This window comes from Amycolatopsis sp. cmx-4-83 (genome assembly GCF_046548815.1).
GTDB lineage: Bacteria > Actinomycetota > Actinomycetes > Mycobacteriales > Pseudonocardiaceae > Amycolatopsis > Amycolatopsis pretoriensis_A.
In genome coordinates this window covers 497,355-948,177 of the sequence record NZ_JAEBEF010000001.1, presented here as the reverse complement: position 1 = coordinate 948,177, position 450,823 = coordinate 497,355, and the positions used below count along the sequence as shown (strand labels likewise).

The 450,823-nt window shown below is 71.7% G+C and carries 449 protein-coding genes and 1 pseudogene; 197 read left to right on the top strand and 253 right to left on the bottom strand.

The genetic code is table 11. From position 1 onward, the window contains the following. Positions 1-215 precede the first annotated feature (215 nt). A complete protein-coding gene (locus ACLJQM_RS04860; RefSeq protein ID WP_410630261.1) occupies positions 216-362 on the bottom strand; it encodes a hypothetical protein in 147 nt (48 codons plus the stop codon). A gap of 288 nt (positions 363-650) precedes the next feature. Between ACLJQM_RS04860 and ACLJQM_RS04855 the strand changes: the two genes are divergently transcribed. After that, positions 651-1,712 carry a neutral zinc metallopeptidase gene (locus ACLJQM_RS04855; RefSeq protein ID WP_410630260.1) on the top strand — a complete coding sequence of 354 codons (1,062 nt, stop codon included), beginning with the start codon at positions 651-653 and terminating at the stop codon, positions 1,710-1,712. 44 nt (positions 1,713-1,756) lie between these two features. On the opposite strand, the gene ACLJQM_RS04850 is transcribed toward ACLJQM_RS04855, so the two are convergent. Then, entirely contained in the window at positions 1,757-2,674 is a 918-nt protein-coding gene (locus ACLJQM_RS04850; RefSeq protein WP_410630259.1) for an RDD family protein, read from the bottom strand. 33 nt (positions 2,675-2,707) lie between these two features. Here ACLJQM_RS04850 and ACLJQM_RS04845 point away from each other — a divergent pair, with 33 nt between their 5' ends. After that, positions 2,708-3,715: a stage II sporulation protein M gene (locus ACLJQM_RS04845; RefSeq protein ID WP_410630258.1), complete on the top strand. Its 1,008-nt coding sequence runs from the start codon at positions 2,708-2,710 to the stop codon at positions 3,713-3,715. Here the strand turns inward: ACLJQM_RS04845 and ACLJQM_RS04840 are convergent. The 7 genes from ACLJQM_RS04840 to ACLJQM_RS04810 form a co-directional block, all read right to left on the bottom strand. Continuing rightward, entirely contained in the window at positions 3,712-4,662 is a 951-nt protein-coding gene (locus ACLJQM_RS04840; RefSeq protein WP_410630257.1) for a GTP pyrophosphokinase family protein, read from the bottom strand. The two genes, ACLJQM_RS04845 and ACLJQM_RS04840, sit on opposite strands and share 4 nt — an antisense overlap. 33 nt (positions 4,663-4,695) lie before the next feature. Then, on the bottom strand, positions 4,696-5,250 hold the full coding sequence (locus ACLJQM_RS04835) for a hypothetical protein (protein ID WP_410630256.1): 555 nt from the start codon (positions 5,248-5,250) through the stop codon (positions 4,696-4,698). 96 nt (positions 5,251-5,346) lie between these two features. Beyond that, positions 5,347-6,627, bottom strand: a complete 1,281-nt coding sequence (locus tag ACLJQM_RS04830) for a DUF58 domain-containing protein (RefSeq protein ID WP_410630255.1) — start codon at positions 6,625-6,627, stop codon at positions 5,347-5,349. A gap of 1 nt (position 6,628) precedes the next feature. Beyond that, the gene (locus ACLJQM_RS04825; protein ID WP_360772223.1) at positions 6,629-7,594 is read right to left on the bottom strand and encodes an AAA family ATPase; all 966 of its coding nucleotides are present in this window, start codon (positions 7,592-7,594) and stop codon (positions 6,629-6,631) included. Beyond that, positions 7,591-8,733: a DUF4350 domain-containing protein gene (locus ACLJQM_RS04820; protein ID WP_247014470.1), complete on the bottom strand. Its 1,143-nt coding sequence runs from the start codon at positions 8,731-8,733 to the stop codon at positions 7,591-7,593. Before ACLJQM_RS04820 ends, ACLJQM_RS04825 begins: the two co-directional genes overlap by 4 nt. Then, a complete protein-coding gene (locus tag ACLJQM_RS04815; RefSeq protein WP_410630254.1) occupies positions 8,730-9,362 on the bottom strand; it encodes a DUF4129 domain-containing protein in 633 nt (210 codons plus the stop codon). The genes ACLJQM_RS04820 and ACLJQM_RS04815 overlap by 4 nt, the downstream gene beginning before the upstream one ends. Beyond that, positions 9,356-10,516: a hypothetical protein gene (locus ACLJQM_RS04810; protein WP_410630253.1), complete on the bottom strand. Its 1,161-nt coding sequence runs from the start codon at positions 10,514-10,516 to the stop codon at positions 9,356-9,358. Before ACLJQM_RS04810 ends, ACLJQM_RS04815 begins: the two co-directional genes overlap by 7 nt. 250 nt (positions 10,517-10,766) lie before the next feature. Here ACLJQM_RS04810 and ACLJQM_RS04805 point away from each other — a divergent pair, with 250 nt between their 5' ends. Continuing rightward, positions 10,767-11,786 (top strand): neutral zinc metallopeptidase, encoded by a 1,020-nt coding sequence (locus tag ACLJQM_RS04805; protein WP_410630252.1) that lies wholly within the window; start codon positions 10,767-10,769, stop codon positions 11,784-11,786. On the opposite strand, the gene ACLJQM_RS04800 is transcribed toward ACLJQM_RS04805, so the two are convergent. Together ACLJQM_RS04800 and ACLJQM_RS04795 are read right to left on the bottom strand one after the other, a co-directional pair. Continuing rightward, entirely contained in the window at positions 11,779-12,198 is a 420-nt protein-coding gene (locus ACLJQM_RS04800; protein ID WP_360772780.1) for a hypothetical protein, read from the bottom strand. The genes ACLJQM_RS04805 and ACLJQM_RS04800 overlap by 8 nt on opposite strands. Before the next feature lie 78 nt (positions 12,199-12,276). Then, complete coding sequence (locus ACLJQM_RS04795) at positions 12,277-13,359, bottom strand: potassium channel family protein (RefSeq protein WP_247014474.1); 1,083 nt, start codon at positions 13,357-13,359, stop codon at positions 12,277-12,279. A 96-nt stretch (positions 13,360-13,455) separates the two neighbouring features. Here ACLJQM_RS04795 and ACLJQM_RS04790 point away from each other — a divergent pair, with 96 nt between their 5' ends. Then, positions 13,456-13,818 (top strand): hypothetical protein, encoded by a 363-nt coding sequence (locus ACLJQM_RS04790; protein WP_247014475.1) that lies wholly within the window; start codon positions 13,456-13,458, stop codon positions 13,816-13,818. 4 nt (positions 13,819-13,822) lie between these two features. Continuing rightward, positions 13,823-14,197 carry a hypothetical protein gene (locus ACLJQM_RS04785; protein ID WP_410630251.1) on the top strand — a complete coding sequence of 125 codons (375 nt, stop codon included), beginning with the start codon at positions 13,823-13,825 and terminating at the stop codon, positions 14,195-14,197. On the opposite strand, the gene ACLJQM_RS04780 is transcribed toward ACLJQM_RS04785, so the two are convergent. Next, positions 14,198-17,446, bottom strand: a complete 3,249-nt coding sequence (locus tag ACLJQM_RS04780; RefSeq protein WP_410630250.1) for an ATP-dependent helicase — start codon at positions 17,444-17,446, stop codon at positions 14,198-14,200. It abuts the gene before it with no gap. Positions 17,447-17,540: 94 nt separating this feature from the next. Then, complete coding sequence (locus tag ACLJQM_RS04775) at positions 17,541-20,714, bottom strand: ATP-dependent helicase (RefSeq protein ID WP_410630289.1); 3,174 nt, start codon at positions 20,712-20,714, stop codon at positions 17,541-17,543. A 139-nt stretch (positions 20,715-20,853) separates the two neighbouring features. Here ACLJQM_RS04775 and ACLJQM_RS04770 point away from each other — a divergent pair, with 139 nt between their 5' ends. Further along, positions 20,854-21,177 carry an MGMT family protein gene (locus ACLJQM_RS04770; protein WP_247014478.1) on the top strand — a complete coding sequence of 108 codons (324 nt, stop codon included), beginning with the start codon at positions 20,854-20,856 and terminating at the stop codon, positions 21,175-21,177. 28 nt (positions 21,178-21,205) lie between these two features. Beyond that, a complete protein-coding gene (locus tag ACLJQM_RS04765; RefSeq protein ID WP_410630249.1) occupies positions 21,206-22,063 on the top strand; it encodes a siderophore-interacting protein in 858 nt (285 codons plus the stop codon). Positions 22,064-22,173: 110 nt separating this feature from the next. On the opposite strand, the gene ACLJQM_RS04760 is transcribed toward ACLJQM_RS04765, so the two are convergent. Further along, a complete protein-coding gene (locus ACLJQM_RS04760) occupies positions 22,174-22,983 on the bottom strand; it encodes a uroporphyrinogen-III synthase (protein ID WP_410630248.1) in 810 nt (269 codons plus the stop codon). Beyond that, positions 22,976-23,944 carry a helix-turn-helix transcriptional regulator gene (locus ACLJQM_RS04755; RefSeq protein WP_410630247.1) on the bottom strand — a complete coding sequence of 323 codons (969 nt, stop codon included), beginning with the start codon at positions 23,942-23,944 and terminating at the stop codon, positions 22,976-22,978. The genes ACLJQM_RS04760 and ACLJQM_RS04755 overlap by 8 nt, the downstream gene beginning before the upstream one ends. Positions 23,945-24,007: 63 nt before the next feature. On the opposite strand from ACLJQM_RS04755, the gene ACLJQM_RS04750 reads away from it, so the two are divergent. Continuing rightward, a complete protein-coding gene (locus ACLJQM_RS04750) occupies positions 24,008-24,403 on the top strand; it encodes a DUF3224 domain-containing protein (protein WP_410630246.1) in 396 nt (131 codons plus the stop codon). A gap of 9 nt (positions 24,404-24,412) precedes the next feature. Then, the gene (locus ACLJQM_RS04745) at positions 24,413-25,510 is read left to right on the top strand and encodes a DNA glycosylase AlkZ-like family protein (RefSeq protein ID WP_410630245.1); all 1,098 of its coding nucleotides are present in this window, start codon (positions 24,413-24,415) and stop codon (positions 25,508-25,510) included. A 29-nt stretch (positions 25,511-25,539) separates the two neighbouring features. Here the strand turns inward: ACLJQM_RS04745 and ACLJQM_RS04740 are convergent, their stop codons facing one another. The 12 genes from ACLJQM_RS04740 to ACLJQM_RS04685 form a co-directional block, all read right to left on the bottom strand. Next, entirely contained in the window at positions 25,540-26,205 is a 666-nt protein-coding gene (locus ACLJQM_RS04740; protein ID WP_410630244.1) for a DUF4097 family beta strand repeat-containing protein, read from the bottom strand. Between the two features lie 101 nt (positions 26,206-26,306). Beyond that, positions 26,307-27,410, bottom strand: coding sequence for a uroporphyrinogen-III synthase (locus ACLJQM_RS04735; protein WP_247014485.1), 1,104 nt, complete (start codon positions 27,408-27,410; stop codon positions 26,307-26,309). After that, on the bottom strand, positions 27,407-27,751 hold the full coding sequence (gene nirD / locus ACLJQM_RS04730) for a nitrite reductase small subunit NirD (RefSeq protein ID WP_360772265.1): 345 nt from the start codon (positions 27,749-27,751) through the stop codon (positions 27,407-27,409). Before nirD ends, ACLJQM_RS04735 begins: the two co-directional genes overlap by 4 nt. Next, a complete protein-coding gene (gene nirB / locus ACLJQM_RS04725; protein ID WP_360772268.1) occupies positions 27,748-30,255 on the bottom strand; it encodes a nitrite reductase large subunit NirB in 2,508 nt (835 codons plus the stop codon). The genes nirD and nirB overlap by 4 nt, the downstream gene beginning before the upstream one ends. Position 30,256: 1 nt before the next feature. Next, entirely contained in the window at positions 30,257-31,648 is a 1,392-nt protein-coding gene (locus ACLJQM_RS04720; RefSeq protein ID WP_410630243.1) for a nitrate/nitrite transporter, read from the bottom strand. Beyond that, positions 31,645-33,072: an FAD-dependent oxidoreductase gene (locus ACLJQM_RS04715; RefSeq protein ID WP_410630242.1), complete on the bottom strand. Its 1,428-nt coding sequence runs from the start codon at positions 33,070-33,072 to the stop codon at positions 31,645-31,647. Before ACLJQM_RS04715 ends, ACLJQM_RS04720 begins: the two co-directional genes overlap by 4 nt. Further along, positions 33,069-35,117 (bottom strand): molybdopterin oxidoreductase family protein, encoded by a 2,049-nt coding sequence (locus tag ACLJQM_RS04710; RefSeq protein WP_410630241.1) that lies wholly within the window; start codon positions 35,115-35,117, stop codon positions 33,069-33,071. Before ACLJQM_RS04710 ends, ACLJQM_RS04715 begins: the two co-directional genes overlap by 4 nt. Before the next feature lie 193 nt (positions 35,118-35,310). Beyond that, positions 35,311-35,736 carry a hypothetical protein gene (locus ACLJQM_RS04705; protein WP_360772279.1) on the bottom strand — a complete coding sequence of 142 codons (426 nt, stop codon included), beginning with the start codon at positions 35,734-35,736 and terminating at the stop codon, positions 35,311-35,313. A 119-nt stretch (positions 35,737-35,855) separates the two neighbouring features. Further along, positions 35,856-36,653: a TIGR02569 family protein gene (locus tag ACLJQM_RS04700; RefSeq protein WP_360772282.1), complete on the bottom strand. Its 798-nt coding sequence runs from the start codon at positions 36,651-36,653 to the stop codon at positions 35,856-35,858. 133 nt (positions 36,654-36,786) lie between these two features. Beyond that, a complete protein-coding gene (moeZ, locus tag ACLJQM_RS04695; protein ID WP_247014492.1) occupies positions 36,787-37,962 on the bottom strand; it encodes an adenylyltransferase/sulfurtransferase MoeZ in 1,176 nt (391 codons plus the stop codon). 95 nt (positions 37,963-38,057) lie between these two features. Beyond that, positions 38,058-39,209 (bottom strand): DUF3152 domain-containing protein, encoded by a 1,152-nt coding sequence (locus ACLJQM_RS04690; protein ID WP_360772284.1) that lies wholly within the window; start codon positions 39,207-39,209, stop codon positions 38,058-38,060. A gap of 80 nt (positions 39,210-39,289) precedes the next feature. Next, a complete protein-coding gene (locus tag ACLJQM_RS04685; RefSeq protein ID WP_247014494.1) occupies positions 39,290-40,333 on the bottom strand; it encodes an alpha/beta fold hydrolase in 1,044 nt (347 codons plus the stop codon). A 113-nt stretch (positions 40,334-40,446) separates the two neighbouring features. Here ACLJQM_RS04685 and ACLJQM_RS04680 point away from each other — a divergent pair, with 113 nt between their 5' ends. Further along, positions 40,447-41,073, top strand: a complete 627-nt coding sequence (locus ACLJQM_RS04680; RefSeq protein ID WP_086863845.1) for a TetR/AcrR family transcriptional regulator — start codon at positions 40,447-40,449, stop codon at positions 41,071-41,073. Between the two features lie 65 nt (positions 41,074-41,138). On the opposite strand, the gene ACLJQM_RS04675 is transcribed toward ACLJQM_RS04680, so the two are convergent. After that, entirely contained in the window at positions 41,139-42,053 is a 915-nt protein-coding gene (locus ACLJQM_RS04675; RefSeq protein ID WP_410630240.1) for an alpha/beta fold hydrolase, read from the bottom strand. Next, entirely contained in the window at positions 42,050-42,958 is a 909-nt protein-coding gene (locus tag ACLJQM_RS04670) for an AurF N-oxygenase family protein (protein WP_360772291.1), read from the bottom strand. Before ACLJQM_RS04670 ends, ACLJQM_RS04675 begins: the two co-directional genes overlap by 4 nt. 55 nt (positions 42,959-43,013) lie before the next feature. Between ACLJQM_RS04670 and ACLJQM_RS04665 the strand changes: the two genes are divergently transcribed. Beyond that, positions 43,014-43,781: a TetR/AcrR family transcriptional regulator gene (locus ACLJQM_RS04665; RefSeq protein WP_247014498.1), complete on the top strand. Its 768-nt coding sequence runs from the start codon at positions 43,014-43,016 to the stop codon at positions 43,779-43,781. Then, complete coding sequence (locus tag ACLJQM_RS04660) at positions 43,778-44,095, top strand: DUF4873 domain-containing protein (protein WP_247014499.1); 318 nt, start codon at positions 43,778-43,780, stop codon at positions 44,093-44,095. Before ACLJQM_RS04665 ends, ACLJQM_RS04660 begins: the two co-directional genes overlap by 4 nt. A 20-nt stretch (positions 44,096-44,115) precedes the next feature. Here the strand turns inward: ACLJQM_RS04660 and ACLJQM_RS04655 are convergent, their stop codons facing one another. The 3 genes from ACLJQM_RS04655 to ACLJQM_RS04645 all read right to left on the bottom strand — a co-directional run bounded on the left by ACLJQM_RS04655 (position 44,116) and on the right by ACLJQM_RS04645 (position 46,076). Then, positions 44,116-44,565, bottom strand: a complete 450-nt coding sequence (locus ACLJQM_RS04655) for a pyridoxamine 5'-phosphate oxidase family protein (protein WP_360772294.1) — start codon at positions 44,563-44,565, stop codon at positions 44,116-44,118. Between the two features lie 507 nt (positions 44,566-45,072). Beyond that, complete coding sequence (locus ACLJQM_RS04650; RefSeq protein ID WP_125307071.1) at positions 45,073-45,303, bottom strand: DUF3107 domain-containing protein; 231 nt, start codon at positions 45,301-45,303, stop codon at positions 45,073-45,075. A gap of 119 nt (positions 45,304-45,422) precedes the next feature. Next, complete coding sequence (locus ACLJQM_RS04645; RefSeq protein WP_247014501.1) at positions 45,423-46,076, bottom strand: ferritin-like fold-containing protein; 654 nt, start codon at positions 46,074-46,076, stop codon at positions 45,423-45,425. 417 nt (positions 46,077-46,493) lie between these two features. Between ACLJQM_RS04645 and ACLJQM_RS04640 the strand changes: the two genes are divergently transcribed. Further along, entirely contained in the window at positions 46,494-48,098 is a 1,605-nt protein-coding gene (locus ACLJQM_RS04640) for a DEAD/DEAH box helicase (RefSeq protein ID WP_247025333.1), read from the top strand. Between the two features lie 24 nt (positions 48,099-48,122). Beyond that, entirely contained in the window at positions 48,123-49,466 is a 1,344-nt protein-coding gene (locus tag ACLJQM_RS04635) for a hypothetical protein (protein WP_410630239.1), read from the top strand. On the opposite strand, the gene ACLJQM_RS04630 is transcribed toward ACLJQM_RS04635, so the two are convergent. The 7 genes from ACLJQM_RS04630 to ACLJQM_RS04600 all read right to left on the bottom strand — a co-directional run bounded on the left by ACLJQM_RS04630 (position 49,459) and on the right by ACLJQM_RS04600 (position 56,566). Next, positions 49,459-50,667 (bottom strand): hypothetical protein, encoded by a 1,209-nt coding sequence (locus ACLJQM_RS04630; RefSeq protein ID WP_410630238.1) that lies wholly within the window; start codon positions 50,665-50,667, stop codon positions 49,459-49,461. The two genes, ACLJQM_RS04635 and ACLJQM_RS04630, sit on opposite strands and share 8 nt — an antisense overlap. A 12-nt stretch (positions 50,668-50,679) precedes the next feature. After that, positions 50,680-51,531 carry a RecB family exonuclease gene (locus ACLJQM_RS04625; protein WP_360772787.1) on the bottom strand — a complete coding sequence of 284 codons (852 nt, stop codon included), beginning with the start codon at positions 51,529-51,531 and terminating at the stop codon, positions 50,680-50,682. Between the two features lie 146 nt (positions 51,532-51,677). Further along, entirely contained in the window at positions 51,678-54,140 is a 2,463-nt protein-coding gene (locus ACLJQM_RS04620; RefSeq protein WP_410630237.1) for an alpha-L-rhamnosidase C-terminal domain-containing protein, read from the bottom strand. A 136-nt stretch (positions 54,141-54,276) separates the two neighbouring features. Next, positions 54,277-54,906, bottom strand: coding sequence for a MarC family protein (locus tag ACLJQM_RS04615; protein ID WP_360772306.1), 630 nt, complete (start codon positions 54,904-54,906; stop codon positions 54,277-54,279). Position 54,907: 1 nt separating this feature from the next. Further along, positions 54,908-55,771, bottom strand: a complete 864-nt coding sequence (locus ACLJQM_RS04610; protein WP_410630236.1) for a PHP domain-containing protein — start codon at positions 55,769-55,771, stop codon at positions 54,908-54,910. A gap of 49 nt (positions 55,772-55,820) precedes the next feature. After that, positions 55,821-56,381, bottom strand: a complete 561-nt coding sequence (locus ACLJQM_RS04605) for a PH domain-containing protein (RefSeq protein WP_247014507.1) — start codon at positions 56,379-56,381, stop codon at positions 55,821-55,823. Between the two features lie 20 nt (positions 56,382-56,401). Continuing rightward, positions 56,402-56,566 carry a hypothetical protein gene (locus ACLJQM_RS04600; RefSeq protein WP_163046845.1) on the bottom strand — a complete coding sequence of 55 codons (165 nt, stop codon included), beginning with the start codon at positions 56,564-56,566 and terminating at the stop codon, positions 56,402-56,404. 184 nt (positions 56,567-56,750) lie between these two features. Between ACLJQM_RS04600 and ACLJQM_RS04595 the strand changes: the two genes are divergently transcribed. Next, positions 56,751-57,164, top strand: a complete 414-nt coding sequence (locus ACLJQM_RS04595; protein WP_410630235.1) for an NUDIX hydrolase — start codon at positions 56,751-56,753, stop codon at positions 57,162-57,164. 178 nt (positions 57,165-57,342) lie between these two features. Here ACLJQM_RS04595 and ACLJQM_RS04590 read toward each other — a convergent pair whose 3' ends face one another. Both ACLJQM_RS04590 and ACLJQM_RS04585 read right to left on the bottom strand, forming a co-directional pair. Further along, a complete protein-coding gene (locus tag ACLJQM_RS04590; RefSeq protein ID WP_410630234.1) occupies positions 57,343-58,437 on the bottom strand; it encodes a DUF2332 domain-containing protein in 1,095 nt (364 codons plus the stop codon). A 7-nt stretch (positions 58,438-58,444) separates the two neighbouring features. Then, positions 58,445-58,948, bottom strand: coding sequence for a MaoC family dehydratase (locus ACLJQM_RS04585; protein ID WP_247014510.1), 504 nt, complete (start codon positions 58,946-58,948; stop codon positions 58,445-58,447). Positions 58,949-59,260: 312 nt separating this feature from the next. Between ACLJQM_RS04585 and corA the strand changes: the two genes are divergently transcribed. From corA to ACLJQM_RS04570, 3 genes are all read left to right on the top strand, one after another. Beyond that, complete coding sequence (corA, locus tag ACLJQM_RS04580; RefSeq protein ID WP_247014511.1) at positions 59,261-60,343, top strand: magnesium/cobalt transporter CorA; 1,083 nt, start codon at positions 59,261-59,263, stop codon at positions 60,341-60,343. A 183-nt stretch (positions 60,344-60,526) separates the two neighbouring features. Further along, positions 60,527-61,177 carry a metallophosphoesterase family protein gene (locus tag ACLJQM_RS04575; RefSeq protein ID WP_410630233.1) on the top strand — a complete coding sequence of 217 codons (651 nt, stop codon included), beginning with the start codon at positions 60,527-60,529 and terminating at the stop codon, positions 61,175-61,177. Then, a complete protein-coding gene (locus tag ACLJQM_RS04570; RefSeq protein ID WP_410630232.1) occupies positions 61,174-62,013 on the top strand; it encodes a chromosome partitioning protein ParB in 840 nt (279 codons plus the stop codon). Before ACLJQM_RS04575 ends, ACLJQM_RS04570 begins: the two co-directional genes overlap by 4 nt. On the opposite strand, the gene ACLJQM_RS04565 is transcribed toward ACLJQM_RS04570, so the two are convergent. Further along, on the bottom strand, positions 62,010-62,750 hold the full coding sequence (locus ACLJQM_RS04565) for a hypothetical protein (RefSeq protein WP_360772322.1): 741 nt from the start codon (positions 62,748-62,750) through the stop codon (positions 62,010-62,012). The genes ACLJQM_RS04570 and ACLJQM_RS04565 overlap by 4 nt on opposite strands. Then, positions 62,750-63,244 (bottom strand): SigE family RNA polymerase sigma factor, encoded by a 495-nt coding sequence (locus tag ACLJQM_RS04560; RefSeq protein WP_410630231.1) that lies wholly within the window; start codon positions 63,242-63,244, stop codon positions 62,750-62,752. Before ACLJQM_RS04560 ends, ACLJQM_RS04565 begins: the two co-directional genes overlap by 1 nt. 177 nt (positions 63,245-63,421) lie before the next feature. On the opposite strand from ACLJQM_RS04560, the gene ACLJQM_RS04555 reads away from it, so the two are divergent. The 3 genes from ACLJQM_RS04555 to ACLJQM_RS04545 are packed head-to-tail and all read left to right on the top strand — an operon-like array spanning position 63,422 to position 66,041. Beyond that, complete coding sequence (locus ACLJQM_RS04555) at positions 63,422-64,258, top strand: CPBP family intramembrane glutamic endopeptidase (protein WP_410630230.1); 837 nt, start codon at positions 63,422-63,424, stop codon at positions 64,256-64,258. Then, on the top strand, positions 64,255-65,388 hold the full coding sequence (locus tag ACLJQM_RS04550; protein WP_410630229.1) for a sensor histidine kinase: 1,134 nt from the start codon (positions 64,255-64,257) through the stop codon (positions 65,386-65,388). The genes ACLJQM_RS04555 and ACLJQM_RS04550 overlap by 4 nt, the downstream gene beginning before the upstream one ends. Then, positions 65,385-66,041, top strand: a complete 657-nt coding sequence (locus ACLJQM_RS04545; RefSeq protein ID WP_360772334.1) for a response regulator transcription factor — start codon at positions 65,385-65,387, stop codon at positions 66,039-66,041. The genes ACLJQM_RS04550 and ACLJQM_RS04545 overlap by 4 nt, the downstream gene beginning before the upstream one ends. 46 nt (positions 66,042-66,087) lie before the next feature. Here the strand turns inward: ACLJQM_RS04545 and ACLJQM_RS04540 are convergent, their stop codons facing one another. Beyond that, the gene (locus ACLJQM_RS04540; protein WP_247014519.1) at positions 66,088-67,587 is read right to left on the bottom strand and encodes an MFS transporter; all 1,500 of its coding nucleotides are present in this window, start codon (positions 67,585-67,587) and stop codon (positions 66,088-66,090) included. A 125-nt stretch (positions 67,588-67,712) separates the two neighbouring features. Between ACLJQM_RS04540 and ACLJQM_RS04535 the strand changes: the two genes are divergently transcribed. Continuing rightward, the gene (locus tag ACLJQM_RS04535) at positions 67,713-68,378 is read left to right on the top strand and encodes a TetR/AcrR family transcriptional regulator (protein WP_410630228.1); all 666 of its coding nucleotides are present in this window, start codon (positions 67,713-67,715) and stop codon (positions 68,376-68,378) included. A 240-nt stretch (positions 68,379-68,618) separates the two neighbouring features. Here the strand turns inward: ACLJQM_RS04535 and ACLJQM_RS04530 are convergent, their stop codons facing one another. Beyond that, positions 68,619-68,813, bottom strand: coding sequence for a PspC domain-containing protein (locus ACLJQM_RS04530; RefSeq protein ID WP_247014521.1), 195 nt, complete (start codon positions 68,811-68,813; stop codon positions 68,619-68,621). A gap of 253 nt (positions 68,814-69,066) precedes the next feature. On the opposite strand from ACLJQM_RS04530, the gene ACLJQM_RS04525 reads away from it, so the two are divergent. After that, positions 69,067-69,966, top strand: a complete 900-nt coding sequence (locus tag ACLJQM_RS04525) for a hypothetical protein (RefSeq protein ID WP_410630227.1) — start codon at positions 69,067-69,069, stop codon at positions 69,964-69,966. 55 nt (positions 69,967-70,021) lie between these two features. Here ACLJQM_RS04525 and ACLJQM_RS04520 read toward each other — a convergent pair whose 3' ends face one another. The 6 genes from ACLJQM_RS04520 to ACLJQM_RS04495 all read right to left on the bottom strand — a co-directional run bounded on the left by ACLJQM_RS04520 (position 70,022) and on the right by ACLJQM_RS04495 (position 76,479). Further along, a complete protein-coding gene (locus ACLJQM_RS04520) occupies positions 70,022-71,203 on the bottom strand; it encodes an ABC transporter ATP-binding protein (RefSeq protein ID WP_410630226.1) in 1,182 nt (393 codons plus the stop codon). 4 nt (positions 71,204-71,207) lie between these two features. Beyond that, entirely contained in the window at positions 71,208-72,047 is an 840-nt protein-coding gene (locus tag ACLJQM_RS04515; protein WP_155549210.1) for a carbohydrate ABC transporter permease, read from the bottom strand. Then, a complete protein-coding gene (locus ACLJQM_RS04510) occupies positions 72,047-73,009 on the bottom strand; it encodes a carbohydrate ABC transporter permease (protein WP_281506199.1) in 963 nt (320 codons plus the stop codon). The genes ACLJQM_RS04515 and ACLJQM_RS04510 overlap by 1 nt, the downstream gene beginning before the upstream one ends. Then, on the bottom strand, positions 73,006-74,328 hold the full coding sequence (locus ACLJQM_RS04505; protein WP_360772341.1) for an ABC transporter substrate-binding protein: 1,323 nt from the start codon (positions 74,326-74,328) through the stop codon (positions 73,006-73,008). The genes ACLJQM_RS04510 and ACLJQM_RS04505 overlap by 4 nt, the downstream gene beginning before the upstream one ends. 256 nt (positions 74,329-74,584) lie before the next feature. Beyond that, positions 74,585-75,100 carry a general stress protein gene (locus tag ACLJQM_RS04500; RefSeq protein ID WP_360772790.1) on the bottom strand — a complete coding sequence of 172 codons (516 nt, stop codon included), beginning with the start codon at positions 75,098-75,100 and terminating at the stop codon, positions 74,585-74,587. 176 nt (positions 75,101-75,276) lie between these two features. Further along, positions 75,277-76,479 carry an acyl-CoA dehydrogenase family protein gene (locus tag ACLJQM_RS04495; protein WP_410630225.1) on the bottom strand — a complete coding sequence of 401 codons (1,203 nt, stop codon included), beginning with the start codon at positions 76,477-76,479 and terminating at the stop codon, positions 75,277-75,279. 131 nt (positions 76,480-76,610) lie between these two features. Here ACLJQM_RS04495 and ACLJQM_RS04490 point away from each other — a divergent pair, with 131 nt between their 5' ends. Both ACLJQM_RS04490 and ACLJQM_RS04485 read left to right on the top strand, forming a co-directional pair. Beyond that, complete coding sequence (locus ACLJQM_RS04490) at positions 76,611-76,961, top strand: DUF4190 domain-containing protein (protein ID WP_410630224.1); 351 nt, start codon at positions 76,611-76,613, stop codon at positions 76,959-76,961. A gap of 34 nt (positions 76,962-76,995) precedes the next feature. Next, positions 76,996-77,607, top strand: coding sequence for a DUF4190 domain-containing protein (locus ACLJQM_RS04485; RefSeq protein WP_410630223.1), 612 nt, complete (start codon positions 76,996-76,998; stop codon positions 77,605-77,607). On the opposite strand, the gene ACLJQM_RS04480 is transcribed toward ACLJQM_RS04485, so the two are convergent. After that, positions 77,604-78,458 (bottom strand): SPFH domain-containing protein, encoded by an 855-nt coding sequence (locus ACLJQM_RS04480; RefSeq protein ID WP_360772353.1) that lies wholly within the window; start codon positions 78,456-78,458, stop codon positions 77,604-77,606. The genes ACLJQM_RS04485 and ACLJQM_RS04480 overlap by 4 nt on opposite strands. Before the next feature lie 92 nt (positions 78,459-78,550). Here ACLJQM_RS04480 and ACLJQM_RS04475 point away from each other — a divergent pair, with 92 nt between their 5' ends. From ACLJQM_RS04475 to ACLJQM_RS04460, 4 genes are read left to right on the top strand one after another with little or no spacing between them, the layout of a single operon-like run. Further along, positions 78,551-79,462, top strand: coding sequence for an aminoglycoside phosphotransferase family protein (locus tag ACLJQM_RS04475; protein ID WP_410630222.1), 912 nt, complete (start codon positions 78,551-78,553; stop codon positions 79,460-79,462). A gap of 10 nt (positions 79,463-79,472) precedes the next feature. Next, entirely contained in the window at positions 79,473-80,750 is a 1,278-nt protein-coding gene (locus tag ACLJQM_RS04470) for a magnesium transporter MgtE N-terminal domain-containing protein (RefSeq protein ID WP_360772358.1), read from the top strand. Beyond that, positions 80,743-81,252, top strand: a complete 510-nt coding sequence (locus ACLJQM_RS04465) for a DUF1003 domain-containing protein (RefSeq protein ID WP_247014530.1) — start codon at positions 80,743-80,745, stop codon at positions 81,250-81,252. Before ACLJQM_RS04470 ends, ACLJQM_RS04465 begins: the two co-directional genes overlap by 8 nt. Before the next feature lie 10 nt (positions 81,253-81,262). Continuing rightward, positions 81,263-82,408, top strand: coding sequence for an Mrp/NBP35 family ATP-binding protein (locus tag ACLJQM_RS04460; RefSeq protein ID WP_247014531.1), 1,146 nt, complete (start codon positions 81,263-81,265; stop codon positions 82,406-82,408). A 48-nt stretch (positions 82,409-82,456) separates the two neighbouring features. Here ACLJQM_RS04460 and tatB read toward each other — a convergent pair whose 3' ends face one another. From tatB to sigE, 4 genes are all read right to left on the bottom strand, one after another. Continuing rightward, the gene (tatB, locus tag ACLJQM_RS04455; RefSeq protein ID WP_360772363.1) at positions 82,457-82,867 is read right to left on the bottom strand and encodes a Sec-independent protein translocase protein TatB; all 411 of its coding nucleotides are present in this window, start codon (positions 82,865-82,867) and stop codon (positions 82,457-82,459) included. Between the two features lie 78 nt (positions 82,868-82,945). Continuing rightward, positions 82,946-84,463 (bottom strand): S1C family serine protease, encoded by a 1,518-nt coding sequence (locus ACLJQM_RS04450; protein WP_247014533.1) that lies wholly within the window; start codon positions 84,461-84,463, stop codon positions 82,946-82,948. A 527-nt stretch (positions 84,464-84,990) separates the two neighbouring features. Next, positions 84,991-85,641, bottom strand: coding sequence for an anti-sigma factor family protein (locus ACLJQM_RS04445; protein ID WP_410630221.1), 651 nt, complete (start codon positions 85,639-85,641; stop codon positions 84,991-84,993). Then, positions 85,638-86,249, bottom strand: a complete 612-nt coding sequence (gene sigE / locus ACLJQM_RS04440) for an RNA polymerase sigma factor SigE (protein ID WP_247014535.1) — start codon at positions 86,247-86,249, stop codon at positions 85,638-85,640. The genes ACLJQM_RS04445 and sigE overlap by 4 nt, the downstream gene beginning before the upstream one ends. Positions 86,250-86,439: 190 nt before the next feature. Here sigE and ACLJQM_RS04435 point away from each other — a divergent pair, with 190 nt between their 5' ends. Continuing rightward, positions 86,440-87,084: an O-methyltransferase gene (locus ACLJQM_RS04435; RefSeq protein ID WP_086865531.1), complete on the top strand. Its 645-nt coding sequence runs from the start codon at positions 86,440-86,442 to the stop codon at positions 87,082-87,084. Position 87,085: 1 nt separating this feature from the next. On the opposite strand, the gene ACLJQM_RS04430 is transcribed toward ACLJQM_RS04435, so the two are convergent. Then, a complete protein-coding gene (locus tag ACLJQM_RS04430) occupies positions 87,086-88,270 on the bottom strand; it encodes an MFS transporter (RefSeq protein ID WP_410630220.1) in 1,185 nt (394 codons plus the stop codon). 62 nt (positions 88,271-88,332) lie between these two features. Between ACLJQM_RS04430 and ACLJQM_RS04425 the strand changes: the two genes are divergently transcribed. Together ACLJQM_RS04425 and ACLJQM_RS04420 are read left to right on the top strand one after the other, a co-directional pair. Further along, entirely contained in the window at positions 88,333-89,226 is an 894-nt protein-coding gene (locus ACLJQM_RS04425) for a LysR family transcriptional regulator (RefSeq protein WP_360772371.1), read from the top strand. A 374-nt stretch (positions 89,227-89,600) separates the two neighbouring features. Then, positions 89,601-89,729: a hypothetical protein gene (locus ACLJQM_RS04420; protein WP_410630219.1), complete on the top strand. Its 129-nt coding sequence runs from the start codon at positions 89,601-89,603 to the stop codon at positions 89,727-89,729. Positions 89,730-89,949: 220 nt separating this feature from the next. On the opposite strand, the gene ACLJQM_RS04415 is transcribed toward ACLJQM_RS04420, so the two are convergent. After that, on the bottom strand, positions 89,950-91,404 hold the full coding sequence (locus ACLJQM_RS04415) for a leucyl aminopeptidase family protein (protein WP_360772374.1): 1,455 nt from the start codon (positions 91,402-91,404) through the stop codon (positions 89,950-89,952). 90 nt (positions 91,405-91,494) lie between these two features. After that, the gene (locus tag ACLJQM_RS04410) at positions 91,495-91,662 is read right to left on the bottom strand and encodes a DUF3117 domain-containing protein (protein WP_013222969.1); all 168 of its coding nucleotides are present in this window, start codon (positions 91,660-91,662) and stop codon (positions 91,495-91,497) included. 197 nt (positions 91,663-91,859) lie between these two features. Here ACLJQM_RS04410 and ACLJQM_RS04405 point away from each other — a divergent pair, with 197 nt between their 5' ends. Continuing rightward, the gene (locus ACLJQM_RS04405; protein WP_360772377.1) at positions 91,860-92,654 is read left to right on the top strand and encodes an enoyl-CoA hydratase-related protein; all 795 of its coding nucleotides are present in this window, start codon (positions 91,860-91,862) and stop codon (positions 92,652-92,654) included. A gap of 19 nt (positions 92,655-92,673) precedes the next feature. On the opposite strand, the gene ACLJQM_RS04400 is transcribed toward ACLJQM_RS04405, so the two are convergent. Genes ACLJQM_RS04400 through ACLJQM_RS04380 form a run of 5 tightly spaced genes read right to left on the bottom strand, consistent with a single transcriptional unit; the run spans position 92,674 to position 94,987 of the window. Further along, the gene (locus ACLJQM_RS04400; RefSeq protein ID WP_360772380.1) at positions 92,674-93,237 is read right to left on the bottom strand and encodes a DNA-3-methyladenine glycosylase I; all 564 of its coding nucleotides are present in this window, start codon (positions 93,235-93,237) and stop codon (positions 92,674-92,676) included. Beyond that, the gene (locus tag ACLJQM_RS04395; RefSeq protein ID WP_247014541.1) at positions 93,230-93,688 is read right to left on the bottom strand and encodes an SRPBCC family protein; all 459 of its coding nucleotides are present in this window, start codon (positions 93,686-93,688) and stop codon (positions 93,230-93,232) included. The genes ACLJQM_RS04400 and ACLJQM_RS04395 overlap by 8 nt, the downstream gene beginning before the upstream one ends. Beyond that, positions 93,685-94,008 (bottom strand): DivIVA domain-containing protein, encoded by a 324-nt coding sequence (locus ACLJQM_RS04390; protein WP_247014542.1) that lies wholly within the window; start codon positions 94,006-94,008, stop codon positions 93,685-93,687. The genes ACLJQM_RS04395 and ACLJQM_RS04390 overlap by 4 nt, the downstream gene beginning before the upstream one ends. Continuing rightward, positions 94,005-94,673 carry a permease prefix domain 1-containing protein gene (locus ACLJQM_RS04385; RefSeq protein ID WP_247014543.1) on the bottom strand — a complete coding sequence of 223 codons (669 nt, stop codon included), beginning with the start codon at positions 94,671-94,673 and terminating at the stop codon, positions 94,005-94,007. Before ACLJQM_RS04385 ends, ACLJQM_RS04390 begins: the two co-directional genes overlap by 4 nt. After that, positions 94,670-94,987 (bottom strand): helix-turn-helix transcriptional regulator, encoded by a 318-nt coding sequence (locus tag ACLJQM_RS04380; protein ID WP_125307115.1) that lies wholly within the window; start codon positions 94,985-94,987, stop codon positions 94,670-94,672. The genes ACLJQM_RS04385 and ACLJQM_RS04380 overlap by 4 nt, the downstream gene beginning before the upstream one ends. A 140-nt stretch (positions 94,988-95,127) precedes the next feature. Here ACLJQM_RS04380 and ACLJQM_RS04375 point away from each other — a divergent pair, with 140 nt between their 5' ends. From ACLJQM_RS04375 to cydC, 4 genes are read left to right on the top strand one after another with little or no spacing between them, the layout of a single operon-like run. Beyond that, complete coding sequence (locus tag ACLJQM_RS04375) at positions 95,128-96,288, top strand: cytochrome ubiquinol oxidase subunit I (protein ID WP_410630218.1); 1,161 nt, start codon at positions 95,128-95,130, stop codon at positions 96,286-96,288. A gap of 3 nt (positions 96,289-96,291) precedes the next feature. Further along, positions 96,292-97,278 (top strand): cytochrome d ubiquinol oxidase subunit II, encoded by a 987-nt coding sequence (locus tag ACLJQM_RS04370; protein WP_410630217.1) that lies wholly within the window; start codon positions 96,292-96,294, stop codon positions 97,276-97,278. 10 nt (positions 97,279-97,288) lie between these two features. After that, positions 97,289-98,851, top strand: a complete 1,563-nt coding sequence (cydD, locus tag ACLJQM_RS04365; protein WP_410630216.1) for a thiol reductant ABC exporter subunit CydD — start codon at positions 97,289-97,291, stop codon at positions 98,849-98,851. Then, positions 98,848-100,440, top strand: coding sequence for a thiol reductant ABC exporter subunit CydC (gene cydC / locus ACLJQM_RS04360; RefSeq protein ID WP_410630215.1), 1,593 nt, complete (start codon positions 98,848-98,850; stop codon positions 100,438-100,440). Before cydD ends, cydC begins: the two co-directional genes overlap by 4 nt. On the opposite strand, the gene ACLJQM_RS04355 is transcribed toward cydC, so the two are convergent. Continuing rightward, positions 100,376-101,278 carry a glucosyl-3-phosphoglycerate synthase gene (locus ACLJQM_RS04355; protein WP_410630214.1) on the bottom strand — a complete coding sequence of 301 codons (903 nt, stop codon included), beginning with the start codon at positions 101,276-101,278 and terminating at the stop codon, positions 100,376-100,378. The two genes, cydC and ACLJQM_RS04355, sit on opposite strands and share 65 nt — an antisense overlap. 51 nt (positions 101,279-101,329) lie before the next feature. Here ACLJQM_RS04355 and ACLJQM_RS04350 point away from each other — a divergent pair, with 51 nt between their 5' ends. Further along, a complete protein-coding gene (locus ACLJQM_RS04350; RefSeq protein WP_247014549.1) occupies positions 101,330-102,004 on the top strand; it encodes a lysophospholipid acyltransferase family protein in 675 nt (224 codons plus the stop codon). 4 nt (positions 102,005-102,008) lie between these two features. Here the strand turns inward: ACLJQM_RS04350 and ACLJQM_RS04345 are convergent, their stop codons facing one another. Next, positions 102,009-102,725, bottom strand: a complete 717-nt coding sequence (locus ACLJQM_RS04345) for an SDR family oxidoreductase (protein ID WP_410630213.1) — start codon at positions 102,723-102,725, stop codon at positions 102,009-102,011. Positions 102,726-102,795: 70 nt separating this feature from the next. On the opposite strand from ACLJQM_RS04345, the gene ACLJQM_RS04340 reads away from it, so the two are divergent. Further along, positions 102,796-103,641, top strand: coding sequence for a LysR family transcriptional regulator (locus ACLJQM_RS04340; protein ID WP_410630212.1), 846 nt, complete (start codon positions 102,796-102,798; stop codon positions 103,639-103,641). Between the two features lie 26 nt (positions 103,642-103,667). On the opposite strand, the gene ACLJQM_RS04335 is transcribed toward ACLJQM_RS04340, so the two are convergent. Then, positions 103,668-103,958: a hypothetical protein gene (locus ACLJQM_RS04335; protein WP_410630211.1), complete on the bottom strand. Its 291-nt coding sequence runs from the start codon at positions 103,956-103,958 to the stop codon at positions 103,668-103,670. Positions 103,959-104,386: 428 nt separating this feature from the next. Here ACLJQM_RS04335 and ACLJQM_RS04330 point away from each other — a divergent pair, with 428 nt between their 5' ends. After that, a complete protein-coding gene (locus tag ACLJQM_RS04330; protein WP_410630210.1) occupies positions 104,387-104,860 on the top strand; it encodes a hypothetical protein in 474 nt (157 codons plus the stop codon). On the opposite strand, the gene ACLJQM_RS04325 is transcribed toward ACLJQM_RS04330, so the two are convergent. The 3 genes from ACLJQM_RS04325 to ACLJQM_RS04315 are packed head-to-tail and all read right to left on the bottom strand — an operon-like array spanning position 104,809 to position 108,020. After that, positions 104,809-105,393, bottom strand: coding sequence for a TIGR00730 family Rossman fold protein (locus tag ACLJQM_RS04325; RefSeq protein ID WP_360772411.1), 585 nt, complete (start codon positions 105,391-105,393; stop codon positions 104,809-104,811). The two genes, ACLJQM_RS04330 and ACLJQM_RS04325, sit on opposite strands and share 52 nt — an antisense overlap. Continuing rightward, a complete protein-coding gene (locus ACLJQM_RS04320) occupies positions 105,393-106,178 on the bottom strand; it encodes a TIGR00730 family Rossman fold protein (RefSeq protein WP_360772414.1) in 786 nt (261 codons plus the stop codon). The genes ACLJQM_RS04325 and ACLJQM_RS04320 overlap by 1 nt, the downstream gene beginning before the upstream one ends. Positions 106,179-106,187: 9 nt before the next feature. After that, a complete protein-coding gene (locus ACLJQM_RS04315) occupies positions 106,188-108,020 on the bottom strand; it encodes a glycoside hydrolase family 9 protein (RefSeq protein ID WP_410630209.1) in 1,833 nt (610 codons plus the stop codon). Between the two features lie 95 nt (positions 108,021-108,115). On the opposite strand from ACLJQM_RS04315, the gene ACLJQM_RS04310 reads away from it, so the two are divergent. The 6 genes from ACLJQM_RS04310 to ACLJQM_RS04285 all read left to right on the top strand — a co-directional run bounded on the left by ACLJQM_RS04310 (position 108,116) and on the right by ACLJQM_RS04285 (position 118,542). Next, positions 108,116-109,408: a helix-turn-helix domain-containing protein gene (locus ACLJQM_RS04310; RefSeq protein WP_410630208.1), complete on the top strand. Its 1,293-nt coding sequence runs from the start codon at positions 108,116-108,118 to the stop codon at positions 109,406-109,408. Positions 109,409-109,666: 258 nt separating this feature from the next. Next, a complete protein-coding gene (locus ACLJQM_RS04305) occupies positions 109,667-111,697 on the top strand; it encodes a M4 family metallopeptidase (protein ID WP_410630207.1) in 2,031 nt (676 codons plus the stop codon). Between the two features lie 79 nt (positions 111,698-111,776). After that, positions 111,777-113,042 (top strand): helix-turn-helix domain-containing protein, encoded by a 1,266-nt coding sequence (locus tag ACLJQM_RS04300; RefSeq protein WP_410630206.1) that lies wholly within the window; start codon positions 111,777-111,779, stop codon positions 113,040-113,042. A 323-nt stretch (positions 113,043-113,365) separates the two neighbouring features. Next, a complete protein-coding gene (locus ACLJQM_RS04295; RefSeq protein WP_410630205.1) occupies positions 113,366-115,630 on the top strand; it encodes a M4 family metallopeptidase in 2,265 nt (754 codons plus the stop codon). Between the two features lie 85 nt (positions 115,631-115,715). After that, positions 115,716-117,320, top strand: coding sequence for a M28 family metallopeptidase (locus tag ACLJQM_RS04290; RefSeq protein WP_247014556.1), 1,605 nt, complete (start codon positions 115,716-115,718; stop codon positions 117,318-117,320). A gap of 169 nt (positions 117,321-117,489) precedes the next feature. Beyond that, positions 117,490-118,542: a chitinase gene (locus ACLJQM_RS04285; protein ID WP_410630204.1), complete on the top strand. Its 1,053-nt coding sequence runs from the start codon at positions 117,490-117,492 to the stop codon at positions 118,540-118,542. 42 nt (positions 118,543-118,584) lie between these two features. On the opposite strand, the gene ACLJQM_RS04280 is transcribed toward ACLJQM_RS04285, so the two are convergent. Both ACLJQM_RS04280 and dapE read right to left on the bottom strand, forming a co-directional pair. Then, positions 118,585-119,391, bottom strand: a complete 807-nt coding sequence (locus tag ACLJQM_RS04280) for a DUF3152 domain-containing protein (protein ID WP_410630203.1) — start codon at positions 119,389-119,391, stop codon at positions 118,585-118,587. A gap of 226 nt (positions 119,392-119,617) precedes the next feature. Further along, a complete protein-coding gene (gene dapE, locus ACLJQM_RS04275; protein WP_410630202.1) occupies positions 119,618-120,688 on the bottom strand; it encodes a succinyl-diaminopimelate desuccinylase in 1,071 nt (356 codons plus the stop codon). A gap of 23 nt (positions 120,689-120,711) precedes the next feature. On the opposite strand from dapE, the gene ACLJQM_RS04270 reads away from it, so the two are divergent. The 4 genes from ACLJQM_RS04270 to ACLJQM_RS04255 all read left to right on the top strand — a co-directional run bounded on the left by ACLJQM_RS04270 (position 120,712) and on the right by ACLJQM_RS04255 (position 123,947). After that, on the top strand, positions 120,712-121,140 hold the full coding sequence (locus ACLJQM_RS04270; protein ID WP_360772446.1) for a hypothetical protein: 429 nt from the start codon (positions 120,712-120,714) through the stop codon (positions 121,138-121,140). A gap of 28 nt (positions 121,141-121,168) precedes the next feature. Continuing rightward, entirely contained in the window at positions 121,169-122,152 is a 984-nt protein-coding gene (dapD, locus tag ACLJQM_RS04265; protein WP_360772449.1) for a 2,3,4,5-tetrahydropyridine-2,6-dicarboxylate N-succinyltransferase, read from the top strand. Positions 122,153-122,180: 28 nt separating this feature from the next. Then, positions 122,181-123,119: a CHAD domain-containing protein gene (locus ACLJQM_RS04260; protein WP_410630201.1), complete on the top strand. Its 939-nt coding sequence runs from the start codon at positions 122,181-122,183 to the stop codon at positions 123,117-123,119. Positions 123,120-123,770: 651 nt separating this feature from the next. Then, a complete protein-coding gene (locus ACLJQM_RS04255; RefSeq protein WP_247014564.1) occupies positions 123,771-123,947 on the top strand; it encodes a hypothetical protein in 177 nt (58 codons plus the stop codon). Here the strand turns inward: ACLJQM_RS04255 and ACLJQM_RS04250 are convergent, their stop codons facing one another. After that, positions 123,948-125,363: an FAD-dependent monooxygenase gene (locus tag ACLJQM_RS04250; RefSeq protein ID WP_410630200.1), complete on the bottom strand. Its 1,416-nt coding sequence runs from the start codon at positions 125,361-125,363 to the stop codon at positions 123,948-123,950. An 81-nt stretch (positions 125,364-125,444) separates the two neighbouring features. On the opposite strand from ACLJQM_RS04250, the gene ACLJQM_RS04245 reads away from it, so the two are divergent. Further along, positions 125,445-126,062, top strand: a complete 618-nt coding sequence (locus ACLJQM_RS04245) for a TetR/AcrR family transcriptional regulator (protein WP_360772461.1) — start codon at positions 125,445-125,447, stop codon at positions 126,060-126,062. Here ACLJQM_RS04245 and dapC read toward each other — a convergent pair. From dapC to ACLJQM_RS04230, 3 genes are all read right to left on the bottom strand, one after another. Continuing rightward, positions 126,056-127,147, bottom strand: coding sequence for a succinyldiaminopimelate transaminase (dapC, locus tag ACLJQM_RS04240; protein ID WP_410630199.1), 1,092 nt, complete (start codon positions 127,145-127,147; stop codon positions 126,056-126,058). The genes ACLJQM_RS04245 and dapC overlap by 7 nt on opposite strands. Continuing rightward, positions 127,144-127,464 carry a ferredoxin gene (fdxA, locus tag ACLJQM_RS04235; RefSeq protein ID WP_360772467.1) on the bottom strand — a complete coding sequence of 107 codons (321 nt, stop codon included), beginning with the start codon at positions 127,462-127,464 and terminating at the stop codon, positions 127,144-127,146. Before fdxA ends, dapC begins: the two co-directional genes overlap by 4 nt. A gap of 109 nt (positions 127,465-127,573) precedes the next feature. Then, entirely contained in the window at positions 127,574-127,747 is a 174-nt protein-coding gene (locus tag ACLJQM_RS04230) for a hypothetical protein (protein WP_247014568.1), read from the bottom strand. A 59-nt stretch (positions 127,748-127,806) separates the two neighbouring features. On the opposite strand from ACLJQM_RS04230, the gene ACLJQM_RS04225 reads away from it, so the two are divergent. The 7 genes from ACLJQM_RS04225 to ACLJQM_RS04195 are packed head-to-tail and all read left to right on the top strand — an operon-like array spanning position 127,807 to position 132,678. Then, complete coding sequence (locus ACLJQM_RS04225; RefSeq protein WP_410630198.1) at positions 127,807-128,586, top strand: GNAT family N-acetyltransferase; 780 nt, start codon at positions 127,807-127,809, stop codon at positions 128,584-128,586. Continuing rightward, entirely contained in the window at positions 128,583-129,572 is a 990-nt protein-coding gene (cofD, locus tag ACLJQM_RS04220; protein WP_410630197.1) for a 2-phospho-L-lactate transferase, read from the top strand. The genes ACLJQM_RS04225 and cofD overlap by 4 nt, the downstream gene beginning before the upstream one ends. Further along, on the top strand, positions 129,508-130,902 hold the full coding sequence (locus ACLJQM_RS04215; RefSeq protein WP_360772479.1) for a coenzyme F420-0:L-glutamate ligase: 1,395 nt from the start codon (positions 129,508-129,510) through the stop codon (positions 130,900-130,902). The genes cofD and ACLJQM_RS04215 overlap by 65 nt, the downstream gene beginning before the upstream one ends. After that, on the top strand, positions 130,899-131,444 hold the full coding sequence (locus ACLJQM_RS04210) for an NUDIX hydrolase (protein ID WP_410630196.1): 546 nt from the start codon (positions 130,899-130,901) through the stop codon (positions 131,442-131,444). The genes ACLJQM_RS04215 and ACLJQM_RS04210 overlap by 4 nt, the downstream gene beginning before the upstream one ends. Positions 131,445-131,472: 28 nt before the next feature. Further along, positions 131,473-132,033 (top strand): hypothetical protein, encoded by a 561-nt coding sequence (locus tag ACLJQM_RS04205; protein WP_410630195.1) that lies wholly within the window; start codon positions 131,473-131,475, stop codon positions 132,031-132,033. Further along, positions 132,030-132,395 carry a GntR family transcriptional regulator gene (locus ACLJQM_RS04200; RefSeq protein ID WP_410630194.1) on the top strand — a complete coding sequence of 122 codons (366 nt, stop codon included), beginning with the start codon at positions 132,030-132,032 and terminating at the stop codon, positions 132,393-132,395. The genes ACLJQM_RS04205 and ACLJQM_RS04200 overlap by 4 nt, the downstream gene beginning before the upstream one ends. Position 132,396: 1 nt before the next feature. Next, the gene (locus ACLJQM_RS04195) at positions 132,397-132,678 is read left to right on the top strand and encodes a hypothetical protein (RefSeq protein WP_410630193.1); all 282 of its coding nucleotides are present in this window, start codon (positions 132,397-132,399) and stop codon (positions 132,676-132,678) included. A 7-nt stretch (positions 132,679-132,685) separates the two neighbouring features. Here the strand turns inward: ACLJQM_RS04195 and ACLJQM_RS04190 are convergent, their stop codons facing one another. Then, positions 132,686-133,582 carry a DNA-3-methyladenine glycosylase family protein gene (locus tag ACLJQM_RS04190; protein ID WP_247014576.1) on the bottom strand — a complete coding sequence of 299 codons (897 nt, stop codon included), beginning with the start codon at positions 133,580-133,582 and terminating at the stop codon, positions 132,686-132,688. 3 nt (positions 133,583-133,585) lie between these two features. Then, positions 133,586-134,674: a sugar phosphate nucleotidyltransferase gene (locus ACLJQM_RS04185; RefSeq protein WP_410630192.1), complete on the bottom strand. Its 1,089-nt coding sequence runs from the start codon at positions 134,672-134,674 to the stop codon at positions 133,586-133,588. 142 nt (positions 134,675-134,816) lie between these two features. Here ACLJQM_RS04185 and ACLJQM_RS04180 point away from each other — a divergent pair, with 142 nt between their 5' ends. Further along, complete coding sequence (locus tag ACLJQM_RS04180) at positions 134,817-135,269, top strand: hypothetical protein (RefSeq protein ID WP_360772499.1); 453 nt, start codon at positions 134,817-134,819, stop codon at positions 135,267-135,269. Here ACLJQM_RS04180 and ACLJQM_RS04175 read toward each other — a convergent pair. From ACLJQM_RS04175 to ACLJQM_RS04165, 3 genes are all read right to left on the bottom strand, one after another. After that, positions 135,266-136,123: a glycosyltransferase family 2 protein gene (locus ACLJQM_RS04175; RefSeq protein ID WP_247014579.1), complete on the bottom strand. Its 858-nt coding sequence runs from the start codon at positions 136,121-136,123 to the stop codon at positions 135,266-135,268. The two genes, ACLJQM_RS04180 and ACLJQM_RS04175, sit on opposite strands and share 4 nt — an antisense overlap. Positions 136,124-136,190: 67 nt before the next feature. Beyond that, a complete protein-coding gene (locus tag ACLJQM_RS04170) occupies positions 136,191-137,321 on the bottom strand; it encodes a glycosyltransferase family 4 protein (RefSeq protein ID WP_410630288.1) in 1,131 nt (376 codons plus the stop codon). A gap of 72 nt (positions 137,322-137,393) precedes the next feature. After that, positions 137,394-138,470, bottom strand: a complete 1,077-nt coding sequence (locus ACLJQM_RS04165; RefSeq protein WP_410630191.1) for a glycosyltransferase family 4 protein — start codon at positions 138,468-138,470, stop codon at positions 137,394-137,396. A gap of 9 nt (positions 138,471-138,479) precedes the next feature. Between ACLJQM_RS04165 and ACLJQM_RS04160 the strand changes: the two genes are divergently transcribed. From ACLJQM_RS04160 to ACLJQM_RS04150, 3 genes are read left to right on the top strand one after another with little or no spacing between them, the layout of a single operon-like run. Beyond that, entirely contained in the window at positions 138,480-139,415 is a 936-nt protein-coding gene (locus ACLJQM_RS04160; protein WP_410630190.1) for a glycosyltransferase family 2 protein, read from the top strand. Positions 139,416-139,444: 29 nt separating this feature from the next. Further along, complete coding sequence (locus tag ACLJQM_RS04155; protein WP_410630189.1) at positions 139,445-141,946, top strand: glycosyltransferase; 2,502 nt, start codon at positions 139,445-139,447, stop codon at positions 141,944-141,946. Then, on the top strand, positions 141,939-143,024 hold the full coding sequence (locus ACLJQM_RS04150) for a glycosyltransferase family 4 protein (protein WP_360772512.1): 1,086 nt from the start codon (positions 141,939-141,941) through the stop codon (positions 143,022-143,024). Before ACLJQM_RS04155 ends, ACLJQM_RS04150 begins: the two co-directional genes overlap by 8 nt. On the opposite strand, the gene ACLJQM_RS04145 is transcribed toward ACLJQM_RS04150, so the two are convergent. Next, positions 143,018-143,755 (bottom strand): ABC transporter ATP-binding protein, encoded by a 738-nt coding sequence (locus ACLJQM_RS04145; protein ID WP_410630188.1) that lies wholly within the window; start codon positions 143,753-143,755, stop codon positions 143,018-143,020. The two genes, ACLJQM_RS04150 and ACLJQM_RS04145, sit on opposite strands and share 7 nt — an antisense overlap. A gap of 73 nt (positions 143,756-143,828) precedes the next feature. On the opposite strand from ACLJQM_RS04145, the gene ACLJQM_RS04140 reads away from it, so the two are divergent. Further along, positions 143,829-144,404 carry a TetR/AcrR family transcriptional regulator gene (locus ACLJQM_RS04140; protein ID WP_410630187.1) on the top strand — a complete coding sequence of 192 codons (576 nt, stop codon included), beginning with the start codon at positions 143,829-143,831 and terminating at the stop codon, positions 144,402-144,404. Here ACLJQM_RS04140 and rfbD read toward each other — a convergent pair. Both rfbD and rfbB read right to left on the bottom strand, forming a co-directional pair. After that, a complete protein-coding gene (gene rfbD, locus ACLJQM_RS04135; RefSeq protein ID WP_410630186.1) occupies positions 144,383-145,273 on the bottom strand; it encodes a dTDP-4-dehydrorhamnose reductase in 891 nt (296 codons plus the stop codon). The two genes, ACLJQM_RS04140 and rfbD, sit on opposite strands and share 22 nt — an antisense overlap. An 11-nt stretch (positions 145,274-145,284) precedes the next feature. Further along, positions 145,285-146,274 carry a dTDP-glucose 4,6-dehydratase gene (gene rfbB / locus ACLJQM_RS04130; RefSeq protein ID WP_360772522.1) on the bottom strand — a complete coding sequence of 330 codons (990 nt, stop codon included), beginning with the start codon at positions 146,272-146,274 and terminating at the stop codon, positions 145,285-145,287. A gap of 137 nt (positions 146,275-146,411) precedes the next feature. On the opposite strand from rfbB, the gene ACLJQM_RS04125 reads away from it, so the two are divergent. Together ACLJQM_RS04125 and ACLJQM_RS04120 are read left to right on the top strand one after the other, a co-directional pair. After that, positions 146,412-147,938: an LCP family protein gene (locus ACLJQM_RS04125; protein ID WP_410630185.1), complete on the top strand. Its 1,527-nt coding sequence runs from the start codon at positions 146,412-146,414 to the stop codon at positions 147,936-147,938. 37 nt (positions 147,939-147,975) lie between these two features. Then, positions 147,976-149,232, top strand: coding sequence for an LCP family protein (locus ACLJQM_RS04120; RefSeq protein ID WP_410630184.1), 1,257 nt, complete (start codon positions 147,976-147,978; stop codon positions 149,230-149,232). A 146-nt stretch (positions 149,233-149,378) separates the two neighbouring features. Here ACLJQM_RS04120 and ACLJQM_RS04115 read toward each other — a convergent pair whose 3' ends face one another. Then, a complete protein-coding gene (locus tag ACLJQM_RS04115; protein WP_410630183.1) occupies positions 149,379-150,215 on the bottom strand; it encodes an NAD(P)H-binding protein in 837 nt (278 codons plus the stop codon). Positions 150,216-150,323: 108 nt separating this feature from the next. Here ACLJQM_RS04115 and ACLJQM_RS04110 point away from each other — a divergent pair, with 108 nt between their 5' ends. After that, positions 150,324-151,034, top strand: coding sequence for a TIGR03089 family protein (locus tag ACLJQM_RS04110; protein ID WP_410630182.1), 711 nt, complete (start codon positions 150,324-150,326; stop codon positions 151,032-151,034). Here ACLJQM_RS04110 and ACLJQM_RS04105 read toward each other — a convergent pair. After that, positions 151,031-151,468, bottom strand: coding sequence for a DoxX family protein (locus ACLJQM_RS04105; protein WP_247014592.1), 438 nt, complete (start codon positions 151,466-151,468; stop codon positions 151,031-151,033). The genes ACLJQM_RS04110 and ACLJQM_RS04105 overlap by 4 nt on opposite strands. Positions 151,469-151,715: 247 nt before the next feature. Here ACLJQM_RS04105 and ACLJQM_RS04100 point away from each other — a divergent pair, with 247 nt between their 5' ends. Continuing rightward, positions 151,716-153,572, top strand: coding sequence for a GTP-binding protein (locus ACLJQM_RS04100; protein WP_410630181.1), 1,857 nt, complete (start codon positions 151,716-151,718; stop codon positions 153,570-153,572). Here the strand turns inward: ACLJQM_RS04100 and ACLJQM_RS04095 are convergent. Further along, entirely contained in the window at positions 153,569-154,384 is an 816-nt protein-coding gene (locus tag ACLJQM_RS04095) for a DUF1206 domain-containing protein (protein WP_360772539.1), read from the bottom strand. The genes ACLJQM_RS04100 and ACLJQM_RS04095 overlap by 4 nt on opposite strands. 80 nt (positions 154,385-154,464) lie before the next feature. On the opposite strand from ACLJQM_RS04095, the gene ACLJQM_RS04090 reads away from it, so the two are divergent. After that, entirely contained in the window at positions 154,465-154,857 is a 393-nt protein-coding gene (locus ACLJQM_RS04090) for a hypothetical protein (protein ID WP_247014595.1), read from the top strand. Here the strand turns inward: ACLJQM_RS04090 and ACLJQM_RS04085 are convergent. Together ACLJQM_RS04085 and ACLJQM_RS04080 are read right to left on the bottom strand one after the other, a co-directional pair. After that, positions 154,854-155,279, bottom strand: coding sequence for a hypothetical protein (locus tag ACLJQM_RS04085; RefSeq protein ID WP_360772545.1), 426 nt, complete (start codon positions 155,277-155,279; stop codon positions 154,854-154,856). The two genes, ACLJQM_RS04090 and ACLJQM_RS04085, sit on opposite strands and share 4 nt — an antisense overlap. A 68-nt stretch (positions 155,280-155,347) precedes the next feature. Then, positions 155,348-156,277 carry an esterase/lipase family protein gene (locus tag ACLJQM_RS04080; RefSeq protein ID WP_360772548.1) on the bottom strand — a complete coding sequence of 310 codons (930 nt, stop codon included), beginning with the start codon at positions 156,275-156,277 and terminating at the stop codon, positions 155,348-155,350. Positions 156,278-156,476: 199 nt separating this feature from the next. On the opposite strand from ACLJQM_RS04080, the gene ACLJQM_RS04075 reads away from it, so the two are divergent. Then, positions 156,477-157,175: a 5' nucleotidase, NT5C type gene (locus tag ACLJQM_RS04075; protein WP_410630180.1), complete on the top strand. Its 699-nt coding sequence runs from the start codon at positions 156,477-156,479 to the stop codon at positions 157,173-157,175. A 53-nt stretch (positions 157,176-157,228) separates the two neighbouring features. On the opposite strand, the gene ACLJQM_RS04070 is transcribed toward ACLJQM_RS04075, so the two are convergent. Further along, a complete protein-coding gene (locus ACLJQM_RS04070; RefSeq protein WP_247014598.1) occupies positions 157,229-158,386 on the bottom strand; it encodes an acyl-CoA dehydrogenase family protein in 1,158 nt (385 codons plus the stop codon). 114 nt (positions 158,387-158,500) lie between these two features. On the opposite strand from ACLJQM_RS04070, the gene ACLJQM_RS04065 reads away from it, so the two are divergent. Continuing rightward, positions 158,501-160,168, top strand: a complete 1,668-nt coding sequence (locus ACLJQM_RS04065; protein WP_410630179.1) for a class I adenylate-forming enzyme family protein — start codon at positions 158,501-158,503, stop codon at positions 160,166-160,168. 122 nt (positions 160,169-160,290) lie between these two features. After that, the gene (locus tag ACLJQM_RS04060; RefSeq protein WP_410630178.1) at positions 160,291-162,846 is read left to right on the top strand and encodes an NACHT domain-containing protein; all 2,556 of its coding nucleotides are present in this window, start codon (positions 160,291-160,293) and stop codon (positions 162,844-162,846) included. Positions 162,847-162,854: 8 nt separating this feature from the next. On the opposite strand, the gene purE is transcribed toward ACLJQM_RS04060, so the two are convergent. The 5 genes from purE to ACLJQM_RS04035 all read right to left on the bottom strand — a co-directional run bounded on the left by purE (position 162,855) and on the right by ACLJQM_RS04035 (position 168,110). Continuing rightward, the gene (gene purE / locus ACLJQM_RS04055; RefSeq protein ID WP_410630177.1) at positions 162,855-163,352 is read right to left on the bottom strand and encodes a 5-(carboxyamino)imidazole ribonucleotide mutase; all 498 of its coding nucleotides are present in this window, start codon (positions 163,350-163,352) and stop codon (positions 162,855-162,857) included. A gap of 14 nt (positions 163,353-163,366) precedes the next feature. Further along, positions 163,367-164,551, bottom strand: coding sequence for a 5-(carboxyamino)imidazole ribonucleotide synthase (locus ACLJQM_RS04050; RefSeq protein ID WP_360772558.1), 1,185 nt, complete (start codon positions 164,549-164,551; stop codon positions 163,367-163,369). Between the two features lie 112 nt (positions 164,552-164,663). Next, positions 164,664-165,872, bottom strand: coding sequence for a glycosyltransferase 87 family protein (locus tag ACLJQM_RS04045; protein WP_247014603.1), 1,209 nt, complete (start codon positions 165,870-165,872; stop codon positions 164,664-164,666). Continuing rightward, positions 165,847-167,190 carry a glycosyltransferase 87 family protein gene (locus tag ACLJQM_RS04040; protein WP_360772562.1) on the bottom strand — a complete coding sequence of 448 codons (1,344 nt, stop codon included), beginning with the start codon at positions 167,188-167,190 and terminating at the stop codon, positions 165,847-165,849. The genes ACLJQM_RS04045 and ACLJQM_RS04040 overlap by 26 nt, the downstream gene beginning before the upstream one ends. 71 nt (positions 167,191-167,261) lie before the next feature. Beyond that, positions 167,262-168,110, bottom strand: coding sequence for a GGDEF domain-containing protein (locus tag ACLJQM_RS04035; RefSeq protein ID WP_410630176.1), 849 nt, complete (start codon positions 168,108-168,110; stop codon positions 167,262-167,264). A gap of 269 nt (positions 168,111-168,379) precedes the next feature. On the opposite strand from ACLJQM_RS04035, the gene ACLJQM_RS04030 reads away from it, so the two are divergent. From ACLJQM_RS04030 to ACLJQM_RS03995, 8 genes are all read left to right on the top strand, one after another. Beyond that, on the top strand, positions 168,380-170,593 hold the full coding sequence (locus ACLJQM_RS04030) for a sigma-70 family RNA polymerase sigma factor (protein ID WP_410630175.1): 2,214 nt from the start codon (positions 168,380-168,382) through the stop codon (positions 170,591-170,593). Between the two features lie 10 nt (positions 170,594-170,603). Then, entirely contained in the window at positions 170,604-171,101 is a 498-nt protein-coding gene (locus ACLJQM_RS04025) for a GtrA family protein (protein ID WP_360772570.1), read from the top strand. Positions 171,102-171,139: 38 nt separating this feature from the next. Beyond that, entirely contained in the window at positions 171,140-171,667 is a 528-nt protein-coding gene (locus tag ACLJQM_RS04020) for a GtrA family protein (RefSeq protein WP_247014608.1), read from the top strand. A gap of 4 nt (positions 171,668-171,671) precedes the next feature. Then, positions 171,672-172,166, top strand: a complete 495-nt coding sequence (locus tag ACLJQM_RS04015; RefSeq protein WP_360772573.1) for a GNAT family N-acetyltransferase — start codon at positions 171,672-171,674, stop codon at positions 172,164-172,166. A 206-nt stretch (positions 172,167-172,372) separates the two neighbouring features. Continuing rightward, a complete protein-coding gene (locus ACLJQM_RS04010) occupies positions 172,373-173,662 on the top strand; it encodes an MFS transporter (protein WP_410630174.1) in 1,290 nt (429 codons plus the stop codon). 10 nt (positions 173,663-173,672) lie between these two features. Further along, positions 173,673-174,527, top strand: coding sequence for an NAD(P)H-binding protein (locus tag ACLJQM_RS04005; protein WP_410630173.1), 855 nt, complete (start codon positions 173,673-173,675; stop codon positions 174,525-174,527). A gap of 18 nt (positions 174,528-174,545) precedes the next feature. Continuing rightward, positions 174,546-175,190, top strand: a complete 645-nt coding sequence (locus tag ACLJQM_RS04000) for a response regulator (protein WP_247025340.1) — start codon at positions 174,546-174,548, stop codon at positions 175,188-175,190. Between the two features lie 118 nt (positions 175,191-175,308). After that, positions 175,309-175,941, top strand: a complete 633-nt coding sequence (locus ACLJQM_RS03995) for a response regulator transcription factor (RefSeq protein ID WP_247025342.1) — start codon at positions 175,309-175,311, stop codon at positions 175,939-175,941. A gap of 190 nt (positions 175,942-176,131) precedes the next feature. Here the strand turns inward: ACLJQM_RS03995 and ACLJQM_RS03990 are convergent, their stop codons facing one another. Together ACLJQM_RS03990 and ACLJQM_RS03985 are read right to left on the bottom strand one after the other, a co-directional pair. Beyond that, positions 176,132-177,415, bottom strand: a complete 1,284-nt coding sequence (locus ACLJQM_RS03990) for an ATP-binding protein (RefSeq protein ID WP_360772581.1) — start codon at positions 177,413-177,415, stop codon at positions 176,132-176,134. 3 nt (positions 177,416-177,418) lie between these two features. Then, positions 177,419-178,114: a response regulator transcription factor gene (locus ACLJQM_RS03985; protein ID WP_360772797.1), complete on the bottom strand. Its 696-nt coding sequence runs from the start codon at positions 178,112-178,114 to the stop codon at positions 177,419-177,421. 42 nt (positions 178,115-178,156) lie between these two features. Between ACLJQM_RS03985 and hisN the strand changes: the two genes are divergently transcribed. Next, positions 178,157-178,942 carry a histidinol-phosphatase gene (gene hisN, locus ACLJQM_RS03980; RefSeq protein WP_410630172.1) on the top strand — a complete coding sequence of 262 codons (786 nt, stop codon included), beginning with the start codon at positions 178,157-178,159 and terminating at the stop codon, positions 178,940-178,942. Positions 178,943-179,000: 58 nt separating this feature from the next. Here the strand turns inward: hisN and ACLJQM_RS03975 are convergent, their stop codons facing one another. From ACLJQM_RS03975 to ACLJQM_RS03955, 5 genes are all read right to left on the bottom strand, one after another. After that, a complete protein-coding gene (locus ACLJQM_RS03975; protein ID WP_003105220.1) occupies positions 179,001-179,261 on the bottom strand; it encodes a hypothetical protein in 261 nt (86 codons plus the stop codon). After that, positions 179,261-180,196: a TNT domain-containing protein gene (locus ACLJQM_RS03970; RefSeq protein WP_410630171.1), complete on the bottom strand. Its 936-nt coding sequence runs from the start codon at positions 180,194-180,196 to the stop codon at positions 179,261-179,263. The genes ACLJQM_RS03975 and ACLJQM_RS03970 overlap by 1 nt, the downstream gene beginning before the upstream one ends. A gap of 31 nt (positions 180,197-180,227) precedes the next feature. Beyond that, complete coding sequence (locus tag ACLJQM_RS03965) at positions 180,228-181,157, bottom strand: hydroxymethylglutaryl-CoA lyase (RefSeq protein WP_360772587.1); 930 nt, start codon at positions 181,155-181,157, stop codon at positions 180,228-180,230. Next, the gene (locus ACLJQM_RS03960; RefSeq protein WP_360772590.1) at positions 181,157-181,735 is read right to left on the bottom strand and encodes a PH domain-containing protein; all 579 of its coding nucleotides are present in this window, start codon (positions 181,733-181,735) and stop codon (positions 181,157-181,159) included. Before ACLJQM_RS03960 ends, ACLJQM_RS03965 begins: the two co-directional genes overlap by 1 nt. 85 nt (positions 181,736-181,820) lie before the next feature. Beyond that, on the bottom strand, positions 181,821-182,618 hold the full coding sequence (locus tag ACLJQM_RS03955) for a biotin--[acetyl-CoA-carboxylase] ligase (RefSeq protein WP_360772593.1): 798 nt from the start codon (positions 182,616-182,618) through the stop codon (positions 181,821-181,823). Between the two features lie 81 nt (positions 182,619-182,699). On the opposite strand from ACLJQM_RS03955, the gene ACLJQM_RS03950 reads away from it, so the two are divergent. Next, on the top strand, positions 182,700-183,722 hold the full coding sequence (locus ACLJQM_RS03950) for a C40 family peptidase (RefSeq protein WP_410630170.1): 1,023 nt from the start codon (positions 182,700-182,702) through the stop codon (positions 183,720-183,722). On the opposite strand, the gene ACLJQM_RS03945 is transcribed toward ACLJQM_RS03950, so the two are convergent. Both ACLJQM_RS03945 and ACLJQM_RS03940 read right to left on the bottom strand, forming a co-directional pair. Continuing rightward, entirely contained in the window at positions 183,695-184,372 is a 678-nt protein-coding gene (locus ACLJQM_RS03945) for a response regulator (protein WP_410630169.1), read from the bottom strand. The two genes, ACLJQM_RS03950 and ACLJQM_RS03945, sit on opposite strands and share 28 nt — an antisense overlap. Then, positions 184,369-185,478 (bottom strand): sensor histidine kinase, encoded by a 1,110-nt coding sequence (locus ACLJQM_RS03940; protein ID WP_410630168.1) that lies wholly within the window; start codon positions 185,476-185,478, stop codon positions 184,369-184,371. Before ACLJQM_RS03940 ends, ACLJQM_RS03945 begins: the two co-directional genes overlap by 4 nt. Positions 185,479-185,669: 191 nt before the next feature. Here ACLJQM_RS03940 and ACLJQM_RS03935 point away from each other — a divergent pair, with 191 nt between their 5' ends. The 3 genes from ACLJQM_RS03935 to ACLJQM_RS03925 are packed head-to-tail and all read left to right on the top strand — an operon-like array spanning position 185,670 to position 186,766. Further along, positions 185,670-185,957 carry a DUF6223 family protein gene (locus tag ACLJQM_RS03935; RefSeq protein WP_410630287.1) on the top strand — a complete coding sequence of 96 codons (288 nt, stop codon included), beginning with the start codon at positions 185,670-185,672 and terminating at the stop codon, positions 185,955-185,957. A 10-nt stretch (positions 185,958-185,967) separates the two neighbouring features. Then, positions 185,968-186,306: a VOC family protein gene (locus ACLJQM_RS03930; protein WP_410630167.1), complete on the top strand. Its 339-nt coding sequence runs from the start codon at positions 185,968-185,970 to the stop codon at positions 186,304-186,306. 55 nt (positions 186,307-186,361) lie between these two features. Continuing rightward, on the top strand, positions 186,362-186,766 hold the full coding sequence (locus ACLJQM_RS03925; RefSeq protein WP_410630166.1) for a nuclear transport factor 2 family protein: 405 nt from the start codon (positions 186,362-186,364) through the stop codon (positions 186,764-186,766). Here the strand turns inward: ACLJQM_RS03925 and ACLJQM_RS03920 are convergent. Next, positions 186,727-187,770 carry an alkene reductase gene (locus ACLJQM_RS03920; RefSeq protein WP_410630165.1) on the bottom strand — a complete coding sequence of 348 codons (1,044 nt, stop codon included), beginning with the start codon at positions 187,768-187,770 and terminating at the stop codon, positions 186,727-186,729. The genes ACLJQM_RS03925 and ACLJQM_RS03920 overlap by 40 nt on opposite strands. 65 nt (positions 187,771-187,835) lie before the next feature. Here ACLJQM_RS03920 and ACLJQM_RS03915 point away from each other — a divergent pair, with 65 nt between their 5' ends. The 3 genes from ACLJQM_RS03915 (at position 187,836) to ACLJQM_RS03905 (ending at position 190,231) form a co-directional block, all read left to right on the top strand. Then, positions 187,836-188,696, top strand: a complete 861-nt coding sequence (locus ACLJQM_RS03915; protein WP_410630164.1) for a sigma-70 family RNA polymerase sigma factor — start codon at positions 187,836-187,838, stop codon at positions 188,694-188,696. 88 nt (positions 188,697-188,784) lie between these two features. Next, positions 188,785-189,603, top strand: a complete 819-nt coding sequence (locus ACLJQM_RS03910; protein WP_410630163.1) for a class I SAM-dependent methyltransferase — start codon at positions 188,785-188,787, stop codon at positions 189,601-189,603. Between the two features lie 25 nt (positions 189,604-189,628). Further along, the gene (locus tag ACLJQM_RS03905) at positions 189,629-190,231 is read left to right on the top strand and encodes a TetR/AcrR family transcriptional regulator (RefSeq protein WP_247014631.1); all 603 of its coding nucleotides are present in this window, start codon (positions 189,629-189,631) and stop codon (positions 190,229-190,231) included. A gap of 58 nt (positions 190,232-190,289) precedes the next feature. Here ACLJQM_RS03905 and ACLJQM_RS03900 read toward each other — a convergent pair whose 3' ends face one another. Next, positions 190,290-190,673, bottom strand: a complete 384-nt coding sequence (locus tag ACLJQM_RS03900; protein ID WP_410630162.1) for an ester cyclase — start codon at positions 190,671-190,673, stop codon at positions 190,290-190,292. 96 nt (positions 190,674-190,769) lie between these two features. Between ACLJQM_RS03900 and ACLJQM_RS03895 the strand changes: the two genes are divergently transcribed. Next, positions 190,770-191,669: a LysR family transcriptional regulator gene (locus ACLJQM_RS03895; protein WP_410630161.1), complete on the top strand. Its 900-nt coding sequence runs from the start codon at positions 190,770-190,772 to the stop codon at positions 191,667-191,669. Here the strand turns inward: ACLJQM_RS03895 and ACLJQM_RS03890 are convergent. Both ACLJQM_RS03890 and ACLJQM_RS03885 read right to left on the bottom strand, forming a co-directional pair. Continuing rightward, the gene (locus tag ACLJQM_RS03890; RefSeq protein WP_360772625.1) at positions 191,626-192,495 is read right to left on the bottom strand and encodes a transglutaminase-like domain-containing protein; all 870 of its coding nucleotides are present in this window, start codon (positions 192,493-192,495) and stop codon (positions 191,626-191,628) included. The two genes, ACLJQM_RS03895 and ACLJQM_RS03890, sit on opposite strands and share 44 nt — an antisense overlap. A gap of 19 nt (positions 192,496-192,514) precedes the next feature. After that, positions 192,515-193,513, bottom strand: a complete 999-nt coding sequence (locus ACLJQM_RS03885) for a GlxA family transcriptional regulator (protein ID WP_360772628.1) — start codon at positions 193,511-193,513, stop codon at positions 192,515-192,517. A 71-nt stretch (positions 193,514-193,584) separates the two neighbouring features. Here ACLJQM_RS03885 and ACLJQM_RS03880 point away from each other — a divergent pair, with 71 nt between their 5' ends. Further along, on the top strand, positions 193,585-194,361 hold the full coding sequence (locus ACLJQM_RS03880; RefSeq protein ID WP_410630160.1) for an NAD(P)H-dependent oxidoreductase: 777 nt from the start codon (positions 193,585-193,587) through the stop codon (positions 194,359-194,361). On the opposite strand, the gene ACLJQM_RS03875 is transcribed toward ACLJQM_RS03880, so the two are convergent. Both ACLJQM_RS03875 and ACLJQM_RS03870 read right to left on the bottom strand, forming a co-directional pair. Next, positions 194,345-195,094 (bottom strand): SDR family NAD(P)-dependent oxidoreductase, encoded by a 750-nt coding sequence (locus ACLJQM_RS03875; RefSeq protein ID WP_247014643.1) that lies wholly within the window; start codon positions 195,092-195,094, stop codon positions 194,345-194,347. The genes ACLJQM_RS03880 and ACLJQM_RS03875 overlap by 17 nt on opposite strands. Then, positions 195,091-195,948 (bottom strand): NAD(P)-dependent oxidoreductase, encoded by an 858-nt coding sequence (locus ACLJQM_RS03870; protein ID WP_410630159.1) that lies wholly within the window; start codon positions 195,946-195,948, stop codon positions 195,091-195,093. The genes ACLJQM_RS03875 and ACLJQM_RS03870 overlap by 4 nt, the downstream gene beginning before the upstream one ends. 83 nt (positions 195,949-196,031) lie before the next feature. On the opposite strand from ACLJQM_RS03870, the gene ACLJQM_RS03865 reads away from it, so the two are divergent. Then, a complete protein-coding gene (locus tag ACLJQM_RS03865; RefSeq protein ID WP_247014647.1) occupies positions 196,032-196,397 on the top strand; it encodes a winged helix-turn-helix transcriptional regulator in 366 nt (121 codons plus the stop codon). Here ACLJQM_RS03865 and ACLJQM_RS03860 read toward each other — a convergent pair. Together ACLJQM_RS03860 and ACLJQM_RS03855 are read right to left on the bottom strand one after the other, a co-directional pair. Then, a complete protein-coding gene (locus ACLJQM_RS03860) occupies positions 196,363-196,683 on the bottom strand; it encodes a hypothetical protein (protein WP_410630158.1) in 321 nt (106 codons plus the stop codon). The two genes, ACLJQM_RS03865 and ACLJQM_RS03860, sit on opposite strands and share 35 nt — an antisense overlap. Before the next feature lie 110 nt (positions 196,684-196,793). Next, complete coding sequence (locus ACLJQM_RS03855; protein ID WP_410630157.1) at positions 196,794-197,357, bottom strand: flavodoxin family protein; 564 nt, start codon at positions 197,355-197,357, stop codon at positions 196,794-196,796. 79 nt (positions 197,358-197,436) lie between these two features. On the opposite strand from ACLJQM_RS03855, the gene ACLJQM_RS03850 reads away from it, so the two are divergent. Genes ACLJQM_RS03850 through ACLJQM_RS03835 form a run of 4 tightly spaced genes read left to right on the top strand, consistent with a single transcriptional unit; the run spans position 197,437 to position 200,458 of the window. Further along, positions 197,437-197,853, top strand: a complete 417-nt coding sequence (locus ACLJQM_RS03850; protein ID WP_247014653.1) for a MarR family winged helix-turn-helix transcriptional regulator — start codon at positions 197,437-197,439, stop codon at positions 197,851-197,853. Positions 197,854-197,884: 31 nt separating this feature from the next. Beyond that, complete coding sequence (locus ACLJQM_RS03845) at positions 197,885-198,676, top strand: SRPBCC family protein (RefSeq protein ID WP_410630156.1); 792 nt, start codon at positions 197,885-197,887, stop codon at positions 198,674-198,676. A gap of 34 nt (positions 198,677-198,710) precedes the next feature. Further along, positions 198,711-199,814: a sensor histidine kinase gene (locus ACLJQM_RS03840; RefSeq protein WP_360772645.1), complete on the top strand. Its 1,104-nt coding sequence runs from the start codon at positions 198,711-198,713 to the stop codon at positions 199,812-199,814. Beyond that, entirely contained in the window at positions 199,811-200,458 is a 648-nt protein-coding gene (locus ACLJQM_RS03835; protein WP_360772648.1) for a response regulator transcription factor, read from the top strand. Before ACLJQM_RS03840 ends, ACLJQM_RS03835 begins: the two co-directional genes overlap by 4 nt. A gap of 182 nt (positions 200,459-200,640) precedes the next feature. Here the strand turns inward: ACLJQM_RS03835 and ACLJQM_RS03830 are convergent, their stop codons facing one another. Then, on the bottom strand, positions 200,641-201,426 hold the full coding sequence (locus tag ACLJQM_RS03830; RefSeq protein ID WP_410630155.1) for a GNAT family N-acetyltransferase: 786 nt from the start codon (positions 201,424-201,426) through the stop codon (positions 200,641-200,643). Positions 201,427-201,481: 55 nt separating this feature from the next. On the opposite strand from ACLJQM_RS03830, the gene ACLJQM_RS03825 reads away from it, so the two are divergent. After that, positions 201,482-203,119: an acyl-CoA carboxylase subunit beta gene (locus ACLJQM_RS03825; protein WP_410630154.1), complete on the top strand. Its 1,638-nt coding sequence runs from the start codon at positions 201,482-201,484 to the stop codon at positions 203,117-203,119. Next, positions 203,116-203,337, top strand: coding sequence for an acyl-CoA carboxylase subunit epsilon (locus ACLJQM_RS03820; RefSeq protein ID WP_247014667.1), 222 nt, complete (start codon positions 203,116-203,118; stop codon positions 203,335-203,337). Before ACLJQM_RS03825 ends, ACLJQM_RS03820 begins: the two co-directional genes overlap by 4 nt. Here ACLJQM_RS03820 and ACLJQM_RS03815 read toward each other — a convergent pair. Next, on the bottom strand, positions 203,334-203,792 hold the full coding sequence (locus tag ACLJQM_RS03815; RefSeq protein WP_410630153.1) for a MarR family winged helix-turn-helix transcriptional regulator: 459 nt from the start codon (positions 203,790-203,792) through the stop codon (positions 203,334-203,336). The two genes, ACLJQM_RS03820 and ACLJQM_RS03815, sit on opposite strands and share 4 nt — an antisense overlap. 9 nt (positions 203,793-203,801) lie before the next feature. Continuing rightward, on the bottom strand, positions 203,802-204,695 hold the full coding sequence (locus ACLJQM_RS03810; protein ID WP_410630152.1) for an LLM class flavin-dependent oxidoreductase: 894 nt from the start codon (positions 204,693-204,695) through the stop codon (positions 203,802-203,804). Positions 204,696-205,156: 461 nt separating this feature from the next. Here ACLJQM_RS03810 and ACLJQM_RS03805 point away from each other — a divergent pair, with 461 nt between their 5' ends. The 4 genes from ACLJQM_RS03805 to ACLJQM_RS03790 all read left to right on the top strand — a co-directional run bounded on the left by ACLJQM_RS03805 (position 205,157) and on the right by ACLJQM_RS03790 (position 209,746). Beyond that, complete coding sequence (locus ACLJQM_RS03805) at positions 205,157-205,783, top strand: PadR family transcriptional regulator (protein ID WP_247014676.1); 627 nt, start codon at positions 205,157-205,159, stop codon at positions 205,781-205,783. Continuing rightward, a complete protein-coding gene (locus ACLJQM_RS03800; RefSeq protein ID WP_410630151.1) occupies positions 205,764-207,377 on the top strand; it encodes a DHA2 family efflux MFS transporter permease subunit in 1,614 nt (537 codons plus the stop codon). The genes ACLJQM_RS03805 and ACLJQM_RS03800 overlap by 20 nt, the downstream gene beginning before the upstream one ends. A gap of 286 nt (positions 207,378-207,663) precedes the next feature. Beyond that, complete coding sequence (locus tag ACLJQM_RS03795; protein ID WP_410630150.1) at positions 207,664-208,293, top strand: Maf family protein; 630 nt, start codon at positions 207,664-207,666, stop codon at positions 208,291-208,293. Between the two features lie 100 nt (positions 208,294-208,393). Next, positions 208,394-209,746, top strand: coding sequence for a dicarboxylate/amino acid:cation symporter (locus ACLJQM_RS03790; RefSeq protein ID WP_410630149.1), 1,353 nt, complete (start codon positions 208,394-208,396; stop codon positions 209,744-209,746). Positions 209,747-209,827: 81 nt separating this feature from the next. Here the strand turns inward: ACLJQM_RS03790 and ACLJQM_RS03785 are convergent, their stop codons facing one another. Next, a complete protein-coding gene (locus ACLJQM_RS03785) occupies positions 209,828-210,562 on the bottom strand; it encodes a hypothetical protein (RefSeq protein ID WP_247014685.1) in 735 nt (244 codons plus the stop codon). Positions 210,563-210,691: 129 nt separating this feature from the next. Between ACLJQM_RS03785 and ACLJQM_RS03780 the strand changes: the two genes are divergently transcribed. The 7 genes from ACLJQM_RS03780 (at position 210,692) to ACLJQM_RS03750 (ending at position 216,660) form a co-directional block, all read left to right on the top strand. After that, complete coding sequence (locus ACLJQM_RS03780) at positions 210,692-210,967, top strand: SAV_915 family protein (RefSeq protein ID WP_360772682.1); 276 nt, start codon at positions 210,692-210,694, stop codon at positions 210,965-210,967. Between the two features lie 106 nt (positions 210,968-211,073). After that, the gene (locus tag ACLJQM_RS03775; protein ID WP_410630148.1) at positions 211,074-212,867 is read left to right on the top strand and encodes an acetyl/propionyl/methylcrotonyl-CoA carboxylase subunit alpha; all 1,794 of its coding nucleotides are present in this window, start codon (positions 211,074-211,076) and stop codon (positions 212,865-212,867) included. Positions 212,868-212,925: 58 nt separating this feature from the next. Further along, positions 212,926-213,456: a DUF1707 domain-containing protein gene (locus ACLJQM_RS03770; RefSeq protein ID WP_360772686.1), complete on the top strand. Its 531-nt coding sequence runs from the start codon at positions 212,926-212,928 to the stop codon at positions 213,454-213,456. 7 nt (positions 213,457-213,463) lie between these two features. Then, on the top strand, positions 213,464-213,850 hold the full coding sequence (locus ACLJQM_RS03765) for a DUF1707 domain-containing protein (RefSeq protein ID WP_360772688.1): 387 nt from the start codon (positions 213,464-213,466) through the stop codon (positions 213,848-213,850). Positions 213,851-213,924: 74 nt separating this feature from the next. Then, positions 213,925-214,944 carry a hypothetical protein gene (locus ACLJQM_RS03760; RefSeq protein WP_410630147.1) on the top strand — a complete coding sequence of 340 codons (1,020 nt, stop codon included), beginning with the start codon at positions 213,925-213,927 and terminating at the stop codon, positions 214,942-214,944. 112 nt (positions 214,945-215,056) lie between these two features. Next, positions 215,057-216,070: a hypothetical protein gene (locus ACLJQM_RS03755; RefSeq protein ID WP_410630146.1), complete on the top strand. Its 1,014-nt coding sequence runs from the start codon at positions 215,057-215,059 to the stop codon at positions 216,068-216,070. A gap of 59 nt (positions 216,071-216,129) precedes the next feature. Then, positions 216,130-216,660 (top strand): GNAT family N-acetyltransferase, encoded by a 531-nt coding sequence (locus tag ACLJQM_RS03750; protein ID WP_360772696.1) that lies wholly within the window; start codon positions 216,130-216,132, stop codon positions 216,658-216,660. Positions 216,661-216,899: 239 nt separating this feature from the next. Here ACLJQM_RS03750 and ACLJQM_RS03745 read toward each other — a convergent pair whose 3' ends face one another. Beyond that, the gene (locus ACLJQM_RS03745; RefSeq protein ID WP_247014701.1) at positions 216,900-218,633 is read right to left on the bottom strand and encodes a glycerol-3-phosphate dehydrogenase/oxidase; all 1,734 of its coding nucleotides are present in this window, start codon (positions 218,631-218,633) and stop codon (positions 216,900-216,902) included. Between the two features lie 235 nt (positions 218,634-218,868). Between ACLJQM_RS03745 and ACLJQM_RS03740 the strand changes: the two genes are divergently transcribed. Together ACLJQM_RS03740 and glpK are read left to right on the top strand one after the other, a co-directional pair. Beyond that, positions 218,869-219,618, top strand: coding sequence for an MIP/aquaporin family protein (locus tag ACLJQM_RS03740; protein WP_247014703.1), 750 nt, complete (start codon positions 218,869-218,871; stop codon positions 219,616-219,618). A gap of 31 nt (positions 219,619-219,649) precedes the next feature. Next, positions 219,650-221,164, top strand: coding sequence for a glycerol kinase GlpK (glpK, locus tag ACLJQM_RS03735; protein ID WP_247014705.1), 1,515 nt, complete (start codon positions 219,650-219,652; stop codon positions 221,162-221,164). A gap of 335 nt (positions 221,165-221,499) precedes the next feature. On the opposite strand, the gene ACLJQM_RS03730 is transcribed toward glpK, so the two are convergent. From ACLJQM_RS03730 to ACLJQM_RS03710, 5 genes are all read right to left on the bottom strand, one after another. Next, positions 221,500-222,303, bottom strand: coding sequence for a VOC family protein (locus tag ACLJQM_RS03730; protein WP_360772701.1), 804 nt, complete (start codon positions 222,301-222,303; stop codon positions 221,500-221,502). An 86-nt stretch (positions 222,304-222,389) separates the two neighbouring features. Then, on the bottom strand, positions 222,390-223,031 hold the full coding sequence (locus tag ACLJQM_RS03725; RefSeq protein WP_360772704.1) for a class F sortase: 642 nt from the start codon (positions 223,029-223,031) through the stop codon (positions 222,390-222,392). A gap of 81 nt (positions 223,032-223,112) precedes the next feature. Beyond that, on the bottom strand, positions 223,113-223,664 hold the full coding sequence (locus tag ACLJQM_RS03720) for a hypothetical protein (protein WP_360772707.1): 552 nt from the start codon (positions 223,662-223,664) through the stop codon (positions 223,113-223,115). 151 nt (positions 223,665-223,815) lie between these two features. After that, positions 223,816-224,265 carry a hypothetical protein gene (locus tag ACLJQM_RS03715; protein ID WP_410630145.1) on the bottom strand — a complete coding sequence of 150 codons (450 nt, stop codon included), beginning with the start codon at positions 224,263-224,265 and terminating at the stop codon, positions 223,816-223,818. A gap of 73 nt (positions 224,266-224,338) precedes the next feature. Continuing rightward, a complete protein-coding gene (locus ACLJQM_RS03710; protein WP_247014713.1) occupies positions 224,339-225,739 on the bottom strand; it encodes an NAD(P)H-quinone dehydrogenase in 1,401 nt (466 codons plus the stop codon). 128 nt (positions 225,740-225,867) lie between these two features. Between ACLJQM_RS03710 and ACLJQM_RS03705 the strand changes: the two genes are divergently transcribed. Further along, positions 225,868-226,320, top strand: coding sequence for a gamma-glutamylcyclotransferase (locus ACLJQM_RS03705; protein WP_247014715.1), 453 nt, complete (start codon positions 225,868-225,870; stop codon positions 226,318-226,320). 297 nt (positions 226,321-226,617) lie between these two features. Here ACLJQM_RS03705 and ACLJQM_RS03700 read toward each other — a convergent pair whose 3' ends face one another. From ACLJQM_RS03700 to ACLJQM_RS03680, 5 genes are all read right to left on the bottom strand, one after another. Beyond that, positions 226,618-227,919 (bottom strand): amidohydrolase, encoded by a 1,302-nt coding sequence (locus ACLJQM_RS03700; protein WP_360772713.1) that lies wholly within the window; start codon positions 227,917-227,919, stop codon positions 226,618-226,620. Between the two features lie 197 nt (positions 227,920-228,116). Next, entirely contained in the window at positions 228,117-228,425 is a 309-nt protein-coding gene (locus ACLJQM_RS03695) for a hypothetical protein (RefSeq protein WP_247014718.1), read from the bottom strand. A 49-nt stretch (positions 228,426-228,474) separates the two neighbouring features. Continuing rightward, the gene (gene meaB, locus ACLJQM_RS03690; RefSeq protein ID WP_410630144.1) at positions 228,475-229,470 is read right to left on the bottom strand and encodes a methylmalonyl Co-A mutase-associated GTPase MeaB; all 996 of its coding nucleotides are present in this window, start codon (positions 229,468-229,470) and stop codon (positions 228,475-228,477) included. Between the two features lie 3 nt (positions 229,471-229,473). After that, a complete protein-coding gene (gene scpA / locus ACLJQM_RS03685; protein ID WP_410630143.1) occupies positions 229,474-231,642 on the bottom strand; it encodes a methylmalonyl-CoA mutase in 2,169 nt (722 codons plus the stop codon). Next, on the bottom strand, positions 231,639-233,474 hold the full coding sequence (locus ACLJQM_RS03680) for a methylmalonyl-CoA mutase family protein (RefSeq protein WP_410630142.1): 1,836 nt from the start codon (positions 233,472-233,474) through the stop codon (positions 231,639-231,641). The genes scpA and ACLJQM_RS03680 overlap by 4 nt, the downstream gene beginning before the upstream one ends. Before the next feature lie 139 nt (positions 233,475-233,613). Between ACLJQM_RS03680 and ACLJQM_RS03675 the strand changes: the two genes are divergently transcribed. Continuing rightward, positions 233,614-235,350, top strand: a complete 1,737-nt coding sequence (locus ACLJQM_RS03675; RefSeq protein ID WP_410630286.1) for a serine/threonine-protein kinase — start codon at positions 233,614-233,616, stop codon at positions 235,348-235,350. Here the strand turns inward: ACLJQM_RS03675 and ACLJQM_RS03670 are convergent. After that, positions 235,347-235,988: a MerR family transcriptional regulator gene (locus tag ACLJQM_RS03670; RefSeq protein ID WP_247014722.1), complete on the bottom strand. Its 642-nt coding sequence runs from the start codon at positions 235,986-235,988 to the stop codon at positions 235,347-235,349. The genes ACLJQM_RS03675 and ACLJQM_RS03670 overlap by 4 nt on opposite strands. A 108-nt stretch (positions 235,989-236,096) precedes the next feature. Here ACLJQM_RS03670 and ACLJQM_RS03665 point away from each other — a divergent pair, with 108 nt between their 5' ends. The 3 genes from ACLJQM_RS03665 to ACLJQM_RS03655 are packed head-to-tail and all read left to right on the top strand — an operon-like array spanning position 236,097 to position 238,229. Beyond that, the gene (locus ACLJQM_RS03665; protein WP_410630141.1) at positions 236,097-237,038 is read left to right on the top strand and encodes a hypothetical protein; all 942 of its coding nucleotides are present in this window, start codon (positions 236,097-236,099) and stop codon (positions 237,036-237,038) included. Then, positions 237,035-237,457: an ABA4-like family protein gene (locus ACLJQM_RS03660; RefSeq protein WP_410630140.1), complete on the top strand. Its 423-nt coding sequence runs from the start codon at positions 237,035-237,037 to the stop codon at positions 237,455-237,457. The genes ACLJQM_RS03665 and ACLJQM_RS03660 overlap by 4 nt, the downstream gene beginning before the upstream one ends. Further along, the gene (locus ACLJQM_RS03655) at positions 237,450-238,229 is read left to right on the top strand and encodes a purine-nucleoside phosphorylase (RefSeq protein ID WP_247014725.1); all 780 of its coding nucleotides are present in this window, start codon (positions 237,450-237,452) and stop codon (positions 238,227-238,229) included. The genes ACLJQM_RS03660 and ACLJQM_RS03655 overlap by 8 nt, the downstream gene beginning before the upstream one ends. Before the next feature lie 78 nt (positions 238,230-238,307). On the opposite strand, the gene ACLJQM_RS03650 is transcribed toward ACLJQM_RS03655, so the two are convergent. Beyond that, positions 238,308-239,468, bottom strand: a complete 1,161-nt coding sequence (locus ACLJQM_RS03650) for a glycosyltransferase (protein WP_360772734.1) — start codon at positions 239,466-239,468, stop codon at positions 238,308-238,310. 30 nt (positions 239,469-239,498) lie between these two features. Here ACLJQM_RS03650 and ACLJQM_RS03645 point away from each other — a divergent pair, with 30 nt between their 5' ends. From ACLJQM_RS03645 to ACLJQM_RS03605, 9 genes are all read left to right on the top strand, one after another. After that, the gene (locus ACLJQM_RS03645; protein WP_410630139.1) at positions 239,499-241,133 is read left to right on the top strand and encodes a phospho-sugar mutase; all 1,635 of its coding nucleotides are present in this window, start codon (positions 239,499-239,501) and stop codon (positions 241,131-241,133) included. Beyond that, positions 241,133-241,585, top strand: coding sequence for a flavodoxin family protein (locus tag ACLJQM_RS03640; protein WP_410630138.1), 453 nt, complete (start codon positions 241,133-241,135; stop codon positions 241,583-241,585). Before ACLJQM_RS03645 ends, ACLJQM_RS03640 begins: the two co-directional genes overlap by 1 nt. Positions 241,586-241,891: 306 nt before the next feature. Further along, the gene (locus tag ACLJQM_RS03635) at positions 241,892-242,296 is read left to right on the top strand and encodes an XRE family transcriptional regulator (RefSeq protein WP_360772743.1); all 405 of its coding nucleotides are present in this window, start codon (positions 241,892-241,894) and stop codon (positions 242,294-242,296) included. Then, positions 242,293-242,814, top strand: a complete 522-nt coding sequence (locus tag ACLJQM_RS03630) for a hypothetical protein (protein ID WP_247014731.1) — start codon at positions 242,293-242,295, stop codon at positions 242,812-242,814. Before ACLJQM_RS03635 ends, ACLJQM_RS03630 begins: the two co-directional genes overlap by 4 nt. Beyond that, entirely contained in the window at positions 242,811-243,926 is a 1,116-nt protein-coding gene (locus tag ACLJQM_RS03625; RefSeq protein ID WP_360772745.1) for an MAB_1171c family putative transporter, read from the top strand. Before ACLJQM_RS03630 ends, ACLJQM_RS03625 begins: the two co-directional genes overlap by 4 nt. Before the next feature lies 1 nt (position 243,927). Continuing rightward, the gene (locus tag ACLJQM_RS03620; RefSeq protein ID WP_410630137.1) at positions 243,928-245,094 is read left to right on the top strand and encodes an amidohydrolase family protein; all 1,167 of its coding nucleotides are present in this window, start codon (positions 243,928-243,930) and stop codon (positions 245,092-245,094) included. A gap of 351 nt (positions 245,095-245,445) precedes the next feature. Beyond that, on the top strand, positions 245,446-245,835 hold the full coding sequence (locus ACLJQM_RS03615; RefSeq protein ID WP_410630136.1) for a hypothetical protein: 390 nt from the start codon (positions 245,446-245,448) through the stop codon (positions 245,833-245,835). Positions 245,836-245,861: 26 nt separating this feature from the next. Beyond that, complete coding sequence (gene hisS, locus ACLJQM_RS03610) at positions 245,862-247,151, top strand: histidine--tRNA ligase (protein WP_360772754.1); 1,290 nt, start codon at positions 245,862-245,864, stop codon at positions 247,149-247,151. 32 nt (positions 247,152-247,183) lie between these two features. Further along, a complete protein-coding gene (locus tag ACLJQM_RS03605) occupies positions 247,184-248,425 on the top strand; it encodes a HEAT repeat domain-containing protein (RefSeq protein ID WP_410630135.1) in 1,242 nt (413 codons plus the stop codon). Here ACLJQM_RS03605 and ACLJQM_RS03600 read toward each other — a convergent pair. From ACLJQM_RS03600 to ACLJQM_RS03565, 8 genes are all read right to left on the bottom strand, one after another. Next, positions 248,409-249,617 carry a sensor histidine kinase gene (locus ACLJQM_RS03600; RefSeq protein WP_410630134.1) on the bottom strand — a complete coding sequence of 403 codons (1,209 nt, stop codon included), beginning with the start codon at positions 249,615-249,617 and terminating at the stop codon, positions 248,409-248,411. The genes ACLJQM_RS03605 and ACLJQM_RS03600 overlap by 17 nt on opposite strands. Next, entirely contained in the window at positions 249,614-250,261 is a 648-nt protein-coding gene (locus ACLJQM_RS03595) for a response regulator transcription factor (protein WP_247025352.1), read from the bottom strand. Before ACLJQM_RS03595 ends, ACLJQM_RS03600 begins: the two co-directional genes overlap by 4 nt. A gap of 64 nt (positions 250,262-250,325) precedes the next feature. Continuing rightward, the gene (locus ACLJQM_RS03590) at positions 250,326-251,606 is read right to left on the bottom strand and encodes a cation:proton antiporter (RefSeq protein ID WP_360772762.1); all 1,281 of its coding nucleotides are present in this window, start codon (positions 251,604-251,606) and stop codon (positions 250,326-250,328) included. Then, positions 251,603-252,868, bottom strand: coding sequence for a cytochrome P450 (locus ACLJQM_RS03585; protein WP_410630133.1), 1,266 nt, complete (start codon positions 252,866-252,868; stop codon positions 251,603-251,605). The genes ACLJQM_RS03590 and ACLJQM_RS03585 overlap by 4 nt, the downstream gene beginning before the upstream one ends. Then, positions 252,865-253,935, bottom strand: coding sequence for an alpha-hydroxy acid oxidase (locus ACLJQM_RS03580; protein ID WP_410630132.1), 1,071 nt, complete (start codon positions 253,933-253,935; stop codon positions 252,865-252,867). The genes ACLJQM_RS03585 and ACLJQM_RS03580 overlap by 4 nt, the downstream gene beginning before the upstream one ends. Then, the gene (locus ACLJQM_RS03575) at positions 253,935-255,476 is read right to left on the bottom strand and encodes an NAD(P)-binding domain-containing protein (RefSeq protein ID WP_360772771.1); all 1,542 of its coding nucleotides are present in this window, start codon (positions 255,474-255,476) and stop codon (positions 253,935-253,937) included. The genes ACLJQM_RS03580 and ACLJQM_RS03575 overlap by 1 nt, the downstream gene beginning before the upstream one ends. A gap of 137 nt (positions 255,477-255,613) precedes the next feature. Further along, positions 255,614-256,537, bottom strand: coding sequence for an aldo/keto reductase (locus tag ACLJQM_RS03570; protein WP_410630285.1), 924 nt, complete (start codon positions 256,535-256,537; stop codon positions 255,614-255,616). Between the two features lie 50 nt (positions 256,538-256,587). Next, positions 256,588-256,989 carry a MerR family transcriptional regulator gene (locus ACLJQM_RS03565; RefSeq protein ID WP_086673859.1) on the bottom strand — a complete coding sequence of 134 codons (402 nt, stop codon included), beginning with the start codon at positions 256,987-256,989 and terminating at the stop codon, positions 256,588-256,590. 84 nt (positions 256,990-257,073) lie between these two features. Here ACLJQM_RS03565 and ACLJQM_RS03560 point away from each other — a divergent pair, with 84 nt between their 5' ends. After that, positions 257,074-257,691: a TetR/AcrR family transcriptional regulator gene (locus tag ACLJQM_RS03560; RefSeq protein WP_247014753.1), complete on the top strand. Its 618-nt coding sequence runs from the start codon at positions 257,074-257,076 to the stop codon at positions 257,689-257,691. On the opposite strand, the gene ACLJQM_RS03555 is transcribed toward ACLJQM_RS03560, so the two are convergent. The 5 genes from ACLJQM_RS03555 to ACLJQM_RS03535 are packed head-to-tail and all read right to left on the bottom strand — an operon-like array spanning position 257,664 to position 261,511. After that, the gene (locus tag ACLJQM_RS03555; protein WP_410630131.1) at positions 257,664-258,917 is read right to left on the bottom strand and encodes a hypothetical protein; all 1,254 of its coding nucleotides are present in this window, start codon (positions 258,915-258,917) and stop codon (positions 257,664-257,666) included. The two genes, ACLJQM_RS03560 and ACLJQM_RS03555, sit on opposite strands and share 28 nt — an antisense overlap. Continuing rightward, the gene (locus ACLJQM_RS03550; protein ID WP_410630130.1) at positions 258,914-259,483 is read right to left on the bottom strand and encodes an RNA polymerase sigma factor; all 570 of its coding nucleotides are present in this window, start codon (positions 259,481-259,483) and stop codon (positions 258,914-258,916) included. The genes ACLJQM_RS03555 and ACLJQM_RS03550 overlap by 4 nt, the downstream gene beginning before the upstream one ends. Positions 259,484-259,516: 33 nt before the next feature. Beyond that, complete coding sequence (locus ACLJQM_RS03545; RefSeq protein WP_360768586.1) at positions 259,517-260,425, bottom strand: pentapeptide repeat-containing protein; 909 nt, start codon at positions 260,423-260,425, stop codon at positions 259,517-259,519. Positions 260,426-260,459: 34 nt separating this feature from the next. Next, the gene (gene upp / locus ACLJQM_RS03540) at positions 260,460-261,083 is read right to left on the bottom strand and encodes a uracil phosphoribosyltransferase (protein WP_247014761.1); all 624 of its coding nucleotides are present in this window, start codon (positions 261,081-261,083) and stop codon (positions 260,460-260,462) included. 5 nt (positions 261,084-261,088) lie between these two features. Then, complete coding sequence (locus ACLJQM_RS03535) at positions 261,089-261,511, bottom strand: protein-tyrosine phosphatase family protein (protein ID WP_247014763.1); 423 nt, start codon at positions 261,509-261,511, stop codon at positions 261,089-261,091. Between the two features lie 85 nt (positions 261,512-261,596). Between ACLJQM_RS03535 and ACLJQM_RS03530 the strand changes: the two genes are divergently transcribed. The 8 genes from ACLJQM_RS03530 to ACLJQM_RS03495 all read left to right on the top strand — a co-directional run bounded on the left by ACLJQM_RS03530 (position 261,597) and on the right by ACLJQM_RS03495 (position 268,081). Continuing rightward, the gene (locus tag ACLJQM_RS03530) at positions 261,597-262,211 is read left to right on the top strand and encodes a DUF1707 domain-containing protein (RefSeq protein ID WP_410630284.1); all 615 of its coding nucleotides are present in this window, start codon (positions 261,597-261,599) and stop codon (positions 262,209-262,211) included. 84 nt (positions 262,212-262,295) lie between these two features. Then, positions 262,296-263,270 (top strand): deoxyribose-phosphate aldolase, encoded by a 975-nt coding sequence (deoC, locus tag ACLJQM_RS03525; RefSeq protein ID WP_247014765.1) that lies wholly within the window; start codon positions 262,296-262,298, stop codon positions 263,268-263,270. After that, positions 263,270-264,703 (top strand): aldehyde dehydrogenase family protein, encoded by a 1,434-nt coding sequence (locus ACLJQM_RS03520; RefSeq protein WP_410630129.1) that lies wholly within the window; start codon positions 263,270-263,272, stop codon positions 264,701-264,703. The genes deoC and ACLJQM_RS03520 overlap by 1 nt, the downstream gene beginning before the upstream one ends. Next, entirely contained in the window at positions 264,696-265,562 is an 867-nt protein-coding gene (locus ACLJQM_RS03515; protein WP_410630128.1) for an aldehyde dehydrogenase family protein, read from the top strand. Before ACLJQM_RS03520 ends, ACLJQM_RS03515 begins: the two co-directional genes overlap by 8 nt. Positions 265,563-265,697: 135 nt before the next feature. Further along, positions 265,698-266,429, top strand: coding sequence for a hypothetical protein (locus ACLJQM_RS03510; RefSeq protein ID WP_410630127.1), 732 nt, complete (start codon positions 265,698-265,700; stop codon positions 266,427-266,429). Continuing rightward, positions 266,426-266,740: a hypothetical protein gene (locus tag ACLJQM_RS03505; protein WP_410630126.1), complete on the top strand. Its 315-nt coding sequence runs from the start codon at positions 266,426-266,428 to the stop codon at positions 266,738-266,740. Before ACLJQM_RS03510 ends, ACLJQM_RS03505 begins: the two co-directional genes overlap by 4 nt. Before the next feature lie 10 nt (positions 266,741-266,750). Then, positions 266,751-267,506: a hypothetical protein gene (locus ACLJQM_RS03500; protein WP_410630125.1), complete on the top strand. Its 756-nt coding sequence runs from the start codon at positions 266,751-266,753 to the stop codon at positions 267,504-267,506. Between the two features lie 2 nt (positions 267,507-267,508). Then, positions 267,509-268,081 (top strand): hypothetical protein, encoded by a 573-nt coding sequence (locus ACLJQM_RS03495; RefSeq protein WP_410630124.1) that lies wholly within the window; start codon positions 267,509-267,511, stop codon positions 268,079-268,081. Here ACLJQM_RS03495 and ACLJQM_RS03490 read toward each other — a convergent pair. Together ACLJQM_RS03490 and ACLJQM_RS03485 are read right to left on the bottom strand one after the other, a co-directional pair. Beyond that, the gene (locus ACLJQM_RS03490) at positions 268,078-268,944 is read right to left on the bottom strand and encodes a GH12 family glycosyl hydrolase domain-containing protein (RefSeq protein WP_410630123.1); all 867 of its coding nucleotides are present in this window, start codon (positions 268,942-268,944) and stop codon (positions 268,078-268,080) included. The two genes, ACLJQM_RS03495 and ACLJQM_RS03490, sit on opposite strands and share 4 nt — an antisense overlap. A 64-nt stretch (positions 268,945-269,008) precedes the next feature. Then, entirely contained in the window at positions 269,009-269,647 is a 639-nt protein-coding gene (locus ACLJQM_RS03485) for a TetR/AcrR family transcriptional regulator (RefSeq protein ID WP_360768560.1), read from the bottom strand. A 179-nt stretch (positions 269,648-269,826) separates the two neighbouring features. Here ACLJQM_RS03485 and ACLJQM_RS03480 point away from each other — a divergent pair, with 179 nt between their 5' ends. Genes ACLJQM_RS03480 through ACLJQM_RS03470 form a run of 3 tightly spaced genes read left to right on the top strand, consistent with a single transcriptional unit; the run spans position 269,827 to position 272,497 of the window. Continuing rightward, on the top strand, positions 269,827-271,050 hold the full coding sequence (locus tag ACLJQM_RS03480) for a cytochrome P450 (RefSeq protein ID WP_360768557.1): 1,224 nt from the start codon (positions 269,827-269,829) through the stop codon (positions 271,048-271,050). A 7-nt stretch (positions 271,051-271,057) separates the two neighbouring features. Next, positions 271,058-272,263 carry a cytochrome P450 gene (locus ACLJQM_RS03475; RefSeq protein WP_410630122.1) on the top strand — a complete coding sequence of 402 codons (1,206 nt, stop codon included), beginning with the start codon at positions 271,058-271,060 and terminating at the stop codon, positions 272,261-272,263. A gap of 39 nt (positions 272,264-272,302) precedes the next feature. Next, on the top strand, positions 272,303-272,497 hold the full coding sequence (locus ACLJQM_RS03470; RefSeq protein ID WP_086858280.1) for a ferredoxin: 195 nt from the start codon (positions 272,303-272,305) through the stop codon (positions 272,495-272,497). Between the two features lie 275 nt (positions 272,498-272,772). Here ACLJQM_RS03470 and ACLJQM_RS03465 read toward each other — a convergent pair whose 3' ends face one another. Genes ACLJQM_RS03465 through ACLJQM_RS03450 form a run of 4 tightly spaced genes read right to left on the bottom strand, consistent with a single transcriptional unit; the run spans position 272,773 to position 276,860 of the window. Next, positions 272,773-273,600 carry a carbohydrate ABC transporter permease gene (locus ACLJQM_RS03465; protein ID WP_410630121.1) on the bottom strand — a complete coding sequence of 276 codons (828 nt, stop codon included), beginning with the start codon at positions 273,598-273,600 and terminating at the stop codon, positions 272,773-272,775. Next, the gene (locus tag ACLJQM_RS03460) at positions 273,597-274,529 is read right to left on the bottom strand and encodes a carbohydrate ABC transporter permease (protein WP_410630120.1); all 933 of its coding nucleotides are present in this window, start codon (positions 274,527-274,529) and stop codon (positions 273,597-273,599) included. Before ACLJQM_RS03460 ends, ACLJQM_RS03465 begins: the two co-directional genes overlap by 4 nt. Then, on the bottom strand, positions 274,529-275,869 hold the full coding sequence (locus tag ACLJQM_RS03455) for an ABC transporter substrate-binding protein (protein WP_410630119.1): 1,341 nt from the start codon (positions 275,867-275,869) through the stop codon (positions 274,529-274,531). Before ACLJQM_RS03455 ends, ACLJQM_RS03460 begins: the two co-directional genes overlap by 1 nt. Continuing rightward, positions 275,856-276,860: a zinc-dependent alcohol dehydrogenase family protein gene (locus ACLJQM_RS03450; RefSeq protein ID WP_360768540.1), complete on the bottom strand. Its 1,005-nt coding sequence runs from the start codon at positions 276,858-276,860 to the stop codon at positions 275,856-275,858. Before ACLJQM_RS03450 ends, ACLJQM_RS03455 begins: the two co-directional genes overlap by 14 nt. 129 nt (positions 276,861-276,989) lie before the next feature. Here ACLJQM_RS03450 and ACLJQM_RS03445 point away from each other — a divergent pair, with 129 nt between their 5' ends. Then, complete coding sequence (locus ACLJQM_RS03445) at positions 276,990-277,976, top strand: sugar-binding transcriptional regulator (RefSeq protein WP_360768538.1); 987 nt, start codon at positions 276,990-276,992, stop codon at positions 277,974-277,976. Between the two features lie 120 nt (positions 277,977-278,096). Beyond that, a complete protein-coding gene (locus ACLJQM_RS03440; protein WP_410630118.1) occupies positions 278,097-278,747 on the top strand; it encodes a hypothetical protein in 651 nt (216 codons plus the stop codon). On the opposite strand, the gene ACLJQM_RS03435 is transcribed toward ACLJQM_RS03440, so the two are convergent. Beyond that, a complete protein-coding gene (locus tag ACLJQM_RS03435; protein WP_360768533.1) occupies positions 278,638-278,961 on the bottom strand; it encodes a winged helix-turn-helix transcriptional regulator in 324 nt (107 codons plus the stop codon). The two genes, ACLJQM_RS03440 and ACLJQM_RS03435, sit on opposite strands and share 110 nt — an antisense overlap. A 59-nt stretch (positions 278,962-279,020) precedes the next feature. Between ACLJQM_RS03435 and ACLJQM_RS03430 the strand changes: the two are divergent. Then, positions 279,021-279,611, top strand: a pseudogene (locus ACLJQM_RS03430) (NADPH-dependent F420 reductase); the annotation flags it as partial. A gap of 1 nt (position 279,612) precedes the next feature. Here ACLJQM_RS03430 and ACLJQM_RS03425 read toward each other — a convergent pair. Both ACLJQM_RS03425 and ACLJQM_RS03420 read right to left on the bottom strand, forming a co-directional pair. Then, a complete protein-coding gene (locus tag ACLJQM_RS03425; RefSeq protein WP_410630117.1) occupies positions 279,613-280,653 on the bottom strand; it encodes a C45 family autoproteolytic acyltransferase/hydolase in 1,041 nt (346 codons plus the stop codon). 100 nt (positions 280,654-280,753) lie between these two features. Continuing rightward, complete coding sequence (locus ACLJQM_RS03420) at positions 280,754-283,258, bottom strand: DEAD/DEAH box helicase (RefSeq protein ID WP_410630116.1); 2,505 nt, start codon at positions 283,256-283,258, stop codon at positions 280,754-280,756. A gap of 147 nt (positions 283,259-283,405) precedes the next feature. Between ACLJQM_RS03420 and ACLJQM_RS03415 the strand changes: the two genes are divergently transcribed. Continuing rightward, a complete protein-coding gene (locus ACLJQM_RS03415; protein WP_247014805.1) occupies positions 283,406-284,674 on the top strand; it encodes a primosomal protein in 1,269 nt (422 codons plus the stop codon). A 233-nt stretch (positions 284,675-284,907) separates the two neighbouring features. Here the strand turns inward: ACLJQM_RS03415 and ACLJQM_RS03410 are convergent, their stop codons facing one another. After that, entirely contained in the window at positions 284,908-286,116 is a 1,209-nt protein-coding gene (locus ACLJQM_RS03410) for an MFS transporter (protein WP_410630115.1), read from the bottom strand. A 111-nt stretch (positions 286,117-286,227) separates the two neighbouring features. After that, the gene (locus ACLJQM_RS03405; RefSeq protein WP_247014809.1) at positions 286,228-287,322 is read right to left on the bottom strand and encodes an adenosine deaminase; all 1,095 of its coding nucleotides are present in this window, start codon (positions 287,320-287,322) and stop codon (positions 286,228-286,230) included. Between the two features lie 211 nt (positions 287,323-287,533). On the opposite strand from ACLJQM_RS03405, the gene ACLJQM_RS03400 reads away from it, so the two are divergent. Beyond that, a complete protein-coding gene (locus tag ACLJQM_RS03400) occupies positions 287,534-288,661 on the top strand; it encodes a PA containing protein (protein WP_410630114.1) in 1,128 nt (375 codons plus the stop codon). Between the two features lie 212 nt (positions 288,662-288,873). On the opposite strand, the gene ACLJQM_RS03395 is transcribed toward ACLJQM_RS03400, so the two are convergent. From ACLJQM_RS03395 to ACLJQM_RS03370, 6 genes are all read right to left on the bottom strand, one after another. Further along, the gene (locus tag ACLJQM_RS03395; protein ID WP_410630113.1) at positions 288,874-290,157 is read right to left on the bottom strand and encodes a thymidine phosphorylase; all 1,284 of its coding nucleotides are present in this window, start codon (positions 290,155-290,157) and stop codon (positions 288,874-288,876) included. After that, the gene (locus ACLJQM_RS03390; RefSeq protein ID WP_247014815.1) at positions 290,154-290,546 is read right to left on the bottom strand and encodes a cytidine deaminase; all 393 of its coding nucleotides are present in this window, start codon (positions 290,544-290,546) and stop codon (positions 290,154-290,156) included. Before ACLJQM_RS03390 ends, ACLJQM_RS03395 begins: the two co-directional genes overlap by 4 nt. Beyond that, a complete protein-coding gene (locus ACLJQM_RS03385) occupies positions 290,546-291,823 on the bottom strand; it encodes an ABC transporter permease (protein ID WP_247014817.1) in 1,278 nt (425 codons plus the stop codon). Before ACLJQM_RS03385 ends, ACLJQM_RS03390 begins: the two co-directional genes overlap by 1 nt. Further along, positions 291,823-292,914 carry an ABC transporter permease gene (locus ACLJQM_RS03380; protein ID WP_247014819.1) on the bottom strand — a complete coding sequence of 364 codons (1,092 nt, stop codon included), beginning with the start codon at positions 292,912-292,914 and terminating at the stop codon, positions 291,823-291,825. Before ACLJQM_RS03380 ends, ACLJQM_RS03385 begins: the two co-directional genes overlap by 1 nt. Next, positions 292,911-294,482 (bottom strand): ABC transporter ATP-binding protein, encoded by a 1,572-nt coding sequence (locus ACLJQM_RS03375; RefSeq protein ID WP_360768506.1) that lies wholly within the window; start codon positions 294,480-294,482, stop codon positions 292,911-292,913. The genes ACLJQM_RS03380 and ACLJQM_RS03375 overlap by 4 nt, the downstream gene beginning before the upstream one ends. An 80-nt stretch (positions 294,483-294,562) precedes the next feature. Beyond that, positions 294,563-295,705, bottom strand: a complete 1,143-nt coding sequence (locus ACLJQM_RS03370) for a BMP family protein (RefSeq protein WP_247014823.1) — start codon at positions 295,703-295,705, stop codon at positions 294,563-294,565. Between the two features lie 669 nt (positions 295,706-296,374). Here ACLJQM_RS03370 and sdhC point away from each other — a divergent pair. The 5 genes from sdhC (at position 296,375) to ACLJQM_RS03345 (ending at position 300,912) form a co-directional block, all read left to right on the top strand. Further along, positions 296,375-296,818, top strand: a complete 444-nt coding sequence (sdhC, locus tag ACLJQM_RS03365) for a succinate dehydrogenase, cytochrome b556 subunit (RefSeq protein ID WP_247014825.1) — start codon at positions 296,375-296,377, stop codon at positions 296,816-296,818. Position 296,819: 1 nt separating this feature from the next. Continuing rightward, positions 296,820-297,233: a succinate dehydrogenase hydrophobic membrane anchor subunit gene (locus ACLJQM_RS03360; protein WP_247014827.1), complete on the top strand. Its 414-nt coding sequence runs from the start codon at positions 296,820-296,822 to the stop codon at positions 297,231-297,233. A gap of 19 nt (positions 297,234-297,252) precedes the next feature. Continuing rightward, entirely contained in the window at positions 297,253-299,007 is a 1,755-nt protein-coding gene (gene sdhA, locus ACLJQM_RS03355) for a succinate dehydrogenase flavoprotein subunit (RefSeq protein WP_247014829.1), read from the top strand. Then, positions 299,007-299,777 (top strand): succinate dehydrogenase iron-sulfur subunit, encoded by a 771-nt coding sequence (locus tag ACLJQM_RS03350; protein WP_247014831.1) that lies wholly within the window; start codon positions 299,007-299,009, stop codon positions 299,775-299,777. Before sdhA ends, ACLJQM_RS03350 begins: the two co-directional genes overlap by 1 nt. A gap of 166 nt (positions 299,778-299,943) precedes the next feature. Further along, positions 299,944-300,912 (top strand): hypothetical protein, encoded by a 969-nt coding sequence (locus ACLJQM_RS03345; RefSeq protein WP_360768501.1) that lies wholly within the window; start codon positions 299,944-299,946, stop codon positions 300,910-300,912. Positions 300,913-300,977: 65 nt separating this feature from the next. On the opposite strand, the gene ACLJQM_RS03340 is transcribed toward ACLJQM_RS03345, so the two are convergent. Then, positions 300,978-302,375 carry a S8 family peptidase gene (locus tag ACLJQM_RS03340; protein WP_410630112.1) on the bottom strand — a complete coding sequence of 466 codons (1,398 nt, stop codon included), beginning with the start codon at positions 302,373-302,375 and terminating at the stop codon, positions 300,978-300,980. A gap of 63 nt (positions 302,376-302,438) precedes the next feature. After that, positions 302,439-302,672 (bottom strand): SCO4848 family membrane protein, encoded by a 234-nt coding sequence (locus ACLJQM_RS03335; RefSeq protein WP_360768496.1) that lies wholly within the window; start codon positions 302,670-302,672, stop codon positions 302,439-302,441. Between the two features lie 43 nt (positions 302,673-302,715). Here ACLJQM_RS03335 and ACLJQM_RS03330 point away from each other — a divergent pair, with 43 nt between their 5' ends. Then, positions 302,716-303,963, top strand: coding sequence for a D-alanyl-D-alanine carboxypeptidase family protein (locus ACLJQM_RS03330; protein WP_410630111.1), 1,248 nt, complete (start codon positions 302,716-302,718; stop codon positions 303,961-303,963). Here ACLJQM_RS03330 and ACLJQM_RS03325 read toward each other — a convergent pair. From ACLJQM_RS03325 to ACLJQM_RS03300, 6 genes are all read right to left on the bottom strand, one after another. Continuing rightward, complete coding sequence (locus ACLJQM_RS03325; RefSeq protein WP_247014842.1) at positions 303,960-304,397, bottom strand: winged helix-turn-helix transcriptional regulator; 438 nt, start codon at positions 304,395-304,397, stop codon at positions 303,960-303,962. The genes ACLJQM_RS03330 and ACLJQM_RS03325 overlap by 4 nt on opposite strands. After that, positions 304,394-305,500, bottom strand: a complete 1,107-nt coding sequence (locus tag ACLJQM_RS03320) for an acyl-CoA dehydrogenase family protein (RefSeq protein WP_410630110.1) — start codon at positions 305,498-305,500, stop codon at positions 304,394-304,396. Before ACLJQM_RS03320 ends, ACLJQM_RS03325 begins: the two co-directional genes overlap by 4 nt. A 56-nt stretch (positions 305,501-305,556) precedes the next feature. Next, complete coding sequence (yhjD, locus tag ACLJQM_RS03315) at positions 305,557-306,567, bottom strand: inner membrane protein YhjD (protein ID WP_360768487.1); 1,011 nt, start codon at positions 306,565-306,567, stop codon at positions 305,557-305,559. Between the two features lie 340 nt (positions 306,568-306,907). Continuing rightward, positions 306,908-307,099, bottom strand: coding sequence for an AAA family ATPase (locus ACLJQM_RS03310; RefSeq protein ID WP_410630109.1), 192 nt, complete (start codon positions 307,097-307,099; stop codon positions 306,908-306,910). Beyond that, the gene (trpS, locus tag ACLJQM_RS03305) at positions 307,096-308,130 is read right to left on the bottom strand and encodes a tryptophan--tRNA ligase (protein ID WP_410630108.1); all 1,035 of its coding nucleotides are present in this window, start codon (positions 308,128-308,130) and stop codon (positions 307,096-307,098) included. Before trpS ends, ACLJQM_RS03310 begins: the two co-directional genes overlap by 4 nt. A gap of 570 nt (positions 308,131-308,700) precedes the next feature. Then, a complete protein-coding gene (locus ACLJQM_RS03300) occupies positions 308,701-309,054 on the bottom strand; it encodes a hypothetical protein (protein ID WP_247014852.1) in 354 nt (117 codons plus the stop codon). 454 nt (positions 309,055-309,508) lie between these two features. Here ACLJQM_RS03300 and ACLJQM_RS03295 point away from each other — a divergent pair, with 454 nt between their 5' ends. Then, a complete protein-coding gene (locus ACLJQM_RS03295) occupies positions 309,509-310,237 on the top strand; it encodes a chitinase (protein ID WP_247014854.1) in 729 nt (242 codons plus the stop codon). Positions 310,238-310,297: 60 nt separating this feature from the next. Here ACLJQM_RS03295 and ACLJQM_RS03290 read toward each other — a convergent pair whose 3' ends face one another. Then, entirely contained in the window at positions 310,298-311,125 is an 828-nt protein-coding gene (locus ACLJQM_RS03290) for an exodeoxyribonuclease III (protein WP_410630107.1), read from the bottom strand. Positions 311,126-311,216: 91 nt separating this feature from the next. Here ACLJQM_RS03290 and ACLJQM_RS03285 point away from each other — a divergent pair, with 91 nt between their 5' ends. From ACLJQM_RS03285 to ACLJQM_RS03275, 3 genes are all read left to right on the top strand, one after another. Next, a complete protein-coding gene (locus tag ACLJQM_RS03285) occupies positions 311,217-311,954 on the top strand; it encodes an MBL fold metallo-hydrolase (protein ID WP_360768475.1) in 738 nt (245 codons plus the stop codon). A gap of 560 nt (positions 311,955-312,514) precedes the next feature. After that, positions 312,515-313,096, top strand: coding sequence for a TetR/AcrR family transcriptional regulator (locus ACLJQM_RS03280; RefSeq protein WP_410630106.1), 582 nt, complete (start codon positions 312,515-312,517; stop codon positions 313,094-313,096). A 79-nt stretch (positions 313,097-313,175) separates the two neighbouring features. Continuing rightward, positions 313,176-313,787 (top strand): permease, encoded by a 612-nt coding sequence (locus ACLJQM_RS03275; protein ID WP_410630105.1) that lies wholly within the window; start codon positions 313,176-313,178, stop codon positions 313,785-313,787. Positions 313,788-313,820: 33 nt separating this feature from the next. Here ACLJQM_RS03275 and ACLJQM_RS03270 read toward each other — a convergent pair whose 3' ends face one another. Both ACLJQM_RS03270 and ACLJQM_RS03265 read right to left on the bottom strand, forming a co-directional pair. Further along, positions 313,821-314,117 carry a hypothetical protein gene (locus ACLJQM_RS03270; protein ID WP_086858088.1) on the bottom strand — a complete coding sequence of 99 codons (297 nt, stop codon included), beginning with the start codon at positions 314,115-314,117 and terminating at the stop codon, positions 313,821-313,823. 183 nt (positions 314,118-314,300) lie between these two features. Next, a complete protein-coding gene (locus ACLJQM_RS03265) occupies positions 314,301-315,524 on the bottom strand; it encodes an NADP-dependent isocitrate dehydrogenase (RefSeq protein WP_247014864.1) in 1,224 nt (407 codons plus the stop codon). 257 nt (positions 315,525-315,781) lie between these two features. Between ACLJQM_RS03265 and ACLJQM_RS03260 the strand changes: the two genes are divergently transcribed. The 4 genes from ACLJQM_RS03260 to ACLJQM_RS03245 are packed head-to-tail and all read left to right on the top strand — an operon-like array spanning position 315,782 to position 318,007. After that, complete coding sequence (locus ACLJQM_RS03260) at positions 315,782-316,291, top strand: hypothetical protein (RefSeq protein ID WP_360768463.1); 510 nt, start codon at positions 315,782-315,784, stop codon at positions 316,289-316,291. Positions 316,292-316,316: 25 nt separating this feature from the next. Further along, the gene (locus ACLJQM_RS03255; RefSeq protein WP_360768460.1) at positions 316,317-316,697 is read left to right on the top strand and encodes a DUF2203 domain-containing protein; all 381 of its coding nucleotides are present in this window, start codon (positions 316,317-316,319) and stop codon (positions 316,695-316,697) included. Positions 316,698-316,706: 9 nt separating this feature from the next. Continuing rightward, the gene (locus tag ACLJQM_RS03250) at positions 316,707-317,324 is read left to right on the top strand and encodes a class I SAM-dependent methyltransferase (RefSeq protein ID WP_410630104.1); all 618 of its coding nucleotides are present in this window, start codon (positions 316,707-316,709) and stop codon (positions 317,322-317,324) included. Further along, a complete protein-coding gene (locus tag ACLJQM_RS03245) occupies positions 317,321-318,007 on the top strand; it encodes a hypothetical protein (protein ID WP_410630103.1) in 687 nt (228 codons plus the stop codon). Before ACLJQM_RS03250 ends, ACLJQM_RS03245 begins: the two co-directional genes overlap by 4 nt. Here the strand turns inward: ACLJQM_RS03245 and ACLJQM_RS03240 are convergent. Then, positions 317,997-318,485 carry a hypothetical protein gene (locus tag ACLJQM_RS03240; protein WP_247014873.1) on the bottom strand — a complete coding sequence of 163 codons (489 nt, stop codon included), beginning with the start codon at positions 318,483-318,485 and terminating at the stop codon, positions 317,997-317,999. The two genes, ACLJQM_RS03245 and ACLJQM_RS03240, sit on opposite strands and share 11 nt — an antisense overlap. Before the next feature lie 84 nt (positions 318,486-318,569). Further along, positions 318,570-318,983 carry a DUF2000 domain-containing protein gene (locus ACLJQM_RS03235; protein ID WP_360768451.1) on the bottom strand — a complete coding sequence of 138 codons (414 nt, stop codon included), beginning with the start codon at positions 318,981-318,983 and terminating at the stop codon, positions 318,570-318,572. Between the two features lie 49 nt (positions 318,984-319,032). Between ACLJQM_RS03235 and ACLJQM_RS03230 the strand changes: the two genes are divergently transcribed. Both ACLJQM_RS03230 and ACLJQM_RS03225 read left to right on the top strand, forming a co-directional pair. Beyond that, entirely contained in the window at positions 319,033-319,809 is a 777-nt protein-coding gene (locus ACLJQM_RS03230; RefSeq protein ID WP_360768448.1) for a helix-turn-helix domain-containing protein, read from the top strand. A gap of 31 nt (positions 319,810-319,840) precedes the next feature. Beyond that, positions 319,841-320,422 (top strand): HhH-GPD-type base excision DNA repair protein, encoded by a 582-nt coding sequence (locus tag ACLJQM_RS03225; RefSeq protein WP_410630102.1) that lies wholly within the window; start codon positions 319,841-319,843, stop codon positions 320,420-320,422. Here ACLJQM_RS03225 and ACLJQM_RS03220 read toward each other — a convergent pair. Both ACLJQM_RS03220 and ACLJQM_RS03215 read right to left on the bottom strand, forming a co-directional pair. Beyond that, positions 320,419-320,967 (bottom strand): hypothetical protein, encoded by a 549-nt coding sequence (locus ACLJQM_RS03220; RefSeq protein ID WP_360768440.1) that lies wholly within the window; start codon positions 320,965-320,967, stop codon positions 320,419-320,421. The genes ACLJQM_RS03225 and ACLJQM_RS03220 overlap by 4 nt on opposite strands. Positions 320,968-320,977: 10 nt before the next feature. Next, a complete protein-coding gene (locus ACLJQM_RS03215) occupies positions 320,978-321,412 on the bottom strand; it encodes a TrmH family RNA methyltransferase (RefSeq protein ID WP_360768437.1) in 435 nt (144 codons plus the stop codon). Positions 321,413-321,609: 197 nt separating this feature from the next. Here ACLJQM_RS03215 and ACLJQM_RS03210 point away from each other — a divergent pair, with 197 nt between their 5' ends. Further along, positions 321,610-321,798, top strand: a complete 189-nt coding sequence (locus ACLJQM_RS03210) for a DUF1918 domain-containing protein (RefSeq protein WP_410630101.1) — start codon at positions 321,610-321,612, stop codon at positions 321,796-321,798. Here the strand turns inward: ACLJQM_RS03210 and ACLJQM_RS03205 are convergent. Next, a complete protein-coding gene (locus ACLJQM_RS03205) occupies positions 321,795-322,973 on the bottom strand; it encodes an MFS transporter (protein WP_247014885.1) in 1,179 nt (392 codons plus the stop codon). The two genes, ACLJQM_RS03210 and ACLJQM_RS03205, sit on opposite strands and share 4 nt — an antisense overlap. 108 nt (positions 322,974-323,081) lie before the next feature. Here ACLJQM_RS03205 and ACLJQM_RS03200 point away from each other — a divergent pair, with 108 nt between their 5' ends. Both ACLJQM_RS03200 and ACLJQM_RS03195 read left to right on the top strand, forming a co-directional pair. Continuing rightward, on the top strand, positions 323,082-323,405 hold the full coding sequence (locus ACLJQM_RS03200; protein WP_410630100.1) for an ArsR/SmtB family transcription factor: 324 nt from the start codon (positions 323,082-323,084) through the stop codon (positions 323,403-323,405). A 182-nt stretch (positions 323,406-323,587) separates the two neighbouring features. Next, the gene (locus ACLJQM_RS03195; protein ID WP_247014889.1) at positions 323,588-324,769 is read left to right on the top strand and encodes an MFS transporter; all 1,182 of its coding nucleotides are present in this window, start codon (positions 323,588-323,590) and stop codon (positions 324,767-324,769) included. 52 nt (positions 324,770-324,821) lie between these two features. Here the strand turns inward: ACLJQM_RS03195 and ACLJQM_RS03190 are convergent, their stop codons facing one another. Continuing rightward, positions 324,822-325,145: a DUF3017 domain-containing protein gene (locus tag ACLJQM_RS03190; protein ID WP_247014891.1), complete on the bottom strand. Its 324-nt coding sequence runs from the start codon at positions 325,143-325,145 to the stop codon at positions 324,822-324,824. After that, positions 325,142-325,999, bottom strand: coding sequence for a bifunctional methylenetetrahydrofolate dehydrogenase/methenyltetrahydrofolate cyclohydrolase (locus ACLJQM_RS03185; RefSeq protein WP_360768423.1), 858 nt, complete (start codon positions 325,997-325,999; stop codon positions 325,142-325,144). Before ACLJQM_RS03185 ends, ACLJQM_RS03190 begins: the two co-directional genes overlap by 4 nt. A 187-nt stretch (positions 326,000-326,186) precedes the next feature. Here ACLJQM_RS03185 and ACLJQM_RS03180 point away from each other — a divergent pair, with 187 nt between their 5' ends. Beyond that, on the top strand, positions 326,187-329,192 hold the full coding sequence (locus ACLJQM_RS03180) for a glycohydrolase toxin TNT-related protein (protein WP_410630099.1): 3,006 nt from the start codon (positions 326,187-326,189) through the stop codon (positions 329,190-329,192). A 44-nt stretch (positions 329,193-329,236) separates the two neighbouring features. Here ACLJQM_RS03180 and ACLJQM_RS03175 read toward each other — a convergent pair whose 3' ends face one another. Both ACLJQM_RS03175 and ACLJQM_RS03170 read right to left on the bottom strand, forming a co-directional pair. Continuing rightward, positions 329,237-329,824, bottom strand: coding sequence for a pentapeptide repeat-containing protein (locus ACLJQM_RS03175; protein WP_410630098.1), 588 nt, complete (start codon positions 329,822-329,824; stop codon positions 329,237-329,239). A 29-nt stretch (positions 329,825-329,853) separates the two neighbouring features. After that, positions 329,854-330,084 carry a hypothetical protein gene (locus tag ACLJQM_RS03170; RefSeq protein WP_360768418.1) on the bottom strand — a complete coding sequence of 77 codons (231 nt, stop codon included), beginning with the start codon at positions 330,082-330,084 and terminating at the stop codon, positions 329,854-329,856. 10 nt (positions 330,085-330,094) lie between these two features. On the opposite strand from ACLJQM_RS03170, the gene ACLJQM_RS03165 reads away from it, so the two are divergent. Both ACLJQM_RS03165 and ACLJQM_RS03160 read left to right on the top strand, forming a co-directional pair. Beyond that, a complete protein-coding gene (locus ACLJQM_RS03165) occupies positions 330,095-330,925 on the top strand; it encodes a helix-turn-helix domain-containing protein (protein ID WP_410630097.1) in 831 nt (276 codons plus the stop codon). Next, positions 330,894-331,310 carry an acyl-CoA thioesterase gene (locus ACLJQM_RS03160; protein ID WP_410630096.1) on the top strand — a complete coding sequence of 139 codons (417 nt, stop codon included), beginning with the start codon at positions 330,894-330,896 and terminating at the stop codon, positions 331,308-331,310. The genes ACLJQM_RS03165 and ACLJQM_RS03160 overlap by 32 nt, the downstream gene beginning before the upstream one ends. A 210-nt stretch (positions 331,311-331,520) precedes the next feature. Here the strand turns inward: ACLJQM_RS03160 and ACLJQM_RS03155 are convergent, their stop codons facing one another. The 4 genes from ACLJQM_RS03155 to ACLJQM_RS03140 form a co-directional block, all read right to left on the bottom strand. Then, entirely contained in the window at positions 331,521-334,832 is a 3,312-nt protein-coding gene (locus ACLJQM_RS03155; RefSeq protein WP_410630095.1) for an error-prone DNA polymerase, read from the bottom strand. Beyond that, positions 334,833-335,855 (bottom strand): hypothetical protein, encoded by a 1,023-nt coding sequence (locus tag ACLJQM_RS03150; protein ID WP_410630094.1) that lies wholly within the window; start codon positions 335,853-335,855, stop codon positions 334,833-334,835. It abuts the gene before it with no gap. After that, on the bottom strand, positions 335,828-337,390 hold the full coding sequence (locus ACLJQM_RS03145) for a DNA polymerase Y family protein (protein WP_410630283.1): 1,563 nt from the start codon (positions 337,388-337,390) through the stop codon (positions 335,828-335,830). The genes ACLJQM_RS03150 and ACLJQM_RS03145 overlap by 28 nt, the downstream gene beginning before the upstream one ends. Before the next feature lie 631 nt (positions 337,391-338,021). Next, on the bottom strand, positions 338,022-338,711 hold the full coding sequence (locus ACLJQM_RS03140; protein ID WP_410630093.1) for a hypothetical protein: 690 nt from the start codon (positions 338,709-338,711) through the stop codon (positions 338,022-338,024). Between the two features lie 230 nt (positions 338,712-338,941). Here ACLJQM_RS03140 and ACLJQM_RS03135 point away from each other — a divergent pair, with 230 nt between their 5' ends. Both ACLJQM_RS03135 and ACLJQM_RS03130 read left to right on the top strand, forming a co-directional pair. After that, positions 338,942-339,403, top strand: a complete 462-nt coding sequence (locus ACLJQM_RS03135) for a GNAT family N-acetyltransferase (protein ID WP_247014909.1) — start codon at positions 338,942-338,944, stop codon at positions 339,401-339,403. Positions 339,404-339,465: 62 nt separating this feature from the next. Next, the gene (locus ACLJQM_RS03130) at positions 339,466-340,224 is read left to right on the top strand and encodes a hypothetical protein (protein WP_410630092.1); all 759 of its coding nucleotides are present in this window, start codon (positions 339,466-339,468) and stop codon (positions 340,222-340,224) included. Here ACLJQM_RS03130 and ACLJQM_RS03125 read toward each other — a convergent pair. From ACLJQM_RS03125 to ACLJQM_RS03085, 9 genes are all read right to left on the bottom strand, one after another. Further along, positions 340,221-340,985 (bottom strand): hypothetical protein, encoded by a 765-nt coding sequence (locus tag ACLJQM_RS03125; RefSeq protein WP_247014912.1) that lies wholly within the window; start codon positions 340,983-340,985, stop codon positions 340,221-340,223. The two genes, ACLJQM_RS03130 and ACLJQM_RS03125, sit on opposite strands and share 4 nt — an antisense overlap. A 68-nt stretch (positions 340,986-341,053) precedes the next feature. Next, positions 341,054-342,622 carry a bifunctional phosphoribosylaminoimidazolecarboxamide formyltransferase/IMP cyclohydrolase gene (gene purH, locus ACLJQM_RS03120; protein ID WP_410630091.1) on the bottom strand — a complete coding sequence of 523 codons (1,569 nt, stop codon included), beginning with the start codon at positions 342,620-342,622 and terminating at the stop codon, positions 341,054-341,056. Beyond that, positions 342,612-343,229, bottom strand: a complete 618-nt coding sequence (gene purN, locus ACLJQM_RS03115; protein ID WP_410630282.1) for a phosphoribosylglycinamide formyltransferase — start codon at positions 343,227-343,229, stop codon at positions 342,612-342,614. The genes purH and purN overlap by 11 nt, the downstream gene beginning before the upstream one ends. Before the next feature lie 78 nt (positions 343,230-343,307). After that, the gene (locus ACLJQM_RS03110; protein ID WP_360768396.1) at positions 343,308-344,741 is read right to left on the bottom strand and encodes a DUF6350 family protein; all 1,434 of its coding nucleotides are present in this window, start codon (positions 344,739-344,741) and stop codon (positions 343,308-343,310) included. Positions 344,742-344,886: 145 nt separating this feature from the next. Beyond that, positions 344,887-345,678 carry a DUF5336 domain-containing protein gene (locus ACLJQM_RS03105; protein WP_410630090.1) on the bottom strand — a complete coding sequence of 264 codons (792 nt, stop codon included), beginning with the start codon at positions 345,676-345,678 and terminating at the stop codon, positions 344,887-344,889. A gap of 207 nt (positions 345,679-345,885) precedes the next feature. Beyond that, entirely contained in the window at positions 345,886-346,776 is an 891-nt protein-coding gene (sucD, locus tag ACLJQM_RS03100) for a succinate--CoA ligase subunit alpha (RefSeq protein ID WP_360768390.1), read from the bottom strand. Position 346,777: 1 nt separating this feature from the next. After that, positions 346,778-347,947 carry an ADP-forming succinate--CoA ligase subunit beta gene (sucC, locus tag ACLJQM_RS03095; RefSeq protein WP_247014922.1) on the bottom strand — a complete coding sequence of 390 codons (1,170 nt, stop codon included), beginning with the start codon at positions 347,945-347,947 and terminating at the stop codon, positions 346,778-346,780. A gap of 119 nt (positions 347,948-348,066) precedes the next feature. Continuing rightward, a complete protein-coding gene (locus tag ACLJQM_RS03090; protein WP_360768387.1) occupies positions 348,067-348,384 on the bottom strand; it encodes a hypothetical protein in 318 nt (105 codons plus the stop codon). Beyond that, positions 348,374-350,179, bottom strand: coding sequence for a hypothetical protein (locus ACLJQM_RS03085; RefSeq protein ID WP_410630089.1), 1,806 nt, complete (start codon positions 350,177-350,179; stop codon positions 348,374-348,376). Before ACLJQM_RS03085 ends, ACLJQM_RS03090 begins: the two co-directional genes overlap by 11 nt. Before the next feature lie 1,816 nt (positions 350,180-351,995). Here ACLJQM_RS03085 and ACLJQM_RS03080 point away from each other — a divergent pair. Beyond that, positions 351,996-352,676, top strand: coding sequence for a M23 family metallopeptidase (locus ACLJQM_RS03080; RefSeq protein ID WP_247014930.1), 681 nt, complete (start codon positions 351,996-351,998; stop codon positions 352,674-352,676). A gap of 702 nt (positions 352,677-353,378) precedes the next feature. Here ACLJQM_RS03080 and pcrA read toward each other — a convergent pair. After that, positions 353,379-355,793, bottom strand: a complete 2,415-nt coding sequence (pcrA, locus tag ACLJQM_RS03075; protein WP_247014932.1) for a DNA helicase PcrA — start codon at positions 355,791-355,793, stop codon at positions 353,379-353,381. 405 nt (positions 355,794-356,198) lie between these two features. On the opposite strand from pcrA, the gene ACLJQM_RS03070 reads away from it, so the two are divergent. The 7 genes from ACLJQM_RS03070 to ACLJQM_RS03040 all read left to right on the top strand — a co-directional run bounded on the left by ACLJQM_RS03070 (position 356,199) and on the right by ACLJQM_RS03040 (position 363,185). After that, positions 356,199-356,624 (top strand): DUF1707 domain-containing protein, encoded by a 426-nt coding sequence (locus ACLJQM_RS03070; RefSeq protein ID WP_247014934.1) that lies wholly within the window; start codon positions 356,199-356,201, stop codon positions 356,622-356,624. A 162-nt stretch (positions 356,625-356,786) separates the two neighbouring features. Continuing rightward, on the top strand, positions 356,787-357,083 hold the full coding sequence (locus ACLJQM_RS03065) for a chorismate mutase (RefSeq protein WP_247014936.1): 297 nt from the start codon (positions 356,787-356,789) through the stop codon (positions 357,081-357,083). 64 nt (positions 357,084-357,147) lie between these two features. Then, entirely contained in the window at positions 357,148-357,465 is a 318-nt protein-coding gene (locus tag ACLJQM_RS03060; RefSeq protein ID WP_360768379.1) for a hypothetical protein, read from the top strand. Between the two features lie 334 nt (positions 357,466-357,799). Then, entirely contained in the window at positions 357,800-359,113 is a 1,314-nt protein-coding gene (locus ACLJQM_RS03055) for a hypothetical protein (RefSeq protein ID WP_410630088.1), read from the top strand. Between the two features lie 259 nt (positions 359,114-359,372). Then, positions 359,373-360,230 carry a hypothetical protein gene (locus ACLJQM_RS03050; RefSeq protein WP_360768374.1) on the top strand — a complete coding sequence of 286 codons (858 nt, stop codon included), beginning with the start codon at positions 359,373-359,375 and terminating at the stop codon, positions 360,228-360,230. A 215-nt stretch (positions 360,231-360,445) separates the two neighbouring features. Beyond that, complete coding sequence (locus ACLJQM_RS03045; RefSeq protein ID WP_410630087.1) at positions 360,446-362,062, top strand: protein kinase domain-containing protein; 1,617 nt, start codon at positions 360,446-360,448, stop codon at positions 362,060-362,062. Positions 362,063-362,075: 13 nt separating this feature from the next. Next, a complete protein-coding gene (locus tag ACLJQM_RS03040) occupies positions 362,076-363,185 on the top strand; it encodes a serine/threonine-protein kinase (RefSeq protein ID WP_410630086.1) in 1,110 nt (369 codons plus the stop codon). On the opposite strand, the gene ACLJQM_RS03035 is transcribed toward ACLJQM_RS03040, so the two are convergent. Continuing rightward, on the bottom strand, positions 363,182-364,084 hold the full coding sequence (locus ACLJQM_RS03035; RefSeq protein WP_410630085.1) for a LysR family transcriptional regulator: 903 nt from the start codon (positions 364,082-364,084) through the stop codon (positions 363,182-363,184). The two genes, ACLJQM_RS03040 and ACLJQM_RS03035, sit on opposite strands and share 4 nt — an antisense overlap. A 103-nt stretch (positions 364,085-364,187) precedes the next feature. Here ACLJQM_RS03035 and ACLJQM_RS03030 point away from each other — a divergent pair, with 103 nt between their 5' ends. Then, positions 364,188-365,090, top strand: coding sequence for a DMT family transporter (locus tag ACLJQM_RS03030; protein ID WP_247014950.1), 903 nt, complete (start codon positions 364,188-364,190; stop codon positions 365,088-365,090). On the opposite strand, the gene ACLJQM_RS03025 is transcribed toward ACLJQM_RS03030, so the two are convergent. Continuing rightward, positions 365,087-365,767, bottom strand: coding sequence for a response regulator (locus tag ACLJQM_RS03025; RefSeq protein WP_103353375.1), 681 nt, complete (start codon positions 365,765-365,767; stop codon positions 365,087-365,089). The two genes, ACLJQM_RS03030 and ACLJQM_RS03025, sit on opposite strands and share 4 nt — an antisense overlap. Before the next feature lie 7 nt (positions 365,768-365,774). Beyond that, on the bottom strand, positions 365,775-367,067 hold the full coding sequence (locus ACLJQM_RS03020; RefSeq protein WP_410630084.1) for a PspC domain-containing protein: 1,293 nt from the start codon (positions 367,065-367,067) through the stop codon (positions 365,775-365,777). A gap of 303 nt (positions 367,068-367,370) precedes the next feature. On the opposite strand from ACLJQM_RS03020, the gene ACLJQM_RS03015 reads away from it, so the two are divergent. After that, complete coding sequence (locus ACLJQM_RS03015) at positions 367,371-368,651, top strand: PspC domain-containing protein (RefSeq protein WP_360768358.1); 1,281 nt, start codon at positions 367,371-367,373, stop codon at positions 368,649-368,651. Then, positions 368,644-368,886, top strand: a complete 243-nt coding sequence (locus ACLJQM_RS03010; RefSeq protein WP_086856211.1) for a hypothetical protein — start codon at positions 368,644-368,646, stop codon at positions 368,884-368,886. The genes ACLJQM_RS03015 and ACLJQM_RS03010 overlap by 8 nt, the downstream gene beginning before the upstream one ends. Positions 368,887-368,957: 71 nt before the next feature. Here ACLJQM_RS03010 and guaA read toward each other — a convergent pair whose 3' ends face one another. Next, a complete protein-coding gene (guaA, locus tag ACLJQM_RS03005) occupies positions 368,958-370,514 on the bottom strand; it encodes a glutamine-hydrolyzing GMP synthase (protein WP_247014956.1) in 1,557 nt (518 codons plus the stop codon). A gap of 109 nt (positions 370,515-370,623) precedes the next feature. Between guaA and ACLJQM_RS03000 the strand changes: the two genes are divergently transcribed. Both ACLJQM_RS03000 and ACLJQM_RS02995 read left to right on the top strand, forming a co-directional pair. Further along, the gene (locus tag ACLJQM_RS03000) at positions 370,624-371,169 is read left to right on the top strand and encodes a DinB family protein (RefSeq protein WP_410630083.1); all 546 of its coding nucleotides are present in this window, start codon (positions 370,624-370,626) and stop codon (positions 371,167-371,169) included. A gap of 69 nt (positions 371,170-371,238) precedes the next feature. Next, a complete protein-coding gene (locus tag ACLJQM_RS02995) occupies positions 371,239-371,670 on the top strand; it encodes a hypothetical protein (RefSeq protein ID WP_410630082.1) in 432 nt (143 codons plus the stop codon). A 30-nt stretch (positions 371,671-371,700) separates the two neighbouring features. Here the strand turns inward: ACLJQM_RS02995 and ACLJQM_RS02990 are convergent, their stop codons facing one another. Further along, a complete protein-coding gene (locus ACLJQM_RS02990; protein WP_410630081.1) occupies positions 371,701-372,312 on the bottom strand; it encodes a rhomboid family intramembrane serine protease in 612 nt (203 codons plus the stop codon). A 74-nt stretch (positions 372,313-372,386) separates the two neighbouring features. Here ACLJQM_RS02990 and ACLJQM_RS02985 point away from each other — a divergent pair, with 74 nt between their 5' ends. Together ACLJQM_RS02985 and ACLJQM_RS02980 are read left to right on the top strand one after the other, a co-directional pair. After that, positions 372,387-373,421, top strand: coding sequence for a zinc-dependent alcohol dehydrogenase family protein (locus tag ACLJQM_RS02985; protein WP_410630080.1), 1,035 nt, complete (start codon positions 372,387-372,389; stop codon positions 373,419-373,421). A 55-nt stretch (positions 373,422-373,476) separates the two neighbouring features. Continuing rightward, entirely contained in the window at positions 373,477-374,922 is a 1,446-nt protein-coding gene (locus ACLJQM_RS02980; RefSeq protein WP_360768343.1) for an aldehyde dehydrogenase family protein, read from the top strand. Here the strand turns inward: ACLJQM_RS02980 and ACLJQM_RS02975 are convergent. From ACLJQM_RS02975 to ACLJQM_RS02965, 3 genes are all read right to left on the bottom strand, one after another. Beyond that, a complete protein-coding gene (locus ACLJQM_RS02975) occupies positions 374,919-376,445 on the bottom strand; it encodes an FAD-dependent oxidoreductase (RefSeq protein WP_360768340.1) in 1,527 nt (508 codons plus the stop codon). The genes ACLJQM_RS02980 and ACLJQM_RS02975 overlap by 4 nt on opposite strands. An 81-nt stretch (positions 376,446-376,526) precedes the next feature. Continuing rightward, positions 376,527-377,237, bottom strand: a complete 711-nt coding sequence (locus ACLJQM_RS02970; protein WP_410630079.1) for a maleylpyruvate isomerase family mycothiol-dependent enzyme — start codon at positions 377,235-377,237, stop codon at positions 376,527-376,529. A 426-nt stretch (positions 377,238-377,663) separates the two neighbouring features. Continuing rightward, positions 377,664-379,373, bottom strand: coding sequence for a GMC family oxidoreductase (locus ACLJQM_RS02965; RefSeq protein ID WP_360768335.1), 1,710 nt, complete (start codon positions 379,371-379,373; stop codon positions 377,664-377,666). A gap of 166 nt (positions 379,374-379,539) precedes the next feature. On the opposite strand from ACLJQM_RS02965, the gene ACLJQM_RS02960 reads away from it, so the two are divergent. Then, positions 379,540-379,740 (top strand): DUF397 domain-containing protein, encoded by a 201-nt coding sequence (locus tag ACLJQM_RS02960; protein WP_247014975.1) that lies wholly within the window; start codon positions 379,540-379,542, stop codon positions 379,738-379,740. A gap of 90 nt (positions 379,741-379,830) precedes the next feature. On the opposite strand, the gene ACLJQM_RS02955 is transcribed toward ACLJQM_RS02960, so the two are convergent. The 6 genes from ACLJQM_RS02955 to guaB all read right to left on the bottom strand — a co-directional run bounded on the left by ACLJQM_RS02955 (position 379,831) and on the right by guaB (position 384,912). Further along, positions 379,831-380,430, bottom strand: coding sequence for a DUF3558 domain-containing protein (locus ACLJQM_RS02955; RefSeq protein ID WP_410630078.1), 600 nt, complete (start codon positions 380,428-380,430; stop codon positions 379,831-379,833). An 8-nt stretch (positions 380,431-380,438) separates the two neighbouring features. Beyond that, positions 380,439-380,861 (bottom strand): hypothetical protein, encoded by a 423-nt coding sequence (locus ACLJQM_RS02950; RefSeq protein WP_410630077.1) that lies wholly within the window; start codon positions 380,859-380,861, stop codon positions 380,439-380,441. Positions 380,862-380,957: 96 nt separating this feature from the next. After that, the gene (locus tag ACLJQM_RS02945) at positions 380,958-382,091 is read right to left on the bottom strand and encodes a GuaB3 family IMP dehydrogenase-related protein (protein WP_247014977.1); all 1,134 of its coding nucleotides are present in this window, start codon (positions 382,089-382,091) and stop codon (positions 380,958-380,960) included. Positions 382,092-382,172: 81 nt separating this feature from the next. Next, complete coding sequence (locus ACLJQM_RS02940; protein ID WP_247014979.1) at positions 382,173-382,697, bottom strand: hypothetical protein; 525 nt, start codon at positions 382,695-382,697, stop codon at positions 382,173-382,175. Positions 382,698-382,883: 186 nt separating this feature from the next. Continuing rightward, positions 382,884-383,330, bottom strand: a complete 447-nt coding sequence (locus ACLJQM_RS02935; RefSeq protein ID WP_410630076.1) for a DUF3574 domain-containing protein — start codon at positions 383,328-383,330, stop codon at positions 382,884-382,886. 73 nt (positions 383,331-383,403) lie between these two features. Then, positions 383,404-384,912, bottom strand: coding sequence for an IMP dehydrogenase (gene guaB / locus ACLJQM_RS02930; RefSeq protein WP_247014983.1), 1,509 nt, complete (start codon positions 384,910-384,912; stop codon positions 383,404-383,406). A 129-nt stretch (positions 384,913-385,041) separates the two neighbouring features. Here guaB and ACLJQM_RS02925 point away from each other — a divergent pair, with 129 nt between their 5' ends. Beyond that, positions 385,042-385,437, top strand: a complete 396-nt coding sequence (locus ACLJQM_RS02925; RefSeq protein WP_086856224.1) for a DUF5319 domain-containing protein — start codon at positions 385,042-385,044, stop codon at positions 385,435-385,437. Between the two features lie 60 nt (positions 385,438-385,497). On the opposite strand, the gene ACLJQM_RS02920 is transcribed toward ACLJQM_RS02925, so the two are convergent. From ACLJQM_RS02920 to ACLJQM_RS02900, 5 genes are all read right to left on the bottom strand, one after another. After that, entirely contained in the window at positions 385,498-386,433 is a 936-nt protein-coding gene (locus tag ACLJQM_RS02920) for an anti-sigma-D factor RsdA (RefSeq protein WP_410630075.1), read from the bottom strand. Continuing rightward, positions 386,434-387,006: a sigma-70 family RNA polymerase sigma factor gene (locus ACLJQM_RS02915; protein ID WP_026468912.1), complete on the bottom strand. Its 573-nt coding sequence runs from the start codon at positions 387,004-387,006 to the stop codon at positions 386,434-386,436. A gap of 396 nt (positions 387,007-387,402) precedes the next feature. Continuing rightward, complete coding sequence (locus tag ACLJQM_RS02910; protein WP_003073605.1) at positions 387,403-387,999, bottom strand: response regulator transcription factor; 597 nt, start codon at positions 387,997-387,999, stop codon at positions 387,403-387,405. A gap of 131 nt (positions 388,000-388,130) precedes the next feature. Further along, positions 388,131-389,366, bottom strand: coding sequence for a hypothetical protein (locus tag ACLJQM_RS02905; RefSeq protein WP_410630074.1), 1,236 nt, complete (start codon positions 389,364-389,366; stop codon positions 388,131-388,133). 129 nt (positions 389,367-389,495) lie between these two features. Further along, entirely contained in the window at positions 389,496-390,401 is a 906-nt protein-coding gene (locus ACLJQM_RS02900; protein ID WP_410630281.1) for a MerR family transcriptional regulator, read from the bottom strand. 230 nt (positions 390,402-390,631) lie between these two features. Here ACLJQM_RS02900 and ACLJQM_RS02895 point away from each other — a divergent pair, with 230 nt between their 5' ends. Continuing rightward, positions 390,632-390,952, top strand: a complete 321-nt coding sequence (locus ACLJQM_RS02895) for a WhiB family transcriptional regulator (protein ID WP_013222678.1) — start codon at positions 390,632-390,634, stop codon at positions 390,950-390,952. A gap of 288 nt (positions 390,953-391,240) precedes the next feature. On the opposite strand, the gene groL is transcribed toward ACLJQM_RS02895, so the two are convergent. From groL to ACLJQM_RS02880, 3 genes are all read right to left on the bottom strand, one after another. Next, positions 391,241-392,854, bottom strand: coding sequence for a chaperonin GroEL (groL, locus tag ACLJQM_RS02890; protein ID WP_410630073.1), 1,614 nt, complete (start codon positions 392,852-392,854; stop codon positions 391,241-391,243). 98 nt (positions 392,855-392,952) lie between these two features. Beyond that, entirely contained in the window at positions 392,953-393,246 is a 294-nt protein-coding gene (groES, locus tag ACLJQM_RS02885) for a co-chaperone GroES (RefSeq protein WP_004559922.1), read from the bottom strand. A 175-nt stretch (positions 393,247-393,421) separates the two neighbouring features. Next, the gene (locus ACLJQM_RS02880; protein WP_410630072.1) at positions 393,422-393,613 is read right to left on the bottom strand and encodes a hypothetical protein; all 192 of its coding nucleotides are present in this window, start codon (positions 393,611-393,613) and stop codon (positions 393,422-393,424) included. An 81-nt stretch (positions 393,614-393,694) separates the two neighbouring features. Between ACLJQM_RS02880 and ACLJQM_RS02875 the strand changes: the two genes are divergently transcribed. Further along, positions 393,695-395,551, top strand: coding sequence for an N-acetylmuramoyl-L-alanine amidase (locus tag ACLJQM_RS02875; RefSeq protein ID WP_410630071.1), 1,857 nt, complete (start codon positions 393,695-393,697; stop codon positions 395,549-395,551). A gap of 19 nt (positions 395,552-395,570) precedes the next feature. On the opposite strand, the gene ACLJQM_RS02870 is transcribed toward ACLJQM_RS02875, so the two are convergent. Together ACLJQM_RS02870 and xrtP are read right to left on the bottom strand one after the other, a co-directional pair. Then, positions 395,571-396,947 carry a glycosyltransferase family 2 protein gene (locus ACLJQM_RS02870; RefSeq protein ID WP_360768310.1) on the bottom strand — a complete coding sequence of 459 codons (1,377 nt, stop codon included), beginning with the start codon at positions 396,945-396,947 and terminating at the stop codon, positions 395,571-395,573. After that, positions 396,944-397,483: an exosortase P gene (xrtP, locus tag ACLJQM_RS02865; RefSeq protein ID WP_410630070.1), complete on the bottom strand. Its 540-nt coding sequence runs from the start codon at positions 397,481-397,483 to the stop codon at positions 396,944-396,946. The genes ACLJQM_RS02870 and xrtP overlap by 4 nt, the downstream gene beginning before the upstream one ends. Positions 397,484-397,812: 329 nt before the next feature. Between xrtP and ACLJQM_RS02860 the strand changes: the two genes are divergently transcribed. The 3 genes from ACLJQM_RS02860 (at position 397,813) to wecB (ending at position 400,018) form a co-directional block, all read left to right on the top strand. Then, positions 397,813-398,580 (top strand): choice-of-anchor P family protein, encoded by a 768-nt coding sequence (locus tag ACLJQM_RS02860; protein ID WP_360768308.1) that lies wholly within the window; start codon positions 397,813-397,815, stop codon positions 398,578-398,580. 12 nt (positions 398,581-398,592) lie between these two features. Next, entirely contained in the window at positions 398,593-398,772 is a 180-nt protein-coding gene (locus tag ACLJQM_RS02855) for an LPXTG cell wall anchor domain-containing protein (RefSeq protein WP_247015003.1), read from the top strand. Positions 398,773-398,866: 94 nt separating this feature from the next. Further along, a complete protein-coding gene (gene wecB / locus ACLJQM_RS02850; RefSeq protein ID WP_410630280.1) occupies positions 398,867-400,018 on the top strand; it encodes a non-hydrolyzing UDP-N-acetylglucosamine 2-epimerase in 1,152 nt (383 codons plus the stop codon). A 49-nt stretch (positions 400,019-400,067) separates the two neighbouring features. On the opposite strand, the gene tsaD is transcribed toward wecB, so the two are convergent. Genes tsaD through tsaB form a run of 3 tightly spaced genes read right to left on the bottom strand, consistent with a single transcriptional unit; the run spans position 400,068 to position 402,255 of the window. Beyond that, positions 400,068-401,117 carry a tRNA (adenosine(37)-N6)-threonylcarbamoyltransferase complex transferase subunit TsaD gene (gene tsaD / locus ACLJQM_RS02845; protein WP_247015004.1) on the bottom strand — a complete coding sequence of 350 codons (1,050 nt, stop codon included), beginning with the start codon at positions 401,115-401,117 and terminating at the stop codon, positions 400,068-400,070. Continuing rightward, positions 401,117-401,596, bottom strand: coding sequence for a ribosomal protein S18-alanine N-acetyltransferase (gene rimI / locus ACLJQM_RS02840; protein ID WP_410630069.1), 480 nt, complete (start codon positions 401,594-401,596; stop codon positions 401,117-401,119). Before rimI ends, tsaD begins: the two co-directional genes overlap by 1 nt. Next, positions 401,593-402,255 (bottom strand): tRNA (adenosine(37)-N6)-threonylcarbamoyltransferase complex dimerization subunit type 1 TsaB, encoded by a 663-nt coding sequence (tsaB, locus tag ACLJQM_RS02835; protein WP_410630067.1) that lies wholly within the window; start codon positions 402,253-402,255, stop codon positions 401,593-401,595. Before tsaB ends, rimI begins: the two co-directional genes overlap by 4 nt. A 198-nt stretch (positions 402,256-402,453) precedes the next feature. Here tsaB and ACLJQM_RS02830 point away from each other — a divergent pair, with 198 nt between their 5' ends. Beyond that, a complete protein-coding gene (locus tag ACLJQM_RS02830; RefSeq protein WP_360768295.1) occupies positions 402,454-403,878 on the top strand; it encodes an acyl-CoA synthetase in 1,425 nt (474 codons plus the stop codon). Continuing rightward, the gene (locus ACLJQM_RS02825; RefSeq protein ID WP_360768294.1) at positions 403,871-405,199 is read left to right on the top strand and encodes a carboxyl transferase domain-containing protein; all 1,329 of its coding nucleotides are present in this window, start codon (positions 403,871-403,873) and stop codon (positions 405,197-405,199) included. The genes ACLJQM_RS02830 and ACLJQM_RS02825 overlap by 8 nt, the downstream gene beginning before the upstream one ends. Here the strand turns inward: ACLJQM_RS02825 and ACLJQM_RS02820 are convergent. The 9 genes from ACLJQM_RS02820 to glmS form a co-directional block, all read right to left on the bottom strand. Beyond that, a complete protein-coding gene (locus tag ACLJQM_RS02820) occupies positions 405,196-406,962 on the bottom strand; it encodes a P-loop NTPase fold protein (protein WP_410630063.1) in 1,767 nt (588 codons plus the stop codon). The two genes, ACLJQM_RS02825 and ACLJQM_RS02820, sit on opposite strands and share 4 nt — an antisense overlap. An 8-nt stretch (positions 406,963-406,970) precedes the next feature. After that, on the bottom strand, positions 406,971-407,426 hold the full coding sequence (gene tsaE / locus ACLJQM_RS02815; protein WP_360768635.1) for a tRNA (adenosine(37)-N6)-threonylcarbamoyltransferase complex ATPase subunit type 1 TsaE: 456 nt from the start codon (positions 407,424-407,426) through the stop codon (positions 406,971-406,973). A 14-nt stretch (positions 407,427-407,440) separates the two neighbouring features. Next, positions 407,441-408,541, bottom strand: a complete 1,101-nt coding sequence (locus ACLJQM_RS02810) for an alpha/beta fold hydrolase (protein ID WP_410630061.1) — start codon at positions 408,539-408,541, stop codon at positions 407,441-407,443. Next, positions 408,538-409,653 (bottom strand): alanine racemase, encoded by a 1,116-nt coding sequence (gene alr / locus ACLJQM_RS02805; RefSeq protein WP_410630059.1) that lies wholly within the window; start codon positions 409,651-409,653, stop codon positions 408,538-408,540. Before alr ends, ACLJQM_RS02810 begins: the two co-directional genes overlap by 4 nt. Positions 409,654-409,681: 28 nt before the next feature. After that, on the bottom strand, positions 409,682-410,773 hold the full coding sequence (locus ACLJQM_RS02800) for an ABC transporter ATP-binding protein (protein WP_247015018.1): 1,092 nt from the start codon (positions 410,771-410,773) through the stop codon (positions 409,682-409,684). Positions 410,774-410,776: 3 nt separating this feature from the next. Continuing rightward, on the bottom strand, positions 410,777-412,207 hold the full coding sequence (gene xylB, locus ACLJQM_RS02795; RefSeq protein WP_410630057.1) for a xylulokinase: 1,431 nt from the start codon (positions 412,205-412,207) through the stop codon (positions 410,777-410,779). Beyond that, positions 412,197-413,030 carry a DeoR/GlpR family DNA-binding transcription regulator gene (locus tag ACLJQM_RS02790; protein WP_247015022.1) on the bottom strand — a complete coding sequence of 278 codons (834 nt, stop codon included), beginning with the start codon at positions 413,028-413,030 and terminating at the stop codon, positions 412,197-412,199. Before ACLJQM_RS02790 ends, xylB begins: the two co-directional genes overlap by 11 nt. A 137-nt stretch (positions 413,031-413,167) precedes the next feature. Beyond that, on the bottom strand, positions 413,168-414,607 hold the full coding sequence (locus ACLJQM_RS02785; RefSeq protein ID WP_410630055.1) for an NAD(P)H-hydrate dehydratase: 1,440 nt from the start codon (positions 414,605-414,607) through the stop codon (positions 413,168-413,170). Positions 414,608-414,622: 15 nt separating this feature from the next. Further along, the gene (gene glmS / locus ACLJQM_RS02780; RefSeq protein WP_410630053.1) at positions 414,623-416,485 is read right to left on the bottom strand and encodes a glutamine--fructose-6-phosphate transaminase (isomerizing); all 1,863 of its coding nucleotides are present in this window, start codon (positions 416,483-416,485) and stop codon (positions 414,623-414,625) included. A 243-nt stretch (positions 416,486-416,728) separates the two neighbouring features. Here glmS and ACLJQM_RS02775 point away from each other — a divergent pair, with 243 nt between their 5' ends. After that, entirely contained in the window at positions 416,729-417,553 is an 825-nt protein-coding gene (locus tag ACLJQM_RS02775; RefSeq protein WP_360768273.1) for a chlorophyllase/cutinase-like alpha/beta fold protein, read from the top strand. Between the two features lie 34 nt (positions 417,554-417,587). Here ACLJQM_RS02775 and ACLJQM_RS02770 read toward each other — a convergent pair whose 3' ends face one another. The 5 genes from ACLJQM_RS02770 to ACLJQM_RS02750 form a co-directional block, all read right to left on the bottom strand. After that, positions 417,588-418,070 carry a hypothetical protein gene (locus ACLJQM_RS02770; RefSeq protein WP_360768270.1) on the bottom strand — a complete coding sequence of 161 codons (483 nt, stop codon included), beginning with the start codon at positions 418,068-418,070 and terminating at the stop codon, positions 417,588-417,590. 19 nt (positions 418,071-418,089) lie between these two features. Further along, positions 418,090-420,621 carry a hypothetical protein gene (locus ACLJQM_RS02765; RefSeq protein ID WP_410630050.1) on the bottom strand — a complete coding sequence of 844 codons (2,532 nt, stop codon included), beginning with the start codon at positions 420,619-420,621 and terminating at the stop codon, positions 418,090-418,092. Continuing rightward, positions 420,621-420,902 (bottom strand): hypothetical protein, encoded by a 282-nt coding sequence (locus ACLJQM_RS02760; RefSeq protein WP_247015034.1) that lies wholly within the window; start codon positions 420,900-420,902, stop codon positions 420,621-420,623. Before ACLJQM_RS02760 ends, ACLJQM_RS02765 begins: the two co-directional genes overlap by 1 nt. Before the next feature lie 177 nt (positions 420,903-421,079). Then, the gene (locus tag ACLJQM_RS02755; RefSeq protein WP_247015036.1) at positions 421,080-421,340 is read right to left on the bottom strand and encodes an acyl carrier protein; all 261 of its coding nucleotides are present in this window, start codon (positions 421,338-421,340) and stop codon (positions 421,080-421,082) included. After that, a complete protein-coding gene (locus ACLJQM_RS02750; RefSeq protein WP_410630047.1) occupies positions 421,333-422,922 on the bottom strand; it encodes a fatty acyl-AMP ligase in 1,590 nt (529 codons plus the stop codon). Before ACLJQM_RS02750 ends, ACLJQM_RS02755 begins: the two co-directional genes overlap by 8 nt. A 30-nt stretch (positions 422,923-422,952) precedes the next feature. On the opposite strand from ACLJQM_RS02750, the gene ACLJQM_RS02745 reads away from it, so the two are divergent. Both ACLJQM_RS02745 and ACLJQM_RS02740 read left to right on the top strand, forming a co-directional pair. After that, entirely contained in the window at positions 422,953-423,828 is an 876-nt protein-coding gene (locus ACLJQM_RS02745) for a cytochrome P450 (protein WP_410630046.1), read from the top strand. A gap of 61 nt (positions 423,829-423,889) precedes the next feature. Continuing rightward, positions 423,890-425,077, top strand: a complete 1,188-nt coding sequence (locus ACLJQM_RS02740) for an IS30 family transposase (RefSeq protein WP_410630044.1) — start codon at positions 423,890-423,892, stop codon at positions 425,075-425,077. Between the two features lie 30 nt (positions 425,078-425,107). Here the strand turns inward: ACLJQM_RS02740 and glmM are convergent, their stop codons facing one another. The 3 genes from glmM to rplM all read right to left on the bottom strand — a co-directional run bounded on the left by glmM (position 425,108) and on the right by rplM (position 427,653). Then, complete coding sequence (glmM, locus tag ACLJQM_RS02735) at positions 425,108-426,442, bottom strand: phosphoglucosamine mutase (protein ID WP_410630042.1); 1,335 nt, start codon at positions 426,440-426,442, stop codon at positions 425,108-425,110. A gap of 159 nt (positions 426,443-426,601) precedes the next feature. Beyond that, entirely contained in the window at positions 426,602-427,186 is a 585-nt protein-coding gene (rpsI, locus tag ACLJQM_RS02730) for a 30S ribosomal protein S9 (protein WP_360768252.1), read from the bottom strand. 14 nt (positions 427,187-427,200) lie between these two features. After that, the gene (gene rplM / locus ACLJQM_RS02725; protein ID WP_086857631.1) at positions 427,201-427,653 is read right to left on the bottom strand and encodes a 50S ribosomal protein L13; all 453 of its coding nucleotides are present in this window, start codon (positions 427,651-427,653) and stop codon (positions 427,201-427,203) included. Positions 427,654-427,913: 260 nt separating this feature from the next. Between rplM and ACLJQM_RS02720 the strand changes: the two genes are divergently transcribed. Then, positions 427,914-428,807 (top strand): hypothetical protein, encoded by an 894-nt coding sequence (locus ACLJQM_RS02720; RefSeq protein ID WP_247015046.1) that lies wholly within the window; start codon positions 427,914-427,916, stop codon positions 428,805-428,807. A 29-nt stretch (positions 428,808-428,836) separates the two neighbouring features. Further along, positions 428,837-429,553, top strand: coding sequence for a DUF4333 domain-containing protein (locus tag ACLJQM_RS02715; RefSeq protein ID WP_410630039.1), 717 nt, complete (start codon positions 428,837-428,839; stop codon positions 429,551-429,553). A gap of 142 nt (positions 429,554-429,695) precedes the next feature. Here the strand turns inward: ACLJQM_RS02715 and ACLJQM_RS02710 are convergent, their stop codons facing one another. From ACLJQM_RS02710 to eccCa, 5 genes are all read right to left on the bottom strand, one after another. Beyond that, a complete protein-coding gene (locus ACLJQM_RS02710) occupies positions 429,696-429,989 on the bottom strand; it encodes a WXG100 family type VII secretion target (protein WP_410630037.1) in 294 nt (97 codons plus the stop codon). Positions 429,990-430,046: 57 nt separating this feature from the next. Beyond that, complete coding sequence (locus ACLJQM_RS02705) at positions 430,047-430,367, bottom strand: WXG100 family type VII secretion target (protein ID WP_410630035.1); 321 nt, start codon at positions 430,365-430,367, stop codon at positions 430,047-430,049. A gap of 255 nt (positions 430,368-430,622) precedes the next feature. Further along, entirely contained in the window at positions 430,623-430,970 is a 348-nt protein-coding gene (locus tag ACLJQM_RS02700; RefSeq protein WP_247015054.1) for a hypothetical protein, read from the bottom strand. A gap of 12 nt (positions 430,971-430,982) precedes the next feature. Then, positions 430,983-432,974, bottom strand: coding sequence for a type VII secretion-associated protein (locus tag ACLJQM_RS02695; RefSeq protein WP_410630033.1), 1,992 nt, complete (start codon positions 432,972-432,974; stop codon positions 430,983-430,985). 106 nt (positions 432,975-433,080) lie between these two features. Beyond that, complete coding sequence (eccCa, locus tag ACLJQM_RS02690) at positions 433,081-437,094, bottom strand: type VII secretion protein EccCa (RefSeq protein ID WP_247015059.1); 4,014 nt, start codon at positions 437,092-437,094, stop codon at positions 433,081-433,083. A 368-nt stretch (positions 437,095-437,462) separates the two neighbouring features. On the opposite strand from eccCa, the gene eccD reads away from it, so the two are divergent. Next, the gene (gene eccD, locus ACLJQM_RS02685) at positions 437,463-438,827 is read left to right on the top strand and encodes a type VII secretion integral membrane protein EccD (RefSeq protein ID WP_247015061.1); all 1,365 of its coding nucleotides are present in this window, start codon (positions 437,463-437,465) and stop codon (positions 438,825-438,827) included. Between the two features lie 20 nt (positions 438,828-438,847). Further along, positions 438,848-440,455: a S8 family serine peptidase gene (locus tag ACLJQM_RS02680; protein ID WP_360768233.1), complete on the top strand. Its 1,608-nt coding sequence runs from the start codon at positions 438,848-438,850 to the stop codon at positions 440,453-440,455. Positions 440,456-440,500: 45 nt separating this feature from the next. Here the strand turns inward: ACLJQM_RS02680 and ACLJQM_RS02675 are convergent, their stop codons facing one another. From ACLJQM_RS02675 to eccB, 3 genes are all read right to left on the bottom strand, one after another. After that, positions 440,501-441,586: a WXG100 family type VII secretion target gene (locus ACLJQM_RS02675; RefSeq protein ID WP_410630030.1), complete on the bottom strand. Its 1,086-nt coding sequence runs from the start codon at positions 441,584-441,586 to the stop codon at positions 440,501-440,503. After that, positions 441,583-441,903: a hypothetical protein gene (locus ACLJQM_RS02670; protein WP_247015068.1), complete on the bottom strand. Its 321-nt coding sequence runs from the start codon at positions 441,901-441,903 to the stop codon at positions 441,583-441,585. Before ACLJQM_RS02670 ends, ACLJQM_RS02675 begins: the two co-directional genes overlap by 4 nt. A 64-nt stretch (positions 441,904-441,967) precedes the next feature. Beyond that, positions 441,968-443,605, bottom strand: a complete 1,638-nt coding sequence (gene eccB / locus ACLJQM_RS02665) for a type VII secretion protein EccB (RefSeq protein WP_410630028.1) — start codon at positions 443,603-443,605, stop codon at positions 441,968-441,970. A gap of 621 nt (positions 443,606-444,226) precedes the next feature. Here eccB and eccE point away from each other — a divergent pair. Then, on the top strand, positions 444,227-445,462 hold the full coding sequence (eccE, locus tag ACLJQM_RS02660) for a type VII secretion protein EccE (protein WP_247025368.1): 1,236 nt from the start codon (positions 444,227-444,229) through the stop codon (positions 445,460-445,462). Then, positions 445,459-446,178: a hypothetical protein gene (locus tag ACLJQM_RS02655; RefSeq protein WP_086862313.1), complete on the top strand. Its 720-nt coding sequence runs from the start codon at positions 445,459-445,461 to the stop codon at positions 446,176-446,178. The genes eccE and ACLJQM_RS02655 overlap by 4 nt, the downstream gene beginning before the upstream one ends. Before the next feature lie 67 nt (positions 446,179-446,245). Here the strand turns inward: ACLJQM_RS02655 and ACLJQM_RS02650 are convergent, their stop codons facing one another. The 8 genes from ACLJQM_RS02650 to rpsM all read right to left on the bottom strand — a co-directional run bounded on the left by ACLJQM_RS02650 (position 446,246) and on the right by rpsM (position 450,812). After that, positions 446,246-446,434 (bottom strand): hypothetical protein, encoded by a 189-nt coding sequence (locus ACLJQM_RS02650; RefSeq protein WP_360768224.1) that lies wholly within the window; start codon positions 446,432-446,434, stop codon positions 446,246-446,248. A gap of 90 nt (positions 446,435-446,524) precedes the next feature. After that, the gene (gene truA, locus ACLJQM_RS02645; protein ID WP_410630279.1) at positions 446,525-447,355 is read right to left on the bottom strand and encodes a tRNA pseudouridine(38-40) synthase TruA; all 831 of its coding nucleotides are present in this window, start codon (positions 447,353-447,355) and stop codon (positions 446,525-446,527) included. 73 nt (positions 447,356-447,428) lie between these two features. Continuing rightward, complete coding sequence (rplQ, locus tag ACLJQM_RS02640) at positions 447,429-447,977, bottom strand: 50S ribosomal protein L17 (RefSeq protein ID WP_247015072.1); 549 nt, start codon at positions 447,975-447,977, stop codon at positions 447,429-447,431. A gap of 41 nt (positions 447,978-448,018) precedes the next feature. Beyond that, complete coding sequence (locus ACLJQM_RS02635; protein ID WP_004558887.1) at positions 448,019-449,089, bottom strand: DNA-directed RNA polymerase subunit alpha; 1,071 nt, start codon at positions 449,087-449,089, stop codon at positions 448,019-448,021. A gap of 105 nt (positions 449,090-449,194) precedes the next feature. Next, entirely contained in the window at positions 449,195-449,800 is a 606-nt protein-coding gene (gene rpsD, locus ACLJQM_RS02630) for a 30S ribosomal protein S4 (protein ID WP_247015074.1), read from the bottom strand. A gap of 23 nt (positions 449,801-449,823) precedes the next feature. Then, entirely contained in the window at positions 449,824-450,231 is a 408-nt protein-coding gene (rpsK, locus tag ACLJQM_RS02625) for a 30S ribosomal protein S11 (RefSeq protein ID WP_004558885.1), read from the bottom strand. 18 nt (positions 450,232-450,249) lie between these two features. Further along, on the bottom strand, positions 450,250-450,435 hold the full coding sequence (locus tag ACLJQM_RS02620) for a hypothetical protein (protein WP_247015076.1): 186 nt from the start codon (positions 450,433-450,435) through the stop codon (positions 450,250-450,252). Then, positions 450,432-450,812, bottom strand: a complete 381-nt coding sequence (gene rpsM, locus ACLJQM_RS02615) for a 30S ribosomal protein S13 (protein ID WP_004558883.1) — start codon at positions 450,810-450,812, stop codon at positions 450,432-450,434. Before rpsM ends, ACLJQM_RS02620 begins: the two co-directional genes overlap by 4 nt. Positions 450,813-450,823: the final 11 nt, after the last annotated feature.

Below are 450,823 nucleotides of genomic sequence, written 5' to 3'. Positions count from 1 at the left end.
CTGGTGGCGCGCCTGGGTCTGGTGGCGCGCCTGGGCAGCCGCCGCACCCCGGCAACCACCCCGGCGCACGTGGGCAGGGCCCCGGCGGACCTGGGCACCCGCCACAGCATCCCGGCAACCACCCCGGCGCGCCCGGGCAGCGCCCCGGCTCAGCCGGACCCGAGCACCCGCCACAGCATCCCGGCAACTCCGGCGCACCTGGGCAGGGCCCCGGCTCAGCCGGACAGGGCCCGCAGAACCCCGGCTCGGCTGGGCAGGACCCGCAGGGCCCCGGCTCGGCTGGGCAGGGCCCGCAGGATCCCGGCTCGGCTGGGCAGGGCCCCGGCGTACCCGGGCAGCAAACAGCCGACGCGCCAGGTCATCCGCAGCATCCCGGCAACAACCCTGGCGCACCTGGGCAAGGCCCCCAGGGCCCCGGCGCGCCCGGGCAGCGGCCCGCCGGCGCACCAGGCCACCCGCAGCAAGGCCCAGCCGGCACGCCCGGTCAACCGCCGCGCTATCCCCCGCCGCCGCAAGGGCCTGGGCGTCCGCAAAGCACCGCGCCCTACGGGCCGCCGACCGGGCCGAGTCCCGTTCCTCCCTTCGGGTACCCCGCACCGCCGCCCGCGCGGAGTCCGCTTCCGCCGCCCGCCGCCGCTCCGGCCGCCTTCGTGCCCGGGTACTCCGCGCCGCCGCCCTACGCTCACTACGGCACTCGCTTCGCGCCCTACCCCGCCAAGAAATCCAACACCGGGGTCATCGTCGCCGTCGCGATCTTCGCCATCGTCGCCGTTGCCGGGGGGCTGGTCGCCGCCGTCGCGCTGATCGGGGGCGGGCACACGCGGCACGTCGCCGACGCCGGGTACTCCAGCACCTACCCGACCAGCACCGAAGAAACCACCGAGACGACCGAGACGACCACGTCGTCGTCCTCGACCACCGAGGCAACAACCCGGACCTCGGCGCGCGAGACGCCGACGTCGCAACCGCCGGCCGGCCCCCGTTCGGTGGTCGCCACCGGGAACAACCCGCTGTTCGGCAGCGCGAACTACGGGCTGCAGAACGTCTCGTGCTCGCTGAGCCGCTGGGCGACCGACCAGAACAGCGCCACGAAGTTCTTCCAGTCGGCCATCACCTGCCTCGACGCGATGTGGTCGCGCATGCTCGGCGGCGTCGACCTGCCGTTCGAATCGCCGAACCTGGCCGTGCCGCGCTCACTTTCCGAGTCCTCGACGCCGTGCGGCAGCGGGGGCACGACCACCGGAGTCACGCCGTTCTACTGCCCGAGCAACAACACCATCTACATGCCGATGGACCGGATCGAGATCGACGTCTGGGGCAACCACCCGGGCCCGTACCTCTCGATCCTGGCCCACGAATACGGCCACCACGTGCAGAACATGGCCGGCATCTCGGAGGCGTACGGCAACCAGCGCTACGACGCCGGCGCCGACTCGGCGGCGGGCCTGGAGCTGTCGCGGCGGATGGAACTCGAGGCGCAGTGCTTCTCGGGCATGTTCCTCGGCTCGGCGTCGGTCTCCGGCGGCTCGGTCGACAAGAAGATCTACAACGAGGCCTGGAACGCCCAGGACCGCGGCGACGACTACGCCCGCAACGGCAAGCGCGACCACGGCAGCGCCAAGCACAACATCTCCTGGTGGCAGCACGGCGCGACGACCAACCGCAACCAGCAGTGCAACACGTGGCTCGCGTCCTCGGGAGACGTTTCCTGAGCCGGTGACCGGTTTCCGCGCGGTGTTCGAACGAGCTTGAACCCTCAGCTCGGCGGCGTGAACGGGTTGGCGGGCAGCCCGGACGGCGGTGTGTCCGCATCAGCCGAGGACGCGGGCGCCGGCGCGAACCCCGGCCCCGTCGCGGCGGACGGCGTCCCGTACCCCTGGCCCCGCGCCGCCTGCACGCGGGCCGTGTACGCCTGGACCGCGCGGGCGTGGTCGCGGTTGCGCCGCTCCGCCAGCACCGCCGCCAGGAACGCCCACGCCGGCACCCCGGGCGGCACCGGCGTCCCCAAGGCCTCGCTCACCTGCCGCGCGAGGCTCCAGCCCAGCGCTTGCGCCGCTTCCGGGCGCAGCTGGGCGAAGCGGGTCAGGAACTGGCGGCTCGCCAGGGCGAGGTCGTCCGGGAGCCGCGTCAGGTCGAGGTGGGCCGCCCAGCCTTCGAGGCCCGGGGGCATCGCCATCGCCGGGTGGCCGGTCGTTTCGGGGACGCGCTCGCGGACCACCAGCGTCCCGGCCAGGAAGTCGCCCACCCGGCGGCCGTCGGACGAGCACAGCGACACGATCACCGCGACCGCGCCGAACAGGCCGAGCGTCCAGAAGTCGACGACGAAGCCGGCGAGCCCGCGGACCAGGGCGTGCCGGAAGCGGATCGGGCCGCCGTCGACGCGGACCACGCGCAGGCCGACCGCCAACTTGCCGAGCGAGCGGCCGCGCGAGAGCGTCTCGGCCAGCACCGGGTAGCCGACCAGGATCAGCACCACGATGACCAGGATCAGCGTCACCGCGAGGGCTTCGTCCTCGCCCGGCACCGTCAGCGTGAGCACGATGAACGCGGCCAGCAGCAGCGCGAACTGGATGAGGACGTCGAGCGCCATCGCCAGCGCCCGGCTGGCGAGCTTGGCGACGCGCAGGTCCAGGACGACGGCTTCGCCGGTGACCAGCTCGGATTCCTCGTGCACGCGGCCCAGCGTATCGACGGATAGGGTGACGGCGTGGATGTGGACGTCTTCGTCGCGGCGCACGCGGCGGAGTGGAACCGCTTCGGCGAGCTGACCCGGCGCGGCGGCAAGCTGACCGGCGCCGAGGCCGACGAGCTGGTGACGCTCTACCAGCGGACGGCGACGCACTTGTCGATCGTCCGGTCGGTCGCGCCCGACCCGGCGCTGATCGGCCGGCTTTCCGAGCTGGTGGCGCGCGGCCGGTCGGCGATCTCGGGGTCGCACAACCCGGCGTGGCGCGAGGTCGCGCTGTTCTTCACGCGCCGCTTCCCGGCCGCGGTGTACCTGTCGCGGCGCTGGTGGATCCCGGCCGCGCTGGTGTCGATCGCGGTGATGGCGGTGATCGCGGTGTGGGTGGCGGGCGACCCGCACGTGCGCGCGTCGATCTCCACGCCGGACGAGCTGCGCGAGCTGACCCGGCCCGGCGGCGAAGCGGAGAACTACTACTCGACGGGCCCGGCGGGCTCGTTCGCGGCGCGCGTCTGGACGAACAACGCACTGGTGGCGGCGAACTCCCTGTTCCTCGGCATCGCACTCGGCATCCCGGTGATCGGCGGCCTCTGGCTGAATTCCCTGAACGCGGGCGTGATCATCGGCGCGATGAGCGCGGCCGGCCGCGGCGACGTGATGATCGGCCTCCTGCTCCCCCACGGCCTGCTGGAACTGACGGCGGTCTTCGTGGCGGCGGGCACGGGCCTGAAACTCGGCTGGACGGTGATCGACCCGGGCCGCCGTTCACGGTCGGCGGCGCTGGCCGAACAGGGCCGGTCGGTGGTGGTGATCGCGCTCGGGCTGGCGTGCGTGCTGCTCGTGACGGGCATCATCGAGGCGTTCGTGACGCCGTCGGGCTGGCCGACGTGGCTCCGGGTGGGGATCGGCGTGGTGGCCGAAGTGGCTTTCCTGGTTTACGTCTTCACGCTCGGGAGACGGGCGGCGAAGGAAGGCGAAGTGGGGGATCTCGACTCGCGGGACGCTGGGGACGCGCTGCCGGAGTCAGGCTAAAGGTCGGGCGTCCCAGGGTACTTCCTTCGAAATAATTCAGCATAAGCCTGGTCGGAAACCCGAACTGCCGTTCGCACGACGCCCACCTGACTGTAATTGTATCCCCTCGATTCGACCGCAAGAGCCTCAGAGAGCCCGCTGCCGAGCTTTTCGTCGAGCTGACGGATCGACAAGATCCCCACCGTGGCGAACTCCTCGACGAGCTCGGAAACATGGGTTGGGTCTGTCTTCATTCGATCCGGAAAATTCCTGTCCAAGAAGGCCTGCATCGAACTCAGGTCGAGCAGACGGTCGCGCCCCTCGTGCAAGGCATCCGCCACACCCTGCACAGCTTCATCCTGCGATTTTCGGGCGGCACTCAGCAGAGCTTGGAACTGCCGGTCCGCAACGTAGAGCAGGCCGCTCAGCGCGTGGAAGTCCTTGCGCAACTCCTGCGGAATACTGCTCTCACCTTTGTAAGCCAGGTGGTGCGAGACGTTCGCCCACGCGTCCATGAGCAGCGTCCGGCACTGGATCTCGAACTTCTGCCCCTTGATCCGGTCGTACCGCCGCCCATGGAACTCGGGCCGCAGCCTGCAGATGTAGTGCTGGGACATGTACCCGAACGAGGCCACATCCGCACCGGTGACCTTGTCCTCCACCTCGAGCACGTCGAACTCGTCCTTGATGATCTTCGTGAGCTTGGGCAGATCGTCGGTGAAGAGGCAGACCACCCGCAGGCCCACCAGGTCCTCGGTGTCCCTCATCGGATTCCGGTACTTCTTGCGCTCGATCTTCTCCAGGAAGCTGTCCCGCTCCTTGACCCGGCCCGTGATCGAATGGATCTTGATTTCCCGCAGATCACCGGACTCACGCAGGCAATGCAGCGCTTCTTCCTTCAGATTGTCCAGATCTTTGTGCATCAGATCGTAGAGGTTGCCAAATTCAAGATCAGGGGAATCGCCCACCCCGGCATCGTACTCGGCACCGGAAAGCCCCACTCAACACAAGCACGACCCCTCGAAGGCGATCGACGATCCGTCCTCCAGGCCCGCCGACCCGACGAACCGCGCCTCGAACTCCCCCACCTCCGTCAGCACCACCTTCGGGCTCGACGCCGACCCGTCCGCGTCCGTCTTCACCGTCACCGTCTCCCCACCTCCCTCGAACACCAACGCGCTCTTCGGACGCGCCGCCCGCACGAAGAACGTCACCGGGACGTCCGCCGCGGGTTGGCCGTTCTCGCCGATCACCCGGACCACGAACGGCGCGCCCGGGTCCTTCGAAGCCAGCCGCTGACCGTTCCCCGACAGGATCGCCAACGTCCGCCCGCCCGCGGCCCACGTGTTCGCGATTCCCGTCAACGAACAGACTTCCTGGTACAGCCGCGCACCCACCGAAGCGCTCTCCGCCGTCAAACAGCGCGCCGTCGCCACGTTCGCGATCTCCACCAAGCCCGGCAGTCCCGCGACCCGCCGCCACGCCTGGTGCTTGTCCGCCGCGTCGCACGCGGCCAGCTTCACCGCGACCCCGTCCACCGGGCTGGACGCCGTCAAGCACTGTCCACTTGAGACATTCGTGAGGTGCTGCGAACCGTACGTCCACGCAGCACCCCCGTCCACCGGCACCGGCCGGCCGGAAACCACCGCCAGTTAGAGCCGGCCCGCCGCCTTCAACGCCAGATAACGGTCCGCCAGCGCCGGGGGCAGTTCCTCCGGGACCGCGTCCACCACGCTCACCCCGTGCCGCCCCAGCCGCTCGGTCACGCGCTGCCGCTCGGCCACCGTCCGCGACGCCGCCGCCGCGTCGTACACCGCTTCCGCGTCGCCGCGGGCGGTCAGCATCTCCGCCACCCGGGGGTCCGCCACCGACGCCACGATCAGCTCGTGCCGCGCGGTCAGCGAGCTCAGCACCGGGAACAGGCCTTCCTCCAGCGGCGCCGCGTCGAGGCCGGTCAGCAGCACGACCAGCGCCCGGCGCCGGGTCCGCTGCAGCACCTCCGCGACCATCCCGCGCGCGTCCGTCTCGATCAGCGACGGCTCCAGCGGCGCCATCGCGTTCACCAGCGACGCCCCCGACGAGCCCTGCACCGCGGCCCGCAGCCGGCGGTCGTAGGCCAGCAGGTCGACGCGGTCGCCCGCCCGGGAAGCCAGTGCGGCCAGGAGCAACGCCGCGTCCATCGCCGCGTCCAGGCGGGGCGCGTCGCCCACACGGCCGGCCGAAACGCGGCCCGTGTCGAGCACCAGCACCACGTGCCGGTCGCGCTCGGGGCGCCACGTCCGGACCATGACGTCGGCCGCCCGCGCGGTCGCCCGCCAGTCGATCGAGCGGACGTCGTCGCCGATCACGTACTCGCGCAGCGAGTCGAATTCCGTGCCCTGGCCCCGGATCAGCACCGCGTTGCGGCCGTCGAGCTGCTGCAGCCGCGCCAGCCGGGACGGCAGGTGCTTGCGGCTGTGGAACGGCGGCAGCACGCGGACCGTCCACGGCACCTCGTGCGAACCCTGCCGCGCGGCCAGGCCCAGCGGCCCCACCGACCGGACCGTCACCCGCGCCGCCGTCCGGTCACCGCGCCGCGTCGGACGCAACGCCGTCACGAAAGCCCGTCGCTCCCCCGCCGGCACCTTCACCGCGTGCCGGTCCAAGGCACCCGCCGAAGGTGGCCACGCGTCGCGCAGCGCTCCCCGCACGGTCCGGCCGCCGGGGTTGGCGACCACCAGCGTCACCTCGCACGGCTCCCCGAGCCGCACCGAAGTGTCGCCGGAGCGCGAAAACGCCAGCGCCCGGACGCTGCCCGCCAGCACCAGGTCGACGACGACCAGCACCAGAAGCACCCCGCCGACGGCCAGCAGCCCGGCGTCCGACGGCGCCAGCAGCCCGACCACCAGCGCGCCGAAGAGCGCCAGCAGCCCGAGCCTCCCGGTGACGGCCATGTCAGCGCGGCACGGGCACGGACGCGAGCACGCGGTCCAGCACGCCGTCCGCGGTGACGCCCTCGAGCTCGGCTTCCGGCCGGACGTCGAGGCGGTGCCGCAACGCGGGCCGCGCCAGCGCCTTGACGTCGTCCGGGGTCGCGTAGTCGCGCCCCGCCAGCCACGCCCAGGCCCGGGTGACCGCGAGCAACGCCGTGGCCCCGCGGGGAGAAACGCCGATGCGCACCGACGGCAGCGACCGCGTCGCCCGGCACAGGTCGACGACGTACCCGATCACCTCGGGCCCGACGGTGACGCGAGCGACGGCTTCGCGCGCAGCCGCGAGTTCCGGCGCGCCGGCCACCGAGCGAAGTCCCGCCGCCGCGAGGTTGCGCGGGTCGAAGCCCTGCGCGTGGCGCCACAGGATGCCGATCTCGTCCTCACGCGAGGGCGCCGGCATGGTCAGCTTGAGCAGGAACCGGTCCAGCTGCGCCTCCGGCAGCGGGTAGGTGCCCTCGTACTCCACCGGGTTCTGCGTGGCGATCACGATGAACGGATCCGGCAGCGGCCGCGTCTTGCCGTCGAGCGAGACCTGCCGCTCCTCCATGGCCTCCAGCAGCGACGACTGCGTCTTCGGCGGCGTCCGGTTGATCTCGTCGGCGAGCAGCAGGTTCGTGAACACCGGCCCCTCCCGGAAGGAGAACTCGCCGCTGTGGGCGTCGTAGACGATCGAGCCGGTGACGTCGCCGGGCATCAGGTCCGGCGTGAACTGCACCCGCTTGGTCTCCAGGTCCAGCGCCGCGGCCAGCGCCCGCACGAGCAGCGTCTTCGCGACGCCGGGGACGCCTTCGAGCAGCACGTGCCCCCGGCACAGCAGGGCCAGGATCAGCCCGGTGACGGCGGCGTCGTTGCCGACGACGGCCTTGCCGACCTCGGCGCGCAGCGCGATCAGCGCGTCACGGGCCCCGGTCGCGTTCTCGCTGGTCAAGTTCGCCCTGCCTCTCGTTCCACCCTGTCCAGTTCGCCCGCCAGCCGGACCAGCCCGGCGTCGCCGGTCACCGGCGGGCCGTAGAGCACCGCCCCGACGTCGTTCGCCGCGCGGCCGGTGCGCTCGGCCACCGAGGCCACCAGCGCCGCCGGGTCGGCGTCGCGCGGCAGGCCCAGCGCGGTCCGCAGCCGGGTCCGCGCCGCCTTCCGCAGCGTCTCACCCGCGTGGTCGGCCGCCTTCGCCCGCCGGTACAGCCGCGCGCGCCCCTCGGCGGTTTCGGCCGCGCGGACGACGATCGGCAGCGGCTCGGTGACCACCGGGCCCAGCCGCCGAGCCCGCCACAGCGCCAGCAGCGCGACGGCGATGCCCGCCTGCGCGACGCCGTAGTACCAGCCGGCCGGGATCAGGTCGAAGATCGACTTGCGGGTGTCGTCCAGCCCCGGGTCCGAAACCGACGGCAGGTACCAGACCAGCCGCGGGTGCGTCCCGAGCAGGTGCAGCGCCAGCGCCGCGTTGCCCTCGTCGGCGAGCCGCGAGTTGGTCAGCGGCGCGGCCGAGCCCAGCAGCGTCGTCGTGCCGCCCGCGTCGGCGAGCTGCAGCAGCGTGCCGCCGCCGTCTTCGCCGGGGTAGCAGGATCGCGCGCCCGGGGACGCGTACCCGGTGCCGCCGAGGGTGACGTCGCCCGCCGCGACGGCCGCGGCGACCGTGCACCGCGGGCTCAGCGTGGCGACGTCGCTGTCGCCTTCCCGGCGCACCAGCGGCAGCGAGTCGTGCAGCGTCGGCGTTCCCGGCGTCACCAGCACGACGTCGGCGGAGCGCTCCCGCAGCGCGTCGAGCCGCTTCGCGGGCACCAGGTCGGGCTGGGTGACGAGCAGCGTCGCGTTCTCGCCCGCCACCTCGTCCGCCTCGGCCATCGTGTGCGCGGTCCGGACGTCCACGCCCTGGTCGCGCAGGAGCTTCGCGAGCGCGTGGGCGCCGCCGGGTTCGTACGAGCCGGGTTCGAGCGCGCCGTGCGTCTGCTCCCCGCGGCCGAGCAGGAGCAGCGCGCCGGCGGCGAAGATCAGGGCGACGAGGGCGAGCGGGATCCGGGCCCCGCGCCAGATCCGGCGCACGTCCGGCGAGACCGAGGTGCTGCTCATACCGCGACCGGCCGCTCACGGCGGCACTGCTCGTCCAGCTCAGTCAGCGTCCGGTACGCCGCTTCGGTGCCTTCGCGGCCGCCGTAGTGGACGTCGTCGAAGAGCCGCGCGCCCGTGCGCAGCGCGTCGGCCACGGTGGGCAGCAGGGTACCGGCTTCCGCCGCGGCCTCGTCCGCCGTGCGGCCGGAGCGGGTGTCGAGCAGCGCGCGCTCTTCCAGCGCCCGCACGACGGCGCGGAAGCGGTCGCGCACGGCGTCGTCGTAGCGGCCCGCCGCGGCGGCTTCGGCGGCCGAGCGGCGGTAGTCGGCGGCGTTCTTGCGCTGCCCGCCGAAGACGACCCGGTCGGCGCGGGCGGTGCGGGCGACCTTGCCGGTGCGCAGCCGGACCACGACGACGAGCACGATCAGCAGCACGAGGACCAGCAGCAATCCGAAGGGGCCGCCCGGGACCACCGACGACATGCCCCGAAGCAGCTTGTCCACCTGCTCGCCGAGCCACTGCCCGACCTGCTGGAGGAAGCCCGGCTGCGCGTCGCGGTACTTCGGGTCCGAAAGCTCCTCCGCGGCGGCGCGGCGGGCCGAGTCCCGGTCGATGTCGACCGGGACGTCAGTGAAGAACAGCGTCACCACGCCTGCGGGGGCTGGACCCCGGCCGCGCGCGCCAGCTCGATGTCCATGCCTTCGCGGCGCATCCGCTGGTCGAGGTAGACGATCGCGGTGACCAGCGCGACGAAAGGGATCGCGATCGTGCCGGAGACGATCTGCCCCGCGGACTGCAGCAACAGCTCGCCGGTGCCCGGCACGGACACCTTGCCCGGGTTGAGGAAGCCGTCGAACACGCCGGTGCCGAGCGCGAACGGCAGCTGGATGATGTTTTCGAAGAACGACTCGATGATCCGCGCCAGCACGAGCACGCCGAGCACCCGCCAGAACGAGCCGCGCACCAGCTTGACCGACCGGGCGAACGCTTCCCGGAACGTGCCGCGCTCGAGCACCAGCGCCGGGGACGCCAGCGCCCAGAACACCCAGACGAGCACCCCGGGGACGATGCACAGCATCAGGCCGATCGTGCTGGTCAGCGCGTAGACGAACGCCACGCCGAGCAGCGGCAGCAGCCGCGGCTGGACCTCGCGCCAGGCGCTGCCGAAGGAGACGTCGCGGCCCAGCGCGGCGCGGCCCACGACCGCGGCCATCAGGCCGGTGGTGAACGTCATCAGCAGCGCGGAGATGAGCGACGCCGGCAGCGCCACGATCAAGAGGTCGCCGAAGGTGCCGAAGAGGGCGTTGCGCAGTTCTTCGTCGGTCGCGCCCGGCCCGAGTTCGGCCGTCGAGGCCAGGCTCTCGAGGTCGGCGTAGAGGAACTTCTGCGCGACGAAGGTCAGGGCGGCGCTGATCACCGCGACCACCGCGCCGATGCCCAGCACGAGCAGCGGGTGGCGGCGGAGCGTCGTGATCGCGCCGTCGAGGATGTCGCCGATGTTGAGCGGCCGGAGCGCGATCACGCCCGGCTTGCCGAGCCCGTGCGGGTTCCAGCGCGGCTGCGGCGCGTACTGCGGCGGCGCCTGCCACCCGGGTGCCTGCTGCTGCCAGCCCGGCGGCGGCGTCGGCGGGGCGGGCGGGGTGTCCGGCGCCTGCCAGCCGCGCGGCGGCGTGGCCGGTGACGCGGTGTGATCTTCTGACGGCTTCGGCTCACCCGATCCGGGAGCCTGAGCCGCGGGCACGCCCTGGCTCGGTGTCGGCGTGTCGGCGCCCTCTCCGCCGGACGCGCCACCGGTGTCTGTCATCGAAGCCCCTCGCCTGCGGTACCTGCTTGCCGACACTCTCTCAGAGGCGGTTGTACCCGGCCAGACCTGGGGTGACGTCGGGTCGCCGTGACACCACGCGCACGGACGGGTGCGAGACGGCCCGTTCCCCCGATATGCTGAACCGCGGGATCGGGTACCCCCGGTCCGTACCGAGACCCTTCGGGACTGCCTAGTGACGCAACCGCCCCACGGCCAGGTACCGCCTCGCGGAACCGTTCAGCCGCCGCCGGTGCCGGGTGCGCAACCGGATCTCCCGTGGCTGGGTCAACCGCACACCATGGCCGCACCGAAGCGCCGCTCGCCGGCGGCGGTGATCGGCGTGTGCCTGGGCGCGGTGGCCGTGCTGGTGCTCGGCCTGGTCGCGATCGTCGCGCTCAACCGCACCGAGACGCCGCTGGCCGACCCCGGCTTCCGGGACGCGCCGTCGTCGCAGGACAGCCCGGCCCCGCTGCCCCCCGGCGGCGCGGGCGCCCCGGCCTCGGCGTCGACGCCGGCGTCCGAAACGCCGTCGCCCAGCGCGACCGGGCCGCAGAAGGTCCTCAAGCTGGCCGACCACCCGATCCTGCAGGACCCGAACGCCGGTCTCCAGAACCGCGTGTGCACGCTCCCGGCCTGGCAGAGCACCCAGGAAGGCGCGGAGGCGTTCTTCACCGCGGCGAGCAAGTGCCTGGACGCGGCGTGGGGCCCGTTGCTCGAGGCCTACCACCTGCCGTTCACGCCGCCGGCCCTGCACTTCCCGACCGGCGCGAGCTTCGAAACCGAGTGCGGCACCATCCAGGTCGGCATCGCGACCGCCGCGTACTACTGCGAAAACAACCTGTACGTCCCGTTCCGCGGGCTGCAGACCGACCAGTACGGCAACAACCCCGGCGTCTACCTGGCCCTGTTCGCCCACGAGTACGGCCACCACGTGCAGGAAGTCGCGGGCTTGATGGACGCGGCCTGGCAGAAGATCTACGAAGCCGGCCAGAACAGCCCCGCCGGGCTGGAGATGTCCCGCCGCAAGGAACTGCAGGCCCAGTGCTTCTCGGGCATGTTCCTCGGCGCGCACGTCGACCAGGGCGGCACGATCAGCCGCGACATGTACAACAAGGCGTGGAACGATCAGGAAACCCGCGGCGACAACACGTCCCGCAGCCACGACCACGGCACGAACGCGCACTACGCGGCGTGGTGGCGTGCGGGCGCGACGAGCAACCGGATCTCCGACTGCAACACGTTCGCGGCCCCGTCGTCCGAGGTCAGCTAGCGGGTTTCGGGCGCAGCGGGATGCTCAGCCACAGGTAGCCGAACATCCCGCCGGCGAAGCAGGCGAACACCAGCAGCGCGAGCCCCAGCGGCCGGCGAGCGTCCGAGGCACCGATCGACGTGTCGGCCGCGTGGACCGCGACCGGGCCCTGGTCCGGCAGCGTCTCCGGGACGGCGACCTCGACGCGCTCGCCCTGCCCGTGCCCGCAGCCGTTCAGCGTGCCTTCGTGCGCCTTGCCGGCGACGGTGAACTTGACCGTCTCGACGGCGTCCGGTTTGTCGCACGCCGCGGGCTTGGTGACCTCGGCCTGCACCGGCGCGCCGAGGCTGTCACTGGTGATGCCCAGCAGCCCCGGCCCGGCGAGCCAGGCGAGCAGCACGACGAGCACGCCCGCCGCGGCGGGGATCGCCACCGTGGGCCACGTGAGGGCGAGGGATCGCGGGGGCACCCGGCCATGGTTCCAGATTCCGCGGCCGAAACCCAGGTGCCGTCACCGCTGCTCGATCTTCTCCGCCTGCGTGACCTTCTTGACGTAGAGGAGCTTGTCGCCGGGTTCGATGGCGTCGGCCTGCGGGGCGTCGACGCGGTAGAGGACGCCGTCGCGGACCAGGCCGAGCACGAGGTCGGGCAGGTGCCGCGGCGAACCGCCCTCCTCGGCGGGCTCGACCGCCCGCTCGGCGATCGCCAGGCCCGACTCCGGGGTCAGCAGGTCCTCCATGATGTCGACGACCAGCGGCGTCGACGTCGCCATGCCGAGCAGCCGCCCGGCCGTCTCGCTGGAGACGACGACCTGGTTGGCGCCCGACTGCTTGAGCAGGTGGACGTTCTCCGCCTCCCGCACCGACGCCACGATGTGCGCCTTGGGCGCCAGCTCGCGGGCGGTGAGGGTGACGAGGACCGCCGTGTCGTCCCGGTTCGGGGCGACGACGACCGCGCGCGCGTGCTGCACCGCGGCGACGCGCAGGACGTCGGACCGCGTGGCCGAGCCGTGCACGGCGACCAGGCCCAGCGCGCTCGCCGCGTCGAGGGCCTGCTGGTCGGTGTCGACGACGACGATCTGGCCCGGGGCGACGTTCTCGTCGCCGAGCAGCGCGTTGACGGCGGACCGGCCCTTGGTGCCGAACCCGACGACGACCGTGTGGTCGCGCACCTTCGTCCTCCACTTCTGGATCTTGAACGCCTGGCGGGAGCGCTCGGTGAGCACTTCCAGGGTGGTCCCGACCAGGACGATGAGGAAGAGCACCCGCAGCGGCGTGATCACCAGGACGTTCACCAGCCGGGCGGACGCCGTGGCCGGCGCGATGTCGCCGTAGCCGGTGGTCGAGAGCGAGACGGTGGCGTAGTACAGGCTGTCCAGTAAGGACAGGCCGTCGCCGTTGGTGTCGCGGTACCCGTCGCGGTCGACGTAGACGATGATCACGGTGGCCAGCAGCGCGAGCAGCGCGCCGATGATCCGCTTCACGATGGACCGCAGCGGGCTGACCGTCAGCTCGGGCATCCGCAGGACGCCGACGAGCTCGTGGTCCGGCCGATCGGTGAGACTGCCCAGCGGCAACCGCCTCAGGGCCTTCATGCACCGGCTCCCAGCGGCTGGTGTCGAGCGTCACTCACGCCCGGAGGATAGCCCAACCGGGTGGCGGACCGCCGCGTGGAACGCGACGATGCCCCCATGGCTACCTCGCAACGGCCCGCGCACCTCTTGGCGGGGGCACTAGGCTTCATGGGCGTCCTGCACTTCGCCGTGCCCAAGCCGTTCGACGGCCTGATCCCGCGTTCCCTGCCGGGTTCGCGCCGGGCGTGGACGTACGGCTCGGGGGTGGCGGAGCTGGCGGTCGCGGCCGCGGTGGCGACCCCGCGCACGCGCCGGCTGGGCGGGCTGGCGGCGGCGTTGCTGTTCTTGGGGGTGTTCCCGGGGAACGTGAAGATGGCGGTGGACGCGAAGACCCCGCCGCAGCGCGCGATCGCGTGGGGGCGGCTGCCGCTGCAGTGGCCGCTGATCGCGTGGGCGCTGAAGGTCCGCGACCGCGGCTGACGCCGTGCACGCCGAAATCACCGAGGTGCTCGACGGCGGCCTGGTCCGCTTCACTTCCCCGCTGGGCACCGCGAACGCGGCCTGGCGGGGCACGGAGCCGCCCCGCGTCGGGTGGGTCCACGTGGAGCTGGACTTCCCGGCCGCGCTCCGGACCTGGGCGGTGGTCCCGGCCGGCACGCCCGAGCTTCGCGGCACCGGCGACCAGGTCCGCGTCACGGCCCGGGTGGCCGCGTACACCCCCGAGGACGGCGTGCTCACCCTCGAGCTGGGTGACAGCGTGGTGCTGGCCGAACTCCCCGCGCCCGCACCGGAAATCCGACCCGGCGGCTGGCTGCGGGTGACCGCCGGCCGCCTCGACCTCTACCCGGTCGACCTGTAGTCACTCCTGCGGGATGTCCCGCAGGAGCCGGCGCAGGCCTTCCGTGTCCAGCAGGTCCGCCGGGCGGATCGTGCGGTTCGCCCGGACGTAGTGGAACGCCGCCCGCACCTGCTCCACCGGGACGTTCTTCAGCGCCGCCCAGGCCATCCGGTACGCCGCCAGCTGGACCGCCAGTGCCGGGATCCTCGACTCGGGCGGGACCGAGCCCGTCTTCCAGTCCACGACCTCCCAGTACCCGTCGGCGTGCCAGAACACCGCGTCCATGCGGCCGCGCAGGGTGATGCCCTCGACGTCGGCCGAGAACGAGACCTCCACCGCCGCCGGGACGCGCTCCGCCCACTCGCTGGCCTCGAACGCCTCCCGGAGTTCCTCGAAGTCCGTGTCGGGCGCCTCGTCGAAGTCGGCCGCGCCCGGGAGGTCGTCGATCTCGATCAGCTGGTCGCCCCCGAAGCGGCGTTCCAGCCAGCCGTGGAACTCCGTGCCGCGGCGGGCGAAGCTGTTGGGCTCCATCGGCAACGGGCGGCGCAGGTCGCTCGCGAGCCGGGCGCTGTCGTCGGCCAGCGCGACCAGCTGGCTCACCGTGAGCCGCGACGGCAGCGGGACCCGCTTGACGTGGTCATCCTTGCGCGCCCACTCCTCGAGCAGGACGTCGGTGTCGGTCAGCCAGCCGTCCGGGTCGTCGTCCTCCTCTTCCGCCGGCGGTTCCTCAGCGTCCGAAGTGGACATCGCCTCGGACACCAGCTCGACCCCGGTCTGCACGCCGGTGCGGCGGTCGGCCAGCGGGTCGACCGGCCACCGCGACTTCCGCGAGTCCGACACCAGCGGGTTTTCCTCGTCCGACGCCGGTTCCGGCGCCCAGTCGGCCAGCTGCCCGACGCCGGTTTCCCGCAGCACGCCGGCGATCTCGGTGAGGAACTCCGACGGCCCCTTCGCGCGGCTGCTGCTTTCGTTCCACCAGTGCCCGGAGACGATCAGCGCGCGCTCGGACCGCGTCAGCGCCACGTAGCAGAGCCGCCGCTCCTCGGACTGCTCCCGCTCGACGAACCCGGCCTCGTGCAGCTCCAGTCCTTCTTGGACTTCCTTGCGGTCGTAACCCTCGGCGACGCGCAGCTCCGGCAGGTCTTCGGCGTCACCGCGCAGCACCGCGGGCAGCGAAGTCGCGGTCCGCAGCCACGACGACGACCGGCGACGGCCGGGGAACACCTCGTGCACCAGGTGCGGGACGGCGACGACCTCCCACTCCAGGCCCTTCGACGAGTGCACGGTGAGCACCTGCACCCGGTCCGGGACGACCTCGACCTCGCCGGGGGTGAGACCGTCTTCGGCGTGCGCGGCCGTGTTCAGGTAGTCCACAAAGGACAGCAGGGTCGCCGTCGGCGCGGTCTCGGCGTAGTCGGTGACGACTTCGGCGAACGCGTCCAGGTGCGCGCGGCCCGCGGAACCGGGGCGGGCCAGCGATTCGACGTCCAGCAGCATCGTGCGCTCGACGTCGGCGACGAGCTCCGGCAGCGACTGGTCGAGCCGCCGCCGCAGCGCGGCCAGCTCCCAGCCGATCCGCCGGATGCGCCGGTAGCCCTCCGCCGAATACCGTTCCGCCGCACCGGGTTCGTCGACGGCGTCGATCAGCCCGGCCTGCTCGACCCGCTCGACCACCAGCTCCGGGGTGTCGGACTTCTCCGGGCTGGACAGCTCGCCGGCCCGCCGCCACAGCGCCGCGACGTCGGCGGCCGCGAGGCGCCAGCGCGCGCCGGTCAGGAGCCGGGCCGCCGCACTGCCCGACAGCGGGTCGGCGAGCACCTTCAACGTCGAAACGAGGTCGGCGACCTCGGGTTCGTCGAGCAGGCCGCCGAGCCCGACGACCTCGACCGGCAGCCCGCGCGCCCGCAGTTCGGCGGCGATCGGGGCCATGTCGGCGCGGCGCCGCACGAGGACGGCGGCGGTCGGCGGCTTCCCGGTCTCCTCCTGCACGGCGTACCAGCGCCGCGACAGGGCGTCGGCGACCCACTCGCGTTCGGCGCGGATGTCCGGCAGCAGCGCGCACGCGATGTCCGCCGCGCCGGCGCCTTCGCGGGCCCGCAACCGTTCGACGCCGAGGCCGCGGGCGCGCAGCGGTTCGGCGATCGCGTTCGCGAGGTCGAGGATCTCCGGCGGGTTGCGGAAGCTGGTGAGCAGACCGAATTCGTGCGCGGGGACGAGGCGTTCGCCGTCGAAGCGCGGGAAGTCCGAGGTGAACCGGGGCAGGTTGGCCGCGCTGGCGCCGCGCCAGCCGTAGATGGCCTGCGCCGGGTCGCCGACGGCGGTCACCGGCATCGGCGGGTTCTCGACGCCGCCGAACAGCGCGCGCAGCAGGACGCGCTGGGCGTGCCCGGTGTCCTGGTACTCGTCGAGCAGGACGGCGCCGTAGCGTTCCCGTTCGCCGCGCACCACCGACGGGTAGCCGCTCGCGAGCTGCGCGGCGAGGGACATCTGATCGGCGAAGTCGAGCGCGCCTTCGTTGCGCTTGCGACGGTGGTAGTCCTCGACGAGCGGCAGCAGCGCGAGCCGGAAGTGCTGCGCCGCCATGATTTCCGTGAGCTTCTGCGGCAGCCCGGCCCGCTGTCCCTTGGCGCGCGGCGCGTTCTCGATGATCCGGCAGAGCCACTTCGTGTACTCGGCGAGCTGCTCGGTGGAGACCAGGTGCTCGCCGAGTTCGCCGGCGAGGGCGAGCACGTCGGCGGTGACGGTCGGCGGGACGCGGTCGGTCTCGAGCTCGTTGTCCCAAGTGGACACCACGCGGTGCGCGATCTGCCACGACGACGTCTCGGACAGCAGCCGGACACCGGGCTGCACCGGCAGCCGGAGGCCGTGCTCGGACAGCATGCGCCCGGCGTAGGCGTGGTAGGTGAGGACGGTCGGCTCGCCGGCGACCACAGTGGACCGCAGCCCGCCGGTGGGGTCGAGGCGGTCGAGGAGGCCGGACCCGGCGAGGCGGCGCAGCCGTGCGCGGACGCGTTCCCCGAGCTGGCGGGCGGCCTTGCGGGTGAAGGTGAGGCCGAGCACACGGTCGGGGCTGACGATCCCGTTGGCGACCAGCCAGACCACCCGCGCGGCCATCGTTTCGGTCTTCCCCGCGCCGGCCCCGGCGACGACGAGCGAGGGTTCGACGGGCGCGGCGATGACGGTCGCCTGCTCGGGGGTCGGCCGGTGCAGCCCGAGCGCGTCGGCGAGTTCCGCGGGCTCGACGGGGTTGGCGACGAGGAGCGGGCTCACTTCCCCACCCCCCGAGCCGCACTTTCACGTGAAAGTGCGGCTTTGCGGCACAAAGCCGAGCTTTCACGTGAAAGTGGCGCGGTGGTCGTGGCGGTCACGGGCCTGGTACCTGCCGGCCTTCGGGGCGCAGGGGGCAGCAGCCGCGGGCCGGGCAGCGGTCGCAGTCCGGGTTCTCCTGCGCCTGGTAGTCCGGCCCGGCGGCCGACGCCGCGGCGTCGCGGACCAGCTCCAGCCACTGCTTGCCGCCCACCTCGTCCAGCGGCGGCTGGGACCGTTCGGTGGCGCCGGTCTGTTTGTTCGCCTTCGCGACGTAGACCAGCTTCGCGCCGCCGGGTTCGTTGCTGCCCTTGATCGCCCCCAGCAGCACCGCGAGCTGGTACGCGGCCAGCTGCGGGTGCGCCTCGGCGTCGGCGCCCGAAACGGGCACCTTCCCCGTCTTGATGTCGACGATCACCGGCCGCCCGTCGGCGTCGAGCTCCACCCGGTCGACGCGGCCCCGCAGCAGCACCCGGACCTCGTCGGCGCCGCCAGCCGGCAGCTCCACCTCGATGTCCTGCTCGACGCCGGCTTCCTTGAGCTCCGCCCGGCTGCGCTCCAGCCACGTCACGAAGTTCTGCAGCATCTGCTCGACGCGCCGCCGTTCCCGCCGCGAGAACCACGGCGCCCCGGCGTCGACGCGCACCCAGGCATCGTCCAAAGCGGACTGCAGCTCCGCGTCCGTGCGACCGGACGCGACCGCCTGCGCCAGCCCGTGCACCAGGGTTCCGGTCACCGCGGCCAGCTGGGCGGGGTCGCTGCCGCCGTGGCGCTCGATCATCCAGCGCAGCGGGCACTTCGTCAGGATTTCCACTGTGGACGGTGAGATCCGGATGAGGTCGCCGGGCGGGTGCACCGGGACGTCGGTGGACGCCGGGAGCAGGCCGTACCACGTCGACGGGTGCGCGCCCGGCACCTTCGCGTCGGCCAGGCGCGCCAGCTGCTTCGCCGCCCGGCGCCGGCGCGCGGGCTCCGCCTTGTCGTCGCAGACGACCTCGCGCAACTCCCCCACCAGCTCGGCCAGCACCAGCGACCGCCCCGGCGGCTTCATCCGCGAGTCGAGACCGCCGTCGTCGGCGCCGTTCTCCTCCAGGTCGTCGAGGAACCGGGACGGCTGCTCGTCCTCGCCCGAAACCGCGGTGACGAGCAACGTCTGCTTCGCGCGGCTCATCGCGAGGTAGAACAGCCGCCGCTCCTCGGCGAGGATCGGGGCGGTCTGGGACACGGCGTCGTCGTCGACCCCGGCCATCAGGTCCTTGAGCCGTTCCACGCCCAGCACGGATCCGCGCAGCCGCAGGTCCGGCCACGCGCCCTCCTGGACACCGGCGACGGCGACGACCGTCCACTCGCGACCGGCGGCCGAGTGCGCCGTGAGCAGCGAAACGCCGTCGCCCGGCACAGCGGCCGGAGCGAGCGTGTCGCCCGCGATCCGTTGCGCACCGAGGTAATCCGCGAAGGACGCGACACTCGCGCGCGGTAGCCGGTCGACGTACCGGCCGGCGGCGTCGAACAACGCGACCACGGCGTCGAGGTCGCGATCGGCCTGCGCGGCCAGCGACCCGCCGCGCTCGACCTGGCGCAGCAGCTTGTCCTGCAGGCCGCTTTCCCGCCACAGCTGCCACAGCACCTGCTCGACACCGTCACCGCGGGCCACGGCCTGGTGCGTGACGCGCAGCAGCCCGCCGACGCGCCGCACCGGCTCGGCCTCGGCGTCGGCCAGCCCGGCGAGGACGTCCCCGCCCCGCAACGCTTCCACGAGCAGCTCGTCGCTCGAGCGCTGCCCGCCGCCGGCCAGTTCGAGGCGGCGCAGACCGCGCCGCAACCGCCGCAGCGCCAGGGGATCCGCGCCGCCGAGCGCGGACGACAGCAGCATTTCCGCGAGGTCGACGTCGAGGAGGTCGGGGGCGGGCGCGAGCTTCAGCACGGCCAGCAGCGGACGCACCGCGGGCTGCTTCGCCAGCGGCAGCTCCTCGGTCGCCGACCCGATCGGGACGCCGGCGGCACGCAAAGCGCGTTGCAGCACCAGGAAAGTCCGCGCCGGCGACCGGACGAGCACCGCGATCTCCGACCACGGCACGCCGTCGACGAGGTGCGCGCGGCGCAGCTGGTCGGCGATCCAGCTCGCCTCGGCGGCGGGCGTCGGCATCACGCGGACGCGCACGTTCCCGCCGGTGGCGCCCTTCGGCGGGACGATCTTGCGGTGCTGCGACGCACCCGGCAGCGTCGCACCGATCTTCGCCACCGCCAGGCGCACGGCCGGGGCCAGCCGGTGCGACGTCGTGAGCGTGACGGTCCGGCTGCCGTCCGGGTCGGCGTCGGCGAACAGGCTCGCGTCCGCGCCGCGGAAGGAGAACACGTTCTGGTCGGGGTCGCCGGCCACGACGAACTCGGCCGCGGTGTGCCCGATCACCCGGACCAGGCTGGTCTGCAGCGGGTCGAGGTGGTGGGCGTCGTCCACGAACAGGTGCCGGACGCGGGTGCGCTCGCGTTCGCGCAGCTCGTCGTCGTCCTCGAGGGCGAGCAGCGCGGAGGTGACCAGCTCCGCGGCGTCCAGCGCGGGCGAGCTCGCGACGCCGAGCGCGTTGCCGCCCGCGCCCTGCAGCTGCGTGACTTCTTCGTACTGGGCCCAGAACTGGCCGGCGGCGATCCACTCGTCACGGCCGCGGCGGCGGCCCAGCTCGGCGAGGTCCTCCGGCCCGAGCCCGCGCTCGGCCGCGCGCATCAGCAGGTCGCGCAGCTCTTCGGCGAAGCCGGGGACGACCAGGGCGGGCCGCAGCGGTTCCGGCCAGTACTCGGCTTCTTCGTCGAGGTCACCGGCCAGCAGTTCGCGCACGACGACGTCCTGCTCGGCGCCCGCGAGCAGGCGTGGCGGCGGGAGCTCCCCGGCCGTCGCTTCCAGCCGCAGCAGGGAATAGGCGTAGGAGTGCACGGTGCGCACGAGCGGTTCGCGGACGGTCCGCGGCAGCGGCCGCGCCTGGTCCGGGTCGGCGGTGAGCCGGCGCGTGATGTCGGCGCGCAGGGCGTCCGCGGCCTTGCGGGACGTGGTGAGCACGAGCACGCTCTCGGGGTCCGCGCCCTCGGCGATGCGGCGGGTGGCGGCCGAGGCGAGCAGCGACGTCTTGCCGGTGCCGGGCCCGCCGAGCACGCGGCGGAACCCACCGGGTGCGGAGAGCACGCGCCGGGCGCCTTCGTCCCAGGTGAACGTGGGTGCGTCGGGGACCGGCGTGCGCACCAGCCGCGCGTCCGCCTGCGCCGTTCGCCTCCCGTTCACCCCGCGATGGAACCACGTCCGGAGTAGTGGGTGCGGCACCGGCACGGCTTAGCGGCGGACGGCCACGAAAAGTGTCGTACCCATCCGGCAGAGTGTCGGTATGGACGACGTTCTGCACGAGCGCGTGCGGGAGATCATCGAGTCGGTGCCGGCCGGCTCGGTCGCGACGTACGGCGACATCGCAGCGCTCGCCGGTGCGCCTTCGCCGCGGATGGTGGGCGCCATCCTGGCCGAGGACGGGCACGACCTGCCGTGGCACCGGATCCTGCGCGCGAACGGCACCCCGGCACCCCACCTGGTCCACGACCAGCTGGAGCGGCTGCGGGCGGAAGGGGTGCTGGCCGACGGCCAGCGCGTGGACCTGCGGAAGTACCGCTGGAAGCAAGGAGGTGACGAGGATCCCGGTCCGGAAGGGCTGTTCTGACCGCTATTGCTTAGGTTAGCCTCGCCTAATGACGACTCAGGCGGAGCGCACCACCCTGACTTACCACCGTGCCTCGGTCACGGTGGCCCGGCCGCTGTCGCCGCACCTGGTGCGCGTGACGCTCGCCGCGGAGACGTTCCGCGACCTGGTGCCGCAGGCGCCCGACCAGTACGTGAAGCTCTTCTTCCCGCTCGCGGGGCAGGAGGAGCCGGTGCTGCCGGAGACCGCTTCCGACGTCATGTCCTGGTACCGCACGTACCTGGCGATGCCGGACGATCTCCGACCACCGATGCGCACGTACACGGCCCGGGCGATCCGGCCGGACGCGGCGGAGGTCGACATCGACTTCGTCCTGCACGGCGACGAGGGCCCGGCGTCGGCGTGGGCGTCGCGCGTCAGGCCGGGCGACCAGGTGGCGTTCATGGGCCCGCACGGCCTGTACGCGCCCACGCCCGCCGCCGACTGGCAGCTGCTGGTCGGCGACGAAACGGCGTTGCCCGCGATCGGTGCGATCATCGAGCAGCTGCCCCCGGGCACGCGGGCGTCGGTGTACGTCGAACTGGCGGACCGGGCGGACCGGCAGACGTTCGACACCCTGGGCGCGGTCGAGGTGCACTGGGTGCTGCGCGACTCGCGTCCGCTGGGTGAGGCGTTGCTGGAAGCCGTCCGCGGCGCGACGTTCCCCGGCGGGACGCCGTACGCGTGGGTGTCCGGCGAGGCGGGCGTGGTGAAGCTGGTGCGACGGCACCTGGTGCGGGAGCGCGAGGTCGGCAAGCGGGCGATCTGCTTCACGGGCTACTGGCGGCGCGGGCTGAGCGAGGAAGCCGCGAGCCGGGAAGCGGTCCGGGCGGCCGAGGCCGGCGAGGTCCCGGCCGAGGAGGACTGACCTCGGCGGCGCCCCGGCGAGGAGCTGCGCGAGGACAACTCCACGCTGGCCGGCTGCCGACGCCCGGGGGCGTCTTCGAGACGTACTGGACGAAGCTCTGCCCCGGCAGCTCAGTGCTGACTGTCGCCGAGGGTCGCGACCAGCAGTTTGACCAACGCGCCCAGCCGCTGGCGGTCCGGCTGCAGGGTCGATATCCCGGCCTCCTCCAGCGGTGCCGCCGTCACCGGCCCCACGCACGCGACCACCACCGGCCCCCGCAACGCGGCCACCACCGCCTCGTACCGCCCGTAGGACCGCGCCAACGAAAGGAAGTTCGCCGCCGCGGGAGCGCTCGTGAACGCCAGCGCGGCCACCTCCCCCGCCACCGCCGCGTCGATCAGCTCGTGCACCGGCGCCACGTCCGCCGGCGAATGCCACCGGTACGGCTGCACCTCCACCAGCGACGCCCCGGTCAACAACCCCGTGTGCTCCGGCAACGGCGTCCCGTGCAGCTGGACGGCCACCCGCGCACCCTCGACACCCGCCGAAGCCACCGCCCCGAACAGCTCCGCGTTCGACTCCGACTCCGCCGAAAAGAACTCCCGCAGCCCGGCACCCCGGACCGCACCGACCGCCTTCGGGCCGCGCGCGTAGATCCGGGACTCCCGAAGCCGCTCCAGCAACGGCTCGCGCAGGCCCCAACCATCAGCCGCGTCGAGCCAGCCGCGGAAGCCCGCGCCCGTCGTCACCACCGTGAACGCGACCGGCTCCGCCAGGACCGCTTCGGTGGCCGACCGCAGCGCGGGATCCGACTCGAGTGGCACGATCGTGATCGTCGGCGCGTGGCGGACCTCGGCGCCGTAGCGTTCGAGGGCCGCGATGAAGTCCTCCGCCCGGCGTTCGGCCGTGACGCCGATGGCGATGCCGCTCAGCTCACCCATAGATCGCGCCCATCTCCTCGATCGCTTCCGCCAGCTCCGCCCGCAGGTCCGCCGGTTCGAGGACCTCCAGGTGCGACCCGAAGCGCAGCAGCTCGCCGATGGCCGGTTCGCCGCGCTCCACCGGCAGCTCCACGGTGAGCCAGCCGTCCGCGTCGGGTTCGCCCACGGCCGACCGCAGCGCGCGGGCCCCGGCCGGACCCGCGTAGAACGGTACGAGAGCCTGCGCCCGCGGCGACAGCCGCACCACGGCCACGCGCGGGAACATCCGGCGTTCGAACTGCTCCGACCACTCCTGCCAGTACCGCGCGAGGTCGAAGCCGGCCGGCCGCTCGAACACCTCGCCGAGGTCCTCCAGCGCCTGCACCCGCGAGATCCGGTACGTCCGGTCGGTGCCTTCGCACCGCGCCGCGAGGTACCAGTTGCCCGCCTTGAGGATCAGTCCCAGCGGCTCGACGTCCCGCTCGACGACGCGCTGCCCCCACCGTTCGTAGCGGATCCGGATCCGGTGCGACGACCACACCGCGTCGGCGACGGCGGACAGCGCCGGCAGGCTCTCGATCCCCCGGTGCCAGCCGGGAACGTCCAGGTAGAACCGCTCGGCGACGCGGCCGGCCCGGTCGCGCAGCTCCGACGGCAGCGCCGCGTACAGCTTGAGCTGCGCCGCCGCGAGGACCGTCCCGAGCCCCAGCTCGGCGGCCGCGACCGGCAGCCCGGCCAGCGACAGCGACTGCGCCTCTTCCTCGGTCATCCCGGTCAGCCGGGTGCGGTAGCCGTCGACCAGGCGGTACCCGCCGGTCCGCCCGCGGTCGGCGTACACCGGGACACCGGACGCCGACAGCGCGTCGATGTCCCGGTAGATCGTGCGCACCGAGACTTCGAGCTCTTCGGCCAGCTCCTCGGCCGTCATCCGGCCGCGGTTCTGCAGCAGCAGGAGGACGGACAGGAGGCGGCTCGCGCGCATGCCGCCGATTCTGGCAGAAATACCTGACACAAGCTGACAGGTATGTCCGGCAGGGTGACTTCCATGAACGAGTTCATGACGAAGAACTGGGAAGAGAAGATCGTCAGCGGTACCGAAGGCGGCCCGCGGGTGGCCTACGCACACGTCACGTTCGCGTACGAAGGCGTCGTCGAGGGTGAATCGATCTGCGACCTTCTGCTGTACTACGCGGGCGAAGGCTACAACAGCGGGCAGACGACGTCGCCGAGCTTCGAGCGCTTCGAAGGCAAGGTCGACGGTCGCGAAGGGACGTTCATCGTGCGCCACGAGTACACGTTCGACGACAAGGGCTTCACCTCGACGTTCAAGGTCGTCCCCGGTTCGGGTACCGGCGGACTGGCCGGCCTGACCGGCAGCGGGACCGCCGGCGGCGCGACCGGCGTGGACAAGGTGGGCTACACGTTCGAGTACGCGTTCTAGGAGTCGCAAGTGGACCGCCGCCAGGTACTCGCCTACCGCATCGCCGAGCACGGCCTGCACCGCACGGCCGGCGACGTCGCCGACCTCGCCGTCGTCAAGGCCGGGCTGCAGGACAGCATGCGCGACACCGCGCTGCTCGCCCTCGTGGCCCGGCTCGACGGCGAAGTGTCCCCAGTGGACGATCCGCGGCTCGTGCTCGCCTGGACGTTGCGCGGCGCGCCGCACTTCCACCTGGACCTCGCCGAGGTGACGCGGGCCTTGGTGCCCCTCGACGACGCGGACGCGCTCGCCCGGATGCTGTGGCAGCGCAAGGAACTGGCGGCGACCGGCCAGTCGGCGACGGAAGTGGTCTTCACGGCGGCGGCCGCGCTGCGCAAGGTCGTCACCAAGCCGATGACGAAGGGCGCGGCGAGCACCGCGGTGACGAAGGCGCTGCCGCCGTCGTTCTCCCGGTGGTGCCGCGGGTGCGGTGCCACCCACATCCAGGAACAGCTGATGCGGATCGCGGCCCCGCACGCGGGTGTCCGCCTGGTCGCGGGCGCCTCCCCCGCGACGCTGGCGCCGCTCGAAGGACGCGGCCGGCTGCGCCGCACCCCGGACCCGGCGGCCGCGGCGAAGGTGGTCGAGGACTACCTGCGGCTCAACGGCCCCGCGTCCCCGGGTGAAGCGGCGGAGTTCGTCGGGACGGCCAAGGCGGTCGTGGACCGGACGTGGCCGGCGGACCTGGCCGAGGTGAAGGTGGACGGACGGCGGAAGTACCTGCCGGCCGCGCAGCTGTCCGCCTTGGAGAACCCGCCGGAGCCCGACGTCGTGCGGCTGCTTCCACCGCTGGACCCCTTCATCCAGGCACGCGACAAGGCCCTGCTGGTCCCGGATCCCGCGCGCCGCAAGGAGGTCTGGAAGATGCTGGGCAACCCCGGCGTCCTCGTGGCCGACGGCGACATCGCGGGCACCTGGCGCACGAAGGGCAGCGGCGCGAAGCTGACGTTCACGGTGACGGCGTTCGACCCCCTCCGCCCGGCGGTCCGCGAGGACGCCGAAGCCGAAGCGGCGCGGGTGGCGGCGGCGCGCGGGTTCGAGAAGCACGCGGTCACCTGGGTGGGCTGAAGCGCGGCTCCAGCCCACCCCGAGCGCGGTCATCGGGCGGCCGCGTCGATGTCGCCGTACGCCGTGGTCGCGTGGATGGTCAGGGCCGCCGCGCCCTCGGTGTTCTTGAGGGAGTTGCGGATCCGGCCGTACGTGGTGCCGGCGTCGAGGGACGCGGACACGCCGGTGGCCGCGCCGACCGTGATGTCGCCGGCCTGGGTGCTCAGGACGAGGTTGCCGCTGACGGCCTCCGCGATCCGGATGTCGCCCTTGCCGGTGGTGATCTCCGCCGGGCCGGTGAGGCGCCCGACCGAGACGTCGCCGGCGTGGGCGGTCAGGTGCAGGCTCGCGGCCTCGTCGAACACGGCCTCGCCGTGCGCGCCTTCCACGGTGACGTCGCCGAGGCGGCCGACGCCCCGCAGCGCGACGCTGGCGGCCTTGGCCCGGACGTCCGAACCGGCGGGCAGCTTGACCACCACGTCGAGGGAGCCGGACGGGCCGAAGTACTGGTTCCCGGCCGCGCCTTCGATGTGCAGGACGCCGTCGGCGAAACCGACCTCGACCTGCTCGGCCGCCTTCACGTCGCGGCTCTTGGCGGGGTCGGCGGGCCGGACGTCGACGGTGGTCTCGCCCGGCTCGGCGGCGACGAACCGGACGCGGCCGGCGGGGATGTCGAGGACGGTGGCGATCGGGGCGGTGGTGGCGAAGTGCTGCATTTCGGGGCTCCTGAGTGGCTCTGTTCCGGTGATGAAGCCACTTTCACCGGGGCCGCTGACACCGGGTGGCCACCGCGCTGACACGCCCGCTGACACGCCGGTCAGGCCTCGACGGCCAGCCGGTACCCCCGCTTCACCACCGTCTGGACGACCTTCCCGCCGCCCAGCGCCGTCCGCAGGCGGCCGATCGCCGTCTCCACCGCGTGCTCCTCGCCGCCGCCCGGCAACGCCGAGATCAGCTCGCGGCGCGACACCACCCGGCCCGGTGACGCCGCCAGCGCGCGCAGCAACGCCATCGGTGCCGGTGCCACCTCGCGCCAGTCACCGTCCACGATGGCCGCCTGGCCGCGCAGTTCGATCTCCCGGCCGCCCGCGAGGAACCTCGGCGACCGCGTCACCAGCGTCTCCGCCACCGTGCGGGCCAGCGCGCCGATCCGCGCCCGGTGCGGCTGGACCGTCGGCACCCCCAGCGCCGCCAACGGTCCCGCCGTGATCGGGCCGACGCACGCCGCCACCACCGGGCCCGACAGCGCCGCGACCAGGCCCGGCAGCCGGCCGGTGCGCCGGGCCAGCGCGAGCAGCGAAGCCGCCGCGGGCGCGCTCGTGAACGGCAGCGCGTGGATCGAGCCGTCCAGCACCCCGTCCAGGAGCCGGTCGACCGGGCCCGGGTCCACCGGGCCGACCCAGCGGTACACCGAGATCTCGATGACCTCCGCCCCCGCCGCCCGAAGCGTCTCCACGAAGTACGGCAACGGTTCGCCGTGCAGCTGCACCGCGATCCGCTTCCCCGACACGTCCGCCGCCAGCAGGTGCTGCAGCAGCTCCGCGTTGCTCTCCGACGCCGGCGAGTACGCCTCCGTCAGCCCCGCCGCCCGGATCGCGCCGGTCACCTTCGGGCCGCGGGCCAGCAGGGCGCACTCCGCAAGGCGCGAGAGCAGCGCGTCGCCGAGGCCCCAGCCTTCGGCCGCCTCGAGCCAGCCGCGGAAGCCGATGCCCGTCGTCGCCACCACCGCGTCCACCGGCGCCTCGAGCAGCCCGGCCGTCGCCGCGTGCAGCTCCGTGTCGTCGGTCAGCGGCACGATCCGGATCGCCGGGCCGTAGCGGACACCCGCCCCCTTGCGCACCAGAAGCGCGCCGAGCTCGTCAGCCCGGCGCGCCGCGGTGATGCCGACCACGAACCCGGTCAGCGGGAGGACATCGGTCACGGGCTCTCCACTTCGACCACTCCTCCTCGCACGCGCACCTCGTACACCGGCACGGACACGTCCTCGGCGTCCAGGCACTGTCCACTGTCGAGCGCGAACCGTTCCTTGTAGACGGGCGACGCGACGACCGGGACGCCGCCCGTGTCCCCGACGATCCCGCGGGAGAGCACCGCCGCGCCGCTGCACGGGTCCCAATTGGACAGTGCGTACCAGCGCTCGCCCGGCAGGCGGAAGATGGCCACCTGCACGCCGCCGTCGAGCAGCGCCGCCACCCCGGCGTACTCCGGGACCGCCTCGGCGGCGCAGACCGCCGTCCAGGTTCGCTCGATCGACGTCGTCATCGCCGCACCTCCGGGACACCCAGCATGACCGGGACCTTCTGCTCGCGCTCCGAGCGGAACGAGATCGCCGGGTCGGGCGTGCCCGGCGCGTTGACGAACGACGAGAACCGGGCCAGCTTCTCCGGGTCCTCGAGGACGCCCTTCCACTCGTCGGCGTAGTTGTCGACGTGCTTGGCCATCGCCGCGTCGAGGTCTTCGCAGATGCCGAGGGAGTCGTCGACGATCACCGCGCGCAGGTGGTCGAGGCCGCCGTCGAGCTCCTCGATCCACGGCGCCGTGCGCTGCAGCCGGTCGGCGGTGCGGACGTAGAACATGAGGAACCGGTCGATCGTGCGGATCAGCGTCCCGGTGTCCACATCGGACACGAGCAGGTCGGCGTGCCGGGGCGTGGTGCCGCCGTTGCCGCCGACGTAGAGGTTCCAGCCGTTCTCCGTGGCGATGATCCCGAAGTCCTTGCTGCGCGCCTCGGCGCACTCCCGCGCGCAGCCCGAGACCGCCGACTTGAGCTTGTGCGGCGACCGCAGCCCGCGGTAGCGCAGCTCCAGCTCGATCGCCAGCCCGACGCTGTCCTGCACGCCGTAGCGGCACCAGGTCGACCCGACGCACGACTTGACCGTGCGCAGCGCCTTGCCGTACGCGTGCCCGGACTCGAAGCCCGCGTCCACCAGCCGCCGCCAGATCAGCGGCAGCTGGTCCACGGTGGCGCCGAACAGGTCGATCCGCTGGCCGCCGGTGATCTTGGTGTACAGCCCGAAGTCCTGGGCCACCTGGCCGATCACGATCAGCTTCTCCGGCGTGATCTCGCCGCCCGGGATCCGCGGGACGACCGAGTACGTGCCGTTGCGCTGCAGGTTCGCCAGGTACCGGTCGTTGGTGTCCTGCAACGTCATCTGCTCGCCACCGAGCACGTGCCCGTTGCCGAGGGTGGCCAGGATCGACGCCACCACCGGCTTGCAGACCGCGCAGCCGCTGCCCGAGCCGTAGCGGCCGATCAGCTCGCTGAACGTCGTGATGCGGGTGGCCTGGACGATCTCGAACAGCTCCGCGCGCGACTGCGCGAAGTGCTCGCACACGGCCTTCGACTGCTCGACACCGGCCGCGCTCAGCAGCCGTCCGAGCAGCGGGACGCACGAGCCGCACGCGGTGCCCGCGCGGGTGCACGCCTTGAGCCTCGGCACGGTGTCGCAGCCGTCTTCGTGGATCGCGCGGGTGATCGCGCCCTTGGACACCGCGTTGCACGAGCAGATCTGCGCCGCGTCCGGAAGCGCGTCGACGCCGACCGCCGCCCCGCCACCGGCCGGGGCGAGGATCGCGCCCGGCTCGGCCGGCAGCGGACGGCCGACCAGCGCGCGCAGGGTGTTGTACTCGGTCGCGTCGCCGACGAGCACGCCGCCCAGCAGCGTCTTGCCGTCGTCGGTGACCACGAGCTTCTTGTACGTGCCGGCGACCGCGTCGTTGACGGCGACTTCCAGCGCGCCTTCGGTGCGGGCGTGCGCGTCACCGAACGAAGCGACGTCGACGCCCATCAGCTTCAGCTTCGTGGACGTGTCCGGCTCCGGGAACTCGCCGGCGCCGCCGGTGAGCTGCGCGGCGACGATCTCCGCCATCGCGTACCCGGGTGCCACGATGCCGTAGACGCGGCCGTCGACCGCGGCGCACTCGCCGATCGCGTACACGGCCGGATCGCTGGTGCGGCAGGACGAATCCGTCAGCACACCGCCACGCGGACCGACGTCCAGACCGGACTGCCGGGCGAGGTCGTCCCGCGGCCGGACACCGGCGGAGAACACGACGAGGTCGACGTCGAGTTCGGTGCCGTTGCCCAGCTTGGCGAGCAGCCGCGAGCCGTCGGCCTCGATGGCGTCGGTCGACGTTCCCGTGTGGACGGTGACGTCGAGGTTGGTGATGAGCCGCCGCAGCAGCGAGCCGCCGCCCTCGTCGACCTGCAGGGGCATCAGCCGCGGCGCCATCTCGACGACGTGCGGCGAAAGACCCATGTCCCGCAACGCCTTCGCGGCCTCCAGGCCGAGGAGGCCACCGCCGATGACCACGGCGGACCGCCGGCCGCGGCCGGGCTTGTCGACGGCCGCGGCGCGGATCGAGTCGAGGTCTTCGATGGTCCGGTAGACGAAGCAGCCGGGCAGGTCGTGGCCGGGTACCGGCGGCACGAACGGCCGCGAGCCGGTCGCCAGCACCAAGGCGTCGTACCCGACTGTGGCACCGGACGCCGTGGTGACCGTCTTCGCGGTCCGGTCCACCGAGACGGCCGGCTCACCGAGCCGGAGGTCGACGTGCGGGTCGCCCGCGTAGTCCGAGCCGGGCAGCGCGAGCGCGGCCGGGTCCCAGGTGTCCACATAGGACGTGAGCGCCACCCGGTCGTACGCCGGGCGCGGCTCCTCGGACAGGACGACGACGTGCCAAGCGCCGGGGCTGTCTCGATGGCGCACCGCCTCCACGAGCCGGTGGGCGACCATGCCGTGTCCGGCGACGACCAGGGTGGGCATCTCAGACCTCCGCTCCCGCGAGCGCCAGACCGCGCTCACTCGTGGGCTGTTCGGCGGGCTTGCGCAGGTAGACCGCCCAGGTGACGGCGAAGCACAGCCCGTAGAAGACGAGGAATCCGATGAAGGCGGGGACACCGCTCTTCGCGTCGGCGAACGACTGCCGGAAGGCGAGGTTGATGAACAGCCCGCCCTCGGCACCGATCGCGCCGGCCAGGCCGATCAGCGCGCCCGAGAGGCGGCGCGCCTTGAGCAGCTCGGCCGTCTCTTCGGCGCCGTTCGCGATCGCCACCTTCGCCTTGGCGCGGAAGATCGCCGGGATCATCTTGTACGTCGAGCCGTTGCCGACGCCGGTGAGCACGAACAACACGATGAACGCGATCGTGAACAGCGCCAGGGACTTCGAGGTCGAGGCGAGGATCAGCACGACCGTGGCCAGCGCCATCCCGATGAACGTGAAGAAGGTGATCTTGCCGCCGCCGACCCGGTCGGCCAGCCAGCCGCCGGTCGGCCGCGAGAGCGAGCCGAGCAGCGGACCGAGGAACGTCACCGCGGCCGCCTGCAGCGGGGTGCGGCCGAACTGGTTCTGCAGCACCAGGCCGAAGGCGAAGCTGTAGCCGATGAACGAGCCGAACGTGCCGACGTAGAGGAACGACATCACCCAGGTGTGCGGGTCCTTGACGACCTCGCGCATCGCCTTGGTGTCGCCCTTCATCGTGGCGAGGTTGTCCATGTAGAGGTACGCGCACACGGCGGCGACGACGATCAGCGGCAGGTAGACGAAGAGCACCACCCGCGGCGCGGTCGCGCCCGCCGTGCCGATCACCAGCAACCCGACGAGCTGGATCGCGGCGACGCCGAGGTTCCCGCCACCGGCGTTGAGGCCGAGGGCCCAGCCCTTGTGCTTCTCGGGGTAGAAGGCGTTGATGTTCGTCATCGACGACGCGAAGTTGCCGCCGCCGACGCCGCCGAGCGCCGCGACCAGCAGGAACGTGCCGAGCGACGTCCCGGGGTGCAGCACGACGGCCGCGAGGACCGTCGGGATCAGCAGCAGGACGGCGCTGACGATCGTCCAGTTGCGACCGCCGAACTTCGCCACGGCGAAGGTGTAGGGCAGCCGCATCAGGCCGCCGATCAGCGTCGGCGTCGAGACGAGCAGGAACTTGTCGGCGGCGGAGAACCCGTAGTCCTTGCCCATGAACAGGACGATGACCGACCACAGTGTCCAGACCGAGAAGCCGATGTGCTCGGCCAGCACGGAGAACCAGAGGTTGCGGCGGGCGATCTTCTTGCCCTTCGCCTCCCAGAACTCTTCGTTCTCCGGTTCCCAGTGCTCGATCCAGTGCTTTCCTTGGTGTACCACGGCGTTCTCCTCAGAGCGGGTCGGGTCGGTCATTGCGCCGCGAGCCAGTTGGCGATGCCGCCGACGGTGTCGGTGCACCCGCCACAGCCCGTCGTGGCTCGCGTGGCCCGCGCCAGTGCGGGAGTGTCGGTGGCACCGCCCTTCCAGGCTTCGATCAGGCGGCTCTTGGTGACGTTGTTGCAGCGGCAGATCACCGCGGCGGCGGGCAGGTCGGCCGGGCTGGCGGCCGGGGTGCTGCCGGTGGGCAGCGCGCGGCCCAGCAGGACGGCGAGCCGGTCGTCGGGCAGCAGCGTGCCGCGGTCGTGGAACTGGGTGATGGTCGCGGCCGCGTCGGGCAGCCCGAGCAGGATCGCGCCGGCCACGCGGTTTTCGCGGACGACGAGCTTGCCGTACCGGCCGCCGGTGGGGTCGTTGAACGTCAGCACCTCGGCGTCGGGGGTACCGGCTTCGAGCTGCGTCTCGCCGAGCGCGGCGAGGTCGATACCGCGGGCCTTGAGCCGGGTGACGGCGGTCGTGCCGCGGTAGCGGGCGGCCGCGTTCGTGCCGGTCAGCACGTCGGCGAGGACCGCGGCCTGTTCCCACGCGGGCTGGATCAGCCCGGCCGGGGCGCCGGGGTGGCGCGCGCAGTCGCCGAGGGCGTGGATGCGGCCGTCGCTGGTGCGCAGGGTGTCGTCCACGAGCACCGCGCCCTCGACGTCCAGCCCGGCTTCGGTGGCCAGGCGCGTTTCGGCGCGGACACCGGCGGCGACGACGACCAGGTCGGCCGGGACGAGGGTGCCGTCGTCGAGCTTGAGCCCGTCCCCGGGGAGGTAGCGGGCGGCGGTGGCGCCGAACTTGAACGTCACGCCCATGTCGGTGAGCCGGCGGGCCAGCACGTGCCCGGCGGCCGCGTCGAGCTGGCGTTCCATGACGTGACCCAGCGGGTGCACGACGGTGACCTGGTTGCCGCGCCCGGCCAGGCCGCGGGCGGCTTCCAGACCGAGCAGGCCGCCGCCGAGCACCGCGACGGGCGCGCCGAACCGGGCCGCTTCGAGGATCTTGGCGCAGTCGTCGAGGCTGCGGAAGGCGACCACGCCCGGCCCGGCTTCGAGACCTTCGACCGGCGGGATCCACGGGTTGGCGCCGGTGGCGAGCACCAGGGCGTCGTAGTCCACGCACGCACCGTCGGCGAGTTCGACGCAGCGCTTCTCGCGGTCGATGCTGGCGACGTCGACCCCGAGCCGCAGGTCGATGTTGTGGCGCGCGGCCCATTCGTCGTCGTGCAGGCGGACGCTTTCGGCGCTCATCCCGCCGGCGACGACGGCCGAGAGCAGCACCCGGTTGTAGGCAGCGTGCTTCTCGGCGCCGAGCACGGTCAGCCGGACGCGTTCGGCGATCGGGTCACGGCGGCGGATCTCGTCGGCCAGCCGGGCACCGGCCATGCCGTAGCCGACGATCACGACTTCACGCGGTGTCATGCGGCACCATCCACAGTAGACAGAGAAACGGCACACACCTTGAACTCCGGCATCCGGCTCACCGGGTCGAGCGCCGGGTTGGTGAACAGGTTCGCGCGCTGCTCACCCGGGAAGTGGAACGGCAGGAACACGAGATCAGGCTTCAACGACTGCACGAACCGCACCTTGGCCACGGTCTCGCCGCGCCGGGAACGGATTCTCGCGGGATCGCCTTCCTCGAGACCGGCACGCTTGGCCGTGTCGGGGTGGACCTCGACGAACGCCTCCGGCACGACGTCGTTGAGCTCGTCGATCAGCCGGGTCTGCGCGCCCGACTGGTAGTGCTGGAGCACGCGGCCGGTGGTGGCCTGCAACGGGAACTCCTCGTCCGGCAGCTCCGCAGGACCGGTGTACTCGACCGGCACGAACCGCGCCCGGCCGTCCGGGTGGGCGAACGCGTCGAGGAACATCCGCGGGGTTCCGGGGTGGTCAGCCGCGGGCACCGGCCAGTGCAGGGCCTCGCCGTCGCGCAGCCGCTCGTAGCTGACGCCGGAGTAGTCGGCGATGCCGCCCTTGGACGCGATCCGCAGCTCTTCGAACACCGTCTCGGCGTCGACGGGGAACCGGTTTTCCGGCTGTCCGAGCCGTTTCGCGAGTCCGTTGAGGACGTCCAGATCGGACCGGACACCGGGCGGCGGATCGAGTGCCTTGCGGCGCAGCAGGATCCGGCCTTCGAGGTTGGTGAGCGTGCCGTGCTCCTCGGCCCACTGGGTGACCGGCAGGACGACGTCGGCGAGGGCCGCGGTCTCCGACAGCACGAAGTCGGCGACGACCAGGAAGTCCAGTTCGGACAGCCGATCTTGGACGCGCTGCGAGCGCGGCGCCGAGACGACGACGTTGCTGCCGAACACCATCAGCGCCTTCGGGCCGCCTTCCTGGCCGAGCGCCTCGAGCAGTTCGGTGGCCGAGCGGCCGGGTCCGGGCAGGCTGTCCGGGTCGACGCCCCACACGCCGGCGACGTACTCGCGGGCGGCCGGGTCGTCGAGCTTGCGGTAGCCGGGCAGCTGGTCGGCCTTCTGGCCGTGCTCGCGCCCGCCCTGGCCGTTGCCCTGCCCGGTGAGGCAGCCGTAGCCGGAGCCGTCCCGGCCCGGCATGCCGAGCGCGAGGGCGAGGTTGATCCAGCCGCCGACGTTCGCGGTGCCGGTGGCGTGCTGCTCGGTGCCGCGCGCGGTGAGGATGTAGGCGTTGCGGGCCCCGGCGAGCTTCTCCGCGGCGAGGCGCATGTCGGCGGCCGACACCCCGGTGACGCGCTCGGCGCGTTCCGGCCACCAGGACGCGACGATCCGCCACACGTCCCCGAAACCGTTGGTGCGATCATCCACATAGGACTGATCGAGGTGACCGCCTTCGACGACGGCGTGCAGGATGCCCAGCGCCAGCGCGAGATCGGTGCCGGGCCGGGGAGCGAGGTGCAGGCTCGCCAGCTCGGCGGTCGGCGTCCGCCGCGGGTCGACGACGATCAGGTCGGTCCCGCGCAGGTGCTGGGTGAACGGCGGCATCGTCTCGGCCGGGTTCGCCCCGGCGAGCAGCACGACGTCGGCCCGCTTGAGATCGGTGACGGGGAACGGCATCCCGCGGTCGGCCCCGAACGCCTTGATCCCCGCGGCGGCGGCCGAGGACATGCAGAACCGGCCGTTGTAGTCGATCTGCGAGGTGCCGAGCGCGACGCGGGCGAACTTGCCGAGCAGGTAGGCCTTCTCGTTGGTCAGCCCACCGCCGCCGAAGATCGCGACGCCGTCCGGACCGTGTTCGCCGGTGATCCCGGCCAGCTTGCGCGCGACGAAGTCAAGGGCGAAGTCCCAGCTGACCGGCTCGAGCCCGCCGTTGACGCGCAGCAGCGGGGTGGTCAGCCGCTTCGGCGAAGTGAGGAGACTGCCGGAGGTCCAGCCCTTCTGGCAGAGGCCGCCGGCGTTGACCGGGAAGTCCCGCGGCGTGACGCGGGCACCGTCGAGGCTCATCCCGCACTGCAGCGCGCAGTACGGGCAGTGGGTGTCGACCTGCGGCACGGGCACCTCCTCGGCGGTTCGGGAATGCCCTGACGCTAAGGAGGCCGTGTTACTCGGAATCGACCGAATGTTTCAGGCAGTTGACATTGCGGCGGCGCGCCCGCCGCCCGGCCGGTGAGATCCGCGTCCACGGACCGGGAGACCTGAGGTCAGCGGCGCCTCCCCGGCCGTGACGGCGACCTTGCGACCTCGGTCACAGCCGTCCCCAGCCGCTTTGCTCGAACAGCCGCCGCTCGAACCACCACGGCGAGGGGTTGAGCGGATCGGGCAGCGTCCGCGCGGCGAACCGCCGATCGACCCGCGACAGCACGGCGCCGACCAGCGCCCGGTCCCGGCGCGGCAGCTCGGCCAGCACCCGAGCGAGGAGCCAGCGTGTGCCGACCGGGTCGCAATCTGGGTGCGGGGAGGCCGGCAGGGTCAGCCGGAAGGGCGGCCGGGTGGCGCGGTCCCAGTCTTCGAGCAGGTCGGCCACGAACCCGGGCGAGCCGCCCGCGGCGGCTTCGGCGAAGGCGAGCTGCCGCTGCGCGCGCCGGGAGAGGTGGGGAATCTTGGCCGGCGGCGGTCCGGCGACGTCGAGTCGCTGGGCGCGGCGCAGGCTTGCGGGCCGCCTACGCGGCATCGCCCTTTCGGCATTGGGTGCTCATGAAGCCAGCATCCCAGGCGGCCGGGGCCCGTCACAAGACAGCGGGCGCCGGGTACCCGAGGCGCGATCCCGCAGCGACGGCCGGGCCGCCACCCTTACAAAACCCCGCTCACCTCGCGAGCCGCGGCCCGCAACCCGTCCAGCGAGGCCTGCGTCGAGCGCGGGTTCAGCGCGTTCGCCGCCAGCCGGAACAGCACCGCCCGCAACAGCAGCTGCGGCCACTCCGGCAGGTGCGCCCACCGCTCCAGCAGCTCCCGCGTCGCCCCGCCCCACGCCAGCGCGTCCACCGCGACGATCGCGGCGCCGTACTCACCCGGGCGGTAGTACGGCACGAAGTCCACCAGGCCCGGTGCCCCGGTGCCGTCGAACAGCAAGCCCGCCAGCAGTTCGCCGTGCGCCACCTGCGACGGCAGGCGGATCGGACGGCGGGCACCCGCCAGCACCTCGAACCAGCGGCCGCCCTTCGTCTCTTCCAGCGGAACCTCGAGTTCCTCCCACGCCACCCGGTCGGCGATCGCGTCGACGTCGCGGCGGGTGGCCAGGAACTCCGGCCGGGGCAGGCCCAGCGTCGCGCGGTGGAGCTTCACCGCCGCCAGCACCGACGCGTCGCCGCGGTGCTCGGGCGTGCCGGAGACGAAGCGGGACGCCGTCCAGCCGCCGACGATCCAGCGGCCGTCGCTGGAGCCGACCGGCTTCGCGACCCGCAGTCCCGGCTCGGCGATGTAGTCGAGGGCGCGGGCGGTCCACAGCGTCTTCGCCTTGTCGGTGACCGGCTTGAGCACGAGGTCGCCGCAGCGCCACGCCGTCGAGTCCGGCAGCGGTTCGCTGGCGTCGTCGAGGCCGCCGAAGGCCGAGCAGACGTGCGCCGGAGGGCGTTCGAGGGTTGACCGCACGAGTCTTGACGTTACCCGGCCGGGTGGTCCACGTTCGAGAAGACGCGCTGGTCACACAGTGTTTTGCGACTCGGACGAAACGCCGCGAAGGCCGCCCCCGGAAGCCGGGGGCGGCCTTCGCGAAAAGCCACTGTCAGTAGGTCGGCAGGCTCGGGTCGATCTGCTTCGCCCACGCCAGGACACCGCCACCGAGGTGCGTCGCGTCCTTGAAGCCGGCCGCGTGCAGGGCGGCGAGGGCCTCCGCCGAGCGGGCGCCCGACTTGCAGTGCAGGACGATCGGCTTGTCCTGCGGCAGTTCCGCCAGCGCCTCGCCCGAGAGGATGCGGTCCTTCGGGATCAGCGTCGCGCCCTTGATGTTGACGATCTCGTACTCGTGCTGCTCGCGGACGTCGATCAGGGCGAAGTTGTCGCCGTTGTCGAACTTGGCCTTGAGCTCCGCCGGCGTGATCGTGCTGCCCGACGCGGCCTGGGCGGCCTCGTCCGAGACGACACCGCAGAACGCCTCGTAGTCGATCAGCTCGGTGATCTTCGGGGTCTCCGGGTCCTTGCGGATCTTGACCTCGCGGTACTTCATCTCCAGCGCGTCGTAGCTGATCAGACGGCCGAGCAGCGGCTCGCCGATGCCGGTGAGCAGCTTGATCGCTTCGGTCACCATGATCGAGCCGATGGACGCGCAGAGCACGCCCAGCACGCCACCCTCGGCGCAGGAGGGGACCATGCCCGGGGGCGGCGGCTCCGGGTAGAGGTCGCGGTAGTTGAGGCCCTTGCCGTTCGGCGCGTCCTCCCAGAACACGCTGACCTGGCCCTCGAACCGGAAGATCGAGCCCCACACGTACGGCTTGCCCAGCAGCACGGCGGCGTCGTTCACGAGGTAGCGCGTGGCGAAGTTGTCGGTGCCGTCGACGATGAGGTCGTACTGCTCGAAGATCTCGAGCGCGTTCGACGAGTCCAGCCGGTCGGTGTGCAGGTGCACCTTGACCAGGGGGTTGATCTCGGCGATCGACTCCTGCGCCGACGCGGCCTTGAGCTTGCCGACGTCGGACTGGCCGTGGATGACCTGGCGCTGCAGGTTCGACTCGTCGACGACGTCGAAGTCGACGATGCCGAGCGTGCCGACGCCGGCCGCGGCCAGGTAGAGCAGCGCGGGGCTGCCGAGGCCGCCGGCGCCGATGACCAGGACCTTGGCGTTCTTCAGCCGCTTCTGCCCGGTCACCCCGACGTCCGGGATGATCAGGTGACGGCTGTACCGCGCCACCTCTTCCTTGGTGAGCTCGGCAGCCGGCTCGACGAGCGGCGGCAGTGCTGACATGGGTCCTCCATCTCGCGCGCGGTTCGCGTCCATCCCACTATGCACAACACGCGCAGGCAAACAGACCTTCCCCCATGCCACATACTGGGAAGGTCTTACGGAGTGGGATTGGGCCAGGCGTTCGGCGTGCAGACGCGGCCGTCCTTGGCCACCTTGCCCTTGTCGCCGCCGGGGATGTCGTTGAGCATCGAGACGTAGTCGTCGGAGACGCCGAACGACTGCTGCATCATCACCGGGGCCGGCTGGCCGTTACCACCGCAGCCGACGTGCTGGTTGCCCAGTGCGTGGCCGACCTCGTGGTTGATGGCGTACTGGCGGTAGCCGGTCATGTCCGCGTAGAACGCCTTCGCGCCGCGCACCCAGCGGGCCAGGTTGATCAGCACCCGGCCCATGCTCTTGCGGTAGCAGGACGCCTCGAAGGTGATCTGGAAGCCGCACGCGTCGGCGCGGTGCGTCGTCTCCGGCGTGGTGAGGCTCACGCGGAACGACGGGTTCGGGAAGTTCGCGTCGACGCGCTGGAGGGCGATCTTGCCGTCCCACGTCCAGCTCTTGGGATCGGACAGCGTGCCCTGGACCGCGGCGGCGAAGGCGTCGTCGCCGGCGTAGCTCGAGGCGTCGATGCCGTCCTCGACCTCGACGGTGTAGGTGTAGAGCTTGCCGCTGCCGACCTTGGGGCCGCTGCCGGGGACGACGTGCCAGCTGCCCCGGCCGGCCTGGGTGAACGGGCTGCCGTTCGGCAGGTCCGCCGTCGGGACCTTGAGGTCGACCGGCTTGGCCGGGTTCTCCGGGATGCCCGCTTCGCCCTCGCCGTCGATGGCGCCGCCGGCCGCGTCGCCGCCCGCCGACTCGACGCCGGGCGCGGCGCTCTGCTCGGCGATCGGCTGGGCCGGGCTGGTGGCCGTGTTGACCACGACGAGCACGGTCAGCACGACGAGGATCGGCAGGGCGTAGACGCGCCAGCCGTAGGTCTTGGTGAGCTTCGCGAGACCGGACTTCGGCGGCGCTTCCTTCGGCTGCTCGCGCGGCGTCTCGACGTGGGGCTTCCAGGAGGCGCTCAGCGGCTCGGCGCTGGTCCGCCGCCCGCCCGGGCGGTAGCGGTCCTCGGTGACGCGCTGCGCCGGCGCCTTCGACGACGGGCGGTACTGCCCGGTGCGCGGCGACTCCTCGGGCTCTGGGGTCCGGCGGCCCGACGCGCGGTGGGGAGCCCGCCGATCGTCGCCTCGCGCGTCCTGCTTCACCCGGTCCACCGCACCAGGGTGCCACAGCGCCACCGAACCGTTATCGGCGACTGGCTGACCACGCAGGGGTTTGTCCTCACTCGATCGGGCTACCAGGTACCGGCTTCGACGTGCTCCCACATGCCCAGAACGGCCTTGGCGACGACCACCGGACGCTCCATCTGCGCCACGTGCCCGGTCCGCGGCAGCACCAGCAGCCGCGCCCGCGGGATCGCCCGCGCGGTCCGCACGGCCCGCTTCACCGAGATGACGCGGTCCTCCCGGCCCCAGACCACCAGCGTCGGCGCCGTCACCCGTGGCGCGACCGACCACAGCGACGCCTTCCCGAGCGTCGACCAGGCCCGGAAGATGGCGAACGTGCTGCGGGCCATCGCGGGCGCCGCCCAGGTGAAGCCGGCGCGGGCGCCGTGCTCCTCGGTGAGCTCGTCGAGCCGGCTGTCCGGGAACCTCGACGGGTCCGCGAAGCAGAGCTTGATGACCTGCGCGGCGCGTTCGCGCGGCCCCAGCGCCGCGAGCTGGGCCCGCACGCGGGCGCCGACCAGCGGCAGGTAGGCGAGCGCCATCCGCGGGTCGGACAACCGGCGCGGGTCGGGCCGCCGGTCCGGGACCGCCGGCGAGATGAGCGTGAGCGTCTTGACCAGCTCCGGGCGCCGCGCGGCGACGAGCAGCGCGATCGCCCCGCCCATCGAGTTGCCGAACAGGTGCACCGGCCCACCGACCGCTGCCGAGACAGCCGGAGCTTCGCCCCGGGGCGGGGACTCCGCCACCCGCGCCCCCGAAAAACCGGTTTCGATGTGCCGCGCGACGACGTCGGCGTGCGCGTCGAGGGTGAAGTCGAAGCCCGCTTCGGGCTCGGAGTAGCCGAATCCGGGCAGGTCGGGGGCGGTGCCGCCGGCGACCGGGGCGAGCAGCGCGGCCAGGTCGGTCCAGTTCGTCGACGAGCCGCCGAGGCCGTGGACGTACACCGCGGGCACGCCGTCGGGTCCCGGCGTGCGGCGGACGTGGAGCCGCGCGGTCCCGACTTCTTCGAAGGCCGCCGGCCACGGCGGTTTCAACGGCTCGAGAGACGGCAATTCCCTGGTCGACAGGGGCACGTGCGTCAGCGGCGCCCGCGCGGTCACGGCGGTGTTCACGGAACCAGGATGCCCGACCCGTGGCACGGCATACATACCGGCGAGTAATCTTCAGGACGACTTCACGCGGTGGCGACCCCGCCCGTCGAAGGTGTGAAGACGGGAGGATGAGCATGACGGAGATGACGCGGCTGCAGCAGCGCGGGGTGCGGCTGCCCCGGACGGAGCGCCGGGCCCAGCTCCTCGCCGCGGCCCAGCGGGTCTTCGCCGAGAACGGCTACCACGCCGCCGCGATGGACGAGATCGCCGAAGTGGCCGGTGTCAGCAAGCCGGTTCTCTACCAGCACTTCCCCGGCAAGCTCGATCTGTACATCGCGCTGCTGGAGAGCCACGTCGACGAGCTGGTCAAGCGCGTGCAGACGGCGCTGGACTCGACCACCGAAAACCGCCAGCGCGTCCCGGCGACGGTCGGGGCGTTCTTCGACTTCGTCAGCGAGGACGCGGGCGCGTTCCGGATGGTGTTCGAGTCCGACCTGCGCGGCGAGCCGGCGGTCCAGGAAGCGGTCGACCGCGCGACGTCGGCGAGCGTGGACGCGATCACGGAGACGATCACGGCGGACGCCGGCCTCGACGAGGACAAGGCGCGGCTGCTGGCGGTGGGGCTGGTCGGGATGAGCCAGGTCAGCGCCCGGTTCTGGCTGCAGCACCACCAGTCGATGAGCCAGGAGGAGGCGGTGGCCCTGACGGCCAACCTCGCCTGGCGCGGCATCGGCGGCGGCTTCCCCCTCAAGGACGCCTGAACCGCACTTTCATAGGGAAAGCTCCGCTTTGTGTCGCAAAGCGGAGCTTTCCCTATGAAAGATGCCTAGTTGCCGCGAGTGGCGACGCGGACCAGGGTGGAGATGCGGCGGGCGACCTCGAAGGGGCGTTCCTGCGGGAGCATGTGACCCGCGCCCGGGAACCGGACGAACTCCGCGTGCGGCAGCTCGTCCGCGATCACCTTCGCGTGCGCCAGCGGGCACAGCCGGTCCCGCTCCCCCGCCAGCACCACCGACGGCACGTCGCACAGCGCGCCCAGCCCGCCCACACCGCGGTGGGCGGCGATCGCGTCCAGGAACAGCCCCGCGCTCGCCGGGTGCGCGCACAGCAGCTGCTCGACGACGCTGTCGACCTGCGCCCGCCCCGGGCGTGCCCCGAAGACGAGCTGCCGGGCGCCCGAGCGGACCATCGCCGGCCGCAGCCGCAGCGTGTCCGACCGCAGCCGGGCGAGCAGGCGGGCCACCCGCGGCTCGAAGCGCGTCACGCCGCGGCCGACCAGGCCCGGGAACCCCAGCGTCAGCTGGTCCATGTCCCCCGACGACGTCGCCACGAACGCCGCGCCCGCCAGCCGCTCCGACACCAGCTCCGGGTGCCGTTCGGCCAGCACCATGAGCGTCATGCCGCCCATCGAGTGCCCGGCCAGCACGAGCGGGCCCGACGGGACGCGGTCGGCGATCAGCTCGGCCAGGTCGTCGGCCAGCCGCGAGATCGTCGCCGAACCGGGGCGCGCGTGCGCCGAACCGCCGTGGCCGCGCAGGTCGTAGCGCAGCACGCGCACGCCGGGGTCCAGGTGCGGCAGCACGAAGTCCCACGTCCGGTGGTCCTGCGTCCAGCCGTGCACCAGCACCAGCGTGACCGCCGAGTCGGCCGGGCCCGACTCCTCGACGTGCAGCGCGGCGCCGTCGCTCGCGACGAACCGGTGCCCGATCGAGGGGTCGCGCAGCCGCGACGCGGTCGTCACCGGCCCGCCGGGAGCAGGAAGGACTTGCGCCAGAAGTACTTCCCGGGCAGCCCGACCAGGCCGGACTCCTCGAGGAACGGCATGATCTTCTCCCCCGCCCACGCGATCGTCCCCTGCCAGTGCGGGTTGTTCAGCGCCGCTTCGACGCCGTCGCGCGGCCGGATGCCGACCGCCTTGTAGACGTTCGGGTTGATGAACGCCCGCGTCACGAAGTACGAGATCAGCGCGATGATGAACTGCTGGTAGGCGATCTCGGCCTTCGACAGCTTCGCCATCCCGCGCGTGACCTCTTCGCGGGCGAAGGTGACGTGCCGGGCCTCTTCGAGCACGTGGATCCGGTTGACCATCCGGACCAGCGGCTGGACGCCTTCGTCGTTCATCTGCTCGCGCTGCAGCCGGTCGAGGACCTCCTCGGCGACCAAGATCGCGCCGTAGCGCGCCGGGCCGTAGGAGATCGACGGCATGAGCTTCGCCAGCTTCCGCAGCCACGGCACCGGGCCGTAGGCGGGGCAGCCGATCCGCGACGCCATCCGCGCGAACATCGTCGAGTGCCGGCATTCGTCGGCGATCTCGGTGAGCGCGAACTGGGCGTGCGCGGACGTCGGGTCCTGCTCGTAGACCTCCTTCAGCAGCATCTGCATCAGGAGGATTTCGAACCACAGCCCGGTGGTCGCGACGCTGGCGACCTCGTGCTTGCCCAGCTCGATGCGCTGCTCCGGGGTCAGCTCGTCCCACAGCTTCGTGCCGTACAGCGAGGAGCGTTCGTCCAGGATGAAGCGTTTGCCCTCGACCAGCGGCGCGGCCCAGTCGATGTCGACGTCGGGGTCGTAGAACTTGTTCGCCGACGACTTCAGCAGGCGTTCCGCGGTCTTGTCGCGGTCCGGTTCCTTCAGCGTCCGCGTCATTGCCGACACCCCTTCCGCAATGTGTAACTTGAGGTAACAGTTACCTGTGCGTAGCATGACCTTCGTGATCGAACGTGTCAAGCGCTCCGGCAAGCAGTCCAGCAAGGCCTCGCGTGGCGAGGAGACGACCGGCGACGCCCGGCGCGACCGCTGGCGCAAGCACCGGATCGCGCGGCGCAAGGAGTTCGTCGAAGCCGCGTTGCGGGCGCTCGACACGCACGGCCCCGACCTCGGCATGGAGGACGTCGCCGCGGAGGCCGGCGTCACGAAACCGGTGCTGTACCGGCACTTCGACGACAAAGCCGACCTCTACGTGGCGCTCGGCCAGCGCGGCACGGAGATCCTGTTCGAGCGGCTGATCCCGGCGATCAACGCCGAACTGGCGCCGGTGCCGCGGATCCGGATGGCGCTCGACGCGTTCTTCACCGTGATCGAGGAGCACCCGAACCTGTACCGGCTGCTCGCGCACGGGCGGCCGGAGAAGCCGGTGTCGTCGGACGTCGTGGCCGAGGACAAGGAGCTGATCGCGTCGGCGCTGACCGCGCTGCTCGGCGACTACATGCGGATGTTCAACATGGACTCCGGCGCGGCCGAGCCGTGGGCGCACGGCATCGTCGGCATGGTCCAGAACACCGGCGAGTGGTGGCTGGACCGCCGGTCGATGGGCCGCGACTCGGTCGTGGAGTACCTGACGCAGATCATCTGGGCGGCCATCGACGGGCTGAGCCGCCAGCACGGCGTCGTCATCGACCCGAACCAGCCCCTGGAAGCCAACAAGGTGGTCCAGCTGGGCCGCGCCGAAGCGGTGGAGGAGACCTCATGAGCGAGCACGACGAAGACGGCTACAGCGGCGAAGCGACCCTCGTGGTCGACGGCGTGTCCGTGTCGACGACGGTGGAGCTGCGCGGCTACTTCCAGCCGATCGACGGCTATTACCGCTGGTACGGCCGGGTGGCGGTGAACGAGGAGCTGACCAAGCTCGCCGGCGGCAAGAAGAAGCCGGTGTCGATCCAGGCGGGCGAGTACACGGCGGACGGCGAGCTGTCCGACCCGGACCCGTGGGGCCGCTACCGGATCATGGGGACGAGCACCCCGCCGTTCCACGTCCCGACGTCGCTCGAAGAGCTGAACGCGTAACGGCGAGGCGCTCGCGGGCCTCAGGGCAGGCGCGGGCCGGGCAGCTCGACGCCCGGGATCAGGCCGTTGGCGATGTCGGTGGCGCGCCACTTCCGCACGGTCAGCTCGACGGCCGTGACCGGCGCGTCGAGGAACGGCGCCGCCTCCGGCACCTTCGCCACGAGCAGCTCGCGCACCCGCGCGTCCCCTTCGCCGCCGACGACCTCGGCGAGCGCCTGGGCCTGCAGGAACGGCTGCATCGGCGAGCCGGTGGAGACGACCACCGAAACGACCGGGTTCTCCCGGATGGCGGCCAGCGTCCGGCCGCGGTCCTCGAGGACGAGGTTCAGGGTGAACTCGCCGCTTTCGGCGAAGTACACCCCGCCGACCCACGGCCCGGTGCTGCCCGAGGTGGCGAGGAACAACGACTTGTGCGCGGAGAGCGTGCTCCGCACGAGGTCCGCGACGGCGGACTGCTCGAGAGTGGTCACCGGCCGAAGCTAGGTGGCGGAAACCCGACACACCAAGCGAAACACCACAATCCGGTGAACCCGGGGCATGCTTAAGGCCGCCACGGGCTCGCGCCGGCAACGTCGGGTCAGGCGCCGGGCGCGGCCGCCCCCACCGGCATCGCGGCGCCCGCGCCACCCGAGCCGCCAGCAGCAGCTCGCCCGCCCCGATCGACGACGCCCGCCACGGCGCCGGCGCCGAGGGGTCACTCGACCAGCCGACCTTCGACGCCCGAACCCAGGCATGCGAAAGGCCGCCACGGGCTCGCGCCGGCAACGCCGGGTCAGGCACCGAGCGCGGCCGCCCCCACCGGCGTCGCGACGCCCGCGCCACCCGAGCCGCCAGCAGCAGCTCGCCCGCCCGGCCGACGACGCCCGCCACGGCGCGGACGCCGAGGGGCCACTCGACCGGCCGACCTTCGACGCGCGAACCCGGGCATGCGAAAGGCCACCCCGGGAACGTCCCGGAGTGGCCTTGGCCGCGAGGGATCAGTCGCCGACGCCGAAGCCGACCTTGCGGACGTCGGACGGGGCGATCTCGACGTACGCGATGCGGTCGGAGGGGACGATGTACTTGCGCCCCTTCTCGTCGCTGATGCGGAAGAGCCCGTCACCGGCCGTCAGGGCCTCGGCGACCAGCTTCTCCACCTCTTCGGGAGACTGGCCGCTGGACACCACCAGCTCGCGCGGTGTGTCCTTGATGCCGATCTTGACCTCCACGTGGGACCTCCGCTGGAAATTCGTAAGGGATGTGCTCGGCAAGGCTAACCGAACGGGCTCGTTCCGGTGGCGCATGACCGCGCCTGACCGCGTCGTCAATTCCGGGTACTCCATCGGGGTCAGCCCAGGCCGAGCGCCTGCATGCGCTTGGTGTGCCCCTGCTGCAACCGCCGGAACAGCGCCGCAATTCCGGAGAGGTCGCCGGAGCCGCCGATGATGAGCTCGGCCAGGCCGTCGCGCTCGGCGACGACGTACTGGGCCTGGGTCAGTGCCTCGCCGAGCAGGCGGCGGCCCCACAGGGCGAGTTTGTCGCGGGTCTTGGGGTCGGCTTGGATGCCGGCGGCCACTTCGCGCTCCGCGAACGCCGAGTGGCCGGTGTCGGCGAGGACGGTGAGCACCAGGTCCTTGGTCTCCGGGTCGAGCCAGCTGGCGATCTCGCGGTAGAGGTCCGCGGCCAGCCCGTCGCCCACGTAGGCCTTGACCAGCGATTCCAGCCACGACTTCGGTGGCGTCGAGGCGTGCCAGGCGTCGACCTGGGCCACGAACGGCGCCATCGCGTCCTCGATCTTGACGCTCTGGGCGGCCAGGTGCTGGGCCAGCAGCCCGTAGTGACCGATCTCGGCGGCCGCCATCGTCGCCAGGGCGGCGCGCCCGGCCAGCGTGGGGGCGGTGCGTGCGTCCTCGGCCAGCCGGTCGAAGGCGGAAAGTTCGAGGTAGGCGATCACACCCAGCAGGTCGACTACGCCTTCGCTGATCTCTTTCGGGTCGGTCACGGCGGCCAGGGTAGCGCCGAAGCACCCGGACGTGCCGCGACGAGACCGATCCCACTGGCTCCGGCGCGGCGGGTACTGTCGAAAAACTGCTGACCAGGTACACTGTCTTTGATAAAGAAGCTTCCGTACGTCATACCGACGTCGGGAAACAGGCAGGTCACGTGGCTTGCCGACGTACTGCAATGTGCGTGCACGCCTCTTCCGGCATTCCCGGGACGGACCGGTTCCGCGCTCCAGTTCAGCGCCAGGGACCAGGGTTTACTCCCGGTCGAGTGTCGAGCGGACCCACGGCTGTGCGCGCTGGTCACGAGAGAGGCGATCACCCTGACCGCAGAAATTCCCACAACCGAACAGACCCCCGCCGTCGCGCTGGAGCACAGCGAGACCGGCCCGGCCGCGCTCGACACCTCGCACCCGCTGCAGGCGGGTGTCGAGGTCGAGCCCGAGAACCCGACCTTCGCGTCCTTCGGCGTCAAGCCGGAGATCGTCAAGGCCCTGGGCGAGGCCGGCATCGAGCGCACCTTCGCGATCCAGGAGCTCACCCTGCCGCTGGCGATGGCCGGCGACGACCTCATCGGCCAGGCCCGCACCGGCATGGGCAAGACGCTGGGCTTCGGCGTCCCGCTGCTGCACCGCGTGCAGGTGCCGGGCGACGGCACCCCGCAGGTGCTGGTCGTGGTGCCGACCCGCGAGCTGTGCATCCAGGTCGCCAACGACCTCAAGGGCGCCGGCAAGCACCTCGGCATCCGCACCCTGGCCATCTACGGCGGCCGCCCCTACGAGCCGCAGATCGAGGCCCTCCGCAAGGGCATCGACGTCGTGATCGGCACCCCGGGCCGCCTGCTCGACCTGGCCGAGCAGCAGCACCTGGTGCTCGGCAAGGTCCGCGGCCTGGTGCTGGACGAGGCCGACGAGATGCTGGACCTGGGCTTCCTGCCCGACATCGAGCGCATCCTCCGGATGGTGCCGGACGAGCGGCAGACCATGCTGTTCTCGGCCACCATGCCCGGCCCGATCATCACGCTGGCCCGCACGTTCCTGCGCCAGCCGACCCACATCCGCGCCGAAGAGAACGACGCGAGCGCGATCCACGAGCGCACCACCCAGTTCGTCTACCGGGCGCACTCGATGGACAAGCCCGAGGTCATCGCCCGCGTCCTGCAGGCCGAGGACCGCGGCCTGACGATGATCTTCAGCCGCACCAAGCGCACCGCGCAGAAGGTGGCCGACGATCTGGTCGAGCGCGGCTTCGCCGCCGCCGCCGTGCACGGTGACCTGGGCCAGGGCGCCCGCGAGCAGGCGTTGCGCGCGTTCCGCTCCGGCAAGGTCGACGTCCTGGTCGCGACCGACGTCGCGGCCCGGGGCATCGACATCGACGACGTCACGCACGTGATCAACTACCAGTGCCCGGACGACGAGAAGACCTACGTCCACCGCATCGGCCGCACCGGCCGCGCGGGCCGGACCGGCGTCGCCGTCACGCTCGTCGACTGGGACGAGATGCCGCGCTGGAAGCTGATCTCGGACACCCTCGGCCTCGACAAGCCGGAGCCGGTGGAGACGTACTCGTCGTCGCCGCACCTGTTCGAGGACCTGGGCATCCCGGAGGGCACGAAGGGCCGGCTGCCGCTGGCCAACCGCACCCGCGCGGGCCTGGCCGCCGAGGAGGAAGAGGACCTGGGCGGCAAGAAGCGCGGCCCGCGTGGCCGGGGCAAGGCCGGCGAGGCCGCTCCGGAAGAAGCGCCGCGCAAGCGCGCCCGCGCCCCGCGCAAGCGCACCCGCGGTGGTTCGCGGGCGGCCGAGGCGATCGAGTCCGCGGACAACGCCGCCACCTCCTCGGAAGACGCTCCCGCCGGCGAGGGGCGGAGCCGTTCGCGGCGCCGCACCCGCACCGGCAACGCCCCGGAAGCGACCGGCCCGGCCGTCGAGAAGGAAGCCGGCGAGAACGCCGAGCGCCCCGCTCGTCGGCGCCGCCGTCGCCGCCCGGCGGCCACGTCTGATACACCTGCGTCGGCAGACTGAGGCCTACGCACGGGGGTCGGGTAAGTGAGCGAAGACGAGAAGGCGCCCGAGAGCGCGCCTGAACCGGTCGAGCCCGCGGAAGAACCGGCCCCCGAGTACGGCTCCGAAGACGTCCTCGAGGACGTTCCCGCACCTGCGCCCGCTCCGCGCGTCAAGGCACGTCGTTCGCCTTGGAACCGCGGACGGGACCGGGTGCTCGCCGCGGGTCTCGCGGTGGCCGTGGTGGCGGTCGCGCTGGTCATCGGCGCGACCAGCGACAGCGCGGCCACCGACCACACCGAGGCGGCCCCGCCCCCGCCGTTGCCCGCGGCCCCGGACAAGGTGCCGGGCTCGCTGGCGGAGCTGTGGAGCGCCCGCAGCGGCGCGACCCCGGTCCCGGTGGTGGCGGGTGACGCGGTGGCCACGGCCGACGGCGGCGAGGTCGCCGCCCGCGACCCGCTCACCGGCCAGATCCGCTGGCACTACGCGCGTGACCGGCAGCTCTGCACGATGAACGAGACGTGGGGGCGGCTGAACGCCGTCTACCACAAGGACGTCAACTGCAGTGAAGTGACGCAGCTGGACCCGGCCACGGGCCGGATCACGGCGCAGCGCAACGGCAACGCCGAGCTGGGCACGCAGCTGGTCAGCGACGGCTCCCACGTGACGGCGACGGGCAAGAAGCTCCTCGACACCTGGCGCGACGACCTCGTGAAGAGCGCCGAGTACGGCGAGGTCCCGGCGCTGGTCAACGCGGGAAAGCAACCGCGCACGGGCTGCATGTACGGCACGGTGGCGGCGTCGTCGGGCAAGGTCGGCGTGATCGAGCGCTGCCCGGGCGACCCGGCCGACCGCCTGACGGTCTACAAAGCGGCCCCGGAGAAGGACGACGAGCCCCAGGTCAGCTTCAGTTCGGTGCTGGCGGGCAAGCGCGCCCGCGTGGTCGCGATGTCGGGTGAGCTGACGGCGGTGGTGCTGCCGGACCAGAAGCTCCTGGTCACGTACAACGGCGACGGCACCCAGCGCGCGGCGTACCCGCTGGACGTCCCGCCTTCGGACCTGGCCCAAGACCCCCCGGCGGGCGTCGAGGCGACCACCCAGACGGCGGCGAACGTGTACTGGTTCAGCGGCTCGAAGGTGCTGGCCCTGTCCCGCGACGACCTGTCCCCCCGCTGGACGCTGGGCAGCGCGATGGGCCCGGGCATCACGTTCGCGAACCAGCTGGTGATCCCCATCAAGGGCGGCCTGGCGGTGCTGAACGAAAACGACGGCTCGACGATCCGGACGGTCGGCGTCGACCGCCGCGGCTACACCGGAGCAGTCCGCCTGGGTGCGGCCGGGCCGGTGCTGCTGGAGGAGCGCGGGGACACGCTGACCGCGCTCAAGTGAGCCAGAAGAGGGTCACCGCGGAGGCGGCGAAGAGGACGACGGCGACGCCTGCCCCGGCGGCGGCTGGACCGTTTCGCCGGTCGGCGACGCGCTGGGCGAGCAGGGCGAGGGCCGCGGCGATGGGGTGGCCGACGAGGAGCGTCGCCCCGGGGCCCGGAGCGCCGGTGTAGAGACAGACGCCGGCGACGACCAGGACACCGAGGGCGAGCACGGTCAGGCCGGCGGCCAGTGAGCCGGTGAGGCCTCGCCACCAGCGCCCACGTTCTTTCGCCGGGGCTGGGGTTTCTGCCGCTTCGGGTTCCGGTTCGGCCGGATCCGGTTCGATCCGCTCAGGCGCGACCCGCTCTTGCGGCACGGTGTGCGCTTCAGCCCGGTCGGCGGCGGGCAGCTCGTGCGGCGCGGTCTCGGCCTCCGCCGCACCCGCAGCGGGCAGCGCGTGCCGCGCGGTCTCCGCCTCGGACGCAGCAGCTTCACCCTCGCCGACGGTGGGCAACTCGTGCCGCGCGGTCTCCGCCTCCGCCGCCCCGGCAGCAGCCAGCTCGCGCGGCGTAGTCACCGCTCCCGCCACACCGGCAGCGGGCAACTCCTGCCGCGCGATCTCCGCCTCTGCCGCACCGGTCGGAGCGCCGGTCTCGGCCGCACCGCGCGCAACCCGCCCCCGCGCCACCTGCTCCGGCGCCGCAGCACGCTCCTCGCCGACGGTGGGCAACTCGTGCGGCGTGGTCTCGGCCTCCGCCGCGCCGGTCCGAACGCCGGTCGGAGCGCCGGGGTCGGCGGCACCGCGCGCAACCCGCCCCCGCGCCACCTGCTCCGGCGCAGCAGCTTCACCCTCGCCGTCGGTGGGCAACTCCTGCCGCGCGGTCTCCGCCTCCGCCGCACCGGTCCGAACGCCGGTCGGAGCGCCGGTCTCGGCCGCACCGCGCGCAACCCGCCCCCGCGCCACCTGCCCCGGCGCAGCAGCTTCACCCTCGCCGACGGTGGGCAACTCCTGCCGCGCGGTCTCCGCCTCCGCCGCACCGGTCCGAACGCCGGTCGGAGCACCCGTCTCGGCCGCACCGCGCGCAACCCGCCCCCGCGCCACCTGCTCCGGCGCCGCAGCACGCTCCTCGCCGCCGCCGTCGGGCTCCGCCCGCTGCGGCGGCGCGGGCGTACCTGCCGCCACGGGGAGCGTCGCCAGCTTGTCGGTGTCCGGTGAAGCCACATTCCCTCCCGTTCAGGGCGCGAGCAGGTCCCACGGCTGCAACTGCTGGGCCGTCTCCTGGCCCGCCGCGCAGCTCGGCCTGAAGTCGCACCAGGCGCAACGCCGGTCCGGGCGGGCCGGGAACAGCACGTCCCCGTCGCCGCCCGCTTTCAGGGTATCCGTGGCGAGCCTGAGGTCTCCGGCGGTCTCGTCGGCGCGTTGGAGGTGGCGCCGGAGGCTTTCCGGGGTGTGCTCCGCCGCCGCGATCGTGCCCGTCGGGAGGTGGTGCAGCTCGACCGTCGTGCACGGCATGCGCAGCGTCCGCGCCGCCGCGACCGCGTACAGCGCCAGTGCCTGCGACGCCCGTGCTTCGTACTCGTCCGGGGGACGGCGGCCCGTCTTGTAGTCGACGATGACCAGTTCGCCCTCGCGCGCGTCGATGCGGTCCGCGCGGCCCTCGATGATCATCGACGGCCGCTCCCCCGGCACCGGGTTGACCGGCGCCGACACCCAGCGCTCCAGGCCGGCCGGCTCGTGCGTGACGTCGTTGTCCTCGACGTACTCCGCCACCCAGCCCTTGGCCCGCGCCCGGTAGCGCGCCGCCTGCTCCTCGCTCTCGAAGCCCGCGTCCTTCCAGAACTCGGCCACCAGCGCCACCGCCCGCTGCGGCACCCGCTTGAGCACCGGCAGGTCGAACAGCGCCCGCAACGCGTTGTGCACCACCGCGCCGAGCGTGCTGTGCGCCCACGGCCCGGTGCGCTGCGGCGTCGGCCGGTCGAGGTAGGCGAGGCGGTATCGGCGCGGGCAATCGTCGAAGGTCGCCAGCCGCGCCGGCGAGACCTTCGTGAGCCGAACCGGTTGCGCGACGCCGAAGTCGAACCCCATCTGCTCCTTCACGGCTGCCACGCTACGCACCACCACCGACACTTTTTTCGGGGGTTCGGGTGGCGGAGCCCCCGACCTGGGGCGAAGCCCCAGATGTCACCGACACTTTCCGCGCGGGGCGAGGCCACCCCGCGCAGAAAGTGCGGCTACCGCACCACCAGCACCGTGTGCGTCCCGCCGGAAACTGCCATCGGCCCCGCCGCGCGGATCGGCCGCCCGTCCAGCAGCACCACCCGGCCCGACGGCACCACCAGCGACCCCGACGTCCCGCGCGGCGCGGAAACCGTCAGCGAGAACACCGAACCCCGCTGAGACCACGAAGCCGACAACGCGCCCTTCGGCGTCGGCACCGCTCCCCGCGCCCACTCGACGCCGCCCGGGTTCGGCGCGACAGTCCACGTCGCGAACCCCGGCGAAGTCGGTGAGACACCCAGCAGATCGTTGGTCAACGCCGGCACGACACCGGTCGACCAGCCGTGCGCCGCCGACGTGTAGCCCTGCTCGTAGTGCGAGCCGCCTTCGCCGATGCCTTCCCACGCCGTGATTCCCGGGTCGTGCGTGGCCATCCAGCCGTACATCCGCTTGATCTGGTCGATCGCCGACGCCGCCTGCCCGGTCCGGAACCGCGCCTGCAGCTCCGGGAACGACGTGAACGCGTACACGCGCTTCGTGCCGTCCGACACCAGGGTGTCGTTGTCCATGAACGGGTTCCCGTACGGCAGCGCACCGGCCGCGAGCCGCGCCAACGCCGAGGAAGCCTGCGCCGGCGAAGCGATCCCGGCCAGGATCGCGTGGCTGTTGCCGTCTTGGCCGTGCCGCACCGCGCCCGTCCCCGAGTCGAGGTACGCGGCCGCCGCCGGGTCCCACAGGTACTGGTTCACCGCCGCCGAGACGCCGGAAGCGCGCGAAAGCCACCGGTCGGCGTCCGCAGGATGCCCGGTCGCCCGCGCCAAGCCCGCCGCGCCTTGCAGCGCCCGGACGTACAACGCGTTGTAGTACGTCACTTCGCCGGTGCGCGGCAGGAACGCGTAGTCGCCGTAGCCGCCGGTGCCGTTGAGGCCCTTCGCGAGCAACCCGCGCGAATCGGTGACCGACGGATACCAGCTGTCGAGCGTCTTCACGAGGTGCGAGTAGTACGAGGCCGCGTACGCGGTGTCGCCGGTGTAGAGCACGTAGTCCCAGCTCGACGTCACCCACCAGAGCGGGTAGTCGAACAGCGGCAAGGTGTAGCTGTTGATCGACGCCGGCGGGATCCAGCCGTCCGCGCGCTGGTGGTCGGCCAGATCGGCGAGGACGTTCTTCGCCGCCGTCCCGTCCTGGTGCGTCAGGTACTGGGTCAGCCCGGACACCGCGACGTCCCCGACGTACGGGTCGCGGTCGCGCTTCGCGCCGTCGTGCAGCACGAGCTTTCCGTCCAGTGACGGCGAAAACGCGCCGCGCGGGTCCACATCGGACTCGCGGAACGTGTCCATGCCCAGCTCGTTCGTGTAGGACGCGGCGTACCAGTAGCGGTTCAAGGCGTCGTCGGACGACTCGAACCAGCCGCGGTAGCTGGCCGGCGTGCCGAGGAACGGCGTGAAGTCGAGCGAGACGCCGCTGATCCGCACCTCACCGGACGGCTGGGTCAGCGGCGCGTCCGACGCGAGCGCGTCGAGGCTGATCCGCAGGTAGCGGAAGCCGCGCAGGCCGTCAGCGCACACCTGCGTGCCGCTCTGGCAGCCCTTCGCGTCCCGCCAGACGGCCGGCGTCGCGGGCACGGCGATCTGGTCGCTGCCCGGCCCGCCGGCGAAGTCCGACCGCGAGAAGTCGGAGCGTTCGCCCAGGTACTGCTGGGTTTCCGAGGTCGACACCCGGATGCCGGGGTGGTTCGCCGACGCGCCCGCGAAGGCGATCTTCGGGTACCCCGCGACGACCTTGCCGAAGTCGACCACCGCGACCGGCACCGGCGGGTCGGCGACCAGGCCGGGCCAGACCTCGGCGACGCGGCTGAACTCGCCGGACGGCGTGTTCTGGTCCTTCGCGATGGTGATCCGGACCTGCGTGGTGGTCACCGGCCGGTCGAACGCGACCGCGCGCTGCACCGCGGTGTTGCCGGTCACCGAAGCCGCGACGCGCCACGCGCCGCCGTCGAGCACCTCGACCGTGAAGTCCTGCGGCACGCCGTCCACATGGGACAGCACGGTCACGCCGGGCAGCGCGGCCGGCGCGGCCGCGGTGACGGTCAGGACGTCCGGGTAGGCGCCGATCGTGTCGTCGTTCCAGAACGTGTCCGGGTTGCCGTCGACGGCGTTGCCCGGGTCGTACGTGCGCGGCTGCCCGTTCCCGCCGTTGTTCGGCGCGTGGAACGACGACGCGGCGGCCGTCGTCCCCGGGGGCCAGGCCGGCTTCGGCGGCGGCGCCTGCCGCTTGAACGTCGCGACACCCCGCCCGAGCAAGCCGTCCGGGTTCGTGACGTCGCCGGTCGTGGACAGCACCTTCACCGGCCGGACGTCCCGGCTCGACGGCGCGACGACGTACTTCTGCCACCCCGGCGCGGCGTCGGCGGGGGCGGCGACCACGCCGCTCGCCACCAGCACCGTGACCGGGAGGAATGCTCTGAGCCACTTCATCGAGGCCTCCGAAAACCGACGCAGGACGATTGAATCGTTTCAAGCGCTGAGCTGAGGTTCAGGCTGCGCGAGCGGTGCCAACGATGTCAACGAACGCGGGAGTTCCTGTCCGGCAGGACAACCCGAAAGGCGGGGGTCAGTTGCCGCCGGAGATGAAGCCGCGCACGGAGTTCGCGACAAGCTCGACGGCGATGGCCGCGAGCAGCAGGCCGGCCACCTTGGCCAGCAGCGTGATGCCGCTTTCCTTGATCAGCCGGATGACGACGCCGGAGTAGCGCATGCAGATGTAGATCACGAAGTGCGTCATGACGATCGCCGCCGCCAGCGCGATGTACGCGCCGATGTGCCCGTCGGCCTGCCGGACGAACACGATGGTCGCGGCGATCGCGCCGGGCCCGGCCAGCAGCGGCGTGCCGAGCGGCACGAGCGCGACGTTGACGTCGTCGGCGGCCGCTTCCGGTTCGTGGCCACTGCCGGTGAGCAGCTGCAGCGCGATCAGCAGGAGCAGCAGGCCGCCCGCGCCCTGCAGCGCGGGGATGCCGATGCCGAGGTAGGCGAGGATCGCCTGGCCGGCGACCGCGAACAGGCTGATGACCAGCAGCGACACCAGCACGGCCTGCCGGGCGGCGCGCGCCCGCGTCGCGACCGGCTTGCGGCCGACGAGGCTGAGGAACACCGGCACGGTGCCGGGCGGGTCCATGATGACGACGAGGGTGATCGTCGCGCTCATGAAGAGCTTCGCGTCGAAGACGTCGGCGAGCGCCATGTCAGCCCTTCACGACCTGGTACCCGGTCGCGCGCGCCACGAGCTGCTCCAGCTGGCCGGGGTCGGTGGTGCACGCGCCGAGCGGAATCGTCTTGTTCGTGCCGTGGTAGTCGCTGGACCCGGTGACGAGCAGGCCGAGCTCGCCGGCGAGCGCCCGGGTGCGGGCGCGCGTCGGCTCGTCGTGGTTCGGGTGGTCGGCCTCGACGCCGGTGAGCCCGTGCGCGGCCAGCCCGGCGAGGGTGTCCTCGCTGATGGTGGCGCCGCGGCTGAAGGCGAAGGGGTGCGCGATGACGGTGACGCCGCCGGCCGCGCTGATCATGTCGATGGCCTCTTCGACCGGGGTGTCCCGGCGGGCGACGTAGTAGCCGCGGCGCGGGCTGAGGTAGTCGGCGAAGGCCTCGTCGACGGACTTGACCAGCCCGGCGCGGACCAGCGCCTGGGCCAGGTGGGGCCGCCCGGGCGGCGAGTCCTCGGGCAGCAGGCCGAAGATCTCGTCGGCGTCGACCGGCAGGCCGTCGGCGGCCATCCGCTCGGCCATCCGGCGCAGCCGCGTGCGGCGCTCGACGCGCAGCCGGGTCTGCTCGGTGACGACCGGCTCGGACGTCGGGTCGAAGAGGTAGGCCAGCAGGTGGACGCTGATCTGCCGCCCGGTCGCGGGGTCGATCGACACCGTGGAGAGCTCGGCGCCGGGCACGAGCGTCAGCCCCGGCGGCACCGCCTCGGCGGCGGGCGCCCAGCCCGCGGTGGTGTCGTGGTCGGTGATCGCGACGACGTCGAGCCCGGCGTTGACGGCCGCGGCGACGAGCCCGGCCGGCGTGTCGGTGCCGTCGGAGGCGGTGGAGTGGGCGTGCAGGTCGATGCGCATCGTGTCCATTGTCGACGATGCGCTGCGTCACACGCTCGGCGGGATGAGGCTAGCCGACGGGCTTCTTGCCGCGGGCGGCTCGCTGGGCCTTGATCATGGAGAAGCGCTCGGCCTGCTTCTGCTTGTCGCCGAAGACGAGCTCCGAGATCGTGTCGTAGAACTCTTCGGGCCGCGGCAGGAAGTCGATCTTGTTGAGGGCCTGGATCTGACCGGCCGACTCGACGACCATCGTGCCGTACCCCATCATGCGGCCGGTGGCGGTGCGCACGTAGCTGAGGTCGGTGACCTTGCTGATGGGCATCATCAGCACCTTGGTCGTGAACACCCCGGTGGTCATGACGAACCGCTTGTCGGTGACCACCAGCCGCTCGACCCACCACTCCATCACCACGTAGGCGAACCGCAGCACGACGATCAGCGCGACGTACCAGAGGATGTTCTGGCCGATGTAAAGCGCCGGTGGCAGCAGGTAGGACACCAGGACGCAGATGGCCAGCAGAGCGGCCGCCTCGAAGGTGTCCCACAGCAGCACCGCCCAGTGGCGGCGGATCCGGATGACCCGCCGCTCGGTGTCGAGGAGGTACTCGTCGGGGTCGCGTGGCGCGAACATGGCTCGAGGGTAGCCCCCGATCAGCCCTTGAAGACGTTGCTGACGAAGGTGATCACCGATTCGGCCGAGTCACGGAGGAACTGGATGATGTTGCCGACGAGGCCAGCGGCCTGCCCCGGCTGGGCAATGACGAAGAACAGCACCAACGCGATACCGGCGAGGCCCGCAATCTTCTTCACGTTCACCGCGATCAAATCCCGTCTCTTACGGTGACACCGGACAACAGACTTTTACGTTGTACCGCACTCAACTGGCGCACGGGAGGTAAGTCCCGCGCTTGGGTCAGCACGCGGTCCGAAGTGTACCGCACGGCTACTCTCCGTGTACAGGACATCCGTTTTCAGTTCGGTCACGTCTACCGTTGGGGCCATGGAGGCTCCCACCAGCACCACGATCCGCTGCATCGGCGGCATAGCGTTCGACGACCACGGCCGATTGCTGCTCATCCGCCGGCGCAACGACCCCGGTTCGGGGCAGTGGTCCCTGCCGGGTGGCCGAGTCGAACCGGGCGAAACGGACGAACAGGCCGTGATTCGCGAGCTTCGCGAAGAGACGGGATTGGACGTGATTCCGAGCACAGTGATCGGCAGTGTCCGGCGCGGGCCGTACTTGATCTTCGACTACGCCTGCGCGGTCACCGGCGGGGAGCTCACGGCGGGTGACGACGCCTCGGACGCGCGTTGGGCCGATGCGGCAGACCTTTCGGACATGGAGGCGGCCGGGGAGCTGGTGGATCTCCTGTACGTGACGTTGCGTGACTGGAACGCCTTGCCGCGTGCTTGAGCGCTCCTCGGCGGCGGCCGTTGGGGTGCTGGGAGGGGCCGAGCGCTCCGGAACGAGCGCGGAGCGGGTCCGGACGTCATGAACGAGTCGTTCATGACGTCCGGCGAGGTGAACGACTCGTTCATGACGTCCGGCGAGGTGAACGACTCGTTCATGACGTTGCGGACCGGCCGGAGGGCTAAAGCGGCAGCCAGGTCATCCGCTGCCCGTGCGGGGCGGTGCGGGCCAAGGCGTGGGCCTCCGCCTTCCCGTCCTCCCACCGGACCACGCCCAGCGTCGCCAGCCCGTCCCCGCCCGCGAGGTCCGACCGCCCGGGCAGGACCTGCTCGAGACCGGCCCCGTAGAACTCCTCCGACACCCACCAGACCGGCCGGGAAGCCGCCAGCGAAGCCAGCTCCGAGACGAACTCGGCCCGCCGCGAAGCCCCGAAGTACGCCAGCACGTGGCTGGTCAGCACCACCAACGGCCCGTCCAGCGACGCGGCCGCCGCGGCGAAGTCCGTGACCCCGTCTCCGGTGATCAGCCGCGGCCGGTGCTTGGCCTGCTCGGCCGCCGCCGTGCGCAGCAGCCTGATGCGGTCCGGCTGGTCGGCCCACACGCACGCCTCGAGCCACGCCAGCTCGTCCTCGTCCGACAGGTCCACCGGGGCCCGGTCGAGGCCCGCCCGGTCCGTCACCGCCAGCTTCTTCGGCAGCTTCGGCGCGACCGCGCCCGGGGCCAGGTCCAGTGCGCAGTGCAGGCCGACCGCCGACTTGGCCGGGCCGGCCGTCAGCTGCTCGCCGCCGTCGCACTGGTAGCGGTAGCCGAAGCGGTCCATGCCCAGCAGGAGGCCCGCGGAGCAGCCGACCTCCAGCAGGGCGACCTTCCCGCCTGCTTCGCGAGCCGCCCGCGCCACGCCCGGGTACAGCAGCGCCGCCCGGCGGACCTCGTTCGTCTGCGTGTACCGCGACGAAATCAGCGCCCGCGCCTTGTCCGCCCGCTCCAGCAGGAACGACCGGAACAGCGGCCACGTCTCCGAATCGACGCCGTCGAAGCCGCCCAGGGACGGGTAGTAGCGGGACAGCGGGTGGATCGGGTCGGCCTGCACGAGCCGGTGCGCGGTCGCCATCAGCAGCGTCGCGCGCACCTCGCCGTCGCGCGCGACCGACAGCAGCCCGGCGACGTCGTCGTCCTCGGCCGCCTGCAGGGCCAGGTGCTCGTACAGCGGCGAGACCCCGCGGGCCTCGACTTCCGCGAACGTGCGGAGTACGTCCTTGATCGCGTCCAGGTCCATCAGAGCCTCATTCGTGCGGCACCGGCCGGCCCGGCTGCTCCCCGCCCCGAGTTTCCCCGTAGGAGCGCTTTGGCACCATCACCTTCCGCCGGAAGGTGCACACGATCAGGCCGTCCTGCTTGTAGCCGCGCGTCTCGACGTACACGACGCCGCGGTCGTCCTTCGACTTCGACGGCGTCTTGTCGAGCACCTCGGTCTCGCCGTAGATGGTGTCGCCGTGGAACGTCGGCTTGACGTGCTTGAGCGACTCGACCTCGAGGTTCGCGATGGCCTTGCCGGAAACGTCGGGCACGGACATGCCCAGCAGCAGCGAATAGACGTAGTTGCCGACGACGACGTTCTTGCCGAAGTCGGTCGTCTCCCCGGCGTAGTGCGCGTCCAGGTGCAGCGGGTGGTGGTTCATCGTGATCAGGCAGAACAGGTGGTCGTCGTATTCGGTGACCGTTTTGCCCGGCCAGTGCTTGTAGACCGCACCGACCTCGAACTCCTCGTAGTACCGACCGAACTGCACTCGTCTTCTCCTGTCCCGCGTAACACCGCGTGAGCCTGGTACGACACGCATCCGTAGTGAGGAGTACCCTCAACCATCGGTTCTCGTGCGTCAACGCGAGCCCCACCACTCTGCACCCGGCCCGAAGGAGGTGAGGAACCCGATGAGCAGTGGCGATAGTCCGCTCCCTAGTAGTCCCAGCGTTCCCACCTCACGGGTCGTCTCCAGGTAGGCCTTCTTCCACCCCCTCGGGAACGCTGGTGTCGCCGGGCGGACGTACTCCGCCCCTGGTCAGTCGTCTCGCACGACCACGCACGACGCCCAGGAGATCCCATGCCTGCCATTCCCTCGCTCGGCGGCCTCCGCGGCCGCGGCAACAAGGGCGCCGTCCCCGTCCGGCCCGTCCCGGTACCGCTGTCCGCCTACGTCGTCGACTGCGCGGTGTACGTCGCGGGCGAGCGCCTGCCCGGCCGCTGGACGCACATCGAGGCGATCAAAGAGGTCCGCAAGCGCCACGAAGGCTTCGTCTGGATCGGCTTGCACGAGCCGGACTCGCAGCAGATCCAAGGCATCGCCGAAACCTTCGGGCTGCACGAGCTGGCGGTCGAGGACGCGCTCGAAGCGCACCAGCGGCCGAAGCTCGAGCGCTACGACGACACGCTGTTCCTCGTGGTGAAAACCGTCCGGTACGTCGAACACGAGTCACCCACAACGGCGAACGAAATCGTCGAGACCGGCGAGCTCATGGTGTTCCTCGGCCGCGACTTCGTCATCACCGTGCGGCACGGCAACCACTCCGGGCTGGCGCGGCTGCGCCGGGAGCTGGACGACGACCCCGAGCGCCTGCAGCTGGGCCCGGCCGCGGTCGTGCACGCGATCGCCGACCACGTCGTCGACCACTACCTCGACGTCACGGGCCGGATCGAAAACGACATCGACGTCATGGAGGCGCAGGTCTTCGCGCCCCGGTCGCAGGTCAGCGCCGAGCAGATCTACCTGATGAAGCGGGAGGTGCTGGAGCTGCGGCGCGCGGTGATGCCGCTCGCGACGCCGGTGCAGCGCCTGGCCGAGGGCTACACGCGGCTGGTGCCGGACGAGGTCCGCTCGTACTTCCGCGACGTCGCCGACCACCTCACGACCGTGTCCGACCGGGTGGCGGCGTTCGACGAACTGCTGTCCACCCTGGTCGACGCGACGGTGGCGAAGATCTCGCTGCAGCAGAACACCGACATGCGCAAGATCACGTCGTGGGCGGCGATCATCACCGTGCCGACGATGATCGCCGGCATCTACGGGATGAACTTCGACTACCTGCCCGAACTGCACTGGAAGTTCGGGTACCCGCTGGTGATCACCGTGATCCTCGGCATCTGCCTGTTGCTGTACCGAATATTCCGGAAGAACGGCTGGCTCTAGGTCCCCTTTCTTTCCACCGGAATCAGTGCAGGAGAATTCGTGATGCCCCGGATGCTGTCCAACCTCAAGTTCTGGGCGCTCGCGCTCAGCGTGCTCTGGATCGTCGTCATCACTTTCGTCATCGTCGCCGACCCGGGGTTCGCGCACGGCATGAAGTAGGGCCGCCCGTCGTACCCTGGGTGCGTGCCGAAAGCGCTGGTCGTCTCCGACGAGGTCGACGAGCGGTTGTGGACCGACGCGGTCCGCACCGTCTCCGTCGACCTGGTCATCGGCGCCGGCGACCTCCCCTACGACTACCTCGCGTTCCTGGCCGGCGCGCTCGACGTGCCGTGCGTGTTCGTGCCCGGCAACCACGACCCGGACCTGAGCGGCTACACCCGCTACGGCGGGCTGTCCATGAAGGACGGTTTCCCGACGGTCTGGCCGGGCCCGGCGGGCGGCGTCAACGCGGACGGCCGGGTCGTCGACGTCGCCGGGATCCGGTTCGCCGGGCTCGGCGGCTCGATCCGCTACAACGACGGGCCGAACCAGTGGACGCAGCGCCAGCAGGCGCGCCGCGCCCGCGGCCTGGTGCGGCGCGCTCGCCGGCGGTCCCGTCGTGACGGCCGTGCCGTCGACGTCCTGCTGACGCACTCACCGCCGCTCGACCTCGGCGACCGGGCGGACCCGCCGCACCGCGGGTTCGCGTGCCTGCACCGGACGATCGACGCCTTGCGCCCGAAGTGGTTGCTGCACGGGCACATCCACCCCCACGGCCAGCCGGTGCCGGACCGCGTCGTCGGCGAAACCCGGATCCGCAACGTGGTGGGCCACCGGATCATGGAGTTCTCATGAAAGAGACGGGGTTCCCCCGCGCCGACGCGGAGAACGACTTCCTCCGCGCGCGCCGGGGCCAGGTGCTTTCGCGGCTCTCGACGTGGCTGCGCCGCGAGCCCGACGACGTCAACATCATGCTGCCGTTCCACGAAGTCGTGGAGGCGCTCGGCTACCTCGGCGAGCACCGGATCGGGCTGCGGGTGATCAAGCTGGACTCGATCGCCGGCACGGTCGACCGCAGCCGCGACTTCGACCGCCGCTTCCGCCCGACGTCGGCCCGCGTCCGCGAACGCTGGGAGCGGCTCGCCTTGGCGGCGCGCCGAGGCGAGGAAATCCCGCCGATCGAGGTGTACCGCGTCGGCGAGCTGCACTTCATCATCGACGGCCACCACCGGGTTTCGGTCGCGATCGCGCAGGGACTGTCCACAATAGAGGCGGCGGTGACGGCGGTCCGCACCAAACTGGACCCGAGCGGCATCCGCCACCGCGGCGACCTGATCGTCAAGGACTACCGGCGCCTGTTCCTGGAACGGGTTCCGCTGACGGGCCACGCGCGCGCGTCGGTGATCGTGTCGGACCCGTGGGACTACGCGAAGCTGGGCGAGCACGTGGAGGCGTGGGGCTTCCGGCTGATGCAGGACGAGGGCAAGTTCTGCGACCGGGCGAGCGTGGCCCAGCGGTGGTTCGAGGAGGAGTTCGTCCCGGTGGTGGCGATGCTGCGCCAGGCCGGCCTGATCGGCGACCGCACGGACGCGGAGGCGTACATGTGGGTGGCGGCGGAGCGGTACCGCCTGATCCGGACCCACCGCTGGGACGACGAGGTCATCGAGACGCTCCGGTCCCGGCGGCACTAGAAGTCCAGCCCCGGCGTCAGCGCCAGCTGCCGCACCTGGGCCGCCGTCAACGTCGGCTCCGGGCGCTGTCCCGGCAACCTCACCCCCGACCGCTCCAGCACGCCGCTGTTGTTCGACCAGAACTGCACCTGCGCGTCCGGTCCCGCGCGGGCCACCCGGTGGGTCACCACGTCACCCGACCGCAACGTCGAGAGCCACATCAACCCCTGCGGTGTCGGTTCCGTGCGGCACGAGAGCTCCTCCGGCGCGCCGCACGGTGGGCCGCCCGAGCTCCCCGGCAGCATCAGCACGTACACCGATCCCGAGCCCTCCGCGTCCGTCACCCGGACGCCCATGTGGAACAACGCCTCCCGCGGGGCGTCGCCCGCCGCGTCGGCGATCAGGTGGAACGGGTCCTCGGGCGGGGTCTCGCCCGGGATCGTCAGCCGCGTGATCTGCGCGTCCGGGGACACCAGCGCGCGGATCGCGCGGCCCACCACGCAGCTCAGCCGGTCGACCAGCGCCTCCCGCGTGTCCGACGCGGTGGGGCACGGGACGTTCGCCACCGAGCCGCGGTGCGGCAGGACCACCACCGCCACCCCCAGCGCCAGGACCACCACCGCCAGCGCCGCCGCGCCCGTCAGCAGGTGACGGCGGCGAGCCGCCCGGGCCGCCGCGAGGACCGCCTCGCCGGACAGGCCGATCGGGGGCTCGTCTTCGGTCACGTACGCCGTCAACACCGAGCGGACGTCTTCCATCACCACTCCTCGCTCGTCGGCGCCGGCAGGACCGCGCGCAGGGCTTCGACCCCGCGGGCCGTCTGGGACTTGACCGTGCCTTCGGCCACGCGCAGCAGCGCCGCCACCTCGGCCACCGGGAGGTCCTCCAGGAACCGCAGCACGACCATCGCGCGCTGCCGCGGCGTCAGCCCGCCCAGCGCCCGCTCGACGTCGAGGCGCAACGGCGTGTCCCGGCCCGGTGGGGCCGCCGGTTCCGGCACCGCCGGCGTCACGTACTCCCGCCCCGATTTCCGCCGCCCGGCCAGGAAGAGGTTCAGCAGGATCCGGCGCGCGTACGCGTCGGCCGTGTCCGGCCGCACCCGGCGCCACCGGCGGTAGAGCTGGACGAACATCGCCTGCACGAGGTCTTCCGCGCCGTGCCAGTCGCCGCACAGGGCGAACGCCACCCGGCGGAACCGCTGGACCCGCGCGGCGAAGTACTCGCTGAAATCGGAATCTCCCGACGCCCCCACCCGGCCTCCTTCGCCCGTTCAGTCTTACTAGTGCGCGAGGGGCCGGAAAGGTTCAAGCGTCCCCCGTGCGAGCTACGCGCGGGTGTCCACCGCGTGGGGACGATTCCGGGCCGCCGGATCCCTAGCGTTCTTCCCAGTCGCGGCACGTCGGTGCGCGAATTCGGCGAAGGAGTTCTGATGAGGCTGCTCTGGCAGTTGCCGGCCGTAGTGGCGATCGCGTTCGTCGGCGGCCAAGCCGTCAACGTCGTGGCCGGGAACCCGTGGCTCACGTTCGTCCTCGGCGCGGTGACCGCCGTGCTCGCGGTGCTGGTCTACCGCTGGGTGGTCCGGCGGACCGAGCAGCGCCCGGTGACGGAGCTGGCCGGGCCGGGCGCCCCGCTCGCACTCGGCCGGGGCGTGCTGGCCGGGTTCGCGCTGTTCGCCGTCGTCATCGGGAACATCGCGCTCCTCGGGGACTACGAGGTCCGCGGCTGGGGCACGGTGACCGGCGCCGTCGGGCTGGTCGGCTTCATGGCCGCCGCCGCGGTGACGGAGGAACTGCTCTTCCGCGGCGTCCTGTTCCGGATCGTCGAAGAGCGCACCGGCACCGCGATCGCCCTGGTGCTGACCGGGGTGTTGTTCGGCCTGTCCCACCTGTTCAACGCGCACGCGACCCTGTGGGGCGCCGTCGCCATCGCGATCGAGGCCGGCGGCCTGCTGACCGCCGCGTACGTCGCCACCCGCAAGCTGTGGCTGCCGATCGGGCTGCACTTCGGCTGGAACTTCGCCGCGGCCGGCCTGTTCGGCACCGAGGTTTCGGGCAACGGCACGCCGCAGGGCCTGCTCGACGCCGTGACGTCGGGCCCGGTCGCCGTCACCGGCGGTTCCTTCGGCCCGGAAGGCAGCCTCTACTCGGTGCTGTTCTGCCTGCTGGGCACGGGTGCGTTCCTGTGGCTGGCCCACCGGCGCGGGAACCTGGTGCCCCGCGGCGGGCGCGCCGAGCGGGTCGACAGCGTCACTACACTCGCCCGGTGATCGAGCGGACGCCGGCGCGGTGGCGCCGGTTCGACGTCGTCGTCCGGGACTTCCCGCTCGCGGTGGTGTTCCTGGCGGCGGCGTTCCTGCCCGCCGTCCAGAGCCACGGCACGCAGCTCGGCGGGCTCCCGCAGCGGCCCTTCGACGCGCTGGCCCTCGTGGCCGTCGCCTTCGAATGCCTCCCGCTGGCCGTCCGCCGGCGGTGGCCCGCCCTGTGCCTCGTGCTGGTGTCGCTCGGCTTCGCCCTCGACCAGCTCCGCGGCTACCACTCGGTGTCCGGCGCGGCGCTGGCCGTCGCGCTGATGAGCGCGGGCGCGCACTTGCACCGGCGAAGGCTCGTTGCCGCTTCGGTGTTGTCCGCGGCCTACGTGCCGCTGGCGGTCGTCCTGTTCCGGCTCGGTTCGGAGCCGCCCGCCGAGTTCGTCACGTTCTACCTGCTGCTGGTGTTCGCGTGGGGCGTCGGGGCGTGGCTGCGCGCCTCCCGCGCCACCGAGACCGAACGCCGCCGCCGCGTCGCCGACGACACGCGCGCGGCCGAACGCGCCCGCATCGCGCGCGAACTCCACGACGTCGTCACCCACCACGTGACGGCGATGGTCGTGCAGGCCGAGGCGGCCCGGTACCTGACCGCCGCCCCCGACCGCCTCGGCGAGTCGCTGACCGCGATCACCGGCACCGGCCGCCGCGCCATCGCCGACCTGCGGCACCTGCTGGACCTGCTCAACCCCGACCACGGTCCCGGGAGCACGCCGCCGCCGGGCGGGCTCCGCACGCTCGTGGAGCACGCGCGCGAAGCCGGGCAGCCGGTGGAGTTCGCCGAGGAGGGCACGCCGGCCGACACCGCCGGCAGTGCCGACCTCGTGGCCTACCGCGTCGTGCAGGAAGCACTGACGAACGCCCTCAAGCACGCCCGCGGCAGCCGGACGTCGGTCCGGGTGGACCACGGCGAACGGGAGATCGAAGTGGCCGTCAGCACCGAAGGCCCGGGCAGCGCGTCCCCCGGCGGCAGCGGACGCGGCCTCGCGGGTCTCCGCGAACGCGTCGGCCTCCTGGGCGGCGACTTCAGCGCCGACCACCACGGCACCGGGTTCCTCGTGCACGCCCGGATCCCCACCGGGAACCGGGCGTGACCGCGCGGATCCGGGTCCTCGTCTGCGACGACCAGATGCTGATCCGCACCGGCCTCGTGACGATCATCGGCGCGCAGCCGGACTTCGAGGTGGCGGGCGAGTGCGGGGACGGGAAGGCCGCGGTCGAGCTCGCCGGGCGGGTTCACCCCGACGTCGTCGTGATGGACGTGCGCATGCCGGTGCTCGACGGCATCGAAGCCACCCGCCTGCTGGCCGGGCCCGGCGTCGCGCACCCGGTCAAGGTGCTCGTGCTGACGACGTTCAACCTCGACGAGTACGTCTACGAAGCACTGCGCGCGGGCGCGAGCGGGTTCCTGCTCAAGGACGCGCCGCCCGAGCACCTGCTGCACGGGATCCGGACCGTCGCCGCCGGTTCGGCGCTGCTCGACCCCGAAGTCACGCGGCGGCTCGTGGGCCGGCACGCCGCCCGGATCCGGCCGGCCGGCACCGCGCCCGAGCACCCGCTGACCCCGCGCGAACTCGAGGTGCTCCGGTTGATCGCGGACGGCATGTCGAACGCCGAAATCGCCGCGAAGCTCTTCATCAGCCCGGAAACCGTGAAGACCTTCGTCTCGCGCATCCTGACCAAGCTCGACCTGCGCGACCGCGTCCAGGCGGTCGTCTACGCCTACCGCCACGGCTTGGTCACCTGACGCGCCGAAGCGGGCCCCCCGAAGGCCCGCTTCGGCGCGAAGGGTCTTACATGTGGACGGCGCCGGGAGCGGCTTCGCCCTTCGGGACGCCCGGGCGCAGCAGCAGCCCGCTGAGCACCGCGCCGACCGCGAAGATCACGGCCGCCCAGGTGAACGCCGTCGTGTAGCTCTCGATCGACGCCTCGGCCGCGAGCTGCGGGGTCGGGACCTTGCCCGCGAGGTAGGCCGTCGCCGCGTTGCCGGCCAGCGTCGACAGCAGCGCCGTGCCGATCGAACCGCCGACCTGCTGCATCGTGTTGACCGCGGCCGACGCGACACCCGCGTCGTGCGCCTCGACGCCGAAGGTCGCGACGCTCATCGCCGGCGCCATCGCCAGGCCGATGCCGAAGCCCATCACCAGCAGCGGGCCCAGCACGCCGGAGGTGTACGTGCTGTCGAGGCCGATGCCGCTCAGCCAGAACAGGCCGACGGCGGCGATCGCCATGCCGGTCGGGACCAGCGGACGCGGGCCGAAGCGGGGCAGCAGCACGGCCGTCGCCGTCGTCGCGGACAGCATCAGCGTGGCGACCATCGGCAGGAAGCCGACGCCGCTCTCGATCGGCGTGAACTGCAGGTTCTGCTGCACGTAGAACGTCAGGAACAGGAAGATCGCGAACATGCCGATGGCGAGCAGGAACATCGCCAGGTACGAGCCGCCGCGGTTGCGGTCGAGCAGCACGCGCAGCGGGAGCAGCGGGTGCGAGACGCGCTGCTGCAGCCACACGAACACGCCCAGCAGCACGACACCGGCGGCGAGGAAGCCCCACACCGACACGGCGGACCACGAGTCCGACTCGGCGTTCGCGAAGCCGTAGACGAGGGCGAACAGACCGGCCGACGCCGTGACCGTGCCGGGCAGGTCGAGCTTCGGGCGCGGGCCTTCGGTCTCCTGGCTGCGCAGCAGGATCGAGCCGCCGACGAAGGCGACGACGGCGAAGATGATGTTGACGAACATGCACCAGCGCCAGTCGAGGTACTCGGTCAGCACGCCGCCGAGCAGCAGGCCGATCGCGGCCCCGCCACCGCCGATGGCCCCGAAGACGCCGAACGCGCGGCCACGCTCCTTCGGGTCGGTGAACGTCGTGGTCAGCAGCGAAAGCGCGGCGGGCGCGAGCAGCGCGCCGAACACACCCTGCGCGGCGCGCGCGATCAGCAGCATCTCGATGTTGGCGGCCGCGCCCCCGAGCGCGGACACCGCGGCGAAGCCGGCGAGGCCGACCAGGAACGCGTTCTTGCGGCCGAAGACGTCGGCGAGCCGGCCGCCGAGCAGCAGCAGGCTGCCGAACGCGAGCGCGTACGCGGTGACGACCCACTGGCGGGCGTCGTTGGAGAAGCCCAGGTCGACCTGGGCCGACGGCAGCGCGATGTTCACGACGGTCGCGTCGAGCACGACCATCAGCTGCGCGATGCCGATCATCACCAGGATCAGCCACCGCCGGCTGTGGTGGGGGTTCTCGGCGGCGCGCGCGTCCCCCGGCGGCGCGACGGCGAGAGTGGATTCGGACATGGGTGTCCCCTCACTGGGAGTGATCAGGAAGCTATGTGGAGTAGGTATCTCCCCTTACCCTTACGCGACCCAAGGTACACACAAACCGGAGATGGTGCCTCTACTTTGTGAGCTAGACTGAGGGAATGACACGGGACGCAGGTCCCGCCGCACCGGCGCGGCCGCTGCGGCGCGACGCCGAACTCAACCGCCGCCGCATCCTGGCGTCGGCCCGCGTGGTGTTCGGCCAACGCGGGCTCGAAGCCACGCTGGACGACATCGCCCACCACGCCGGCCTCGGCGTCGGCACGGTCTACCGCCGGTTCCCCAGCAAGGAACAACTGGTCGAGGCGATGTTCGCCGAGCGCATGGAGGAAATCGGCGATCTCGCCGAGGAAGCGCTGAAGGCCGAAGACGCGTGGCAGGCGTTCGTCGACTTCACCTGGAAGTCGATCGAGCTCCACTCGGGCGACCGCGGGCTGCGCGAGATCATGCTGTCCAACAAGTTCGGCCACGAACACGTCGCCGAGGAGAAGGCCCGCATGGTGCCGTTGATCACACGGCTCGTCGAACGGGCCCAGGAGGCGGGCGGCCTGCGCGCCGACTTCTCCCCGACGGACATCCCGCTGCTGCACATGATGATCGGCTCGGCGATCGAGTTCACGTCGGCGGTGGAGCCGGATCTGTGGCGCCGCTGCCTCGCGATGCTGCTCGACGGGCTGCGCGCCGAGCCGGGCAAGCCGTCGAAGCTGCCGCGGCCACCGCTCGGGGTGGACGAGGTCGACGAAGCCATGTCCTGCTGGCGCCCCTGAGGCTCAGCAGGTGCTTCCGGCCCGTTCGGGGATCGGGGCCGGCTGCGGGCGCCACCGCGCGGCGATCCCGCAACGGCAGCCGCACCCACAACGCCACGGCCCCCGTACCCGCCGAGCCGCTCCGCCGGGCAGCCGTCAGCGCGGCGAGGGCGCGCACGTCTCCGGCGGCCCGCGCGGCCAGCCTCGGGACCGCGGGCGAGTTCCCCGCCGACGCCGAGAACTTCGGGGTGCGCGGGTCCGTCACTCGGACGGGATGACCGCCCACATGATCAGGTAGGCCACGAACTGCGGCCCGGGCAGCAGGCAGGACAGCACGGCCAGCAGCCGGACCGTGCCGGGCTTCATGCCGAACCGCCGCGCCAGGGCCGCGCAGACGCCGCCGATCATGCGGCCGTTGCGGGGGCGGGACAGTCGCTGGGTGACCGGTGCGCTCATCGTCGTTTCCTTTTCCTCGAAGTTCCGATGACTCCACTTCACCACCGGAGTACCCGCTTCCGCATCGCTCGCGGGAAGGATCGCTCCCTTAGGGGACGGCAAAGCCGAAAAACATTCGTGAGTCCGGCGAAATCGCTGCCGCCCGGCCCGGATCGGGCTGAACTGCGGGTTTGCCGGTGGGCACTCCGAAAATACTGAGAGATGTCCCCGTCAGGGCTGGTTTTTCGGCCCGATGTGGTGATACTTGCTCCCCGTGTACCCGCTTGCGAAAAGCTTGGCCGTCGCGGTGTTCTGCGCCCTGCTCACGGCGGGGTGCGCGACGACTCAGGCCACACCCGAACCCGACCACTCCGGCCCGTCGCCGCTCACGGCGTCCGCCGCGCTCGGCGACTTCGGCACCGTCGACTACTGCAGCCTGCTGAACGTGGCCGAGGTCGCGCCGGGCGCGGTCGCCGTGCCGACGTTCGAGAGCTGCCAGGCGACCCGCGGCGCGCAGACGATCCAGCTCGGGCCGCTGGCCTTCGACTCCGACCCCAACATCAAGCCCTACGCCTACCCCGGCCCGGTGCCCGACGGCGTCGCGATCCAGCAGTCGGCGTTCAACGACCGCAGCGCGTGCACCCGCGCGATCACCTTCGCCGACGGCAACCGGCTCGACCTGTCGGTCACCGACACCGGGAACGACCAGGCGGCGCGCTGCGGTGTCGCGGACGCCGCCATCGGTTCGGCGCTGGCCGCCGTCACCGCGAACAAAGTCGGCAGGCTGACGTTCCCGGACCGCTCGTGGGGCCGGGTGGCGCCGTGCGTGCTGCTCGACAACCACGACCTCGACGCCGCCGCCGGCCCCGGCAGCAAGCCGACGACCGGGCTGTCCGGGCACAGCTGCATCCGCGGCAAGGTCAGCCTGAAGCTGACGGTCGAGACGGCGGAATCCCCCGCGCCGCCGGAAACCCTGGGCGGCCGCCCGGCCCGGGTCCGGACCGCGGGCGCGTTCTGCCTGGTCGACACCACCCAGCCGGCCCCGGGCCCGCCGGGCCGCCGCGAGCTGGCCGAGATCAGCGTGGTGGAGACGGCCGGCACGGCGAACGACGCCACCTGCGCCCTGGCCCGCACGGCGGCGACGTCGATCCTCCCGCGCCTGCCGACCGCCTGAACGCCGTGAAGGCCGCCCCGGAACCCCGGGGCGGCCTTCACGGTTTCGAAGCGGCTCAGTCCTCGTACGTCAGGTTCTTGCCGTTCGAGGGGTCGAACAGCTTGATCTTGTCCGCGTCGTACCAGACCTCGAGGTCCGCGTTCTCCGCCGCGGACGACTCGGCCGACAGGCGGGCCACGATCTGGGACTCCGAGCCCGGGACGTCGGACGAACCGCTGTCCGCGGCCAGTTCCGCCAGTTCCTCGGACGTCGCCACGTCGCCGTCCAGCGTGAAGTGGGCGAACTTCTCCGAGCCCATCGACTCGAGCACGTCGATGTGCGCGGTGAACGTGCCGCCGCCCGACTTCTGGCCGGCTTCGACCAGCGCCGCGTCCTCGAAGTGCTCCGGCCGGATGCCGAGCAGGACCTCCCGCGGCGCGTTCGCCTTCTCCACCAGCTGCCGGATCCGGTCCGTCAGCGGGGTGGTGCCCAGCGCGCTGCGCAGCTCGTTGTTCTCCAGCGTCGCCGGGACGAAGTTCATCGACGGCGAGCCGATGAACCCGGCCACGAACAGGTTCGCCGGGTTGTCGTAGAGGAACTGCGGAGCGCCGATCTGCTGCACGTACCCACCGCGCAGCACCACGACCCGGTCGCCCAGGGTCATGGCTTCGGTCTGGTCGTGCGTCACGTACAGCGTGGTGGTGCCGAGCTGCTTCTGGATCTTCGACACCGACGTCCGCATCTGGCCGCGCAGCTTGGCGTCCAGGTTGGACAGTGGCTCGTCCATCAGGAACGCCTTGGGGCTGCGGACGATCGCCCGGCCCATCGCGACGCGCTGGCGCTGGCCACCGGAGAGGTTGGCCGGCTTGCGGTCCAGGTGCGCGGTCAGGTCGAGGATCGTCGCCGCCTCTTCGACCTTCGCCCGCACCGTCTTGTCGTCCACTTTGGCCAGTCGCAGCGGGAAGGCCATGTTCTCCCGGACGGTCATGTGCGGGTAGAGCGCGTAGGACTGGAACACCATCGCGATGTCCCGGTCCTTCGGGGCCTTCTCGTTGACGCGCTTGCCGTCGATGCGCAGCTCGCCCGAGGAGATGTCCTCCAGGCCCGCCACCATGTTCAGCGTCGTCGACTTCCCGCAGCCGGACGGGCCGACCAGGATGATGAACTCGCCGTCGGCGATGGTGATGTCCACTTCGGACACGGCGAGGGCGCCGTCGGGGTACTTCTTCGACACCTTGTCGAGCACGATCTCTGCCATAGCGCTACCCCTTCACCGCACCGGACGTCAGCCCCGCCACGATGCGACGCTGGAAGAACAACACGAACACAATGATCGGGATGGTGATCACGACCGCGGCCGCGCTCACCTGGCCCGTCGGGTCCTCGAACTGCGAGGACCCGGTGAAGAACGACAGCGCGGCCGGCACCGTGCGCGACGCCGTGGTCGACGTCAGCGAGATGGCGAACAGGAAGTCGTTCCAGCAGAAGATGAACACCAGGATCGCGGTGGTGAACACGCCCGGCGCGGCCAGCGGCGCGATCACCTTCCGGAAGGCCTGTGCCGGCGTCGCGCCGTCCATCTTGGCCGCTTTTTCCAGCTCCCACGGGATTTCCCGGAAGAACGCCGACAGCGTGTAGATCGACAGCGGCAGCGCGAACGTGATGTAGGGCAGGATCAGCCCCGGCCACGTGTCGAACAGCGCCAGGTTCCGCTCGATGTTGAACAGCGGCGTCACCAGCGACACCTGCGGGAACATCGCGATCAGCAGCGAAAGCCCGACCAGCAGCTGCTTGCCGGGGAACTCCAGCCGCGCGATCGCGTACGCGGCCATCGTGCCCAGCACCACCGCGATCACCGTCGAGATGATCGCGATGCCGATGGAGTTGACCAGCGCCAGCAGGAACTCCGACGTCTGGAAGATGTCCGCGTAGTTCTGCCAGGTCCACGACTGCGGGATGAACGACCCGTCGGTCAGCGTGTCCTTGGTCTTGAACGACAGCGAAACCACCCAGAGCACCGGCACCAGTGCGAACACCAGCACGAGGATGTCGACCAGGCCCCACCTGAGCTTGCGGCCCGTCGTGACGGTTCCCATCACCATCAGCGCTTACCCCCGTCGTCCGAACCCGGTGCGGCCGTGCCGAACACCTTGATGAAGATGAAGGCGATGATCGCCACGGTGATGAAGATCAGCACCGCCATCGTCGACCCGATCCCGAGGTTGAGCCCCTTGACCAGGTTGTTGTAGGTCTGCATGGAGACCGACCCGGTGTCCTGCGCGCCCGAGGTGAGCACGTAGATGTTGTCGAAGATGCGGAACGCGTCGAGCGTGCGGAACAGCAGCGCCACCAGGATCGCCGGCTTCATCACCGGCAGCATCACCTTCGTGAACCGCTGCCACGCACTCGCGCCGTCCATCGACGCGGCCTTGAGCAGGTCGTCCGGCACCAGGGCCAGGCCCGCCATCAGCAGCAGCGCCATGAACGGCGTGGTCTTCCACACCTCGGCGCCGATGATGATGAACAGCGACGGCCACTGCTCGGTGAGCGGTGCCGCGTCGGCGGCCAGCCAGTTCGCCAGGTAGCCGGTCTTCGGCGTCCACGCGTAGTACCACGAGAACGCCGCGACGACCGTGACGATGCCGTACGGGATCAGCGCGACCGTGCGCACGAGCCCGCGGCCGACGAGCGTCCGGTGCATCACCAGCGCCAGTGCCATGCCGAGGACGAACTCGATCGCCACCGACACCACGGTGAGGAACATCGTGGTGCCGAACGCCGTCCACCAGTACGAATTGGACAGCACGGCCCCGTAGTTGTCGAAGCCGACGAACTCCTGCTGCGCGGGGAACCTGAGGTCGTACCGCTGCAGCGACAGCCAGATCGAGTAGAGGATCGGGTAGCCGGTGACCGCGATCATCACGAAGAACGCGGGCGCGCACAGCCAGAGCCCGAGCCGCCGCTCGGCCCGCTTCCCCTCGGACAGGGCGGGTTTGCCCTTCTTGTGGGACACGGGTTCCTGGGCGGCGGTGGCCCCCGCCGTGGTCGGGTCCTGGACGGTCACGGGATCACTCCCTTCGACTGGAGCGCGTCGTTGAGCTGTTCGCGGAGCTTGTCCGCGGTGGCCTTTGGGTCGATTTCCGCGGGCGGGGAAAGGACCTTGGACATCACCGTGGACAGGTTCTGGTAGGCCGGGGTCAGCGGCCGCACCGCGGAGTCCTTGATGGCGGCGATGATCGAGTCGCGCATCGGGTATTTGAGCGCCATGTTCGGGTTGTCGGCGCTCGCCGGCTTCGACGGGTCGAGCGGCGTGTCGTTGCGGTACACCGATTCGATGGTCGGCGGGACGCCGTCGTTGATCGCCGAGAACTTCTGGTTCTCCGCGTTGCGCAGGCACAGCGCCGCTTCGAACGCCTCGGGCTTGTGCGCCGACAACGAGCTGACGCCGAGGTCGTAGCCACCGATCGTGGTCTTGGCCGGCGTGCCGGCCTTCGCCTCGGGGTAGACGGCCCACTTCATGTGCGAGACGTCCTGCGGCTTGTCCTTGGCGTAGGAGGCGTAGACGAACGGCCAGTTGAGCTCGAACGCGGCGTCACCGCGCTGGAACGCCTGCCGGACGTCGTCCTCCTTCGAGTTGGTCAGCGACGGGTCGGTGATGCCCGACGACGTGACCTCCTTGAGCAGGGCCAGCGCCTGCACGGCGCCGTCGTCCATGACGACGGACTTGCCGTCGTCGGAGATGATGTGCCCGCCCATCGAGTTGACCAGCGTGTTGTAGAAGACGACGAGGCCTTCGTACTGCGCGCCGGTGAAGACGATGCTGTACGGCTTGCCCTGCGCCTTCAGCTCCTTCGACTTCGCGATCATCTCCTGCCACGTCTTCGGCGGCGTCGGCGTGATCCGGTCGTCGTACCAGAGCAGCTGGACGTTGGTGTTCTTCGTGGCCGCGTAGAGCTTCCCGTCGTAGGTCGCCGTTTCCAGCGGCCCCTGCAGGACGCCCTGCGTCGCCTCGGCCTTGTTCCGGCCCGTCCACTCCTCGACCCAGCCGGCTTCGGCGAACTCCGAAACCCAGGTCACGTCGAGACCGAGGACGTCCATCGCGGTGTCGCCCGCGGCGAGCCGCCGGGCCATCTGCAGGCGCTGGTCGTCGGCGCCCCGCTGCAGTTTGTTGTAGACGATCTCGTAGCGGCCGCCCGCCGCCTGGTTGCAGTTGTCGACGACTTTCTGGAAGCTGTCTTCGGGCGCGTAGTAGACGTTGATCTTCAGCCCACCGCCCGATCCGCAACCGGCCAGCAGACCGGTCACCAATGCCCCTGCCCCCAGCAGGACCGCGGCACGGCCGGGCGAGCGTCCCCGTTCGCCCGCGCCGATCCTCTTCCCCATAAGGCCTCCTCACCCGCGTGCACGCCGGTTACCGCGGTACCCGGTGGGCACCGCGACGCGATGAGGCGAACCGCGCCAGCACCCCGACGTGCTAGTGCTCGGGCCGCCGCGCTGGTTGGGCGAGGCCGCCCGACTGGTGTCGGACAACTTATGCCGGGCGATCACACCCCGCAAGCAGTATCGGTAACGATTCAGCCCACCGCGCGTCGAATCGTGATTTTTCCCTGGTAGGGGCGGAGTTTTTAGGGGTTCGGGTTCAGGGGTTCGGCTTGAGCGCGAGCTTGGCGAGCAGTTCGCGCGCCTGTTCGGCGGACCGCGGCTGGCACAGGACGTCGTACCGGCCGGCGACGAGCTGGCTCGCCGAGGAGAAGTCCCGCCGCCCGCGCGACATGCTGTACCCGATGGCGGCGAACATCAGCCCGGACAGCACGCCGAGCACGAGCCCGGTGAGCACCTGCAACGCGAAGCCCTGGTTGACGAACAACCCGAGCAGCAGCCCGGCGAAGATGCCGAACCAGGCCCCGGACACCCCGCCGGCGGCGAGCACGCGCCCCCAGGTCAGCCGCCCGATGACGCGCTCGACGAGCATCAGGTCGACCCCGACGATGGTGACGTCGGAGACGGCGAACTCGCTCTCCGCGAGGAAGTCGACGGCCTGCTTCGCCTCGCCGTAGGTCGCGTACGACCCGATCGGCCAGCCGGTCGGCGGGGTCGGCAGCCGTGGCAGGTTGCCGGGCGCCCGGCTCCCGCCGAAGGGACTACTCACCATCATCACCTGCGCACTCGTGGTCTCGGGCGTCCATCTTGTCAAGAACGCCCGGACCGTGCGAGCCGCTTACCCCGAAAGGCCGGACACTGCCCCATGTCGACAAGTCGCTTCGCACTTTCCCTATGAAAGTGTCGCCGGAGGGCGCCTCCCGCGCAGCTTTCGTAGGGAAAGTGGCGGCCTCAGGAGCGGGACTTGTACTCCCGCAGCAAGCCGCGGCTGATGATGGTCTTCTGGATCTCGCTCGTCCCCTCGCCGATCAGCAGGAACGGGGCCTCGCGCATCAGGCGCTCGATCTCGTACTCCTTCGAGTACCCGTAGCCGCCGTGGATGCGGAACGCGTCCTGCGTGACCTCCGCGCAGTACTCCGAAGCGATCAGCTTCGCCATCCCGGCCTCGACGTCGTTGCGCTCGCCCGAATCCTTGAGCCGCGCCGCGTTCACCATCATCAGGTGGGCCGCTTCGACCTTCGTCGCCATCTCGGCCAGCTTGAACGCGATCGCCTGGTGCTCGGCGATCGCCTTGCCGAACGTCTTGCGCTGCTGGGCGTACTCGACCGCGAGCTCGAACGCGCGGATCGCGATGCCGCACGCCCGCGCCGCGACGTTCACGCGGCCGACCTCGACACCGTCCATCATGTACGCGAACCCGCGCCCCGGCGCCTCGCCGAGCACCATGTCCGCGCCGATCCGGTAGCCGTCGAAGACCGCTTCGGTCGTGTCGACGCCCTTGTAGCCCATCTTGTCGATCTTGCCGGGGATGGTGAGCCCGGGCGCCACCTCGCCGAAGCCTTCCGGCTTCTCCACGAGGAACGTCGTCAGGTTCTGGTGCGCCTTCTCGGCGCCCTCGTCGGTCTTGACCAGCAGCGCGATCAGGTTCGACGAACCGCCGTTGGTCAGCCACATCTTCGAGCCGTCGATGACATAGTGAGCACCGTCGTCGTCACGCCTCGCCTTGGTCTTGATCGCGGCGACGTCCGAGCCGAGATCCGGCTCCGACATCGAGAACGAGCCGCGCACCTCGCCGGTCGCCATCCGCGGGAGGAAGTGCTGCTTCTGCGCTTCCGTGCCGTGGCGGGAGATCATGTGCGCCACGATGAAGTGGGTGTTGATCACACCGGACACGCTCATCCAGCCCCGCGCGATCTCCTCGACCACCAGTGCGTAGGTCAGCAGCGACTCGCCGAGCCCGCCGTACTCCTCCGGGATGGTGATCCCGAACAGGCCCATCTCCTTCATGCCCTCGACGATGTCCGCCGGGTAGGTGTCGGAGTGTTCGAGCTCCTGGGCGTGCGGGATGACTTCCTTGTCCACGAACTGGCGGACGGTCGCGAGGATCTCCGACTGCACGTCGGTCAGGCCGGCGGTCTGGGCGAGACGGGCCATCACGGCTCCCTTTCCGGAATACGACGCCGCTCCCGGCGCTGGGTTACCGGTGAGTATGACCCGAAACCCGCGACCCTGCTATGAGGGCGCTCACGATTCCCGCCGTAGAGTGCGGCGCGGAGGGGAGCACCATGACTTATCCGCAGGACCCGAACAACCCGTACGGTCAGCAGTACGGCTACCAGCAGCCCGGTTACCCGCAGTACCCCGGCTACCCGGGCGGCTACCAGCCCCCGGTGGAGGGCTCGGGCCTCGCCGTCGGGTCGCTGGTCTGCTCGATCCTCGGGCTCGTCCTGTGCTTCGTCGTCGGCATCGCGGGCATCATCATGGGCCACATCGCCTACGGCAAGGCCAAGCGCGGCGTGGCCGACGGCCAAGGCCTCGCGCTGGCGGGGATCATCATCGGCTACATCTCCATCGCGCTGAACATCGGCCTGCTCGCCCTGTTCATCGGTATCGGCGCGTTCAGCGGCTGGCGCTAACCTTGGCTTCGCGCACGCACCGAGGGGATCCGTCATGACCGACCCGTCCGGGGACAAGGACCGCCCGGCCACCGATCCGACCGTGGCCTACGACCCGCCGCCGGCCACCGAATCGACGTCGTACGAGCCGGAGCGGTACGACCCGCCGGCCGGCGACGCCACGATCGCGGACACCACCGTCGCGGACACCACCGCGACCGAAGAGCCTGCCGCCGCCCCGGAACAGCCCGGCCCGCTGCCGCCCGGCTCGTTCGAGACGCCGGCCGCGCACATCCCGGGCACGCCGTACGCCGCTCCCGGCCAGCCGGTGTACTCGCCGCCGCCCGGGTACCCGCCGCAGCCGTACCCGCAGTCGTACGTCACCCCGCCGCAGTACGGCTCGCCGTACGCGCCTTCGGCCCGCGGGCAGGACAACGCGCTGGCGATCGGCGCCCTGGTCTGCTCGATCCTCGGCTTCTGCTCCGGCATCACGGCGATCGCCGGGGTGGTCATGGCCCACATCGCGCTGAGCAAGACGAACCGCGGCGAAGCGGGCGGCCGCGGCTTGGCCACGGCCGCCCTGATCGTCGGCTACGTCGCCATCGCGCTCTGGGTCGGCTTCTTCACCACCCTGATCGTCCTGAGCGCGAACGGGCAGCTGACCTAGTCCGGCAGCACCGCGTCGCCGGGGCTGCGCGGCGCCGGTGTCGCGTGGCCGTTCACCTCCGGCTTCGCCTCGGCCGGCGGTTCCGGCGGCGGCGCGGCCTTCGGCGTCTGCGCGTCCAGGAACCGCAGCAGTTCCACCGGGAACGGCAGCACCAGCGTCGAGTTCTTCTCCGACGACACCTGCACGACGGTCTCCAGCAGCCGCAGCTGCAGCGCCGCCGGGGTGTCGGCCATCTGCGCGGCCGCCTGCGAGAGCTTGTACGACGCCTGCAGTTCACCGTCGGCGGAGATGACGCGCGCGCGCCGTTCCCGCTCCGCCTCGGCCTGCCGCGACATCGAGCGCTTCATCGCCTCCGGCAGCGCGACGTCCTTGATCTCGACGCGGTCGATGTGGATGCCCCAGTCCAGCGCGGGGCTGTCGATCATCAGCTCCAGGCCCTCGTTGAGGCGCTCGCGGTTGGAGAGGAGGTCGTCGAGCTCGCTCTTGCCGATGATCGAGCGCAGCGACGTCTGCGCGACCTGGCCGACCGCCGACCGGTAGTCCTGGACGTTGACCGCCGCGACGATCGGGTCGATGACCTTGAAGTAGACGACCGCGTCGACCCGGACGGTGACGTTGTCGCGGGTGATGCCGTCCTGGGCGGGGACCGGCATGGTGACGATCTGCATGTTGACCTTCTGGATCCGGTCCGCGAACGGCACGAGCACCGCCAGTCCCGGTTCGCGGACCTTCGCCCGCACCCGGCCGAACCGGAAGACGAGGCCGCGTTCGTACTGCTTCACGACGCGCACACTGGCCGCGAGCCAGGCTCCACCCGCGACGACGACAGCGCTGAGGATCTCCACCACCATGGCTGCTCCCGGGGTTGCGTTTTCCCCTGAAAACCCAGCGTACGCCGGTCGCGGTCCCGACGAAACGCGCTGGACGCGGCCACCAGACTGGGGTGGTGACCGATCTTCGCGTTCCCCCGCTGTTCGCCGCCCGGGCCCCGAAGGTGCTCGGGCCCGGGGCGGTCCCCTGGCTGGCGGAGCTGCCCCGGCTCGCCGCCCGCTACGCGCGTGAGTGGGGCTTGACGTTCGAGGGCGAGGCGATGCACGGCTACGTCGGCGTCGTGCAGCCCGCGCGCCTGGCCGACGGCACGCCGGTGGTGCTGAAGCTCGGCTGGCGCGACGAAGAATCGGCCGACGAGCCGCTCGCACTGTCCACATGGGCCGGTCGGGGTGCGGTGCGGCTGCTGGACTCCGCACCGGAGGACGGCGTCCTGCTCCTCGAACGGCTCGACGCCGGCCGCACCCTGGACGACCTCCCGCTGCGCGAAGCGATCCCGCTCATCGGCGGCCTCGCGCGCCGGCTCGCCGTGCCCGCACCGCCGTCGCTGCGGCGGCAGCTGCGCACCGAAGCCGGGAGCCTCGCCGAGGAGCTCCCCCGCCGGTGGGCCGAGCTCGGCGAGCCGTTCGAGCGGCGGCTGGTCGACGACGCCGTCGCGATCTGCCGCGAGCTCGGGCCGGGCGCGGGTGACCGGCTGGTGAACGAGGACCTGCACTTCGAGAACGTCCTCGCCGGTACGCGCGAGCCGTGGCTGGTCATCGACCCCAAGCCGCTCGCCGGCGACCTCGAGTGGGGTGTCATCCCGTTGTTCTGGAACCGCTTCACCGAGTCCACACTGGACGAACGGTGCACGCTGATCGTCGCTTCACTCGAACTGGACGCCGCGAAAGCGCGGGCTTGGACGCTCGTGCGGGCCGTGCAGAACTGGATCTGGATGATCGAGGAGCTCGCCGAGACCGGCGAGGACAGCGACGACCCGGCCTTCGTCACAGTGCCGGAAATCGCTGTCTGGGCAGCCAGCCGATAGTGTCAGCGCCATGGCCGCGGTCAACAGGGTTTTCGCTGCTCAGCTGTCCGGCTTGCCCGTGTTCGGCCCGGACGGCGAGTCGATCGGCCGGGTCCGCGACCTGGTGGCCGGGCTGCGGCTCGACGCGCAGCCGCCGCGGATCCTCGGGCTGGTCGTCGAGCTGAGCACGCGGCGGCGCGTCTTCGTGCCGATGCTGCGGGTCACCGGGATCGAGCCGACCGCCGTGACGCTCGCCACCGGCTCGGTCAACATGCGCCAGTTCGTCCAGCGGCCCAACGAGGTCCTGGTGCTCGGGCAGCTGCTCGACGCGCACGCCGCGCTGACCGCGTCCGGCACGCGGATCACCGTCGTCGACGCCGGGATGGAGCCGACCCGCACCCGCGACTGGGTGCTGGCCAAGCTGGCCATCCGGGAGCGGCGGAGCGGGCTGGGCCGCCGCCGCGCGGCGATGCAGGTGCTGCCGTGGTCGGAGGTCTCCGGGCTGGGCCTGGCCGACCTCGGCGCGCAGCCCCAGGGCGCCGGCCAGCTGCTCATGCTGTTCGACACCATGCGCCCGGCCGACATCGCCGCGACCGTGCGCGACCTGCCGCTCAAGCGGCGCCACGAGGTCGCCGACGCGATGGACGACGAGCGCCTCGCCGACGTCATCGAAGAGCTGCCGGACGACGACCAGAAGGAACTGCTGGCGTACCTGGCCGAGGAGCGCGCCGCCGACGTCCTGGAGGCGATGAACCCCGACGACGCGGCCGACCTGCTGGCCGAGCTCGCCCCGGCCGACCAGAGCCGGCTGCTGGAACTGATGGAGCCGGAGGAGTCCGCGCCGGTCAAGCGGCTGCTGGAGTACTCGTCCGACACCGCGGGCGGCCTGATGACGCCGGAACCGGTGGTGCTCACGCCGGACACGACGATCGCGGAGGCGCTGGCCCACATCCGCAACCCCGAGCTGCCGCCGGCGCTGGCCAGCATGGTGTTCGTCTGCCGGCCGCCGACCGCGACGCCGACCGGGCGCTACGTCGGCGTCGTCCACTTCCAGCGGCTCCTGCGCGAGCCACCGGCGGAGCTCGTGGCCAGCGCCGTCGACACCGGCCTGCCGCCGCTGAAACCGGGTGCCTCGCTGGCCGAGGTCACGCGGTACTTCGCGGCCTACAACCTGACCTGCGGGCCGGTCATCGACACCGAGGACCACCTGATCGGCGCGGTGACCGTCGACGACGTCCTCGACCACCTGCTGCCCGAGGACTGGCGCGAGACCGGGCTGCACGACACCATGGAGGAACACCGTGCCTGAGCTGACTCCGGGACGGCGGCTCGACCAGCCCCGCGGCCAGAACCGGTTCAGGCTGAACATCGACCCGGACACCTTCGGCCGGCTGTCCGAACGGCTGGCGCGGTTCCTCGGCACCGGCAAGTACCTGTTCTGGCAGACGCTCATCGTGATCATCTGGATCGTGCTGAACCTGGCCGCGGTGTCGTTCCGCTGGGACCCGTACCCGTTCATCCTGCTCAACCTGGCTTTTTCGACACAGGCTGCCTACGCGGCACCGTTGATCCTGCTCGCGCAGAACCGCCAGGACGACCGCGACCGCGTCTCCCTGGAGGAGGACCGGAACCGGGCCCTGCAGACGAAAGCCGACACGGAATACCTGGCCAGGGAGCTGGCGGCGCTGCGGCTGGCGGTCGGCGAGGTGGCCACGCGGGACTACCTGCGCAGCGAGCTGGACCGGCTCCGGGAGGACCTCGCCGTCCAGCCCAGGAAGGCCAAGCCGAGCCGCACTCCTACCGGCTCGTAACATGGACGGGGTGACCAGTACTCAGCAGCTCCCCAGCGTCGACGACGTCCGCAGCGCGCTGAAGAGCGTGCAAGACCCGGAGATCCGGAAACCCATCACGGACCTGGGGATGGTCAAGGACGTGGTCGTCGGCGACGACGGCGTCGTGACGGTCGGGATCTACCTGACGGTCGCGGGCTGCCCGCTGAAGGCGACGCTGACCAACGACACGAAGGAAGCCGTCGCGAAGCTCCCCGGCGTAGTCGACGTGCGCGTCGAGCTGGACGTCATGAGCGACGAGCAGCGCTCCGAGCTGCGGAAGTCGCTGCGCGGCGACGCGGCCGAGCCGGTGATCCCGTTCGCGCAGCCGGGCTCGATGACCCGCGTGTACTGCGTGGCGTCGGGCAAGGGCGGCGTCGGCAAGTCGTCGGTCACGGTGAACCTGGCGGCGTCGATGGCCGCGCGCGGCCTTTCGGTCGGGGTCGTGGACGCCGACATCTACGGCCACTCGATCCCCCGCATGCTGGGCGCGCGCGAGAAGCCGACCAAGGTCGACACGATGATCATGCCGCCGCAGTCCCACGGCGTGAAGGTGATCTCGATCGGCATGTTCACCCCGGGCAACACGCCGGTGGTGTGGCGCGGCCCGATGCTGCACCGCGCGCTGCAGCAGTTCCTGGCCGACGTGTTCTGGGGCGACCTCGACATCCTGCTGCTGGACCTGCCGCCGGGCACCGGCGACATCGCGATCTCGGTCGCCCAGCTGATCCCGAACGCGGAGATCCTGGTGGTCACGACCCCGCAGCAGGCGGCGGCCGAGGTGGCCGAGCGCGCGGGTGCGATCGCGCTGCAGACGCGTCAGCGCGTGGCGGGCGTCATCGAGAACATGTCGTGGCTGGAGCAGCCCGACGGCTCCCGCCTGGAGATCTTCGGCTCCGGCGGCGGCCGGACGGTGGCCGATTCGCTGACGAAGTCGATCGGCTCCGACGTCCCGCTGCTCGGCCAGGTCCCGATGGACCCGCGAGTGGTCGCCCAGGGCGACGCGGGCACGCCGATCGTGCTGTCCGAGCCGGAAGCGCCGGCGTCGGTGGTGCTGAACGACGTGGCGAAGAAGCTCTCGGTCCGCGCCCGCGGCCTGGCCGGGATGATGCTGAACGTGACCCCCGCGGGCCGCTGACCCGCTCGCGGAAGCCGAAGGCCACCCCGCGGGGTGGCCTTCGGTGCGTCAGGTGGCGTCCGGGTCGATCGGCGGGCGCTCGCCCGGCTTCAGCGGCTCCGGCCGCGCCGGGGTCTGGCTGACCGTCGAGCCGTTGGTCCCGTTCGTCCCGTTGCTGCCGTTCGTGATGCCCTTCAGGCCCAGCGGGTCCGCGTCGCCGTCGAACAGGTGCTGCGTCACCACGCGTTTGGGGTCGAAGTTGCGCAGCCCGCGGAGGTCTTCGAGGGGCTTGCGGAGCTGGTCGAACTCCGGGCCCATCTCCTCGCGCAGCTGTTCACGGGCACCGGTCGCGAAGTCGCGGACCTTCTTCACGCTCTTCGCCAGCCAGGACGCCGCCTCGGGGAGGCGTTCCGGGCCGAGGATGAAGAGACCGGCGATGATGAGGACGAGGATTTCGCCCCACCCGACGCTGTCGAACACCAGTCAACCTCCGCAGCTGAACCTACCCGCCCAGGGTACCCGCAGCCGGCCGTGCGCCGGCAGGCCGAACGCGGGAACTCAGTCGGAAGCCAGGGTTACGTCCACGACGAAGCTCGCGCCGTCGCGCGCCAGCGACACCGGGACCACTTCGCCGACGTCGTGCGCCCGGACCGCGACCGTCAGTTCCGCGGAGTCGCGGACCAGCCGGCTGCCGATCTTCGTGATCACGTCGCCCTCCTTGATGCCCGCGTTCGCGGCCGGCCCGCCGGGGGCGACGTTCTTGACCTGGGCGCCCATGGTGGACGACCCGGCGACCGTCGACGACGCGTTGATGCCGATGTCCGCGTGCTGGACCTTGCCGTCCTTGATCAGCGCCTTCGCGATCTTGATCGCGTAGTCGCTCGGGATGGCGAAGCCGATGCCGATGCTGCCGCCGTCCGCGCTGGACGAGCGGATCGACGAGTTGATGCCGACCAGCGCACCGGTGGCGTCGACGAGCGCACCGCCCGAATTGCCGTGGTTGATCGCGGCGTCGGTCTGGATGGCTTCGTAGGTGACCGGCGGGGCGCCACTGTCGCCGCCCGCGGTGATCGGGCGGTTCAGCGCGCTGACGATGCCCGCGGTGACGGAGTTCTGCAGCGCCAGCGGCGAGCCGATCGCCATCACGGTGTCGCCGACCTGAAGGTCCGCGGACTTGCCGATCTGCAGCACGGTCGGGTTGGTGACGTTCACCTTCACGACGGCGAGGTCGGTCTTCTGGTCGGCGCCGACCAGCTTGGCCTCGGTGCGGGTGCCGTCGACGAAGATCGCGGTGACCTTGACGCCCGGGTCCGCGGCGGCGGAGGCGATGACGTGCTCGTTGGTGAGGATGTAGCCCTGCGGGTCGATCATCACGCCGGAGCCCTGCTCGCCGGACTCGGCACCGGGCTTGAAGACCTCGAGCGAGACGACGGCGGGCGCGACGCGCTTGGCGATCTCGGCGACCGAACCGGCCGGACGTTCCTTGGCGGCCTCGGCTTCGGAGATCGTGGCGGAGCCGGTGAGCTCGGTACCGGTGTCGGCGACCCACCAGCCGACGAGGCCGCCGACCGCGCCGACGAGCAGCGCGACGACCCCGAGCAGGGCCAGCGCCTTGGGTTTGACGCGCCGACCGAAGAGCACCTCGGGCAGGCTGAGCAGCGCTCCCGGCGGGCGCTGGGCGGGCTTTTCCTCGTCCTCGGCCGGCATCGCGGGCCCGGCGAGCACGGCACCGGCGCCCGGATCGCGCCACGGGTCGCTGGTGCTGTTCCACAGCGGCGGATCGGCTTCCTTCGGGTCACCGGTGGCTTCGCGCGGCCGTTCGAGCAGGACGCCTTCGGCCCCGGGCGGCCGCCGGAAGGCTTCGGCGAGCGACTCGGGCGCGGGCGGCGCGAGGTTGACGCCGTTGGCCTTCTGCGGGGAGTAGAGCTTGTCGAACGCCCCATCGACACCCTGCGGCCTGCCGAACACGGCGGCCTGGGCGGGATCGACGGCGGGCCGCGCGAGCGGCCGCGGACCCAGCCGGTCGGCATCACGCGCGCCGGACTGCTCGGGATTCACGTTCGGCTCGGTCATCATTCCCCGGTGCAGAAGAAGATCAGGTGGCTGGGCGTGACGATACCCAAGCCCAGTGCTCCGAGTCTGCCGGTCGGCCGGTGAAGTGGCTGTTTCTTGGCACGGGCGGCCGAGGGGCCGGGCGGGAACGCGGGATGTGACGTGTTCGGCGGCAGGCTCTCCTGCTCGCGGCGGTCTCAGCACCCCAGCACGTGGGCTGCGGCCGAGCGCCTCGGCAAGCACCGGCGCATCCGCCACCGACATCGGCCCGGCGACGGCCTTGATGGCCGCTGGTAGGCGGCAGCCGCGGCTCGGCACCCCGCCCGTGAGCTGCGGCCGAGCACCCCGGAAAGCACCGGAGCGTTCGCCGCCGGCAGGCCCGAGGCGGGCGGCAGCCGGCGCGGTGGTCTCGACAAGCCGCCACTCGGCACCCGGCTGCCGGGCCCAGCGGCACCCTCAGCGCCGTTGCGGGCTCAGCGCCGCCCGGCCCCACCCCGCACACGGCAAAGGCCGCCACGAGGGCTTCCTCGCAGCGGCCTCGATCAAGCCGTTCAGCGGATGCCGACGGGCACCGCGGCAGGCGAAGTGCTCACCGGAATCGACTTCGGCGCGGGCTGTGGCGGCACCGCCAGCTGGGCCGGGAGCAGGTTTGCCGGCTGCGGCGCACCGCCGCTCTGCTCAGGGCCGCCGTCGCCGTCCGCGGACGTCCCGACCAAGGCCAGCGCGCTCAGCACCAGCCCGGACACGACGACCCCCGCGCCCTGCGCGGCGCGGCGCTTGAAGCGGCCGCCGCCGAGGACGTTCGGCGACTGGCCCAGCGGAGCCGACGATCCCAACGGCGCGACACCGCCCAGCACACCCGCGTCACGCAGGCCGGCGACCCGGTCGGGACGCTGGACCGCGACGAGCTGGCCGTCGGCCGTGATGGCCAGGTTGTCCGGGGTGCCCGGCAGCTCCGTGTGCTGCGGGATCGACTGCAGGCTCGCCAGGAACCCCGCCGACATCGAGGGGGCACCGGCGTGCCGGATCGTGTCGACCGTCTGCCGCTGGGCGCGGACCTCGGCCGCGCACGCCGGGCAGCGGGTGATGTGCGACGCCGCTCGATCGCGCGCGCCGTGCGAAAGTTCGCCGTCGACGAACGCCACCACGGCGTCCGGCAGCAGGTGCGACTCGGGGAGTCCCCAGCCTCGCGGTGCGGTCATACCGACACCTTCGCAGACTCCGGTGCGTGAGCGCGCCGACGCTCGAGCGAAGCGCGCAACGCCTGGCGGCCGCGGTGGATCCGGCTGCGGACGGTGCCGAGCTTGACACCCAGCGTCGCGCCGATCTCCTCGTACGACAGCCCTTCGACGTCGCACAGCACGACCGCGGCGCGGAACTCCGGGGGCAGCTCGTCGAGCGCCGCCTGCAGGTCCGGGTCCAGGTGGGTGTCGGAGTAGACCTGCTCGGGGCTCGGGTCGTCGCCCACGATGCGGTCGGTGTCCTCGGGCAGGCCTTCCATCCGCACGCGCGAGCGGCGGCGGGCCATGTCCAGGAAGAGGTTGGTGGTGATCCGGTGCAGCCAGCCCTCGAACGTCCCCGGCTTGTACGACGCCAGCGAGCGGAAGACCCGGATGAAGGTCTCCTGCGTGAGGTCCTCGGCGTCGTGGGTGTTGCCGGTCAGGCGGTAGGCGAGCCGGTAGACCCGGTCGCCGTGTTCGCGCACGACCTCGTCCCAGGACGGCGGCGTCCAAGCTGCCTCGTCCAGGGTCACCGGCTGAGCCCCGGCGTCGGCAACGGCGTTCTGCATAGCGGGAGCAGGCACCTCCATCTGCGTTTCTCCTGTCTGCTCCACCCAACGCGGGCTGTGGCCACGGTGTTCCCGTGTGTCTGGTTTTCAGTCTGTCGAGGTTCCTTATGGTTCTAGTGAGACTGGACTGAGAGCAGGCTGAGAAGTTCTTCCCGGGTGCTTACCAGGGAGCCTGCGAGGATTTATCGACAACCAACGCTAACCTCCGTGCGTGAACACGCCCACCCCTGCGGCCGCACCGGCCGATTCCGGGTTCGTCGACGGGTACCTGCCCGACGACGAGGTGCTGTCTTCGGCGCGGGCACGGGCCGAGGACCTGGGCTGCGTCCCGCTCAGCGCGGGCGCGGGCGCGACGCTGCGCTTCCTGGCCGCGACCCTGCGCGCGAAGGCGGTGGTCGAGGTCGGCACGGGCGCCGGCGTCAGCGGGCTGAGCCTGCTGCGCGGCATGGCCCCGGACGGCATCCTGACCTCGATCGACGTCGAGCCGGAGTACCAGCGGGCGGCGCGCGCGACGTTCCGCGAGGCCGGCTACGCACCGGGCCGCACCCGGCTGATCATCGGCCGCGCCCTGGACGTCCTGCAGCGGCTCACGCCGGGCGGGTACGACCTGGTGTTCGTCGATTCCGCGCACATCGAGTACCCGGGGTGCTACGAGCTGGGCGTGTCGTTGCTGCGGCGGGGCGGGATCATCGCGTTCCACAACGTGCTGGCCGGCGGCCGGGTGATCGACCCTTCGCACCGGGACCCGGAGACGCTGGCGCTGCGCGAGGTGGCACGGGCGTTCCGCGAAGACGACCGGCTGGTGCCGGCGCTCCTGCCGGTGGGCGGCGGCTTGCTGGTCGCGGCGGCGATCTGAGTCAGCTCGCCACGAGCTCCCGGCGCTCCAGCCGAACCCGCGTCCCAGCACCGACCGCCGCCACCGCCAGCAGGAGCCACACCACCACCAGCGCGATCAGCCACGACCAGCCCTCGTGGCCGTAGACCCACGCGCCCGCCGCGCCCCCGACACTGCTGCCCAGGTAGTACGTCGCCGTGTACGTGCCGCCGACCTGGCCGCGGGCGTTCTCCGGGGCGTCGGCCGCCGCCCAGCCGTTCGCGACCGCGTGCGCGGCGAAGAACGCGCAGGTCAGCACCAGGAACCCGGCGATGACCATCGGGAGTGAGTCGGGCAGGGTCAGCGTCGCGCCGATTGCCGTCAGCAGCAGGGCGCCGATCAGCGCGCGGCGGCGGCCGACCCGGGCGACCAGGCGGCCGGCCGCGGCGGACGACACCGAGCCGCTCGCGTAGGCGAGGAACACCAGCGACGCGATCGCCGGCGAGAGGCCGAGCGGGTCGCCGGTCAGGCGGAAGCCGGCGGCGTTGTACAGCGCGACGAACGAGCCCATCGCGAGCAGCGCGACCGCGTACTGCGCGAGCAGCACCGGCTTGCTCACTGCCGTGACCAGCCCTTGCGCGACCGCGCGGAGCTGGGCGTCCCCGCGCGGGCGCGTCCCCGGCGGCAGCGTCACGACGGTGATCGCCGAGCACACCGCGCCCACCCCCGCGACGACGTACAGCGCGCCGCGCCAGCCGAGCGGGCCCGCGGTGAACCCGCTGGCCAGCCTGCCGAGCATGCCGCCGATGGTGTTGCCGGCGATCATCGCGCCGACCGCGGCCGCGACGCCCGCGCGGCCCAGCCGTTCGGCCAGGTACGCGGCCGCGACGCCGGGGAAGCCGGCGATCGCGATCCCCTGCAGCGCCCGCAGGACGAGCAGCGCCGGGTACGTCGGCATCAGCGGCAGCAGCAGCCCGAACACGACCGACGCGATGACCGACGTCAGGATCACCGGCCGCCGTCCGACCACTTCGGACAGCGCGGCGATCGGCAGGACGGCGATGGCGAGCGCGCCGGTCGCGACGCTGACGGCGAGGGCCGCGCCGCCGGGGTCGAGGTGGTACTGCGCGGCGAGCTGCGGCAGCACCGGCTGCGGCGCGTAGAGCAGGGCGAAGGAGGAGATCCCGGCCGCGGCGACGGCGGTCTTGACTCGGCGCGTGGAAGTCACGATCTGAAAGTAAGCAGAGCTAACCAATACGTCCAATGCGTTCAGCTGGCATGATTCATGCGGTGACGCATGAATCGCTGTCGGCGCAGGTCGCGCCGCACCTGCCGCTGCTGGCCGCCTTGCGGAAGACGAGGAACGTCACACGCGCGGCCGAGCTGCTGGGCGTCCCGCAACCGACGGTGAGCCGCCGGCTCGCGGCGCTGGCGGACGCGCTGGGCGCGCCGCTGACGGTGCCGGACGGCCGCGGCATCCGCCTCACCCGCGCGGCCGACCTGCTGGCGGAAGCGGCGGAGCGCGGCCTGGCGGCGCTCGACACCGGCGTCCGGCTGGCGCGGGAAGAGGTGTCCCCGGAGTCGGGGCACGTGGTGCTGGGGTTCCTGCACCTGCTCGGCCGCTCGCTGGTGCCGTCGCTGCTGCGCGGCCACCGGGCGCGGTACCCGGGGGTGCGGTTCACGCTGGTGCAGGGCTCGCGGCAGGAGATGATCGACCGGCTGGTGGCCGGCGAGCTGGACCTGGCGCTGCTGGCGCCGCTGCCGTCCGTTCCCGGGCTGGCTTCCGCGGGCCTGGTGGACGAGGAGATCCTGCTGTCGGTCCCGGCCGGCCACCCGTTGGCCGGGCGGCGATCGGTGCGGGTTTCGGAGCTGGCGGACGAGGAGTTCGTGCTGCTGGAGCAGGGCTACGGCGTCCGGACGTTGACGGACGAGCTCTGCGCGGCGGCGGGGTTCACGCCGCGGATCGCGTTCGAGGGCCAGGAGTCGGACACGGTGCGCGGCCTGGTGGCGGCGGGCCTGGGGGTGGCGCTGCTGCCACGGTTCGGGCCAGGCAGTCCGGCGGGGGTCGCGGAGGTGCCGCTTTCGCCGCGGCCGTACCGGACCATCGGGTTGGCCTGGCGGGCGGAGGAGCCGATGACCCCGGCGGTGAACGGCTTCCGGGACCACGTGCTGGCCGGGGTTTGAGCCGGCGCACCTACCGCCGACGTGCCCCCGCCCAACGGCGGTTTCCGGCGGTCGTTGCACCACCGCTGCTCGGTCGTGGTGCCGAGCAATCCTGTCCTGCGTTCGGCCGGACTGTCCCGACCCAGCGTCATGCGTGGTCGGTCGTTGAGCTCAACCGCGACACGATCGAGATCGCCGGCGGTGTGCACCGGCAGATCGGTGGTTCGTGGGTCACGTGCCACTACGCCCGGTCGGGATGGTCCCGGCGCAGCCGAGCGCTGATCTGCTGGGGCTGCGCCGCTGATCCAGCCCATCCGGAACGACCGCCCGCAACCCCGGATCTGCGGCCAGCTTGCTCGCTTCCGGTCGCGGTCGGCGGCCACCTCGTGCGCCTGGTGGGGCTGGTAGCTGCCCTCCGGTTGCCGGTCACGCTCCAGCTCCCGGCTGATCGTCGAGACCGGACGCCCCAGCTCGGCGCGGTGGCGGCCTTCGCCGCGGCCCGCCAGTACTTCGCCGTCCGGTAGTCGACCCCGACCCTCCGCGCCGCTTCCCGGCTGCCCCCACCCTGAACCACCAGCGCAAAGGAGACGAGGTTCGGGGCTTGCCACGCATAGACCGATCCCGGCTCATACGATCCCTGGAAACCGGACCCTGGAGGCGGCCCTGCTCAGCCTATCGGCGCTCCCGGACAAACCGCCCACGAACAGCAGGTTGTCCACAGCCCCCACGACTTGTGGGCAAACCTCAGCCCAGCGAAGCAGCCAGCTCCACCAAGGTCCGCGCCGCGAAGCCGGTCGCTCCCGGGACCACCTCGTCGTAGTTCTTCTCCGACCGGGCCGGTCCGGCGATGTCCAAGTGCGCCCACGGCAACCCGGACGTGAACTCGCGCAAGAACAACGCCGCCGTGATGCTGCCCGGGCCGCCGGGTGTCTGCCGGACGTCGCCGAACTCGCCGCGGACGTTCTCCGCGTAGTCCTCCACCAGCGGCATGCGCCACCACGCCTCGCCCACCCGAGCGCCCGCCGCGACGACCGCCTCGGCCAGTGCGGAATCCGAGGCGAACAGGCCGCCCGTGCGCAGGCCGAGCGAGACCTTCATCGCGCCCGTCAGCGTCGCCGCGTCGACCACGTAGTCCGGGTTGAACTTGCGGATCCCGTACGCCAGCGCGTCGGCCAGTACCATCCGGCCCTCCGCGTCCGTGTTGGACACCTCGGTCGTCTTGCCGCCGTAGTGGCGGACGATGTCGCCAGGCCGGTACGCCGAGCCCGACACGTGGTTCTCCGCCGCGGGCACCAGGGCCGTCACGCGGATCGGGAGGCCCAGGGCCGCGATCGCGCGGGTCGCCGCGATCACCGCCGCGCCGCCCGCCATGTCCGTGCGCATCAGGTGCATGCCGTCGGCCGGCTTGATGGACAGGCCGCCCGTGTCGAACGTGATGCCCTTGCCGACCAGCAGCAGGTGCCGCGAAGCGCCCGCGGGCTTGTACGCCATCTCGATCAGCCGCGGCGGGCGCGCCGAGCCGCCGCCGACCGCCACGACGCCGCCGAAGCCCTGTGCCGTCAGCCACTTCTCGTCCCGGATCGTCACCTCGACGTCCGGGCCGGCCACCTTCGACGCCGTGTCCGCCAGCCACGCCGGGGTCTTCACGTTCGACGGCGTGTTCGCCAGGTCGCGGGTCAGCGCCGTCGCCGCGGCCAGCGCCGAAGCGCGGGCGACCAGTTCGCCGGCGGCCGGGTCCGCGGTCACCAGCCGCACCGTCCGGACCGACGGCTTGGGGTCCTCGCCCGTCACCTTGAAGCGGTAGCCACCCAGCAGCAGCCCCAGCGCCAGCTCGGTCACGTGCTCGCCGGACGCCTCCTCCGGCAGCGCCACCTGCACCGCGCGGAACGCCTTGGCGCCACTCCCGACGTCGTCCGCCAGCGCCGCGTTCACCGCGCGGACCAGCGCTGCGCCGGTCTTGCGGTACTGCTTCGGTTCGCCGTCGCCGAGGCCCGCGACCCAGCGGGGCCCGTCGCCGGGGACCGTCTGCACGTCGCCCGCCTTGCCGGTGATCCGGACGCCGCCGACCTCGAGCGGCTCGGACTCGACGTCGTCCGCCGGCGCGGTCACGAACCGGGCCGTCGGGGTACCGCGGCGGAGATCCGCCGCTACCTCGATGTCGAGCAGGCTGGTCGGAACGGGGGGTAGCGGATTACGCACAGTGAGCAACCTTCGGGCGCAGAGGAACCGCGACCCCGGCCTCCGAAGGGAGACCGGGGTGCGACGGAAGGACGGTTCGAGGGAGGCTTTTTAGCCGGTGACCTCCGCCAGTGCGGCGCCGAGGTCCTTCGCTTCTTCCGCGGAAAGTTCGACGACGAGTCGCCCACCGCCCTCGAGCGGTACGCGCATCACGAGGCCCCGCCCCTCCTTAGTCACTTCGAGGGGACCATCTCCGGTCCGGGGCTTCATGGCCGCCATAGCGTGCTCCCTCCGTCTCAACCGGCGCGCCCGGGTCGCGCTCGCGTGAAAGCCAGCCGGGTCTGGTGTCCATTGTCCCTCATCAGCGGCCGGGCGCATCAGCGGACCGATCTTTTGCCGCCGTATCGGTGCTGGTATGCGGCCCGCGAGGGGTGTGAGACTGTCGGACGACCGATGTTTCCGCGCAAGGAGAAGACGTGACCACATCCGACGTCCTGCTGATCGCCGACGCCGACGGGGTGCGCACCCTCACCCTCAACCGGCCGCAGGCGTACAACTCGCTGACCGTCGAGCTGAAGGAAGCACTGCTCGCGGCGCTGCGCGAGGCGGCGGACGACGAAGCCGTCCGCGCGGTGGTGCTGACCGGTTCGGGCAAGGCGTTCTGCGCCGGCCAGGACCTGAAGGAGCACGTGGGGCTGCTGCAAGCGGGTGACCCCGCCCCGCTACACACCGTGAAAGAGCACTACAACCCGATCGTCGACGCGATCGTCTCGATGGAGAAGCCGGTGATCGCCGCGATCAACGGCACCGCCGCCGGGGCCGGGGCCGCGTTCGCCTACGCCTCCGACCTGCGGATCGCCGCCGAGTCGTCGTCGTTCCTGATGGCCTTCGCCAACGTCGGGCTGGGCCCGGACTCGGGTGCTTCGTGGACGCTGCAGCGGCTGGTCGGCTACGGCCGCGCCGCCGAGCTGATGCTGCTGGCCCGGACCGTCGACGCCGCGGAGGCGCTGCGCCTCGGCCTGGTCGGCGAGGTCGTGCCGGACGAAGAGCTGCCGGCGCGCGCCCAGAAGGTCGCGGCGAAGCTCGCGGCCGGGCCGACGGTGGCCTACGCGAAGATCAAGAGCGTGCTCAACCTGGCCGCGCAGTCGACGTTCGAGGAGGCCCTCGCCGCCGAGGACGCCGCCCAGACCGCGCTCGGCGCGACCGCCGACCACACCGAAGCCGTCGAGGCCTTCGTCGGCAAGCGCAAGCCGAACTTCCAGGGCAAGTGAGCGCCGGGCTGCTTCCGGGTCAGGCGGCCCGGAAGCAGCCTTGGACGTGGTCGTCGACCATGCCGGTGGCCTGCATCAGCGCGTAGCACGTGGTCGGGCCGAGGAAGACGAAGCCGCGCTTCTTCAGCTCCTTCGCCATCGCCTTCGACTCGTCGGTGATGGCCGGCACGTCGGCCATCGTCTTCGGGCGCTGGTGCGAAGCAGGCGCGAACGACCACAGCAGGTCGTCGAGCGGGGTGTCCAACGCGGCGATCGCCTGCGCGTTCTTGATCGCGGCCAGGATCTTCGCCCGGTTCCGCACGATCGACGCGTCCTGCATCAGCCGCTCGACGTCGGCGTCGCCGAACTTCGCCACCTTCGCCGGCTTGAACCGCTTGAACGCCTTCCGGAAGTTCTCGCGCTTGCGCAGGATCGTGATCCACGAGAGCCCGGACTGGAACGACTCGAGGCACAGCCGCTCGTACAGCTCGTCCTGCCCGTGGAGCGGCACGCCCCACTCTTCGTCGTGGTAGGCCACGTAGTCCGGGGCCGAATTGCCCCAGCTGCACCTCGCGACGCCGTCGGCGCCGGCCAGCTCACTCATCCCCACCCACCGAATAGTCCTCCGCGAACCGCGCGAACCGCCGCAGCGACTGGCGCACGCCCAGTGCGAACGCCGGCCGCACCACCGGCCAGCCGAGCCGGCCCAGCGGCCCGAACGGCAGCCGCAGGTGCTCGGCCCAGACGAACGTCGAGCGCTGCGCGCCCTTCGGCACCACCTGGAACACGCCGGTGCCCTGCACGACGCGGCCGAGGTGCCGGACGGCGCACCGCACCGGCGGCTCCCAGCTCGTGATCTCCATCTTGTCCGTGAACCCGATGCCGGCCACGCCGGTGAACGCCGAGAGCCGCGACCCGACGCTGCGGCCGTTGCCCTCGACGACCTCGACCTCGGTGCCGAGCATCCACTCGCCCTGGCGCGTCCAGTCGGTGAGCGCGAGCCAGGTCGTCCCGGCCGGCGCGCGCACGTCGACCGACAGGATCAGATCCGTCACTGGGCGCCTTCGGGCGAACTCTCGCGCTCGCGCTCACGCTGCTCCAGCTCGGCCACGCGCTCGCGCAGCTCGTCGATCTCGACGCCGAGGCGCCGCAGCACCCAGTCCACTTCGGACATCTTGTAGCCGCGCAGCACCAGCTGGAAGCGGACCTCGGTCAGGTCCTCGCCGGTGATGTCCTCGGCGGGCAGCCGCGTCGGCGAGCTGCCCGGCGGCAGCGGGGCGAGCTCCTCACCCCGGCCGAAGACCACGGCGGCCAGCAGGAACACCACGGCGGCCACCAGCAGCATGACTACGAGGTAGATCAGCGCGGTCGTCACGCGACGATCGTGGCATACCCACCCCAGGATCGTCGCGCGAGCACGACGAGCCGCAGCGAAAGCAGCACCCAGACGACCATCAGCACCGCGCACGGGACGCTCAGGACCAGCCTCGACGCGTCGACGAACCCGGTCGTGCCGATCAGCAGCCCGACCGAAGCCAGGTTGACGCCGACCGCCAGCGCGATGAGGGTGCCGCAGAACCGCGCGAGCCCGGCGCCGTCCAGGTGCCGGCTCAGCCAGCGGATGCCGAGCAGGGCGAGCACGCCGATCACCGGGACGACGAACACGGCGCCGTGGGTGACGTGCGTGACGACCTTGTACCACTCCGGGGTCGGCGTCGAGATCTTCGTCCACTCGCCGAAGGTGAGGATCCGGGCGTAATCCCACGAAACCTGCATCACCGGGACGCCGATGACGAGCTTCCACAGCGTCCGGACGCCGCTGAGCATGCCGAGCTCGGCCTGGTAGTCGCGGGCGACGACGGCCGCCGGCCCGAAGTCGGCGACCGCGCGCCGCTCGGCGTCCTCGTCGCTCCAGCCGCCCGCGCGGTAGGCCTCGGCGGCGTCGTGCAGGCCGTCGCGGGCCTCGCCGAGCAGGTCGGCCTTGAACCGGCCGCAGCCGTGCAGCCTGCGGTCCAGGTCCCCCAGGTACTCCTCGATCATGCGCCCAGCACTCCCCCGATGACCGTCGTGAACTCCCGCCACTCGGCGCGTTCGGCGGCCAGGGCCTGCTGTCCGGAGCGGGTGAGCCGGTAGGTGCGTCGTTTGCGCCCGGAGACGACGTCCCACTCGCTGGCCAGCCAGCCGGCCCGTTCGAGCCGGCGCAACGCCGGGTAGACCGTGCCGGTCGGCAGGTCGAGCGCGCCGTCGCTGCGCAGCTGGAGCGCCTCGATGATCGCGTAGCCGTGCAGCTTCCGGCCGTCGAGGACCGCCAGCAGCAACGCGTCGAGGTGCCCGCGCAAGGTGTCCGCCTTCATAGGTACGCAGTCTACGCATCCCACCCTGGAGAGGCTATTGCCCGATCACGGGGGACGCACCCGGGGATATCCCGGAGATGACCCGGATCTCATGGATTTGACGGCTACATGTAGCCAGCCTACGTATATAGTCGGGCGCCATGGACGCACTCCCGGTCGCGAGACTCCAGTTCGCGACGACGACTTCGATCCACTTCCTGTTCGTGCTGCTCACGCTGGGGTTGGTCACGATGGTGGCCGTGATGCAGACGCGCGCGGCGGTCGGCGGCAAGCCCGAACTGCTGCGGATGACCCGTTACTGGGGCCGCTTGTACGTCATCAACTACGCGTTGGGGATCGTCACCGGAATCGTGATGGAATTCCAGTTCGGGCTGACCTGGACCGGGCTTTCCACATTCGCCGGCGACGTCTTCGGCGCACCGCTGGCCATTGAGACGCTGGTCGCGTTCTTCCTCGAGTCGACCTTCCTCGGCCTGTGGATCTTCGGCTTCGGGCGGATGGGCAAGTGGCTGCACCTGACGCTGATCTGGCTGGTCACGCTGACCGCGTACGCGTCGGCGCTGTTCATCATGCTGGCCAACTCGTTCCTGCAGAACCCGGTCGGCAGCCGGCTCGAGGGCGGCACGCTGCACCTCGACGACTTCGGCGCGCTGTTTTCGAACCCGGCACTGGCCGCGTCGCTGCCGCACGTCATCAGCGCCGCGCTGGTGACCGGCGGGTTCTTCGTGGTCGGCGTCAGCGCGTACCACTTCCTCAAGCGCACGACGGAGGTCGAGTTCTTCCGCCGCTCGATGCGGATCGGCGTGGTCGCCGCCCTGATCGGCTCGATCTTCGTGGTCAACCAGGGCTTCGCGCAGTTCGGCCGGTTGAAGATGTACCAGCCGGACAAGCTCGGCGGCAGCGCGGTGGGCGCGCCGCTGGGCGTGATGATCGTGCTCGGCTTCGCGATGTTCCTCTGCGCGCTCCTCGGCACGCTGCTGCTGTTCCGGAACTGGCTCACCCGAGCCCGGTTCCTGCACCACCTGATGGTCGCGGCGATCCCGTTGCCGTTCTTCGCGTCGATCATGGGCTGGCTGGTGCGCGAACTCGGCCGTCAGCCCTGGCTGATCTGGGGGAAGCTGCGCACCGCCGACGCCGTCGCGGACGTCCCGGCCGGCCAGATCCTGTTCTCCTTCATCGCCTTCACACTGCTGTTCGCCGCGCTCGCGGTCGCCGACTGGGTGCTCATGGCGCGGGTCGCCAAGCGCGGCCCGGAGCCGGTCGAGGAGCCCGCCGAACTGCCCGTCCTGAGCGGGGTCTGACCGGTGGTGACGATCTGGTGGTGCGTGCTCGGCCTGCTGACCTGCGGGTACTTCGCGCTCGCGGGCTACGACTACGGCGTCGGGATGCTCCTGCCCGCCTTCGAGACCGGCGAACGACGGCGGCGGCAGACGCTCGGCGCGCTCGGCCCGTTCTTCCTGGCCAACGAGGTGTGGCTGGTCGCGGCGGTCGGGCTGCTGTTCGGCGCGTTCCCGCACCTGGAGGGCAAGGTGTTCGCCGGGGCGTACGTCCTGGTCGTGACGCTGCTGCTCGGCCTGGTCACGTTCACGGCGTCGATGCAGCTGCGCAGCCGCCGCCCGGACGCGCGGCGCGGCGCCTGGACCGCGGGCATCGTCGGCGGCGCGGTGGTGACGGCGTTGTCGTGGGGGCTGTTCCTCGGCAACCTCGTGGTCGGGCTGCCACTGACCGCCGACGGCTCGCCGTCCGGGGACGTCCTCGCGCTCTTCAGCCCGTACGCCGTGCTGTGGGGGCTCGGGTTCGTGGCCCTGTTCGCCTTGCAGGGCGCGGCTTTCCTCGCCGTGCGCGCCCCGGCCGAGCTGACCGGGCGGGCGGTGCGGCTGGCCCGCGCGTTCACCGCGCCGGTGCTCGCGTTCCTCGTGATCGCGACGGGGTGGGGGTGCTTCACGCTCGACGGCGTGACCGCGCTCGGCGTGGGTGTGGTCGTGCTGGCCTTCGCCGCCCTCGCCGTCACCTGGCTCGGTCTCTTCGCGAAGCGGTACCGGGTCGCACTGCTCGGCTCGATGGTCCTGGCCGCGTGCCCGGCCCTGCTCGCCGGCACGCTGCGGTTTCCCGCCGTGCTGGTTTCGCCCGGGTACGCGCTCACGGTCGAGCAGGCGGCGACGGCGCCGGGGACGTTCGCGGTGCTGGCCTGGTTCGCGCCGCCGTCGGTGCTGGTGCTGCTGGTGGTGCAGTGGCTGACCTGGCGCGCCCACCGCCATCCCGTCGACCAGCGCTCGCTGCTGCACTTCTAGGGGGAACGCCGTGCCCGCTCTACCCGGACTCCGGCGCTACCTGGCCGTGCTGGCCGCGCTCGGGGTGCTCACCGCCGCCGCGGTGCTGCTCCAGGCCGAAGGTCTCGCCACGCTGCTCACCGGCGGCGGTGTGTCACCGGTGCTGGTCGTCGCGATCGCCGCGAGAGCAATGCTTTCGTGGGGTCACGGCGTCCTCAGTGGACGGTTCGCGGCTTCGGTGCGCGGCGGCCTGCGCCGCCGGTTGCTCGATTCACGCGCCGACCGCGCGGGCGTCGTGGCGACGCAGGTGACGCGCGGGGTCGACGCCACGGACAGCTACCTGACCGGGTACCTGCCATCGCTGGTCGTGTCGGTGGTGGTGCCGGTCGCGGTGATCGTGCGGCTGTTCACGACGGACCTGGTGTCGGCGCTCATCGTCGCGGCGACGCTGCCGCTGATCCCGGTGTTCGCGATCCTGGTCGGCAAGCACACGGCGATGCGCACCGAGCGGCAGTGGTCGCTGCTGACCAAGCTGGGTGGCCACTTCCTCGACGTGGTGCGGGGTTTGGGGACGCTCCGGCTGTTCGGCCGGGCGGCGGCGCAGGCGTCGACGGTCCGGTCGATGGCCGCCGCGCACGCCGACGCGACGATGAAGACGTTGCGGATCGCGTTCCTTTCCGCGCTGGTGCTGGAGTTGGTGGCGACGATGTCGGTGGCGCTGGTGGCGGTGCCGATCGGGTTCCGCCTCCTGGACGGCGGCCTCGACGCGCGGACGGCTCTCCTCGTCCTGCTCCTCGCCCCGGAGGCGTACCTGCCGCTGCGCGCGGCGGGCGCGAAGTTCCACGCGGCGGCGGAGGGGCTGACGGCGTTGCGGGAAGCCCTTGCGGTACCGGTGGTTGCTCGTCGTTCCGCGGCTTCGACCCGGCGGCGGGGTGCGCCTTCGCTGGCGCTGGAGCGGGTTTCGGTGTCTTATGACGGCGTCCCGGCACTGTCCGAAGTGGACTTGACGGTGCCGGCCGGGTCGCGGATCGCGTTGGTGGGTCCGAGCGGGTCCGGGAAGAGCACGGTGCTGGCGGTGCTGCTGGGGTTCGTCACGCCGACGTCGGGGCGGGTGCTCGTCGACGGGGTGGACCTGCGGTCGCTGTCCCCGGCGGACTGGCTCGAAGAGGTGGCTTGGGTGCCGCAGCGGCCGACGCTGTTCCGGGGGTCGCTGGCGGAGAACATCGCGCTGGGACTGCCGTCCGCGGACGTGCCGGCCGCCGCCCGGGCCGCGGCGTTGGATTCGGTGGCGGCGGGCTTGCCCGCGGGGTACGCGACGCGGGTGGGCGAGCTGGGCGAGGGCTTGTCGGCGGGCCAGCGGCAGCGGGTGGGACTGGCACGGGCACTCGCGCGGACGTCGTCGGGGCTGGTGCTGCTCGACGAACCGACGACCCGGCTGGACTCCCGCACGGAGGAGACAGTCCTCTCGGCGACCCGGCGGCTGCTGCCGGACCGGACCGCGGTGCTGGTGGCGCACCGGCCGGCGCTGGTGGCGCTGGCGGACCGGGTGGTCGAACTCCGCGACGGCCGGATTCGCACGGAGGTGGCGGCGTGAACCTCTGGGCCGTGTCCACGAGGGACACCCTCCGCCTCGTCCGTGCCGCACTCCTCGGGGCCGGGGCCGAACTCGCCGCCCTCGCGCTCATGGCCACCGCCGCCTGGCTGCTCCTGCGTGCCGCCGAACGGCCGCCGCTCGGGGCGCTCACCGTCGCCATCGTCGGCGTCCGGACCCTCGCCCTGCTGCGCGGCGGCCTTCGCTACGCCGAGCGGCTCGCCGGGCACGAAGTCGTCCTGCGGTGGCTCGGGGCGCTGCGCACCCGCGTCTACCAGGCCCTCGTGCCCAGCTCACGGTACTCCGGCGGAGACCTCGTCACCCGGCTCGTGTCCGATGTGGACGCTCTGCAGGACGCCGTCCTGCGGTGGCTGCTGCCCGCCGGGGTCGCCGCGCTCGTAGGGACCACCGCGGTCGCCGTCGTGGCCACCGCTTCCGCCGGTGCCGCCGCCGTGCTCGCCGCCGGGTTGCTCGTCGCGGGTGTGCTGCTCCCCTGGCTGGTCATCCGCACCACCGCCCGCGCCGCCCGCGAGAACGCCCCGAAACGCGCCGAACTGGCCGAGCGCGCGGTCGAACTCGTCACCGGGCACCGGGAGCTCGTCGCCGCCGGCGCGCTGGCCGAACACCGCGCGCGGGCGACCACCGTCGTCGACGGGATCGCCGTGAGCGAGCGGGCCACCTCGGGTACGGCCGCGCTGCTCGGCGCCGCCGGGGTGCTCGTCCAGCTGGGCACCACCGTCGCCGTCGCGCTGCTGGCCGGCGCCTCCGTGCCGTGGACCGCCGCGCTCACGCTGGCCGCCATGACGAGCTTCGAGGTCGTCCTCCCGCTGGTCGCGGCCGCCCGGCGGGTGCCGGAGATCCGCGCGTCGGCCGCCCGCGTGCGGGCCGTCCTGGCCCAGCCGCCCACTCCCGAAGGCACCCGGACGCCGGAAAAGGGGCACTTCCGGCTCGAAAGCGCCGGCGTCCGCCACCCGGGCCGGGCACCCGCGCTCCAGCGGATCGACCTGGACCTGCCGCCCGGCAAGCGCGTCGGGATCCTCGGCCCCAGCGGCGCCGGCAAGACGACGTTGCTCCGCCTCCTCCTGGGCAGCCAGGCACCCACCGAAGGCCGGGTGCTCCTCGACGGCCACCCGCTCGGCGAGTACGCCGACCTGTCGGGAACCATCTCGGGCGCCGAAGCCGACGCGCACGTCTTCCACGCGACCGTCCGCGAGAACCTCCTGCTCGCGAAGCCCGCCGCCACCGACGACGAGCTGCGGGAAGCCTGCGCGGTCGCCGGGTTCGACCTGGACCTCGACCGCGGCACCGGGCCGGACGGCGACGCGCTCTCCGGCGGTCAGCGGCAGCGGCTCGTCCTGGCCCGCGCGGTCCTCGCGGCCCCGCCGGTGCTGGTGCTCGACGAGCCCGTCGAAGGCCTCGACCCCGCGCACGGCGACGCCGTCCTGAAGAACGTCCTCGCGCACGCGAAGGGCACGGTCGTCCTGGTCACCCACCGCCCCGAGCACCTCGACGGCTTCGACGAGGTGCTCACCCTCGAGGACGGGCGAGCACTTCCCGCATCGGCGGCCGGTCGGCGACCCGGACGTCCGTGACGTCCGGCAGCCACTCCTCGTCGACCTGGACGAACTGCGTGAACGGCGCGTCGGCGGCCGGCACGCCGCAGCGCGCCAGCGCCGTGCCCAGGATCTGGCGGGACATCACGCCCAGCTGCGGCAGCGATCGGTTCCGGTGCTTGCGGACGCCGAGGTTGACCTGGGCGAGCCCGTCGAGGCCGTAGCGCGCCTCGGCGTCGAGGAGCAGCCCGATCTCGACGCCGTACCCGGCGGCGAACGGCACCGATTCGAGGAACTCGCGGGTGCCCGCGTACTCGCCGCCGAGGGGCTGGACCAGCCCGCTGAGCGCCGGGCGCAGCGCCGAGAGCACCGGCCGGGCCAGCAGCTCGGTGACGCGGCCGCCGCCGCCGCTCTCCAGCCGCAGCGGACGGCGGTAGAAGCCCTTGACCAGGTGCACGCCGGGCTCGGTGACCAGCGGCCCGAGCAGCGACGGCACGAACGCCGGGTCCGGGTCGACCAGGTCCGAGTCGAGGAAGACGACGAGGTCACCGCTGGTCGCGGCCAGCGAACGCCACAGCACCTCGCCCTTGCCGGGGACCGGCGGCAGGTCCGGCAGCACGTCCTCGCGGCGGACGACCCGCGCGCCCGCGGCTTCGGCGGTTTCGACCGTGGCGTCCGTGGAACCCGAGTCCACGACGACGAGCTCGTCGACGACCGAACCGACCAGGGGGCGGACGGACGCGACGACGGCACCGACCGTCCGCTCTTCGTCGAGGGCCGGTAGCACGACGGAAACCGTCCGGTCACCCTTCGCGGTCGCGATGTCCGCGGACGTCCAACCGGGTTCCTGCCACGTGCGCCGCTCGAACCAACTCACGAGTAACGATCGTGCCATGCTGGTGTCACCGCCACCGAGGAGGAGGACCACTTGATCGCGCAGCTTGTCCGCTTCGTGCTGGGGCCGCTGGCCAGGGCGCTGTACCGGCCCGAGGTGCACGGCGTGGAGAACGTGCCCACCACGGGCCCGGTGCTGCTCGCGGCCAACCACCGGGCGGCGCTCGACACCGGCGTGATCACGTTCGCGACCCCGCGCCAGGTGAAGTTCCTCGGCAAGGCGGAGTACTTCACCGGCAAGGGCCTCAAGGGCAAGCTGATGGCCGGCTTCGTCGGCGGCCTCGGCTACATCCCGGTCGAGCGCGGCAACGCCCAGGCCGGGCTCGCCGCACTGGAAGCGGCCCGCAAGGTGCTCGACGCGGGCGGCGTCTTCGCGATCTACCCCGAGGGCACCCGCTCCCTGGACGGCCGGCTGCACCGCGGCCACACCGGCGTCGCGGCCCTGGCGCTGGCGACCGGCGCGAAGGTGGTGCCGGTCGCGCTGACCGGCACCGAGCACCTCCAGCCGAAGGGCGCGAAGATCCCCCGGCCCGCGAAGATCTCCATCACGTTCGGCAAGCCGCTGGACTTCTCACGCTACGAGGGCCAGGACTACGCCCCGGCGATCCGCCGGTCGGTCACCGACGAGGTGATGTACGCGATCCTGGAGATCTCGGGCCAGGAGTACGTGGACACCTACCACAAGCGGCCGAGCGAAGGCGTCGCCTGAGCCGTCACCAGGGCACCGGGCCCTCGTCGTCGACGAAGGTGCCCGTCGGGCCGTCCGCTCCGATCGTCGCCATGCGGACCGCCGACACCGCACCTTGCGCCGGGGTGCGCGGGCCGGCGTGGTTGTTCAAGTCGGTCGCGCAGTGGCCCGGGCAGACCGCGTTGACCAGGATCCCGTCGGGCCGCAGGTCCCTCGCGTACTGCAGGGTCAACGACGTCAACGCCGTCTTCGACGGGGTGTAGCCGGCGGAAATCGGCAGCTGGGCGTCGGGGTCGGCGTTGCGCGTCAGTGACGCGCCGCCGCTGGAGACGTTGACGATGCGCGGAGCGGCCGAGCGGCGAAGGAGCGGCAGCAGCGCGTTCGTGACCGTGACGACGCCGAAGAAGTTCGTCTCGAAGATCGCGCGCAGCGTGCCCAGGTCGGCGGTGCTGGGGCGCTGGTGGGAGAGGTCCGTGCCCGGCGAGCGGCTGATGGCCGCGTTGTTGACCAAGACGTCGAGCCGCCCGTACCGCTCCTCGATGCGGGAAGCGGCTTCGGCGGCCGACGCCGGGTCCGTCACGTCGAGGACCACCGAAGAAACGCCCAGCTCCGCGGCGGCCTTCTCGCCGAGTTCCGCGCTGCGGGCGCCGATGACGACGGTGTGCCCGAGGGCGGCGAGCCGCGCGGCGATCTCGCGGCCGATGCCCTTGTTCGCGCCGGTGACCAGAGTGATTTCGTCCATGGCTCCAGCACACCAGCGGGACGCCCGCGCGAGCCAACACCGATGCCGCATCGGCCGATACTCTGGTGGTATGGAGACGCGGGAGCTCGCGTATTTCGTCGCCGTCGCCGAAGAACTGCACTTCGGCCGCGCGGCGCAGCGCCTCGGCATGGCGCAGCCCCCGCTGTCGCGCGCCATCCAGCAGCTCGAACGGCGCATGGGGGTCACGCTGCTGGAACGCACGAGCCGCGGCGTGTGCTTGACGCCCGCGGGCGCGGTTTTCCTTGCGGAGAGCCGCAAAGCGCTCGACGCCGTGGAGGCGGCCGTGCGCCGGGCGCAACGCGCGGGGGAGGAAGTGCCGAAGCTGCTCGTGGCGATGAAGCCCGACGGCGACGCCGGCCTGCTCGAGCGGATCCTGCCCGGCTACCGCGCCGACCCGGACGCGATCGAGGCCGAGATCGTCGTGTGCGGGATCGGCGAGCAGTCCCGCATGCTGCGCGACGGCCGCGCCGACCTGGCGTTCCTGCACGGCCCGCACGACGACGTCGCCGGGTTCGACACGGAGCTGCTGCTGGAGCAGGACCAGCTGGCGATGCTCCCCCGCGGCCACCGGCTGGCCGGCCGCGCGGCGCTGGTCATGGCCGACCTCGAGGGCGAGCCGTTCCCGCGCTGGCCGGGCAGCGAGGTGCCGGGCCCCGAGGTGCGCGACGCGGGCCAGCTGCTGCAGCTGATCGCACTGGGCCAGGTCGTCGCGGTCGTCCCGGAGTCGGCGCGGCGCCACGTCCGCCCGGACGTCGTGTGCGTGCCGGTGCTCGACGCGCCCCGGACCTCGGTGGTGCTGGCCTGGCCCGACCGGACGCGATCACGAGCCGCGGCCGCGTTCGTCCGGGCCTGCACCGGAGTCGCGGACGACAGCCGGGTGGCGGTCGATCGCTGATCTCGCCGGCCCGGACGCTCGGGTTCTCACCGCGACTCCGACGGAGAACTCGAGTCGGCGTCGAACGGGCGGCCCACCAGAGCCGCACGGCGCGTGATCTGAACCGGGCCGACGACGACGTCGACCTCGAGCAGCCACACCACCGCACCGATGAGCGACACGAGAACGACCAACACCACGACGAGTCGAGTGGTCGATCCCCCATTGGAGATAGCCAGTCCCAAAGTCGAGCGGGGCGCCGGCTCGCGCACGTCGCACTTGTCGCGTTTTCGACCTTGTTTCCTCGCGGTTCGGCGGCCTCGAAGCTCGTTGCTCATACCAAGGATCTCCTTCGCCACTCTCGCCGGGCATCGGTGGATCAGCGCAGCCGGCGCACACTCCCGGATCAGCAGAGCGGAGTATGCACACCGACAAGGAGCGCACCAACCTTCGTTGTGCACACATCGCTGTGTGCACCAAAGTTCGGGCCGTGCCAGCTTCGCGTCATGTTTCGAGTTGGCAGAACCCTGACCGACTCCGAACCAGACGTACGAGAGGCACGAGAAAACTGGCGTCCGTGTTGACTTCCATCGAATCCGGACATCGGAGAGGGTGTTTTGGCGATTCAAGGCACGCGGGGTCCGGCCATCCCGGGCAACGTGGCCGCTGCCATCAAGATCGTGGAGGGACTACTGGCAGGCAGTGAGGAAAGCGGGGTGAGCCTGACGCTGGGGACCCCCGAAAACACGGCTTGATCGGCGGCTGCATGTCCCTGGTCGACATCTTGTTTTTCGGCCCGGCACTCCGAGGAGGCAATCTCCGCGTCGAACTCGAGGACGGGACCAGTGAGGTCAAACTCGTCGCGGACACGCTGGTTCGCAAACTGCACAACCAACCGGAATTGCAGGCCTCGGCTCACGGCAAGCTGCCCTTGGTCGCAGGTAGCCTCCGGGCCGCACAGGTGAACGATTCCGCCGTGGAACACCGCTTGAGCATCCCGGTCGAAGTGTCCCCGGCCGAGGCGCTCATCTGGGTTATTGCGCTCTGCACCTTTGCGAATTCATTTGGCCCGTGTCCGCCACACTCCCGCGCGGTACATCTTGCTCACAGTGATGCCGCCGGCCAACGCAAGCCGGCGGCATCATTGATCGTCGTGGTCAGCCACTCGGCACCTGACCTGCACCGACGTCAGATCCCCGGCGCTTCCTTAGCCCACTTCGGCGGGGCCGGCGGCTCGTAGCTCTCGAACCGGTCCAGCAGCACCGCCGCGTCCGCGTCCGCCATCACGAGCTGCCGGTACTCCGGCTTGACGAAGCCCTCGGTCACCATGTGGTCGGCGAACGCCAGCAGCGGGCCGTAGTAGCCGTCCACGTCGACCAGGCCGATCGGCTTGCCGTGCAGGCCGAGCTGCGCCCACGTCCAGACCTCGAACAGCTCCTCCAGCGTGCCCGCGCCGCCCGGCAGCGCCAGGAAGCCGTCCGACAGGGCCGCCATCTTGGCCTTGCGCTCGTGCATGTCGCGGACCACGTGCAGTTCCGACAGGCCCGCGTGCGAGATCTCGACCGAGGACAACGCCTCCGGGATCACGCCGATCACCTCGCCGCCCGCCGCGAGGGCCGCGTCGGCGACGACACCCATGGTGCCGACGCTCGCGCCGCCGTAGACCAGGCCGATGCCGCGCTGGGCCAGGAGCTTGCCCAGTGCCGCCGCCTGCTCGGCGTAGCGGGGCGAGAACCCCATCGACGAACCGCAGAACACGCAGATCCGGCTCATCAGTGGGTGTCCTCCCACGCCTGGTAGGACTCCTGGACCACGCGGACGGCGTCGTCGATGTCGTCGGTGACGTGCAGCAGGTCCAGGTCGTTCGGGCTGATCTTGCCCTCGGCCTGCACGGTCTTGGCGATCCAGTCGTAGAGGCCGCCCCAGTAGTCGCTGCCGAACAGCACCACCGGGAACTTCGTGACCTTCTTGGTCTGCACCAGGGTCAGCGCCTCGAACAGCTCGTCGAGCGTGCCGAAGCCGCCGGGCAGGCAGATGAAGGCCTGCGAATACTTGATGAACATCGTCTTGCGGGCGAAGAAGTACCGGAAGTTGACGCCGAGGTCGACCCACGGGTTCAGGCCCTGCTCGAACGGCAGCTCGATGCCGAGCCCGACGGAGAAGCCGCCGGCCTCGGCCGCGCCGCGGTTGACCGCCTCCATCGCGCCCGGGCCGCCGCCGGTCATCACCGCGAAGCCGGCGTTGGCCAGCGCGCCGCCGATCTTGCGGCCGAGCTCGTACTCGGGGTTGTCGCGCTTGGTGCGGGCCGAGCCGAACACCGTGACCGCGCGCGGGACCTCGGCGAGCGCGCCGAACCCCTCGACGAACTCGGCCTGGATCCGCAGGACGCGCCACGGGTCGGTGTGCACCCAGTCGCTCGGGCCGCGCGAGTCCAGGAGCCGCTGGTCGGTGGTGCTGCCCTGGTCGCGGCGGTCGCGGCGCAGCACGACCGGGCCCTTGTGCCGCTCCACCGGGCGCTCGGGGTACTGGCCGTCGGGGAATTCAGACTGTTCACTCACTCAGCCATGCTACGGCCTGCCCGCCAGCGAAAATGCGAGCAGCGCCGTGGAGGTGAAGTCGATGGCCGGCTCGTTGCTGGGCCATGAACTCAAGTCGTCGGCGTAGCGGCTTCCCTGCCCGTCGAAAGATTCATACGGACGGGTGCATTCCTTCGCGCCCGCGGGGAACGGCAGGTCGGCGAAGTTGTCCGCGCCGTTGGGGCCGTTGACGACCGCGCCGTAGAGCACTTTCGACGGGCCGGCGAGGTTCGCGGCCTGGTGGTGCGGGCACCGCGGCGACGTCGTGCCGACGCCGACCACCAGGGAGACGCCCCACGCGTTGGCCCCGAGGGTGAAGTCCCGTTGTTGCGCACCGAAGGCGGCGTAGCGGGAGTCGCCGGTGACGCGCTGGTAGAGCCGCGCGGTGGCGGCGAAGCCGAAGCTCTTGCTGGCCGCGTCGAAGTCGGTGACGGCGACCGCCGTCCGGAATGGACTCCGCTTCGCCGCCTCGACGCCGGAGTCGAGCTGGCGCCGCAGGTCCGCGGCGAGGTCGCGGACGCCGAGCGCGGCGCCGGGGACGCCGGTGCGCAGCAGCCCGGCGAGGTCGGCGTGGGCGAGCGCGCTGGTGTCGTAGAGGTTCAACGTGCTCGTGTCGCCGCTGCCGATGTACGCCTTCGCCCACTGCGCCGCGTCGCGGGCCCAGCCGTTCGCGCGCGGGTCTTTCAACGCCCGCGCCGCCAGCGCGAGCTGCGTCGCGCCCAGCTCCAAGTCGTCCGCCCAGGACGACTCCGGGTAGTACGCGTGCGGGAACGCGGTGACGAGCTCGCCGACGTTCGCCGTCTCGGCCTGGGTGAACACCGCCGCGGCCTCGGTCAGGTAGTGGCGGGCCAGCCGCGGGTCGCGGTGCGCGTGGACCTGCGCGCCGAGCGCGAACGCGGCGGCGACGCGGCCGGCGAGGTTGGGCGAGAGCGGCGCGCCCGCCGGGGCGGCCGGGAACACCGGGCGGTGCTTGACGAAGTAGGCCGGGTCGCCGGGCTTCACGTCGAGGGCGTCGTCGTCCTGCGGGTTGCGCCAGACGTCGTGGTCGCCGAGGAAGCCGAACTCCTCGCTGCCGGTGCCGATGCCGACCTGCGCGTAGAGCGTCTTGGTCTTGCCGTCCCAGACCTTGTCGAGCCAGTCGAGGCCGAACCGGACCTCCTTGGCCAGCACCGGGTCCGGGTCCTCGCGCAGCACGAAACCCAGCTCCGCCAGCGAATACGCGGTGTTGGACGTGAACTTCACGAAGTCGCCGGCGTCGACCCAGCCGCCTTCGACGTCGACCGGGCCGCCTTGGGGCTTCAGCGGTTCGACGATTTCGTCGCCGCCCTCGCCGGCGAACTCCGGTTCCGCGTAGACGGTCGCGGTCCGGTCGGCCAGGTGCGAAGGCTTGCGGTCCAGGCGGCCGGGGACGACGTCGTGGCCGTCGCGCTGGGCCTGGAAGAACTCGGTGGTGGCGCGCACGAGCGGGCGGAACAGCCGGCGCGCGGTGTCGATCCGGAACGGCGGCGACGTCGCGCCCGCGGCCTTGACCCGGTAGGTGCCCGGACGGTCCAGAGTGGACAGATCGAGGTCGAACACCGCCGGGTAGCGGGCGTTCCAGGCCCCGAGGCTCGCGCCGGTGCGGCCCGTGCGGACGGTGTGCCCGCGCTCGTCGACGACGGTGAACGTCCCCGGCGCGCTCCCGAGCAGGTACGCGTGCTTCGCCTCCCCCAGCGCGTAACCGACTTGGTCGACGCGCACCTCGGCCGGGGTCGCGGCCTCGGCCGGGCCGGCGGCGAGGGGCACGGCGAGGACGGCGGCCGTGGCGAGGGGAAGCAGGCGCATGATCGGCCTCCGCTTTGTTAGGAAAGTTTCCTATTTAACGCTAGCCTGACGGCGACCGGGGCGTCAATATGTCCGTTTCCGCGACTTCACGGGCGATGACCTACCGTGGGGAGATGACCGAACCGCTCGGCGCGCGGATCCGGCGGTTGCGCACCGACCGCGGGTGGACCCAGCGCGAGCTCGCCGAGCCCGGCTACGACCGCGGGTTCCTGGCGAAGGTCGAGACCGGCAGCCGTCCCCCCTCGGACGAGATGCTGGCCTACCTGGCCGAACGCTTCGGGCTGACCATCGACGAGCTGAGGTTCGGCCGTCCCCCGGGCGTCGCGGACGAGTTGCACGCGGCGCTCGACGAGGGCTACCGCGACCTGGAGCAGGGCCGCGTCGCCGACGCGGAGACGCGGTTCGCGGCCGTGGCGAAGCAGGCCGCCGGCTACCACCTCGACGACGTCGAGTGCTACGCGCGGTTCTGCCGGGCCGAGGTGAAGTGGCAGCTCTTCGACGTCGAGGGTGCGCAGCAGGAACTGGAGCACGCGGAAGAACTGGCGGCGGCCGCGCCGCCGTGGCTGCGGGCGATGATCGTGCACCGCTGGTCCGGCTGCCGGTACCTGAGCGGCGACGCGGGCACGGCGATCGCGCGCGTCGAGGCCGAGCTGGCCACCCGGCCGGCCGACCCGGACGCCGAGCTGTGCCTGCTCAGCGCGTTGATCCACCCGCTGATGGAGATGGGCGGCCTGCACCGCGCCCGCCGCGCGGCCGAGGACGGCCGTCGCCTGGCCCGGGCGGCCACCCGGCCGGACTTCGTGGCGCGCTTCCACCGGCAGGCATCGCAGGTGTGGCAGGCGATCGGGCGTGCGGACCAGGCGTTGCAGGACCTGACGGAAGCGTGCCGGCTGTTCACGTCGGTGGGCTTCGACCGCGACGCGGCGCGGTGCCGGTGGGCGCGCGGCTATCTGCTGCGGCGGGTGGGCCGCGTCGACGAGGCCCGCGCGGAGCTCACGGCGGCCCGCGACCAGCTGGCGGCGATCGGGTCCGAGGAGGGTCTCGCCGGCGCGACGGTCGAGCTGGCCGAGGTCCGCCTCCGCCAGGGCGCCCCGGACGAGGCGGCCGCGCTGGTCTCCGAGGTCTGGCCGCTGCTGACCCGGGACGTGGAGGCCCTCGGCGAGGCGACCGGGCTGCGGGGGCAGATCGCGGCGGCCCAGGGCGACCCGGAGACGGCGATCCGCCTCCTGCGCGAGGCGGCGGAGATCCAGCGGGGAGCATCGCTGCACGGGGCCGCGGTTTCGACGTCGTTGCGGCTCGGCGACGCACTCCGACAACGTGGTCATCTGACCGAAGCCATCGAGGCCTACCGCCGCGGCCTGGACTCGGCGGCGGGCACCGAAGGCTGATTCGCCGGACCACTGGGCTCAGTGGTCCGGACCACAACCGAATTTCCTACCAAAGTTGGTGAATTGGTTCAGACCAGTCGCCAACCGGGCCGCTTCCTGCGGTTTCGCCCCGGGCGCCGTGATCTTGGCGGCACCCCGCTGGGCCGTTCGGCCCATTGACCCGCGCACCACCGGAACCTTTACTCGGATGCGTCCGGCGCAATAACAGCAGTTATTCCGATGGACACACTCCCCACGGTCCCCGGAAAGGTTCCCCCCATGAGATCCCCACGAGGGCTGGCGGCGATCGCCGGCCTGGCCCTGAGTTTCGCGGTGCCGGTGATCCCGGCCGCCGCTGCCGCACCTCCCGCCGCCACCCCACCCGAGGCGCTCGCCGCGCGAGCCGCCGACCAGGCTGCCCTCAACGGCGCCGACCGGCTCGCCAAGGGCGCCGGGGAGACCTTCGTCCGCACCGGGGTCACCCCGGGTGGCGGCGGGCTCTACTTCGCCTCCTACCAGCGCACCTACCACGGCCTGCCGGTCGTCGGCGGGGACGCGGTCGTCGTCGCCGACGGGGCCGGGCGCGTCCGCGGCACCGAAGCCGCCAAAACCGCTCCGATCACCGTCGGCACCCAGGCCACGCTGAACGCCGCGCAGGCGAGCAGGATCGCCGCGGCCAAGGTGTCCACAGTGGACAAGGCCGAGGCGCCGAAGCTGGTCGTGCTGGCCGGGGACGCCCCCAAGCTCGCCTACGAGGTCGTCGTCAGCGGCCGCACCGGCGGCCACCCGACCAAGCTGCACGTCTTCGTCGACAGCGCGACCGGCGCGGTCCTCGACACCCGGGACGACGTCCGCGAAGCGGGCACCGGCAACTCCTACTACGCCGGGACCGTCTCGATCGACACGTCGGGCTCCGGCAGCTCCTACTCGATGACCGACCCGGCCCGCCGCGGCATCGCCTGCGGCCGCGAGGGCGGCTCGATCTTCACCAAGAGCAGCAACACCTGGGGCAACGGCTCCGGCACCGACCTCGAAACCGGCTGCGTCGACACGCTCTACAGCGTCCAGACCGAGTGGAAGATGCTCGGCGACTGGCTCGGCCGCAACGGCATCGACGGCGCCGGCGGCGGCTTCCGCGCGAGCGTGGGCCTCAACGACGTCAACGCCTACTGGGACGGCTCGTCGACGCACTTCGGGCACTCGCAGGACAACCAGCGCCAGGCGACGCCGATGGACGTCGTCGGGCACGAGTTCGGGCACGCCATCTTCCAGACGACTCCGGGCGGCGCCGGTTCGGGCAACGAAAACGGCGGGCTCAACGAGTCCACCGGCGACATCTTCGGCGCGCTGACCGAGTACTACGCCAACAACCCGAAGGACACCCCGGACTTCACCGTCGGCGAGGGCGTCAACCTCGTCGGCCAGGGCCCGATCCGCTACATGTACAACCCGGGCCAGATCGGCGACCCGAACTGCTACTCGTCGTCGATCCCGAGCACCGAGGTGCACGCCGCCGCGGGCCCGCAGAACCACTGGTTCTACCTGCTTTCCCAGGGCAGCAACGGATCCGGCGGGCCGACCAGCCCGACGTGCAACAACTCGAGCGTCACCGGCGTCGGCATCCAGAAGGCGGGCAAGATCTTCTACAACGGCCTGCTGAAGAAGACCTCGTCGTGGAACCACAAGGCCGCCCGCAAGGCCACGCTCGAAGCCGCGATCGCGCTCTTCCCCGGCAGCTGCACGGAATTCAACTCCACCAAGGCCGCCTGGGACGCGGTGAGCGTCGCCGCCGTCAGCGGTGAGCCGACGTGCAGCGGCCAGCCGCCGGCCGGCAACGACTACTCGCTGACGCTGTCGCCGACGTCGGCGTCCGTCCAGCCCGGACAGACGGCGACCACGACCATCACCACCCGGGTCACGTCGGGCAACGCCCAGACCGTCCAGCTGCTGGCCTCCGGCCTGCCCGAGGGCGCGAAGGCGACGATCAGCCCGGCGAGCGTCCAGTCCGGTGGCACCGCCACGCTGACCATCACCACCTCGGCGAGCACGCCGCAGGGCACCAGCCAGGTGACGGTCAGCGGTGACGGCCCCGATGCCGACCACAGCGCGCAGTTCTCGCTGACCGTCGGCACCGGCACCCCGCCGACCGGCTGCGGCGGCCTCACCGAGTGGGACGTGGCGAAGGCGTACGTGCCCAACGACGTCGTCGGCCACAACGGTCACAAGTGGACGTCCCTGTGGTACTCGACCGGTGCCGAGCCCGGCGCGCCCACCTCGTGGGCCGTGTGGAGCGACGGCGGCGCCTGCTGATCCCGGCCGCGCGGTGGCGGGCGACTCCCCCGCCACCGCGCGGCCTACCCTGGAACGTCCACGGCGGAAAGGCACCCGAGTGAGCGAGAGCGTCGGCGAACGCCTGCGTGAGCTGCGTACCGAACGCGGGCTCACGCAACGCCAGCTCGCCGGGCCGCAGTACTCCGCGGCCTACGTGTCGTCGGTCGAAACCGGCGCGCGGACGCCGTCGGGCGACGCGCTGCGGTTCTTCGCCCGGCAGCTCGCCATCGACTCCGACGAGCTGCTCGGCGGCCGCTCCCCGCGCGAGCTGCTCGAACTGGACCTCGACCTGATCGAGACGGCGGAACGGTTCCTGGCCGGTGACGTCCGCCGCGCGGCACCCCGCATGCAGCGGCTCCGCCGGCACGCCGAACGCCTGGACCGGCCGCGGCAGACCGGGATCGCGCTGCTGTGGCTGGCCGGGTACTCGACGGGCGACGTCCGCACGAAGTACGTCGCCGAAGCCGAAACGGCGTTGTCGGGCGAGCCGCCGCCGGTGCGCGCGATGGTCGTGCCGCTGCGCGCGGCCGTGCTCAGCGGCTGGGGCGAGGCGCAGTATTCCCTGCACCTGCTGGAAACCTGCCACGCGGAGCTGCTGCGCGACGGCTACCCGCAGCCGTCGATGCTACTGACGCTGCGGGCCTGCCTGGCCGAGCGGCACCTTCGCCAGGGCGATCTGGAGCGGGCTTCGGAGTACGCGGATTCGGCGCTGCGGCTCACCCGGGGCGGCCCCGCGGTGCTGGCCGAGCTGACCCGCAGCCACGTCGAGGTGTGCCGCAGCCACCTCGCGGCGGACCGGTTCGCCGACGCGGCGGCGTCGGTCGCCGCGGCCTACGACCTCATGCAGGAACGGGCCCTGCACCCGGCGATGGCGCACTGCCTGCTGGCCAGGGCCCGGGTTCGCGGCCGCGCGGGTGACGTCGAGGGCGCGCTGGCCGACCTCGGCGCGGCGCGGGAGACGGCGGGGCCGGCCGACGTCCCGGCGATCACCGTCGAGCTCGCCGCCGAATACCTGGCGGCGGGCCGGCTGGAAACGGCGGCCGCGCTGCTCGACCAGGTCCGCCCCTCGGTCGTGTCGGGCACGGCGCTGGCCGCGGAACTGCGGCTGCAGCTGGGTTCGCTGGCCAGGGCCCGCGGGGACGCCCGGCGCGCGGCCGAAGACCTGCGTGCCGCCGTCGAGCTGGCCACGGGCCTGGGCGCACGCGGGGTGCTGGTCCGCGCGCTGCGGCCGTTGAGCGAGCTGCTCGGCGAGGCCGGGAAGCGGGCGGAGGCAGCGGACGTGCTGCGCGACGGGCTCATCGCGCTGGGCGCGGAAGCCGACTGAGCAGGCACGACAACGTTTTCCTTTGCAGCACTAACGATTCCCGATGATCGAGATCGTCCGGCGTTCGGATGGTGTCGGGGACAATCCCTACGAAAGTCGTTCCGGGACGGAACACACCGTGAATCCCCTGCTGCGGTGGCCTTTGTACGAATTGATCCGAGAATCCTGAACGCGGCGTTGGTCCGTTCGGCGCATTGACGCCCAGATCTGCTGATCCTTTACTCGGATGCGTCCGGACGCATACCTGCTGTTAGCGGGCCGGACACGTCTCCCCTCTTTCCCTTACCGGACCTCGATTCTGCCTTCGTGAAAGGTTGACCTCGATGACCCATCGTGGGTTCAGGACGGGCTTGGCGGCCGCCGCCGGGTTCGCCATGACGCTCGCGCTACCGGTGACCCCGGCGAGCGCGACTCCCCAAGCACAGCCCGCAGCTCCGGACGTGGCCGCGGCCCGAGCGGCCGACCAGGCCGCCGCGAACGGCCTCGACGCGCTGAAGCGCGGCCCGGCCGAAGCGTTCCAGCGCGTCGGCCTGACCGCCGGTGGCGGCGGCCTGTTCTACGGCGCCTACCAGCGGACCTACCAGGGCCTGCGGGTCGTGGGCGGGGACGCGGTCGTCGTCGCCGACGGGGCCGGGCGGGTGCGCGGCACCAGCGCCGCCGAGACCGCCCCGATCGCCGTCGGGACGCAGGCACTCGTCGACGCCGCGAAGGCCGCGGCCACCGCGCGCGCCCAACTGGCCACTGTGGACAGTGTGAGCACGCCGGAGAAGGTCGTGCTGGCCGGGACGAGCCCGAAGCTCGCCTACGAGGTCGTCGTCGCCGGGCGCACCGCCACGGCGCCGAGCAACCTGCACGTGTTCGTCGACGCGGCGACCGGCGCGGTGCTCGACAAGCGGGACGACGTCAAGACGTTCTCCCCGGGCGCCCGGACGCAGGCCCAGCCCGGCACGGTGAACGTCGCCGGCACCGGCAACAGCTACTACGTCGGCAACGTCTCCATCGACACGACGCAGTCCGGCAGCACGTACACCATGCGCGACCCGGGCCGCACCGGCATCAGCTGCGGCCGCGAGGGCGGCTCGGTCTACAGCGGCCCGGACAACGCGTGGGGCAACGGCACCGGCACGGACCTCGAGACCGGCTGCGTCGACGTGCTCTACAGCGTCCAGACCGAGTGGAAGATGCTCGCCGACTGGCTGGGCCGCAACGGCATCAACGGCAGCGGCACCGGCTACCCGGCTTCGGTCGGCCTGGCCGACGTCAACGCCTACTGGAACGGTTCTTCGACCCACTTCGGGCACTCGCAGGACAACCAGCGCCAGGCCACCTCGATGGACGTCGTCGGCCACGAGTTCGGCCACGGCATCTTCCAGTTCACCCCGGGCGGTGCCGGTTCCGGCAACGAGAACGGCGGCATGAACGAGTCGACCGGTGACATCTTCGGCGCGCTGACCGAGGCGTACGCGAACAACACCAAGGACACCCCGGACTACGAGGTCGGCGAGGGCGTCAACCTGGTCGGCCAGGGCCCGATCCGCTACATGTACCAGCCGTCCAAGGTCGGCGACCCGAACTGCTACTCGTCGTCGATCCCGAGCACCGAGGTGCACGCGGCCGCCGGCCCGCAGAACCACTGGTTCTACCTGCTGGCCGAAGGCTCGAACCCGGGTGGCGGCAAGCCCACCAGCCCGACGTGCAACAGCTCCAGCGTCACCGGTGTCGGCATCCAGAAGGCCGGCAAGATCTTCTACAACGGCCTGCTGAAGAAGACCTCGTCGTGGAACCACAAGGCCGCCCGCAAGGCGACCCTCGAAGCCGCGATCGCGCTCTTCCCGGGCAGCTGCACCGAGTACAACGCCACCAAGGCCGCGTGGGACGCCGTCTCCGTCACCGCCGCGACCGGTGAGCCGGCTTCGTGCAGCGGCGGCGGCGCCGACTACTCCGTCGCGCTGAACCCGGCTTCGGGTTCGGTGCAGCCGGGCGCCTCGGCGACCACCACGCTCAGCACCGCGATCACCTCCGGCGCGGCGCAGTCGATCACGCTGTCGGCGTCGGGTCTCCCGGCCGGCGCGACCGCGTCGTTCAGCCCGGCGACGATCTCCTCCGGCGGCAGCTCGACGCTGACCATCGCGACGACCGCGTCGACCCCGACCGGCAGCTACCCGATCACCGTCACCACCGACGGGGCGACCACCGACCACACGGCGCAGTACACGCTGACCGTCGGGACGACGTCCTCGTGCGCCCCGGTGACCAACTCGACGCGCCTCGACATCCCGGACTACCCGGCGAGCGCGGTCAACAGCTCCAGCACCGTCAGCGGCTGCGCCCGCAACGCGTCCAACGCCACCAAGGTCGAGGTGCACATCACCCACACCTACCGCGGTGACCTGGTCCTCGACCTGGTCGCGCCGGACGGCACCGCCTACCGGCTGAAGAACTCCAGCAGCGACGCCACCCCGAACATCGACACCACCTACACCGTCAACGCTTCTTCGGAAGCCGCGAACGGCGCGTGGCAGCTCCGCATCCGAGACGTCGGCCCCGCCGACACCGGTTACCTGTCCTCCTGGACGTTGACCGTGTAGCACGCCCCACCCCGTGAAGGCCGCACCAGCCCGGTGCGGCCTTCACGGCCGTTCTCCCCAACCCCCATCGAAGGAACTCACCGCCATGAAGTGGAAGAGCAAACTCGGCGCCGGGGTCACCGCCCTGGCCGCCGTGCTGGGTGTCGTGACGGCTCCGGCGGCCACCGCCGCACCGGTCACCGCGCTCGCCGCGCCGGACATCTCGCTGGCCAACATCAAGACCCACCTCAACCAGCTGCAGACCATCGCCAACAACAACGGCGGCACGCGCTCGCCGCGTGGCGCGGGCTACGCGGCGTCGGTGTCCTATGTGGAGAACCTGCTCAAGAACGCGGGTTTCACCACGACCCGGCAGACGTGCACCAGCTGCATCGGGCAGTCGCAGAACCTGATCGCCGAGTGGCCGCAGGGCGACGCGAGCCAGGTCATCATGCTCGGCGCGCACCTCGACTCCGTCAGCGCCGGCCCCGGCATCAACGACAACGGCTCCGGCAGCGCGTCGATCCTCGAAACCGCGCTGACGCTGGCCCGCACCAACCCGGCGATGGCCAAGCGCGTCCGCTTCGCCTGGTGGGCCGACGAAGAGTCCGGCCTGGTCGGCTCCAAGTACTACGTCAACAACCTGCCCAGCAGCGAGCGCACGAAGATCAAGACCTACCTCAACTTCGACATGATCGGCTCGAAGAACTGGGGCTACTTCGTCTACGACGACGTCGCTTCGGTCAAGGCGATCTTCGACGAGTACTTCTCCTCCATCGGCATCCAGACCGAGGGCGACAGCGAAGGCGACGGCCGCTCCGACCACGCGTCCTTCAAGAGCGCGGGCATCCCGGTCGGCGGCCTGGCCACCGGCGCCGGTGACATCAAGAGCTCGGCGCAGGCGCAGAAGTGGGGCGGCACCGCGGGTGCGGCGTTCGACAACTGCTACCACCGCGCCTGCGACACGACGTCGAACATCCCGGACGCCCCGCTGGAGAAGAACTCCGACGCGATCGGGTACGCGCTCTGGAAGCTGGCCGTGGCCACCACGCAGGGCAACGACTTCTCCGTCAGCCTGAACCCGACCGCCGGCACCGTCCAACCCGGACAGTCGCTGCAGGTCGCCGTGGGCACCGCGACGACGTCCGGCTCGGCCCAGTCGATCTCGCTGTCCGCCTCCGGCCTGCCCGCGGGCGCGACGGCGTCGTTCAGCCCGGCCACCATCTCCTCGGGCGGCTCGTCGACGCTGACCATCTCGACGTCCTCGACCACCCCCACCGGCACCTTCCCGGTCACGGTGACGGCCGACGGCGCGAACGCCGACCACACGGCGACGTTCTCGCTGGGCGTCGGGACGTCGTCGTGCGCGCCGGTGACCAACGGGTCGCAGCTGACCATCCCGGACTACCCGGGTGCCGCGGTGAGCAGCACGGCGAACGTCGGCGGCTGCGCGCGCAACGCGTCCAACGCCACCAAGGTCGAGGTGCACATCACCCACACCTACCGCGGTGACCTGGTCATCGACCTCGTCGCCCCGGACGGCACGGCGTACCGGCTCAAGAACTCGAGCAGCGACTCGACGCCGAACCTCGACACCACCTACACCGTCAACGCTTCTTCGGAAGCCGCGAACGGCACGTGGAAGCTGCAGATCAAGGACGTCGGCCCGGCCGACACCGGTTACCTGTCCTCCTGGACGCTGACCGTCTGACCCACCCCGGGGGCGGCACTTTCACGTGAAAGTGCCGCCCCCAGGTCCGCACTTTCACGTGAAAGTGCGAGTTGTCTAGACCACCCGTTCGTAGGTAGTCACCGGTTCCCCGCGGCGCTTATCTTGATCGGACACGCCGCGTTCGCCCTCAACGACGATGGGAATCGGTATGTCCGGTCGCAGAACCCGCCTGTTCGGAACCCTTCTGGCAGCGGCGCTGGCCGTCCCGCTGCTCGTGTCGGCCCCCGCGCAGGGGGCGGTGCAGGCCGACACGTGCGCGGTGAAACCGCGGCCCGCGGGCAAGGTCCTCCAGGGCTACTGGGAGAACTGGGACGGCGCCGCGAACGGCGTCCACCCCGGCCTGGGCTGGGTCCCGATCACCGACGCCCGCATGGCCCAGCACGGCTACAACGTCATCAACGCCGCGTTCCCGGTGATCCGGTCCGACGGGACCGTGTTGTGGGAGAACGGGATGGACGCCGGCGTCAAGGTGTCGACGCCGGCCGAGATGTGCGCGGCCAAGGCCGCGGGCGCGACGCTCCTGATGTCGATCGGCGGCGCGGCCGCTGGTATAGATCTCTCGTCGTCGACGGTGGCCGACAAGTTCGTCGCCACGGTCGTGCCGATCCTGAAGCAGTACAACTTCGACGGGATCGACATCGACATCGAGACCGGGCTGACCGGCAGCGGGAACATCAAGACGCTGTCGGCGTCGCAGTCGAACCTGATCCGCATCATCGACGGCGTGCTCGCGCAGATGCCGGCGGGCTTCGGGCTGACGATGGCGCCGGAGACCGCGTACGTGACCGGCGGCAGCATCACCTACGGCTCGATCTGGGGCGCGTACCTGCCGATCATCAAGAAGTACGCGGACAACGGCCGGCTGTGGTGGCTGAACATGCAGTACTACAACGGATCCATGTACGGCTGCTCCGGGGATTCGTACCAGGCCGGGACCGTGCAGGGCTTCACCGTGCAGACGCAGTGCCTCGACAAGGGCCTCGTGGTGCAGGGCACGACGATCCGCGTCCCGTACGACAAGCAGGTGCCGGGGTTGCCGGCGCAGCCCGGCGCGGGTGGCGGGTACATGTCGCCGAGCCTGGTTTCCCAGGCGTGGCGGTCGGTTCCGGGCCTCAAGGGCCTGATGGACTGGTCGATCAACTGGGACGGCTCGAAGGGCTGGACCTTCGGCGACAACGTCAAGTCCCTGCAGGGCCGGTAAGACCTCGTGAGTGTTCAGGCGGGTTGGAACCCGCCTGAACACTCACGAGTCGCCGGCGGGGATGGGGTCGTCGTACTCGCCCGGCGGGCCGGCGTACTCGCGGGCGCCGTCCGGGAAGGGCCAGGGGTTCGGGACGCAGCCGTGCAGCCCGAGCGTCTGCTGCTCCATCACCGGCGCCGCCTTGCCGGGGCCGGGGCACAGCTCGTGGCCCTGCCCGAGCCGGTGCCCGGTCTCGTGCGTGACCATGTACTGGCGGTAGACGTCCAGCGGGGCCCCGTAGTTCGGCACGGCGTTGGCCCAGCGGGCGACGTTGAGCACGACGTTGCTGCCGTTGCGGCAGGACGTGTAGCTGTCCGCGGTCCCGCCGCACAGCCTGTCGCGGCTGGCGGGGGTGGCCAGGTAGATCGTGAAGTCGGCGCTGTCGGCCGGCCCGACCTGCTGCAGCCGCCACTGCCCGCCGGCGGTCCAGCCGCGCGGGTCGCCGAGGATGCCGCGGATCTTCTTCGCGAAGTCGGCGGGCCCGACGCCGTCGATGTCGGTTTCGAGCGCGATCCGGTACCGCATCAGCCGGCCCTGGGTGCCGGCGACCTCGGCGCTGCCGGGGGTGAACATCCACTGCCCGGACCCGGTCCGCGGGAAGGTGATGGCGACCTCGACGGGCGCGGCCTGCGTCACGGGCACCGCCGGCTCATCGGGCGGCGGCGGCAGCGCGGTGGCCTCCCCGATGGCCATGACCACGGGCCCGGCCGCGGGCGCGGCCACGGGCTGCTGCTCACAGGCGGTGAGCACCCCGGCCACCGCCACAGCGAGCACGGCAGCAACCGCGCCCCGTCCGGCGGTTTTGGGCATGGATCCTCCCCAGGTGCGGCTTTCACCAGGGAGTACGGGCGGGAAGCCGGAAAAGTTGCGGTGACCTGTGGCGACGGAGCGTCACCGCAGCTCAGAACCCCCGATTGTGACGACGGCCACAACACCCCTCCGCGGCTACCCCGGAGTGAGGAGAGCTTCGAGGTGCCGAGTCCGGACTGATGAGGCACGAAGTGATGGCGGCCTGTACGAAGCCGACGCCTGAAGCTCAGCCCAGGAACTTGCGAAGCACTTCCGTCACCTGGCGGATCTCCGCCGTCCGGACGTTCTCCTGCTTCGTGTGCGCCAGGGTCGGGTTGCCCGGGCCGAAGTTCACCGCCGGCATGCCCAGCGCCGCGAACCGCGCCACGTCCGTCCAGCCCAGCTTCGCCGCCGCGCGGCCGCCCGCTGCCTTCACCAGTTCCGCGGCCGCCGGGGCGGACAGGCCCGGGAGGGCGCCCGGGGAAAGGTCCACAACGGACAGTTCGTAGCCGTCGAAGACCTCGCGCAGGTGGCGCTCGGCCGCGGCCGGGTCGCGGTCCGGGGCGAAGCGGTGGTTCACCGTCAGGACCGCCGAATCCGGGACCACGTTGCCCGCCACGCCGCCGGTGATCGCCGTCGCCTGGAGGCCCTCGCGATACGTCAAGCCGTCGATGTCGACGATCCGCGGCTCGTACTCCGCCAGCCGGCGCAGGGGGCCGGCCAGCGCGTGGATCGCGTTCTCCCCCATCCACGCCCGCGCCGTGTGCGCGCGCTTGCCGGAAAACCGCAGTTCGACGCGCATCGTGCCCTGGCAGCCGGCCTCGATGACGCCGTTCGACGGCTCGCCGACGATCGCCAGGTCGCCCGCCAGCCACTCCGGCAGCTCGCGCTCGATCCGGCCCAGGCCGTTCTTGGCCGCCTCGACCTCTTCGTTGTCGTAGAACACGAAGGTGACGTCGTGCCGAGGCGACGGCAGCGTCGCGGCCAGGTGCAGGAAGACGGCGTCGCCGCCCTTCATGTCGACCGTGCCGAGGCCGTGCAGCACCTCGTCGTCGCCGGTGCCTTCGCGCCGCGCTGGGAAGTTGCCGTTCTCCGGCACCGTGTCCAGGTGCCCGGCGAGCACGACCCGCGAACCGCGGCCGAGGTTGGTGCGGGCGAGGACGGCGTCGCCGTTGCGGACGACCTCCAGGTGCGGTGCCTGCTCCCGCAGCGCTTCCTGCACCAGCGTCGCGAGTTCGGCCTCGGACCCGGACACGCTGAAGACGTCCACGAGGGCCGCGGTCAGGTCGACGGGGTCGGCGTGCAGGTCGAGGCTCATGGCCAGCACGCTACCGTGGGGGTGTGCGTAGGTTCGCGGTCGCGGTCGGCGGCTCTCTGCTGGTCCTCGTCCTGTCCGGCTGCGGCAGCGAAGCCGGCCCGACCCCCAAGCAGGGCGGCGAGCCGGGCCCGGACGCGCTCCCGACGAAGCTGACCGCGCTGACCGCCGACCAGTGCTACGCCAGCCCGCGCACCCAGCTGCCCAAGGGCTGTGAGAAGTACGTCACGGAGGTCGCGAACGTCCCCGGTTCGGCCCGCAAGCGCGCCGACGACCGCGACCCACAGCTGGTCGCCGAGGCGGACAAGCTCCAGCAGGCGGTCGGCGAGTTCCGCGGTGCCGGCTGCACCACCGTCGCCGACCCGGGCGGCGCCTGCACGCAGGCGCTGGTCGACGTCGCCGCCGCGCTTTCGGGCCTGAAGAAGCAGGTAGACGCCCGGCCCACGAGTGGTTGATCCGCGTCACTCCACTACGGTGGTGGCCGTGAGCGAGCAGAGCCCGAACCCCGAAACGACCGGCGCCAGCGGCGTCGGGCTGGCCACCGTCGCGACCGACGGGACGGTCCTCGACACCTGGTACCCGCAGCCCAAGCTCGTCGAAGCCGGCACCGCCGGCACCGAGCGCCTGAGCGCGGAGAAGACCGCCGAACTGCTCGGCGAGGCCGCCGCGGCGCTGCTCGGCCCGGACACCGACCGCGGGGTCGAGGTCGTCGCCGTCCGGACCACGATCGGCAAGCTCGCCGACACCCCGGCCGACACGCACGACCTGTACCTGCGGCTGCACCTGCTCTCGCACCGCCTGGTCCGCCCGCACGGCCAGAACCTCGACGGCATGTTCGGCCTGCTGGCCAACGTCGTGTGGACCAACCACGGCCCGTGCCCGGTCGAAGGCTTCGAGTCGACGCGGCTGCGGCTGCGGGCGCGCGGCCCGGTGACCGTCTACAGCGTGGACAAGTTCCCGCGGATGGTCGACTACGTCCTCCCGTCCGGCGTCCGGATCGGCGACGCGGACCGCGTCCGGCTCGGCGCGCACCTGGCCGCCGGCACCACGGTCATGCACGAGGGCTTCGTCAACTTCAACGCCGGCACGCTCGGCGCGTCCATGGTCGAAGGCCGGATCTCGGCCGGCGTGGTCGTCGGCGACGGCTCGGACGTCGGCGGCGGCGCGTCGATCATGGGCACGCTCTCCGGCGGCGGCAAGGAGACGATCTCGCTGGGCGAGCGCTGCCTGATCGGCGCCAACGGCGGCATCGGCATCTCCCTCGGCGACGACTCGGTCGTCGAGGCCGGCCTGTACGTGACCGCGGGGACGAAGGTCGTCGTCGACGGCAAGGTCGTGAAGGCCCTCGAGCTCAACGGCATTTCCGGCGCGGTGTTCCGACGCAACTCGGGCACCGGCGCGGTCGAGGTCGTGCCGCGCGCCGGCACCGGCGTCGAGCTGAACGCGATGCTGCACGCCAACGACTGACGCTGCGAATTCACCTACCATTCATGGGGTGACCACCGAATCGTTGCCTCGCACCCCGGCCGAGCTGGGCCTGCCGGACGCACCGGTGGAAGCCGGGCCTGCCGATCCGGCCGCGCACCACGTGCGGGCCAAGCTCGACCGGGAGATCCGCGCCCTGCTCGCATACGAGGCCGGGACGCGCTCCGGTGCCGATCCCGAGGACCTGCACCAGATGCGCGTCGCGCTGCGGCGGATGCGCAGCGTGCTCAAGCTGTCCGGCGGGCTGGTCGGCGACGGCGCCGAGCCGGTGCGCGCGGAGCTGGGCTGGCTCGGGCAGTCGCTCGGCGAGGTGCGTGACTTCGACGTCCTGATCGGGCACCTGCGCGAGGTCATCGCCGACTTCGAGGTCCGCGACCAGGCCGCCGGGCACCGCCTGGTCGCCCGGTTCGTCACCGAGCGCGCGACCGCGAAGCGGCGGCTGACGAAGGCGCTGACCAGCGCCCGCTACTCGACGCTGCTGCGTGAGGTCAGCCTGCTGACCCGCGACGGCGAAGCACCGGCCGCGGCGGCGGCCGAGACGCACGACCTGGTCGCGGGGCTGGCGAAGCCGCACCGCAAGCTCGCCAAGGCCGTCCGCGCGCTGCCCGCCGACCCGCCGGACGACGACCTGCACGCGTTGCGCATCCACGGCAAGAAGCTGCGCTACGCGGCCGAGCTGGCCCAGACGTCGGCGAAGAAGAAGCGGGCGAAGCGGATCAAGACCCTGATCAAGGCGACGCGCGACTTACAGACCGTGCTCGGCGACCACCAGGACGCGGTGATCGCGGCCGAGCGGATGCGCTCGGTGCTGGCGTCGGCCGACAGCGAGGTCGGCTTCGTCGCCGGCCGGATCGCCGAGCGCGAGCTGGCCCGCCGCGCCGAGGCCCGCGCGGCCTGGCAGGCCTCCTGGACCGCGGTCGACACCGCCGCCCGCGCCCTGCACGCCTGACCGGACGTCATGAACGACTCTTTCATGACGTCCGACGCGGTGAACGACCCGTTCATGACGTTCCACCGGGCCGGGCCGGCCAGTGAGCGGCCCCGCCAGGCCTCCCGAACGGCCTGCCGGACGCCACCGGGCCAACGAGCCCGCACTCAAGCGAGCGCGAATCCCCAGCCGCGCACGGCTACCGAAATGCCATGAACGACCCGTTCATGACATCCGGCGCAGTGAACGACCCGTTCATGACGTTCCACCGGGCCGGACCGGCCACAGAGCGGCCCCGCCAGGCCTCCCGAACGGCCTGCCGGACGCCACCGGGCCAACGAGCCCGCACTCAAGCGAGCGCGAATCCCCAGCCGCGCACAGCTACCGAAATGCCATGAACGACCCGTTCATGACATCCGGCGCAGTGAACGACCCGTTCATGACGTTCCACCGGGCCGGACCGGCCACAGAGCGACGCCGCCAGGCCCCCCGAACGGCCTGCCGAACGTCACCGGGCCAACGAGCCCGCACTCAAGCGAGCGCGAATCCCCAGCCGCGCACAGCTACCGAAATGCCATGAACGACCCGTTCATAACGTCCGGCGCGGTGAACGACCCGTTCATGGCATTTCGACCGCCCCCGGGACCGGCGCCGCAGCCCTAGGCTAGAGCGATGGAGACCGCGCTGACCCTGGCCATCGGCGGCGTCGTCCTGCTCGTCCTGAGCATCCTCACGGCCGGCGTCCTGGCCGGGCGCCGGGTGCGGCGCGGGCGGAAGCGCGGCCGCTACCCCTACCGCGCGAAGCCGAACGGCACCTACGACAACTCCACGCACACCGGGATGTCGTGATCAGGCGATCGACCAGACGTACCCGTCCGGCCGGATGAGCACCCGGCGCCCGGACGAAGCCTCGTAAGCCGCGTACGCGTGGCCGCCCTCGTCGATCAGCGCGTCCGGGGTGGGGGCGCTGCCCGCCGGCAGGATCCGGTACGCCGGTTCGGCCGACGCCGGCCCGTCCCCGAACACCAGCTCCGTCGCGTGCGGGCCGCGGAACAGCTCGAACAGCCGCACGCGCTTGCCGTTCGCGTCGGCCAGCGGTGCGTCCGGGGCGCGGTCGCCCGGGCGCAGTGTGCCGGTCCCCGCCGGGGACAGCGGGCCGCCGCGGTAGTTGACGTCCAGCTGCTGCGTCTCCTCGCCGCGCCGGTGGGCGTCCTCGTCGCCGTCGACGTACTTCCGCATCAGCTCCGACGAGATGCCCAGCACGCGGGCCGCGTTCGCGCGCCGCTCGGGCTCGTAGCTGTCGAGCAGCTCCGGTGATCCGTCGGCGAGCTTCCAGCCCAGGTTGTAGCCGTCCTGGATGCCGGTGTTGAGGCCCTGGCCGCCGGTCGGCGGGTGGACGTGCGCCGCGTCGCCGGCCAGGAACACGCGGCCGTCGCGGAACCGCGCGGCCAGCCGGACGTTCGGCCGCCACACCGTGGACCAGGCCAGGTCGGACAGCCGGACGGTGCCGCCGCTCAGCGCGTCGAGCCGCGCCTGAACCGCGGGCAGTGCCGTCTCGACGTCGGTCTCGCCGTCGCCGAGCGGGGCGCCGAACTGGAAGTGCGGCGTCCCCGGCAGCGGGCTGAACATCATGCCGCTCATCGGGTCTTCCGGCGTCGCGAACCAGTGGCCGTAGGCCCGGTCGAGGCCCTCGGCACGGACGTCGCCGAGCAGCATCCGGATCGACTCGTCCGTGCTGCCCTCGAACGCGATCCCCAGTGCCTTGCGCACGAAGCTCTTGCCGCCGTCCGCGCCGACCAGGTAAGCCGCGCGCACGGTCTCGCCCGTGCTCAGCGTGGCCGTGACGCCGTCGGCGTCCTGCTCGAACCCGGTCAGCCCGGTGTTCAGCTCGACGCGCACGCCGAACTCGGCCAGCCGGTCGCGCAGGATCCCCTCGGTCTGCGACTGGCCGAGGAACCAGCCGGTCGGGTACGGCTTCGACGGCGTCGGCTCGACCGGGTCGAACATCATCCGCTCGCCGACCACCTCGCCGCCGAGGTGGATCTTCATCGGCACCGGCGCCGCGCCCGCGGCCAGCACCGCGTCGAGCACGCCGAGGTCTTCGAAGACCTCCAGCGTGCGCGGCTGCATGCCGTCGCCGCGCGAGCCGACGAAGTACGTCTCGGCCTTGTCGACGATCCGCACGGCGACGTCGCGCCGCGCCAGTTCGATGGCCAGGGTCAGCCCGGTCGGTCCGGCTCCCGCGATCAGCACCCGTGTGTCCATGTCGTCCTCCCAGTGAATTGCGATTCAGTGAATCTAGATTCAGAATGGCGCTGCTAGCGTCCCGTGTCAAGGGAGGTGCCGATGACGGCGACGAGCCGCAAGGAGAAGGCCGCGGAGACGGAGGGCGCGCTCAAGGCCGCGGCCAAGCGCGTCTTCGCGCGCAAGGGCTACCTGAACACCAAGATCACCGACATCACCGCCGAGGCGGGCCGGTCCGCGGGGTCGTTCTACAACCACTTCGCGGGCAAGGAAGAGCTGCTCGAAGCGCTGATGGCCGACATCGCGGCGTCCGGGGACGAGAGCGCCGAGCGCGAAGACCACCTGACCGACTTCAGCGACCCCACGGCGGTGCGCTGGCACGTCAAGCAGTACTGGGAGTTCTACCGGGACAACGCCGCGACCATGCTGGCCCTGCGGCAGGCGGCGATGGTCAGCGAGACGTTCGCGAGCACGCTCGCGCGGTTCGGCGCGTCCCAGGCCGCCGACCTCGACGACCACCTCGCGCACATCACCCGCGCCGGGCTGAAGCTGCCCACGACGCCGGACCGCTGCGGGATGCTGATGTACAACCTCGTCGACGCCTTCGCGGCGACGTGGCTGCACGGCTCACCACCGGGCTGGACCCCGCCGTCCGACGAAGAAGCCGTCGAGCTGCTGACCCGGTTCGTCTACCGCGGCCTGACCGGCCGGGACTACTGAGCGAGCCGCTCCACGGCGGCGTCGACGCGCTCGTCGGTCGCGGTCAGCGCGACGCGGACGTGCTTGCCGCCCTTCGGGCCGTAGAACGTGCCGGGCGCGACCAGGATGCCGCGTTCGGCCAGCCAGGCCACCGTCGTGTCGGCGTCCTCGTCGCGGGTCGACCAGAGGTACAGGCCGGCCTCGGAGTGGTCGACGCGGAACCCGTTGTCCTCCAGCGCCTTCCGCAGGACGAGCCGGCGGCGCGCGTAGCGCCCGCGCTGGGCTTCGAGGGCCTCGTCGTCGGTCAGCGCGGCGACCATCGCCTCCTGGACCGGGCGCGGCACGATCATGCCCGCGTGCTTGCGGATGTCGAGCAGCTGCTTGACCAGGCGGGGGTCACCGGTCAGGAACCCGGCGCGGTAGCTGGCCAGGTTCGCCGACTTCGACAGCGAGTGCACCGCGAGCAGCCCGTCGGTCCGGCCGCCGGAGACGTCCGGGTGCAGGATCGACAGCGGCTCGGCTTCCCAGCCGAGGGCCAGGTAGCACTCGTCGGAGACCACGACGACGTCCCGCTCGCGCGCCCACTCGACGACCTTGCGCAGGTGCTCCACCGGGAGCACCTGGCCGGTCGGGTTGGACGGCGAGTTCAGCCAGATCATCGCCGGTTTCTGCGGGCCGAGCGCGACCGTGCTGTCGGCGCGCAGGATCGACGCGCCCGCCAGCAGCGCCCCGACCTCGTACGTCGGGTACGCCAGCTCCGGGATGACGACCAGGTCGCCCTCGCCGAAGCCGAGCAGGCGCGGCAGCCAGGCCACGGCCTCCTTGGACCCGATCGTCGGGAGCACGGCGTCCGGCTCGATGCCGGTGACCCCGTGGCGTCGCCCGAGCGCCGCGATGGCGGCCGCGCGCAACGCCGGGATGCCGTGCGTCGTCGGGTACCCGGGGATCTCCGAGACCGACGCCAGCGCGTCGCGGATGCCGGCCGGGACCGGGTCGACCGGGGTGCCGATGGAGAGGTCGACGACCCCGCCGGGATGCGCCTGCGCCGTGGCCTTGACCTCGGCGAGCGAATCCCAGGGGAAGTCGGGCAGCGCGACCGGGCTCATTCGCCCTGCGGGGGCAGCGCCTTGACGAACGACGGGTCGTTGGCCGTCTTGCCCACCTTGGAGGCACCGCCGGGCGAGCCCAGCTCGTCGAAGAAGTCGACGTTGGCCTTGGTGTAGTCCGACCAGTTGTCCGGGACGTCGTCCTCGTAGTAGATCGCCTCGACCGGGCAGACCGGCTCGCAGGCGCCGCAGTCGACGCACTCGTCGGGGTGGATGTACAGCATCCGCTCGCCCTCGTAGATGCAGTCCACGGGGCACTCGTCGATACACGCCTTGTCGAGCACGTCGACGCAGGGCTCGGCGATCACGTAGGTCACTGCGCACTCCTGCTTTTCTCTGCAAACAGCCAGACCGTGCCGACATTACGCGGCAGCGGCACCCGTTCGGTTGGTGAGGCAAGCCTTAGCCATACCCAGGGTATGGAGCTCACCGCTCGCGGCGGCGCGGGGGCGGGGTCGCCCGGGCGTCGCCGGTGATGACGAAGCGGGGCTTGGGGGCCTCTTCGTCGGCCTTCTTCTCCCCGACGGCCCGGTTGAACCCCTCGGAGATCTCGTCGACGAGCTTCTCGTTGTGCCGCTCGTCCTTGCGCTGGATGCCCACGGCCACCTCCTCAAGAAATCCGCTCCGCGACTTTCACCGCCTCGGTCCACAATCTAGCGGTGAACGCACCCGAGACGCTCGAAATCGCCTGCAGCAGAGCATGGCCGCCGGTGGTCGAGGAGTTCGCCGGCGAGTGGCGCCTGCGCTGGGCGGACGGCTTCACCGGGCGCGCCAACAGCGTCCTCGCCGTCGGCGAGCCCGATCGGCCGGTGCCGGAGGCGCTGCGGACGGCGTGTGACTTCGCCCACGATCGGGGGATCCCGCCGATGGTGCAGGTGATCCGCGACAGCCCGAACGAGCACGCGATCGCCGCGGCGGGCTGGGTCCCGGCCACCTCCCACGGCGCGGGCCACGAGGTCGTCGTCCTGACCGCCCCGCTCGAGAAGCCGCACTTTCACGTGAAAGTGCGGCCCCCAGGTGGGCACTTTCACGTGAAAGTGCGGGATGAGCCCTCGGCGGGCTGGTGGGAGCTGGCGCTGGGGTCGGACGCCGGCACCGCGGCCGCGCGCGCCGTCCTGACCGGTGGGAAGGTCGGCTACGGCGTCGCGACCGACGGCGAAGTCACGACGGCCGCGGTCCGGGGGGCGCTGGTGGACGGCTGGCTGCACGTCGGACGGCTCGCCGTGCGCCCGGAGCACCGGCGGCGAGGGCTGGCGTCGGCGCTGATGGCGGCACTGGGAACCTGGGGTGTGGAACAGGGAGCGGACCGCGCGGTGTTGCAGGTGGCGGAGGGGAACACGGGCGCGCTCGCGCTCTACGCGGGGCTCGGCTGCGCCCCGCACCACAGATACCGGTACTGGGTGCCCGCACCCGGCTCGTGCGAGGATTCGACGTCGTGAAGATCGTGGTAGTGGTCGGCGGAGTGGGCGGGGCCCGTTTCCTGCTGGGTGTCAAGGCGGCGCTGGGTATGCCGGCGGAAGGTTCCGGGGACTCGGAGCACGAGGTGACGGCGCTGGTCAACACCGGCGACGACGTCTGGATGCACGGGCTGCGGATCTGTCCCGACCTGGACACCTGCATGTACACCCTGGGCGGCGGGATCGACAAGGAACGCGGCTGGGGGCACTCGGGCGAGACCTGGGTGGTCAAGGAGGAGCTGGCGGCCTACGGCGCCGACCCGGACTGGTTCGGGCTCGGCGACAAGGACATCGCCACCCACCTCATCCGGTCGCGGATGCTGCGGGCGGGCTACCCGCTCTCGGCGGTGACCGAGGCGCTGTGCGACCGCTGGCAGCCCGGCGTCCGGCTGCTGCCGATGTCGGACGACCGCGTCGAGACGCACGTCGTGATCGACGACCCGGAGCAAGACGGCCAGCAGAAGGCCGTCCACTTCCAGGAGTGGTGGGTCCGGTACCGCGCCGAGCCGAAGGCGCACTCGATCGTCGCGGTCGGCGCCGACGAGGCCACGCCCGCGCCCGGCGTGCTGGAAGCCCTCGAGGACGCGGACGCGGTGCTGTTCGCGCCGTCGAACCCGGTCGTGTCGGTGGGCACCGTGCTGGGCGTGCCGGGGGTCCGGGACGCGCTGCGCGGCGGCAAGTCCCAGGTCGTCGGGGTGTCGCCGATCATCGGCGGCAAGGCGCTGCGCGGGATGGCCGACGCGTGCCTGACCGCGATCGGCGTCGAGACCTCCGCCGAAGCGGTGGGCCGGCACTACGGCTCGCGCAAGGACGGCGGCGTGCTCGACGGCTGGCTGATCGCCGAGGGCGAGACCGCCGACGTGCCGGGCGTGACCGTCCGCGACGTCCCGCTGCTGATGTCCGATGTGGACGCGACCGCGGCGATGGCCCGCGCGGCGCTCGAACTCGCCGGAGCCCCTGTTGAGTGACCACGCTTCCGCCAAGCTGGAGATCCTGCCCGTTCCCGGCCTCCCGGAGTTCCGGCCCGGCGACGACCTGACCGGCGCGATCGTGGCGGCGGCACCCTGGCTGCGCTCCGGCGACGTCCTGGTCGTGACCAGCAAGATCGTCTCCAAGGTCGAGGGCAGGCTCGTCCGCGTGCCGACCGACCCCGAAGCCCGTGACACCGAGCGCCGGAAGCTCGTCGAGCAGGAAGCCGTCCGGGTGGTCGCGCGGATCGCGCGCACGGTGATCACCGAAAACCCGCTGGGCATCGTGCAGGCCGCGTCCGGGATCGACGCGTCCAACGTCGCCGGCGACGAGGTCGCGCTGCTGCCCGCCGACCCGGACGCCTCCGCGCTGGCCCTGCGCAACGGGCTGCGCGAGCGGCTCGGCGTCGAGGTCGCCGTGGTCGTCACCGACACGATGGGCCGCGCCTGGCGCGTCGGGCAGACCGACAACGCGATCGGCGCGTCCGGCCTGCGCGTGCTGCACGCCTACCGCGGGCAGATCGACGGGCAGGGCAACGAGCTGGCCGTCACCGAGGTCGCCGTCGCCGACGAGCTCGCCGCGGCCGCCGACCTGGTCAAGGGCAAGCTCGGCGGGACGCCGGTCGCGGTCGTGCGCGGGCTCGCGATCGAGGACGACGGCTCGACCGCGCGGTCGCTCATCCGTCCCCTGGAAGAGGACCTCTTCCGGCTGGGCACCAACGAAGCCATCGCGCAGGGCCGCCGGGAAGCCGTGCCGGCCCGGCGGTCGGTGCGGCAGTTCGCCGACGAGCCGGTCGACCCCGACGCGCTGCGGCGGGCGGTGGGGTCCGCGCTGACCGCGCCCGCGCCGCACCACACGCACCCGGTGCGGTTCGTCTGGCTGCGCGACGGCGGAACCCGCGAGAAGCTGCTCGACGCGATGCGCGAATCGTGGCGGGCCGACCTCTCCGGCGACGAATTCACCGAGGAACAGATCGCGAAGCGGCTCAGCCGCGGCGACATCCTGTACCGGGCGCCGGAAGTCGTCATCCCGTTCCTCGTGCCGGACGGCGCGCACACCTACCGCGACGAACGCCGCAACGCGTGCGAGAAGACGATGTTCACGGTCGCGGGCGGCGCCGCGGTGCAGGGCCTGCTGGTCGCGCTGGCGGCCGAAGGGCTCGGCTCGTGCTGGATCGGGTCGACGATCTTCGCCGCCGACCTCGTCCGGGACGTCCTGGGCCTCGACGAACGCTGGCAGCCGCTCGGCTCGGTCGCGATCGGCGTCCCGCTGGATCCGCCGCCCCCGCGTGGCGAAGTTTCGCCGGGCGAAGGGTTGCTGGAGCTGTGACGTTGCACGCGGACGCCGTCACGACGCTGGATTCGTGGCGGCCGGCCGATCCTTCGCAGGAGTCGCTGCGGCAGGCGTTCCTCGGCTTCCTGGCCGCACGCGAGGACAGCTGCCAGCGCTCGTGCGCGGCCGGGCACCTCACGGCGTCGGCGGTGCTGCTGGACCACACCGGCACGAAGGTGCTGCTGACGCTGCACCCGCGCGTCGGCCGCTGGCTGCAGCTCGGCGGGCACTGCGAGCCGTCGGACACGTCGCTGGCCGGGGCCGCGCTGCGGGAGGCCACCGAGGAGTCCGGGATGCCGGGGTTGCGGATCTCCGCGGAACCGGTGCACCTGGACGTCCACCCGATCACCTGCTCGCTCGGCGTCCCGACGCGCCACTTCGACGTCCGGTTCGCGGTGCACGCCCCGCCGGGCGCTTCGCCGGTGCGCAGCAGCGAGTCCGACGACCTGCGGTGGTGGCCCGCGGACGCGCTTCCCGAGGGGTCGGAAGATCTCGCCGATCTGGTGAAAGCGGCCGTTCCTGTCGGTGCCGGGCACTAGCCTGGATCGCGGACAGGGAGGGGACCACATGGCCACGCAGTTCCCCGAGCGGGTGCACTACCACTCCGGCAGCGGTGGGGACACCGGGGTGTTCGGGTACATCGTGCTCGGCTTGATCATCCTGGGCGTCATCGTGTTCATCGTCGCGGTGATCGTCCGGGTGTCGAAGATGCGCCGCGAAGAGGCGATGAAGAACAGCGGGCAGTTCCCGAACTTCCCGCCGCAGCAGGGGTTCGCGCCGCCACCGCAGGGTGCTTTGCCGCCGTCGCAAGGGTTCGCGGCGCCGCAGCCCGGGTTCGCACCCGCGCAGCCGGGGTTCGGTTCGGTGCCGCAGCCGGGGTTCGCGCCGGCGGGTGCCGCGCCGCAGCCGGGGTTCGCACCGGGACAGGCGGGTTCCCCGCCGCCGCAAGGGTTCGCGCCGCCGTCGCAGGGTTTCCCGCAGCAGCCCGGCTACCCGCCTTCGCCGCAGCAAGGGTTCCCGCAGCAGCCGGGGTACCCGCCCGCGCCGCAGCAGTACGCGCCGCCGGGGCCGTCCTTCCCGCCGCAGCAGCAGCTGCCGGGTCCGGGCGCGGGACCGCAGAGCTGGTGATCGTCCCCTTCGACGGCAGCTCGCCGGTGCCGCCGTTCGAGCAGGTCCGGTCCGGCCTCGCGGCGCGGATCAACGACCGGAGCCTGGCCGTCGGCACGAAACTGCCGACGGTCCGGCAGCTCGCGGCCGACCTCGGCATCGCCCCGAACACGGTCGCGCGCGCCTACCGCGAACTGGAAGAAGCCGGGCTGATCGAGACCCGCGGCCGCGCGGGCAGCTTCGTCGCGGCGTCCGGTGACCAGAGCCGCCGCCGCGCCCAGGAGGCCGCCGCGGAGTACGCGAAGATCGCTCGTAAGCTGGGCCTGGATTCCGGCGAGGCGCTGTCGATCGTCCGCGCCGCACTCGACGAGGGGACCTCTTGACGTGAGTGTGCTGATGCTGCTGATCCTCCTGGTGGTGCTGGGGGGCATCGTCGGGGTGGTGCTGCTCGTCGTCAACGCGAGCAAGCCCAAGCAGCCGCCGTACCCGCCGCAGTACCCGGGCTACCAGCAGCCGGGATACCCGCCGCAGCAAGGCTTCCCGGGCCAGCAACCGCCGGGCTACCCGCCTCAGCAGCCCTACCCGCCCCAGCAACCGCCGTACCCGGGCCAGCAACCCCCGTACCCGCCCCCGCCCGGCGGCTACCCGCCGCCGCCCCCGCAGTAGCCGGCGCTCACATGGCGCGGTAGTCGCGCAGCTCGATGCGGGGCCCGAAGCGCGGCCGCGTGTGCCCGGCCGCCGCCAGGTACCGCACCGCCCGCTGCCGGTGCGGGGCGTACGGCGCCAGCAGCTCCGCCATCCCGGCGTCGTCGGTCTTCGTGCCCGCCAGCGCGTGCCCGACCATCGACGGGACGTTGTAGTCGCCGAAGCTCACCGCGTCCGGGTCGCCCCAGGCGCGCTGGGCGATCTCCGCGGCCGTCCACACGCCGATGCCCGGCACCTGGCGCAGCCAATGCCGTCCCTCGAGCCCGCGCAGCTCCACGGCCCGCTCCAGGTGGGGCGCGACGCGGGCGGCGTTGAGCAGCGCCGTCCGGCGCTTGATGTCGACGCCCGCGCGGTGCCAGTGCCAGTCCGGCAACGAGCGCAGCGCCACCGGCGTCGGCGGCACGCGCAGGCGGTCCGGCCCCGGTCCGGGCGCCGGCGCGCCGAAGCGGCGGCACAGCTCGGCCCACGACCGGATCGCCTCCTTGCCGGCGACCTTCTGCTCCAGCACGGCGAGCACCAGCCAGTCCCACACGACACCCGTGGCGCCGAGCCGCAGGCCGGGGTTCGCCCGCCGGGCCCGCGCGACGACGTCGTGGTGCGCGACGAAGCCGGAATCGTCGTCGTCGGCCCCCAGCAGCGCCGGGACGCCGCTGAGCAGCCGGTCCTTGCCGTCGCCCCAGGCCGCGGCCTCGACGCGCCCGTCCGCGTGCCGCCGCAGCGCGAGCGTGCCGGGGCCGTCGGGGGTGTTCATCGCCAGCCAGGTGATCCCGCGTTCGTCGGTGAGGATGTTCTGCGACCCGCGGCCGCGCTTCAGCGGACTCAGGACCTTGCCCAAGTCGACTTCGAACGCGGGACGCCAGAACATCGGCTACGCGTCGCTCGAGAAGCGGATGGCGCCGTCGGGCAGCACGGTGTCGGGCCAGACGCGCGCGCCTTCGAGCAGCTCGCAGCCGGCGCCGACGGACGCGCCGTCGCCCAGGACCACGCCCCGCAGGACCGCGCCGGCGCCGACGCGCGCGCCGTGCCCGAGCACCGAACGCTCGACGATGGCGCCCTCGGAGACGGCCGCACCGTCGAACAGGACCGAGCCGTCGATCTTCGCGCCCGGGCCGACCACGGCGGCGACGCCGATGGTCGAACCACCGGAGAGCTGGGCGTCCTCGGCCACCGAAGCGCCGTCGAGGACCAGGAAGTCGCCGGGGCGGCCGGGCAGCGCGGACGTCGGCGCGACGCCCCGCACCAGGTCCGCCGAGCCGCGGACGAACGCTTCCGGCGTGCCGACGTCCAGCCAGTAGGAGGCGTCGATGAAGCCGTGGATGTGCGCGCCCTGCTCCAGCAGCTGCGGGAACGTCTCGCGCTCGACCGACACGCGGCGCCCGGTCGGGATGGCCTCGATCACCGGGCGGCGGAAGACGTAGCAGCCGGCGTTGATCTGGTCGGTCGGCGGGTTCGGCGTCTTCTCGAGGAACGCCTGCACCCGGCCGGTTTCGTCGGTGGGCACCGAGCCGAACCGGCTCGGGTCCGGCACGCGCTGCAGGTGCAGGGTGACGTCGGCCCCGGACTCGCGGTGCACGCGCAGCTGCTCGCCGAGGTCCGAGCCGGAGATGATGTCGCCGTTGAAGACGATCACGTGGTCGGCGCGCAGCTTGTCGTAGACGTTGCGGATGGCGCCGGCGGTGTCGAGCGGTTCCTCCTCGACGACGTACTCGAGGTCCAGACCGATCGACTTGCCGTCGCCGAAGTACTCCCCGAACACCTCCGCCCGGTAGCTCGTCCCCAGCACGACGTGCCGGATGCCGGCCTCGCGGATGCGCGAGAACAGGTGGCTCAGGTAGGGCGTCCCGGCGGTCGGGAGCATCGGCTTCGGCGCCGACAGGGTCAGCGGCCTCAGCCGGGTGCCCTTGCCCCCGACCAGGACGACGGCGTCGACAGCGTCGGTTCGGACCTCGGACGTCACGGAAATCTCCTCCTGTATCACGCACCGCTGAGCGACAAGCCGCGGGAAACCCTGACGGAGGTCGCCCGGAGGGCCTACCCTAGACAGGAAACAGGCGGGCCCCTCCCCAGAGGGCCCCCGGGTCAGTCGGGAGGCCGAGGGGATGGACCCCCGCGATCGGGCGGACGCCCTGCTCGCACGAGCCCAAGCGCGTGGTGTGTTCGTCGTGACACCCGACAGCGCGACGTCACCGATGGACTCGTCGAACACCCAGCAGATCCCGCGCGCGGCGATCGACGGCCTCGACCGGAGCCGGGACCCCGACACGACGACGCAGCTGCCGGCGTCGCTGATCGAGGAGAACGACCACCCGCTGGCCGGCTCGTCCCCGACGCGCCGCCTGGAGGTCCCGGGCGGCCGCCGCCCGCAGCCGACGACGCCGTTGAGCACGCCGACGCCGACCACGCCGATGCCCACGCCGCTGTCCCGCCGTCCGCAGGCCGAGCCGATCACGAGCCCGCTGAAGGAGCCCGACCCGGAGGACACCGGACTGGTGCCGACGGTCACGCAGACCAACGGCAAGTCCGACCTGTCCCGCCGGCTCGACGGGATCTAGCGGGTTTCGAGCTTCAGCCGCAGCGCGAGCCCGAGCTTCGTCGCGGCCAGCACGGGCTTCCAGAGCAGCCCCGGGTGCCGGTCGGCGAGGTACTGGTAGGCGCTCGCGTGGTGCGCGGCGAGCATCTTCTTGGACGCCTGCGACGTCGAGTGCCCGCCGAGGTGCATGACGCCGGCCGAGGGCACGTAGACGTTGAGCCAGCCGGCCTTGCCGAGCCGGTCCCCGAGGTCGACGTCCTCGAAGTACATGAAGTACCGCGAGTCGAAGCCCCCGACGGACTCGAAGGCCTCCCGGCGCAGCAGCAGGCACGACCCGGACAGCCACTCGGCGACGCGCTCGACGGGCGTCCCGGTCTCCTGCCGGTACTGCTTGGTCCAGGGGTTGCCCGGCCAGATCTTCCCGAGCGCGGCGTGCCCGATCCCGCGGCCGAACGAGGGCAGCAGGCGGGCGGAGGGGTAGGTCGTCCCGTCGAGCTCATGGATCAGCGGCCCGAAGGACCCACCGCGCGGCCACCGCTTCGCGGCTTCGAGCAGCGTGTCGAGCGACCCGGGCTCCCATTCGAGGTCGGGGTTGGAGATGACGACCCACCCGTACCGGTCGTCCAGTTCGGCGACCCCGCGGTTGCACCCGGTCCCGTACCCGACGTTCTCCCCGATGCTGAGCAGGTGCACGTTCGCCCGCTTCGCGGCCTTCTCGGGAGCCCCGTCGGTGGAGACGGTATCGGCGACGACGACCTGCACGTCGCGATCGGTGGCCTTTTCGAGGGTGTCGAGGAACCGCTCGAGGGTCTCGCCGGAGAAGTACGTCACGGTGACGACGCCGATCTGGTCGCCGTAGCGGGTCTGCTCAGTCACCGGGCCATTGTCCCTTCGTCACGCAGCGCTTCCCCAGCACCCCGGCCCAGGGGCACGCTGAGAGAAATCAGCGGCTGCGCAGGTGGCGTGACCAGGCCTTCCCGTACGCCTCCCGGTGACGCTCCGCCGTCGTGGCCCAGGAAAACTCCTTCGCCCGCTGCTGCGCCGCCGTCGCCAGTTCCGCCCGTCGCCCCGGGTCGGCCAGCAGCTCGCTGATCGCCGCCGCCACGTCCCCGGCGCCCACGCCGCAGTACGCCACCGCGTCCCCGCCGACCTCCGGCAACGACAGCCGCCGCGTGGTCAGCACACAGGCGCCGCAAGCCATCGCCTCCAGCACCGGGAGCCCGAACCCCTCCCCCAGCGACGGGTACGCCACCAGCTCGGAACCCCCCAGGAACCCCGCCAGCGTCCCGAACGGCAGGTACCCCGCCCGGATGACCCGCAGCCGGTGTGGCACGGCGTCCAAAGCCCGCTCGACCTGGGTGTCCCACCCCGGCTGCCCGGCCAGCACCAACGCCGGCGCGTCCGGACGCCCCACCACCGCCCGCGCGAACCCCCGGATCAACGCCGGCACGTTCTTCCGCGGCTCCAACGCCCCCAGAAACGCCACGTACGGCGTCCGCCCCAGCCCGACGGCCGCCCGTGCCGCGGCGATCTCCGCCGGGGACGGTGGGTGGAAGCGCTCCGTGTCGACCCCGTGGTGAATGACTTCCAAAGACGCGTGCCGCACCGGGCCGACGCGGGCCAGCTCCGTCGCCGTCGCCGCCGACGGGACCACGCACAGCGTCGCGCGGCGCAGGGCCGTCGCCGTCCACGCGCGGAAGAAGCGGGCCTTCACCGACGAGTGCAGGACCGCGTCCGTGAAGAACGTCGCGTCGTGCAGCGTGACCACCGAAGCCGCCGACGTCGCGAGCGGCATCGTGTAGTGCGGGGAGTGGACGACGTCCGCGCCGAGGCGGCGGGCCAGCCGCGGGAGGGTCGCCTGTTCCCAGGTCAGGCGCGCCGTGCGGGTGGTCGTCGACGGCGATGCCGGGACGACGCGTGAGCGCGGCGCCAGCCGATCGTAAAGCTGCAGGTCGCGGGGCTGGCAGACGACCGTGAGCCGCGCGCCGTCCGCGTCCAGGGCGGCGACCAGCGAATCCACGTACCGGCCCACCCCGCCGCGGTCCGCGGGCACCGCGGTCGCGTCGATCAGCACCCGGGGGTCATCGCTCACCCCTGCAGGGTACGGCGGCGACCCTCCGTGCTGGTGGGGAACTGGCAAACCGGGCTAGTCGTGGGCCCGCCGGTGGATCGCCCAGACGGCTTCCGCGGCGCGGCGCCAGGTGAACGCCTTCGCCCGGTCCCGGCCCGCGCGCACCAGCTCCGCCGCGCGCGACGGCGAGCCGAGCACCTCGCGCAGCGCCGCCGCCAACGCCGTGGCGTCGCCGCGCGGCACCGTCACGCCCGCGCCGCCGGCCACCTCGACCAGGGCCGGGACGTCGGTGTGCACCACCGGGACCCCGGCCGCCATCGCCTCCAGCAGACCCAGCCCGAAGCCCTCGGCGAGGCTCGGGACCGCCAGCACGCTCGCGTGCCGCAACGCGGTCGCCAGCTCCGCGTCCGACACCTTCCCGAGCATCCGCAACCGCTCCGCCGGGAGGCCGCGCTCGGCGGCCACCGCGACCGGGTCGACGCCGCCCCAGCCCGGCTGCCCGGCGATCACGAGCATCACGCCGTCCAGCGCCGCGACCGCGTCGATCAGCACGTCGATGCCCTTGCGCGGCTCGATCGTGCCGACCGCCAGCACGTACTCGGCGGGCAGCTCCAGGTCCGCTTCCCCGGTGGGCACCCGCACGCCGTGCGGGACCACGCGCACCGGGACGTCGAGGTCGATCAGCACCGCCAGCTCGTCGGCGACCGCCCGCGTCGGCACGACCAGCCCGGACGCCCGCCGCGCCGCGCGGGCGATCATCGACCGGTGCCAGCTGACGCCGCGCGCGGTCAGCGTCTCGGGGTGGGTCCACGGCACGGTGTCGTGCACGGTCACGCTCAGCGTCTTCCCGGCCGGGGCGCGCGGCGGCGCGAACGGCGTCGGCGCGTGCACGGCGTCGCCGCCCGGCCACCAGCGCAGGCCCAGCTGCCACGCGGCGACCAGCCCGCGCGGCGGGATCCGCAGCACCCGCGGGCCCTCGACGCCTTCGAGCTCGGCCGCGGTCACGTCGGCGTGCCGCGCGACGACGCTGGAGACCGACCAGCCCGGCGGCGCGGTCTTCGCGAGCGCGGGCAGCAGCTCGGCCGTGTACCGCCCGGTGCCACCGGGCACGGGCGCGAGGAGCTGCTCGGCGAGCACGACCAGTCTGGGCACGCGGCTATTGTGCGGGACGTGACCGCGAATCCCGCCACCACGGTGGTCGTCGTGACCTGGCGGGGTGCCGGGCACGTCACCGCCTGCCTCGACGCGCTCGCCGCGCAGACGCGTCCACATCGGACGCTCGTGGTGGACAACGCCTCCGACGACGGCACCGCCACCCTGCTCGAAGCCCATCCTTCGCGTCCGCAAGTAATCCGCCTCCCCCGCAACACGGGGTACGCGGGCGCCCTCGCCGTGGCGCTGAAAAAGGTCGGGACGCCGCTGATCGCGTGGCTGAACGACGACGCCGAACCGGCCCCGGACTGGCTCGCGACGCTGGAGGACACCCTCGAAAAGGCGCCGCTGGCCGCCGCGGCGACGTCGCTGCTCGTGCGGCCCGACGGCACCACCCAGTCCGCCGGGGTCCGGCTGACCGCCGACGGGCACGGCGCCGACCTGACCGAGCCCGCCGGCGAGGTGTTCGCCTTCTGCGGCGGCGCGGCCCTGCTGCGCACGGACGTGCTGAGGAGCGTGCACGGCGTCCCGGCGGCCTTCTTCTGCTACTACGAAGACACCGACACGGCGTGGCGGTTCCGGCTGGCCGGGTGGGACGTCGTCGCGGTGCCCGGCGCCCGCGTCCGGCACGCCCACGGCGTCAGCAGCAAGCCCGGTTCGCCGCTGTTCCACCGCTGGAACGAGCGCAACCGGCTGCTCATGCTGCTGCGCTGCGCGCCCCGCGGCGTCGCGGTGAACCAGCTGCTCAGGTTCGCCGTGGTGACAGCGGTGCTGCCGCTGCGGCCCGGGCGGCCGGCCGCGCCGAACTTCCGGTTCGGCCTGCGCTGCCGGGTGCTGGCCGAGGTGGCCGCGCGGCTACCAGCGACGTTGCTCGCGCGGCGCGGGATCGGCCGCGGCGCGGCGCTCGGCCGAGGCGCGGTCTGGGAGGCTTGGGCGGGCCTTTAAGCTGACGCCCATCCGACGAAGGAGCTGCTTTGGCGCAGGGGGAACCGCAACCGCTCGTCTCGGTGATCGTGGTGAACTACCACGGCGCCGACGACACGATCACCTGCCTGCGCGCGCTGGCCGACCACGACTACCCCGAGCTCGAGCTCATCTGCGTCGACAACTCGGACGAAGCCGCGCGCATCCGCGAGGCCGTGCCTCAGGCCCAGGTGATCGAGGCCGGCCGCAACACCGGCTTCGCGGGCGGCTGCAACCTCGGTGCGAAGCACGCGAAGGGCACCGTCCTCGGCTTCCTCAACAACGACGCCCGCCCGGCCCCCGGCTGGGTCTCCGCCGCGGTCGCCGAGCTGCGCGCCCAGCCCCGCGTCGCCGCCGTGGCCAGCAAGGTCCTCGACTGGGACGGCACCGGCACCGACTTCGTCGACGGCGGCCTGACCTGGTTCGGCATGGGCTACAAGCGCCACGCGGGCTCGCCGCTGGCCGACGTCCCGGCCGCCGAGCACGAGGTCGCGAAGGACGTCCTGTTCGGCACCGGCTCGGCGCTGTTCGTCCGCGCTTCGGTCTTCGCCGAGCTCGGCGGCTTCGACGAGCGCTTCTTCATGTTCTACGAGGACGTCGACCTCGGCTGGCGGCTCAACCTGCGCGGCTGGCGCGTCCGGTACGTCCCGGAGTCGCTGACCTACCACCGCCACCACGGCACGATGGCGGCCGTGGACGCGCCGGAGACCGGCCGCGAGACCTTCCTCCTCGAGCGCAACGCCCTCGCGGCGCTCTACAAGAACCTCTCCGACGAGACGCTGGCCCGGGCGCTGCCCGCGGCGCTCGCCCTGGCCGTGCGCCGGGCCACGGCCCGCGGCGAGCTGGACGCCACCCAGCTCGACCTCGAACAAGGCGTCGGCCCGATCGAATCCGGCGACGTCGCCATCCCACGGACCACGCTGGCCGGGCTGCTCGCGATCGACCAGTTCGTCGAGCAGCTGCCCTCGCTGGCGGCGTCCCGCGCGGTCGAGCAGGCCGCCCGCGTCCGCACCGACACCGACCTGCTTCCGTTGCTGCGCAAGGCGTTGGAGCCCGCCTACCCGCTGCCCCGCTACCTCGCCGCGCACGACATCCTCGTCGAGGCGTTCGGCATCGAAAAGGCGTTCGGGCAGCGGCGCAAGATCCTCGTGCTCACCGGCGACGCGCTCACCGAGCGGATGGCAGGCCCGGCGATCCGCGCCTGGAACATCGCGCTGGCGCTGGCCGCCGAGCACGACGTCCACCTGGTCACCACCAACCCGCTCGCCACGCCGCCGCCGGCGCCGTTCCGCGTCAGCGCCGGCAAGCACCGCGAGCTGGACGCGCCGATCGCCTGGGCCGACGTCGTCGTGCTGCAGGGTCACGTGCTCGAACTGGCGCCGTCGCTGAAGAAGCAGCACAGCGGCAAGATCGTCGTCGCCGACCTTTACGACCCGATGCACCTCGAACTGCTGGAGCAGGGCAAGGGCGTCGCCGACGACCAGCGCGCGGCCGACCTCGCGGGCGTCACGAAGGTGCTGGACGCGCAGCTCGAGCGCGGCGACTTCTTCCTCTGCGCGTCCGAGCGGCAGCGGCACTTCTGGCTCGGGCACCTGGCCGCGCTGGGCCGCCTTTCGCCGCGGCTCTACGACGCCGACCCGACGACGCAGTCGCTGCTCGCGGTCGTCCCCTTCGGACTGTCGCCGGAGCCGCCCACGCGGACCGGGCCGGGCCTGCGCTCGTCGCTGGGCATCGGCGGCACCGACCACGTCGTGCTCTGGGCGGGCGGGGTCTACAGCTGGTTCGACCCGCTGACCCTGGTCCGCGCGATCGACGAGCTGCGCCGCCGCCGCGGCGACGTCCGGCTGGTGTTCCTCGGGATGAAGCACCCGAACCCCGAGGTCGCCGAGATGGACATCGGCGCGCGCACGATCCGGCTCGCGGATTCGCTGGGCCTGACCGGCAAGCACATCTACTTCAACGAGCAGTGGGTGCCCTACCACGAGCGCCAGAACTGGCTGCTCGACGCGAACTGCGGCGTGACGACGCACTACGAGCACGTCGAGACGACGTTCGCGTTCCGCACCCGCGTCCTCGACTACCTGTGGGCCGGGCTGCCGATCGTCACCACCGACGGCGACGCGTTCGCCGACCTGGTGCGGGCGGAGAAGCTCGGTGTCGTCGTGCCGGCCGAGGACGCTTCGGCGCTGGCCGACGCGCTCGAGAAGTCGTTGTACGACGAGGAGTTCGCGGCCGGCTGCGTGGAGCGGATCGCCGTCGTCGCGCAGCGGTTCGCCTGGCCCGAAGCGCTCAAGCCGCTGGTGGAGTTCTGCCGCGACCCGCGCCCGGCGGCGGACCGGCTGCCCGGCTCGGCCGACCTGGTGACGACGCCGGCGGTGCGCGGGCGGGCGATGCTGCGCCGCGACGTCGACCTGGTGCGGGAGTACCTGGCCGCAGGCGGGGCGGGCGAACTGGCCCGGCGCGTCGGCGGGCGTGCGGTGAAGGTCGCGAAGCAGCGGTTGCGCCGTGGGTAGGTCCCTCAGCGTCCTCCTCGACGGCACCCCGCTCCTCGGCTCGCGGACCGGGATCGGCCGGTACACGTCCGCGCTGATCGAAGAGCTCGTGTCGATCCCCGAAGTGGACACGCGCGCGGTGGCGTTCACGCTGCGCGGCTGGCGCCGGCTGCGGCACGTGCTCCCGTACGGCGCGCGGGCCCGCGGGATGCCGGTGGCGGCGCGGCTGCTGCGGATGGCGTGGGTGCGCTCGGAATTCCCGCCGGTGGAACTGTTCGCCGGCCCGACGGACGTCGTCCACGGCACGAACTTCGTGCTGCCGGCCCGCTTCCGCGCGGCGGGCGTGCTGACGATCCACGACCTGGCCTTTTTGGACAACCCGGCCGAGCTCGCGCCGAGCGACCGCGACCTGCCGGAACTGGTCCGCCGCGGCGCCCGCCGGGCCAACGTGATCTGCACTCCCACGGCGGCGGTCGCCGACTCGGTGGCGGAGCGCCTCGACGTCTCCCGCGACAAGATCGTGGTGACTCCCCTGGGCGTCAACCCGGCGTGGTTCACCGCGCGTCCCCCGGACGACGAGCGCCGCGCCCGCCTGGGCCTGCCCGCGCGCTACCTGCTGTTCGCGGGCGCGGCGGGCCCGCGCAAGGGCCTGGACTGGCTGACCCGGGCGCACGACGCTGCCCCGGACCTCCCGGACCTGGTGTTCGCCGGCCCGGGCCCGTTCCCCCACGGCCCCCGGCGGTCCCAGACGGGCTATCTGTCCGATGTGGACCTGCGCACGGTGGTCGCGGGCGCGTCCGCGGTGGTGCTGCCGTCTCGTGACGAGGGCTTCGGCCTGCCGGTCCTGGAAGCGATGGCGTCGGACGTCCCGGTGGTCTGCACGGACATCCCGGCCCTGCGCGAAGTGGCGGGCGACTGCGCGAGCCTGGTCCCGTACGGCGACGTCGACGCTCTGGCTTCGGCCCTGCGCACGGCGGTGACCGACCCGCACGCGGTGGCGACGTCGGCGGCCCGCCGCACGCACGCGGCAGGCTTCACGTGGCGCACGTGCGCGGAACTGACGGTGGGCGCGTACCGCCTGGCTTCCGGCCGTCACTGACCTTTGTAGACAGCGAGGACTTCGCCGAGCGGGCCGCTCGCGCGGATCCGGCCTTCGTCCATCCACAACGCGGTCGTGCACAGGTCGTTGAGCAGCTCGTCGGAGTGCGAAGCGAAAACGAGGACCCCGGAGCGGCGCGCGAGGTCGACCAGTCGTTCGCGAGCCTTGGCGAGGAAAGCGGCGTCGATCACGCCGAGACCTTCGTCGAGGATGAGGATTTCGGGGTCGATGGTGGTGACGACGCCGAGCGCGAGCCGGACGCGCATGCCCGCGGAGTAGGTGCGCAGCGGCAGGTGCAGGTAGTCGCCGAGTTCGGTGAACTCGGCGATGTCGTCGACCCGCTTTTCCATCTGCGCGCGGTTCATGCCGAGGAACAGGCCCCGGATCAGGATGTTTTCGCGCCCGGAGACTTCGGGGTCGAGGCCGACGCCGAGGTCGAACACCGGCGCGATCCGCCCGGCGACGCGGGTGTGGCCCCGGGTCGGCTCGTAGATGCCGGCCAGCAGGCGCAGGAGAGTGGACTTGCCGGCGCCGTTGTGCCCGACCAGCCCGACGCGGTCGCCGTCCTCCAGCGACAGCGTGATGTCCTGCAGGGCCTCGATGACCGGCGTCTTCGCGCCGGTGCCGATCTTCCCGCCGACCTTGCCCAGCACGCGCTTCTTCAGCGACCGGGTCTTGGCGTCGAAGATCGGGAAGTCCACGTAGGCGTTCCGCACCTCGATGCTCACCATGCTGCCACCCCTCCACGGCTCGGATGCGAATGCAAGTTATCATTCGCATCTGAGCCGTTCCTGGGAGGTATCCGTGCAGCAGGGCTTTCACCCGCCCCAGCAGGCCCGCAGCCGGGCGTCGCTGGAGAAAGTGCTGGCCGCGGCAGAACACGTCCTGGCGCACCAGGGGCACGAAGAGTTCACGATCGGCGGGGTCGCCGAGCGGGCCGGGCTGTCGGTCGGCGCGATCTACCGCCGGTTCGACGGCAAGGACCAGCTCCTGTACGCCGTGAAGGACCAGCTGCTCACCCGGCTCGAAACGAACGTCACCGAAGCACTCGCCGAGTCAGGACCGCACGACGTCGTCGCCGCCTTCACGCGAGCGCTGGCGGAGACGTTCGCCGCCCACGACCGGATCTTCCCCGAGCTGCTCGACGGCCAGCGCGCCGACGGCCGCGACCGCGGACTCCTAGCCCTGGCGGCGATCCAGCGGACCTTCGTCGAAACCGCGGGCGACAGCCCGGCGACGAGAACCGCCGCCCGGACCGTCATCGGCGCCTGCGTGCACCGCGCCGCGACCTGCCGCTACTGGCCGGACGGCCTGGACTGGACCACGTGGGCCGCCGAGACGACCAAGATGACGCTCGCCTACTTGGCGGCCGCGAAGTAGGCGTCCAACGCCTCTTCCCACGGACGCATCGGCGTCAGCCACGCCTCTTTCCACGACGACGGCGACAGCACCGAGTACGCCGGACGTGCTGCCGGGCGCGGGAACTCCGCCGTCGTGCAGGGGTGCACCCGGGCGGGATCCGCGCCCAGCCGCGTGAAGACCGCGCGGGCGAAGCCGCACCAGCTCACCGAACCGGCGTTCGTGCAGTGCAGGATCCGGGCCTCCGGGCCGTCCCCGCCCGCCACGCGGGAAGCCAGCTCCAGCAGCCCCGCGGCCAGGTCGGCCGTCCACGTGGGACCGCCCACCTGATCGTCCACAACGGACAGCGTGTCCCGCGAAGCCTCCAGCGAGGCCATCGTCTTCACGAAGTTCGACCCGGACTTCCCGTACAGCCACCCGGTCCGCACCACCCACGACGACGCCCCGGAGCCGAGGATCGCGTCCTCGCCGGCCGCCTTCGTGCGGCCGTACGCCGACCGCGGCCCCAGCTCGTCGGAAGGCTCGTAGGGCACCGAACCGTCGCCCGCGAAGACGTAGTCCGTGGACACGTGGATCAGCGGCACGCGCCGCGCCGCACACGCGGCGGCCAGGACCCGCGGGCCGTCGGCGTTCACCGCGAACGCGCGCTCCTCGTCCTTCTCCGCCGCGTCGACCGCCGTGTACGCCGCCGCGTTGACCACCACCGGCGCCGAACCCGTCTCCCGCGCGCGGTCGGCCAGCGCGCCGACCGCCGCCAGGACCTGGCCCGTGGCCGTCACGTCCAGCTCCGCGGAACCGGGCGCCACCACGTCCACCGAAGGGGACGCCAGCGCGGCGAGATCCCGGCCGAGTTGTCCGGAACCACCGGGCACGAGCACCGTCAGCCGCACAGGAAAGTCCCTTACTTCTTCAGCGCGGCCCGCTCCGCCAGGGGCTCCCACCACGCGCGATTGTCCGTGTACCAGGCCACTGTCGCGGCCAGACCGTCCTCGAAGGACACGCGCGGAGCGTACCCCAGCTCCGCGCCGATCTTCGTGATGTCCACCGAATACCGGCGGTCGTGGCCCTTGCGGTCCTCGACCGGTTCGACGCTGTCCCAGCCGGCCCCGACCGCGGCCAGCAGCTTTTCGGTCAGGGACCGGTTGGTCAGCTCGGTGCCGCCGCCGATGTTGTAGATCTCGCCCGGCCGGCCACTCTCGGCGACCAGCTGGATGCCCTGGCAGTGGTCGTCCACGTGCAGCCAGTCACGGACGTTCAGCCCGTCGCCGTAGAGCGGCACCTTCCGCCCGTCCAGCAGGTTCGTGACGAACAGCGGGATGACCTTCTCCGGGAACTGGTACGGACCGTAGTTGTTGGAACACCGCGTGACGCAGACCGGCAGCCCGTGCGTGCGGAAGAACGACCGCGCCACCAGGTCCGACGACGCCTTCGACGCCGAGTACGGCGAGTTCGGCTCCAGCACGTGGTCTTCGGTCCACGAACCTTCCGCGATCGAGCCGTACACCTCGTCGGTGGACACGTGCACGAACTTGCCGACACCGGCTTCCACGGCCGCCTGCAGCAGGTTCTGGGTGCCGAGCACGTTCGTCAGCACGAAGTCCGCGGAGCCGAGGATCGAGCGGTCCACATGGGACTCGGCGGCGAAGTGCACGACCAGGTCCACGCCCCGCATGACGTCGGTGACCAGCGCGGTGTCGCAGATGTCGCCGCGGACGAAGCGCAGCCGCGGGTCGGCGGCGACCGGGGCCAGGTTGGCCTCGTTGCCGGCGTAGGTGAGCTTGTCCAGCACCACCACTTCGGCGTCACGCAGCGCCGGGTAGGCGCCGGTGAGCACCTGCCGGACGTAGTGCGACCCGATGAAGCCCGCACCACCGGTGACCAGGACCCGCATAACCCCGCCTTTCTCCGCGCCCCGGACGGGGCAATCCGCCCCCAGCCTACGGAGGTCCTACAACACCCTCAGTAGAGTCTCACTCGAGGCACACTGGTGCCCTGGGGGAAGCACGGGGTTCACAGGGGAGGAAGCGCGTGACCGAATGGCCTGCGCCGCCCGTCCCGGCGCGCCGCGGCACCGGCGCCGCGATCTTCGCGCGGCGCGGTGGCAAGGTCGTCGTGTCCCTGCTCTCCGTCGCGATCCTGGCCCTGACCTGGTACGGCTGGCACTTCATCGGTGACCCGAACACCGGCCTGACCACGACGAACGTCTTCGCCGACACCGAGGCGCACGCGAAGCCGCTCGACGGCGCGATCGACATCCTCCTGGTCGGCCAGGACAGCCGCACCGACGCGCAGGGCAACCCGCTGCCCCGCGAAGTGCTGGACATGCTGCACGCCGGCGTCTCCGACGGCGAACTGAACACCGACACGATGATCCTCGTGCACATCCCCCAGAACGGGAAGCACGCGATCGCGATCTCGTTCCCCCGCGACTCCTGGGTGGAGCTCGCCGGCGGCTACGGCAAGCACAAGCTCAACAGCGCGTTCGTCTACGCGTACACGGACACTTACAAAACGTTGCAGCGCCAGGGCATGACCGACCTGAAGCAGGCCGACGCGGAAGCGAAGGTCGCCGGGCGCAAGAACCTGATCGCCACGATCGAGAAGTTCATCGGCAAGCCGGGCATGATCGACCGCTACGCCGAGGTCAACCTGGCGAGCTTCTACGAGATCACCAAGTCGATCGGCGGCGTCGAGGTCTGCCTCAACGGGCCGGTCAAGGAAGTGAAGTCCGGCGTGGACCTGCCGGGCGGGCGCCAGACCATCGAAGGCGTGCAGGCACTGGCCTTCGTCCGCCAGCGCTACGGCCTGCCCAACTACGACCTCGACCGGATCGCCCGCCAGCAGGCGTTCCTGTCCGGGCTGGCCCGCAAGGTCATCTCCTCCGACGTGCTGACGAGCCCGGGGAAGATCGCCGATCTGGTTTCGGCGGTGAAGAAGTCAGTCGTGCTCTCGCTGGGCTGGGACCTGACCGAGTTCGCCGAGCAGATGCGCGGCCTGACCGGTGGCAACATCGAGTTCCACACCATCCCGACCCTGGGCAACGCGGTGATCGGCGGCGCGGACGTGCTCCGCGTCGACCAGCCGTCGGTGGCGGCGGAGGTCGCGCGGCTGACGTCGGACGGCGACACCCCGGCGGCCCCGGCGTCGACCCAGCTGCCGGGCGCGAAGGCCGTCACGGTGGAGCTGTTCGACGGCACGGGTTCCCCGGCGCTGACCGCGCAGACGCACGCGACGCTGCAGGGCAAGGGCTTCACCCTCGCCGCGGACCAGAAGCTGAGCACCCGCAACACGACGATCGTCCGGTACAACCCGGCCGACGACGCCGCGCTGGCCCTCGTCAAGCAGGCGCTGGGCGCGGGCCTGCAGGCCGAACCGGACCGGGACGTCACCGCCGGGCACGTGCGCGTGCTGCTCGGCAAGGACTTCCGGAACTCCGCCGCCGCCCCGGGCGGCGCGCCGACGTCCACGGCCGCGAAGCCGCCGGCGTCCAGTGCGACGCCAACCACCCCCGCCGCTCCGCCGATCACGGCGGGCGACGTTCCCTGCGTCAACTAGACTGCGTACGCAGGGTGGTCGGGGGAGGTAGGCCAGGGTGGATGACGAGCAGGAAAAGCCGGACGCGGCCGCCGAGCCGGTGACGCAGAGCGACGAGTGGAAGCCGTCGCCGTTTCCGCGGACGGCGCCCGCTCCGGTGCCGTCGCGCGCGCGACGGGCCGGCCGGGTGACCCGCCGGGTCGCGCTCGGCCTGGTGTCGCTGCTCGCGCTCGGCGCCAGCGGCTACGCGTACGTGACGAAGGACCAGCTGCAGAGCACGGTCCCGACGACCGACGCGCTGACCCCGCGCGCGGGCGAGCCGGCGCCACCCCCGGCGGACGACGGCGCCGACGACATCCTCCTGGTGGGCAGCGACGCGCGCACGGACGCCCAGGGCAACCCGCTCCCGGCGCGCCTCCTGCGCCAGCTGCGCACGGAAGCCAACAACGGCGCGGTGAACACGGACACGGTGATCGTCCTGCGGGTGCCGAAGAACGGCGGCAAGCCGTCGGCGGTCTCGATCCCGCGTGACACGTGGACCGACGTCCCGGGCCGCGGCAAGGCGAAGATCAACTCGGCGTACGGCATCGCGAAGGCGCACTTCGCGCAGGAGCTGCGCGGCCAGGGCGAGCGCGACCAGGCGAAGATCGAGCGCGATTCGGACACCGAGGGCCGCCGCGTCCTCGTGCAGGCGGTGCAGGACCTGACGCAGGTGCGGATCGACCACTACGCCGAGGTCAACCTGCTGGGTTTCTACCTGCTGACCGAGGCGCTCGGCGGCGTGAAGGTCTGCCTGAACCACGCGACCGAGGACAAGGACTCGGGCGCGAACTTCCGCCGCGGCGAGCAGACGGTGTCCGGCGGCGAGGCGCTGTCGTTCGTCCGCCAGCGCAAGAACCTCCCGCGCGGCGACCTCGACCGGATCGTGCGCCAGCAGGCGTTCCTGTCCTCGGCCCTGCACCAGGTGCTGTCGGCGGGGACGCTCACGAGCCCGGGCACGCTGAACGGCCTGATGGACGCGGTCCACCGCGCGCTGACGATCGACCCGGGGCTCGACCTGCTGCAGTTCGCGCAGCAGGCGAAGGGGATCGCGTCGGGCGACCTGGCGTTCGCGACGATCCCGGTGATCACGGCGAACGGGCGGAGCGAAGACGGGCAGAGCATCGTGGAGATCGACCCGAAGGCGGTCCGCGAGTACGTGGCGGGCTTGGCGGGCCGAACGGCGGCCCCGGCAGGCGGCGGCTCGGGCAGCGGCACCGCCCCCACCGCGGCACCGCTGCCCCAAGCCTCCCCCAGCGTCCCCTGCGTCAACTGACCCGAGCGCACTTTCACGTGAAAGTGCGCTCACCTCACACGGATTTAACGCCACTTTCCCTACGAAAGTGCCGTCACCTCACACGGACTTCACGCCACTTTCCCTACGAAAGTGCCGCCACCTCACACGGAACCGACGTCCGCCGGTCAGGTGAAGTCGGCGCGGTGGTTCTCTGCCCACTGCCGGAACGTTCGCGGTGCGCGGCCCGTCACCTCGCGCACCACGTCCGTCACCAGCGACGGCTCCCGCACCGTGCGCGCCCAGGCCCGCAGGATCTCCGGCGGGACCTCGGGCGGCCAGCCCAGCGCGGTCATCCGGCCGGCCGCCTCCTCCGCCGTCAGCTCCTCGACCGGCAGCGGCCGTCCCAGGACGTCCGCGAGGGTCGCCGCCTGCTCGCGGAACGAGATCGGCTCCGGGCCCGTCAACGCGAGCGCTTCCCCGACGTGCGAACCGTCGATCAGGATCCGGGCCGCGACCGCCGCGATGTCGCGCTCGTGGATGGCGCCGATGCGCGAGTCCGGGTACGCCGTGCGGACCACGCCCTCCGCGATGTCCGCGCGCCAGCCCAAGGTGTTCGTCGCGAACGCGCCCGGGTTGAGCACCGTCGAGGCGAACGGCGCCGCCGCCAGCGCCTGCTCGACGGCGTGGTGCAGCTGCGCGATCCGACTCTGCGCGGACTCGGGTTCGAGCGTCGCCGCCGACGACAGCAGCACGACGTGCCCGACGCCGGCCGCGTGCGCCGCCTTCACGAACCCCTCGATCCCCTGCGGCCGCGTGTACAGGAAGACCGCCGACACGCCCGCCACCGCGGCGTCCAGCGTCGAGGGGTCTTCGAGGTCCGCGCTCACCTTCGCGACGCCGTCCGGCACCTCGAGCGCGGTCGCGTCCCGGCTCGCCGCGCGCACGTCCTGACCTGCGGCGACGAGCTCGTCCAGCACCGCTCGCCCGACGTTCCCCCGGGCTCCGGTGACGAGAATGGTCATGGTTGTTCCCCAGTTCCGAAATAGATTTGCTTGCAAAGCAAAGCTACTCAGCTCGGCGATCAGGTGTCAACCGGCGAGGCCCCTGGTCCGCGCTTTAGCCTTGTCCCCATGAGCCTGACCGACGAGCTGCTGCGCCCGCTGCTGGCCTCGCCCGCCCGACCGTTGATCACCCACTACGACGACCAGCTCGGCAGCCGCGTCGAACTGTCCGTGGCGACCACCGCCAACTGGGCGGCGAAGACGGCCAACTGGCTGACCGAGGAGTTCGACGTCGAACCGGGCGACGCGGTGGCCGTGCAGCTCCCGGCGCACTGGCAGACCGTGGGCGTGCTGCTCGGGGCGTGGTGGTGCGGGGCGCGCGTGGTGGCCGAGGGCGCCGGCGCGCGGGTGGCGTTCGTCGGGCCGGACGACCCGGAGCCGACCGGCGCGACCGCGACCGCCGTCGTCACGCTCGACCCGATGGGCCGCGGCCTCTCGGAACCGCCCGGCGGCGGCGCGTTCGACTACCTGACGGAGTCCCGGCTGGCGGGCGACCAGTACCGCCCGCTCTTCCCGATCCCGGGCGACACGGCGGCGCTCGAAGGCTCCACTGTGGACGAGGTACTGGCCGAAGCCCGCGCCCGCGCGGCGAAACTGGGCCTGTCCGGGGACGACCGCGTGCTGTCCACAAGGGACTGGGACGGTGCGGAGGGCATCCTCGACGGCCTGCTCGTCCCCCTCGCCGCCGGCGCGCACCTGGTGCACATCAGCAACGCGGACCCGGCGAAACTGGGTGCCCGCCGTGATGCGGAGCGCACCACGGCGGACCTCCCCGCTTAAGCGTTCTGCAGTTCCCCGGCTTCGGCGCGGCGGGCGCGCTTGCGGCCCCACAGCAGGTGGTCCAGGGAAAGCCGCCCGCCGTTGAAGCCGAGGGCGAGCCCGGCCAGCGCCAGCACCAGGACGAGCTCGTAGCCGCCCTGCCCGGTCAGGCCGTTGTCGATGTGCACCGACAGCAGCGCGCCGACCGAGATCACGACGTAGCCGATGCCGACCAGCGGCAGCAGGAACCCGGCGATGAACGCGATCGAGCCGAGGATTTCGACGGTCATCGCGAAGACCGCGGCGGCCGTGGGCATCGGGATGCCCGTCATCGAGAAGAACTTCGCCGTGCCGTCGATGCCGTTGTTCCACTTCTGGAGCCCGTGCGCGAGGAAGACGACCGCGACGCCGATCCTCCCCAGCAACAGGGCCACGTCCTTGAATCGTCCGAACATCGGTTTCAGCTCCCCGGTGGGTGAATTTTCAACTGACCCGCCCCAAGTTAGGGCCCCGGAACCCCCGACCGAAGCATCGGAGGGTGATCGACAGGGAACCGACAGGGACCGGAAAAGCGATTGGCGGCGGCCGCCGCGAGCGCTATCTTCGCCCTGACCTGCGCCAACGAACGTGAGGAGACCCCGATGCGCCGACAGACCGATCCGCCCGGCCTGTCACCCGCATCACAAAGGATCCCCCACGACCGTGAAAACCCTGAACATCGGCATCCTGGCCCACGTCGACGCCGGTAAGACCAGCCTGACCGAGCGCCTGCTCTTCGAAGCGGGCGTCATCGACCACCTCGGCAGCGTCGACCGCGGCGACACCCAGACCGACACCCTGGAGCTCGAACGCCGCCGCGGTATCACCATCCGCTCGGCGGTGGCCTCCTTCGTGACCGGCGGCACCCGGATCACGCTGATCGACACCCCGGGCCACTCCGACTTCATCGCCGAGGTCGAGCGGGCCCTGCGGGTGCTCGACGGCGCCGTCCTGGTGGTGTCGGCCGTCGAGGGCGTCCAGGCCCAGACCCGCGTGCTGATGCGCACGCTGCGCCGCCTGGCCATCCCGACGCTCGTCTTCGTCAACAAGGTCGACCGGGTGGGCGCGCGCGACCAGCTCGCCGACATCCGCGCGAAGCTGGCGCCGCGGGCGTTCGCGCTGAACGCCGCCACCTCCCCCGACGAGCTGGGCGAACTGCTGGCCGACGGCGACGACACGTTCCTGGAGTCCTATGTGGACGACCGGGCCGACGCCGCCGCCTGCCGCGCCGAGCTGGCCCGGCAAGTCGGCGCGGCCACGCTGCACCCGGTGCTGGCCGGCTCGGCGATCACCGGTGACGGCGTCGCGGACCTGGTGACGGCGATGGCCGAACTGCTCCCCACGACCGAGCGCACCGGCGACGGGCCGCTCGCCGCGACCGTGTTCAAGATCGACCGCGGCCGGGCCGGGGAGAAGATCGCCTACGCCCGGCTGCACTCGGGTTCCCTGGGCGCGCGGCAGCGAATTTCTTTCTACCGCGGCGGAACCGAGCTCACCGGCCGGGTCTCCGCGGTCGAAGTCGCCGGCGACGACGTGGCGCTCGCCGGGGACGTCGCCCGGGTGCGCGGGCTGCGCGAGGTCCGGATCGGCGACCGGCTCGGCACCCCGGGCACCGCGAGTGACGGCGTGTTCGCGCCGCCGAGCCTGGAGACCGTCGTCCGGCCGGTCCGGCCCGAGCAGGCCGCGGCCCTGTTCACGGCGCTGACCCGGCTGTCCGAAGAGGACCCGCTGATCGACGTCCGCCGGTACGGCCACGACGTTTCGGTGCGGCTCTACGGCGAAGTGCAGAAGGAGGTGCTGCGCTCGATGCTGGCGGACGGCGCCGGCATCGACGTCACCTTCGAGCGGACGCGGACGCTGTACGTCGAGAAGCCGGTCGCCCGCGGCGAGGCCCTCGAAGAGCTGGATCCGGAGCAGCGCCTGTACTTCTTCGCGACGGTCGGGCTGCGGGTCGAGCCCGGTCCCGGCGTCACGTTCGGCCTGTCGGTGGAGCTGGGGTCGCTGCCCCTGGCGTTCCACAAGGCGATCGAGGAGACCGTCCACCACACGCTCGAACAGGGGCTCTACGGCTGGGAGGTGCTGGACGTCGCCGTCACGCTGACGCACACGGCGTTCTTCAGCCCGCTCAGCGCCGCGGGCGACTTCCGGAAGATGACGCCGCTGGTGCTGATGGCGGCGCTGAAGGAGGCCGGCACCCGGGTGCACGAGCCGGTGCACCGCTTCGAGCTGGAAGTGCCGGTGACCGCCGTCAGCGCGGTGCTGCTCAAGCTGGCCGAGCTGCGCGCGCTCCCCGGCGAACCCGTCACCGGGCCCGGTTCCTGCACGCTGCGGGGCACCATCCCGGCGGCGCACGTCCACGAGTTCGAGCAGGCGCTGCCGGCGCTCAGCCAGGGCGAAGGCGTCTTCCTCGCCGAGTTCCACGAGTACCGGCCGTACCCGGGGCCGCCGCCGGTCCGTCCCCGGACCGGCGACAACCCCTTGGACCGCAAGGAATACCTGGCGCAGGTGGCCCGGCGTTAGCGCTTGTGGGCCCAGGCCGCGCCGAAGCAGTACGCGCCGAACGCGGCCAAGCCGAGGGCCACCACGACCAGCAGCACCGGGCCGAAGGGCTGGGCGACGAGCGTCTTGAGCGCGGCGTCCAGCCCGCCGGCCTTGCCCGGGTCGGCGTTGAACCCGGCGATGGCGAGGAGGATCGCGACGATCGCGAGGACGACGCCCTTGGCGAGGTAGCCCGTGGTGCCGACCCCGCCGATCCAGCGCTTGGTCTTCCCGGGCAGCTCGTTCGTGTTCAGGTCTTCGAGGAACTTCTTCTTGGCGCCTTTCACGCCGGCGGCGATCGCGACACCCAGCACGCAGGCCGCGGCGATGACCACCAGCGCCGGCCCGGCCGGCAGCTGGAGCAGCTTGGCGGTGAACTCCTGCTGGCTCTGGTTGCTCGAGCCGCCGCCCCCGCTGCCGGTGGCGATGCGGATGGCGGTGAAGCCGAGCGCGATCACGACGACGCCGCGCGCCGCGGCCCCGATCCGCTTGCGCGTCCGCTTGCCGCCGCTGACCCATTCGTAGCCGGTGGCGGCCATCAGAAACTGCCACAGGCCGAACAGGATCAGGCCGACGGCGACGATCCAGAGCAGGATCTGGCCGAACGCCGTGGAACCGATCTGCTGCAGTGCACCCTTCTGGTCGGCCTGCTCGCTGTCGCCGAAGGCGACCTGCAAGGCGAGGTAGGCGATGACGAGGTGCACGACGCCGTAGCACGCCATGCCGATGCGCCCGAGCAGTTGCGCGGTGTCGCTCTTCTCGCCTCTGTCGGCGGTGGCCTCTGTCCGGTTCATGACTTCTGGGGTACCCAGTCCGGACCGGCTTGCGCTGGGCTATGCGGCGGAATTCCGTGCGGCGATGGGAGGATCCCGGTATGGACGCGCGACTGATCGGCTACTGGTCGGAGTCGGAAGTGCACCCCGGCTCGACCGAGTACACCGAACTCGGCTTCCGCGCCGACGGGACGGGCTGGCAGTACTGGTCGAGCTGGAGCACGGAGTTCGTCGTCCACCGCTTCACCTGGGACGGCGCCGCGAGCCGCCTCGCGCTCCGGCTCGGCATGGTCCTGGACGGCACCTGGTCGCTCGACGGCGAACGGACGCGCCACCGCGTCGAACGCCGCGAGCACGTCGACACGCGGCTCACGCTGGGCTGTTCGCTGACCGACGAGCCGAAGCTGGAGCTGGACCGCCCGATCGACGAAATGCTCGGCGGCACGCAGTTCCTCTTCGTCCCCGGCGGCGGAGCCGACCCGACGCTCGCCTAAGCGGGGCGGCGCCGGACCTCGTCGAGCCCCGTCCAGCCGCCGTTGACGGCGAGCAGCGTCAGGACCTGCTCGGCCTGTTCGGCGAACCGGGCGAGGTCGTCGTGCAGCAGTGCGGCGCGTTCCCCGTCGAGCTGGTCGACGTCGTCGAACCAGAGCGAGATCACCGAACCGGCGGTGACGGCGAGCCCCTGCGTCAACCGGAGGAAGCCGTCCGACGGCTCATCGGCGTCCGCGCGGTAAGCGGTTTCGATCTCGTCGCACGCGGCGAGCAGCTCCCGCAGCTGACGAACGGCCCCGGCCGGCGTCCCGTCCCAGGCGGCCGTCGGCCAGGCACGGTCGGACAGCTCGAGCCACAGCCGCCAGCCGGCGACCAGCTCGGCTTCGTCGTGGGGCGTCCAGGACGCCGGAACCGGCCAGTACATGCTTCGAGGGTGACACCGCCGGAGCGGAAATCCGCCCCGGCGGTGGGTTATGTCTCATGTGGCGAAACTCAGCTGATCACGGGTGGCACCGGCACGCAGGGCGGCGTCTTGGCGTGCGCGGGGTCGAGCGCGTTGAGCACCAGCCCCTGGGCGACGGGGTCGTAGGTGATGCCGAGGTGGTCGGTGAAGTCGAGCCCGCAGACGTTCTGCAGCAGGATGTTCTTGACGTTCGGTTTCGCGGGCAGGAACGCGCTCGTGTACGGCGTGACGACGTCGTCGTACCGGGTCTGGATGACGGTGTACTGGATGCCGTCGACGGTCTCGCCCCCGGCGTTCAGGTCGGCGAGGAAGTCCGACCCGACGGCCTGTTCGTTGCACGCCTGGCAGACGGTCCCGAGCGCGGCGGGCACCCCAGGGATCAGCTCGAGCGTGCTGAGCAGCCCGAAGAGGTCGGTCCCGTGGTTGGACGGCGACAGCCCGACCAGCCGGCTGATCTTGTCCGCGCCGCCGAGGTACTTGATCCAATACCGGACGTTCATCCCGCCCTGCGAGTGCCCGACGACGTCGAGCTTCTTCGCACCGGTGGCTCGGAGGACCTTGTCGCCGAAGGCCGCAAGCGCTTTCGTGGTGTCGGCGACGGGCCCGACGGTCTGCAGGAAGGCCCCGGGCGCCCCACCGAAGTTCCCGGCGAAGACGCAGTACCCGGCGTTGGCGAGCTTCTGCGAGAGGTTGGCCCAGTTCTCGTAGGCGTTGGCGGTGGTCCCGTTGGAGAGCAGCACGGGATTGGGGTGCTGCGCGGAGGGCTTGCAGTTCCAGTCGTTCGCCCCGGGCGGCGCGATGGTGGGCGCCCCCAGCGAGTAGACCGCGGCCGTGAGGATGTTCGGCTGCACGGGCCCGGTGGGTTCCCGTTCGGCAGCCCGGCCGGTCCCCGCCCCCAGCACCAGCACCGCCACCGTGGCAGCGGCCGCCGTGAGCCACCTGCGCGTCGTTGCGCCCATCCGCTTCACCTCTCTGTGAACCGATGGTGATCCGCGTCACCGCAGGTTTAACGCGCGAGTAACTTGTCCGGACACTCCCCCTGGTGAGTGATTTTCTTTCGGCGTTCGGGCTGGTAGGAGCCACGTGTTGCGAAGCGGACACGGAAGAGAAACGACGATCAAGCCCGCGTTGCATCCTCCCCCGGCAGAGCGACAAAGAGTGACCCCCGCGATCACTCAATGGAACCAGTCAGCCCAACCGGAGGCAGGGATGAACGAGGAATATGTCTTCGGCGTGGACCTCGACGGGGTGTGCGCCGACTTCTACGGGAAGATGCGCGAAATCGTGGCCTTCTGGCGCGGTGTACCCCTCGACGAACTGACGCCGGAGCCCGACTACGGACTGGGCAACTGGGGAGTCCCGGACAAGCGGGAGTACGAACGCATCCACCGGTACGCGGTCAGCGAGCGAAACCTGTTCCGCGACCTGGAGCCGATCCCCGGCTGCGTCCAGTCACTCCGGCGGTTGAGCACCGAGGGGATCCGCATCAGGATCATCACTCATCGCCTGTACATCTACCACTTTCACAAGACCGCGGTGACCCAGACAGCCGAATGGCTCGACAAGCACGCCATTCCCTACTGGGACCTTTGCTTCATGCGGGAGAAGGGGCACATCAACGCCCACATCTACGTGGACGACACCGAGATGCACATCCGCGACCTGGAGAACGGCGGTAGATCGGTCATCGCTTTCACCAACTCGACCAACGTCCACATGGATCCGCCACCCGCGCTGCGCGCGAACAGCTGGGCCGAAGCGGAGAGCATCGTGCGAAGCCGCTACCGAGCCTGGCGGGCGACCACGAATCCGCCGGCCCCGGGCAGCCCTGATGCCGCACCACCCGAAGCGGCGTGAGGCCGTGACGGCACTGGTCGGCCAGCGCCGTCACGGCTCGTCACCGAGCGGGGTCAGCCCTTGAGCAGGGCCCGGGCCATGACGACCTTCTGGATCTGGTTCGTGCCTTCGTAGATCTGCGTGATCTTCGCGTCGCGCATCATGCGCTCCACCGGGAAGTCGCGGGTGTAGCCGGCGCCGCCGAACAGCTGGACCGCGTCCGTCGTCACCTCCATCGCGATGTCCGACGCGTACATCTTCGCCGCCGAGGCCATGAAGCCCGCGCGCTTGTCGCCGCGCTCCGAGGCCGCTGCCGAGGCGTAGACCAGGTGGCGGGCCGCTTCGATCTTGGTGCCCATGTCGGCCAGCATGAACTGGACGCCCTGGAACTCCGCGATCGCCTTGCCGAACTGGCGGCGGTCCTTCACGTACGCCACGGCCGCGTCGAGGGCGCCCTGGGCGATGCCCAAAGCCTGGGCGCCGATCGTCGGGCGGGTGTGGTCGAGGGTGCGCAGGGCCGTCTTCAGGCCGGTGCCCGGCTCGCCGATGATGCGGTCCTCGGGGATCGTGCAGTTCTCGAAGTAGATCTCGCGCGTCGGGGAGCCCTTGATGCCGAGCTTCTTCTCCTTCGGGCCCACCGAGAAGCCCGGGTCGTCCTTGTGCACGACGAACGCCGAGATGCCGTTGGCCTTCTTCTCCGCGTCCGGGTCGGTCACCGCCATCACCGTGTACCAAGACGACTCGCCCGCGTTGGTGATCCAGCACTTGGTGCCGTTGAGCACCCAGTGGTCGCCGTCGAGCCGGGCGCGCGTGCGCATCGACGCGGTGTCCGAGCCCGCTTCGCGCTCCGAAAGCGCGTACGACGCCGAAGCCTCGCCCGACGCGATCGAGGGCAGCACCAGCTTCTTCACGCTCTCCGAGCCGGACAGGATGATCGGCTGCGTGCCGAGCTTGTTCACGGCCGGGATCAGCGACGCCGACGCGTCGACCCGGGCGACCTCTTCGATCACGATGCAGGCGCCGACGGCGTCCGCGCCCTGGCCGTCGTACTCCTCGCCGATGTGGACGGCGTTGAAGCCCGACTTGACCAGCGCGTTGTACGCCTCGATCGGGTAGCGCTCGTTCTCGTCGACCTCGGCCGCGTAGGGCGCGATCTCCTTCTCGGCCAGAGCCCGGACCGCGGCCCGCAGCTCCTCGTGCTCCTCGGCAAGCTGGTACAGGCCGTCGGTCACTTCGGGTCACCTTCTCTGCAACGTCGGAAGAGTTCTGTCGATGTTAGCGCTCGTTCACAGCAGGTGGCGCCCTCGTCCTTGTGTCGTTGACCGCAGAATTCGTATGGTCGAGTGATGCCGCTCACCGCGCCGACGACGCCGCCCGGTTTGCCCGCCTCCCTCGACTACCCCGAAGTCCCCGTCGGTTCGATCCTCGCCGCGGGTGCCGCCCGCTGGGGCGGCCGGACCGCCTTCGAGCACGACGGCCGAAGCCTGACCTTCACCGAGACCTACCGCGCGGCCTGCCGGTTCGCGCACGCGCTCGGTGACCGCGGCATCGGCCGCGGCGACGTCGTGGCGCTGCACCTGCCGAACTGCCTCGCCTTCCCGGTCGCCTACTACGGCACGCTGCTGGCCGGGGCCACCTTCAGCCCGGCGAACCCGCTGCTCCCGCCGGCCGACCTCGCGTTCCAGCTCGCCGACTGCGAGGCCGCGGCCGTGGTGACGTTCGGCCCGGTCGCGGGCGCGCTGGCCGCCGTGGCCGACCGGATCCCGGCGCGCCTCACGGTCGTCGTCGCCCCGGCCGGCGACCTGGCCGAGGGCGCCGTCGAGTTCGAAGCGTTCCAGGCCGGGCAGCCGGAGACGCGGCCCGACGTGGACACCGACGTCCACGAAGACCTCGCCCACCTCGCCTACACCGGCGGTACCACCGGCCGGTCGAAGGGCGTGCGGCTGACGCACCGCAACGTCGTGGTCAACACCCTCCAGCACGCCTGCTGGGGCTCCGGCTCGGTGCCGGCGCTCGACGAGCGGGGCGACATCACGCTCGACCAGATCGGCAGCGAGGAAGAGTGGGTGACGCGCCTGGGCACCGGCGTCGCGATCAACCTGACGCCGTGGTTCCACGCGATGGGCATCATCGGCGGCCTGAACGCGGCGGTGATCGCGGGCACCAAGATCGTGCTGCACACCCGCTTCGACCCGGCGGCCTACGTCGCCGACGCCGAACGCCTGCGCATCACGGGCATCGGCGGCGCCCCGGCGCTGTTCGCCGCGCTGCTCGCGACGCCGTCGTTCCACACGGCCGACCTGTCGTCGGTCCGCTCGATCGGCTCGGGCGCGGCGCCGATGAACCACGCGATGATCAACGCACTGCGCGAGCGCTTCCCGGGCGTCGTCGTCAGCGAGGGCTACGGCCTCACCGAAGCGACGATGGGCGCGGTGATCTCCCCGACGTACCAGTCGGGCACCCGCAAGGTCGGCTCGGTGGGCGTCCCGATCTTCGACACGCAGGTCAAGATCGTCCCGGCCGAAGGCGGCGAAGACCCCCTCCCGGCGGGCGAAAAGGGCGAGGTCTGCCTCCGCGGCCCGCAGATCATGCGGGGCTACCGCAACCGCCCGGAGGAAACGGCGGACGCACTGGTCGACGGCTGGCTCCACACGGGCGACATCGGCATCCTCGACGCCGACGGCTACCTGTCCATCGTGGACCGCAAGAAGGACATGCTGCTGTACAAGGGATACAACGTCTTCCCGCGCGAGCTGGAGGAGCTCCTGGTGACGATGCCCGGCGTGGCGGCGGCCGCGGTGGTCGGCCGCCCGGACGACGAGGTCGGCGAACTGCCGGTCGCGTTCGTGGTGCCGAACGGGCCGTTGGACGCGGACGAGCTGATGGCCGCGGTCAACGAGAAGGTGCTGCCGTACAAGCGGTTGCGGGAGGTGCACGTGGTCGAGCAGATCCCGGTGTCCGCGGCGGGGAAGGTGCTGAAGCGCGAACTGCGGGAGCAGCTGTCAGGTAACTGACCAATATCGAATACGCATCAGACCGCGGGCGGTGTAACAAAACCCGGGCGGACCGCGAAGCGCTTCCGTCGCCGGGGCGAACTGCCTATCATGGCGAGAACGACGGCGGCCGGGGGAATTGCATGGAGCAGACGTTCACGGCGATCACTCTGCCCGAAGCAGTGCGCTGGCTGTTCGAGACCAACGGCTACGACGTCGCCGGCCCCGTCGAGTTCGACGGGGCCGCGGTCGATCTCGTCGCGACCCAGCTCTCCGGCTTCAGCGAGCAGAACGTCTACATCGAGGCCACGGTCCAGCAGGTGGACAGCGCGAAGTACGAAGAGCTACTCGCCAAGTTGACGCGTTTCCGCACCCAACTGGGCGCGCAACGAATGATAATTTCCCCGGCGGGGTTCACGGCGGGTGTCAAGGAAAGCGCCGGCGCCGAGGGGATCCTCACCTTCACCTACAACGAACTGTTCGCGAACTTCGAACGAGTCCAACCGTACCTGTCCTACATCCTCGGCGATTCGCGTCAGGCGAAGACCCTGCAGGCGCTGGACGAGGTCTACGAAGAGCCGAACTTCGACGACAAGTACGGCAACCAGTGGGCGACGAAACACCTCACCGACTGGCTGCACGACGAGGACAAGGACCGGTCCTGGCTGATCATCGTCGGCGAGTACGGCACCGGCAAGACCGCGCTGACCGAGGTGCTGCAGAAGCGGTGGGCGGAGCTGTACCAGAAGGGCGACAGCCCGCGCCTGCCGTTCCGGATCGAACTGCGTGACTTCGCCAAGCAGTTCGACTCCCGCGGGCTGCTGCACCACTTCCTCGACCGGAACGAGCTGGCCCACCTCCCGGTCTCCTTCGTCGAGAGCATGATCTCCAACGGCCGCGTCGTCCTGCTGCTGGACGGCTACGACGAAATGGCCCAGTACCTGAACGTGCGCGAGCGGCGCGCCTGCCTGGAGGCGCTCGCCGACCTGGCCAGCAACGGGGCGAAGGGGATTTTGACGAGTCGCCCCAACTACTTCACCGAAGCCGAAGAGCTGCGGGTGTTCGAAGTCCTGTACCAGAAGCTGGGCTCGCACCGCCAGATCAACGTCCTGGACCGCGCCGTCGTCGAGCAGGAACGCGAGGTCGATTCGCTGCTGGAGCGGTTCGTCCTCAACCGCGTGGAACGCAGCCTGCGCGACCTGACGTACGAGCAGACCATCGAGCTGGTGCGCCGGCGTCTGAAGGACGACCCCGAAGGCGCGAGCGTCGTCACCGGGTTGCTGTCGAAGGTCTTCCGCAACGAAGAGGACCGGAACGTCTCGCTGTCGGGCAAGCCGGTGATCATCACCTACCTCCTCGACGTCGTCGAAGAACTGAAGAAGGACGACGCCGGAGACCCCGAGCAGAAGATGTCCGAGTGGGACATCTACAACCTGATCGTCCACAAGCTCATGCTCCGCGACTGGGCCCGGACGTCGACCCTGTTCCCGACGGAACGGCTGCTCTTCCTCCAGAAGCTCGCCCTGTACACGTCCACGAGCCAGCAGAAGAGCGTCAACGAGTCCAGTTTCCGCGAGGTCATCAGGACGGTCTTCGAATCGAAGATGACCAAGAAGCGGGTCGAAGGCGTCACCGACGCGGAAGACTCCCTCTTCGACGACCTCCGGTCCTCCACCACCCTCACTAGGAGCACCGACAAGGTCACCGCGCAGTGGCAGTTTTCCCACAACTCCCTGCGTGAGTACCTGCTGGCCGGCTACCTCATCGACTGTCTCGTCGACGGTCGGCCGGAGCCGCGGTCCGTCCCGGTGACGGACACCATGATCACCTTCGTCAACTCGATGCCGCAGGACAAGCTGCAAGAGGCCTACACGCAGCTGTCCGCCCTCTGGCCGTCGCGGAAGATGCACAAGGGCATCGACCAGATGCTCATCCTGCTTTGGGGCGCGAAGCGGCACAACGAGCGCAAGAACCGCAGCGTCCCCGAGAGCCTGACCGACCTCGTCGGCGACAGCCTCGACCTCTCGAACTGCACGCTCAGCGGCATCAACTTCAGTTCGGAAGACAACGTCACCCTGCGCGGGCTGAACGCGTCGAGCAGCATCATGACCGACACCGACTTCTCCCGCACGGACCTGACCGGTTCGAACTTCTCGGACTCCGCGATCGACGCATGCGTGCTGACGAACGCCGACGTGACCGGCGCGGACTTCTCCAACCTCCTGATGCTGGACACCGAGATCACCGGGCTGGTGTGCACCGGAGCGAACTTCACCAACCTCACGAAGGACTCGACGGCACTGTTGAAGGTCGGCAAGGACCTGCACGTGCTCGACGCGACCAGGCTACGGGGCTACTTGAAGCGGCGAGGTGCGATCACCGACCCCGTCAACCCGTACTTCATGTACTGCCTGGACCAGAACTTCGACATCTGCGAGAAGATCTGCCGCGTCCTGCTGGACGGCGCCTGGCATCAGCGCCTCGGCCTGGAGCAGCGCGGCGCCTCCGAGCGCAACGTCAAGCTGGCCAAGAAGTTCGTGCAGTTCCTGATCTCCATCGGGCACGTCCAGATCAAGAACGGCACCGGCGGCAAGCTCATCGGCACCACGCAGAGCGGCCGCCCAGTCGTGGCGCGGCTGAGCGAGAACGCCCACATCGACGAAACGCTGCTCCCCTTCTTCGAGGAGAACTTGCGCTAGCCGCGGCCTCAGTGACCGGTCTTGGCCCGCAGCGCCGCGTCCTTGTCCAGGACCAGCTTCTCCAGGTCCTGCTGGAACTTCGCCATCTTCGAGCGCAGGGCTTCGTCGGACGCCGCCAGGATGCGGACGGCCAGGAGGCCTGCGTTGCGGGCGCCGCCCACCGAGACCGTGGCCACCGGGACGCCTGCCGGCATCTGGACGATCGACAGGAGGGAGTCCAGGCCGTCCAGGTACTTCAGCGGGACCGGGACGCCGATCACCGGGAGGACCGTTGCCGAGGCGACCATGCCCGGGAGGTGGGCCGCGCCGCCGGCGCCCGCGATGATCACGCGGATGCCGCGGGCCACCGCCGATGTCGCGTAGTCCAGCATGCGCTGCGGGGTGCGGTGCGCCGAGTAGACGCCGACCTCGTACTCGACGCCGAACTCGTCCAGCGCCGCGCCGGCCGCCTCCAGGGTCGGCCAGTCCGAGTCGCTGCCCATGATCACGCCCACCTGCGGCGCCATACCCGTCACTCCCGTCAGTGGATCTCGTAGCCGTCGAGCCAGACGGCGTGGGACAGCCAGTGCGCCGACAGCAACGCGCGGTTGCGCAGGTCTTCCATGCGCTCGCCGGTGAAGTTGACGTGCCCGAGCTTGCGCCCCGGGCGCTCCTGCTTGCCGTACAGGTGCACGCGCACCTCCGGGTACCGCGCGAACAGGTGGTGCAGCCGCTCGTCCGGCCCCATCTCGGGCAGCACCGCGGCGCCCAGCACGTTCGCCATCACGCACGCCGGCGCGACCAGGTCCGTGCGGCCCAGCGGGTAGTCCAGGACCGCGCGCAGGTGCTGCTCGAACTGCGACGTGCGCGAGCCGTCCATGGTCCAGTGGCCCGAGTTGTGCGGACGCATCGCCAGCTCGTTCACCAGCAGCCCGGTGTCGGTCTCGAACAGCTCGACCGCGAGCAGGCCGGTGACGTCCAGCGTCGCGGCGATCCGCAGCGCCAGGTCCTGGGCCTCGTGCACCCGCGAGTCGTCGAGCCCCGGCGCCGGGGCCAGCACCTCGGTGTTGATGCCGCCCTCCTGGACGGTCTCGACCACCGGGTACGCCGCGCCCTGGCCGAAGGGCGAGCGGGCGACGAGCGCGGACAGCTCCCGCCGCATCGCCACCTTCTCCTCGACCAGCAGCGCCGTGCCCGCTTCGAGCAGCTCCGGCACGGTCTCGCGGGCGTGCTGCGCGGTATCCAGCATCCAGACGCCGCGGCCGTCGTACCCGCCGGTCGACGCCTTGAGCACCACCGGCCAGCCGTGGTCGTCGCCGAACGCCACGACGTCGTCCACTGTGGACACCTCGGCGAAGGCCGGGCCCGGCACGCCGAGGCCCGCCATCATCTCGCGCATCACCAGCTTGTTCTGCGCGAAGCCCAGCGCCGTGGGCGCCGGCCGGATGACGTAGCCCTCCATCGCCAGCGTCAGCAGGTGCTCGCCCGGCACGTGCTCGTGGTCGAAGGTGAGCACGTCGACCGAGGCCGCGAACTTCCGCAGCGCCTCGAGGTCGGTGTGGTGGCCCAGCGAGACGTCGCCCGCGACGAGACCCGCGGCTTCGTTCTCCCCCGCGGCGAGCACGCGCAGGGACTGGCCGAGGGAGATCGCCGCCTGGTGGGTCATCCGGGCCAGCTGCCCGCCGCCCACCATGCCCACGACGGGCAGACCGGTGTGTTTGTCCATAGCCCGCTCAGACTACTGCGCCGATTTTTGACAATCCGACCGGCAGCCACGCCGGAACAAGTGCGGTGAGCTGCCAGCTCCGGTCAGTGTCCGCCTGCTTTCGGCCGGATTGTCAAACGGTCACCAGGCCGGCCGACCGCCGGACCAGGCGTAGCTCACGCACCGCCAGCCCGAGGATCCCCGCCGCCGCCGCGAGCACGTAGACGTTGCCGAGGAGTGACCAGCCCAGGCCCCAGCCGAACTCCCGGTCGCCGCCGTTGGGCACCAGCATCACGATCTGCGAGGCGAACAGCACCGCGACCGCCGCCGCGGCCCACCAGCGGGCCTTCACCACGAGCAGCGTGAGCAACGGCACGCACCAGACCCAGTGGTGCGACCACGACACCGGCGACAGCAGCAGCCCGTAGAACGCCGTCACGAGCAACGCGGCCGCGTCCTCGCCACGCCGGTGCAGCCGCACCACCAGCCACACCGCGGGCACGGCCAGCACCGCCGCCACGCCGACCGCCACCGCCAGCGACCACGGGGCCAGCGCCGAAGCCCGGTTCACCAGCCCGTTGAGCGACTGGTTGAAGATCCAGTGCACCGACCCGACCCGGCTCGGGTCGGTCGCCGAATCCCGCCAGAACCGCGCCGCATCGACCGGGATGACCGCGAACATCACCGCTTCGAGCGCCACGAACGTGCCCACCGCCCGCAGCCCGTCCTTCCACCGGCCCGTGAAGAACAGGTGCGGCACGAAGATCAGCGGGGTCAGCTTGATCGCCGCCGCCACGCCGATCAGCACGCCCGCCCAGCGCGACCCGCGCACCGAGAGCACCAGGACGTCCAGCACCACGAACGCCATCAGTATCAAGTTGATCTGGCCCAGGAACAGCGTCTTCCACACCGGTTCCAGCGCCAGCGCGATGGCCGTTCCCGCCGGCAGCGCCCACCGGCTTCTTCCCAGAAGCGGTGCGTGCCCCGGCGACGACGAAACCACCGTGATCACGACCATAAGACCGACCACCGACAAAACCGCGATCACGCCCCACACCAGGCCCGACGGCACCAGCGCGAGCGGCAGGAACAGCGGCGCGGCGGCCGGCGTGTAGGTGAACGGCAGCCGCACCCAGTCAGGCAGCGCGGTCAGCACGTCCCGCGTGTAGAGCGGGTCGCCGTGCAGCAGCGTCAGCGCACCCGCGCGGTACACGGCGCTGTCCGCGCCCAGGTGCCACCCGGCCAGCCAGCCGACGACCCCCAGCGCCAGGACAGCGAGCGCGAGGACCCCCGCGAGCACCCGGCCGGTGCGCGCCTCAGACGCCGGCTTCGACGTCGACACGCGCGGCCGCCTTCTTCCGCGCCCGCCGCTGCAGGCCCCAGCGCAGGATGAGCGCCACGGCCAGCACCACCGGCATCAGGATGTAGGCGTCCCCCAGGATGTTCTGCCAGACCGTCCAGTGCAGTTCGACGTTGCGCCCGTTCGGCAGGATCAGCAGCACGCAGCTGACGAACACGAACGCCGCGAGGAACGTCCCGACCCAGCGCTTCCACGCCGTCTTCGGGGTGGTCTTCGGCAGCCGCGAGACCAGCAGCACGATCAGCGGGATGACCCACACCCAGTGGTGGGTCCACGAGATCGGCGAGATCAGCAGCGTCCAGAACGCCGTGACGAGCAGCGCGGCCAGCGCCTGCCCCTTGCGGTGGAACCGCATGAGCAGCCACAGCGCCGGGATCGCGAGCAGGAAGCCGATGCCCATCGCGGCCTTCGACGCCCACGGCGCGAGGTCGGTGGCCCGGTTCATCAGCGCGTTCAGCGACTGGTTGCCCGCCCAGTGCACCGGCCCGATCCGGCCGGTGTCGGGCAGCGTCACGGTCCAGTACTTGGCCGCGTCGTGCGAGTTGATCAGGAACATCAGGCCCTGCAGCAGCAGGAACGTCGCGAAGCCGCGGATCGCGTCCATCCGGCGGCCGGTGACGAACAGGTGCCCGAGGAACACCAGCGGCGTGAGCTTGATCGCCGCCGCGACCCCGACGAGCACGCCGCCCCACCGGCTGCCGCGGGCGCCGATGACCAGCATGTCGAGCAGGATCATGGCCATCAGGATCAGGTTGATCTGGCCGAGGAAGATCGTCCGCCACACCGGCTCGAGCCCGAGGAAGACCAGGAAGAACACGATGGTCGAGCGGGCCGGCGAGGCCCACCAGCGCGGCCCGTCGGCGGACGGGCGGGGCAGGGCGCCGATCGCGATCCGGATCGACAGCGCCATCGCGCCCAGCGAGACGGCGGTGATCAGCCCCCACGAAATCTGCGTCGGGAAGGCCGCGAGCGGGACGAAGATCAGCGCCGCCGTCGGCGGGTAGGTGAACGGCAGCAGCGCCCACCACGGTTCGTTGGGCAGGGTGTTCGCGTCGTAGAGCGAGTCGCCGTGCAGCAGCGTCAAAGCGCCCGCCCGGTACACCGCGCTGTCCACGCCGAGCACCCAGTCGTGCTGCCAGCCGTAGATGCCGTACCCGATCGCGACCAGCGGGATCACCGACAGGATCAGGATCGACCGAGGGCGGACGGACAGGCGGGCGAGTGACTTCCGCAGGGCCAGCCGGTGGTGGGAGCTGGCCGCGACTTCGCCGTCGACGTCGGTGGGTACGGTCCTGGTCACCGCACCAGGAAATCATGACCGGCCCGGTCCAGGTCAGCGAGGTCCGGGCGGAAGCGGACTTTTCGGGCGTTCTACGCTCGCGCGAGCTGCGCCAGCAGGTCGCACGCGAGCTCGTGGGTGGCGGGCAGCCGCACCGCGGACACGCGGGGCTGCCCCGCGTCGGCCAGCTGCGCGTCCACCGACAGGCGCTCGTTCAGCGCCCTCCGCAGCGCGACGCCGTGCGAACCGACCCGGTCGTCCTTCGGGACCAGCGCGGCGACGACGGACGGCCCGAGCGAAGCGACGCTCTGCCCGCTGTCGAACACCGCCCGCAGCGCGTCCGCGACCAGGATCATCCCGGTCAGCCGCGGGAACCCGGCGACGGTGCTGAGGTCCAGCGAGACGACCAGGAGCACGTGCTCCTCGGCCGCGGGCCGCTCGCGCGCGGCGGCCGCTTGGTAGACCTCGTAGAGCCGGGTGCGCAGGTACGCGGCCGAGGGCAGGCCGGTCAGCGGGTCGGTGACCTCGGTGTGCACGAGCTGGTCGGTGGCGACGTCGGCCCAGGCCAGCGCGGTGGTCCGGAGCAGCCGCGACGGCGTGGCGTCGACGTCCGGCGAGACGAAGCCGTCGCCGGCGTGGTCGAGGACGGCGTGCAGCGCGGCGAGGTCGGCGAGGGTTTCCGCGAGTCCCGCACCGGCCGCCGCCCGCGCCCTGGCCAGCCCGGCCAGCGCGGTTTCGGCGGCTTCGGCGCGCCCCTTGGCCATCACGGCCGCGCAGACGGCGTCGACCTCGGGCAGGGCCCAGTCGCTGGGGAACCGCCAGCCCGCGGCCAGGCTCGCCGTGCGCCAGCGGGCGCGCAACGCGCGCAGGGAGCGATCGCGCTCGGACTGGGCCTGGGGCGGGACGTCATCGGGGCCGGAGCGCGTAGCCGGAACGTCCACTGGCCCCCCATCCCTTTCGTCCGGTGCGTGTGGATCTTGATCGGTGCTTCACGGTGAGGACGTGCCTCGCCGGACCCCGTGACGCGTACTGGCGAGTTTTGTTAAGAAGCTTTTCCACGCCGAGACCCGGGGGTGGGTGATTTTGCTGCGCCGTCGGAGTCAACACCCCGACCACCGCGTGACGGCCCGGGGTGGGTCAGTCACACTTGTCTCGCGCCCCGGACCGGCCTGTAATGGCAGGTCCTGGCCCTAGCCGACCGAGGAGTGCCGTGTCCACCGTTCCCGCCGATCTCAGCGGAAAGAGTGACGCCGAGCTGATCGCCGAGGTCCGCTCGGGGAAGATCGCCTCCTACGGCGCCCTCTACGAACGGCACACCGGCGCGGCCCACAACCTGGCCCGTCAGCTGGCCCGCTCGAGCTCCGAAGCGGACGACCTCGTGTCCGAGGCGTTCGCCAAGGTGCTGGACACGCTGCGTGGCGGCAAGGGCCCGGACACCGCCTTCCGGGCGTACCTGCTGACCGCGCTCCGTCACACGGCGTACGACCGCACGCGCAAGGAACGCCGGGTCGACCTCAACGAGGACATGTCCGACGTCGGCGGGGCCGCTGCCGAGGCGCTGACCGTCCCGTTCTCCGACACCGCCGTCGCCGGCCTCGAGCGGACGATGGCCGCGAAGGCGTTCGCCCGGCTGCCCGAACGCTGGCAGGCGGTGCTCTGGCACACCGAGATCGAGCAGCAGAGCCCGGCCGAGGTCGCGCCGCTGCTCGGGCTGACCGCGAACGGCGTCTCCGCGCTCGCCTACCGCGCCCGCGAAGGCCTCCGGCAGGCCTACCTCCAGGTCCACCTGCAGGAGAACGCCGAGGAACGCTGCCGCGCCTGCGCCGACCGGCTGGGTGCCTGGACGCGCGACGGGCTGTCCAAGCGCGAACGCAACCAGGTCGAGAACCACCTCGACGAGTGCGAGAACTGCCGGGCGCTGGCCGCCGAGCTCGCCGACGTCAACGGCGGGTTGCGCGCGATCATCGCCCCGATCGTCCTGGGCGGCGCGGCCCTCGGCTACCTCGCCACCATCGGCGCCGCGAAGGCGAGCGCGGCCACGGCGGCGGCAGCCGGTGCGGCCGCCGCCGCGGGTGCGGCCGCCGGGGGCAAGGCCGGTGCGGCCGCGGGCGCCGCCGCGGCCGGACCCCGCCAGTTCGCCGGGGTGGCCGCCTCGGGCGCGGCGGTCGTCGCGGCCGTCGTCGTCGCGCTCACCGCCGGCGGCGGGGCCCAGGAGATCCCGGTCGCGGCCGCCGTGCCGCCCCCGGTCGTCCAGCCCGTCCAGCCGCCCGCGCCGAAGCCCCAGCCCCAGCCGGTTCAGCCGCCCGCACCGCAGCCGCCGCAGCCCCCGGCCCCGCCCGAGGCGCCTCCGGTGGAACCCGCGCAGCCGCCCGTCCAGCCGCCCGCACCCGCGCCGCCGGCACCCCCGGCGCCGCCCGCGCCGGCCCCGCCGTCGATGTCGGCGACGACCCCGCCGGACGGCGTCGAGCTGAGCCCGGGCTCCGCGACGAACCTGCCGATCACCGTCCGCAACGACGGCGGCAGCGTGTCCGAGCCGGTGGCCGTCGCGCTGAAGCTGCCGCCGGGCGTGCACGCGGTCGACGCGGCGGGCGGTGGCGCGCCGATGGCGTTCGCGCAGGGCGGCAGCGCGCCGATCTCGGTGAACTGCCCGGGCGGTGACGGCACGGTCGTCTGCAAGACCGGCAGCGGCCTGCAGCCCGGCCAGAGCGCCACCCTGAACTTCCACCTGCGGGCCGACGACGACGCCAAGGGCGGCACGGTCACCGGGACGGTCACCGCGGGCGTGCAGGTCAACGTCCGGGTGAGCGTCGAGGTCACCGTGAAGCAGCCGCCGGACGCGGTGGTCCTGGAAGCGCAGGGCGACGGGCTGTCGGCGTTCCCGTGGACCCGCAACCCGCTGGTCTACGTGCGCGTCCGCAACACCGGCGAGACGACCAAGCCGGTCACGGTCACCTTCGACCACCCGCTCTGGCAGTGGTGGAGCCTGCGCGGCTTCCCCTGCGAGCCGTCCGGCGACGGCGCGACCTGCACGACGAAGAGCGCGCTGGCGCCCGGGCAGCACGTCAACCTGTGGGTGCGGCTGAAGGGCCGCCCCGACGACGGGCGCGTGACGATCACGGCGCAGCTCGGCAAGGCGTCCGCGCGGCCGGTGACGGTCGACTTCGGCTGCTGGCACCACTGGTGCGGCGAGGACCCGCTGCCGACGACCACACCGCCGTCGTCGTCGACCACCCCGACGAAGCCGTCGAAGCCGGCTCCGTCGAAGCCTTCCTCGACCCCGCCGACGACGACCGAGACCGAGCCGTCGGCCGAGCCCCCGGCGTCGACGACCACGTCCAGCGCGCCGCCGCGGCCGGGCACGAACCCGGGCCCGAAGCAGCCGACCGTCACCCCCGAAAAGGCTTTCGGCTGGCTCACGGGGTAGCGTCCGCGCGGTGCGCGAGCTGCTGAAAAAGCATCGCGAGCTCCTCCGCTTCGCCGTTGTCGGCGGGATCAGCTTCGTGATCACGATGTCCGTCAACTACGGCCTGAAGTTCACCGTGCTGCGGACCCACCCGGTGACGGCGCTGATCCTGGGCGTCCTGGTCGCGACGATCTTTTCCTACGTCGCCAACCGCGAATGGTCGTTCCGCACCCGCGGCGGCCGCGAGCGGGCGCACGAAGCGGCGTTGTTCTTCCTGTTCAGCGGCATCGCGCTGGGCCTGAACGCGCTGCCGCAGTGGTTCTCGCGGTACGTGCTGGACCTGCAGGCGCCGCGGCTGTCGCCGTTCGGCGTCGAGGTGGCCGACTTCGTCAGCGGCATCGTCATCGGGACGCTGCTGGGGACGGCGTTCCGCTGGTGGGCGTTCAAGAAGTGGGTGTTCCCGGACGAGTCCGGGCGGGTCGCGGCAGTCCTGGAGGATCCGGACATTCAGGACCGGAAAGCCGCCTGAACCACAGGTCACCGCGATGTGCTCCTAGACTGCGTGGTGTGACCGTTGTGGAAACCGTGCTCAAGCGCACGCCGGAACCACTGCGTTCGGTGCTGATCAAGCACCGGGAGCTGCTGAAGTTCGCGATCGTGGGCGGCACGACGTTCCTGGTCGACAACGGGGTCTGGTACGTCCTCAAGCTGACGGTGCTGGAGCCGAAACCGACCACGGCGAAGGCGATCGCGATCATCGTGGCGACGATCGTGTCGTACATCCTCAACCGCGAGTGGTCCTTCCGCACCCGCGGCGGCCGCGAACGCCACCACGAAGCGGCGCTGTTCTTCGTGATCAGCGGCATCGCGGTCGTGGTGAACCTGATCCCGCTGTACGTGTCGAGGTACGTGCTCCACCTGGAGATGCCGCACGTGACGCGGCTGGTGCAGGAGGTCGCGGACTTCGCGAGCGGGTCGATCATCGGCATGCTGCTCGCGATGTTCTTCCGGTTCTGGGGCTTCAAGAAGTGGGTGTTCCCGGACGAGCTGGGCGAGCGGCGCCGGGACAGCGACACGGTGACGCGGCTGCGCTGAGCGCTTGCCCGAGCTGATCCCGCCCGACGTCCGGTGGCACGCCGCCTGGCGGGACGCGCACGCTGAGTGGGGCCCGGGTGCGCACGAGGACGGCTTCGGCCTCCAGGCGGCGGACCGGGTCGGCACCGCCGCGGGCTTCGCGGCCTGGCTGGCGCGGCTGAACACCGAGGCCTGCACCTACCGCTGGATCGTCGAAGGCGAGCGGGTGCTCGGCGGGATCGCCCTGCGGCACGGCTTCGGTGAGTTCGTCCGGCAGTTCGGCCACGTCGGCTACGGCATCCGGCCGTCCGCGCGGGGACGCGGGCTGGCGAGCTGGGCGCTGGGCCGGATCCTGGGCGAAGCGCGCACCCTGGGCATGTCCCGCGTCCTGCTGGTCTGCGCGGCGGACAACGTCGCCTCGGCGAGAACCATCGAGCGCAACGGCGGGGTACTCGAAGCGTCGCCGGATCACCGGGTCCGCCGGTACTGGATCGAAAACTCCTTGTCTTCCGACATGTAGTTGTCTAGAGTCATCCCGTCAGTGTTCCTCCGTGAGGACGCCGCCCGGGTTCGGCCGGGCGAGCGGGACGATTCGAGGTGGTTTCCGAGCGCGAAGAGGTCGCACCCGCCCAGCGGGTGACGATGGAGCCTTTTCCCGACTCGACGGGACGCGTTTTTTCGCGCGTCCGCACCTCTCGTCCCTTCTGACGAAACAAGGACTTTGTCTTGAGCACCATCGCGCCTCAGCGCGCTCGAAAAACGGCTCTCGTGGGCCTGTTCCTGTCCGTTTTCCTCGCGATGCTCGACGCCCAGGCCGTCGCCACCGCGCTTCCCCGGATCTCCGCCGAATTCGGCGGGACCGGCGCCTACGCCTGGGTCACCACCGCCTACCTGCTCGCCGGCAGCGTCACCGCTCCCCTGTACGGGAAGCTCGGGGACGTCCACGGCCGCAAACGCGTGCTCCTGGGCGCGCTCGCCCTCTTCCTGCTCGGTTCGCTCGCCTGCGGCCTGGCGCCGTCGGCCGCGTGGCTCATCGCCGGGCGGGTGCTGCAGGGTGCCGGTTCCGGCGGCCTCTTCGTCTCCGTCGGCGCTTCGCTCGGCGAGCTCTTCTCGCCCCGCGAAGGCGCGAAGTACTTCGGGTGGTTCTCGGTCTGCTTCGCCGTCGCCTCCCTCGCCGGGCCGGTCGCGGGCGGTTTCCTGACCGGGCTCGCCGGGTGGCGGTCGATCTTCCTCGTCAACCTGCCGCTCGGGCTGCTCGCCGTCGCCTTCCTCACGACCCTCGACCTACCGCGACGGCGGAAAGACGCGCCGTTCGACTTCGCGGGCGTCGTCCTCCTCGGCGTCGCGATCACCGGGTTCACCCTGCTCACGCCGTGGTCGGCCGGGCTCGGGACGGTCGCGGCCCTCGCGTTCGTGGTGGTCGAACGCCGGGCCGAAGCGCCCGTGCTCCCGCTCAGGCTCTTCCGCGACCGGACCTTCACCGTGTCCGTGCTGCTCAGTGTGCTCGCCGGGTTCTCGTTCCTCGGCTCGGTCAACTACATCGCCGGTTACCTGCAGGCCGACGCCGGCCCCGGGGAAGGCGGGCTGCGGCTGGTCCCGATGACCATCGCCGTCGCGCTTTCCTCCGTCGTCGCGAGCAAGGTCATCGCCCGCACCGGCGCCTACCGGTGGGCGCCGCGGCTCAGCATGGCGCTCGGCCTGCTCGCGGTGCTCGGCCTCACGACGTTGCACGGGCTCGCGGAAATCTTGGCCTGTCTGGTCGTCTTCGGCCTCGCGGCCGGCCTCAACCTCCAGGTGCTGGCGCTGGCCACGCAGAACACCGCGCCACCGGGCGATCGCGGCGCGGTCGCCGCCGCGGTCAACCTCGCCCGCTCGCTCGGCTCCGCGCTCGGGCCGGTCGCGCTCGGCTTCGCCTACACCGCGGGCGCGCACGGCGTTTTCCTCGCCCTGCTGCCCGTCCTCGCGCTCGCCCTCGTCACGGCGTTCGCGCTCCCCCACGTCCCGCTCCACCGCTAGGAGAACCACGATGATCTTCGTACTCGGCGCCACCGGCAAGGTCGGCCGCGCCCTCGTCCCCGCCCTCCTCGACGCCGGCGCCGCCGTCCGCGCCCTGACCCGCGACCCGGCGAAGGCCCGGATCGACCCGCGCGCCGAAGTCGTCCAGGGCGACCTGGACACCGCGGACCTGCCCGCGCTGCTCGACGGTTCGGACCGCGTGTTCGTGCTGACCCAGGGGCACAGCGCCGACCGGGAAGCGGCGGTCGCCCGGGCGGCCGCCGAGGCCGGGGCCACCCACCTCGTCAAGCTGTCCACCACCGGTGTCCACTTCGGACAGACGGACCCGATCACGCGCGCCCACGCCGAAGCCGAGCAAGCGATCCGCGAAGCCGGGCCGTCCTGGACGATCCTGCGGCCCGGCGCCTTCATGGACAACCGGTTCGCCTGGCGCGGCTCCATCCGCGAGGAGAACGCCGTGTACGTACCCGAAGGCGATCCGGCGTCCGCGCTGGTGCACGTCCGGGACATCGCCGCGGTCGCGACCCTCGCCCTCACGACGTCGGACCACGAAGGCGCGACCTACGAACTCACCGGCGGCGAAGCCCTCACCACCCGGGAACAGGTCGCGCTCCTTTCCGAAGCTGTCGGTCGCCCGATCGAATACGTCGAAGAACCGCGTAGCGCGGCTCGTGCGCGGATGATGCGCGCGTACGGCTGGCCCGCCGAAGCCGTCGACGGTTTCTTCGCGCTCAAGGAGGCGTCCGCCGGGCGCGAACACGTCGTTTTCGACACCGTGGAACGCGTGCTCGGCAGGCCGCCGCTGAACTTCGCGAAATGGGCACGTGAGAACGCGGCCGCATTCCCCTACCCTTACAGGGGGTGACGGCGGGGAGGTGACGGGATGGGCCTGCGCGTCCTGGTCGTGGACGACCACCCCCTGTTCCGGTTCGGCGTGGTGACGCTGCTGGGGAACGAACCGGGGATCGAGGTCGTCGGCGAGGCCGCCAGCGGCGCGAACGCGGTCGACGCCGCCGCCGCGCTGCGGCCGGACGTCGTCGTCATGGACCTGCACCTGCCCGACCTCTCCGGGATCCAGGCGGCCCGGCACATCGTGACGGCCAACCCGGACACCGGCGTGCTGATGCTGACGATGGCCGACGAAAGCGAGTCGGTCTTCGCGGCGATGCGCGCCGGTGCCCGGGGCTACCTGCTCAAGGACGCCGAGCCGGACGAGATCCTGCGGGCAGTGCGCTCCGTCGCCCGGCGCGAAGCCATCTTCGGGCCCGACATCGCCAACCGCGTGCTCGGCTTCTTCAGCCAGTCCGCGCCCGCGAGCGAACCGGTGTTCCCGGAGCTGACCACGCGCGAGCGCGAGGTGCTGGAGCTGATCGCGGCCGGGCACAGCAACGGCGTCATCGCGAACACCCTGTGCCTGAGCCCGAAGACCGTCCGGAACCACATTTCCAACGTCTTCGCCAAGCTGCACGTCACCGACCGCGCCGAGGCGATCGTCCGGGCCAGGGACGCGGGCCTCGGCCGGTCCTGACGGGCAGCCGCCCGGGCAACATCGGGACGCCGGTCCCATGCGCCCGGGACACCTCTACGGGCACTGTGGTGACGTGGGGGGTGTACCCCTTCGCACCGTTCGAGGGGAATGGGTGACGATGTTCGAATCCGACAGGACGCCGGTGGTGGTCCGCGCCACCGATCCGATCCTGCACAACGGCGTCTGCGTGGCGCTGCGTTCGCGGGACGAAGTCCGGGTGGTGGACGGGGACGCGGCCGGCCCGGCCGTGGTCGCGCTGCTGGTCGCCGACCGGCTCGACGAGACGATGAACCAGCTGCTGTCCGCGCTGCACCACCAGGGCTTCACCCGCATCGTGCTGATCGCGGGCGAAGTCGACGACAACGAGGTCCTGAACGCCGTCGAGCACGGCGTCTGCGCGGTCGCCCGCCGCGCCGACGCCGGACCGGAGGTGCTCGTCCGGCTGATCAAGGCGGCCGCGGCCGGCGAGGGCGCCCTGCCGCCGGACCTGCTCGGCCGGCTGCTGAACCGCGTTTCCCGCCTGCAGCGCCAGGTCCTCCAGCCGCGCGGCCTGCAGATGGGCGGCATGAGCAACCGGGAGACGGAGGTCCTCCGGCTGGTCGCGGCCGGGTACTCGACGCAGGAGATCGCCGACCAGCTGTGCTATTCGCAGCGCACGGTGAAGAGCATCCTGCACGACGTGACCAACCGCTTCCAGCTGCGCAACCGGTCGCACGCCGTCGCTTACGCGCTGCGGGAAGGGTTGATCTGAGCCGTGATCGTCCAGGGCTGTTCCGCTTCGCGCTGTGGGAGCAACGTCGCAGGTTGTTCGACGGCCGGGCCGAGCGCCCCAATGTGGCCTTCGGTGCGTCAGCCGCAACCAAGGCCGCATTGGGGCGGTAGCTCGTCACCGCACGGTTTGCGGCGAACCCGCGAGCCGCGACCCGCCCCGCGCGTGACCGCTAGCGCGGGACGCGTTCGGCGGGCCACCGGACTTCCGGCACATCGCTGGGTCGCGGCACCTTGAGGAAGAGGCTGAAAACGGCCGGGCGGCGATGGGACAGCTCCAGCCGCCCGCCGTCGGCCTCGACCAGGGCGCGGGCCAGTGCCAGGCCGACGCCCGTGGAGCCGCCGCCGGAGAAGCCGCGTTCGAAGATGTGCGGGGCGAGTTCGTCCGGCACACCCGAGCCCGTGTCGCTCACCTCGATGACCACCGTGCCCTCGGCGTCGCCGCGGCGGGCGGCCAGCGTCACCGTTCCCGAGCCGTGGCGCAGCGCGTTGTCGAGCAGCACCCCGATGACCTCGCGGAGGCGGCCGGGCGTGGCCCGCGCCATCAGGCCCTCGGCCACGCGCATCCGCAGGTTGCGGCCCTCCGAGCGAAGCAGCTCTCGCCACTCCTGGGCCATCTCCGGCAGCTGCGTGGGCAGGTCCACCGGTTCCGCGCCGACCTCGCGGGCCGCGCGCGCCGCCGCCAGCAGCTCGTCCAGCGCCTCCGCGAGCCGGTCGGCCTGTTCCTGGGCGGCCTTCGACTCGTCGGCCACCTCTTCGTCCGGGTGCACGGTGAGCGGTTCCAGCCGCAGCTGCAACGCCGTCAGGCGGCTGCGCAGCTGGTGCGAGACGTCGCCGACGAGCTGGCGTTCGCGCTGCACGAGCTGGGCGAGCGCGGTTCCGGACGCGTCCAGCGCCTCGGCGACCATGTCGAGCTCGCCGACGCCGTAGCGGCTCGGGTCGGGCCGGAAGTCGCCGCCGCCGAGGCGGGCCGCGCGTTCGGCGACGTGCCGAAGCGGCTTCGCCAGCCGCCGCGCCGTCGCGATCGCCACCACCGCGCCGGTCCCGATCGACAGCAGCACCAGCAGGACGACGACGAGCGTCACCGTCGTCTGCCGCTCGTGCATCGGCCCGGCGGGGACGGCGATCTCGACCTTGCCGTCGCGGGCGAGGTCAGCCGTCTCGGTGACCGTGTCGCGGCCCGGGTCGCTGCCGTAGCGCTTCTCGATCTGGCCGCTGGCCCGGACGGTGAGCAGCCCGTTCACCGGGACCGCGGCGCGCACCTGGTCGAGGTCGATCTCCTGGCCGTTGGCGATCTCGGTGTCGAGGATCGCCGCGGCCGCGCGGGCGTTCTCGGCGAGGGTCTCGCGGTAGCTCGACTCGATCTGCCAGCTCGCCACGATGCCCAGCGGGATGCCGAGGACCGCCGCGGTGACGGCGACCGCGAGCAGGATGGCCAGCAGGATGCGACGGCGCACGGCTTATTCGGCGTTGAACCGGAAGCCGACGCCGCGGACGGTCGCGATCCGCCGTTCGCCGTCGTGGGCCTTGCTGGTGCGGCCCGCGGCTTCGTCCGCGGCGATGGAGAGCTTCCGCCGCAGCCACGACATGTGCATGTCGAGCGTCTTGGACGTCTTCGACTCGAGGTCGTTCCAGACCTCGGCGAGGATCTCGTCGCGGCTGACGACCTGCCCGGCGCGGCTCATGAGCACGCGCAGCAGCTCGAACTCCTTGTTCGCCAGCTGCACCTCGTGCAGGTCGACGGTGACCAGCCGGGCGCCGACGTCCATCCGCACCCCGCCCGCCTCGAGCACCTCGGGCACCCGGCGGCGCAGCAGCGCGCGGATCCGGGCCAGCAGCTCGGCGAGCCGGAACGGCTTGGCGACGTAGTCGTCGGCCCCCGCGTCCAGGCCGACGACGAAGTCGACCTCGTCGGTGCGCGCGGTGAGCATCAGGACGGGCAGCTCGGTTCCGTTGGCACGCAGCCGCCGGCACACCTCCAGGCCGTCCATCCCCGGCAGGCCGAGGTCCAGCACGAGCAGGTCGACGCGCTGGGCGGCGGTGGCGTCGAGGACCGAAGGACCGTCGGTGACGACGTGGATCTCGTATCCCTCGCGTTCGAGGGCGCGGGAGAGCGGTTCGGCGATGGCCGGATCGTCTTCGGCAAGTAGGACCATGCTCACCTGGTCGACTCTACGGCGCCGGGGCGTGAAACCATCGTGACCGTGCCTGGCTACGGAGATGATCTGGCCCTCGCCACCCGGCTGGCTGACGCCGCCGACGCGATCACGACGGCGCGGTTCCGCGCCCTGGACCTGGCGGTCTCGCGCAAACCCGACCGCACCCCGGTGACCGACGCGGACACCGCGGTCGAGGACGCGATCCGCGACCTGCTGGCGGCGGAACGCCCGGCCGACGCGGTGCTCGGCGAAGAGCGCGGCGGCTCGGCGGCGACCGGCCGCGCGTGGGTGCTCGACCCGATCGACGGGACCAAGAACTTCCTCCGCGGCGTACCCGTCTGGGCGACGCTGATCGCGCTCGTCGAAGACGGTGACCCGGTGGTGGGCATGATCAGCGCGCCCCTGCTGGGCCGCCGCTGGTGGGCGGCGACGGGGTCCGGCGCGTTCTCTTCGGACTCCTCGGGGACGCGCCGGCTGGCGGTCTCCGGCGTTTCGTCCCTTTCGGACGCTTATCTGTCCACAACGGACTTGAACTCGTGGGTCGAGTACCACTCGCGCGAGAAGTACCTGGACCTGGTGAACGCGTGCTGGGAATCGCGCGCGTTCGGCGACTTCTGGCAGCACGTCCTCGTCGCCGAAGGCGCGCTCGACGTCGCGGCGGAGTGCATCGTGAACCCGTGGGACGTGGCGGCGGCGCAGGTGATCGTCACCGAGGCGGGCGGACGGTTCAGCGACCTGGACGGCGGCGGCCGCTACGACAACGGGAGCGCGCTGTCGACCAACGGCCTCGTGCACGACGAGGCGTTGGGGATCCTCAAGCGCTGAATGCCATGAGGGGCACCTTCATGGACTTAAGAGCCATGAAGGTGCCCCTCATGGCACATCACGAACCCGGGAGCAGGCCGACCGCGCCGCGCGCCACCTGGGCCCAGGCCAGCCGGCCGAAGAGGTAGTGGCACGCGACCTGTTCGCTGGTGAACCGCGCCCAGTCGTAGCGGTTGCCCTGCTCCCGCCAGAACACCTCCCACGCCTCGTCCTCGCCCTGCATCAGGCACCAGGCGTTGTCGACCTCGGCGCCGAGCGAAACGACCTCCGGCGGCACGCCCAGCACGCCTAGCCAGCGCTGGATCGACTGGGTGTTCATCAATCCTCTTCCCCCTTGGCCTCGGCGAGGTAGCCGAGGGTCACGAGCTCGTCCGCGGCCAGCAGCGCACGGTACCGGGTACCCCCGCCGACCTGGCCGAACCAGTTCGCCGTTTCCGACCGCCACATCGGTACTGCGCGCACCACGACGTACCGGCGGTACTCGGCGTCCAGCATCCCCGGCGGCAGCGAGCGCTCCGCGAACGGCGTGCCGTCGGCGAAGAACACGCGCCCGTGCGCCGGGCCGAAGCGGTCGAGCACGGTGTTCATCGGGACCATCACCGGCTCGCCGTGGTCGACGCTGCCCTCCGGGTAGTGGTCGCCCGGCGGCCACGCGTACTCGGGCCCGAGCTCGCTGTGCCCGACGACGAACCGGCGGATCCACACCGCCTGCGTCGCGTGGGCGTACGGCACGTACCCCTCGGTCAGGTGCCGCGGCACCGGCCGCGACGGGGCGGTCGGCGACCGGCGGAAGCCCGCCGTGACGTTGGTGAGCGCCTGGTCGTCGAAGATCAGCCGGGCGTCCGGGTGGTCGTTCGGGGCGAAGCCCTCCGGGTCGTCGTCCGGCAGGGGCAGCTGCCGCGCCGGCTTGTCCATGGCGACCGGCAGGTGCCCGATCGGGAACATGTGCACCAGGAACAGCGCGACAACGCTTTCCCGCTCGGTGCGCGGCGAACCCAGCGGCGGCAACGGCGCCGGGGAAACCGGCGCGGGTGCGAGCGGCGCCGGCGACACCGGGGGCGGCGGGGCCGCGGGCATCGGCGGTGGCGGGGGCAGTGGGAACGGCGGCAGCAGCGGCGACACGGCGTGCGGCCACGCGGCGGGACTGCCCGAAGGCGGCGTCGGGGCGTCCTCGTACCCACCGGGTCCGGGCAGTCGCACCGGTCCCGTGTCGAGGTCGTCCTCGCCCGCCTCGGAAGGCTCCGTCACCCACATCCTCCGGCTCGGTTGTGCACGGTGGTCCGCGTCAGCTCAGCGCGTTGACCACGCGGGACGGGCTCGGGCGGCCCAGCTGTCCCGCCATCCAGGAGCTGGCCGCCACCAGCACGTCGAGGTCGACACCGGTCGCCACCCCGAGGCCGTCCAGCAGCCAGACCAGGTCCTCGGTCGCCAGGTTCCCGGTCGCCGACTCGGCGTACGGGCAGCCGCCAAGCCCGCCCGCCGAAGAGTCCACAGTCGACACTCCACATCGGAGCGCCGCCAGCGTGTTCGCGAGAGCCTGACCGTAGGTGTCGTGGAAGTGCACGGCCAAAGTACCGACATCGCCGAACAGCCCGATCAGGTTCTCGACCTGGCCGGCGGTCGCGACGCCGATGGTGTCGCCCAGTGACAGCTGCGAACACCCCATGTCCAGCAAGCGGCGGCCGGCGTCGGCGACCTGCTTCGCCGGCACGACGCCCTCCCACGGGTCGCCGAAGCACATCGAGAGGTACCCGCGCACGTCCACGCCCGCTTCCCGGGCCCGCGTGACGACCGGCTCGAACATCGCGAACTGCTCGTCCAGCGACGAGTTGAGGTTCTTGCGCGCGAACGTCTCCGTCGCACTGGCGAAGATCGCGATGTGCTCGACACCGGCCTCGAGGGCCCGGTCCAGACCTTTTTCGTTCGGCACGAGCACCGGGTACCGGACGCCTTCGCGGCGGTCGAGCCCGGCCAGCAGCTGCTCGGCGTCGGCGAGCTGCGGCACCCACCTGGGGTGCACGAAGCTCGTCGCCTCCAGCGTGGTGAGCCCGGCGCCGGCGAGCCGGTCGAGGAACTCCAGCTTGACCTCGACCGGGACGATCGTCTTCTCGTTCTGCAGGCCGTCCCGCGGGCCGACCTCCCAGATCGTGACCCGCTCCGGCAGCTCGCCCGCCGCGGGCGAGCGCTCCGGCAGGCCCAGTTCGCGCGTGCCCATCAGCGGCGTCGCTCGCCGCGCGGCGGGTGCGCGCCACCCTGGGGCGGCAACGGCGTGGTCTGCTGGGTGCCCGGCCGGTAGTCGTCGTACGGGTTGTCGTTGACCTCGCGGTAGATCACCGTGTGCACCTTTTCCACGTGCGGGATGTCCTCGAACCGCAGCGGCTCGTCCGACGCGGACTCGATGATCAGCGTGCCGCAGCCGAACACCCGGTCCAGCAGGCCGTGCTCGAACTGGACGCTGTTGATGCGGCCCATCGGGATGTCGATGCCGGTGCGCTTGAGCACGCCCTCGCGGGCGATGAGGCGGTCCGTCGTCACGATGAAGTGGGTGGTCCGCCAGCGCACCAGCGGGGCCAGGAACAACCACACGATCAGCACGAGCGCGACCACCGCGATGGCGATCAGCCCGACCGTGTTCCACGGCGAGCCGGCGTCCTTCGCGAGGATCGCGAGCCAGGTGCCCGCGCCCAGGGTGACCAGGAACGCGAGCGTCGGGAAGATCAGCATCTTGAAGTGGGGGTGACTGTGCACCACGACGTGCTCTTGCTCGCTGAGCAATTCGTCCGGATAAGCCACGGCGGACGCTCCCAAGGTCGGTGCGGCGGTATCGCCTCACCGTACCGGCGAGACGCTCGGCCGGTGAGTGCAACGCCCCGAGAAATCAGGCGGGGCGGACGTGCACCACGTCACCCGCGAAGACCGTGTGCCGCTGGCCGCCCGCCATGTCGACCTGCAGCTGCCCGGCGGCGTCGATGTCGGCCGCTCGCCCGGTCAGCGACGTCCCGTCCGGCAGCTGGACCTCGACGTCCTGGCCGAGGGTCGCGCAGTGGGCGCGGTAGTCGCCGAGCAGGCCGGCTTCGGTGAGGTCGCCGCCGGCCAGCCGCCAGCGCCGTTCCAGGTCGGCGAACCCGGTGAGCAGCGCGACGGCGACGTCGGTGCGGTCGGTCGTGGTGGCGCCCTGCTCGGCGAGCGACGTCGCGGGCAGCCCGCCGGGCCCCGGCGTGACGTCGCCGAGCGGCAGCACGTTGAGGCCGATGCCGAGCACGATCGACGGCTCGGTACCGGCGACGGCTTCGGCGAGGATCCCGGCGCACTTGGCGCCGCCGACGAGGACGTCGTTCGGCCACTTCAGCGCGGCGTCGACCCCGACGGACGCGGCGGCCGCGCGGACGGCGAGCCCGGCGACGACGGACAGTGAGCCGAGGGCGGCGAACGGGACGCCCGGCCGGAGCGCGACGCTCAGGTACAGCCCGGCGCCCTTCGGCGAGCTCCACGGCCGGGCCCGGCGGCCCACCCCCGCGGTCTGCTCCTCGGCGAGGAGAACGGTCCGGTCCGGAGCACCCTCTTCGACCGCTTTCCGCAGGTCGGCGTTGGTGGAGCCGGTCCGCTCGACGACGTCGATCTTCGCGTACCGATCTTGGAGCGCCGCTTGCAAGCGGGCAGCGTCGATCTCAGCCATGTGTCCACCATATGGGAGTCCCCCTAACGTGCAAGCTACTCAGTCGTTCACCAAGAGGTGCGCTCTTCTAAGTTGGACCCCGTGACGACGAAGCCGAGTTCCTGGGCCCGTGGGGCGGCCCTGCGCGGGCTCGTCGCCCTGCCGCTCGTCGCGGGCCTGGCGACGGCGGGCTGGCTGCTGGCCGACCGCTCGCCGGAACCCGCGCCCGCCCCGCTGCCGGTGGCGCGAGACGTGGCTTCGGGGCCGTCGGTCCTCGAGGTCAGCGCACCCGTGAAGGCGCAGGAACCGGGCCAGGGCGCGTCCGGCCAGGGCGGCCAGAGCCCGCTGCAGCAGTGGGCCGAGCAGCTGGCCGGCCCCCTCGACATCCCCGCGAACGCCCTGATCGGCTACGCGAACGGCGAGCTGGCGCTGCGGAAGGAAGACCCGTCCTGCCACCTCTCCTGGGTCACCCTCGCGGGCGTGGGCTCGGCGGCGTCGAACCACGGCCGCAGTGGCGGGAACCTGCTCGGGCTGTCCTCGGCGCAGGCGAAGAAGTACGGCGACGACGCGCCGGTCGCGGCCGGCCGGGCGCTCTGCGCGGGCGGCACCGACCTCGGCGCCGGCACCGGCTGGTGGAAGGCGATCGCCGCCTACCACCCGGGCGGCGACGCCGAGCTGTTCCGCCAGCGGGTCCTCGGCACGGCGCAGCTGTACGCGACGCTGTCGCTGGACCCGGCTTCGGCGAGTTCGCCCCGGGTCCAGGCGACCCGCTTCGCGCTGGGCCAGCTGGGCCTCCCCTACGTCTGGGGCGGCAACGGCCCGGACGCGGGCGCGGCGGGCTTCGACTGCTCCGGCCTGACGAAGGCGTCCTACGACAGCGCGGGCGTGAACCTGCCGCGGACGGCCGACAGCCAGTTCCGCGCGCTGCCGCCGGTCCCGGCTTCGGAAGAGCCGCGCCTCGGCGACCTCGTGTTCTACGGCAGCCCGGCGACCCGCATCCACCACGTGGGCCTGTACCTGGGCAACGGCCTGATGATCAACGCGCCGACCGAGGGCCAGGCCATCCAGATCCACACGTACCACTCGAAGGGCGACGACTACGCGGGCGCGGGCCGCCCGGCCTGAGGCCCCGGCGGCACGAGACCGGACTCGTAGGCGAACACCACCAGCTGCGCGCGGTCGCGGGCCCGCAGCTTGGCCATGGCCCGGTTGACGTGCGTCTTCGCGGTCAGCGGGCTGATCACCATCCGCGCGGCGATCTCGTCGTTGGACAGGCCCCGCGCGACCAGGGCGACGGCCTCGCGCTCGCGGTTGGTCAGCTCCGCGAGCCCGGCGCCGGGTACGGGCGGCTGGGTGACGTACCGGTCGATCAGCTTGCGGGTGATCGACGGCGCGAGCAGGGCGTCCCCCCGGGCGGCGACGCGGACGGCGTGCAGGAAGTCCTCCGGCCGGATGTCCTTGACGAGGAACCCGGCCGCGCCGGCGCGCAGGGCTTCGAAGACGTATTCGTCCAGGCCGTAGTTGGTCAGGATGACGACGTGCACCGCGGCCAGCGCCGGGTCGGCGGCGATGCGGCGGGTCGCTTCGAGGCCGTCCACGCCCGGCATCCGGACGTCGAGGAGCACGATGTCCGGCAGGTGTTCCCGGGCCAGTTCCACGGCTTCGCGGCCGTCGGCGGCTTCGGCGACCACCTCGACGCCGTCCTCGGCGTCCAGGAGGGCCCGGAAGCCGCTGCGGATGAGCGGCTGGTCGTCGGCCAGCAGGACGCGGATCATGCCGGGTGGTCCACGGGCAGTTCGGCCTCGACGCGGAAGCCGCCCTCGGTGCGGGGAGCGGCCTGGAGGCGTCCGCCGAGCGCGGTGACGCGTTCGCGCATCCCGAGCAGGCCGACGCCCGGTACCGGCGCGGTGTCCACAGTGGCCCGGCCGTCGTCGTCGACGCGGATGACGAGCGCGCCGGGCCGGTGGTCGATCCGGACCGACGCGGTGGCCGCGGCGGCGTGCCGGGCGACGTTGGTCAGCGCCTCCTGGACGATCCGGTAGGCGGTCCGGCCGACCGCCGCGGGCACGCCGGTGCCGTCGCCTTCGACGGTGAGCCGCGCGTCGAGGCCCGCGGTCCGGGCCTGGCGCACGAGTTCCGGGACGTCGTCGAGGCCGCGCGGCGGGTTCTTTTCGTCGTCGCGCAACGCCTCCAGGGTCGCGCGCAGTTCCCGTGCGGCTTCGCGACCGGCGTCCCGGATCGCCAGCAGGGACTCCGGCACGTCCTCGCCGCGCTTGTGCGCCAGGTGGACGGCGACTTCGGCCTGCACCTTGATGACGGAGATCTGGTGGGTGAGCGAGTCGTGCAGCTCGCGCGCGATGTGCAGGCGCTCCTCGTCGGCCCGCCTGCGCGCGGTTTCCTCCCGGGTGCGCTCGGCTTCGTCGGCGCGGCGCTCGGCCTGGCGCAGCGCCTCCCCCGCCGCGCCGGCCGCGATCAGCCACGCCAGCTGGAGGACGTCCCGAGATCGCGTGAAGGCCTGGCTCGCGTCGGGCAGCCCGGACGCCAGGAGCGTGAGCGGGACCGCGGCCAGCATGATCACCGACGCCACCACCGCGGCGACCCGGTGCCCCGCCCGGACCGCGGCGTACACGGCGAAGAGGTAGGCCACGACGGGCACTTCGAACCCGGCGGCCTGGTAGACCAGCGCGCACGCCGCGGTCGCCCCCAGCACGACGACCGGCGCCCGGCGACGCGCGGCCAGCGCCAGCCCGCCCGCGACGAGTGCCGCGTACCCCAGCGGGTCGAGCGCCCCCGGCTGGTGGCCGGTGGACAGCCCGGCGCTCAGCAGGGCCGCCGCCACCCCGGCGGCGATCACCCCGTCCACGATCCGCGCGCGGCTCACCCCCGCACCCTAGCCGCGCGGAACTGCCGCGCAGGGAGCATTTCCCGGCTACCGCGAACGCGGTAGCGCGGTGCCGACGTCCGCACGACGACCGGCGGCGCCCGCGCGGACATGCTCGGAGACGTCCGGTCCGGCAATCGAAGGAGCAGCTCGTGGACGTCCAAGACATCGCCGCCGTCAGCACTTACGCCATGACGCCCGGACGGCTCTGGTCCCTGCTGGGAGCGGCGCTGGGCATCGCCGGCGTGCTCGCGGGCGGGCTGGCCCTCCGCCGCGGCAAGGGAGCGCTCGTCGCACTGGTCACCGGGGTGGCGGGCGGGGTCGTCGGCGGCTGGGTGGTGGCCGCCGCCGAGGGCGGCCCGGGCACCGGCTACGGGATCGTCGGCGGCTACGCGGCGCTGGCGATCGGGCTGGTCGCGGTGGCCCTCGGCGGGCTGGCCGTGGCTCGCTCGCGCGGTTTTGTCGGTGGTCGCCGCTAGCGTCGGCGGCATGTACGAAGTCGATTTCACCGAGTTCCCGTCCACCTCGGCCACGGTGTCCGGGCAGTTCTTCGAGCGCGCGTTCGGCTGGAGCGTGACCCCGTACGGCCCGCACTACACCGACGTCCGGGCCCCCGGCCTCACGTTCGGGTTCCAGTCCGACGCGGCGGAGCGGACGAGCGCACCCCTGATCACGATCCGCACCGACGACCTGACCGCCGCCCGCGAGGTGGTGGTGTCGGCGGGCGGCGTGGTGACGAAGGAACCGTTCTCCTTCCCCGGCGGGCGGCGGTTCCACTTCCGCGAACCCGGTGGCAGCGAGCTGGCGGTGTGGTGCCAGGAGGAGTAGCCCGACGTCCGTTTCCCGCCGGTGGCGCGCCCGCCGGTGCGGCACGGTGGCGGACATGCGCACCGATCCCGTCGCCGTTCTCGAAGGCATGTACGCCGCGGAGGCGGCGTACCTGACCGAGGGCGACTTCGCCGCTCTGGCCCCGTTCTTCGCCCCCGACGTCGTGCTGCACCAGGCCGCCGCCCTGCCGTACGGCGGCGACTGGCGCGGGCACGAGGGCATGGCGGCGTTCTTCGCCGCCATGAGCCGCACCTGGGACGTCTTCGAGCTGGTGGACCAGGCGTTCCTCGCCACGACCTCGCCGCTCGTCGTCCTGACCCACGTGCACGCGCGGGCCCGCGCCACCGGCCGGGAGCTCGACTTCCCGATCCTCCAGACGATCACCGTGACCGGCGGACGCATCACCGAGGTCCGGCCGTTCTACTGGGACACCGCCGCCATCGCCGCCGCCTGCGGCTGATCGACGTACCCGGCCGCCCCGCCGCCGTAGTACGTCGCCGGGTCGCCGGGGGCGAGCGGGAGGTCGAGCGCGAACCGCGTCACCAGGTCGGGGTTCGCGACGAAGTGCCGGGCGAACGACACGGCGTCGGCGATCCCCGCGTCGAGCACGGCGTTCCCGGTGTCGCGGCCGAAGCCGTTGTTGACGATCACGAAACCGTCGAACAGCCGCCGGTAGCGGGCGAAGGCGGCGAAGTCCGGTCCGGTGTCGGGCCCGCGCAGGTGCAGGTAGTCCACGTCGAGCGCGGCGACCAGAGCGTCGTACTCGGTGCGCAGCTCTTCGTCCACAGTGAACAGTCCGCCGGTCCACCACGGCGACAGCCGGACGCCGACGCGGCCGTGCTCACCGACCGCGTCGACGACTTCGGTGAGCAGCCGGCGCCGGTTGGCCGCGGACCCGCCGTAGGCGTCGGTGCGGTGGTTGAGCCGCGGGTGCAGGAACTGGCCGAGCAGGTACACGCCGTTGGCCGCGATCTCGACGCCGTCGAACCCGGCGCGGCGCGCGTTCTCCGCCGCCGCGCCGTAGTCCGCGACGGTCGCCCGGATTTCGGCGACGCTCAGCTCGCGCGGCGTCCCCGTCGAACGCCGTCCGGCGGCGGTGTGCACCGGCTCTTCCGGGTTCACCGCCGACGGCCCCGCCGGCCGCGCGCCGAGCAGGTCGGGGTGCGAGACCGCCCCGGTGTGCCACAGCTGCACCACGATCCGCCCGCCGAGCGAGTGCACGACGTCGGTGACCCGCCGCCAGCCCGCGACCTGCGCTTCGGTGTACAGGCCGGGAACGTTCTCGAAGCCGATGGCCCGTTCGCTCACCCAGGTCCCCTCGGCGACGACGAGCCCGGCGCCGGCGCGCTGCGCGTAGTACGCGACCTGGAGGTCGCCGGGGACGCGGGCGCGGGTGGTCGGCGCCAGCACGACGCGGTTCGGCAGGCGCCAATCGCCCAGCTCGGCGGGGGTCAGCAAGCTCATTCGGTCACCTCTGGTCGTCGGTGTTCGTCCATAAGGCGACGGTGGGTGGCGGCGAAAGGTGACCGATGGACGAGCTGGCGGAGTTGTTCGAGGCCGAACGCGGCCGGCTGCGCGGGCTGGCCTACCGGATGCTCGGCTCGGCGGCCGAAGCGGACGACGCCGTCCAAGAAGCGTGGCTGCGGCTCACCCGGACCGGGTCCGTCGACAACCTGGCGGCGTGGCTGACCACCGTCGTTTCCCGCGTCTGCCTCGACGTCCTGCGCTCCCGGAAGGCGCGCGGCGAGGAGCCGTTCGCGGGGGTGCCGGAGCCGGTCGACGACGCCGATCCGGCGGGGGAAGCCGAGCTGGCCGACGCGGTGGGCCGGGCGCTGCTCGTCGTGCTGGACGCGCTGGGGCCGGCCGAGCGGATCGCGTTCGTGCTGCACGACTTGTTCGCGGTGCCGTTCGACCGGATCGCGCCGGTGCTGGACCGCACCTCGGTGGCGGCGAAGAAGCTGGCGAGCCGCGCGCGGCAACGGGTGCGGGGCACGTCCCCGCTGCCGCCTGCCGATCTGGCTCGGCACCGCCGGGTGGTGGACGCGTTCCTGACCGCGGCCCGCGGGGGTGACCTCGGCGCCCTGCTCGACGTGCTGGCACCGGACGTCGTCCGTCGCGCGGACGCGGCCGCCCTGCCGCCGGGGGCGGCGCCGGAGGTGCGTGGTGCGCGGGCGGTGGCGGCGGAAACGCAGCTGTTCGGGAAGCGGGCGCGGTTCGCCGAAGCGGCGTTGATCGACGGCTCGATCGGGGTCGTCGTCGCCCCGCGCGGGCGGCTTTCGCTCGCGCTTCTCGTGGTGGTCGACGGCGATCGGGTGGCGGCGTACGAGGTGATCGCGACCCCTTCCCGACTCGCGGCGCTGCACGTCGCGGTCGACCACTCGAACAGGTGATCGATGGTTCGTCGCTTGACGGGCAGCCCACCCGCGGGCCACTATGAACACATGTTCATGAACGTACGTTCATGAAGGAGGAGACGCGATGACCGGGATCGTCAACACCGCGCAGGCCGAGGCGTGGAACGGCTACGAGGGGGACCATTGGGCGACCAATGCCGACCGCTATGACGCGGTGAACAGCGGTTTCAACGGCTACCTGCTCGATCAGGTGGGCCCGGCCGACCGGGTGCTCGACATCGGCTGCGGCAACGGCCAGCTGACCCGGCTGGCCGCGGCGCGCGCCCGCTTCGCGACCGGGGTGGACCTTTCCGTGCCGATGCTGGCGACCGCCCGAGCCCGGGCGGAGGAGGTGCCGAACGTGGAGTTCGAGCAGGGTGACGTCCAGGTCCACCCGTTCACCGAAGGCGCGTTCGACTTGGCGGTCAGCCGGTTCGGCGTCATGTTCTTCGCCGACCCGGTGGCGGCGTTCGCCAACGTCCGGCGAGCGCTGAGCCCCGGCGGGCGCCTGGCGTTCCTGTGCCTGACCGCACTGTCCGGCACGGACCTCGGCCGCCTGTTCGGCGCGATGGCGGCGTACCTGCCGCAGCCGACCGGCCCGGACGGCAGCGGTCCGACGTCGTTCGCGGCCCCGGACCGCACGAAGGCGGTGCTGACCGAAGCCGGCTTCGAAGACGTGGCGTGCACCCACGTCGAGGCGGACCAGGTCTGGGGCCAAGACGTCCCGGACGCGGCAGAGTTCATCGCCGGCTGGGGCCCGGTCCGCCACCACCTGGGCCTGGTCGACAGCGCGACGGCGGCCCAGGCGACCGACGCACTGACAGCGGCACTGGAACCATTCGCCACCCCGGACGCGGTCCGCCTGCGCGGCACGGCGTGGCTGGTCACGGGAAGGAGGTCGTGACGAGGGTCCCCGTACGATGGCGGTGATGTCACCGAGGAAAGCCGCGGCCCAGAAGGACGGGCAGTCCCTGCACGACCTCCTGGTCGAAGCCGCCGAGAAGCTGATCGCCACCCGCGGCACGACGGGTCTGACCGTGCGCGAGATAGCGCGAACGGCCGGCGTCGCCGACGGCGTGCTGTACAACCACTTCTCCGACAAGGAGGAGCTGGTGGCCTGGGGCCTGGACCGGCACGTGCGCGCGGCGGAGTCGTTCCTGGGCGAGCTGCCGGTGGCGGGCGAGGGAACGGTGGCGGAAAACCTCCACCGTCACCTGGAGTACGGCCTCGGCCTGCACCGCGTGATCGTCCCGGCGTTCAGCGGCCTTTACGGCAACCCGGAGGTCCTCCAGCGCTTCGCCGACCTCGGCGAGCGCCCGGGCCACTGGCGCGATCGCCTCCTGGCGTACCTGAAGGAGGAGCAAGCCCTCGGCCGGCTCCACCCCGAGTCCGAAGTGGACGCGGCCGCGGCCCTCCTGGTGGGCTACTGCCACGAGACGGTGCTGGGCACGATCTTCCCCCACGCGAGCCGGACGAACCCACCCGAGCCGGCCGCGGTGATCCGAACCATCCTCAACGGCATCGCCCCGTAGCTGCACCCCGCGCCCCCTCACCGCACCGTGCCCCCGGCCGCCCGCGGACCCGGCCCGGCTAAACCACCGGGTTCCCGCTCACCGTCACCTCGGGCACCTCCTGCACCACATCCCAGTGCTCCACGATCCGCCCCTCCCGCACCCGCATCACGTCCGCGATCGCGCTCCCCCGCGAATCCGGTGTCAAGCGCATCAAGCTGTGCGTGCACACCAGATCGTCCTCCGCCACCACCCGCCGGATCTCCAACCGCAACTCCGGAAAACCGGCCACGAACCGCTCCAGGTACCCGGCCGATTCCGACGCACCTCCCGGCGCGTGCGGGTTGTGCTGGACGTACCCCTCCCCCACGTACAACTCGAACGCCTCCACCGGCCGCTTCTCCTCGAACGCCACCCGGAGGAAACCGAGGACCACTTCCTTGTTCCGCTGCGCTTCCGTCATCACTATCCGTCCTTTGTGGAGTTATCGACACCAACTCCACCATTCGCGAAACAGAAAGGGAAAGACCTGTGGACTCTGCCGCGATACTCTCCCGGTATGGAGGATGTCGAGGTCCGTGAGCTGCGGTATTTCCGCGCGGTCGCCGAGGAGCTGAACTTCTCCCGCGCCGCCGAGCGGCTCGGGATGGCGCAGCCTCCCCTCTCCCGGGCGATCCGGTTGCTGGAGCGGCGGCTGGGCGTGCAGCTCTTCGAACGCACCAGCCGGCACGTGGCGCTCACGCCGGCCGGAAACGTCCTGTTCGCCGAGTCGGCGAAGGCGCTGGACGCCGTCACCGCGGCGGTGCGGCGGACGCGGCGGGCCGCGCAACGGTTGCCGGCGCTCGTCGTCACCGCGAAGCCCGGGGTCGCGACCGATCTGCTGCGGCGGATCGCCGACGCCCACCCGGATCCGGTGGACATCCGGGTCAGCGGGTTCGGTGAGCAGGCCGACCTGCTGCGCGATGGCCAGGCCGACGTCGCGGTGCTCGGGTGCCCGGGTGACCACGACGGGCTCGACGTCGAAGTGCTCGTCAGTGAGCCGCGGGTCGCCGCGCTGCCTTCGGGGCACGAGCTGGCTCGGCGGTCGGTGCTGACCTGCGCCGACTTCGCCGGGCGGGCGACGCCGCGCTGGCCGGGGTCGTCCGACGCGGAGCGGGCGTACTGGTCGGGGCAGGACGTCACCGGTGGGCCGGTGACGCCGGGGCCGGTGGTGCGGGACAGCTCCCAGCTGCTCGAAACCGTCGCGCTCGGGCAGGCGATCGCGCTGCTGCCCGCGTCGGTGGCCGATCTGCGGTCGCGGCACGACGTCGTCTACCGGCCGGTGGTGGACGCGACGCCGTACGCGCTCGCGCTCGCCTGGGCGGCCGGCGCGCGAGACCAGCGGATCGCGCGGTTCGTGCGGACCGCCGTCGAGATCAGCGAAGCACTACCTCGACCGGGAGCTGTACCGGCGGGGTGAACGAGCGGATCACCGGCGGCACCCGGACGTCGTCGGCCTCGAACGCCACCCGGAGCTGATCGACGTCGGCGTCGGCCATCAGTTCGGCGAGCTCGTCGGCGCGGGCGAGGGCTGCCGGGGCGAGCTCGGGGGCGTCGTCGAGGTCGCCCCAGGCGTCCCACTGGAGCATCTCGTGCTTGTTGAGCGCGGCGAGGTCGAGCACGAGGTTGTGCCGCGCGTACGGGAGGCCGCGCAGGAACGGCGCGTCCAGGTCCGGGGAGACGACCAGCCGGGCCGGGTCGAGGTCGCCCGCGCGGGCGGCCGTCCACGCGTCGGCGCCGGTCAGGAAGTGGTCGCGGGGGACGTCGAGGAGGTCGAACCCGACTTCGCCCGGCTCGGCGAAGCCCGGTTCGACCAGGTGCCAGTCGGTGCCGTCGTGGACTTCGGCGACGACGTGGTCGAGGTACCAGCCGGGCATCAGGTAGCCGGCGAAGCCGACGCGGACCCGCGCCGGGATGCCGTGGTGGCGGGCCATCGAGACGAACAGGAGGGTGTGGTCACGGCAGCAGCCGACGATGCGGTGCAGCGGCGGGCGCGGTCCGCCGGGTGGTGCCGGGTCGAGTTCGCGCAGGCGCGCGAACATGTCCGACGCGTAGCGCAAGGTGATCTCTTCGTGGCGCGACGCGGGAAACCCGTGCTGCGTGATGTCGCCGTGGGCCCAGTAGTGGAACACCAGCTGGAACGCGGCCGCGCGCAGAGCCGCGACGTCGCGGGGTGTCGCGTCGAGCCAGGACGCCTGCGCGCCCGGGTCCGAGAACCGGCTGTGGCTGACGTAGAAGTCGTCCATGCGCCGACGCTAGCGGGATTTACCCGGCTTGCGCCGCCAGTTCGCCGCGGAACGTCGAGCGGTACGCGCTCGGGGACACCCCGAGCGCGGCCTGGAAGTGCTGGCGCAGGGAGGCCGCCGTGCCGAAGCCGGCTTCGGTGGCGACGCGGTCGACCGGGAGGTCGCTCTCCTCGAGGAGCTGGCGGGCGCGCTCGACGCGTTGCTGGGTCAGCCACTGCAGGGCCGAGATGCCGACCTCGTCGCGGAAGCGGCGGGTGAAGGTGCGGGTGCTCATGGCCTCGCGGGCGGCGAGTTCGCGCAGGGTCAGCGGCCGGTGCAGGTTCTCCAGGGCCCACGCGCGGGCTTCCTTCGTCGACGACGTGCGCGGCTCGGGCACCGGGCGGCGGACGAACTGGGCCTGGCCGCCCTCGCGGTGCGGGGAGACGACCGTGCCGCGGGCGACTTCGTTGGCCACGGCGGCGCCGTGGTCACGGCGGATCATGTGCAGCACCAGGTCGATGCCGGCGGCGACGCCCGCCGAGGTCAGGACGTCGCCGTCGTCGGTGTAGAGGACGCAGGGGTCGACGTCGACCTCGGGGAAGCGGTCCTGCAGTTCCTCGGCCGAGCGCCAGTGCGTGGTGGCGGGGCGGCCGTCGAGGAGCCCGGCCGCGGCGAGGACGAACGCGCCGGTGCAGATCGACGCGATCCGCGCGTGCTCCGGGATGCGCGCCAGCGCGCCCTTGAGCGGCGGGGTCAGCACGCGGGCCATCGGCTCGTACTCGGCCAGCGACGCCGGCACGAGCACCGTGTCGGCTTCGGCCAGCACCTCCGGGCCGCGGTCGACCGGGATGGTGAAGTCCGAGTCGGTGCGCACCGGGCCGGGCTCGAGCGTGCAGGTCACGACCTCGTACAGCGGCTCGCCCGACGCCGAACGCGCCTGGCCGAACAGCCGGTGGACGATGCCGAGCTCCATCACGAGCATGCCGTGGCGGACGAGCACGGCGACGTGGTGGCGGTCCGGGTGCACGAATGCGGCCATGGCCCGATTCTTGCACAGGTTGGCCATCGGGCCACTCGAATCGGCCCGCGAACCGCGTGACCATCGAGGTCATGAACGTCTTGTGGGTTTTCGCGCACCCCGAGCCGCGCTCGCTGAGCGGGGCCCTCCGCGACGACGGGCTCCGCACGCTGCGGGCGCTCGGGCACGACGTCCGGGAGTCGGACCTCTACGCGATGAAGTGGAACCCGGTGGTCGACGCCGCCGACTTCGGGGCCGAGGCCGGGGACGGGCGGCTGGTCGTCGGGGCGACGTCGGCCCGGGCGCACGCGCGGGGCGAGCTGAGCCCGGACATCGTCGCGGAGCAGGAAAAGCTGGACTGGGCGGACGCGGTCGTCGTGCAGTTCCCGCTCTGGTGGTACGGCCTGCCGGCGATCCTGAAGGGCTGGTTCGACCGCGTTTTCGTCAAGGGCTTCGGGTACGGCGTCCGCGGCGAGGACGGCCGGACGCTGCGCTACGGCGAGGGCCGGCTCGCGGGCAAGCGCGCGGTGGTGGTGCTCACCGCGGGTGCCCGCGAACCGGCCATGGGGCCGCGCGGGGTCAACGGCGCGCTGGCCGACGTCCTGTTCCCGCTGCACCACGGGACGCTGTTCTACGCCGGGATGTCGGTGCTGCCGCCGGTCGCGGTCCACGGCGCCGACCGGGTGTCCGGCGAGGAGTTCGCCGCCGCCCGCGAGCTACTGCGGACGCGCCTGAGCACGCTGGAAACGGCCGAGCCGATCCCGTTCCGCACCCAGAACGGCGGCGACTACGACGACAACCTCGTCCTGCGCCCCGATCGCGCGCCGGGCGCGGAGGGGCTCGCCGTGCACGTCAAGCGGGCAGGGTGAGGCGCTGGCCGAGACCGCCGTCGACGGGGAGGTCGGCGCCGGTGGTGAACGTCGCCTCGAAGGCCAGGAACAGCACCGCCGCCGCCACTTCCGCCGAAGTCGCGTGGCGCTTCAACGGCGTGATCTCGTCGCCGGCCGTCTTGAACTGCGCCAGCACTTCGGCCGGGACGCCGGTGACGCCCATCGTCGGCGTGTCCGTGTAGCCCGGGCTGACCACGTTGACCCGGATCCCGCGCGGCGCCAGCTCGGCCGCGTACGTGCGCGCGAACGACCGCACCGCCGACTTCGCCGCCGAGTACAGGCCCATCCCGGCGATCCCGGCGCCGGCCGCGACCGACGTCGTGAAGACGAACGAACCACCGGCGCGCACCAGCGGAGCCAGCTTCTGCGCCGTGAAGTACGCGCCCTTGGTGTTGACGTCGAAGGTGCGGTCGTACACCTCGGGCGTCGCCGACTCGTACGGCGTCAGCGTCGAAAAGCCGACGTTGACGAACACCAGGTCCACGTCGCCGAGCGTCGAAGCGGCGACCGCGCCGAGCTCGTCGACGTCGGTCAGGCGGGCCGCGTCCGACGACAGCAGGTGCGCCTTGCCCGGCAGCTTCCCCGCCAGCGGCGAGACGTCACGGCCGGTCAGCAGGACCTCCGCGCCGCCGTCGAGCAGGGCGCGCACCACCGCGAGGCCCATGCCGTGCGTGCCGCCGGTGACGACGGCCTTCTTGCCCAAGTACTTCACCGGATCTCCTCGATGACGCTCGCGATCGCGTGCGCGCCGTGGCCCGCCGCCACCGCGCGGTCGAACAACGCCCGCAACGCCGCGGGCACCTCCGTGCCGATCCCTTGCGAACGGCTCGTCTCGACGAGCAGGCCGAGGCCGGCCGCGTTGATGTCCAGCGCGGACACGTCGGTCTCGTAGTCGCCGCTGGCCACCTGCGCGCCGATGCCGGTCAGGAACCCGCCGACCGACGACAGCCAGTCCAGGGCCATCGGCGTGAACTGCGCCGGCGTGACGCCTTCGGTGCCGACGAGGGCGAGCGCGTGCAGGTAGCCGCCCATCGCCGACCACATCACCCCGAGCAGCGCCAGGTCGTACAGCGCCGCCAGGCCGGCGTCCTCGCCGAGGAACACCGGTTCGCCCAGGACTTCCAGCACATCCCGCTGAGCCGCGAACGCCGTTTCCGAGCCGCTGTAGAGGATCCGCGCGCCCGGCGTCCCGATGCCCTGGGGCACCGCCATGATGACGCCGTCCACGTAGTCGATGCCCTCCGACGCCGCCCACTTCGCGACACCGCGGGCGTGTTCGGGCGTCCCGGACGTCAAGTTCACCAATGTCCGGCCCCGCAACGCGGCCGCGTCGAGCACCGGCTGCTGGGTGTCGTATGTGGACAGGCAGCTGACGACGACGTCCGCCGCCGCGGCCTCCGCCGGGGTGGCCGCCAACCGGGCACCGCGGTCGAGCAACGGCCCCGCCTTGAGCGGCGACCGGTTCCACACCGAGACGTCGTGTCCCGCCCCCACGAGCGCGCCGGCGAGGGCGGACCCCATCCGCCCCAGGCCGAGCACGCCCACCTGTTTCTTGCTTTCTCCCATGGGTTCCATGCTGCGGGCAGCGCTTTACACTGGACAAGTACCGACTAATAAGTCAGGTACCCACCAAAACGTAAGGATCCTGCATGCAGGCTCGAACGTACCGCTGCGGACTGGACGCGGCCGTGGACGTGATCGGCGGACGCTGGAAGGCCCTGATCCTGTGGGCGCTGCACGCCGAGCCGCTGCGGTTCGGCGAGCTGAAGCGGAAAGTCAGCGGGATCAGCGAGAAGATGCTCATTCAGGCGCTGCGGGAGCTGGAGGCGGACGAGGTGGTGCACCGCGAGGTGTTCCACGAGATCCCGCCGAAGGTCGAGTACTCGCTGACCGAGCTGGGTCAGCGGCTGAACACCGCGTTGCTGCCGCTGGGCGACTGGGGCGAGGAGAACATGGCCGGCATCGCGAAGCGCCGCGGCGTCACACCGGCGCCCCCGCATACCGCTTCAGCGTGATCGCGTTGCCCGCCTTGAGCGGCAGCTCCTCGATCAGCTCGCGCCACGGCAGGTGCGGCAGCAGCCGGTAGTTCAGGTTGCGGAACTTCAGCCACGCGCGCGTCGGCGGGACGAACCACTTCCCGTTGCCCTCGAACAGTTTCTGGCACGCGTCGATGACCACCAGGCTCGTCCCCATCCCGAAAGCGGCGCGGGCGCAGTAGGCGGCGTCGCCGACCAGCGCGCCTCGCAGCCGGATCTCGACGACGACGGGAGCGACGTGGCCCGGGCCGTCGGCGCGGTGCACCAGGCCCTGCTCTCGGGCGTGATGCTCCAGGGGCTGATCGACCCGGGCCACGCGCCGTCGGGCGCCGACCTGGTCGGCGGCCTGCGCCGGATCGCGCAGGCCGTCCTGGACTAGGCGGTGACCAGGTCCGCACCGGTGAAGAACGCCGGCGCGGCCGCCATCGCGGCGTCGTCCAGCAGCACGTCGCCGGGGCGGCTGCCGTTGCCCAGCAGCATCCCGCCCCAGTTCATGCCCAGGTACTCCGCGCAGAGTTCGAGCGTGCCGATCAGCGGCTGGGCCTCGCGCGCGGTTTCGCTCAGCACGCTGACGCCCCACAACGACTTCCCGCGCATCCGCGGCTTGAACTCCACCGGCAGGCGCATCCAGCCGGACCAGTAGTCGAGGTAGAGCTTCACGCTCGCCGCGACCGAGTACCAGTACACCGGCGACACCACCACGATGTCGGTCGCGGCGAAGGTCGCGTCCATCAGCAGCTGCTCGTTCTCGCCCGGCTCGGGGTGCGAACCGGCGCCGTGGCGGCGGTCTTCGAACGGCGGCAGCGGCACCTCCGGCAGCCGGATCCAGCGTTGCTCGACGTCCGGCGGCAGGGCCTTCGCCGCCCGCCGGGCCAGCATCTCCGTGTTGCCGCCGGCCCGCGCGGCGCCCACCAGGAACAGGAAGCTGCGGTCGCTCATGTCCGAACCCCTCCAGTTATTTGCATGTACATATAAAGACTGCCCATGGACTATCCTGGCGTCAAGAGGAGGGCGGGAAATGACCGTCGACGAACAGTCCTGGGGCCGCATGCTCGTGCTGCACGCCCGCATCGAGCAGGACCTCGCCAAGGCCCTGCAGCGGCGCCACGGACTCGGCCTGTCCGAGTACCGCGCGCTCGGCAAGCTGGTCGCCGGACCGCGCGGCGGCCTGCGGATGCAGGAGCTGGCCGACGCGATCGGGCTCAACCAGAGCTCGGTCAGCCGGATGTGCGCCCGGCTCGAGGACGCCGGCCTGACCATCCGCGACCTGTGCGAGGACGACCGCCGCGGCGTCTACTCGGTGATCACCGACGCCGGCCGCAAGCGCTACTCCGAAACCGAGCCGACGTACTGCGCGGTGCTGCGGACGGCGCTCGACAAGGCCGCGAGCGACCCGGAGCTCGCCGGCGCGGTGGCCGCCGTCCGCGGCGCTTGACCCTTATATGCCTCGGTGGTTATATGCAGGCATGCCCGCGAAACTGCTGACCGACGAGGACCGCCCCGCCCTCCGGCTGGAACGCCGGCTGAAGCACGCGCCCGAGCAGGTCTGGCGCGCCATCACGGACCCGGCCGAACTCGAGCACTGGTTCCCGGCGAAGGTCGACGTCGAACTGCGTGCCGGCGGCGCGATCCGGTTCACCTTCCCCGGCGAGGACACCTCGACGACCGGCCGGGTCGTCACCGCCGACCCGCCGCGCGAGTTCACCTTCGTCTGGAACGACGACACCCTGCGCTGGCTCATCACCCCGGACGGCGACGGCAGCCTCCTGGTGTTCACGCACACCTTCGGCCGCGGCGAACCGGCGATCGCGAAGCTCGCCGCCGGCCGCACCGCCGCCGGCTGGGACAGCTGCCTCGAAGCGCTCGACGCGCGGCTGTCCGGCCGCGAAGCCGGGCAGCCGGCGGACTGGCACGCCCGGATAGCGTCCTATGTGGACGAATTCGGCCTCGGCGACGGCGAAGTCCTCGCCGACGGCACCATCCGCTTCCGCCGCGACCTCGTCTGGAAGCCGGTCGGCGAGGTCCGGGCGCTGCTGCCGGACGAACCCGGCTGGCACGTGCACCAGGATCCCCTCGACGGCACCCGCGTCGAACTCACCGAGGCACCGGAAGCCGACGTCCCCGCCCAGCTGGCCCGGCGGCACGAGCAGCTCGACAAGCTGTTCGCCGCCACCCACGGCGTCACCCTTCCGGACTGGGCACCCGACCGCGTCGAGGCCGTGCGCAAGCACTACGCGGAGCGTCCGACCCAGGGTTGACGCGCCCCGCCGGGGTCCGCATTACGTTCGGTGCATGCGCATCCGCGTGGTTATCGACGTGCTGGCGGTCCTCGTCCTGGCGATCGGCGCCGGCGGCAACCTCGCCGCCGGCGCGTGGACGCTGCCGCTGTGGCTGCCCGCCTGGCTCGGCTGGACGATCCTGCTGACGGGCGTCACCCCGATCCTGCTGCGGCGCTGGTGGCCACGGCCCGCGTACATCCTTTCCCTGGTGCTGACCGCGGCGGCGATCCCGATCGGCGGGCCGGTGCTGGCGGTCGCCGTGGTGGCCGCCGGCTGCGCGCTGTACACGTTCGTCGTGCGCCGCGGCAGCCGCGCGTCGCGGGTCGGCTTCGCGGCCGGGCTGCTCGGGATCGGCCTGCTCGGCGTCGTGCTGCCGAACCCGAGCACCGCGACGACGGTGAACTTCGGGGCCTCGGCGCTGATCGTCGGGTTCGCGCTCGGCATCGCCGTCCACGGCCGCCGCGAATACGCCGCGATCGAGCGCGAAAACCACGCGCGGGAAGCGGTTTCCGCGGAACGGCTGCGGATCGCGCGGGAGATGCACGACGTCGTCGCGCACAGCATGAGCCTGATCGCGGTGAAGGCGGCGGTCGGCAACCACGTCGCCCTCGAACAGCCCGACCAGGCGCGGGAAGCGTTGCGCGTCATCGAAGACACGAGCCGCGAGACGCTGGCCGAACTGCGGCGCATGCTGGGCGTGCTGCGCGACGGCACGGGCGTCCCAGCCCTGGCGCCCGCCCCGACGCTCGACGACCTGCGCACGCTCGCCGACCGCGCGCAGCTGACCGGCCTGGCGGTCGACCTGACCGTCGAGGGCCTCGACGAACTGCCGGGCGGCGTCGGCCAGTCGGTGTACCGGATCGTGCAGGAGGCGCTGACCAACGTGGTCAAGCACGCGGCCGCGACGACGTGCCGGATCCGCGTCACGGGCGGCGAAGGCGAAGTCGGCATCGAGGTCCACGACGACGGCCGCGGCGGCGAGGTCGTCCCCGGCCACGGCCTGATCGGGATGCGCGAACGCGTCGCGGTCTACGACGGGGAGTTCTCGGCAGCGCCGTCCGACGACGGCTTCCGCGTGTTCGCGCGGCTGCCCTACGAAGCGGCGGTGGCCCGATGACCCGCGTCCTGATCGCCGACGACCAGGCGTTGCTGCGCGGCAGCTTCCGGGTCCTGGTGGAGAGCGCCCCGGGCCTGGAGGTGGTCGGCGAGGCGTCCGACGGCGTCGAGGCGATCGCGCTGACGCGGCGCGAGAAGCCGGACGTCGTGCTGATGGACGTGCGCATGCCGTCGATGGACGGGATCGAGGCCACCCGGCGGATCTGCGCGGAGACCGACGTCCGCGTCCTGATGCTGACGACGTTCGACCTCGACGAGTACGTGTACGCGGCCCTGCGCGCGGGCGCGAGCGGCTTCCTGCTGAAGGACACCCGCCCGGCGGACCTGCTGGCGGCGATCGAGGTGGTGGCGTCCGGGGACGCGCTGCTGGCCCCCTCGGTGACCCGCCGCCTGGTCGCGGAATTCGCGAGGCTGCCGACGGGCCCGGTGACGCGGCTGGACGGCGTGACAGCGCGGGAGCAGGAGGTGCTGACGCTGATCGCACGGGGATTGTCGAACGACGAGATCGCGGCGCGCCTGCACCTGGGAATCGCGACGGTGAAGACCCACATCGGCCGGCTGCTGCACAAACTCGCGGCACGGGACCGGGCCCAGCTGGTGATCGCGGCTTACGAATCGGGCTTGATCCGGCCGTCGGCGCAGTAACGCGCTGCTGCCGAAAAGCAAACAGAAGATCTTCGGCATCACCTACCGGACGATCGGCTGGCTGATGATCCTGCTCCCCGCCTTGGTCGGCCTTTTCGACTGGGCGGGCTGGGTGAACCTCTTCTGGGCGGAAGCCGCCGGGCGGGCCGCGATCACGGGAATCCCCGCGGCCGGAATGCCCGCTAACCCACCGCCCGCGTGAACGGAGCGAACCGCTTCCCCCCGTCACCCGGTAACGGGCGCCCGTCCAGCACCAGACGCGGTGCCGGCGGGCCGGGGATCAGCCCGCGCTCCCGCACCCACGCCGTGAGTGCCGGGAACCGGAAGTCCGGGTCCACCCGGACTTCCCCCGGCACCGTCCGCGCCGCGCCGCGGATCAGGGCCTTGGCCTGGTCCTCCGTCTCCGCCACCACCGGGCCGAGCACCGTCACGTGGCCGAGGTCCGTGCCGAACGTGAAACCGCCCTCGACGACGAACGGCGTCCCCAGGCTCTCCAGCAGCACCGTCCGGTCCACGCCGTGAGCCGCCCGGTCGAGCGGCAGCACGTCGGCCAAGGCACCGGGTGCCGCACCCGGTCCGCCGTCATCGACAAATCGACCTACGTGGCCTTGGCAGCCGCCGTCTTCGACGAAGCCCATCGACTCGTACAGCGGGCGGCCGGACGTCGACGCGTGGAGCCACACCACCGCCTCGCCCGCCGCCGCGACCGCGTGCGCCGTGATCGCGCGGCCGAGCCCGCGCCGCTCGTACCGCGGTGCGACCAGCACCATCGAGATCGACGCCACCGAGCCGAACGTCACCAGCGCCGCGGTCGCGGCCAGGCCGTCGCCGTCCGGGGCGGGCACGCCGAACACGCGCCCGACCTGGTGGAGCAGGGTCCACTTCGGCGGCTCGCGCGGCCACGAGCGGGATTCGGCCAGGTCGGAGCAGGCGGGCAGGTCGGCCGCGGCGAGGGTGCGGATGTCCACGGACGTTGCCTACGCCACACGCGAAGTGACCGGCAAGTAGCTAAGCTCCCGTGGCATGAGCAGTGCGACGGAGCCGCTCGGGACGCCGCCCGAGGATGAACCGGACATCCACACCACGGCCGGCAAGCTGGCCGATCTGTACCGCCGGTACGACGAGGCGGTGCACGCGGGCTCGGCCCGCGCGGTGGAGAAGCAGCACGCCAAGGGCAAGAAAACCGCGCGAGAACGGATCGAGCTGCTGCTCGACGAGAACTCGTTCGTGGAGCTCGACGAGCTGGCCCGGCACCGCTCGACCAACTTCGGCCAGGAGAAGAACCGCCCGTACGGCGACGGCGTCGTCACCGGCTACGGCACTGTCGACGGCCGCCCGGTCTGCGTGTTCAGCCAGGACGTCACCGTCTTCGGCGGCAGCCTCGGCGAGGTCTACGGCGAGAAGATCGTCAAGGTCATGGACCTGGCCATCAAGACCGGCCGCCCGATCATCGGCATCAACGAGGGCGGCGGCGCGCGCATCCAGGAAGGCGTCGTCTCGCTCGGCCTGTACGGCGAGATCTTCAACCGCAACGTCAAGGCGTCCGGCGTCATCCCGCAGATCTCGCTGATCATGGGCGCGAACGCGGGCGGGCACGTCTACTCCCCCGCGCTGACCGACTTCGTCGTGATGGTCGACGAGACGTCGCAGATGTTCATCACCGGCCCGGACGTCGTCAAGACGGTCACCGGCGAGGACGTCACCTTCGAGGAGCTCGGCGGCGGCCGCACCCACAACACGAAGTCCGGCGTCGCGCACTACCTCGGTTCCGACGACGAGGACGCGATCGCGTACGTCAAGGAACTGCTCTCCTACCTGCCGCAGAACAACCTGTCGGAAGCGCCGGTCTTCGAACCCTCGGACGCGCCGGCCGGCTTCTTCGACGACGTCACCGACGCCGACCGCGAGCTCGACACGATCATCCCGGATTCGCCGAACACCCCGTACGACATGCACGAGGTCATCAACCGCGTGGTCGACGACGGCGACTTCCTCGAGGTCCACGAGCTGTTCGCGCCGAACATCATCGTCGGCTTCGGCCGGGTGGACGGCCAGAGCGTCGGCGTCGTCGCCAACCAGCCCACGCAGTTCGCCGGCTGCCTCGACATCGACGCGTCCGAGAAGGCCGCGCGGTTCGTGCGCACCTGCGACGCGTTCAACATCCCGGTGCTCACCTTCGTCGACGTCCCGGGCTTCCTGCCGGGCACCGACCAGGAGTGGAACGGCATCATCCGCCGCGGCGCGAAGCTCATCTACGCCTACGCCGAAGCCACGGTCCCGCTGGTCACGATCATCACGCGCAAGGCGTACGGCGGCGCGTACGACGTCATGGGTTCGAAGCACCTCGGCGCCGACATCAACCTGGCGTGGCCGACCGCGCAGGTCGCGGTGATGGGTGCCCAGGGCGCGGCGAACATCGTGTACCGCAAGACCCTCGCGAACGCGGCGAACGAGGGCAAGGACGTCGACGCCCTGCGCGCGGAACTGATCCAGGAGTACGAGGACACGCTGCTCAACCCGTACGCGGCGGCCGAACGCGGCTACGTCGACTCGGTGATCGTGCCGGCGCACACCCGCGGGCACGTCGCGCGGGCGCTGTCGCTGCTGCGCAACAAGCGCGAGTCGCTGCCGCCCAAGAAGCACGGGAACATCCCGCTGTGACCGGCGAAGAGCGTCCCCTGTTGCGGGTGGTCCGCGGGAACCCGAGCGACGCCGAGCTGGCGGCGCTGACGGCGGTCGTCGCCGCGGCGTCGTCGGCTTCGCCCGCGGAGAAGCCGAAGCCGCGTACGTCGTGGTGGGGCGATCACGCGGCTTCGCTGCGCAAGCCGCTCCACGCCGGCGAAGGTGCTTGGCGCGCTTCGGGGCTTCCCGGCTTCTAACGCGACAGGGCGTCGAGGAAGACGGTCGGGACCTCGTTTTCCCGGACGACCCGGCCGAGCAGCGCCGCGAGCCGATCGCGGTCCGGCACGCCCAGGCCCGCGGCCAGCTCGGCGACGCGCCGGCACGTCGCCGCGTAGAAGTCCTCGGCGAGTTCGCGGCCTTCGCCGGTCAGGACGACGTGCACGGCCCGCCGGTCGTCCGGGTCGGGCTCGCGGCGCACGAGCCCGCGCCGGACCGCGCGGTCGACCAGGCCGGTGAGGCTGGACTTCTCCAGGTGCAGGGTCGCGCCGAGCTCGCTCATGCCGTACGGCTGGGCCATCAGCACGCACAGCAGCTGGCCCTGCTGCACGGTGAGCCCGTACTCGCGGGCCGACTCGGCGTAGACGGCGTTCACCAGGAACGACGCCCGCACGAGCCCGGCCACGACGCCGAGGTCCTCCCCGCTCTTCCCCATCCCCCCAGCCTACTTCGCGACGGCCTCGCGCACGGCGGGCACGATCTCCCCGGCCCACCGCGCGGCGGCGACCGCGTCGGGCGTGCTGCCGCCGGGCCCGAAAAGCACGAACCCGGCGGCTTCGTGCTCCAGCACGGCACCGGTGAGTTCGTCGATCCACTGCGCCGGCGAGCCCCCGATCCAGCGTCCGTCGTCGGCGCGCGTCTTCGGCAGCGGCTCCGCGGTGATCCGGCCGGGGAAGTTGTAGACGGTGACGATGTCCCCGGGTTCCCGCCCGGCGTCGACGGCGGCCTGGTCGATGACCGGGCGCGAGGTGCGGTACCGCTCGCTGAGCCAGTCGGCGGCGCGCCCGGGCATCCACCCGTCGGCCACGCGTCCGGTGACGGCGAGGGACTTGGGCCCGACCGAGCCGGTCCAGACGGGCGGCAGCTGTTCCCGGGCGGGTTCGAGGTTCGTGACCCGGTGGAACTCGCCGTCGAAGGTCACGGGTTCGCCGCCCCCGCCGAGCAGCTTGACGAGCCGGATGCCCTCTTCGAAGGCGCGGACGGCTTGACCGGGCGTCAGTTTGGTGAAGCCGAGGCGCGCGATGTCGTCCCAGAGCCCGCCGACGCCCATCCCGAGCACGATCCGCCCCCCGGTCAGCGCGGACAGGGAGGTGATGGTGCGCGCGAGCATCGCGGCGGGCCGGGTGGGCAGGTTGGTGACGGAGACGAGCCCGGAGATCCGTTCGGTTTTCCCCAGCAGCACACCGAGTTCGGCGTAGGCGTCGAGCCGATCGGCGTAGTACGGGTGATCGGAGACGGTGATGAGATCGAGCCCGGCGCGGTCGGCCTGGACGGCGAGTTCGAGGGTGTCGGGGACGGCTGCGGTGGCGGTGGAGACGCCGATGCCGAAGTGGGTCATGGTTCCTCCCAGTTAGTTCGTACTACGAACTTAACATACAGTTCGTAGTACGAACTAGCTCGAACTCACAAGTTGTGGCTTTCACGTTGCCACATACGTGCCGGCCTGGCTGCCGAGATCTCTTCCACAAGCCGGCAGGCCACGTGCCAGAACTGGTCCGCCTCCACCGAGCGCCCTCGCACGACCTCAGCGCCGCAACTCTTCGTACGCAATTCAGCTCTTTCTCTCCGAGTACTTGCCCAGCAACCGGTGCAGCAGGCCGGTCGCGGAAGCACTCTCGACGCCGACCAAGATGGCGAGTACGTCGCCGTCCGGAGTCGGCGTCACCCGTCGCCAGTGGCTCGCCGAAATCCATCGACAGTCTTCGCAGCGTGTACGGACCGTCACAGTAATGGCCGTGGACCGGCAACTACCCCACGTCGTATAGTCCACGTGGAATAACCGACCCGGAGGGATCACCCATGGCCTCGGCCAAGTTGACGCCGCTCGGCATCGCCGTGCTGGAGCTGCTGCACGAGCGGCCGATGCACCCGTACGAGATGGCTCAGCTCATGCGTGAGCGGTACGTCAACACGCGGGTCAACGTCAAAGCCGGGTCGCTCTACCACACCGTAGAACGCCTGAAGCGCGACGGATTCATCGAAGTCGTCGACACGCAGCGTGACGGCAGGCGGCCCGAACGGACCGTCTACGGCATGACCCAAGAAGGGCTCGACGAGTTCAACCAGCGGGGTCGCGAACTGCTCGGCGACCTCGTGGCCGAGTTCCCCGCTTTCCTTTCCGGGCTCGCCGTGATCGACGAACTGGGGCGCGAAACCTCGTTGATCGAGCTCGAACACCGGGTCACACGGCTGCGCGCCGCGGTGGCCGCCGACCAGGCCGTGCTGCAGCGGCTGGCCGACGACGAGACGCCGCCGATCTACTGGCTCGACTGGCGCTACCAGTGCGACCACCGGAAGTTCGAGCTCGAGTGGACCGAGCGGCTCCTCGACGACCTCAAGGCCGGGCGGATCCCGTTCCAGGACTGCGAACAACCCAAGCTCACGCTCATCACCAGGGAAGACGACGATGAACGCCAGACAAGCTAACCCGTGGGCCGCGCTCGGCGCGCTGTGCCTCGGTTTCTTCATGATCCTGCTCGACACGACCATCGTGTCGATCGCGATCCCGACCATGCTGAACAAGCTGAACGCCGGATTGAACTCGGTCGTCTGGGTGATCAGCGTCTACCTGCTCACCTACGCCGTGCCGATGCTGTTCACCAGCCGGCTCGGTGACCGCTTCGGGCCGAAGCGGGTGTTCCTCGCCGGGCTCGTCGTGTTCACCGGCGCGTCGCTGTGGTGCGGCCTGTCCGGCAACGTCGAGATGCTGATCGCCGCGCGGGCCGTGCAGGGGCTCGGGGCCGCGCTGATGACGCCGCAGACGCTGGCGTTCATCACGCACCTGTTCCCGCCGGCCAAGCGCGGCCCGGCGATGGGCATGTGGGGCGGTGTCGCCGGCCTGGCGACGATCGCGGGCCCGCTGCTCGGCGGCGTGCTGGTCGACCACCTCGGCTGGGAATGGATCTTCTTCGTCAACGTGCCGATCGGCGTGATCGCCATCGTGCTGACGCTGCTGCTGGTCCCGGACTGGCAGCCGAAGCACTCGCACTCGTTCGACCTGCTGGGGATCTTCCTCTCGAGCGCGGGGCTGCTGTGCATCGTGTTCGGCGTCCAGAACGGCCAGCAGTACGACTGGGGCACCGTCTGGGGCGGCATCACCGTCTTCGAGATCATCGGCGCCGGCGTGCTGCTGCTGGCCGCGTTCCTGGTGTGGCAGCGGTACAACAAGCGCGAGCCGCTGCTGCCGCTGCAGGTGTTCTCGAACCGGAACTTCTCCGCGGGGACGCTCACCGCGACCACGGTCGGCTTCGCGATGACCGGCATGTTCCTGCCGCTGGTCATCTACATCCAGTCGGTGCTCGGCCTGACCCCGACCATGGGCGGCCTGCTGACGGCGCCGATGTCGCTGCTGTCCGGGATCGTGGCGCCGTTCGTGGGGCGCGCGTCGGACAAGGTGAACGGCAAGTACCTGGTGGTGTTCGGCCTCGCCGCGCTCGCGGCCGGGCTGGGGATCATCGCGCTGCAGGCGACGCCGACGAGCAGCCCGTGGGCGTTCGTCCCGGCGCTGCTGGTGTGCGGGCTCGGCATCGGCTGCATCTTCTCGCCGATGAGCAACATGACGATGGGGTCGGTCGAGCCGCGGCTGGCCGGGACCGCGTCCGGCATCTTCAACACCGCCCGCCAGGTCGGCGGCGTGCTGGGCAGCGCGGCGATCGGCGTACTGCTGCAGGCGCGGATCAGCGCTTCTATCGCGGACGAAGCGGCGAAGGCGGCTTCGCAGCTGCCGGAGCAGTACCGGGCGCCGTTCACGGAGGGGATCGCGCACGCCGCGGCCGGCGCGGGTGAGTTCGGCTCGGCCGGCGGGCCGTCGCCGATGCCGGGGGTGCCCGCGGAGCTCGCCGCCCAGGCGGGGAAGCTGGCGTCCGAAGCTGTCCACAGTGGACTCACGGACGCGGCCCGCGTGACGATGCTGCTGCCGATGGGCGTGCTGCTGCTGGGGATCCTCGCGGCCCTGCTGCTGCGGAAGGTCAAGCCGCGCTGGGAAACCCCGGCGCCGGCGCCCGAAGCCGCCGCGGCCTGAAAACCCGTGCGAGCCCCCGGTGTCGGGTGCCGGGGGCTCGCACGGACCGCGGGAGCGGTGGTCTCCGGCCCGGGATCAGCTTCGGCGCCGGGCCGAGCCGGCCCGGCGCGGCGCGCGGCGTCTCGTCCACCACGGCGACCTCGGTACCGGCGTCGATTCCGTCACGCGCACGGTCATGGCACCTCCCGCACCGATCCATATGTTGCGAGCAACAACAAAATAACTCGCCCAGGAAGTGGTGCCGGTCACAATCCGGTCACGACCGGCGGCCGGGTACCTTCGCCGGGTGCAGTTCGTCCTCGCCTCCCAGTCCCCCGCCCGCCTCGCCCTCCTGCGCTCCGCGGGCCTCGATCCGGCCGTGTTCGTCTCCGGCGTCGACGAGGACGCCGTCGCCGCCGCGCTGACCGACCCCTCGCCGTCCGAACTCGTCGCCGCGCTCGCCGCGGCCAAGGCCGAAGCCGTCATCGACAAGGTCGCCGCGGTCCACCCGGACGCCGTCGTCGTCGCCTGCGATTCGATGCTGAACATCGGCGGGCAGATGGTCGGCAAACCGGCCGATCCGGACATCGCGCGGCAGCGCTGGGCCGCGATGGCCGGGACATCCGGTGAACTCCTCACCGGACACGCGGTCGTCCGGCTCGACGGCGGGGCCCGCTCGAAGGAGGCCGCGGGCTGGGAGTCGACCACCGTCCGGTTCGGCACGCCGAGCGCGCACGAGATCGACGCCTACGTCGCCAGCGGCGAGCCGCTGCACGTGGCGGGCGGCTTCACGATCGACGGCCGGGGCGGCTGGTTCGTCGAAGGGCTCGACGGCGGCCACACGAGCGTGATCGGGATCAGCCTGCCGCTGACGCGCCGGCTGCTGGCCGAGGTCGGCGTCGGTGTCGTGGATCTCTGGGAACGTCCCGCATCCTGAGAAAGGCGCCACACGAACGGGTGATCCGGAAGAGTGCTCCCTTGCCTGACGTTCTCTTCACGAGGCAAAACGAGAAATTTTCGAGCACCGGAGTCGCCCCGTGTCTTTCGTACGGACATACACCAAACCGCGGGTGTTCGCGGCCGCGGTCCTCGGCTCGCTCGTCGTCGGCGCCGCCCTCGGCGTCGTCGCGCGGCAGACCGAGGCCGGCTGGCTGACCGATCTCCTCGACCAGATCGGCACCATCTTCACCACGCTGCTGCAGATCGCGGTGATCCCGCTGGTCTTCACGGCGATCGTGGTCGGCATCAACAGCCTCCGCGGGCTCGGCGGCGGGCGCACCGCCGCGCGCCTCGGCGGCAAGACGGTGCTGTGGTTCGCGATCACGTCGTTCATCGCGTCCCTGATCGGCATCGCCGTCGGCAAGGTCTTCAACCCCGGCGCGGGCGGGCTCGGCGGCGTCGAAGCGACCGCCAAGAACGCCGGCAAGGCCGCGGCCAGCGTCGACCACTGGGGCTCGTGGAGCGCCTTCGTGAACGGCCTGCTGCCGGAGAACTTCGTGAAAGCGTTTGCCGACGGCGAGACGCTGCAGGTGCTCTTCCTCGCGCTGGTCATCGGCGCGGCCGCGTACAGCCTGGGTGACAAGGCCAAGCCGTTCGTGGACTTCACGACGAGCGTCTTCGAGATCATCCAGCGCTACCTCGGCTGGATCGTCCGGCTGGCCCCGATCGGCATCATCGGCCTGATCGGCGCGGCCGTCTCGAACTACGGCGACGCGCTGTTCCGGCCGCTGTTCTCCACCACGCTCGCGGTGTACGTCGGCTGCCTCCTGGTGCTCTTCGTCGTCTACCCGATCCTGCTGCAGTTCGTGGCCAAGGTCAGCCCGCTGAAGTTCTTCGCCAAGGCGGGCACGGCGATCCAGTTCGCGTTCGCGTCGCAGTCCTCGGCCGCGACGCTGCCGCTGACCCGCCAGTCCGCGGTCAACCTCGGCGTCCAGCCGGCGTACGCGGCCTTCGCGACCCCGCTCGGCAGCGCGACCAAGATGGACGGCTGCGCGGCGGTCTTCCCGGCGATCGCGGCGATCTTCGTCGCCAACCTGGCCGGGGTGTCGCTGAACTTCTGGCAGTACGTCGGCATCGTCGTGGTCGCCGTGGTCGGCGCGCTGGCGACGGCCGGCACCACCGGCTGGCTGACGGCGTTCACGCTGACGACGTCGTTCATCGGCCTCGACGCCAAGCAGGTGGCGCTCGGCCTGGCGCTGATCTACTCGGTCAACCCGATCATGGACATGATGCGGACCGCCACGAACGTGGCCGGCCAGATCGCGGTCCCGGTGGTCGTGGCACGCGGCGAGGGCCTCCTCGACGACGAGGTCCTCGACGCCCCGACCGACACCCCGCTGCACAGCGACGACGGCACCGAGGCCCGCCACACCGAGCCCGCCCCCGCCTGAACGCAAGCGCACTTTCACGTGAAAGTGTTCCGGAGGTCCGCCCTCCACATCACTTTCACGTGAAAGTGCCGGGCTTCGGGGTCAGGACGTGGGGCAGGGGCGGAGGTCGGCGCGGGTGAGGCGGATGTCGGGCCAGCCGCGCAGGTCCGACGGCGCGGTGTAGCGGCGGGTACAGCCGACCGGCTTGCCCGTCAGGTCGTACACCTCGCCCAGCACCGGCGACGCCTCGCACTTCGGGGTGCCGGACGCCGCGCCCGGGCAGTCGTGGCGGACCACGATCACGTCCGCGCGGCCGTCGGCCGTGACGTCGTAGAGCGACAGCGTCCCGGCGTCCGCGTAGTACGGCTTGCCGGGGTCGCGCCACACTCCCCCGCTGCCGACCAGCAGCTCGCCGTACGCGGCCGTGCCGTCATCGCTGTCGTCGCCGACGTCGCCGCGGACCAGGCACGCCGGGGCCGAGCCGTCGACGCAGCGCAGCGAGTCCTGGTCCAGCCGCACGCCCAGCTGCGCGATCGCCAGCTCGAACACCGTGCCCGGCTCGGGGCCGACGCGCAGCCGCGCCGACCCGCCCGAGGTGTCGGTCAGCAGCACCACCGGCGTGCCCCCGACCGTGACCGCCGCGAGCTGGCGGCAGGGGCCGCCGCCGCAGGTCACCGCGGGTGCCACCGGCGCCGCCGCGGGTTCGGCCGCGCCGGCGGGCGCTTCGGGACGCGGGCGCAGCGCGAACACGGCGCCGATCGCGCCCAGCGTCACCACCGCGGCCAGCACCGCCGTGAGCAGCGCCGACCGGGGCGTCCGCGCTGCCGTAGTCCGCATAAGACAGAGCGTAAGCCGGTTCGCGACGGTGTGTGGGCGACGCCCGGGCCGATGTGGCTGAAATCCCCCGGGCGTGCACCCGATCGGTGAGGGCGCGGCTCGCGCAGCGTGTCCGTCTATGTTGTCCCCGTGACCAACCCGAACCTGCCCCCCGCCCTGTACCTGCCGACCGGCCCGGCCAGCGCCGAAACCGAAGGCGCGTCGATCGAGCTGCGCCGGACGCCGGACGGCCGCACCGCGCTCGTCGCCTTCACCGCGCTCGACCGGCTGATCGACTGCTGCGGCGAGCACCAGCCGTGGGTGCTGGTGAACACCGAACACCTGTCCAAGGTCCACGCCGCGAACCCGTACGACGTCATCGTGCTCGACTCGCCGCTGCCCCAGGAGCTGCGTCACCACGTGTGAGCGTGGTTCACCTCTCACTCGACTGACTCGCGACGTCATATCCGTAGACTCCCCCGTACCGCGTGGGCGGTCAGCAATGCAGCTGTCGGGACGCAGGAGGTGCGGGGTGGCCGAGCAGGTCGGCGAATCCACCGGTGGTCCGGTGACCAAGATCCTGGTCGCCAACCGGGGCGAGATCGCGGTACGCGTGATCAGAGCGGCCAAGGACGCCGGTCTGGCCAGCGTCGCGGTGTACGCCGATCCGGACCGGGACGCACCGCACGTCCGCCTCGCGGACGAAGCCTTCGCGCTCGGCGGGACCACGGCCGCCGAGAGCTACCTCAACATCGAAAAACTCCTGGACGCCGCCAAGCGCTCCGGCGCCGACTCGGTGCACCCGGGCTACGGCTTCCTCTCCGAAAACGCGGACTTCGCCCAGGCCGTCCTCGACGCCGGGCTGACCTGGATCGGGCCGGGCCCGCAGGCCATCCGCGACCTCGGCGACAAGGTCACCGCGCGGCACATCGCGATGCGCGCGGGCGCGCCGCTGGTGCCGGGCACCAAGGAGCCGGTGCAGGACGCCGCCGAGATCGTCGCGTTCGCCGACGAGCACGGACTGCCGGTGGCCATCAAGGCCGCGTTCGGCGGCGGCGGCCGCGGCCTCAAGGTCGCGCGCACCCGCGAAGAGATCCCCGAGCTGTTCGAGTCGGCGACCCGCGAGGCGGTCGCCGCGTTCGGCCGCGGCGAGTGCTTCGTCGAGCGCTACCTGGACAAGCCGCGCCACGTCGAGGCGCAGGTGCTGGCCGACATGCACGGCAACGCGATCGTCGTCGGCACCCGCGACTGCTCGCTGCAGCGCCGCCACCAGAAGCTCGTCGAGGAGGCGCCCGCGCCGTTCCTGAGCGACGACCAGCGCGCCCGCATCCACTCCTCGGCCAAGGCGATCTGCAAGGAAGCCGGGTACTACGGCGCCGGCACGGTCGAGTACCTCGTCGCGACCGACGGCACGATCTCCTTCCTCGAGGTCAACACGCGCCTGCAGGTCGAGCACCCGGTGTCGGAGGAGACGACCGGGCTGGACCTGGTCCGCGAGATGTTCCGCATCGCGCGCGGCGAGAAGCTGCGGATCACCGAAGACCCCGAGCCGCGCGGCCACTCCATCGAGTTCCGCATCAACGGCGAAGACGCCGGGTGCGGCTTCCTGCCCGCGCCGGGCACGGTGACGAAGTTCGTCGCGCCGAGCGGGCCGGGCGTGCGCGTCGACTCCGGCGTCGAGTCCGGCAGCGTCATCGGCGGCCAGTTCGACTCGATGCTGGCGAAGCTGATCGTCACCGGGTCCGACCGGAACAACGCGCTGGAGCGCAGCCGCCGCGCGCTGGCCGAGATGGTCGTCGAGGGCATGGCGACGGTGCTGCCGTTCGACCGCGTGATCGTCGACGACCCCGCGTTCATCGGCGACGAGAACGGCTTCAGCGTGCACACGCGCTGGATCGAGACGGAGTTCGACAACAAGATCGAGCCGTTCGTGGCGCCGGACCTCGAGACCGCCGAAGAAGAGCCGCGGCAGAACGTCGTGGTCGAGGTCGGCGGGCGGCGCCTGGAAGTCTCGCTGCCGGGCGGGTTCGCGCTCGAAGGCGGCGGCGGTGGCGGCGCGGCCGTCAAGGCGAAGCCGCGCAAGCGGGCCGGCGGCACCAAGGCCGCGGTCAGCGGCGACGCCGTCACGGCGCCGATGCAGGGCACCATCGTCAAGATCGCCGTCGAAGAGGGCCAGACGGTCGAAGCCGGTGAGCTGATCGTCGTCCTCGAGGCGATGAAGATGGAGAACCCGGTCACCGCGCACAAGGCGGGCACCGTGACCGGGCTTTCGGTCGAGGTCGGCGCCGCCGTGACGCAGGGCACGCAGCTTCTCGAGCTCAAGTAGCGCGGTTCGTTACAGATGTCGTGGTGGGCCGCCCCCGAGGCGGCCTACCATCGACCACGTGACCGAAGTCCCGTCTCCGCAGCTGCGGATCAGCGACCAGAACCGCGAGTCCGCGCTGTCCGCGCTCGGTGAGCACATGAGCGCGGGGCGGATCGACATCGACGAGTACGGCGAGCGCTCGGCGCGGATCACCGCGGCCAAGACGCGCGGCGAGCTCGGTGAGGTCTTCGGCGACCTCCCGGCCCCGCACCCCCGGTACGACGACGTCCCGCGAGCCGTGGCGGCACCCGAGCCGGCCGCGCCCGCGCCGCGGCCTCCGGGAACCCCCGACGGCTGGTCACCACCGCAGCGGTTCCTCGCCGCGATCTTCCCGCTGACCCTGATCGCCGCGATCGCGCTGATCGCCACCAGCACGCTCGCGTGGCCGATCATCTTCGTCCCGATCGGCGTCGGCGTCTTCGGCAAGGCGATGTGGGGCCACGGCTGGAACCACGACGAGCACCAGCGCCGCCGCCACGACCGCCATCTGCGCGACCGGGAGCGCCGCCGCGAACTGCGCGACTCCTACCGGCGCGAGCTGGGCCGCTGATCCCGTCGTGGGCGACATGCGCTTGAGCGACGCCGAACGCCAGGACGCCCTCGACGTCCTCGAAGAGCACGTCCGCAGCGGCCGCCTCGACATCGACGAGTACGGCTCCCGCACCGCGAAGGTCACCGCGGCCAAGCGCGTCAGCGAACTGGTCCCGCTGTTCGACGACCTGCCGTCACCGCGGCCGAGCGCGTTGCTGAACGGGGCTTCCGCACCGGTGGCGGCACCCGCCGGGGAAACCGCGCTGTCGCAGTTCCTGACGCGCAGCGCGGTGCCGATCGCCATCGTGCTGGCGATCGCGGTGCTGATCCTTTCGCGCGGCAGGCTGCTGATCATCTCGGTCGCGCTGCCGCTCGTGGTGGCGGCGCTCGCACGGGTCCGCCGCCCGCGCTGACCTTCCCTTTTCCCGGCAACCGAATCCCCGCCCCAGACGTGGTGGGAGTGCAGGTCGGGGACAAGGGAGAGACGATGAAGAGCAAGTTCTGGGGGCGGGTCTTGGCGCCCGTCGTCGCCGCGCTTTCCGTGGCGGTGCTGGCGCAGCCCGCGGACGCCGCGATCCGCATCGCGTGGCGGCCGACGGTCCTGCCGCTGCCGTCCGGCGCGGGCAGCGGCAGGCTGGCCGGATCGGACGGGAAGGGCGAATACACCGGCACGTTCGACGTGAACGGCGTGCAGACGGTCGTCAGCTGGCGGAACGGGCAGCCGGTGGTGCGGGGCGTGCCGAGCGGGTACGAGGCGGCGCTCGCCGAAGACGAAAACCCGTCCGGGGTGGTGGCCGGCACGGTGCACGACTACGACACCTTCGTCAGCCGGGCGTTCACGCTGGACGCGTCCGGGTTCCACATGCGGGACGTCCCGGCGGGCTACGACTACGTCTACGGCGTCGCGATCAACGCCCGCGGCGACCTGCTCGGCCGGGCCACGCAGTTCGGCAGCGGCGGCGGCGAGGCCACGGTGCTGTGGCGCGCCGACGGCAGCGCACCGGTGCTCATCCCGCGAACGCCGGACACGTACTACGCGCGCGACCTCGACGAGGACGGCACGATCCTGTTCGACTCCGGCAACAGCTCGGCGCTGTGGAAGGACGGCGTCCTCCGGCACCTCTCGCCGGCGCCGTCCCTGCAGGCGTGGGGCTACGCGATCCGGGGCGGCGTCGTGGTCGGGACGGCGATCCGGGGCGGCGTCGAGCAGGCAGTGCGCTGGTCCTCCGCGACGAGCTCGTGGGCCGCACTGCCGGGCGGCGGGCGCGCGCTCAGCGTCAACAAGGCGGGTCTGACGGCCGGGCTGGTGCCGAACCCGTCGGGGCCGGTCATCGTCGGCAACGCGATCGCGTGGCGCACGACCACCCCGGGCGAGGTCCGCGCGCCCAGCGGCTACTCCACGTTCGAGGCCGAGGTCGCCGCGGACGACGGCTCCTTGGCGGGCTACGCGGCGAACAGCCCGGAGGCCTCGTACGGCGTGCCGGTGGTCTGGCACCTGACCCCGTGACCGGTTCGGGAGATTCTTCCGGTTCTTGATCAAGATTGCTCCGTTTGCCGGGCAACGGCCCCCCGACCTGCACCGATGTATCCGGTGCAGGTCGGGGGGAAACGGAGATCCGATGAGAAGCAAGTCCTGGGCGCGCGCGCTCGCGCCCGCCGTCGCCGTGCTCGCGGCGGTGACGCTGGCGCAGCCCGCCGGCGCGCTGGGGATCCGCCTCCCGTGGCGGCCCACCGTGCTGCCGCTGCCGGCCGGCGGCGGCAACGGGTTCCTGACCGGGTCGAACGGGAAAGGCGAGTACACCGGCACGTTCGCGGTGAACGGCGTCCAGCAGGTGGTGAGCTGGCGGAACGGGCAGCCGGTGGTGCGCGGGCTGCCGAGCGGGTACGAGCGCGCGGACGCGGTCGACGAAAACGCGTCCGGTGTCGTGGTGGGCACCGCCCACGACGACGAGACCCAGAACAGCAGCGTGTTCGTCCTGGACCCGACCGGGTTCCACCTCAAGGAGAACCCAGCGGGCTGGGAGCACCCGTACGGCGTGGCGATCAACGCCCGCGGCGACGTCCTCGCCCGGGCCGTCCGCACCGGCCCCTACTTCGCGACGCTGCTGTGGCCGGCGGGCGGCGGCGCCCCGACGGTGATCCCCTCGGGCAACGACACGTACTACGCCCGCGACCTCGACGACGACGGCACTATCCTGTTCGACTCGGGCCCGGGGTCGACGCTGTGGAAGAACGGCGTGATCCGGCGGCTGTCGCCGAGCCCGGCGGTGTCGGCGCAGGGCTTGGCGATCCGCAACGGCGTGGTCGTCGGCCAGCGCTTCTGGGGCGGTGCCGAGCAGGCGGCCCGCTGGTCCACCCCCGACTCGACGGTGGGGCTGGAGGGCGGCGCGTCGGCGATCAGCGTCAACCAGGTCGGCCTGACGGCGGGGCTGCTCCCGAACCCGTCGAACGCGTCGTGGCCCGGCAACGCGACGGCATGGCGCGGCACGGTCGCGGGCGCGGTCCAGCGCCCGGGCACGTACACGCAGTTCCAAGCGAGTCTCGCCGCGGACGACGGGTCCTTGGCGGGCTTCGCGACGAACGGCTCGGAGAGCGACGGCGGGGTGCCGGTGGTCTGGCACCTGACCCCGTGACCGGGCCCTGACCGCCGGGCCGGGAGCGGCCTGCTCCCGGCCTGGCTAGGCTGGGCGGAGTGGAACCGGTGGAGATCAACGCGGGCACCTACTACCTGCGCCAGCTGCGCGCCGACCGGCACCTGGACGACCGCGCGCTGCTGATGGAGGCGTTCGCCGACCCGACGCACCGCAAGTACGTGCTGAACTACCGCCTGCGCACCCTGGCCGAAGCCACCGAGTACGTGGCGCTGCGCGCGGCCCAGTGGGCGGGCGACGAGCGGTGTTCGTGGGCGATCGCCGAGCCGACGTCCGGGCGCCTGCTCGGCGAGGTGGGCCTGCGCGAGCTGAACCTGGACGCGGCGTACGCGGAGGCGACCATCTGGGTCCACCCGGCGGAGCGGGGCAAGGGGATCGCCACGACGGCGTTGAGCGCGGCCCTGCGGTTCGGGTTCGGCGGGCTGGGCCTGACCGAGGTGAGCTACCGGTACGAGGAGAGCAACGCGGCTTCGGCGGTCGTCGCCGAGCGGTGCGGGTTCACGCTGCTGGGCCCGGAGGACGAGCGCGCGCCGACCGGCGAACGCCTGATCCGCTGGCACCGGACCGCCTGACCGCCTGCCTGGCTTGTACATCGGTTCCGTGCGTGGGACCCTCGAAAGGTCTCCAAAACGCCACACCGAGCAGCGCCGTTCACGGATTTCTCTGCGGGGAAGCCCGGCTCGCTCCCGAGCCGGGTCCAGGAAAGCCCGTTGACCGGCGGATCGCGCCCGGGTGGCCGGGAGGCCGCCGGCCGCCGTGCGGTCCGTGCGAGCAGTGGACGAACGCCCTGCTCGCACGGGCCCCACGGGGCTCAGCTCACCGGCTCCACGATGCCCGCCCGCGCTTCCGGGGCCGCCGACCGCAGGGCGTCCGCCGCTTCGTCGCTCGGCTGGGACTGCGACTCCCGCTCCGCCTCGACCCGCGCGGTGTAGACCTCGATCTCGCGCTGCACGGCTTCGGGCGACCAGCCGAGGACCTCGCCGACCAGCGACGCCACCTGCTCCGCGCAGTCGACCCCGCGGTGGGCGTACTCGATCGAGATGCGCGTGCGGCGGGCCAGGACGTCTTCCAGGTGCAGCGCCCCTTCGTGCGAAGCCGCGTACACGACCTCGACGCCCAGGTAGTCCGGCGCGTGCTCGATCGGCTTCAGCAGTTCCGGGCGCCCGTTCGCCGCGGCCAGCACCTCGTTGACCAGCGAGCCGTAGCGGTCGAGCAGGTGCCGCACGCGGTAGGGGTGCAGGCCGTGCTCGGCGGCCACGTGGTCGGCCTGGTTGACCAGCGCGTGGTAGCCGTCCGCGCCCAGCAGGGGAACCTTGTCCGTGATCGACGGCTGCGAGCGGCCCGGCAGGTCCACCGCGGCTGCGTCGACCGCGTCCGCCGCCATCACCCGGTACGTCGTGTACTTGCCGCCCGCGATCGCCACCAGGCCCGGTGCCACCCGCGCCACCGCGTGCTCGCGCGAAAGCTTCGACGTCTCTTCGCTCTCCCCCGCCAGCAACGGGCGCAGGCCCGCGTAGACGCCTTCGATGTCGTCGTGCGTCAGCGGCGTCGCCAGCACGCTGTTGACGTGCTCGAGGAGGTAGTCGATGTCGTGCTTCGTCGCCGCCGGGTGGGCGAGGTCGAGGTTCCAGTCGGTGTCCGTCGTGCCGACGATCCAGTGGTTGCGCCACGGGATCACGAACAGCACCGACTTCTCGGTGCGCAGGATCATCCCCGACTCCGACACGATCCGGTCGCGCGGGACGACGATGTGCACGCCCTTGCTGGCGCGCACGCGGAACCGCCCGCGACCGCCGGAAAGGCGCTGCAGCTCGTCGGTCCAGACGCCGGTGCAGTTGATCACCGCGGCCGCCGAGATCTCGGTCTCGCGGCCGTCTTCGACGTCGCGCACGCGCACGCCGGACACCCGGTCCGCCTCGCGCAGGAATCCGACGACCTGCGTCGACGTCCGCACGACCGCGCCGTAGTGCGCTGCCGTCCTGGCCACCGTCATGGTGTGGCGGGCGTCGTCCGATTGGGCGTCGTAGTAGCGGATTCCCCCGATCAGGGCGGATCGTTTGAGCGCGGGCACCATCCGCAGCGCACCCGCGCGGGTCAGGTGCTTCTGGCCGGGGACGCTGCGCGCGCCGCCCATCGTGTCGTACATCAGCAGGCCGGCCGCGGTGTATGGGCGCTCCCACACGCGGTGGGTCAGCGGGTAGAGGAAGCTGACCGGTTTCACCAGGTGGGGCGCGATCGTCGTCAGCATCAGCTCACGCTCGCGCAGCGCTTCCCGGACCAGGCCGAACTCGAGCTGTTCCAGGTAGCGCAGGCCGCCGTGGAAGAGCTTGCTCGAGCGGCTCGACGTCCCGGAAGCGAGGTCCCGCGCTTCTACCAGCGCGACCCGGAGCCCGCGCGTGGCGGCGTCCAGCGCCGTGCCCGCGCCGACGACACCGCCGCCGATCACGACGAGGTCGAACGTCTCCTTGCCGAGGCGCTGCCACGTCTCTTCCCGCTTGACCGGGCCCAGTCGAGCCGGGTTGGTCTCCGCTGCGTGCTGCGCCACGTGACATTCCTCCTCGTGCCGGCGAGGCTTCCAGCATCGCACGACCCGGTGATCATCCGCCTGTCCACGGACGACACGTGTGGCGTAACCCGCCACGATCTTGAAAAGATTGCGCTGGCCGGTGCTTGGAATCCGCTTCCACGCCCCGGTAACGTCCCCTCGACGTGGGTCGGCAACGGTGCCGTGGCACGCCGTGATCGACCCTGCGCAGAGTGTCCAGTGTGGAGGTGCAGCGGTGAGTGCTGGGGCAATAATCGTCTGGGAACTACTGGGAACGGCCGCGCTGATCCTGCTCGGCAACGGTGTGGTCGCGAACCACGTCCTCCGTAAGAACAACGGTCACAACGCAGGGTTCCTCTTCATCAACTTCGGCTGGGCGTTCGCCGTCTTCACCGGCGCCAGCATCGCCGCCCCCAGCGGGGCGCACCTCAACCCGGCGGTGACGCTGGGCCTGGCCATCTCGGGCAAGACCCCGTGGGCCGACGTCCCGCTCTACTTCCTCGGCCAGATGGTCGGCGCGATCGTCGGCGCCGTGCTCTGCTGGGCCGCCTACAAGCTGCAGTTCGACGACCACCCCGAGCCCGAGAACACGCTCGGCATCTTCTCCACCGCACCGCAGATCCCGAACACGGCGTGGAACCTCGTCACCGAGATCATCGGCACCTTCGTGCTGGTCGCGTGGATCCTGCTCAGCCCGGTCTTCGCCGCCGGCGACGGCGGCACGCCGAACTTCGGCAACTCCGCGCTCGGCTACGCGGGCGTCTCGTTCGTCGTCCTCGTGATCGGCACCTCGCTCGGCGGGCCGACGGGCTACGCCATCAACCCGGCCCGCGACCTCGGCCCGCGCATCGCGTACGCCTTCCTGCTCCCGATCAAGAACAAGGCCAACGCCAACTGGGGCTACTCCTGGATCCCGGTCGTCGGCCCGCTGGTCGGTGGTGCGCTGGCCGCGCTGCTCTACCTCGGCGTGCACAACCTGACCTGATCGCCCACCCCAACGAATTCCTGGAGCACACATGACTTCGTACGTAGCCGCGATCGACCAGGGCACGACGTCGACCCGGTGCATGATCTTCAACCACGAAGGCCGCGTCGTGTCGGTGGACCAGCGCGAGCACGAGCAGATCTTCCCGAAGGCCGGCTGGGTCGAGCACAACGCCGAGGAAATCTGGGAGAACACCCGCCGGGTCGCCGCGGGCGCGCTGGCCAAGGCCGACCTGACCGCGAAGGACATCGTCGCCGTCGGCATCACCAACCAGCGCGAGACCGCGCTGGTCTGGGACAAGACGACCGGCAAGCCGGTGTACAACGCGATCGTCTGGCAGGACACCCGCACCGACCGGATCGTCACCGAGCTCGGCAACCTCGGCGGCGGCCAGGAGCGCTACCGCGCCAAGGTCGGCCTCCCGCTCGCGACGTACTTCTCGGGGCCGAAGATCAAGTGGATCCTCGACAACGTCGACGGCGCGCGCGAGAAGGCCGAAGCCGGTGACCTGATCTTCGGCAACATGGACACCTGGGTGCTGTGGAACATGACCGGCGGCGCGGACGGCGGCGTGCACGTCACCGACCCGACGAACGCGTCGCGCACCATGCTGATGGACCTCGACACCCTGCAGTGGGACCCCGAGATCGCCGGCGAGATGGGCATCCCCCTTTCGATGCTGCCGGAGATCCGTTCCTCGTCCGAGGAGTACGGCAAGGTCCGCGAGAAGGGCGCGCTCGCGGGCGTCCCGATCGCGGGCATCCTGGGCGACCAGCAGGCCGCGACGTTCGGCCAGGCCTGCCTTTCGCCCGGTGAAGCCAAGAACACCTACGGCACCGGCAACTTCATGCTGCTCAACACCGGCACCGAAAAGGTGATGTCGCAGAACGGGCTGCTCACCACGGTCTGCTACAAGATCGGCTCGAACGACACGATCTACGCGCTGGAAGGCTCCATCGCGGTGACCGGGTCGCTGGTGCAGTGGCTGCGCGACAACCTCGGCATGCTCTCGACGGCGGCCGAGATCGAAGAGCACGCCCGCAGCGTCGAGGACAACGGCGGCGCGTACTTCGTCCCGGCGTTCTCGGGCCTGTTCGCCCCGTACTGGCGTTCGGACGCCCGCGGCGCGATCGTCGGCCTCACCCGCTTCGTCAACAAGGGCCACCTGGCCCGCGCGGTCCTGGAGGCGACGGCCTTCCAGTCCCGCGAGGTCATCGACGCGATGAACGCCGACTCGGGCGTGCCCCTGAAGTCGCTCAAGGTGGACGGCGGCATGGTCGTCAACGAGCTGCTCATGCAGTTCCAGGCCGACATCCTCGGCGTCCCGGTGATCCGCCCGGTGGTCAACGAGACGACCGCACTGGGCGCCGCGTACGCCGCCGGGCTGGCGGTCGGGTTCTGGAAGTCCGAAGACGACATCCGCACCAACTGGGCCCAGGACAAGCAATGGGACCCGGCGATGGACGACGCCCGCCGCGACCGCGAGTACCGCAACTGGAAGAAGGCGGTGACGAAGACCTTCGACTGGGTGTCCGACGAGGACTGACCCTCGCTGGGCCGGGGGCGCCGCCGGGCGCCTCCGGCCTGCTGGTGCCACGGCCCGGCGGGGGTGGCTCGGCTGTCGCCCGCCGGGCGCGCGGGGCAGAGCTGCCCGCAGCCGAGTGGCACAGCCGCGGGCCAAGCCGGCTTGCCGACCGGCCGCAGCCGCAGCACGACCGCCGCAACCACCTCAGGCGCAACTGCACGCCAAGCGGCCTCGCCGACCAGCCGCAGCCGAGCCGGCCGCCGCAACCACCTGAGGCGCAATCGCGCGCCAGCTGCCTCGCCGACTGACCGGACCGCCGGCCGGTGCTGCCAGGCCGCCGCCTCAGTGCGAGTCGCTCACTCCTCCCAGCCCTCCGGCTTGCCCGACTGCTCGTTCGGTGCGATCACCAGGAACGGCACCCCCTGGTCGTCGGTCACCTGGACCTGCCGGCCGTACGGGGAGTCGAACGGCTTGCCCTGGACCTGGCCGCCCAGCTCCGCGACCTTCGCCGCGCTCGCGTCGGCGTCCGCCACCGAGAAGTACGTCGACCAGTTCGACGGCACCGAAGCCGGGACCGACGCGGGCAACGCACCCAGCCCACCGACCGGGCGGCCGTCGAGGAGCAGGACCGCGTACGTGAAGTCGTCGTTCGACAGGTCCTGGAAACCGAACCCGAAGACCTGCTCGTAGAACGCCTTCGCCGCCGGATAGTCGCGGCTCATGCACTCGTTCCAGGCCAGCGTGCCCGGGGCCGCCGTGACCTGGGTGCCGATGTGGTTGCCCGCCTCCCAGAGGCCGAAGACCGCGCCCGCCGGGTCGGCCGCCACCGCCATGCGGCCCTCCTTCATGACCTCCATGACCGGCATCAGGACCTGGCCGCCGGCCTCGGTGATCGCCGTGACCGTCTTGTCCACATCGGACACCGACAGGTACGTCGTCCACACCGCCGGCATCTCCTGGCCCGGCGGCGTCTGCCCGATGCCCGCGACCGGACGCCCGCGCAGCTCAGCCATGCCGTAGAAGCCGGTCTCCTCACCGCCCGTCCGCACGTCCCAACCGAACAGCGCGCTGTAGAACGCCACCGCTTTCGCCTGGTCCGGCACCATCAGGTCCACCCAACTGGGCGTGCCGTCCGGCCACCGCTCGTCCCGGAACACCATGTCGACTCCCGACCCTCGTGAACGCCGCCTGAGTGACGGCCGACACAGTCTGGCACCCACCACCGACAAAACCAGGGCCGAAGGACTCAGTGCCCGACGAGCTTGGCGTAGACGACGATGTTGTCGACGTAGTTGCGCGCGTTCCGGTCGAAGACGCCGCCGCAGGTGATCAGGCGCAGCTCCGGGCCGGGGGTGTCGTCGTAGACGCCCTCGCCCTCGAAGTCCTTCTTCGGCACCTGGTGCACCTTCGTCACCTCGAACGTCGCCGTGGTGCCGTCCTTGCGGGCGATCGCCACGCGGTCGCCCGCCGCCAGCTCCTTGAGCCGGAAGAAGATGCCCTTCTGGTGGTTGCCGTCGACGTGCCCCAGCACGACGGCCGGGCCGGCCTCCCCCGGCGTCGGCGCGTAGGTGTACCAGCCGGCCTGCAGCGGCGTGGTCACCGGCGGTACCTCGATCGTGTTGTCGGCGTTGAGCCCGAGCGGAACCAGCGACGAATGCGCGCCGAGCTTCGGGATGTCGATCGAGACCGGGTCGGACCTGGGCAACGACGAGACGGCGTCCGCGGCCGCGGGTTCGGGCTGGACGGCGACCGGCCGCGGGGGCGGCGGCTGGGCCGACGGCGGTTCGGACCCGCCGCCGAACACCAGCGCCACGACCACCAGCGCGGCCAGCAACGCGAGGACGAGGGCGATCAAGTAGCCCCGTCTGCCCGTGCTCCTCGTCGTCATCTTCTCCCCCGTGGTTCCCTCGCCTGCCGTTCACACGTCCGGGTGGTCTCTTCGGTTGAGTCCCGACGGTACGCCGGGCGGTCAGCGCCGCCGCGCGCGCCGGGCGAGCACGAGACCGCTGCCGCCGAGCGCCAGCGCGCCCATGGCGGCCGCCGCCGCGAGCGGGGTGCCGGAGCCACCTGGGCCGTCGGTGCCGCCGGTCTGCGGCGCGCCCGTGGGCACCTTGACGACCTGCTTCTTCACCGGCAGGACCGCCAGCGTCGCGGACGACGTCTCCGGGCCGCAGTGCAGCGTGACGGCGTACTTGCCGGGCTTGACGTCCTTGACGGTGCCGGTGGCCCACCCGCCCTTGCCGAAGACGAGCGCCGCCGACCGCACGGTGACCTTCTCGGCGGGCTCACGCGTCTGGCAGGCGAAGTCCAGCTTCACCCGCGCGCCCGGCTGCGCCTGGGCCGGGGACACGGTCAGCAGCCGGGTGATCCGGGAGAACGGGCCGTCCGGGTCCACCGGCACCGTGGCCGTCGGCGCGGCCGACGGGGACGGCGTGGCGGTCGGCGTCGTCGCCAGCGCGGCGCCCGGCGCGACGACGAGGAATGCGGCGGCGAAACCCGCGACAACGGCAGTCTTCTGCATTCTTTTCTCCCCTGTGGAATGGTGGCGGCTCCCGCTCGCTCACACCCCCCAAGACGTCCCCACCTGCGATCGGTTGCGCACCAAGGTCACAAAAGCGACATGAAAAAACCGCCCGGGAGCGGGGCTCCCGGGCGGTTTCGGAAAAGAAGAATCAGCCGGCCATGCTGCCGTCGCCCGCTTTCGCGGCACCGGACGGCACCTTCGCCACCTGGGCGGCCGGCACCGTGAAGTTCGTGGTGTAGGTCTGGCCGCCGCACGTGACGGTCAGCGGGTACGTGCCCGCGCCCGTGCCGGGCTTGAGCGTGGCGTCCGCGCTGATGTTGGCGTCCGCGCCCATGAACGGGCCCGGGGTGTAGTTGGCGAAGTCCAGCGCCGGCGAAGAGAACTTCGGCGAAGCACCTTCGCACTTGGCCAGCGCGACGTTCGGCGCGTCGCGGACGTACTTGTCCACGAGCGACTGGTTGATCGCGGTGTTGACGTTGAGCTGGACGCTGCCGGCGGGCGCGGGCGCCGCCACGGGACCGCTGCTCTGCGCTGTCGCGGGCGCCGCCGCCGTCGCCCCGATCACCACTGCCGCAACGAAAACCACCGTCTTGCGCACCATCGCACCCTTCGCGTCCTTCAGCCTCACAACCGACAAGACGCGACAGGGCGCGACGGGTTGCCTACGGATTTCAGTCGAGGTCGTCGTGGCGCATGAGCTGGCGCCCGGCCTCGGTGATCGAGCCCGACAGCGACGGGTACACCGAAAACGTCAGTGCCAGGTGGTCCACGGTGAGCTGGTTCTGGACGGCGAGCGCGATGGGGAGGATGAGCTCGCTCGCCTGCGGTGCCACGACGACACCACCGACGACCACGCCGGTGGCGGGGCGGCAGAACAGCTTCACGAAGCCCCGGCGGAGGCCCTCCATCTTCGCGCGCGCGTTGGTGGCCAGGGGCAGCATGATGGTGCGCGCGGGCACCTCGCCGGAGTCGATCGCCTGCTGGCTGATGCCGACGGTGGCGATCTCCGGGTGGGTGAACACGTTGGCGGCGACGGTCTTGAGCTTGATCGGCGCGACGCCTTCGCCCAGCGCGTGCCACATCGCGATGCGGCCCTGCATGCTCGCCACCGAGGCCAGCATGAGCACGCCGGTGCAGTCGCCGGCGGCGTAGATCCCGGGCACGGAGGTGCGCGAAACGCGGTCGACGGTGATGAACCCGCCGGGGCCGGGTGCGATGCCGACCTTGTCGAGGCCGAGGTCGGCGGTGTTCGGGATGGACCCGACCGTCATCAGCGCGTGGCTGGCTTCGATCACGCGGCCGTCGGCGAGGTGGATCTCGACGCCCTTGTCCGTGCGCTCGACGCGGTCGGCGCGCGCCTGCTTCGCCACGGTCGTGCCGCGCTGGGAGAAGACCTCTTCGAGCACCGCGGCGGCGTCGGCGTCCTCGTGCGGGAGGACGCGGTCGCGGCTGGACACGACGGTGACCTTGACGCCCATCTCGGTGTAGGCGGACGCGAACTCGGCGCCGGTGACGCCCGAGCCGATCACGGCGAGGTGCTCCGGCAGCTCCTGGAGCTCGTAGAGCTGGCGCCAGTCGAGGATGCGCTCGCCGTCCGGCACCGCGCCCGGGAGCACGCGCGGGGTGGCGCCGGTCGCGATCAGGACGACGTCGGCGGGCAGCTTCTCGGTGCCCTCGGCCGTGGTCACCGAGACCTTGTGGGTGGCGAGGCCGGGCTCTTCGTCGCAGAAGCGGGCTTCGCCGATGAGGACGCGGACGCCTTCGCGCTGGACGCGGGCGCGGATGTCGGCGGACTGGGCGAGGGCGAGGCCCTTCACGCGGCCGTGCACGGTCGGGAGGTCGATGCTGGTGTCGGCGAGGTCGGTGTTGATGCCGAGCTCGCTGAGGTCGTGCATCTTCGCCAGCGCGCCCGAGCTCGCGATGAACGTCTTCGAAGGGACGCAGTCGTAGAGGACGCACGCGCCACCCAGGCCGTCCCGCTCGACGATCGTGACGTCGGCCCCGTGCTGGGCTGCGACCAGCGCGGCTTCGTAGCCGGCCGGGCCCCCGCCCATGATCACGATCCTGGTCACCTGGGTCCTCCTCGATGTGCTCGCGTGCGGTGCTCTCACCGTACGCGGCGGAGGTGTCCGGACACTGAAGTGGGCGAACACGGCGAGTGCGTCCACTCGGGTCGGCGATGGGTCGCTACGCTGTCGGCGTGCCGTTGTATGCCGCGTACGGATCGAACATGGAGCCCGCCCAGATGCTGGAGCGCGCGCCGCACTCTCCGATGGCCGGCACCGGCTGGCTGGAGGGGTGGCGCCTGACCTTCGGCGGCGAGGACTTCGGCTGGGAAGGTGCCCTGGCCACCATCGTCGAAGACCCGGGAGCCCGGGTCTTCGTCGTCCTCTACGACGTGACGCCGCTGGACGAGGACGGGCTCGACCGCTGGGAAGGCGGCGAGCTCGGCATCCACTCGAAGATCCGGCTCCGGGTCCAGACCATGGACGGGTCGGTCCTGGCGTGGCTGTACGTCCTGGACGCCTACGAAGGCGGGCTGCCCTCGGCCCGGTACCTCGGCGTGCTCGCCGACGCCGCGGAGGCGGCCGGAGCGCCCGTGGACTACGTCGACGACCTGCGCACCCGCCCTTGTTCGGGCATCACCGGCTGACTCCACACCCTGTGGACAACTCGGTGGCCTGAGCGCTACCACGAGCCCGCGCGGACCTTCGCGGGCACCCCGTCACGCGGGCCGGCGAGCGTGTGCTCGACGGCTTCGGCCTCGCTCCGGCCAAACGTGAATGTCCTTGCGGTACAAGGAAAACACCAGGCCGCGATGGCCCGCGCGGCGGGCCGCCGACCAGTCTGCCCGCCGGTCCGCGGGCGCGCAAAACGGCCCTTCCCCCGATCGAGGGAAGGGCCGGTTCACGGCCTGTGGACAACTGGGTGAAACTGTGGACAACTCCGCTCAGGCGAGAGCCGTCAAAGCGGTGTGGACCAGGGTGCGGACCCCGCAGAGGAGGGCCCGCTCGTCGAGGACGAACGTCGGGCGGTGGATGTCCGACTGCGGTTCCGGCGGGCCGGGCCAGACACCCAGGCGGGCGAACGCGCCCTGGACGTGCTCCAGGTACCAGCCGAAGTCTTCCCCGCCGGAGGACTGCTCGGTGCCGGCCACCGCGCCCTCGCCGAGGGCCGCTTCGACGCCCGCGCGCATCAGCGCGGTCGAGTCCGGGTCCGAGACCACCGGCGGGACCCCGCGGCGGTAGTCCAGCGAGAAGCCGACGCCGGTCGGCGCCAACAGGGACTCCACAGAGGACGCCACCAGCGGCTCCAGCGAAGTCCAGACCTCGTGGTCGGCGGTGCGCAGCGTGCCGCGCAGGACGCCGTCCTGCGGCACCGCGTTGGCCGCCTGTCCCGCGTGGACCGCGCCCCACACCAGGACGGTGCCCGACCGCGGGTCGACGCGGCGCGAGAGCACCGCGGGCAGCGACGTGATCACCGTGCCGAGCGCGTGGACCAGGTCGGCCGTCAGGTGCGGCCGGGACGTGTGGCCGCCCGGCGAGGTCAGGCGCAGCTCGATCAGGTCGGCCGCGGACGTCAGCGCGCCCACGCGCATGCCCACCGAACCCACTTCGAGCCGCGGGTCGACGTGCAGGCCGTAGATCCGCTCGACGCCGTCCAGCGCGCCGGCCGCGATCATGTCCAGCGCGCCGCCGGGCATGACCTCCTCGGCGTGCTGGAAGATCAGCCGCACGCGGCCGGGCAGCTCCGGCGCGCCGGCCAGGGCGCGGGCCGCGCCGAGCAGGATCGCCGTGTGGGCGTCGTGGCCGCACATGTGGGCCGCGCCCTCGGTCGTCGACGCGTAGGGCAGCCCGGTCGCCTCGGTGAGCGGCAGCGCGTCCATGTCGGCCCGCAGCGCCACGCACTTCTCGCCGCTGCCGATGTCGCAGACGACGCCGGTGCCGCCCGGCAGCACCCACGGCTTGAGCCCGACCGTGCGCAGCAGCGTGACGACCAGCTCGGTGGTCGCGAACTCGTGCCGCGACAGCTCGGGGTGCGCGTGGATGTGCCGTCGCCACGCGAGCAGGTCGGTCGCGTTGGCGCGCAGCCAGTCGTCGAGCCAGAACGGGCCACGCCCCGCACCAAGGTCCTCCACGGGAGCCATGCTTACGCCGGCTTCGGAAATGAGCGCCTCGGGCCCCTCCATAGGGGTCATCATGCGCCCATGGGGGTCGCCTGGAACGTCCGGTCGTGAGTCCAACACCGTCACGCCGCACCTCCTCCCGCAACACGGGTAACCCGCGCAGCGGCTGGGGTCACGCTTCGTGCCGATCGATCTGTTGTACGCATTTGCAGACGATCGTGCACCATGCAGGCGGCAAGCCGCGCCTCGAAAACGGCCGTCCTAGATGGCCGGTAGCGGATCTGCGTTGAACGGCGTGCAGTAGTTCGGTTACGCCGAACGCTTCAGGACTTCTTCGCCTTCTTCGAACGGATCCGCCGTCCCCAGACGACGATGCCGAGCAGAACGACCGCGATCAGGCCGGCGACCAGCTTGTTCTTCGTCTTCTCGGTGTTGGCCTTGTCGGTCTGGGCCGGGTCGAGCACCGGGCCCGGTGGCTGGGTCTGCGCCGGCACCGGCGCCGCCGCGTGCGCCGAAGACACCACGGTCACCGAAACGGCCGCCGTACGCACCGGCTCGGCCAGCGCGGGCGACGCGGTGAACAGCACCGCACCGAGCACCCCGACCAGGACCAGACCCCGCAGCTTCGCCATGTCATCCCTTCGCCACGACCAGGCATTCTGCCCGCGGAACGCCCGCGCGTCAGCCACCACGGGGTGGACCGAACGCGTCGAGGATCCGCTGCGCACCGAGGGTAGCCGTCAGTTCACCGTCGCGCACCGCCCGTTCGACGTCGGGAACGACCGTTCGCACGTCCGGATGCGCCGCCAGGCGACTGAGCAACTGTTCGCGCACCATCGCCCACGTCCAGTCGACCTGCTGCTGCCGGCGGCGCGCTTCCAGCTCGCCGGACGCCGAAAGCGTGTCACGGTGCTTCTCGATCGCGCCCCAGACCTCGTCCAGGCGCAGGTTGTGCAGGCCGCTGCAGGTGAGCACCGGCGGGGTCCACGCCGCGTCGGGACCGTAGATCATCCGCAGCGCGCCCGAAAGCTCACGGGCCGCCCGTTTCGCGTCCCGTTCGTGGTCGCCGTCGGCCTTGTTGACGGCGATGACGTCGGCGAGCTCCAGCACGCCCTTCTTGATGCCTTGGAGCTGGTCACCGGTGCGTGCGAGGGTCAGGAACAGGAAGCAGTCGACCATGTTCGCCACGGTCACCTCGGACTGCCCGACGCCGACCGTCTCGACCAGCACGATGTCGTAGCCGGCGGCCTCCATCAGCACGATCGTCTCGCGGGTCGCCCGCGCGACGCCGCCGAGCGTGCCCGACGTCGGCGACGGCCGGATGAACGCCCGTTCGTCGACCGCCAGGCGCGCCATCCGGGTCTTGTCGCCGAGGATCGACCCGCCGGTCCGCGTGGACGACGGGTCGACGGCGAGCACGGCCACCTTGTGCCCGGCCGCCGTCAGGTCGGTGCCCAGCTGGTCGATGAACGTCGACTTGCCGACCCCGGGGACGCCGGTGATGCCGACGCGCTGGGCCCCGCCGGCCGCGGGCAGCACCTCGATCAGCAGTTCCTGCGCCTGCGCCCGGTGGTCCTCCCGCTGCGACTCGACGAGCGTGATGGCCTTCGACAGCGTCCCGCGGTCCCCCGCGAGGACCCCTTTGGCGTAGGCGCCGACGTCGATCTTGCGCGGCAAGGGTCAGGACTCCTGCGCCGACAGCTGGCCGAGCAGGTCGATGGCCGCGTCCGCGAGCACCGTGCCCGGGCCGAAGATCGCCGCCGCGCCGGCTTCGCGCAGCGCCGGGTAGTCCTGCGGCGGGATGACGCCGCCGACGACCACCATGATGTCCTCGCGGCCCAGCTCGGCGAGCTCGTGGCGCAGCGCCGGCACCAGCGAGAGGTGCCCGGCGGCCAGCGACGAGACGCCGACGACGTGCACGTCCGCCTCGATCGCCTGGCGGGCGACCTCGGCCGGGGTGGAGAACAGCGGGCCGACGTCGACGTCGAAGCCGATGTCGGCGAAGCCGGTGGCGATCACCTTCTGGCCGCGGTCGTGGCCGTCCTGGCCCATCTTCGCGACCAGGATACGGGGGCGGCGGCCCTCGTCCTCGGCGAACTTCTCGACCAGCTCACGAGCCTGCTCGACGTTCTGCGACTTACCCACCTCTTCGCGGTAGACGCCCGAAATCGTCCGGATCTGCCCGGAGTGGCGGCCCCACAGCTTCTCGAGCGCGTCGGAGATCTCGCCGACGGTCGCCTTCGCGCGGGCCGCTCCGATCGCCAGCTCCAGCAGGTTGCCGCCGTTGCCGGCCCCCTCGGTGAGCCGCCGCAACGCGTCCTCGGTCGCCTGCGGGTCACGCTCTTCGCGCAGCCGCCGCAGCTTCTCCAGCTGCTGGGTACGGACGCCGGCGTTGTCGACCTTGAGGACTTCGATGTCCTCATCTCCGGTGACCTGGTACTTGTTCACGCCGATGACCGGCTGGCGGCCGGAGTCGATGCGCGCCTGGGTGCGCGCGGCGGCTTCCTCGATGCGCAGCTTGGGGATGCCCGCGTCGATCGCCTTGGCCATGCCGCCGGCCTGCTCGACCTCGCTGATGTGGCCCCACGCCTTGCGCGCGAGGTCGTAGGTCAGCTTCTCGACGAAGGCGCTGCCGCCCCACGGGTCGATCACGCGGGTGGTGCCGGATTCCTGCTGCAGCAGCAGCTGCGTGTTGCGGGCGATCCGTGCGGAGAAGTCCGTCGGCAGCGCGAGCGCCTCGTCTAGGGCGTTCGTGTGCAGCGACTGCGTGTGCCCCTGGGTCGCGGCCATCGCCTCGACGCAGGTGCGCACGACGTTGTTGTAGACGTCCTGCGCGGTCAGCGACCAGCCCGACGTCTGGGAGTGCGTCCGCAGCGAAAGCGACTTCGGCGACTTCGGGTCGAAGCCCTTCACCAGCTTCGCCCACAGGAGGCGCGCCGCGCGCAGCTTCGCGACCTCCATGAAGAAGTTCATGCCGATCGCCCAGAAGAACGACAGCCGAGGCGCGAACTTGTCCACGCCGAGCCCGGCGTCGACGCCGGAGCGGAGGTACTCGACGCCGTCGGCGAGGGTGTAGGCCAGCTCCAGGTCGGCCGTCGCCCCCGCTTCCTGCATGTGGTAGCCGGAGATGGAGATCGAGTTGTACTTCGGCATGTGCTGCGAAGTGAAGGAGAAGATGTCGGAGATGATCCGCATCGAGGGCTGCGGCGGGTAGATGTAGGTGTTGCGGACCATGAACTCCTTGAGGATGTCGTTCTGGATGGTCCCCGCGAGCTGCTCCGGCCGCACCCCCTGTTCCTCGGCCGCGACGACGTAGAGCGCCAGCACCGGCAGCACCGCGCCGTTCATGGTCATCGACACCGACATCTTGTCGAGCGGGATGCCGTCGAAGAGCTGGCGCATGTCGTAGATGGAGTCGATGGCGACGCCCGCCATGCCGACGTCGCCGGAGACGCGCGGGTGGTCGGAGTCGTAGCCGCGGTGGGTGGCCAGGTCGAAGGCGACCGACAGGCCCTTCTGGCCGGCGGCGAGGTTGCGCCGGTAGAAGGCGTTGGACTCCTCGGCGGTGGAGAAGCCGGCGTACTGGCGGATGGTCCAGGGCTGGTTGACGTACATCGTCGGGTACGGCCCGCGCAGGAAGGGCGCGATGCCGGGGTAGGTGCCCAGGAAGTCCACATCGGACAGGTCGGCGGCGGTGTAGACCGGCTTGACGCCGATGCCCTCCGGCGTCTCCCAGTCGAGCGCGTCCGGGCCCTTGCCGGTGGCTTCCTGCACGGCCTCGGCCCAGGCCTCGCGGTCGGCGGGCGACGGCGTGCCGAGGTCGAGACCGGCGAAGTTCGGGATGCTCATCGGGTGACTCCCAGCTTGGCGTGCAGGCCGTTGAGGACGTCGAGGGCGTCGCAGCCGGCGAAGACGTTGCCGTCCACGCCGTCGAAGGAGCCCTTGCCCGCCAGCAGTACGTGGTCGGCACCGAGCGACCCGGCGACCTCGGCCGCCTTTGCCGCGTAGGCGTCGTCGGTGCCGCAGAGGCAGGCGATCTTCGCGCCGGACGCGCGGAACGCGCCGGGCAGGTCGTCGGTCGCGCCCGGGTTGACGGCTTCGATCCCGCCGGCCTGGAACAGGTTGGCGGCGAACCCGGCGCGCGCGGTGTGCGCGGCGACCGGGCCGAGGGTGGCGAGGAAGATCTTGGGCCGCTCGCCGTGCGAAGCGAGGTACGCGTCCGACGCGTCGCGGAGGGCTTCGAAGCCTTCGGCGTACCGGTGCCGCGGCAGCCCGCCCTCCACTGTGGACCCGGCCGGCTCCCGGGTGACCGGCTTCTCGGCCAGGTTCGGGAACTCGCTGACGCCGGTGAGCGGGTCGCGGCGGGTGGCGATCCGCCGGGACCGCTTCTCCCACGTCTCGGCCAGCCGCGCGGCCAGTGCGCCCGAGGAAAGCTCCTCGACCAGGTCGCCCGCGCCTTCGATGGCGGTGAACTCGGCCCAGGCCGCGTGCGCGAGGTCGTCGGTGAGCTTCTCGACGTACCAGGAACCGCCCGCGGGGTCGACCACGCCGGCCAGCTTGGACTCCTCCAGCAGCACGGCGTGGGTGTTGCGGGCGATCCGCGCGGAGAACGCGTCCGGCTTGCCGATGGCGGCGTCGAACGGCAGCACGGTGACCGCGTCCGCGCCGCCGACACCGGCGCCGAAGCACGCGACGGTCGTGCGCAGCATGTTCACCCACGGGTCGCGCCGGGTGAGCATCGACGGCGACGTCACGGCGTGCTGGCGCATCGGCGAGGTGAAGCCGCAGACCTCGGCGACGCGGGCCCACAGGCGGCGGGCCGCGCGCAGCTTGGCGATGGTGGAGAACTGGTCGGCGGTCGCGGCGATCCGGAATTCCAGCTGGCCGGCGGCGGCTTCGGCGTCGAGACCCGCGTCGGTCAGCGCCCGCAGGTAGGAGACGCCGGCGGCGACCAGCGCGCCCAGTTCCTGCGCGTCCGAGCCGCCCGCTTCGTGGAACGGCAGGCCGTCGGCGACGATCGTGCGCACCTTCGGGTACTTCGCGGCGACACGCGCGGCGAGCGCGGCGGCCGGTCCGAGGTCGGCGGGCGCACCGGACCGGGCCGCCAGCCCGATCGGGTCCGCGCCCAGCACAGCGGTGGCCTCGCTCGCCGGGATCTCGCGTTCGTCGAACAGCGCCAGCAGTTCCGCGGCGGCGGCTTCGAACTCGGCGCCCGCGTCCAGGACCACCGGCGCGAGGTCGAGGTAGACCTCGTTGAGCGCGTCGGCCAGCGCGGCCGGCGGCACGGTCAGCCAGAGCGACGTCACGCCGCCTTCGAGGTCGGCCAGGATCGCCTTGTTGACCGCGCGGCCGTCTTCGCCGGTGAACCGGGCGCGGACGTCCCAGCCGGTGCTGACCTGGCCTTCCGGCCGCGCGCCGCGCACGTAGGGCGGCAGGCCGGGGAAGCCGGTTTCGCCGGGGACGTCGTCCGCGGTGTACAGCGGCTGGATCTCGATCCCGTCGTAGGTCCGCGTGACGAGCTTGCTCTCCGGGGCGCCCGCGAAGTCCTCCGGCAGCTTGCCGCTCTTGCGCAGGACACCCGCCACGAGCTCCTGCCACTGCCCGCGCGTCGCCTGGGGGAACTCGGCCGCCAGGTCGAGTTCGGAGATCGGCACTGACTCCGGACCGGCCACTTCAGTCATACCCAGTGATGGTAGAGGCACTCGCCGCGCTCGCCCTGTGAGTCTGGTCGCGCTAGGGGTGGCGGCCCGGGGAGGTTAGGGGCCGGTGGCGCGGGTACGACACAATTGCCCCGTGCCCCCCTCCAGCGAAGAGACACGAGTGGTCGCCGGTCGCTACCGGCTGCGTTCGGTGCTCGGCTCCGGGTCGATGGGCACCGTCTGGTCGGCCTACGACGAGTTCCTGCACCGCCAGGTGGCCGTCAAGGAGATGAAGGTGCCGCCGGGCATCCCGGCGTCGCAGGCGGACGAGCTGCGGGAGCGCACGCTGCGCGAGGCCCGCGCCATCGCCGTGCTGTCCCACCCGAACGTGATCATCCTGCACGACGTCGCCCGAGAGGACGACCAGCCGTTCGTGGTGATGGAGCTGCTGCCCTCGCGCAGCCTGGCGCACATCCTGCGCGACCACGGGCCGCTGACCGTCGAGCAGGCCGCCGCCGTCGGCATCGCCGTGGCGTCCGCGCTGGAGGCCGCGCACGCCGCCGGGATCACCCACCGCGACGTCAAGCCGGGCAACGTCCTGGTCGCCAGCGACGGCCGGATCAAGCTGACCGACTTCGGCATCGCCCGCAACGTCTCCGAGGCGACCATGACCCGCACCGGGATCATGCTCGGCTCCCCCGCCTACATCGCGCCGGAGGTCGCTTCCGGCGGCGCCGTCATCCCGGCCGCCGACCTGTGGGGCCTCGGCGCGACGCTGTTCGCCGCGGTCGAGGGCGCGCCGCCGTACGACGCCGACGGCGACCCGCTGGAGACCGTCGGCAAGGTCGTCAACGGCAAGGTGCCCAAGCCGAAGGCCGGGCCGCTCGCCGAGGTCATCTCCGCGCTGATGAAGAAGGAGCCCGGAGACCGGATCACCCTGCGCGAGGTCCGCCACCGGCTCTACCCGCTGCAGTCGAAGACGCCGCTCGACCTGTTCGGGGCCGAGCTGTTCCGCACCCCGGACGGCAAGAAGACGTCCGCGCAGCCGGACGCGACCGACACCCAGGTGATCAAGACCGTCCTGCCCGAGAAGGGCGGGGACAAGGCGGAGAAGAAGGCCGAAGGCTCGAGCAGCGAGCTCGCCACCGACCCCGGCCCGCTGCCGTTCCTGCGCCCGCCCGCGCCGGCCCCGGCACCCGAGCCGCCGCCGACGGTCTTCGTCGCCCCGATCCGGCCCGCCCGCCGCGGCGCCCGGGCCACCGCGGTGCTCATCGCGCTGGCGATCCTGCTCTTCCTGGTCGCGGCCGGCGGCGGGTTCGCGCTGGCCAGGACGGTCGGCGGCCAGTCGCTGCTGCCGCCGGCGGCCGAGCCGCGGAACACGTCGAACGGCCTCACCGACGTCCCGCCGCCGTCCCTGGTCCGCCAGTCCGGCGACGCGAGCTACGCGACCGGCGAAGGCGGCCAGTTCGGCCTCGACGTGCCGCAGGGCTGGCAGAAGTTCGTCGCGCCCCACAACACCACGAAGTTCGGGGCGAGCACGGCCGTCCAGTACGTCTCCCCGGACGGCCGCCGCTCGATCCGGGTCGAGCGGCTGGCGAACTACTTCGGCAAGTTCCCGGACGACGCCGAGTACGTCGACTGGCTGAAGCAGACGTACTCCGGCGAGGGGTTCGAGCTGTTCGGGCCGTCCCCGGACGCGGGCGGCAAGGGCACCACGTTCACCTACCGCACACTGGAGAGCGGCCTGCTCCCGGGCAACGGCGACGACGGCCGCGTCACGCGGGTGACGTTCATGAACCTGGTCCGGGCGGGCGACAGCCTGTGGGCGTTGTCGGTGACGGCACCGGTCGAGCAGGAGGACGCGACCCGGCGGGACGTCTTCGACCGCGTGGCGCCCACGCTGACCGTCTCGGACTAGCGCGCCCGGCGGCCCAGCACCTCGCGGGAGACGTGCTCCTGCGCGAGGTGGCGCAGGCCGGTGAAGATGCGGTCGCCCAGGACCGTCGCGATCAGGCCGGCCTCGATGATCTTGTCGAACGACGTCAGCCCGGTCACCACCTCGACGTCCAGCTCCGCGACCCGGAGCGCCAGCGCGAAGTACTCGTCGAGGCGATCGGCGAGCTTCTCGTGCCCGAGCTCCTTCGCCGTGGCCAGCGCGGCGATCAGGTTGGCCGTCGCACGGTCCTCGGCGCCGTGCCACTTCCAGCCGTACCGCCGGGCGAGCTCCTGCAACAGCTCCGCCGCCCACTCCGCGGCCTCCTCGGACACCTTCGGCGGTTCGCCGGCCAGCTCCAGCTGGACGACGCCCATCGTTTCGTGCGGGGTCCGGTCGTCCTCGATCGCGTTCAGCACGGCGCCGACGGAGGCCAGCGGGAGGCCGCCGACGTCGGTGAGCGCCTTGATCAGCCGCAGGCGCTGGACGTGGTCCGGGGAGTACCGCGCCTGGTTCGGGCTGGTGCGCTCCCCGGGCGGGAGCAGGCCTTCGCGCAGGTAGTACTTGACGGTCGCGACCGGCACCCCCGACTCGGCGCTCAGTTCGGCCATCCGCATGCGCATCCGCTCCGATCCCAGGGTTCCCCTCGGGGGCAACCCTGAAGACTTCTCAGCATGGAGAGCTTAACTTCCCATAACGGAGAGCTTGACTATCCATTCTGGGAGGGAACCATGACCATCCTTGCCGACGTCCGGAGCAGAACGCGCGGGTGGCACCGGCCGTCCGCGGTCTTCGCCGCCACCCTCGGGGCCATCGCGGTGCTGTGCGTGGCCGCGCTGGTCGTCGACCAGCGGACCCTCGCCGGAGCGCCGATCTGGGCCAAGCCGTTCAAGTTCGCCGTCTCCGGCGCGCTCTACTTCGCCACGTGGAGCTGGCTCGTCTCGCTGCTGCCGCGGTTCCGGCGCACGGCGGGGTGGCTGACGAACTTCCTGGTGGCGATCTTCGCCGCCGAGTACGTCCTGCTGACGTTCCAGGCCGCCCGCGGCCGCGCGAGCCACTTCAACATCGCGACCCCGCAGGACGAACTGCTGTACAACGTCATGGGCAAGATGATCATCGGGCTGCAGGCCGCCACGCTGGCGCTGACCGTGCTCGTGGTGTTCACCAAGCTCGAGGACCGGGCGAGCTTCTGGGCCGTGCGCGCCGGCGCCGTGCTGTCGCTGGCCGGGCTTTCGCTGGGCGTCCTGATGACGAGCCCGACCGCGCGGCAGCTCGCGCAGTGGCAGACCGGCGGGCACCCGGACATGGTCGGCGCGCACACCGTCGGGCTCGACGACGGCGGGCCGGGCCTGCCCGTCCTCGGCTGGAGCACGGTGGGCGGCGACCTGCGGATCCCGCACTTCGTCGGGATGCACGCGCTGCAGGCGCTGCCGCTGCTGGCCATCGGGCTCCTGGCCCTGGCTTCGCGCTTCCCGCGGCTGCGCGACGACGTCGTCCGCGCACGGCTCGTCCTGATCGGGGCCGCCGGGTACGCGGGGCTGACCGCGCTGGTGACGTGGCAGGCGCTGCGGGCGCAGTCGATCGTGCACCCGGACGCGGCGACGCTGGGTGCGGCCGCGCTGCTGGCCGGGGCGGTCGGACTGGGTTCGTGGGCCGCGGTGCGCGTCCGATGATCCTCTTCGACCTGGCGTTCCCGCTGGCCGCGCCGTTCTGGGCCCTGCTGATCTTCGCGCCGGACTGGCGGTGGACGGCCCGGATCATGGCGTCGCCGTGGGTGCCGCTGCTGCCGCTGGCCTGTTACTTCGCGCTCGTGCTGCCGCACTTCGGCGAGTGGGGGCGGGCGATGCTCTCCCCCGACCTCGGCGTGCTGCAGGCGCTGCTGGCCACGCCGTGGGGTGCCGGGCTGGTCTGGGCGCACCTCATCGCGTTCGACCTGTTCATCGCGCGGTGGATGTACTTCGAGGGGCGCGCGGTGGGGCTTTCGCCGTGGCTCGTCAGCCCGGTCCTGGCGGTGGCGATCTTCCTGTCGCCGTTCGGGCTGGTCGTGTTCCTGCTGGCGAGGAGCGTCCGGTTACGCTCGCGGCATGACTGAACAAGAGGCCGCGAGCGCCATCGCCCAGCGCACCGGCGTCGACGCGCACGACATCGCGGTGGTCCTGGGATCGGGCTGGCGCCCGGCGGCGGACGTCATCGGGGAGCACGAGACGGAGATCCCGTTCGCCGAACTGCCCGGCTTCACCACGCCCGGCGCGGTGGGGCACGGCGGAACCATCCGCTCGCTGAAGATCGGTGACAAGAACGTCCTGGTCATGCTGGGGCGGACGCACTTCTACGAGGGCAAGGGCATCGACCCGGTGGTGCACAACGTGCGCACCGCCGCGGCGGCCGGCGTCCGGACGGTGCTGCTGACGAACGCGGCGGGCGGCCTGCGCGAAGGGTTCCAGGTCGGGCAGCCGGTGCTGATCGCCGACCACCTGAACCTGACGGCGCGCTCGCCGATCGTCGGCGCGAACTTCGTCGACCTGACGGACCTGTATTCGGCGCGGCTGCGGAAGATCGCGCGTGAGATCGACCCGTCGCTCGAAGAAGGCGTCTACGCGGGCCTGACCGGGCCGCACTTCGAGACGCCGGCGGAGATCCGGATGCTGCGCACGCTGGGCGCGGACCTGGTCGGCATGTCGACGGTCCTGGAAGCCATCGCCGCCCGCGCGGCCGGCGTCGAGGTCTTCGGGCTGTCGCTGGTGACGAACCTGGCCGCGGGCATGACCGGCGAACCGCTGAACCACCAGGAAGTCCTGGAAGCGGGCCGCGCGGCGGCCACGAAGATGGGCTCCCTGCTCCGAGACCTCATCACCCACGCCTGACCCTGAACGCGCACTTTCACGTGAAAGTGATCCGGAGGCTGGTCTTCCGCATCACTTTCACGTGAAAGTGCGCTTGGGTCAGGCGAAGGTGGGGAGTTGCGCGGCGACGTCGGTGGGGGATGGCATCGCCGCTACTTCGGCCGCCAGGGCCCGGGTCGCGTCGGCGACCGCGGTGTCCGTGAGCAGGTGGCGGGCCTTCGCGGCCACGGCTTCGGCCGTGACCTCGGTGCCGAGCAGGCGGTCGCCGACGCCGGCCGCGACGACCGCGTCCGCGTTGCTGAACTGGTCCGCGCCCTGCGGCAGCAGGAGCTGCGGGAGGCCCGCGCCGAACGCGCCGAGCGTCGTGCCGCTGCCGCCGTGGTGCACCACCAGGTCGACGTGCGGGAGCAGCTCCGACTGCGGGACCCACGACTCGAGCCGGACGTTCTCCGGGACTTCGCCGAGCGCCGCCGGGTCGACCGTCGGGCCGGTGGCGACCAGGACGTCGACGTCCAAACCGGACAGACCGGCGATCGCCGCGCCGAGCACGCCCGCGTGGCCCATCGCCGTGCCGAGGGTCAGGTAGACCAGCGGCCGCCGCTTGCCGAGCACGCCCGCGGGCAGCTCGCCCGGCTCGCTCCAGCCGACCGGCCGCAACGGGACGCGGGTGGTGCGCGCCAGGAACCCGGGCTCCTGCACGGACTCCGGGCAGATGTCGATGAACGGGCCCGTGAACGCCAGGTCCTCCCCGACGTCGATCCCCAGCGTGGCACCGTGCGCGCGGATCGCGTCGCGGATCCGCGTCACCATCGGGTCTTCGCTCGACACGCGGCCGAACCCGTGCGCCACCACGGGGATCCCGGCCTTCATCGCGGCGAACGCGCCGCCGGAGTTGCCGGTCTCGCTCACCACCAGGTCCGGCCGGAAGTGGTCGAACAGCGGCAGCAGGTCGGCGATGAACCGCTCCGGCATGACCTCGCCGAACACCTTCGCCACGATGGGCCCGAGCACCTCGGGCGGGACCTCGCCAGGCGGGCGCCGCGGGCCGGGCGGCCCGGATTCGGCGAAGGCCGCCCCGAACGCGTCCTTGATCGCGAGCCCGGCGGCGGCCGTCTCGAGCCCGGCTTTCGTCAGCTGCGGCAGGAAGTCTTCCGAGGTGGCGAAGACGACGTCGTGGCCCGCGTCGCGCGCGGCGACCGCCAGCGGGACCAGAGGGAACGTGTGACCGAAGGACCCCAGTGAGGTGAAGAGCAAGCGCACTCACCCGACCCTAGCCCGTAGGCTGGCGCGGTGACAGTGAATTCCACCCTGCGTGACGCCGCCTTCCGCTGGATCGCCGACGACCCGGACGACGGCTCGCGCGCCGAGTTGCAGGACGTCCTCGCGAAGGCGATGGGCGGCGACGCCGCGGCCGAAGCCGACTTGGCCGACCGGATGGCCGGGCCGCTCGAGTTCGGCACCGCCGGCCTGCGCGGACCGGTGCGCGCCGGGCCGAACGGGATGAACGTCGCCGTCGTCACCCGCACCACGGCCGGGGTGGCCGCCTGGCTGACCGCGCACGGGCACGCGGGCGCGCTGGTCGTCGTCGGCCGTGACGCGCGGCACGGTTCGGAGGCGTTCGCGACCGCGGCCGCCGAAGTGCTCGCCGCGGCGGGCTTCGACGTCAAGGTGTTCCCGCGCCCGCTGCCGACGCCGGTGCTCGCGTTCGCCGTCGGGCGGCTCGGCGCGGTGGCCGGCATCCAGATCACCGCGTCGCACAACCCCCCGGCGGACAACGGGTACAAGCTCTACGACGCCACCGGCGGCCAGATCGTGCCGCCCTCCGACGGCGAGATCGAGCGCGCCATCCAGGCCGCGCCCGCCGCGGTGAGCGTGGAACGCGCCGCCGGCGCCGAGGTCGCCGACCTCGTCGACCGGTACCTCGACGAGGTCGCGACGCTGCCGCTCGGCTCGGGCCGCGCGATCCGGGTGGCCGCGACGGCGTTGCACGGCGTCGGCGCCGAAACGCTGCGCGCGGCGTTCGAGCGGGGCGGCTTCACCGACCTGCACCTGGTGACCGCGCAGTCCGCGCCGGACCCGGACTTCCCGACCGTGTCGTTCCCGAACCCCGAAGAGCCGGGCGCGACGGACCTGCTGCTGGCACTGGCGTCCGATGTGGACGCCGACCTGGCGGTCGCGCTCGACCCGGACGCCGACCGCTGCGCCCTCGGCGTGCGCGGGCGCGACGGGTCGTGGCGGATGCTGCGCGGCGACGAAACCGGCGTCCTGCTCGGCTCGTACGTCTTGTCCACAGTGGACCGGACGCTGCTGCCGGACCCGCTGGTGGCCACGACCATCGTGTCGTCGTCGCTGCTCGGCGAGATCGCCAAAGCCGAGGGCGCCCGCTACGCCGAGACGCTGACCGGGTTCAAGTGGCTGGTGCGCGCCGGCGAAGGGCTCGTGTTCGCCTACGAAGAGGCGCTCGGACTGTGCGTGAACCCGGGTTTCGTGCGCGACAAGGACGGCATCGCCGCCGCGACCCTGGCCGCCGGGCTCGCCGCGCAGCTCAAGGCGCAGGGCCGCACGCCGCTGGACGTGCTCGACGAGCTGGCGCAGCGCCACGGCGTCCACCTGACCGACCAGGTTTCCCTGCGCGTCACCGACCTCGCCGTCCGCGGGCAGCTGATGGCGAAGGTGCGGAAGTCGCCGCCGTCGCGGCTCGGGGGCACCGAGGTCGGCATCGAGGACCTGCTGCCGGACGCGGACGTCGTGCGCCTGGCCGGCGACGGCGTGCGCGTGGTGATCCGGCCGTCCGGGACCGAGCCGAAGCTGAAGGCGTACCTGCAGGTGGTGGCCCCGGTCACCGGCTCGCTCGACGACGCGCGCGAGGCGGCGCAGCGGCAGCTGGCGGCGGTGCGGGCGGACGTCGAGGAGCTGCTGGCCTGATGCCGCGGCTGCTGATCGTGCACCACACGCCGTCGCCGTCGACGCAGGCGCTGTTCGAAGCCGTGCTCGCGGGCGCGACGCACCCGGACATCGAGGGGGTGGAGGTCGTCCGCCGCGCGGCGCTGGCGGCGACCGTCCCCGACGTCCTCGAGGCGGACGGCTACCTGCTGGGCACGCCGGCGAACCTGGGCAGCATGAGCGGGGCGCTGAAGCACTTCTTCGACACCGTCTACTACCCCTGCCTGGACGCGACGCGGGGTCGCCCGTTCGGGTACTGGATCCACGGCGGCAGCGACACGTCGGGGACGGAACGGCAGCTGCGCTCCATCACCACGGGCCTGGCCTGGACCCAGGCGGCGGAACCGGTGATCAGCACCGGCGAACCGGACAAGACGACGCTCGAAGCCTGCACGGAACTGGGCGGCACGCTGGCCGCGACCCTGCTGAGCTGAGGGAACGGGGAAATAAGAAGGCCTGTCACCGGAAGCCCTGGGGGTCGACCTCCGGCAACAGGCCGTTACCAAGGGACCCACCCGAAGGCGATCGACCTTGGCCTGTGAAGCGTACTACAGACCGCCGATCATGACGAGCCGGAGGCGCGACAAGCCCCTCGCCTGGACTGTTCCGTACACCCCCAGGGCACGGACCGTCAGGCGAGAGGCGAGCCAACTGTAAACCACTGCATACGATAGCTGTCAACATGTGCGTACAGTGGTTTCCCGGCTAGAATTTTCACGGCGGAAACCTAGGGGGCGGGGATGGCACGGGAACGCACCTTCGCGGAACGGCTGAGTGCCCTGATCGAGGCGGCCCGGCTGGACGGCCGCGCGCCGCACAGCTACCGGGAGATCTCCGCCGCCGTCGAGCGCGCGGGCGGGCCGGCGATGTCGCCCGCCTACCTGCAGCAGCTGGCGACCGGGAAGCGGGTCAACCCGAAGATCCACTACGTCGAAGCGCTGGCGCGGCTGTTCGGCGTGCCGGTGACGTACTTCTTCGACGAGGAGGCGGCCGCGGCCCCGGCGGGCGAGGCCCAGCTGATGGCGATGCGGGCGCAGGAGCTCTCGCCGCAGGGCCGCCGTCAGGTGATGGACCTGCTCGACCTCGTCGAACGCTACGAGCGGGCCGAGCGCGAAGGCCGGAATCCGGAGGACGCCGCGCGATGAAGGAGCGGGAACTGCGCCGCCGGTGCCGGAAACTGCTGAAGGACCTCGACATCGGCCCCCCGCTCGACGTCGAGGTGCTGTGCGCGCGGCTCGGCGAGCGGCGCGGCAAGCCGATCCGGCTGATGGCGTACCCGCTCGAAGTGCCCGGCCCGTTCGGCTGCTGGATCGCGACGGCGGCCGCGGACTACATCTTCTACCAGGCCGAAACGACGAAATCCCACCAGGACCACATCATCCTGCACGAGCTCGGGCACATGCTGGCGGACCACCACCCGCACGGCGACGCCGAACCGGCGGACTTCCTGCGCGGCCCGGCGACGGATCTCGACCCGGATGCCGTCCACCGCGCCCTGCGGCGGTCGTCCTACGATGACGCGCACGAGTGGGAAGCCGAAACGGTCGCGACGATCATCCTCGAATGGGCGTCGGTCCTGAACTACACGATCCCCCGGCGCGCCGCGGACCGGGACCTACGCCGGATCCAGGGGGCGCTCGGCGATCACCAAGGGTGGTTGTGAGCACACTTTTCAGCCCCGTGAACCTGATCGCGATGGTGCTGTTCGCCGCCGCGCTCGCGTGGCGGATCTACCAGGTGCAGCGCGCGCCGACGGTGCCGAACTGGGCCGTGACGGCGTGCGTGGCCGGCTTCGCCGCGGCGTTCCTGCTGCAGCAGACGGCGATCTCCGACGAGGTCGACGCCCTCCTCGGCCGCGGCGCGGCGCGGGTGGCGAACAACGCGCTGCTGGCGTGCGGCCTCTGCGCGCTGGTGGTCTTCTTCCTCGGCTCCACGCTGGGGCCCCGCCGGTACCGCCGGGTGACGGCCGAGCTGGTGCCGCTGCTGGCGGCGATCGCGCTGATGATCGTCGCGATGGCCGTGACGCCGCCGCAGCTGCGCGGCCTGCCCCTGGGGCCGTCGACGGTCCACGACAGCGGGGTCGCGCTGTTCTACCTCGGCGCCGGGCTGTACCTGATCTACGGCCTGATCGCGTGCTCGGCGTGGATCGTGCGGTACCTGCGGGTGGCCGACCGGAACCTGCGGATCGGCCTCAAGCTGAGCGCGATCGGGATGGCCTGCGCGGCGGCGGGCAGCGTCTTCCGCGCGCTGTACATCGTGGTGGCGTGGGCGTTCGGGCCGGTGCTGAAGGTCCTGCTGCTGCTCGGCGTGCCGTTCGTGATCGTCGGCGGGATGCTGTTCCTGGCCGGCATGACCTACCCCGGCGTGCGAGCGCGGCTGTCGGCACTGCGCCGCCGCCGCCAGCACCGGCGCGAGCACCAGGCCCTCGCTCCACTGTGGACGCTGCTGGTCCGCGCGTTCCCCAGCATCGTGCTCCGGACGCCCCCGCGCCGCGACCGGTTCTCCCCGCGCGGCGTCCACCGCGTGCACTACCGCCGGGTGATCGAGATCCGGGACGGGCTGGTCCAGCTCTCCCCGTACCTGGCGGCGGACTTCGGCGAGGTCGTGGCCACCGACCCGGGCGCCGCGGCGGCCGCGCTGAAGACGGCGCTGGAGCGGCACGCGGCGGGCGAGGAGAACGACGGCCGCGCGAAGCAGGTCCTGCCCTCCCAAGCGGACGACATCGAATCCGACGTCCGGCCGCTGCTCGCGCTGTCCGCGGCGCTGGATTCGTGACGTGGAAACGCTGATCACGGCGGGCCGTGTCCTGCCCCGGCCGTCCGCTCCGGTGCTGGACGGCGCCGTGCTGGTGCGCGACGGCGTGATCGTGGCGGCCGGCGCGCGGGCGGACGTCGTCGCTCGAGCCGCGCCGGACGCGGTACGGCACGACTTCCCCACGGGGACCGCGCTGGCCGGGTTGTTCAACGTCCACGTGCACCTGGCTTTCGACGCTTCGCGGGAGATGCTGGCTCACTTTTCCGACGCTTCTTCGCCGCTGGAGGGTGCGCGCGCCCGGCTGAAGTCGATGCTGCGCAGCGGCGTGACGACGGTCCGCGACCTCGGCGACCGCGGTCACCTCGCCGCGGCGGTGCGCTCGTCGTTCGCGGGTGCGCCGGCGCCGCGGCTGCTGGTGTCGGGCCCGCCGATCACGGTCCCGGACGGGCATTGCCACTTCTTCGGCGGCGCGGTCACTTCGGACGCTTCGATCCGCGCGGTGATCGACTCGAACGCGGCGGCGGGCGCGGACGTGATCAAGGTGATGGCCAGCGGCGGCCAGATCACCGAGGGCGGGGCCGACATGTGGGAGTCGCAGTTCGACGCCCGGCAGCTGTCGGTGGTCGTCGCGCACGCGGCTTCGCACGGGTTGCCGGTGGCCGCGCACGCCCACGGCGCGGACGCGATCGAGGCGGCGGTGACGGCCGGGGTGTCGACGGTCGAGCACTGCAGCTTCCTGACCGGCCCCCGGACGTTCGACCGGCGCGACCCGGTGGCCGCGCGGATGGCTTCGTCGGGGATTTCGGCGTGCTCGACGAGCAGCCGCAACTGGCGGGTGATCGTCGAGAAGCTGGGCGAGGCCGCGGCGGAGGCCGTGTACGGGCGGCTGCCGTGGCTGGAGGAGCACGGGGTCCGGCTGCTGGCCGGGACGGACGCGGGGCTGCCGGGGTCGGTGTTCGACGACCCGGTGGGGGCGTTGGAGCTGTACGAGTGGCTCGGCTTCCCCCGGCGGCGGATCTTGGAGATCGCGACGTGCGATTCGGCGGCGGGCCTCGGCCTGTCGTCGGTGACCGGCCGGCTCGAGGCTGGGCTGGCGGCCGACGTGCTCGTGGTCGAGGGCGATCCGCTGGCTTCGCTCTCGGCGTTGCGCAACCCGCTGCTGGTGCTGGCTCGAGGACACGCGGCTTAGAGCGGCGGGAACCTCCCGGCGAGCGCGAAAGGACCACTCGCGCCGCCGGCCCGCGACGAAAGGACCGTTCGCGCTCCCCGCCGGCGCACGAAAGGACCACTCGCGCCGCACGCCGGGCACGAAAGGCACCACTCACCCGCCCAGCCGTCGCGAAAGGACCACTCGCGCCGCCAGCCCCTCAACCACCCGGCTCGAACCGCCCGCCCCCTCCCGCGCGTCCCCACCCCACTCACCTCACCGCGAGGCAAACTCCGCCTCGGCCCCGCCCCCGACCGGGGAACGCCCAGTTTGGTGACAGCGTTTTAAAACAGTGTTACAGTCGTTGCCACCAGACCGGACAAGGAGTCCCCCATGCACGGCCCCACTCAGCTCTTCACGGTGATCGCCCTGGTCTCGCTGCCCACCGTCATGTACGGCGGCTACGCACTCATGGGCGTGCTGCGCGACCGGAAGCTCACCGACCACCAGCGCGTGATGTTCCGGGCCGGCCACGCCCACGCCGGCGTCCTGCTGATCCTCGCCCTGGTCGCCCTGCAAATCCTCAGCCGCACCACCCTCGGCGACACCACGCTCTGGATCGCCTGCTTCCTCCTCCTCTTCGGCGTCCTCGCCCAGTCCGGCGGCTTCTTCCTGCACCTGCTCCCGAACAAGAACGAGCTCGGCGGCCGCGTCACCAGCGCCGGTGCCGTGCTCCTCGGAGCCGCCACGCTGCTCACCGCCTATGGGGTCGCCTTCGCCTGACGAAACCGGTCGTTAAGCTTGACGACGTGCCTGAATACCTGCCGACCGCGCCCTACAAGGGGACCCGGGACTTCCTGCCCGCCGAAATGTCCGTGCGGACCCAGGTGTTCGGTCATCTCTACGACGTCCTCGAGCGCCGCGGGTTCCTCCGCTACGACGGGCCGATCCTCGAATCCGCCGAGATCTACGAGCGGAAGTCCGGCCAGGAAATCGCCGACAAGCAGCTCTACACGCTCACCGACAAGGGCGGGCGGCGGCTGGCGCTGCGGCCCGAAATGACGCCGTCGGTCGCGCGGATGATCGCCGGGAGCGCCAAGTCGCTCTCCTTCCCCGTGCGCTGGTACAGCCACCCGAACTGCCACCGGTACGAGGCTCCGCAACGCGGGCGCGTGCGGGAGCACTGGCAGATCAACGCCGACATCTTCGGGTCGGACAGCGCCAACTGCGAGATCGAGATCTTCGAGCTGGTGCACGACCTGATGGCCGCGCTCGGGGCGACGCCGGACATGTTCGTGCTGCGCGTCAACGACCGGAACCTGCTGACGTCGGCGCTCACCGACGTCGCCGGGGTCTCCGAGGACCACCTCTCCCAGGTGTTCGCGCTCGTCGACCGGTGGGAGAAGTACCCGCGCGAGAAGCTCGCCGAGAGCGCCGGTGAGATCGGGTTGTCGGACAAGCAGTTCGAGAAGCTGGCCGAGACGCTCGGGGCGGGCGAGGCGCTGCTTGACGAGCTGCCCGCCGAAGTCCGTGCGCAGTCGAACCTGGTGAAGGTGCTGAACAGCAGCGCCAAGGACCTGGTCAAGTACGAGCCGATGATCGTGCGCGGGCTGGCGTACTACACGTCGACCGTGTTCGAGGTCTTCGACACCTCGCCGGAGAACCGCCGCGCGCTGTTCGGCGGCGGGCGCTACAGCGACCTCGCGTCGATGTTCACGCCGCAGCAGATCCCGGGCATCGGGTTCGGCATGGGCGACGTCACGCTGATCGACTTCCTCGCCACCCACGGCCTGACGCCGGCACCGCGCAGCGAGGTCGACGTCGTGGTCATCCCGGTGACCGAAGACCTCGAAGACCAGGCCCGGACGGTCGCGCGGGCGCTGCGCGCGGCGGGGCTGCGGACGTCGACGCCGATCGAGCACCGCAAGCTGGGCAAGGAACTCACCCGCGCGGACAAGGCGGGCGCGGCCGCGGTCGTGATCGTCGGCCAGGAGGACTGGACGGCCGGCGCCGTGACCGTCCGCAGCCTGGCCACGCGCGAGCAGAACCCGGTCGCGATCGCCGACGTCCCGGCGGCGGTCCAGGCGCTCCTGGCCTGAAACCGGCTCGACACCCCTGCCACGCTGGAGGGGTGTTCGACCTCGATCAGCTCACCACCGGCGACGTGCGGCGCTGGGCTCATTTCGACGTGCACTTCCGGCGCTGGTTGTGGCCCGTCGGACAGCGCCACACGCCGCGGCAGGAGCTGGTCCTCGCCGCGTGCTCCCGCAACGGCCACCACCGCGAAGCGTCGGTCCCCCGGCTCGCGGTCAGCCCCGACCCCGAGGCGTTGCCGCTGCTGCTGGTCCGCTGCGTCGACTGGGTCCGGCCGGTCCGGGAGGCGGCGCGGAAGGCGGTACTGTCCAAACTGGACGAATCGACCCTTCGCGACGTGCTGCCGCTGATCGGCGTCCTCCGGCGGCGGCAGGTCGACGACTGGATGACCACGCTGTTCCGCGACAACCTGGCGGCCGTGCTCGACGTCGCGCTGGCGCTGGACGACCTCGAAAGCCGCCGCTGGGCGCACGCGGAAGCGCTCGGCCTGCTCCCCCGCGAACGCCTCCTCGGCATCGCGCGGCGGGACCGCGACCTCGTGGTCCGCACGCTGTGCGGCACGGCGCTGCTCGACCGCGGCGAGTTCGTCGAAGAGCTCCTCGCCGCCGGGTCGCCGAAGGTCCGCACGCGCACGCTGACGCTCGTCGACCGGGCCACCGTCGAGGCCCACTTGGCGGACCGCTCCTCGGCGGTCCGCTCGATGGCCCAGTTCCTCGTCCGCGAGGCGGGCGGCGACCCCGCCCGGTGCTACCGGGCGCTGCCGGTGTCCCCCGCCGCGATCGCGGGGCTCGGCGAGACCGGCACCGCCGCCGATGCCGCGCGGCTGGAACAGGTCCTCACCGACGACCGGCCGCGGATCCGCGCGCTCGCCGTCCGCGGCCTGCGCCGGATCGCGCCGGACTCGGCGGCGGTGCGGCCGCTGCTGACCGACCCCTCGCCCGCGGTGCTCCGCCAGGTGGTGGCGTTCCTACGCGGCAAGCCGGTCGAGGTGGCGGTGCTGCGGGAGCTGCTCGGCGAGGACCGGCCGCTCCCCACCCGCCGGGCAGCCGCCTCGCTCCTGCGTGCCGGGGACACCTGGCTGCGGCTGCACACCGACCTCGCACTGCTGCGGGACGACGACCTGGCCGCCGACGCCCGCCGGGACCTGGCCGCCTGGCTGTCGCAGTCGGCCGGGATCTACACGGCGCCGCCACCGGAACTGGCCGCCGCGATCGAGGGCCTGCTCACCCGGCTGCCCGCGGAAACGGCCCGGCGGATCCGCTTCACACTCCCCCGCTGACGGCGTCGGCGCGCAGCAACGTCAGCGTGAACGTCGCTCCCGCGCCCGGCTGCCCGGCCGCCGCGATCGTGCCGCCGTGGCCCGTCACCACTTCGCGGACCAGGGCCAGGCCCAGGCCGAAGCGGCGGCCGTCGCCGTCGGAACCGCGGGCGAAGCGCTCGAAGATCCGGTCCGCCTCGGCCGCCGGGAAGCCGACGCCGGTGTCGCGGACGCGCAGCTCCACGTGCCGGTCGTCCGGGACGCCCAGCCACACCTCGATCGACCCGCCGGGCGGGGTGTGGCCGAGTGCGTTGTCCAGCAACGCCGAGAGCACCCGCCGCAACGCCGTCGGCACGCCCTGGACGACGTACGGCCGCCGCTCGCGGGTCACCGCCAGGCGGACCTGGCCCTGTCCGGCGCGGTCCGTCTCCGCCGCGACCGCTTCTTCCGCGAGCGACCCGAGGTCGACCAGCTCCAGCGACGTCCGATCGCCCGCCTGCGCCGACATCAGCAGGTCTTCGACGACTTCGCCGAGCTCCCGGGTGCCGCGGACCAGCTGCTCGAGGTCGTCCGCGTCCCGCCCCGACGCGCGCCGGGCCAGGAGCTGCGCGCGGGTGTGCAGGCGGGTCAGCGGGGCCCGGAGTTCGTGGGAGGCGTCGGCGACGAACGTCCGCTGCCGCCGCAGCGCGTCGGCCAGCGGGCGGATCGCGCGCCCGGCCATGACCCGGCCGCACAGCACCGCCGCGAGCAGCGCGAGCACCTCCGCGACGCCGAGGCCGAACACCAGCGAGGAGCGGTCCTGGATCTGGTAGACCTCTTCGAAGTACGCCTGCGACACGACGCCGCCGCGGTTCTCCACGCGGATCGTGTACGTCATCGCGCCGATCGGCCGCCGTTCGGTGTGGACGTCGCCGGGCGAAGGCACCGTGGCCGCCAGGGAAGCCAGCGGCATCCCGGCCGGCGGCGGCCCCGCGGGCGCGTGCAGCACCGGCGTGAACAGCCAGACGCAGCCGGGCGGGGTTTCCGCCGGGCCGAGCTGGATCGTCCGGGCCAGCACCCGGTCGGCGTCGGCGTGCTGCCCGGCCAGCAGGATCCCGTACGCGATCGCGCCCGCGACCGCGACGAGCAGCGACACCACCACGGAGATCTGCGCGGTGATCGCCCACCGCGCCCGCCGCAGGGCCCGGTCCTCGGGGTCGCCGCGGGGCCTCACACCGCGCCGATCTGGTACCCGAGGCCGTGCACGGTCCGCACGACGTCCCGGCCGAGCTTGCGCCGCAGGTAGTACACATATGTGTCCACAATGGACTCCCCGGTCGAGTCGGCGAAGACGTTGGTCCGCAGCGACGCGCGTGGGTGGATCGCCTTCGGCCGCTGCGCCAGCGTCCGCAGCAGCTCGAACTCCCGCCCGGACAGCGTGATCCGCTCGCCGCGCGGCAGCACGACCTCGTGCCGCCGCAGGTCGAGGGCCGCCGTGCCGAGCGGGAGGCTCTCCGCGCCTTCGAGGTCACGCCGGCCGAGCGCGCGCAGGCGGGCCAGCAGCTCCTCGGCCTCGAACGGCTTGACGAGGTAGTCGTCCGCACCCGCGTCGAGCCCGCCCACGCGGTCGGCCAGCTCGCCCAGCGCCGAGAGCACCAGCACCCGCGTGGTCACGGCCCTGGCCCGCAGCTGCCGCACCAGCTCCAGTCCGTCGAGCACCGGGAGGCGGCGATCGATGACCATCACGTCGTACCGCCCGGTGAGACCCAGGTGCAGCCCACGCTGCCCGTCGTGCGCCGCCTCGGTTTCGTAGCCTTCGTCGGCGAGCAGCTCGGCGAGCATGCCCGCCAGTTCGCGGTCGTCCTCGACCACGAGCACCCGCGGTTTCGTAGCCCCATCGTGCACGAGTCCATACTGGCAGTGATTTTCCAAATTTGAACTATCAACTTTTCCCGGTCACCGGCACCGGCTCGGCCATCAGGAGCACCTCGCTGCTCCCGTTGCGGGCATCACGCCGGTCGAGCCACGAAAGCACCGGTGCGGTCATGATCGTGGTGACCAGCGCGACGAGCACGAGCACCGTGAACAACGCCGGCGAAACGATCCCGGCGGCGAGCCCGACGTTGAGCGCGATCAGCTGCATCAGCCCGCGGGCGTTGATCAGCGTGCCGACGCGCAACGCGATCGGCTGCGGCTCCCCCACCAGCCGCGCCGCTCCCCAGCACGCTCCGAGCTTGCCGACGATCGCGACGACCACGCAGAGCACGGCGAACAGCAGCAGCTTCGGATCGGCGAGCAGCGCGAACCGGGTGTTCAGGCCGGAATAGGTGAAGAACAACGGGAGGAACACGATCCGCCCGATCGGCATGATCTTCGCGAGCACGGCGTCCGCGGCGGGCACGCGCGGGAACACGATGCCGACGCAGAAGGCGCCGAACACCGCGTACAGCCCGATGATGTCGGTGAACCAGGCGGCGGCGAACAGCGTCAACGCCGTGATCAGCATCTTCTGGTCGGCGGAGATCCGGTCACTGCCCATCGCCTTGGCGAGCACCCGGCGTCCGACGAGCACCAGCAGCAACGCGAACAGCAGGCCGCCGCCGACGGCCAGCGCGACCGGCCCGGCCGAGTCCGCGTGCATGCCCAGCACCACGGCCAGCAGGACCCACGCCAGGACGTCGTCGAGGGCGCCGCAGGCCAGTGCGAGCGAGCCGAACCGGGTGCCGCCGAGACCGCGTTCGGTGATGATCCGGGCGAGCATCGGGAACGCGGTGATGGCCAGCGCGACCCCGACGAACGCCGCCGACGTCGCGAGGGAGACGCCGTCCTTGGCGATGCCGGCCCAGCTCGTGCCGAACACCGCGACGCCGACCCCGAGCGCGAGCGGCACCACCGTGCCCGCGGCGGAGATCGCGCCGACCGACTTCGCCGAGCCGCGGATGCTGCGGAGGCTGAACTCGTACCCCGCGCCGAACATGTAGATGACCAGGCCGATCTGCCCGCCGACGTAGAGCAGCGGGCGGATGCCGTCCGGGAACAACGCCGTCTGCACGTCGGGGAGGACCAGCCCCAGCAGTGACGGGCCGAGCAGCACACCGGAGATCATCTCGCCGACCACCGGCGGCTGGCCCAGCCGGACCGCGACCAGGCAGACCAGCCGGCACACGACGAGGATCGCCGCGACGGCGAGGAAGAAAGCCGGTGCCGCTTCGGTGGGGGTCATGACTTGCCTCCGGCGAAGTAGGTGGTGCACAGGGCTTGGCGACGGGCGTCGAGGACCATGTACGTGCCGAACACGAGCTGGGTGAGGCTGCGCCAGACGTCTTCCCAGCGGTCGCGCACCGCGAGCCAGAGCAGCGGGAAGCGCTTTCGCCGGCTCCCGTGCGGGGTGAGCAGCGCCGGGCCGCGGTTGGGGATCGACCGCGTGTGCCCGGCCGTCGAAGCGAGGCTGAACCGGCGCAGCACCTCGCGCGTCACCACGCGCATGGTCGGCGGCGCCAGCCCGCGGGCCGGGCAGGCGCGGTTCTGCGCGACCCCGAACGGGATGAAGTCGTCCTTCCCGGTCTGCGCCGCGAAGTCCGGGTAGCTGAAGCACAGCACCGTGCCCGCCGGGATGGTCAGGTCCGCCAGCTCGATGTCGGCGGTGGAGATCCGGTGCGCGATGCCGAACAGCGGGTACCGGCGCAGGCCGTCGTCGATGACGCGGTCGAGGTAAGCGTCGTCGTCCGGGTGCTCGGCGAGCCGCCGCTGGGTGTCCGGCGACTTCGCGATGATCATCAGCAGGTGCGCCATCGCCTCGGACATCTGCACGACGGCCGTGTTGAAGAACGTGCCCTGCAGGTAGTACGCCTGCTCCTCGGGGGTCAGCGACGGCGGCAGCGGGTGCGGGACGTCGGCGAGGCGCCGCCGCAGGTACCTCGTCAGCCGGGCCCGGCGGCGCATGTTCCGGGGCCGCACGCACTTCAGCGCCGAGACGACGTCGTCGGCGTGCGCCACGATGAGGTCCCGTGCCTCCGGCGGGCACGGCTCCTCGAAGACCAGCTCGTAGTACAGCTCGGCCCAGATCGGCATCATCTCGTCGCGCAGCCGGACGAGCCCGGGCCCGGCGCCGTCGAGGACGTGCGCCGCCACCCGCCGGGCCAGGTCTTTGGAGTCCTTTTTGGACCGGATCAGGATGTGCCGGGTGCACTTGGCTACCTCGTCGTAGCGCGGCCCGGGTTCGAGGTGCTCCTGGTGCACCTCGGGGCCGGGCGCGAGCCAGTACCAGAACAGGTCCGACAGCGCGGCTCCACGGCTTCGGCCGTTCGCCGCCGGATCGGCGTAGACGCGCCGGAAGTCCCCGACGCCGACCCGCTCGCCGGGGATGGTCACCGCCTCCTGCCCGTTGACCAGCGAGAAGATCTTGTTCCGCAGCGCCACGACCCGGTCCGGCAGCCAGGCCGGCGCGCTCGCCACCGCGGCCGCCGCCAGCACCTTGCCGATCATCGCCGCACCTGGTCCGGGGTCAGGTCGGCCGGGTGCCGCCCGCCGCAGAGGGCGAGCGCCTGGTCGAAGTCCTCCCGCAGCAGCTCCAGCACCTGGGTGACGCCTTCGCGCCCGCCGGCGGCCAGGCCCCACACGATCGGACGGCCGACCGCGACCGCGTCCGCACCCAGCGCCAGCGCCTTGACGACGTCGGTGCCGCGGCGGATCCCGCCGTCCACGAGCACCGGGATGGCCCCGCCGACGGCCGTCGCGATGCCGGGCAGCACGTCGATGGTGGCGGGCACGGTGTCGAGCTGGCGGCCGCCGTGGTTGGACACGAAGATCCCGGCGATGCCGTGGTGCACGGCCAGCCGCGCGTCCTCGGCGTGCAGCACGCCCTTGATCAGCACCGGGAGCTTGGTCTTGCCGCGCAGCCACGCGATGTGGTCCCAGTTCAGCCCGGCCGACATGACGATGTCGCGGACATGACTGGCGTTGCCGCCGCTGCGGTTTTCGCCGATGTTGCGGAGGTTCTCGACGACCAGCCCTGGCGGCAGGTCGTGGAAGTCGTTGTGGTCGTCGCGCTCGCGGCGCCCGAGCACCGGCGAATCGACGGTGACGACGAACGCCTTCACCCCGGCCGCTTCGGCGCGGCGCACGATCGCTTCGGTGAACTCCAGGTCCGGCTGCAGGTAGAGCTGGAACCACAGGCCCGGGTCCGGCGCGACCTCGCGGGCTGCCGCGGCGACGTCCTCGATCGCCGTGGTGGCGGCCATGCTGACGACCATGATCGTGCCCGCCCGCGCCGCCGCCCGGGCCGTGGCGAGCTCGCCGTCGGCGTGCGCGAGCCGGTGGAACGCGGTGGGGGCGATCAGGATCGGCATCGACGACGACGTCCCGAGCAGTTCGACGGTCAGGTCCCGCTTGTCGCTGCCGCGCAGGACGCGCGGGAGCAGCCGCAGCTTCCGGAACGCCGATTCGTTCTCCGCCAGGGTGATTTCGTCCTGCGCGCCGCCGGCGAAGTAGTCGTAGCGCGCCGGGTCGAGGCGTTCTCGGGCCGCCGCCTCGAACTCCGCGATCGTCCGCATCACATCTCCCGCGTGAAGAACGCGGTCAGCGGCTCGACGTGCACCTCTTTGTCCCACTCGTTTTCGAGGTTTTCGGTGACGTGGTGGGTGGCGACCAGCTCGCCGCGGCGGTAGTGCCGGACGATCGGGTGCAGGTAGTGGCCCTCGCCGTGGTCGTTGGCCTTGTCCTGGGCAGCCCGCGCGACGAAGTCGAACGGGTCGATCTTGTCGTGGTCCGGGCCGTAGTCGAGGGTGACGACGTAGGCGTCCTCCGGCGGGTCGGCCAGCACCCGGTCCACCGGCACCTCTTCGAGGTAGCGGGCGGTGTCGCCGTCGACGACCACGACGTCGCCGAGGAAGCCGAACTGCTGGTACAGCGCGGAAGTCCGGTTGATCCGGGTGATCACGGCATCGGTCAGCGCGTCCGGTTTGGCGGGGAGTTCGGTGTTCGGCCACGGCTTGCCGTGGTGGCGCTCGTTCAGCACCTTGGCCAGCGCGCGGGCGCCGTAGCGGAAGCCGTGGATGAACGCGCTGGTGGCCTTCTTGAAGTCGCGGACCTGCGTGATCGTGCCGGCGAAGTACAGGCCGGGCACGTTCACCGACTCCCAGTCCGGCGTCTGCGCGGGGAAGCGGTCGTTGATCGTGAGCTCCGGGCGGCAGTCCTCGTCGAACAGTTCCGCGTCGAAGCGGAAGCCGGTGCAGCCGATCACGCGGTCGTAGCGGATCTCCTTGATCACCTCGTCGGCGCGGGCGAAGGCGAACTTGACGTGGTAGCCGTCGGCGTCCTTGCGGACCTCGCGCACGTCGCCGTCGAGGATCGCGTGCTGCAGTTTCAGCTGGTACATGTCGAGGATGCCCGCGTTGTAGGCGCGCAGGTGCCCGACGAAGTGGGTGCGCCAGGCCAGTTTCACCGGTCGCGGCCCGCCGACGTGCACGACGGCGGCCTGCTCGATGAGGTTGTCGGCGGTCTCGAACGCGGAGTTCCCCTTGCCGAGCACCAGGACCCGCTGGTCGGTGAAGTCGGCCGGGTCGACGCTGACGTCGACGTACTGGTCGATCAGCTCGACGCCGGGGAACTGCGGGATGTAGGGCTTGGTGACGCCGGTGGCCATGACGAGCCGCTGCGCGCGGAACTCTTCGTCACCGGCGGTGAGCACGAAGAGAGCGCTTTCCGCTTCTCGGCGGATGCGCGTCACTCGGGTGTCGTAGCGGACGTTCACCTGGTGCTTCCGGGCGTAATCGGCCAGGTAGCGCAGGAGGTCGGGAGCGTCCGGGAAGAGCTTTTCGCTGTAGTCCGTGAAGAGGACCGGGTCGGCGTCGCCGTCGGCCAGGATCGAGTTCCAGTCCATCCGCATGCGCAGCTCGGGGTCGCTGTACCCGGTGTGCTTCTTGTTGATGGAGATGAGGGTGCGGTGCCGCGGGAAGGTCTCGAAGAAGTGCCCGGGCGCGGACCCGGCCTCCAGCACCAGGTACCGGTGCCCGGCGTGCCCGAGGTGCTGCCCCAGCTGCAACCCGGCCGGCCCGGCGCCGACCACCAGATAATCGAGCACTTCCTCCGCCACGACGACCTCCTGAAGCTCGGCACCGACCGCATGATCGGCGCCGAGCCTGCTCCGGAGATCTCAGAAAAGCCTCAGAGCCCGCACTTTCACGTGAAAGTGCGGGCCCCTGGTGGGCACTTTCACGTGAAAGTGCGGGTTCAGCGGCCGGCGGCGCGGGCGAGGCGTTCGGGGTAACGCTCCCCGGCGATCGCCGCCGCGGGGGCGGCCGCCTCGATCGCGGCCAGGTCCGCCGCCGTCAGTTCCAGGGCAGCCGCCGCCACGTTCTCCTCGAGGTACTTGCGGCGCTTGGTGCCCGGGATCGGCACGACGTCCTCGCCGTGGGACTGCACCCACGCGAGCGCGAGCTGCCCCGCGGTGACGCCCTTCTCCTCGGCCAGCTTCCGCAGCGCGTCGACGATCGCCATGTTGCGCTCGAAGTTGCCCTCGGCGAAACGCGGGAGGCCGCGGCGCATGTCGTCCTCGGGCAGGTCCGCCATCGACGTCACCGCGCCGGTCAGGAAACCCCGGCCCAGCGGCGAGAACGGGACCACGCCGACGCCGAGCTCCCGGCACGTGTCCAGGATTTCGCCCTCGATGCCCCGGGTCCACAGCGACCATTCGCTCTGCAGCGCCGTCACCGGGTGCACGGCGTGGGCGGCGCGGATCGTCGCCGCGCTCGCCTCGGAAATCCCGGCGTACCGGATCTTCCCGGCTTCGACGAGCGAAGCCAGCGCACCCCAGGTCTCCTCGATCGGCGTGTCCGGGTCGACGCGGTGCTGGTAGTACAGGTCGATGTGGTCGACGCCGAGCCGGCGCAGGGACTCGTCGCAGCTCTGCTTGACGTAGGCCGCGTCGCCGCGGGCGCCCATCGCGCCGTCGGTCCACACGATGCCGAACTTCGTCGCCAGCACGACTTCGTCGCGGCGGCCGGCGATCGCGCGGCCGACCAGCTCTTCGTTGACGCCGTCGGCGTACACGTTCGCGGTGTCCAGCAGCGTCACGCCGAGGTCGAGCGCCCGGTGGATCGTCGCGATCGACTCCTCGTCGTTGTCGCGGACGCCGTACGCCTGGCTCATCCCCATGCAGCCCAGCCCCTGGGCACCCACTTCCAGTCCGCCGAGCTTCCTGGTCTTCACGCGGAGATTTCCTCCCTGCCGGGTTCCACGCCGAGCACGTTGCGCTCGACCTGGGCGTAGTTGTCGATCTTGTAGTCGAGGATGTCGAGGCAGCCCTGCAGCTCGGCGATCCGCTCGGCGACCGACCGCCGCTGCTCCACCAGGAGAGCCTTGCGGCGGCCCGCGCTGGCGACGCCGTGGCGGCGCAGCGACGCGTACTCGCGCATGCTCTTGATGGGCATCCCCGTGGTGCGCAGCTTGGTCAGGAAACCGAGCCAGTTCAGGTCGTCGTCCGAGTAGGCCCGGCGGCCCGCGGTGTCACGGGCGGGCGGGTCGAGCAGTTTGATGCGCTCGTAGTACCGGAGGGTGTCGATGGACAGTCCGCTACGTCGAGCGGCTTCCGCTATCGAGTAGCTCATGACCTCGACACTACGACCTGGAGTGCACTCCAGGTCAACTCTTCACCCTGGCCATTCGTAACAGTGTTCTACTACGCTGTGTAGATGGCACGGCCACGAACACACGACGAAGCGCTCCGGCTGAAGCTGCTCGACCGCGCCGGTGAGCTCATCGCCGCTGACGGGCCGAAGGCACTTTCCCTGCGAAAGCTCGCTGCCGACGCGGGCACGTCGACCACCGCCGTGTACTCCCTCTTCGGCAGCAAACCCGATCTGGTGAACGCCCTCTACACCGAGGGCTTCCGCCGCTTCGGCGCCCGGATGGCGGGCACCGAGCTGACCGGGGACGCCGTCGACGACCTCGTCGCGCTCGGCAGCGCCTACCGCGCGAGCGCGCTCGCCGACCCGCACCTGTACGGGATCATGTTCAGCCGGTCGGTCCCCGGGTTCGAACCCAACGAAGACGCCGAAAAGCTGGCCCGCAAGACGCTGGAGCCCCTGGAGGCGATCATCCGCCGGGCCATCGCCGACGGCGTCTTCTTCGACGTCCCGCCGGCGACCGTCGCGGTCGGCTGCTGGGCCGTCGTGCACGGGCTGGTGTCCCTGGAGCTGACCGGCAACCTGCCGGAGGAGTTCGACGTGACCGGCTCGTACGAGCGGGCCCTGCGCGCGAACGCCTCCGGCTGGCTGCGGCCTCAGAACAGCGGCAACGACGCGTCGTAGACGAGCCGGCCCTCCGCGTCCCACGCCCGGACGCGCACCTTCGCCTCCGGCGTCAGTGCGATCTTCCGCGGCAGCCAGGCCAGCGCCATGCCGTCGGTGACCACCAGGTCGGCGCCGTTGTCGGCGTCGAATTCGAAGCCCGCCGAGATCGCCGCGGCCGGGAGCACCACGGCGACCGGGGTGCGGGCCGCCCCGGCCGGGGCGCCCGACTCGCCGGCGCCGAGCGTGTTCACCCGCAGGATCCGCGCCGGGACTCCCCGGGCCGCCACCAGATCGGGGTAGGCCCGGGCCCGCGTCTTCCCCGGCCGCTGGTAGTCCGGCTCCCGCGTGCAGACGATCACGCGGTCGCCCCGGCGGCCCATGACCACCTCCTGGCCGGCCTCCCGCAGCAGCGGTCCCGGCCGGTAGGCCGCGGCGTCCGGGATCACCTCTTCGGCGTCGGCCAGGCAGTCACCGAGGGCCCGGCCCGCCACCGAGGTCCGGTCGGCGGGCTCCGGGCGGTCGGTCACGGCGAGCAGCGGCGCCGGGGCGGCCGGGAGGTCCACCTTCCGCGGCTGCCCCGCCCCGCCGTCGATGAGCGCGACCGCCGTCCGGTCCGGCGCGGTACGGGTGTGGGCCACGAACTGGCGGCTGACCGGCGAGAACCCGACGTCGCTCCCGCTCGACCCGCCAGGGGTCGACGTCACGAGGCTCGCCTTCGGCCACGCCGGGTCCAGCACCCCGCCGACCAGCCCGGTCGCGCTGTACAGCAGCAGCCCGGACCGGCTGCCCGGCGCGTACGCGGGCGTGGCGCCGGGGTCCGAGAGCGTCACAGTGGTCGCGGTCGTCTCGCAGAACATCGGCTTGCCCGCGGCGGTGGCCGCGACGACGGCGTCCCCTTCGAGTTCCTCGGTGAGCAGCGGGACCCACTCCGCGCGCGGCGGCACCCGGTCCGTCTTGCCCGCCACCTGGACCGCGGCCCAGCACCGGTCGAGCGCCGTGGTCGCGAGCTTGCCGTCGAGCGTCAGGCCACCGGGGACCGCGGGCGGCGCTTCGGCGGGCTGCCGCAGCTGCCGCGTCACGACGACCGCGCCCGCGGCCAGGACGAGCACCGCGGCCGCGGCGGCGTACCAGACGTGCTTGGCGCGCTTGGGTTTCCCGATGCCCGCGCGGACTTCGGCGCGCAGCCGGTCGCGGACGTCGCCGGGCAGCGCGCGCCGGGGCGGTAGGCCGAGATCGTCGCTCATTTCCCCTCCAGCAGGGTGCGCAGCCGGGCCCGGGCCCGGGACAGGTGGGCGCGGACGGTGACCTCCGCGACGGCCAGCAACGCGGCCGCGTCGGCGGTGCCGAGGTCGCCGAGCAGGCACAGCTCGACGACCGCGCGCTGCGCCTTCGGCAGCGTCCGCACGGCTTCGACGACTTCGCGCAGCCGCCGCTCGCCGTCGAGCCGCTCGGCGACGGCGTCGGCGTGGTCGGACACCACCGCCGGGTCCGGGATCTTCCGGAGCAGCCGGAGCCGCCGTTTCGCGCCGCGGTACTCGTCGCGGGCGGCGTTGCCGGCCACGGTGTAGAGCCAGGGCAGGGCGCTGTCCCGAACGAGCGTGACGTCGGCACGGCGGCGCCACGCGGTCAGGAACGTGTTCGAGGTCAGGTCTTCGGCGGCGGCCCAGGAGCCGGTCAGCCGGTAGGCGTGGTTCCAGACGGCTTCGGCGTGCCGCTCGAAGAGCTCGCCGAAAGCCGTTTCGTCGCCCCCGGCCGCCCGGCCCCACAGGGCCCGATCACCCACTGGTACCCCCGTCGTATGGCTGGTCACACCCTTCAGTGGCCGGCACCGGGCGGGACGTTGCTATTCGTTCTCCGGGAACCGGGCATCCGTCAGGTCGATGTCCTGGTGTTCGCCGCCCTCGAAGTCGGTTTCGCCCTCGAACCGCGCGCGGGTCAGCTCGAACCGGCCGCCCGAGCGGACCCGGGTGAACCGGGCGAACGCGCCGAAGCGCGCCCAGGTGAAGAACGCGCCCTCCTCGAAGACCGACCGGTCGAAGTTGACGGCCGAGGTGAACTCCGCGCCGAAGAAGCCCACCCGGCGGGTGAAGGTGGTGCCGCGGATGTGCACCGCGCCGACGAACCGCGCGCGGCTGAAGTCCGCGGCGGCCAGGGTGCAGCCGCTCAGCCGGAAGTCGACGAGGGTGGCCCGCTGCAGGTCGATCGCCATCCCGGGCCAGAACCCGGGTTCGCCGTGGGTCAGGTGGGTCTTGAGCAGTTCCTGCGCGGCCAGGCGGACCAGCAGCTCGGCCTCGTCGTAGTCGGGCGGATCGAGGTCCGCGGTGCCCTTCAGGCCTGCTTTCGGGCCGTCGAACGGCATCCGCAGGTAGGCGCACAGGACGTTGACGATCGTCTGGCGCTGCTTCGGGTTGTCCTGCCCGAGCCGCTCCAGCGCGTACAGCCCGCCGAGCCGCACGGGCGCCTTGTCGTTGCCGAGCTGTTCGACGGCCTTCGTGTACAGCTCGGTGACCCGCCGCTCCTCGAGGTCCCGTTCGGTCACCCCGGCGACGCGGGTGGTCTCGGCGAGCTGCAGTTCCAGCGTGCGCTGGCGGCGCGTCGCGAGCCACAGCGCGAACACGCCGCCCGCGCCCGCGCCGACGCCGAACGCCGTCTTGACCGCGTCGATGCGCACCGGCGCGGTCGGCTCCCCGGACCAGGCGAGGAACAGCCACAGCAGCCCGGCGGTGACGGCCGCGACCGCGACGGCGGTCACGGCGATCCACCGCCACTTCAGGACCGGCAAGGGCTTAGACGGCGCCGTACTGGCGGTCACCGGCGTCGCCGAGACCCGGCACGATGAAGCCCGAGTCGTTGAGGCGCTCGTCGATGCTGGCGGTGACCACGCGGACCGGCAGGCCGGTCTTCTCCAGGTGCGCCAGGCCTTCCGGCGCGGCGAGCGCGCAGATCGCCGTGACGTCGGCGGCACCGCGGTCGGTGAGCAGCCGGATCGTGTACTCCATCGAGCCGCCGGTGGCGAGCATCGGGTCGAGCACCAGCACCGGCCGGTCGGCGAGCGACTCCGGCAGCGATTCGAGGTACGGCGTCGGCTTGAGCGTCTCCTCGTCGCGCGCGAGGCCGACGAAGCCCATCTGCGCGTCCGGGATCAGCTTGTGCGCCTGGTCGGCCATGCCCAGCCCGGCCCGCAGCACCGGCACGAGCAGCGGCGGCTTCGCCAGCTTGAAGCCGTCGGTGCGGGCGACCGGCGTGTGGATCCGCTCGGTCTTCACCGGGACGTCGCGCGTGGCTTCGTAGACCAGCATGACGGTCAGCTCGTGCAGCGCGGCCCGGAACGCGGCGCTGTCGGTGCGCGCGTCGCGCATCGTGGAGAGCCGGGCCTTCGCGAGGGGGTGGTCGACGACGTGCACATCCATGCGGGTCAATCTAGCCGTTTCGCGAAGCTCTTCACCCAGCCGCGCTGCCAGGGCGTTTCGACGGCGCGTTCGTGGTAGTTCGCCCGCACCCAGGCGACGGCGTCCTCGGCCGGGACGCCGGAGAGGACGGCCAGGCAGGCCATCACGGTGCCGGTGCGGCCCGCGCCGCCGTAGCAGGCGACTTCGACGGTTTCGACCCCGGCGCGCTCGTGGAGGGCCTTGATCTTGGCGATCGCGTCCGTGCGGTCGAGCGGCAGCAGGAAGTCAGGCCAGGTGATCCACTCCTGCGGCCAGGTGATGCCGCCGCCGTGCTTGCGCCGCAACCGGTTCGTGCCCAGGTAGAGCCCGTAGTCCGGCTCGGGTTCGTCGGGTCGCGGGCGGCCCAGCCCGCGGCCGCGGACCTCGACGCCGTCGGGAAATCGCACCATCGGAGCAGTGTCCTCCAGAAGGTGGACACGGAGGGTGGTTTTCGCCGATAGGCTCCCCCGGGTGAGCGAACTGACGCCCGACCAGATGCGGGCCTCCGACGCCGACCGCGAGCGCGTCGCCCAGGTGCTGCACAACGCCCTCGCGGAAGGGCGGATCACGGTGAACGAACTCGAAGAGCGCCTGTCGACGGTCTACGCGGCCAAGACCATCGGCAACCTCAAACCGGTGACGATGGACCTGCCCACGTCGCCGGGCGTGATCGAGCCGGCGGCGTCCCGCGCACTGGGCTTCCCCGACCAGCGCATCGGCGGCTACGCGGGCTCCCCGGTCTCGATCGGCGTCATGTCGGGCGCGGTCCGCAAGGGCAGCTGGGTCCTGCCCCCGCAGCACACGAGCATCGCCTTCTGGGGCGGCGCGGAAATCGACCTGCGCCAGGCGAGGTTCGCGGACAAGCACTGCACGATCACGGCCATCGCGATCATGGGCGGCATCCAGATCACGGTCCCGGACGACATCAACGTCGACGTGACGGGCATCGGCTTCATGGGCGGCTTCGTGCTGGAGGACAAGTCGGGAGCGCCCCCGGCACCCCCGACGGCACCGACGGTGAAGATCAACGGCCTGGGTTTCTGGGGCGGGGTGGTCGTGTACCGGCGGCCGGCCCAGCGGGTGGACCCGCCGCGCATCGAGAAGGGCTGACCTCGGAATTGTGACGCGCTCGGCACCCAGCGTCACACCCGATGGGGGCTCGCACTGTCGTACCCGCCGCCTAGACTCAGGCGCATGACAGCCACGACCAGCACGTCAGCGGCGCCGGCCACCCCGGCGCCACTGGCGGACGCGACTCGCGACGACGCGAGCCTGCGCCGCTTCCTGCTCGGGCTGCCCGGTGTCGACCAGGTCGGCGTCGAGCAGCGCGCGGCGGGCCTCGGCACGCGCAGCATCAAGAAGGACGCCAAGCGGTGGGCCATCGACACCGCCATCTCCATGGTCGACCTGACCACGCTGGAGGGCGCCGACACCCGCGGCAAGGTCCGGGCGCTCGCCGCGAAGGCCGTCCGCCCCGACCCCGAACGCCAGGACACCCCGCGCGTCGCCGCCGTCTGCGTGTACCCGGACATGGTCGAGACCGCCGTCGAAGCGCTGGGCACGAGCGGTGTGCACGTCGCGAGCGTCGCCACCGGCTTCCCCGCCGGCCGCACGAGCCGTGAGATCAAGCTGGCCGACACCAAGATCGCCGTCGACGCGGGCGCGCACGAAGTCGACATGGTGATCGACCGCGGCGCCTTCCTCGAGGGCCGCTACATGGCCGTCTTCGAAGAGATCCAGGCGATCAAGGCCGCCTGCGGCGACGCCCACCTGAAGGTCATCCTCGAGACCGGCGAGCTGGCGACGTACGACAACGTGCGGCGCGCGTCGTGGCTGGCGCTGCTGGCCGGCGGTGACTTCATCAAGACCTCGACCGGCAAGGTCTCCCCCGCCGCGACGCTGCCGGTCACCCACATCATGCTGCAGGCGGTGCACGACTGGCACGTCCAGACCGGCGAGCTGCGCGGGGTCAAGCCCGCCGGCGGCATCCGGACCACGAAGGACGCGATCAAGTACCTCGTCGCCGTGCACGAGGTCGCCGGCGAGCAGTGGCTGGTCCCGGACCTGTTCCGCTTCGGCGCGTCCAGCCTGCTCAACGACTTGCTGCTGCAACGCCGGACCCAGGTGGACGGCCACTACAGCGGCCCCGACTACGTGACGGTGGACTGATGCCTGTTTTCGAGTACGCACCGGCGCCCGAATCGCGTGCCATCGCGAACCTGAAGGACCACTACAAGCCGTTCGTCAACGGCGAATTCGTCGACGGCTCGGGTGAGCCGCTCAAGACGATCAACCCGGCCACCGAAGAGGTCCTGGCGGAGGTCGGCACCGCGTCGAAGTCCGATGTGGACACCGCGGTCAAGGCCGCGCGCAAGGCTTTTTCGAGTGTCTGGTCCAAGATGCCGGGTACCGAGCGGGCGAAGTACCTCTTCCGCATCGCGCGGCTGATCCAGGAGCGCTCGCGCGAGCTGGCGGTGCTGGAGAGCCTCGACAACGGCAAGCCGATCAAGGAGTCGCGCGATTCCGACGTCCCGACGGCGGCCGCGCACTTCTTCTACCACGCGGGCTGGGCCGACAAGCTGGAGTACGCGGGGTACGGCCCGAACCCGCGGCCGCTGGGTGTCGCCGGGCAGATCATCCCCTGGAACTTCCCGCTGCTGATGCTGGCCTGGAAGATCGCGCCGGCGCTGGCGACCGGCAACACGGTCGTGCTGAAGCCGGCCGAGACGACGCCGTTGACCGCGCTGGTCTTCGCGGAGATCTGCCAGCAGGCGGAGCTGCCGCCGGGTGTCGTCAACATCCTCCCGGGCGCCGGTGACATCGGTGCGTCCATTGTGGAGCACACCGACATCAACAAGATCGCCTTCACCGGCTCGACCGAGGTCGGCAAGGCGATCCAGCGCCAGGTCGCGGGGACGCCGAAGAAGCTGACGCTCGAGCTGGGCGGCAAGGCCGCGAACATCGTGTTCGAGGACGCCCCGCTGGACCAGGCGATCGAGGGCATCGTCAACGGCATCTTCTTCAACCAGGGCCACGTCTGCTGCGCGGGCTCGCGCCTGCTGGTGCAGGAGTCCATCGCCGAAGAGGTGCTGGAAAAGCTGCGCTACCGCGTCTCGACGCTGCGCATCGGCGACCCGCTGGACAAGAACACCGACATCGGCGCGATCAACTCGGCCGAGCAGCTGGCGAAGATCCGCGGGCTCGTCGAAGCCGGCGACGCCGAAGGCGCGCAGCGCTGGACCAGCCCGTGCCCGGTGCCGGACCGCGGGTTCTTCTTCGCCCCGACGGTGTTCGCGAACGTCCACCAGTCGATGCGGATCGCGCGCGAGGAGATCTTCGGCCCGGTGCTGTCGGTGCTGACGTTCCGCACGCCGGACGAGGCCGTGGCGAAGGCGAACAACACGCCGTACGGGCTTTCGGCGGGCATCTGGACCGAAAAGGGCTCCCGGATCCTGTGGATGGCGAACCAGCTGCGCGCCGGCGTGGTCTGGGCCAACACCTTCAACCGCTTCGACCCCGCCGCGCCGTTCGGCGGCTACCAGGAATCCGGCTTCGGGCGCGAAGGCGGCCGCACCGGGCTGGAGGCTTACCTCGATGTCTGATCGGATTTCCGTCGCGAAGACGTACAAGCTGTACGTGGGCGGCAAGTTCCCGCGTTCGGAGTCCGGCCGGGTGTACCCGGTGACGGACGCCAAGGGCAAGTTCCTGGCGAACGCGGCCCACGCGTCCCGCAAGGACGTCCGCGACGCGGTGGTGGCCGCCCGCAAGGCATTCCCGGGCTGGTCCGCGGCGACGGCGTACAACCGCGGCCAGGTCCTGTACCGGGTGGCCGAGGTGCTTGAAGGCCGCCGAGACCAGTTCATCGCCGAGGTTTCGGCATCCGAAGGCCTGGCGGCGAAGAAGGCGGAGTCCATTGTGGACACGGCCATCGACCGCTGGGTCTGGTACGCGGGCTGGACTGACAAGATCGCCACGGTCCTCGGCGCGGCGAACCCGGTGGCGGGCCCGTACTTCTCGTTCACGGTCCCGGAACCGACGGGCGTGGTGGGCATCCTGGCGCCCCAGGGTTCGTCGTTGCTGGGCCTGATCGAGGTCCTGGCCCCGGTCCTGGCGACAGGCTCGACGGCGGTGGTGGTCTCGAGCGCGGAGCGCCCGTTGCCGGCGATCACGCTGTCGGAGGTCCTGGCGACGTCGGACGTCCCGGGCGGCGTGGCGAACATCCTGACCGGCCACGCGTCCGAGCTGGGCTCGTGGCTGGCTTCCCACGGCGACGTCAACGCCCTGGACCCGACAGGAGCCGTCCCGGCGGACCGCCCGGAGCTGGCGCGCGAAGCGGCGAACACGGTGAAGCGCGTCCTGACGGTCCCGGAGGCCGAGCCGGACTGGACGACGGCCCCGGACCTGACCCGCCTGCGCCACTACCTGGAGGCGAAGACGGTCTGGCACCCCCTGGGCGTCTGAGTGCACGAACGGAGGCCACCACCCCGCACCGGGGTGGTGGCCTCCGTCGCGTTCACGGCTTTCGGCTGACGCTCAGGTCGATCACCGGTACAGTCCCTGCCAGGTACTGAGCGTGACGCATCGGGGAGGGTGCAGGTGCCGGACGACGAAGAATGGGCGTTCGAGGCGGAGATCGACCTCTGGGACGACGGCGAGAGCCCGACGCGCCTGCCTGACGAAGACGCTGAACAGCCCGGCCTCACCGGCCAGGATCCGGATCGGATCGTGACGGTGACCGTGTCCGACGACGGTGAGGTTCGCCGGGTGGAGCTCGCCGCCGGCTGGAAGGCCGAGATCGACCCCCGCGTCCTCGGCGCGACGGTCCTGACCGCGGCCAACGCGGCGACCATCGACTCGGTGGGCCGGCGGGCGCGCGAGGTTCGCGACAGCCCGCCGTCGGCGCCGCCCGCCGACGGGGACGAGACACCCCTCACCGCGCAAGACGTCCTGCGGTTGACCGACGCCGTCGACGCGGAACTCGAAAGCTTCGCCGTCCGGGTGTCCGAAACGACCGCCGCGACGGCTTTCGCCGAGAGCGGCGGTGGTCACGTCGCCGGAACAGCCGAGAACGGTCACTACGTCAGCCTGAACCTGGACACCGCCTGGGCGTCCAGCGCCAGGAACGCCGAGGTCGAGAGTGAGTTGCTGGACGTTCTCACCGCCCTCTGCCGCAAGTCGGCGCCGCCCGGTCCGGTTCCCGAGTCCCCCGGGCGTGCCTACACCGAACTGATGGGCCTGCTGGCCGACCCCGCCCGGCTCCTGCGCCGCGTCGGGCTGACTCCGCCGCCGAGCCTGTCCGCCGGCGCCGAAGGAAGTGATCGCCGATGAGTGACGTCGAAGTCGCCCTCGAAGCTCTCCGTTCGGACGCGAACACCTGGGATCTCGCGGCCGACAACCTCAACCAGGCCCGAGGGATCGTGGCACCGCTCGAACTCACTCCGAAAGATGTCATGAGCTACGCCGCTGCCAGGGGTTTCGACCGCCGGTACAACGACATGCGCGCGAAGCTGGATCGGCTGCTCGCCCAAGGCTCGGCGAACTTCCGCGGAATCGCCGGGAGCCTCCTCGAAGGCGCGGAAATCTACGAACAGGCCGAAGCCGGGCACGCCGGCCGGCTGGGCAAGCTCGACGGACACTGAGGAGACGGCCATGACCGCACCCGCCGGCACCGCGATCATCGACCGGACCCTCGAAGACCTGCGCGCCATCGAGGAGAAGTTCCGGGAGTTCATGGCCAAGGTCCGTGACCTCCTCGAATGGGTACCCGGCGCCCTGGAGTCCCTGATCCAGCCGATCATCGATCTGGTGAACTACGTCAACGAGAAGTTCGCCCAGTACCAGCAGGCGGCTCAACGGCTCTTCACGGACGTGGGCGATCCCGACAAGCTGAAGCAGGTCGGCCGGCAGTGGATCGAAGAGTTCTCGCACACCGTCGATGACATCGCGGGCACTCTGCACCTGGACAAGCTGAAGGCCAACATCTACTGGCAAGGCCGAGCCGCCGAGACCTACAAGGCGGCCGTTCCCGCTCAGATCGATCACCTGGATTCGATGAAGGACCTGGGCGAGCAGATGCGCGATTCGCTCAACAACCTCGCCAACGGCATCGACTCCTTCTGGCTCGCCATGAAGGTCATCGTCGGTGGCCTGATCGCCGCCATCGTGTCGGCCATCCTCACCGCGGCCACCGTCGTGGGCCTACCGCTGGCTCTCGGGATCATCGCCGGGGCGATTTCCATGGCCGTTCCCGCCATCACCGGCACGGTCATCGCGATCGAGACACTGCTGGACGTGATCGAAACCGAGCAGAACTCCATCCAGGCCAAGGTCGACGACCTCGGCGACCAGTGGGAGCGAACCGACACCAAAACCATGTCGCACCCCGGTGACTGGCGGGTCAACTGACCGTGCCCGGCCACTCGATCGACTCACGGGCCTACGTGTGGCTCCCGCCCCGGCTGGTCGCCAAGCTGAAGCGCACGCTGCCCCTGCTCGGCGGGCTGACCACCGCCCTCGCACTGGCCATGGCCGTCGCCGTCCCGGTCATGGGCTACCGCCTGCCGACCAGTCACAGCGCCACCAACGGCATCTCCGTCATGCTCGCCATGTTCAGCGCCGTGCTGCTGCTGATGTCCGGCGTCGCGCTGCTCTTCGCGCCCGCCTGGATCGAGGTCGGGCACCACCCGGGCGGAACCGGCCACGTTCTGCGGCTGCGGCCGGCGTCCATCTCGGCCGGTCCGCTCTGCGGCGGGTGCGCGTCGATCGTCGTGCTCCCCCTGTTCTACCTCTTCTACGCGACTCCGCTGACCTGGTCCGATCCCGGTCCGGTCAACCCGCACGGGTACACGCAGATCACCTTCGGCATCTTCGTGTACCTGGTCATGCCGCTGATCGCCTTCGCGCTCGGCGTCGTCGACGCCGTGATCGGCTGGCCACTTCTGCGCCCCTCCCAGCGGACCATCCAGCGCTACGCCCGCTAGCTCATCGACACCGAGAAGTCCGTCAGCGTGAACCGCGCCTTGCCCCCGCCCGTCGAGCAGAACTCGATCCCGTACCCGATCTGGTTCACCGTCGGGTTCGCCGGGATCAGCCCCTTCCCGATCGCCCACGCGATCATCGCCTTCAGGTCCACCGTTCCCGAGTACTGCGTCGTCCGCGAAACGAACGCCACGTAGCCCTCGTCCTCCGCCCAGACGTCGTACGTGAAGCCGCCCGCGGTGTACGTCGTCAGTTTGTCGCCCGCCGGGACCTGTTTGCGGTTCTCCGTCCAGACCATCAGCTCGCTGACGCCCTTGCCGTCGCCCACGCCGTTCAGCCAGAGGTCGTACGCCACGTCGTAGACGCCGATGCCCGGACCGCGGCCGGCGAACGTCGACTTGATCACCGAATAGTCGTTGAACGGCTTCCCGTTCTGGTCGGCGATGTCCTTGTGCACGTTCGGATAGGTTTTCACCGACGTCGAATCCGGCTGGACGGAATCGACGTACCAGTTGTCGTACGCGCAGGCTCGCAGTGTTTCCGGACCCGCCTCGCCCGCGTTCCACATGTTGTTGTGGACGTAGTAGCCGCCATCCGACCAGCCGCCGTCGGGGTCGCTCGTCGTGAACTCCGGACTGCCGCAGTTGCGCGCCGGGGTCACCGACGGCGGGGCCGGCGTGGGGGCCGGTGTCGGCGTAATAGCAGGTCGGGACGTCGACGACGGCACCGAAGTCGCGGGCGCGAGCGACGCGCTGGTCGTCGGCGGCAGCGGTGGAGCCGCGCCGGCGACCGGCGTGGCGCCGTCGTGGCCGCAGCCCGCGAGCAGCAGCAAGGGAATGACCAACAACGCGGTTCTTCGTCGCATTTTCCCGCCCCACGGCCAGAATCAGGCAGAACGAGGCGGAACATTAACACGGAAATCCGGAGAATCAGCCGGGTTCCAGGTCACGGGATGTGATCGGACGGCCCGGGAGTTCGGTTCCCGGCTGCGCGCTGAGGCCGTCGATCATGATGCCGACGCAGCGGCGGGCCGCCATTTCGGCGACGTCCGCGGTCTTCGCGCGCATCTGGCGCAGCAGCGTCGCGAACAGGATCGCGATGTCGCCGGCGCCGACGTCGTCGCGGAGCTTGCCTTCCGCCTGCGCGCCGTGCACGAGCCGGTCCACCACCGACAGGATCTCGTCCCGCAGCAGCCGGACCTGCGGATCGTTCTTCAGGATCACCAGCGCCCGGTGCGACACCATCGCCAGCTGGATGCTCAGCTGCAGCTCCACCGACTGCCGCAGCAGCCGCTCGAGCGCGCGCCACGACGACGTCTCCTCGGCTTCGATCCGCTTCGCGTCGATCAGCACCTGCTCGAAGTTGTCCATCGCGACCGCGCGCACCAGCGCGTCCCGGTCCGGGAAGCGCCGGTAGAGCGTGCCCACGCCGACGCCGGCGGCGCGGGCGATCTCCTCCATCGGCACCTCGGGACCGGACACGGCGAAGATGCTCTTCGCGGCGGCCAGGATCTGGTCGCGGTTGCGCCGCGCGTCCGCCCGCAGGGTGGTCTCGGGGTCTGCCGTCATGCCGTTCGCTCCTCGCTGAATCGCGCGGAGTGATTCTCGCACGGTCAGGCGGCCACGCACTGGCTCCGCAACCAGTCACCCGTTAGCTAGTGGACGACTTCCCTCCGCTTCGGTACGTTGGGACGTAGAACCGGAATGTAATCCTCCGCATACGTTACGTCCGCTTTAGGGGGCCCGAAATGACCGAAGTCGCTGAACCCACCACGAAGGACGAAGTCTTCCCGCTGGAACGCACCTGCCCGTTCGCGCCGCCGGCGGCCTACGGGAAGCTGCGCGCGGCGGGCCCGGTCCAGCGCGTCGAGCTGCAGTCCGGCCAGGAGGCCTGGGCCATCACCCGGCTCGAGGACGTCCGGCAGATGCTCACCGACCCGCGGTTCAGCTCCGACCGGTTCAACCCCGGCTTCCCGTTCCTGACCAAGCAGGGGCGGCCGGTCCGCCGGAGCAACTTCACCGCGTCGCTGATCAACATGGACCCGCCCGAGCACGGGCCGGCCCGCCGCGAGGTCGTGGGCGAATTCACCGTCCGCCGGATGAAGGCGCTCGAGCCGCGCATCCAGCAGATCGTCGACGAGCACATCGACGCGATCCTGGCCGGCCCGAAGCCCGCCGACCTCGTCACCGCGCTCTCGCTGCCGGTGCCGTCGCTGGTCATCTGCGAGCTGCTCGGTGTGCCCTACGGCGACCACGAGTTCTTCCAGGTCCGCAGCTCGACGCTGCTCAACCGGGACGTCGACCAGGAGGTCCGGGTCCAGGCCGTCGACGAGCTGCAGGAGTACCTGGACCAGCTCGTCGGCAAGAAGGAAGCCGACCCGACCGACGACCTGCTCGGCCGCCAGGTCCTCAAGCAGCGCGAGGAGCACGGCGACGTCGACCACGACTCGCTGGTCTCGCTGGCGTTCCTGCTGCTCATCGCCGGGCACGAGACGACGGCGAACATGATCTCGCTGGGCACGGTCGCGCTGCTGGAGAACCCGGACCAGCTCGAGATCATCAAGAACGACCCCGGCAAGACGCTCGACGCCGTCGAGGAGCTGCTGCGGTACTTCACGATCGCGGAGTTCGCGACCTCGCGCGTCGCCACCGAGGACGTCGAGATCGGCGGGCAGCTGATCCGCGCCGGCGAAGGCGTGCTCGGCCTCAGCTACTCCGGCAACCGCGACGAAGCCGCGTTCGAGAACGCCGACGAACTCGACCTCGAGCGCGGCGCGCGCCACCACGTCGCCTTCGGCTTCGGCCCGCACCAGTGCCTCGGCCAGAACCTGGCCCGGATGGAGCTGCAGATCGTGTTCGACACGCTCTTCCGCCGCCTCCCGGAGCTCAAGCTGGCCGCGCCGGTCGACCAGCTGCCGTTCAAGCACGACTCGTCCATCTTCGGGCTCTACTGCCTGCCCGTGACCTGGTGAGGACGCCATGACCACCGTCGAAGAGCCCGTCCACGATTTTCCGATGACCCGCACGTGCCCGTTCGCGCCGCCGCCGGCGTACGAGGAGATCCGCGAGGAGGACGCCGTCTCGCGGGTCCGGCTGCCCGACGGCGGCCAGGCCTGGGTGGTCACCCGGCTCGAGGACGTCCGGACGGTGCTGAACGACCGGCGCTTCAGCGCCGACCGACAGCACCCGGACTTCCCGCAGCTGGTCAAGGGCGGGTTCCGGCGCCAAGGCGACGAGCGCACCATGATCACCATGGACGCGCCGGAGCACGGGCCGGCCCGCAAGGCCGTGCTGGGCGAGTTCACCGTCCGCCGGATGGAGGCGCTACGGCCGCGGATCCAGCAGATCGTCGACGAGCGGATCGACGCGCTGCTGGCCGGGCCGAACCCCGGTGACCTGGTGGAAGCGCTTTCGCTGCCGGTGCCGTCGCTGGTGATCTGCGAGATGCTCGGCGTCCCGTACGGCGACCACGACTTCTTCCAGGAACACACGGCGAAGCTGATCAAGCGCTCGACGTCGCCGGAGGACCGGCGGGCGGCGTTCGACACCATCCGCGGGTACATGGCCGACCTCATCGCGACGAAGGAGGCGAACCCGCCGGACGACCTGCTCGGGCGGCAGATCGTCAAGCTGCGCGAAGACGGCACCTACCGGCGGGAGCAGCTGGCCGCGACCGGGTTCCTGCTGCTGGTGGCCGGGCACGAGACGACGGCGAACATGATTTCGCTGTCCACCGTGGCGTTCCTGCGCAACCCCGGGCAGCTCGCGGTGATCAAGGACGACCCGGGCAAGACGCTCGACGCGGTCGAGGAGATGCTGCGCTACTGGACGATCGTGGACGCGGCCACCGCGCGCCTCTGCGTCGAGGACGTCGAGGTCGGCGGCCAGCTGATCCGGGCGGGCGAGGGCGTGCTGGCGCTGGGCTACTCGGCCAACCGCGATCCGCGCGCGTTCGAGAACGCCGACGAGCTGGACATCGAGCGCGGCGCACGCCACCACGTCGCCTTCGGCTTCGGGCCGCACCAGTGCCTCGGCCAGAACCTGGCCCGGATGGAACTGCAGATCGTGTTCGACACGCTCTTCCGCCGGATCCCGTCGCTGGCGCTGGGCGCGGACGTCGACGACCTGCCGTTCAAGGACGACGCGAACATCTACGGCCTGTACCGGCTGCCGGTGACCTGGTAGAGATCGACCGGACGGCCCTCCCACCACAGGAGAAGAACCATGAAGATCATCGCGGACACCGGCAAGTGCGTCGGCGCCGGTCAGTGCGTGCTCACCGAGCCCGAACTGTTCGACCAGAGCGAGGACGACGGCACGGTCATCGTGCTGAACGAGACGCCCGAGGGCGAACTGGTCGAGAAGGCCCGCGAAGCGGTGCACGTCTGCCCCAGCCAGGCCCTCTCGCTGCAGGAGTGACGTGGCCCGGTCGTGAGTGTTTAGGGCGGTTCCCACCGCCCTAAACACTCACGACGGAGTGATCCACCTCGGTCTTGGTCATCCACAGATTTGCCGCGCGTGGTCGTGCACCGCTCAAGCGCCCTGCGTCACACAACGCTCGACGCCACACCGCCCCGGACCCGTGGGCTGGACACCGTCGTCGATCTGGCCGTCTCGCAGGAGGCCCGGGGGCCCGACCAGCACCAGGAACTCGCCGTCCGGCACCGCGAGGTCGAGACCGTCGACGGCGCGAACTACTTCACCGCTCCCATCGACAGCCCCCGGACGAGGTGGTTCTGCGCGATCCAGCCGACGATCATCACCGGCAGCGAGGCCAGCAGCGCGGCGGCGGAAAGCTGGGCCCAGTACAGGCCCTCACTGGTGATGAACCCGACGAGGAACACCGGCACCGTGCCGGCCCGCGCCGCCGTCAGGTTGACCGCGTAGAAGAACTCGGTCCAGGAGAAGATGACGCAGATCAGCGCGGTCGCCGCGATCCCGGGCGCGACCACCGGCATGATGATCTTGCGCAGCAACGTCGGCAGGTTCGCGCCGTCGATCCGCCCGGCCTCGATCATCTCGTGCGGCACTTCCAGGAAGAACGACCGCATCATCCAGATGGCCAGCGGCAGGTTCATCGACGTGTACAGGATGACCAGCGCCCACACCGTGTCCAGCAGCTCCGTGTTCTGGGAAATGATGTACAGCGGGATGATCGCCGCCACGATCGGCAGCATCTTCGTCGAGAGGAAGAAGCCGAGCGCGTTCGACGTCTTCTTCACCGGCGCCAGCGACAACGCGTACGCCGCCGGGATGCCCAGGAGGAGCACCAGCACCGTCGAAAGCACGGTGACGAACGCGGAGTTCGACACGTACGGCAGGAACCCGCCCTTCAGCACGTTGGCGATCTGGTCGAACGTCGGGCTGAAGAACAGCTTCGGCGGGTCGGTGTAGGCGTCGGACTCCTGCTTGAACGCCGTGAGGATCATCCACAGCAGCGGGAAGACGAACACGATCGCGATGATCCACGTGACGACGGTGAGCGAACGAGGGCCGGCCTTGCCGCGGGCGAGCGTGGTCACTTGACGCCTCCATCCACCGAGAACGTGCGGAACATCAAGCGCAGCGCGAAGGTCGCGACGATCATCGTCAGGATGACCACGACCACGCCCATGGCGGACGACTGGCCGACGTCGAAGCCTTCGAACGCGCGCTGGTAGATGTAGTACGGCAGGTTGGTGCTCGCGGTACCCGGACCGCCCTGCGTCATCAGGAAGATCGCGTCGAAGCTGTTCACGATGTAGATCGCGCCCAGCAGCGTCGCCAGCTGCAGGAACCGGGACAGGTGCGGCAGCGTGATGGACACGAACGTCCGCCACCGGCCCGCACCGTCCACATCGGCCGCTTCGAGGACGTCCTTGGGCTGGCTCTGCAGGCCCGCGAGGATGAGCAGCATCATGAACGGCGTCCACTGCCAGACGATCTGCGCCATCACCGCCGCCAGCGGGAACTCCGAAAGCCAGTCGACGTCGGTACCGAAGACGAAGTGCAGCAGCCCGTAGGTCGGGTCGAACATCGTCGTCTTCCACAGCAGCGCGCCGGCCGCGGGCAGAATCAGGAACGGCGTGATCAGCAACGTCCGGACCACGCCGCGGCCGAAGAACTTCCGGTCGAGCAGGATCGCCAGGCCGAGGCCCAGCAGCAGCGCGACCAGCACGCACACCACCGTCAGCACCACGGTGTTGAGCAGGGCGACCAGGAACGTCGTGTCGCTGAAGACGTCGATGTAGTTGTCGAGACCGACGAAGTGCCGCGAACCCGGGCGGACCAGGTTCCACGACTGGAACGAGTAGAACACGGTGAGCAGGAACGGAAGCTGCGTCACCGCGATGACGAAGACCAGCGCGGGCAGCAGCGGCAGCCGCCGCTTGGCCGCGGTGCTCAGGCCGCGCTTCTCCACGGCCTTCGCGTGAGCCTGGGACTTGGGCGTGTCGACCGAGAGCGTGGACATCACTGCACCGCCTTGTAGGAGTCGCCCACGGTCCGGGCGTAGTCCTGGGACTGCTTCAGCGCGTCGTCGACCGACTCGCGCCCGGCGATCGCCGCCGACAGCTGCTGGCTCACCCGGGTGCCCAGGTCCTGGAACTCGGGGATGCCGACGAACTGGATGCCGGGGTAGGGCACCGGGTTCGCCATGGCCTTCTGCTGGTTCGCGTCCGCGATCCCGTCCAATGTGGGCTTCGCGTACGCCGCGGCCGCTTTGGCGTAGTCCGGGATGTCGTAAGTGGACTGTCGCACACCCGGCGGGACGCGGTTCCAGCCGTAGGTCGCCCCGACCTTCCGCACGTACGCCTTGTCGGTCATCCAGGCCATGAACTTCCAGGCCGCGTCCTTGTCCTCGGCGACCTTCGGGATGCCGAGCGCCCAGGTGTAGAGCCAGCCGCTGGCCTGGGTCTTGACCACCGGCGCCGGCGCGTACCCGGACTTGCCGACGATCTTGCTGCTCGACGGGTCCTCGTTCGTGCCCGCCATGACCGTGGCGTCGTACCACATCGCGGCCTGGCCTTGCGTGTACCGCGTGCCGCACTCGGAGAACCCGGCGCTGGAGGCGCCGACCTCACCGTGGTCGCGGATCAGGCCGACGTAGAAGTTCGCGGCCTCCTCGAACTCCGGCGACGTCAGCTTGGCGTTCCAGTCCTTGTCGAAGTACTGGGCGCCGAAGGTGTTGGCCACCGTGCTGAACGGCGCGAGGCTCTCCCCCCAGCCGGGCTTGCCGCGCAGGCAGATACCGGCGACGCCGTCGGCCTTGTCGTCGAGCTTCGCGGCGAAGTCGGCGACCTGCTGCCACGTCGGTTTGGCCGGCATGGTCAGCCCGGCCTTCTCGAAGAGGTCCTTGCGGTAGGCCAGGAACGACGACTCGCCGTAGAACGGCACGGCGTACATCTGGTTCTCATACGACAGCGACTGCTTGATGCTGGGGATGAAGTCGCCTTCGTCGTAGCCCTGGGTGGCCGCCATGTGCGGTTCGAGGTTCTCGAGCCAGCCGTTGGCCGCCCACTGCGGGGCCTCGTAGTTGCTGATCATGACGACGTCGAACTCGCCGCCCTCGGTGGCCGTCGACGCGGTGATCTTGGCGCGGGCCTGGTTTTCCGGCAGCGAAACGAACTTGAGGTTGATGCCCGTCGCCTTCTCGAACTCCGGCGCGAGCGAGATCGCGTCCTTCATCTGCGGGTTCGACACGATCGCGATGACGAGCGTGGAGCCGCCGGTGCCGACCGAGCCGGCACCCGCGCACCCCGTGGCCACCAGCGACGTCGCGGCGAGGAGGGTGAGCAGCTTACGCACGGCCACCTCCGGGGAGTACCTGGACCTTGAGGCCCGCGCCGCTGCGCATCTTGGCCAGCGCGTCCGGGTACTGCTCGAGCGGCAGCCGGTCGGTGAGCAGCTCTCCGGTGTCGATCGCGCCGTCCGCGACGAGGTCGAGCGCGACGCCGTAGCTGTCGAGCACGGCCATCGAGCCGACAATGGTGATCTCGTCGTTGTAGATGCGGAACGGCGAGAGCGCGACGCGGGCTTCGGCCGGTGCGACGCCGAAGACGAGCAGCCGGCCACCGCGTCGGGTGGCGTCGAACGCCGCTTCGATGGCGGGCGCGGCGCCGGTGCAGTCGACGGCGACGTCGAACTTCTCGTCGTTCAGCTCGCCGACGTCCGCCGCGGTGGCGACGGCGCCGAGCCGGGACGCGCGCGGCAGCCGCTCGGCGTTGCGGTCGACCACCGTGACGTGCGCGCCGGCCCGCTGCAGCAGCTGCTGCATGATCAGGCCCATCGTGCCGGCCCCGACGACGAGGAAGCGCTCTCCGGCTTCGACCCCGACCCGGCGCACGCCGTGCACCGCGCAGGAAACAGGTTCGACCAGCGCGCCCTGTTCCCAGGTCATCGCGTCGGGCATGCGGTAGCAGTTCGCCGACGGGACGGCGACGTACTCGGCGAAGGCGCCGTCGACGGTGTCGCCGGTGGCGTTCCAGTTGGCGCAGAGGTTGCCGTGGCCGGAGCGGCACGGGCCGCAGTAGCCGCAGAACAGCGAGGGGTCGACGGCCACGCGGTCGCCGACCTGCCAGCCGCCCGGCACGTCCGAGCCGAGTTCGACGATCTCCCCGGCGAACTCGTGACCGGGGACGATCGGGTACGGGGTGGGCGGGAAGTGCCCGTCCGCGATGTGCAGGTCGGTCCCGCAGATCCCGCAGGCCCCGACCTTGACGACCACCTCGCGTTCCCGCGGCTTCGGATCGGGCACCTCACCGACCCTGATCTCGCCGGGCCGGTCGATGATGGCGGCACGCATGCCTAGCCCCTTTCCTCGCGCTCATATGAGCGGCAGTGACCTATGGCGTCGAGAACACGTGAAGGCATTACAGGTCTGACGTGTGTGATTCGTCAACCTTTTGCAGGGATTTCTGACTATAGTGCTCATATGAGCACGTCCAACAAACCGGTGGCCTTGACCGAAGCCATGCTGCTGGCGACCGTCGCCCGGCGCTTCTACGTGCAGGGACGCTCCAAGCTGGAGATCGCCGACGAGTTCGGCGTCAGCCGGTTCAAGGTCGCGCGGATGCTCGACACCGCCAGGGAGTCCGGGCTCGTTCGAGTGGAGTTCTCGCTGCCCGCGCCGGTCGACCTCGCCCTGTCCGACGAGGTGCGCTCGGCGTACGGCCTGCAGCGAGCCCTCGTTCTCGAACGCTCAACCGAGCGAGAACCGCGAGAGGTCGTCCGCGCGAAGATCGGGGCGCTGGCCGCCCGGCTGCTGGAGGAGATCGCCACTCCGTCCGACGTCATCGGGTTGTCGTGGGCGCGCTCGGTCAACGCGATGACCGAAGCGATCCGGAAGCTGCCGCGCTGCCCGGTCGTCCAGCTGTGCGGGGTGCAGGCGGGGGTGGACATGCGCGGCCGCTCGGTGGAGACGGTCAGCCGCGTGACGAGCGTGTCCGGCGGCGACGCCTACCCGATCTTCGGCCCGCTGGTGCTGCCCGACCGGCGCACGACGGAGACGTTGCGGCGCCAGCCGGGGATCGCCGAGACGTTCGGGCAGTTCCGGAACCTCACCAAAGCCGTGGTCAGCATCGGGGCGTGGCAGCCCGGCGAGTCGACGGTGTACGACGCGCTGGACGAGGCCGAGCGCGCGGCGATCGCGGCCCGCGGGGCGACGGCGGAGGTGGCCGCGCGGCTGTTCGACGCGGCCGGGAACGCGTTGTCCACCGGGCTGGCGCACCACGTGCTGGCGATCAGCCACGAGGAGCTGATGGCGGTGCCGGAGGTGATCGCGCTGGGCTACAGCAAGCCGAAGGCGGCGGCGGTGGACGCGGTGCTGCGGTCCGGGATGGCGTCGACGCTGATCACCGACGCGGCCGCCGCGGTCCCCCTCCTGGCCCTGGCCGCGAAGAACCCGGTCGCGACCACCTGAGGCGTACGGCCGCCGCGGGTTCGTACTCCGCCGGGAGTACGCGCGGCCTCCCGGGCTCCGGGGCGAAACCCGGGTCGCGCCCGATGTGCCGTGGTAGCCGGTTCGGCGAGCCTGAACGGCGTGAAGACTTCTCCCCGCTGGCGCCAGGCCGTCGTCTGGCTGCACGTCGTGTCGTCCGTCGCCTGGATGAGCCAGGCCCTCGCCTTGGTCGTGCTGACCGCCACGGGCGCGCCCGCGATGGCGGAGCGGCTCGACACCGTGCTGCTCGCGCCGATGGCGAACGCCTCCGCGTTCACCGGCCTCCTGCTCGCCGGCGCGACCGCGTGGGGCTACTTCCGGCACTGGTGGGTGCTCACGAAGTTCGTCCTGACACTGGTGCAGCTCTACGCCGGGATCTTCCTGCTCTCCCCCGCGCTGCACGGATCCGCGGACACCGGCGCGGTCGCCTGGCCGCAGATCGCGGGGGCGGCGGCGATGGCGAGCGCGCTGGCGTTCCAGGCGTGGCTTTCGGTCGCGAAGCCGGGCCGCAAGACACCGTGGTCGCCGCCCGCGAAGCCGCCGACCGCGCCGGCCTGGGTGTTCGTGGCGGGAGCCGGCGCGCCGGCGTTCGACGTCACCGCCGGACTGCTGCTGGGCTACCCGCTCCCGGCGTTGTCGCTGGTCACGCTGATCGTGCTCGGTTTTGAGCGGCGACGACGGCGTCGCCGTGCTCGGCAGCCCACCGCCCGAAGCCCTCGATCGGCGCCAGGAAGCTCGTGCCCAGCGACGTAAGCGCGTACGCGCCTTCGCGGCGCTCGACGAGCCCGTCGGACTCCAGGCGCCGCACGGCTTCGGTGAGCACCTTGGCGCTGATCCCGCCGATCTCGCGCCGCAGGTCGGCGTGCCGGCGCGGGCCGTGGCGCAGCGCCCACAGCACCACCGGGTTCCAGGTGTTGGCGACCAGGTCGAACGCGAGCCGCGTCCGGCAGTCGGCGAGGAAGTCCATGGTTACCGTTCGGTTCCTTCCCGGGTTCCTACCGTCGTGCTGGTACCAGCCAAGCACAAGGAGGACGCATGCGGATCGGGATCTTCGGCACGGGCGGGATGGCGGACGCGCTCGGCACGCAGTGGGCGAGGGCCGGCCACGAGCTTCGGGTGAGCGGCCGGTCCGACCCCGCCGCGTTGGCGGCGCGACTCGGCGCTTCCCCCGGTTCTTGGCGCGAGACGGCGGAGTCCGCCGACGTGCTGCTCCTGGCGGTGCCGTCGTCCGCGGTCGGCGAGGTCGTCGCGGCGGCGGGTCCCCTGGCCGGGAAGGTGCTGGTGGACTGCACCAACGACCCGGCGCTGACCGGGGCACCGGTGGCGGCGCGGATCGCCACGGACGCCCACGTGGTGAAGGCGTTCAACCTCGCCCACGTCGACGTCTGGCGGATGACACCCCCGGTGTTCGGCGGCCGCCCGCTGTCGGTTCCGTTGTGCGGCGACGACCCGGCTGCGCTCGACGCGGTGAGCACGCTGGTGCGGGACGTCGGCGCGAAGCCGGTGGTCGCGGGTGGTCTGGACCGCGCGGCCCTGCTGGAGGCCACCGCGGCGTTCGCCATCGGGCTGTGGTTCGCGGGCGAAGACGCCCAGGCGATCCTGACCCCGGTGGCGTAGCTCAGCCCACGTCGTCGACGTTCCCCGCGGCCAGGTCCGGTGCCCGCGCCTGCAGCGGCTCCCCGCCGCGGGGTACCAGCGTCACCTCGCCCGAACCGAGGTCCGTCACCACCGTGCTCAACGTCAGCAGCTCGTCGCCGCCGGCCGCGGTGCGGTGGACGTCGTTCGTCAACGTCGAGACCAGCCACTTCGCGTCCGGGGACGTCGGGGTCAGGTGCGCGCACACCTCCGCGCGGTCGAGGCTCTCCTCCCCCGCGCCGTCCAGGTGCGGTAGCTGGCGGAAGTGGTTGGTGTGCCAGGAAAGCCCACTGGTCACAGTGGACACCGCGGTGTCGTGGCCCGCCTTCTCCACCACCGTCACCGCCGGCGCGCCCAGCCGGCCCATCGTGTAGGCGAAGCCGCCCGCCGAAGCGTGGGAACGCAGCAGGGACACCGCTTCCGGCACCGAAGTCGCGCGCTGGGCCGTGCGGGCCACGAAATGGCGGCCGGCGCACGGCGACGGCGTCACCACGCTCACGCTGTCGATGCCCCACACCAGTCCGTGCGTCGTCAGCGTGAACGTGTTCGACGGCAGGAAACCCGGGTACCACCAGACGCACACGCCGGGCTCGCCGTCGAGCAGCAGCGTCAGCAGGCGGCCGATGCCGTCGAACACCGGGGCGCCGTCCTCGTTGTGGCCGAGCAGCGACGGCGAACCCGCCCACGCGAGGTCCGTGCAGCCGGTGCCGTCGCCCGCGTCGAGGTCGCCGCGCAGGTTGGCCAGCAGCAGGTCGTCGAACGGGACGCCCGCGCCCGCGGCCAGCGCCGTCAGCTCGGCGTACGCGTCCGGGTGCTCGACCTGCGACGCCGCTTCGATCGCCCGGAACCGCACCGGCAACCGGCGGGCCCGCTCGGCGACCGGCCACGACGGCAGTCCCGCGAGGACGGTCCGGATGTCGTCGGCGGCGTACGCCCCCAGCTCGCGGAAAGCGGCTTCCCGGGGCCCCCGGACGATCGTCCAGCGCACGTCGCCGATCCGGTGCTCCCGCACTGTCGCCACCATGTGCTCACGATGACTGAGGGGTCGGGAATCCGCAACGGTCGGTGCCATCCGGGGCTTCGCCCCGGGCCGGGGGCTCCGCCACCCGGAACCTCCGAAAGCGTCAGTGGGCGCCCACCGCAATCACCCGGAGCACCGCGGACCCAGCCTCATCCGACGCGGCCAGGTCCACTTCGGCGCTGATGCCCCAGTCGTGGTCGCCGGCCGGGTCGTCGAAGATCTGCCGCACCTTCCAGACGTCCGGCTGCTGCTCGATCAGCAGCAGGGCCGGGCCGCGCGCGTCCGGGCCGGTGCCGAGCGAGTCGTACTCCTCGAAGTAGTCCTCGATGGCTTCCTGCCACGCGTCGGCGTCCCAGCCCGAAGCCGCGTCCAGCTCGCCGAGCGGGAACCACGCCCGCCGCCCGAACAGCTCGACGCGGCGGAACAGCTCGTTGCGCACCAGGACGCGGAACGCGCGCTCGTTGCGCGTGACGGCCGGGGGTTCGGACGGCGGCCGCGTCGACACCGGGCCCTCTTCGTCCGGGTGCCGCAGGGCTTCCCACTCGTCCAGCAGGCTCGAGTCGACCTGCCGGACCAGCTCGCCGAGCCACTCGATGAGGTCCTGCAGCGGCTCGGTCTTCGCCTCGTCCGGAACCGTGTGGCGCAGCGAGTCGTAGACGTCCGTGAGGTAGCGCAGCACCAGCCCTTCCGACCGGGCGAGCTGGTAGAAACCGATGTACTCGACGAAGTTCATCGCGCGCTCGTACATGTCGCGCACCACGGACTTCGGCGAGAGCTCGTAGTCGTCGACCCACGGGTGGCCCTGGCGGTAGCTGTGGAACGCGCCCTGCAGCAGCTCTTCCAGCGGCTTCGGGTAGCTGACGTTCTCGAGCAGCTCCATCCGCTCGTCGTACTCGATGCCCTCGGCCTTCATCGCGTTCACGGCCTCGCCGCGCGCCTTGAACTGCTGCTGCGACAGCACCGGCCGTGGATTGTCCACAGTGGATTCCACAGTGGACACGACGTCGAGCGGGTAGCTCGGCGAGTCCAGTTCGAACAGGTCGATCGCGGCCAGCGCGAACGGCGAAAGCGGCTGGTTGAGCGCGAAGTCGAACTGCAGGTCGACGGTGAGCCGGATGATCCGGCCCTGCTCGTCCGGCTCGTCCAGCCGTTCGACGACGCCGGCGGCGAGCAGCGCGCGGTAGATCGCGATGGCGCGCAGGATCAGCTTGCGCTGCGACGCGCGGTCCTCGTGGTTGTCCTCCAGGAGGTGCCGCATCGAGTCGAAGGCGTTGCCCGGCCGCGAAATCACGTTGAGCAGCATCGAGTGCGTGACCTTGAAGCTGGACGTCAGCGGCTCGGGCTCGGCCGCGATCAGCCGGTCGAACGTGCTCTCGGTCCAGTTGACGAAGCCCTCCGGCGCCTTCTTCCGGACGATCTTCTTTTTCTTCTTCGGGTCGTCGCCCGCTTTCTCGAGGGCCTTCGCGTTCTCGACGACGTGGTCGGGCGCCTGCACGACGACGTAGCCGTCGGTGTCGTAGCCCGCGCGCCCGGCGCGGCCGGCGATCTGGTGGAACTCGCGGGCCTTGAGGTGGCGCTGGCGGACGCCGTCGTACTTGGTCAGCGCGGAGAAGACCACCGTCCGGATCGGCACGTTGATGCCGACGCCGAGGGTGTCGGTCCCGCAGATCACCTTGAGCAGCCCCGACTGGGCCAAGGTCTCGACCAGCCGGCGGTACTTCGGCAGCATCCCGGCGTGGTGCACGCCGATGCCGTGGCGGACCAGCCGCGAGAGCGTCTTGCCGAAGCCGGCGGCGAACCGGAAGTCGCCGATCAGCTCCGCGATGGCCTCTTTCTCGGCCTTGGTCGTGACGTTGATGCTCATCAGCGTCTGCGCCCGCTCGATGGCCGCGGCCTGCGAGAAGTGCACGACGTACACCGGCGCCTGACCGCCGTGGAGCAGCTCCGACATGGTCTCGTGCAACGGCGTCAGCGCGTACCGGAAGGTCAGCGGCACCGGGCGCTGCGCCGACGTGACGACGGCCGTCGGCTTGCCGGTGCGGCGGGTGAGGTCCTTTTCGAAGAAGGACACGTCGCCCAACGTCGCCGACATCAGGACGAACTGGGCTCCTCGCAGCTCCAGCAGCGGCACCTGCCACGCCCAGCCGCGGTCGGGCTCGGAGTAGAAGTGGAACTCGTCGGCGACGACCTGCCCGACCGGCGCTTCGGCGCCGAAGCGCAACGCGATGTTCGCCAGGATTTCGGCCGTGCAGCAGATGATCGGGGCGTCGGGGTTGACGCTGGAGTCACCCGTCATCATCCCGACGTTGTCGGCGCCGAAGATCTCGATGAGCTGGAAGAACTTCTCCGAGACGAGGGCCTTGATGGGCGCGGTGTAGTAGCTGCGGCGGCCCTGGGCGAGCGCGGTGAAGTGCGCCCCGACGGCGACGAGGCTCTTCCCGGAGCCGGTCGGCGTCGAGAGGATGACGTTCGATCCGGAGACGACCTCCATCACCGCCTCCTCCTGCGCCGGGTACAGCTCGATGCCCCGATCGGCCGTCCAGGTCGTGAACGCTTCGAACAGGGCGTCGGGGTCGGGATCCGCAGGCAGGAGGTCTGTGAGAGTCATCAGGGGTCCATCGTGCCATCCGCTCGTCGCAAAGTCGGCAGGGGCGATCGCATCACGAGTGGTAAACCCGTAGGCTTCGCGTTACCGCGCTTCGACCGGCAGATACGGTGTCGCGCGCACACGGGCGGTACTCCGGAGGGCTTAGGAATGGCACAGGACATCATCCCGATCGAACTCGGGCTGCCACAAGGCGACGTCGTCACCTTGTGGGCCCCGCGCTGGCGGGAAGACGGCGAGGAGTGGGAAGCGTTCCTCGGCGACGAGGACGACCTGTACGCCTTCCCGGACGCCGCGCACCTGGCCGCCTTCGTCCGCACGTCCGAGCGGCACGACCTGCTCGACCACCCGGCGTGGGACGCGGTGCCGTCGCTGAACGTGCCCGAGCTGATCCCGGACGAGGACCACACGTACGACCTCGTCGGCGTGCCCGAGCTCGTCGCCGAGGAGCCGGACGTCTGGCACATCGCCGAGCTGGCCGAGATCGTCGGCATCGTGCGCTCGCTCGCCGACGTCTGCGACCTCGAAGAGGTCCACGAGATCCTCGACTCGACCGAGGGCTTCTCGCTGCTCGACCAGGGCACCCTCCCGTTCACCGGGAGCGTCGGCGTGCAGGTGTGGAACGACCTGTCCGAGACGGTGTCGACGAAGTGGGACACCGTGCTGGACGCGATCGACGGCCTGGTGACGGCGCCGGACGTCGACGAGAAGGTGCTGGAGCAGACCGCCGAGGAGCTGGCGGCGTTCCACGAGGAGTCCGCCGAGGCCGAGGCCGGCGCGGAGGGCGAAGAGGACCTCGAGGCGATCGACGCCGCGGACTCGGACGACGAGGACGACGACGAAGACGAGGAAGAGGGCCCGGTCGGCTTCTGGGCCGAGGTCGGCATCGACCCGATCAAGATCATCACCTCCGGCGCGGAGTACTACACGCTGCGCTGCTACCTCGACGACACCCCGGTCTTCCTCGGCAGCGAGGGCGAGATCGACGTGTTCACGTCCGAGAAGGCGCTGGCGCGGGCCCTGGCCGACGGCAAGGACCTGGCCGACACGGACCTCGCCGACGTGTCCACGTGGGACGAGGTGCTGGCGAAGGCCACGGCCGGCGAGCTCGAGATCGAGGTCGACGCGGAGAACACGTACGTGCTGACCGGCCTCGACGCGGACATCGCGGAGGGCCCGGAGGCGATCGACCCGACGCAGCTGGAGCTGGCGGTCGAGCTGATCACGGACGCGGCCGACTGGGCGGGCGACGAGAGCGTCGAAACGGCGCTGGCGTCGAACGAAAGCCTGGGCTGGCTGGTGTCGTTCGTGCTCCGCCCGGACCCGACGCGCCTCGAGCCGAGCGCGCCGTTCGACGCCGAGCAGAGCGCTTGGCGCAAGCTCGTCGAGACGTTCGAGAACCGCCTGACGGTGGCTTGATCTTTCACTCCGGAGGCCGCTTCCCCGCTGGTTCGGGGAGGCGGCCTTCGTCGTGTCCGAGGGTGCCCGGATGTCATGAAAGGGTCGTTCATGACGTCGCCGCCCGGACGCGGAGCAGCGGTCCACAGGCCCAGCCGGTTGTGGACAACCTGGGTCGGCCCGGCCGTGGACGGCCGGTTTTCGTCAGTGGCCGCCGATACGCTGGAGACGGGGGGCGCCCCCGCGGGCGGGTGTCAGGACTCGTGGTGCTCCGCGCGGACCGGGACCACCGCCACCGCCAGGGCCGGGAAGATCGCCGCCACGCAGAACGCCAGTGCGTAGCGGCTGTCGCCGATCACCAGGCCCAGCAGGGGCGGGGTCAGCGAGGCCGCGATGTTCTGGCCCGTGTTCTGCGTGCCCATCGCGCGGCCCGACCAGGCCAGGCCCGCCAGCTCGGCCGAGGCCGTGAAGCCCAGGCCGTTGTCGGCCACCGTGATGATCCCCGCCAGCGCCAGTGCCAGCAGCACCAGCCAGAGCCACGAGACGTCGCCCAGTGCCACCAGCAGCATCACCGCGCAGCTCAGCACCGCCAGCTGCCGCATCGGGCGCAGGCGGCTGCCGACGCGGTCGGACCACCAGCCCGAGCCGAGGCGGCCCAGCGCGCCCAGCACCTGGACCACCGCCAGGTACCAGCCCGCCGACAGCGCGCTCCAGTGCTGCACCGACACCAGGTACACCGGCGCGAACGCCGACACCGCGAACTGCGGGACCACCAGCAGCGCGCTCGCCCCGTGCACCCGCCACAGCGTCGCGTGCCGGTACGGCGAAGGCGGCTTGACCCCGCCGGCCGCCCGAGGGGGCCGGGGCGGGTCCGTCACCAGCCACGCCACCAGCAGCGCGACGACGATCGCGAGCCCGGCCGGCAGCAGCACGGCCGCGCGGAACCCGAAGTGCGCGGCCAGCGGCGGCAGCCCCAGCGCCGCGACGCCGACGCCGAGCGGCTGGGCCGTCTGGCGGATCCCCATCGCGACGCCGCGCTCGGACTTCGCGAACCAGCCCATCACCACGCGGCCGCTCGCCGCGTTCACCGAGGCCGTGCACGCACCGGCCGCGAGGAACACCCCAAAGAGCAGCCCGACCGAGTGATCACCGACTCCGGCGTACACCAGGAGTAACCCCGAGGCACCCAGTCCGAGAGCCATGATCAGGCGCTCTCCGTAACGGTCCGCAGCCGCGCCCCACACGATCAGGGTGAACAACAGCCCGATGCTCGGGGCCGCGACGACCGTGCCGGCCTCCGCCAGCGTGAGCCCCTCCCCCGCGCGCATGGCGGGGACCAGGAACGGGAGGCCGTAGAGGAACGAGCAGCTCGCGGTCTGCGCGGCGAGGCCGAGCGCGAGGATGAGCCACCGCCGTGAACTCGCCTGCACCCGCTCCACCGAGCCGTCCGCGACCTGCGCCATCTTCGCCACCGTCCCAAATAACGGGAAAGAATTCCTACATGGTGAACGATAGTTGGCATAGCTAAGGACCGCAACCACCGTTCGGCGGCCGCGGTCCTCCCGGCGCGCGGGTCAGGCCAGCGCGGCGTACCCGGGCTTGATGACGCCGTCGATCAGCGCGATCCGCGCGTCGAAATCGATGAACGCGGATTTCATCGCGTTGATGGTGAACCAGCGGAAGTCGTCCAGGCCATACCCGAAGGACTCGTGCAGCGCGGCGAATTCGCTGGTCATCGTGCATCCGCTCATCAGCCGGTTGTCCGTGTTCACGGTCACCCGGAAGCGCAGCTTGGCGAGCAGGCCGATCGGGTGCTCGGCGATCGAGCGGACCGTGCCTGTTTGGACGTTCGACGTCGGGCAGATCTCCAGGGGGATGCGGCGGTCGCGGACATACGCGGCCAACCGTCCAAGGTGGACCGTGCCGTCCGCGTCGGTCTTGATGTCCTCGGCGATGCGCACGCCGTGCCCGAGCCGCTCGGCGCCGCAGTGCTGAATCGCCTCCCAAATGGACGGCAAACCGAACGCTTCGCCGGCGTGAATGGTGAAATGCGCATTGTTCTGGCGCAGGTATTCGAACGCGTCGAGATTGCGGGTCGGGGGAAATCCGTCTTCCGGGCCCGCGATGTCGAACCCGGCGACGCCGGCGTCGCGGTAGCGGACGGCGAGGTCGGCGATCTCGAGGGCGCGGGCGTGCTGGCGCATCGCGCAGAGCAACGTCGCGACGCGGATGCTGCCGCCGTTCGCGGCCACGCGGCGAGTGCCCTCCGTGAACCCCGCTTGGACGGCCTCGACCACCGCATCGAGTGACAGACCGCGTTCGACGAACAACTCCGGTGCGTAGCGCACCTCGGCGTAGACGACGCCGTCGGCGGCCAGGTCCTCGACCGCTTCCGCGGCGACCCTGACCAGCGCATCCTCCGTCTGCATCACCCCGCAGGTGTGCGCGAAGGTCTCGAGGTAGGACACGAGCGACCCGGAATCGGCCGCCCGGCGGAACCAGCTGCCCAGCTCGGCCGGGTCGCTGGTGGGCAGTCCGGTATAGCCGGTTCGCTCGGCCAGTTCGGCGACGGTGGCCGGGCGGAGACCGCCGTCCAGGTGGTCGTGCAGCAGCACCTTGGGCGCGCGGCGGAGCGTCTCGCCGGTCAGAACAGGGCTTTCGTCAGGCATCCCCCAACGGTAACCTCGTTGTCATTCCCCTACATGGCCGTAACCCTCAGCCTCGGGCTAACCCTGAGCGTCGAGGATCGGGCAACGAATCGGCCATCCGGGGGCAGCCTCCGCAATAGGCTCTTCACGGGGGCCATACAGACAGCAATTTTTGCAATCGATAAGCTTCGTGGCACGTCCCTCCATTTCCCCGCCGACGAAGGACACAGCAGTGACCACTGACAACCACATTGCCGCGGCCCCGTCCTTCGACCGGATGCGCAACATGCTGGTGCGCGCGGCCGAAGTGCGTGAGAGCGAGCAGCAGCAGATCTTCGACGCGCTCGACGACATCTACGCCCGCCTCGCGCCGGTGGACTCGCTGGGCGCGGTCCGCAAGCGGCTGTCCGAGCTCCCCGACCGCACCGAGGTCGGCGTGCTGGCCGAGCGCCTCGACGAGACGATGTCCCGGCTCGAGGCCCAGGACAACGCCCTCTCGGCGCTGACCCGCGCGGTGGAGAGCATCGTCGACAAGCTGGCCAAGCCGTTCGCGCAGCTCGACGGCAGGCTCGACGGCATGGCGGCGCGCCTCGAGGGCGTCGGCGGCCGGATGGACGGGCTCGAAGACAAGCTCCAGAACATCCACCGCCGGCTCGACGAGCTGGGCGGCCACCTGGACAAGCAGGACGCGAAGCTCGACTCGATCCCGCAGTCGGTCACCGGCCCGGTCCGCGAGCGGATCGAGCAGGCCGAGCACACGCTGCGCGAGCGCGTCGACGGCTCCGACCACGAGCTGCGGGGCAAGGTCGACGAGCTCAGCCGCGTCACGCAGGAGCGCGTCGGCGAGCTGGGCCGCACCACGCACGAGCGGATCGACGCGAACACCGAGGCGCTCAAGGTGGCGCTGACCGAAACCGGCGAGATGATCGACGCCTCGGACCGCCTGGAGAACCTGGGTAACCGCCTCGAAACGGTCACCACCCGCCTCGACGACCTGGCCGGCCGCCTCGACAAGGTGGAGGACGGCTTCCTCTCCGGCATCGGCGACCTCGACGGCGCGCTCAAGGCCGGGCTGTCCAAGGTCGAGGGCACGCTGTCCAAGCAGCCGGACACCGACTCGGTGGACACGCTGGTCCGCAAGAGCAACGACGAGAGCGTCCGCCGCATCGGCGGCCAGCTCGACGAGGCGATGGCGACGTTCGCGGAGCTGATGCTCGGCGGCGGCCCGGCCGTCCAGCAGATCGCCCCGCCGCCGCCGGCCCCGCGCCAGCCGCGTCGCACCTCCCGCAACGGCCGCGCCCCGAAGCCGGCCGACGTCAAGGCCAAGACGGGCGAAGGCACCGAAGAAGCCACGGAGTAACCCAGCCCCCACGAAGAGGCCCCCACCGGTCCGCCGGCGGGGGCCTCTTCACGTTCCGAAACGCCACTTTCCCTACGAAAGCTCCGCTTCGGGCCGGGCCAGAGCCGCACTTTCACGTGAAAGTGCGGCTTCGGGCCGGGCCGGAGGCGGAGCTTTCGTAGGGAAAGATGCGCGAGGGTCACTCGGGTGGGTGATCATCTTCGCGATGGTCGTCACACCGTGCCGCGGATCGTCTCCCGCACGATCGGCTCCGGCGCCGACGCGGCCGATGCGACCGCGAAGCAGCCTTCCAGCGCTGACAAGGCCGCCGGGACCGCTTCCGGGGTGTCCGTGTGCAGTTCCAGCAGCGGCTCACCCTCGGTGACCGCGTCGCCGGGCTTGGCCAGGCACAGCACGCCCGCCGCCGCCTGGACCGGGTCCTCCTTGCGGGCCCGGCCCGCGCCCAGCCGCCAGGCCGCGACGCCCACCGCGTACGCGTCCAGGGAAGCCAGCACGCCCGAGGCCGGCGCGACCACCGTGTGGACGTGCGACGGCGTCGGCAGCGGCGCCGACGGGTCGCCGCCCTGGGCGGCGATCATCCGGCACCAGACCTCGTACGCCTCGCCGGAGGCCAGCACCGCGGCCGGGTCCGTGGAAATGCCCGCCAGCGCCAGCATCTCCCGGGCCAAGGCGAGCGTCAGCGAAACCACGTCCGCGGGACCGCCGCCCTTGAGCACGTCGACGGACTCCGCGACCTCGACCGCGTTCCCGACCGCGCGCCCCAGCGGGACGTTCATGTCGGTCAGCAGCGCGGTCGTCGGCACGCCGTGGTCGACGCCGATCGACGTCAGCGTCGAGGCCAGCTCCCGGGCCTGCGAAAGCGTCTTCATGAACGCGCCCGACCCGAACTTCACGTCCAGGACCAGCCCGGACGCGCCTTCCGCGATCTTCTTGCTCATGATCGAACTGGCGATCAGCGGGATCGACTCCACGGTCGACGTGACGTCCCGCAGCGCGTACAGCTTCTTGTCCGCCGGCGCGAGCCCGGACGTCGCCGCGCAGACCACCGCGCCGACGTCTTCGAGCTGCCGCGCGATCTCCGCGGTGGTCAGCGAAGCCCGCCAGCCGGGGATCGACTCGAGCTTGTCGAGCGTGCCGCCGGTGTGCCCGAGCCCGCGCCCGGACAGCTGCGGCACCGCCGCACCGCAGGCGGCCACGAGCGGCGCCAGCGGCAGCGTGATCTTGTCGCCGACCCCGCCGGTCGAGTGCTTGTCGACCGTCGGCCGGGAAACGTCCAGGGAGAGCCGCTCCCCCGACGAGATCATCGCGCCGGTCCACCGCGAGATCTCCCCGGAGTCCATGCCCCGCAGGAAGATCGCCATGGCCAAGGCGGACATCTGCTCCTCGGCCACAAGACCGCGCGTGTACGCGTCGACGACCCAGTCGATCTGCTCGTCCGAAAGCCGGCCTCCGTCGCGCTTGGTGCGGATGACGTCGACCGCGGCGAAGGCGCTCACGGCAGGTCGTCCGGGCCGAAGGCGTCCGGCAGGACGTCGGACATCGGCAGGATCCCGCTCGGCGTGTCCACCAGGCACGTGGACCCGCCGAGCTCGAACAGGATCTGCCGGCAGCGCCCGCACGGCATCAGCAGGTCACCGGCGCCGCTGCGGCACGCGACCGCCACGAGCCGGCCGCCGCCGGAGAGCCGCAGCTGGCCGGCCATCGTGCACTCCGCGCAGAGCCCGAGCCCGTAGGACGCGTTCTCGACGTTGCACCCGGTGACCACGCGGCCGTCGTCGACGATCCCCGCGACACCCACGTGCAGGCCCGAATAAGGCGCGTACGCGTGGGAAGCGGCCTCAATCGCCTGGGAACGCAGTGCATCCCAGTCCACAGTGGACGTCATCAGTCCTCACCCCGCCGGTACGGCTGGCCGTCGGCCTTCGGCGGCCGCAGCCGCTGCGAAGCCACCGCCAGCACGATCAGCGTCACGAAGTGCGCGGTGTACGGGATCAGGTCCGACGGCAGCGTGTCGTTGGCGTAGTAGATCGCGTACAGCACGCCCGCGCCGACGACGCCGAGCCCGGCCGCGATCCACTGCCGCCGGAACAGCTGCACGACGACGATGACGCCGACCAGGATGACCGCGCCGTACAGCAGCGCGAGCACCGCTTCGCCGCCGCCGGAGAGCTGCAGGCCGTCCGCGTAGCCGAACAGCGCCGCGCCGCCGAGCAGGCCGCCCGGGCGCCAGTTGCCGAAGATCATCGCCGCGAGGCCGATGTACCCGCGGCCGTTGGTCTGGTTCTCCAGGTAGTCCGCGCCGCCGCGCAGCAGCACCAGCGACGCGCCGCCCATCCCGGCGAAGGCGCCGGAGATCAGCATCGCGATGTACTTGTGCCGGTAGACGTTGACGCCGAGGGACTCCGCGGCCACCGGGTTCTCGCCGCACGAGCGCAGCCGCAGGCCGAACCGGGTCTTCCAGAGCACCCAGAAGCTGACCGGCACCAGGATGATCGCGATCATCGTCAGCGGCGCCACCTCGGTGACCAGGCCGCGCAGGATGCCGGCGACGTCGGAGATGCCGACGCGCTGCTCCTTCTCCAGGTCGCCGAGCCAGTCCGAGAGGCCGCTCGCCGAGTAGGTGTCGAACTTCGGCACCACCGGCGACTGCCGCGGGTTGCCCGACAGCGGCTCGAAGATCAGGTTCGCCAGGTACTTCGTGACGCCGAGGCCGAGCAGGTTGATCGCGACGCCGGAGACGATGTGGTTGACGTTGAACGTCACCGTCGCCACCGCGTGCAGCAGGCCGCCGAGCGCACCGAAGACGAGCGCGGCCAGCAGCCCGGCCCACACCCCGCCGTAGTACGCGCCCCAGGCCGCACCCCACGTGCCGAGGATCATCATGCCCTCGAGGCCGATGTTGACCACGCCCGCGCGCTCGGCCCAGAGGCCGCCCAGCGCGCAGAGCAGGATCGGCAGGGCCAGGCGCAACGCCGTCTGCGCCGTGTTAGACGACGTCAGCGCGGAAACGCCGGTGGAGTACGACGCCGTCGAGAGCACGGCGATGGCGATGACCGCCCAGATGACCCCGCGCAGCCAGCCCGGGATCCGGGACCGCTTGCGGTGCACCGGCATCGTGCCGGGGCTGCCCGCGTCGGGCCGGGAAATGTCGGTGACGGCCATCAGACCGCACCCCCTTCGGCGACCGTGGAACCCTTGCGGCCGGCGAGTGCCCGGCCGACCCGGCGTTGCTCGGCGGCCAGGTCGGCGCGCCGCACGATCTCGTACGCCACGACGACCGACAGCACGATGATGCCCTGCATGATCGTCGCGATCTCCTTGGACACGTTGATCTGCTCCAGCGACACCGCGGAGGTGTCGAGGAACGCCCACAGCAGCGCGCCGAGCGCGATGCCGCCGGGGTGGTTGCGGCCCAGCAGCGCGACCGCGATGCCGGTGAAGCCGTACATCTGGGTCGAGGTGATGCCGTAGCTGAAGTCGCGGCCGAGCAGTTCCGGCATCGCGACCAGGCCGGCGACGCCGCCGGAGAGCAGCATCGCGATCAGCGTCATCTTCTTGGCGTTGACGCCGCCTGCGGCGGCCGCGGTGGTGGATTCGCCGGACGCCTTGAGCTCGAAGCCGAACCGCGTGCGGTTGAGCATGAACCAGTAGGCGCCGCCGATCAGCGCGGCGATGAAGACGAACCCGAACAGCGTGCCCGAGCCGAGCGGGATGCCCGGGATCCGGCCGGACGGCTCGATCACGCGGGTGCCGATGTTGTTGCCGGTCTGCACGCCGAACTGGTCGGCGTTGATGAGGAAGGCGATGATCCCGCCGACGATCGCGTTGAGCATGATCGTCGCGATCACCTCGCTCACCCCGCGGGTGACCTTGAGGATCGCCGGGATCGCCGCGTACGCCGCACCGGCGACGACGGCCACGATCAGGATGACCAGCGTGTGGAGCACCGGCGGGAGCTTGAGGGCACCGCCGGCGATGGCCGCGACGACCGCGGCGAACCGGTACTGGCCCTCGACACCGATGTTGAAGAGGTTCATCTGGAAGCCGATGGCCACCGCGAGCCCGGACAGGTAATAGACCGTCGCCAGGTTCACCGTGTCGACCGCGGTGGAGCCCTTGAACATCTGGCCGATCATCGTGCCGTACGCGTTGAGCGGGTCGGCCCCGGAGATGATCAGCGCGATCGCCGACAGCAGCACGGCGAAGACGATCGCCAGCAGCGGTGGCAGCAGTTTCGTGCGCCAGGACGTCATGCTTCGTCACCCTCCCCGGCGCCGGTCATCGCCGAGCCCAGTTCCTGCGGGGTCACGGTGGCGGGGTCGGCCTCGCTGACGAGGCGCCCGCGCAGCATGACCCGGATCGTGTCCGACAGGCCGATCAGCTCGTCGAGGTCGGCGGAGATCAGCAGCACCGCGAGCCCGGCGGCGCGGGCCAGGCGGATCTGCTCCCAGATCAGCGCCTGCGCGCCGACGTCGACACCGCGCGTCGGGTGCGAAGCCACCAGCAGCACCGGGTTGCCGGACAGCTCGCGCCCGACGATCAGCTTCTGCTGGTTGCCGCCCGAGAGCGCGGCGGCCGGGACGTCGATGCCCGGCGTGCGGACGTCGTAGTCGCGGACGATCCGCTCGGTGTCGGCGCGGGCGCCGGCGATGTCGAGCAACTGTCCTTTCGAGACCGGTTCGCGGGTCTGGTAACCCAGGATCCGGTTGACCCACAACGGTTGCTGGAGCAGCAGGCTGTGCCGCGTGCGGTCTTCGGCGATGTAGCCGATGCCGGCTTCGCGCCGCGCCAGCGTGCCCGCCTTCGTGAGGTCGCGCGCTTTGCCGTCGGCGTCGACCAGCTCGATCGTGCCGCCGGACGGCTTGCGCATGCCCATGATGGTTTCGACGAGCTCGGTCTGCCCGTTGCCCTCGACGCCGGCGATGCCGAGCACCTCGCCCGCGTGCACGGTGAAGGTGACGTCGTCGAGCGCGTTGCGGTCGGAGCCCTCGGCACCGAGCGTCAGCCCGGTCAGCCTCAGCACGTCCCGGTCGGTGACCGTGGACTCGCGGGTCTCCGGGCTGGGCAGCTCGGACCCGACCATCATCTCCGCGAGCTCGCGGGAGGTGATGGTCTTCGGGTCGGCGGTGCCGACCGTGGTGCCGCGCCGGATCACCGTGACGGTGTCGGCGATCGCGCGCACCTCGTCGAGCTTGTGCGAGATGAAGAGGAACGTGTAGCCGTCGGCCTTCATCTCCCGGACGGTCGCGAACAGCGCGTCGACCTCCTGCGGCACCAGCACCGCGGTCGGCTCGTCCAGGATGATGATCTTCGCCCCGCGGTAGAGCACCTTGACGATCTCGACGCGCTGGCGGTCGGCGACGCCGAGCTCCTCCAGCAGCGTGTCCGGCTCGGCGTGCAGGCCGGTCCGCTCCGCGAGCTCGGCCAGCCGCGCGCGGGCGGCGCGGCCGATGCCGTGCAGGCCCTCGGCGCCGAGGAAGACGTTCTCGCCGACGGTGAGGTTGTCGGCGAGCATGAAGTGCTGGTGCACCATGCCGATGCCGGCCCGGATGGCGTCCTGCGGGTTGCGCAGCTTCACCTCGTCGCCGTTGATCGCGATGGTGCCCTCGTCCGGCGGCTGCATGCCGTAGAGGATCTTCATCAGGGTGGACTTGCCGGCGCCGTTCTCGCCACAGATGGCGTGCACCTCGCCGGCGGTGACGGTGAGGTTGACGTCGGAGTTGGCCACCACGCCGGGAAAGCGCTTGGTGATCCCGGTCAGCTGGACGGCGGGGGCGCCCCGGTCGGGGACGGCTTCGGCCGGGGCCTCGGCAGTGCTCATGGGCGGGAGAATTCCATATCTCGTCCAAACGCGTGAGGGGCCCGGAGGAAAAGTTCCTCCGAGCCCCGACGCGTTGTCAGTTACTTCTGCGGCTTGTCCGAGACGGTGATGGCACCCGAGATGATCTGGGCCTTGTAGCCGTCCAGAACGTCCTTGATGTCGTCGACCTTGCCACCGGAGGTGGCGTAGCCGACGCCGTCGACCTTGAGGTCGAACCGCTTCGGCAGGGTCGTCAGGTCGCCCTTGGCGAGCGCCTGGACGTAGTCGAAGACGGCGACGTCGACGCGCTTGAGCATGGACGTGATGATGACGTCCTTGTCGGCGGCGACGGTCTTCTGGTTGTACTGGTCGGAGTCGACGCCGATGGCCAGCGCGTTGCCCGCCTTGGCGGCGTCGAACACGCCCTTCCCGGAGGCGCCGGCGGCGTGGTAGATCACGTCCGCGCCCTTGGCGATCTCGGCCGCGGCCTTGACGTTGCCCTTCGCCGGGTCCTGGAACCCGGAGAAGTCACCGGCCGGGGTCAGGTAGTCGTCCTCGATCTTGATCTTGGACGAAACCGTCTTCGCGCCCTGCAGGAAGCCGGCCTCGAACTTCTGGATCAGCGGGGTGTTGACACCGCCGACGAAGCCGACGTGGCAGCTCTTGCTCTTGTACGCGGCGGCGACGCCGGCCAGGAACGAGCCCTGCTCCTCGGCGAAGACCAGCGGCGTCACGTTCGGGAGCGTGATCGAGTCGTCGTCGACGATCGCGAACTTGGTGTTCGGGTACTTGGCCGCGACGACCTTCACCGACGGCGCGTACGCGAAGCCGACCGCCACGATCGGGTTCATGCCCGAGGCGGCCATCTGGTCGAGGCGCTGCTGCTTGGCCGACTCGGCCTCGCTGGCGGACGCGGTGCTCTCGTTGACCGTGGTCACGCCGAGCTCGGCCTTCGCCTTGTCGGTGCCCGCGGCGGCGGCGTCGTTGAAGGACGCGTCACCCCGGCCGCCGACGTCGAAGGCCAGGCCGATCTTCAGCGCGCTGCCGTCGACCTTGCCGCCGGCCGCGGTCGAGCTGCTGGCGGCGGCGGGCGCCGCGGGCGGCTTCTGCGCGGTGACGCAGTCGGAACCGCCCGAAGAGGCCGCGGTGTTGTTCGAGCTGCTACCACCGCTGGAGTCCTTGGCGCACCCGGCCAGGGCGAGCACCCCGGCCATGGCCGCAGCGGCCAGCGCGGTTCCACGCATGCGACGCAACGTGTTTCTCCCTCCCCGCTGATCCAGCGGATGGTCAAGGGCACGACCCGGCCCTACTGCCGGGTCGACCGCCAGACCGTACCCGGCGGACAGGAAAGCGCCATAGGAAAGGCACGCTACGTAACACAAACGTTTACTCACGAGTCGCACGCGCGACCGGGCGAGCACCCACCGTGATCAAAAGGCTCACGGGGCGCTTCTTTCGGCCGAAACCCCGCACCGCGGGACGGCCGAATTGCCGTTTGCTGTCACCCAGTGTGCCAGGCCGACCGAGGAGTGGACCACCCCGATCACTCTGTGAGACGAACCCGGATCCACTGCTCGTCCGAATCGTTCCAGTGCCGGATCGGGCGGTCACCACTCGATCAGGTGTCATCCGGACGGGCAAGCCGGGGCCGGACCGGCGCGGTGCGTCCACAGTGGACCACCCGCGCTGTGACGGCGCCCACAACCGGTGTGCGCCCAGGTGTCTGGTCCATCACAGAGAGGAACCCGGAGGTGAGCCGTCCGTCCGGGTCGGGTCTAGCATCCTTTTCATCCACGCTCGATGACCCTTGATCTCGGCATTGCCGCCGTAGTCGTCCCAGGTGGACGACGACGATCAGTGCGGACCTCACCGGTCACCCGGGCACATAGTCAGACGTTGGAGGCCGTTCACCGATGTCCACCACGGCGAGCACTGCCACCTCGGCAGGGGCGAGCGATCGGGCGGGTGCCTCACGCCGGCAGGGAACCTTCTACCGGGGCGACCCCGGCATGTGGTCCTGGGTGCTGCACCGCATCACCGGCGTGCTCACATTCTTCTTCCTGTTCGTGCACGTGCTCGACACCGCGCTGGTGCGCGTGTCGCCGAACACCTACGACCAGGTCATCGAGACCTACAAGACCCCGATCGTCAACCTCCTCGAGGTCGGCCTGGTCGGCGCGGTCCTCTTCCACGCGCTGAACGGCATCCGCGTCATGCTGGTCGACTTCTGGTCGAAGGGCCCGAAGCTGCAGAAGGCGATGCTGTGGGTGATCGGCGTGGTCTGGGTCGTGGTGATGGTCCCCGGTGCCTTCTTCATGCTGAAGCGCACCGTCGAAACGCTCTTCGGGGGTAACTGACATGGCCGACCTCGCCCTCGCGAACCCCCGCGCGCCGAAGCGTCCCGCCGCCCGCCGGAGCAACTTCGAGCTCTACAGCTGGCTGTTCATGCGGATCTCCGGCCTCGCGCTGATCATCCTGGTGCTCGGCCACCTGTTGATCATGAACATCCTCGACGGCGGTGTGCACCGGATCAACTGGGGCTTCGTCGCCGGCCGCTGGGCTTCGCCGTTCTGGCAGTTCTGGGACCTGGCCATGCTCTGGCTCGCCGAGATCCACGGCGGCAACGGCCTGCGCACCATCATCGACGACTACGCGCGCAAGGACAGCACGCGGTTCTGGCTGAAGATCGTGCTGTACGTCTCGATGGTGCTGATCCTGGCCGTCGGCACGATGGTGATCTTCACCTTCGACCCGAACATGCCCGCGAACTGACACCCGGAGACCCCCCACCATGCAGTTCCACAAGTACGACGTGGTGATCGTCGGCGCCGGCGGCGCCGGGATGCGCGCGGCCATCGAGTCCGGCCAGCGCGCGCGCACCGCGGTCCTCACCAAGCTCTACCCGACCCGGTCCCACACCGGCGCGGCCCAGGGCGGCATGTGCGCCGCGCTGGCGAACGTCGAAGAGGACAACTGGGAGTGGCACACCTTCGACACGATCAAGGGCGGCGACTACCTGGTCGACCAGGACGCCGCCGAGATCATGGCGAAGGAGGCCATCGACGCGGTCCTCGACCTCGAGAAGATGGGCCTGCCGTTCAACCGCACGCCCGAGGGCAAAATCGACCAGCGCCGTTTCGGCGGGCACACGCGTGACCACGGCAAGGCCGCGGTCCGCCGCGCCTGCTACGCCGCCGACCGCACCGGTCACATGATCCTGCAGACGCTCTACCAAAACTGTGTCAAGTACGGCACCGAGTTCTTCAACGAGTTCTACGTGCTCGACCTCGTGACCAGCCCGGACGAGAACGGCAACCCGGTCGCCTCCGGCGTCGTCGCCTACGAGCTGGCCACCGGCGAGCTGCACGTCTTCCAGGCCAAGTCGATCGTGATGGCGACCGGCGGCGCGGGCAAGATCTTCAAGACGACGTCGAACGCGCACACCCTCACCGGTGACGGCCTCGGCATCATCTTCCGCAAGGGCCTGCCGCTGGAGGACATGGAGTTCTTCCAGTTCCACCCGACCGGCCTCGCGGGCCTGGGCATCCTGATTTCCGAAGCCGTCCGCGGCGAGGGCGGGATCCTGCGCAACGCCTCCGGCGAGCGGTTCATGGAGCGCTACGCCCCCACCATCAAGGACCTCGCGCCGCGCGACATCGTGGCGCGCTCGATGGTGCAGGAAGTGCTGCAGGGCCGGGGGTGCGGGCCGAACAAGGACTACGTCGTCCTGGACGTCACGCACATCCCCGAGGAGACGCTGAACGCGAAGCTCCCGGACATCATGGAGTTCTCCCGGACCTACCTGGGCGTCGACCCGGTGAAGGAGCCGGTGCCGGTGTTCCCGACGTGCCACTACGTCATGGGCGGCATCCCGACCAACATCCACGGCGAAGCGCTGCGGGACAACGAGAACGTCATCCCGGGTCTCTACGCCGCGGGCGAGGTTGCCTGCGTGTCCGTGCACGGCTCGAACCGCCTGGGCACGAACTCGCTGCTGGACATCAACGTGTTCGGCCGCCGCGCCGGCATCGCCGCCGCGGAGTACGCGCTGGCGCACGAGCACGTCGAGCTGCCCGCGGACCCGACGGCCCTGGTCGAGGAGCAGCTCGCGGGCCTGCTGTCGGAGCACGGCGACGAGCGCGTCGCCGACATCCGCAAGGAAATGCAGCAGACGATGGACTCGCACGCGTCGGTGTACCGGACCGAGGACACGCTGAAGCAGGCGCTGACCGACATCCAGGCGCTGAAGGCCCGCTACCAGCGGATCACCGTGTCGGACAAGGGCAAGCGCTACAACACCGACCTCCTCGAGGCCGTCGAGCTGGGCTTCCTGCTGGAGCTGGCCGAGGTCCTGGTCGTCGGCGCGATCGCGCGCAAGGAGTCCCGCGGCGGCCACGCCCGCGAGGACTACCCGACCCGCGACGACACGAACTTCATGCGCCACACGATGGCCTACAAGCAGGGCACCGGCCTGGCGTCCGACATCCGGCTCGACTACAAGCCGGTCACCTTCACCCGCTACGAGCCGATGGAGCGGAAGTACTGATGACTGCGGCAACCACTGAGGACGCTCCCGCTGCTTCGGACGAGCACACGCCGATCACCGTCACGCTGAAGATCCTGCGGTTCAACCCGGAGGTCGACACGGAGCCGCACTGGGAGTCCTACGACGTCCCGGCGCAGCGCACCGACCGCCTGCTGAACCTGCTGTTCTACGTCAAGGACTACATCGACGGCACGTTCTCGTTCCGCCGCTCGTGCGCCCACGGCGTGTGCGGCTCGGACGCGATGCAGATCAACGGCATCAACCGCCTGGCGTGCAAGGTCCTGATGAAGGATCTCCTGTCGGCGTCGGGCAAGCCGACCACGATCACGATCGCCCCGATCAAGGGCCTGACGACGTTGAAGGACCTGTACGTCGACATGGACCCGTTCTTCGAGGCGTACCGGGCGATCAAGCCGTACCTGATCACGTACGGCAACGAGCCGACGCGGGAGCGCATCCAGTCGCAGGCGGACCGGGACCGGTTCGACGACACGACCAAGTGCATCCTCTGCGCGTGCTGCACCTCGTCGTGCCCGGTGTACTGGAACGACGGGTCCTACTTCGGCCCGGCGGCGATCGTGAACGCCCACCGGTTCATCTTCGACTCCCGCGACGAGGGAGCCGAGGAGCGGCTGGACATCCTCAACGACGGCGAGGGCGTCTGGCGCTGCCGGACGACGTTCAACTGCACGGACGCCTGCCCCCGAGGGATCCAGGTGACGAAGGCGATCCAGGAAGTGAAGCGCGCACTGCTCTTCAAGCGCGTCTGACCTCCGCTCCGCCCAGTTCGTTTGTCATGAGGGGCACCCCCATGGTCTTTAAGGCCATGAGGGTGCCCCTCATGGCTTTTGCGGGCCTGTGGACAACGGTGAGAGTTGTCCACAGTTCGGTAGAACGACCTGGTGCCCGGGACTCGCAACCGATCACCATGAATCCATGCCCAGACGCGGGAAGTGGGAACAGCATCCCGAACTGCTGACGCACCGGAGCCGAGAAGGCGTGATCACGGCGCGCGACTTGCAATCGCTCGACATGGACCCGCGGACGATCTACCGGAAGTGCCTGCCCGGAGGTCCCTGGCAACGGCTACTACCCGGGATCATCCTCCTGCACAACGGCGGCGTAACCCACCGCCAGCGAGCCCTGGCAGCCCTCCTCTACGGCGGCCCCGGGGCTATGATCACCGGCGCAGACGCATGTCGCTGGTACGACCTTCGCGTACCGGACGAGTTTCCCGCTCAAGACATCCACCTTCTGATCCCGCACGAACGCCGGGTATTGAGCTCCGAATACGTTGTCGCCGAGCGCACCAGACGGCTTCCCGGCGCCTGGATCCGGCGCGGGCTCCCCCTTGCTCCTCTGGTGCGCGCGACGACCGACGCGGTCCGGCGGATCCGTGCCGAGGAACCGATCAGCCACCTGCTGGTGGAAGCCATCCAGCATGGCCGCTGTCTGCCTGCGGAGCTGACGAGCGAACTCGATGTGGGAACAAAACGCGGCACCGCGATCCCGCGCCGGTTGCTGAAGGAGTGGACGGACCTCCGCTCGGTGGCCGAGATCCACGCCAAGAAGCTGTCAGCCCGGCTTACGACCGAGCCAACCCATTGGAACACAGGCGTGCGGACGGCCAGTGGTTTCGTCGGGCGCCCGGACGCGTGGTGGGACGAAGTCGCGCTCGCTTGGGAAATCGATTCGTTCGAATTCCACTACACGCGCCATGACTACGCCCGGACCCTCCGCCGGAACAACCGCTACGCAGCCGCTGGGATCAAGGTCGTCCAGACGCTCCCCACTCGGATCAGAGACGCCCCCGAAGAGGTGTTGCATGAGCTCGAATCCGCATACGCCGCAGCCGCTGCACGCTCGCGTCCCCCGGTCTACTTGGTGGAAGAAGAAGCCGCGTGACAACGCCATGAGGGGCACCCTCATGGACTTTAAGTCCATGAGGGTGCCCCTCATGACCGAAACTCCTACCGGACCGCGTCCAGGGCGTTGACCAGGCCGTGGCCGTAGTACGAGTTGTTCTTCGCCGGGCCCGTGCACTCCTTCTCCGTCGACGCGCACTTCACCACGTCCGCCTCGCCCGTGAGGATGCGGGCCAGCAGCTGCGGGGGAAGGCCGCGGAACTTCGAGGCCAGCAAGGCCGCCACGCCCGCCGCGTGCGGGGATGCCATCGACGTGCCGCACTTCGAGCCGTACTGGCCGCCGAACACCGTTGTCGACAGGGGGCAGGCTGGGCCTTCGCCGGCCGGTGGGGCTTGGACGAAGTCGCCGCCCGGGGCCGTCACGTCGATCTCGCCGTAGTTGCTGAACGACGACTTCGTGCCCGCGTAACCCACCGACGACACCGTCACCACGCCGTCGATCGCCTTCGGCAGGATGCCGCAGGACGAGTCCACCGGGTGCGGGCGGTTCGGGTCCGTCGTCTGCTTCGTCGTGTCGAAGCCCGAGTTGCCCGCCGCCGACACGTTCAGGACGCCGTGGTGGGTCGAGAACTCGATCGCGCGGCGCACCGCCTCGTACGCGGCCGCGTCGCCCGGCTCGCGGGAGCAGAAGAACATGCCCGGGTCGATGTAGTAGCTGTTGTTCGTCACCTGGAAGCCGTGCTTGGCCGCCCACACGAAGCCGCAGACCGCCGACTCCGGGAAGATGTAGCCGTCGTCGTTGACGACCTTCACCGAGGCCAGCCGGACGCCCGGGGCGATGCCCGTGAAGCCCGCCGCCGGGTCCTTGCCCGCGATCGTGCCCGCCACGTGCGTTCCGTGGTCGGACGTCGTCGGTGCCCACGACGCCGGCGTGAGGTCCGGCGCGCCCGTGATGCAGCCCGCCGACGAACGAGCGTCGACCGCCGCCTTCAGGGCCGGGTGCGTCGCGTCGATGCCCGAGTCGAGCACGCCGACCGTCACCGAGTGGCTGCCCTGGTTGATCTTGTTGGCCTCGGGCGCGTGGATCGCCTTCATGTCCCACTGCTGCGCCGACAGGTCACCTGCGGCAGCCACCGAACGGGTGTCCTCCAGCGTCTTCACCGCGCCGAGTGAACGGGCCGCGGCACCCGAAGTGGAGGCCACGTCCTTGCCGCCCGAATAGGCCCGGTAGACGCCGATCTTCTGCTGGAAGTCCGCGTTGCGCGAGCTGGCGATCGCGACGCCGATCTCGGCGTAGTACGCGACCTTCGTGCCGCACTTGGCCGCCAGTTCCTTGTCGACGGCCGACGCGCGCGTGCCCGGCTGGTACGTCACCACGTAGGTGTACGGCGTGCTCGTCGTGTCACAGGTGACCGGCGCGGCCTCCGCGGCCGGCGCTGCCGCGAACAGGCCGCCCCCGACGGCCAGCACAAGCGGGGCCGCCATTCGGCGTAAACGGGACATTCCACCTCCAGAGTCAGTGGCGTCAACCTAAACCGGCCCCGGAGAGCGCGCCACCGACCAAAGTCAGGAGGCGGTGCGGGTGCGCACCCCGCGCCAGCCCAGCACCCCGATGATCGTGCCCAGCACGAACGAGACGACGGTCAGCACCGCGTGCACGACGAAGTACGCGGTCGGCGAGCCGTCCGCGGTCCACGCCCGGTCGCTTTCCCAGAGGTTCTTGGCGAACGTGATCCAGATGATCCACGACCACACGCCGAAGGCCAGCAGGAACAGCGAGGTTCGTCGGGAAAGGCGCATGCCCCTGAGTATGCGCCGACGGCAACGGCGCTAGATTGCGTGGGTGCACTCCGCTGTCTCCCGGTCGCTCAAGGTCTTCACGACGACGCTCGCCGCCGCCCTCCTGGCCCTGGGCACCCCCGTCGCCGCGGGCGCCGCGCCGCAGCAGCAGGGCCAGTGCGCCAACCACCTCGCTCCTCCACCGCCGGTCGACACGTCGGAGAAGCCCGCGCCCGGCAAGCAGGCCCCGGCGCCGCTGGCCGTGCCCGCCGCCCCGGTCGGCGGCCCGCGGATGGCCGAGTGCGGCCTGATCACCCCGGACGGCGCGCTCAACCCGCCGGACGGCAACACCGCGGCGTCCTGGCTGGTGCAGGACCTCGACACCGGCGCCGTCGTCGCGGCGAAGGACCCGCACTCCCGGCAGCGGCCGGCGTCGCTCATCAAGACGCTGCTCGCGCTCGTCGTCGTCACGCAGCTGACGCCGCAGCAGGTCCTGGTCGCGACGAAGGAGGACGCCGAGCAGGAGTGCACCTGCGTCGGGCTCGTCGCCGGCGGCCAGTACACGGTCGACCAGCTGCTCCACGGCCTCCTGATGCACTCGGGCAACGACGTCGCGCACGCCTTGGCGACGGCGCTCGGCGGGCCGGACTCCGCGGTGGCGAAGATGAACGCGCTGGCGGCCCGGATCGGCGCGCTGGACACGCGGGCCGCGACGCCGTCGGGCCTCGACGGGCCGGGCATGTCGACCTCGGCTTACGACCTCAGCCTGATCTTCCACTACGCGATGAAGCAGCCCGAGTTCGCGAAGGTCGTCGCGACGAAGAACTTCGAGATCCCGCCGGCCGGTGGCAAGCCCGCGATCCCCATCTTCAACGACAACAAGCTGCTCGGCGTCTACCCCGGCTTCCTCGGCGGCAAGACCGGCTTCACCGACGACGCCCGCCACACCTACGTCGGCTCCGCGCAGCGCAAGGGCAAGCGGCTCGCGGTCGTGATGCTGCGCGCCGAGCAGAAGCCGACGAAGGTGGTCGACCAGGCCGGGAAGCTGCTCGACTACGGCTTCGCGCTGGAGGACGACCGCGCCGAACCGGTCGGCCAGATCAGCTACCAGGCGCCCGCGACCAGCGCGCCCGGGACCGACCCGTCGGTGCTGGCCGACGGTGACACCGGCAACAGCGGGACGTCCTCCACGGCCGCCGGCACCAAGGAAGACCCGTTCGGCGTCACCGGGTGGATCATCACGCTGCTCGTGTTCCTGGTCATCGTCGGCGGGTTCGTCGTCGGGCACCAGCGCAAGAAGGCCGCGAACTAGCGGAACCCGGGCCCGGGCTCCGGGGTCACCTTGTCGGTCGTGATCGCGCCGCCGCAGTGCCCGCAGGCCACGAACGTCTCGGCGATCTCGCCGCAGTCGTGGTGCCGCAACAGGATCGGCGGCCCCGCCGGCCCGGCGAGGTGCCGGTCGCCCCACTGCATGAGCGTGACGACGGCGCCGAACAGGTCGCGTCCGGCCGGGGTCAGCCGGTATTCGGGCACCGGGTCGACGCGGTCGAGCACGCCCGCGTCGACGAGGGTCTTCAGGCGGGCGGACAGCGTCGGGCGCGGGATCGAGAGCGTGCGCGCGAACTCGCCGTAGCGGCGCACGCCGAAGAACGCCTCCCGAAGGATGAGCAGGCTCCACCGCTCGCCGACGAGGTCGAGCGCGCGCCCGACGGAATCCGCGGTGAACCGGTGGCCGAGGTCGGTCACAGCTGCTCCGTGCGGGCCGGGACGCCCAGCAGCAGCTTGCCCGACAGCTCGAAGCTGGCCGGGTTGACCTGGAAGTGGGCGGTGGCGGTGTGGGCGTCGCGGAACCGGCGCTGCAGCGGCGAAGTCTCGTAGATCGCGGCGCCACCACCGAGGTCGTACATGCTTTCGGCGACCTTCGCGGCCGTGCGCGTGACGTGCGTGGCGGCGAGCCGGAGGCCCAGCTTGAGCGCGTCCGGCACCGGTTCGGTGCCCTGCGCGGCCTGCCAGGCGTCGTCGATGCTGGCGTAGAAGAACAGCCTCGCGGCACGCAGGGCCGCTTCCGCCTCCGCGACGGCGGCCTGGGTCTGCGACCGCTCGGCCAGCGACCGGCGGGAGCCGAGCGGTTTGCGGGTGGCGGCCAGTTCGACGAGGTCGTCGATCGCGCCGCGCGCGTTGCCGAGCGCGGCCGCGGCGACGGACAGCGCGAAGAAGCCGAAGAGCGGGAACCGGTGCAGCGCAACGGCTTCCGGCGGCGGCCCACCCATGACCGAGAAGACGCGGTGCTCCGGGACGAACAGCGCGTCGGCGACGCAGTCGTGGCTGCCGGTGCCGCGCAGGCCGTTGGTGTGCCAGGTGTCGAGGACGGTGATCGCGGCCTTCGGCAGCGCGGCGACGTAGAGCTGTCCTTCGTGGACGAACCCGGCGAAGAGCCAGTCGCAGTGCGGGATCCCGCTGCAGAACGCCCACCGGCCGGACACGACGTACCCGCCGTCGACCCGCTCGCCGGTGCCGCGCGGCGCCCAGACCCCGGCGGCGACGGTGCGCGGGTCGCCGAAGACCTCTTCGGCGCACTTTCGCGGGGCGTAGGCCGAGAGCAGGCTGCTCGTCACGGCGATCGAGACGCACCAGCCGGCCGACGCGTCCCCGCGCGCGACCGTCTCCGCCGTCTCGAGGCTGACGGCGGGCGGCGCTTCGGGCCCACCGAGGTAGCCGGGGACACCGCTGCGCAGGAGCTGGGCGTCGGTCAGCTTCGCGACGAGCTCGGCGGGCAGCGCACGCTGCCGTTCGGTGACCGGCGCGAGTGTCTTGGCGAGCGCGGCGCACTCGCGGGCGGCGTCCAGCACGAAACCTCCGGTTCGGATTTCTTACCGGTTCAGTTTCTTTACCGCCCTGCTCGCTGTCAAGGCTTGCGACGGCCCCCGAACCACGCGAGCAGAGCGCCGGCCCCGAACGCACCCGCGACGGCACCGAGCCCCGGCCCGCGCTGCACGGTGACGCTCTGTTCGAGCCGCACCGGCGGCGGGGGCTCGACGACCTTGCGCTGGTTCTCCGTCGCCGTCGCCGTCCACGCCGTCACGAGCAGCAGGAAGCGGGAGACGAGGTTCGCGAACACCAGCAGGCCGATGACCGGCCCGAACAGCGCGAACGCCGGCGACTTCGTCACGCTGGCGAGGTAGACGGTGGCGGCCTGCTGCAGGATGACGAACCCGACGGCGGCGAAGGCGGCACCCTTCACGGCACTGCGCAGGGCGACGCGTTCGCGTGGCAGCCGGGCGATCACCCAGAGGAAGACGAGGGTGTTGGCGGCCAGGCCGAGCACGATGGTCGCGCCGCGGAGCAGGACGATCGCCCAGGTCTGCTGCTCGAGCCCGACGAGCTCGAGCAGGAACTGCCCGACCCCGCCGCCGACCGCGGTCAGCGCGAACGAAACGACCAGCGCCACACCGAGCCCGACCAGCGCGACGAGGTCCTTGCCGGTCTGCTTGAGGAACGGCTGCGGCTGCTTCTCCTGGCCCCACTGCGCGGTGAGCGCGTCACGCAGGTTCGCCATCCAGCCGATGCCGGAGTAGAGGGCGATGAGCAGACCGAAGATCCCGACCCCGCCACCGGACTTGAGCGCGGCGTCCACGATGCCCTTGACCAGGCTGCGCAGGCCTTCGGGCACGGAGTTGTTGATGCTGTCGGAGATCTGCTTGATGATCGCCGGGTCGTTGTTGACGACCAGGCCGACCACCGCGAAGGCGACCATCAGCAACGGGATGACCGACAGCACGCTGAAGTAGGTGATCGCGGCGGCGTAGTGGTTGCCGTACCGCTCGGTGAAGGCTTCGTTGGCGCGGATCAGGTGATCGAGCCACGGGTATTTCCTGCGCAGGCGCGGCAGGAGCTTTTCCTTCTCTTCGTTCGGCACTGTAAAACGCTAACCACGCCCGGTGACTCCTGCAACGCGAGCGGCTCAGGTGAGGGAGGCGACCAGGCTCGGCGGGCACCCGCGGCGCCTCCTGACCGCCGGTTGTCCACATCCCGCGGGGGTTGTGGACAACCGGCCCGCGCAGCGCCGCGAAAGCCTGGATCGTCGGTGGGCGCCGATAGACTGGAGCCGGGGACGCCCCCCAGGGAAGGGCGGGGGCCGCTTTCGGGGCGGCGGCTCCCGAGCGCAGTGAAAACATCGGCGGGCGCTCGTATCACCGGCCACTCGGCGAACCCCGGGCGGGCCGGCAGCTGCGGCACCACGACGTCGTGGCCCGCGGTCAGGTGCGTGCGGGCGGCCGCCGCCGCGATGTCGCAGGCCAGCAGCCCTGCCTAGCTCGGCGCCAGCCGCCGAGCGTTGCTCGGACCCGGTCGACGTCCAGGGCCAGGGTGGGCGGGTGGTCGTCGGCGTAGCGCCGGGCGAGCGTCGACTTGCCGCTGCCCGGCGGGCCGTCGAGCAGGAGCAGCTTCACCGCACCGGCGGGAGGAAACCGATCCGCTGGTAGGTCTTGGCCAGCGTCTTCGACGCCACCTCGCGGGCGCGCTCGGCGCCGGCGGCGAGGACCTTGTCCAGCTCCGCGACGTCGTCCAAATAGGACTTCACGCGGTCCTGGATCGGCGTGACCCACTCGACGAACACCTCGCCGAGGTCCTTCTTCAGGTCGCCGTACCCCTTGCCTTCGTAGGCGGCTTCGAGGTCGGCGATCGGCCGCTCGGTGAGCGCCGAGTAGATGGTCAGCAGGTTCGAGACGCCCGCCTTGTTCTCGGCGTCGAACTTGACCTCACGGCCGGTGTCGGTGACCGCCGAGCGGATCTTCTTCGCCGAGCGCTTCGGGTCCTCGAGCAGCTCGACGAGGCCGTTCGCGGTCGACGCCGACTTGCTCATCTTGCTCGTCGGGTCTTGCAGGTCGTAGATCTTCGCCGTGTCCTTGATGATGAACGGCTCGGGCACGACGAACGTCTTGCCGAGGCGGTTGTTGAAGCGCTGCGCGAGGTCGCGCGTGAGCTCGAGGTGCTGGCGCTGGTCCTCGCCGACCGGGACGGCGTCGGCCTGGTAGAGCAGGATGTCCGCGGCCTGCAGGATGGGGTAGGTGAAGAGGCCGACGCTGGAGCGGTCCGAGCCCTGCTTGGCGGACTTGTCCTTGAACTGCGTCATCCGGCCGGCCTCGCCGAAGCCGGTCTGGCATTCGAGGACCCAGCTCAGCTGCGCGTGCTCCGGCACGTGGCTCTGCACGAAGAGGGCGCTGCGCTGCGGGTCGATGCCGATGGCGAGCAGCTGCGCGGCCGAGACGCGGGTGCGCTGGCGCAGCACCTTCGGGTCCTGCTCGACGGTGATCGCGTGCAGGTCGACCACGCAGTAGAACGTCTCGTGCGTGTCCTGCATCCGCACCCACTGGCGCAGGGCACCGAGGTAGTTCCCGAGGTGGAACGAGTCAGCGGTCGGCTGGATCCCGGACAGGACCCGCGGACGGCGTGCGGCTGCGACGGTCTGCTCTTCGGACACACCGGGATTCTTCCAGGCCGAGCCGAGCGACAGGCGGCGAGGGCCCTCGGTGGGCGGGTCCGGGGTGGGGGCGGGCCGGGTTTGCCGCGGACAGGCGGCTCGACGGCGACGGATGGCTCGGCAGGTCAGCGGCCCTGGCAAGCAGGCACCCGGGGTTCACGGCAGCTTGCGCGGCGACGGTTCGACCGCGGAGCGGCGAACGGCTCGGCAGGTCAGCGGCCCCCGGCAAGCAGGCACCTGGCTTCACGACGGCTTGCGCGGCGGACGGTTCGACCGCGGAGCGGCAAACGGCTCGGCAGGTCGGCGGCCCTGGCAAGCGGGCTCGCGGCGGGCGGTTCGACCGCGGAGCGGCGAACGGCCCGGCAGGTCAGCAGCCCTGGCAAGCGGGCTCGCGGCGGCCAGGCGGCACCGGATGGCTTGACAAGTGAGCGACCTCGACAGCTCAAGGGGGCGGGCTCGGCCAGCTGCCACACGGGCATGCGCGAGTTCCGGCCTGCGAATCCGCCGACGTGTTCCGACCGACGTGCGCGGCGACTCCCGCAGTCAGGTGGGCGCGTGCGGCGCCCGGGGTCAGGCGTGCGGGTGCTGGGTGAGGAACGGGCGGGTCGGCGTGGCCTCGGGCTCGCCGAGGACGGCCTCCGCCATCGCCGTGACCGGGCCCGGGGCTTCGGGGGCCGCCGGGGCGGCTTCGGCGACTCGGTTCTTGCGGCGCTGGCGCAGCACACCCAAGGTCATGCCCACGATGCCGAGTGCGACCGCGACCAGGCCCACCGGGCCGAGTACGCCGAAGCTCTCCGCGGTCGTTTCGGCCTGTGCGGTCGTCGTGACGTCGGCGAACGCGCTGCCGCCGCCTGCGACGAGCAGGGTGGCCGGGATCAGCGCGACCACCGCGGCCGCGCGGAAGCCGCGCAGCGTGGACCGCAACAGGAGATGACCTGGGTTGCGCACCGGAGTGCCTCCCGCGATTGACGAGCGAAACGCTCACCCATACGAGTGAGACGCTGCGTGCTGCTGGTCAAAAAGCTACCGAGCGTGTCAAGGCCTGGCGGCCCGATCGGCTCGGGGGCCGAGAGTAGCGCCCAACCAGGACCACGGTCCGGGCACCCCTGCGGTTCACTCCCACCACCCAAGTGGGTGTTGCGGAAGACGGAACGCTCGTACTCAAAGTAGAGCTTGGCCGATCCGTGTCCGCTCAGCTGTCGCCCGTTCGTCGCAATATCGGCTCACGCTGTGCCATTCGCCGCAGCGCTCGCTGGTCCGATCGCGTCGTCTTAATCGGAAAACTTTTCACTCAATAGTGATTGGTCTATACCTCTTGGAGTAGCCCGTTCGGCTCGGTCGGACCGCGCACGACCGGCGTGATCAAGAGGAGTCCCGGATGTCGATTGCACGGTTCTTGAAGCGCACCGGAGTGGCGGTGAGCGCGCTCGCCGCGGCGGCCGCCGCCGTCGTGCTGCCGGCCACCAGCGCGTCCGCCGCGGCGGACGCCTCGTTCGTCGTCAGCGAGGCCCAGTTCAACCAGATCTTCCCCGACCGCAACAGCTTCTACTCCTACAGCGGCCTGACCGACGCGCTGTCGGCCTACCCCGGCTTCGCCAACACCGGCGACGACACGGTCAAGAAGCAGGAAGCGGCGGCGTTCCTCGCGAACGTCAACCACGAGACCGGCGGGCTCGTCTACATCGTCGAGCAGAACACCGCCAACTACCCGCACTACTGCGACGCGAGCCAGCCCTACGGCTGCCCGGCCGGCCAGGCCGCCTACTACGGCCGCGGCCCGATCCAGCTCAGCTGGAACTTCAACTACAAGGCCGCCGGTGACGCGCTCGGCATCGACCTGCTCGGCAACCCGTACCAGGTCGAGCAGAACTCGGCCGTCGCCTGGAAGACCGGCCTCTGGTACTGGAACACCCAGACCGGGCCGGGCACGATGACGCCGCACGACGCGATGGTCAACCAGCGCGGGTTCGGCGAAACGATCCGCAGCATCAACGGCTCGATCGAGTGCAACGGCGGCAACCCCGCCCAGGTGCAGAGCCGGATCGACAAGTACACGCAGATCACCGGGATCCTCGGGGTCCCGGCCGGGAGCAACCTTTCCTGCTGAGCCGGGCGCGGCGACAAGGGCCTTCCCGGTTCGCGCCGGGGAGGCCCTTTTCGCGCCGGGCTAACCGTTCCAGGCCGGGAAGTCGACGTCGTAGGTCGCGGTGACCGGCGCGTGGTCGGACCAGCGCTGGTCGTACGCGGCCGCGCGTTCGACCACGACGTCGACGACCTTCTCGGCGAGGCCCGGCGTCGCGAGCTGGCAGTCGATGCGCCAGCCGGAGTCGTTGTCGAAGGCCTGGCCGCGGTAGGACCACCAGGTGTAGGGGCCGGGGCCTTCGGGGTCGAGCCGGCGCTGGACGTCGCTGTAGCCCGCCTCGGTGTAGACCCGGCCGAGCCATTCGCGTTCCTCGGGCAGGAAGCCGGAGTTCTTGCGGTTGCCGCGCCAGTTCTTGAGGTCGGCGTTGGCGTAGGCGATGTTCCAGTCGCCGACGACCACGACCTCGCGCCCGGCCGCGGCGGCCTTCGCGCGCAGCTCGACCAGGTAGGGCAGGAACGCGGCCATGAAGCGCTCCTTCTCGTCCTGGCGTTCGGTGCCGACGTCCCCGCTGGGCAGGTACAGGCTCGCGACGACGACGCCGGGCAGGTGGACTTCGAGGTAGCGCCCGCTGTCCTCGAACTCGGGCTCCCCGAAGCCGACGCGCACCTCGTCGGGCTCGACGCGGCTGTACACGGCGACGCCGTTGCGCCCCTTGGCGGCCGACGGCGCGTGCGCCGCGAACCACCCTTCGGGCTCGACGACCGACGCGGGCAGCTGATCCGCGGTGGCGCGCACCTCCTGGCAGCAGACGACGTCGGCCATCGTGGCGGCGAGCCACTCGACGAAGCCCTTCTTGGCGGCGGCACGCAGGCCGTTGACGTTCACGGTGGAGACGGTCAGCACGTCCTGCACGCTACCGGCCGGGCGGGCGCGTCCGGGCCGGCGGGGCCGGTCGGCGAAAACCGCTCCGCGCCGGCGCACGCGCTCTGCGAGACTGCCGCGCATGAGCCAGTTGACCGTGCTCGGCAGTTGCGGTGCGTGGCCGGAGCCCGGCCGGGCGTGCGCCGGATTCCTGCTCTCGCACAACGGTTTCCGCGTCGTGCTCGACCTCGGGTACGGCGCCGCCTCGCGCCTGTTCGCGCACTGCGGCGACCGGCTGCCGGACGCCGTCGTCGTGACGCACGAGCACCCTGACCACTGCGCCGACGTGAGCGCGCTCGGACGGGCCTGGCACTACACCGGACCGCCCGGTGAGCGGCTGCCGCTGCACTGCACGCCCGGCACCGTCCGGCGGCTCGAGGCGATGGAGCCGCGGCCGCACCCGGCGGAGCTGTTCGCCGTGCACGATCTCGGCGCGCCGGCCGAGGTCGGGCCGTTCCGGCTCACGTCGTACCCGCTGCCGCACTACCTGCCGAACTTCGGCGTGCGGCTCAGCGCGCCCGGGCTCACCGTGGCCTACACCGGGGACACGGGGCCTTCGCCGGTGCTGGCCGAGCTCGGCCGGGACGCGGACCTGGTCATCTGCGACGCCACCCTCCGCACCCCACCGGCGGAGGGGGAGCCTCGCTATCTGATGACCGCCGCCGAAGCGGGGTACTGGGCGGAGGAAGCTGGGGCCCGGCGGTTGCTGCTGACCCACTTCTGGCCCGGTACCGATCGCGCCGCCGCGGCCGAGGAGGCCCGTGCCGAGTTCGGTGGTGAGGTGCTGGTCGCGGAGGAAGACCTCGCGATCGCGCTCTGATCCGCGCCTCGCTCGCGCCGCCGCAGACGCCTGAGCCGAGTCCCGGGCGAGCTGCCAGTCGCGGACGCGGACCCTCGCTAAGACCCTCTGACCCACGCCTCGCTCGCGCCGCCGCAGACGCCCGAGCCGAGACCGGAGCGAACTGCCAGCGCGGACGCAGACCTCGCGAACGCCCTCTGGCTCGGCACCAACACCCCAGCCGCTCACGTCGAATCCCGCACCAAGGCCCCGGTCGCCCAGGAGGGCCTCGCGATCGTGCTCCGACCCCCGTCGAAGCACGTTCCCCACGCTCGATCCCACCCAGGCCGCACCAGCACCCGACACCCTCACCCGGCTTCCGCTGCCCGCGGAACTCCCCCTGGAGACCCCGCGGACGTCGCTTCCGGCTCGTGCCGCATTCAGTTGTCGCCCGTCCCCGGGCGTTCCCCTCCTCTCCGGCGGACAAGCCCGCCACCTGTGCGTTTCGACGTGATCAGTTCTAGCACCCACCACCGACAAAAACGGGCCCTTGACGCCTCAAGCTACGAGCCTTAGCTTTAAAGCTATGCAGGATAGCCAAGATGTCCCCTAGAGCCGGCCTGACCACCGACGCCGTGGTCACCCTCGCCCTCACCGTCGTCGACGAAACCGGCCCTGACTCGCTCACCCTCGCCAAGGTCGCCGAACGCGCCAACGTCGCCGCGCCCTCGCTCTACAAGCACGTCAAAAGCCTCGCCGACCTGCGGCGGCTGATCGACCTCCGCGTCGTCAGGGAAATGGCCGACGCCCTCCGCAGCGCCGCGACCGGGCGCGAAGGCGGGGAAGCCGTTGCCGCGTTGGCCGACGCCTACCGCGACTACCTGCGGAAACACCCCAGGCGCACCCAAGCGCTCGTCACCGCGCCGGACGCGGCCGACGTCGAACTCAGCACCGCGACCCACGCCGTCGCCGAAGTCGCTTTCGCCGTGCTCCGGCCGTTCGGCTTCGACCACGACCGGGCCGTGCACGCCACGCGCTGCATCCGCGCCGCCGTGCACGGGTTCGCCGGGCTGGAAGCCTCCGGGGGGTTCGGGCGGCCGGAAGACATCGGCGAGAGCTTCGAAGTGCTCAAGGAAATGCTCGTCCAGGGCCTCGCGAACTGCGCAGAACAGGACAGGAAATGACCTTCATCCTCGCCGTGCTCTTCTTCACCGTCGGGCTGGGTGTGCTCGACGCCCGCTTCCCGTGGACGGAGGCCCGCAGATGATCGCCGGACACTTCGGGCTGGCCGCCGCCGTCAAGGCCGGGCGGCCGGCGATCCCCGTCTGGACGCTCATGCTCGCCACCGCCTGGCTCGACGTCGTCTTCGCGCCGCTCTACCTGAGCGGCATCGAGACGGTCGACGGCGCGGGTTACGGCGGCGGCGTCATCCACGCCGACTACACGCACTCCCTCGTCGGCGCGCTCGTGCTCGCCGCCCTCTTCGGCGCGGTCGCGGGCAAGTGGCTGGGCCGCGAAGCCGTGACATCCGCGGCTTCGCCCCAGGCCGGGGGCTCCGCCACCCGGAACCCCCGCAAAGAAGTCGGGCTGGTCCTCGCCGGTGTCGTGTTCTCGCACTGGGTGCTCGACCTCGTCGTGCACCGCGCCGACCTGCCGATCCTGCCCGGCAACGCCGGTGACCTGCCCACGTTCGGCTTCGGGCTCTGGCGGCTGCCCGCCGTCTCGGCCGTCGTCGAGCTGCTGATGCTCGCGATCGGCATCGGCCTCTACTGGCGCGCCGCCGCGAAGCGCGATCCGAAGCGCGCTCGCACGCTGGGCCTGTCGGCCGCGGTGTTCGGTGTCGCCACCCTCGCGGCCGACCTGCTCGGCGTCTGACAGTTCGAGCCCGGACGGCTCAAATCCGGCGGATCAGCAGGTGGAGCCCTCGACGGGCTGGGTGAAGGCGGCCGCCACCCACTTGTCGTCGGCCACCTTGCGGAAGCCGTTCTGCACGCCCGGCAGGGCGTCGAACTGCGCGTCGCGCAGGTACTTGCCGACGATCTTGGCGTTGCCGTCCGCCGTCTCGCGGGCGTTCAGGACGTCCGCGGTCACGGTCACCTTGCAGCCGGTGGCCGAAGCACCCGAAGCCTGCTTCCCCGTGTTCATGGCGTACACGACGATGACCAGGACGATGGCGCCCAAGATGATCAGAGTCTTCTTCGACATGCCTTCCTCCAACCGAGAACCCCGTCCTCCGCCAAGGGTAGGCAATCCTTTACCCGGACCGACAGCGCCGTACGCAGCAACCACCCGGAGGCGCCAACGAAGTCACCGCGAAGTGACGCGCTGTGCACGAAGAAAGCCCCCTTCCCGACGAATCGGGAAGGGGGCTTCTCAGCGACTGGGAACTCAGCCCTGGGCGATCTTCTTCGCCAGGTTGTCGTCCAGCGTCGCGAGGAACTCCTCGGTCGTCTGGAACGGCTGGTCCTTGCTGATGAGCAGCGCGAGGTCCTTGGTCATCTGACCGGCCTCGACCGTCTCGACGACGACCTGCTCCAGCGTGTTCGCGAAGCCGATCAGCTCCTGGTTGCCGTCCAGCTTGCCGCGGTGCTCGAGGCCGCGGGTCCAGGCGTAGATCGACGCGATCGGGTTGGTCGACGTCGGCTTGCCCTGCTGGTGCTGGCGGTAGTGCCGGGTGACCGTGCCGTGCGCGGCCTCGGCCTCGACGGTCCGGCCGTCCGGCGTGCGCAGCACCGACGTCATCAGGCCGAGCGAGCCGAAGCCCTGCGCGACCGTGTCGGACTGGACGTCACCGTCGTAGTTCTTGCACGCCCAGACGTAGCCGCCCTCCCACTTCATCGCCGCCGCGACCATGTCGTCGATCAGGCGGTGCTCGTAGGAGATGCCCTTGGCGTCGAAGTCGGCCTTGAACTCGGCCTGGAAGATCTCCTCGAACACGTCCTTGAACTGGCCGTCGTAGGCCTTGAGGATCGTGTTCTTGGTGGAGAGGTAGACCGGCAGGCCGCGGTCGAGGCCGTACTGCAGGGACGCGCGCGCGAAGTCCTCGATCGACTTCTTGTAGTTGTACATCCCCATCGCGACGCCGCCGCCCTCGGGGAACTTCGCGACCTCGAACTCCATCGGCTCGGAGCCGTCGTCCGGGGTGTAGCTGATGGTCAGCGTGCCCGGGCCGGGGACCTTGAAGTTGGTCGCCTTGTACTGGTCGCCGTGGGCGTGGCGGCCGATGATGATCGGCTTCGTCCACGTCGGCACCAGCCGCGGGATGTTCTGGATGACGATCGGCTCGCGGAAGATCACGCCGCCGAGGATGTTGCGGATGGTCCCGTTCGGGGACAGCCACATCTTCTTGAGGCCGAACTCTTCGACGCGCGCCTCGTCGGGGGTGATCGTGGCGCACTTGACGCCGACGCCGTGCTTCTTGATCGCGTTCGCGGAGTCGACCGTGACCTGGTCGTCGGTGCGGTCCCGCTCCTCGATACCCAGGTCGTAGTAGTCCAGGTTCACGTCCAGGTACGGGTGGATCAGCTTGTCCTTGATGAACTGCCAGATGATGCGGGTCATCTCATCGCCGTCGAGTTCGACGACGGTGCCCTGGACCTTGATCTTGGCCATGAGCAGCGGTGCTCCTTCCGCGGATCTTCGCGTTCTTCTTTTAAGTCTCGCCGGTAGCGGTACAAGCGTACTGCTTGACCGAGCTGGATGGTTCCAGTAGTGGCCGGTATCAAGTCTCCACCCGCCGGTTGTGGCGCAGCTCACGGGGCCGCGCCGACCGCTCGGCCCGGCCGACCGCTCGTCGAGCGAGCGTCGCGTTCCGCGGTGAACCAAGGCACGATGCCACCCGTGAACCCATCATGCGGGAGGTGACGGCCATGTCGACCCATCGGTACGCCGACTACGAAGACGACTACGAGGACTACGAAGACAGCACCGACGTCCGCGACGAACGGCCGCGCCGAGGTGCCGCGCACGTCGTCAGCGCGCTGGGCGGGCTCGTGCTCACGCCGGTGGCCCTCGGGCTGCTGAGCTGGGGCGGCCTGCGCCAGCAGCAGCTGATCCAGGCCACGCTCAGCACCAACCGCGACGCGCTGGGCATCGCGCTGCTGGCCGGCGGGGCGATCCTGCTGCTGGTCGTGGCCGCGCTCGGCGCGCTGTCCGCGGTCGGCCCGATCCTGGGCGGGCTGATCTACGGCGTGCTGCCCGGCGTCGCCGCGATGGCCGTGCCGGAGTGGGGGTTCCGGCTGGTCAACCTGATGCCGAAGAGCGACATCGCGTACGGCGTCATGGACTTCCTCTTCATCGGCGCGCTGCTCGGGGTGGGCTTCCTGCTGGTCGGCAGCGGGCTGGCGAACGCGCTGGTGCGGCGGCGCCGCGAGAGCTGAACCCCGCCGGTGGCAAAATCGGCGGATGGGACTGTTCACCGTCGCGGAAGCGCGTGACGAACTGGCGCGGCTGCGGCCGGTCCTCGACGAACTGGTGCGCGTCCGCGCCGACGCGGCCGAGCTCGCGGCGGCGCTGCGCCCGGGCGGCCGGGCCACCGAGCTGGGCGGGCTGCCGGAGTGGAAAGCCGCGCAGGCGCGCCTCGACGACCTCATGACGACGGTGCAGCGCACCGGCGCCGAGCTCAAGGGGTTCGCGCCGCTGCTGGTCGACTTCCCGGCCGAGCTCGACGGCACCGACGTGCTGCTGTGCTGGCTCGAGGGTGATCACGAGCTGGGCTGGTACCACCGCACCGACCTGGGGTTCGCCGGTCGTCGCCGGCTGAAAACGGCTGGTGGGCCCGGCTAGGTTGGGTCGGTGGACCACGACTCGAGGGCAGCCCTCTTCGACAGCACGGCCGAGCACTACGACGAAGACACCTTCCACGCTTCGGTGGCCGAGGCGCTGGTTTCGCCGCTGCCCGGCTCGCCGGGGCTGGTGCTCGACGTCGCCACCGGGACCGGCGTCGCGGCGTACGCGGCGTTGTCGCTGAAGCCGTCGCGCGTGCTGGCTGTCGACTTGTCGCCGGCGATGCTCGCCCGCGCTTACGCGAAGGCGCCTTCGCTGGATCCGGACAGGGTGATCTCGTGGCAGGTCGCGCCCGCGGTGCCGATGCCGGCCGCGGACGGGTCGGCCGGCGTCGTGCTGTGCGCGTCCTCGCTGCACTTCCTCGGGGCGGTCGCCTTCGCGGACTGGCTGCGCGTGCTCCGGCCGGGCGGGCGGCTGGCGTTCTCGGTCGTTTCGGGGGCGCGGTTCAAGCCGTCGGGGCGGTTCGCGGACTTCGTGCCCCGTGACCTGTCGTTCCCGACCGACGAGGCCGGGGCGGCGGCGCTGGCGTCGTCGGCGGGGTTCGTGGACGCTTCGGCGCGGACGTTCACCATGACTGGCGGGGATCGGGTGCGGAGCGTGTTCCTGGTGCACGCGACGGCGCCGTGAACCTCGAACGGTTCGCCGACGGGCACCTGACGGACGTCACCACGGACGGCAGCCGGGTTTCGCTGCGGCTCGAGGCCTACGTGGAGTACCGGCTCGTGCCGGGTGAGATCTCGGTCGTCGAGGTCTTCGAGCTGAGCGCCGACCCGGCCGAGCTGGAAGCGGCCGAGCCGCCGTCGGCGGACCACGCGCTGGAAGAACCGTGGAGCTGGGAACACGACGGCCTCGTGACGGTCGAGTTCTTCGCCCCGCTGCGGATCCGCGTGACGGGCGCCGCCTTCGAGCTGAAGTCGCTGGGGGTCGAGCCGAGGCCGGTGCCGCCCCGGCCGGACCCGAGGCGCTGCACCTTCGAGTCCGCCGACGCGCTCGACCTCGCGACGCGGCTGGATCCGGGCGTCGTGTGGCGCACCTACGGCGGCGACGCGGGCGCGCCCGCCGATCCCGGCGGCTGGTTCCTCCAGCGCCGGGACCGGCTGGCGAATTCGCTGACCGGCGTCTTTTGCCGGGCGACGGACCCGGTGGTGTTCGAGCGCCACGACGCCGACGACGAGCTGTGGCGCGCGGTGCAACTGCTCGGCCGCCACACGCGCCGGGTGTCGTCCGGGAACTGCGTGTTCGAGCCCGCGGACTGGGTCACCTGGGTGACCACCGGGGCGCTGCCACCGGTCGAGCGGCTCAGGCCGTGAAGTGGACCTCGCCGCGGGTGGCCGGGCCGTCCGGGCTGCCGCAGTGCTGGACGAACGTCAGGTCCACGCCGGTCGCGTCGAGGCGGTCGATGGTGAAGTCCGCGTAGTCGTCGCCGCAGCCGAAGCCGGCGGTGACCGCCCAGAAGCCCGGGGTGCTCAGCGCCGGGTCGTCCTGGCCGCGGTAGCGCGCGCCCGTGTACGTCCCGGTGTGGAGGGTTTCCCCCGCCGGGGCGCTCAGCACGACGCGCAGGTAGTCGAAGTTCGCGTCGACGTCGACCGTCAGCTTCCCGTCGCGCTGCCACACGGTGATTTCGGCGCCCGGCGACGTGTAGTGGGCGCTGCCGGTCATCGGCCAGGCGCCCGCTTCCGAGGTGTAGTCCACCGTTCGCAGCGGGTCCGCCGAAGCGACCGGGACGAGCGCCAAGCCCAGCCCGGCCGCCGCCGTCAGGACCACGCCGGCGCGATGCAGTGATTTCACGGATTCTCCCCATTTCCGGCCGCTTTTTCGCGGCGCGCCGATCATGCTGGCAGCGCGCCTGGGCGCCGTACAGGGGGTTTCTACTCAGCGATGCAGCGACGCGCCCTTGAGGATCTTGTCGACCGCGTTCTTCGGGCCGTGCACCGCGAGCCCGGCCAGCGCGAGCTTCTCCCCCGGCACCGCGCGCACCGCGGCCCGGTTGTCGGCGTCGTTGCCCGTGTGGAACAGCTCGTCGGTGAAGATCGAAATCCGCAGGCCGCGGCCCAGCGCCCGCGTGTGCGCCGCGGTCAGCACGTCCGCGCCACCCGAAAACACCATGACCGGCTGGCCGAACATCGGCAGGTACTCGGTGCCGTCGGCGTCCGCGTAGGGCTCGCCCATCAGCTCCGGGGTCACGTGGGCGATGCCGCTCACCAGGAACGCGGTGACGTTCAGCCGCTGCCAGGACGCCAGGTCGTCGCGGAGCAGGACGGCGATCTTCGTGTCGAAGGAACTCATGACCGAAGACTCACCCGCCGGCCACCCGCGCGTCTTGTACGTTCTTGACATGGCGCACGTCGAAGCCTGGCGGCCGGCGGTCCCGGGGATCGCCGAGGTCTTCCACGCCCGCTTCACGACGCACGCCTACCCGTTGCACACGCACGACACGTGGACGCTGCTGATCGTCGACGACGGCGTCATCCGCTACGACCTCGACCGCCACCACCACGGCGCGCTCGGGCCCGCGGTGACGCTGCTGCCGCCGAACGTCGCCCACGACGGGCGGGCCGCGACCAGCCACGGCTTCCGCAAGCGCGTGCTGTACCTGGACACGTCGGTGCTCGGCGACGACCTGATCGGGGCCGCGGTCGACCGGCCGAGCCTCGCCGACGACCTGCTGCGCACCCGCATCCACCAGCTGCACGAGTCCCTAGCCCACCCCGGTGACGCACTGGAGGCCGAGAGCCGGCTCGCGCTGGTGGCCGACCGGCTGCAGACGCACCTGGGCCGGCCGGCGCGCCACGAACCGAAGCGCGGGCTGGCCGACGAGCTGAGGGACCTCCTCGACGCGAAGCTGCCCGAAGCGTTGACGCTCGCCGAAGCCGGCGAGACGCTCGGCGCGCACCCGGCGTACCTCGTCCGCTGCTTCGGCGCGAAGTTCGGGCTGCCACCGCACCGCTACCTGACGGGCCGCCGCGTCGACCGCGCGCGCCGCTTGCTGCTCGACGGCGCCCCGGCGGCCGAGGTGGCCGCGGCGGCCGGGTTCAGCGACCAGGCCCACCTGACGCGGCACTTCAAGCGGTACCTGGGTACGACCCCATCGCGGTACCCGAAGGCTCGTTGACCTGCGCGGCGGCTGTGTCAAGATGACGGGCATGCTGCGCGAACTGCACCTCACCGGCGACCCGGCGGGCGACAAGCTGCTCAACGAAGACCCGTTCGCCCTGCTCGTCGGGATGCTCCTGGACCAGCAGTACCCGATGGAGCACGCGTTCGCCGGCCCGCGGAAGATCGCCGACCGGATGGACGGGTTCTCGCTGGCGAAGATCGCCGCCACCGATGTCGAGGCGTTCGTCGAGATGTGTGTGGTGCCGCCGGCCATCCACCGGTACGGCGGGTCGATGGCGCGCCGCGTGCACGCGCTCGCGGAGCACATCATCGAGCACTACGACGGCCGGACCGAGGGCATCTGGCTCGACGGGCGGCCGAAGCCGGACGGGCCCGAGGTCCTCAAGCGGCTGCGGGCGCTGCCCGGGTTCGGGGAGCAGAAGGCCAAGATCTTCCTGGCCCTGCTGGGCAAGCAGCGCGGCGTCCAGCCCAAGGGCTGGCGCGAAGCGGCCGGCGCGTACGGCGACCGCGGCTCGCGCCGGTCGATCGCCGACGTCACCAGCGCCGAGACCCTCGCCGAGGTCCGGGCGTTCAAGAAGGCCGCCAAGGCCGCGGCGAAGACGGGCTAACGCACCCAGACGCGCAGCGGGCCCAGCGACCGCGCGCCGTGGTCGAGGGCGTGCCGCAGGGTGTCGCCGTGTTCGTAGCCGACCACCGGGACGCCCGGGAACGCCGCAGCCACCGCCGCGACCGCGCCCGGCCAGGCTTGCGGTGCGCCCGAGAAGTTGGACAGGCCGGCCACGCCGTCGCCGCGGTGGGCCACCACCTGGTGCTCGCCGTGGGACAGCAGCGCCACCGACGGCCCCAGCGGGGACGCGGTCCGGTGCCAGCCCGGTTCGGGGACGCCCGGGCCGCACGCGAGCCACGTCGCTTCGAACAGCACCGAGAAGCCCGGCAGGTCCAGGGTCGCGAAGCTGTCCTTCACCGAGCAGCCCGCCGAGTCGTCGATGTACGGGAGGACGTCGGCGGCGGTGGCGTCGCGGGTCAGGGTTACCGCGTCCGGGTAGTACGCCCGCGTGCGCGTGGGGCTCGTCCACGCCCGGGGACGGAACTGCCCGCCGCACACCAGGTCGCACCAGGACGCGTTCTCCGCGACCGTCCACTTCAGACTCATCGAGGCCCTCTCACACCAGTCCGGCGAGTTTGTAGAGCACCAGGCTGCCCGCCACCGCGACGTTGAGACTGGCGCCGATGCCGACCATCGGGATCTCGACCACGGTGTCGAGCAGGTCGAGCACCTCCGGCGGGATGCCGGTCTGCTCGTGGCCGAGCACGGCGATCGTGCGGCCGCGGGCCGTGGGCAGGTCGGCCAGCCGCACCGCTTCCTCCGCCAGCTCGACGCCGACCACCCGGGTGCCCGCCGCTCGTTCGCGGTCGAGCCAGGCCGGTGGGTCGTGCACCCAGTGCACGCATGCCGGGCGCCGCAACGTGTTCCCGCGCCGCAGGGCCTCCGGGACCCACGGGAACCTCGGCACGGCCAGGCACGCGCCGACCGCGTCGCACGTGCGCAGCAGTGTGCCGAGGTTCGCGCCGTGCAACGGCCAGAGCGGGGCGGCCACCAGGTGGCCCCAACAGGGATGCGCTTTGCTCCGCCGGGTCTGCCGCAACTCCCGTGGGGTGCGGACCCGGACCGAGGGGCTCACCGGCGCCGAGGCGCGGCGCCTCCGATTTCGCTGATCACGCCCCAGATCCTAACCCGTTCGCCGGGACCGGGCGCCGGTTTTCGCTCCTACCCTGGATGCGGAGGTGAAACCCCATGCACGCCACAGCAGGAGACGAAATCCAGGTGCACGGCCGGACGGTGGGGTCGGCCGGGCAGCACGGCGAGATCCTCGAAGTCCGCGGGCCCGACGGCGCGCCGCCCTACCTGGTCCGGTTCGCCGACGGGCACGAGGCGCTCGTCTACCCCGGGCCCGACTGCGAAGTCCAAGCCCGCGCCGACTAACCGACCGCGACCTGTTCCCGGGGCTCGCGGACCCGCCCCCACGCCAAGCCCACCAGCACCAGGGCGACGAGGGTGAGCGCGGCCGCGATCTCGGGGAGCAGCAGCGGGCCGCCCGAGCTCAGGACCGCGCCGCCGACGATGCCGGACAGGCCGACGCCGAGGTAGATCGCGGACGCGTTGAGCGAGAGCACCAGGCCGGCGTGGCCCGGGGACAGCTCGATCAGGCGGTGCTGCACCGGCGGGCTGAACGACCAGGTCGCCACGCCCCACACGAACAGCGCGACCCCCGCCGCGATCGGCGTCGCCGTCGCGACCGGCAGCAGCGCCAGCACGACGGTGAGCGCGGCGACCACGATCAGCAGCGGCGTGCGCGAACCCCAGCGGTCGGTCGCCCGGCCGGCGGCGAAGTTGCCGATCGCGCCGCCGACGCCGTAGCAGAAGAGCAGCACCGTGACGGTGGTGCCGTGGACGCCCGCGGTCGCGGCCAGCAGCGGCGACACGAACGTGTAGACCATGAACGCGGCGAGGCAGCCGAGGACCGTCACGGCCAGCATGACGAGCACGCGCGGGTCGCGGCCGGCGGCGAACCGCTCGGCCAGCCGGACCTTCGGCGGCGCGGCGACGGCGGGCAGTGCGACGCGCACGGCCACCGCGCTCGCCAGCGAGAACGCCGCGACCAGCGCGAACGCCGTCCGGTAGCCGAGGTGCTGCGAGATCAGGCTGCCGAGCGGGACGCCGAAGATGAGCGCGACCGTGAGGCCACCGAACACCAGCGCGACGGCGCGGCCCCGGCGTTCGGGCGCGGTCAGCTCGGCCGCCACCGCGCTCGCGGCCGGCGTGAACACCGCGGCGCCGATCGCGGTCACCACCCGGGCCACCAGGAGCGAGCCGTAGCCGGGCGCGAGGGCGGCGAAGAGGTTGCCGGCGCCGGTGACGACGAGGGCGGCGACCAGCAGCGCGCGGCGCTCCCAGCCGCCGGTGGCGGCGGCGAAGATCGGCGACCCGATCGCGTACGCGATGGCGAAGGCCGTCACGAGCTGGGCGGCGGCCGTGGCTGTGACGTGCAGCTCGCCGGTCAGCGCGGGCAGCAGCCCGGCGACGATGTAACCGCTGGTCCCGACGCCGAACGCGCCGAACGCGAGAACCGAGATCCGCGGAGACGTGGGTGTGGACATGGGCTGAGGCCCCCAAGCGAAGCAGGATTGGTTCGACGAACGTCGTAGTTCGACAGTCACCGTACTACGCCGCTGCGACAATTTCGACAGCCGTCGTACAATGGGCTCATGGCCAAGTCCGTCACGCTGCCGCCGCTCGTCCACCCCGAGCGGGACGAGATCACCGTCGAAGGCGTGCTCCGCGCCCTCGCCGACCCGGTGCGGCTGGCGATCGTGCGCCAGCTCGCGGCCGCGGGCCACGAGATCGCGTGCGGCGGGCTGACCGTTTCGGTGACCAAGTCCACAATCACCCACCACCTGAGCATCCTGCGCCAGGCCGGCGTCGTGGCCGGCCGCCAGGAAGGCACGACCCGGTTCAACTCGTTGCGCCGCAACGACCTCGACGCCCTGTTCCCGGGCCTGCTCGCCGGAGTTCTGGCCGCTCCGCGCTGATCGCGGCGTTACGGTGTGGATCGTCACCCGCTTCCGGGATGACAACGACCCCCCTCGCTTGTTGGACTGTCCGTAGGCAGCTCACGGCGCTGGGGCCGAACGGCTGCCTTTCTTTATGACCCTGAACTGAACCGATCCAGAGATCGGCTGAGCAATCGATTTCCCACCTTGGAAGGAGTGCCGTGCCCGTCGCGCTGCTCGCGCTCGCCATCGGAGCTTTCGGCATCGGGACCACCGAGTTCGTCATGATGGGCGTGCTGCCCCAGGCGGCCGCCGACTTCGGCGTCGACATCCCGACCGCCGGCTACCTCATCTCCGGTTACGCCCTCGGCGTCGTCATCGGCGCCCCCCTGCTCACCGCGGCCGCCGTCCGGCTGCCGCGCAAGACCATGCTGCTGGCCATGATGGGCCTGTTCACGCTGGGCAACGCCCTCTTCGCGCTCTCCCCCAACCAGGAGTTCGGCGTCGCGTTCCGGTTCCTCGCCGGCCTGCCGCACGGCGCGTTTTTCGGCGCGGGCGCGGTCGTCGCGTCCAGTTTGGTCGGACCCGGCCAGCGCGCGAAGGCCGTGTCGATGATGTTCCTCGGCCTGACCCTGGCGAACGTCATCGGCGTGCCGCTGGGCACGCTGCTGGGCCAGCAGGTCGGCTGGCGCGCCACGTTCGGTGTCGTCGCCGTGATCGGCCTGGTCGCCGCCGCGGCCATCGCGAAGCTGGTGCCGCACCAGGGCAAGCCTGCCGACGCGTCGCTGCGGGGTGAGCTCGGCGCGTTCAAGCGGCCGCAGGTGCACCTCGCGCTGGCGATCGTCACGTTCGGGCTCGGCGGCGTGTTCGCCTGCCTGTCCTACATCACGCCGATGCTGACCGACGTCGCCGGCTACTCGCCGTCGAACGTCACGTTGCTGCTGTCGCTGGCCGGCGTCGGCATGACGATCGGCAACCTGCTCGGCGGCCGCCTGGCCGACCGCGCGCTGATGCCGGGCCTGTACGCGGCGCTGCTGTCCCTGGCGTGCGTGCTGGGCATCTTCACGATCACCGCGCAGGGCAAGGTCGGCGCGGCGATCACGATCTTCTTCGTCGGCGTCGCCGGGTTCATGATCGGCCCGATGATGCAGGCGCGGATCATGGAGAAGGCGGGCGGCACACCGTCCCTGGTGTCGGCCGCCGTCCAGTCCGCGTTCAACATCGCCAACTCGATCGGCGCGTACCTCGGCGGGCTGGTGATCGCCGGCGGCCTCGGCCTGGTGGCACCCAACTGGGTCGGCGCGCTGCTGGCCGTCTTCGGGCTCTCGCTCGCGGTCGTGTCCGGCGGGCTCGACCGGCGTGACGCCAAGGCCGAACGCCGCGAGCTGGCCCTCGCTTCCTGACCGCGACTCCCCCAAGCGCCACTTTCCCTATGAAAGTCGCGCTTGGGGCGTCCTAAGAGGAGGCGAACGGGCCGCCGATGATCGTCAAGGCCACGAACAGGACGCCGGCCGCGAGGCCGGTGTAGGTCACGATGTCCACGGCCTTGCCGCGGATCACCAGCAGACCGGCGCGTGCCGTCGGGAGCACTGCGCGCAGGATCCCCGCGAGGAGGAGCGCGACGCCGATCAGCGCCGCGCCCTCCCGCCAGTGGTACTGGACGATGCGCAGCGCCGCGACGGCCGCCACCAGGAGCACCAGCGCGAACGGCAGCTGCGTGAACCGGGGTTGCCCGCTCCGGCGGTCGCCCACGTCCCGCCGGTCTTCGGTCATCGTCATCGGCCTCGGAGCGTGCGCTCCGCCGCTTCGACGACGTTGCTGACGAGCATCGCCCGCGTCATCGGGCCGACCCCGCCGGGGTTCGGCGAAAGCCAGCCGGCCACCTCGGCCACGTCCGGGTGAACATCGCCGGTGAGTTTGCCGTCCACGTGGGACACGCCGACGTCGAGCACCGCGGCGCCCGGCGCGACCATGTCCGGCGTGATGATCCCGGGCACCCCGGCCGCGGCGATCACGACGTCGGCGCGGCGGACCTCGGCGGCGAGGTCGCGGGTGCCGGTGTGGCACAGGGTGACGGTGGCGTTCTCGCTCCGGCGGGTCAGCAGCAGGCCCAGCGTGCGGCCGACGGTGATGCCGCGGCCGACCACCGTGACCTGGGCGCCGTTCAGCTCGACGCCGTGGCGCTTGAGCAACTCGATGATCCCGTACGGCGTGCACGGCAGCGCGCCCTGCTGGCCCAGCACCAGCCGGCCGAGGCTGACCGGGGCGAGGCCGTCGGCGTCCTTCTCCGGGTCGATCCGCTCGAGGACGCGGTTCGCGTCGAGGTGCTTCGGCAGCGGCAGCTGGACGATGTAGCCGTGGCACGCCGGGTCGGCGTTCAGCTCGTCGACGACGGCTTCGAGCTTCTCCTGGGTGATGTCCGCGGGCAGGTCGCGGCGGATCGAGTTGATCCCGATCTTGCCGCTGTCGGCGTGCTTCATCCGCACGTACGAGTGCGACCCCGGGTCGTCGCCGACCAGGACGGTGCCCAGGCCCGGCGTCACCCCCTTCGCGGCCAGCGCCGCGACGCGGGGTTCGAGCTCCGCGAAAATGGCGTTCTTGGTGGCTTTGCCGTCGAGAATCTTCGCCGTCACGGTGCCCATTCTGGCAAAGCGGCCCCCGCGCGTCGCTTCCAGGCGCGCGTGGTCGCTGCCCGTAGACTGGCCGCTACCCCACACGGTCCATTCGCGACGCTCGCCGCGATCAACCTGTGATCTACCGCACTTCGCATCACGCGAGGTCAGACCGGGTGCCGCCGGGTCGTCGAGCGGCAAAACCCACATGCGGGGTGCACACGCGCGCGCGAACAGTCAAAATGTCCCCGTGGCACAACCGACGACGCAGCTGAACGCGACCGAGCAGGACACCCTGGTCAAGCAGATCGGACTTGCCCTGCTGCGTGCCGCCCCGCGCGACTGGCGCAAAGTCACCGCGGAGTACCGGGCGGTCGGGAGGTACCACGAGCTGACCGGCGAGATCGTCACCGAAGACGGGACGGTCCACGAGTGGCTCGCCACCCACGACATCGCCACGCTCTTCGGCAGGCTTCGCGGCGGCATGTACCGGGACGGGCGCGGGACTTGGTTCAACGCGCGCTACCAGCTCGACCACCCCTCGAGCTACAACCTCGAGTACAACCGCGACGAACCCGTGTGGAACCTCGCGCCGCCGCCCCAGGCCTACTCCGACGAGCTGCGGATGTTCCCGCGCACCGAGGACAACGTGCCCGAGTGGCTGATCCGGCGGATGTCCGGGCTCGGCCCGGAGCAGCCGGGGCCGCACTTCCGGATCGCCCGGATCTTCGACACCGTCGGCCCGGCCGGCCGCCCGGTCATCAACCGGCCCGACCTCGAGGTCGACGAGCAGGACCGGCTGCTGGAGTACCTGGAGCGCGCGCCGCTGGTGGTGCCCGAACGCGGGTACGACATCGACCGGCTGGCGGCGACCCCCGAGGCCACCGTCCCGGTCGCCTTCCACAGCGACGGCCAGTGGATCTGGCCCGCCGCCGTCAACTTCTACTTGCACAAGTACGGCGTTTCGCCCGAACCGGACCTCGTCGAGCACGTCCGCGCGGTCGGGTTCAAGCTGCCCCCGGTCGACGAGCCGACGCTGCAGGCCGCCGCGGGGTACCTCACGCGGGGGAATCAGCCGCCGCCCCCGCCGCAGCAGCGTCCGGCCGGGCCGCCGCCGCACCAGGGCCCGCCGCCGCAGCAGGCTCCCGCGGGCCCGCCGCCCGCCGCCGCCGTCCCGTCCCCGGTCGTGCCTCCGCAGGCGCCCGCGCCGGTGGAGGCTCCCCTCGCCGCGCACGCGCCGGTCGAGCCGGAGGCCCCGGCCGAGGAGCACGAGTACGCCGAAGAGGGTCAATACGCCGAGGACGGCTACGACGACCAGGAGTTCGACGACCGCTTCGCCGAGGACGACCAGTACGGCGAGGAGGAGTACGACCAGCAGGCCGGGCACGCCGCCGGGACGAACGGCTCCTCGCCGGAGCCGGGCCGGGTGCCCGACCTCGACGAGACCGCGGAGTACGTGCCCGACCGGCCGATCGGGCACGAGCAGGACGCCGAGCCGGTCCCCGACGAGGCCGGGCACGCGTTCGACGCCGGCCAGGCGCCCCGGCACGACGAGGAAGCCGCGCGCTCCGCCTTCCAGCCGCCGCGGCACGAGGAAGAGCACGCGGGCTTCCAGACGGGGAGCGACGGCGAAGCCTTCGCCACCGGGGAGGCACGGCACGAGGACGACGCGCACGCCTTCGCCCCGGACCAGGCCCGGCACGAAGAGGACGCGCACGCCTTCGCGCCCGGCCAGGCAGGGCACGACGACGAACACCTGTTCACCCACCAGGGCCCGGGCCGGCACGACGACGCCGACGCGCACTCCTTCGCGGCGGACCAGAAGCCGTCGTTCGAGCCCCAGGACGACGAGCCGGCGTTCCAGCCCGGCCAGCGCCACGACGAGGAGCCCGCGCACGCCTTCGCGCCCGGCCAGGCCCGGCACGAGGACGAGCCGGCGTTCCAGCCGGACCGTGACGACGAGGCCGCGTCTCCCTTCCAGCCGAGCCGGGACGAGGCCGCGGCCTCCTTCCAGCCGAGCCGGCCGTCGCGGCGCGAGGAAGCGCCCGCGTTCGACCCCGGCCCGCCGACCATGATCACCCAGCCCGAGGTCCCCGGCGTCCTGCCGGTGCCGGAGCCCCCGGCGCCCCAGCCGGAGCCGGCCGCTCCCGCGCCGCGGTCGGGCCGCCGGGCCCTGCGCCGCGAGACCCCGGACCACCCGGTGCTCGCCGGGCTGCAGACCAAGCTCGACGAGCTCGACGTGCCCGAAAGCGGCTACAAGCTGGGCGAGCCGGCCGAGCACGGCTGGAGCGTCGAAGAGGTCGAGGACGGCTGGCGCGTCGGCTGGTACGACGGCAAGCTCAGCAACCCCGCGGTGTTCGGCGACGCCGAGGACGCGGCCGCGTTCATGCTCGGCAAGCTGCTGCTCAACCCGGAGGGCCACGTGCCGCCCGAGGAGCCGCCCGCGCCGGAGCCCGAACCGGAACCCGAGCCCGAGCCGGCGCCGCAGCGGGTCGTCGCGACGCTGTCGCCCGAGGTCGCCACCGGCTCGTACCCGGTCCGCAAGCCGGAGCCGGTGCCGCCGCAGGAGCAGACGGCGTTCACCAGCGCCGACGAGCTCTTCGGCGACCTCGAAGACGACGAGCCGCCGGCCCCGCCGCGCCCGCCCGTCCCGCCCGCGCCGGTCCCGGCCGGGCCGCCGCCGATGGCGCAGCAGCAGGTCGCCCCGCCGCCCGCGCCGCCGCGACGTGAACCGCCGTCGGCACCGACCGTCCTGGCCCCGGTGCCGCCGCCGGTCCAGCCCCCGGCCGCGCCGCCGGTGCCGCCGCGCCCGGAACCCGCTCGCCCGGCCGTCAACGGCGGGGGTGGCAGTGGCCAGCAGCAGTGGCCGATCGGGCCGATGGCCGGCGAACCGCCGCTGACGCTGTTCCGCGGCAAGGAACTGCGCGAGCTGCCCGCGGGCAGCGAGCTGGACCGCTTCGGCGGCCCGACCGGCAACCTGACGTACGCGGCGGGCACGCCGTTCGCGGAACGGTCGCTGGTGCCGGAGTGGGTCAACCGCCCGTACCACGTCTACCGCGTGCAGCGGCCCCTCGAGACGCTGGCCGGCGTCGCGATCCCGTGGTTCAACCAGCCCGGCGGCGGGTCGGCGTACCTGCTGCCGGCGTCGATCGAGGAACTCCTCGCGGAGGGCGACCTGATCGAACTCGACCCGGGCGAACCCCCGGTCGACTGACGTTCACCCCGGAACCGGCGGCCGCGGCCGCCGGTTCCGGCGTTTCAGCGGATGACGAGCCCGTGGGCGGCGGCGAAGGCGAGCGCCGTCTCGACGTCGACGTCGGCGCCTCGCAGGTCGCCCTGCACGAGCGCGTTCGCGTCGAGGCGTGCGCCACGCAGGTCGGCGCCGTCGAACTTCGCGCCCTGCAAGCGGGCGCCGGTCAGGTCGCTGCCGCGCAGGTCGGCGCGCGAGAGGTCGGCGTCGGTCAGGTTGGCCTCCCGCAGCCGCAGCCCGGACAGGCCCAGTTTGCGCAGCCGCGCCTTCGCGAGCGACGCCAGCGAGAGGTCGCACTCGGTCAGCGCGATCCCGGCGAACCCGCAGTCGGTGAACGAGGTGCCCAGCAGCGAGCACGACGTCCAGCGGCTTTCGGCGAGCACCGTGCGCTCGAAGGTGCACGAGCGGAACGCCGACGCGTCGTGGCGCGAGCGCGAAAGATCGGCCCGGTTGAACACGCAGTCGTCGAACGTGCACCCGCGGGTCCGCAACCCGCTGAGGTCCGCCCCGGTGAAGTCGCAGCCGGTGAACCGGCGCTTTTCCCACCACTGCCCCGACAACACCGCTTCGCGGTAGTCCTCCCCGGTCTCCAGCACGGGCCCCAGGGTGTCACACGCGCCCGCCGTCAGAGCTTCGCACCCTGGACGCAGGCCATCGCCTCGACGTGCTCTCGCAGCTGTTTCCTCGCTGTCGGGCACGTGGACCGCAGGAACGCCGGGGTGTCGGCCCCGTCGCCGGGTGCGTCGAACGCCATCACGACGGCGTCGCCGATGCGGACCTCGGCGTGCCCGACCTTCCCGTCCTCGCCGACGACCCGGCCGAGCTCTTCGGCGTCGAAGGCGCGCTTCCGCTGCATACTGGGGTCCATGGGAGTTCCGCTGCGGCCGCTGGCGGTGGCCGGGGCGCGGTCGGTGTACCGCGAGGTCGCGCCGCCGCCCGCGCTCGCGGCGGTGCTGGCGTGTGGCTGGCACGGGCGGACCGGCTGGGCGCGGCCGCTGCGCGTCCTGCCCGACGGCTGCGCGGACCTGGTCTGGGACGGCACCGCGCTCACCGTGGTCGGCACCGTCGGCGCCCCGCTGCGGCTGTGGCTCCCGGCGGCGGAGACCCGCGTCGGCGTCCGGCTGCGCTGCGGTGCCGCGGCGGCGGTTCTCGGGACGCCGATGCCGGAGCTGCCCGCGGGCGCGACCCGGCTGAGCGACCTCTGGGGCGCCGAGGCCCGTCGTGCCGAAGACGCCCTCGCCGCCGCCGATCCCTTGGCGCAGCGCGGAATCCTCGAGAAGCTCGTCGCCGGCCGGGGCGTGGTGCCGGACCGCCGGGTGCTGGCCGCGATCGACGCGCTGGGCCGTCCTTCGGTGCGCGCCACCGACGTCGCCGCCGAAGTGGGCGTGAGCGAACGCGCGTTGCGGCGGCACCTCGTGCACGCGGTCGGCGCCGGGCCGAAGCAGGTCCACCGGGTCCGGCGGTTCCAGCTTTTCCTGCGCCGGCTCGAGCTTTTGGCAAATCGCCGGACGTCGCTGGCGGGCGTCGCGGCGGACCTCGGCTACGCCGACCAGTCCCACCTCGGCCGCGACTGCCGCCGCCTGTCGGGTTCGTCCCCCGCGGCGCTCGTCCGGGTGGCCGAAAAGTTCCAGACCGGCGACGTGTCGCCGGGCCACGATCAGCGCCATGTTCCGAGTGACGATCCCGGTCCGCTGTGACGACATCGACGCGAACGGCCACGTCCGCGGCCCGGCTTACCTGGCGTACGCCGATCACGCGCGCTGGGCGTGCGTGCAGGCGGCGGGCATCGACCCGGCGGAGCTGACCGCGCGCCGCATCGGCCCGGTCAACCTGGAGACGACGCTGCGCTTCCACCACGAGCTCACCCCGGGCGGCGAGGTGTCGGTCAGCTGCGCGTTCGAGTGGGGCACGGGGAAGACATCGCGGGTGGCCCAGGAGTTCCACACCCCGAACGGCACTTTGGTGGCATCGGTGACGTCCGTGTCGGGCCTGCTGGACCTCGACCACCGGCGGCTGGTGAGCGATCCCGGCGCGCACTGGCGGGCGCTGGCCACGCGTCCCGAACTGCTGGGACTGGCTTGAGGATTGGGTTGGCCGGTATGCCCGACGAGCAGTTCGCCGATCCCGGTCTCGTCGGTGCCGGACATCGGCTGCGGCACCGGTTCCTTGCTGCACCGGGCTCCTGAGTCCGACTTCGCCGTGATGACCGGCCACCGTGGGGGAAGCGGTCACGGCCGACGGGAGCACCGTCCGGTCGTGGAACGACGCCGGTCCCTTCGAGAACGGCCTCGATCACCGGAAGTCGCGGGACTTCGCCTTGATCCGCATCTGCAGCGGCTCGACGCGGTGGGCCAGGACGCTCACCACGCCGTCGGCCTTCTCCACCACCCCGCGGATCAGGAGCGCCGGGCTGCCGCGGGCCACGCGGTGGTAGCGCTGCCACAGGCCCAATGTGCAGATCACGTTCACCATCCCCGTTTCGTCCTCGATGTTGAGGAACGTGACGCCGGCCGCGGTCGCGGGGCGTTGGCGGTGGGTCACCGCGCCGCCGATCAGGACTCGGGCGCCGTCGTCGAGGGCGGCCAGGCCGCTCGCCGGGACCACGCCCAGTTCGTCGAGGTGGTCGCGGATGAACTCGGTCGGGTAGCTGTCCGGGGACACGCCCGTCGCCCAGACGTCCGCCGCCGCGAGGTCGAGGCCGTCCATGCCCGGCAGCGCCGGTGCCTGGGCGCCGATCAGGCCGGGCAGCTTCTCCGGCCGTTCGCCGGCGACCGCGCCCGCGGTCCACAACGCCTGGCGGCGGTCGCCGCCGAAGCTCGCGAACGCGCCGGCCGTCGCCAGTGCCTCGATCTGCGGGGTGGTCAGCCGCACGCGGCGGGCGACGTCGGCCATGTCGCGGTAGTCGCCGTTTTCCGTCCGCTCGGCCACGATCCGCTTCGCGACGTCTTCGCCGATCTTCCGCACGGTGCTCAGCCCGGTCCGCACCGCGTGCAGCTTTCCCCCGTCCGGCAACGGTTCCAGCGTCGCGTGCGGCAGGCTGCGGTTGATGTCCGGGCCGTGCACGGTGACGCCGTGGCGCCGCGCGTCGGCGACCAGCGACTGCGGCGAGTAGAACCCCATCGGCTGCGCGCGCAGCAGGCCCGCCAGGAACGCGTCCGGGTGGTAGAACTTGAAGTAGGCACTGGAAAAGACCAGGTGCGCGAAGCTCAGCGCGTGGCTTTCCGGGAAGCCGAAGTTCGCGAACGCCTTGAGCTTCAAGAAGATCTTCTGCGCCAGCTCGTCGTCGACGCCGTTCGCGGCGGCGCCTTCGAGGAACCGCTGCCGCAGCCGGTCCATCTTGCGGTCCGAGCGCTTCGACCCCATCGCGTGCCGCAGCTGGTCGGCCTCCGCCGCGGTGAAGTTGGCGACGTCGAGCGCGATCTGCATCATCTGCTCCTGGAACAGCGGCACGCCCTTGGTCTTGTGCAGCGCCTTCTCCAGCAGCGGGTGGTCGTAGCTCCACTCCTCGCGCCCCTGCTTGCGGCGGATGTACGGGTGCACCGAGCCGCCCTGGATCGGACCGGGCCGGATCAGCGCGACCTCGACGGCGAGGTCGTAGAACTCCGTGGGCCGCAGGCGAGGCAGGGTCGCCAGCTGCGCGCGGCTTTCGACCTGAAAGACGCCGATCGCGTCGGCGCGGCACAGCATTCCGTAGATCTGCTGGTCGGCGAGGTCCAGCTCGGCGAGGTCGACGAGCTCGCCCTTGTAGTCGTGGACGAGGTCGATCATGTAGTGCAGCGCGGAAAGCATGCCGAGCCCGAGCAGGTCGAACTTGACCAGCCCGGCGGCGGCGCAGTCCTCCTTCTCCCACTGGATGACGCTGCGGTCGGCCATCCGCGCCCACTCGACCGGCACGACCTGGCTCACCGGCTCCTGGCACATGACCATGCCGCCGGAGTGGATGCCCAGGTGGCGCGGGAAGTCCTCGAGCGCGAAGGCCAGCTGGACGACGTCGTCCGGGATGTCGTGGTCGTGGTCCTTTTCGGTGCTGCGCAACGAACCCCAGCGGTCGATCTGCTTGCTCCAGGCGTCCTGCTGGCCCGGTGAGTAGCCGAGCGCCCGCGCCGCGTCGCGGACCGCGGACCGGGCGCGGTAGGTGATCACGTTCGCGACCTGGGCGGTGCGCAGCCGGCCGTGCTTGGCGAAGACGTACTGGATGGCCTCTTCGCGGCGGTCGGACTCGATGTCGAGGTCGATGTCGGGGTAGCCGTCGCGATCCGGGGCGAGGAAGCGCTCGAAGAGGAGTTCGTAGGCGACGGAGTCGACCTTCGTGATGCCGAGTGCGTAGCAGACGGCCGAGTTCGCCGCCGAGCCGCGGCCCTGGCACAGGATGTCGTTCTCGCGGCAGAACCGGACGATGTCCCAGACGATCAGGAAGTACCCGGGGAAGCCGAGTTCTTCGATGATCCGGAGTTCGTGCTCGATCTGGGCTTTCGCCTTTTCTTCGTGCGGTTTGCCCTTGAACCGTTCCTTCGCCCCTTCCTCGGTCAGCTTGCGCAGGTGAATCGCTTCGGTTTCACCCGCCGGGACGTCGAACGGCGGCAGCTTCGGGGCGAGCAGCTTCAGCGGGAACGCGCATTCCATGCCCAGCAACGCACTGCGCCGGACCGCACCCGGGTAGCGGCGGAACAGGACGTCCATTTCGGCGCCGCTGCGCAGGAACGCCGTCCCGGCCGCGGGCAGCCACCCTTCGAGCTCGTCGATCCCCCGCCGCGCCCGGATGGCGGCGAGCGCGTCGGCCAGCGGCGCCCGTTCGGGACGGGCGTAGTGCGCGGCGGTGGTGGCGACGGTCGGCAGGCCGAACTCCTCCGCGAGCCGGGTGAGGACGTCGTTGTGCGTGCTGTCCAGCGGCTGGCGGTGGTCGGTGAGCTCGACGTAGACGTGGTCGCGCCCGAAGCGTCCGACGAGTTCTCGCAGCTGTTCGGCGGCGGCCGCCGGGCCGTGCGTGACGAGCGCCGAGCGCACCGCCCCTTTGCGGCACCCGGTCAGCACGACGCACTGCCCGGCGACCTCCTCGGCGACCGCACCGAGGTCGTAACTGGGTTTGCCCTTTTCGGCGTCGTGGTGGATCTGCCCGGCGGTGATGGCGCGGCAGAGGGCCCGGTAGCCCTGGTCACCGCGGGCGAGCAGGAGGAGGTGCTCGCCTTCGGGGTCCGGGACGCCGTTTTGCGGGTTGCGCAGGCCGAAGCTGAGCTCGGTCCCGAAGACGGTGTCGACCCCGAGTTCCCGCGCGGCTTCGGCGAAGCGGACGACGCCGTACATCCCGTCGTGATCGGTGAGGGCGATGGCGTCGAGCTTGAGCCGCGCGGCTTCTTCGACGAGCTCTTCGGGGTGGCTGGCGCCGTCGAGGAAGCTGAAGTTGGAGTGGCAGTGCAGCTCGGCGTAGGGCACGCGGACGGCCTCGCCGCCGTCGTCGGTGCCGCGGGCGGGGAGGTCTTCGGGGCGCTGGTAGCCCTCGCGGTGCCGGCCCCAGGCGGGACTGTCGCCGTGGTCGCCGGGCGGGAGGTCGCCGGCGAGGGTGCGGGCGAGGTCCTGCCAGCGGACGGGTGGGTTGTTCCAGCCCATTCAGCTGCTCCCGGGATCGTCCCGCCGCTGCTCTTCGGCGGCGCGGCGACGGCGGTGCCAGTTGGAGGGGTGGTTCCACCGGCTACGGGCTTCGGCTTCGGAGATGGGCCGCGGCTCGTGCGGCTCGTGCGGCTCGACGGCGGCTTCGCGGCGGCGGTGGAGTTTCGGGTCGGGGTCGCGCGAGAGGTCTTGCGGTGCAGCAGCGGCTTCGCGGCGGCGGGGGTTCGGGTCCGAGTCGGGCGAAGGGTCTTGCGGTGCGGCAGCGGCTTCGCGGCGACGCGGGTTCGGGTCGGAGTCGTGCGAAGGGTCTTGCGGTGCAGCAGGGGCTTCACAGCGATGACGGGGGTTCGATTCGGAATCGTGCGAAGGGTCTTGCGGTGCAGCAGGGGCTTCACGGCGATGCGGGTTCGGGGCGAGGTCGCGCGAGAGGTCTTGCGGTGCAGCAGCGGCTTCGCGGCGATGCGGGTTCGGGTCGAGGTCGCGCGAGCGGTCTTGCGGTGCAGCAGCGGCTTCCCGGCGGCGGGGGTTCGGGTCCGAGTCGCGCGAGAAGTCTTGCGGTTCGGCGGCCTCGGCACGGCGCAGCGAGTTCGACGGGTGGTTCCAGCGGCTGCGGGCCTCCGCGCTGCTCATCGGGGGCGGGCTTTGCGGCTCGGCGGCCTGCTCGCGGCGGCGCGAGTCAGCCCCGCGCGCACTCGACAGGCCGGAGTCGCTCGGGTGGGCGGTGTCCTTGCGGCGGGTTCGGCGGCCGGGTTCGCTCAGGCGGCAGCCGTTCTCCCCGGAGGGTCGGGGCAGCGGGATCACCACTGCCAGGCCCGCGTCACCGGCGGAGGGTTCCTCGGCGGGCGGCAGCTCGCCTCGGACCGACCAGCGTTCCGCCGGTGGGTGTTCGCGCGTTCCGTCCGGGGCCGGGATGTCGCGCAGCCACTGGTGGGGTGCGGCCCCGGGCTCGGCTCGCAGCCAGGCGCGCAGGCGTCGTGCGTAGTCCTCGTCCATGCTCAGTCGTACACTCCCTCGACCGTCCACAGTGGATTTTCCGTGCCCGCGCAGTGCACCAGCACCGCTTCGGGTGGCTCGTCGCCCTCGCCGGCGAGCACCAGCTGGAGCCGGGCGCGGCGGGGGCCCGGGTGGCGGCGGTCCGGGGTCAGCGGCCACGGGCCGGCCCAGCCCACGACGGTGCGGCGGGCGCCGCCGGCGATCGTCAGGGCGGCCGGGGGTGCCGTGATCCTGTCCCGGGCCGTGAGTCCCACCTTGCGGCCGTCGGCGGCGTAGACCTGGGCGGGGACCGGCCGGTCCAGGACCGTCGCCGGGGAGGGGGACGGCAGGCGGCCCGGCCAGGTCGCGTCCGGTGGGGTCGTGCGCTCGCGGGGGTCGCCCCAGGGCACCAGGCGGACGCGGCCCGCGGGGTCGCGGCCGCCGTCGAGCAGGGGGGTGAGCACGCCTTCGGGGCCGAGCAGGCCCTGGATCCGGACGAACGCGCGCGCCGCCCGCTCGTCCTCCTCCTCGGAGCCGCCGTTCTGCCAGAGGTCGAGCTGGAGCGACCGGCCTTCGACCGTCTCCTCCGGTTCGAGCCGCAGCCGCACCACGCCGGACGTCGGGCGCTCACCCGGTGCCGCGCGCAGCCAGCCTTCGAACTGCCAGCGGACGCGGTCGGCGACGCCCGCGGGGGTCAGCGGTTCGGCGCAGCGCCACACGCGGCCGAGGTGTTCGCCTTCTTCGGTGACCGCGTAGATGCCGAGGCGCGTGCACGCCAGGCCGTGGCCGGCGAGGCCCGCGCAGAACCGCGTCGCGAGGCCCTTCGCGAGGAACGCGGCGACGTCGATCCGCTCGACGACCGGGTCGAACTCCTCGGTCAGCATCAGCTCCGGCGGCGGACGGCGACGCAGCGGCGGCCGTTCGGAGCGGCCGCGCGCCAGCCGGTGGGCGAGCAGCCCGGCCGTGCCGAACCGGTTGGCGACGTCGCGCTCCGGCAGTTCGGCGAACGCGCCGAGCGTCTTCAACCCGAGCCGGCGCAGGAGGTCGACGAGCTCCGCGCGCTCGGCGCCGGGCTGGTCGAGCTCGGTGACGGGCAGCGGGGCGAGGAATTCGGCGACGCACCCGGGTTCGACGAACTCCCCGCAGCGGGCGGCGAGCGTCGCGGCGAAGAGCCCCTCGGCGATCCCGACCTGGCATTCGACGCCGGCCGCGGCCGACACCTCGTCGACGAGCCGCTCGACGAGGGCGTGTTCGCCGCCGAAGTACGGCGCGGCGCCGTCGACGGGCACCGCGACGAGACCCGGCCGCACGACTTCGACGCCGACGACGAGCGCCTCGACCGCCCGCGCGACGGCCTCGAAGAGCCGGGCGTCGCGCCCGTCGTCCGCGGCGAAGACGACGAGTTCGGGACAGTTCGACTGCGCCTCCCGCCGCCGCATCCCCCGCCGCACCCGGCTCCGCCGCGCGACGGCGTTGCAGGCGACGACCCGATTCGCGCTGAAGACGGCGGCGGGTTCGGTGACGGCAGTGCCGGCGACGGCCGCGGCGGCGACGGCGGGCCAGTCCGGGCACCAGAGGACCAGCATGCGGGTGGGGGTTTCGGGGGTGCCGCGCTGGGCTGGGACGGTCATGCGGCCCCCTGTCCCTGGACCGAGCGCGGGCGGCCGGAGTACCGCCGCGCGCCGAGTCCGGCGTGGTCGGTCCCAGCCGCCGAGGGCAAGCGCGAGCCGGGGCAACGGCTCGCGCCGAGGAAGGACGGAAGAGCCCAGCTCGACCGCTGCTCGGGAAGAGCGGGCCGAACAGCCCAACTCGAGCGCCGCTCGGGCGAGGACCCGAGAGCCCAACTCGACCGCCGCTCGAGCAGGGACAGAACAGCCCGACTCAAGCGCCGCTCAGGCGAGGACAGGAGAGCCCGACTCGACCGCCGCTCAAGCAGGGACAGAAGAGCCCGACTCAAGCGCCGCTCGGGCAAGGACAGAAGAACCAAACTCAAGCGCCGCTCAGGCGAGGACAGGAGAGCCCGACTCGACCGCCGCTCAAGCAGGGACAGAAGAGCCCGACTCAAGCGCCGCTCGGGCAAGGACAGAAGAACCAAACTCAAGCGCCGCTCAGGCGAGGGCGGAAGAGCCCAGATCGAGCGACGTTCGGGCGGGGACAGGAGAGCGCAGCTCGACCGCCGCTCGGGCAGGGCCGGCTGAACCAAGGGCGAAGCAACGCTCATGCCGTCGCCACCTCGCCGAGTTCCGTCGCGCTGACCGCTTCGGTCGCCGGGCCCGGCAGGGACAGCTCCGCCGTCACGGGGCGGGCCGCCGAGCCGCGGCCGTGGGCTCGGACCAGGACCCGGCGCTCTCGGAGGTGGCCGTAGCCGTTCTCCGGGCCTGTCCAGGCCTCGCGGCGGCAGGACAGCTCGACGTCCGCTCCCGGCCAGGTTCCCGTCGTCAACAGCACTGCGCCGCGGTGGCGGGCGCGGGCCGACAAGCGGCGGGCCACCGCCGGAGACACCGTCTCGGAACGGACCGCCACCACGTCCACGCCGTCGAGCAGCGCTGCCACCACCGCCGGGAACTCCACGCCCGGGCGAGGGACCAGGGCCAGCCGGGTCAGGTCGGCTCCGTACTCGGCTGCGGCCGCCAGGCCCAGGGAGGGCATGCCGACCACCGCCGCCCAGGAACCCGCCGCCGTGGCCGGGGCGAGGAGGGCGAGCAGCAACGACGTCGAGCCGTGGACCGCCACCGTGCTCCCGCGCCGGAGCCCGGCGGCGGGCAGCAGTCCGGCCAGTGCCGGGGCGACCGGGAGCACCCTTCCCGTCGCCCGCGCGCGCTCGGCCTGGGCCGCCACCCGGCTCGCCGTGCTGACCCCTGGCAGGGCCGCCAGCCGGGCCACCGGCGGCTCCACCACAGCGGTCACCGCACGCACCTCCCCACCACGGACTGGGCCGGCGGTCGGGCCTCTCCCAAAACGCGACCGACGGCACTGGTCCGCCGCGGGGAAGGCGGCGGCACTGCATCTATCAACCATCGTCGAACACCTGTTCGACATGAACCATGAAACCCCGAACCGAAGACCCTGTCAAGTCACCCGAAAGCGGCACACAAACCAGTTGCCCGAGCCGCCGCGGAACAACTAGACAGACGCTCGTGGAGCTCACCGACGCCCGGCCCGAAGACGCCCCGGAACTACTGGTCCTGCAACGCTGCTGCTGGGTCCAGGAAGCCCTCCTGAACGACACCCTCGACATCCCCGCGCTGCACGAATCCCTCGACGACGTGCGCGACTGGACCAAGACGTGGTCGGTCTGGCTCCTGCGGGAGGACCACCGCCTGATCGGCGCCGTCCGCGCCCGGCTCGAAGGGGACCACTGGGAGCTCGGCAGGCTGATGGTCGCCCCGGACTTCGCCGGCCGCGGGCTGGGCCGCCGGCTCCTCGCCCACGCCGAAGCGCAGGCGCCCGCCGAAGCCCGCCGGTTTTCGCTCTTCACCGGGGCGCGCAGCACCCGCAACATCACGATGTACCAGCGCGCGGGCTACCGGCTGACCGAGCCACCCGAAGCCGGCGGCCACATCGCCGGGGCCGTGTACCTGGAGAAGGACCGCCAATAGCCCGGTCCGCCCACCGGGTGCGACGGGGTCGGCTAGATTGCCCGGTGGACTTGGGGGTGGCGATGACCGAACGGCTGGGACGGCCGGTCCTGTGGATCGCCGGCGCGCTCGTCGCGGCGGGCGCGGTGGCCGCCGTGGTGCTGACCGCCGGTGGCGGGGTGCCCGGCGCCACGGCCGCGGCCCCGGGGCCGACGACCATGGGCGCGGAGTGGCGCTCGTTCCGCGCCGACGTGACGGGGATCCGCCCCGGCCCGGACGCAACGACCCTGTTCGTGCAGGTCGCGCTGCCCGGCAAGGACCCCGGCTGCGTCCGGGAGCCGCGGATCGAGCAGCTCGTGGAGGCGAAGACCGACATCCGCGCCGACGTCGTCTATTCGACGCGGCCCGCGGCCGGCGGCTGCCAGGACAAGGTGCCCGCCGAGCTGCGGCTGAGCACGTCCGAGCCGGTCGCGGACCGGACCGTGATCCTCAACTCCGACACCGGCAACGCCTGGCACAAGCTCGGTACCGGCTGGGGCCACTGCGACCGCCAGGGCACCTGCGCCCCGCCCGCCGACCACTGCGACCCCGCGTGGATCGGCGCCGCGGTGTCCGCCGCGGGCGCCGAAAGCGCCGGGACCACCCGCGCCTGCGACCCGGCCTGGCTGGTCGTCGACCTGCTGGTGAAGCAGACCGAAGCGCCTTCACGCACCGCGTTCCGCTGGGGCGACGGCGGCTGGACGTCGTTCGCGCAGACCAAGGCCGCGGGCTGCGGGGAGATCCGGGCCGCCGACCCGAAGTTCCCGGTCGCGCTCTGCAAGGCGCTGCCCGCGCCCGCCTAGCGCGGCAGCTTCTTGACGACCTCGGCGCCGACCGCCTTCACCGCCGCGTCGGACTCCTCCTGCGGCATCGGCGAGTTCGAGAAGAACCCCTTGTCCCAGCCGGAAATCTCGACCGTGACGACGTTCGCGCCGGCGAGCACGTGCAGCTCGGCGCCGCTGAACGCGCTCTTCGTGACCAGCCGGACCAGCGACGCCTTGTCGCCGAGGCCGGGTACGTCGACCGGCGGCACCTCCGGCTTCGTCGGCATGAAGTTGTCCTTCGCCTGCCGCTCCGCGTCTTCACCGGAGTACTCGACGACGCGGATGTTCATCGTCGCGTCGCGGACGTTCTCGTCGGGGCCCGGCTTGAACCCGCAGCCGATCTGCTTCAGCCCCGGCAGCGTGTCGGCGCTGCCCGGGTTGCCGCCGACGTAGCTCGGGAACCCGGCCTGCGCCAGCACCTGCGCCGGGATCGAGCACTCCGCCGGCGGCGGCACCGCGCTCGGCGCCTTGCCCGTGCTCGCGTAGTAGTCGCTCGCGACGATCGCGAGCGGGATGCCCGCACCGAGCAGCACGACGACCCCGCCGACGATGCCGAAGATCAACCCGAGACGCTTCTTCTTCGGCGGCGGCATCGGCGGGCCGTACCCCGGGTAGCCCTGCTGCGGCGGATAGCCGGGCGGCGGGTACCCCTGCTGCGGCGGGTAACCCGGGGGCGGGTACCCGGGCTGCTGACCCGGGTACCCCTGCTGACCCTGTCCGTACTGCGGCGGTTGCTGCATCGAGCCCTCCCTCTCGAAGCGCGGGGACGCTGACATCCGGGGCTTCGCCTCGGAGCCCCCGAAAGCGGTCAGTGCGCGAAGTGGCGCGTCCCCGTCAGGTACATGGTGACGCCGGCCTTCTCCGCGGCCGCGATGACCTCGGCGTCCCGGACCGAGCCACCGGGCTGCACGATCGCGCGGACCCCCGCCTCGACCAGCACCTCCAGGCCGTCCGGGAACGGGAAGAACGCGTCGGACGCACCCACCGAACCCTTGGCCCGGTCCCCCGCCCGCGAGACCGCGAGCCGCGAGGAGTCGACGCGGTTGACCTGGCCCATGCCGACGCCGACGGTGGCGCCGTCGGCGGCCAGCAGGATGGCGTTCGACTTGACCGCGCGCAGCGAGCGCCACGCGAACTCGAGGTCGCGCAGGGTCTGCTCGTCGGCCGGGGCGCCGGTGGCGAGCTGCCACGACGCCGGGTTGTCACCCGGCGCGTCGATCGCGTCGGCGGTCTGCAGCAGCACGCCGCCGGAGATCGGGCGGAATTCGATCGACGACGCCGGGGCCGCCGGCAGCTTCAGCAGCCGGATGTTCTTCTTGCGCTGCAGGATCTCCAGCGCTTCGGCGTCGAAGTCCGGGGCCAGGACGACCTCGGTGAAGACCTTCTCGATCTGCTCGGCCGCCTCGCGGGTGACCGGCCGGTTCGTCGCGATGACGCCGCCGTAGGCCGAAACCGGGTCGCACGCGTGCGCCTTGCGGTGCGCCTCGGCGACGTCCGCGCCGACCGCGATGCCGCACGGGTTGGCGTGCTTGATGATCGCGACGGCGGGCTCGGCGAAGTCGAACGCGGCGCGGCGGGCGGCGTCGGTGTCGACGAAGTTGTTGTAGGACATGGCCTTGCCGTGCAGCTGCTCGGCGTGCGCCAGGCCCGGGCGGTCGCTCTTGTACAGCGCGGCCTTCTGGTGCGGGTTCTCGCCGTAGCGCAGGACGTCGGCGCGTTCCCAGGTGGCGCCCAGGAAGTCCGGGAAGCCGGCGTCGGCGGTGGCCTCGTCCGGGGCGTACGCGCTGGCGAACCACGAAGCGACGGCCGTGTCGTACGCCGCCGTGTGCGCATACGCCCGGGCCGCGAGCCGCTTGCGGTCCTCGAAGTCGAAGCCGCCGTCGGCGACGCGCTCGAGCACCCAGCCGTAGCGGGCCGGGTCGACGACGACCGCGACGCTGCCGTGGTTCTTCGCCGCCGCGCGGACCATGGCCGGGCCGCCGATGTCGATGTTCTCGACGCAGTCCTCGGCGCTCGCGCCGGACGCGACGGTCTGCGCGAACGGGTACAGGTTCACCACCAGCAGGTCGAACGCCGCGATGTCCAGCTTGCGCAGCTGCTCGACGTGGTCGGGGTTGCCCTGGTCGGCCAGCAGGCCGGCGTGCACGTTCGGGTGCAGCGTCTTGACGCGCCCGTCCAGCGACTCGGGGAAGCCGGTGACCGCTTCGACCGGCGTGACCGGGATCCCCGCGTCGGCGATGACCTTCGCCGTGCCGCCCGTGGAGACGATCTCGACGCCGGCCGCGTGCAGGCCGCTCGCGAGGTCCAGCAGGCCCGCCTTGTCCGAGACGCCGATCAGCGCCCGGCGGACCGGGCGCCGTCCCAGGTCAGTGCTCACGAAATGTCACCTTTCGTCCGTCCACGGTGCAGCCACCGCGGCCGAGTCGCTCGATCGTTTCCACCAGCAGCCTGCGTTCGACGGCCTTGATCCGTTCGTGCAGGACGTCTTCGGTGTCGTCGTGCTCCACGACGACGGCTTCCTGGGCGATGATCGGCCCGGTGTCGACCCCGGCGTCCGCGAAGTGCACGGTCGAGCCGGTGACCTTGACGCCGGCCTCCAGCGCGTCGCGGACCGCGTGCATCCCCGGGAACGACGGGAGCAGCGCCGGGTGCGTGTTGACCACGGTGAACCGGCCGAGGAACTCACTCCCGAGGATCTTCATGAACCCGGCGGAGACGACGAGGTCGGGCTGGTACGCCGCGACGGCCTCGGTCAGCGCCTTGTCCCAGGCGGCCCGGTCGGGGTGGTCGGCGACGCGGACGGTGAACGACGGGACGCTCAGGCGCTCGGCGCGGGTGAGGGCTTCGATGCCGGTGCGGTCGGCGCCGACGGCGACGACCTTGGCCGGGAAGCCGGACCGCCCGGTGGCGTCCAGCACCGCCTGCAGGAGGGTTCCGGAGCCTGACGCGAGCACGACGAGCTTCACCGGAGTGGGCAGCTCCAACCGTTGAGACAGAGCGGGCTCCTTGCCGCGGGCGGTGCGCAGCCGGTGCGCACGGCGCTTCACCAGGTCGCGTCAACCCTAACGGTCGGTCTCGTCCGGCTCGACGTCGCCGCAGGTCTCGGTGCCTCCGGTCACAGCTTCGTCCTCGGCCGGCTCGTCTTCGAGGCCGAGCTCGGCGTCGGCTTCGGCCTCGAACTCCGCGTCCTCGGCGGCTTCTTCATCGTCCTCTTCGGACGCTTCCAGTTCCTCGACGGCTTCGGCGGCCGCCTCGGTGTCGACGTCGTCGGCGTCTTCGAAGGCTTCGTTGTCTTCGAGCGCTTCCGGCGGCGGCGCGGGCGGCTCGTGCTCGCCGGTGAAGAACGCGACGAACGAACCCGGGATGACGATCCAGCAGAACGCGACGACGGACGCGACACCCACCGGCACGCTCACCGGGTCGAACGGGCCGTCGCCGAGCCGTCCGCCGGACAGCGTGCCGAGCAGGACGCAGCCGAGCGCGACGACCGCACCGGCCACCGCGACCGCGCGGATGCGCTGCGCCGGGTCGGCGTCGACCTTGCGCAGCGACCAGCCGACCAGCGCGCCGGTCGCCGCGGGCAGCACCAGCAGGGCCGGCCACCAGGCGGCGTGGTGGTCGGGCAGGCCGCCGAGCAGGGGGACGCCGGGTACAGCGCCGCCGCGGTAGCCGAACATCCCGACGTTGAGGTCGCCGATCGAAAACCCGGGCCCGGTGACGAAGGACAGCGAAGCGGCGACAGCGTTCGGGAGGTAGAGCACCGAGAGCAGGAAGAGCCCGAAGCTGGTGCCGAAGGCGGGCTCGTAGATGTCGGACACGGTCGCCCAGGACACCGCGGTCGCGACCGTGAACACGACGGCACCGCAGGCCACCAGCACCGCGAAGCCGAGCGCGCCGGCGCGGAGCCCGCGCAGGGCGAGGGGGTCGAGGCGCTCCGCGACGACGTCCGGCAGCCCGCAGGACCGGGTGACGCCGACGAACGCGGCCGCGGCGGCGAGCAGCCCGGGCACGGCGAAGGCGACCAGCGGGTTCGCCGTCACCGGCGAGCCCTGCGCGACGAGCGCGACGACCAGCCCGAACACCGCGTGTGCGCCGGTGATCGTGAGCAGCACGGGGAGCGCTTCGCGGGCCGACCGGCAGCCGAGGCGCTGGGCGGCGCCGGCCGCCGTCCGCGCGGCCAGCAGGGTCACGCCGAGCGTCGGCAGCAGCGGGAGCACGCCGAGCGGGTGGCCGCCGAGGCCGAGGCGGACCTGGTGCGCGGCGAGCCAGCCGGGGCCGGCGGCCAGCAGCACGCCGGTGCCGGAGAAGACGGCGCGGTCGGCGGTGAGCGCGACCAGGGTCAGCACGGCCGCGACGGCGGCGTAGCCGGTGACCAGCGGGCCGAGGGCGGCGGCGAGCAACACCCGCACCCGCGCCGCCCCGGAGAGTCCGACGCCGGGTTCGAGGTCGCTCACCGGCTCTTCGCGGGCATCGGTGAGCAGGTCCATGATCCGCACCCTGACACCCGGGCTGGTCCGTCCGGGTGAGCCACGCCGCCGCCGTCCGACGTGGGAAAGCCAACCCACCCGGTCGAGTCACCCCCGGAGCGCAAAACACCCGCTGTGACACTCTGCGTCACAGCGGGTGTTTCGGACTACCGCGTCAGTTCGACTTGCCGAAGCCACCGGGCGGGGTGCCCGGGTTGTCCGACGGCGGCTGCTGGAAGAACGAGCCCTGCTGCGGGGCGTACGTCGTGGCCTGCTGCCCCGGCGGCGGCGTGGTCGACGGCGGGTTCGGCGAGCCGTACTGGCCCGGCTGCGCGAACGGCGCCCCCGACGGCTCCCCGGTCTGGGCGACCGGGCCCGGGCCGTGCCCCGGCTGGCCGAACTGCTGCCCCGGCTGACCCGGCTGGCCGTACTGCTGCTGCTGGCCGGGCTGGTTGAACTGCTGCTGACCGCCGTAGGACGGCGCGGCGGGCTTCGGCGACGGCGGCTTGACCACGCCGTGCTCGATGAGCAGCGCGCCGACCGCGGCCGCCGCCTGCAGGAACGCCAGGATCAGGATGACGATGACGACGCCGGGCGTCGTCTGCAGGCTGATCAGCGTGTCCAGGACGTCGAGCATGCCGAGCACGCTGAACAGCGCCGCGAACGGCAGCGTCCGCGGCCCCTTCGGCAGCACCTGGAGCGCGGCGAGCAGACCGCCACCGAGCAGGAAGACCCCGCCGAGGCCGACTTCGCCGGTGTCGACGAACCCGAGGAAGTACTGCACGAGGCTGAGGCCGGTGACGACCAGGGCGAGCAGCAGCGGCAGGTTCTGCGGCAGGCCGCCGGGGCCCGACGGCGCCGGGTGCGCGTGGGACTGCTGCGCCGGGAAGCCACTGGACGGGGGACCGGGGGGCTGTTGGCCGCCACCCTGCTGGGGGTAGCCAGGCCCGCCGCTGGGGAAGGTCATCGGATGCACTCCTGTCGGTTCGACCGGCACTCCGGGGCACGCGGGCACCCGGGGGAAGACGAGGCGGCTTGTGTGCGCAGAACGCTAGCGCACTCGCAAGCCCTCAGCCCACCAGACGCGTGAATACCTCAGGAGGTTTCGTGCTCGAACGGAGGAGAGCCGGGCACCTTGTGAGTGCCCGGCTCCACCTGCGGTTACCCGCTGTCGTCAGCCGAGGCTGTTGTACAGCTCACGTGCGAGGACGGCGGTCTCGCTCGGGGTCTTGCCGACCTTGACGCCGGCGGCCTCGAGGGCCTCCTTCTTCGCGGCGGCCGTGCCGGAGGAACCCGACACGATGGCGCCGGCGTGGCCCATGGTCTTGCCCTCGGGCGCGGTGAAGCCCGCGACGTAACCGACGACCGGCTTCGTCACGTTCTCCTTGATGTAGGCCGCGGCGCGCTCTTCGGCGTCGCCACCGATCTCGCCGATCATCACGATGACCTTGGTCTCGGGGTCCGCCTCGAACGCCTCGAGGGCGTCGATGTGCGTGGTGCCGATGATGGGGTCACCGCCGATGCCGACCGCGGTGGAGAAGCCGATGTCCCGCAGCTCGTACATCATCTGGTAGGTCAGCGTGCCGGACTTCGACACGAGGCCGATCTGGCCCGGGCCGGAGATGTCGGCCGGGATGATGCCGGCGTTCGACTTGCCCGGGCTGATCACGCCGGGGCAGTTCGGCCCGATGATCCGGGTCGTGCCGCCCTTCGCGACGGCGTGCGCCCAGAAGTAGGCCGAGTCGTGCACCGGGATGCCCTCGGTGATGACGACGGCCAGCGGGATCTCGGCGTCGATCGCCTCGATGACCGCGTCCTTCGCGAACTTCGGCGGCACGAAGATGACCGACACGTCGGCGCCGGTCTCCTTGATCGCCTCTTCGACGGTGCCGAAGACCTTGAGGTCCTTGCCCTCGATGGTGACGGTCTGGCCGGCCTTGCGGGCGTTGACGCCACCCACGATGTTCGTGCCGGACTTCAGCATCTTGGTCGCGTGCTTCATACCCTCGGAGCCGGTGAGCCCCTGCACGATGACCTTGCTGTTCTCGTTGATGAAGATCGACATCTCACGCACCTGCCGCGGCGAGCTCGGCAGCCTTGTCGGCCGCGTTGTCCATTGTGTCCACCACGGTGACGAGCGGGTGGTTCGCGTCCGCCAGGATCTGGCGACCCTCCACGACGTTGTTGCCGTCCAGGCGGACGACCAGCGGCTTGCTGGCCTCGTCGCCCAGGATCTTCAGGGCCTCGACGATGCCGTTCGCCACCGCGTCGCAGGCGGTGATGCCGCCGAAGACGTTGACGAAGACGCTCTTCACGTCGGTGTCGTTGAGGATGACGTCCAGCCCGGCCGCCATGACCTCGGCCGACGCGCCGCCGCCGATGTCGAGGAAGTTCGCCGGCTTCACGCCGCCGTGCTTCTCGCCCGCGTACGCCACCACGTCCAAAGTGGACATGACGAGGCCCGCGCCGTTGCCGATGATGCCGACCTGGCCGTCGAGCTTGACGTAGTTGAGGTTCTTGGCCTTGGCCTTCGCCTCGAGCGGGTTCTCGGCTTCCTTGTCCACCAGGGCTTCGTGGCCCGGCTGGCGGAAGTCCGCGTTCTCGTCGAGGGTGACCTTGCCGTCGAGGGCGATGATCTTGTCCTGCGGGTCGCGGACCAGCGGGTTGACCTCGACGAGGGTGGCGTCCTCGGAGACGAAGGTCTCCCAGAGCTTCACGACGACGTCGGCGGCCTCGTCGATGATGTCGGCCGGGAAGTTGCCGGCCTTCAGGATCTCGAGCGCCTTCGCCTTGTCGACACCGGCGATCGAGTCGACCGGGATCTTCGCGAGCGCTTCGGGGCGCTCGACGGCGAGCTGCTCGATCTCCATGCCGCCCTCGGAGGACGCCATCGCCAGGAACGTGCGGTTCGCGCGGTCCAGCAGGAAGGAGAAGTAGTACTCGGACGCGATGTCCGAAGCTTCCGCCACGAGCACGCGGCGCGTGATGTGGCCCTTGATGTCGAGGCCGAGGATGGCTTCCGCCTTCTCCTTCGCCTCGTCCGGCGTCTGGGCCAGCTTGACGCCGCCCGCCTTGCCACGGCCGCCGACCTTCACCTGCGCCTTGACGACGACCTGGTTACCGATCTGCTCCGCGGCGGTCTTGGCTTCTTCGGGGGTGCTTGCCACCGAGCCCGGCAGAACCGGTACTCCGTGGGCGGCGAAGAGATCCCTCGCCTGGTACTCGTAGAGGTCCACTACTCCAGTCTCCTGACGACACGCCACTGTGGTGGTCCGCGTTACCGGACCGCGCTGTCGGACCAGTCGAGGTTAGCGACCTGCGTGAACGGCGGGGACTCCGCACCTGGTGAAGTCGGTCACCGTGCGCGGTCAGACGGTGTTCCCGAGGTGTGAGACCGCCCACCGGGCAGCCATTCCACGGCTTCTTCGGGGGTCGTGAAGACGGCGAAGTCGCTCAGCGCGGCCTCGAGTTCCGCCGAGGGCGGGTCGCCGAGGACGCCCACCGCGTCCGGGTCCTCCTGCTCGGCGGTGCGCAGGATCTGCTCTTCGGTGGCCAGCGGTCCGGCGTGGACGACCTCGACGCCTTCGTCGCGCAGGAGGCGGCCCAGCGCGACGGCGGCCGGGTCGGGCCGGGCGAACTCGACGAGCAGCACCCGGCGGCGCTCACGCGCCACGGCGTCCGCCGGCGGCGGCCAGCCCGGCCGCGATCAGCAGCGCGACGGCGGCGGCGAGGGCGAGCCAGAACCCGGTCGCCGGGCTCGCGCCGCCGAGCGTCCCGCCGACGAGCGGCAGCTCCGCGGCGTGCAGGCCGGTGAGCACGGCGGCGCCGGCCAGCAGCGCCGCCGCGGGCTTCGGCCGGGACCGCAGCGCGAGCGCAGCGGCACCGACGACGGCCACGGCGGCGGTCAGCAGCCCCCACGACGGGGTGTCGAAATCCGACCACAGCCCGGGCGCGACGTAGCCGGGCACGGTGAAGACGGGCAGCCCGAAGCCGGCGACGGCCAGCACGGCCCCGGCGACGACGGGCGTGAGCACGTTCTTGTCCGCCTCGGCGGCGCTCCCGGCGTCCTCGCGTTCGACGACCCCGGTCCCGACGGCGGCGAGGGCGGTCAGCACGGCGAGCACGAGCGCGGCGAACGTCCAGGCGGCGCCGGCCCCGAGGTCGTAGCTGAAGGCGGGGGCGGCGGTGCCCCCGAAGCCGCCGAGGTTGCCGGCCTGGGTGGCGGTGAGCGCGGTGTTGAGGACGGCGGTGCCCGCGAGGACGATCCCGGCCCAGAGGAGTCCGAGCAGCGGCCGCGCGCCCGGCGCGGTTTTCGGGACGAGGACGCCGAGTGCGGTCACGGCCAGCACGACGGCCGCGACGAGCAGGAACCAGCGCGCCGGACTTTCGGCGGCGGCGCTGACCGGCGCGGTGGCCCCGGGGTTCAGCGCGGTGACGGCGACCTGCGGCGCGAAGCTGCCGATCAGCGCGGCGACCGCGGTGACGAGGCCGAGCAGCCCGGTGACGAGCCGCCACCAGAAGAGGCCGGGGATCTTCAGGTCGGCCTCGTCGTTCGCGGGCCGTTCGGTGAGCCGGGTGAAGGCGAGCGCGCCGATGACAGCCGTCGTTAGGAGGACGAGGACGGGCCCCCAGGTGACGCCGAGGTCGGCCCGCAGGAGCCCGGCGAGCACGGGCGGCACGGCGACGCCGAACGCACCGGCGGCCAGCCCGAGCAGCGCCCCGCGCGCGGTCCGTTCGGCGGGCGCGGCGAGCGCGAGCGCGGCGGCCAGCGGAAGCGCGGCGGCGAGCAGGAGGTAGCCGCCGAGGGCGGGCCAGGGTCCTTCGAAGGACGAGCGCGCGAGGAGGAAGCCGTTGGCGGCGGAGACGGGAGCGGTCAGCAACCCGACCGAAGCGGTGACGGCGAGCAGCGGCACGAGCAGCCGCCACCGCCGCCGTTCGGGCTCGTCGGCGGACCGGCTCGCCCGCCAGGCCGCGACGCCCGCGGCCACGGTGAGCAGGTGCCCGGCGACGAGCAGCCAGAACCCGGCACCGACGGCCGAGCCCCCGACGAACCGGTCGGCGAGGTAGAGCTCCGGCCGGACGGCGAGCGGCCCGTTGACGGCGAACTGGAGGTCGAGGACCAGCCGTCCGGGCGCGAGGGCGGCGAGGCCGAGGATCAGGCCCCCGGCCAGGGCGGGCCGTTTGCCGGCGGCCCAGATGGCGGCGGCGACGGGAGCCAGCGCGAGAACGGCGAGCCAGGGCCAGCTGGTGAACCCGGGAGCGGCGTCCGGTGAGACGTGCGCGACGGCACCGGCGGCGAGCGCGACGGCCCCGGCGGCGGCGAGCCCGAGGGCGAGGGTCTGGGGGCGGTCGTCTTCGACCCAGGTCTGCGGTGGGGTCCGCTCGCTGGTGGGACGGGCCGCGGGAGCCGGCGGGGTGGCCGGGGCGCCGGGGGTGCTCCGGCCTGGGGGTTCTGAGCGTGGGGGCATTGCTGGCGACGCTAGCAAGGTTGGGCGGAGCGGGAGGGACCAGCGGGCCACGAGTCGGCGAACGGGCCCGGGTGGAGTGACCGGGGGTGCGGTGGGGGCAGGCGGAGGAGGGGGTGGGAGGGGCGGGCACGGGAAACGGCGAACGGCGTGGGCGACCGGCGGGGGGCGGCGGGCCGGAGAGCGCGGGTAACCCGGGGGCGCCGGATCGGCGAAGCCGCAGGGCACGGGCGACCTGGGGCGGGCGGAGCCGGAGAGCGCGGGCGACCTGGGGCGGGGCCGGCGGAGCCGGAGAGCGGGCGCCGGATCGGCGAGGCCGAAGGGCGCGCATGACCGAGAGCGCCAGGCCAGCGAGGCCGGAGAGCGCGCATGACCGAGGACGCCAGGCCGGTGAAGCCAGAGGGCGCGGGCAACCCGGGAGCGCCGGATCAGCGAAGCCGCAGGGCACGGGCGACCTGGGGCGGGGGCCGGCGGAGCCGGAGAGCGCGGGCGCCGGATCGGCGAGGCCGAAGGGTGCGCATGACCGAGAGCGCCAGGCCGGCGAGGCCGAAGGGCGCGCATGACCGAGACCGCCAGGCCGGCGAGGCCGAAGAGCGCGCATCACCGAGACCGCCAGGCCAGCGAGGCCGAAGAGCGCGCATCACCGAGACCGCCAGGCCAGCGAGGCCGAAGAGCGCGCATCACCGAGACCGCCAGGCCAGCGAGCGCGGACCACCGAGGACGCCAGGCCAGCGAGGCCAGAGGGCGCGGACCGCAGAGGACGCCAGGTCGGCGAGGCCAGAGGGCGCGGACCGCCGAGGACGCCGGATCGGCAAGGCCGAAGGGCACGGGCGACCGAAAGCGCCGGACCGGCAAGGGCGAAAGAGCGAGGCGGGTGCGGGAAGCTCCAGGAGAGGCGGGGCACAGGGCCTGGCGAGGTCAGGCGAGAGGCACGGGGCCTGGCCGGCGAAGCCCGCAACGAGAGGGAAGGGCCAGCGGGCCACGAGTCGGCGAACGGGTCCGGGTGAAGTCACCGACGCTCGGCTTGAGTCGGGTTGTGCGCGGACCGGCGAGGTGAGGCGCGTACCGGACCGGTTCGGGCGCGAGTCGATGATCAGGCGAGGTGCACGAGAAGCCTTCGGCCCGCGAGAGCTGCATCGCGGATCTCGGGCGCACCGCGCGTGCCTCTGGTGTGCCGATCACGGGTGCGCAAGGGGACAAATCCGGCAGTCAACCGCGATCTTGCTCAATCAGTCGGCGAGCGGTTCTCCTGCGTCGACGAACGGTCGCATCCGGCCGCCGCTCAACTCGCCCGCAAGCAGGCCGGAAAGGCTTCTCGACCGACCCGATGGAGTCGAAGATGTTTAAACATCCCCTGGCAAACCCTTATTCCGACCCTCAGGGGCGTCCCCGGACCTTGGTTGCCTTAAACCGCCCGCAAGAGCTGTAAGACAAGTCACAACCAATGCAGTAAACCCCCTCTAACTTTGGGTAATTGTCACAGGTGAGCGTCGCCCGGCTGCCACCCGATCGGCCGCCGGACGGGGCAGATCTTGCCGATAGCGGTGCCCCTTCGTTACTGTCCCGGGGTCCCCATTACAGTCAGGTCACGAAGTAGGACACCGAGCAAACCACCCCCGAGGTTGGCTCACCGGGTTCCCCCGCCCGCAGTCCTCGACCCGGCTCCCCGACGATGGAAGGCCCTGTCTTGGCTTCACACCGCTCCCCCGGCGGCCAAGCTCCTTCCCCGGCACTGAAGGACGCACTGGAAGGTGCGGTCGTTCGTGTCCGGGGTGCGCACCGCATCGCCCCGCCCTCCTCGGCCCTTCGCGGCCGTGTCGTGGTCGCCGCTGTTGCTGCCGGAGCGTTCGCTGCCGCAGCGGCAGGGCAGACCCTCAAGACCGTCACCGACTCCGACGCGGCCGTGACGCCGCTGGCCAACAGCCAGGACGCCAGCGCTTCGCTCACCGCGGGAGGTGCGGGCACCGGGGGCGCCCCGGAACTCCTGCCGACCGGCCACGCCGTCGACGCTTCCGCCGAGGCCGCCAAGATCGCGGACTCCGCCTCCATCACGCAGGCCCGTGAGCAGCGCGAAGCCGACGCCGCCCGCAAGGCCGCCGAAGAAGCCGCTCGCCCCAAGACCTGCCTGCCCGCGCACGGCACCTTCACCTCGGGCTTCGGTGCCCGGTGGGGCACGAGCCACCTCGGCATCGACATCGCCAACGCCATCGGCACCCCGATCTACGCCGCCTCCGACGGCACCGTGATCGAGGCCGGCCCGGCCAGCGGCTTCGGCCTCTGGGTCCGCGTCCAGCTCGACGACGGCACGATCCAGGTCTACGGCCACATGAACAGCTTCTCCGTCAAGGAGGGGCAGAAGGTCAAGTGCGGCCAGCAGATCGCCGAGATCGGCAACCGCGGTCAGAGCACCGGCCCGCACCTGCACTTCGAGGTGTGGCAGAACGGCACCAAGAAGATCGACCCCCGGCCGTGGCTGGCCGCGCGCGGCATCGTTCTCTGATCCGTTCCCACCCCGGCCACCCTTCGAGGCGGCCGCACCCCGGCCGTCCCTCAGGAAAGCCGTACGCGCAGTGGTCCGGACCTCATCGGACGCGGAACCGGCCTCAGCACCGCCGGAACCCACCGGAACGTCCGGAACCACAGCGGGGCCCCGAAAAGCCCGCCACCGGCTTCTCAGCGCCCGCAACGCATTAGCGGTACCCGCCCGGCAACCGGCGGAGGAAATACGCCACCGCGACCTGCCACACCGAGCACAGCTCGGCCGGCCGTCGCACGGGCAGCCAGCCCCAGGGCACGACGCCCCGTGCGCCCCCCGCGGAGCGGACACGCGCGGCACTCCGGGCCCTGGTCGTCCAGCGGCGTCCCCGGCCGCAGGTGACGCAGTGCCCGTCCGCGCCGAGCTCGTGCTGCCTGAGCAGCGCTCGCCAGGCGGCGGCCAGCCGGCACGCCTCCGCTCCCGCACGCGAGGCGCTTCCTGAGACCCCCGAAGGCTTCGGACCCCGATCCGAAACCGTCGTCCGCAGGACTCCTCGCAGGTATTTTTGTACCCCTTCGGCCAACAGGTGAAACAGCACCGCGTCCACACCACACTACCCCCTCCATCGAACCTTTGTTCGATTACGGGGTCAGTTGTACCGGGTGGGTACGACGAATCCGGCGGCGATCGCGGGGATCGCCGCCGGATTCACTCGTCCGGGTTGCGCTAGAGCTTCACCATCGGGACGCTGCCGATCAGCATCAGGCGGACCTTGCCCGCCGCGCCGAAGTCGATCGTCGCCGTCGCGCGGGGGCCGACACCGTCGCAGGAGATGACCGTGCCCAGGCCGTACTTGTCGTGGCTGACCCGGTCGCCGACGTCCAGCTTCAGCGCCACCGTGTCCTTCCAGCCCTTGCCGAACGACGGCGTGCCCGACGAAGCCGATGGGGACGAAGTCCGCCTGCCGCCCCACGTCGTCGCCGCGCGCGGGGTGCCGCGCGAGCCGCCGCCGAAGCCGAAACCGGGGCTGGACGGTTCCAGGCGCCGCCAGTCCACGAGGTCCGCCGGCAGCTCGTCGAGGAACCGCGAAGCCGGGTTCATCGACGGCTGGCCCCACGCCGAGCGCGTGATCGCGCGCGAGACGTACAGCCGCTTCCTCGCCCGCGTGATCGCGACGTACGCGAGCCGCCGTTCTTCGGCCAGCTCCGTCGGGTCGCCCAGCGCCCGCATGTGCGGGAAAACGCCGTCCTCCCAACCGGTGCAGAACACGACCGGGTACTCCAGGCCCTTCGCGGTGTGCACGGTCATCAGCGTGACCACGCCCGCGCCGCCGTCGCCTTCCTCGCCGCCGTCCGGCGAAGGCACCGAATCGGCGTCCGCCACCAGGGAAACGCGCTCCAGGAACGCGGGCAGCGAACCCGGCGCCGGCACCCCGGGCTCGACGACGAGCTCGGCGTTCTCGTCCGCGACGACCTCGGCGGTGATCTCGGTGAACTCGCGCGCGACCGTGACGAGCTCGTCGAGGTTCTCCACGCGCGTGTGGTCCTGCGGGTCTTCCGATTCCTCGAGTTCGATGCGGTAGCCGGTCTTCTCCAGCACGGCTTCGAGGACGTCGTGCACCTCGGCGCCCTGCTCGACCAGCAGCCCCAGTTCGTCGAGCAGCCCGACGAACCCGGTGATCGCCTTGACCGAGCGCGGGTTCAGCAGCGGCACCTTGCCTTCGACGGCGTCGCGCAACGCGGCCGCGAACGAGATCCGCTCGCGCTCGGCGTGCGTCGCCACGACGGCTTCGGCGCGGTCGCCGATGCCGCGCTTGGGCACGTTCAGCACGCGCCGCAGGCTGACCGTGTCCTCCGGGTTCGCCAGCACGCGCAGGTACGCGATCATGTCGCGGACTTCGCGCCGCTCGTAGAACCGCACGCCGCCGACGACCTTGTACGGCAGGCCGAGCCGGATGAAGATCTCTTCGAAGACGCGGGACTGGTTGTTGGTGCGGTAGAAGACGGCGACGTCGGAGTAGTCGGCCTCGCCCCGTTCCGCCAGCGCGTCGATTTCGCCCGCCACGAACGCGGCTTCGTCGTGGTCGTTGTCCGAGACGTAGCCGACGATCTTCTCGCCGTCGCCCGAATCCGTCCACAGCCGCTTCGCCCGGCGGTTCGGGTTGCGCTCGATGACGGCGTTGGCCGCGGACAGGATCGTCTGCGTGGAGCGGTAGTTCTGCTCCAGCAGGATGGTGTGCGCGTTCGGGAAGTCCCGCTCGAACTCTTCGATGTTGCGGATCGTCGCGCCGCGGAAGGCGTAGATCGACTGGTCCGCGTCACCGACCACGACCAGCTCGGCCGGCTCGACGCCCGCGTCGTTCGGCACGGTCCCGGCCAGCTCGCGGACCAGCGTGTACTGCGCGTGGTTCGTGTCCTGGTACTCGTCGACCAGCACGTGGCGGAACCGGCGCCGGTAGTACTCGGCGACGGCCGGGAACGCCTGCAGCAGCGAAACCGTGCGCATGATGAGGTCGTCGAAGTCGAAGGCGTTGGCCTGGTTGAGCCGCCGCTGGTACTCGGCGTAGACCTCGGCGACGCGGCGCTCGAGGTCGTTGCCCGCGTTCGCCGCCGCCGTCTCCGGGTCGGTGAGCTCGTTCTTCAGGTTCGAGATGTGGATGGCGAGCGTGCGCGCGGCGTACCGCTTCGGGTCGATGTCGAGGTCCCGCGCCACCAAGGTGATCAGCCGCTTGGTGTCGTCGGAGTCGTAGATCGAGAAGCTCGACGACATGTCGAGCGTTTTGGCTTCACGGCGCAGGATCCGCACGCACATCGAGTGGAACGTCGACACCCACATGGCGTTCGCGCGGCGCCCGACGAGCGCGGCGACGCGCTCGCGCATTTCGGCGGCGGCCTTGTTGGTGAACGTGATCGCCATGATTTCGCCCGGGTGCACGCGGCGTTGCCCGAGCAGGTAGGCGATCCGGCGGGTCAGCACCCTGGTCTTGCCCGATCCCGCGCCCGCCACCACCAGCAGCGGGCCACCGGCGTGGGTGACGGCTTCGCGCTGGGCGGGGTTGAGGTCGTCGAGCAGCTCGGCCTGCCCGCCGGCGGCGGGCTTGCGCGCAGGGGTCGCGGCGGGGAGATCGAAGAGGGTGTCCATCGTCCGTCCACGCTACCCCGGGCGGGCAGGAGGACGGCAGAGCGTGCCCGGCGCGGGCCGCGGTGTCGGGGTTCGCGCGGGGGCGCGTGTGCGGGCGGACGCGTGTCCGCGCGCGAAGCGGCGTGCGCCGCTCGGTTGCGGGCGCGGGGCGAAAGGTGGCCGGGGTTGGAGTACCGAGGCGGTCGGGACGCGGGCTGGCGGCGGCCCGGCGAGGCGGGCGCCACGGGGTGCCCGTCCGGTGGCGTGGTCCGGATGTCATGAACGAGTCGTTCACCTCGCCGGATGTCATGAACGACTCGTTCATGACATCCGGCGCCGGAAACCCGGGTACCGCGCCGGGCGTAGCGGGGAATGTCGCCTGCTGCCCGACGCGCCGACGCCGCGCCGCGCGGAGCATCGGTGGGCATGAACGCACCGAACCCCGCCCGCATCCGGGCCGCCGACGCCGATCGCGAGCGCGTCGCCAAGACCGTCCAGTCCGCCGGTTCCGAAGGCCGGCTCACCCTCGAAGAGGTCGAAGAGCGCCTCTCCGGCGTCTACGCCGCGCGGTTCACCGACGAACTGACCGCGCTCACCACCGACCTGCCGCGGCCCGCGCCGCCGCGGCCGGGGTTCCCGCTCACCCGGGACGCGTTGCGGCGGCACCCGGCGCTGCGCTTCCACCTCGCCGTCGTGGTCGCGCTTTCGGTGGTGGCGATCGTCCGGTGGGCGGTGCTCGGCGCCGGCTTCTTCTGGCCGGCCTTCCCGATGTTCTGGCTCACCGTCAGCCTCGTGGTGCACGCGGGCGCGCGGTCGTTCCGGGAGCGCGCCGGTGCCCCTGTGCCATACTGAGCGCATGCGGCACCACGCTGAGCGATTTTTTTACGGGACCCGGACTCCGGCTCCCGTGATCGCGTAGTGCCACTACCGCCATCACCGCCAGCCCCGGAGTCCACGGACCCGGGGCTGTCGCCGTCCCTGGGGCCGGGTCCGGGATTCGAGGAAGAGGTCCCGATGAACGCACAAGCGACGAACGCCGACGGCCAGCCCGCCGAGCACACCCCCGCGGGCGACGACATCTCGGCGCTGCGCGAGGAGATCGACTGGCTGGACAAGGAGATCCTGCGGCTGGTGAAACGCCGGGTCGAGGTGTCCAAGACGATCGGGGCCGCGCGGATGGCCGCCGGCGGCACGCGCATCGTCTACAACCGCGAGATGGACGTGCTCGCGCGCTACCGCGAACTCGGGCCGGACGGCCGCCAGCTCGCCATGGCGCTGCTGAACCTGGGCCGGGGCAGGCTCGGCCGGTAACGGTTGGCCGAATTCGGGGACTTCCCGGAGGCACCGGTGGCCCGGGCACAGGCAGACTGGGCACATGGACTCGCTCGTGAACCTCATCGCCGTCATCGTCGCGCTCGCCGGCGTGCTGGCCGCACTGGGCCATGTGGGTTATCTGGCGCTGCTGAACAGCGCGGCGGGCAAGCGCGGTGCCAGCGGGGCCCCGGTCGGGCAGTACGTCCGCAGCCGGTGGGCCGTCGCCGGCGGCACCACCGCGGCTTCGCTCTTCGCCTGGTTGCTCACGGCCGGGGGAACGACGCTCGACATCGTGGCGATCCTCATCGCCGCGGGTAGCGGTGCGGTGGCCACGAAGGCCCTGCAATCCACCCGGAACCGTTACCGCACCGGCGGCTGAATCCCCTGAACCGGCCTGATGGCGCAGCGTGAAACTCCATAGCGTCACCTTCGCCCGATCGGTCGCGCCCGACCGAGTGAAACCTCTGCAACTTGCAGGTTTGGGGGCGACTTTCGCCGCCGGATGCTTTTAGGGTTGGCGTCGTGAGGACCCTTGCGTCTGGGTCGGGCGATGCCCGGAAGACGCGCGGGGGCACCGGCCCCGCGCGTCCGCTGTCGCATGCGCGTGCATCTGCGCAGGATTCCGAACGCGATTCCGCTCGTGAGGGTGCTCCGTTCGGGTCGTCCCGCCGCCGGATGGCGTCAGGACTCGTCGGCCGGGTGGTCGAGCCCACATGAGCAACGGCACGGAGTTCCACGGACGCGGCGCCGCTCCCGCGCACCCCGGACGGCACCGGCCCGGCGGCGCGGAAGACTGGACGCCGCCGCTGCCGCCGCACCGCCCGGTGCGCCACCGCGCGACCCCGGTCGACCCGCCGGTGTCCGGCTCACTCCCCCTGTACCGCGCGGCGGCGCCGGACCCCGGCTCACGTCCCTTTCGGCGGCAAGGCGGACCGGGCACCCTGTCCGCCACGCAGCCGTCCGGCCCGCTCCCGCTGCTCCCGCAGCCGGGGGGCGGTTCGCTCTCGGGCTCGCTCCCGCTGCCCCAGCCGCGGGACGGCGGGCCGCTGTTCCCCGCCGCGCACGGCAGTCTCCCGGTGGACACCGTCGCCGACGACCACGACGACTTCGAGCCCCCACCGGCCGAGTCCCGCGCCGACCAGGCCGCGCGCCGCACCCGCGTCTCGCTGGCCGCGCCGCCGCCGCGCGGCGTCGACCTGGACGAAGACGACGTCCGCATCTACAGCGCGCCCCCGATCGACGGGCTCGGCGGCTTCACCATCGGCTCGGTGCCCGCGTCCGTGACGCCGCCGAAGACGTGGCGCAAGGCCGCCTGGTTCGCCACCGGCGCGTCCGGCGCCGTCGTCGTCGGGCTGCTGTGCGCCGGGTCCTTCCTCGTCGGGAAACCCCCGGTGGACCAGGCCGTCCAAGGGTCGTGGCCCGGTTACCAGGGCGTGCCGACGGTCGTCGACCCGACGGGCGGGGACCAGCCGCCTTCCGAGGGCGGTTCCGCGCCCGGGCCGGAGAGCTCGCCCCGGCCGGACAACGACAACGCCGGCGAGAAGAAGACCAGTGGCGGCAGCGGCCCGGGGCCGGTCGACGACTCGGCCTCCGCGCCGGGCAGCACCACCTCCGCCGGCCCCTCGGGGACGACGGCCGGCACGACCAAGCCGACCAGCGCGCCGCAGAAGCCGCCGGTCACGCCCGCCCAGCGCGAGAACCCGGTCAAGCCGCCGTGGTGGTACTCCTTCCCGCCGGACGCCCAGACGATGGGCGACAACTCGGAGAAGTTCTTCAACACGGTCACCACCGACCCCGCATCGGCGTCGTCGGTGACCACCGGCGACCTGCACGACCAGGGGCCGCACGCGCTCGCGGAGCGGTACGCCGGCATCGCCTACTTCGAGGTCAAGAAGGTCAGCATCGACCAGCAACGCGGCGTCACCGTCAACACCGTCGAGGTCACCCACACAGACGGGACCAAGACGATCGAGGAGCGCACCTTGACGTTCGGCGACGGCGACAAGATCGCGGCTGACGGCCAGTAACCGTACGTGCACGTGCGGTTCGCCCGTTCTGATGCACGTGCGGATCGCCGAACGGTTATGCCTGGTCCGGGTGGGTGACATAAGCTGCCGCTCGTCGTATCGCGACGGCATTCCGGCGACAGAGCCTGGTGGTCGCCGTCCGCACAGGGTTACCTGACGACAGCGGATCCGGAACCGGCCACGAGTCGGCCGACCGGACCAACGGACGCTCAGCTGAACGGCCGAGCGACCGTCCCCGGAACCCAGAGCGAGGACTTTCGTGCTTGATCGGCAGCGCACACGGCGGGAAACACCCCACGCCGTCCGCGTCGAGGACGTCATCCCGGCCGAGATTCTCGACGGCGTCGGCGACGCCGACCGCGACTATCTCGAGCAGGTCTTCCGCGACCCGCAGAAGTTCCTGCCGCCGCGGCCCGAGCCGGTGCGCGAACCGGAGCAGGCCGTGGACGACGGTGAGCCCGAAAGCCGGTTCGCCCGCCGCGCCAAGCTGACCGGCCTCGTCGCCGCGGGCGCGCTCGTCGCCGGCGCGGTGATCGCCGCGCCGATGCTGACCGGTTCGCACCGCGCGGTGTCCGCCGGCGGCCAGTCCACCCCCGCCGGCTTCAGCGGCGCCGCGGAGCTCGGCGGTCTCGCCGTGCCGCAGCACCAGGCCGGTGGCGGCACCCCGGCGCGGCCCGGGCAGTCGACGGAGGGTTCGCCCGCCGACGGCGGCACGACGGCCACCAAGACGACCGAGGACGCGCGGCAGGAAACGACGCCGAGCACCGCCGAGCCGGTTCCGGACAAGGCGGCCGACGCGCGCAGCGCGAGCCGGAAGATCCAGGCGGTCAAGGACTTCTACGCCGCCATCGCGCGGGACTCGAGGGGCGCGCTCGCCCTGCTGAGCCCGGACCTGGCGGGCGGCGCGGCGGGCGAGCTCGTCCGCACCTGGAGCTCGATGGACGCCATCGACGTGCAGGAAGCCGACACGCAGATCAAGCCGGACGGCTCGATCCTCGCGGTCGCCACGCTGCACCGGCCGGACGGCGCGCTGGTGCGCGTCACCCAGCTGTTCCGGGTCGCCGACACCGGCGGGCTGATCACCGAGGCCGAGCTCGTTTCGGCCCAGTACATGTAGCCCTCGGCGATCATCCCTTCACCCCTGGTTCAAGTGCCCGTGCCGGATTCGTGTGCGCAGAGTGAGCGCCTAGCCTTGTCACGGGCCGGTCTCGGAAAAGCCGGCACAGAGCCCACGACATGTGCATACGCTCCAGCGACGCGGCGTGTTCGCGGCCGTGTCACCAGGCACCTATCCTCACGCCCTGGTGAAGTCGGAGCCCAAAGGGAGGTCGCGTGAGCGACGAGGGTCGTCTGGTCGCCGATCGATACCGCATCGTCGGCCGGATCGGCACGGGCGCGATGGGGGCCGTCTGGCAGGCGCACGACGAGGTCCTGGGCCGCACCGTGGCGATCAAGCAGCTCCTGCTCCAGCCGCACCTGGACGAGCACGACAAGGAAGACGCCCGGCAGCGCACCATGCGCGAGGGCCGGATCGCGGCGCGGCTGCACCACCCGAACGCCATCTCCGTCTTCGACGTCGTCACCGACGACAACGGCCAGCCCTGCCTGATCATGGAGTACCTCAACTCCACCAGCCTGGCCGCCGTGCTGCAGGAACGCCGCACGCTGCCGCCGACCGAGGTGGCGCGCATCGGCGCCCAGGTCGCCGCGGCGTTGCGCGAGGCGCACGCGGTCGGCATCGTCCACCGCGACATCAAGCCGGGCAACATCCTGCTCGCCGGCAACGGCACGGTGAAGATCACCGACTTCGGCATCTCCCGCGCCAAGGACGACGTCACGGTCACCAAGACCGGGATGATCGCCGGCACGCCCGCCTACCTGGCCCCCGAGGTCGCCATCGGCGGCGACCCCGGCCCGGAGTCCGACGTCTTCTCGCTCGGCTCCACGCTGTACGCCGCGTGCGAGGGCCAGCCGCCGTTCGGGCTGTCCGAGAACACGCTGAGCCTGCTGCACGCGGTCGCGGCCGGGCAGATCAACCCGCCGCGCCAGTCCGGGCCGCTGGCCAGCGTGCTGGCCGTGCTGCTGCACCCGGACGTCGAGCACCGGCCGACCGCCGAGGAGTGCGAGGAGCTGCTCGCGGCCGTCGCGCGCGGTGAGACGCCGCTCGGCGGCCCGGCGGAGGAGACCATGCTGGCGCCGGCCGCCGGCGTCCTCGGCGGCGCCGCGCTCGCCGACCCGAACGCGACCCAGATGTTCGACGAGATCCCCGCCGGGCACTCGGGCAGCCTGCTCGACGGGCAGGCGCCGACGCAGGCCGTCCCGTACTACGACGAGGACGACTACCCGGAGGGCACCGGCTACCCGGAAGACGACTACGACGGGTACGACCCCTACCCCGAGGACAACCGCCACGGTGGCGTGCCGCCCGGGCTGGCCGCGACCCGCGCGGTCCCGGTACCGCCGCACGGCCAGGACGCGTACGCGGACGACTACGACGATTACGACGACGAGCCGGCCCCGCCGCCCCCGCCGCGGCCCCGCCCGCAGCAGCGGCCCGAAGACGACGACGAGAAGCCCGGCGCGTGGAAGCGCCCGGCGATCATCGGCGGCGTCGTGGTCGTGGGCCTGGTCGCCCTCGTCGTCTGGCTGCTGAGCCCGAACAACCCGGAGGCCCCGGCCGCGCCGGTGTCGAGCAGCAAGCCGAAGCCCGCCGCGACGTCGGAGTCGCTGCCGACGACGACGGACCTGCCGACCAGCACGGTCGACCTGCCGTCGAGCACGGAGGAAGCGACGTCGTCGTCGAAGAAGACGACGTCGCGGGCCACCGAGACGGAGAGGCCGACGACGCCGAAGTCGACGACGCCGAAGCCCACGACTTCGGAGCAACCGACGACCAGCGAAGTCCCGACGACCACGCCGGTTACAACCACACCTCCAGCCGGCGGATGACCGAGGATCCGAGTTGAGTTCTGAAGGCACCATCGTCGGCGGCCGGTTCCGGCTGGACCAGCCGATCGGCCGCGGCCGCGCGGGCATCGTGTGGCTGGCGTTCGACACACGGCTGTTCCGCACCGTCGCGATGAAGCGGATGTACCTGCCCGTCGGCGGCGGTGACCGCGCCGAGCAGGCGCGCGCGGCCGCCATGCAGGAGGGCAAGGACGCGGCCCGGATCGAGCACCCGAGCGCGATCAAGGTGTTCGACGTGCTGCCGGAGGGCCAGGACGTCTGGCTCGTGATGGAGTACATCCCCTCGCGCAGCATGGCGACGTTCCTCGCCGAGCACGGCAGGCTCACCTCGGACCAGGCGGCGGCGCTGGGCATCCAGCTCGGGAACGCGCTGGCCGCGATCCACACCGCCGGGTTCGTGCACCGCACGCTCGAGCCGGGCACGGTCCTGCTGGCCGACGACGGCGGCGTGAAGCTCACCGACATCGGCATCAGCGGCGGCGGGCCCCACGCGGCGTACGTGGCGCCGGAGGTAGTGCGCGGGCTGCCGCCGACGCCGGCCGCGGACGTCTTCTCGCTCGGCGCGACGCTCTACACCGCGGTGGAGGGCGTGCCGCCGTTCGGCGACGACGGCCAGTCGTCCGAGCGCCCGCCGCAGAACGCGGGCGTGCTCACCGAGGCGCTGCGCAAGATGCTGCGCCCGGACCCGAAGACGCGCCCGACGATGGCGGACACCGTCCGCTCGCTGAAGGCGATCACCGAAGGCCGCGAGACGGCGTTCATCCCGCCGACCGCGCCCGGGATGCCGCCGCCCCCACCCCCGCCGGCCCCGCCGTTCAACCCGGGGCTGGTGCCCGCGGCGCCGCCGATGCCGCCGTCGGGCCCGCAGTTCCAGCAGCAGATGCCGGTCTCCCCGCCGCCCCCCGGCTTCTCCGCGGCGGAGGAAACCCAGCGGATGCAGCCGGTTCCGCCGCCGACGGCGCAGTACGCGCCGGCACCGGCCGCGCCGGCCCGGCCCGCCGAGGCGTGGAACCTGCCGGTGTCGAAGAAGACGCTGGTCACCGTGGCCGCGATCCTCGCGGCCGTGCTGGTCGGCATCCTCGTTTCGGAGCTGTTCTTCGTCTAGGCCACCTTGGCGGTCGCCGCGCGCATGGCGTCGAGCAGCGTGCGGACGGCCGGGTGGCCCGCCGCGCGCGACGCGACGGCGGCGTGGATCGCGCGGACCGGCTCCGGGTTGCGGATCCGGCGGACGACGACGCCGGGGTGCTGCGCGCCGAGACCGAGCTCCGGGATCAGGCCGACGCCGATGCCGGCGGCGACGAACCCCTGCGCCGTCTGGTAGTCCTCGGACTCGACGACGACGTTCGGCGCGAACCCGGCGGACGCGCAGGCGCTGTCCAGGATGTCGCGGCAGATGCCGGGCAGGCCGTCGACGCCGACCCACGGCTCTTCGGCGAACTCCGTCAGGTCCAGCACGCGCTTGCGGGCCAGCGGGTGCGCCTTCGGCAGCACGGCGCGGTACGGGTCGTCGAGCAGGTGCATCAGCTCGACCCCCTTGCCCGGCGGGGTCTTGCGCGGGAAGACGGTGATCGCGACGTCGGCCTTGCCCGCCTCGACGTCCGTCATCGGGTCGTCGGGTTCGACGAGCTTGAGGTCGAGGTGCACGCCGGGGTGTTCGCGGCGGACCGCGGCGATCGCGGGCGGCACCAGGGACGCGCCCGCCGTGGCGAAGTAGCGGATCGAGACGCGGCCGGTGCGGCCCTCCTTGAGCTCGGCCAGCGCCGCCTCGGCCCGGGCGAGCTCGGTGCTCAGCGTCTCGGCGTGCTCGGACAGCAGCGCGCCCGCCGGCGTCGGCCGGACACCGCGGCCGACGCGTTCGAGGAGTTCGGTGCCGGCTTCGCGTTCCAGCGCGGACAGCTGCTGGCTGATCGCGGACGGCGTGTAGCCCAGGTTGCGGGCCGCGGCGGTGATCGACCCGCTGGTGATCACGGCGCGGAGGACCTGCATGCGGCGGACGTCGAGCATGGCCCGATCGTACAGCTGAGCTTAAGTGTTCCTGCAGTTAATTTCGCTTGTCCTTACGTCTGGTTGGCGTGAAGCTGACGTCGGATCATGAAGGAGGACACGGGTGGGCGAGACGAAGACCCTGCTGCGGATCGGCGCGCTGGCGTTGATGTGGGGCTCGAGCTTCTTCTGGATCAAGCTGGGGCTGGGGATGTTCTCGCCGGTCCAGCTGGTGCTGGCGCGGCTCGTGCTGGGTGCGGCGATGCTGCTGGTGCTGTGCCGGCTGCAGCGGGCGAAGCTGCCGCGCGACCGCCGGATGTGGGGGCACCTGGCCGTCGCGGCCTTTTTCCACAACGCGCTGCCGTTCCTGCTGTTCGCCATCGGCGAGACGACGGTCGATTCGGGGATCACCGGCGTGCTGAACTCGACGACGCCGCTGTGGGTGCTGCTGGCGGCACCGCTGATGGGGACGTCGTCGCGGATGAGCGGCGCGCGGCTGGCGGGGCTGCTGATCGGGCTGGGCGGGATCCTGCTGATCTTCGCGCCGTGGCAGGCGTCGGGCCTGCTGAGCTGGGGCGCGCTGGCGTGCCTCGCGGCAGCGGCCAGCTACGGCTTCGCGTTCGTCTACGAGGGCAAGTACCTGTCGGACTCGTCGCTGTCGCCGTACGCGACTTCGGCGGGCCAGATGCTGCTGGCCAGCGGGATGCTGGTGCTCGCGCTGCCGGCGGGCGGGTTCACGCCGGTGCACGTGTCGACCGGGCCGCTGCTCGCGATCCTGGTGCTGGGGATCGGGTCGACGGGCTTCGCGTTCGCGCTCAACTACCAGCTGCTGGCGAGCGAGGGCGCGGTCGCGGCTTCGGTGGTGGGTTACCTGCTGCCGATCGTTTCGGTGCTGCTCGGCGCGCTGTTCCTGGGCGAGCAGCTGCACCTGCGGGTGATCGCGGGCATGGTGGTCGTGCTCGGCGGCGTCGCGTTGACGCGGCTCCCGAAGCGGGCGCCGGTGGAGCCGGTGCTGGAACGGGTCTAGACGAGGCGGCGGTCGGAGGCCCAGCGGGAGAGCTCGTAGCGGTTCGAAAGCTGGGTCTTCCGCAGCACGCTCGACACGTGCGTCTCGACCGTCTTCACCGAGATGAACAGCTCCGACGCGATTTCCTTGTACGCGTAGCCGCGGGCCAGCAGGCGCAGGACGTCGCGCTCGCGGGGGGTCAGCAGGTCGAGCTCGGGGTCGTTGATCGGGGCCGAACCCGGGCGGTCGGCGAACGCGTCCAGGACGAAGCCGGCCAGGCGCGGGGAGAACACCGCGTCGCCGTCGGAGACGCGGACCACCGCGCGGACCAGTTCCTTCGACGAGATCGTCTTCGTCACGTAGCCGCGGGCGCCGGCGCGGATGACCGCGATGACGTCCTCGGCGGCGTCCGAGACCGAAAGCGCCAGGAAGACGACGTCCGGCAGCTCCGGGCGGACGCGGCGCAGCACTTCGGCGCCGCCGCCGTCGGGCATGTGGACGTCGAGCAGCACGACCTGCGGCTTCGTCCGCGCGATGCCGGCGACCGCTTCCGCGACCGACCCGGCCTCACCGACGACGCGGACCTCGTCGGTGATCGAGTCGAGCTCGGTGCGCACCCCCGCGCGGAACAGGGCGTGGTCGTCGACGAGGAACACCTTGACCGGTTCACGCTGGCTGTCCGTCACGTCGTCGAGCATAGCCGCCTCACGCCGCTCCCTTGCCCGCTTTCACCGGCATGGCGAGCTGCACCTCGGTGCCCTCGCCCGGCGCGGTCCGGACCTTGCAGGTGCCGCCGTGCCGCGTCATCCGGCCGCGGATGGAGTCGGCGAGGCCGTGGCGGTCGTCCGGGACGAGGTCGGGGTCGAAGCCCTTGCCGCGGTCGCGGACGAACACCGTGACCGCGGTCGGCTCGACCTCGGCGTAGACGCTGACCTCGTCGACCCCGGCGTGCTTGGCGGCGTTGACGATGGCCTCGCGGGCGGCCTGGACGAGCGCGACCAGCGCGTCGTCGAGTTCGGCGTCGCCGACGACGACCTGGCCGACGGAGATGGCGAAGGTGTCCTCGACCTCGCCGCACGCCGTGGCGAGCGCTTCGGACAGCTGGCCGGTCGCTTCCTCCGCGTTCTCGACCGGCTTGCCGTAGCCGTTGGGGCCGTAGAGCCAGCCGCGCAGCTCGCGTTCCTGGCTGCGGGCCAGCCGGGCGACCTCGCGGGGCTGCTCGCTCTGCTTCTGGATGAGGGCGAGGGTCTGCAGCACGGAGTCGTGCAGGTGGGCGGCGATCTCGGCGCGCTCGTCGGTGCGGATGCGGGCCTTGCGCTCGTCGGAGAGGTCGCGGACCAGCCGCAGCCAGAACGGCACGGTCAGCACGGCGACGCCGATCAACGTCGCGAGGACGGCGATCAGCGCGAACTGGACCTGGTCGAGCGTTCCGCTGCGCAGCACCACGACGGTGATGCCGGTGATCACGAGCGCGACCCCGGCGACGATCCGGATGGCGGCCGACCAGCCGCCCCCGCCGAGGAAAGCGCCCGCGAAGCCGTCCTTCGCCCCGACCCGCCAGCGGCGGCGCTGCGACTCGTCGGCCTCCCGCCAGACGACCGCGAGACCGATCATGGCGACGGCGAGCGGCACGGCGACCCAGCCGCTGATGAACCCGGTGAGCGTCCCGCTGGCGACGGCGAGGCCGACCCCCAGCGCGATCAGGCCGAACGCCTGCTGCCGTTCCTTGGGCGCCGGTGCTTCCGCGGCTTCCTGGGCCTGCTGCTGCACGAACACCCAGAGCAGCCCGTAGGCGAGCAACCCGGCCCCGTTGAGCGCGGCGAGCAGCGCGAACGCCGTCCGCACCCAGAGCACCGGCACCCCGAGGTGATCGGCGAGCCCACCGGCGACCCCGGCGATCGCCCGCCCGGACCGCCGCCGGAACATCTTGGGCTTGTCCGAGACGACGACCGCCTGGTCGGTGGTCACGAGGTCGAGGGAGTCCTGCACGTGCTCCATGGTCACACGCAGGGGCTTGGGGTTCCATCGGGGAAACCCCTGATCCATTGCGTGGCCCTTCGTGAACGTCGAAGTCGTGACTACAGCGGCGACGCGGGCGCCGTGCACGGAGTAGCAGGTACCGCCGAAGCGTCCGTCGGGTGCGCAGGCACGCCTGCCGCGCTTCACGGGCCTGTTTTCGCCGCCACAGCACGATCCCCCGGATCGTCGCGCCGGGGAGCCGGCCGTTGCGCGACCCTCTCCGGGAAACCTCAGGGACCATCCCGGATGTCCCGCCGCGGCCCGTGCCGCATGCTCTTCGGTATGAGTGGTGCGAGTGAAAGCCGGTCGTCGAAGCCGGGGGTGTTGAACGGCTTCGAGGAGACCGTCAAGGACTTCTGGGTCAGCCGGCCGCGGCGGCCGCAGGCGGGGCGGAAGGTCGCCGGGGTGGCGGCCGGAATCGGGTACCGGTACGGGGTGGATCCCGTCGTCGTGCGGATCGCGCTGGTGGTCGCGACGGTCTTCGGGGGCTTCGGGCTGACCTTCTACCTGCTGGCGTGGCTGTTCCTGCCCGGCGAAAACGACGAGGTGTCCGGCTTCGAAGGCCTCATCGGTCGGGGCCGGTCGTCGGTGTCGCCCGCCTTCGCCGTCGTGCTGGCCGTGCTCACGGTCGTCAGTGCCGGCGGGATGTTCAGCTCCACCTGGTTCGACGGGGGCGGCCTGATCGGCTTCGCGCTCATCTCCACCGCTCTCTACCTGCTGCACCGCAGCCGCGGGCACCTGAACCGGCCGGCGCCGGTCGTGGCCAGGGCGCGGACCGAGGCCTTCACCGGGAACGGAGCCTTCACCATGACCGACACCGCCGAGGCGCCGTCGCCGTCGCGGGGGTTCGACCCCCTCGCCGCCGACCCGGCCGGCTGGGACCTGCCCGACGCGGCGCCCGAGCCGCCGCGGCCGACGCCGCCGCCGTCCTACCGGGCCCCTGAGCGGCGGCCGCACTCCAAGGTGGGTTCGGTGACCTTCGCGGTCGCCGTGCTGACCGCCGGCGCCGGCGTGCTGCTGAACCTCAACGGCGCGGACTGGTTTTCCGCGCAGCACATCATCGGGCTCGTGCTCGGCGTGGTCGGCATCGGCCTGGTCGCCGGTGCCTTCGCCCGCGGCGGGGGCGGCCTGATCGGGCTCGCGGTGCCGCTGGCGATCGTCGGGATGGTCCTGACGACGGCGCCGTTCGAAAACCTCGACTTCCGCGGCGGCGTCGGCGACATCACCGAGACCCCGCGCACGGTGGCCGACGTCCGGCCGCTCTACCAGCACGCGGCCGGCGACATCGACATCGACCTGACCCAGCTGCCCCTCGGCGACCCGTACTCGACGACGATCACCAACGGCGCCGGCGACACCAAGGTCATCGTGCCGAAGGACGCCGACGTCACCTACGAGTGCCACACCGGCGCCGGCTCGGCGGACTGCTTCGACCACTCGACCGACGGCATCAGCCAGGGCGCGCTCAAGGGCACGGACAACGGCTCCGACGGCGTCGGCGGCCAGAAGATCACCCTGAAGGTGGACAACAGCGTGGGCAGCGTGGAGGTGCGACGTGGCTGAGCAGAACCCCTACGTCTACGACGAACCGGCGGACACCCAGCCCGCCAAGCGCGGCGGCGTGAACGTCTTCACCCTGATCGTCGGCATCGCGACGCTGCTGGTCTCGGCCTACGTCCTCTCGGACGGCGCGAGCTGGCTGCCCTCGTTCGACTTCCGCTGGGTGATCGCCGGCGGCGCGGTGTTCGTGGGGCTGCTGCTCCTCGGCGCTTCCTTCGGCGGCAAACGCCGACGCTGATTTCAGGAACACCACTCACTCTCGAGGCCCCGGATCCCACGCCGGGGCCTCGAGTCCTGTCTACAGTGGACTCATTCCCACTCGATGGTGCCCGGCGGCTTGGACGTCACGTCCAGTACCACCCGGTTGACCTCCGCCACCTCGTTGGTGATGCGCGTGGAGATCCGCTCCAGGACGTCGTAGGGCAGGCGCGTCCAGTCCGCGGTCATCGCGTCCTCGGACGACACCGGCCGCAGCACCACCGGGTGCCCGTAGGTCCGGCCGTCGCCCTGGACGCCGACGCTGCGGACGTCCGCGAGCAGCACCACCGGGCACTGCCAGATGCTGCGGTCCAGCCCGGCCGCCGTCAGCTCCTCGCGCGCGATCAGGTCGGCCGCGCGCAGGGTGTCCAGGCGCTCCTGGTCGACCGCGCCGATGATGCGGATGCCCAGGCCGGGGCCGGGGAACGGCTGGCGCTGGACGATCGTCTCGGGCAGGCCCAGCTCCGTGCCGACCTTGCGGACCTCGTCCTTGAACAGCAGCCGCAGCGGCTCGACCAGCTCGAACTCGAGGTCGTCCGGCAGGCCGCCGACGTTGTGGTGGCTCTTGATGTTGGCCGCGCCCTCGCCGCCGCCGGACTCGACGACGTCCGGGTAGAGCGTGCCCTGGACCAGGAACTTGTAGTCGCCCTGGGCCTTGAGGTCGCGTTCGGCCTGCTCGAAGACGCGGATGAACTCGCGGCCGATGATCTTGCGCTTCTGCTCCGGGTCGGTGACGCCGGCGAGCGCGCCGAGGAAGCGCTCGCGCGCGTCCACGGTCACCAGGTTGACGCCGGTGGCGGAGACGAAGTCCTGCTCGACCTGGGTGCGCTCGCCCGCCCGCAGCAGGCCGTGGTCGACGAACACGCACGTGAGCCGGTCGCCGATGGCGCGCTGGACCAGCGCGGCCGCGACGGCGGAGTCGACGCCGCCGGAGAGGCCGCAGATCGCCCGGCCGTCGCCGATCTGGTCGCTGATCCGCTGGACCTGGTCCTCGACGATCGACGACGTCGTCCACTGCGGCTCGATGCCGGCGATGTCGCGCAGGAACCGGCGCAGCACCTCCTGGCCATGCGGCGAGTGCGCGACCTCCGGGTGGTACTGGACGCCCGCGAAGCGACGCTTGACGTCTTCGAAGCCGGCGACCTCGGCACCGTCGGAGGAGGCCGTGACGACCGAGCCCTCCGGGGCCTTCGTGACGCTGTCGTTGTGGCTCATCCACGCGGGCTGGTGCGCGGGCAGGCCGGCGTGCAGGACGCCGCCGTCGCCGGTCACGCGGACCTCGGTGCGGCCGAACTCGCGGACGCCGGTCGGCTCGACGACGCCGCCGAGCGCGCTGGCGAGCAGCTGGTGGCCGTAGCAGATGCCGAAGATCGGGACGCCCGCTTCGGTGAGCTTCGGGTCCATGCCCGGGGCGCCTTCGGCGTACACGCTCGAGGGGCCGCCGGAAAGGATGATGGCCGCGGGGTTCTTCGCGAGGATCTCTTCGGTGGACGCGCTGTGCGGCACGACCTCCGAGTAGATCTGCGCCTCGCGGACGCGCCGGGCGATCAGCTGCGCGTACTGCGCCCCGAAGTCCACGACGAGAACCGGACCGGTGGGGTTGGGCACCTGACGACCTCCTGGCGAGAAGCGGGAATCGAGGTCCATCGTCCCAGGTGGGCTGGGTCACCCGGGATTCAGGGCCGCCCCTGTCCGCGATCGGGCCTACGGTCCGCGTATGGCTGTGAACTGGACCAAGGAACTGACCGACCAGCTCGACTTCCACTGGAACGTGCACACGCGCCCGAAGCTCGAGGGGCTCACCGACGAGGAGTACCTCTGGGAGCCGGTCGCGGCCTGCTGGACCGTGCGGCCGCGCAAGTCGGACGACGAGCCCGGCACCGGCCCGTTCACCATCGACTTCGCCTTCCCCGAACCGGCTCCGCCGCCGGTCACGACGATCGCGTGGCGGCTCAACCACGTCCTGGTCGGCGTCCTGGGCATGCGGACGGCGTCGCACTTCGGCGGCCCGGCGATGACCTACGACGACTACCCGTACCCGGGGACGGCCGCGGAAGCGATGGCGGCGCTGGACGAGTACTACGCCCGGTGGGTCGAAGGGGTGAAGTCACTCGACGAGGAGGCCCTGGCGCGCCCGTGCGGACCGGCCGAAGGGCCGTACGCCCAGTACCCGATGGCGACGCTGGTGCTGCACATCCACCGCGAAATGATCCACCACTGCGCCGAAGTCCTCCTGCTGCGCGACCTGTACCGCAGCCGGTGAGCTGTAACGGGGAGTCACCGTCGGCCCGATTCACGGGTATCGAGAACGGCTTCCGAGGGGGACCTGCGCATGCTCTACCGACTCCGCCCGAAAGGCGTGCTGACCTGGTGTGACGTGCCCGGCTACGTGGTCTGCCGCGCCGACGACCAGCCCCCGCCCGACTGGGAGCGGCTGTCGTGGGTGCCCGCAGAGACGCGCGAGTTCAGCGCCGACCTCCTGCGGATCGCCGTCCGGTACGGCGCGCGCTCGGGCAGCGGAATCATCCTCGACGCCCGGCACACCGAGGACCTGGGCCGGGCGGACGAGCTGCGCTGCGACCGGATCGCCGCCGCGCTGGCCCGGGCGGACCGGTGCGAGAGCGCGGACGAGGACCTGGAGTGGACCCGCGCCGAGGCCGCGGCCCGCCAGGCCGAAGCGGACCTCGCCGAGCTCCTGGCGGTGCCGCCGCAGCCGCACCTGGTCGCGCACTGGTGCCAGCTCGGCGGCCACTACCCCGACTGACGGACCGCCTCGTGAGTGTTCAGAAGGGTTCTAACCCTCCTGAACACCCACGACCGGGCGGCGGGGCAGGAGCAGGAAGCCGAGGGCCAGGCCGAGCAGGGCCGGGACGCCGTGGTTGTCGTGCGCGACCGTGTCCACCACGGCCAGCACCGGCACCGCGAACGCCATGACCCGGAACTGGATCGGCAGCACCACGCCGTAGCGGCGCGAAGCCGTCATCACCACCGCCGCCAGGCCGCCGATCAGGCCCGCCACGCACATCGAGTTGCCCGCCCCGACCGGGTTGAGCCACACGTAGCTCGTGAACTGGCCGAAGAGGCCGCAGCCGAAGTACAGCAGCAGCCAGCGGGCGCGGCCGAACACGCGCTCGGCGAGCGTGCCGAACACCACCAGCCAGAGCAGGTTCGAGACCAGGCCGAACGCCCGCGCGTCCTGGAAGAACATGCCCGTCACCAGGCGGTACCACTCGCCCGCGTCGATGCGGGCCGCGTCGCGGACGACGTGGTCGTAGAGCCCGCGCGCCGCCAGCTGCGCGATCCCGCACGCCAGCGTCACCGCGAACACCGCCGCCGTCAGGTACGGACGGCGGGTGGACCCGGTGAGGGCCGCGAACGGGTTGCGGGATGCGGCGCGCGTGCTCATGGACGAAAATCTAGGCGCGTCCCCGCCGCCACACCCCCGACGTTTGTCACGTTCAGCCCAGGGAAGGCACCACCATGCGAGCGACAGTCATCTACGGCGCCGGCGACGTCCGGGTCGAGACCGTGCCGGACCCGGAGCTGGCCGAGCCCACCGACGTCATCCTGCGGGTCGTGCGGTCCTGCATCTGCGGCAGCGACCTCTGGCCCTACGCCGACATGCCGCCGCGCGAGCACGGGCGCCGGATCGGCCACGAGTTCCTCGGCGTCGTCGAAGAGACCGGCGCCGACGTCACCACCCTCAAGAAGGGCGACCTCGCCGTCGCGCCGTTCGTCTGGTCCGACAACACCTGCGAGTTCTGCCGCGAAGGCCTGCAGACGTCCTGCCTGCACGGCGGCGGCTGGGGCGCGAAGGGCGTCGACGGCGGCCAGGGTGAGGCCGTGCGCGTACCGCAGGCCGACGGCACCCTGGTCAAGCTGCCGCACACCGAGGACGACGACCTGCTCGCGTCCCTGCTGACGCTGTCGGACGTCTTCTCCACCGGCCACCACGCCGCTGTGAAAGCGCGCGTGCGCGAAGGCCAGACCGTCACCGTGATCGGCGACGGCGCGGTCGGGCTCTCCGCCGTCCTCGCGGCGAAGCGCCTGGGCGCCGACCGGATCGTCCTGATGGGACGGCACCAGGCCCGCACCGACCTCGGCCGCGAGTTCGGCGCGACCGACGTCGTCGCCGAGCGCGGGGACGAAGGCATCGAGAAGGTGCGCGAACTGACGAACGGCCAGGGCACGCACGCCGTGCTCGAGTGCGTCGGCACGAAGGGCGCGTTCGAGATGGGCGTCGGCGTCGTGCGCGCGGGCGGCGCGGTCAGCCGCGTCGGGCTGCCGCAGTACGAAGACGCGCCCGCCGGCGTCGGGGTGTTCCGCCGCAACGTCACCATCACTGGCGGCGTCGCGCCCGCCCGGCACTACATCCCCGAGCTGCTGCCGGACGTCCTCGAGGGCAGGTACCAGCCGGGTCGCGTCTTCGACCGGACCATCGACGTCGAGGGCGTGCCGGACGGCTACCGCGCGATGGCGGACCGCGAAGCGCTGAAGGTGCTCATCAAGCCGTGACCCGTCCGGGTGGGGGTCCCACGCCCGGCCCGCCACCCGGATTACGTTGGTGCGCATGGACATGATCACCCCCGAGCCGCGCCCCGCCTGGATCGCCGGCCGCCCCGAGGCGGGCGCCACCACCCTCGTCGTGCACCACCCGTACGACGGCAGCGAGGTCGCCACGGTCGCCGTGCCCGGGCCGGAACAGGTCGAGCGCGCGGTCGCGGCCGCGGCGTCGGTCGCGCGCGAGTTCCGCGGTACGCCCGCGCACGTCCGCGCGGGCGCGCTGGACCACGTCTCCCGGGTGCTCGCCGCGCGTGCCGAGGAGATCGCCGAGGTGATCACGGCCGAGAACGGCAAGCCGCTCAAGTGGGCCGAGGCCGAGGTCACCCGCGCGGTTTCGGTGTTCCGCATCGCCGCCGAGGAGGCCCGCCGGTTCACCGGCGACGTCCAGCGCCTCGACACCGACCCCGCGGGCGAGGCGCGGCTGGCGCTGACCCGCCGCGTCCCGCGCGGGCCAGTGCTCGGCATCGCGCCGTTCAACTTCCCGCTGAACCTGGTGGCGCACAAGGTCGCGCCGTCGCTGGCGATCGGCGCGCCGATCATCGTCAAGCCCGCGCCGCGGACCCCGTTGTCGGCGCTGGTCCTCGGCGAGATCCTGGCCGAGACGGACCTGCCGGAAGGCGCGTTTTCGGTGCTGCCGCTGGGGAACGAGGAGACCAAGGCACTCGTCGCCGACCCGCGGCTGCCCGTCGTGTCGTTCACCGGCTCGGGCCCGGTCGGCTGGTCGCTGAAGGACGCGGCGCCGCGCAAGCACGTCGTGCTCGAACTCGGCGGCAACGCGGCGGCCGTCGTGCTGCGCGACTGGCCCGACCCCGAAGGCGCCGCGCACCGCATCGCCACCTTCGGCAACTACCAGGCCGGCCAGTCCTGCATCGCGGTGCAGCGGGTGATCGTGGACGCCGCCGTGGCCGAGGAGTTCGTGCCCGCCCTGCTGGAAGCCGTCGAGGCGCAGCGCACCGGCGACCCGTACGACCGCAACACCGACGTCGGCCCGGTCGTCGACGAAGCCGCCGCGGAACGGATCGTCGCGTGGGTGGGCGAAGCCGTCGAGGCGGGCGCGAAGGTGCTGACCGGCGGCACCCGCGACGGCGCGACCGTCGCCCCGACGCTGCTCACCGAGGTCCCGCCGGACACCAAGGCGTGGAACGAAGAGATCTTCGGCCCGGTCCTCGCGGTGTCCGTTGTGGACGGTGTGGACGCCGCGTTCCGGTCGGTCAACGACTCCGCGTACGGCCTGCAGGCCGGCGTCTTCACCACGGATGTCCAGCTGGCGTTCCACGCGTCGGCCGAGCTCGAGGTCGGCGGCGTGATCATCGGCGACGTGCCGTCCTACCGCGCGGACCAGATGCCGTACGGCGGCGTGAAGGGCTCCGGAGTCGGCCGCGAAGGCGTGCTCGCGGCCATGCACGACCTGACCGAGGAACGCGTGACGGTCTTCACCGGCATCGACCTCTAAGCCTGAACGCTCTGCCCGAACCGGAAGACGTTGTCGGGGTCGTACTTCTTGGCGACGTCCTGCAGCCGCTTGGCGTTGTCGCCGTAGTAGGCGGTCTTCCAGTCGGGCAGAGCCGGGTCGATGTAGTTGACGTACCCGCCGCCGGCACCGGCCGCGGCGAGCCCGGCGGCGACCTCCCCGACCGACTGCGTGACCTTCTGCTGGGTCTTCGCCGTCGCGGGCGCGTAGATCTGGACGCTGGCCAGCGCGTCGCGGTGCCAGAACGCCGTCGCGTCCTTCGCCGGTTCGCCCACCTTGCCGCCGAGGCCGTCGATGAGCAGGTCGGTGCCGGTGCGGCCGTCGGCGAGCGCGACGACCTTCGCGGCGTCCACCGGGCTCGTGACGATCCGAGACGACGCCACGAACGACTGCCGGTTCGAGCTGCCGGAAAAGTAGTTCATGGCGCCGAGGTAGTCGAGGCTCTTCACGGTGCGCTGGGTCGGCCGCGCGCCGGCGTTGGTGGTCAGGTTGGTGAGCAGCGTGTTCAGCCCGGCCGCCCCGCCGACGTAGCAGCCGCCGACGCGGCACTGGACCGGCGAACCGCCCGAAAGCACGCAGTTCGCCCAGAGCTCCGGCGGCATCGCGGCGATCCACTGCTGCCACGCGTTCAGCACGTCGGCCGCGGACCCGGCCGGGAAGTGCAGCGAGAAGACCGTCAAGTCCGGCGCCGGGTCGGTGTCGAAGGTGAACTCGGTGACGATGCCGAAGTTGCCGCCGCCCCCGCCGCGCAGCCCCCAGAACAGGTCGGGCTCGGTGTCGGCGGAGGCCTTGACCAGCCGGCCGTCGGCCACGACGACCTGCGCCGAACTCAGGCGGTCGCAGGTCAGGCCGTACTTGCGGGAGAGCACGCCGATGCCGCCGCCGAGGGTCAGCCCGGCGATCCCGACCGTCGGGCAGGACCCGGCGGGCAGCGCGCGCCCGGCGCGGCCCAGCGCGGCGTAGACGTCCTTGAGCTTCGCGCCCGCGCCGATGACGGCCTGGCTGCCCTGGACCTCGACCTTGTCCAGCCCGGCGACGTCGACGACCAGCCCGCCGTCGGGCACCGAGTAGCCGGCGTAGCTGTGGCCGCCGCTGCGCGCGGCGATGGACGCGCGCCCGGCCACGGCCTGGACGCTCGCCTGGACGTCCTGGGCGGTCGACGCCGTCACGACCGCGACCGGGTTCTTGTTGTCGAAGAGCTGGTTGAACGCGCGCTTGGCGGTGTCGTAGCCGTCGGCGCCCGGGCGCAGCAGGTTCCCGGTCAGCTTGCCGCGCAGGTCGTCCCAGTTCGGCGGCCCGGTGGGCAGCCGCGAGCTGGGCGGCGCGGAGGTCGTGGGCACCGGCGCGCTCGAAGCGACGGGCGACGGCGAGCCGCCCGGCCCGCACGCGGCGGCGACGGCACCGGCGGCCGACACCCCCGCCACCCGGAGGAACGTCCTTCTGTCCACACGGTGGTGGACGCGCGGCCGTCCGGCGGGTTGCGCCTGGTCGTGCTCACTGTCCACAGCGGACTCCTCGGGGCCGGGACGCCCAGTCTAGGTCGGCGGCACGGCGGCCCGCACCACGGCGGCGCCGGGCGGTGGCGGTCAGGACCAGGCGGGGATCCGCGGCACGGCGCCGTCGAGCGCCGACCCGTCGGAGCGCCCGCTGAGCCAGGCCAGCAGCTGCCCGCCGGTCCCGGTGACGGTCGCGCCGGGAGTGGCACCCATGGTCCATTCGAAGCCGTCGGCGACCAGGCGCAACGCGGGCAGGTGCGCGCTGCGGGAGCTGATGGCGTGCTGCACGACGTCTTCGGTGAGCGGGCCGAGCAGCCCGAGCACGCGATCGAGGTCGTACCCACGGTCGAGGTCGGCGAGGTGGATGGTCAGCTCGGACAACCGCATCCGCGCGACGACGGCCCCGGTGACCGGCGCCCCCTGCCGGTTGCGGGCCTCACGCGCCCAGGCGTCGTCCGGCATGCCCGCGGCGTACTGCTCGAACCGCCCGGCGGAGGCGACGAAGTCGGCCAGGATCTCGGCGGCGGAGTGCTGGGAACTGGCCTCGATGTCGGCTTCCCGGGCTTCGACGCTGGCGTACATCGGCGTCTCGACCCCGGTGTCCGCCCAGCTCAGCAGGTTCTTGAGGCCGTCGGCGTTGCGGGCGAGGTGGGCGAGCACGTGCGCCCGCGACCAGCCGGGCAGCGCACTGGGTGCGCGCAGCTCGGGCTCGCCGAGGCCACCGATGGCCCGGGCCCATTCGTCGTCGAGTGTGCGCACTCCTTCGAGGAGCGCGTGCGCCTTCTCCGATGCCGTCGTCACGGCCCCGAGTCTAGGAGGCAAACCGATCGGTGACGCCGCCGAATGCGATACTGCGGCGGTGCGGAGCCGGCCCCGCACCTGGTGTGCAGAACAGGCTGATCACCACCAGAAGCCTGTGTGTGCTGCTGCACTTCCTGCAGCGCGTCCCGCTCGGGGCGATGTCTTCCTCCGCTTGCGCGTCGAGGATCTTCGGGCGCCACGTGGCTTTCGAAGGCCCCAGCGGATCGCGCCGAGGCGCTTCCGAGGTCGACCCGAAGGACTGTAGCCGTTCAACGCGAGCCACTTCCGAGCGATGCCATGTCCTGTGGCGTGAACAAGATCTGCTGCCTGAGCTGCAGGTTTCGCCTGACGGTGGATGCCATCGGGTCACCCAGCCCGAACAGCTGCCGGTGTTCTCGGTCACGGGCAGGTTGTAGGCACGATCAGCTAACTCCGCCGCAGGGCCGCCGGGGCGTCCGCGGGCACCGCCGGGTTCTTCGGGGCCACCGGCTCCAGCCGGGCGTAAGCCGCGTCCTGCGGGGGCCGGGCGTCCGCCTCGCCCTTGTTCGGCCAGAACGAGAACGCCCGCTCCGCCTGCGCCGTGATCGTCAGGGACGGGTTCACGCCGAGGTTGGCCGTGATCGCCGCGCCGTCGACCACCGACAGGCCCGGGTAGCCGAAGACCCGGTGGTACGGGTCGATGACGCCCTCGTCGGGGGTCGCGCCGATCGGGACGCCACCGATGAAGTGGGCCGTCAGGGGGATGTCGAAGATCTCGCCCCACGTGCCGCCCGCGATGCCGCCGATGTGGCCCGCCGTGCGCTCGTTGGCCTCGTGGCCGGCCGGGATGAAGCTCGGGTTCGGCTCGCCGTGGCCCTGCTTCGACGTGTACTTGCGGCGGCCGAACAGCCCGCGGCGCGTGTACGTCGTGATCGAGTTGTCCAGGCTCTGCATCACCAGCAGGATCACCGTGCGCTCGGACCAGCGGTAGCCGTTGAGCAGCTTCGCCGTCTGGAACGGGTGCTTGACCATGAAGCTCACGGCCTGCCGCCAGCGCGGCACCGGCGAAGCGCCGTCCGTGGCGATCGTCTGCAGCAGGCTCATCGCGTTGCTGCCCTTGCCGTAGCGGACCGGCTCGATGTGGGTGTTTTCGTCCGGGTGGATCGACGACGTGATCGCGACCCCGCGGCTGAAGTTCCGGCTCTCGTCGACGTCGGTCCGGGCGGCGCCGATGATGGCCTCGGAGTTCGTCCGGGTCAGCTCGCCGAGCCGGCGCGAGAGCTTCGGCAGCGTGCCGGTGTCCTTCATCTTGTGCAGCAGGTTCTGCGTGCCCCAGGTACCCGCCGCGAAGACGACCTTCTCGGCCGTGATCGTCGTCCGGAACCGCTTCGACGTCGTCCCGGTCTTCTTCAGGTCGACCTCGTAGCCGCCCTCGACCGGGCGCACGGACGTCACTGTCGTCAGCGGGATGACCTGCGCGCCGTCCTGCTCGGCGAGGTACAGGTAGTTCTTGACCAGCGTGTTCTTCGCCCCGACGCGGCAGCCGGTCATGCACGAGCCGCACTCGGTGCAGCCGACGCGCTCGGGTCCGGCGCCGCCGAAGTACGGGTCCTTGGCGCGCTCCCCCGGCTTGCCGAAGTACACCCCGACCGGCGTCGGGTGGAACGAATCGCCGACGCCCATGTCCTTGGCGACGTCGCGCATCACGACGTCCGACGGCGTGATCGTCGGGTTCGTGACGACGCCCAGCATCCGGCTCGCCTGGTCGTAGTGCGGCGCGAGCTCGGCCTCCCAGTCGGTGATGTGGGACCACTGCCGGTCGCGGTAGAACGGCTTGAGCGGCCGGTACAGCGTGTTCGCGTAGACGAGCGACCCGCCCCCGACGCCGGCGCCCGCGAGCACCATGACGTCGTTGAGCATGTGGATGCGCTGGATCCCGTAGCAGCCGACCTGCGGCGCCCAGAGGTAGCGCTTGAGGTCCCACGACGTCTTGGCGAACTCGTCGTCGGCGAACCTCCGCCCGGCCTCGACGACGGCTACCCGGTAGCCCTTCTCGGTGAGCCGCAGCGCCGCGACGCTGCCGCCGAACCCCGACCCCACCACGACGACGTCGTAGTCGGGGCCACCCGCACTGGTGGTGGTGTTACTGGCAGTCACACCTGGGAGCGTAACCCGGGGTCCCAGTTCTGACCAGAGGTAAGTTACTCGCCAGTCACTCTTCTGGACGCTTACATGAGCGCCGCGGGTGGGTACTTATCAGAGTGCTCGATGTCCACGTCGGCGATTCACCGCCGAGCGGGACACGATCCCAGGAGGCACCACGATGAGCCCACGAAAGCTCACCGGTTGGCGCAAGTCGAGCCACAGCCACTTCGAGGAGAACGCCTGCGTCGAGGTGGGCACCGGCCCGGGTGTGGTCGGTGTGCGGGACACCAAGCAGGCGGCAATGGCCGCCCGCCCGGTGCTCGTGTACTCGGCGAGAGCGTTCACCGCGTTCCTCGACCACCTCACCGACGGACGGTGAGGCCGGCTCCTTGAAGTCCGCGTAGCAACCAGGAGAGACGACCACGCCGCCCCGAGGTGGGTGGCGTGGTCGAACGCGGCCTCGAGCGGGTCAGGTGCGTGCGTTCCCGAGGACCATCGCCGTGACCTGACGCGCGGCCTCGCACGGATCGCTCTTACCGATGTTCTTCTCCGACTGGTTGACGCTGATGTCGATGGCCTGCGTGTCACTCGTCCCGACCGCGACCGTGCACTCCCCCTCGGCCCGCCGGTCCCCGATGCCGTCGTAAGCGGCCAGCGGGTAGCCGTCGACGGGCTCGAGCGGCTCCACGAAGGGATAAGTCTTGCCCTTCGCGGCATACACCCTGGTCAGACCGCGCTTGTCCAGCTTGCCGAAAATGATGCCGACACCGGCCCGGCCGGGCGCCTCCCAGTTGCACACCGGCCCCACGTCGGCATCCGGTTCAGGCTTCGTCTCCACCTCCGCGCCGAGCAGCCCGGCAACCTGGGCCGGCGTCAACGCATCGCACGGCGCCTGCTCGAGCCTCGTGAGGTCGATGGGGGTCGTCACCTTCGGCACCCCTGGCCCGGGTACCTCGTCCACCGACGGAGACGAAACAGCCGGCAGCGACGAAACCGGAACCGGGGTCCCTCCGTTGGTGGTGCCACAAGCCCCCAGGACCAGCGACGCGAAGCTCAGCGGAACGATCATGCGGCGCATCACAGACTGCCCTTGGACTCGTTGACCTCGGTCCGGTGCGCGTCCTCGGCAGCGGCGTACTCACCCAACGCTGCACGGAACTTGGCCGCCATCGCCCGGCAGTGCTTCTCGCGCGCGGCCAATGTCTCCAGCAACGCTTCGCCGGACGCTCGCACCCGCTCGGCGTTGCCTTGGCTGGCGTACTCCAGCCCCGGTCCCTGCGCAGCGGCGAGGTAGTTCGCCTTCCTGCGGTCTTCCCTGAACTCGTCGGCCATGTCGTCCCAGTCCTTGGCCAGCTCCCTCAGCGTCGCCGCGTCGTAAGCAAACCCGGAACTCCCGCCGGCCGGCTCGCCGTACGAGCCCGCTGCTGGAACACCGTTCGGCCCCGGCATCGACCACGTCCGGCTCGGGTCGTATGCGGGCGTTTGTGCATCGGGCACCATCGCCGTCGCCCTCCCCTGGCTACGCTCTGCGCCACCGCAGACACTCTGCGCTGTCCGACGCGACGAACACTAGCAAGGTTCCCGCCCGCATCACCCTCAGCGACGGACGGTGAGGCCCACCCGCTGGAATTCCTTCAGGTCCGAGTAGCCCGTCTTCGCCATCGCCCGGCGCAGCGCCCCGAACAGGTTCACCACGCCCTCCGCGTCGGACGACGGGCCGAACAGCAGGGTCTTCAGGTCGACCGCGTAATCCGGCCCCGCCGCCACACGCGAACGCGGCAGGGACGGGTGCGCGGCCGCCGCCGTCCAGTACAGGCCCTGCCCGGGTGCGTCCGAAGCCGCGGCCAGCGGTGAGCCCAGCATCACGGCGTCCGCGCCGCACGCGATGGCCTTCGCGATGTCGCCTGACGTCGTCATGCCGCCGTCGGCCAGGACATGGACGTAGCGGCCGCCCGTCTCGTCGAGGTAGTCGCGGCGGGCGGCCGCCGCGTCGATGATCGCCGTGGCCATCGGGACGCCGATGCCGAGGACGCGGTCGGTGCTGGTGACGCCCGGGGTGTAGCCGTGGCCGACGATGACGCCGGCCGCGCCCGTGCGCATCAGGTGCATCGCCGTGCGGTAGTCGCTGACGCCGCCCGCGATCACCGGGACGTCGAGGCGGCCGATGAACTCCTTGAGGTTCAGCGGCTCCGCGTCGCGCTGGACGTGCTCGGCCGAGATGATCGTGCCCTGCACGACCAGGATCTCGACGCCCGCCGCAATGAGGTCCGGGGTCAGCTCGGCGGCGTGCTGCGGGCTGACGCGCGCGGCCACCGTGACGCCGGATTCGCGGACCGTCTTGATGGCCTCGCTCAGCAGGTCGAGCCGGACCGGGGCGGCGTGCAGCTCCTGCAGCACGCGGCCGACCGCGGTCGGGTCCTCGAGGTCCTCGGCCGCGCGGACCAGCTGGAAGATGGCTTCCTCGACGTTCGCGTGCCGCGCCCAGAGGCCCTCGGCGTTCAGCACGCCGAGGCCGCCCAGCTCGCCGACGGCGACCGCGGTGCCGGGCGAGACGATCGCGTCCGTCGGGTGCGTGACGAGCGGCAGGTCGAAGCGGTAGGCGTCGATCTGCCAGGAGGTGGACACCACCGAAGACGACCGGGTCCGCCGTGACGGCACGATCTCGACGTCGTCGAGGTCATACGCCCGCCGCGCGGTGCGGCCCATCCCGATCTCGACCAGGTCCCGCACGTGAAGCCTCCTCCGACGACGACAATCTGCCGTGCCCCATTGTCGCTAGTCCGCGTGGGTGACCTGCGCACGGGGGTGGCACTACACCCGGACGAAGACGGCGATCGGCGCCAGCACCGCCCCCAGCGCGAGGGCCAGCCACGTCGCCACCGGTGGGTAGACGTTGAGCCGGACCGCGCCGAAGTACACCGCACCCAGGGCGAGCAGGGCCGCGGCGATCAGCAGGACCGGCCGGACGACGCCCTGGCGCAGGTCGACCACCCCGCCGCCCGCGTGCAGGTAGGCGATGCCGCCGTCCGCCGTGGAGACGTCGAGCGCCACCGTCTGCCCGGCCGGCAGGTCGAGGCCGGGGTCAACGGCGGTGACGCGGTACGCCCGCCCGCCGGCGACGATCGAGAGCGTGTGGCTGATCCCGCCCTCCCCGCCGACCGGGAGCGCGCCCCGCTCGTGGGACACGATGTACCCCTCGACGCGGTCGGTCGGCGCGTCACGACCGGCCAGCACCTGGCACATCAGGCAGACGATGCCGCCGAGGAACAGCGACACCAGGGCGACGGCCGTGAAGAACACCGTGCGCAGCACCCGCGTCAAGCGGCCGACCGTCATGCCCCACAGTGCACACCACGAGCACCACGCAAGGCGATAGGCCGATTACCGTAAGCACGCTAGGTCACGGTGCTGCGCCATCAGTTGTCAATCCGACCACAGTCACGGCCGAATCGGCCCATAGAGCCCGTAGCAGCGGGTTGCGCGCCGCGCGGGAGGCGGCCTGCTTTTGGCCGCATCGACAACTCAAACGGAGACCTGCTCCACGGAGTCCGAACGCAGTACGGATTCCTGCCGGAACTGCTTCCGGTAGTCGGCGCGGATCCCTTCGATCTCCCGTTCGGCCGCACGATCGGCGAACGGGTACAGCAGCACGATCACGTGCGTGTGCTCGCGCACGATCGCGCCGGACCCGCCGCGCCACTGGCCACTGCCGTCGAGGCGGGTGAAGCCGTCCGGGAACGCCGGGGTGATCTCCCGGTCGGAGAACGCGGCGAACTCCTTGTCGGTCACCTCGGTGCCGTCCGGCTTGCCGGTGCCGAAGAACAGCTCGGTGCGCTTCCAGAGCTCCCCCGGCGACTGCACCTGGGCGGGCGCGGCCGGGGTGTCGGCGGCGGACGCCGTGATGCCGCCGCCCAGCCCGACGAGCGCCGCCGCCACCGCCGTCACCAGAGTCCGTCGTGGCATCGCCATGCGCTCCCCTCCTCGGTCGCCGCGGCCGAGTCTCCCGGCCGCGGCGATCGGGGGGAATGCCCGGAAGGGCGGACTAGCGGGTCGTGTAGTTCGGCGCCTCGACCGTCATGGTGATGTCGTGCGGGTGGCTCTCCTTGAGCCCGGCCGCGGTGATCCGCACGAGCTGCGCGTCCTGCAGCTGCGCGATCGTCTCGGCACCGGCGTAGCCCATGCCCGCGCGCAGGCCGCCGACCAGCTGGTGCACGACGTTCGCCAGCGGCCCGCGGAACGGGATCCGGCCTTCGATGCCCTCCGGGACCAGCTTGTCCTCGTTGAGCACGTCGTCCTGGGCGTAGCGGTCCTTCGAGTAGGACTTGCCCTGGCCACGCGACTGCATCGCGCCCAGCGAGCCCATGCCGCGGTAGACCTTGAACTGCTTGCCGCCGACCAGGATCAGGTCGCCGGGCGACTCGGCGGTGCCGGCGAGCAGGCTGCCCAGCATCACCGTGGACGCGCCGGCCGCGATGGCCTTCGCGATGTCGCCCGAGTACTGGATGCCGCCGTCGCCGATGACCGGGATGCCCGCCGGGCGCGCGGCCAGGTCGGCTTCGTAGATGGCCGAGATCTGCGGCACGCCGACGCCCGCCACGATCCGGGTGGTGCAGATGGAGCCCGGGCCGACGCCGACCTTGATGCCGTCCGAGCCCGCGTCGACCAGCGCCTGCGCGCCCGCCCGCGTCGCGACGTTGCCGCCGACGATGTCGACCGAGTCGCCCAGCTCCTTCTTCAGCAGCGCGACGGTCTCGACGACCGAGCGGGAGTGCCCGTGCGCGGTGTCCACCATCAGCACGTCGACGCCCGCGTCGGCCAGCGCCATCGCGCGCTGGTGCCCGTCCACGCCGACGCCGACCGCGGCGCCGACGATGAGCCGGCCGTCCGGGTCCTTCGTCGCCTTCGGGTACTGCTCGGTCTTCACGAAGTCCTTGACCGTGATCAGGCCGCGCAGCTTGCCCGCGCCGTCGACGATCGGCAGCTTCTCGATCTTGTGGCGGCGCAGCAGCCCGAGCGCCGCGTCCGCCGAGACCCCGACCTGCGCCGTGACCAGCGGCGGCTTCGTCATCACCTCGGACACCGGGCGGCTGTGGTCGACCTCGAACCGCATGTCGCGGTTGGTGATGATGCCCACCAGCGCGCCGGCCGCGTCCGTCACCGGCACGCCGGAGATGCGGAACTTCGCGCACAGGGCGTCGACCTCGGCCAGCGTCGCGTCCGGCGAACAGGTGACCGGGTCGGTGACCATGCCCGCCTCGGAGCGCTTGACGACCTCGACCGCGGCGGCCTGCGCGTCGATCGGCAGGTTGCGCTGGAGGATGCCGATGCCGCCCTGGCGGGCCATGGCGATCGCCATCCGGGCCTCGGTGACGGTGTCCATCGCCGCGGACACCAGCGGGACGCCGAGGGTGATGTTCCGGCTCAGCCGGGAGCTGGTGTCGACGGCACTGGGGACGACGTCCGATTCGGCGGGCAGCAGCAGCACGTCGTCGAAGGTCAGGCCGAGCATGGCGAACTTGGCCGGAACGGGGGTGGTGCCGTCGCTGGTCATAGCGGGTGAAGGGCCTTCCTGGCGCGGGATGAGCGGGGTCGCTGTGGCGACTCGGAGCCTTCTCCTCATGGTATCCGGGCGCCGTGCCCGCCCCGGGCGGTGGGCGAGCCGTCGTGACCGCCGGGTACCGTGCAGGCCGTGGCGCACGATGTCCTGCCCCCAGACCCGTTCGCGGACGACCCGGACGACCCGGCCCGCGCCTTCGGTGACGACGAGGACCGGCTGGACGAGCCGATCAGCGATTCCGAACGCACCGAACTGCTGGCCGACCTTTCGGATCTGGCCGTCTACCAGGCCCTGCTCGAACCCCGCGGAGTCCGCGGGATCGTCGTGGACTGCGGTGAATGCGACGAACCGCACTACCACGACTGGCACCTGCTGCGGGCCAGCCTCGAGCAGCTGCTGGCCGACGGGCGGATGCGCCCGCACGAGCCGGCCTACGACCCGAACCCCGGCGACTACGTGAGCTGGGACTACTGCCGGGGCTTCGCCGACGGCGTGACGGCCAACGAAAGCGCGTACTGAGCGCCCCTGACCCACGAAAAAGCCCTGGTGAGATTGCTCACCAGGGCTTTTTCGTACGTCCTACTGGCCTTCGCCGACGCTCTGGGACTGCCCGCCGGCGGACTCGCTGCGCGGCGTGCCCGGGTCGTTCCCCGTCGCGCCGGTGGTGGTCGGCGGCGGGGTGGGCGTCGGGGTCGGGGTCTCGCTGGTCGGCGGCGGGGGCGTCGGGGTCGGCGTCCCGCTGCCGGGCAGGCTGGTGGTGCCGCTGCCGCTGCCCGGGATCGACGTCGCCGAGCCCGCCGGCGGCACCTGCGTCGACGACGCGCCGGGCGGCACCGACGGCACCGAGGTCTGGATCGGGCCCTGGACCGGGGCCTCGGGGTTCTGCAGCTGCGCGGCGAGCTGCCGGTGCTGTTCCATCAGCTGGTCGCGGTTGTCTTCGTCGCTGACCTGCGACAAGGCGGCCTGGGCGGCGTCGAGGGCCTCGCGCGCGGCGTCGAGGTTGCCGCCGGCGATGGCCAGGTTCGCCTTCTCGAGGTCGAGCTTCGCGTTCGCGGCGGCCTCGACCGAGCGGGTGTGGTCGGAGTACAGGACCTTCGCGAGGCCCCACAGGGTGTCGCCCGGTTCCGCGGAGCGCGCGGCCAGCCCGGTCCCGGTGAACGCGATCGCCAGCACGGCGGCGGCGACGGCGATGGGGACGAGCAGCCTGCGGCGGCGTCCGCTCGAGGCGTGCCGCTTCGCGAGAGCGGCGGTGCTGACGGTGCGCACGGCGGTGTCGACGTCGACGAGCTCGGCCAGCGGCTCGCTGTCGATGTCTCTTCGCCACGCCACCAGCAACGCGTTGAGCTCCTGGTCGCCGAGGCCGTCGGCCAGCGCCGGGTCGGACCCGCCGAGCGCGTCGAGCAGCGCGTCATCGGTTTGCACGGCTGACAGGTCGGCGGCGAATTCCGCCTCCGAAGCCGACAAGCCACTACCGAAGACGTCGTCCGGCTGGAAACCTCTGTCATGACCGGTCACTCAGATCACCTCCTCCGCGGCCAGGACCTTTCTCAGCCGCGCGAGGGCGCGGTGCTGGGCGACGCGGACGGCGCCGGGAGTGGAGCCGACCGCGTCCGCGGTCTCCTCCGCCGACAGTCCGACAACCACGCGAAGCACCACGATCTCCCGCTGCTTGTCCGGCAGCACCTGCAACAACTGGGACATCCGCTCGTTCAGTTCACCTTGCAGCGCCCGCTGCTCGGGGCCGACCCCGCCTTCGACTTCGTCGGGGATCTCGGCCACCGGCTCGGCCCGGTTGCGCGCCGCCGCGCGGTGCGCGTCGGCCACCTTGTGCTGGGCGATCCCGTAGACGAAGGCCAGGAACGGGCGGCCTTGGTCGCGGTACGAGGGCAATGCCGTTAGCACCGCGAGACACACCTCCTGCGCAACGTCGTCCGCCGAAGCGAACGATCGCTCCTGCCTGCCAACCCGGGCGCGGCAATACCGCACTACCAGTGGACGGATAGCAGCCAGCAGCCGCTCCACTGCCTGGGGATCTCCCTCGACAGCAGCGGCGACCGGTTCATCCAGTCCATCCCCCACATTGGCCATCGCAGACAACAGTCCCAGTGTTACGTGTAGGTGTGCAAAGAACCCGGCCCGTGGTCGCCTCCGCCTCGAACCGGTGACCGCTACCGTACCGTCGGCCCGCTCCGGACCGACGCGCGCGGTGCTCCCCGGCGCGCCGTACTCGCCGGAGCCGCGAAAATACGGATTTTCCTGCAGACCCGCGGCCGGATCCGACGATTCAACGAGCGAGCGGGGCCACGGGTACGAGATCCGTCGGAGGGACGGGTGCCACGGCGTCGATCCGCCGTGGCGGCTGCCTCAAGGGGCGCCGGAGTGTGATGGGGACCACGCAGGTACGGGCCAGGGCGGTGCGCCCTGGCCCGTCGTCACCTGTGTTCCGGCCGTGTCAGGATCGAGGAGAACTGCCGCGGGGACGGGTCAGCTGACCAGACCGCGGCGGAAGCCGTGGGCCACGGCCTGCGCGCGGTCGCGCACACCGAGCTTCCGGAACAGCCGCCGGGCGTGGGTCTTCACCGTGTCCTCGGACAGGTACAGCTCGCGGCCGATCTGGCCGTTGCTCTTGCCCTGGCTCATCCCCCGGAGCACCTGGAGCTCGCGCTCGGTCAGCTGGACGCCCGGGTCGGACGGCTGACGGGGCGCGGGCACCGAAGTGCTCGCGAGGGTGTGGGCGAGGGCGGCGACCAGCTCCGGCCGGGACGCATCCCAGCGGAGGTAGCCGCGCGCGCCGCCGGCGATCGCGGCGGCGATGCTGCCCGCGTCGTCGGGGGCGCCGAAGACGATGACGTTCGCCTGGGGGTTGGCCGAGACGAGCCGCCGGGTGGCTTCGACACCTGTCGGGACCGCGCGTTGCGTTCCGACCAGCACGACGTCGACGGGCTGACGGGAGTACCGGGCCAGCAGCTCGTCACCGTGCGCTACGCAGTCGATGCGACTGACCCCAGGGACCGCGGACATCACTCGGGTGAGCCCTTCACGGACACTGCGTCGGTCATCGCAGATCAAGACCGTCGTCACGGGGTTTCCTTCCTGCAGCCGGGTGACATTCCTCTTCCCCTATCGGACGCTTTAGCCCGAACCTTGACACGATCCGGTGGCTTTTTTTGAAGTTTCTTAGCCCGGATGCCGGAACACCCCATTCCGACGGCTCAACCACCCGGGTCGGGCACCCATGGCGATTCCCCCGCGATCCTCCTCCCGCAAGGATCTGCGCTTCGTAACACTGCGTGCAACACCTGAGCCACTCTGAATCGATACTCCTCGGCGTGTCCTGGGCGCAGGTCGGCCGCAACGAGGGCTGCGGGCCACAAAAGTGAAAGCAGTTCGCATTCCTCGGCGGTCGCCATCGCATTTCCGACAAGACCGTCCGAAATCTCCCGGTGATCGGGACACCCGGCCGCCGACACGGCGACAGCCAGCACAATCCCGGATTTCACCGCGTGCCGCCGCGCCCCCCGCGCGACCGCCGTTTCGAATGCGCGCTCGGCGTGCGGCACGGCGGCAGCGCCCTGACCTGCGGCGAGCTCGATCTCGGCACCGACCCAGCCCCCGCGCACGCCCGCCCGCCAGCCGGCGCGCTGTCCGGCGGCCCTCGCGGCGAGCCTGCGGGCGGCGGCGAGGCGGCCGAGGGCGAGGTTGTCGGCGGCGAGCCCGAGGAGCGCGTCGGCCCTCGCACCGGCGGCGTCGAGGCCGTCCGGGTCGGGGTCGCCGGGGCCGGGGTCGCCGGAGAGGGAGGCGTCCGGGTCGAGGCTGGCCGGGGCGGAGGCGCCAGAGAGGGAGGCGGCCGCAGCGAGGCCGTCAGGGTCGGAGGCGCCGGTCAACGAGGCGGTCGCGTCAAGGCTGGCCGGGGCGGAGGCGCCAGAGAGGGAGGCGGCCGCAGCGAGGCCGTCAGGGTCGGAGGAGCCGGTCAGCGAGGCGGCCGCGGCGAGGCTGTCCGGGCCGGAGTCGCCGGAGAGGGAGGCCGCCGCAACGAAGCCGGCGCGGTCGGAGGCGCCGGAGAGCGAGGTGGCCGCGGCGAGGTCGTCCGGGTCGCCGGTGAGCGCGGCAGGTCTCGCACCGGCCGCGTCGAGGCCGCTCGGATCAGGGTCGCCGGTGAGCGCGGCAACCTTCGCGAAGGCCTCGCCGTCGAGCGCGCGGGCCCGGCGGTGCCCGCCCAGCTGCCGCCGGTGCGAGGCGAGCGTGCTGGCGGCGAGCGACGCCGTCACCGGATCGCTTTCGCCCCGGAGCCGCTCCAGGAGGGCAGCGGCGGCCGCGTACCGGCCCTGGGCGCCGAGCACGATGGCGGCGAGCAGCCGCTCCCGCGGGGTGCCCGCGCCGCGCAGGACGGCGGGATCGGGCAGCGGATCGCTCCCGAACGCGGCGGCCCTGAGGGCGGGTTCGTGCACCCGTCCTTTCTAGCGGTTCGCACCGACAAAAACATGATCGAACTGCCCGGGCACGAGCTCGGACGTCATGAACGGGTCGTTCATGGCGTTTCGGCGCGCCGGCCACTGCCGACACCGGACGAAAGCCGGCTAGCCCCGACCGCCCACCAGGACGTGCTCGATGCGGTCCGCCGCGCCCGGGAGGTCCGTGAGCAGCTCCACCTTGTCCGGCAGCGCCGCCGGGTCCCAGCCCGGGCCGCACGCGAACAGCCGGCTCCGCTGCCGCCCCCGCGAGACCCGGGCGAACAGCCGCGTGTCCGCGCCCCCGCGCCGGTGGGCCCACAGCACCACCGCGGACGGCGCGCTCCGGCGCACCGCGACCGCCAGGACGTCCGCCGGCAGCGGCACCCCGAACAGCTGGGCGCCGATCCGCCGGCCGGCCAGCGACGCCGCCAGCGCGTACATCGGCATCGAGTCGCGTTCCTCCGGGACGCAGCCGAGCAGCACCGGGCGGGTGTTGCGGGGCTCGTCCAGCACCGGTGTCGCGCGTACCAGTGCCGCGAACACGCACTCCGCGAGCAGGTACTCGACCTCCGCACCGGCGCTCGCGCCGCGCCAGCGGGCACCCAGCGCCGACAGCACCGGCTCGATCACGCCCGCCCACGCGGGGAGGACGCCGAGCTCGGTGATGGTGTCCGCGAGCATGCGCTGGACCGCGCCGACGTCCATCGCGAGCGCCGCCGTGCTCAAGCGGCGGGCGAGCCGGGAGCGGACCTCCAGCCCGTCGTCGGCCGCGGCCGCGTCGGCGGGTGCCGAAGGCTCCTCCGGCTGCGGGGGCCCGGAGCGCGGCATCTGCTCGAGGGCGTACTTCGCGGCTTCGGCCGTCGAAGCGCCGCTGAGGAGCGCTCGCTGCATCAGTTCGAGGCGGCCGATGTCGGAGCTGCCGTAGCGGCGGTGGCGGCCGTCCGTGTGGCGGCTGGGGCCCAGTCCGTAGCGGCGGTCCCAGGTTCGGAGGGTGGACGGGGCGACCCCGAGCCGGCGGGCGACCGAGGCCACCGGCAGGGTGGGTTCTTCGGTGCCCGACCCAGCTCCCACGAGCCTCAATATCCAGGCACCCAGCGCAGTCGGCAACCGGAGGCGAAACCCCTGCTCACACATCCGGGGGATGCCTAACGGCTGAATCGGGCCGGATCGCTTGAACAACTATTGGCGCGCTTCTAACGTTACCGCCGTTGCACCGAATGGAGTATTGGCACCACAGCAGAGCAGCTAGCGGCATCGACCGGATGACGGAGGCGGTCAGGATGGCAGACACGCGCAGGCTCCCAGGACCCAACGCCGACATGTGGGACTGGCAGCTCGAAGGGTCGTGCCGGGGGATGGACAGCGCGTCCTTCTTTCACCCGGACGGCGAGCGCGGCCCGGCGCGCGCACGACGGGAGGCGAGGGCGAAGGCGGTCTGCCTGAGCTGCCCGGTCCTGGAGATGTGCCGCAGCCACGCGCTGGCGGTGCACGAGCCGTACGGCATCTGGGGCGGGCTCTCGGAGTCCGAACGCGAGCACCTCATCAAGGCGGACAAACGCGCGCTCAGCATGTCCGGCGGCTGAGCGGCCACAGACATCGGAGGGCGGCACCGGGTGGGGTGCCGCCCTCCGTGCTTTCCGGGTGTCCCCCGGGAACGGAACGGGGCGGCACCCCAGCTGGAGTGCCGCCCTGTCTCGTCGGAAATCAGTGCTCGTGCCGCGTGGCCTCGGCGCGGCCCGCGCCTCGGGTAGAGGAACGGGCGCCACTCGGCGTAGCTCGCGAAGTCGGCCGGCGCCACTGCGCAGGCGCCGGTCTCCGGAAACGGAACGGGGCGGCACCCCAGCAGGAGTACCGCCCCGTCTCGTCGGAAATCAGTGCGAGTGGCCGTGGCCCGCGCCGGCGGGCTCCTCGTCGACCGGCTTCTCGACGATCGACGACTCCGTCGTCAGCACGAGACGCGCGATCGAGGCGGCGTTCGCCACCGCGGACCGGGTCACCTTGACCGGGTCGACGATGCCGGCGGCCAGCAGGTCGGTGAGCTCGCCGGTGGCGGCGTTGAAGCCGTGGCCCCAGCTCTGCTCGCGCACCTTGTTGACGATGACCGCGCCCTCGTGGCCCGCGTTGGTCGCGATCCAGAACAGCGGGGCGGACAGCGCGTCCTTCACGATGCGCACGCCGGTGGCCTCGTCGCCTTCGAGGCCGAGGCCGCCCTCGAGCTCCTTGACCGCGTGCACCAGCGCCGAACCGCCGCCGGGCAGGATGCCCTCCTCGACGGCCGCCTTGGTCGATGCCACGGCGTCCTCGATGCGGTGCTTGCGCTCGTTCAGCTCGGTCTCGGTGGCCGCGCCGACCTTGATGACCGCGACGCCGCCGCCGAGCTTCGCGAGCCGCTCCTGCAGCTTCTCGCGGTCCCAGTCGGAGTCGGTCGTCTCGATCTCCTTGCGGATCTGCGCGACCCGCCCGGAGATGGCGTCCTTGGTGCCGCCGCCGTCGACGATCGTGGTGTCGTCCTTGGTGACGACGATCCGGCGGGCCTTGCCCAGCGCGCCGAGGTCGACGTCGGCCAGCTTGCGGCCGATCTCCGCGGAGATGACCTCGCCGCCGGTGACGACCGCGAGGTCGTCCAGGAACGCCTTGCGGCGGTCGCCGAAGAACGGCGCCTTGACCGCGACGGCGGTGATCGTCTTGCGCAGCGAGTTCACCACGAGGGTGGACAGCGCTTCGCCGTCGACGTCCTCGGCGATGATGAGCAGCGGCTTCTTGGCCTCGACGACCTTCTCGAGCACCGGCAGCAGCTCGGCCAGCGACGAGACCTTCTCGCGGACGAGCAGGATGTAGGCGTCCTCGAGGATCGCCTTCTGCTCCTCCGGGTTGGTCGCGAAGTGCGCCGAGAGGAAGCCCTTGTCGAACTGGACGCCCTCGGTGATCACCAGCTCGGTCGCCAGGGTCGACGACTCCTCGATGGTGATGACGCCGTCCTCGCCGACCTTCTCGACGGCTTCGCCGAGGAGGGCGCCGATGTTGGCGTCGCGCGAGGTCACGGTGCCGACCTGGGCGATGCTCTCGCGGCCCTTGACCGGGGTGGCCTTGCTCTTGAGGACCTCGATGACCTTCTCCGCGGCGGCTTCGATGCCGCGGCCGATCGAGGTCGGGTTCGCGCCGGCCGCGACGTTGCGCAGGCCGACCTTCACCAGGGACTGCGCGAGCACGGTCGCGGTCGTGGTGCCGTCACCGGCGACGTCGTTGGTCTTGGTGGCGACGCTCTTGGCGAGCTGCGCGCCGAGGTTCTCGAACGGGTCGTCGAGCTCGATCTCACGGGCGACGGTCACGCCGTCGAGGGTGATGGTCGGGCCGCCGAACTTCTTGTCGAGCACGACGTGGCGACCGCGCGGGCCGAGGGTGACCTTGACCGCGTCGGCGAGCTTGTTCACCCCGCGCTCCAGCGCGCGACGAGCGTCCTCGTCGAAACTGATCTGCTTGGGCATAGCGGTTTCCGCTTACCTTTCGGTGGGTCTGAAACGCAAGAACGCCCCGCTCCCCGGCGTTGTGCGGGGCCCGGGGCGTCATGCGCTGCGAGCGGACGTCAGTTGATGACGGCCAGCACGTCGCGGGCGGACAGGATGAGGTAGTCCTCACCGTTGTACTTGACCTCGGTGCCGCCGTACTTGGAGTAGATGACGACGTCGCCGACGTTCACGTCGAGCGGGACGCGGTTGCCCTTGTCGTCGATCCGGCCCGGGCCCACGGCCAGAACCTTGCCCTCCTGGGGCTTCTCCTTGGCGGTGTCGGGGATGACGAGGCCGGAAGCGGTCGTCTCCTCGGCCTCGCTCGTCTGGACAACGATCTTGTCCTCGAGCGGCTTGATGTTCACGCTCACCGGGTTGACCTCCACGGTCGTCGAAAGCGTTGGCAGGTTGTGGTTACGGCTCTACCACCCCCGCCGTCGCGGGTGCCGGGGCTGTCGGGCCGTGCGATTAGCACTCTAGCCACGTGAGTGCCAGTCGTGCAAGGAGGGTCCACCCGACAGGCCGAAAGAGCCCTGACCCGCGGTTTCAGCCCTGGTCGCGCCGAACCGTCGGCACGGACCGGACCGCGGCGCCCCGGGCGTGCGCCGGGTCCATCAGCTTGACGAACAGCTCGGCGGTCCGGAGGTCGCGCTCGACCTCGGCCGCGGCGCTGAGCCTCGCTCCTTCGCGGCGCTTGACGCGGTAGGTCACCCAGGAGCCGACCACGGCCGACAGCACGGTTTCGCCGGCCCTTACCCCCAGCGTGAGTTTCTGGTTAGGTTCTGACGTCTGGCACCTGAACCCTGGGGGTTTATGCCCATGTCCCTCCCAAGATCGGCCGCGCTCCTCGCCGCCGTCGCCCTCACCACCGGCCTGGCCGCCGCGCCCGCGCAAGCCGCCACCACCGATCAGCGCCAACGCGACTTCACCGCCGCCGCGGCCGAGTTCGGGGTCCCGGAGAACGTCCTCCTCGGCGTCTCCTACCTGGAGTCCCGCTGGGACTCCAACGCCGGCACACCGAGCACGTCCGCCGGCTACGGCCCGATGCACCTCACCGACGTCCGCGAAGCCGGCGTGGCCACCACCCACCACGATGAAGGCACCGAGGACCCCCGAGGCGACGACGCCCGTCCGGCCCTGCACCCGAAGGCCGGGCCGGCGACTCCCCCACCGGGCCTGCAGACCGTCGACGAGGCCGCCCGGCTCGTCGGCCGAACCGCCGAAACCCTCCGCACCGATCCCGCGGAGAACATCCGAGGCGGCGCCGCTCTCCTCGCGGAGTACCACGCCGGCAACACCTGGTACGACGCCGTCGCGAAGTACAGCGGATCCACCGGAGACGCGGCGCGGACCTTCGCCGACGAGGTCTACGACACCATCAAGACCGGCGTCGCCCGCACGACCGACGACGGCCAGCAGGTCAGCCTGAGCCCCAGCCCGGGCACGACGGTGCCGCAGCACGGCGGGAACCCGGCGAACGTCGAGTGCCCGCGGACCGTCACCTGCGAGTCCGTCCCCGCTCCCTACCAGGAGCTGCCGGACGACGACTACGGCAACCACGACCTCGCCAACCGGCCGGTCAGCCAGAAGATCGACCACATCGTCATCCACGACACCGAGGGCTACTGGGACAACGTCCTCGACCTCGCGCAGGACCCGACCTACGTCAGCTGGCACTACACGATCCGCTCCAACGACGGCCTGATCGCGCAGCACGTGCCGACCAAGGACGTCGCCTGGCACGCCGGCAACTGGTACGTCAACGCCAAGTCCGTCGGCATCGAGCACGAGGGCTTCGCCGCCAAGGGCACCTGGTACACCGAGGCGATGTACCGCTCGAGCGCGAAGCTCGTCGGCTACCTCGCGCGCAAGTACGGCATCCCGCTCGACCGGGCGCACATCATCGGCCACGACAACGTGCCGGGCACGATCCCGTCGACGATCAAGGGCATGCACTGGGACCCGGGCCCCTACTGGGACTGGTCGCACTACTTCGACCTGCTGGGCGCGCCGCTCGGCGGGTTCGGCCTGCCCGGCTCGTCGCTGGTCACCATCGACCCGGACTTCGCGAAGAACCAGCCCGTGTTCACCGGCTGCGACAGCCCCGGGACGCCGTGCGCGCCGCGCGGTTCGGAGGCCGTCGTGCTGCACTCGGAGCCGAGTGAATCCTCGCCGCTGTTGAAGGACGCCGGCCTGCACACCGACGGCACGCCGTCCACAATGGACGTTTCCGACGTCGGCAGCCGCGCCGCGACCGGGCAGCAGTACGCCGTCGCGGACGTCCGCGGCGACTGGACGGCGATCTGGTACCTCGGGCAGAAGGGCTGGTTCCCCAACCCGCGCGGCGCCCGGGTCGCGAAGCCCGCGTTCGGCTGGGTCGCGACGCCGAAGCCCGGCCTCGCGACCGTGCCGGTGTACGGCCGCGCCTACCCCGAGCCGGAGGCCTACCCGGCGAACGTCACCGTGCAGGCCATCACGCCGCTGCCGTACACGCTCTCCGCCGGGCAGAAGTACTCCTCGGCCGGGACGGTCGGCTCGGAGTACTACTCGGCCACGACGTTCGACCTGGCCGACCACGTGGTGGTGAAGGGCAAGCTCAAGTACGTGCAGATCCAGTTCGGGCACCGGATCGCGTTCGTCAAGGCGGACGACGTCCGGCTCGTGCCGGCGTTCTGACCGGTGGTGGGGGTCGCGCTCACGCGTCGAGCGCGACCTTCACCCCGGCCGCCTGTTCGGTGTTGCGGCGCGTCTTCGCCCAGCCGTTGCGGCCGCGGACCAAGCGGAACAGCGCGCGCCACGACGTCACGTAGAACGTGTAGATGTAGGCCGCGTAAGCGAAACCGAGACCGATCCCGCGCAGCACGTTGCGGCTGCGCAAGCACTTCAGCTGGTAGATCGGGCCCCACACCAGGAACGGCAGCAGCCCGAACGAGCCGTAGATGGCGAAGAGGATCCACGCGCCGCCGGTGAACCACGTCCACATCTGCGCCGGGTCGCCCGCGGTGCTCGTCACCAGCAGGATGAACGGGATCGGGTACAGCAGCGAGCCGAGCAGCTGCAGCCACGGCTGGGCGAGGTAGTACATCATCTCCGCCGCCCCGAGCGTGCTGACGTGCGGCGAATCCCAGATCCGGCGCAGGTACCGGGCGCACTGCATGGTGCCCTGCCCCCACCTGGTGCGCTGCACGAGGAAGCGCCGCAGGCTGTACAGACCCTCTTGCGCCACATGGGAATCCGGCGTGAACCCGGTGCGCCAGCCGGCCGTGAGCAGGTGGACGCCGAGTTCGAAGTCCTCCAGCAGCGAGCCGCGCCACGGCTGTTCGTCGGCGCCCGCGATGGAGTCCAGCGCGGTGAGCCGGGTGAACTGGCCGTTGCCGCCCATGGAGATCGTGCCGGTGAAGCCGCGGGAGGTCTGGATCGCCGCGATCGCCGTCCGGAACTCGAGGTCCTGCAGCTGCGCGAGCTTGAGGCCGAACCAGCGCCCGACCGGGTTCCGCGACGGCGGCGGCGTTCCGACGTTGCTCATCCAGACGTCCAGCTGGACCGCACCGATCCCCTCGTCGCCGAAGAGGTGGTCGGCCGCGCAGACCTCGAGGCAGTTCGGCGCCGGGCGGCCGTCGGCGTCGACGACCACCACGACGACGTCGTCGCGCGAGGCGTCCGGGCCCATCCAGTCGTTCAGCGCCCGGTAGGCCGCGTTGAGGGCGTCCCCCTTGCCGGTCCGCGCCTCGGGCCGCGTGCGCGGCACCAGGTGCAGGTACGGGTCGTAGCCGCCGTGGCGGCGCCACAGCATCCGGACGACGCGGGCGGTGCGGTCCTCCGAGTCGTCGTCGACGACCCAGACGTGCGCCTTGCGGAACGTCGTGCGCAGGTAGCGGATCGTCTCGCGGATCACCGTCTGCTCGTCGCGGCACGGGACGAAGAAGTGCCACGTGTAGTCGGCCGGGTCGCCGACCGGCGCGGGCTTGCGCCGCAGGTACGGCACCACGATGACGACGACGTACACCAGGAACGCCACGCTCATCGTGAGCGCGAACGCCTGCGTGATCGCCAGCAGGACCTTGACGCTCATGCCTTCTTCTTCCGCGTGGCCAGCCAGACGAACAGGACCAGCGAGACGGCACCGCCGAACACGCTGACCATCGAGCCGAGCAGCGTGTGACCCCAGTAGTAGCCGTCGTCGGTGCCGAACCCGTGCACGAGCCCGACGATCGTGAGAATGCGCAGCTGGTTCACCAGCACGACGACGACCGTGGAAATACCGAGCGAAAAGAAGAGCCGCTTCGCATTCGCGGGCCGGAAGTACAGCATGATCATCGTCACAACGAGCAACGGAAGCAAAAGGAACGCCGAAGAACATTCCGGTGTCATTCTCAACCCGAACGGAGTAGTGCTCGTCAACCCAAAGTAAACAGACTCCCGATCGGGTGCTACATAAACACCCGATGTAGTGATCACCTCGAGGATCGCACCGGCGAGCCGCACTTCCAGTTCGCGGTAGAACCGCTCGGCCAGCACCACCACGGCACCCGCGGCCGCCAGCGCGCTCAGCGCGATGACCAGCGGGAACCGTGCCATACCTGCGTTCGGAGCGCTCGCTACGGCCACGACGGTCCTCTCGGTGTCGGTTGTCGGATCAAGCTGCGGACCCCGGGCGAGCGTAAAACACCACCGGCCCTCACTTCCACTCGGAGGTGTGGTTTAGCGGCCCATTCGGCAGCTCCACCCGCAAACTTGCTAGGCCATCCGAGTGATGCGGAAACGACCTGCGGAAACTCCGCCACGTTGTACCCGATCCGGTGATTCGGGAAATATCGTGTGCCATTCGGGCCGCTCTTCGCGATAGTCGATTCGCGTGCCGACTCGAAGCAAGCCGGTTTATCCGCGCCGACGTCACGCACCCCCGATTAACTCCAGCGAATTCGGAGGAAAGTTTGATGAAGAGCTCCCTCGTGCGCCGTGGCGGCCTGCTCGCCGCGGTCGTGGCGAGCGTCGTGCTCGCCGGCGCGACCCCCGCGTCGGCCGCTCCCGGTGACGGGTCGGCCTACGGCGTGAACGTCGACGTGACGCTGCTCGGGCAGCCGGCGGTGAAGGCCGGCCCGCTCGCGGCCGCGAACACCGCGGGCCCGACGACCAACAGCTTGGCCTCGGCGAACCTGACCGGGATCCTGACCACCGGTGTGATCAACACCGAGGCCAAGCGCGACGACAACTCCGGCGCGGTGACGGCCAAGGCCAGCACCGCCGACGTCGGGCTGCCGCTGCTCAAGGCCCTCGGCAACAACGTCGGTGCCAAGGCCGTCGAGGCGGTCTGCACGGCGACCCAGGCGGGCGTCACGGGCAGCACCACGCTTGTCGGCGCGAACCTCGGCAGCGCGGGCGCGGTCGACGCGACCCCGGCGCCGAACACCCAGGTCAAGGTCGCGATCGCCGGGATCAACATCGCGACGGTCATCCTCAACGAGCAGATCAAGAACAAGGACGGCAGCCTCACGGTCAACGCCATCCACGTGAAGCTGCTCGGCGGTGTGGTCGGCGCGCTCGGCTCGGGTGACGTGATCGTGTCGTCGGCGACCTGCGGCCCGGCCGCGCCGCCGATGCCGCTCGCGTCCGGCGCCGGGCTGTGGATCGGCCTCGGCCTGCTCGGCGCGGTCGCGGTGCCCGTGGGCACGCGCATCTTCCGCCGCCGTTCCGCACAGGCCTGAGCGGAGGCCCGGATGTACAAGATGCCGGGCGCGGGTGTCGGAGTCGCCGGTGGCGGGGTGGGCACCCTCGCCGCCACCGGCGCCGACATCGGGTGGTGGCTGGCCGTCGGCGTGCTCCTGGTCCTGCTCGGGACCGTGGCGCTGATCGCGGTCCACCGCCGCAACCGCCGCCTCTCCCAGGCGCGGGATTGAGGAACGGGCCGTCGGCGTGTGCCCCTCGCACGCCGGCGGCCCGCGGTGGAAATTTTCGTGGAGACTGGACTATGTGGAGAAGGGGTACCGCCGGGTGGACGTGATGGTGCTGGCCGGGACGCGGCCGGAAGCGCTGAAGCTCGCGCCGCTGGCACTGGCGCTGGACGCGCACCCGGCGTTGCGGCCGGTCCTGGTGCACAGCGGCCAGCACCCGGACATGGTCGAGCAGGCGCTCGAACCGTTCGGGCTGACCGCCGACGTGTGGCTGGACGTGCCGCCGCGGGTCACCGGCGGGCAGGCGGAACTCGTGGCCGGTCTGCTCCCCGCGCTCGACGACCTGCTGCGCCGGCACCCGCCGGCCGCGCTGGTCGTCCAGGGCGACACCACGACGACGCTCGCGGGCGCGCTGGCCGCGTTCTGGCTGGGTATCCCGGTGGTGCACCTGGAAGCCGGGCTGCGCACACACGACCTCGCGGCGCCGTTCCCCGAGGAGGGCGCGCGCCAGATGGTGTCGCGGCTCGCGGCGCTGCACCTGGCCCCGACCCTCGGCGCGGCGGCCGAGCTGCGCGCGGAAGGCGTTGCGCGGCAACGCATCGCGGTCACGGGCAACACGGTCGTCGACGCCGTGCTGGAGATCGCGGCCCGCGACCTGCCGGCCCGCGACACGGCGCTGGCGTTGCTGGAGATGGAGATCGCCGAGGCCGGCGAGCGGCTGGTGCTCGTCACTTCGCACCGCCGCGAGTCCTGGGGCGAGCCGCTTGAGCGGACGCTGGCCGCGGTGCAGCTGATCGTCGCCGAGCACCCGGACGTGCAGGTGCTGTTCCCGGCGCACCCGAACCCGCAGGTCCGCGCCCAGGTCGAGGCGGCGCTGGCCGGCCTGCCGCGCGTGACGGTCACCGACCCGCTGGAGTACCCGGACCTGGTCCGCGCCCTGCGGGCCGCGTCGCTGGTGCTAACGGACTCGGGCGGCATCCAGGAGGAAGCGCCGACGTTCGGCACCCCGGTGCTGGTGCTGCGCGACGTGACCGAGCGCGTCGAGGTCGTGGAGGCGGGGTGCGCGTGGCTGGTCGGCACGGACACCGAGCGCATCGCCGACACGGCGGCCCGCCTGCTGAGCGGCGAGCTGCGGCCGGCGCAGGTCGGAAACCCCTACGGCGAAGGCAATGCGGCCACCCTGGCGGTGGCGGCGATCGAGGAACTGCTCGGCGTCGCCGCGACGACCCGCAACGAGGTCGCGGCTACGTAGGCCCAGACCCGTAGTGAGTGTTCGGGGCGGTTCCAACCGCCCCGAACACTCACGAGAGCGAGACCACGTTCACGGGCAACGCCGGGTTCGCGCTGAAGTCCAGCTTCGCCGTCGGGCGCTTCGCCGCCACCACGTGCGCGCCCAAAGCCGCGATCATCGCGCCGTTGTCCGTGCACAGGCGGGGGCGCGGAACGCGCAGCTCGATGCCCGCCGCCGCGCAGCGTTCCGCCGCCAGCGCCGACAGCCGCGAGTTCGCCGCCACGCCGCCGGAGATCACGATGGTGCCGATCCCCTGCTCCTTCGCGGCGCGGATCGCCTTCATCGTCAGCACGTCCGCGACGGCCTCCTGGAACGACGCCGCGACGTCGTCCACCGGGATCTCCTCGCCGCGCCGGGCGGCGCCTTCGACCCAGCGCGCGACCGCGGTCTTCAAGCCGGAGAAGGAAAAGTCGTTCTTCGCGTCGCGCGGGCCGGTCATGCCGCGCGGGAACGCGATCGCCGCCGGGTCGCCGTTCTTCGCCGCCTTGTCGATCGGCGGGCCGCCCGGGTAGGGCAGGCCGAGCACCCGCGCGACCTTGTCGTACGCCTCGCCCGCCGCGTCGTCCACAGTGGACCCCAGCTCGGTGATCTCCGACGCGATGTCGTCGACGCGCAGCAGCTGCGTGTGCCCGCCGGACACCAGCAGCGCCAGGCACGGCGTGGGCAGCGGCCCGTGCTGCAGCGTGTCCACCGCGATGTGCCCGGCCAGGTGGTTGACGCCGTAGAGCGGCACGTCCAGCGCCGTCGCGTACGCCTTGGCCGCCGAGACGCCGACGAGCAGCGCGCCCGCCAGGCCCGGCCCGGCCGTCACCGCGATGGCGTCCACATCGGACAGTGCCAGCCCGGCTTTCTCGAAGGCGCGCGTGGTCGTCGGGACCATCGCTTCCAGGTGCGCCCGGCTGGCGACCTCGGGCACCACGCCGCCGAAGCGCGCGTGCTGCTCGACGCTGGACGCCACCTCGTCGGCGAGCAGCTCGACCGTGCCGTCGTCGTGCAGGCGGACCAGGCCGACGCCGGTCTCGTCGCACGAGCTCTCGATGCCCATGATGATGCGTGACATCAGCCCGCCACCCCGTCTCGCGTCCGCGCGGGGCGGACCATCGTGTACGCGTCGGCGCCGGAAGGCTGGTAGTAGCGCTTCCGGATGCCGAGCCGTTCGAAACCGTGGCTCTCGTACAGGCCGAGTGCCGTCGTGTTGTCCGTGCGGACCTCGAGGAAGACCGGCGCTTCGTACTCGTCGGCGCGGTCCAGCAGCGCCCGCAGCAGCGCCTTGCCGATCCCCTTGCCCTGGTACTCCGGGGCGACGCCGATGGTGTGCACGGTCGCCTCGTACTCGCCGCGGCGGCGCCCGACGACGGCGAGCCCGGCGTACCCGAGCAGCTCGTCGCCCTCGTCCGGGCGGGCGGCCAGGTAGAAGTGCCCGATGTCCAGCTCGGAGTGGAACGCGCGGGAGTTCCACGGGTCGTCGCCGGGGAAGAGGATCTGCTCGATCTCGACGCACCGGGCGATGTCCCGGCGGCGCAGCGGCTCGAGTCTCACCTCGCGGTCACCCGTTTCGGCGCGGCGGGCTCGGCGGCGTCGGGACGGCGCAGGTACAGCGGCGTCAGCGGCGCGGGCTCTGCCTTCGCCAGCAACGCGCTCTTGGCGGCCTTGACCAGCCCGGCGGGTGACGGGAAGCGCGGCTCGATCGGCTGGACGCCGAGCGCCTCCGCGTACAGCACGGCGCCGTCCCCGGCCGCGGCCTCGACGCCGGTCGCCAGGTCGGCGGGGCGCTGGACGTGCGGGCCGTCGGTGCGGTTGCCGTCGCTGTCGTAAGCGGCCCAGTACACCTCGCGGCGGCGCGCGTCGGTGCAGACCAGGAAGGCCCCGGCCGAGACGACGTCGGCGGCCAGCGCGTCGAGGCTGCAGACCGGGTACACGGGGAGGCCGAGGGCGTGCCCGAGCGCGGCGGCGGTCGCCATCCCGGCGCGCAGGCCGGTGAACGGACCGGGGCCGACCCCGGCGACGATCGCGTCGAGGTCCTTGAGCGCGACCCCCGCGGCTTCGGCGGCGGCCAGCGCGTGCGGGGTGATCAGCTCGCCGTGGGCGCGCGGGTCGACCGTGACGCGCTCGCCGCGCGTCTCGACCCCGTCGCCGTCCACCTCGACGACGCCCGCGGTGACCGCCGGGGTCGAGGTATCGATCGCCAGTACCAACACGGTGTCCCAGCCTACGACCAGCGTCTTCGAGAGGTCGCTGCAGGGGACTGATCCGCACGGTACTGTGCCGTTTGTTACCGATCCGACCGCAGCCACGGCGGAACGGGCACCTCCCGCCGACCGGTTGCGAAACGTTCCGCCTGCTTCCGGTCGAACCGGTAACGTGCGGATGGAGTCCGACTCTGGGAGGTCCCCGCGGTGCCCGCCCCGTTGTTCCCCACCCTTGCCGACGGTTCCGCCGAAGAGGCCCTGCGCTTCGGCGACCACGTCCTCTCCTACGCCGACCTCGCCGCCGTGGCCGGGGGGCTCGCCGCCGAGCTGCCTCGCGGCCGCGTGGCCGTCTGGGCGACCCCGACCGTGCACACGAGCGTCGCGGTCGTCGCCGCGCTGCTCGCCGGGGTGCCGGCCGTGCCGCTCAACCCGAAGATCGGCGAGCGCGAGCTCGCGCACATCCTGACCGACAGCGAGCCGCAGCTGGTGCTGGCCGAGCCCGGCGCCGAACTGCCCGCGGCCCTGGCCGGGCTGCCGCGGCGGGACATCCCGCTGACCGGCGGGAAAGCGCTCGACGCGGCGGAGCCGGACCCGGAGACGCCCGCGCTGATCGTCTACACGTCGGGGACCACCGGCCCGCCCAAGGGCGTCGTCCTCCCCCGCCGCGCGATCGCGAGCACGCTCGACGCCCTCGAAGACGCCTGGGGCTGGACGGCCGGTGACGTCCTCGTGCACGGGCTCCCGCTGTTCCACGTGCACGGCCTGATCCTCGGCATCCTCGGCCCGCTGCGCCGCGGCGGTTCGGTGCGCCACCTCGGCCGGTTCTCGACCGAGGGCGTCGCGCGCGAACTGGCGAACGGCGCGACCATGCTGTTCGGCGTCCCGACGATGTACCACCGGATCGCCGGCGAAGTGGGCACGGACACCGCGCTCGCGGACGCCCTGCGCGGCGCGCGGCTGCTCGTCTCCGGGTCCGCGGCGCTGCCGGTGCACGACCACCAGCGGATCACCGCGGCGACCGGCCAGCAGGTCGTCGAGCGCTACGGGATGACCGAAACCCTGATGAACACGAGCGTCCGCGCCGACGGCGAGCGCAAGCCCGGCACGGTCGGCGTCCCGCTCGGCGGCGTCGAACTGCGGCTGGTCGGCGAGGCCGGCGAGGTGGTCGACGACCTCGAGACCGTCGGCGAGATCCAGGTCCGCGGCCCGAACCTGTTCACCGAGTACCTCAACCGCCCGGACGCGACCGCGGCGGCGTTCGACGGCGGCTGGTTCCGCACCGGCGACGTGGCGACGCGCGACGCCGACGGCTACGTCAAGATCGTCGGGCGCAAGGCGACCGACCTGATCAAGAGCGGCGGCTACAAGATCGGCGCGGGCGAGATCGAAAACGCGCTGCTCGAACACCCCGGCGTCGCCGAAGCCGCCGTCACCGGCGAGCCGGACGACGACCTCGGCGAGCGGATCGTCGCGTGGATCGTGCCTTCCGGTGAGCCGCCGACGGCCGGGGAACTGGCCGACCACGTCGCGAAGCTGCTCGCGCCGCACAAGCGCCCGCGGGTCGTCCGCTATCTGGAAGCGTTGCCGCGCAACGACATGGGCAAGGTCATGAAGCGGGCGCTCGGTGTCTAGGCTGCCGGCGCGCGAAGTCGTCGGCACGATCGCGAACGACTTCACGGAGTTCCCCACGCCGCTGCGCGACGAGCCGGCCGACGGGCCGATCGGCTGGCCGGGTTACCGCACCGCCCGTGCCGCGGCGGAAGAACGCACCGGCGAGAAGGAGTCGGTCGTCTGCGGGACGGCGAAGATCGGCGACGTCGAGGCGGTGCTGATCGCCTTCGAGTTCGGCTTCCTGGGCGGCTCGCTCGGGCAGCGCACCGGCGACCGGATCGAGGCGGCGTTCGCGCACGCCCGCGACGCGCGGCTGCCGGTGGTCTCGCTGGTCGCGACCGGCGGCAGCCGCATGCAGCAGGGCATGCGCGCGCTGATGCAGCTCCAGCGCGTGGCGCGGGCGGCGGCGCTCACGCGCGCGGCGGGCATCCCGCAGATCTCGGTGCTGCGCGACCCGACGACCGGCGGCGGCTGGGCGACCCTCGGCGCGGGCGCCGACGTCGTCCTCGCGCTGCCGGAGGCGCAGGTCGGGTTCGCGGGCTCGCGGGTGCGGCCGCCGGAGGCCCCGGAGGCGTACACGGCGGAGGCGAAGTTCGAGTGGGGTCAGGTCGACGCCGTCGTCACGCCGGACGAACTCGGGCCCACGCTGGAACGCTGGCTGCGGCTGCTGACCGCGCGCTCGTCGGCGGCCGCTCCGCCGCCTTCGGCGCTTAGGGCCGCTCCGCTGCCTTCCACGGGCTGGGAGGCGGTCCAGGCGGCGAGGTCGCCTTCGCGTCCCCGGGCCGCCGAGTACCTGGACGCGTACTTCGACTGGCGCGAAGACATCAGCGGCGACCGCGCGGGCGGCGTCGACCCGGGTGTCGCGTGCGGCTTCGGCTGGCGCGACGGCCGGACGATCGCGTACGCGGCGCAGTGCGGCACCCCGACGTCCCCGGCGGGCTTCCGCACGGCTGCGAGGCTGGTGCGGCTGGCGTCCCGGCTGGGCTTCCCGGTGCTCACGCTGGTCGACACCCCGGGCGCGGCCAACGACGCGGCGGCCGAGCGAGCGGGCGCGGGCGCGGCGATCGCGGCGATGTTCGAGGCGGTCGCGACGGCGGCGATCCCGGTGACGACGCTGGTGATCGGCGAAGGCGGCTCGGGCGGGGCGTTGGCGTTCGCGGGCGCGGAGTCGACGTGGGTGACCCCGGACGCGTACTTCTCGGTGACGTCGCCCGAAGCCGCGGCGGCGATCCTGAAGCGGCCGGCTTCGGAGGTGCCGGACATCGCGAACCAGCTGCACCTGCGCCCCCAGGACCTGGTGGACCTGGGGGTGGCCCGGGCGGTGGTCAAGCCGGCCGGCTAAGCCTTCTTCGCCGTCGCCACCCGCTCCAGCCAGGCGACGACGTCGCCCGCCGAGTACACCGGACCGTCGGCGCCGAGCTGCTTGATCCGCTTCTGCGTGGCGAAGCCCGGGGGACCTCCGGTGTAGAACAGGACGGGCCCCCGGTAGTCCGCACCGCCGTGCCGGAAGTGGTCGAGATCGGTGACGCCCGCGTTCTTGTCGGAGCCACGGCCGAGGTCCGTCAGCACCACGTCCGGGGTGAACCGCCGGAACGACGCCAGGGCACCCGCCCGGTCGGTCACCTGCTCCAAGAGCACCCCGTTCACCTGGAGGTGATCGGCCAGCGTGATGTTGTTCGACGGGTGGTCGTCGATCCACAGCACCCGGAGGTTGCGCAACGCGGGCCGGCCGTCGATCCGCGGGGCGCCGAAGTCCCCCTCGTCCGGCGACACCGCCGGTGGCCGGAGCAGGCCCACCGGACGGCTGCGCAGCCGGTGCACCAGGACTCGGCTGTGCTGGGCCATTCCGCGGAGCAGCGCCACGAAATCCCGGTCGGCCGCCAGCACCGGGTAGTCGGCGGGCAGTTCGCTTTCCAGCTCGGCGAGGTCCGGCGTCCGCGGCGGGCGCAACCCCTTCGACTCGAACAGCTTCGCCCAGCGGTCCGCGTCCACCTGGTCACCGTGCTTCACGATCGCGCGCAGTTCCTGGTAGTCCAGGAACTCGCCGATCAGGTGGTCGTTCCCGGGGTGGGCGAGCAGGCTGTGGAAGCCCGGGTAGAAGTGCTGGAGCAGGATCACGTTCACCAGGTGCGCCAGGCCGATCTCGTCCCAGGACGGGTCGAGGTGGTACTCCAGCACGAAGCTGTTGATCACGCGCTTGATCCGCCGGGGGTTGTGCCGCGACCGGCCGATGATCAAACTCTTCGACGATTCGTCGAACAACCCGCTGGTTCCGGAGCGGTGGAGATAGCCGTCGACCAGCTGGATCGCCTGCTCCACCGACGGCGGCGCGATCCGGTAGGTGATCTGGACGATCTTCTCCAGGTATTCGACCGCGGCCGCCGGGTCGTCGAAGCCCGCCGATTTCTGCACGGCCCGCCACAACGCGCTCTGGTCGCAGGCGAGGACGAACACGATGCCGGGCACGTCCAGGTAGAGCTTGATCGCTTCGCACACCTCGACGATGCGCTCGCTGCCGCACCGGTCCAGGTCGTCGACGAACACGACCAGCAGCCGCCGTCGGTCCGGGGTGCCGCTCTTCGCCATCCACGCACCGAACGCGTCCCGCAGGACTCCCTTGATCTGGTTGCGGGCCTGCGCGTCCAGCGACATCCGCTGCCAGATCTCGTCCACGACCCGGCCGAGCCCGAAGAAGCTGGCCAGGACGAGCCCCAGCCCGCGCAGGGCGCCGAGGAGGTGGGCGCGGCGGGACATCGACCGCAGGACGCGGCGGATGATGTTGCGGTCGAAGCGCAGGAGCACCGCTTTGATCAGGCCTTCCAGCGCGCTCGCCGGGCCGGCCGTCCACGCGTTGAACCAGACGGTGGACATCCCGGGCTCGGCGGACAACGTCGCCTCCAGCCGGTGCAGCAGGCTGCTCTTGCCCATGCCCCACGCCGCGTCCACGGCGAGCGTGAACGGCGCGGTGTCCCGCGAGGCGAGGATGAGCGCGCTCAGGTTGTGGGCCACGGACGTGACGTCGAGCAGGTCTTCCTCGGTGCCGTCCCCGACCGGGGCGTCGTTGAGCACGACGAACCGGCGTGCCGGGTTCGGGAGGGCGTTCACCGGACGCCTCAGGCCCGGACCAGCTCCGGGGTGCGATCGGCCCACGAGCCGTGCGGTTCCAGGGTCACCTCGCGGACGTCGTCCTCGCGGCGGTCCAGCCGCACCACCAGGTAGTCGTCCGAAAGCCGCTCCGCCGAACCCTCGCCCCACTCGACCACGATCGCCGAGCGCTCCAGGTCCGTGTCCAGGTCCAGGTCGTCGAGCTGGGAGAGGTCACCGCCCAGCCGGTACGCGTCGACGTGCACCAGTGGCACGCCGGAAGCGCCCGCCGGGTGGACGCGGGCCAGGACGAACGTCGGGGAGCTGACCCGGCCGCCGACGCCGAGGCCGGCCGCGATGCCGCGGGTCAGCGTCGTCTTGCCCGCGCCCAGGGGGCCGGCCAGCAGGACCAGATCGCCCGCGCGCAGTGCTCGGCCGAGCGCGCGCCCGAAGTCCATCGTCTCTTCGGGCGTCGGGAACGCCATCGGGGAGATCACGGTCAACGCTGCCACCACCAGTTTCGCCGGGACGAGTTTTCGCCGTCCACACCGGAACAGCGTTGCAGGAGATCGATCAGGTGGCTGGTCACCAGCTCGGGCTGCTCGAGCTGGACCATGTGGCCGGCGCCGCGGACGCGCACGAGCTCCGCGTCGGGCAGCTCGGCCGCGATCCGCTCGGCGTGCGCGAACGGCGTGAACCGGTCCGAGTCGCCGCCGATGACCAGGACTTCCGCGTGCTTCAGGCCGGCGAGCGCCGCGTAGCGGTTGTGGCTGCCGAGCGTGTCGACGAAGTTGACGAGCCCGCGCACCGGCGTCACTTCGAGCATCTCGAGCATGAAGTCGACGAGCCTCGGTGCGACGTCCCGGCTGCCGAACGCCAGCCGTCGCACGGCTTGGCGCGTCAGCTGACCGCCGGCCGCGCGGACGAACTCCACCAGCCCCGGCTGCCAGCCGGCCAGACCGCCGGCGGCGCGCGTCAGCGGGTTGTACTTCGAGAGCAGCGAACGCGGCAACCCGCGGGCGCCCACTTCGCCCGCCGCGGTCGCGATGAAGGCGACGCCTTCGACGCGTTCTTCGAACAGCGAAGGGAACTCGGCGGCCAGCTCCATGATCACCATGCCGCCCATCGAGTGCCCCATCAGCACGATGGGCCCGTCCGGGACCACCGACCGCAGCACGACGTCGAGGTCGCGCGCCAGCTGCTCGATCGTCGAGTTCTCCGCCGAAGCCGCGCCGGACAGGCCGTGGCCGCGGTGGTCGTAGTACACCTGACGCACGCGCGGCAGCCTCAGGGAAGCCAGGTCACGGCGCTGGAAGTGCCAGCAGCGCTTCGAAAGCGCGAAGCCGTGCACCCCCACGACGGTCAGTTCGGGCTTCCCGCCGTCCCCCGGGTCGATCTCCTCGACCGAAAGCGGCGTGCCGTCGTCGGCCGCGACCGTGGACGCACGGTCGGGCTTCAGCTCCCCCAGCGGCTCGTCCACGTACGGATCCTCACTGTGCCGCCGCTGCTGCGCGGCGACGGCGATAGCGGCGGCGGCGGTCCCCGTGGCCACGGCCCCGACCCCGCCGGCGATGGCCAGCAGTCGACGTGAAGGTGTCACGAGCGCTCTCCCAGATACCTGCGCCGCACCCGCGGGCGGTACATCGAGGTGACGATCTCGTAGTCGATGGTGCCCAGCTTGTCGGCCCACTCCCGGGCCGTCGGCTCGCCGTTCCCACCGGCGCCGAACAGGACGACCTCATCGCCGACGGACGGCTCGAAGTCACCGCAGTCGACGACGAGCTGGTCCATGCAGACCCGCCCGGCCACCGGCCGCCGCCGCCCGCCGAGCCACACGTCCATCCGGCCCGACAGCGACCGCGGGACGCCGTCGGCGTACCCGGCCGGGACCAGGGCGAGGTTCGTGTCGCGCAGAGTGGTCCAGGTGTGCCCGTAGGACACCGATTCGCCGGCTTCGACGCGCTTGACCAGCGCGACCGCGGACCGGAACGTCATGGCCGGGCGCAGGTCTTCGGCCTGCGGCACCGGGTTGAGCCCGTACATCGCGATGCCGGGGCGGACGACGTCGAAGTGCAGGTCCGGCCGGGTGAGCAGGGCCGCGGAGTTCGCCAGGTGCCGCTTCGGGTCGAGCCCGGCGGCGCGGGCGGCGTCGTAGGCCTCTTCGAACCGCTTGGCCTGCATGTCGATCGAGGGGTGCTCGGGCTCGTCCGCGCAGGCGAGGTGGGACCAGATCGCGACGACGTCCACGCGGGGTTCGGCGGCCGCGGCGGCGACCAGCTCGGCCCACGCGGCGGGCGGGCAGCCGTTGCGCGAAAGCCCGGTGTCGATCTTGAGGTGCACGCGAGCCGGAGTACCCGGTTTCGCCGCGGCCGCGATGCGGCGTAGCTCACCCAGTGAGCTGGCGGCCAGGTCTACGTCCGCCTCGATGCCCGCCGCGAAGTCGACGTCCGGAGTGTCCAGCCAGCTGAACAGCCGGGTGGTGATCCCGGCCTCGCGCAGGGCAAGGGCTTCGCCAAGGGAGCAGGTGCCGAGCCAGCCCGCGCCGGCCTCGACCGCGGCGCGCGCCACCGGCAGCGCGCCGTGGCCGTAGGCGTCGGCCTTCACCACGGCCATCACCTCGGCGCCGGGCGCGCGGGCGCCCAGCAGGGTGAGGTTGTGGCGGATCGCGTCGAGGTCGATGTCGACCTGGGCGCGAGGGAAACTGGAGGACATAACGCCTCCAGTTTCCCATGACCCGAGGTCAGGGCAGGCGCGCCCCGGACGTGGCGGAGAACACGTGCAGCTCGTTCGGGCGGATCCGCAGGTGGAGGGTGTCCCCCATGGCCGGCGGCGTGCGCGGGTCGACCCGGACGACGACGTTGGGCCGGGTGTCGTCGGCGTCGGTCTGGGCGAGCTTGCCGTAGACGAAGGCGTCCGAGCCGAGCTCCTCGACCAGGTCCACCTTGATCGGCAGGGCGCCGTCCTCGTTCGTCACGACCTCGAGGGCCTCGGGCCGGAAGCCCAGGGTCACGGTGTCGCCGTCGGCCGCGGCGATGGTCTCGCGGGTCAGCGGCACGCGCGCGCCACCGACCTCGGCGCCGTCGGCCGTGAGCTTCGCGGTGGCGAGGTTCATCGCCGGCGAGCCGATGAACCCGGCGACGAAAGCGTTCGCGGGCCGGTCGTACAGCGCGCGCGGGGTGTCGCACTGCTGCAGCAAGCCGTCCGAGAGCACCGCGACGCGGTCACCCATCGTCATGGCCTCGACCTGGTCGTGCGTGACGTACACGGTGGTGACACCGAGGCGGCGCTGCAGCGCGGCGATCTGCGTGCGCGTCGAGACACGCAGCTTCGCGTCGAGGTTCGACAGCGGCTCGTCCATCAGGAAGACCTGCGGCTCGCGGACGATCGCGCGGCCCATCGCGACGCGCTGGCGCTGACCACCGGAGAGCGCCTTCGGCTTGCGGTCGAGGTAGTCCACGATGTCCAGCAGCTTCGCGGCCTCGAGGACCTTCTGCTTGATCTCGGACGCGGGCCGCCCGGCGATCTTCAGCGCGAAGCCCATGTTCTGCGCGACCGTCATGTGCGGGTACAGCGCGTAGTTCTGGAACACCATCGCGATGTCGCGCGAGCGCGGCGGCAGCTGGGTGACGTCGCGGTCGCCGATCCAGACGGCGCCGTCGTCGATGTCCTCGAGGCCGGCGAGCATGCGCAGGCTGGTCGACTTGCCGCAGCCGGACGGGCCGACCAGCACCAGGAACTCGCCGTCGGCGATCTCCAGGTCCAGCGCGTCGACCGCGGGGCGCTCCGAACCGGCGTAGCGCCGGGTCGCCTTGTCGTAGGTGATGGAAGCCATCGGTCAGTCCTCTCCGAGATTCCGCCGGACCCCGTGCGCCGCTTCGCGGGCTTCGAGGTGGCGCTGCTGGATCCGGTGGCCCGCGGCGCGCTGCGCCTCGGTCGGCTCGTCCAGCTCGAGCCGGAGCTTCTGGTTCTTCTGCCAGGACGGCGGTTCCGCACTGGCGGTCAGTGCCCACGCCGCCTGCCGCGCCGCGCCGATGGCGACGTACTCGGCGACTTCGGGCAGCTGCACGGGGACGCCGAACACGAGCGGCGCGACCGCGCGGACGGCGGCCGACTGCGCGCCCCCGCCGATCAGCAGCACGCGGCGGACGTCGAGACCGTGCGCGCGCACCGCGTCGAGACCGGCGGCGAGGCCGCAGAGCATGCCTTCGACGGCGCTGCGCGCGAGGTTCTGCGGGGTCATGTTGGCCCTGGTCAGGCCGGTCAGCGAGCCGGTGGCGTCCGGCAGGTTCGGCGTGCGCTCGCCGTCCAGGTAGGGCAGGAACGTGAGGCCCTCGGCGCCGGGCTCGCCGGCCAGCGCGAGCCGGTCGAACTCGCTGAGCGTCGCGCCGAGCATGGACGCCGTCGCGGTCAGCACGCGGGCGGCGTTGAGGGTGCAGGCCAGCGGCAGGAAGCGGCCGGTGGCGTCGGCGAACCCGGCGACTTCGCCGGTGGCGTCGGCCGCGCCGGTCTCGGCGACGCCGAACACGGTGCCGCTGGTGCCCAGCGACACGACGACGTCGCCGGGCCGCAGTTCGAGCCCGAGCGCGGCGGCCATGTTGTCGCCGGTGCCGGCCGAGACGAGCACGCCGTCGGCCGTGTGGCCGGCGGCCTGGGCCGGGCCGAGCACGGCGGGCAGCTCCGGCGTCCGGCCGCCGAAGGCGTGGCTCAGGACGTCGAGGCGGTAGGCGTTGTCGGACGGCGAGAAGTAGCCGGTGCCGGACGCGTCACCGCGGTCGGTGACCGGGTCGCCGCCGGTGAGCTTCCAGGTCAGCCAGTCGTGCGGCAGCAGCACGCGCGCGACCCGGTCGGCCAGCTCGGGCTCGTGGTCGGCCAGCCAGCGCAGCTTCGTCACGGTGAAGCTGGCGACCGGTACCGAGCCGACGGACTTCGCCCAGACCGACGGCCCGCCGAGCTCCTCGATGAGGTCGAGCGCCGACTGCGCGGAACGGGTGTCGTTCCAGAGCAGCGCGGGCCGGACGACCTCGTCGTGCTCGTCGAGGGTGACCATGCCGTGCTGCTGCCCGCCGACGCCGATGGCCTTGACGTCGTCGAGCAGGCCCTTCGTGGCCTCTTGGAAGGCGTCCCACCAGGCGGCGGGGTCGACCTCGGTGCCCTCGGGGTGCGGCGCGCGGCCGGTGCGGACGATCTCACCGGTGCTCGCGTCGCACACGACGACCTTGGTCGACTGGGTGGACGAGTCGATGCCGGCGACCAGTTCAGCTGTCATAGGGCTGCCCCTCTGCGACGTGTTCGACGATCTCGATCGCGGTGCCCGCGTTGAGCGCGGCCTCGATCTCCTCGGTGGGCGTGGCTTCGCCGGTGATCAGCAGGTCGTAGTCGCCGACGTCGCCGTGCGCGTAGGTGGCGGTGCGGCCGAACTTCGAGTGGTCGAGGACGAGGACGTTGTGGTTGGCGACCTTGAGGGCCGCCTTCTTGAGCTCGGCGTAGTCGCGGTCCGGGTGGAAGAGCCGCCCGACGGCGACCGCGGTGACCGAGACGAAGGAGACGTCGGCGCGGATCGAGTCCAGGAGGTTCAGCACCTCGGGACCGGCGCAGGAGTCGTACTCGGGCGAGTACCGGCCGCCCGCCAGCACGACGTCGACCTTCGGGCCGAGCAGCCGGGCGGCGTGCAGCGAGTTCGTGACGACGGTGAGCGCGTCGACCTCGGCCAGCCGCTTGACCAGCGGGAGCAGCGTGGTGGAGTCGTCGACGAAGACGGTCTGGCCGGGGTGGACGTGCTTCGCGGCGGCCTCGCCGAGCGCGTCTTTTTCGTCGTGGTGGAGGGTGTCGCGGAAGCGGGCGGCGGACTCGATGGTGAGCGCCGGGTAGGCCTCCACCTTGCCGCGCAGCTTGCGCAGGAGCCGGCGTTCGGCCAGGTCGTCGAGGTCGCGGTGCATGGTCATCAGGCTGACCTTGAAGCGCGCGGTCAGGTCGTCGATCCGCGCTTCACCCTGCTCGATGACGTGGTCGAGGATCCCCTGCCGCCGCTGCTCCACGGCAGCGTCGGACGGCCGGGTCTTCCGGTCTCCGGGTGCTGTGCCGCCGCTCACACGGCATTCTTACCAGATTTCCCGCCCAGAGTTAACAGAGAACTCGATAACTCTTCCCACGTCCCCTCTGCGCACTTTCACGTGAAAGTGTTCCGGAGTGTGCGCTCCGGATCACTTTCACGTGAAAGTGCGCGCCGTCAGGGGGTGAGGGAGCGGATGGCGCGGATGGCCTCCGGGATCGCGTGGACCAGGCCGGACGCCGAGGTCGGGGCGTTCTGGGCCGCGATCGCGCCCGCCAGCGAATGCACGTGGGCCGCCATCGCCGCCGCCAGCCACGGGTCCAGGCCGGCCGCCAGCAGGGCGCCGACCAGGCCGGACAGGACGTCGCCCGAGCCCGCCGTCGCCAGCCAGGCGCCGTGCGGCTTGTTCACCGCGACCCGGCCGTCCGGGGCCGCCACGACCGTGACGTGGCCCTTCAGCAGCACCACCGCGTCGTACTTCTTCGCCGCTTCGCGCGCCGCTGTCACGCGGTCCGCTCCCGGCTTGCGGCCCATCAGGCGCTCGTACTCGCCCGCGTGCGGGGTCAGCACCAGCGGCGTGTCCGGGTCGCGGGCGTCGAGGACGTCCGGGGACTTCGCGATGATCGTCGTCGCGTCGGCGTCCGCGCAGACCGGGACGCCCTGGCCCAGCACGTGCCGCAGGACGTCGCGGCCGTCCGAGCCGGTGCCGATGCCCGGCCCGACCGCCCACGCCTGGACGCGGCCCGCGTCGGCGACCGTGCCGGTCGCGATGATCTCCGGCCACTGCGACCGGACGACGTCGGCCGCGTGACCGGCGTAGCGCACCAGGCCCGACGTCGCGCGCACCGCCGAGCCCGCCGCCAGCACCGCCGCGCCCGGGTACGTCGCCGAGCCCGCCGCGATGCCGACCACGCCCTGGCTGTACTTGTCGTCGTCCGGTCCGGGCACCGGCCAGGCCGCGGCGACGTCCGCGACGTCGAGCCGCCGGAGGTCGGGGTCGGTCAGCTCGAGGCCGATGTCGACCAGGACGACCTCGCCGCAGTGGGCGGGCGCGAGCGCGTGCACCGGCTTGAGCGCGCCGAAGGTGACCGTGCGGGTCGCCTGCACGGCGGGGCCGTCGACGGCGCCGGTGTCCGGGTCGACGCCGCTGGGCAGGTCGACCGCGACGATCGGGGCTTCGACCAGGTCCACCAGCCGGGCCGCGTCCGGGCGCAGCGAGCCGCTGGCGGAAATCCCGACGATGCCGTCGACCACGACGTCGGCCTTCGCGATCCACTGTGGACCGTCCGCGGCGGGCACCGCGCGGCCACCGGCTCGCTTGAGCGCGCCGAGTCCTTCGGCGTGCGCCTTCTCGGGCTTGAGCAGGATGGCCGTGACGGCGACTCCGCGTCGCCGGAGGAAGGCGCCCGCCCAGAGTGCGTCACCGCCGTTGTCGCCGGAGCCGACCAGGAGCACGGCCCGACGTCCGGAAACCCCGCCGGTGCGGTCTTCGAGCAGGTCGGCGATCTGCACCGCGAGCCCGAACGACGCCCGGCGCATGAGTTCGCCGTCGGGTGTGACGGCGAACGCCCGCCCCTCCGCCTCGCGAATCCGTTCCGTGGTCCAGATTCCCTGCACGGCGAAGGCCTCCCGCTACTCGACAGTCACGGACTTCGCCAGGTTACGCGGCTTGTCGACGTCGTACCCGCGGGCGCGGGCGATCTCCGCGGCCAGCACCTGCAGCGGCACGGTGGACACCAGCGGCTGCAGCAGCGTCGGCACCGCGGGGACCTCGATGAGCTCGTCGGCGAACGGCCGGACGGTCTCGTCGCCCTCTTCGGCGATCACGATCGTGCGGGCGCCGCGGGCCTGGATCTCGCTGATGTTCGAGACCAGCTTCGAGTGCAGCACCGCGCGACCCTTGGGCGAGGGCATCACGACGACGACCGGCAGGCCGTCCTCGATCAGCGCGATCGGGCCGTGCTTGAGCTCGCCGGCCGCGAAGCCCTCGGCGTGCATGTACGCGAGTTCCTTGAGCTTCAGCGCGCCTTCGAGGGCGACCGGGAACCCGACGTGGCGGCCGAGGAAGAGGACGGCCTTCGAGTCCGCGATCCGGCGGCCGAGGTCACGCACCTGGTCCACAGTGGACAGTACCTTCTGGACGGCCGCGGGCATGGCCTCGAGCTCGGCGAACTCGCGCGCGACCTCGTCCGGGTACTTCGTGCCGCGGGCCTGCGCCAGCGCCAGGCCGACCAGGTAGTTGGCCGCGATCTGGGCGAGGAACGCCTTGGTCGACGCGACGCCGATCTCGGGTCCGGCGTGGGTGTAGAGGACGGCGTCGGACTCGCGCGGGATCTGCGCGCCGTTGGTGTTGCAGACGGCGAGGACGCGGGCCTTCTGCTCACGCGCGTGCCGGACGGCTTCGAGCGTGTCCGCCGTCTCGCCGGACTGGGACACGGCGACGACCAGCGTGTCGCGGTCCAGCACCGGGTCGCGGTAGCGGAACTCGGACGCCAGCTCGACCTCGACCGGCAGCCGCGTCCAGTGCTCGATGGCGTACTTCGCGACCAGGCCGGAGTGGTAGGCCGACCCGCAGGCGATGACGAAGACCTTGTCGACGTCGCGGAGGTCCTGGTCGGAGATGCGCTGCTCGTCGAGGATGATGCGGCCGGACTCGAAGTGCCCGCGCAGCGTGTTCGCCAGCGCCTCGGGCTGCTCCTCGATCTCCTTGAGCATGAAGTATTCGTGGCCGCCCTTTTCGGCGGCGGAGAGGTCCCAGTCGACGGTGAACGGCTTGGCCTGGGCGGCGTCGCCGTGGAAGTCCAGGACTTCGTAACCCTCGCGCGTGATGACGACGAGCTGGTCCTGCCCGAGCTCGACGGCCTCGCGGGTGTGCTCGATGAAGGCGGCGACGTCGGAGGCGACGAAGTGCTCCCCGTCCCCGACCCCGACGACCAGCGGCGACGACCGCCGCGCGGCGACGATCGTGTCGGGCTCGTCGGCGTGCGTCACGACCAGGGTGAAGGCACCTTCGAGCCGACGGCAGACAGCGGCGACGCTGGCAGCGAGGTCACCCTTGGTGTCCCCGTCGCTGTACGCGCGGGCGACGAGGTGCGCGGCGGTCTCGCTGTCGGTGTCACTGGCCATCTCGACCCCGTCGGCTTCGAGCTCGGCCCGGAGCGCGGCGAAGTTCTCGATGATGCCGTTGTGCACGATGGCGACGCGCTGCGAGACGTCCCGGTGCGGGTGCGAGTTGCGGTCGATGGGCGCGCCGTGGGTCGCCCAGCGGGTGTGCCCCATGCCGGCGGTCCCGGCGAAGGCGTCCCGCCCGACCTCGTCGAGCCGGGCTTCCAGGTTCGCCAGCCGGCCGGCCTTGCGCTCGACGGTCAGCGCACCGGCCCCGTCGAGGACCGCGACCCCGGCCGAGTCGTACCCGCGGTACTCCATGCGCCGGAGCCCGCCGAGGACGACGTCCAGAGCCGGGCGGTGCCCGACATATCCCACGATTCCACACACGCGCACCAGCCTAACGAGGGATGTTCGCCGGGGTGATGGGGTCCGGAAAGGGTGCTTGACCTGGGAGAACGGGAGGGGTGGTGGTTCGGACCAATGCGCTGTCACCCGGACGTGTCTTTGGTGACCCGCCACCCCGAAGCTTGATTGTGACTACGGACGGGGCTTCGGATCGGGGAGGGGGCTGGGTGGAGTGCCGGGGCGGCGGGCGCGCCTCTCGCCCCTTCGCACAGTAGGGTTCCCGCCATGGCCAGCAAGCCCAAGCAGCTGCTCGCGGAGTTGACGCACCCCGGTCCGCACGAGGTCCTGCGGGGGAATCTCGCCCTGGTCGGGCTGCCCGGCGTCGTCTTCACCCCCCGTGCCGGTCTCGGCCTGCCCGCCGTGGCCTTCGGGCACGGGTGGCTGCAGCCCCCCGATCGCTACCGGCAGCTGCTGCGGCACCTCGCCAGCTGGGGCATCGTCGCCGCCGCGCCGGCTACCCAAAAGGGGCCCCTGCCGTCGCACCGGTTGCTCGCCGCCGATCTGCTGACCACCCTCGACGTCGTCACCACCGTGCGGCTCGGGCCCGATGGCATCAGCGTCGATCCCGCCAAGCTCGGGCTCGCCGGGCACTCGGCCGGGGGTGGCGCCGCCGTGCTCGCCGCCGCGCAGGACGCGCGGGCCGAGCACCCGCGGATCAAGGCCGTCGCCACCATCACCGCCGCGCAGACGTTGCCGCCCGCGCACGAGGCCGCCAAGGCCATCACCGTGCCCGGGATGCACCTCGCCGCCGAGGGTGACCTGGTCGCGCCCGCCGTCGGGCACGCCGAAGCCATCGCGAACGCCTGGGGTGGCGACGACGTCCAGCTGCGGCTGCTCGGCAAGGCGTCGCACCTGGGTGTCACCGAGGGCAGGCACTGGTCGCAGCTGATCATGCACGGCAAACCGCACCGCGGGACGCAGCAGCTGACCCGCGCGCTGTTCACCGCCTTCTTCCTGACGCACCTGACCGGCACCGACAAGTACCGGCCCCTGCTCGAAGCGGACGTCAAGCGCGCCCCGATCGAGCGCGAGGAAGAACCCGCGCTCTGACGCGGGAAGGGCCCGGCCGGAGCCGGGCCCTTCCTCACACCAGCCAGCTGGTGCTGGAGAAATCGTCGTCGTCGTCCGGCTGGCGGGCGTGCCGGCCCCGCCGGGGCGGCTCCGGTGCCGGGGGCTCCGGGACCGGCTCGGGACGCGGTGCCACCGCGGCCGGCCGTGGTGCCGCCGCGGCCGGGACCGGTGTCCCGTAGCTCGGCGTCGGGTACGCCGTGTAGCCGGTGTCGGCCTCTTCGTCCTGGACGCCGAACTCCATCAGCGACTCGCGCGACTTGTCGGCCAGCGTCTTCTCCGTCGCCCAGCCGCCCGCGCTCTGCTTGCGCTTGTTGAGCTCGTCCATGTGCTCGGCGTACTTCTGCGCGGCGGCCATCTCCCGCTGCAGCCCGGCACTGGCCTGCTCCTTGGCCTCGGCGACGTGGCGGTCGCGCAGCCCCCGCTGCTCGTCCTGCTCGCGCGCGGCGGCGTCCATCGTCGAGATCGCCGTGCGATATCGGTCTTCGGCGCTGGTCATCGGCTCTCCTCAGCCCTCGTCACCGGTCGTACCGGATCGACCGGTCACCCTCGTCGTCGAGCGAGCCGCTGATCCGGCCCTTCGCGCCGCTGGTTTCGAACACGCCGCCCTCGATGCGGTACTGGCTGGGCCCGCGCTGCTGGTCGCCGCCGCCACCGCCGCCACCCGGGGCGCCACCCATGCCGCCCATCATCCCGCCCATGCCGCTCATCCCGCTCATGCCGGACGAGCCGCTCGCCGCGGCCTGGTGCGCGCCGGCGTCGACCGGGGTCGCGCCCAGGCCGCTGCCGTCGGACATCGGCATCGACGCGTCGCTGCCGGTCTGGGCACCCGGGTCGAGCGACACCGCGCCGGCGAAGTCCGCCGTCCCGCCGCCACCGGTGACGGCGGAGCCGAAGTCGCTCGCCCCTGCCGTCGAGGTCGCGTCGCCGCCGGCCCCGGCACCCGCGTCGGCCATTGCCACGGCCGGCTCCGCCGCGACGCCGCCACCGCCACCGCTGCCACCGAAGTCACCGCTGACGTCCACGCCGCCCGGAGCGCTGAACCCGCTCCCCCCGCCACCGGCCGCTTCGCTGCGCGTGAAGCCCGGGTCCGGGTTGGGCGGCGACGGGTCCTTCGTCACCGGCGGCTCGGCCTTCGGGTCGTGCTTGACGTCCGAAGCCGCCGGGTCGGTCTTGCCGTCGCCCTTGAGGTCGTCCGCCTTCGGGTCGTCCTTCTCGTCCAGCGTGTAGGTGGTCGGCTCGCCCTTGCCGTCGTCGACCGTCACGATCGTCGGGCCGTCGGGCCCCTCCGGCCGCTCGGCCGTGATCTTGAGGTTGCCGTCCTGGATGTGGATCTTGCCGTCCGGGCCCGGCTTGTAGCTGCCGTCGGCCGAGGGCTGCCCCTCCTTGACCGCCTGCTGGCTGCCCTGCGGGCCGAAGCTGCCGTCGGCCTTGGCACCGTCCTTGGCGCCGTCCTTGCCGTCCTTGCCCGCTTCGGCCTTGTCGTCGTCACCCCAGTCGAGGTGGTAGTCCTTCTTGTTGCCGTGGCCGTCGTCCACGGAGATGTCCTGCTTGCCCTCCTTGTCGGGCTCGGACATCTCGATCGTGTTGTCGCCCTTCTTGACCGACACCGTGTCGGTGTCGTCCATGTCCTTGATGGCCTCGCCGGTCTTCGGGTCGATCGGGTACGGCTCGCCGGTCGACGGGTCGACTTCGAGGGGCTTGCCGGTGATCGGGTTCTTGCCCTCCTCCGGCTTCGCGGGTTCCTCCGCCTTCGGCGGCTCGGCCGCGGACGGCGTCGTGCCGCCGCCCCCGGTGCCCCCGCCGGTCCCGCCGCCCGTGCCACCACCGGTACCCCCGCCGGTGTTGCCGCCCTTGTCCCCGCCCCCGGTGTTGCCGCCGTTGTCGCCGCCCTTGTCGCCGCCGCCCTCGTTCTTCGCCTCGGTCAGCTGGTTGCGGTAGCCGTCCATGAACCGCGCCAGCGCGCCGAACTGCTGGTCGATGGTGTCCTTGGCGGACTTGCAGGAGCCGTTGAAGGCGTTGATCAGGCTCTTGTACTCGGTCGAGAAGGCGCCGTCACGCCAAAAGCGGGTGACCTGGCGGCCGTATTCCTTGTTCTCGTCGTTGAAGCCGCAGTCGTCGTTCTGCAGGCGCTCGGCGAGGTTCGACTGGTTGTTGTGCTTCGCGTTCACGGCGTCGATCCAGCTCGCGACCTTCATGAAGTCGTCGAACTCTTCGGTTTCGCCGTTGGCGACCTTGAGGACGTCCTTGGCCATCGGGATGTCGGCCTCGGCGATCACCGGGCGGTGCAGCTGCAGGACCTCGTCGACCTTCTTCTTGACGGCGTCGTAGACGTGCGTCACGGTCTGCGGGATCAGCTTCGCCGCGCCGTCGATCTGCTGCGAAAGCTCCTTGGCGTGCGGCTTGATCGTCTCGTCGTACTTGATCTCCGCGGCGTTGGCGCCCTTGCCCTTCCACTCCCCGAAGAGGGTCTGGAGCTCGGTGTCGCTCTTGCTCAGCGAATCCTCGACGACCTTGTGCGCCTTGGTCAGGTCGTCGGCCTCGGTGAGGAACTTCTGGAACTGGATCCCGCGGTTCTCGTGGAACTTGTCCTTGAGCTCCGTCTTGGAATCGATCTTCGTGTTTTCGCCCTTGATCTGGTTCCAGACCTCGTCGGTCCACTTGGCGAGCAGGTCGACCGCGACGTTGCCCTGGTCGAGCAGTTCGTCGGAACTCTTCGCGCCGGCCCCCAGCGTGGGCGTCGCGATCCCGTCTAGGTTCTTCTTCGCGTCGTCCCGCGCCGCGGTGTCGCGCTGGTGCTCCTGGTTCTTGGCCGCGGCTTCCTGCTGGGCTTCCTTCAGCGCTTCGTCGACGTCGTCCGACGATCCCGGGAGCCAGTCGTTGGTCCAGCTGTTGTCGGAGTAGTTTTCGATGTACTTCTTCGCGTACTCTTCTTCTTCGTCGCTGAAGTTGAACGTGTCTTCGCCGTACTCGTCCATCAGCTTGGACTTGGCTTCCATCGACACGTTCGGGTCGTCGAGGACCTTCTTGATTTCGGCCCATTCAGCCATCAGCGGTTACCCCCGGCCTGGTTCGCCGTCGCGCTCGCGTTCTGCTCCTGCGCGGTGTACTTGCCCCCGGCCGTCCCGATCCCGCTGCCCAGGTTCATGAGGGCGTTCGACAGCCCCGTCATGCCCGCGCCGATCTCGTCGATCCCGGCCTTGTACTTCCCGAAGCCCTCCTGGTGCACGCGGCCGAAGTCGGCGGCGGCGATCTCGGTCGGCGCGACCTTCTTCGCTTCCGCCCCCGGGTCGTCGGCGGCGTCCGCGAGGCGGACCTGCGCCCGCGTCATCGCTTCCGAACTCGCTGCATACCCGTCTGGCATGGTCGCTGCCCCCTTCGATCCCACAGTCCCTGGCTCGGGTTTTCAAGACTGTGACGCGCCCGGCCGCCGTTCGGTGCCGTCGCAGATGCACACAGAGTCTAGCGGTCGGCCCCGCGCCCTACCTGGGCTTTGCCGAACTGCGCCTCACCCGGTCGGGCGTTGCGCGGCGACCGCCTCGGCGATCACCTCGGCCACGCCGCGGACGTCCACCAGCCGGTCGAGCTCGTCGAGGTCGACCGAGACGCCGTAGGTGACTTCGGCCCGCGCGAGCAGCTGGATCCGCTGCCGGGACGTCATGCCCAGCTCGTCGAACGGCGTGACGTCGGTCAGCCGCTCCGGCGGGATCTCCAGCGCGAAGCAGATGATCCGCCGGAGCTCCTCGACGTACGCGCCCGGGTCAGCCATGCCGCTCATTCTCGCCCCACCAGCGGTCGCGGGCCGCGGCGCGGGCCACCTTGCCGCTCGAGGTCCGCGGCACCGCGCCCGGCGGGACCAGCCACAGGCCGCGCAGCGGCAGGTCGTGCCCCACCGAAACGGCCCGCCGCACGGCCTTCTCCACCGACTCGTCCGGGGCCGCGCAGCCGGCCACGACCGCGACCCCCTCACCGCGGGCGTCCCGGACGGCGAACGCGGCGACCCGGCCGGCCCGCACGGCCGGGTGCGCGGCCTCGACGGTCGCCTCGACGTCCTGCGGGTAGTGGTTGCGGCCGTCGACGATGATCAGGTCCTTGAGCCGGCCGGTGACGTACAGCAGTCCTTCGCGGACGAAGCCGAGGTCGCCGGTGGCCAGCCAGCCGTCGGCCGCCAGCGGGTCCTCCCGGCCCCAGTACCGGTCGGCGACGTTCGGGCCGGACACCTGGATCTCGCCGACCTCGCCGTCCGGCCGGAGCTCGCCGGTCGCTTTGTCGACGATCCGGATCCGCTGCCCGTACGGCCGCCCCGCGGACACCAGCGGTTCGCCGCGCTCGGACGTCGTCACGGTCGCGCCCTCGTCGCCGGTGCTCGTGACGAAGACCGTCGCCTCGGCCAGCCCGTAGCACGGCTTGTGCGCCGCACGCGGCAGCCCGAACGGCGCGAACGCCCGCTCGAACGCCTCGACGGTGGCCGCGCGGACGGGCTCGCTGCCGTTGAGCACGGAGTTGACGTGCGAGAGGTCGACGGCCTCCAGCTCCCCCGCCGCTTCGGCGGCCAGGTCGAACGCGAAGTTCGGCGCCGCGGTGATCGCGCCCGGGTAGCCGGCCAGCAGCCGGATCCAGCGCAGCGGGTCGCGCACGAACTCCATCGGCGTGAAGAACACCGACCGCGAGCCGAGGAAGACCGGCGTGCCGATGAGCAGGACCAGCCCCATGTCGTGGAAGAACGGGACCCAGCCGGCCAGCGGCGTCGACGCGTCGGCGTGGTAGCAGCGGGTGGTCTGCCAGCAGCTGGCCACCAGCGCGCGGTGGGAGATCACGGCGGCGGCCGGGCGCCGCGTCGAGCCCGACGTGTACTGCAGGTAGGCGGGGTCCGACATCGCCACTTCGGCGGGCGGCTCGGTGTCGTCGGACCCGATGTCCTCGAGCGCGAGCACGACGTCCGGCGCACCGGCCAGCGAGGCCGTCTTCTCGAGCAGGTTCTTCGAGGTCAGGCACACCGCCGGACCGGCGTCGGCGAAGGCCGATTCGATCCGGGCGGCGTGGGTGCGACCGGTCGGGACGGACAGCGGCATCGCCACGAGCCCCGCGTAGAGCGTGCCGAGGAACGCGACGACGTACTCGAGGTCCTGGCGGGCGACGATCGCCACGCGGTCGTCCGGCCGGGTGTGGCGGCGCAGTTCGCGGGCGACACCGCGGACGCGCGCGAGCACCTGCGGCCAGGTCAGCGTGTGCTCAGCCGGTCCGGGGAAGGTCAAGCACGTGAAGGCCGGGCGATCTTCGGCGGCGTTGCGGAGCAGGTGGTCCGTGAACGGCGTGGCCAGGACCTCGTCCGGGACGGCTGCGGGCGGCACGGCCCCATCCTGCCCTACCGTTGGCGGGCGATGGACCAGTTCGAGAAGCACGGGATCGGCGTCGTCACCGGACGCGACGCGAGCGCGCGGGCCCTGCGCTCGCCGGACCTGACGTCGGACCCCGGTGGCGGCTCGCCCAGCGTGCTGCTGCGCGACGGCGAGGGGCACACGCGGCTGCGCGGGGTGCTGCGGGAGATCATCGCCGGGCTGGAGCCGCTGCCGGCGCCGGTGCTCGCCGGGATCGAGGCCGTGGTGGCCGGGCTGGGCCCGGCATTCGACCTCGTGCGCGACTTCGCGCGGCCGGTGGCGGGCGCGGTGACGTCGGCGGTGCTGGGGATCCCCCTCGACGACGCCTTCCTGGACCGCCTGGAGGCGACGACGGCGAACCTCGACGTCTTCGGCGGCACGGACCGGGCCGGGCAGGCGGCCGCGTTCCGGCTCGCGGTGCAGCTGAGCCGCACCCCGGCCGGGCCGGGCGGCCTGACGGCGTTGCGGGAGGCGCACGCGGACGGGCGGCTCGACGAGGACGAGCTGACGTTCACCCCGGTGGTGCTCGCGCACGCCGCCTACGAAAACTCGCTGAACTTCCTGGCCTGCGCCGGGCTGGCACTGGCCGCCTCGGGGCCGAGGTCCGTGCGCGAGCTGGTGACGGAGATCAGCCCGGCCCGGTACGTCCTGCGCTTCGGCGCCGACGGTCCGGTGGCGGTCTCGCTGGCCGACGGCCTGCCGTTCGGGCTGGGCCGCCACGCGTGCCCGGGTTCCGGGGTGGCGCTGGCCGAGGGCGAGGTCGCGCTGGGAGCGCTGGCGAAGGTCCTGGCGCCGGGCTGCGAAGTCACCGACGTGGCCTGGAAGACCCACCCGGTGTTCCACGGCCTGGCCTCGGCGCGGGTGGTCGTGAGTGGTTAGGCGGGTTAGAACCCCTCGGGTTCTAGCGGTCGTCGCAACACCTGACACTGGAGGTGTTGTCATGACAGGAAACCGCCGGTGGCTGTCCCGAGACGTTCGGGTGGCGTTCTGGGACCAGATGCGGGCAGGGTTGCCCGTCGAGCAGGCCGCGGTGGCCGCGGGCGTGTCGCCGGCCAGCGGGAGACGGCTGTTCGACCAGGCTGGCGGCGTGATCACCACCGCGCCGAGGGCCTGCTCGGGCCGCTGTCTCTCGCTGGCCGAGCGAGAAGAAATCATGGTCCTGCACGCCCAGCACCTGCCCAAGGCGGACATCGCGCGGCGGCTGGGCCGCGACCGCTCCACGATCGGGCGGGAACTGGACCGCAACAGCACCGCAGGCGGCTACCGGGCCAGCACCGCCCAGCACGCCGCCGAGCAGCGAGCGAAACGACCCAAGACCACGAAACTGGCCGCCGACCCGGTCCTGCACGACCACGTCGCGCAGGACCTGCGGGCGCGGTGGTCGCCCGAGCAGATCGCTGCCAGGCTGAAACGGGACTTCCCCGACCAGCCGAGGATGCACGTGACCCACGAAACGATCTACCAGGCCCTCTACGTCCAGGGCCGCGGTGCGCTGCGGCGCGAACTGGCCGCGTGCCTGCGCACCGGACGGGCCCTGCGCAAACCCCAGCGCACCCCGGACGGGCGTCGCGTCCGCCAGGGCAAGATCGCCGGGATGGTCCCGATCTCCGAACGGCCCGCCGAGGCCGCTGACCGGGCCGTCCCGGGGCACTGGGAAGGGGACCTGATCGTCGGCAAGGACAGCCGGTCGGTGATCGGGACCCTGGTCGAGCGCAGCACCCGGTTCTGCCTGTTGCTGCACCTGCCCGAGGGCAAGGACGCCGCGGCGGTTGCCGAGGCCATGATCACCACGATCCGTCGGTTGCCGGATGAGCTGTGCCGGTCGCTGGCCTGGGATCAGGGCGCCGAGATGGCCCAGCACGCCCGGATCACGATGGCGACTGAGATGGCGATCTACTTCTGCGACCCGCACTCACCGTGGCAGCGGGGTTCCAACGAGAACACCAACGGTCTGCTCCGTCAGTATTTCCCGAAGGGCACCGACCTGTCGGTGCACACCCCTGCTGACCTGGCCAACGTCGCTGCCGAGCTCAACGGCCGTCCCCGCAAGACCCTCGGCTGGGACACCCCAGCCGAGCGCCTCACGGTGCTACTGTCCACACAGGAGCCTGTTGCGACGACCGCTTGAATCCACCCCCGCCTGAACACTCACGACCGGTTACGAGACCGCTGAGACGACGCCCGCGAGCCGGTCGGCCGCCGCCTGGGCGGTGGCCTGGGCCGGGGCCTCGACCATCACGCGGACCAGCTGCTCGGTGCCGGACGGGCGCAGCAGCACCCGGCCCTCCTCACCCAGCTCGGCTTCGACCGCGCCGATGGCGTCGCGGACCTCGCTCGAGTCCGCCACCGCCGCCTTGTCCGCGACCGGGACGTTCACCAGGACCTGCGGCAGCCGGTTCATCACGGCGGCGAGGTCGGCCAGCGACTTGCCCGTCTCGGCCATGCGGCTCATCAGGCGCAACGCGGTGAGCAGGCCGTCGCCGGTGGTGGCGTGGGCCGGGAGCACCACGTGGCCGGACTGCTCGCCGCCGAGGGCGAAGCCGCTGGCGCGGAGCTCCTCGAGGACGTACCGGTCGCCGACCGCCGTCGTCACGACGTTGACGCCGTTGGCCTTCATCGCCAGGTGCAGGCCGAGGTTGCTCATCACGGTCGCGACCAGCGTGTCCTTGGTCAGCTCGCCGGCCTCGGCCAGCGCGAGCGCCAGCACCGCCATGATCTGGTCGCCGTCGATCAGTTCGCCGGCGGAGTCGACGGCCACGCAGCGGTCGGCGTCGCCGTCGTGCGCGATGCCGAGGTCGGCGCCGTGCGCGACGACGGCCTTGCGCAGCTTCTCCGGGTGGTTGGAGCCGCAGTGGTCGTTGATGTTGACGCCGTCGGGGTCGGCGTGCAGCGCGACGACCTCGGCACCGGCCCGGCGGTAGACCTCGGGCGCGGCCGCGGCGGAAGCGCCGTTCGCGCAGTCGACGACGACCTTCAGCCCGGCGAGCGAGCCCGGGGTCGCGCCGAGCAGGTGGGTGGCGTAGCGGTCGAGGGCGTCGTCGACGGTGGTGACGCGCCCGACGCCGGTACCGGTCGGGCGGACCTTGCCGTCGGCGAGGCCGGCCTCGATCTCGTCCTCGATGCCGTCGGGGAGCTTGTGCCCGCCCGCGGCGAAGAGCTTGATGCCGTTGTCGGGCATCGGGTTGTGCGACGCGGAGATCATCACGCCGAGATCGGCCTCGAGCGCGCCGACCAGGTACGCGACCGCGGGCGTGGGCAGGACGCCGACCAGCCGGACGTCGGCCCCGGCGGACGTGAGACCCGCCACCACCGCGGCTTCGAGCATCTCGCCGCTGGCGCGCGGGTCACGGCCGACGACGGCGACCGGCCGGTGCGAGCGGTCGTGCGCGGCGAGCACGCGGGCGGCGCTGGCCGCCAGTGCGAGCGCCAGCTCCGGCGTCAGCTCGGCGTTGGCCAGGCCACGTACCCCGTCGGTACCGAACAGGCGTGCCATCGATCGACCTCCTTGTGGAACCACCACGACAACCTAGCGATCCTGACGGACCGCGTTCCCCCACCCCCGAGTGTTGCTCCGGGGGCCGGATGCGCAAAAACCGGAGCGCCCATCCGATGGACGGATGGGCGCTCCGGTGGGTTGCGCCTGAGGGCGCGATCAGCGCTTGCTGTACTGCGGGGCCTTGCGGGCCTTCTTGAGGCCGTACTTCTTCCGCTCCGTGGCGCGCGCGTCACGGGTCAGGAAGCCGGCCTTCTTGAGGGCCGGGCGGTCGTCGGCGTCGACCTCGATGAGCGCACGGGCGATCGCCAGGCGCAGCGCGCCCGCCTGACCCGAAACGCCGCCACCGTGGAGGTTGGCGAAGATGTCGAACGAGTCCGGCTTCTCGACCAGGACCAGCGGGTCCTTGATGAGCTGCTGGTGCACCTTGTTCGGGAAGTACTCCTCGAGGGTGCGGCCGTTGAGCTTGAACTCGCCGGTGCCCGGGACGACCCGGACGCGGACGACGGCTTCCTTGCGGCGGCCGACCGTCTGCGCGTTGCCGCCGGCGGCCCGCGACGGGCGCGGCGCGGCTTCCGACTCGCTGGTGGCGACCGGCGTCTCGCTGGTCGCAACCGGGGTTTCGCTGGTCGCGACCGGCGTCTCGCTGGTGGCGGCCGGGGTTTCGCTGGTGGCCTCGGCGCCGGTCTCGGTCGCCTCGGTGGCCTCAACGACCTCGGGGGTCTCGGGCTCGGTGCTGGTCACAGACTGTTCCTCACTCACTGCGCGACCTGCGCGATCTTGGTGATCTCGCGCACCTGCGGCTGCTGCGCGGTGTGCGGGTGCTGCGGGCCGGCGTACACCTTGAGCTTCTTCGCCTGGGCGCGGCCGAGCTTGTTCTTCGGCAGCATGCCCTTGACGACCTTTTCGACAAGGTGCTCGGGCTTGGTGTCCAGCAGCTCGCCGAACGAGCGCTTCCGCAAACCGCCCGGGTAACCGCTGTGCCGGTACGCGAACTTCTGCTCGCGCTTGTTTCCGGTGAGCGCGACCTTCTCGGCGTTGACGATGATGACGAAGTCACCGGTGTCCACGTGCGGGGCGTAGGTCGGCTTGTGCTTGCCGCGCAGCAGCGTGGCGACCTCGGTCGCGAGCCGGCCGAGCACGACATCCTCGGCGTCGATCACGTGCCAGGCACGAGTGACGTCGCCGGGCTTGGGGCTGTACGTGGGCAAGGGTCTACCTCGTCGTCAACATTGCGTGTGGGTTCTGTGCGGGCCTAGCGCTGATGCGCCGCAACGCACAACGACATATGAAGATACCCCCACGTCCACCGCGCCCGTGCATCGGGGGTGGGTGGGAGCGCCCATACTAGGCTTCCACCGGCCCGGGCGCAGCCGGACTCTACCCGGTTTTCCGGCCGAACCGCCTGCACGCGTCGCCACGACACGCGAGGATGGGACCATCCGGGCGGCACACGCGAGCAGGGGACGGCATGAGGAAACGACCGACGGCGATCTTCGTCCTGGCTGCCCTCCTGGCCCTGGTCAGCGCCTGCGGCCAGGCGAAGGCGGGCACCGCGCTGGCGAAGGGCGACGACGCCGCGGACTACGTGGGCGGCAAGTTCGAGCAGGTGATCGGCAAGCTGGGCGACGCCATCACCGACACCCGCGACGTCACCAACTCGCTGGACGCCTACTTCAAGTTCGACGACAAGTGGATCCACAGCACGGTGACGTCGGCCCGCACGGGCAGCCCGGAGAGCCGCGCGGTGCGGCACCGCTCGCAGAAGAACCCCGACGAGATCATCGACACGTACACGCCCGCGGACGGCACGGTCGAGTACACCTACCTCGGCCCGATGTACGTCCAGAAGGGCGTCTCGCCGACGGCGTGGGTCTCCATGCCGAAGCCGGAGGCCGGGCTGGTCCAGCCGTGCGTGTGGGGCGGCGTGCTGACGCCGTGCCGGATGGCGGACTCGACCGTCGACGCCTACAAGGCCGACAAGCGGGCCGTGCGCGGCGCGAAGAGCCTCGGCGACGGCAAGACCGCGCTGACGGTCACCGTGCCGTTCGAGGTCTTCGTCAAGAACAAGGTCGAGATCCTGCCGCCGAGCATCACGAACCAGGTCGGGCCGGAGCTGAAGAAGGCGCCGGTCCCGGCGACGATCACGCTGAACCCGGACGGCAGCCTCGTCTCGTTCGGCATGGAGGCGAAGTTCTCCGGCGACGGCCACAACGTCGAGCTGAAGTACGACTTCCGGTTCACCGGCAAGGCGAGCCTGCAGGACATGCCGAAGCTGCCCGACGCGTCGCAGATCACGGTGCTGCCGGACCGCGCCGCCATGAACGACTTCTACCGCCGGCTCGGCGAAGCGCAGGGCAGCTGAGGCGTGACCACGACCCGAGGTGAACTCCGATGACCCAGCCGCCGGACCCGCAGCAGCCGCAGTGGTGGCAGCCGCAGCCGAACCAGCCTGGTCAGCCCGCTCAGCCGCCCGCTTGGCAGCCGGAGCAGCAGGCGACCGGCCCGCACGCCGGGCAGTGGCAGCAGCAGAACGCCGAGCCGGGCACGGGTTCCTACACGGGCCAGTGGAACCAGGGGCAGCAGCCGGGCACGTCCGGGTCGTTCTCGGGCCCGTGGCAGCCGGGCGCGCCGGCTCCGTGGCAGCCGCCGTCCCAGCCGACGCCGCAGCAGCACCCGGGTACGCCCGCGGCAGGCCGGCCGGCGCAGAGCCAGCCCGGGCAGCAGTTCGGCGGCGGGTTCCAGCCGGCGCAGTACGGCGGGCTCGGCGCGTTCACCCCGGAGCCGGCGAAGAAGCCGAAGTCCAAGAAGCCGTTGCTGATCGCGGGCGCGGCGGTTCTGGTGCTCGTAGCAGGCGGCGGAGCGGCGTGGCTGCTCGGCGCGTTCCGCGGTGACGTCCTGGAGCAACAGTCCCTTCAGGACGGTGTCGTCAAGGTCCTCAACGAGAACTACGGCGAGCCGGACGTGAAGAACGCGCAGTGCCCGTCGAACGAAGCGGCCCGGAACGGGACGACCTTCGACTGCACGGTCACGATCGGCGGGCAGGAGAAGAAGGTGACCGTGCGGGTGCTCAACGACCGGCCGGAGTACGAGGTCGGCGCCCCGCACTGACCGGGCGGCGCCGGAAAGCCCCGCCCCGCCGGGTTTTCCCGCCGTCCACTTTCCCGTCGCCGGGAATTCGCTTGCCGCACAACGGAAAACGGCGGGCCCCGCACCGGAGTGCGGGCCCGCCGTGGTTCCCGGGGCTAGCGGCTCAGAACAGGCCCTCGACGGCCTTGTCCGTGCTCTGGTAGCCGTCGGCGATCTGCGGCAGGGCGGCGGCGATCTGCGCCAGAACCTGCTTCAGGTCCTCGAACTTCTGGTCCCAGTTGCGCTGGGCCTGGTCGTACTGGTCCTTCGCGGAACCGGTCCAGGTGGTGACCAGCGGCTTGAGGTCGTCCTTCAGACGGTCGAACGCCTGCTGCAGCTCGTTGCCGGTGGTGCTGCAGTCCTCGGCGGCCGCGTGGATGGTCTGGTAATTGACGACAATGCCGGCGCCATCAGGCATGGTGTGCTCCTTCGAAAAGTGCGGAAGTCAGGTGGTCTGGGGTGAACGGGGTGTGACTCAGCCGAGGCGGTCGAAGCCGCGGTTCACGGCCTGCATGATCTCCTGCTGCTGCTGCTCGGAGCGCTCGTACTTCGAGCCGGCTTCCTTGAGCAGCTCCGCGATCTTCTGCAGCGCCTGGTTCATGCCGCGGGCGTCCTCGTCGAACCGCATCATCACGTGGTCGAACGCCTTCTGCGCCTCGCCCTGCCAGCCGGCGCGGGTGGCCTCGATGCGGTCGCGCAGCGTGGACAGGTTCTGGTCCATGCCGGCGCGCACCTCGGTGACGCGGCCTTCGGCCTCGGTGAACTGAGCCGGTGTTCCCTGGAATCCGACAGACATGCCGGAACCCCCTTCGCAAGATTGATGGTCGTCCGTACCAGGCTTGTTCGTTTGTACGGCCCTACGACGCAGACATTGCCATGCCCGGTTCCCCCGTGTCGTGCTTTGCCCACAAGTAGTTGCTTGCGTTAACGCCCGCCGCGGGAACCGATCGCCGGAGGTATTCGCCGATCACCCCGGACCAGCGACGCGTCACCCGAAAATGTCTTCTCCACCAGCGGAGTTAGCACACGCACAGCGACCGCGGCACCGCCGTCACTGATCGCGTTTCATGATTCGCATCTGGGAAAAGTCTTCGTCTTCATCACCCGATCGAGGCGTCCGGGCGGGAAGTTGCGAAAGCGAAGGAACCGGATCGGGAACCTCCGCGACCGGCAGCCCGCGGGCGCGGCGGAACCGTTCGGCGGCGGCGCGCAGCGCGCCGGGCGTCGGGTCGCCGGACTTCCCGCCGCGGCCGCTGCGCTTCAGCAGCTCGGCGTTTTCGCTGCGGCGCCGCTGGGCGCGCGCCTTCGCGTTCCCGGCGACGCGGCGCGCGTGCGTCACCGCGTCCTGCCCCGCCCGTTTGAAGGACGCCGCGGCGCTTTCGAATTCTTCGGACGGCACCGCGTGCCTCTCTCAGTTGAGGATTTCGACCGTGGACACGGCTTGCGTGCACGCGACGGCGACCCGGTCCTTCAGCTGCGCCGTGGCGTACTGGCAGCCGATGTGCACCCGCACCTTGCCCTTCGCGACCACGTACCAGTCGACCTGGAGATCCGGCCGGTCCGGTTTGCTTTCGTGGTAACCGATCACGGTCCGGCCGGCGTAGGACACGCTCGGGTTGAACGCGCTCCAGCGCTCGGTGTCGGCCTCCGCGCTGCGCTTGAGCTCGTCGACCAGCTTCTGCGGATCGGCGGTCGCGTCGTAGTCCATCACGTATTCCTGCGCGACGAGCAGGTCGTTGCCGTCGCGGGATTCCTGCGGGTGGATGACGACCTGGCGGTCGGCGACCCGGTCGTCGGTCTGGACCCAGTCCCCCGGCGAGACGAACTTGAAGTCGTACTGCGAGAGCGTGCGCCCGCTCGCGGCGTCGTTCCCGGAGCTCTTGAACACGAGGATGCCGGCGACGACGAGCGCGGCCACGACGACCACCGCGATCCCGGCGACGCCCCACAGCTTCCGCTTGCTCTTCGCGGCCGGTTCCGGCGCGGGCCGTACCGGCGGCGGGCCCGGCTGGGCGGGCTGGCCGGCGGCCGGGGTCCACGGGCGGGCCGCGGGCTGGCCGTGGGGCGGCGACGGCGGCGGCCCCTGGCGGTTCGGGAACCCGCCCGCGGCGGGCGCGGTGCGCGGCGGGACCGGTGCCTGGCGCGGGGCGACGTCGCCCGGCCGGACGACCTCCGTGCGCTGCGCCGCCGGGCTGTGCGCGCCGCCCGGTACCGCGCCGAGCCGCGCCATCGTTTCGCCGGGGAGGGCGCCGGTGCGGTCCGGGTCCACCAGCACCGCCCGCAGCGCGCCGCGCGCCACGACCGTCTCGGGCTGGTCGAGGCTCGTCGGCACCACGCCGGTGCGCTCGTGCACCAGCCGGGAGATCATCGGGATCCGGCTCGAGCCGCCGACCAGGAAGATCGCCGTGAGCTGCTTCGGCCGCAGCCCCGCGTCGCCGATGGCCGCGACGGTCAGCTCCACCGCGCGGCCCAGCGGCGCGGCGATCAGCCGCTCCAGGTCTTCGCGGGTGACGTGGGCGTCGGCGAACGGCGGCGGCATCGGCACGTCCGTGTAGGCGTGCCGCGAGAGCGTCTCCTTCGCGCCCCGGACGTCCTGGCGCAGCACGCGGCGGCGGCGCCGGTCGACCAGCTCACGCCCCTCGACAAGCTGGCGCCACGCGTCCGGGTCGGCCGCGGACACCAGCGAGCCGACGTGCTCCAGCAGCGCCTGGTCGACGTCCGCGCCGCCGAACCCGGGGTCGCCCCGGGTGGCGAGGACCTGGAACCCGCCGCGCTGCGGACGCCCGGCGCGGTCCCGCGCGTTTTCCGGCGGCAGCCGCCGGACCACGCTGACGTCCACCGTGCCGCCACCGAGGTCCAGCACCGCGAGCGTGTCGCCGGGGCGGCCGCTGAACTCGACGGTGCGGTCGTTCGTCACGTCCTGCGGCGCGAACGTCGCCGCGTGGTACACCGCCGCGGCGACCGGCTCGGGCACCAGCGCGACCTCGCGCGCCAGCCCGCCCGCCGCCTGCCGCAGCAGCCGGGTGCGGATCGCGCCCCAGTCCGCCGGGTGGGTCAGCACCAGCAGGTCGATCTCGGCGTCCCCGGCGAGGCGGCGCGCTTCGGCCACCGCGCGCCCGAGGACGGCGTGCACGACGTCGGTCACCCGCAGGACGCTGTCGCCGAGGAGCAGCTCGCCCTCGTCGATCCGGCGCTTCGGGTTCGGCTCGTACCGCGAGGGGTCGACCGCCGCCTGCCGCTCGGCCTCCTGGCCGACGAACAGCGTGCCATCCGCGGCCGCGAACACCGCCGAGGACATCAGCGGCTGGCCGTCGATCACCACGACCTGCGGTTCGCGCCCGTTCACGGAGGCGACGACGCAGGTGCTCGACGTCCCGAAGTCCACCGCAACCCGGACCGTCACCAGCAGCTCCCGCACATTTCGTCGCGATTCCCCACACCCCGCCGGCGGGGCGCTCCCTCGGGGAGGAACCTACCCACCCCGCCGGGAGCTCGTCCCGCCGCCGTCGTCAGTCGGGCTGGATCCACGCGACCTGGATCAGCTGCTTGCCCGCCTTCCGGGTGAGCAGGTTGCCCCGGCCCGGCGGCATCGCGCTCGGCTTGATGTTGCCGACCAGCGCGCCCTCGTCGCGGGAACCGTTCATCACCATGCCCGGCGCCGCGATCTCCTTGAGCTTGCCGATGATCGGGTCGTACATCGCCTTCGACGCACCACCGGTGCGCCGCACGACCACCAGGTGCAGGCCGACGTCCTTGGCCTGGGGCAGGAAGTCGGAGATCTTCCGCAGCGGGTTGGTCGTCGACGTGGCCACCAGGTCGTAGTCGTCGACCAGGATGAACAGCTCCGGGCCCTTCCACCACGACCGCGTCTTCAGTTGCTCCTGCGTCACGTCCGGGCCCGGCAGGCGCCGCGTCATCGAGTTGAAGACGTCCCCGACCATGCTCTCCAGCTGGTTCGACGACACCGCGTACCCGAGCAGCGCGTCGCCCTGGACGAAGCCGAGCATCGTGCGCCGGTAGTCCACCAGCAGGATGAGCGCTTCGGACGGGGTGTAGCGCTCCGAGATGCCGCGGGCGATCTGCCGCAGCAGGTTCGTCTTGCCCGACTCGCCGTCGGCGAAGGCGTAGAAGTGCGGCTCGGCGTTGAAGTCGAGGTAGATCGGCTGCAGGTCTTCCTCGTTGACGCCGATCGGGACCAGCTTGGAGTCCCGCGCGGTGTCGAGCTTCAGCACCTCTTCGTAGGTGATCATCTCCGGCAGCAGGCGGACCTGCGGCGCGACCCGGCCGCGCCACGCGCCCTTGATCTTCGCCACCGCGTCGGCCACCCCCGCCGCGATCGTCTCCGGGTCGCTCGACCCGTCGATCCGCGGGAGACCGCCCAGCATGTGCAGCTTCTCCCGGGTCAGGCCGCGGCCCGGCCGCCCGGCCGGGATGTTGACCGCGACGCGGCGGTCGATGTCGGACTCGGTCGGGTCACCGAGGCGCAGCTCGAACCGGGTGCCCAGCATGTCCTTGATCGCCGGCCGGATGTCCGCCCAGCGGTTGGCGGCGACGATGACGTGCACGCCGTAGGACAGACCCTGCGTGGCCAGCCGGGTGATGGTGGTTTCCAGCTCTTCGAAGTCGTCGCGCAGGGCCCGCCAGTTGTCGACGACGAGGAACGCGTCGCCGAACGGGTCCTGGTCCGGCCGGATCTCGCCGCGGCGCTTGCGGTTGCGGAACTCGGTCATCGAGTCGATGCCCATCGCCCCGAACCGGCCTTCCCGCTCGGTGAGCAGGGTGGTCAGCTCGGCCACGATCCGCCGCGCCTTGTCCGGCTCGCGCCGCGCCACCGCGACGCCACCGACGTGGGGCAGGTCGGCCAGACCGGTCAGCGTGCCGCCACCGAGGTCGAGGCAGTAGAACTGCGCTTCCTCGGGGGTGTGCGTGAGCGCCATCGACATGATCAGCGTCCGCAGCATCGTCGACTTGCCCGACTGCGGGCCGCCGACGATCACGCCGTGGCCGGACGCACCGGAGAAGTCCGCCCACAGCGGGTCGCGGCGCTGCTCGTACGGCCGGTCGATGATGCCGAGCGGGACCTGCAGCCGACCGTTGCCGAAGAAGCCGACCGGGGACAGGCCGCGGTCGTCGGTCGGGTTCAGGTTCGGCAGCAGCGTGTCGAGGGAGTTCGGGTCCTTCAGCGGCGGCAGCCACACCTCGTGCGCCGGCGGGCCCTGCCCGACCAGCCGCGAGACGATGACGTCCAGCTCGCTGGGTTCGACCGCCTCTTCGGGCTGCCGCTGCTCTTCCTTCGGGGCTTCCTCGATGAACTGCGGTTCCGGCTCCTTCGGCAGTTCGACGAAGTCCGGGACGAACAGCTGCGGCCGCTTGTCCGCGCGGACCACGGTCGCCGCCGGGCCCGCCGCCTTCAGGCCGGCCGGCCGGTACGGGCCCGAGACGTAGGACGCCTTGAACCGCACCAGGGTCGAGGTGTCGTACTTCAGGTAGCCACCACCGGGGACCGAGGGCAGCTCGAACGCGTCCGGCACGCCGATCGCGGCGCGGGACTCCGCCGCGGAGAAGGTTTTCAGGCCGATCCGGTACGACAGGTGCGAGTCCAGGCCGCGCAGCTTGCCTTCCTCGAGGCGCTGGGAGGCGAGCAGCATGTGCATCTGCAGCGACCGGCCCAGCCGGCCGATCGCGACGAAGAGGTCGATGAAGTCCGGCTTCGCCGACAGCAGCTCGGAAAACTCGTCACAGACGATGAACAGCGCGGGCAGCGGGTCGAGGTCCGCACCGTTCTCGCGGGCTTTCTCGTATTCCCAGACGTTCTTGAAGTTGCCGCCGTTCTTCAGCGCTTCCTGGCGCCGGTTCATCTCGCCGGCCAGCGCGTCCCTCATGCGGTCGACCAGCGTGACCTCGTCCGCGAGGTTGGTGATGACCGCGGAGACGTGCGGGGCCTTGTCCAGGCCCATGAACGTCGCGCCACCCTTGAAGTCGACGAGGACGAAGTTGAGCGTGCTCGACGAGTGCGTGGCCAGCAGGCCCAGCACCAGGGTGCGGAGGAACTCCGACTTGCCGGAACCGGTCGCGCCGATGCACAGGCCGTGCGGGCCCATGCCCTCGGCGGCGGCTTCCTTGATGTCCAGCTCGACCGGCTGGCCGTACTCGCCGACGCCGAACGGGACGCGGTAGCGGTCGCGGATCGGCCGGGGCCGCCACGCCTGCTGGACGTCGAAGGTCATCGGGTCGCCCGGGATGCCGAGCAGTTCGAGCAGCGACGGGTTGGACAGCAGCGGCTCTTCGTCGCCGACGTCCTGACCCGCGGCGCCGCCGACGCGGTACGGCGAGATGAGGCGGGCCAGCGACTCGGTCTCCACCAGGCTGAGCGTGTCGGGGCGGCCGAACCACTCGACGCCGCCGGCGCTGCGGGCGCCGAGCCGGTCGGCCTCCACGACGAGCCGGAGGCCGCGGCGGGCGGCGAGGTTGCCGAGCGAGTCGGACAGGTCGATCAGCGTGACGCCGACCAGGCCCTCCTCGAGGACGATCTGCTCTTCGCGGGTGACCTCGGCGTCGTCGATGATGATGACGACGTGCGGCTGGTCCGGCGCCGGCGTGGCGTTGCGGGAGAACCGCTGGCGGTCACGGAGTTCTTCGTCGAGCCAGTTTTCGATCTGCGCCAGCGAACCGGCCATCATGCGGAGCTGGCCGATGCCGTCCGACAGCGTCGGGTGCTGGGCGTGCGGCAGCCACTTCGCCCACTCCCACTCCTCCTTCGCGCGGCCCGCGGTGGCGACCGCGACCAGCACGTCGTCGGGGCTGTGGAAGGTGACCATCTGCGCGAGCATCGCGCGGGTGAGGCCGCGGGTCAGCGCCCGGTCGCCCTGCATGCTCACCGCGGCGAACCCGCGGAGGGTGATCTGGGTGGGGAGGTCCGGCACGATCGAGTGCGCGCGCACGAACCGGCGCAGCGCGAGGGTGGCGATCGGCTCCAGTTCGTCGACCGGCCCGGTCTGCGGCGGGACCAGCCGCGTCGCGAGGCGGTGCGAGCTGCGCCCGACGCGCAGGTGCAGGAAGTCCTGGTCGTTCTGCCGCCGCTCCCACATCCGGCGGCTGGCCGCCAGCGACCACAGCGACTGCGGGTCGGGGTGCACCCACTCGAGCGCGGCGCGCTGGTCGACCATCGCCTCGCGGGCGCGGTCGCGCATCTGGCCGAGGTAGCGGAGGTAGTCCTTGCGGTCTTCGTCCATCTCGGCGCGCTTGGCACCGCCGCCCTTGCCACCGCCGCCGGCCATCATCCCGAGCGTCCCGACGACCATCATGCCGCCCATGGCCATCATCATCGGGTTCCGCCCGCTGGCGGTGAACATGAAGACCATCATCCCGAGCGACGCGAAGATCATGACGATCGGCAGCGCCTTCATCACGATGTTGCCGGGGATGACCCGGGGCACCTCGGGCGGCGGCTCGAGGTGCACCTCACCACCCGGCGGGCGCGGTGCCGCCAGCCGCGGCGACTTCTTGAACTGCAGCGTGCTCATCGAAGGACCCCTCATTCAAACTCGACGATGGCGGCCACCGCTTGGTGCGCAAGGTGCGCGAACAACCTATCGAACGTCCTGGCGGAATTCCGGCGGATGCCGTAACCGCTCACCGGCGTGGTCCTGACCCCGCCTGGCGAGTGTACGGCCCGGCACCGGCAGTGATCCGGCGTTCCGGCCACCGACCTGCGTTCTCCCGGCGCCCAGAGGTCGTGAACGCCGGGCCGCCGGTGACCCGAGCTGGGCCCGGCGGTGAATTTCGGACGTTCGATGATGCCGGCACCGGGGTTCGGTATAAGTTCCCCCGGGAGCAGTCTCGACCGAGCGGGGGCAGTGCAGTGGCTACGGGCACGACAGTTTTCAGCAGGGTGACGGTCGTCGCGCCCTCGACGCGGATCGATGTGGCGCTGCCCGCCGACGTCGCGGTGGCCGACCTCCTGCCGATGCTGCTGGACATGGCCAAGGAAACCGCGCCCGACGGTGGGGCGCGCCACGGTGGCTGGGCGCTCGCCAAGCTCGGGGACGCGCCGCTCGACCCGAGCCGGACGCTGGCTTCGCTCGGGGTCGTCGACGGTGAGCTGCTGCAGCTGCGCAAGCGCAACGAAAACCCGCCGCCGCCGCTCTACGACGACGTCGTCGACGCCATCGCCGAGTCCTCGCCCGACAGCTTCCGGCCGTGGACCAAGGAGACGGCGAACCGCTTCGGGCACGTCGCGGGCGGGCTGGCGCTGGTCATCGCCGCCGTCGCGCTGTTCATGAGCGGGTCCTTCTACGGCGGCAGCGCGCTCGGCGCGGCCATCGCGGGCGGCATCGGCGCGATCGCGTGCGTCGCGGTCGGCGCGACGCTCGCCAAGGCCTACCAAGCGGAAGCGACCGGCGTCCTGATCGCCGCGGCCGGCGGCCTGCCACTCGCGTTCGTCAGCGGCTTCTACATCGTGCCCGGCCTTTCCCTGCGGGCGAACCTGCTGCTCGGCGCGGTCCTCGTGATCATCGTCGCGTCCGTCTGCATCATGGTCATCGGCGCCGGCATCACGACGTTCATCGCGGCCGCCACCGCCGGCACCTTCGGCGGGCTGGCCTTCCTCTTCGGCACGCTCGTCGCGCACCCGGCGGCCGGCATCGCGGCCGGCACGGTCGCGGTCGCCCTCGCCTGCATCTCGATCCTGCCGCGCGCCACGATCTGGCTCGCGAAGCTGCCGCTGCCGCACGTCCCCAGCAACGCCGAAGAGCTGAAGGAAGACTCCGGCTTCCCCGACTACCGCGCGATCGAGCTCCGCACGGCGATCGCGCACAACTACATGACCGGCCTGATGGTCGGCTGCGGCGCCACCGTCGCCGTCTCGGCGGTCATCGCCGCCAGCGCGCCCGGCGTGTTCGGGATCATCCTCGGCGTCGTCGCGACGCTCGTGCTGCTGCTGCGCGCCCGCGCGTACGCCAACGGCAGCCAGGCGATCGCGCTGCTCACCACCGGCCTGGTCTCGGCGACCGGGATCGGCGTCGGCTGGCTGATCTCGGCGAGCGCCCAGAACCGCCTGCTCTACGTCTTCGGCGCGCTGATCCTGCTCGCCGCCGGCGCGCTCGTGGTCGGTGTGATCTTCCCGAACCAGCGCTTCTCGCCGCCGCTGCGCCGGACCGTCGAGATCATCGAAGCGCTCTGCATCGCGTCGGTGCTCCCGCTCGCCCTGGGTGTGATGGACCTTTACACCACCCTGCGGCACCTGAACTTCAAGTAACCGGATCGGGTGAATCTCGGATGTCAGTGGCACGGCGGACCACGACGGCTTTGCTGGCCGGCACGATCGGCGTCCTGGCGCCGCTCGGGATGGCGGTGCCGGGGTGGGCGCAGCAGTCCACCGACGGCTACTTCGCGACCCCGCCGCCGGTCGACCCGGGCAAGCTGATCGCGGACGAGCGCAAGCCGGACAAGAACTACAAGCAGTCGAAGGGCTGCGTCCAGCGCAGCACGCTCGGCCAGAACATCGAAATCAAGTACCGGCCCTGGGGCCAGGACTACCTGCAGATCTCCAAGGCGCAGGACATCGTCAGGGCGGCCACCGGCGGCGGCGCGGGCAAGGGCGTCCGGGTCGCGGTGGTCGACACGGGCGTGACGCGGCACCCCTGGCTGCCCAACCTCCTGTCCGGCGGTGACTACGTCTCCACCACGACGAAGGGCCAGCCGCCGGGGCTCGAAGACTGCGACGGGCACGGCACCGAGGTCGCCGGGATCATCGCGGCGAAGCCGGACAACCCCGAGGTCGGCTTCGTCGGCGTCGCCCCGGACGCGACGATCGTGTCCTACCGCCAGCTGAGCGAGAACTACGAGCCCAACACGGAAACGGCGGCGCCGCCGCCGCCGTCGTCCAGCACCGCGGGCACGCCCTCGTCGAGCACCAACCCGCCGTCCGGGTCGGAATCGTCGCTGCCGCCGTCGGGTGGTGGTGGCGGGACCGGCGAAGGCGACCAGACCTCGCCCGGGCAGTCGAACGGCGGGCGCCAGCTGGAGAAGGCCGGCACCGCGGGCACGCTGAAGACGCTGGCCGAGATCATCCGCGGCATCGCCGAGCGCAACGAGGCCGACATCATCAACATGTCGGTCGACAACTGCCGTCCGGCGACCGGGTCGATCACCGAAGGCGAGCAGCAGGTGCAGGCCGCCGTGCACTTCGCGGCCGAGAAGGGCGTCGTGATCATCGCCGCCGCGGGCAACGCGACGGACACGTGCCCGCAGAACGACCAGCCCGACGCGAAGAAGCCCAAGACGATCGTGACGCCGCCGTGGTTCGCCGACGACGTCCTGTCGGTGGGTGCGATCGACGACACCGGCGGCGTGGCCGCGTTCAGCGTGCACGGCCCCTGGGTGGGCGTCGCGGCGCCGGGCACGAAGATCGTCTCGCTCGACCCCGCCGAAGGCTCGAACGGCCTCGCGAACCTGACCTTCGAAAGCGGCGACAAGGCCAGCGAGATCCAGGGCACCAGCTTCGCGGCGCCGTACGTCGCCGGGCTGGCCGCGCTGGTGAAGGCGAAGTTCTCGCAGCTCGACGGGCGGGGCATCGTCAACCGGATCAAGCAGACGGCCCAGCACCCGGCCGCACCCGGCGGGCGCGACAACTTCGTCGGCTTCGGCGTGGTCGACCCGGTGGCCGCGCTGACCGCGACCCTGCCGTCCGAAGTCGGGGGCATGGCGCCGATCCCGTCCCAGCAGATGGCCCAGCTGCCGCCGGCGAACGACCGCAGCTCGACCCCGGTGATCGTGGCGCTCGCGGGCACCGGCGGTGGCGTGGTGGCGTTGCTGATCACGCTGTTCGTGATGCGCACGCTCCGCCGCACCCGCACGGCCGAGACCGGGCCGGCCCGCCGCTGACGACCACCCCTTGGCCCGCGTTTCCCGCGCGGGCCAAGGGAAAGCTCACGGCTTCTTCTTCTCCGGCGCCGGCTTCTCGTCCTCGCCGATCACCGGCGGGGCCACCAGACCGGGCTCGCCCAGCAGTTCCGACGACGTCGTCACCGGGCGCGTCTTCGGCTGACGCCGTCCCCCACCGCCGCCGCCGAACGCGCCGAAGCCCATCATCGGCATCATCGGGACACCGCCGGACGTCTGCTGGTTCGCCACGTGGTCCGGGGCGGGCGCGGCTTGCGGGGCGTCGGCGGGCTGCGCGTCGTCCGGGGTTCCCGAAGCGGTGTGCTTCGGCTCCGCCGAAGACGGCGACGTGACCTCGTCCGAAGCTCCGGCTGAGGACGGCGTCGTCGCTTCCCCGGCAGCCGACGGCGTGGCCGAGTCCACGGCGTCGCCCTCGTTCAGCGCCCCGTCGTGCAGCTTGAACTTCTCCTGCGGGTACCGGTGCCGGATCTCGATGCTCCGCGAAGCCGCGTCGGGGTCGTCGACGCCTTCGCAGAGCCGGTCGAACGCCTCCATGACGTCCCGCGCGGTCTCGTACAGCGCCTTCGCCGACTCCCGCGTCTCCTCCAGCTGGGCCCGCGCCCGCCGGGCGCCGCCGCTCGGGAGGAGCATCGTCTCCGACGTCAGGTCCGCCGCGTCCACCAGGACTTCGACGAGGTCGACGACGACGTGGCGGACCGTCTCGACCAGCTCCTCGAGCGCGCCCGCCAGGACGTTCAGCGCTTCCTCGAGGTCACCGCCCGCCGCGCCGATCTCCCGGATGTAGGCGACGAACGAGTCCGCGTCGCGCCCCTCCCAGCCCGCGTCGAGGCGGCCGAGCTGGTCGTCGAGCCGGGTGGACACCTCGGCCGCGACGGAAGCCGCTTGGCGCAACCGGTCCGCTTCGGCGCCCAGGTCGGCCCAGCGCCCGATCAGCGGGCGGAAGTACGTCTCCACGGGGTCGAGGACCCCGAGCTGCCGGGCGAGGTCGGTGAGGTAGCCCAGGTACGGCTCGGCCGCCTCGGTGATGTCCTCGCCCTGCGGCACCGCAACCGCCACCGGCTGCTGCTTCGCCAGCGGGTGCGGAATGGACTCGGTCGTGCTTTCGGCGATCATCCCTCGAGCCTCCCGGCGCGCTTGATCAGCTCGGCGGCGTCGGCGTCCTGGCCGTCGTGGCGCACCGTGACCTGCCGCAGCGCTTCCGCGGCCGAGCGCAGCGCTTCCGCGCCGTCGGTCAGCTGGCGCCGCAACGCCCCGGCCGCGCGCCCGTACGACTCACCGAGGCCGATCCCGGCCCCCAGCGGCCCGTAGGACTCCGCGGAAACGCCCTCGCCCCCGACCCCGGCCGCCGCCGCGTCCAAGTCGCCGGCGGCCGCCTCGGCCGTCTTGGCGTACTCGGCGACGACGACGCCGTCCATCCTCAAGCCGGCCACGGCACCTCCGCTCAGCAGACAACGCTCCGGGCGTGTGACGCGCGGAGCGGGCCGGCGGTTCCGCTCAGCTCCCCGCCGGGCGGGTCGGCGTCGAGAACGAACCCGCGTTCGGGTCGATCGGCACCGAGTCGAACTGCTTGAGCACGTCCTGGGTGTTCAGCGACGCCCCGGTCGGCAGCAGCCCGATGACCGACTCGGGCGCGGGCTGCCGGTTGTTCAGGCCGATCGCGTCCGCCGTCGCCGCGTCCGGGACGCTGTAGCGGATCCCGCGGTCCGAGACCAGCTGGATGGTGCCCTTGCCGAAGCTGTCCTTGCCGGTCGCGGACTGGACCACCGCGGCGAAGCCCGGCTTGAGGTAGAAGCCGTTGATCGGCACGCGGTTCGGGCCCGGCGTGGTCACCGTCATCGGGGTGAACTTGTCGCCGGTGCCCTTCTGGCCCGGCAGCTGCGTGTCGACGTACACCGAGGTGTGCGCGTCCTGGTCGGCGCCGGAGCCGACCAGCGACCAGCCCAGGCAGGCGACCGAGGAGTTCTTCGTCGCGTCGAGCACCGTCGGCACCGAACGCGGGAAGTCGTCGACCGCGATGTAGTCCTTGTCGGTGGGCTGCAGCACGTGCACGCCGGCCAGCTTGTCCAGGCCGAGGACCTGGATCTTGCTCCCGCTGCCGTTCTTCGCGACGCGGATGATGTCGGCGACCGCGTTGGAGATCTTCTGGATGCCGCCGGGCGTGATCGCCCAGTAGTCGGGCTGCGCGCCGGTCGGCTGCGTGGAGAAGACGTCGCCGACGGTGAGGCCGTCGAAGTCCGCCGGGGACTGGCCGCTCGGGATCTGCGGCGGGGTCAGGCGCGCGACCTCCGGGATCGCGTTCAGCAGCCCCGGCGTGATCTTCCGCCCCGTCGGCGGCAGCTGCAGCGCCGTCCCGACCGCGTTGTTGGCGTTGTCGACGTCGACCTCGGCGCGCACGGTGTTGGCGTTCGGCCGGTTCCGCGAGCTCGGCAGCCGGTAGACGAGGTAGGTCTTGCCGTTGTCGGCCTTCGCCAGCAGCGCCTCGTTCTCCCCCAGCTCGGTGCCGAGGCCGGTGGGCGCGATGCCGCCGAAGACGTAGGTGTTGGTCTTGCCCGTGTCGGGGTTCGGCAGCGCCGGGTCGAGCTGGACCTGGTCGCACACCGCCCAATTCGGGGAAATGCGCTGGGAATCCGACGGGATCAGCTGCGGGCCGTCCGGAATTCCGGTGAGTTTGTCGCGCGGAATGGACTCGAGCTGCGCGTCGGAAACGACCGTGGGGTTCTTCACACTCGCCGGGCTCGCCGCGGCGGGCGCGGCCGGTGCCGCGGTCGAACCGCCGCTGCCCGCGCTCGAGTTCTTCGACTGCGCCAGCAGCAGGAGGCGGGCGGACGCGAGGTTGAACGTGGGGATCAGCTTCTTCGGGTTGCCCGTCACGACGTAGACCGTGCCGGACTGTTCGCCGATCACGATGTTCCCGGCCTCCGGCACCGAAGGCGCCGGGCTGAGCAGGCCCCAGACGATGAACACGATCATGCCCAGCGCGCCCAGCACGACCCCCACGATGGTCGCCCTCGTGTGGGTGCGCATCGGGTCGTGCAGCATCACGGCGTCCCGCCGGACCAGCGCCGACTGCATCCGCCGCAGGACGAACTGATACGCCTGAACCTGAGACTTAGTCGTGGGTGTTGATGGCATTCTCGACCTACAGCTCTCCCCGTCGCGGTACGGTTCCGCAGGATAGCCGTACGGGGACCGTCTGGTGTGGGGTTTCTACCAACTCAAGCTAGTGTCGGACTCCCCGGGACCCGGCTTCCGGGTACGCAGCAAGCACGAGGGGAAGAGAAAGCGCGGATGTCCGTCACCAACCCTCCACGTCCGCCTGGCCCGCCCGGGCCCCCGCCGCCCGGCCGCCAGCCGGGCCCGCCGCCGCGTCCGGTGAGACCCGGTGGTCCCGGCGGCCCAGGAGGTCCCGGCGGCGTCCCCGGTGGACCTGGCGGACCCGGTGGACCCGGTGGCGGTCCGGGCGGCCCGGGCGGTCCCGGCATGCCCCCGCGCGGCCCGGGTGGACCCGGTCCCGGCGCTCCTGGTCCCGGTGGTCCCGGTCCGCGTCCCGGTGGGCCTGGTGGCCCCGGCGGTCCTGGCGGTCCCGGTGGCGGCGGTCCTGGTGGCCCGGGTGGTCCCGGCGGCGGCGGTCCCGGTGGCCCGGGTGGACCCGGTGGCGGTGGACCCGGTGGCGGCGGTCCGGGTGGACCCGGTGGCCCGAGCGGCCCGCAGGGACCCGAAGACAGCCCCGCTCCCCCGTCCGGCGCGACGCGGCTGGCCCCGCCGGCGCGGCGCCGCTCCTCCGGCGTCAACCTCGGCCCGCTCCCGGTCGCCAACCTCGTCGTGCTCGAGGTCGGCCTCGCCGTCGGGCTGGTGCTGCTCGCGATCGACATGTCGCTCAAGTACGTCGGCATCGGCATCGTCGCCTTCGCCCTCATCGTCGCGCTGCTGCGCTGGCGCGGCCGCTGGTTCACCCAGTGGATCGGCCTCACGATGCGCTACTCGTTCCGCTCCCACGACCGCACCGCGAACCCGCTGCCGCCGAGCACCGTCGAAGAGCTGGCGGCCGAAGAGACCGCGGTGACCGGCCCGGACGACGCCCGCGTGAACCTGCTCCGCATCGCGGTGCCGGACCTCGTGGTGGCGCACGGCGTCGACCACGAACGCCAGCAGGTCGGCCTTTCGTGGAACGACGGCACGTGGACGGCGGTGCTGCTCGTCGAGCCGACACCGGCGCTGATCACCCAGGCCGGTGGCGCGCCCAGCCTCCCGCTGTCGGCGCTCGCCCCCTGCCTCGAAGACCGCGGTGTGGTCCTCGACGCCATCCAGATGATCTGGCACTGCTACCCGGGCAGCGCGGCGCTGCCGTCGGACTCGCCGGCGCTCAGCTCCTACATGGAGGTGCTCGGGCCGCTGCCCGCGGCGGCGCGGCGGACGACGTGGGTCGCGATCCGGCTGGACCCGAAGCGCTGCCCGGCGGCGATCCGCGAGCGCGGCGGCGGCGTCGTCGGCGCCCACCGCGCGCTGATCGGCGCGCTTTCGCGGGTGCGCAACGCACTCGAGTCCCAAGGCGTGCCGACCCGGCCGCTGGACCCGGACGAGCTGCTGCGCGCCGGCATCTCGGCCGCCGAGCTCACCGCCGTCGCCGGTTCGCCGAACAAGGTCACGCTGCAGGAACGCTGGTCCGGCGTGACCGCGGCCGGCATCGGCCACGCGAGCTACGCGATCACCGGCTGGCCGAAGGGCAAGATCGCCGGCAGCCTCGACGCGCTGACGAGCGTCCGCGCGCTGTCGGCGACCCTCGCGATGTCGATTTCCCCCGCGTCCGACGAAGGCAAGATCGGGCTGCGCGGCGTGGTCCGGCTGAGCGCGCGCAACCCGCGTGAGCTCGACGCCGCCGACCAGCGGCTGCACGGGCTGTCCGAGCGGCTCGGCGTGGACCTGACGCCGCTGCGCGGGCTGCAGGTCTCCGCGTTCGCCGCGACGCTGCCGATCGGAGGTACGGCATGACTTCCCGCGTCCGTGACGCCGGGCAGAACACCGGGGTGTCGCCGGAGTTCACCGTGGACCCCGCGATGCTCGACGCGATCAGCCCCTCGGGCGACCGCGGCGGCATCGTGCTCGGCTCGGGCCTCAAGGGCGAGCCGCTGACGATCTCGGCGCTGCGCTCGACCCCGACGCGCATCGTGCTGGTGGGCGGGCTGTACCTGGCCCGCCAGGTCGCGATGCGCGCGATGGCGGTCGGCGCGTGGGTCGTGGTGGCGACGGGCCGTCCGACGGAGTGGCAGGTGCTGTCCCGCGCGGCCGGCAGCCGCGACGGCCGGCCGTCCCCGCTGGTGCAGATCCGCCGCCTGTCCCCGGTCGAGCTGCCGAGGCCATCGGAGGACGCACCGCTGCTGGTCGTCACCGACGGCGGCCCGACCCCGCAGGACCTGTTCCCCCCGCGCTCGCCGTGGCAGACGACGATCTACGTCCTCCCGTACCTGCACCCGCAGGCGGGCGCGACGGCCAACGCGGCGGACCTGGTCCTGATGCAGCGCCTCCCGGCCGGCCAGGCCGAGCTGGCGGCCCGCATCTGGCGCCTGCCGCCGCAGATGATGCGGCAGCTGACGACGTTGAAGGACGACCAGGTGGTGGCGCTGGGCCGCAACCTGTGGCGTCCCCTGCGCCTGGTGACGACGGGCAAGGAGCAGCAGCTCCTGGGCCCCGTCCGCCGCGGCGACTGAGCACCACTTCGGACGTGCGAAAGCGGGTGGTTCCTCTCGAGGGAGCCACCCGCTTTCGTCTCCGAGGTCAGCGACGCAATCCAGCCGACGGCGTGGCCGCCTCGCCCGCGGCCTGCAGCCGCCGTTCCAGTGCGGCGAGCGCATCGCTGCGGCCGACGGCATCGGTGGGGTCGACATCGGCGAGCGCCCGGTCGACCATCGCTTGCGTCAGGCGCACTCCCTCGCAGACCTGCAAAGGCTTCTCGTTCAACAGCATCGCGGCTCGATCCTCTCCGGTAGTAGTTCTTCCTCTACCTCTTGAGAGGGCTCGACCAGGCTGCAACAGGCTGTCGTCTCCGAGCAGTAGTCACGGGGACGTGCGGACGTTGCGGGTCTGGTCCGCGCGGGCGGCCAGTTCCGCGTCCGGCGGGTAGTCCACGCCCAGCAGGGTCAGGCCGTGGGCCGGGGCGACCGCGCTGTCGCGAATGCCGCTCTCCAGGACCTTCGACGGCCACCTGTCCGTGCGGCGGCCGTCGCCCACCAGGAGGAGCACGCCGACCAGGCTGCGGACCATCGAGTGGCAGAACGCGTCCGCCGAGACCTCGACCTCCAGCAGGTGCTCGTCCACCCGCGTCCACACCAGGCGCTGCAGCTCGCGGATCGTCGTGCCCGTGTCGCGCTGCTTGCAGTACGCCGCGAAGTCGTGCAGGCCCAGCAGTTCCGCCGCGGCCGCGTTCATCGCGTCCGTCGAGAGTGGACGGCCCCACGCGAGGGTGTCGTTGCGGCGCAACGGGTCCACGCCCCAGGGCGCGTCCGAGACCCGGTAGCGGTAGTGGCGGCGGATCGCCGAGAACCGGGCGTCGAAGCCCGCCGGGGCGACGCGGGCGCCCAGCACCCGGACGTCACCGGGCAGGAGGCGGTTCCACCGGCCCGTCATGCGGGTCAGGTCCGGGATGCCTTCGGCGGACACGGGGATCCGGCCGGGCGCCCCCGGGGCAAGCGGTACGACGTCGACGTGGACGACCTGGCCGGTCGCGTGCACGCCGGCGTCCGTGCGGCCCGCCACGACCACGGACTTCGGCACCGACGCCCCTGGCGGCTGGCGCTGCAGCGCCTCTTCCAGGAGCCCCTGGACCGTCCGGCGGCCCGGCTGGCGGGCCCAGCCCGAGAAGTCCGTGCCGTCGTAGGAGACGTCCAGGCGCAGACGAACGAGCCCGCCCTCCCCAGCGGGAGTGGCGGGCTCGTCCGGTGTCGAATCTGCCGTCAGGACTTCAGTCCTTCTTGGCGTCCGCGTCGGCCTCGTCCGAAGCCGGGGCTTCGGTCTCGGCGGCGGCGGTGTCCTCGGCCGGAGCCTCCTCGGCGGCGGGCGCCTCGGTGGTCTCCTCCGCGGCCGGGGCGGCGGCGGGCTTCTCGTCCTTCGCGAACTTCGTCTTGCGAGCGCGCTCGGCTTCCGAAGTCACCGTCTTCTCGGCCACCAGCTCGATGACGGCCATGGGCGAGTTGTCGCCCTTGCGCGGCATCGTCTTGGTGATCCGGGTGTAGCCACCCGCCCGCTCCGCGAAGTGCGGACCGATCTCGGCGAACAGCTTGTGCACGACGTCCTTGTCACGGACGACCTTCTGCACCTGACGGCGGTTGTGCAGGTCGCCCCGCTTCGCCTTCGTGATCAGCTTCTCGGCCAGCGGGCGGACCCGCTTCGCCTTCGCCTCGGTCGTCGTGATCTTGCCGTGCTCGAACAGCTGCGTGGCCAGGTTGGCCAGGATCAGCCGCTCGTGCGCGGACGACCCGCCGAGCCGGGCTCCCTTGGTAGGGGTGGGCATTGGTTCTCCTAGTTCAGCTCACAGCGTCCAGGCTCAGCGCCTCAGAGCTGCTCGGTCTCTGCGTAGTCCTGGCCATCGTCGTGGCCGTCCGAAATCCCGTCGGCGATGCCACCGACACCCTCCGACCAGCCTTCACCGTCGTAGCTGGCGGCCGCCGCGGTCGGGTCGAACCCGGGCGGGCTGTCCTTCAGCGCGAGGCCGAGACCGACGAGCTTCAGCTTGACCTCGTCGATCGACTTGGCGCCGAAGTTGCGGATGTCGAGCAGGTCCGCCTCGCTGCGCGAGACGAGCTCGCCCACCGTGTGGATGCCCTCGCGCTTGAGGCAGTTGTACGACCGGACGGTGAGGTCCAGGTCCTCGATCGGCATCGCGTAGGCAGCGATGGTGTCCGCTTCCTGCGGCGACGGGCCGATCTCGATGCCCTCGGCGTCGACGTTCAGCTCGCGGGCGAGACCGAACAGCTCCACCAGCGTCTTGCCGGCCGACGCGACCGCGTCGCGCGGCGTGATCGACGGCTTGGTCTCGACGTCCAGAATCAGCTTGTCGAAGTCGGTGCGCTGCTCGACACGGGTGGCCTCGACCTTGTAGGTCACCTTGAGCACCGGCGAGTAGATCGAGTCGACCGGGATCCGGCCGATCTCCGCGCCCGCCTGCTTGTTCTGCAGGGCCGGAACGTAACCGCGGCCGCGCTCGACGACGAGCTCGATCTCGAGCTTGCCCTTGCCGTTCAGCGACGCGATGTGCAGATCCGGGTTGTGCACGGTGACACCCGCCGGCGGCACGATGTCGGCCGCCGTGACCTCACCCGGGCCCTGCTTGCGCAGGTACATGGTGACCGGCTCGTCCTCTTCCGAGGACACCACGAGCTCCTTGAGGTTCAGGATGATGTCGGTGACGTCTTCCTTCACCCCCGGAACGGTGGTGAACTCGTGCAGCACGCCGTCGATGCGGATGCTCGTCACGGCCGCGCCCGGGATGGACGACAGCAGCGTACGACGCAGCGAGTTGCCGAGCGTGTAGCCGAAGCCGGGCTCCAGCGGTTCGATGGTGAACCGGGAGCGGGTCTCGTTGACCGTCTCTTCGCCGAGAGCCGGCCGCTGGGAAATCAGCATTCTTCCTAATTCCTTTCCAGACGACGCCCGCCATATGACGTCGAAGGGATGGCGCGGCGGCGGCGCACCTGTTGCGCCGCCGCCCGTATTCCGACCGGGGCCGGACTACTTCGAGTAGAGCTCGACGATCAGCTGTTCCTGAACCGGAACGTCGATCTGCGCGCGCTCCGGCAGCTGGTGGACCAGCACGCGGAGGTTGGACTGGACGACCTGCAGCCACGCCGGGATCGGGCGGTCGCCGTAGGACTCCTTGGCCACGACGAAGGGCAGCATCGCGAACGACTTCGGCCGCACGTCGATGATGTCCCACTTGGTGACCTGGTACGACGGGACGTTGACCTTGACGCCGTTGACCAGGAAGTGGCCGTGGCTCACCAGCTGACGCGCCTGACGGCGGGTGCGGGCGATGCCGGCGCGGTAGATCACGTTGTCCAGGCGGGACTCGAGGATCTGCAGTAGGTTCTCACCGGTCTTACCGGGACGCCGGACGGCTTCCTTGTAGTACCGGACGAACTGACGCTCGAGAACGCCGTAGGTGTAGCGAGCCTTCTGCTTCTCCTGCGACTGCAGGAGGTACTCGGACTCCTTGATGCGCCCGCGGCCGTGCTGGCCCGGCGGGTAGGGGCGACGCTCGAAAGCCTGGTCGCCGCCGATGAGGTCAACCTTGAGGCGACGCGAAATACGCGTCGCGGGGCCGGTGTAACGAGCCATTTCTTCTTACTCCTCCCCGTTCCTCAGACCCGGCGCCGCTTGGGCGGGCGGCAGCCGTTGTGAGGCTGCGGGGTCACGTCCTGGATGGTGCCGACCTCGAGGCCGGCCGCCTGCAGCGAGCGGATCGCCGTCTCGCGGCCCGAACCCGGGCCCTTCACGAAGACGTCGACCTTCTTCATGCCGTGCTCGGCGGCCTTGCGGGCAGCGTTCTCGGCGGCCATCTGCGCGGCGAACGGGGTGGACTTGCGCGAGCCCTTGAAGCCCACGTGCCCACTCGACGCCCACGCGATCACGGCACCGGTCGGGTCCGTGATCGAGACGATGGTGTTGTTGAAGGTGCTCTTGATGTGCGCGTGACCGTGCGCGACATTCTTCTTTTCCTTGCGGCGGACCTTCTTGGCCCCGGCCGCAGTACGAGACTTCGGTGGCATGTTGTGAGGGATCTCCTGTTAGCGCGCGTTCTCTTGGTGAGCGGCGACCGCTTCGGCCTGTCCGCGCCGGATGATCGAACCGGCGTCGGTGTACAGGTTGCGGAGCGCCATCGGGCGGGCGTAGAGCGCCTTGGGCGAAACGCAAGCCGTGCCGCGGCGGCGGACGCCGCCCATCTGCACGACCTTCTTGCCCTGGACGCTCACTTCTTGCCAGCCTTCTTCTTGCCGGCGACCGTCTTCTTCGGACCCTTGCGGGTACGGGCGTTGGTCTTCGTGCGCTGACCGCGGACGGGAAGTCCGCGACGCCAGCGAAGGCCCTCGTAGCACCCGATCTCGATCTTCCGACGGATGTCGGCGTTCACCTCGCGGCGAAGGTCACCCTCGACCTTGAAGTTCTCTTCGATGTACGTACGCAGCTTCGCGAGGTCGTCATCGCTGAGGTCTTTGACGCGGGTGTCCGCGTTGAGCTCGGCAGCCTTGATGAGCTGCTTCGAGCGGGTACGGCCGATGCCGTAGATGTACGTAAGCGCGATCTCCAACCGCTTTTCGCGGGGGAGGTCTACGCCAGCGAGTCGTGCCATTGGCGCTGATG

Coding starts and splice junctions, on each gene's coding strand:
- ACLJQM_RS04375 (WP_410630218.1), top strand. CDS start 95,128: ATGGACGCACTCCCGGTCGCGAGACTCCAGTTCGCGACGACGACTTCG.
- ACLJQM_RS03415 (WP_247014805.1), top strand. CDS start 283,406: ATGGCACAGGACATCATCCCGATCGAACTCGGGCTGCCACAAGGCGAC.
- rplQ (WP_247015072.1), bottom strand. CDS start 447,977: ATGCCCACCCCTACCAAGGGAGCCCGGCTCGGCGGGTCGTCCGCGCAC.
- ACLJQM_RS02875 (WP_410630071.1), top strand. CDS start 393,695: ATGTCCCTCCCAAGATCGGCCGCGCTCCTCGCCGCCGTCGCCCTCACC.
- nirB (WP_360772268.1), bottom strand. CDS start 30,255: ATGCCCACCCTGGTCGTCGCCGGACACGGCATGGTCGCCCACCGGCTC.
- ACLJQM_RS03965 (WP_360772587.1), bottom strand. CDS start 181,157: ATGGGCACGCGCGAACTGGGCCTGCCGGAGCGCTCGCCCGCGGCGGGC.
- ACLJQM_RS03025 (WP_103353375.1), bottom strand. CDS start 365,767: ATGCTCGACGACGTGACGGACAGCCAGCGTGAACCGGTCAAGGTGTTC.
- ACLJQM_RS03340 (WP_410630112.1), bottom strand. CDS start 302,375: ATGTCCCGTTTACGCCGAATGGCGGCCCCGCTTGTGCTGGCCGTCGGG.
- ACLJQM_RS04495 (WP_410630225.1), bottom strand. CDS start 76,479: ATGGCCCGTCTCGCCCAGACCGCCGGCCTGACCGACGTGCAGTCGGAG.
- ACLJQM_RS03530 (WP_410630284.1), top strand. CDS start 261,597: ATGCGGGCCTCCGACGCCGACCGCGAGCGCGTCGCCCAGGTGCTGCAC.
- ACLJQM_RS03520 (WP_410630129.1), top strand. CDS start 263,270: ATGCCTGTTTTCGAGTACGCACCGGCGCCCGAATCGCGTGCCATCGCG.
- ACLJQM_RS04505 (WP_360772341.1), bottom strand. CDS start 74,328: ATGGGGAAGAGGATCGGCGCGGGCGAACGGGGACGCTCGCCCGGCCGT.
- ACLJQM_RS03850 (WP_247014653.1), top strand. CDS start 197,437: ATGACCGTCGACGAACAGTCCTGGGGCCGCATGCTCGTGCTGCACGCC.
- ACLJQM_RS03460 (WP_410630120.1), bottom strand. CDS start 274,529: ATGTCCACGCTCTCGGTCGACACGCCCAAGTCCCAGGCTCACGCGAAG.
- ACLJQM_RS02995 (WP_410630082.1), top strand. CDS start 371,239: ATGCTCTACCGACTCCGCCCGAAAGGCGTGCTGACCTGGTGTGACGTG.
- upp (WP_247014761.1), bottom strand. CDS start 261,083: ATGGATGTGCACGTCGTCGACCACCCCCTCGCGAAGGCCCGGCTCTCC.
- dapE (WP_410630202.1), bottom strand. CDS start 120,688: ATGAGCCTCGACCTGCACGCCGACCCCGTCGACCTGACCGCGGCCCTC.
- ACLJQM_RS03630 (WP_247014731.1), top strand. CDS start 242,293: ATGAAGGAGCGGGAACTGCGCCGCCGGTGCCGGAAACTGCTGAAGGAC.
- ACLJQM_RS03930 (WP_410630167.1), top strand. CDS start 185,968: ATGTACGAAGTCGATTTCACCGAGTTCCCGTCCACCTCGGCCACGGTG.
- ACLJQM_RS03255 (WP_360768460.1), top strand. CDS start 316,317: ATGGGACTGTTCACCGTCGCGGAAGCGCGTGACGAACTGGCGCGGCTG.
- ACLJQM_RS03810 (WP_410630152.1), bottom strand. CDS start 204,695: ATGACCCACTTCGGCATCGGCGTCTCCACCGCCACCGCAGCCGTCCCC.
- ACLJQM_RS03900 (WP_410630162.1), bottom strand. CDS start 190,673: ATGACGGAAGCGCAGCGGAACAAGGAAGTGGTCCTCGGTTTCCTCCGG.
- ACLJQM_RS03225 (WP_410630102.1), top strand. CDS start 319,841: ATGCTGCGCGAACTGCACCTCACCGGCGACCCGGCGGGCGACAAGCTG.
- ACLJQM_RS03230 (WP_360768448.1), top strand. CDS start 319,033: ATGGCGCACGTCGAAGCCTGGCGGCCGGCGGTCCCGGGGATCGCCGAG.
- ACLJQM_RS03555 (WP_410630131.1), bottom strand. CDS start 258,917: ATGAGCGACGATCTCGGCCTACCGCCCCGGCGCGCGCTGCCCGGCGAC.
- ACLJQM_RS03760 (WP_410630147.1), top strand. CDS start 213,925: ATGAAGAGCAAGTTCTGGGGGCGGGTCTTGGCGCCCGTCGTCGCCGCG.
- ACLJQM_RS04595 (WP_410630235.1), top strand. CDS start 56,751: ATGGAGGCTCCCACCAGCACCACGATCCGCTGCATCGGCGGCATAGCG.
- ACLJQM_RS04190 (WP_247014576.1), bottom strand. CDS start 133,582: ATGTTCTGGCGTCCCGCGTTCGAAGTCGACTTGGGCAAGGTCCTGAGT.
- ACLJQM_RS04385 (WP_247014543.1), bottom strand. CDS start 94,673: ATGATCGAGGAGTACCTGGGGGACCTGGACCGCAGGCTGCACGGCTGC.
- ACLJQM_RS04255 (WP_247014564.1), top strand. CDS start 123,771: ATGGAGACCGCGCTGACCCTGGCCATCGGCGGCGTCGTCCTGCTCGTC.
- ACLJQM_RS03835 (WP_360772648.1), top strand. CDS start 199,811: ATGACCCGCGTCCTGATCGCCGACGACCAGGCGTTGCTGCGCGGCAGC.
- ACLJQM_RS02950 (WP_410630077.1), bottom strand. CDS start 380,861: ATGGTGCCCGATGCACAAACGCCCGCATACGACCCGAGCCGGACGTGG.
- ACLJQM_RS03335 (WP_360768496.1), bottom strand. CDS start 302,672: ATGCGCCTTTCCCGACGAACCTCGCTGTTCCTGCTGGCCTTCGGCGTG.
- ACLJQM_RS04555 (WP_410630230.1), top strand. CDS start 63,422: ATGAGGCTGCTCTGGCAGTTGCCGGCCGTAGTGGCGATCGCGTTCGTC.
- ACLJQM_RS02740 (WP_410630044.1), top strand. CDS start 423,890: ATGACAGGAAACCGCCGGTGGCTGTCCCGAGACGTTCGGGTGGCGTTC.
- ACLJQM_RS02855 (WP_247015003.1), top strand. CDS start 398,593: ATGTACAAGATGCCGGGCGCGGGTGTCGGAGTCGCCGGTGGCGGGGTG.
- ACLJQM_RS02860 (WP_360768308.1), top strand. CDS start 397,813: ATGAAGAGCTCCCTCGTGCGCCGTGGCGGCCTGCTCGCCGCGGTCGTG.
- rfbB (WP_360772522.1), bottom strand. CDS start 146,274: ATGCGGGTCCTGGTCACCGGTGGTGCGGGCTTCATCGGGTCGCACTAC.
- ACLJQM_RS03910 (WP_410630163.1), top strand. CDS start 188,785: ATGACCGGGATCGTCAACACCGCGCAGGCCGAGGCGTGGAACGGCTAC.
- ACLJQM_RS04050 (WP_360772558.1), bottom strand. CDS start 164,551: ATGGACAAACACACCGGTCTGCCCGTCGTGGGCATGGTGGGCGGCGGG.
- glpK (WP_247014705.1), top strand. CDS start 219,650: ATGACTTCGTACGTAGCCGCGATCGACCAGGGCACGACGTCGACCCGG.
- ACLJQM_RS04500 (WP_360772790.1), bottom strand. CDS start 75,100: ATGATGGTGAGTAGTCCCTTCGGCGGGAGCCGGGCGCCCGGCAACCTG.
- guaB (WP_247014983.1), bottom strand. CDS start 384,912: ATGACCAGCGACGGCACCACCCCCGTTCCGGCCAAGTTCGCCATGCTC.
- ACLJQM_RS03945 (WP_410630169.1), bottom strand. CDS start 184,372: ATGATCCGCGTCCTGCTGGCCGACGACCAGCCGCTCATCCGCAGCGGC.
- ACLJQM_RS03265 (WP_247014864.1), bottom strand. CDS start 315,524: ATGGCCAAGATCAAGGTCCAGGGCACCGTCGTCGAACTCGACGGCGAT.
- ACLJQM_RS02710 (WP_410630037.1), bottom strand. CDS start 429,989: ATGCCTGATGGCGCCGGCATTGTCGTCAATTACCAGACCATCCACGCG.
- rpsM (WP_004558883.1), bottom strand. CDS start 450,812: ATGGCACGACTCGCTGGCGTAGACCTCCCCCGCGAAAAGCGGTTGGAG.
- ACLJQM_RS03125 (WP_247014912.1), bottom strand. CDS start 340,985: ATGCAGCAACCGCCGCAGTACGGACAGGGTCAGCAGGGGTACCCGGGT.
- ACLJQM_RS03280 (WP_410630106.1), top strand. CDS start 312,515: ATGTCCCCTAGAGCCGGCCTGACCACCGACGCCGTGGTCACCCTCGCC.
- ACLJQM_RS03205 (WP_247014885.1), bottom strand. CDS start 322,973: ATGTCCACACCCACGTCTCCGCGGATCTCGGTTCTCGCGTTCGGCGCG.
- eccCa (WP_247015059.1), bottom strand. CDS start 437,094: ATGAGCACGCTGCAGTTCAAGAAGTCGCCGCGGCTGGCGGCACCGCGC.
- ACLJQM_RS04755 (WP_410630247.1), bottom strand. CDS start 23,944: ATGCGCGCGAGCCGCCTCCTGTCCGTCCTCCTGCTGCTGCAGAACCGC.
- ACLJQM_RS04660 (WP_247014499.1), top strand. CDS start 43,778: ATGAGCGAGCACGACGAAGACGGCTACAGCGGCGAAGCGACCCTCGTG.
- ACLJQM_RS03285 (WP_360768475.1), top strand. CDS start 311,217: ATGAGCCAGTTGACCGTGCTCGGCAGTTGCGGTGCGTGGCCGGAGCCC.
- ACLJQM_RS04335 (WP_410630211.1), bottom strand. CDS start 103,958: ATGAGCAACGAGCTTCGAGGCCGCCGAACCGCGAGGAAACAAGGTCGA.
- ACLJQM_RS04565 (WP_360772322.1), bottom strand. CDS start 62,750: ATGGAAGACGTCCGCTCGGTGTTGACGGCGTACGTGACCGAAGACGAG.
- ACLJQM_RS03380 (WP_247014819.1), bottom strand. CDS start 292,914: ATGACGTCCTGGCGCACGAAACTGCTGCCACCGCTGCTGGCGATCGTC.
- ACLJQM_RS03535 (WP_247014763.1), bottom strand. CDS start 261,511: ATGGTGCGATTTCCCGACGGCGTCGAGGTCCGCGGCCGCGGGCTGGGC.
- ACLJQM_RS03180 (WP_410630099.1), top strand. CDS start 326,187: ATGCGGGGTGCACACGCGCGCGCGAACAGTCAAAATGTCCCCGTGGCA.
- ACLJQM_RS03560 (WP_247014753.1), top strand. CDS start 257,074: ATGGCACGGCCACGAACACACGACGAAGCGCTCCGGCTGAAGCTGCTC.
- sucD (WP_360768390.1), bottom strand. CDS start 346,776: ATGTCGATCTTCATCAACGAGAACAGCAAGGTCATCGTGCAGGGGCTC.
- ACLJQM_RS04445 (WP_410630221.1), bottom strand. CDS start 85,641: ATGACCGCACCGCGAGGCTGGGGACTCCCCGAGTCGCACCTGCTGCCG.
- ACLJQM_RS04480 (WP_360772353.1), bottom strand. CDS start 78,458: ATGGTGGTGGAGATCCTCAGCGCTGTCGTCGTCGCGGGTGGAGCCTGG.
- ACLJQM_RS03015 (WP_360768358.1), top strand. CDS start 367,371: ATGAGTGGTGCGAGTGAAAGCCGGTCGTCGAAGCCGGGGGTGTTGAAC.
- dapC (WP_410630199.1), bottom strand. CDS start 127,147: ATGAGCCCGGTCGCGCTGCCCGACTTCCCCTGGGATTCGCTCGCCGAG.
- scpA (WP_410630143.1), bottom strand. CDS start 231,642: ATGAGCATCCCGAACTTCGCCGGTCTCGACCTCGGCACGCCGTCGCCC.
- ACLJQM_RS03405 (WP_247014809.1), bottom strand. CDS start 287,322: ATGCCTGACGAAAGCCCTGTTCTGACCGGCGAGACGCTCCGCCGCGCG.
- ACLJQM_RS03730 (WP_360772701.1), bottom strand. CDS start 222,303: ATGGTGTTCCGGGACGAGCGGTGGCCGGACGGCACGCCCAGTTGGGTG.
- ACLJQM_RS02720 (WP_247015046.1), top strand. CDS start 427,914: ATGAGGAAACGACCGACGGCGATCTTCGTCCTGGCTGCCCTCCTGGCC.
- ACLJQM_RS03915 (WP_410630164.1), top strand. CDS start 187,836: ATGGACGAGCTGGCGGAGTTGTTCGAGGCCGAACGCGGCCGGCTGCGC.
- ACLJQM_RS04330 (WP_410630210.1), top strand. CDS start 104,387: ATGTCCCTGGTCGACATCTTGTTTTTCGGCCCGGCACTCCGAGGAGGC.
- ACLJQM_RS04060 (WP_410630178.1), top strand. CDS start 160,291: ATGGAGCAGACGTTCACGGCGATCACTCTGCCCGAAGCAGTGCGCTGG.
- ACLJQM_RS02980 (WP_360768343.1), top strand. CDS start 373,477: ATGGACATGATCACCCCCGAGCCGCGCCCCGCCTGGATCGCCGGCCGC.
- ACLJQM_RS03275 (WP_410630105.1), top strand. CDS start 313,176: ATGATCGCCGGACACTTCGGGCTGGCCGCCGCCGTCAAGGCCGGGCGG.
- purE (WP_410630177.1), bottom strand. CDS start 163,352: ATGGCGCCGCAGGTGGGCGTGATCATGGGCAGCGACTCGGACTGGCCG.
- ACLJQM_RS02705 (WP_410630035.1), bottom strand. CDS start 430,367: ATGTCTGTCGGATTCCAGGGAACACCGGCTCAGTTCACCGAGGCCGAA.
- ACLJQM_RS03000 (WP_410630083.1), top strand. CDS start 370,624: ATGGCTGTGAACTGGACCAAGGAACTGACCGACCAGCTCGACTTCCAC.
- ACLJQM_RS03840 (WP_360772645.1), top strand. CDS start 198,711: ATGCGCATCCGCGTGGTTATCGACGTGCTGGCGGTCCTCGTCCTGGCG.
- ACLJQM_RS04085 (WP_360772545.1), bottom strand. CDS start 155,279: ATGTACTGGCCGGTTCCGGCGTCCTGGACGCCCCACGACGAAGCCGAG.
- deoC (WP_247014765.1), top strand. CDS start 262,296: ATGACAGCCACGACCAGCACGTCAGCGGCGCCGGCCACCCCGGCGCCA.
- ACLJQM_RS04615 (WP_360772306.1), bottom strand. CDS start 54,906: ATGGCGCTCGCCGACGTCTTCGACGCGAAGCTCTTCATGAGCGCGACG.
- ACLJQM_RS04080 (WP_360772548.1), bottom strand. CDS start 156,277: ATGGGCGCAACGACGCGCAGGTGGCTCACGGCGGCCGCTGCCACGGTG.
- ACLJQM_RS04720 (WP_410630243.1), bottom strand. CDS start 31,648: ATGACCGACCCGACCCGCTCTGAGGAGAACGCCGTGGTACACCAAGGA.
- ACLJQM_RS03375 (WP_360768506.1), bottom strand. CDS start 294,482: ATGAGCACTGCCGAGGCCCCGGCCGAAGCCGTCCCCGACCGGGGCGCC.
- ACLJQM_RS03865 (WP_247014647.1), top strand. CDS start 196,032: ATGCAGGCTCGAACGTACCGCTGCGGACTGGACGCGGCCGTGGACGTG.
- ACLJQM_RS04795 (WP_247014474.1), bottom strand. CDS start 13,359: ATGAAGGCCCTGAGGCGGTTGCCGCTGGGCAGTCTCACCGATCGGCCG.
- eccB (WP_410630028.1), bottom strand. CDS start 443,605: ATGCCATCAACACCCACGACTAAGTCTCAGGTTCAGGCGTATCAGTTC.
- ACLJQM_RS03235 (WP_360768451.1), bottom strand. CDS start 318,983: ATGAGTTCCTTCGACACGAAGATCGCCGTCCTGCTCCGCGACGACCTG.
- ACLJQM_RS03670 (WP_247014722.1), bottom strand. CDS start 235,988: ATGCGCATGCGGATGGCCGAACTGAGCGCCGAGTCGGGGGTGCCGGTC.
- ACLJQM_RS03370 (WP_247014823.1), bottom strand. CDS start 295,705: ATGCGTGGAACCGCGCTGGCCGCTGCGGCCATGGCCGGGGTGCTCGCC.
- ACLJQM_RS02935 (WP_410630076.1), bottom strand. CDS start 383,330: ATGGCGATGCCACGACGGACTCTGGTGACGGCGGTGGCGGCGGCGCTC.
- ACLJQM_RS03505 (WP_410630126.1), top strand. CDS start 266,426: ATGAGTGACGTCGAAGTCGCCCTCGAAGCTCTCCGTTCGGACGCGAAC.
- ACLJQM_RS03420 (WP_410630116.1), bottom strand. CDS start 283,258: ATGACTCTCACAGACCTCCTGCCTGCGGATCCCGACCCCGACGCCCTG.
- ACLJQM_RS04665 (WP_247014498.1), top strand. CDS start 43,014: ATGACCTTCGTGATCGAACGTGTCAAGCGCTCCGGCAAGCAGTCCAGC.
- ACLJQM_RS03020 (WP_410630084.1), bottom strand. CDS start 367,067: ATGGAGCACGTGCAGGACTCCCTCGACCTCGTGACCACCGACCAGGCG.
- ACLJQM_RS04590 (WP_410630234.1), bottom strand. CDS start 58,437: ATGGACCTGGACGCGATCAAGGACGTACTCCGCACGTTCGCGGAAGTC.
- ACLJQM_RS04115 (WP_410630183.1), bottom strand. CDS start 150,215: ATGACCATTCTCGTCACCGGAGCCCGGGGGAACGTCGGGCGAGCGGTG.
- ACLJQM_RS03435 (WP_360768533.1), bottom strand. CDS start 278,961: ATGGACTTCCTCGCCGACTGCCGGACGCGGCTCGCGTTCGACCTGGTC.
- ACLJQM_RS04670 (WP_360772291.1), bottom strand. CDS start 42,958: ATGACGCGGACGCTGAAGGAACCGGACCGCGACAAGACCGCGGAACGC.
- ACLJQM_RS03190 (WP_247014891.1), bottom strand. CDS start 325,145: ATGACGATGACCGAAGACCGGCGGGACGTGGGCGACCGCCGGAGCGGG.
- ACLJQM_RS03920 (WP_410630165.1), bottom strand. CDS start 187,770: ATGAGCTTGCTGACCCCCGCCGAGCTGGGCGATTGGCGCCTGCCGAAC.
- ACLJQM_RS02800 (WP_247015018.1), bottom strand. CDS start 410,773: ATGGCTTCCATCACCTACGACAAGGCGACCCGGCGCTACGCCGGTTCG.
- ACLJQM_RS04765 (WP_410630249.1), top strand. CDS start 21,206: ATGACGACTCAGGCGGAGCGCACCACCCTGACTTACCACCGTGCCTCG.
- ACLJQM_RS03725 (WP_360772704.1), bottom strand. CDS start 223,031: ATGACGACGAGGAGCACGGGCAGACGGGGCTACTTGATCGCCCTCGTC.
- ACLJQM_RS03590 (WP_360772762.1), bottom strand. CDS start 251,606: ATGACCCCCACCGAAGCGGCACCGGCTTTCTTCCTCGCCGTCGCGGCG.
- ACLJQM_RS02680 (WP_360768233.1), top strand. CDS start 438,848: ATGTCAGTGGCACGGCGGACCACGACGGCTTTGCTGGCCGGCACGATC.
- ACLJQM_RS03450 (WP_360768540.1), bottom strand. CDS start 276,860: ATGCGTGCCGCCATCATCGACCGGCCCGGCGAGATCAGGGTCGGTGAG.
- ACLJQM_RS03220 (WP_360768440.1), bottom strand. CDS start 320,967: ATGAGTCTGAAGTGGACGGTCGCGGAGAACGCGTCCTGGTGCGACCTG.
- ACLJQM_RS03845 (WP_410630156.1), top strand. CDS start 197,885: ATGCCCGCGAAACTGCTGACCGACGAGGACCGCCCCGCCCTCCGGCTG.
- ACLJQM_RS03055 (WP_410630088.1), top strand. CDS start 357,800: ATGAGCAACGGCACGGAGTTCCACGGACGCGGCGCCGCTCCCGCGCAC.
- ACLJQM_RS03130 (WP_410630092.1), top strand. CDS start 339,466: ATGACCGAACGGCTGGGACGGCCGGTCCTGTGGATCGCCGGCGCGCTC.
- ACLJQM_RS04625 (WP_360772787.1), bottom strand. CDS start 51,531: ATGGGGTTCGACTTCGGCGTCGCGCAACCGGTTCGGCTCACGAAGGTC.
- ACLJQM_RS03390 (WP_247014815.1), bottom strand. CDS start 290,546: ATGACGTCCACTGTGGACTGGGATGCACTGCGTTCCCAGGCGATTGAG.
- sdhA (WP_247014829.1), top strand. CDS start 297,253: ATGCAGTTCCACAAGTACGACGTGGTGATCGTCGGCGCCGGCGGCGCC.
- ACLJQM_RS03170 (WP_360768418.1), bottom strand. CDS start 330,084: ATGCAGCGGAAGCGCGCCTTCGACGCCGAAGAGCTCGGCCGGGTCGTC.
- ACLJQM_RS03815 (WP_410630153.1), bottom strand. CDS start 203,792: ATGGGGAAGAGCGGGGAGGACCTCGGCGTCGTGGCCGGGCTCGTGCGG.
- nirD (WP_360772265.1), bottom strand. CDS start 27,751: ATGACGACGTCGATCGAGCGAACCTGGACGGCGGTCTGCGCCGCCGAG.
- ACLJQM_RS02715 (WP_410630039.1), top strand. CDS start 428,837: ATGACCCAGCCGCCGGACCCGCAGCAGCCGCAGTGGTGGCAGCCGCAG.
- ACLJQM_RS04610 (WP_410630236.1), bottom strand. CDS start 55,771: ATGCGCATCGACCTGCACGCCCACTCCACCGCCTCCGACGGCACCGAC.
- ACLJQM_RS03755 (WP_410630146.1), top strand. CDS start 215,057: ATGAGAAGCAAGTCCTGGGCGCGCGCGCTCGCGCCCGCCGTCGCCGTG.
- ACLJQM_RS02635 (WP_004558887.1), bottom strand. CDS start 449,089: ATGCTGATTTCCCAGCGGCCGGCTCTCGGCGAAGAGACGGTCAACGAG.
- ACLJQM_RS03635 (WP_360772743.1), top strand. CDS start 241,892: ATGGCACGGGAACGCACCTTCGCGGAACGGCTGAGTGCCCTGATCGAG.
- ACLJQM_RS03160 (WP_410630096.1), top strand. CDS start 330,894: ATGTTCCGAGTGACGATCCCGGTCCGCTGTGACGACATCGACGCGAAC.
- ACLJQM_RS03085 (WP_410630089.1), bottom strand. CDS start 350,179: ATGCCCCCACGCTCAGAACCCCCAGGCCGGAGCACCCCCGGCGCCCCG.
- ACLJQM_RS03825 (WP_410630154.1), top strand. CDS start 201,482: ATGAGCAGTGCGACGGAGCCGCTCGGGACGCCGCCCGAGGATGAACCG.
- ACLJQM_RS03935 (WP_410630287.1), top strand. CDS start 185,670: ATGACGCCCGGACGGCTCTGGTCCCTGCTGGGAGCGGCGCTGGGCATC.
- ACLJQM_RS04715 (WP_410630242.1), bottom strand. CDS start 33,072: ATGACACCGCGTGAAGTCGTGATCGTCGGCTACGGCATGGCCGGTGCC.
- ACLJQM_RS03385 (WP_247014817.1), bottom strand. CDS start 291,823: ATGGCCGTCACCGACATTTCCCGGCCCGACGCGGGCAGCCCCGGCACG.
- ACLJQM_RS04540 (WP_247014519.1), bottom strand. CDS start 67,587: ATGTCCGAATCCACTCTCGCCGTCGCGCCGCCGGGGGACGCGCGCGCC.
- ACLJQM_RS04760 (WP_410630248.1), bottom strand. CDS start 22,983: ATGGGTGAGCTGAGCGGCATCGCCATCGGCGTCACGGCCGAACGCCGG.
- ACLJQM_RS03480 (WP_360768557.1), top strand. CDS start 269,827: ATGACCGAAGTCGCTGAACCCACCACGAAGGACGAAGTCTTCCCGCTG.
- ACLJQM_RS03475 (WP_410630122.1), top strand. CDS start 271,058: ATGACCACCGTCGAAGAGCCCGTCCACGATTTTCCGATGACCCGCACG.
- ACLJQM_RS04095 (WP_360772539.1), bottom strand. CDS start 154,384: ATGAACCGGACAGAGGCCACCGCCGACAGAGGCGAGAAGAGCGACACC.
- ACLJQM_RS04810 (WP_410630253.1), bottom strand. CDS start 10,516: ATGACAGACACCGGTGGCGCGTCCGGCGGAGAGGGCGCCGACACGCCG.
- ACLJQM_RS02990 (WP_410630081.1), bottom strand. CDS start 372,312: ATGAGCACGCGCGCCGCATCCCGCAACCCGTTCGCGGCCCTCACCGGG.
- ACLJQM_RS04620 (WP_410630237.1), bottom strand. CDS start 54,140: ATGAAGTGGCTCAGAGCATTCCTCCCGGTCACGGTGCTGGTGGCGAGC.
- ACLJQM_RS03295 (WP_247014854.1), top strand. CDS start 309,509: ATGTCGATTGCACGGTTCTTGAAGCGCACCGGAGTGGCGGTGAGCGCG.
- ACLJQM_RS03360 (WP_247014827.1), top strand. CDS start 296,820: ATGGCCGACCTCGCCCTCGCGAACCCCCGCGCGCCGAAGCGTCCCGCC.
- ACLJQM_RS03425 (WP_410630117.1), bottom strand. CDS start 280,653: ATGGTGGCGACAGTGCGGGAGCACCGGATCGGCGACGTGCGCTGGACG.
- ACLJQM_RS04325 (WP_360772411.1), bottom strand. CDS start 105,393: ATGAGCCGGATCTGCGTGTTCTGCGGTTCGTCGATGGGGTTCTCGCCC.
- ACLJQM_RS03490 (WP_410630123.1), bottom strand. CDS start 268,944: ATGCGACGAAGAACCGCGTTGTTGGTCATTCCCTTGCTGCTGCTCGCG.
- ACLJQM_RS04860 (WP_410630261.1), bottom strand. CDS start 362: ATGACCTGGCGCGTCGGCTGTTTGCTGCCCGGGTACGCCGGGGCCCTG.
- ACLJQM_RS03615 (WP_410630136.1), top strand. CDS start 245,446: ATGCACGGCCCCACTCAGCTCTTCACGGTGATCGCCCTGGTCTCGCTG.
- ACLJQM_RS04680 (WP_086863845.1), top strand. CDS start 40,447: ATGACGGAGATGACGCGGCTGCAGCAGCGCGGGGTGCGGCTGCCCCGG.
- xylB (WP_410630057.1), bottom strand. CDS start 412,207: ATGACAGCTGAACTGGTCGCCGGCATCGACTCGTCCACCCAGTCGACC.
- ACLJQM_RS04305 (WP_410630207.1), top strand. CDS start 109,667: ATGAGATCCCCACGAGGGCTGGCGGCGATCGCCGGCCTGGCCCTGAGT.
- ACLJQM_RS02650 (WP_360768224.1), bottom strand. CDS start 446,434: ATGCTGTTGAACGAGAAGCCTTTGCAGGTCTGCGAGGGAGTGCGCCTG.
- ACLJQM_RS04315 (WP_410630209.1), bottom strand. CDS start 108,020: ATGCGCCTGCTTCCCCTCGCCACGGCCGCCGTCCTCGCCGTGCCCCTC.
- ACLJQM_RS02760 (WP_247015034.1), bottom strand. CDS start 420,902: ATGACGCGGGCGCAGGTCCGCCTCGCGGACGCCGCCGACGACCCGGGG.
- ACLJQM_RS02775 (WP_360768273.1), top strand. CDS start 416,729: ATGGCCAGCAAGCCCAAGCAGCTGCTCGCGGAGTTGACGCACCCCGGT.
- ACLJQM_RS04605 (WP_247014507.1), bottom strand. CDS start 56,381: ATGTTCGCGCCACGCGACCCCGACGAGTACCTCCTCGACACCGAGCGG.
- tsaD (WP_247015004.1), bottom strand. CDS start 401,117: ATGTCACGCATCATCATGGGCATCGAGAGCTCGTGCGACGAGACCGGC.
- pcrA (WP_247014932.1), bottom strand. CDS start 355,793: ATGGACACCCTCTTCGATCTCCCCGCCGCGACCCCTGCGCGCAAGCCC.
- ACLJQM_RS03410 (WP_410630115.1), bottom strand. CDS start 286,116: ATGGCGCAGGTCGCGGACGGCTCGGTGGAGCGGGTGCAGGCGAGTTCA.
- ACLJQM_RS04110 (WP_410630182.1), top strand. CDS start 150,324: ATGAGCCTGACCGACGAGCTGCTGCGCCCGCTGCTGGCCTCGCCCGCC.
- ACLJQM_RS03785 (WP_247014685.1), bottom strand. CDS start 210,562: ATGCGGACTACGGCAGCGCGGACGCCCCGGTCGGCGCTGCTCACGGCG.
- ACLJQM_RS03060 (WP_360768379.1), top strand. CDS start 357,148: ATGGACTCGCTCGTGAACCTCATCGCCGTCATCGTCGCGCTCGCCGGC.
- ACLJQM_RS04570 (WP_410630232.1), top strand. CDS start 61,174: ATGAAAGAGACGGGGTTCCCCCGCGCCGACGCGGAGAACGACTTCCTC.
- ACLJQM_RS03500 (WP_410630125.1), top strand. CDS start 266,751: ATGACCGCACCCGCCGGCACCGCGATCATCGACCGGACCCTCGAAGAC.
- ACLJQM_RS03350 (WP_247014831.1), top strand. CDS start 299,007: ATGACTGCGGCAACCACTGAGGACGCTCCCGCTGCTTCGGACGAGCAC.
- ACLJQM_RS04790 (WP_247014475.1), top strand. CDS start 13,456: ATGGCTACCTCGCAACGGCCCGCGCACCTCTTGGCGGGGGCACTAGGC.
- ACLJQM_RS03155 (WP_410630095.1), bottom strand. CDS start 334,832: ATGGGCTGGAACAACCCACCCGTCCGCTGGCAGGACCTCGCCCGCACC.
- ACLJQM_RS02745 (WP_410630046.1), top strand. CDS start 422,953: ATGGACCAGTTCGAGAAGCACGGGATCGGCGTCGTCACCGGACGCGAC.
- ACLJQM_RS03070 (WP_247014934.1), top strand. CDS start 356,199: ATGAACGCACCGAACCCCGCCCGCATCCGGGCCGCCGACGCCGATCGC.
- ACLJQM_RS02675 (WP_410630030.1), bottom strand. CDS start 441,586: ATGATCGCCGAAAGCACGACCGAGTCCATTCCGCACCCGCTGGCGAAG.
- ACLJQM_RS03580 (WP_410630132.1), bottom strand. CDS start 253,935: ATGCGGACGATCGCGGAGTTCGAGGCGGCGGCCCGAGAACGCCTCGAC.
- ACLJQM_RS03890 (WP_360772625.1), bottom strand. CDS start 192,495: ATGGACGACTTCTACGTCAGCCACAGCCGGTTCTCGGACCCGGGCGCG.
- ACLJQM_RS04000 (WP_247025340.1), top strand. CDS start 174,546: ATGGGCCTGCGCGTCCTGGTCGTGGACGACCACCCCCTGTTCCGGTTC.
- ACLJQM_RS02870 (WP_360768310.1), bottom strand. CDS start 396,947: ATGAGCGTCAAGGTCCTGCTGGCGATCACGCAGGCGTTCGCGCTCACG.
- ACLJQM_RS04520 (WP_410630226.1), bottom strand. CDS start 71,203: ATGGCAGAGATCGTGCTCGACAAGGTGTCGAAGAAGTACCCCGACGGC.
- ACLJQM_RS04490 (WP_410630224.1), top strand. CDS start 76,611: ATGACTTATCCGCAGGACCCGAACAACCCGTACGGTCAGCAGTACGGC.
- ACLJQM_RS02770 (WP_360768270.1), bottom strand. CDS start 418,070: ATGACCAGCGCCGAAGACCGATATCGCACGGCGATCTCGACGATGGAC.
- ACLJQM_RS03855 (WP_410630157.1), bottom strand. CDS start 197,357: ATGAGCGACCGCAGCTTCCTGTTCCTGGTGGGCGCCGCGCGGGCCGGC.
- ACLJQM_RS04380 (WP_125307115.1), bottom strand. CDS start 94,987: ATGAAGGCGGACACCTTGCGCGGGCACCTCGACGCGTTGCTGCTGGCG.
- ACLJQM_RS03270 (WP_086858088.1), bottom strand. CDS start 314,117: ATGTCGAAGAAGACTCTGATCATCTTGGGCGCCATCGTCCTGGTCATC.
- ACLJQM_RS02655 (WP_086862313.1), top strand. CDS start 445,459: ATGACTTCCCGCGTCCGTGACGCCGGGCAGAACACCGGGGTGTCGCCG.
- ACLJQM_RS04530 (WP_247014521.1), bottom strand. CDS start 68,813: ATGAGCGCACCGGTCACCCAGCGACTGTCCCGCCCCCGCAACGGCCGC.
- ACLJQM_RS03805 (WP_247014676.1), top strand. CDS start 205,157: ATGGCCTCGGCCAAGTTGACGCCGCTCGGCATCGCCGTGCTGGAGCTG.
- ACLJQM_RS03035 (WP_410630085.1), bottom strand. CDS start 364,084: ATGCTCGACGTCCGCCGCATGCAGGTCCTCCGCGCCGTGATCACCAGC.
- ACLJQM_RS04770 (WP_247014478.1), top strand. CDS start 20,854: ATGGACGACGTTCTGCACGAGCGCGTGCGGGAGATCATCGAGTCGGTG.
- ACLJQM_RS02955 (WP_410630078.1), bottom strand. CDS start 380,430: ATGATCGTTCCGCTGAGCTTCGCGTCGCTGGTCCTGGGGGCTTGTGGC.
- ACLJQM_RS03975 (WP_003105220.1), bottom strand. CDS start 179,261: ATGAACACCCAGTCGATCCAGCGCTGGCTAGGCGTGCTGGGCGTGCCG.
- ACLJQM_RS04535 (WP_410630228.1), top strand. CDS start 67,713: ATGACACGGGACGCAGGTCCCGCCGCACCGGCGCGGCCGCTGCGGCGC.
- ACLJQM_RS03985 (WP_360772797.1), bottom strand. CDS start 178,114: ATGGTCCTACTTGCCGAAGACGATCCGGCCATCGCCGAACCGCTCTCC.
- ACLJQM_RS03105 (WP_410630090.1), bottom strand. CDS start 345,678: ATGACCTTCCCCAGCGGCGGGCCTGGCTACCCCCAGCAGGGTGGCGGC.
- ACLJQM_RS04345 (WP_410630213.1), bottom strand. CDS start 102,725: ATGGACGAAATCACTCTGGTCACCGGCGCGAACAAGGGCATCGGCCGC.
- ACLJQM_RS03720 (WP_360772707.1), bottom strand. CDS start 223,664: ATGCAGAAGACTGCCGTTGTCGCGGGTTTCGCCGCCGCATTCCTCGTC.
- tsaE (WP_360768635.1), bottom strand. CDS start 407,426: ATGGCGTTCCCGACGCCCGAAGAGACGATGGACTTCGGGCGCGCGCTC.
- ACLJQM_RS03970 (WP_410630171.1), bottom strand. CDS start 180,196: ATGTGGGTGACGGAGCCTTCCGAGGCGGGCGAGGACGACCTCGACACG.
- ACLJQM_RS04065 (WP_410630179.1), top strand. CDS start 158,501: ATGCCGCTCACCGCGCCGACGACGCCGCCCGGTTTGCCCGCCTCCCTC.
- ACLJQM_RS04470 (WP_360772358.1), top strand. CDS start 79,473: ATGGCCGCGGTCAACAGGGTTTTCGCTGCTCAGCTGTCCGGCTTGCCC.
- ACLJQM_RS03260 (WP_360768463.1), top strand. CDS start 315,782: ATGTCGACCCATCGGTACGCCGACTACGAAGACGACTACGAGGACTAC.
- ACLJQM_RS04090 (WP_247014595.1), top strand. CDS start 154,465: ATGGACGCGCGACTGATCGGCTACTGGTCGGAGTCGGAAGTGCACCCC.
- ACLJQM_RS03660 (WP_410630140.1), top strand. CDS start 237,035: ATGATCCTCTTCGACCTGGCGTTCCCGCTGGCCGCGCCGTTCTGGGCC.
- rpsD (WP_247015074.1), bottom strand. CDS start 449,800: ATGGCTCGTTACACCGGCCCCGCGACGCGTATTTCGCGTCGCCTCAAG.
- ACLJQM_RS04750 (WP_410630246.1), top strand. CDS start 24,008: ATGAACGAGTTCATGACGAAGAACTGGGAAGAGAAGATCGTCAGCGGT.
- ACLJQM_RS03145 (WP_410630283.1), bottom strand. CDS start 337,390: ATGCTGGTCCTCTGGTGCCCGGACTGGCCCGCCGTCGCCGCCGCGGCC.
- ACLJQM_RS04290 (WP_247014556.1), top strand. CDS start 115,716: ATGAAGTGGAAGAGCAAACTCGGCGCCGGGGTCACCGCCCTGGCCGCC.
- ACLJQM_RS03665 (WP_410630141.1), top strand. CDS start 236,097: ATGACCATCCTTGCCGACGTCCGGAGCAGAACGCGCGGGTGGCACCGG.
- ACLJQM_RS04280 (WP_410630203.1), bottom strand. CDS start 119,391: ATGCCCAAAACCGCCGGACGGGGCGCGGTTGCTGCCGTGCTCGCTGTG.
- glmM (WP_410630042.1), bottom strand. CDS start 426,442: ATGGCACGCCTGTTCGGTACCGACGGGGTACGTGGCCTGGCCAACGCC.
- ACLJQM_RS04205 (WP_410630195.1), top strand. CDS start 131,473: ATGGCCACGCAGTTCCCCGAGCGGGTGCACTACCACTCCGGCAGCGGT.
- ACLJQM_RS03880 (WP_410630160.1), top strand. CDS start 193,585: ATGAACGTCTTGTGGGTTTTCGCGCACCCCGAGCCGCGCTCGCTGAGC.
- ACLJQM_RS03870 (WP_410630159.1), bottom strand. CDS start 195,948: ATGGGAGAAAGCAAGAAACAGGTGGGCGTGCTCGGCCTGGGGCGGATG.
- ACLJQM_RS04820 (WP_247014470.1), bottom strand. CDS start 8,733: ATGAGCAGCACCTCGGTCTCGCCGGACGTGCGCCGGATCTGGCGCGGG.
- ACLJQM_RS03345 (WP_360768501.1), top strand. CDS start 299,944: ATGCCCAGACGCGGGAAGTGGGAACAGCATCCCGAACTGCTGACGCAC.
- ACLJQM_RS03885 (WP_360772628.1), bottom strand. CDS start 193,513: ATGGCCGCATTCGTGCACCCGGACCGCCACCACGTCGCCGTGCTCGTC.
- ACLJQM_RS03210 (WP_410630101.1), top strand. CDS start 321,610: ATGCACGCCACAGCAGGAGACGAAATCCAGGTGCACGGCCGGACGGTG.
- ACLJQM_RS03640 (WP_410630138.1), top strand. CDS start 241,133: ATGCCGCGGCTGCTGATCGTGCACCACACGCCGTCGCCGTCGACGCAG.
- ACLJQM_RS03470 (WP_086858280.1), top strand. CDS start 272,303: ATGAAGATCATCGCGGACACCGGCAAGTGCGTCGGCGCCGGTCAGTGC.
- ACLJQM_RS04245 (WP_360772461.1), top strand. CDS start 125,445: ATGACGGCGACGAGCCGCAAGGAGAAGGCCGCGGAGACGGAGGGCGCG.
- ACLJQM_RS03695 (WP_247014718.1), bottom strand. CDS start 228,425: ATGGCGAAGCTGCGGGGTCTGGTCCTGGTCGGGGTGCTCGGTGCGGTG.
- ACLJQM_RS04515 (WP_155549210.1), bottom strand. CDS start 72,047: ATGGTGATGGGAACCGTCACGACGGGCCGCAAGCTCAGGTGGGGCCTG.
- ACLJQM_RS03165 (WP_410630097.1), top strand. CDS start 330,095: ATGGGAGTTCCGCTGCGGCCGCTGGCGGTGGCCGGGGCGCGGTCGGTG.
- ACLJQM_RS03800 (WP_410630151.1), top strand. CDS start 205,764: ATGAACGCCAGACAAGCTAACCCGTGGGCCGCGCTCGGCGCGCTGTGC.
- ACLJQM_RS04450 (WP_247014533.1), bottom strand. CDS start 84,463: ATGATGACCGAGCCGAACGTGAATCCCGAGCAGTCCGGCGCGCGTGAT.
- ACLJQM_RS04215 (WP_360772479.1), top strand. CDS start 129,508: ATGTGGACGCGACCGCGGCGATGGCCCGCGCGGCGCTCGAACTCGCCG.
- ACLJQM_RS02915 (WP_026468912.1), bottom strand. CDS start 387,006: ATGGCCAATGTGGGGGATGGACTGGATGAACCGGTCGCCGCTGCTGTC.
- ACLJQM_RS03905 (WP_247014631.1), top strand. CDS start 189,629: ATGTCACCGAGGAAAGCCGCGGCCCAGAAGGACGGGCAGTCCCTGCAC.
- ACLJQM_RS04250 (WP_410630200.1), bottom strand. CDS start 125,363: ATGGACACACGGGTGCTGATCGCGGGAGCCGGACCGACCGGGCTGACC.
- ACLJQM_RS04105 (WP_247014592.1), bottom strand. CDS start 151,468: ATGTTCGGACGATTCAAGGACGTGGCCCTGTTGCTGGGGAGGATCGGC.
- ACLJQM_RS03065 (WP_247014936.1), top strand. CDS start 356,787: ATGAACGCACAAGCGACGAACGCCGACGGCCAGCCCGCCGAGCACACC.
- ACLJQM_RS04145 (WP_410630188.1), bottom strand. CDS start 143,755: ATGGTGAGCATCGAGGTGCGGAACGCCTACGTGGACTTCCCGATCTTC.
- ACLJQM_RS04830 (WP_410630255.1), bottom strand. CDS start 6,627: ATGGCCGTCACCGGGAGGCTCGGGCTGCTGGCGCTCTTCGGCGCGCTG.
- moeZ (WP_247014492.1), bottom strand. CDS start 37,962: ATGTCAGCACTGCCGCCGCTCGTCGAGCCGGCTGCCGAGCTCACCAAG.
- ACLJQM_RS04310 (WP_410630208.1), top strand. CDS start 108,116: ATGACCTACCGTGGGGAGATGACCGAACCGCTCGGCGCGCGGATCCGG.
- ACLJQM_RS02895 (WP_013222678.1), top strand. CDS start 390,632: ATGACGGAGGCGGTCAGGATGGCAGACACGCGCAGGCTCCCAGGACCC.
- corA (WP_247014511.1), top strand. CDS start 59,261: ATGCCTGCCATTCCCTCGCTCGGCGGCCTCCGCGGCCGCGGCAACAAG.
- ACLJQM_RS04400 (WP_360772380.1), bottom strand. CDS start 93,237: ATGAGTGAGCTGGCCGGCGCCGACGGCGTCGCGAGGTGCAGCTGGGGC.
- ACLJQM_RS03995 (WP_247025342.1), top strand. CDS start 175,309: ATGTTCGAATCCGACAGGACGCCGGTGGTGGTCCGCGCCACCGATCCG.
- ACLJQM_RS02755 (WP_247015036.1), bottom strand. CDS start 421,340: ATGGCTGACCCGGGCGCGTACGTCGAGGAGCTCCGGCGGATCATCTGC.
- ACLJQM_RS04005 (WP_410630173.1), top strand. CDS start 173,673: ATGATCTTCGTACTCGGCGCCACCGGCAAGGTCGGCCGCGCCCTCGTC.
- ACLJQM_RS03925 (WP_410630166.1), top strand. CDS start 186,362: ATGCGCACCGATCCCGTCGCCGTTCTCGAAGGCATGTACGCCGCGGAG.
- ACLJQM_RS03570 (WP_410630285.1), bottom strand. CDS start 256,537: ATGGGGATGAGCCAGGCGTACGGCGTCCGCGACAACGACGAGGAGTCG.
- ACLJQM_RS03585 (WP_410630133.1), bottom strand. CDS start 252,868: ATGATCGGCAAGGTGCTGGCGGCGGCCGCGGTGGCGAGCGCGCCGGCC.
- ACLJQM_RS04705 (WP_360772279.1), bottom strand. CDS start 35,736: ATGCCGCGTAGGCGGCCCGCAAGCCTGCGCCGCGCCCAGCGACTCGAC.
- ACLJQM_RS04410 (WP_013222969.1), bottom strand. CDS start 91,662: ATGGCGGCCATGAAGCCCCGGACCGGAGATGGTCCCCTCGAAGTGACT.
- ACLJQM_RS02985 (WP_410630080.1), top strand. CDS start 372,387: ATGCGAGCGACAGTCATCTACGGCGCCGGCGACGTCCGGGTCGAGACC.
- ACLJQM_RS04295 (WP_410630205.1), top strand. CDS start 113,366: ATGACCCATCGTGGGTTCAGGACGGGCTTGGCGGCCGCCGCCGGGTTC.
- ACLJQM_RS04485 (WP_410630223.1), top strand. CDS start 76,996: ATGACCGACCCGTCCGGGGACAAGGACCGCCCGGCCACCGATCCGACC.
- ACLJQM_RS04180 (WP_360772499.1), top strand. CDS start 134,817: ATGGACCCCCGCGATCGGGCGGACGCCCTGCTCGCACGAGCCCAAGCG.
- ACLJQM_RS02765 (WP_410630050.1), bottom strand. CDS start 420,621: ATGGCTGAATGGGCCGAAATCAAGAAGGTCCTCGACGACCCGAACGTG.
- ACLJQM_RS02960 (WP_247014975.1), top strand. CDS start 379,540: ATGAGCCCACGAAAGCTCACCGGTTGGCGCAAGTCGAGCCACAGCCAC.
- ACLJQM_RS03485 (WP_360768560.1), bottom strand. CDS start 269,647: ATGACGGCAGACCCCGAGACCACCCTGCGGGCGGACGCGCGGCGCAAC.
- groL (WP_410630073.1), bottom strand. CDS start 392,854: ATGCCCAAGCAGATCAGTTTCGACGAGGACGCTCGTCGCGCGCTGGAG.
- ACLJQM_RS03680 (WP_410630142.1), bottom strand. CDS start 233,474: ATGACTGAAGTGGCCGGTCCGGAGTCAGTGCCGATCTCCGAACTCGAC.
- sigE (WP_247014535.1), bottom strand. CDS start 86,249: ATGGAGGTGCCTGCTCCCGCTATGCAGAACGCCGTTGCCGACGCCGGG.
- sdhC (WP_247014825.1), top strand. CDS start 296,375: ATGTCCACCACGGCGAGCACTGCCACCTCGGCAGGGGCGAGCGATCGG.
- ACLJQM_RS03895 (WP_410630161.1), top strand. CDS start 190,770: ATGGAGGATGTCGAGGTCCGTGAGCTGCGGTATTTCCGCGCGGTCGCC.
- ACLJQM_RS02940 (WP_247014979.1), bottom strand. CDS start 382,697: ATGACGGTCGGCCGCTTGACGCGGGTGCTGCGCACGGTGTTCTTCACG.
- ACLJQM_RS04285 (WP_410630204.1), top strand. CDS start 117,490: ATGTCCGGTCGCAGAACCCGCCTGTTCGGAACCCTTCTGGCAGCGGCG.
- alr (WP_410630059.1), bottom strand. CDS start 409,653: ATGTCCTCCAGTTTCCCTCGCGCCCAGGTCGACATCGACCTCGACGCG.
- ACLJQM_RS03655 (WP_247014725.1), top strand. CDS start 237,450: ATGACTGAACAAGAGGCCGCGAGCGCCATCGCCCAGCGCACCGGCGTC.
- ACLJQM_RS04740 (WP_410630244.1), bottom strand. CDS start 26,205: ATGCAGCACTTCGCCACCACCGCCCCGATCGCCACCGTCCTCGACATC.
- ACLJQM_RS04340 (WP_410630212.1), top strand. CDS start 102,796: ATGGAGACGCGGGAGCTCGCGTATTTCGTCGCCGTCGCCGAAGAACTG.
- ACLJQM_RS03565 (WP_086673859.1), bottom strand. CDS start 256,989: ATGAGCTACTCGATAGCGGAAGCCGCTCGACGTAGCGGACTGTCCATC.
- rpsK (WP_004558885.1), bottom strand. CDS start 450,231: ATGCCACCGAAGTCTCGTACTGCGGCCGGGGCCAAGAAGGTCCGCCGC.
- ACLJQM_RS03445 (WP_360768538.1), top strand. CDS start 276,990: ATGAGCACGTCCAACAAACCGGTGGCCTTGACCGAAGCCATGCTGCTG.
- ACLJQM_RS03955 (WP_360772593.1), bottom strand. CDS start 182,618: ATGGCTGAGATCGACGCTGCCCGCTTGCAAGCGGCGCTCCAAGATCGG.
- ACLJQM_RS03515 (WP_410630128.1), top strand. CDS start 264,696: ATGTCTGATCGGATTTCCGTCGCGAAGACGTACAAGCTGTACGTGGGC.
- ACLJQM_RS03200 (WP_410630100.1), top strand. CDS start 323,082: ATGGCCAAGTCCGTCACGCTGCCGCCGCTCGTCCACCCCGAGCGGGAC.